Origin of the sequence: Maribacter flavus (assembly GCF_008386635.1) — a bacterium.
Lineage (GTDB): Bacteria > Bacteroidota > Bacteroidia > Flavobacteriales > Flavobacteriaceae > Maribacter > Maribacter flavus.
Window position 1 is genome coordinate 286,130 of record NZ_VUOE01000001.1, and the last position, 461,373, is coordinate 747,502.

The window sequence follows — 461,373 nt, forward strand, 5'->3', positions numbered from 1 at the left end:
TCCCAAAACAAGGAGTACGGCCTGTAAGGTTTCCGTATACACTACGGCTCGCATACCCCCTAACACGGTGTAAATACCTGTTAATATTACGGTGGCGATGGCACCCGTCCAAAAGTCGATGCCCAATAGGGCGGAAACGACTACCCCACCAGCATAAATAGTAACGGATATTTTCGTCAGCACATAGGCAACAATCGAAAAGATGGACAATACCCAACGGGACCGGGCGTCAAATCTCTTTTCCAAGAATTCTGGCATGGTAAACACACCACTACGGGCATAAAAGGGGAGAAAAACCCAACCTAAAATGAGGACGATCCAAGCGTGGATTTCGTAAATCAACATGGGAAGCTTATCGCTGGCCCCAGCTCCTGCAAGTCCTACCACGTGCTCCGAACCGATATTGGAAGCGAAAATGGAAGCCCCTACTACGAACCAACCTACATTCCTTCCTGCCAAAAAATAATCTTCAGTATTGTCCTCTTTCTTTCGAATAACCCAAACGGCAATACTGAGTAGAATTAAAAAATAAAATACAATGGCTACCCAGTCAAAAGTGTCAAGTGTTTGCATAATTAATTGGTTTAGTTGTGCCGTTATTTGGTCTTTAATGTAAATGTTGTCTTGGTAGTATAAGTCTCACCAGGATTTAGAACTACGGAAGGAAATTCTTCTTGGTTAGGAGAATCCGGATAATGCTGGGTTTCCAAACAAAATCCACTTCTCTTGGCATATGTGCTATTATTTGGAGCAGGAAGGGTACCGTCCAAGAAATTTCCTGTATAAAACTGTATTCCCGGCTCATCGGTAGAGACTTCCAAAAATCTACCGGTTGCAGGGTGATAAGCGCTAGCCACTTTTCTAAAACCTGCCTGTTGGTCATTCAATACCCAGCAGTGATCATAACCGCCCCCCAGTTTCAACTGTTCGTTCTCTTCGGAAATATCCTCACCTACCGTCTTGGGTTCCCTAAAATCAAAAGGGGTACCTTCAACCGGCCTCAATTCTCCAGTAGGTATTAAGCCACTATCCACAGGTAAATAGGTATCTGCATCGATTTCAACCACATGGTCCAAAATAGTGTTGGAAAAATCTCCCGATAAATTAAAATAAGCATGTTGAGTTAGATTCACCACGGTGGCCTTATCCGTCGTAGCTTCATACAATACATCCAGGGAATTGTCGTCATTCAAGGTATAGGTAACCGTAGTACTTAGATTTCCGGGAAAGCCCTCTTCCATGTCCTTGCTCAAATAGGTAAGAATGAGTGAAGCTGAATTCTCACCTACTTCCGTCTTGGCTTCCCAAACCTGTTTGTCAAATCCCTTGATACCGCCATGCAAACTATTTTCCCCATTGTTTTGCGCCAAGGTATATTCTTCTTCTCCGATACTGAACTTTCCTTTAGCAATACGGTTGCCATATCTTCCTATCAAAGCCCCAAAGAAAGGATTGTCCTTTTCATATTGGGCCAAATCATCAAAGCCTAGGACTACATTTTCCATGTTTCCGTCCTTGTCTGGGGTTCTCAAAGAAGTAATCCGACCTCCATAGGTGATAATATCCACTTCGATACCACCTTCATTTTTCAAGAAAAATTGGGTTACCTTTTTTCCGTCTTGGGTCGTTCCATAATTACTTTCAGTAATACCGACCTTGGATATATTCTTTTTGGGCGTTTCTTCTTTCATTTCCTTATCCTTTTTATCCTTACAATTTACAAATACCACCAGTGAAAGCAGCAATGCACATGTATAATAAATGTTGGTTGAATTTTTCATTTTTAAAGTTATTTACAAGTTATTTTTAAACAATTGAAAGTAGGCTTCATTGGCATTCAATTGATTCTTTAAATCCCTAAGGGTCGTGTTCTTGTCGATAACCACGAGTTCAATACCTGCCATTTCGGCAAAATCCTCTATGAATTCAGTGGTCAGCGCTTGGGTATAAACCGTATGGTGCGCACCTCCAGCCAAAATCCAGCCCGTGGCGGCTACCTCCAAATTTGGATGGGCATCCCATAAAACCCTAGCTACCGGTAAGTTAGGTAATTTACCCTCTGGTTCTACTGCCTCTACTTCATTGACGATCAAACGGAACCTATTCCCCAAATCCACCAAGGAAACATTGATTGCCGGCCCAGCGGGAGAATTGAAGACCAAACGCACCGGATCTTCCTTACCCCCTATTCCCAGAGGATGTACTTCACAAGAAGGCTTTCCATCCGCTATGGTCGGACAAATTTCCAGCATGTGAGATCCCATAACATAGGATTTTTGAGGGGTAAAGTGATAGGTATAATCCTCCATAAAAGAAGTTCCACCTTCAAGTCCCTCTGCCATTACTTTCATTGCCCTGAGCAATGCGGATGTTTTCCAATCTCCTTCCGCCCCAAAGCCATAACCATCTGCCATCAATCTTTGTGTAGCGATTCCTGGTAATTGTTTTAATTCACCAAGATTCTCAAAAGTATCTGTGAAGGCCTTAAATCCGCCTTCATCCAAAAATTTTCTGAGTCCAAGTTCTATCTTGGCCGCCTCGATTAAGGAGCTTCTCTGATTTCCTCCTTCTTTCAAAGAATCACTCAATTCATATGCCTGCTCATAGTTCTCAACCAATGCATCGACCTCCTTTTGGTCCAATCCCTTTATGTGCTTGACCACATCTGACGAGTCATATCCATTCACGGAAAAGCCAAAACGAAACTGGGCCTCGACTTTATCACCATCGGTCACCGAAACCTCCCGCATATTATCCCCCAAGCGGGCGACCTTTAAATTTTGAAATTCGTTCCATCCAAGGGCAACACGACTCCAATTTCCCAGTTTTTGCTGTACCCTTTCCGTTTGCCAATGCCCGACAATAATTTTTCTGTTTTTGCGCATTCGGGTCATCAAATGACCAAACTCCCGATCTCCGTGAGCAGATTGGTTCAGGTTCATGAAATCCATATCTATGGATTCCCAAGGTATTTCCGCATTGAATTGGGTATGCAGATGGCAAAGAGGCTTGTTAAGAACACTTAGACCCTTTATCCACATCTTTGCCGGTGAGAAGGTATGCATCCAAGTAATTATGCCAATGCAATCTTTATTTGAACTTGCTTCCAAGCAGATATCCGTGATTTCCTGGGGTGTCTTTACTGTAGGTTTATATACAATTGGCAATAGGATAAATGCCGATCTATTCAATCCGTTAACGATTTCCTGTGAATTTTTTGTGACCTGATCAAGTGTTTCAGGTCCGTATAAATGTTGGCTTCCCGTTACAAACCAAATTTCCTTCTCTGCCATATATTTAATTATAAATCTGTTGTTAGTTATTTTTGTCCGTAGTATGCATTTTTTCCATGCTTACGTTCGTAGTGTTTTTTTACAAGGGAATCCTTAAGTCTTGGGGCTTTGGGATTTATTTGCAACGTTAGATAGGCCATTTGGGCCACGGTTTCCAAAACCTTACTGTTATACACGGCCTTGGCCGCCGTTTTGCCCCATGCAAAAGGGCCGTGGTTTCCCAAGAGGACCATTTCCACTTCTTCAGGGGAAAGATTTCGATCCTTGAAACATTCCAATATTTGAATCCCGGTATTGTGTTCGTAATTACCCTCTATAAGTTCATCGCGCATTGGTTCCGCACAGGGAATATCCTTTGTTAAATGATCTGCATGCGTCGTCCCGAAAATAGGTATATCTTTTTGGGCCTGTGCCCAGGCTACCGAGTATGTCGCATGGGTGTGCGCTATACCTCCAATATGTTCCCAATTCTTATACAAATAGGCATGTGTCTTGGTATCCGATGAAGGGCGCATCGAACCTTCGATTATAGTGTTGTCATAATCCAAGATGACGATATCCTCAGGTTTCAGTTTCTCATAGGGCACTCCACTGGGTTTTATGGCAAAAACGCCATTTTCCCTGTCCACAGCGCTCACATTCCCAAAGGTGTAGATGACCAGACCTAGGTTGTTCAGTTCCATATTCGCTTCAAAACATTCCTGCTTCAGTGCTTCGTATTTTGAACTCATATCTTATTCCGATTTTATGGTTGTTTCGATGAATTTTCCCAGTTCATTATAGGATTCCATCAATTGCCGATATGTTCCAACGGAAGCTTGCTGGGGATGATATTCCGCTTCAAAATCACTGCCCATGTACTTGCTCGCCTCCACGACATTGGGATAAATTCCCGACGCAACCGCGGCATAAATTGCGGCTCCCAAAGCAGGCGCCTGATCCGAGGCTGCCACCTTAATGGGCATATTCATCACATTGGCCAAGGTCTGCATGATAAAAGGTGACTTCCGTGCCACACCACCGATACCAATCACCGAATTGATTTGTACGCCCTCTTCCTGAAAACGGTCCGCAATTTTTTTGGAACCAAAACAAATAGCATTCACCAAGGCCTTGAAAATATGGGGTGCCTTACTCCCCAACGAAAGATTGGAAATGGCACTTTTCAAGTTCTGATCGGCATCAGGGGTACGGCGCCCATTGATCCAGTCCAGTGCGGTGGGTATACTTTCGGACAAGGGTATTGCTTCGGCCGCATCAGATAGTTTTTTGATAAAATCGCGCTCTATTTCTTCCTTTAAATCTATTTTCTGTTGTTCCGATAAAATATCGGAAGTCAAAACCAAATTATCGATAGGCCATGAAAGTACGTCCTTGAACCAGGCCAGCAAATCCCCAAAAGCGGATTGACCCGCTTCCAAACCCACCAAACCGGGTATGACCGAACCATCTACCTGTCCGCAGATACCCTTTATCGTTTTACCATCTATATCGGTATCAGTGGCCACTATAATGTCACAGGTAGAGGTTCCCATAACACGTACCAGGGCATTCTCATCAATTTTTGCACCCACGGCCCCGGAATGCGCATCAAAAGTGCCTACGGCAACAACGGTATCCGTGGTGAGTCCCAAACGATTTGCCCATTCTTGGCTCAATGTGCCTGCTACCTCGTCAGATGTAAAGGTTTCTTCATATAGACGGTCCCTTAAATCCGAAAGATAGGGATGTATTTTGCCCAAAAAATCCTTTGGGGGCAATCCGCCCCAGCTTTGATGCCACATCGCCTTATGACCCGCGGCACATCTACTGCGTTTAAAGGTTTCCAAATTTTTATCTTCAATCAAGAGGTAGGTCATTAGATCACAATGCTCCATCCAAGTATAGGCATTGTTCCTAACAGCCTCATCTTGCTGGACAACATGGGCGATTTTGGCCCAGAACCATTCCGAAGAATAAATTCCGCCCACATATTTCGTAAAATTCTCACCGCCCCATGAAACCCCTAATTCGTTTATGAGTTCCGCTTCCTTAATGGCCGTATGGTCCTTCCATAAGACCATCATGGCATTTGGGTTTTCGGCAAAACCCTCCACCAAGGCCAACGGTGTACCGTCTTTGGTTACAGGCACCGGAGACGATCCCGTGGTATCTATACAGATTCCCTTTACATCGGCCGGGTCTATATTGCTCCGGTTCATAACCGCTTTTACTGTGTGCTCCAGCCCTTCGATATGATCCAAGGGATGTTGCCGAAACTGATTAATGGACGGATTGCAATACTTATTTTGCTTCCATCTTTTATACCAACAAACTTCTGAGGCTATCTCCTCTCCATTTTGGGTATTGATAAGTACGGCCCGGACGGAATCCGAACCGTAATCCAACCCAATAACATATGATGTCTTCAATTTTTGATTTGTTTTTTTGAATTCTTCCCGGGCAACCAGACCTTCATTTTTCCTACCCCCCTATTGGACCATGCATAATATGGAATTGCCTTGAAACTTTCGGTATTTATGGTATTCACCCCTTCCAAAAAATTTTCTTCCATGGTCACCGAAAAATTAGAACTGTCCGTAACGGCAATATCTTCAAAACCAGCCTTATTGTCCACCTCTTCTAGAGCATAGACCAATGGCCCGTATTCCAAGGCTACCTTTCCTTTGTTCTCAGCCACCATTACAGACGTCTCCGCCAAACGGACTTCCATAGGAAACTCCAATTCGATGGATATACCAGCTACCTCAGCGCCATCTAAAGTAATATATCCATCGTTTAATTCTACCTTCCTATTTTCACCATTTATTTTTAGCGTGATGGGGCTAGAAAGATTATTTCTGTATTGATACAGGTCGCTGGGCAAAACCTCGTTGCGTGCCCACCCTGGCACCCTAAGTTTCATTTTAAAATCGGGATTTTTGCTATCCTTAACATTGATTCCGACCCTTCCATCCCAAGGATAATTCGTTTCCTTTTTAACCTCCAAAGACTGTGTTGGCAAGTCAATCGTTGCCTCGTTGGAAGCATATAGGTTTACAAAAACAGTATCATCACTCTTAGAATATAAAAGACCGGGGATGGCCGGAACAAACCTAACTACATTGGTAGGGCAGCACGAACAATCGAACCAAGATTTGCGGGTAGCGGCCCCTTGGTTGAATTCATATTTACCATCGGATTCCAAGGCATTGGGATAAAAGAAATGGGTACCGTCCAAGGATATTCCAGAAATAAGGCCGTTATACAAGGTACGTTCTATAATATCAAAATACTTTACTTCACCTGTCAAATTATGCAGCCGGTGGTTCCAATATACGTCGCCAATGGAGGCACAAGTTTCGTTATAGGCTGTCAAATTGGGCAGCTCATAATTCTCGCCAAAGGATTCCTGGTCGTGCCTGGCGCCGATTCCTCCTGTGATATACATTTTTTTACCCACCATATTGTCCCATAATTTATGCACGGCGCTCAGGTAGGCAGAATCGTTTTTCATAGCAGCTATATCTGTCATTGCTGCATACATGTAAACGGCCCTTACGGCGTGCCCCACAACCTCGTCCTGATTGACTACGGGAACGTGGTCCTGTGAATAGGTACCGAAGAGTTCATGATTATCTGGGTTGCCCCTATTGTCCAAGAAATACTTGGCCAAATTTAGGTAGTCTTCTTTTCCGGTAACCTCGAATAATTTTATTAGTCCAGTTTCTATTATCTGATGTCCTGGTACTGCAGCTATCTTGTCATCACCCTCCCCAAAAGTTGCCACCATTAGATTGGCATTTTTAAGGGCGATATCCAAGAAATTCCGTTTTCCGGTAGCTTTATAGTGTACCACTGCGGCCTCGTACATATGGCCGGCATTGTAAAGTTCATGGCTTGCCGCAAGGGATTCCCATCTTTTTCCCTCCTTTACCTCCACCCAAGTTGCGGGTGGCTTTGCCGGATTTATGGTACGCCATGTGGTCAAATAACCATCGGACTCCTGACCAATTTTTATGATTCCCACCAAGGAATCCAACAAAGTTTCCAATTTTGGATTTGGAGAACTTATCAAAGAATTAGAGGCTCCTTCTATGATTTTATAAACATCGGAATCATCAAAAGGCATTACCCCACGAACAGCTCCCTCCATTTTGCCCCCGGCTATCAAAAAGTTATCGAACCTACCTTCTTCCCTGCATTTTTCAATGGCGTATTCAATGGTCCTTTCCTGAACCTTTTGTATCCATGGCAACCAAAATTTATCCGTTAATCGAACATGTTGGATGTTTACGGGCGTTATTGGATAACCAGCCGCTTTTTCTTTAACATCAGAAGCAAATTCCTTAACCTCAGTCTTACAAGAGATTATCAAAAGGAAACAAATGATACAATAAAAAAACCGCTTTTGTTTATTCATCCTTTTATACCTTTTAGTTTACTTAATTCCTTCCAATACAACAACGGAAAAAGGCGGTAACTCAACCTCCAAAACACCCTTTTTGAACGTAAAGCCCTTATAATCTTTAGGCTCTATTTTATTGGGATTGTCAAAAGTATTATGGTCCTGTAGTTTATCCGATGCTAAAATTCGACCTGTAACTTCCCTTATTCCCAATGCATTCAAATCTATGGAGACCATGTTTTCATTATGTGCATCTATATTCACAAGAGATATATGCATCTTACCTGAATCATCCATTGATGCAGAGGCATTTACTGCAGGAAGACTTTCTCCCTCATAAGTGTACTCAGGAGATTCAAAGGAAAGCGGAATCAATTTGGCATCTTGATGCACTTTGTACATGTTCATTACATGATATGTGGGGGTAAGAATCATTTTCTCTTTATCTGTCAAAATAACTGCCTGAAGTACGTTCACGGTCTGGGCGAGATTTGCCATTTTTACCCTGTCCGCGTGATTATTGAAAATATTGAGGTTCATACCGGCAATCATTGCATCGCGCATCGTGTTTTGCTGATAAAGAAAACCTGGATTGGTTCCTTCGGCAACCTCATACCAGCCGCCCCATTCGTCCACAATGAGGTCCACCTGCTTTTCTTTGTCGTATTTATCCATTATGGCAGTATGTTTGACAATCAATTCCTCCATAAGCCATGACTCCTTCATGGTCTTGAAATAGAGGTCCTCCGTAAAATCCACATCAGAACCCTTTGCGCTCCAATCAATCACGCTATAGTGATGCAAGGCAACGCCTTGGAGCATTTTCTTAGGTATATTTTTCATTAGCACTTCTGTCCAGTTATAGTCGTCATTGCTGGCACCCGAAGCTATTTTGTAAAGACCTCCCTCAACGTCTGCGTCTGACATGAAAGTGACATATTTTTTATAGATATCCGCATAATATTCCGGACGCATATTTCCACCGCAACCCCAGGCTTCATTACCAATTCCCCAATATTTGACGGTCCAAGGTTCATCCCTACCGTTCTCCCTTCGTAAATCAGACATGGGGCTTTTCCCTTTAAAATTGGTGTACTGTACCCAATCCGCCAATTCCTGTACCGTACCACTTCCTACATTTCCAGAGAGATAAGGTTCCGTATCAAGAACCTCACATAAGTTCAAAAAATTATGGGTTCCAAAACTGTTGTCTTCTGTAACGCCACCCCACCAGGTATTAACGATAGTTGGTCTATTTTCCTGGGGCCCAATACCATCTTTCCAATGATATGTATCTGCAAAACAACCACCGGGCCAACGTAAATTGGGGATTTGTAGTTCTTTCAGTGCATCGATGATATCGTTTCGTACGCCTTCGGTATTAGGTATCATACTATTATCTCCAACATAAAAACCCTCATAAATACATCTACCCAAATGTTCGGCAAAATGTCCATAGATGTGTTTACTAATTATGGGAGCGTCATCAAAATCTTCAATTTTAATAGTGCTTTGTTTGGACTGACCAATGACAACGCCATGACCTAAAAAAAGAATCAAAGTTGTTAAACCATAAAATCTAAGTGTTTTCATAAAGTGTTTTTATTTGTGTTCCGATAATTACTTTTTTTCAAAAAATTCAATTCATGTAGTCGCATCAGGCCTTTATATTAAAATACAATGCTGGAGTTCATCCAATATTTTATAGTTTCGGACCCCTACTTAAAATAATCCACCATCATAATACTCAAAAAATGGCAAGTTCTCCGATAAACCAAGTGAGCTATTACGCTTTATAACTCATGACCGCTAATTTAATCAGCTTATTAAAAGTGTATTTTTAACACGTGTAAATAAACAGCAGATATTTGAATTTTCCAAGTTGATTTAAGCATTAATCTTAATTGGAAGTAATATTTTTTCGCAATTATATATTTTAAGTAATGAAATGTATATGAAAATAGCCTGATTTTAACTAAATTTCCTAGCTAAATATACCAACAACTCCACAACATTGCAGAATACCGACCAAAAAGAAATTTTATCACTTGCTTATTACGACCACGAGGACAAGGTTCTACTTGCTGTAGACTGTATCATTTTTGGCTTTGACCAAGAAGAGCTGAAAATATTATTAGTAAAAAGGGGCTTTGAACCCGAAAAAGGAAAGTGGTCCCTAATTGGGGGGTTTCTTAAAAAAGAGGAAGACCTTGATATTGCCGCCAGTAGGGTACTCTATCATTTGACGGGCCTGAACAATATCTACATGGAGCAACTTTATACCTACAGTAAGGTTGATAGAGATCCTGCAGATCGAACCCTATCCGTTGCCTATTATGCGCTTATCGATATTGCAAATCACGACAAGGAATTGATAAAACAAAATTCCGCAAAATGGTTTCCCATCAAAGAGGCTCCAAATTTGATTTTTGACCATAACGACATGGTTGAAAGGGCCATGGCCAGACTTCGAAGAAGGGCCTTGAGCAAACCCATAGGTTTTGAACTCCTGCCCGAAAAATTTACCATGCGACAGCTCCAAAAACTGTACGAAGGCATCATGGGGAAAAAACTGGACAAGCGGAACTTTATCAGCAAATTCAATTCCTTCGATATTCTCATCAAATTGGATGAAAAGGATATGAGCTCTTCCAAAAAAGGGGCCTTTCTATATAAATTCAATGAGGAAAAGTACAATCGTAAGGTTGAAGAGGGCTTCAATTTCAAGATTTAAAAAAAGAGGTATCCAAAATGGATACCCCTAAAACAATCAACCTAACCTAAACAAAATTAGTTTACAATAAATAGACTAGCTATTGCTGTAGCATCATCTCCGGAAAGCGGTTCATCATAGGCTTCTGAAGAGGCTTCCATAGTAAATGGGCCATCGGACCCCAAGGTGGTTACATCGACCCCACCTTGTACGATATTCTCCTCTCCATCATAAACGGCCTGCGTAGCTTCCGGCATGCCCATGCCCCGATCGTTATTGGTAATCCAACCCTTCAAACCTCTGAGTCTTCTAATTTCGGAGGCATGTCGTGCTTCTACGGAATGAATCTGCAGGGCGGGCGTTAAAAAATCCGAACCTAGCAAGTTACCGGCCTGGCCTTTATAGGCCCTTACACCGGTGTCCTCAAAGGCTTGTGCCAAGGCCAAAAGCTGTGCATAGGCCGTTTCCTGCCCTACTCCATTATCGTTAAAGGGGTCGAACATACCGCCTACCGTAAAATCAAAAGTTGGCTTTTCCACAGGTGTAACACCTGCACCTTCCAGTCCGGCCCTTAAAAAGTCTACATGGGCCTGTTCGTGTTTTGATATCTGCATGTAGACAATCTCCGGCCTACCTGAAGGCAAAACACCCGATTGAAGTGCCAAGTCGTAAAATTCATCCTCCAAATACTCCAAAGTCAAGGCAAGTTGCAGTGCTCCTACAGGGTCCGCACTCATTGACTGTGCTAAGGCCTTTTTTGGAACGCTCGCAAGTCCAAAAGGTACAGCTGCTATGGCAGCCTTTTTAGAAAGTGCTCCAAATTTTGAAAAAACGTCCCTTCTAGAGGTTTTTCCGTCGATGAGATTATCGGTTGTAAATTCGTCTAAAAATTTTATAATATTCATGATGTTATCGTATTTGTATGTTACTAGTTATGGTAAATTGTTTGCCGTGAACTGAGTGGTAATGAACCCGGTAGCACCAACGGCTGCGAGTATTTCCGATGGGTCCATGGCCACATCCAATCCTGTTGCAACATCTATAATATCATCACCCGAAAAATCGGCACTTTCTGGATTGATCAGTGACCGGATCGCCGATGCATGTCGCGCTTCAACGGAAACAATTTTACCAGCTATCAGTAAATAGTTGGGGTCCGATATTAACCTTCCCGCGCCATTGTAGGCGGCAACTCCCGTATCTTCCAAAACCCTTGCTGTTCCAAGAACCTCATCCCGACTCCCAAAATTCAGCGAACCATAATCGAACTCCAGTTCCGGTAAAACGAGCTCAGTATTTGATCCGACCGCAGCTGTAATAGCAGCCTTGAAAAACTCCCGATGATTAACTTCATGATTGTATAGATCTGTAAAAACCTGTCTTTCTACATCTGAAATATTGGCGTAAAAAGAATTTACAACCTTGGTATAAAAATCGGCTTCCAGTTGTTCCAGGGCATAGGCATAATTTAATACCCCCAAGTCTCCTGATCCCAAGTCAAAAATTCCCTCCCCGGTAGGAGGCATTGGGCTCATACCTTCATTATAATCGTCATCGCTACAAGCCACAAATAGACCCGCTCCTGCCAATCCAAGACCACTTAACTTTAGAAATCTCCTCCGATTTCTGGTCCTGTTGGCCATATCCACTTTAATAACTTTTTTACTCATACTACTCCTTTTTTTAGGTTATACTTTCAATTGTACCTACGGAGATAACATAAAAGGGTTGCTAAAAAAACGTTAAAAAAGGGTGAATCCGTACCATTTTGAAAATAATGAAGGTTGAACCTGTACGGCATTAAGGTTCGTAAGGCATGGAGTTTTAACAACTGGGTTTAGGGAATCCACTACTTTCAAAAAGTTAAATTCATCATAAATACATCAATCTAATTGTGCCATAATTAGTTACTATTGGCCAAGAATTGCTTAATTTGATTATTATGCTAACTTTGAAAAAAAACGTACATGGATTTACTTGAAAAAGCTCAGGAATTTGAAAACAGAAAAATGAGCAATATGTCCACCAGTGATAGGGTGGAGGCGTCCAGAGAAGCAAAAGCTTTAATATTGAGTATAAACGAGGTTTATAAGGAAACCAAAGATCCCAACCTAATGGATGTCATGAAAAGGTTGACAGAGAAAAAGAAAAAAATAGAGAAACGTTTAAATGGAGTTCCTCTCGTTTAAATCCAGTTCTTAATAATCATATTACGCCCCTTCTTAAAGGGGTTTTTTATTGGGTGTCCTTTAAGCCATGAATTAAACTACAAAACATCCAAGTTAAAGTACTGTTTGTCAATTATTTTACCTGTACCCATTTTTTGCAGCGAACTTTGCCGGCCAACAAACCAAAAATGAAAAAGGACCAGAAAAAATCTGAAATGGCCCGAAAAAGAATGGCCGAAATGTCAAACTTGGCAGCAAAGTACGTGCTACCCATAATGGTGATTTTTTGCTTTGCAATGGGATTGATTATTCTTTTTAAGAAAGTGTTGTAAAATCCGTTGCAATTGGAAGATTTACCGATATGCCGTTGAATGCCCTAAACAATTTCCGCACTAAGGCCGGCATTTAAAAGTCCTGTACATTGGGGTGCCAAATCATTGTACTCACCTGTCTTAACAGTACACTTTCCATTGTAATGAACGATAAGGGAACACTGCTCCGCCTGCTCCGGGGTATGATCACAGACCGCTATAAGTGTCTCTATGACGTGATCAAAGGTATTTACATCGTCATTAAAAAGAACTATCTCATTTTGTTTGACCGTCTCTTCCTCCAAGAGGAGCTCTTCGGAAATTTTTTCTTTAGTGCTCATTACAATCGATTTTGCTATAGCCTAAAATACATATTTTGCGGCAACCCAATTGTTCTTTTCAAGATTTTTTTCGAACCGAAGGCCAACCTCATTGCACTTTTCCGTAATTAACGATAAATCTTCCAAATAAAAGCCACTGACCAAAAGTACACCTTCCTTTTTCAAACAATCGACATACGTTGGAATATCTTCCAAGAGTATATTACGGTTGATATTGGCGATGATAACATCATACTTCCTTTCACCCAAAAGTGCCGCATCGCCCTCAAATACGGAAATATTCCCGATACCATTTCGTTCCACGTTCTCCTGGGAATTTAGATAACACCAATTATCGATATCAATGGCATCAAGTTCTTTGGCCCCCCGTTTGGATGCCAATATGGCCAGAACCCCCGTACCGCAACCCATATCCAATACAGTTTTGTCATCCAGCTCCAAAGTAAGGATATGCTGCAACATCATATGGGTGGTTTCGTGATGGCCCGTGCCAAAGCTCATTTTAGGTTCTATGATAATGTCATATTCAACATTAAGAGGTTCGTGGAAAGGCGCCCGTACCATGCATCTATCGTCCACCAAAATCGGTTGGAAATTTCTTTCCCATGTCGCGTTCCAGTTTTCCTGGGCGATTTCCTTACAGGTAAATGAGATATCAAAATTTCCATTGTTCAGTATATATAGTCCATCCAAAATGTTTTCACTCCATTCTTCCTTTTGGATATATGCCAAAACCCCCGTTTCTTCCTCTACGAAACTTTCAAAACCGACTTCCCCCAACTCGGCGATAAGGATGTCCGAAGCAGGTTGCAACGGTGCTATCAAAAATTTGTATTCCATGTAAATGATATCGTCCATTTCCCAATATTTAAAAAAGGGTATCCAAGATACCCTTTTTATAAAACAATCAATTTTATGGTTCTTTAAATCGCTTTGATAATTGCCACAAAATCGTCAGATACCAAGGAAGCACCTCCAATCAAACCACCGTCAACATCGGGTTTTGAAAAAATCTCTTCTGCATTCCCAGGTTTCACGCTGCCCCCATATAAAATGGAAACGTTGGAAGCCACGGAACTATCATAAGCATCTGAAATAACCTTTCTGATAAAAGCATGAATTTCCTGTGCCTGTTCCGGTGATGCCGTTTCTCCCGTTCCTATGGCCCAAACAGGTTCGTAGGCCAGTATAATCTTGCTCCAATCGGATTTATCCAAAGAAAACAGCGCATTTTTAAGTTGGCTTTCCACCACATTGAAATGGTTTCCAGATTTGCGGTCCTCCAATTCCTCCCCAAAGCAAAACATGACCCTAATGCCTTTCTCCATAGCTGTTCTCACCTTTTTGGCCAAGATTTCATCGGTTTCGCCAAAATAGGCCCTACGTTCCGAATGTCCGATAATACAGGTATCCACACCAATATTCAATAGCATATCCGCAGAAATTTCCCCGGTGTATGCCCCACTTTCAGCAAAATGCATATTCTGTGCAATCACTTCTATCCGAGAAGCTTCTAGATTGCGAACCGCCGCCGCCAAGTTTACGAACGTTGGCGCTACCATAACCTCCGCTTTGGTATCCGGCAGTTTGGCGGCCAATTCCACCAATAAGGCTTCGGTCTCTTCCAGGTTCTTGTTCATTTTCCAATTTCCTGCTACTATCTTACTTCTCATTGCTATACTATTTATGCTTGTTTAATTTATGGTATGACTATTGATTATTCAAATGTAAGGTACTCCAAATCATTATAATGCACCTTTTGTTTTATGGTTCCTTTTTCCAAGACCAAAACCCCGGGATTGGACCTTACAATAGTTTTCAAGGTCGTTTGATCTGTGAAATAGAACTCAAATCCCAAATTGTATTCCTGTTCCAAAACCTGGGTCTGCTCCGGCCCGGAAGCAGACATACCAATAACCTTGTATCCCCTTTCCATGGCCTTGTCCGTAACCTTTTTCAATTCAGAAAAAACTTCCATATCCGCCTTTCGTAAATCATAGGCGATGACCATGACCAATTTGGTTTCCTGTAATAGACTCGCGGCAAAATCCTCGCCTTCCTGTTCAATGGTAAAATCGTGTACCGGAGGCTCGTAGCCCTTCTGTATCTCTTCGGTCTCAACACCTATGAATTCCCCATCTACCGTGGGATAATCCCCATTGGTAACTATGACCTGTTCTTCCCCGTTCACCTTAAATTTCCAAGAATACTCATAAACGGGCTTGGGTGCATCTTCCGGGATACCCATCCCCTCTTCTATATTTTTTCCGATTTCATAAGGCCTAAAATCGATTACGGGCAAATGATTCAGGACATAGTAGGCATAACCGATGCAGCCAACTATGGAAATCGCCACCAGTACCTTGTTAATAAAGGCCCTAAAAAGTGGCGTGATATATTCCTTCCCATAAAACAATAATAGTATTAGAATAAGGAGAACCACATCCTTTGAAAAGGATTCCCATGGGGTCAACTTGATGGCGTCCCCAAAACAACCGCAATCCGTTACCTTATTGAAATATGCGGAATAGAACGTCAAAAACGTAAAGAACACGATCATCAACAAAAGACTCCATAGGGTAAATTTTCGCAGTATACCCAGTATAAGGAATACTCCCAAAAGCACTTCAAAAATGACCACTACCAAGGAAATGGTCAATGCATGCGGTTCAAAAAAAGGCATATTGAGCACTCCGGGACTGAAGTATTCCTCCAACTTAAAAGAAAATCCAACAGGGTCGTTCAATTTTATGAACCCGCTGATAATAAAAAGAACCCCTACAAAAATTCGAACTACTCCAATTACATATTTCATCTGTTTATTTTTTTTGTTTTCCATAGGTCAGATGCAATTCGCCAATAACCATCTTGGTGGGCAATAAGACTTGTTATGGCTCATTTCATAATCCTTAATTAATTTTCAGACAAACCTAGGTGAATCAATGCAAAAACAGCATAGTTTATCATATCCTGATAGTTGGCATCAATACCCTCGCTCACCAAGGTTTTCCCCTTATTGTTCTCAATGGATTTCACCCTGAGCAATTTTTGCAGTATTAAATCCGTCAGGGAACTTACGCGCATGTCCCGCCAGGCCTCACCATAATCATGGTTTTTATTGAGCATGAGTTCCTTGGTTGCGTTCACATGCTTTTTATAGAGTGATAGGGCCGTTTTGGGATCTAGGTCTGGCTGTTCCGCCACGCCTAGCTCAAGCTGTATCAAGGCCATCACAGAATAATTTATTATTCCTATGAACTCCGGAACCTCGCCCTCGTCCACTTTACGAACGACATTTTCCTGCAAGCTACGTATCCGTTGCGCCTTGATAAATATTTGATCGGTAAGGGAGGGTAAACGGAGAATACGCCATGCGCACCCGTAATCAAGCATTTTCTTTTCGTAAAGATCCTGACAAACCTTGATTACGGCATTATACTGCTCTTCCGTTTTTTGCATGTGGTTGTTGTAATTTGTGTAAATTTCGCTCAAAAATTTGTAACCATCAAGATTGGGAGTTCAAACTTAAAACCATCCCAATGACCAAAAGGACCGTATGACGATAAACTGTAAGGGAAAACTTATTGATTTGACAAATCCCAAAGTGATGGGCATCCTCAACCTTACCCCAGATTCCTTTTACGATGGCGGTAAGTACAATAATGAACGTGACATTTTGGAACAAGTGGAAAAAATGCTCTCTTGGGGCGCCACTTTTATCGACCTTGGCGCTTACAGTACAAGGCCCGGAGCCGACGAAATCAGCACCGATGAGGAACTGAAACGTTTATTGCCCGTACTTGAACTTGTCCTAAACAAATTTCCCGACGCCCTGGTGTCCATAGACACGTTCAAATCAAAAGTAGCCAAAGAGGCTCTTGAACGGGGCGCCGCATTGATTAACGATATTTCTGCCGGACTTTTGGACGAAGCCATGATGGAAGTAATAGCGGAATACCACGTTCCTTACATTATGATGCACATGCGGGGCAATCCCAAAACCATGCAGGAACAAATATTCTATGAGGATTTGCTACAGGAAATCATGTTCTATTTCTCCGAACGACTGTCCGTGGCAAGATCCAAGGGAATCATCGATGTCCTCATCGATCCAGGTTTTGGCTTTTCCAAAACCTTGGAACAGAACTATGAATTATTGAGAAACTTGGATTTGTTGACCATGACCGATAGACCCATTTTGGCCGGACTTAGCCGTAAATCCATGATATACAAACTCTTGGGTACGGACGCCCAGCATGCCCTCAATGGAACAACCGCCCTCAATATGTTAGCGTTAGAAAAAGGGGCATCCATTTTAAGGGTGCACGATGTTGCGGAGGCCATGGAATGTATCAAGATTTACAAGCAATTGACCGCTTAAGTTTGGAGATACTTGTTCATCTATTTTTGTTAATTTTACAGAAACGGCACTCTTTGGATTTTTTAAATTTTATCGATTTTAAGATTACGGATATCCTGGATATCGTTTTGGTGGCCGTACTCCTCTACTATGTTTATAAATTGGTCCGTGGTTCTGCGGCCATTAACATCTTCATTGGTATTGTCATTGTTTGGGCCTTCTGGAAACTTACGGAGCTTTTGGGCATGGAGATGATCAGTAGCATCGTGGGTGCCTTCATGCAGGTGGGGCTTATAGCCCTAATAATCGTTTTTCAACAGGAGATACGAAAGTTCCTTCTAATGATCGGTTCCACAAATTTTGCCAATAAACGAAACTTCGTAAAGCATTTTAAATTCCTAAAACAGGAGGGAGATACTACGAGTATTGATGTGGAGGCAATCGTTAAGGCTTGTGAAAAAATGTCGGCTTCAAAGACCGGAGCAATTTTGGTCATAGAAAGGGGCAATTCCTTGGATTTTATAAAAAGTACGGGCGACAGAATGAACATTGAGGTCACCCAGCCCATCATAGAAAGTATTTTCTACAAGAACAGCCCCTTACACGACGGTGCCGCGGTAATCGTGGATAATTACATTGTGGCGACCCGAGTCATTTTACCCGTCACCAATGAACGTAGTATTCCGCTCCGGTACGGTCTTAGGCACCGAGCCGCCATAGGCATAACCGAAAAAACGGATGCACTCTGTTTGGTGGTAAGCGAGGAAACCGGACAGATTTCCTATATAAAAAACGGGGAATTTATACTGTTTGAGTCTGGCGCACAATTGATAACGCTTTTGAAAAAAGACCTTGTATAATGCAATGTAAAAATTGTGGGAATACTTTAAGAACGGACTACAGTTATTGTCCGGATTGCGGAGCCCAAGTGATACGCAATAGGCTAACCGTAAAAAATCTTTGGTATGATGCCATTGAAAGGTATTTTAATGTGGACAACACTTTTTTACGGACATTTACCCATCTTTTTTCAAAACCAGAATCGGTAATTGTAGGTTATATTGAAGGAATACGTAAAAAGTACTTAAACCCAATCAGTTACTTGGGAATCGCCATTACACTTTCCGGTCTTCTCGTATTCTTTATGCGAAAGAACAGTGGGCAGTTCGATATGGATGTTTTAGGAACGGGCCAGTCCCAAGCTTGGCAGGGAAAATTCTGGGACGCAATTCTCGACTACCAAGCCATTTTATTCGTTTTATATATACCGATGATGGCTATTGCGGGGTGGCTGAATTTCCAGGCAAAAAAATACAACTTTTCCGAAAGGATTGTCATATTCACCTATACCCTGGCGCAATATTCATTGGGTATTTTTATACCATCCCTCATAATTTTAGCCTTAATACCAAGTTTCTACATGAAATTTAGTTTCATAGCAATTTTCTTCATGTATTTGTATTCTGCCTATGTTATAAAAAGGATCGCACGTGAAAAAGGAATTGAGCTTTGGTCAAAGGTCCTGATATTTTGGATGTTATTTACCATCTTTTATTTCAGTCTATCCATTATCATTCCGATAATTCTTTTTCTGACGGGAACTATTCAGCCAGAGGATTTTAAACCCACTGCTTAGAACCGACCATCACGCCACTTCCTCTGCCAAGAACTGGGCTTCGTAAAGATTTCTATAATATCCGCCTTTTTTCAAGAGTTCTTTGTGGGATCCCATTTCCACGATGTTTCCTGCATCCATGACAATGATTTTATCGGCCTTTTTTATGGTTGCCAATCTATGGGCGATAACGATGGAAGTCCTTCCTTTGGTAATACGCTCTGTAGCCTGTTGTATCAGACGTTCAGAATAGGTATCAATGGAGGAAGTAGCCTCGTCCAACACCAAAATACTGGGCCTGCTAACATAGGCTCGCAAAAAGGCGATTAACTGTCTTTGACCGCTGGACAGCATGCTTCCTCGTTCCTTTACGTTGTATTCATAACCGCCCGGAAGGCTTGCAATGAACTCGTCCACGCCAATCGCCTTGGCGGCCTCCTCGATGTCCACAACGGATATGTCGGGATTTTTTAGGGAAATATTGTTGGCAATGGTATCGGCAAACAAAAAGACATCCTGTAGTACGATCGCAATATGGGATCTCAGCGAGGATAATGTATAATCCTTGATATCGACTCCGTCTACCAGAATCTTACCGGAATTGATCTCGTAAAACCGGTTCAATAAATTTATTATGGTGGATTTACCAGCTCCCGTTGCTCCCACGATCGCTATGGTTTCACCGGCCTTTACATCAAAGGAGATGCCGTGCAATACTTCCTCATCCTCCAAATACCCGAAGCGGACATCCTTAAATTGGATCGTACCCTTTACCTGAGTCTTTTCTATTTGGCCATTATCCTCAATGGAACTATCGGTATCCAAAATCTTAAAGACCCTGTTCGCGGCGACCATACCCATTTGTAGGGTATTGAACTTGTCCGCAATCTGTCTTAGGGGCCTAAAGAGTAAATCGATCAACATTATATAAGCAAAGACCGTACCTGCCACATCGTTTGTAATGTTGGCAACGTTCTGCAAGCCACCGTACCAAACTACCAAACCTACCGTAATGGAAGAAACGATTTCGGCAATGGGAAAGAAAATGGAATTGTACCAAACCGTCCGTAGCCAGGCATTTTGATGCTTTTCATTGATTTCCCTGAATTTTTCACTCTCTATCCTTTCCCTGGTGAACAATTGTACGATTTTCATTCCCGTAATACGTTCCTGCACAAAGGAATTTAGGTTGGAAACCTCCGCTCTTACCTCTGTAAAAGCGACTTTCATGGCCTTCTGGAAGAGTCGGGTGGCATATAAAATTATGGGCAGCACTGAAAAGACCAACAAGGCCAGTTTCCAATTGATGTAGATCATTACGCCAGCAGCTACTACCATTTTCAATAAATCCGCCACGATTACAAAAAAACCCTGACTGAAAATCTCCCCAATGCGCTGCATGTCCGCTACCGCCCTTGTCACCAAAACGCCCAAAGAGGAATTGTCAAAATACTTCATTTTGAATCCCAGCATTTTCTGGAACAGGTTTATGCGTACGTCCCTGATTACGGATTCCCCCAACCAATTAGCGTAATAATTGAACAGCAATTGTGAAATTACCTGCCCCAGAAGTACCGCCAGCATGGCCAATGTTAGGTATAGCAGTTTATCGGCATCGCTACCTTTAATGGCATCGTCAATGATTTTCTTTAGAAGTAATGGCGTGAGCACGGCAAAGGTCGATAAAAGAATTGCGGCCAAGGCCACGCCAAAAAAAGTAAGCCTGTACGGCCCCGTGTACTTCATCAAGCGCTTGAACAGTCTTGTATCAAAGGCGTTGCCGGTATTATCGCTCATGCTTGAAAATATTCTTTGGATAGGTAATCGATGTCAAATATAGTCCTTTTGCAGGTACCGAAACACCGGCCTCCGACCGATCCTTACTTTTTAGGATAGCCTTAACATGCTTTGGTGGGTACTTCCCGTGACCCACATCCAAAAGTGTCCCTACGATAGCCCTGACCATATTCCTAAGAAAGCGATCTGCGGTAATCTTGAATACAAGTTTATCACCTTCTTGTTCCCAATATGCTGTTCTAACATCACAAAAATAGGTCTTCACGTCTGTTTTTGATTTGGAAAAACATTCAAAATCCTGCTTTCCCAGGAGCAGTTCAGCGGCCGTATTCATTAAATCAAGATTCAACGGTTTTTTCACGAAAAAAGCCGTATCCTTATAAAATGGGTCCTTTTTCTGACAGACCCAATATTCGTACGAACGGGAGATTGCATGAAATCGGGCATGGGTGTCGTCCTGAACTGGAAAAATACCTTGGACGGCAATATCCCCGGGGAGAAATGCATTTATTCTATACACAAGATTTTCTATATCGGCGATGGGTTCAAAATCGAAATGACCGAACATCTCCCTGGCATGCACCCCTGTATCCGTTCTTCCGGCACCCACTATTTCAACGGGACTCCTCAAGAGTTTTGATACCACGCCTTCCAATACTTCCTGAACGGTAATAGCGTTGGGCTGGTTTTGCCACCCGTGGTACTTCTTTCCAAAATAGGAGAACTGAATAAAATATCTCAAAGGGATACGCTAGTTTTGTAGCTCACAAAGATATTAAAACCAAAAATTAGAAGACAAGGCCTTTATGCCGATACCAATATTATGACCAAAATCCTTTTGCTTTCCGATACCCATTCCCATTTGGACGAGACCATTTTGAAATATGCTGCCATGGCGGACGAAATCTGGCATGCGGGGGACATTGGTTCGCTAGAGGTATGTGATGCACTTTCCGCTTTAAAACCGTTAAGGGCCGTTTACGGCAATATTGACGATCACAGTATCCAACAGGAATACCCGCTCAACAATAGGTTTATGTGCGAGGAAGTGGATGTTTGGATTACACACATTGGAGGATACCCTCCCAAGTACAACCCCAACACACGCGGGGAAATCAAAAAAAATCCCCCAAAACTCTTCATCTGCGGTCATTCCCATATTTTAAAAGTTATGTGGGATAAAAATATAGGTCTGTTACATATGAATCCCGGTGCCTGCGGCAAACATGGGTTTCACCAAGTGAGGACCATGTTACGGTTTACCATAGACGGGAAGGAAATCAAAGATTTGGAAGTTATAGAGCTTGGAAAAAGGTAAGCTAGGTTTAGAAAGCCCGCACAAACGGATTGGGAGCTTTATGGTCAATTCCAAGGAAAGTATCGGCAGAAAAATAATTTTAATTGCAAGTAAATCAACCCGGAATATTTAAACCCTTTGGAATTGTAAATAAAAACCCGGGAACTACCCCGGGTTTTCGCACTAATACTACTAAGATGTTAGGTTTAACGTAGACGATCCACAGATTTTACAAGATCTTCATCCTTTTTAATCGCCCTATTGGCAAGGGCTAAAAAAACGATAGAAAATACAGGAATCAGCATCCCAATACCCTTCTCAGAAACTGTAGTCTCTCCGGATAGATTTAGGGACCGATAAACGAAAAGTCCTAGTAAAAAAAGGTTTAATATCATGTTCAACCGGTTCAACACAAACTGGTTCTTTCTTTTTTTAAATAAAAAAATGGTCCATAAGGCCAAGGCCCCAATTATATAAAACAATATGGATACCAAAATCTCATTGCTCGCATAAATTTCCTGCCCTTTGGCATCAGACCACAGATTTAAAAAGAACGGCAGCACACCGGACAATAGTGCAACAACAATTAAATAAATGGTCTGAATTCTTTGAATCATACTCTTTGTGGTCCTTAGAGGCACAAAAATAAAGGTCTTTTTAAGAATTATCCACCAAATATTGAAAATAATTTGTAATATTGTAACGTTAATGATTTTAACACTTGCCAAAGGGAAACCTTATCCCTCTTTATCCTATTAATTTAGAGCCAGATTTCTTCGTATCCCTAGAAAATACATTTAACTTATTTACATATTTAATGTTTGAGATTTCAGATTTAAAATCAAAAAAGCTTCCTGAGCTTCAGGAAATTGCCAAAGAACTAAACGTTCCCAAATTTAAGACCTTAAAAAAACTGGACCTCGTCTATCAGATTCTAGACTTACAGGCGGCAAACCCAAAAGTGGCGGCTACCGTGGCACCCTCGGAACCGGAAAAACCAAAGACCAAAAAACCTAGGATTTCCAGAAGCAAGGTCGAAAAACAAGAAGAGAAGGATGCTTCCGCAAAGCCATCGGAAACCAACGAGGCCCAAAGCAACGATACCCCAAAAACAAATTCCAACGAGCAAAGGAACACCAAACCCCGTCAAAAAAGTAACGATAACGATACCAAAAGGGACAATCAAAAAAGCTCGCAACAGAATAAAAATCAGAACAATCGAAAACAAAATCACTCGCGTAACACCCATGACAAGAGTAATTTTGACAAAGACCTTAAAAATAGGTACAAAGAACCCGAATATGAGTTCGACAGCATCATCACCAGCGAAGGCGTACTGGACATTATGCAGGACGGTTACGGATTTCTTAGATCTTCTGATTATAATTACCTGTCCTCACCAGACGACATTTATGTGTCACAATCCCAAATCCGTCTTTTTGGCCTAAAACCAGGAGATACGGTATTGGGTAATGTCCGACCCCCAAAAGAGGGCGAAAAATACTTCCCACTGATCAAGGTCAATAAGATTAATGGAATCGATCCGCAAGTGGTTCGTGACCGGGTATCGTTTGAACACTTGACCCCACTCTTCCCAAGGGAAAAATTCAATTTGGCAGAAAAGCAAAGTACCATCTCAACAAGAATCATCGATTTGTTCTCACCCATTGGAAAAGGACAGAGGGGCATGATCGTTTCACAGCCCAAGACCGGTAAAACGATGTTATTGAAGGACATTGCCAACGGTATTGCGGCAAATCATCCAGAGGTATATCAAATTATACTGTTAATTGACGAGCGACCTGAAGAAGTTACCGATATGCAACGAAACGTTCGTGGCGAAGTTGTAGCCTCTACCTTTGACAAGGAAGCCTCTGAACATGTTCGTGTAGCGAACATCGTTCTTGAAAAAGCGAAAAGATTGGTAGAATGCGGTCATGACGTAGTGATACTCCTGGACTCCATTACCCGATTGGCAAGGGCCTACAATACGGTTCAACCCGCTTCAGGTAAGGTGCTCAGTGGTGGTGTGGACGCCAATGCGCTTCATAAACCAAAAAGATTCTTTGGAGCGGCCAGAAATATTGAAAATGGAGGGTCCCTTTCCATCATCGCTACGGCGCTTACCGAAACCGGTTCTAAAATGGACGAGGTTATCTTTGAGGAATTTAAAGGTACCGGAAATATGGAACTTCAATTAGATCGTAAAATTGCCAATAGAAGAATATTCCCCGCCATAGACCTTACTTCTTCAAGTACAAGGCGAGACGATTTGTTATTGGATGAAAACACCTTACAACGTATGTGGATCATGCGCAAATACCTTGCAGATATGAACCCGGTTGAAGCAATGGAGTTCATAGAGCAACGATTCAAACAAACAAAGACCAACGAGGAGTTCTTAATGACTATGAATCAGTAATCCTGGACCAAATAAATTAAAGCTCCAATGGGTCACCACTGGAGCTTTTTTATACCCTAAATTGAAATAAAACCCTATCTTTAAAGAAGTTTCCCCTGAGAATTTAACCAATATCCTGAACCTATGAAGAATTTATGCAAACCTCTCCTGATTTTTATTTTTTTGATTCCCTTGGTTTCTTGCAAACAAAATCAGGAAAAACCGCCTACAGAAGTCAAGGAAGAAGTACTTACCGCCCCCAAACAAATTATATCCCTAGAGGAAGCGGACTCACTTTACGAAAACTACAAAAATAGAAGGGCCGCTTTCATAGAAAAAATGGAATCGGAAAACCAAAAGGACGAAAATCCTTTTGAACCTACCCAGTTTATTTCTTTTGAAATAGAAGTTCTTGAAAACTACCTCAAATATGTGAAACAGGAGGCAAAAAATGGAGGTACAGAGGCCGATAGCATTCGGATATATCTGGGAAATTATGGAAACACAAGCCGAAGATATCCTAATAAAAACACGGTATTTCTGTTACCCACAGCCCAAGTTGACGGGGCCTACGGGGGCATTTTTATTGATGCAGAAGGGAAGGCCAAGTTAGTGCGCGATTGGATTGCTTCCCAACAAGGTGATAATTCAAAGGAGGGAAGGGAAAAATCCGAAGCCTCATTCATCCCTAAAACAAACGCCGCCCCGGTTTTGCAAGGAGGAACAAGTCTGACTTTAAATAGAGGGAATGGAGGACCTCCACCCAAAACCGACTTCTAACAGATGCTACAAGAACTAGTTGATTTCCTACAGAGGGACTATTTCATTTTTGCCTATATTTTTTCCTTAATCCTGTCCATAATCGCCTACCCGAAATATTTCGATACGTATTTAAAGTACCTACCGGCAATACTGGCCTATACACTGTTGAATGAAATTTTGGGTTATTTCATTAGATACTATCCGGATTTTTCATTTTTTCCAAATGTCCAGGACACAGGATTCAACGATATTATTTACAATATCTATGATTTGATTTTTTTTCCTTTCTTTTTCTACGTGTACTGGAATTTGATTAAAGACAAGAAGTACAAAAGTTGGATACGTACCGTAAGTATTTTGGCAATGCTAACCTATTTGATATCCTGTTTTTTCCAAAATCCTACGCATACCACCCTTTTCTATGCAAATGCCGTTGCTTCTTGGACGCTATTATTCATCATTTTTCTATATTTCTACGATAAACGGAAATCGCATCTTCCCGTTGTTCAACCCTACAACCTTGTTTTCTGGGTGAGTCTGGGTTTAATCATTTTTCACATTTTCGCTCCAATACTTTTCGTAGTCGGATATCTGAGATATCAGCTTTGGCTGGACTATGGTTTTCGGTCAATTCTACACATTCTAATTATACTCATGCACTTGAGTTTCTGCATTGGTTTTTTTGTTTCCAGAAAAAGAGCCTTTGGATAAAAATCATAAAAAAACCCTCCATAATGGAGGGTCTAAAAAATATGTTTTTAACTATTCTTAAAGGGCAGCTACATGCTTTGCCAATTTGCTTTTTAAGTTGGCGGCTTTATTGCTATGGATGATATTGCGTTTTGCCAAACGATCTATCATACTTACCACACTTGGCAATAATGCCTCGGCATCCTTCTTGTTTTCCTCGGTACGCAATTTCTTGATTGCATTACGTGTGGTTTTATGCTGATACCTATTACGTAAACGTACCGCTTCGTTTCTTCTGATTCTTTTTAATGCCGACTTATGGTTTGCCATCTTATTTCCTAATTATATTTTGGTGGATTCCTGTATCCATTTATTTCTAGTAGCCCGTAGGGGAATCGAACCCCTGTTACCAGGATGAAAACCTGGCGTCCTAACCCCTAGACGAACGGGCCATTAAGCCAATACGGAACATTACGTTCCAAATCTTCGTAGCCCGTAGGGGAATCGAACCCCTGTTACCAGGATGAAAACCTGGCGTCCTAACCCCTAGACGAACGGGCCATTACTTTGCGTAATTGCGGATGCAAAAATACAATTATTTTTCACTATCGCAACTCCCAATTATGATTTTTTAAAATCTTTTAATAAGCCTTTGCGAACAACACTCTCTTATAGGATGGTTTACCTGTCAAAATACAACTACCTTCCTCATCCTTAGCATCCAAAGGTATACAACGAATGGTTGCTTTGGTTTCTTTCTTTATGCGATCCTCAGTTTCTGCGGTTCCATCCCAGTGGGCGGATATGAAGCCTCCCTTGGTTTCCAGAATATTCTTGAACTCATCATAGGTTTCAACCTTTGTAATATGCTCTTTTCTGTAATCGAAGGCCTTCTTATATATTGTCTTTTGAATATCCTCCAACAAAAATTCGATTTTCTCAACGACTTCGCTCGCCGGTACCGTGGATTTTTCCAAAGTGTCCCTTCGTGCCACCTCATAAGTACCATTGGCCAGATCGCGCTGCCCTATTGCCAAACGGATGGGAACCCCCTTCAATTCGTATTCGTTGAATTTGAATCCAGGTTTCTGAGTATCCCTATCGTCATACTTTACGGATATTCCCTTAGATTTTAATTCCTTTACCAGAGGCATTACATTTTCAGAAATTTCGTCCAACTGTTCCAAACCTTTATAAATAGGTACTATTACTACTTGAATTGGTGCCAATTTTGGAGGAAGCACCAAACCATTGTCATCTGAGTGGGTCATGATCAACGCACCCATCAAGCGTGTAGAAACCCCCCAAGAAGTGGCCCAAACATACTCTTTGTTTCCTTCTTTGCTCGCAAATTTAACATCGAAGGCCTTGGCAAAATTCTGACCTAAAAAATGGGACGTACCAGCCTGTAATGCCTTACCGTCCTGCATCAAAGCCTCTATACAATACGTTTCAATGGCTCCCGCGAATCGCTCGCTTGGGGTTTTTAATCCCTTGATAACCGGAACGGCCATATGTTCCTCCGCAAATTCGGCATAAACATGCATCATCTGTTCCGCCTCCTCGATCGCTTCTTGTTCCGTGGCATGGGCCGTATGCCCCTCCTGCCATAAAAACTCGGCGGTTCTCAGAAAAAGTCGGGTGCGCATTTCCCAACGAACAACATTCGCCCACTGATTTATCAACAAAGGCAAATCTCTATAGGATTGGATCCACTTTCTAAAGGTATCCCAGATGATGGTTTCCGAAGTTGGCCTCACGATCAATTCCTCTTCCAGTTTTGCATCGGGGTCTACAATGATTCCGGTTCCATCCTCATCATTTTTTAGTCTGTAATGGGTTACCACGGCACATTCCTTTGCAAAGCCCTCAACATGACTGGCCTCCTTGCTCAAATATGATTTGGGGATGAATAGCGGAAAATAGGCATTTTCATGTCCCGTATCCTTGAACATTTTGTCAAGGCCTGCCTGCATTTTTTCCCAAATAGCATAGCCGTAGGGCTTGATGACCATACAGCCCCTTACGCCGGAGTTTTCGGCCAAATCGGCCTTAACGACCAACTCATTATACCATTTGGAATAATCCTCGCTTCTAGAAGTCAAATTTTTACCCATTGTTCGGAGTTTGGCACAAATCTTGTGCTTATTAAAGAAAATAATGCGGTAAAACTAGTTATTTTTACTATGTTCAACAATATAATTTTAGAACGATGATATATTCCACATCCCACACCAAATATTTATATGGACTGATGGTTGCTTCACTGGCAATGCTAGTGGTTTCCTGTGGTTCATACCAACAAGCTTCTTATTACGACAACGACGGAATCTACGCCGATGATGCCCCTAGAACCGTGGAACGTAGACCGGATAGGCAATACAATCCTACGACCAGGTCAGAGGAGTCCGATACCTTTACGGAGTATTTTGGACAAAAGGCCGATCAATATGGTCAAATCTTGGATAGCGAGATATTTACGGACGTAGATTCGTATTCCAGTAACGACCTTAGCGATAGTATTCCTCAAAATCAATTGACCGATTATTATGATAGCCCAAACGACTACCAAGGTTTTGGAGGTTGGGGCGATAACGGCCAAAACGTTGTTATAAATGTTTATGATAATGGCTGGAACAATTGGGGCTGGGGTGGTGGCTTCGGTTGGGGCTGGAACGATCCTTGGCTTTGGAACAACTGGGGCTGGGGTGGCGGCTTCGGTTGGGGCTGGAACAATTGGGGCTGGAATCGCTGGAACCGTTGGGGCTGGGGATGGAACAACCCTTGGGGCTGGAACAACTGGGGCTGGGGAGGCGGCTTTGGTTGGGGCTGGAACAATTGGGGCTGGAACGGATGGAACAATTGGGGCTGGGCCGGTAATTGGGGCTGGGGAGGCTATTATGGCAACAACTTAAGAAGAAATTATGCGTTCTCAAACAACAGGACAAGACGCGGCTATTACGATACCGTAAACAATGGTTCAACCGCATTGCGTGGCAGATCAAACGTAAATACAAGGGGTACTTCCCCTAGATACAGAACTTCGGATAGGGCGGTTTCCTCAAGGAGTTCTGCCAACACAAGAAGCAGCTCATTGAGCAGACGTACGGTAAGCGCTGACCAGAACAGGGCCTATAGAACCAGTAGGAGCACACGGGCCACACCAAGATATTATAGCAATTCAAGAAGTAATGGCTATTACAGTGGAACGGCAAGGTCATCATCAACCTATAGCAGGAGTGACATGTCCGGTAGGACCAGTAGGGCCGTAACCCCTAGAACCTCTACCTATAGAGGATCCAGTTCTGGAAGAAGTAGTTCTTCTTATGGCACTTCCAGGAGCATGGGTTCCAGTAGGGGCTATAGTTCCGGTAGAAGCTATAGTTCCGGCAGAAGTAGTTCCGGAGGTAATTATAGTTCTGGAAGGAGTAGTTCTGGCGGTAGCTACAGAAGCTCAGGAGGTGGCGGGTCGTCCCGTTCATCCGGTGGCGGAGGTAGATCTTCCGGAGGTGGTAGATCTTCAGGTGGCCGTAGCAACCGCTAATCAGTTCAACTTTAAAAAGATTGCAAGATGAAAAGAATATTCACTTTCATAACACTATACCTTTGCCTTACGGCCAGCGCACAAAATATTAACGATGTCCTGCGTTACGGTCTCGAGGAACTCCCGGGCACGGCAAGATTTCAGGCCATGGGTGGCGCTTTTGGCGCACTAGGAGGAGATATGTCCGCCATAAACATAAACCCTGCTGGTTCCGCGGTTTTTAACAATAGCTTAATGACCCTTTCAGGTACTCATTTTAGAAGGGAAAACGATGCAAATTATTTTGGAACGTTATCCAATACAAATCGGAATGAAATCGATTTGAACCAAATAGGGGGTGCCTTTGTCTTTAACAACACAGATCAAAATTCCGACTGGAAAAAATTTTCCTTGGCTTTCAACTATGACATGACCCAAAGTTTTGAGAACGAAGTCTTCATTACAGGAAATAGCAATCAAGGCATCGATAATTACTTCTTGAATTTTGCCCAAGGAGTACCCTTTGGCTCCATCCTTATTCAGGAAGATGAATTTATTGAAGATGCCTATCTTGATATTGGCGCGGTTCAAGGTTTTCGTGACCAACAGGCATTCTTAGGTTATTATGGCGGAATTTTAGATCCTGAAAGTCCGGATGACGCCACCACGAATTACATAAGCAATACAGGATACTCCTCCGTTAACCAAGAGTTTTTAAAAACGACTACGGGATACAATAGTAAGTTTACCGTAAATGCGGCCAGTCAATTTAGGGACAACCTATATTTAGGGGCCTCCTTGAATTTTCACAATGTTATCTACGACCAGTTGACGCAGTTCACCGAAAATGGATACAACGCAGATTCACCAATCCAAAATACAACGTTTGACAATTTGTTGAGCACGGAAGGAAACGGATTTTCATTCAGTTTAGGGGCGATTGCCAAATTAAACGATTTTGTTCGTTTGGGTGGTAGTTATCAATCACCTACATGGTATAGGCTTACGGATGATTTTAGCCAAAGAATTAATTCCGATTTGGCCGATGATGATATAAATTTTATCGATTTCAACATCGTTAACCTGTTCGAAAGATATACCGTTAAAACCCCTGCCAGATTAAACGGTAGCGTAGCCTTGGTCTTTGGCAAAAACGGATTGTTAAGTTTGGACTATGGTTATCAGGATTTTTCACAAGCGGAATTAAGACCTGCAAATGACAATAGCTTTCAAACCGTAAACAACCAAATTTCAAATGAGTTGGGCGGTGTTTCCACCATACGACTTGGAGGTGAATACCGATTGGGCATGGTAAGTCTACGTGGAGGATATAGATACGAGCAAAGTCCCTATGTGAATGGAAATACTATAAACGACCTAAACGGTTTCTCGGCGGGTGTTGGTTTTAATTTTGGAGGAAGTCGATTGGATCTTGCACTAAGCCAAACTTCGCAGGATATGAACGAAAGGCTTTTTGACACAGGACTGAACACGCCCGCCATGATTACAAGGACTAACACCTTTGGTACTTTGAGCTACACCCTGAATTTTTAATCCGATGAAACAAAATTAAAAAAGGACCGAATGATTCGGTCCTTTTTTTTTATCGTTTTAGGGTAAAATGGGATTGTCGTGTTTTGGCCACCAGAACTCCGGCATCGTCCTCTTCGTACTCAAACCGAAACCAATAATCTGTCGATGGCATGGGTCTACCATTGTAAGTACCGTCCCAACCTTCAACTGCACCCAATTGTTTTAACAGTTTTCCGTATCTATCAAAAATATATACAATTGGATTCGTAAGGGTTTCAATTCCTTGTACGTTCCATTCGTCATTGACAGTATCCCCATTGGGCGTAAAAAACTTGGGATATCCAACTACCAAAAACTCAACCGGTTCCGTTATACCGCAGCCGTTCTTATCATTGATTACCACCGTATTGATACCGGGTGGAATATCTAGAAACACGGGGTCATCTTGAAAAGCCCCTCCGTTTATGGCATACTCATAATCACCATCACCATCCACAAATATCTCAACATTGTTGGCGTCTGGGTCAACGGACAAATTGGTCTCCAAAACCTCCACGCGATCCAAAATTGGAACTCCATAGAAGGTAATTAGAATACCACCTAGGTCGGCGACCGTTGGCGGAGTACCCGATGCTGTGGTGATAGTGGCAAAATATCGTCCTGAATTTGGACTGGTAACTACTAATTCCGCTCCAAAAGGACCAGATCCGGCCAAAGTGCCATCCACAACTCCATCGTCTTCATAATCCACCGTCCATTCAACATTTGCAATATCAGAACCTGCGGGCGAATTCAAGGCACTCAAAACGATATCAGGGTCCCCTTCACAAGCTATTATATCCAAACCCAAAAACTCGTCGCGCAACGTACAATCCAAGGCCGTATTTTGATTCTCGTTTACGGAACTACCCGTAAACGTTAACATAAAAGGCTCCGGGTCGCCATCGAAATTCGTATTGAAATTATTGATTAAGATATAGTAGATTTCACCAGGTTGGACATCCAACCATTCATCATAGGTATTTTGGCTACCCACCAAAAAGGGAGCTCCTTCCTGACCGTTTTCGGGATTTACGCCTATACCTGTAAAATTCGTGTTGTTCACTTCGTAATTGCAACGTATGGGCTCCGAGGTGCCATCACCAATAATAGAACAAAAATTCTGTCCACTCAATTGGTCGTACGGACCATAAACGGCAAAATCCCATTCGGCTGTTGGGGTTGAATTTCCTCCGGACGGTAAAGCCTCAATATCAAAACCTACCTGCCCTCCGGTACCCGCCCTAAATACAAACCAAGAGGTATTGTTTTCTATGTTCGCAGAGCTTACGCTGCCTTTTTCCAAACATCCAGTTTGCCTAATAACTTCCGGGTCAAAATCATCGATATCGCCACCACCGTCAGCCGAACCCATTATAGGGGCATCGGCACAGACAGGGATGGCCGTTCTACAATCTGGAGAGTTTTGGGCTTTTGCCTTGCCAACCAGTAGGAGCAAACAGCAAATAGTAGCGACGAGTGTTCGCATATTTCAATGGGGCTAGTAATATACTTTAACGTATATAATAACTAGGTTATACTAGGTTTAGTATTTTTCACCGGATTATTTGGACACTTAATCGATAAACGGCACATGCGGTCGATTTGAACTCCTTTGAAAATCCTATTAATGACAAGCCTACCAAGACCACAGAGTGAGGAAATGAAATATGTTTTCCAAGGGATTTTAAGTAGTAATCACCATAATGCAAAGTGGCCAAACTTAATATCGATTTATAATAGGTATGGGACCTTGAAATGTCATTAAGTATTATATAATGCATATCTTTGCCCCTTGTTAAAGTTCAGTTTACATGAAAACAGAGGGTACATTGGAGGAACATTTTGAACAATTGGGAGATGACCACATTTCCTCGTCGGAAGAGACTCCTTTACGCAAGGACGCCTTCCTTCTTAGTGATGAAGAAAAGATAGAAAGAATCAAGGGAAGTGTTCGGGAAATCCTGCTCACTTTGGGAATGGATCTGGAGGATGATAGCCTTAAGGGCACGCCCAATAGGGTTGCAAAAATGTTCGTGAAGGAAATTTTTGGTGGCCTGCACCCCGATAGAAAACCCAATTCTTCCACATTTGACAACAAGTACAAGTATGGCGAGATGTTGGTGGAAAAGAACATCACCCTCTACTCTACCTGTGAACACCATTTATTGCCTATTGTGGGCCGGGCCCATGTCGCTTATATCTCAAATGGCTCTGTGGTGGGACTTTCCAAGATGAACCGTATTGTGGATTACTATGCCAAAAGACCTCAAGTTCAGGAAAGATTGAATATTCAAATTGTACGGGAACTTCAGAAAGTTTTGGGCACGGAGGATGTCGCGTGCGTCATAGACGCCAAACATCTCTGTGTGAATTCCCGGGGAATCCGTGACATTGAAAGTAGTACCGTAACTGCGGAATATGGCGGCAAGTTCAAGCAAGAGGCCGTCAGGAATGAATTCCTCGAATATATAAACATGGACACGCAATTTTAATTCCATCCTCATAAAATGCCATTGTATCAAGAGCAAACAATAAAGGTCCATAATTCACTTACTGGCAAAAAAGAAACTTTTATTCCCATAAACGAAGGCCACATTGGTATGTACGTCTGTGGCCCTACCGTGTATAGCAACGTGCATCTTGGAAATTGTAGGACTTTCATGTCCTTCGATATGATTTTCAGATATTTCCGTCATTTGGGTTATAAAGTGAGGTATGTGCGAAACATTACGGATGCCGGGCATTTGGTGGACGATGCGGAAGATGGTGAGGACAAAATTGCAAAAAAGGCACGATTGGAACAGTTGGAACCTATGGAAGTGGTGCAGCGATATACCGTGGACTTTCACAACATACTGGAAAAATTCAATTTTCTTCCGCCAAGTATCGAGCCTACGGCGACCGGACATATCATTGAACAGATTGAAATCATAAAGGACATCCTGCAGAAAGGTTATGCCTATGAGGTGAACGGCTCCGTTTATTTTGATGTCGTAAAGTTCAACGAGACCAACGAATACGGTAAACTTAGTGGTAGAAAATTGGAGGACATGATTGCCAATACCAGAGAGCTTACCGCCCAAGACGATAAAAAAAGCCCCCAGGATTTTGCCCTTTGGAAAAAAGCGGAGCCGGAACATATCATGCGATGGCCTTCTCCTTGGGGTGACGGATTTCCAGGTTGGCATTTGGAGTGTACCGCTATGAGCACCAAATATCTTGGGGAGACCTTTGATATCCATGGAGGGGGAATGGATTTGAAATTCCCGCACCACGAATGTGAAATAGCGCAAGCCGAAGCAAGTAATGGGAAGTCTCCCGTAAAATATTGGATGCACGCCAATATGTTGACCTTGAACGGTAAGAAAATGGCAAAATCCACCGGAAATAGCATCCTTCCCGGAGAAATTTTTTCGGGTGAAAACGATATTCTTAGCAAACCATTTTCACCGGCCATGGTGCGTTTCTTTATGATGCAGGCACATTATACAAGTATTTTGGATATCAGCAACGATGCTTTACTGGCCTCGGAAAAAGGGTTCAACAAACTTATGGATTCCATCAAATCCATAAATAGCCTGCCGATTGGAAGCAAGTCGGATTTTGATGTACCAACTTGGAAACATTCCTGCTACGATGCCATGAACGACGATTTTAACACACCAATTCTCATTGCGAAACTTTTTGATGCCGTGAAGCATATCAATCTTATCAAGGAAGGTTCCGAAACGATTACCAAAGAGGACAAGGAAATTCTTTTTGATACGATGAAGAGTTTTGTCTTTGACGTGTTGGGCCTTGAGGACAAGCAAAGCTCCAATGCGGACTTGGAAAAATTGAGCGGGGTCGTAGAGTTGTTGATACAGTTAAGAAAAGAAGCAAGGGAAAACAAGGATTTTGCCACTTCGGACAAAATTCGGGATCAATTGTCGGAACTTGGCATCCAACTAAAGGATGGTAAGGAAGGTACTACGTACAGCCTATAATCGCAGTTAATACCGTATCGTTTTGATTTTGGATTGGTATTCCCCCGGGGAGAGTTGTTGCCTGTGCTTAAAAACGCGGTTAAAGTAGGACCTACTTTCAAAACCACATTGCATATACACATCCTTTATATTCAATCCTGGGTCTTGAAGCAGACCGGTCGCCAGTTTTATCCGTTCGTTATTTATAAACTCAATGGGCGAAATACCCAGTTCATTTTTAAAGACCCTATGAAAATGCGAGGGACTCATGTAAGCCTTTTTGCTCAAATCCTCCACATTCAAAGGTTCATGGAGATTTTCACGTATGTACCTAATGACATAGGAAAGTCGGTTATCGCTATTGATGGCAATTTGTGAACTCGTATAGATTTTTCGTTCGTTGGTCTGCAACATGCGTATGATGAGTTCCCGTAACATATTATCTACAAAGAAGTCTTTTGAGGGATGGTTTTCGGAAAAAAGAAAAAGCAATCGCTGCAAAATTTGAAAAATCCCCTGGTCGTTTACAAAATGGAAGTTGTAATCCATTAAGCTCCATTCCTTTTCGTCATCCTTTGTCATGCTTTCATTCATGAACTGAAGGACATTCCTAATTTTTTCTTCTGAAATAGCCATGGCCAGACAACGGGTCGGGTTTTTGGATTTTGCCTCGGGAAAGTCGATACACATGGTTTCATTGGCGGGCAACACCAGGGATTCACCCGGCAAAAAATCGAAGGATTCGTAATCCCTAAGATGCATCACTTTTTTTCCTTCTATCATACTGGCCAGAACGGGTTGGTCAAATTTCAGTATTACCTTATCCGCTTGTTCATGGGTTTCAAAAACATGCATGGCGGCATTTTTCAAAATATAAGATGTTTGGTTCTCCACCATGGTCTCCAATCGTCTCCCTTCTAAAAAAGCATCGGACAGCTTTAACATTCCTTAATATTTATCAATCAAATAATAATGAATATACAAATATTTATGTCCAAAATAATCATTATGGCAAATTATGATAGGATTGTTCACCTTATTCATAGAATTCGTCAGACCATTCCATTTTCCAATAAGTAATTTTAAAAGAATCATTTTAAAGAACTGTACAAACACATAACCAATTTTTAATTTTTAAACATTTTAAAAGATGAGCAACACTGCAACCGTGGCGCAAGACGTGCTACAAAAACCGACATTCAAGAACCAATACGAAAATTTTATTGGTGGAAAATGGACAGCACCTGTAAAAGGTGAGTATTTTGAAAACACCTCGCCTGTAGACGGGAAATCCTTTACAAAAATCCCGAGATCTACTGCGGAGGATATTGAAAAAGCCATTGATGCGGCATGGGAAGCGGCATCTTCTTGGAACAATTCATCGGCAACAGAACGAAGCAATATGCTTTTGAAAATAGCCGATGTAATGGAAAAAAACTTGGAGGTTTTGGCGAGAGCGGAGACGTGGGATAACGGCAAGGCCATTCGCGAAACAAGGGCAGCTGATTTACCATTGGCCATAGACCATTTTAGATATTTTGCCGGGGTTATCAGGGCCGAAGAAGGATCCGTAAGTGAATTGGACAGTAATACCGTTGCCTTAAACGTTACCGAGCCTTTGGGAGTAGTTGGACAGATCATTCCTTGGAACTTCCCTATTTTGATGGCGGTTTGGAAACTGGCCCCAGCATTGGCAGCAGGAAACTGTGTAGTCCTAAAGCCCGCTGAACAGACCCCTGTAGGGATTCTTATCCTTGTTGAGTTGATCCAGGATATTCTTCCCGCTGGTGTTCTTAACGTCGTTAACGGCTTTGGAGCCGAAGCAGGCAAACCCTTGGCATCAAGCTCAAGAATCAATAAGGTCGCATTCACCGGAGAGACTACAACCGGGCAATTGATTATGCAATATGCCTCCAAAAACATCACGCCTGTAACCCTGGAATTGGGCGGAAAGTCCCCAAATATCTTCTTTGAGAATATCATGGACGCAGACGACGAATTCTTTGACAAGTGTATCGAGGGGGCGAATATGTTCGCTTTAAACCAAGGTGAGGTATGTACTTGTCCTTCTAGGATGCTCGTTCAGGAAAGTATTTTTGAAGCTTTTATGGAGCGTGTAATCGAAAGAACGAAAGCCATTAAAATGGGACATCCCTTGGACCCAAATACCATGATGGGAGCACAAGCCTCAAGTGACCAGTTTGAAAAAATCCTCAACTACATCCAAATAGGCAAGGAAGAGGGCTGTGAGGTCTTGACAGGTGGTGAACAGGCTTACAATGAAGGCTTGGAAGGCGGATTCTACATTCAGCCCACCGTGCTAAAAGGAAATAATAAAATGCGCGTATTCCAAGAAGAGATTTTTGGACCCGTAGTGTGTGTAACCACCTTTAAGGATGAGGCAGAAGCCATTGAAATCGCCAACGATACCTTGTACGGACTGGGTGCCGGTGTATGGACGAGGGATACACACCAAGCCTATACGGTTTCTAGGGCTATCAAGGCCGGTAGGGTCTGGGTTAACTGCTATCACCTGTATCCTGCTCATGCGCCCTTTGGTGGATATAAAAAATCCGGTATCGGTAGGGAAAACCATAAGATGATGCTATCACATTACAGACAAACGAAGAACATGCTTATCTCTTACGATAAGAAACCCATGGGATTCTTTTAATAGAAAAAAAAATGAAAACCAAAAGGGTATTGGTCAGTGAAAAAGCGGCCGAGGTGATTAGGGAACTCAAGGAAAAACACGGTGAACTTATGTTCCACCAAAGTGGGGGTTGTTGCGACGGCTCATCCCCCATGTGCTTTCCAAAGGGCGAACTAATGATCGACGATAACGATATTTGGTTGGGTACCGTAGAGGGATGTGAATTTTATATTTCCAAGGATCAATTTGAGTATTGGAAGCACACCCAACTAACGGTCGATGTCACCCCCGGTAGAGGGGCCAGTTTTTCCTTGGAAATACCTATGGGCATTCGTTTCATTATCAAATCCCGACTCTACTCCCCGGAAGAGGCGGAAAACTTGGAGCCTGTTCGAGTGGGGGAGTAATTATTAAATTATAGATATCATTAAATTAAGGCCTGTAGAACATACGGGCCTTTCGCTTTTTCAACACAATTTATTGCGTAACTTGCCATCCTAATATTTTCGGTTGAAACCTACATTTAAAAATATACTGATTGCTCCTTTTGTGCTTTTGGTGCGCTTTTATCAGTTGGCCATTTCCCCCTATACGCCCGCCACGTGCAGGTACTCGCCCACTTGTTCGCAATACACCTTGGAAGCCTTGAAAAAACATGGTCTCTTCAAAGGCGGCTGGTTATCCATCAAACGTATTTTCAGTTGCAATCCGTGGGGTGGAAAAGGCTACGACCCCGTTCCATGACCGGAAAAATTTCAAACGTAAGATGCGTCATTTTCCCAGCCCTAATAGCTCCTATTTACGTATATTAGCCCTTCAAAAATAACTCGCATGTACTTCTTAGGAATTATCTGGAATCCCAACGAGACCCTCTTCAATTTAGGCCCCATCCAAATAAAGTATTATAACCTGCTTTGGATTATTGCTTTTGCCATTGGATGGTATCTTATGAAAAAGATATTCGTCAATGAAAAAAAACCGGTGGAACAATTGGATTCCCTTTTTGTGTATACCGTTTTGGGCACCATGTTAGGAGCCAGACTGGGCCACGTTTTCTTTTATGATTGGCCTTATTATAAAAATCACTTGTTGGAAATACTCTTACCCATTAGGGAAAGTGATACGGGCAGTCTCCTTTTTGGACTTATCGATGGCTATGAATTTACGGGTTTTACGGGCCTTGCCAGTCATGGGGCAACTATTGGAATTATTATTGCCACTTATTTGTTTACCAGAAAACATGCGGGTTTCAGCATGCTATGGATATTTGATAGGTTGACGATACCCGTAGCTATTGGAGCTTTTTGTGTGCGCTTAGGGAACTTTTTCAATTCTGAAATCAATGGGAAGACCGTTGACGAGTCCTTCATCTTTGCGACAAAATTCATCAGGGATTCTGACGATCTCCATCCATCAAAAGCCTTGGGCGTAACCAAGGAAAGAACACTGAACGCGGCCTATGATGCCATTGAAAGCGACCCCCAATTTTCACAATATTTAATGGAGATCCCCTATCGGCATCCTGCGCAATTGTATGAAGGCGTTTGTTATATTTTTGTTTTTGTGCTATTGTATTTTCTCTATTGGAAGACCGATAAAAAGAACAAGCCCGGCTATCTTTTTGGATTATTTTTAATCCTATTATGGACCGTTCGTTTCTTTGTGGAGTTCGTCAAGAAAAGCCAAGGCGGTTTTGAGGAATCTTTGGGGTTATTGTCTACAGGACAGTGGTTGAGTATTCCATTTATAATTTTAGGCCTTTATTTCATGTTCAGACCCGTAAAATCAAACTAATTAAATAAGACACATGCATCTTTCAAGGCATTTTTTAGGCTTGGCGATTGTTTTATTGGTTGGCTTGACATCCTGTAAAGAAGAAGCGAAAAAAGTAATCAAAACAACGCCCGTAACCTTCACAAAGGAAGGTTCTTTAAAGATTTTCAAACAGGAAAATGACTCGCTAATCTCCTCCTTGGATATTGAAATTGCCGAAAGCGATTATGAGACGCAGACCGGACTCATGTATCGTAAAGGCATGGAAACGAATCAGGGAATGCTGTTCATTTTTCCAGATGTCGCCATGCATTCGTTCTATATGAAGAATACCGAGTTTCCCTTGGATATCCTATTCATAGATGAAGACTTGAAAGTTGCCAGTATCCAAAAAAATGCACAGCCGTTCAATGAAAACGGTCTATCCTCCAAAGTGCCCGTAAAATATGTACTGGAGGTCAATGCAGGGCTATCGGATACTTGGTCTATTGAAGTTGGCGACCGCATTTCGTTCGAAAGATTATAGCCCATGAACTATTCCATGGAAGGTGCCGAAACGGAAAGACTACTATTCAGAAAATTATCTAGGGACGATTTTGATGCCTGGTTGCCTTTTCACGAAGACCCTAGATCGTCGAAGTTTTGGTCGGGCATTCCTCAAAATCCAATTGCTGCCTGTTCCCAACAGTTTGACCGCGTTTTTGAACGCTATCAGAAAGGTCTTGGCGGGATGTTCGCCCTAACTGATAAAACCTCGGATAAACTCGTTGGTTTGTGTGGCTTGTTGATACAAGTTGTGGACGGCCAAGAAGAATTGGAAATTGGGTATTCCGTTCTACCGACGCATTGGGGTAAAGGTTTCGCTTCCGAAGCCGCCCAAAAATGCAAGGAAACCGCCTTTAAAAATGGATGGGCCAATCGCCTTATATCCATTATCCATATCGATAATGAACCGTCAAAAAAAGTGGCCCTTAAAAATGGGATGCACTTGGAAAAAAGAACGGTATATAAGAACAATCCCGTTTACATCTTTAGAATAGACCTTTAGTATGGAACATTTAGGGATTTTTACGGATAATCAAACCAACAAAAAAGAGCTCATTCGAAAGCTCCAAAACAACGAATTTTCAGACATCGTAAACCTAAAGGATATATCCGGGAAACTATTTTCCCAATTGGAGGTAAGAAGGTTTATGGAAGAGGAGGAAAAACATGGAACAAAATATATTTCCACAAAAGGACAGGCATTGAAAACCATGTCAAGCGGGGAACAAAAAAAGGCCTTGCTTTTTCATATCCTCGACCAAAAACCGGACTATATCCTATTGGACAATCCGTTTGATAATTTGGATATTTCATTTCAAAATGATTTAAAAACACTTCTTTTAGAAAAGGCTAGCGGAACCTTGCTGATACAATTGGCCAGTAGAAAGTCTGACATGCTTCCCAATATCCGCAACTTTGCAAAAGTCATTGATGGCCAACTTAGGGTACTAACCGAGGATATACAAGGAGAAGACAAGGAAGCGACCATTTTCTTGGGAAGTATCCCTCCTGCCATTGAACCAATACCGTTCAATGGGGAAACATTGATCACCTTTGAAAAAGTCTCGGTTTCCTATGGTGAAAAACACGTCCTAAAGGATATTGACTGGGAAGTGAAAACCGGCGAATTTTGGCAACTGATAGGAAACAATGGAACCGGCAAGACAACCATTCTTTCCATGATAACCGGCGATAATCCAAAAGCCTTCGGACAAGAAATATACCTTTTTGGGAACAAGAAAGGTTCCGGGGAAAGTGTTTGGGACATCAAGGAAAAGATCGGCTACTTCTCCCCTGCCATGACCGATAGCTTTTCCGGAAGACATTCGGTTGAAAACATGCTAATTTCCGGATTATTGGATTCCATCGGATTGTATATAAAACCTACCGAAACGCAAAAAAGAATTTGTAAGGAGTGGCTTTTACTTTTAGGTCTATGGGAGCGGAGAAACGTTCAATTCAACGATTTGTCACTTGGGGACCAGCGCCTCGTCATGACCGTCCGGGCTATGGTAAAACATCCACCCTTATTAATACTTGACGAACCCACCAGTGGCATGGACGATGTTTCCGCCAGCATACTTGTCCAACTTGTCAACAAAATAGCCCAAGAAACGCAGACCACCATCCTTTTTGTTAGCCACCGAAAAGAACCCGGACTCAACCCCCAAAAAATCCTTGAATTAAAACATACCGATAAAGGTTCCATAGGCATTATAGAATAGACCTAACAGGTTTCAAAAATTTGTCAGGTCTAGGCAAACTAAGCTATTCCAATAAAAAAGGCCGCTATGCAGTACATAGCGACCTTCTTGAGTTATTTGTGGTCAAAGCCCTAATTTAGGACCTTGGTAATTTTCTTGCTCAAGGCATCGAACATGACAGGTGTCGCGATAAACACAGAGGAGTAGGTACCTACTACCACACCCACGATCATAGCGAACATAAATCCGCGTAACGACTCCCCACCAAAGATGAAGATGGCCAATAATACTACCAAGGTAGTCAAGGACGTATTCAATGTTCTTCCCAATGTACTGTTGATGGCAGAATTGACATTCTCCCCACCTTTCCAACCTCTTTCGGCCAAAGTTTCACGTATACGGTCGAAAACCACCACGGTATCGTTCAAGGAATATCCAATGACCGTTAAAATGGCCGCAATAAAGGCTTGATCAATTTCCATGTTGAACGGCATTATTTTTCCGAAAATAGAGAACACGCCCAATACAATCAACACGTCGTGGAATACCGCAACAACAGCTCCCAAGGAGAATTGCCATCTACGGAAACGTATCAAGATGTAAAGGAAAACCACGGCCAAGGACCCCAAAATTGCCAAGAAAGCATTGTTTTTAATATCATCCGCGATGGTAGGCCCAACTTTTACGGACTGTAAAATTCCAATAGACTTTCCTTCGCTTCCAATGGCAAACGCATCTTTAGAAGTACCATCGGGAAGGTACTTTTGCAAGGAAGAGTATAATTTGTCCTGAATCTCAGTATCGACCTCAATTCCTTCCACATCCACTTTATACGGCGTTGTGATCTTGATTTGGTTAGCTTCACCAAAGGTCTTCACATTGGTGCCGCTTCCAAATACATCGTTCAATTCTGATGCGATTTCCGACGGATTCACAGCCTGTTCAAAACGTACGGTGTAGGAACGTCCACCTACAAAATCCACACCTTGCTGAAGTCCTGGTCCAAAAAATAAGGACGCTAATCCAACCAATACCAAAATTCCGGATATCACATAGGAAATCTTCCTTTTGGCCAAGAAATCGATAGAAAGGTTCTGAAACAAACCTTTGGTAAGACTTGTTGAGAAATCCAAACTTCTACCTTTGCCACTGATGTACCAATCAATTAACAATCGGGTAATGAAAATGGCCGTAAACAGGGAGGTAAGAATACCAATCAATAAGGTAGTCGCAAACCCCTTTATTGGACCGGATCCAAAAACAAATAGGATGATTGCCGTAAGACCTGTGGTAATGTTCGCATCCAAAATGGAGGAAAGGGCGTTTCCAAAACCATCCGAAACGGCAAGACCTTTTCCTTTGCCCTTGGCCAGCTCTTCCTTGATCCTCTCAAAAATAAGGACGTTCGCATCCACGGACATACCTATTGTCAAAACGATACCCGCGATACCTGGCAAGGTCAATACCGCGTTCAAACTTGTCAATACCCCAAAAATCAAAAGGATGTTCAATAACAACGCCACATCGGCAAAGGCTCCAGCCTTTCCATAATAGGCTATCATCCATAACAATACAATGGCCATGGCGATCAAAAAGGACATAAAACCACTATCGATCGCTTCCTGACCTAGTGACGGACCAACGATTTCAGATTGAATGATTTCTGCGGAGGCAGGTAGTTTACCCGCTCGCAATACATTAGAAATATCCTTGGTCTCGTTTACGGTAAAATTTCCCGTGATTTCAGAACGGCCTCCGCTGATAGGACCACTGGAAACCCCTGGAGCTGTATATACTTTATTGTCCAAAACGATGGCAATCCCCGTTTGGTTGTTATAGGCATCCCCAGTCAATTGCTCCCATTCCTTGGCGCCCTTGGTATTCATGGTCATGGAAACGGCAGGCTTGCCAAATTGGTCAAAATCATCTCTGGCATCGCTCACCACATCACCACTGATCCTTGGCACCCCTTCTCGGTTCGATTTCAAAGCGTACAAGTCGATAACCTCCGTATCCTCGGTAGCTGGTCTTTCCCAAACGAACTTTACGAATTGGATATCAGCGGGCAATAACCTTCTAATTTCAGGCATCCTAAAATAAGAACCAATCGTAGCCGTATCCTTGATAGCCGCCCTGAACATGGCATGAGTTCCAGGATTTGCAGGTATCAACAATTCGTAAAGTGGATTTACTTGTGTGGTCAAATCCAAGGAATCAGCGGCAACATCTGACAATAACGAATCCAATTCAGATTCTTCCTTAACGGGTTCCGGCTTTTTAACATCCACGATTTCCTTCAACTTTTCATTTGCTTGAATCAGGAAGGTACTAAAGGAAGGGTTGCTCTGTTTGTACGTCTCCCAAAACTCCAATTGGGCCGTACTGGACAACAAGTCCTGGGCACGGTTGATATCCCTGGCTCCTGGTAATTCCACCAAAATCCTACCGGAATTTCCTTCTCTTTGGATGTTGGGCTGGGTTACCCCAAAACCATCGATACGCTCGCGCAATACCTCAAATGCGGATACAACGGACTCATCGATTTTTCTACGGATGATGGGTTTTACCTCATCATCGGACATTTGAAAGTTGATTTCATCGCTCAATCCCTTGTTCGCAAAAATATCGGGCGAAGCCAATTTTGTTTCCCCTTTGATATTGTCAAACGCTTCAAAAAACAAATCGATGTAGGTATCGTCGCTGTTCTTTGATGCGGCATCGGCATCGGCCAAGGCCTTATTAAAAACAGGATTTTTTGTATTGTTGGCCAAGCCCTTCAAGATATCCTTTACGGAAATCTGCAGCGTCACATTAATCCCACCTTTAAGGTCAAGACCTTTGTTCAACTCCTTCTTTTTGGCCTCGTTGTAGTTAGTATACCCTAAGATGGTATTATTGCCAATGGAATCCAAATAACTGGCTTCCAAGGCTTCTCTCTTGGAAATATAATCGTCTTCCGCCTCCGAAACACGGCTTGCGGCGAATACTTCCGCTTCTATCTCCACCTTATTGGTGATGAACGTATAGGATAGCTGATAGATACTAACTAACCCGAATAATAAAGCAAACAGCTTTATAAGTCCCTTATTTTGCATTTTAATGTTTAATTTAAGTTATGTCGATTGTGATTTTATAATTTGAAACAAGGCAACTACTTCTGCCAGAAAGTATTTGAAAGCCTTTGGGTAATTCTTAATGGCTGCTAGCCAATGCCATGTAGGAAAGGTCCCGCCCTACCCTCTGGTATATTCCGTGAAGTGTTGTCTATTGCTATGGCAATAGTTTGGTACGTCTTGAAAGCCGTTTGGTCGAAAACCGGCCGTACAGAGAACGTAATAGTAGGGTTTATCGCCAGGGAACTGTAAAACCCGCTGTATATTTCCTGCTGATTGGAAACCACATCCCCACTGATTTTTAAACCTTGGGGCCCTTGTTGGTGCAAATCTGAAACTACCAGACTGTAATTATCCTGTATGGGTTCTTTTGGTGATTTGAATGGAAGTTCCTCCCCATGTTCCAATGACATGGTTGTTTCCTCCGAAAGGAATTCCTTTACAACGTTCGCATCGATATCGCTGTAATAACGAATGTTTATATGGCCAGTAACGTCCTCGTAGACCTCTATTCCTTCAACACCCAAGAACAACAGCTTATTCGTGATGTTCGACAACACCTCATCACGAGCGTTTTCCGAGGCTACTTCCACATCGCCGAACTGTAGGGAAATCTGCTGATTGGAAACCTTTTTATGCGGTTGGCTCAGCCCCAATAGGGCGAAGATGACCAGTAAACTACTTATGCACCATTTTGCATTCATGGCGCAAATATAAAAAGAAAGATTATTGTTGAAAGTAAATAATTGATAATACGTATCATAAGGAGCGGCCTTCCTTAAATAAGTAAAACCTCTGGAACCAAATTCCAAAGGTTTTACTTTTAAGAAGAATATGTTTAAAAACTATAGCTCCAATAAGCCATTCGTTTTGGAAACACCCTCCGCACTTTCCTTCATTTTGGCTTTTTCCGCGTCGCTTAAAGGAATGTCCACAATCTGCTCGATACCGTTTTTACCAAGTATAACGGGAACACCTATACAAATATCGTTCAGTCCGTATTCTCCTTCCAACATAGTGGAACAAGGGAACATTTTCTTTTGGTCGCAGGCAATGGCCTGAACCAATGCGGAAACCGCTGCACCGGGAGCGTACCAAGCACTGGTGCCCAACAATTTGGTCAATGTGGCACCGCCAACCTTGGTATCTTCAGCTACTTGTTGCAATCTATCCTCGGACAAAAATTCAGATACTTTTATACTATTTCTTGTAGCATGGGAAGTCAGGGGTACCATTCCCGTATCACTGTGACCACCGATCACCATTCCGTCCACATCGGAAATTGGTGCATCCAAGGCCTCTGCCAAGCGGTATTTGAAACGAGCGCTGTCCAAAGCCCCACCCATACCTATAATCTTGTTCTTGGGCAGATCGGTTGTTTTATGCACCAAATAGGTCATGGTATCCATAGGATTACTAACCACGATGATGATAACATTTGGGGAATGTTCAATTAGATTACTGGAGACCGTCTTTACGATACCCGCATTGATTCCGATCAACTCTTCCCGTGTCATGCCCGGTTTTCTTGGAATACCCGATGTGATAACGGCGATATCGCTATTAGCGGTTTTTGAATAATCGTTGGTACTTCCGGTAATTTTGGTATCAAAGCCGTTCAAGGACGCGGTCTGCATTAAATCCATGGCCTTACCTTCTGCAAAACCTTCCTTTATATCCAGAATCACTACTTCCGAAGCAAAATCCTTAATGGCAATGTACTCCGCACAACTGGCTCCTACCGCTCCAGCTCCAACTACTGTAACTTTCATGTTAGTATATTTTTATGATTTAATTTATTATGATAACTTAAAAGATGTAATTCCACCTTTCAGGCTTGCCAAAAATACTCAATTCTTAACAATTTATCAGGAGGGAATAGTTTAATATATGCCGATTTCCAACTTTTAAAAACATCGATAAAATGCAGCTCACGTTAAAAAAAGATGCCTTTCAACGAAGAAATCTAAAAAAAGTTGCCGTACATCGATTTTTAGTAATATCGCAAAAGAAGCCCCGTTAATAGCTATGGATCCCAAATCCAAACAAAACCTACTTAGTAATGAAAAAGTTCCTCTCGTTAATGGCCATATGTGCCATTATCTTTTCTGCCAACTGTTCTCGTGTAGAACAGAACAACGACCCCATTATTGGCATTTGGTTTCAGGCCGGAACGGAAATCAGTAACGGTTCTTCCAAAAGCACCCTCCGTAAAGAATGGATTTTCAATGATGTCTACCTTGGTAGGTATCATGAAATCAACGGAAACGACATTACCCTACAAACAGATTTTAAGTGGTCAAAGGAAGGGGAAATCTATACCATAGAATATAGGGGTCTGGAAAATGTACCTGTTGATCGGTTGAAAATTATTGAAACCGACCAAGGTACCGTTTTGGAAAAGGTAGACGGTGAGTACGTAGCCATCAGGGAATAAAAATTTTCACAGGGCCATGGGAAAGAGCCTGTTCGGAGAAATCTGGGCAGGCTCTTCATGTATGAAAAAGGACCAAACCAAAATTTGCCAAATAGGTACAAAAAACCCGGCAATTTGCCGGGCCAATTATTTGTATTTTTCCGATGATTATCTAAATCCGAAATTGACGCCAAAGGTCCAAGTATTGAACTCGCCAAGGGTATAATCGGCATTCAATCTAAAGAAGCCCAACTTCAATTTTGCACCTACATTGCCCGTAACACCGTTTACTTTTTTGGTAATTGAAAAGGGGTCTTCGTACGTTTCCGAAGCAAATGGACCTGCAGTAACCTCATAGGTTCCCAAAACATCCGTTACCGATTTTCCCGTTACATAGCCCACTCCCCCGTAAAAATTGATGATGGGAAGCTTGGTGGAGACCACAGCGTTGAAGGCCCAGGTACTGATAGCGGCCTCGATGCGTTGATCATTACCCTGTACCAGGTTAAAATCCGTTAGGTCGTAATCCCCGTTCACCTTTGTATATCCTATTACGGCAGAAATGGCTACGGGTAAAATCTTGTCCGCGGGCAGAAGTTTAGTAAAATCGTGCTGCAATCCAAAACCGATCAAGCCTACGGCCGCACCTTCATACTCCAATTTGGGCAAAAACCGGGCCTTTATCTCAGTTCCCTTGATAAGACCCACGCTGCCTTGTAAGTATCCAGAAGGCACAAAATCAATACCCTCTCCTGAAAGTCCCGAAGGCAATTCAAAAGTTTGTCGCACCGTGGTCCCGGCAACCTGTCCTTCAACGAATACCTCTACACCGCTTATATCACCAAGCGCAGTGGAAACCTCCCTTGCTACCCCCGGATTGTTGACAAAATCCAAGTTTTGATAATCATTGGGGTCAAGGACAAATGCTTTTTTGTCCGACTTATTTTTAAAATTGGTTAGGTTTCCAACCACTGAAATTTCAAATCCCCCAAGGGGTTTGGCATCGGCGGTATTGTACCAGCCAGTCGCAAAATTATATACGGCACTTTCTGAAAGTGGCTCCAAATAGTCCGTTGTAAATTGTTCCGCGTCTTCCACCCCTGCCGCCAAAAGGTCGTTCAAATCCTGAGCCATAGCGGCACTAAAACCACACAACAAAAAACATGTAAGTAAATTCTTCATTTTTTAATTTTTGTTAAAACTAAAAAACCTGCGTTTTTGGCGCAGGTTTTTGTTGTGTAATAGGCTTTTTCTATGTGTCAATGTTCGCATAGACGGCATTTTTCTCAATGAATTCCCGTCTTGGAGGAACCTCGTCACCCATGAGCATGGAGAATATGCGGTCCGTTTCCGTAGCATTTTCAATGGTGATTTGACGTAATGTCCTGAACTCTGGATTCATAGTAGTGTCCCACAACTGCTCCGCATTCATTTCCCCAAGACCTTTGTAGCGCTGGATACTTACACCACCACTGTAGCTGGCAGCAATTTCATCACGCTCCTTATCTGTCCAGGCATATTGTTTCTTTTGACCTTTCTTGACCAAATATAGCGGAGGCGTCGCTATATACACATGACCCCCTTCGATCAATTCCCGCATATATCGGAAAAAGAACGTCAAAATCAATGTTTCAATGTGGCTACCATCCACATCGGCATCACACATGATAACCACTTTATGATAGCGCAATTTTTCAAGGTTCAAGGCTTTACTATCCTCTTCGGTACCAATGGTAACGCCTAGGGCCGTATAAATGTTCTTGATTTCCTCGTTCTCAAAAACCTTATGCTGCATGGCCTTTTCTACGTTCAGAATTTTACCCCTCAATGGCAGAATGGCCTGAAAGTTCCTGTCCCTACCTTGCTTGGCAGTACCACCGGCCGAATCCCCCTCCACAAGGAACACTTCACATTGTGTGGGATCCTGCTCGGAACAATCCGATAATTTCCCGGGCAATCCTCCGACGCTCATCACCGTTTTACGCTGCACCATCTCCCTGGCCTTGGTGGCCGCATGCCTGGCCTGTGCCGCCAGTATCACTTTTTGTACTATTATTTTGGCATCGTCCGGATGTTCTTCCAAATAGTCCGTCAACATTTCAGAAACGGCCTGGCTCACCGCAGAGGATACCTCTCGGTTTCCCAATTTGGTTTTTGTCTGACCTTCAAACTGGGGTTCCGCCACCTTAACGGATACAATAGCCGTCAATCCTTCCCTGAAATCATCGCCTTGAATCTCGAACTTGAGTTTGTCCAGCATTCCGGAAGAGTCGGCATATTTCTTCAACGTGGTAGTCAAACCTCTTCTAAAACCTGATAAATGCGTTCCCCCTTCATGGGTGTTGATATTATTTACATAGGAATGCAAGTTCTCCGTGTAACTCGTATTGTAGATCATGGCCACTTCTACGGGAATATCGTTCTTCTCCCCTTCCATGGAAATCACATTTTGAATCAAAGGTTCACGGTTACCATCTAAAAACTTGACGAATTCCTTTAGTCCGTCGTTGGAGAAAAACGTTTCTGAAATAAATTCCCCTTTATCGTCCTTGCGTCTTCTATCCGTTATGGTGATGGTTACGCCTTTGTTCAGAAAGGATAGCTCACGCATTCTGTTGGACAGTGTTTCATAACTGTATTCAATGGTCTGGGTGAAAATGGTATCATCAGGTTTAAATGTGACGATGGTGCCCCTATAATCGGTTTCCCCAACACTTTTGACGGGATATAAGGCCTTTCCCCTTTCATATTCCTGTTCCCAAATTTTTCCGTCCCTATGAACAGTCGCCTTTAAATGATTGGAGAGCGCGTTCACACAGGAAACACCCACACCGTGCAAACCACCTGATACCTTATAGGAATCCTTATCGAACTTACCACCTGCCCCAATCTTGGTCATAACGACTTCCAAGGCGGACACACCTTCCTTTTTATGCAGATCTACCGGAATACCTCTACCATTATCTTTTGTGGTAATGGAGTTGTCCTCGTTTATTGTCACGCTGATGGTATCACAATGCCCACCCATGGCCTCGTCAATGGAGTTGTCCACTACCTCATAAACCAAGTGGTGCAAACCACGGACACCTACATCGCCAATGTACATAGAAGGACGCATCCTTACGTGCTCCATCCCCTCCAACGCCTGAATACTGTCCGCTGAATATTGCTTTTTATTTGCTTCTTCGCTCATAAGTTAAAAGTTGTTTTTACTTCAAATTTTGCAATCTTACAAATATACGGAATACCCCATGAAATATGACCTTTCTAAGAATTTAGGGTTGTCAAGTTATTAACAAAAATTGTGGAAAATTACAGCTGTTTTCACATCCGCAAACGGTTCAGTATTGTGTCAAGGAAAGGGTTAGAAAATAAGAAATTGATATAACAAAAGAGGTGCCAATGGATGGCACCTCTCAAGGACTAATTAAAAAATAAAAACTGCCCTGTTCTTCTCCGAGACAGGTAAACAGAATTATCGTGAAATGAACTACTTTACGTAGGCATCAGCATGTACTTTGGACACGGCACGACCAGAGGGGTCATTCATGTTCTTAAACGCCTCGTCCCACTCCAATGCGATTTTGGTACTACAAGCTACGGATGGTTCCTGAGGTACGCACAAGGCAGCCGCATCGGAAGGGAAATGTTCCTCAAATATGGAGCGATAGTAAAATTCCTCCTTCGTGGTAGGCGTTTGTAACGGGAACCTGAACTTGGCATTCGCCAATTGGTCATCGGTTACCTCGTTCGCCACCAATTCCTTTAGGGTATCGATCCAACTATATCCTACACCATCTGAAAATTGCTCTTTTTGCCTCCAGGCCACACTTTCCGGCAGCATATCCTCAAAAGCCTTACGGACGACCCACTTTTCCATGCGCTCCCCGTTGATCATTTTGTCCTTAGGGTTGATACGCATCGCCACATCCATAAATTCCTTGTCCAAAAACGGCACGCGGCCCTCTATGCCCCATGCAGCCAAGGATTTGTTGGCCCTTAAGCAATCGTACATATGCAGCTTGTCCAGCTTACGAACGGTCTCTTCATGGAAATCCTTTGGGCTTGGAGCTTTGTGGAAATACAGATAGCCTCCAAAAAGCTCGTCCGCACCTTCTCCAGACAACACCATTTTTATCCCCATCGATTTGATAACACGGGCCATCAAGTACATTGGAGTTGATGCCCTAATCGTTGTAATATCATAGGTTTCCAGGTTATAGATTACGTCTCTGATGGCATCCAAGCCTTCTTGGATGGTAAACTTGATCTCATGATGTACGGTGCCGATATGGTCCGCAACCTTTTGGGCGGCGGCCAAATCTGGGGAACCTTCCAGACCCACCGAAAAGGAATGCAGCTGGGGCCACCAAGCATCTGCCGTGTCTCCCGACTCAATTCGCTTCTGGGCATATTTTTTGGCTATGGCCGAAGTAACGGAGGAATCCAGTCCGCCAGAAAGCAATACCCCATAAGGAACATCGGACATTAACTGACGGTGTACCGCGGCTTCCAAGGCCTCTTTTATAGCTTTGATACTGGTTTCGTTTTCCTTCACGGCATCATATTCCATCCAATCCCTTTTGTACCATCGCTTCAATTCCCCGTCCGCACTATGCAAATAATGCCCCGGTGGAAACAGTTCTATCTTTGTACAAGTACCCTCCAAGGCCTTAAGCTCAGATGCCACATAGAAGGTGCCGTTTTGGTCCCAGCCCATATACAAAGGAATGATTCCCATATGGTCCCGTGCCACAAAATATTCGTCCTTTTCGGAATCATAAATAGCAAAGCCAAAAATTCCGTTCATTTCATCAATGAAGTCTGCTCCTTTTTCCTTATAAAGTGCCAAAATCACTTCACAATCGGACTCCGTCTTAAAATTATATTTACCTGCAAATTGTTTACGCAACTCCCGGTGGTTGTATATTTCGCCATTTGCGGCCAAAATCAATTTACCATCTTCACTTATTAGAGGTTGCTTCCCTGAAGCAGGGTCTACAATAGCTAAACGCTCATGGGCCAAAATGGCCTTGTCATCTGCATAAATACCGCTCCAATCGGGACCTCTATGTCGTACCTTCTTAGACATTTCCAGCAATTGAGGTCTTAGTACTTCCGTACTTTCCTTGACATCAAACGCACAAACAATTCCGCACATATTCTACTGTTTATAATAATTTGGTTACAAAAATGAACCACATGTTTATAATATAAAACACTTTGTGTAAATATGATTACATTTTTAAACCTATAAAAGATATTCTATATAAAAAAAAAACCATATTCCCACAAAATGAAAATTACGCGACTATTTTGTAAGTATGTTAAAATTTAACGACTTTTTAAAAGTATTAGCTAGGTGAACTGCTTAGCTTTGGAACACTAAATTAAATTCAATCATGAAAAAAGTTATTTACCTATCCCTATTCATTGCCGTATTAGGATTTTCAAACAGCCTAAGTGCGCAAAAGTTCTCTGGATTGGACAAAAGCCCCATGGATATGGCTTCTTATCCTACAGATTACAAAGTATCAGAAAAAGTAGTGCGCATCATATATGGACGCCCACAACTAAAAAATCGTTCCTTGGCGGAACTGGCCCCTGCCGGGGAAGTTTGGAGAACGGGTGCCAATGAAGCCGCGGAAATCACTTTTTACCAAGATGTAAATTTTGGTGGTAAGGACATAGCGGCTGGTACCTACTCTTTGTTCACAATTCCCGGTGAAGAAGAATGGACTGTCATCCTGAACAAAAATTTAAATCAATGGGGTTCCTATTTCTATGATGACAGTGCCGATGTTGCTAGAGTATCCGTCCCCAACGGTTCCGATTCTGCTAGCTTGGAAGAATTTTCCATCGCTTTCAAGGAAGTGGACAATGGTGCCCACATGGTCATGGGTTGGGACAAAACTAGAGTGGCCGTTCCCATCACTTGGTAGTACCACTTTTTACAATAAAAAAACGGACCTAGGTCCGTTTTTTATTTTCCAATTTTTAGTCAATGGCCATAACCTTCAATCTCCATTTAATTTTCCGGTAACTTTTTCACACCTTTTATGGAGAATCTACTGCCTTCTTCCGTTATGACCTGTCCCTCAAGTTCCTTTTCTTTTATCCTTAGCACCACACCAACCCGCTCCACACCATCCAGATTGACATGAAATTGCATTTTGTCACCTTCTACCAGAACATCATATGCATTGAGCGACCCTCTATTTTGCAATTGCACCTGTACAGTAAACCCGTCTTCCATTTTGTCAACTATCAAAAGACCTTCTTCATAGCCATTATCTACGCCTGCCACCCGGTAGCTCCAAATACCTACAAGGTCTATGGATTCTAAAGTTTTATCATTTGCAGTGTTTATGAACCCGTCTTGGGCGGTTCCTGTGAAAAACACTAACGAAAGCAATACTAAAATAGGAATCCCCCTCAAAATATTTGGATAAGGTTTCTACTTATAACTCGCAATCCAAGAATTTATTTTCTCCTCTAAGAGCATTAAAGGTAAACTTCCGGAGCCCAATACTTGATTATGGAACTCCCGTAAATCAAATTTTGGACCCAGTTCCATTTTGGCCTTATTCCGTAATTCCAATATTTTTAGTTGACCCATTTTATAGGAGAGCGCCTGACCGGGTGTGGCCATATATCGTTCCACTTCGGCTATTATACCTTCCTCGGACTCTGCTTCATGGGCCAAAGAATACGCTATGGCCTCTTCACGGGTCCAGCCCATTGCGTGTATTCCAGTGTCTACTACCAACCGAATGGCGCGGTGCATTTCCATACTGAGCATGCCAAAATATTGATAGGGGTCTTCATAAAGGCCCAGTTCCTTTCCAAGGGATTCCGCATACAGGGCCCACCCTTCCACAAAAACACCCATACTTTCAGGATGTAGAAATTCGGGTAGCTTTTTATTCTCCTGTTGTAGGCTCAACTGATAATGATGACCTGGTATGGCCTCATGCAGGAACAAGGCCTCATCGTGAACCACATTGTAGCTTTTGACATCGGGGATTGGAACATAAAAGGTTCCTGGCCTTTTGGCATCCTTAGAACCCGGAACGTATTCAGCACTGGCCGATGCCTCCCTGAAGGCTTCAGTACGTTTTACTATAAAATCAGCCTTTGGACGAAGATTGAACACACTATCCAATCGTAGGCTTAACCGCTCACGTATCCCATTGAAATGCGCTATTACCTCCTCTGGATTTTCGAATGGCATTAGTTCTTTCTTGGTTCGAACCATATTGAAAAAATCATTTAATTCGCCTTCAAACCCCAAATCTTCCTTAACTTTTTCCATTTCGCCTGTGATGCGTTCTACTTCTTGCTTACCCAAGGCATGGATTTCTTCTGCAGTCATCTTCGTGGTCGTATGCAAACGGATCAAATAATCATAGGTCCCACGCCCATTTGGTAAGGCGGACAGTCCATCCGTTTCCCTACAGACAGGAAGATATTCCTGTTCCAAAAATTGATACAATTCTTCGTACATGGGAAGGATTTCTTGGGTAATTATTCTCTCATAATCGGCTTTCAAGCCTACCCTAACATCTTCCTGAATCGCTTCCGGAAAGTGGAGCACTGGCTGATAAAAAAGATTTTCCTCCAGGGGAATATCTATGAATGCCTTAATCTGCGGTAGCATTTTTAATGTTAGGACCTTGGGTAAAACGATTTCCTTTTTCATTCCTTCCCGCATATGTTCCATACATGTATCCAAAAACTGAAGGTAGTCTTCCAATCTGTGTAACCAATTTTCATAATCCTCTTTAGTGGCGAAGGGCTGTACACTGGCACCCCCGGCCAATTGGGCCACATATAGATGGAGCGACTGTACTTGGAACAAGGGCATAAGTTCAAAACTGGGGAGGTTGTAAATGGGAGATGCCATGGTTACCAAGGAGTTGTTCAGCCCTTCCAATTTCATCCGGCAGTCCCATTCCAGGACCCGGGCACTCAAGGCATCTTCCTTGGTGAGCTCGGACATAGGATACTTTTCCAGTTCGGACAAAAACGAGATATAGGACTTTCTGAGATATTCCTGATGGCTGTCTGAGATATAATTGACAATGGTATCATTGTAGGTATCAATCCCCGCCTTTGTGGCCTCTATGGGATTAATTTCTTTTTGAAAATCGTAAAAAGCAACAAAAAGACTATCTATGTTCCCGGTATCCTCTTTTGTAGTTTTACGCTCTGGTGTACAGGCTCCAAGCAATAGTATTATTGCTACAATTAATCCTTTGCAATTCATGGTCAATGGTTTTTAGGATGCTATAGCTCTATTTCGATTTTTTATGTTTCTTTTCCTTTATCCGCACATAAATGAGCTTGTTCCTACCCTTGGAATCCTCACGCCGCTCAATTTCAAAATGTGGTATGGAGTTGATCAAAGGGGTCAGCTTTTGAAAGCCATAGTTTCTTGAATCAAAATTTGGCTGCTTTTTCTGGAGCAAACTTCCAACATCGCCCAAGAATGCCCAGCCGTCGTCGTCCGCAACATCATCAATCGTTGTCGCTATGAACCGAAGGTCCTTGGGTGTAATTTTGTCAACATTGCTCTTTTCCGTTTTTGAACTGTTTTTGGCCGATGTAGAATCATCCGACTCACTCTTGAGGATTTCCAGATAGATAAAACGGTCACAAGCTACAATGAACGGGTTTGGCGTCTTTCGCTCACCGATACCAAAAACCTGCATACCGGCTTCCCGAAGTCGGGTGGCCAATCGTGTAAAATCGCTGTCACTGCTTACCAAACAAAAACCGTTCACTTTCCCGGAATACAAAATATCCATGGCATCGATGATCATGGCAGAATCCGTAGCATTTTTACCTTGCGTATATCCGTACTGTTGTACTGGCGTGATGGCATTTTCCAAAAGCAGGTTTTTCCACTTTCCCAATCTTGGGTTGGTCCAATCCCCATAAATACGCTTGATGGTAGGGTTTCCATATTTTGCGATTTCCTCCATCATTTCCTTAACATACCCGGCGGGTATATTATCACCATCGATAAGCACGGCCAAGTTTAAGTCCATTTGTGTTGTTTTGCGTAAAGTTACAGGGTTTTCTCCCTATTTGAACAATGGACGGATATTAAATTGTAATGCTATTCCGATAATTTATAATATTCCTTTTGTAAATCGAATAAGGTTGTAGTTTGAATAAAACCATCATGAACGACCAACCTATATTTCAAAACAAGGGGGCTTTCTCGCGATAAGGGTACGGGGTTGGCCCCAGGAAATGGATACACTGCGTTCTGCATGCTATTCTGGGAACGCAGAATCCACGGATTTGGATGAGGGAGATTGTCCTTTGAAGGAATGATCGTTAAACCATACGGTGTTTTATCTTTACCGACCCTGCTAAGGATGTTTATCCAGTTCTTACCCGGAACCGGCGTGTTTTCCGGGGTTATTTTTCCTTCGGAATCCTTAAACATCACATCCTCCGATAATCGTACCCTTGCCGAAAATCCCCCATATCCCTTTTCATCCTCTGAGCCACCAATAGAAATAGAATCGAACAACGGATACAGTTGAATCTTAATATCCACCACCCTATAATTGCCTTTTCTGGGATAGACCGTTATCCAATTTGTTTCCGATACAAACGGTATTTTGGCACCATCTTGGTCAAGATACACCTCCGATTCCCAAAGCACCTCATTTTTTAGTGTGATTGCCCCATTGCGTACCGCAGTTTCGGATGTATTGATTACATTCCATTCAAAATCCTTTACTTCCCAACCGTCACCTATTCTTTTCCGGTTGATATACAACTGATGCCACGCCCAAAAAATGCCCCTATGGTGCAAATGGTCCTCCGGGAAATCTTCTGTAATAGAAACACCGTCCAAAGAAAATAAGGGATGTATGTAATTGGCCCTTTCATAGCTTCCATTCAAGGATTTTGGCTCTTTTTGATAGACGAGTACACTGTCCTTTCCTTCCAAGAATACAGCATTTTTGTCCGATATATGAAGATCCACTTGTTGGGAAAAAATACGTCCCCAACAAAAGACAAAAACTATAAAAAGAATGGGTGCGCTTTTGGACATCTTAGATATATAGATTCCAAACTACCAAAATTTATCGGAACCTACATCGAAACTAAATAGAATTAGTAACTTAAACCCTGAAATTAACAAACCAAAGCATGGCAACGAACAATAAAATCACATCGATTCGCATTATCCTTTTTCTTTTTTTTATAAGTATTGCAAATGTTTTTGCACAGGTCCAAAAACAGGAGTACTACGAACTGAAAACATATACCATTAAGAACGAGGCCCAGGAAAAAAGGGTGGATGATTATCTCGAAAAGGCCTATCTACCGGCTTTAAAGAGGATGGGCTTTGGGAATATAGGGGTTTTCAAAATCCGACCTGGAAAATTCGTTAAGGCCGATAAAATCTTTGTGCTTATCCCATTTTCCTCCGTGGACGAATTTGTGAAAATGGAAGCTTCCCTGGCCGTGGACAAAACCCATCTAGCCGCCGGTGAGGACTATATCACGGCAACACATGACAACCCTCCCTATGAACGTATCAGTTCCACCTTGATGCGGGCCTTCTCAAAAATGCCGAAAATGAAACCGAGCCCGATAGGGTCCCCGCGCAAGGACAGGGTCTATGAACTGCGAAGTTATGAGTCCCCTACCGAGGCCTTTTACATAAACAAAGTGTCCATGTTCAACGAAGGCGAGGAGGTTGAATTGTTCGAAAGCCTGGAAGCCAATGCCGTTTTTTATGGCGAAGTACTTTCGGGAGACCGTATGCCCAACCTCATGTACATGACCACTTATGAAAATATGGAAAAAAGGGACGCCCTTTGGAAAGCCTTTGTGGTATCGGATAAGTGGCAGGAGCTTATAGGGGAGGAAAAATACAAAAACAATGTGAACAAGGCAGATATCTGGCTTTTATATCCTACCGACTATTCCGATTATTAATTGTTTTTCGTAAACACAAATTCCACCCTGCGGTTTTCATGACGGCCCGAGCTCGTATTGTTGGTCCCTATCGGCCGGGAACTACCAAAACCATCATAATCTATTCTATTGGCTGCTATGCCATGTTGCATTAGAAATTGTGCAACGGCCGAAGCCCTCTTTTTTGAAAGAAACTGGTTATAGGCTGCTGTCCCAATGGCATCGGTATGGCCCATAATCGAAATCGACACCGTGGGATTTGAATTCAAATAGGATACGATCTGCATCAACTCAGCTATGGCATCATCGGAAATATCAAAACTGTCAAATTCAAAAAGTAGGTTGTTGAACCTGTGTACCTCGTTTGTACTATAGTGCCGCGAATTTCCTGCTACCGTACGGTTTCCCCCTTTGGATTCGCTCCCGGAACCCACCAAAGAGATCATATCCAAATAATAATACGAACCCTCTGTTGCCCTGCGCTTGGTCTTAAAGGTCTGTGTCCTTTTATTGTCCTTGAAATTCCCTATAATCAGATAGTTCTCCGTTCCGTTCGCCACAAACTTCTTTTCCACCTTCACCCAAGCAGCATCATCGGAATAGAAATCGGAATACCTGATCTCAAAGGTATTTGAAACATCCCCGGGCACTTTGGACAGGTGCATCCTGGAAAGTACTTTGGTCGTTGCTACCTTTAGTGGGTTTTCAGAGAGGAGAATCCCGAATTCCTTAATAGCAAAATCCGACCGTTCCGCCAAACTTACATAAAATGAAAGCGTGTAGATTTCATCCTTTTTGAGTGTTTTGGTGAGGGTGGCCTGCAAATATTCCCTATAGTCATCCGGGGCATAGAGATAGAGCCCAACATAACCATCTCCAAATTCGGCCGGTTGTTCCCCGTTAAAATTTTTAGGGGTTCCCATGGCCTGACTACAGGCGTGAAAATAATCTGTGGATCCCAAGGTTGGAATGTTCCAATGGACCAAATCCTCCTCAAGATTTCCCAACTTTTTGGGACAGTTCACAAACTCCTCAAAACTGGGATTTTTTACCAGATTTTGCCCATACAACCCGCACCACCCGATAATCAGAACGAAAATTGGAACGATACACCGCCAATATGGATTTAAAGGACGCACCACTCCCCTAATTTAAAAAATAAGGGGGTTATTTATACGGGATTCCCTTTACAAATCGAACTTATAGGTAGCACCTGCCAAAACCTGCAAGCCTTGAACGGGATAATTTGCCCATCGCTGGTAGTTGTTGTTGGCAATGTTTGCCGCCTTCAAAAAGATGGATAATTGATTGTCTAACCTATATCCTAAATGAGCATTGGCATCAAAAAAGCTATCCAAATTGATCAAGGTTGCAGGAAAATCGGATACGGGAGCATTTTGCACCACTACCGTTGAAAAATCCTCCCTTTCCCCTACATAGAACAAATTGGCGCCGGCGAACCATTTTTCGCCAATCTGATAGTCCATAAACAGGGAGCCCTTTAAATTAGGCAGGTTCCAGGCAGGGTTGTCCGTTTCCGTATTGTAATCATACACTTCGGCATTGATGCCCAAGGTAAAATTTCGGTTTACGTCCACATTCAACTCCCCAAAAAGCCCAATAGTTTTTATGTCATCATAGAAAACCTCAAAAGAGTTACCAAAATAATACCCCTTCTCATCGTCCCTAAAATTGTTCTGGGGATTTAGCTTGAATAAGGGTGTATTATTTTCGGCCGTGTACGAACCTTTGATATTGTAGCTCAAATTAGGTAACAACTGTCCCCGCAATCCAATGTACGCATTGTACTGACTATCTGTTGGCGCAATGGTCAACGTAGGCGAGACAAAGGTATTCTCTTCTACAAAATCATAGTAGGAGTTTTGCCGCAACTCCCCTTCCACGCCTCCATAGGCAATAACGGTCTCATCCAACAATCGATATGAAGCCCTTACGGCGGGATAGATATAAAAATTGCCCTCACTGGCCTCAAGGTTCATCCCGTATACCAAATTCACGCCCAAATTCAATGAAAGATCGTCCCTTCGCATAATGAGGCCCGGACTAATACCTACCTGTAGATGGCTATAGGAAATCCCTTGGTCGTTGGTGGGGCTATTGACACTGGCGTTTTCAAAATTTCCTGCTACATAATCCACTTTTACCCCTATGGCAAATGCCTCTTCATTAAGCGGCGCCTCAAAGGAGGTATTCAAAATAGCCCTGTTCTCTCCGGATTTTACCGCATCCCAGAATCTTCGATATTTCAAATCCAAACGCTTAAAAAAGGATTCCTCAACATTTAGATGACCGCCAACTTCTCCCATGTAATAGTTTTGACGCTCATTGATTCCATTAATCGTAGCCTGGTCATAAACACCTTCTGGGAGCCCATACCAATTGTATAATTGGTGCTGGAAAGCAACATTGGTACCCCAATCAAAATCGCGGTCCCGCTTTTTAAAGGATGCGTCCAAACGGCTATCTGCAAAAATATTGTCGAGCTGCACGCCTTCTATGGCACCCCTGGAAGAATTGTGGTTAAAACCCAAGTCGAAAGTCGCGTCCCGATCTACTTCGCGGGTCGTATAGAATTCTGCCGTTGCATTCCCGTAATTGCCAACCCCGGCAGAAGCATATGTGTTGAACAGTACCGGCGGTGGAATTCTTTCAACCCGTGAAGCGGTTCCCTTGGATGGTGTAAAGGTGGAGGCCACCGGAACGGAAAAAATGCTGTAGTTGATTTTCTTTTTCTGCAAAACGATGGAATCGTTTAGATTGGGCATAGACTTTATTTTGAAGGCATCTGAGACCGTAGGGGTATAGGCCTTGGTCACCGTAACGGTTTCCGTACCTAAATCCTCAGTTTCTTCTTGTGCAGTGGCCCAAGGGGCCACCATCAATATTACCAATCCTATTCCTATTTTGATGCTTTTGTACATACGTGTTCTATTGCTATGCTGGTTTACTCTTGATTTGGATCTACGGAAGAATTGCGCTGGGATTCCTTGGATTTTATGATGGCCAATTCTCCTTGGGCTTCGGCCACAATTTCTGGATATTGACTAAAATTGGATATCACACTGTCCAAAATATAGGTCGCCTGATACGAGTCGCTCAAAGCGTAAAAGTTTTTGGCCATCAAGACCAGCCCTTTTCCGCCCCACTCTTTATAAGTGGCGTAATCCTTTGCCAATTTCTGCACGGAGATGTTGGACGATTCATAATCCCCCTCCTTGTTCTTAAAGTAGGCATCGTAGTACAATGCCTCGGCGGCGGTTGCCCCGGATGCAATGGTCAAAACTTGTGCGTAGGCCGATTTCGCCTTGGATTCGTTACCGGTAGCTATGGCGGAGCGTGCGATCATTATCTGGGCGTCGCTTTTGATACGGTCATCAATACTAGCGGTAGCTAAAACCTTATCCGCATACTCCAAGGTTTTTGGGTAGTTTTTTTGCTCGTAGTACCCTTTCATCAAGTTGGACTGGGCAAAGGTCCTGTTCTGTTGGATGTTGGCCTGGTCCTCCAATTTCAAGAGATAGGGAAGCGCGGTAGCATATTCATCTTTTCCGATGTATACCTCGCAGACCCTAGTCAAGGCCTGCTCCGCATATTCGCTGGTGGTCTTATCGGCCACATATTTGTAATAAGGCAAAGCGGCATCCTTATCCCCGGCACCAAAATACAGCTGTGCCAAACTGAAATTTGCGTCCAAGGCATGGAGTCCGTTGGGGAATTCCTGGATATATTTTTTATAGGCGCGAATTGCGGCATCGGTCTTGCCCTCCAAATTCTGTTTTTGGGCCGATTCAAAAGTGGCATTGTCCAGTTCAGCATCGGTCACTTCTACAAAATCCAGTCCGTTTACCCAACTTGCGTACTCATCCACCCTGCCCATATCCACATAAACCAATTTTGCAGTTGATACTGCCTGAATGGCTTCCTGGGTATTGGGAAAATCCCTAACAACGGTTTTGAACTTGCCCAGTGCCTCATTGTTCCTTCCGGAATTGTAAAAGACGAGCCCCTGCCTCATAAGGGCCTGTGGCACAAGGGAACTTCCCCTAAAATCATTGATCAATCGGTCATAGGCTTGGAGCCCCTTGTTCTCTTGCCCTGCGGATACATAGGTATTACCGAGTTCAAACAGGGCATCGTCCTTAAATGTTGACCTTGGGTACTGTGCCACGAAACTCTCGAGGTTTTCAATTTTACTTTCTGTCCTATCAACAAAACCATAGCTCATGGCCTTTTGATATGCGGCATAGTCCTTTTCAGGTCCGGTCAAGGCCAAGGCCTTATTGTAGGTCTCTATGGCCGGCCAGTATTTACTGGTCGCAAAATAACTGTCGCCCAATCGCAGATAACCGTCATGCAACTTCTCAACATCGTCCTTTTGGGCATCTGTGAAAGCACTGAAATAAGTAATGGCATTGGTGTAGTCCTTTTGTTTAAAATATGCATAAGCCAAATCATAATCCACGTCATTTCCTTCATTTACATTTCTGGAAGCAGGGTTTTGTTTGAAGTCCCTGAACCCTAACGCAGCGGCATCAAACCGATTTAGCAGATAATCCGCTTCCGCCTTCCAATACGTTGCACGCGCCCTAAAGGAGTCATTGATGGCACTGCCCAAGGATTTTCCCAAAACTTCCGATGCCGCATTGTAATCCCCTTCCAAGTACAATTCCAGACCCCGGTAGTAGGCCACCTTTTGATAGGTTTCCTTGGTGGCATAATTTTGGTTCCTCTCCAACAGTTCCATCGCCCCCGCAAAATTTTTGGATGTAATGAAGGAGTCCACCAACAAGGTCTGCATCTCCTCCTTGTTTTCGTCGTTGGGATAGGCATCCAGATAGTTCGTTATTACCTGTGGTACAGGCTCGTAGGCATTCCCCACTTCATAGCTCAATCGCGCATAATTGAGAAAGGCATCCTTCTTTATATCTGGATTAAAATCCATTTGAGAGGCATTCCTAAATGCGTTCAACGCTTCCTGTTTTTGGTCCTGTTTCAAATAGCACTCCGCCAAATGGTAGTAGGCATTTTGGGAAACACTGTTCGTACCGCCAATAATCTTGTTGAACTGGGCAATGGCATTGGCATAGTCGCCCTGTTTGTAATAGCAGTATCCCAATTGGTAATAATCCGTATTGTTCCATTTGCCACGCTTGCCTTTGTATTCCTTCAAATAGGGGATGGCATTTTCATATTGACCGAGGTTAAAATAACTCTCCCCGATGATTTTATTGAGTTCCGATACTTCCGTTCTGTCCGATTTTGGAAGTTGCTTCTTGGCCAAAGCGATCGCTTCCTCGAACTTACCAAGTTTAAAGTTCATATCGGCTTGATAATAACTCAATTTCTCCTCGAGAACGTTCTGGTCCGTAATCTGGTCAAAGCGCTCATTGGCGGCCTCGTAGTCGTCCTGTTGATAGGAAATGTATCCCAAATAATATTTGGCTTGGGAACCATATACCAGGGAGGTGGTAACCTTTTCCAAATAACGCTCCGCTTCCTTTGGCTTACTTGAGGAAAAGAGTGAATATCCGTAGTTAAAGTTGAATTTGTCCATTTCGCCCCGCGACAAGGCGCTTTGATCTACCCTGTTGTACCATTTAAGGGCATATGGATACTTTCCCGTATCAAAATAGTATTCCGCTACATCTGCATAGGCGGAATTTGTTTTGGTGGAGGTTGGATAGTTTTCTACGAACTCCTCCATCATTCGGTCCGCGCCGGGCTGGTTCAATCGAACCGCAGCATTGGCCGCATAGTAGGCACTATTGGCGGCAATCTCCTCGTCCTTGGTCGTTGATTTTACTTTTTCGAATATGGTTTGGGCCGCCTGAAACTGTTCATTGTTATAAAGCGTTAAGGCGTCTTGAAAGTCCTTGTTTTCGTGTGTGTAGATTTTGGATTCCTGGGCGGTTCCCATCCAAATAACTCCCATGGCCAATGGAAGAAAAGCGGTGATTTTATGAAACATAGTGTTCTATTACTATTTTGAATTACCGAAGTATCACAAAGGATAACGGCAAATATTGTACCTAAGTATGTGGGTTGTGCCTACAAAAGAAAAGAATTTGTTTTAGGGTACGCCGTTATCAAAAGGAACTTATTACTTTTATATTAACAGAGCATTTATGGAAGAGACGGTTTTAGAGTTAAAGGATGCATCCATTTTCCAAAAGGAAAGTCTGGTGCTAAGCGAAGTAAATATCCATGTAGCAAAAGGGGAATTTGTATACCTCATCGGGAAGACGGGCAGTGGCAAAAGTAGTTTTATGAAAACCCTTTATGGAGACCTTCCCTTGCAAAAAGGAGAGGGAAAAATCGTGGATTTTAATTTAAAGACACTTAAGGAAAATGATATTCCTTTCCTACGAAGGAAACTGGGAATCGTTTTTCAGGACTTTAAGCTCCTGCCGGATAGGAACATCAACCAAAACATGCTGTTCGTTCTAAAGGCAACCGGGTGGAAGGACCAGGCCAAAATGGACGCCCGGGTGGTGGAGGTTTTGGAGAAGGTGGGCATGAAGACCAAAGGCTTCAAGTTTCCGCATGAGCTATCGGGCGGGGAACAGCAGCGCGTTGCCATTGCCAGGGCACTTTTGAACGACCCAGAACTCATTTTGGCGGATGAACCTACCGGAAACCTGGATCCCCAAACCAGCGTGGAAGTAATGAAGGTACTTCAAGAAATAAACAAATCTGGACGCACCATCTTGATGGCGACCCATGATTATGCACTGATTCTCAAATATCCATCAAAAACCATAAAGTGCGACGCGAATAAAGTTTTTGAAGTGGTCCAAAAGGCGGTCTAATATTTCCGTGAATTATTCCGAATATCCCAATCCATACCTTTCCGTTGGATAAAGAACGCCCTTTTCCAACCGAAAAATATTTTTAAAAGGATCCCCCACCAAGTCTAGATGGCCATCCAGATCGGCATATACAATATTAGGTCTTGATAGGGCGAAATGCAGTCCGGCCGAAATACCCAATCCGCATTCATCGATACATCCTACCATGGTCTCCAATTTGGCCGCCTTTGCAACAGAACTGATATGGTTGGCGGTAAGAATTCCGCCTACTTTTTGAAGTTTGATGTTCACCATATCCACCCGTTCATTCTGCGCCAACCGAAAAGCATCGGTCAAGGTTTTTAGGCTTTCATCGGCCATAACGGGAATATCCACCTGCCCGGTGACCTCCCCTAAGTGTTCGTCCGATTCCTGTTTGGTAGGTTGCTCAAAAATTTCGATGCCAATGGTCGACGTTGCCCTTACGAAGGCGATGGACTCCTGTACGGTGTACCCCTGATTACCGTCAAACCGAAACTTAACATGGGGGAATGCCTCATGTAAGCGGATCATCTTGGCGATATCCTCCTCGAGATTTAAGCCGCCCTTAATTTTTAGGATCGAGAAGCCCATAGCCGTATATTCGTAGGCCTGTCGAACGGTCTCCCCCATATTCAGGATTCCAATGGTTATACTGGTGGGTATGCTCGACCTATAGCCTCCCAAAAACTTGAACAATGGAACCTGAGCCTTTTTGGACACTAAGTCATATAGTGCAAGATCTACCATGGCCAAGCAACTCGATTTTTTACCTAAAAGTGTTCGTAATTCGGAAAGTATTAGGGCGAAGGTAAACGGATCTTTGTTTTTTAGGTACGGTATGATGATAGAGTCCAAGGCATTTTGAACGTCCTCAGGAGTTTCATGGGTTACCTCCATATCTGGTACGGAACATCCATAACCTACCCAATTACCATCGGTTTCTAGTTTTAGTATGAAATTGGTGGTCGCATCAATCCTTTGGTAGGCAATGGTATAGGAAACTGCAAGTTCCAGGTCCAATCGCTCATAGCTAACCTTGGTAATCTTCATTGTAATTTACCCCTTACCAAGTCTACCAATTCCTTCGCGCCGTACTCCAATACATCGAACGCCGGTAACTTTGTTTCCAATGTGATACGTTTACAGACCTCTGGTATTTCATTCTTTTCCATTCCTTCATGGTTTACCGTAATGGCAATGACCTCCCTTCCAGAAATTACCTGTATTGCGTTGATCTGCTCTTCCAAGGAATGAAGACGGTATCCTGGAAATCCGTCGTACTCCAGTCTTTTGGGAGCATGTTGCAGAATGACATAATCCGGCCGGCCGGCTGCCAAAATTTCAAAACCACCGGGGTACGCGGGATTCATTAAACTCCCTTGTCCTTCAATGACTATAACATCCGGATGTTCATTTTTCCAGGCACTGACCACCGCATATTCTATTTCCCCGGAAACAAAATCATTGATACAACTATCCATGACCATACTGTATTTGGCTCCCTGCATCCAAGCGGTCTGGCCCGTTCCGATCATTTCGGCCTTTTTTCCCGCTTCGCGGAGCGCATGTACCAATATCCAAGCGGTGGTCCGTTTTCCCAAAGCGGAATCCGTTCCTAAAATGGCCAATTTAAGACAATCCACCTTTTCGATATCGCCCGTAAAAAAATGCAGTTTATCCCTGTCCGGGGTCTTTCGTATATCCCGAATGGTTACATTCTTTTCTTTGGCAAGCGCAACCAACTCGGAATCATTTGTTAAAAAATCGTGCAGACCACTATCGACGTTCATCCCTTGCTCCAGGGCCAATTTTATACTTCCTTTCGCCTCTACTGGTAATCGGCCACCATCCGGGGCCAATCCAACCACCAAATATTCCGGAGTAACATCCAGATTTGCAATGGCTTCCTGCAAATCCCTAAAAATGGGTATTCCGTTAGGTCTGCCATCCAACACGTGTCCAGCATCCTGCCCGGCATAATTAGAATCCAGCACCCCTAAAATCTCATAGCGTTCCGTAAACCTCACCAATCCGTGTGCCGTTTTTCCATTTGGCGTATTGAAGGCGCCCTGGCAATAAACCAAGGCCTTTCCATCTATTATTCTCTTCATATCAAAATTAGTTTTTTGCAGTGAGTACGGCCACAAAACGGTCCGCATCAAAATTCATTCTTTCATTAAGTTCCAATAGGGCTATCAATCCGGCGGTCGCGGCAGGTAGAACCTTGTACCCCTCCTTTTTGTTCAAAAGGGTAGTCATACCACGCAATTTCTTATCACTTATGTTAAAAGCCTCTCCGTTGGACTCCTTTATGGCATAAAGTGCCTCTTCACCGTCAAAGCTATGCCAATTTATCAAAGGTTCGTTGAGTTTGGTTTCCTTTATCATATCCGGTTTTAAATCTTTACAATGATCCATTCCTTGTAAAAATGAATACACTATGGGGTTTTTATTGGCAGAGGAAGCCGCTATCATTTTGGGAATCCTAGAAGTCTTCCCTCGTTTATATAACGTTACAAAGCCCCTGAAAATACCCGCAATCAGCGTTCCATTCGATACGGGAACCGCGCAATATTTGGGAGCGTCACCCAAATCCTCAAAAATTTCCAAGGCCAATTGTGAATACGCGGTAATTTGCAAAGGCGTATTAGAACCTCCAGGATTGGCATCGTACCAGTCGTTCTTTTCGGCAAGTTTGGAACTTTCCATAACCACGTCCTCATAACTTCCCGGCAATCTGATGATTTCCGCATTCAGCTGCTCCATCTCCGTGATGCGATCGGTATGATAGGTTTCCGGAATGTATATTTTACAGCGTACCCCAGCCAAATTCGCCGCAAGGGCCACGGCAACGCCGTAATTGCCACAGGTGGCCAAGGAGACGGTATCATATTCCCTTCTGAGGGCATCGTACAACTGCGCAAAGGCTATCCGATCCTTTTGGGTTCCCGTTGGATTATCGCCCTCATATTTGATGTAAAGTTGCCTAAGGTCAAACTCCCGCTCCAAGGTTTTTGCCCTGCTGAGCCCCGTATCCCCTATCTCCAGACTGATTATATCCTCATAACACTCCAATCGATCTACGAGCGATTTGGAACGGTCACGAACAAAGGCACTCAATTTACGAGCCTCTGATGAAACTTTATTTTCCGAGGTTTTTACGCCATCCTTCAGATCCATCTCTTATCTAAATAATTGGAATGAATATAATCCAAATTCGAAGATCGAATTGCCTCAAAAAGATGATTTTTTAAAAATATCCATCTACCTCTAAACCAGTACCGGTTTAAAAAACCAAGGAACCTAATCCATCTCCAAAATCAAATTGGCGATCAATGCCGTCCAACCTGTTTGGTGTGACGCTCCCAAGCCTTTTCCATGGTCGCCATCAAAAAACTCATAGAACAAATGATGGTCCCTAAAATGAGGGTCATTGGTAAAGAACTTGTTTTCATCGTCTGAATGATATTGGAACTTTCCGTCCTCATTGCGTTCAAAGAGCTTCAATAGCCTTTTGCTCAGTTCATTGGCAATTTGCTTCAAATTGAGCTTCCTACCGGAACCGAATGGAAATTCATACTGATAGGTGTCTCCGTAAAATAGATAGTATTTCCGTAAGGATTGTATGATCATATAATTCAGCGGCAACCATATTGGTCCGCGCCAGTTGGAATTACCGCCAAACATGTTGGAGCGGCTTTCCCCGGATTCATACTGAATTTGATGATGCCCGTGATGTTTGAATACGAACGGATGCTCCTCATGGTATTTTGAAAGGGACCTAATGCCATAATCCGATAAAAATTCATCCTCATCCAACATACGCCTCAACAAACGCTCCAGACGAAATCCGCGCATGATGGAGAACAGGTAATTGCCATCGGCATTTGTTTCCTCAATATTGGAGATAAGGGATGCCAAATCTGGCCTTGTCCTAACGATATCCGCGGCCCTTCGCCTAAATTCCTTAAGTTCCTCAAAAAGGTCCTTGTGGATGATCTCAACTGCGAACAATGGAATTATACCCACCAGTGACCTGACTTTCAGCCGATTGGTCATACCGCTATCCATCTCCACTACGTCATAGTAAAAGTTATCCTCATCGTCCCAAAGGGAAATATCCTTTTTACCGATGTGGTGCATGGCCCAGGCAATATTCAAAAAATGCCTAAAGAACTTGGCAACCAGGTCTTCATAGGATTTGTTGCTTTTGGAAAGCTCCAAGCTCATTCGCAGCATGTTCAGGGTGAACATGGCCATCCAGCTGGTCGCATCGGCTTGCTGCATTCTGGTAATTCCCGGTGGCATGTGGTTGCGGTCAAAGACACCAATGTTGTCCAGGCCCAAAAAACCGCCCTCGAAAAGGTCCGTTCCGCTTTTATCCTTTTGATTGACCCACCAAGTGAAATTGATCAACAACTTCTGAAAGGCCTTTTCCAAAAAATGGATATCGCCAGTGCCGGTCTTTTGTTTGTCCTTTTCGTAGACGTTCCAAACGGCCCAAGAATGTACGGGCGGATTCACATCGCTAAAATTCCATTCATAAGCGGGTATCTGCCCATTTGGGTGCATGTAACTTTCGCGTAACATCAATATAAGCTGTTCCTTGGCAAAATATGGGTCAATCTCAACGAAAGAGGCCATGTGAAAGGCCAAGTCCCATACAGCGTACCACGGGTACTCCCATTTATCGGGCATGGAAATGACATGTCTGTTGGTCAAATGCTGCCAACTGAAATTTCGGGGGCTTTCCCTGTAAGGTTTTGGTTCGCCAGGACCACCAAAAAGCCATTTATAAACATCGTAATAATAGAACTGCTTGGTCCATAACAAGCCAGAAAATGCCTTCTCCACGATTTCCCGATGTTCCTTGGGCAAATTCCTATCGGCAAGAATATCGTTGTAAAATTCATCGCATTCCTGCATCCGGTTTTGGAAAATAGCATCGAATCCAGACCATGGGTCGTCCAATTTTCCTTTGCTCAAACGAATCCTAACCGTTTTTTCCTCACCGGCCCGTAAGGTCAATTTATGCCAAACAGCAAACTTGGAACCTGTTTTATCCGGATTTACGGTATCCATGCCGTTTACAACGTGGTTGTTAATGCCATCCTTTACATAGGGAACCTCGTTGTCCACGTTATAAATGCGCTTGTTGTTGGTCTCATTATCGCAAAAAAGCTGATTTCCCTTTTCATGGTACAGATAATAACGGCCGTTCCTGACGCTTCTGGACATTACGCAATCTTCCGAAATAGCCTTCATGCTAGGTCTTTCAAACCGCTTGTTGTGCTTCCAAAAATTACGGAACCACAAATGTGGCAAAACATGGATGGATGCCTTTTTGGATGCCCTGTTCACTACGGTAACCTTCATTAGGATATCGCCCACATCTGCCTTGGCATATTCAATAAAGCAATCAAAGTAGGTATTGTTCCTAAAGGCCTTGGTATCCAGAATCTCATACTCCGCTTCTTCCCTGCTTCTGGCCCTATTTTTCTTTACCAAATCGGAATATGGGAACTTTTTTTGAGGATATTTGTACAAGAATTTATTATAGGAATGTGTTGGGGTTGACACTTGATGAAAGTACAGCTCCTTTACATCCTCTCCATGATTTCCTTCACCATTGGTGAGACCGAAGAGTCGTTCCTTGAGTATCGCATCCTTTCCGTTCCAAAACGCCGGTGCCAAACAGAGGATTTCCCTGGAATCGCAGAATCCGCCGATGCCTTCCTCGCCCCATCTGTAGGCATTGCTACGGGCTTTGTCATGATCTACAAAATTCCATGCCTGTCCGTTTACGCTGTAATCCTCACGAACCGTACCCCACTGGCGATCCGCCAGATAAGGTCCCCATCGTTTCCAATTCTTGTAATTGTCCCCAACGGCAAGACGTTGCTGCTCGGCATTTTTTTTGGTCATAAATCTGAATTCTTTATTATCAAATGGAACAACATTGGCAAACCTCCTATTTTTAAATGTTTCCTGCCCTTCCAGTTTGAGGTCGAACAACCTAGGGGCCAGCCCATTAGATGTTCGGAAAAAATATACTTTCAACTTAGTAGCAAAACCACCTGAACAATTGTTGGCAGCCCACTAGGTATTACACCCAGAGGAGGTGCCCATAAAAGTGTTAAAAATAAAATTTATTTGTTCAACTATTAAACGTGCATACAACTATTGAAGTATTGCTATTATTGTAGGCCGACTTTTATTTTGTTGATCTTACAATCCATTATAATTTACCAAAACCACAAGTTAATTTGAGGTCAAAAGATATCGGCCTTGCTTTATGGATGTTGTATTAACCGGCTTTTAATAAAAAATTGTCTAAGCAACGTATTTAAAAGAAAGAATCCGAAAAAGAAAGCATTTTGAACCGACCCTCTATTTCCAGCTCTAACGCCCAGTAATTAAAGGATAATGATAAATTCTAATACCAATACTTTCTAAAGTAAAATAAACTAAATAACAACTAATTGTTTTACAGTACATTACATTTTTAAAAAACTTGATTTGAAAAAACTGAAAAAATAATGAACATTCAAAAAAATTGAGTTCATTTGTGTCGGTTTCCAATCCTGTCCATCGCAGGAATAGAATCAAGACAAGAATTAAAAAACAGAAAAAACATACAAAATGAAAACACTTTTTATCGCGTTCGCTATGTTCGCGACCACATTTTACGGAAGTATTCCTCAGGACACCGTAAAGGTAAACGGTACTTATGACAGACATGAGGACGGAGTTTATTTTTTTATGGGCGATGAGGGAGAAATCTATGAATTTCATGACATTACCGATGAGGCATCTGAAGCTTTTGACCTTATGGACGAAGCGCTAATCGGAAAATTGTTCAATATCACCTTTACCTTGGAAATGGGGGAGGACGATGAAATGGAATACAACACCATTATCGCCCTGAAATTAATTGAATAACCCATATTCCCGAAACTCTTGGAAAAAGGACCTCGGTCCTTTTTTTGTTTTACAATTTCCCTAAAAACAAGGTAGTAGGGCGGAAAATTCAGGGAAAGGAATCTTTTTTGTTTCTTTGTGGTCTCTTTTAAATTTTCGTAATGACTTTACTTGGTATTGATGTAGGCGGCTCTGGAATCAAAGGCGCATTGGTGGATTCTGAAAGTGGTGAAATGCTGACCGAAAGGTTCCGTATTCCCACACCAAAACCACGAACGCCAGAAGCCATGTCTAACGTTATTGCAGAAATCGTGCAGCATTTCGACTACTCCGGTAAAGTGGGCTGCGGGTTTCCTACCATCATCAAAAAGGGTGTTTGTAAATCGCCCGGAAATTTAGATCCAAGCTGGTTAGGCGTCAATGTAGAAGAGCTATTGGAAAAAAAAACGGGCTTGGATTTTACCGTAATAAACGATGCCGATGCCGCTGGATATGCCACGATGAACTATGGTGTAGGAAGAGGTAAGGAAGGACTGGTCGTAATGATTACCATTGGTACGGGACTGGGGAGCGGGGCCTTTTATAACGGGGAACTGATTCCCAATTTTGAGCTTGGCCAAATACCTTATAAAAAATACGAGAAAATAGAACTATGGGCCGCGGGGAGCGCCATGGAGCGTGAGGAGCTTTCCTATAAAAAATGGGGAAAAAGATTCAATACTTTTTTGGAGTATGTGGAACTGATTATTTCACCCGACCTTATCATTCTAGGAGGGGGCGCTTCAAAGGACTTTAAACAGTTCAAGAAAAAAATTAAAATTGAAACCCCCGTTATACCTGCAGAACTGCAAAACCATGCCGGAATTATAGGTGCGGCCGTGGCGAGTCTCCACAAGGCTCCCAAGGTTTAATTTTTTAATTGCTTTCCATACTACAAAGCCTTATGGCCTTCACTGGACGCTTTAAAATCTTCGTAAGTTTCGGCAACTTTGGCATCGAATTTTTTTGGCTCCATAAAGTTGACCTCGCTATCCTTTATTCGTTGTTCCCCGCCAAAAATCACATGTAATTCTTTGTTCAGCAGGCCTTCGATGGATCTTTTGGCCACAAACTCCGGGGAATCCATTTCCATTCCATCAAACTTCTGCATCATATCCGTAGCCGTGGCCGTAGGAAAGGAGCACGTAACGGAAACATTATACGGAGCCAATTCCCTTCGCATGGAATCTGAAAACTGTTTAACTGCTGCCTTGGTACTGCCATACACTGCATAAAACGGCATCCCTATGAGGCCCAATCCAGATGAAATATTGAGAATGGCCCCTTCCTCAGACGATTTCAATAAAGGCACGCAGTATTTTGTCAATAATAAAATGGCGGTTTGGTTGACTGCCACCTGATCGTAGATTTCCTCATCGGGCAATTCTTCCAAAGGCCCCGCCGAAACGATGCCTGCATTATTTATCAAGATATCCAGATACCCCCATTTATCCTCGATACGGGCCGCTGCCTCCCTAAGGACATCAATATTTGCGACATCGCCGGAAATCCTCATAAATTTGACCTCAGGATATGCCTCTGACAATTCCTTTAGCTTTTTCTTGTCCCTGGCAATGATGGCCAGGTGCGTTACGCCGCCATCAATCATTTCTTGCACAATACATCTACCGATACCCCTTGTACCCCCTGTTATGAGTACCCGTTTTCCTTTTAATTGCATGTTAGTCCCTATGAGTTTTGTTAGTTAGCCTAAGTTGTTTGGGACTTCAAATTAGAAAAAAAAATGCGGTAGAATTAAAGAAAATTAGGCTTGATATAATTATTACGAAAACGTTATTTTTTAAACAAATTATATTTGATAATAAGAAAAAAGATATTAAAAATTTAATAGTTTGGTAAAAGTATTTTTTAGCTAAAATCGGAGTCGTGCAGAATTAACTTTAGGTATTTGAACACAAAATAAAGAAACAAAAAAAGCCCTGAAAAATCAGGGCTTTGTTTTAAGCTATTTTATTCCGTTTTCGGTCGTTTTCCGTTAAGTATATTTTTCGTAACCTAAGGTGCTTCGGCGTTACCTCAACATATTCGTCCTTTTGTATATATTCCAAGGCTTCTTCCAAGGAGAATTTTATGGCAGGTACGATCCGTGCCTTATCATCTGCACCGGAGGAACGTACGTTGGAAAGTTTTTTTGTCTTGGTAATATTTACGGTCATATCGTCCCCACGGGAATTCTCGCCAATTACCTGTCCTTCGTAAATATCCTCACCTGGATCCACGAAAAACTTTCCACGCTCCTGTAATTTGTCAATGGAATATGGAATCGCCTTGCCGGTTTCCATGGAAACCAAGGAACCGTTCTGGCGCTGTGGTATGTCGCCTTTCATGGGTTGGTACTCCAAAAATCTATGTGCCATAATGGCCTCACCGGCGGTTGCCGTTAGCAATTGATTTCTAAGTCCGATGATGCCCCTAGAAGGAATTTGGAACTCACAGACCATTCTGTCGCCCTTTGCCTCCATACTGGTCATCTCCCCTTTTCTGATGGAAACCATTTCAACGGCCTTCCCCGAAACATCCTCGGGCAAATCGATGGTCAGATGCTCGATGGGCTCACATTTCACGCCGTTTATTTCCTTAATGATTACTTGTGGTTGGCCAATTTGAAGTTCATAACCTTCCCTTCTCATGGTCTCTATCAGTACGGATAAATGAAGTACCCCACGGCCAAAGACCAAAAACTTGTCGGCACTATCGGTCTCGTTTACACGAAGTGCCAGGTTTTTTTCCAATTCTCGCTCCAAACGTTCCTTGATATGGCGGGAAGTAACGAACTTACCGTCCTTTCCAAAAAACGGACTGTCGTTTATAGTGAACAACATACTCATGGTTGGCTCGTCAATGGCAATGGTCTTCAAACCTTCCGGATTTTCAAAATCGGCCACGGTATCCCCTATTTCAAAGCCTTCTACACCAACCAGGGCACATATATCTCCTGCTTCAACCGATTGTACTTTTTTACGGCCCAAGCCTTCAAAAGTGAACAATTCCTTGATCTTGGATTTGACGATGGTCCCGTTTCTTTTCACAAGAGAAATAGGCTGACCCTCCTTCAATGTACCTCGTTGCAATCTTCCAATGGCGATACGACCTGTAAAAGAAGAGAAATCCAGGGATGTTATCAACATCTGTGTGTTGCCTTCCTTGGGTTCAAAAGAAGGTACATGTTCGATGACCATATCCAACAAGGGTTCAATAGTACTGGTCTGGTTCTTCCAATCATCGCTCATCCAATTCTGCTTGGCAGAACCGTAAACCGTTGGAAAATCCAACTGCCATTCCTCCGCGCCCAACTCGAACATTAGGTCAAATACCTTTTCATGTACCTCCTCAGGGGTACAGTTTTCCTTATCTACCTTATTGATGACCACACAAGGTTTCAAACCAAGATCAATGGCTTTTTGAAGTACGAATCGGGTCTGCGGCATGGGTCCCTCAAAGGCATCCACCAATAGCAAAACACCATCGGCCATGTTCAAAACCCGCTCAACTTCTCCACCAAAATCCGCGTGTCCCGGGGTATCTATAATATTTATCTTAGTGTCCTTATAGACAACGGATACATTCTTGGATACAATGGTTATACCCCGTTCCCTTTCCAAATCGTTGTTGTCAAGAATTAAATCCCCCGCATTTTCATTCTCACGGAACAAACTACAGTGGTACATAATTTTGTCAACCAAGGTGGTTTTACCATGGTCTACGTGTGCGATAATCGCAATATTTTTTGTCTTGGACATAAGGCCTTATTTTAAGCGCGCAAAGATAGTCTTAATTTCTGTACCTCCGACCAAACAAATGTTATTTTTATCTTATTGATTTTGAGGTGGTTATTTTGATTTTCCCTTTCCCAAAATCCAACCCACCTTGGCAGACAATAACAAATCCACATTATTGCTGAACTCATCTATAAAATAGGCCGGAACCGCCTCCAAACGAAATTGTAAGCCACTTGGAAACGTCCTTTGAATACCGTAAACTGCCCCCAGTGCAATAGTGTAACTTGAAGCGTAATCCAAATTACCTATGAGAGCATTGCCTCCTTGTATTGCAACCGTAGGTGCCGTATAGTTACCCGTATTACCCGAAATACGCTTTCCTTTATTCATCCTTCGATTGAAATTATAATAATCACGATATGGAATTTTTCCGATAGGATAAACGCCAAAACCATTTCCAAAAAAGGTCGATTCCTGATAGGCAAAACCTAAAGTTGCCTCTCCAGTAAACGTGGAATTTTCCGAAACGCCTATTTCATAAACAAGACCGGGAAGTAAAAAATTTAATGTGAGTTGATTAGCCTCGACTTTTTTTGAAGACTGTGCATGCATTCCTAAAACACATACCAAAAAAGCAATAAAAAAGCAGTTTTTCATAATTGATTGGTTTGATTTATTGTATCTCCAACCCATCAACTATCAAGCCAAAAAAATCATTCAAAGACCGGTTTTCTGGATTTCCGCTTGGTAGCGACCCAACCAAAAGTAAAGTTCACTAAAGGCCCGTAACCATTGGGAACCCCATCGCCCCTGTAATAACCCGCTCCCAACTCCAAATTGAAATTAAAACCCTTGGGATACGTACGTTGAATGCCATAAACCGCCCCAAATACTCCCAAATTAAAATCGTCCGGACCTTCAATATTGCTCGCCAATCTACCTTGTGAGAAAAATATACTTCGGGCCGCCCCAAAATAATCCCCGGAGTTCCCAGAAACATTTTTGTTGTTTCGAATGCGTCTATTAAAATTATGGTAATATCGAACCCTGGTATGTAAGGTTACCCCAACCGCATACCCTTCTTCGTACGTGGCATATCCCAGTCCCAGGCCACCCGATGCACTCACGTTTTTAAAAAGCCCCAATTCATAGGAAATTCCAGGAGATAGCAAATCAAACCTAAATTGATGTCGTTCCAGGTTTACAATTCCAAACCCTTTTTCAGTGACCCCATAACTTTGGGATTGCACTGTTAACCCTACTAAAACGAGTAGAAAAAAGAGAATTTTGTTCATTTCGATTGATGGTTGTCGCATTTAAATCTAAAAACAATACCAGGGAATAGTACTATCTTTATGAAAAATTTATAAGATGGATTTGTCCAAGATTTCCCAAATAAAATACACCGATTCCAACAATTTCTTTCTGCTATCAGGGCCCTGCGCCATTGAAGGTGAAGATATGGCTTTACGAATAGCCGATCATATTGTTTCCCTTTCAGAAAAGCTAAAAATCCCCTATGTTTTCAAGGGCAGTTTTAAAAAAGCCAATAGGAGTCGGTTGGATTCGTTTACTGGTATTGGGGATGAAAAGGCCTTAAAAATTCTTAGAAAAGTGTCCGAAACCTTTAAGATTCCCACAATTACGGACATTCACACGGAACAAGATGCCGCAATGGCGGCAGAATACGTGGATGTTCTACAAATTCCGGCCTTTTTGGCCCGCCAAACCGATTTGGTGGTGGCCGCAGCGGAAACCGGCAAAACGGTAAATATCAAAAAAGGTCAGTTTATGAGTCCGGAAAGCATGAAACATGCCGTAAACAAAGTCACTGAAACCGGAAACCAACAAGCCATTATTACCGATCGTGGTACTATGTTCGGGTATCAGGACATGATTGTCGATTTTAGGGGCGTTCCCACCATGAAACAGTTTGCCCCTGTGGTATTGGACGTTACCCACTCCCTACAACAGCCCAACCAATCCTCTGGGGTTACCGGCGGCAGACCGGCTTTGATAGGGACCATGGCCAGGGCGGGAATTGCTGCAGGAGTCGATGGACTCTTTATCGAGACCCACTTTGACCCTGCCAATGCCAAAAGTGACGGAGCCAATATGCTGGATTTAAGTTTGATGGGAAAATTGCTGACAGATTTGGTAGCCTTACGGGAGGTAGTGAATACGTTCTAGGTTAAGTCCTCCCTTTTATAAAAACCTTTGCTTTTTAGGGATTCGGCCTCCAAGAGCACCTCTTTGAGAATGGTTTCGTCAATTTCTTCCAAAGTATTATAACGAAGGGATTTAACCACCTTTCTTTTTTCCGAAACCATTTTGTCCAGATGTTTTGTTAGGTGGGCCGAGTTCCAAAAACCAACATCCACAAACCCTTTTTTTAGGGACACATTCAGATAACATAAAGGAGTCTTTCCAATATAAAAACAAGGAATTCGCCAGTTATACTTCATGGAGGCATCTGGAATAGAATGTTCAACCACGGCCTTTATATGAAGTAAAATGCTTCTGTAAGGCTCAGGTTGATTTAAAATATAGTTTTCGGCCGGATTCATAACCGTTACAAGTTAACCAGATATTTTCAGACATATCAATATTTTTATTTTCTGAAAATAAAATTGAAATCCTCAAAAATCGAAAGGCATAATTAAAATCGAGTTCAATACTAAATGTTATTCCAAAAACCAATGAATCTTACTCTTGGTAGATACTTTAATTTTTGTATACCAAAGATTTTCCAAAATTGTTCTTTAGGGTCCAAGGTTATCTAAACCTATGATTTATCATAATCACCAATTAATCTGTAGGTAGTTTCAATTGGCTTCAAATTGAGATTATTAGTATCTTTAAATCATATTGAAACTAGGTATAATGACAAAAATACTTCTTTTCAGCTTTCTCTCTTTTTTAATGTTTTCTTGTGAAAAAGAAAGCACGGATGCGCCCATTTCGACTCCAGAAACTAACGAAATCAAAGAGGCTTCCCCTCCTACTGAATTTATTGAGGAGCAAGGGCAACAACCTACTGTTCAGGTTTCCCTAAATGAAATAACTTCCGATTTTGAGAGATTCATGTCCCAAAACAATTTTCCTGGTGCCCAAATTGCCATTATCCGAAATGAAAAATTGGTATACCTCGAAGCTTTTGGGATTTCAGATGTCGAGAAAAATTTACCCGTTTCCAACTCCACTTTGTTCAGGATTGCAAGTATATCAAAACCCATTACCCTTTTAGCAATCTCAAAATTGATACTTGATGGAAAACTCAGTTTGGATGAGCGTGTTTTCGGGGCCAATTCAATCTTAGGAAACACTTACGGCAACCTTCCCATAGAAAATAACGAGTTGCAAATTACCGTTGACCACCTAGTGGAACATACAGCTGGTTTTGCTAACGAACCAACCGATATCATGTTTGAGCAAGTCGATTTAAATTTTAACGTTCTAGCAGATAGGGTCTTGGATGAGCGCTCATTGACCTTTGAACCCGGTCTCCGCTTTCAATACTCCAATTTTGGGTACGCCTTATTAGGCAAAATCATTGAAGCCAAAAGCGGCCAAAGCTATAAAGACTATGTAAAAGAGAACATTTTGGAACCCAATTTAATCAATGAGATTTACATGGGAAAAAGCACTCTTGAAGGTAAACTTCCTGATGAAACCAAATATTATTCTTCTTGGGCTTCTCCTTACAGCATGAATATAGAACGATTGGGCGCTGCCGGTGGATGGGTATCCAATGCAAAATCCTTGGCCCTACTTGCAGTAAAATCAGATGGAAGATTCAATGTTAACAATATATTACCGGCAGGGAACGGAGTAAGTTACCTTTTAAGGAGTAGTTGGACACATAACGGTGCATTACCAGGAACCTTGGCAGTTTTACATGTTGGTCATCCATTTTCTTATGTTGTACTTGTAAATAGTGGGGAATCGAATTTTGCCACGGTTTTGGACGCTATCCATACATTTATGAACAACATGATAGAACGACAGGATGCTTGGCCCAATACGGATCTATTCGAACCTAACCAATAACTATCTTCAAATTAACAATTTAATAATCTTGGGCATACGCTTGGGTAACCACTGAAAATACAAAAAGTACTATTTTGAGCATCATGAAAAATAATTACTCCATCCTGTTCTTTTTATTTTCCATATTCGTGGTTTCGGGCCAAGAGCACACGCATCGCAGTGCCAGACCATTGACTTTTCCGGATATACCCAACTACAAAACCGTAAAGACCGACTTACACATGCATACCGTATTTTCGGATGGAAATGTATGGCCGAATATTCGTGTGCAAGAAGCCCTCAGGGACAATTTGGACGTAATTAGTTTGACGGAGCACTTGGAGTATCAGCCGCATTCCGAGGATATACCCCATCCTGACAGAAACCGTTCGTACGAAATTGCACTTCAGGAAGCAAAGGACCATGACCTATTGATCGTGCACGGTTCGGAAATAACCAGAAGCGCTCCTATGGGACATAACAACGCGGTTTTCATCGAGGACGCCAATCCAATTCTTCAGGAAAAAGCGGAAAATGCCTTTAAGGAGGCCAATAAACAAGGTGCCTATGTTTTTTGGAACCATCCGGCGTGGTATGCACAAAGCCCAAAAGGTACGCCCATCATGAGCGATTTCCAAAAAAGCCTTGTGGAGAAAGGACAGCTGCATGGCATAGAAGTCATTAACAGTTTGGACTATGCAGAGGAATCCCTTGCGCTCGCCTTGGAGTACAACCTTACCATTATGGGAACAAGTGATGTGCACGGACTCATCGATTGGGACTATACCGAAAAGGGAAACCACCGCCCCATCACCTTGGTTTTTGCGAAGGAAAAATCGCTTCCCTCCATCAAGGAAGCCCTTTTTGAAGGAAGGACGGTAGCCGTTTACAATGATCTTCTGGTAGGGAGAGACACCTATCTTGTGCCCCTCATCCAAAAAAGTATTAAGGTAAATTCCGTGAAATATATAGAGGACACCCTGGTATTGGAAGTGGTGCTGGAAAATTTGAGCAGTAGCGACCTAATTTTAGAGAATGCCATGAAGTACTCGTTTTATAGCAAACCGGCCATTTTCACAATTAAGGCAGGAACTTCGGAAACCTTGCGAATCAAAACCTTGGAAAGCATCGAACAACTGACCTTGGAGCTAAAGGCCCTGGGCGCTTATATCGCCCCTAGAACAAATCCCATAATTTCATGGGACCTCCGAGTAGGACAGTGATTCCTTCTGATTTTTTTTGTTCCCAAAATTTAAAAGGACATCTTCCTTGAAAAAGGAGAAGTAAAAACTGGTTCCCTCCCCTTCATTGCTTTTTAACCAGATTTCGCCTCCATTTTTGGATACAATCTTATTTACTACCGCCAGCCCAATACCACTGGAGTCCTTGCGTTTGTCTTCGTCCAATTTTTGGAATAGTTTAAAGACACGATCAAAATGTTCAGGTGCAATGCCCATACCATTGTCTTGGATATAAAAGGTGAATCGGTCTATCTCGTCCATGACACCAATATTAATGTAGGCAATTGGCTTATCATTGTATTTAATGGCATTTTGGATTAAATTTTGAAAAACCTGTATCATTTGGGTTTTATCCAACAACAGCCGTGGTAGGGAACTGTCCTTCTCTATGACCACCTTATCCGAGCTATTGGCCCTGATAAGTCCATCCAAAACCTCATTTAAATCCAAAAGCGTAGTAACCGTCTTTTTCTCGATTCCTAAGGAGTACTTTAGAATTCCATCTACAAGTAGGTCCATTTGTGCCACTTGGTCCATTAATAGTTGTAGGTTAACCTTTCCTTGCTCCAAGCGTCCATCATTTATATCTTCCAAAATCCAGGTACCCAAGGAATGTACATTGCGCAGAGGACTTTTCATATCATGTGAAACAACATAGGCAAATTCCTCCAACTCCCTATTTTTAACCGACAATTCCCTAGCCCGTTTTTCAAGGGCCTTGGTGCGTTGCTTTATCTTGGACTCCAAATCGATGTTTTGCTTACGCAGTTTATATTTATACCGAATGAACCCGTTTTGGATAAATGTTGAAAAAACAAAAATGGTTGCTAGCGACAACAAAATTGCTCCACCATCGGATGGGGAAAAGTCCGCCGACCGTAATTGAACCAATAAATGAACAAAAGAGGAAAATGTATATAGAATTATCCAGATCCGATGGTTCAACAGAAGAATACCTCCAAAAAGGGCTACATAGGTACCCAAAAGATAAGACAGGTGAAATTGGTTCAGGGCCGTGGTAATTATCAAATAATGGGCGAAAACCGTTAGGGCGGCAAACACGATATATCCAAAATACCTTCGGCACCAAGATGTAAAGAAAAAAGGAGCCAGCCCCACTGCCAGGAACAAAAGACTCAAAATCTCCGATGCCCAATCCAATTCCACCCGATCTGGATCCAGGTGTCCAATGACCATACTGTACAGATACAAACCGGGTGATATTAGCAAAAGAACGGGACGGGAGCTCCGTAGCTCAAAGTCGTCCATGGCACCAAAAGTTCGAAACATAGCACTACCATTTATATGGTGAAATTACGCCCTTCCCACACCTTAAGTGTGTTAGGAATTCCAATAGGGTCACATGTTTCGACGAACTACGATTTACTGTAGATGGATAGTAGCTTTTACAGGACCTGTTCTATAATGTACAATTCCTGTAAACCGATTTATTGCGGTTTTTAACGACAACGAATATTTAATAGTATGTAATATACGGACTGTCAGTATTGGGGGTTATTTTTTGGGATATTCGCTATTAAAGACCCATAGAAATTGAATTACCAATCTTAAACAATACAGAGATAATGCCACAACGGTTTCAGACGGTCAATTTGAAACATAGTCCGATAGATACTTAAACCTTTCTGTTAGCTTCCCGTCCTTGGTCATCCTTGCCCTTTGTAAAATACCGTCCGCATCCCCATTAAAGAAAGCGGGAATTACATTTTTAACGAAAGCCTCGCCAAAACCTTGGCTAGCATCGCGGGGCAATTCACAGGGAAGGTTGTCCACGGCCATAACGGCGATGGCATCGGGATTTTTATAATCGGTTTCGTTTTCCGTTTGTGGGTCATACCCATAAATGGGATCTTCAATAGTTGATGGTCTGATCGTGGATGCCACAGGACCGTCAATATCGCAGCTGACATCTGCGACTACCCGTATCTTAAAATCAGGATGTTTGGCATCTTCACGTGTATACAGATACGGTGCCCCTTGGCCGTAAAAATGTCCGGCAATGTAGAAATCGGTCACTTTGGCAAACCGGAAAAAATTGGATCTGTATTCTTCAGGGTTTGCAAAGAAGTCGGCCTTGTTCCCACGCACCCCATCCTTACGCTTGTTATACTCACCTGCATCAATTTGGCAATAGACGGGTTCGTTCAAGTTCTCCTCTAAATATTCTGAAACGTTTACACGGCGCAGGCCCATTCCGTCCAACATTTCGCGAGATCCGTTCCCCACCCTACCCCGTCCGGTAAGCAGTATTTTTATATTGGGGAGTGTTATATTTTTCAATTCCCGGATTAACGTTTGCTGATCCGGTAAGGCATTGGCCTTGGGCAACTCGAACAGGTCGTATTTTAATCCGTATGTGCGGAATCCATTATAGGCCCCAACGATACCCGCATACCTTCCAAAGGCTACCAAACGTTGTTCCTTTGGATTTGTGATGACCTCATGATCGTAAAGTTCGATATTTCTTTCCAAGATGGCGCGAAGCAAATCCCGATTATACGGCTGCTTTTTTATCGTATGCGAAAAGAAAAAGTATTTTTTGTTGGGAATGAGGGCATCGATGGGTACTTCCTTCACGCCCAAAAGCACATCACAAGTTTCCATGGTGTTTTCAACCGGTATCCCCAATTGCCTGTAAGATTCATCATCAAAGGCCCTAATGGGCGATGGTTCCACGAAAATCCTTGCTTTAGGAAAGGTACTCAAGACTTTTTGACAGGCCTGTGGTGACAATACCACCCTGCGATCTGGGGGATTCTTACGCTCTCTGATGATTCCGAACTTCATATATTCTTGGTATGGATTTTGCGCTAAAATAAGTAAATAAGGAGAGTTGGGATTAGGCTTGCCCAAAATTGTAGCGTATGCCAAACTTTTGTTAGCTTTGCGTCCCGCGCGTTAGATCCTTTGACTACGCTCAGGATGACTTGGTTGAAAATTTGCGTTAAGGATAGAGGCAATATCCTTTTTTTGTTTTTCGACTCCGTTCGAAATAACAGAAAAAGATAAAGCTGATAGCCTGACCCTTTGAAGTTTCACGAAAAGGGGAACGCCCAACCCATTACCGTACTACGTACCGTTGTAGTTCTTTGACAAAAAAGTGATAGATTCCTGCCGGTGCGGGAATGACATCCCATTACGGGGCCGACTGGTTTTGACAGCGAGACCAATGGCATTGTAAGCATGCCGAGCGCTGGGGTACAGCTCGTTAATATCATACTTCACACTTTTAATTGGCGAAAATAATTACGCTCTTGCCGCATAATCTGAATTATAGTAAGATATGCCTCGTCCCTACTAGGTAGGGAAGCGAGATGTTCCTGAATAGCCCTTGTTGACGGCGATTCATTTAGGAGCACCAGAAAAGTCAACACAAGGGTATCCGCTCGCTTTGGCGGTGCCTCTAAAACCTTAAGAAGATAAGTGTGCATTAGGCGGTTTCTGGTCAGGTGCACATCGAAAACCAAACAGATACTAAGCATGTAGAAAGCACTGACGTTGCTTGTTTGGACGAGGGTTCGAATCCCTCCGGCTCCACTCCAAAAGCCACCATTTTAGGTGGCTTTTTTCGTTACGCCATCGAGCATCGAAGGCCAGCGCGGCAAGCTCGCTCCTAAGTTTATGCTGAGCGTAGCCGAAGCGCAAAAAAGGTCTACAAGACCTTTTTTTAACGCTCGCCCGTCTCCGGCTCCACGATTAAGCAAAAAGCCGCACATTTATGTGCGGTTTTGCTGTTTTGGGCGAAAACATTTACGATTCATAGGATTGAAATTTTGATTTTCAACTACGTCAAGGAGGTAGAGCCGAAGGTAATCCCCCAGTTCAAGTTCCAATATTGGAGTCCCAACATCTTCCCTTTAGAATTTACCCTTTCTCTTTCCTTATTATATTAAATGAATATTGCTTTAAAATACCCATTGTTGGGTATTTACTTTCCTAATACATCTATCTAGTTTGCCAACAATAAACCTTTGTTGAAATCCGGCTTTTGGAAATCCAGCACCTCTTAAAAGGCAAAATGATATCCAAAACCCACAAAACACAAAAAAATGAAGATGAAACGATTATTTCTATTGACCCTTACCGCAGTTCTTATTTTAGCTTGTAACAATGATGATACCCCCAGTGTCATAGAGGAAATTACGGAAGAAACCGAGGAGGAAACAGTAGAGGAAGAACAGGAACCCCAACCAAGTCCGGAGGAAATTCTGTCCGCCGAACGCGCTGAAATCATTACCGAAATTACAGCGGACAATGAAAAGGTGTGGCGGATAACCTCGGCAATAATGACCAATTCCAACGGTAGTTTTAATATTACGGGGGCTTTCAATATCGTGGACGACGAGTTTATATTTAAAAACACGGTCAATGCCACCGGTAAATCGGAGTTTGAAGGTAGTTTGGTCTGGAATCCTGGTTTCGCATTCGATATTGAAGCCGTAAGCGAAGCCGACGCATTGACGGAACTCTATGCGAGTCCTGCCGAGAGCACCTTTGATTTCGCCGAAAACAGTTCCACACAGATTGAGGCCTTTAACAACAACTTTGTGTTGGATCTATCAACCCAAAACCCTATGGCGACCTGGGATTTTGGTGACAATAGAAGCATGGAACTAACATTGGTACCCAAATTGGCGACAGACTACCAACAGGTGCCCAGTTCCATGCTAGAATTTACCGAAGCGTTCACTTTTGCTTCCAACTTTATTGATAGTGGTGCTCCTGGAATGGTTGGTTCGCTTACGAGCAATAGTTTTTACTTGGCAAACAGGGAATACGATCCTACACTTGATGCCAATATCGAAAAAATAAGAAAATTTGATATTTCCAGCGGATCCCTTAGCGAAAAAATTAATCCACTACTTGACTTTGTTTCCAAACAAGTAAATATCATTGACGATAAAATTTATGTGGCCGGTGGTCAACGAATCAACATTTACGATTTGGAATTACAGAACGATCCGGTAAGCACACAGGATTACGGTGCGGCCCTTGGAATTCCATTTTTGGGACTTAGCCGATTTGGAACGGCAGTCCTTGGCAACAAAATCTATATAGTAGGCGGTGACCTAGACAATAACCTAACCGATAAAATCCTGGTTTTTGATACGGAAACACAGACCCTTGAAGAATTTGCTACCATGCCAGAACCTAGATCGGGAGCCCGTGCCGAAATTGTGAACGACAAGCTTTACATTTTTGGTGGACAGACCGCTTTTTTTACACCACCGGCCAAGGATACCATTTATATTTTTGATCTAAACACTTCTGAACTGACAGTGGAACAATTGCCCACAGCCATCGATTTTAGTTTTACCGGTAGGACACAAAACCTAATATATGTGGCAGGTAGAATAGAAACTGTGTCCACTGAGAACATGTTATTGGACCGGGAACCTTATTTGGGTGTCTATGATACAAACACAGGTGTTTTTACTGAATTGGAGACCAATCTTTCCAGCCCGAATCTGGAGACCATTCATTCCATGGCTGTTTTTAACGACAAGATTTACGTGGTTTTTGGTCAAGGTCAAGCCCAGGAAGAAGGCCAATTCCAAACTTGGTCCATACTATCGGCGGATATTTGAGTTAGTTTCAATAGCACCTCTTAAATAGAGGTGAGTTTAAAAAGCTCCTTGTTGATAACCATTTTGAGTTTTGGGGGAAATCAAAAATAGGAGAAGACAGGGAGCTTTTTTTTTGAATTTTAGTTAATAAGAAGATATTCACACAGGGGTTCAAAAACCATTCACCCACCCGAATTTTTTCTGGATAATGCCATCTTTTTCCTGTTCCAAATACTCCAAAAGTGCCAAGGCAACTGGCGACAAATTTTTGGATTTGAGCCAAATGAGGTTCCATGTTGTTGTGATGGGGAGTCCCTGAACGGGAACAATCTTGAGTTCGTTGCTTTTTAAGGCGTTCTTGATGCCGATCAAGGGCATTATGGAACAACCCAACCCGGCAATTACGGCCTGTTTTACCGCTTCGTTAGAAGTAAGCTCCAATTTTTTGGTGACCGAATAGCGGTTTTGGGAAATAAAATACTCCATAGCATTTCTGGTGGCCGATCCAGGTTCCCTGTAAATAAGGGGAATTTTTTCGAATAGGTATTTTTTAGAGACCTTTTTGGGCAATTCCCGATGATAATTGCTTACATAGAACAGTTTGTTGGGCATTAGCTCCACTCCGGAAACACTTAATTTATCGGGAAGTACGGACACCAGGGCGAAATCGACCTCGTTCTCCTCCAAACTTCGTACGACCTTGGTTTTATTGGTCACGTCCATGATCAGCTCAATGCCATCATGTTCCTTGATAAAATCAGACAAAAAATAGGGCATGACATATTTTCCGGTAGATACGACCGATAGTTTCAATCTACCCGAAAGCTTCCCTTGATAGGCCACCGTCCTGTGGTCAATTTCCTGTACCTGTTCCAGGATCCTTTGGGCCGCTTGGGCGATTTCAGTTCCAAAATCGGTTATAAAAAGTCGGCGCCCAACCACTTCCGTTAATGGAATTGGAAATTGATCTTGGAAGTTTTTTAATTGTATCGATACTGCAGGTTGGGTCAAATGCAATTCTTCCGATGCCTTTGTAATGCTTTGTAATTCAGCTATTTTGAGGAATATCTGAAGCTGGTGCAACGTATAGTTCATAAAATATTTTAATGTTCAACATTATAAATATAAATAAAATTTAATGATTTTAATGGTACATCTTTGCACTGCAAAATTTAAAAACGAAATCCATGGAAACCAAAGAATTACCCAAAGTCAAAAAAGAACAAAGAACGATTCAACTAGTGGACGGAACGTTCACCCCCAGCGAGGCATCCGATGTGATTACCGCCTTGATCGATGAAAAAATCAATTTCCATAAAATTCAAAGATTACAATTGTGGGAAGGAAATCATAAGTGCAATACCAATGGACTTGATGGTAGGATCGAAGAATTGATAAAAGAAAAACAACTTGCAAAGGAAATCATAAACGAGGCGCGATCCAAGGGAGCCAATATTGCCATCAACGGTACACTAAGTCTAAAATTTGTGGATTGATCCTTCCCTTCTATCCTCATAAACTAACACCAAATAAAATCCGAATTCAAAAACAAAAAAATGCAATTAAGTAAAAAAACAACGCTTATGCTGCTAGGTTCCCTGGCACTTCTGGTCCTTATTGGGGTATCCTATCTAAACAAGTCCATTTTCTTGGAACAGATATTGGTTTGCTCCTTCATTATTGGCTTAACCGGCCTTGTGCACCTATTGGGGGACATAAAGAAGATGGAGCAGGACAATGAGAGGGCCGAAGGGAAATCATAAAAAGCAACAGAATGACATCACAATACACAACTTTTCCGACCTTATCAGATAGACAATCAGGCAAAGCCGATGTAACCGGGATGGTGCCTTTTTTATTCTGGATCCTATTCCTTGCCAATGTAGTTTTCGCCCTAGTTAATTTCCCGAATATTCCAGAATGGAGATGGGGCGACTTGTTCAGAACCAATGGTTTTACCCTCCTACTATTCACCACCGTATCATTTTTCAGTGCCATCATAAGTACCTATGCCAAATCCTACTTCAAGGAACGGGGGCAGCGGTCAAAATTCATGGTACTCTGCCTAGCATTTACATTTGCAGTTCTTTTCTTTATCATTTCGGAACATTTGCTGCTGTTACTTCTGGGATGGTTGCTCATGGGCTTGGTCATGTCAAGACTTATTGGCTTCCATGCGGATTGGGGAGAGGCCAAAGAGGCCAAAAAACTGTCCCGAAACTATTTTTTGGTGGGCAGTTTTCTGTTGGGAGTCGGGCTTTTGGTGCCCGCCGCCTACCATAACAGTATCACCTTGAGTGCTTGGACGGACGCCATCGGGGAAACCCCAAAATACATCATGCTGCTTTCCACATTTTGTATCATTACCGCTGCATTGATTCAATCCGCCATTTTCCCATTTCATAAATGGTTGCTATCCTCCATGACGGCCCCTACCCCGGCATCCGCATTGATGCACGCCGGTTTTGTAAACGGTTCCGGTATCATTTTGACCCTATTGGCCCCCATACTGATTGCATCGAACACTCTGGATGTTCTGCTCATTATAGGTGGTTTGACCGCTATAATCGCCCAGTTTACCAAACTAATCCAAGTCAACGTAAAGCAACGTTTGGCTTGTTCCACGATTGCCCAAATGGGTTTCATGATCATGCAATGCGGTCTTGGGTTCTTCAGCGCGGCCATCGCCCATCTTATCCTCCATGGATTTTATAAGGCATCCTTGTTTCTGTCCAGCGGGGAAGAGGTGGAAAAACTGCATCCAAAAGCGCCACCTTCCATACGTATAAAATGGTATCAAGGCCTGATAGTTCTGGTCTTTAGTCTGATGGGCGCCTATCTTTTCGCCCTTCTCACAGGCAAGGGCATGGCATGGGACAGTGGCATCTTTTTAACGCTGATCGCCGCCATTGCGGTGGGACAGATGACCTATAATCTCGTAAAGCAAAACCCGCTTAACGGATGGCAAAAAATAGTGCTACCGCCCGTACTTTTTATATCGGGAATCGCGGTATATGCCCTCGTCTACACTACAGTGACCACCTTCATGAACGGGATGGAAGTTATTGCCGCGCCAACCTCCATATCACCATTTCAAATGGCATTCGGTATTGTATTCCTAATCGGATTCTTTATCATGAAACTTGGTAGTTACAGAAAGATTCCATGGCTTTATGTCAGACTTTTAAGCTTATCACAGCCCGCTAAAAAAACCTTCCTATCCTTTAAAAACTAAGACAATGAATCATTTGGACATCGATATACTTATAGACAAGGCAACTGAATACGTTGGTAACACATGGCCGCTGTATTCATTTGTGACCTCCAATCCCCTAAGTGGTCTTGAAGGAAAACATTTTTTACGGGCGACACAGGAAGCCGGATCACTTTTGGATGCAGAAATGTTCCCTAAAGCATCGGTGTATAAAAAAGCCTTGGATAACGGGGCCATCGACCCTAACGAAATACAGGAACTTTTAAAGGAGCACGGCTATTCCTATACGCCGGAGGAGTCCTTAAAAATAATGTTCAAAAAGGCCAGCAAGAAAACCGAAAATCAACAGCATGCGCTGGACCAATACATGGTAAAATGGCTTTCTTCCTTTATGGACGAAGGGCTGGCGGAGTGGCAAATGCCCTATAAGCAGGAGGGATTCTTCCATGCTTGGCGAAAACTGGCCCCCTATGATGGCAGTTTGGGCACCGTGCGCCAGACCATGATTCCCAAGACCAGTGACGAGGCCTTGGAAAGCGTATTGAACGGTCAACCTCAGGAAACAATACTGAAAGCCTTTACCCAACATTTGGCCGCGCTACCGGGATGGACAGGGTACATAAAGCACAGGGGCACAAACCTTCAAGCCTGGCAAAAGGAGGCTCCTATCCAGTTAAAGGATTATCTGGCGGTCCGACTTTGGGCGAATAAAAAGTTGGGCTTCCAACTGGTAAAAAAGAATGTTTTGGAGAACACCCAAGACCAACGTGCGGGACTTCCCTATGTATGGTTGCTGGCTTGGGAGAGATCTTGGCAGAAAGAACTGCTCAAGACGCTTAAAAAGTCCGCCATCGATGTTTCCAAAAATGAGGATTCGCGACCGGACGCACAGCTTGTATTCTGTATCGACACCCGATCGGAACTTATCCGAAGGCATGTAGAATCCAGCGGAAAGTATGAAACTTTTGGGTATGCGGGATTTTTTGGAATTGCTATGGATTACAAGAATCCTAAAAACGGCTTGGCCCAAAAAGCATGTCCGCCAATTTTGGACTCATGTTATGTGGTTACCGAAGAGGCCGATGAAAATCAAGAGGCCTCAAAAATACATCTGGACCGAAAAAACGAGCTCAGTACCTTTTGGCATTACTTTCTAAAGCGGATGAAAAACATGCTTCCGTCCACGTTCGGTTTTGTGGAAGGCTCCGGATTCGTCTACGGACTCAACCTCACAGCACGTACCATTTTTTCCAAGTACTTATACCGATGGAGAAGTAAAGACCGGAATGTTTATGAAGAAGTATGTACGCCAGATATTAAAAATATCGACACTACTGTTCATCCGGAAATTTCCATCCCACTGACAGAAAAAGTAGGCATCGTGAAATCGGCCTTCGATTTAATGGGTTGGAAAAACTTTGCGCCCCTAGTGGTTTTTGCGGGCCATGGTAGCCATTCTGCCAACAACCCATTTGGTTCCAGTCTGGACTGCGGTGCCTGCGCCGCAACCCCGGGAAGGCATAATGCCAGGATGTTGGCAAAACTCGCCAATGACAAAGAGGTACGGGAACAGCTGTTCAACCAACATGGTGTGGACATTCCAAAGTTGACCCACTTCTTAGGTGCGGAACACAACACCACTACGGATGAAATCGTACTTTTTGATTCCGAAGTGCCAAACTCGCACCACAAAGCCTTGGAGAGGCTTAAAGAAAACCTGAAAAAAGCACAAATTACGGCTACTCAGGAGCGACTGGGACGCACTAAAAATAGTGTTTCCCTGGCGCAATTGAACGCCAGCAACTGGGGAGAGACTAGACCGGAATGGGGACTCGCCAAGAATGCCAGTTTTGTTATCGGTCCACGAAAACTGACACAGAACCATAATTTGGACGGGCGATGCTTCCTCCATTCCTACGATTGGAAAACGGATACCGAAGGAAAGGCCTTGGTAGGTATCATGCAAGGACCCATGGTGGTAACCCAATGGATCAACAACCACTATTACTTTTCTACTGTGGATAACGAAACCTTTGGCGCGGGAACCAAAACCACCCATAACGTTACAGGAAAATTTGGTGTGGTGCAGGGCAATGGTGGGGATCTTAAACGTGGGCTTCCATGGGAATCCTTATTTGAGGAAAAGGATATGCCGTATCATCCACCTTTGCGTTTGACAGTTGTCATTAACGCCCCCATAAACCGAGTGGACAATATTCTAGCAAAGAACGACTCTTTAAAATCCTTGATAATCAATGAGTGGCTCCACCTTGTCATTATGGATCCGGAAACCCATAAAGAGGTATTGTGGAAACCACATCAGGACATAAATACAAAAGTAAAAGATGAAAAAATTTCCAAGCCTACAAACAAGAAGGTGTATGAAGAATTAAGTGTTTGAACGATGGGTCAGGATTTTTAGTTTTAGTATTAGCATCAAAAAAATAAAAATCTGACTCCATATACAAAAGCCACCCCTTGGGTGGCTTTTAGCTTGAATATTATTTCTATGATAAATAAAAGCTCGTACGCAAAATTGTCCAGGATTGATTTGTATATTATTTTAGATGAACTAAAGCGTTTAAATGTCCACAGGCAAAACCTTCCTTCGTACGCTAATCGAACTAATAGAAATCTTTTTCAACAGTTCACGAAGCTTAAAACGCGGGCGGACATGGAATCAACACGTAGTTCCTTACGAAGACGCTTGGGCCGTTCGCAGGGAAGGAAACAAACGGATTACCAGCAAGCATAGAAAACAAAGTACGGCGATAAACAAGGCCAAAGCCCTGGCGAAGAAATACAATGCCGATGTCATCATCCATCGGGAGAACGGGGAAATCCGTGATCGTATCAGCTTTAACGATGCCAACCCCAAAAAATAATTTTAGGTAGGTACTCTCTCGTTACTAATAAGTACGAGTGCTCTTTCGGTCCAATCTTTAACTCATTTCGGCCTAGGCCCTAAATCCCGCCATTTTTAAGTTTTTGTTAATAGACATATTCCGCCAAAAGGGGTATTTTAAGCTTTATGGTACAATTACCGCAACCAACTACCCGCAAATCCTTAAAAAATACACCCTTAAAAACAACAAGAACAAAGGGTTTTCTCTTGTTATACATCATTTTTTCCGCAATCGTAATAATAGGCTGTTCTCCTAGGTATACCAACGTTGCAGTACCCATTGACAATGTTCAGGAATTTTCAACTACCGGCAGTATTGTATTAGAGGACGAATGGTGGACTGCCTTTGAAGATGAACAATTAAACACCCTAATAGATAGCGCTTTACATTCTAATATGAATCTGGCCGCCATTTGGGAGCAGTTTAGGGCATCCAAAGCAGTTTTGCGCAGGGAGGCCTCCATCAAATGGCCACAAATAGATGCCTCTGCGCAAACGGCCCGTAATTTTCCGGAACCGGATTTTGTTGGTGGTGAAAACACCCAATTGGGACTCGCCACTTCCTATGAAGTAGACTTATGGGGACGAATCCGTACAGCGGTGCAGGCGGAAAAACTACGGGCAGATGCAAGTCTATTCGATTATAGAACGGCTGCGATAACGCTATCTTCCCAAATTGCCTCAACGTGGTACCAGTTGCTCGTCGCCAAAAAACAATTGGAAATAACGGAAGAGCAGATCGCGGTTAACGAGGATATCATCAAACTCATACGTTCCAGGTTTGTGGGCGGCCAAATTAGGGCCGTTGATATATTACGACAAGCGCAATTATTGGAGAGCACCAAGGAACAGCGTATCATTTTTAGGACCAACGTGGAATTGTTGGAAAACCAGCTTGCCGTGCTTCTTGGAAAACAACCGCAGGAACCTTTGGAACTTGAGTCCCAACCCCTACCCCAGTTAGATGAACTTCCGGAAACGGGACTACCTCTTGAACTGGTTAGGCGGCGGCCAGATTTACAGAGGTCCTATACCTTGTTGCTTGCAGCCGACCGTGATATGGCCTCCGCAGTAAAGAGCAAATACCCAAGACTTTCCTTGAGCGCAAGGGGACAATTGCGTTCCAATAATTTTGACAATCTCTTTGAGAACTGGGCCTATTCCATCGCCGGAAATCTATTGGCGCCTTTATTTTATGGTGGCCAACTCAGTGCCGAAGTGAATCGAACAGAGGCCATCAAACGCCAAAGATTGTATGAATACGGACAGGCTACCCTAACGGCCTTTCTAGAAGTGGAAAACGGAGTCACTAGGGACATCATGCAAAAAGAGCGCCTTGAGAACATCGAAAGGCAATTGGACCTAGCGGAGAAAAGCAACAAGCAACTACGGGTCGAGTTCCTGAACGGTTTTAGTCCGTACCTGGACGTACTCATTGGACTGGATGCAGAGCAACAGTTGCGAAGGGACTACTTGGCCGCACAATTGCAGCAGATTCAGATTCGAATAGACCTGTACCGCGCATTGGCCGGAGGGTTTGAAACGGACCGTGAAATGGAAATTGAAATGGAAATGGAAAAAACAAAACAATTATGACCAACAAAAAAATACTGTGGATTTGTTTGGGGATTTTACTGGCAGGTGTTGCTATCACCACGCTTATTTTCTCAACGGAACCTGAGGCCCAAACCGAAGGTGCCACCGTGGAAACCGCCATGTTGGTCGATATTACGGAAGTGGAACAGGGCACTTTTGAGCCTGTCATCGTGGCCACGGGTACCGTGCAGCCCGTAGAGGACGTTCAGTTGAGTCCGCTGGTGCCCGGTCAAATAATTAGAAGAGATCCTGCCTTCACACCCGGTGGCTTCGTAAAAAAGAACCAAGTATTGTTGCAGATAGATCCATCGGACTATGAAAACACACTTGAGCTTAGAAGAAGTGAGCTGATGCAATCCCAAACATCCTTGGATACGGAAATGGGTCGGCAACAAATTGCATCCCAAGATCTCCAGCTTATTGTGGACGATTCCTTATTCGGAAGTAATCCCTTATCTGAAGAAGAACGCCAACTGGTACTTAGAAAACCGCAGCTAAATGCTGTAAAGGCGACCATTGAGGCTTCCAAGGCTTCGGTAAAACAGGCCCAACTTAATTTGGAAAGGACCACCATACGAGCACCTTTCGATGCCCATATCCTTACCCAAAATGTTTCTACGGGTTCGCAAGTTTCCCAAGGGGATAATCTAGGTAGAATCGTTGGCACCGATTATTATTGGGTGAACGCCACGGTTCCCGTTTCCAAACTTCAATGGTTGAAATTTCCACAGAATAGTGCTGAAAAAGGGTCCCTAGTTCGGATAGAAAATTCAACAACCTGGCCCAGCGGTTCCTATAGAGAGGGCTATTTGGACCGACAAATTGGGGCCTTGGATGGCCAGACACGCTTGGCTCGGGTTTTGGTCCGTGTGGAAGACCCCCTGGGTCAAAAGTCCATTTCTGAAGACATGCCCATGCTTATCATAGGTTCCTTTGTAGAAGTGTATATCAATGCAACTCCCATTGAGAATGTCGTCCGTTTAGATAAAGGTCTTGTCCGTACGGGCGAGACCGTTTGGGTGATGAAAGACCGTAAATTGGAAATACGGGAGGTGGATGTTGTCCTCACGGATGATCGGTATGCCTATATATCAAACGGATTACAAACAGGTGACAAGGTGGTCACCACGGATCTAAGTACCGTAAGCAATGGCATCGGCCTTCGTACGGAAGGACAGGGTACTACGGAAACAACAGAATAAAATCGCATGGAAGAAAAAGAAAAAACAAAAAAAAAGCGTCCCAGAAAAGAAGGTGCCATAGCCTATATGGCCCGTAATTCCATTGCTACCAACTTATTGATGTTATTATTGCTGGGCGGTGGGATATTCACCATGTACACCATCCAAAAAGAGGTTTTCCCGGAGTTTCAATTGGATTTTGTGGAAGTATCGGTAGCCTACCCGGGTTCTTCCCCTGCGGAAGTGGAACAGGGAATTCTACAGCCTGTGGAAGAGGCGGTCCGTGGAGTCAACGGCATCAAGGAAATCGTATCGGAGGCCCGGGAAGGGTCCGGACAGGTAACCATAGAGCTGGTGGCCGGGACCGAAAGAATGAGGGCCTTTCAGGACATCGATCAGGCCATTAACCGGATCCGCACCTTTCCCGATGATATCGAGGAACCCGAAGTGGCCTTACAAAACAGACAACGCGATGTTATACAAATCGGCTTATATGGCAATGCCGATATCTGGACCTTACGGCAATTGGCAGAGCGGCTCAGGACCATATTACTGAACAATCCGGAGATTACCCAAGTGGAATTGGGCAATGTGCCCGAATATGAAACACGTATCGAAGTACCCCGACGCAATCTTCAAAAGTACAATCTTACCCTGGGTCAAATTGCGAATATCATCCGGCAAAGTAGCAACGACGTTCCGGCAGGGGCCGTACAAACGCAAAGTGGAGAGATTTTACTGCGTATGCAGGAACGAAAGCAATGGGCCGAGGAATATGGGAACATCACCATCGTTTCCTCTCCAGACGGTGCCAACCTCCTTCTCAAGGACATTGCAACGATTACAGATGGTTTTGAGGAAGTAGGTTTCCATGGGCAGTTCAACCAAGAAAATTATGTGGAGCTGCGTATTTTTAGGATTGGAGATCAGTCCCCGCTAAAAATAGCGGAGGAAGTCCAAGGAATCTTGGACGACTTTCAATTACCTCCGGGTATAAAATATAGAACGGATAGCAACCGCGCCGCCGACTACGAAGAGCGACTTTCCCTTTTGACCGAAAACGGCGTTCTTGCCATCCTTATCGTCCTTGTCATACTGACCTTGTTCCTGGAATACCGATTGGCCTTTTGGGTCATGATGGGAATGACCGTTTCCTTCATTGGTGGAATGATTTTACTACCATTGATCGGCATAAGCGTAAATATGATTTCCATGTTCGGTTTTTTGGTCGTTTTGGGTATAGTGGTAGACGACGCCATCGTGGTGGGTGAAAATGTTTATGAGTATAGACAAAAGGGTCTCAGCCCAATGCAAGCCGCAATTGCGGGAACCAAGGATGTATCGCTACCTGTCACTTTCAGTATTGTAACTACGATTATTGCCTTTGTGCCCTTGCTTTTTATGCCAGGGGAAACGGGCAAATTTTGGCAACCCTTGCCTGCGGTTGTAATCGTTATTCTTGGGGTTTCCTTGATCGAGGCACTTTTCATCCTTCCCTCCCATTTGGCCCACCTTAAAAAGGAACAGAACAAAAATAAATGGGTTCGTAAACTGGAAGGTTGGCAGCGGACCTTTGCTACAGGATTTGACAATTTCATTGAAAATAGGTACCGACCCGTTTTGGACAAATGCCTCCAGTATCGCTACATTACCCTATGCTCGGCCGTGACCTTATTATTGATCGTTGGCGGATACGGTTACAGTGGTCATATGGGAATGATCATGATGCCGGAAGTCGCTGCGGATGAAATAGAGTGCGGGGTACGGTTACCTGTTGGAACTACGCCAGATCAAGCGGCCAAGGTCGCGAAGGAAATCTCCGATGCCACACAGCGAATGTTCGAGGAGCATAATCTATACGAAGTAGCCGAGGGAATAAAGACCAACGTTAGGGGACAGAACTTTATCGATGTGGAAATTGTAATGCTACCCCCGGACCAGCGTGATATCACGGCCGGGGAAATGATCGCCCTTTGGCGGGATAATATTGGTGATATTCAAGGCGTGGACCAAATTACCTTTGAGGCGGAACGTGGACCGGGCGGGGCCCGGCAGGCAATCAGTGTGGACCTTAGTCATTCGGATATCGATGTGCTGGAAAGGGCAAGTGCCAGTTTTGTAAACCGGATGAAAGAATTTTCCAATACGCGCGATGTTACGGACAATTATAACAAAGGAAAGCTGCAGTATGATTTTAAGCTCCTTCCACAAGGGCGAAATTTGGGCCTTACCTCCGATGAGATTGGAAGACAAGTGAGGGATGGATTTTTTGGGGCCTTGGCCATGCGACAGCTTAGGGGTATGAACGAAATCGAGGTTCGGGTAAAACTTCCATTGGAGGAGCGTAAGGATATAAAGAATCTACAGGATTTTCTTATCCGCACTTCAGACGGTATCGAAGTACCCCTAATGGACGTGGTGGAAGTTGAGGAGCGCGAAGCCTTCACCAGCATCAATCGACGGGACGGTAGAAGGGTCGTCAATGTGGGTATGGACGTAGAACCGGCCAATTCCGTGAGTCGGGTATTGGCATCCATGCAAGAAGAAGTCCTACCACAACTGCGGAGTGATTTTCCGGGTACCACATGGACCTTTGAGGGTAGTCAGGCAGATATGCGGGAAAGTACCAACACTTTAAAAGCTGGGTTTTCCATTGCCATGCTCTTGATCTATGCGTTATTGGCCATCGCTTTCAGCAGTTATACACAGCCATTGATCGTGATGACCGCCATTCCTTTTGGAATCGTGGGTGCGGTCATAGGACATATTTTGTTGGGCTATGACCTTTCCTTGGTAAGTCTTATGGGCGTCATTGCGCTCTCCGGGGTGGTAGTGAACGACTCGCTCATCATGATCGATTTTGCCAACAAACGCCGGTTGGCCGGAGACTCCATTTACGAGTCCATCCATGAAGCGGGACTTCGTAGGTTCCGGCCCATTATCCTAACCACGATGACCACGTTCGGTGGTTTGGCACCTATTATTCTGGAAACATCCAGTCAGGCTTTTTACTTGATACCGATGGCCATTTCATTAGGTTTCGGAATTGTTTTTGCCACAGCTATTATATTGGTAATCGTACCTTGTCTTTACTTGATTCTGGAAGACATCAAACTACTAAGAAAAAGAGGCCGTACGGTAAAACGGGTCGATGTACTGGAGGCCTAGGGACCGTCCATTAAACGGAACGTTCGGGTTATAAAAATTGGCTTTTGCACAACATAATGTCGGAGTCTTCCCATACATTGTATTCATAAAAAAATGATATCATGGACAAAGAAGAATTATTAGGGAAGGAACTGAGTAACCTCTATGCCATTTCAAAACAGGTGAACAATTTTTTCAACGGTAGCAAAATCGGGTTTTTGAACGAACGACGAAAAACAATGCTGGAAGAGTACCTAAAGCTTAGTTGTAAATATGAAAACGACATCGCCGAATCACTTAGGCACATCAATGTAAATCCGGGTAATACGACGGATTCCATCGTACAGGAGATTACGGAGAACTTGCAAGAGATCCTTTCAGAATCCGGAATCAAAAAGGATTCCAAGCAACTGAGCTATATGATGTCCTTAAACCGATTGATAAGTTATCACGTGGCAAATATTGAGAACATCGGCTTTTTGCTGAACGAGGTGGAACTCAAAAACGCTTCTTAAAAGTTTGAAGAACTATAGGTACCCAGAAACATTTTCTTTAGTGAGCACATCTATGGGCAGTAATCTGTTTTTGGGCATCTCCCGCTGGTAGAGCAGATATTCCGTTACTATAGATATGCCGTGATAGCCTTGAAGTTTCGGGTTTTGGTTAAGTAGTATATCGATGGTGCCTTCCCTTAAAAGTTCGATATTTTCGGGAATCATATCATACCCAATAATTTTGACCGATGGGTGTTTTCTTAGGAGGTCCTCAGCTACATGGGTCTTTGAATTGGTTATGAACAATCCATCGGTCTTGCTTAATTTATGATCCAATAAGCCCATATCCAATTCGGCTTCAAACCGGATAATCTCAAAGGTACTTGAAGCGTCCCTTTCACGGAAATAATCCAAAAAACCGATTTCCTTTTCCTCTACATGGGTGGCATTTTCTGTCTGTACACCTATATGGAGTATCAAAATAGTTCTTTTGGGTGCTACACTCCGGGTCAAAATATCCATAAAATAGGCGGCGGTACGTCCACTCATGAAGTAATCCTGACCTATAAAGCAGCCATAATCAACATCCTTTATTGGGGAGTTCAAAAGAACAAAGGGGATTTTCCTTTCCTCGAGTTCTCGGTATAGATTGAAACAGGTATCCGTAAAAAAAGGAACAATGACCAGGGCATCGGGGCTATTTTGTAGCACGGAGCTAAAATTTTGGTAGTAGGTATCGGCCGTACTTCCCATGCGAACGGACGAAATACGAATCCCAAAAGGCTCCAACTCCGCATAGGCATCCATCACGCCTTGATGCATTTGCTGCCAGTACCGATCATTTGTGTAGTCTGGCGTAAGCAGCCAAATCGTAAATGACCGATGGTTCTTTAAGGTCCTGGCGATCAAATTGGGACGGTAATCAATACGTTGCAGTACTTCCTCTACCTTCCTTCTGGCCTTCTCCGAAACCTTGCCGCGATTATTGAGAACACGATCTACGGTTCCCCGGGATACATCGGCCATGGAGGCGATGTCCTTTATGGTAAAGTTTCTTTTATCCATTGCTCGTTCAACGTAAAATCTGGACCGAAAAAGGTGTTTAATCGGTCATGTGAAAGATTATGGAATAACCGTTAATACGTATCCTTTATCCAGTTGTACGGTTTTCTTTTGACCCAATTGCCCCGGGTAAAATCCGGAAAATCCTGGGGTTCGCCATTGTTGGCGATGGATAGTTCTGACAATGGGGTTATGGCACTCCAGGCCGCAGCGTCATAGGCGTCCATGGGCGGAGCGATATTGGCCTTGGCCGATTCCACAAAGGCATTGATCACAAAAAAGTCCATACCGCCATGGCCCGCGCCGGTGGCGTATTCCCCATATTTAACCCAAAGTGGATGGTCATATTTTTTGAGCCATTCATCCGCGGCGTCCCAGCGGTGAGGTTGGGACTGACCCTCGATATAGATGCGGTTTCCGTCCACTTCCCAGAGGCCGTTCGCCCCTTGTACCCTAAAGCCCAAGGAATAAGGTCTGGGCAGGTTGCAGTCGTGGGTAACGATGATGGTCTCCCCGTTCGAGGTATCGATGGTGGTGGTAATCACATCGCCCTGCTTCCATTTCAATTTGGCGTTTGGATGGTCCTCACCGCCCTTTTTCACGATATAGTTATGCAACCCAATGGCCTTTGTGGCATGGGATGTAAGCGAAACAAACCTGTTCCCCCTGTTGATATCGCACATCGCGGCAATGGGTCCCACGCCATGGGTGGGATATACATCGGCATTTCTCAACAGGGAATGTTGCGTACGCCATCTGGCCTCGGAAATTCCCTTTTCGCCAAATTCGGCCCCAACACCGTAGGGTTCCTTTCCATCGTTGAACTTAACGCCCCGTAAATCATGCTGATAGCCGCATCTAAAATGTACCAGCTCCCCAAATACATTTTGACGGACCATGTTCAATACCGCCAAGATATCCCTACGATAGTTTACGTTCTCCAAAATCATCATATGGGTTCCCGTACTCTCATGGGTATTTACCAAATCCCAGCACTCCTCCATGGTGTTCGCTGCGGATACTTCCAATCCTGCATACTTTCCGGCCAGCATGGCATCCTTGGCCATTCGTGTGTGCCATAGCCATGGGGTCGCGATGATAACGGCATCCACCTCTTTAAGCTCCAAAAGATTTCTATAATCCAAATCGCCCTTACTGAATACCTGTGGTTTGGCACCCCCTTTTTCAGAAATCATCTCCAGGGCAATCTTTACACGGGCTTGGTCGATGTCACAAATAGCGGTTACCAAAACATCGTCACGTTGCAATAAGTTACTCAGGTGATTGGTTCCTCGTAGCCCTACCCCGATCATACCCACCCTGAGCTTTTGGGCAGAAAAGTTCATTCCCATGGAATACTGTGGCCAAAGGGCCGCACCTGTGGCCGCAAGGGACGTGGATTTGATAAAATTTCTTCTGGATTTTGATTTCATTTTGATAAGATTTTAGATTTTAAAATGGGTCGAATTTTGGATGCGCAATCCGGCATCGACCTGTATGGGATATGCCTCCTTGGCCCCAACGGAGAGGAGGGCTTCAACTATTTTACCTTCTGTTCCGGGTTCCGTAAGAACCACGATACTTCCTCCGCCACCGGAGCCCACAATTTTGGCACCGTAGGCACCCTGTTGTAAAACGGCATCGATCATGGCATCTATTTTAGGTACGGTAATCTTCAATTTATCCCTTAAAATGATATGATGGGCGGTCATCAACCTACCTATTTCGGGTAGGTTAAGATTCGGTTTTTGAAATTCCAATAATGCCTTTTGGGTAATATCATGGTTTTCAATGGCCGCTTCAAAATAGGGTACCAATTCCATTGGTAGAATCGAAGTATATTTTTTTAGGTCCGAAATAGTGGCTTTTTGAATATTGAAATCCGGAAATTTATCCGTTACCCGTTGAATGGATTTTAGGGCGTTCCCCTTTACCCTTGCCAAAAGTCCCACCGTTTCTTTTGGAACCCCTGATACGCCCGTTACCATCCCTTGCAGTTGAGAACCGATGGTCTGGCATTCAAAAGGCGGATTTGTTTTGATATGTAACACGCCACCCACGCCAATGCTGAAATGGTCCATCATTCCGCCCGGTTCCTTATGTTCCAAAATTTCCGCCCAATAGCCCAATTCCGCCAAAAATTCCTTGGTTACCGGTCTATCCAGGCCAAAGGCCTCCACCAAAAAATAAATCCACGCCAGCAAGACCGCCGAGGAACTGGAATTTCCGGAATTAATGGGAATATTTCCCGTAATTTCCACATTATACCCTTGGACAGGAACACAGCCTTCCCGTTTTAAAACGCGAAGTGCCGACCCAAAATAATCACGGGGTTCCAATGTTTTGAATTCCTGAGAAATGGGGATAACCCTTTTGGAATCGATATCCTCCATCTGAATTCTAAAAACCCCATTCTCATTGGGTGTTGCCTTCAAAAATATATACCGATTTATGGCACAGGCAATTACCGGAAGCCCCAGATAATCCTGATGGTCGCCAAAAAGGCAGGTCCTCCCGGGGGCCACAATATGTATTCTCGTATCCAACAAGGTTCAATTTCTTAACGTTACGCTCATTGCAAAGTCTAAAATCCGAAGCCATTTTCCACGATATTAAACTTCAATAGAACAATGATACAAAAAATGTGTTCGAGCACAAAATAAAATTTCAAGCAATAAATCACGGTTCGGGGCAAGGTTTGGTCTCCATACGTAGCAATCTTAATGGTTTTAAATCAGCGGTTTGGAACCAAGGGAAAAACGTACACTGTTAAAAACCTGTTGATTAAAAAGAAGCGAACGGTATCAATATTTATTTATATTTGAAAACCGACCATCTTTACCGATGATAAAAAATATCAAAACCATGTTCAGTAACATGAACGACTCCACCCGCGAGGCAGCCCTTACCTGTCTTTGCAATGAGTTCAAATTGAACGACAAGCGGTTTATCAAAAAAAATTGGATGATCGGTGGTAGGATTCCGGAGGAATATCAGGAGAGAACGGTCGTCATTTTTCAAAACCTGTTGCGGGAACAAGCCATAAAGGTTCGGGAAATAGAGGTGAAACTTTAAAAAAAATCCCTTTTGTCAATTGTCCTTACTTACGTCCAGGGTTAGCATCGTTACCATCGCTTTTCCGCTATTCGAAATTCAAGGCGGCTCCGGGCATTTTGATATCGTCATTTTGTAAACCCAATAGTTGAAGAATTGTTGGCGCTATTTGATTGCTGAACAACTGTTCGTTTGTCGTAACCTCCCCTTTTGCCTTAACTCCCTTTCCAAAAGCGATCAACCAAACACTTCCGGCACCTGCTATTTCCGATCCATGGCTTTTCCACGTATCCAAGGGTTGTGTCCCGCGTCCATGGTCCGTTGTGATTACAAAAAGCGTATTGTTCTTATAAAAACTGTCGGATTGTGTAAAATCCCACAACTCTTTTATAAAGGTATCGGTTGTATGGGCCGATTTCAAATAAGCTCCGTAATCCCCATCATGGGCAAAGTCGTCCGTTTCCCCATAAGCGATATAGACCACTTTTGGGTGGTTTTTTTTCATTTCTTCCAATGCGAAATAATGCGTAAAAGCATCCAACCGAACAGAGCCCCACGGACTTGGCACTTTTGGTTGCAATTCGTTCAGGAATTTTTCCCGCTCTGTGATATCGTCACCTTTGGCAACATCAAAACCTGCATTGACCGGAACCCCTGAACGTTCCTCATTGATGATATACGGGAATACGTCCCAACTCCCAAAGGCGGCCACTTTGCCGTGGTATCGTGTATCACTGTGGGCAATTTCCAAAAATGTCCTATTGGGATTTGGAATCTTATCATTACTTGTAATACGGTCGTCATCGGCCTTTCCGGTCAATATCTCGTTGTACCCCGGGTAGGAAAACCACATCGCATTGGTCAAATCCACCTTGCTCCCATGATTTCGGTTTCCATGAATCCGTCCAATGGACGCTACGGTGTTCCAAACAAAGGGTAGAAGGGCCTTACGTCGCTCCATTGGGGAACTCCTCCAAAACAGTTTCCGTAACTCCGTAGTATCATGGACATAGTCGCTATGGGCTACCAAGAGGGAATCCGCACCCGAGAACAGCTCCTGCCAGCGAAAACCATCCAGGCTTATCAGAACTATGTTGGCTTGACCCTCTTGTGCCTTGGCCAAGCCACCGGCTAGGACTATAAAAAGAAGAAGCATCGGGATTTTTATGTTCATCGTATTTCAATTTTATTTCTTCTCAAACTTCCGCCTAAAACTAGCCAAAATATGCTTTGGACCTCGGTTAAAAAGTTATTAACAATCTATCTTAATAACTTTATGCGTGCATTTCATCGAAAAAATTGCTCTTTTAATCGTGAAAATAATTTCAAAATCTATTTTTGGCCGACCCAATTGACCAAATGCCCATTTACTGATAGCAATTTAAATGAAAATACGCCTTTCCAAGTTCCCTACCCTAGCACTACTTGCTTTTGTTCTAATTATATTTTCAACCTCCTGCAACAAGGAAACGGACTTGGTTTCTGAATTTGTTATCAAAGACAGTACGACGTCAATCGACCAAAACGATACGGGTAGGCTAGCAGAAATAGATACAGTAGAGGAGTCAAATTAATCAAGAAACCTTTTTGGTGCAGCAATCGTCCTTTTCGCGGACTTCTTTTTCCTTTCTTTAGATTACCTTAGTGGGAAACATTTTCTATGCCTTCCCCATTTAAACGAAACATTTCACTTACCGGTGACACACGATTGACCGGTATCTCACTGACAGACTCCAAGGAATTTGCCGCAGGATTTCCAGGGATTAAAGTGGCGATTCAGCATACTTTTAAGGAAATGGGGGCTTTGGAAGCCTTGGGCACGCTTTCCAAAATGAACCAAAAGGACGGATTCGACTGTGCCGGATGTGCATGGCCCGACCCAGAAAAGCCTTCCAAACTTGCCGAATACTGTGAGAACGGGGCGAAGGCCCTTGCGGAAGAGGCTACATATGAAAAAGTGGACCCCGATTTTTTCAAAAAATATAGCGTTGAGGAAATTTCCACATGGTCCGACTTCCATATTGGAAAAAGTGGCAGATTGACCCAGCCCATGATTTTAAGGGAAGGAAGTATCCACTACGAACCCATTTCCTGGGATGCCGCCTTTGACAAGATTGCCGTACATCTAAAATCCTTGGCATCCCCGGACGAAGCTATTTTTTACACCTCGGGACGCTCGAGCAACGAGGCGGCGTTTTTATACGGACTCTTTGTGCGTGCCTTTGGCACCAACAACATGCCGGATTGTTCCAACATGTGCCACGAAAGCAGTGGCGTTGCCCTGTCCGAAACCTTGGGCATTGGCAAGGGATCTGTAAAATTGGAGGATTTTGACGAGGCCGAAGTAATCATCGTTATGGGCCAAAATCCGGGTACAAACCATCCTCGAATGCTGTCCGCCCTGGAAAAATGTAAAAAGAACGGCGGAAAGATCATCAGTATCAATCCTTTGGCAGAAGCCGGACTGATCCGGTTTAAGGACCCGCAATCCCTATCCGGGATTACCAAAGGGACTTCCCTTACGGATATCCATCTTCAGGTAAAAATCAATGAGGACGTGGCCCTGCTCAAATTGCTACTGAAAAAGTTGGCCCATCTGGAACGAAGTGGCAAAACCGTGTTCGACCACAGCTTCATTGAAACCTATACCGAGGGATTTGATCAACTCCTAAAGGATTTGGAACGATACTCCGAAAACGAACTTTTGGAACGTTGCGGTATTCCCGAAGAAACGATTGACGAAGCGGTTAGCTTGCTAGCGGAAAAAAATAAAATCATCATCTGTTGGGCCATGGGTCTTACCCAGCATAAAAATGGCGTGGACAACATTAAGGAATGCGTGAACCTCCTTCTCCTAAAAGGAAGTCTGGGAAAACCGGGCGCCGGAACCTGTCCGGTAAGGGGTCACAGCAACGTCCAGGGAGACCGCACGGTGGGCATCATGCACCATGTTTCAAAGGAACTGAACCAAAGTATTGAAAAGGTATTTGGCTTTACACCACCTAACAAAGAAGGCTTGGATACGGTAAAGGCCCTTGAGGCCATGCACGAAGGAAGGGCCAAGGTGTTCATTGGGCTGGGAGGAAATTTTGCATCTGCCGTGGCCGATACCCACTATGCAGCGGAAGCACTTCAAAATTGCGACCTAACAGTTCAGATAAGTACAAAACTGAACCGGAGTCATTTGATTACTGGCAAGACCGCGTTGATATTACCAACATTGGGTCGGTCCGAAAAAGACAATTCCAACGGAAAAGAAAGATTCTTGACCGTGGAAAATAGTATGGGCAAAGTGCACAGGACCAAAGGGGTGCTACAACCGAAATCGGAACATTTAAAAAGCGAACCGGAGATTATTGGGGGTATTGCAAATGCGTATTTTAAAAACCAGCATCCCGTAGCGTGGGAAGATTTGGGCAAGGATTATGATACCATCCGTGAAAAAATGTCCGAAATCCTGAAAGGTTTTGAATCGGTTCAAAAAGATTCCAAAGGATCTGGGTATTATTTACCTAACAATGTTAGGGATCTGGATTTCAGTAAATTGGAACATGGAAAAGCCAAATTCAGTATTTGCAAAATGGCGTCACATGAACGTAAGCCCAATGAATTCCTATTGATGACGATACGTTCTCACGATCAGTTCAACACCACCATTTACGGCCTAAACGACCGGTACAGGGGCATACAGAACGAACGCCGCGTACTTTTTATGAATCCGAAGGACATGGAGCGATTCGGCTATAAGCGCTTGGATATCGTGGATTTGGTAAGCAACTATGATTCGGTAGAGCGACGTGCCCAAAAATTTTTAATCGTCCCTTATAATATCCCGCAAGGGAATTTGGGAGCCTATTTCCCCGAAGCGAATATGGTCGTTCCCCACAACCACTACGCGGATAAAAGCAACACCCCCATCAGTAAATCGATCATCGTGCATTTGGAACGATCGAAATAAGTAATTCCTAACAATGCCCTAGTCCCCTTTCCGTAATTTGACCTAACTTTAAGGTGGCCATTTCCAATCGCTATTTTGTACTGCATCGTAGACATAGAAACCACCGGAAACGGAATCAAGGGTAACAGTATTACCGAAATATCCATCTTTAAATACGATGGGCATGAGGTGGTGGATGAATTTACCTCCTTGGTAAATCCGGAATGTGAAATACCCTTTTTCATTACCGGACTTACGGGGATTGACAACGATATGGTACGAAATGCTCCAAAATTGGCCGAAATAGCTCCAAAAATCCTGGAGATTACTTCCAATGCCATTTTTGTGGCGCACAGCGTCAATTTTGATTACAATGTCATCAAAAACGAGCTGCAGCTCCTTGGAATCGAGTTTTCAAGAAGGAAGCTCTGCACGGTGCGGTTGTCCAGAAAACTGCTTCCCGGGTATCATTCCTACAGTCTTGGGAAATTATGCTCCGCCGTGGGGATACCCCTTTCCAATAGACACCGGGCCCGGGGTGATGCCCATGCCACCATGCTTTTGTTCCACAAGCTGTTGCGGACCCACGATGCCGAAAAAGTATTTAAGTCCTTCCTGAACGCCAAATCACAGGAAGCTACGCTGCCCCCCTCCCTACCCAAAAGCGAATTTGAAAAGTTACCCACCACGCCCGGCATCTATTATTTTAAGGATGGGAAAGGACATATCATATACGTGGGCAAGGCCATCAACATTAAAAAGAGGGTGTTGGGGCATTTCTACGATAAATCCACCAAGGAAATTGCGTTGTGTAATGAAACGGCCTACCTGGACTTTGAGGAAACGGGAAACGAATTGATCGCACTTTTGCTGGAATCGGCGGAAATCAAGAAGCACTATCCAAAATTCAATCGCGCCCAGAAACGAAAAATTCAGCAGTACGCACTATTTAGTTATGAGGACCGCAACGGAATCCTGCATTTGGCCTACAACAAAATCAATATGGCGCCCAATCCCCTGCTGGTGCTATACAGTATTTCTGAATGTAGGACCTTTTTGGAAGCACTGTGCGAAAGCTTTGGGCTCTGTCCAAAATATTGCCACCTCCAGGATAACGTGGACACCTGTTCGCATTTTAGGATAAAAAATTGCATCGGGATTTGTTCCGATATTGATCATTTGGAAGTATACAATCAACGGGTACGGAAGGCCATAGAATCGCTGGGAGAAACAAAATCGGACTTCGCCATTAGACTTAAAGGGAGAAACCCGGAAGAGAACGGTTTTGTGCTGGTACAGGAAAACCTATATACGGGATATGGCTTTATACCCAAAGACACGCCACTTAGTACCCAAGATGATTTTGAATCCTATCTAACCAGACAAAAAAACACCTTGGAAACGCAACGTATCGTGGAAGCTTTCGTTAGGAAAAGTCCGAAAGGCATTCTGAGCTTTACGAGAGCGGAGACCTATTGAATACGGTCAGTCCTTTAATTTGTGATACATCTTGATCACAAAAAACAACCAAAGGACAAAAACAATCCCTACGATGATGGAATAAATCAATACTACCTCCACTATTTCCTGTACTTTAAATAGTTCATAAAGCCCAAGATAGTAGGTGCCCAAAATGCAATGAATATGGCCTCCAGCTTTTGTCCTGTCAGGAACATGACCTCGGATACCACTATAATGGAAAGCACGACTAGGAGCATAATACAATTCATTACCCCTATACGTTTGATAAAACTCTTCAGCATACTTTAAATAAATTGAAAGCAAAGGGAACAGAAACTAACCCTCCCCTGATTCCGGTTTATTTAAATGTACGAAAATATGTGTTCAATCAAAGGGATTACCCTAAGACTGTTTTCCCTTTCCGCTGTTCATAAGGCTAAGGGTGACCACAACAAGGGCAATCACCACAGCGGCAAAAACGCCGATCATGATAATCCCGTTGCTCCAGTTTACTAATGGCAGTATGGTATTCATAAGTCCAAAATTTAAAGTTTTGTTTTCGCACTACTCTTTGAAGGGTCCCACTTTCCCCTTGTAGTGGATTAATTATTGGAATAAAAATATATGGAAGGAACTGGGAATTTTATGATTTCCGTCATATACATCGGCATATAAAAGAAATTTTCTACTGCGCTTTTTTGTTCTGATGGGCGACTCTGGCACCGAGTGTGGACAATTGATTGGCATTATCAAAATAATCGACAGCCTCCTTGGTGGTTACAAAGAGAAATTCCTTTTGAAGTTCATTGATGATATTGGTGGTAAAAATGATGTCGCGCATGGGCCCGATAGCGCCTGCAATATAGAACTGCAGTCCCATTTCATGGATTTCGTGAATCAGCTTGGAAAGCACGTCCGCCCCCGTGGCATCGATGTAGGTCATGGCCTCGGCATTTAAGATAACCGCCTTTAAATCGGACCCCTTTCCCTTGATCTGTTTTAACAGCTTCTTTTTGAAATAGCCTGAATTCCCAAAATAGAGCTGGGAATCGAACCGAACAATCAATAAATCCTTTCGGATTATGACCTCATCGTTAAACCGATTGATGTTCTTATAATAATCGGACCCCTTCAGATTCCCCAACTCCGCAAAGTGGGGTTTGGAGGTTCGATACACCATCAGCAATAATGATAGCAGCGTTCCCACAACGATTCCTTGGGTAATCCCGATAAAAAGCGTAATCAAAAAAGTAAGCAACAACACCCCGAATTCATCCTTCCGGTCTACCCATAAGTACTTGGCATAGTCCAAATCAATTAGCCCAAAAACGGAAACCATAATAATACTTGCCAGTACCGTATTGGGCAGGTATTGGAAAACAGGTGTAAAAAACAACAGCGTAAGCACAACCAAGACCACACTGAAAAAGCCCGCTAAATTGGTTTTGGCACCTGCTTCCTGATTGATGGCCGACCTGGAAAAACTGGCCGTGGAAGCATAGGATTGAAAAAAAGAACCTAGGATATTGGATGCCCCCAAGGCAATCAATTCCTGATTGGCATCTATGGTCTCTTCCCCGCTTTTCTCTTCCATGGCCTTACCTATGGATATGGTCTCCAAGTATCCTACCAAGGCCAATGCGACACCCATGGGCCAAAGGCTTTTTATAGTTTCAATGGTGATTTTGGGCAGGTCAAAGGAGGGCAAGCCTTTGGAAACTTCGCCTACTAACTTCATATCGTATACACCCAAACCAAAATAATAAACGGCTAGAATGCCCAATACGACCACCAAAAGCACCGCGGGAAAGCTTTTTTTCCATTTTTTAAATCCCAGAATCAGTACAATACCTAGAATGCCCAATCCCAAATCATAGGGGTTGGTGTTCCCCAGCTGCTGCCATGTCAAGGCTACAATTTCATGAAAATGATTGCTATTCGGGACAGGGATTCCCAGCAAGTGCTTTAATTGACTCACCATAATGATAATGGCGGCAGCCGAAGTAAATCCGCTGATAACAGGCTTTGACAAAAAATTGACCAAAAAGCCCATCCTGAATATGCCCAGAAGTAATTGTACAGCCCCAACTATCAACACCAACACGACCGCCAAAGCAATATAGTCCGCAACATTGCTTATAGCGAACGTTCCCAAAGCCGCGGCTACCAATAGGGAATCCATGGCCACGGGCCCCATGGCCACTTTGCGTGAGGTGCCTAAAAACACATAGGTCAACACGGGAACCAAGGCGGTGTACAAACCATAGACTGGAGGCAAACCGGCAATCATGGCGTAGGCCATACCTTGCGGGACCAAAACTATGCCCACGGTAAGTCCTGCGATCAGGTCTTTTATAAAATAGGCCTTTTTATAGGTAGTAGCCCATTCCAAAAATGGTAGAAAACGGTTCACGTTTCAAAAGTAAACAAATCCCACGTGGCAAAATTAGGTAAGACCAAAGTTAGAGAAGCAGTCCCACCGAATAACACATATACATAGTAAGCCCTGAAAGGGCGAGGTACGTGGAAAGGCACAAGCACGGATGCTTGCGCCAGCGTAGGGGGTTTAGGTATCCTTATTTATAATATTCAATTTTAACTTTTGTGTCCTTGTATTCAATACAATTTTGATTTTGGTCGAATTTTAAACAGTTATATTGAGTCGAACCCCATATACTCTCATCAGATAAGCTGATGATGGTTTCTTTAAATATTCTTTTTTCCTGGTATTCAAGAGCAATTTTAAACGAAGTATTCGATTGATAATAGTTTTGTTTACTTAGTTTACCGTTGCCCTCGTATAAATACTCAATGATTTCATAAGGAAAGATATTGTAACGCACATTCGTAGTATCGGACAAAGACTTTTCCCATGCCCTATATTCCGTTTGTCTATAAAGTTTCCTTTCATTGTTCAGTTTGTTTTCAAATATTGACCTCATTGTAAGCTTTTTTTCGCCATCATAATACCCTTTTGAGATTAATAAATTGTTTTTGTCATACGAAAAGAGAATCGTTTGGCTTAATTCATTGGAGCTGTATTCTCTTTGTTCCGCAATCATTCCACTTTTATTGAAAAAGTATTCATTATCAATAATTGCAACTTCTTCATCTGAATCATCAAATTCATTTTCTTGGTTGGACTGATGGATAAATTTCAAATATTTTACATTTCCTAATAGTCCAATTTTTTCAAGGTCGGTCAAATAATTTTTCTTTGTTGCGCAACTTGAGGAAAAAAATAAAATTAGTATTGGAATTAGATTTCTCATTGGTTTTAATGTTACCTAAATAGGATATATAAAGACCTTAAAATGCTCGGCCGTCCCTCCCTCAAGATACAAAAACCCGGTATCCAAATTAGCTTGCTCCACGGCGTAGGGGTAAAAAGTGATGGGTTCTACACAGACCATATTGGGGACTTCCGTCCACAGCATAAAGTGTTCAAAACCTTCGGTTTTGATGGTCAGTTCCAATTGGTCCTTGAGTACAATCGAGGATTCCTTAGGTACCTGAAGGGCCCTGCTCCCCACCGCCATAACTTCGGGAATGGAAATCTGTTTTTCCTGGGTATTGATAAACGGTTTCTCCGTTACAAGGTTGAAGGCCGGGTGGTAGCCCAACATAAAGGGCATGCCGTCTTCCCCTTCGATTTCAAAACAGATTTCTAGACCATCTTCTTTCAAATGGTAGGACTTTACAAACGAAAAATCATAGGGCCAAAAAAGTTCCGGTGCCGTCGACTTCCCAGGGTATTTGGAATTTTTTATGGGTGTATTCGCCTGATAGCGCTTTTCAAAAACCGCTTTTGTTTCGGTGGATTCCAAAAGTTCGTATTCCAGTTCCCGGAGCAGTCCATGCTGGTCTTGGACGGCCATCCCTTTTGGGGTTTTCACGTTGAAATCGGCCTCGTTTGTGGGTCCAATAATGGGAAACATCTCGGTATCGGAATTTCGCCATCCCGGACTCCCTTTTTGATGTATCAATTCGTGGCCATCCACAAGATAGCCTACCAGTTCGCCTTCCTCGATCCGCACTTTCTGTTTATGTAAGGTAAGTATCGTCATATTATTCGTTTATCAATCGGTAAATCAAAATTGCGGTTCTTTTGGTCAACGCTTCAATGGTGTTCAAATTCACGGTTTCCTGGGGTGTGTGGGCTCCCGTGCCCATAGTGCCCAATCCGTCGAGGCAATCCACATATTCCGCCACAAAGGAGGTATCCGCAGCGCCTCTTCTTCCGGGATCATAGGCGACTACCTCGCCCTGATTTAAATCGAGGCTGACTTGATTCAATTTTTGCAAGAGGACATGGTTCCCTTCGGTCGGCGCCATGGCCGGATACATATCGGAAAAGGAAATCGCCGCCGAAGTCTTTGGAAGGTTTTCCGCAACGATCGCCCTCATTTTCTCCCGGGTACGTTCTTTTTGCTCCTCCGAAATAAACCTTAGTCCACCCCGTACCTCGGCCCGTTGGGCGACCACGTTTGTTTTTCCAAAAACGGTGCCTCTGCTTGTCATATCATCAAAGGTCACAAAAGTACCTCCCAACAACGTCCCGGGATTGAAGGTCAAAAGTTCTTCCCCTTTTACATCGGTATAAAAACCATGAAGAATTCTCGACATTTCAAAAATGGCCCCAGCTCCTGTATTTTCACTAAAGATACCGGAGGAATGGGCCCGCTTCCCTTCCACTTCCACTTTCCATCCGGATGAGCCACGGCGCGCTACGGTAGCGAAGTTAAACCCAGTGGACGTTTCAAAACCCAAGGCAATATCGCTTCTTTTAGCGGCATCTATCAGGTCCTTCCTACTTATCTCCAAAGGGTCCCCGGCACTTTCCTCATCGCCCGTTAGGGCAACAATAATCTGGGAATGGCCCAACAAATTATTCTCTTGCAAGGCTTTTAAGGCATACAGAATGATGACATTGCCACCTTTCATATCATTTCCGCCCGGGGCGTGGGCCGTACTGTCGTTTACCATGGTAAAAGTCTGAAAAGGGCTGTCCTCCTCAAAAACGGTATCCAGATGTCCGATCAACAGCAACTTTTTACCCTTGGTACCTTTGGTCTCGGCAAACAAATGCCCCGCTCGGTTCATTTTTTCGGGCATGGGAATCCAATTCGTTTCAAAACCAATGTCGCCAAAAGCCGAATTGAATTCGGCACCCACCTTCTTCACCCCTTCCAGATTTAAGGTGCCGCTGTTGATGTTCACCACCTTTTCCAAAAAGCCGATGGCATCGGGATTATTGGCTTCGATACTTTTGATGATTTTTTTCTCGGTGCCGGATAATTTTTGTCCCGCTACATTTTGGAAAATCGGGAACAAGAGAAGCACAATTAGGATTTTTCGAATCATAACGTTTGGTTTGAGTCAAATATACCTAAATCAGATATTAAAACTAAGCGCTCTCTAGGCAAGTCTTCGAGGGCATTCGTTGCGATCAAGTTTTTATTTTCGAAGCCTGCCTGACAAGTGTTCAGGAGGGGTATCCCAAGGGTATTAAACCCTTTGGCGGCGAACATAAATGGAATGACGAATTCAGACCTGTCAGGTATCCAAAACCCGACAGGTCTAGCAAAAATTACTCGAACCGAATAGCCTTTACGGGCGTAATCTTGGTGATGATGTACGAGGGAATCAACAACATCAACAGACATAGGAAGAGCACCCCGATATTGAGCAGCAACACCGTAATCCAGTTGATGTGCACGGGAATGTACTCAATGTAATATTCCTCCGGATTGGGAAACTTGAACAAACGGTATTGTCCCTGGAGCCAAATAAAGCCCAAGCCGATCAAATTTCCCCAAAACAGACCGATGCTGATCAGATAGGCCGCATTGTACAAAAACACTTTTCGTATACTCCAATTGGTCGTGCCCAGGGCCTTTAGGATTCCGATCATGGGCGTACGCTCCAAAATAAGCACCAGAAGGGCTGTAATCATATTGATGCCCCCAACAATGATCATGATTCCAATGATCAAGGCGGTATTAAAATCGAACAGGCCGATCCACTCAAATATTTTATAATATTTATCCCGGATTGATTTTGTATCCAAGGTGGAGACGGTCTTTCCAAAAATTTCATTGCTCTTGGCATCGATATCGTCAAAATTGTCCAGCAACACCTCAAAATTGCCCACCTCATCATCGGCCCATTTGTTCATCTGTTGGATGTGCCTAATGTCGACAAAAATATACTTGTCGTCAATCTCCTCAAAACCACTGTCATAGATGCCCACAATGGTGAACTTACGTTGGTTGGGCATTTTGTTGGTATCGTCGTCCCGCAGAAAAAAGGTAAAAAAGGAATCCCCCACCCCCAACTTCAAACGGTTGGCCGTAATGTTTGAAATAAGCACATCTGAATTGAGTTCGCCTGTATAATCCGGCAAGGTTCCGGCCACCAAAAAATCGTGGATGGGCGTCCAATAGTAATCCGCCCCCACACCCTTGGCAATGATGCCCTCAAAAGTGTCCTCCGTACGGATAATCCCTCCCTTGGTGGCCACGGCCTGTACATGGGCAATTCCGTCAACATCTGTAAACCTGGGGTAGAAATCCTGTTTTTTGGATACAGGTGATACCGATACTTCGGACCGATTATTGTCATAGTTGGAAATCTGAATGTGGCCGTTAAAAGCGGTAACCTTTTCCCGAATTTTATATTTTAACCCTTCTCCCGTAGCGATGGCAATCAACATCATGACAACACCAATGGCTATGGCGGCTATCGCTATTTTTATTATTGGCGCGGAAATACTAATTTTATGTTCCTTGCCCGTAATAAGCCGTTTGGCAATGAAATATTCTAAGTTCAAATGATGTTGTTTTTATACCGATTCAAAAATACCCTTTTTTTATCTTTTTTGATTTGCATTTCCTGTGGAAACTCGGGCAAAAAAGATGCGGACACTTCTCAGGTTTCGGCCGAGGAGACGCTGCTTGAGGAACCCGAACCCATTATTGTAGCGGCCAATAGAACCGATGCATATCTTCCGCTGTTGGCAGGGAAATCGGTGGGCATTGTGGCAAACCAGACCTCGGTGATATTTAAGGAAAACGGATATACCCACTTGGTCGATTCCTTGTTGCAATTAAATGTCGATATAAAAAAGGTGTTTTCACCGGAACACGGTTTTCGTGGCAAGGCCGATGCCGGCGAAAAAGTGGAAAGCGGTACGGATGAGGAGACGGGGCTTCCCATTGTTTCCCTCTATGGAAAAAACAGAAAACCTTCGGCGGAACAATTGGCGGGTTTGGATGTGGTCCTATTCGACATACAGGACGTTGGAACCCGATTCTATACGTATATCGCCACACTACAATTGATTATGGAAGCCTGTGCCGAAAATACTATTCCCGTTCTGGTTTTGGACCGACCTAACCCGAACGCCCATTATGTAGATGGCCCCACCATGCAAAAGGAACACACCGGATTCTTGGGCATGAACGAAATTCCCTTGGTGTATGGTATGAGCATTGGCGAATACGCCAACATGATCAATGAAGAAGGTTGGTTGGAAGGAGGCAGGAAATGTGACCTAAGGGTTATTCCCTTGGAAAACTGGACACACGAACGAATTTACCAAATCCCAATACGTCCCTCCCCCAATTTACCGAACGATGTTTCCATAAATCTCTACCCGAGTCTCGGTCTTTTTGAAGGGACCAATGTCAATGCAGGTCGCGGTACGGAATTTCAGTTTCAGCGGTATGGAGCCTCCTTTATGGATTCCACCGCCTATAGCTTTTCCTATGTTCCGGAACCCAATTTTGGAAGTAAATACCCCAAGGAGGAAGGAAAAGTATGCTTCGGCAAAGACCTTTCCAACACGCCGAGAATAAGCGAAGTTTCCTTGCAATGGATTTTGGATGCCTATAAAAACACCCTAGATAAAAATAAGTTCTTTTTGACCGATGGATTTACAAAGCACGCCGGCACCCGGGAACTTCAAAAGCAAATTGAGTCGGGGCTTACAGAAAGGGAAATAAAGGCTTCGTGGCAGCTGGAATTGGAGAAATTCAAGAAAATACGAGCCAAGTATTTGATGTATGAGTAGTATTGGTTTCTTTGTCATACTGAACGTAGTGAAGTATCTATTGTAGCAACGAATCCTCTAAGATATCGTGGTCTTAGTTGATAGCCCCGAACATGCAATAGATTCTTCGTTCCGCTATGCTCCACTCAGAATGACAAAAAAGAGAGAACACTACTCTCAGAATAACAAAAAGTGAAAGGGCTCCACTCAGAATAAAATACAAGGGTTTGTTATAATGCAGACTTGGATTCCCCAACCGTTGTGGGCCTACGGTATTTATGAAAAGGCTGTTTTAGCAATCTGGATATACTGGAATTCTCCCTTTCATCTGGGAAGGTATCCACACCGTACACGATCGATTCCCTATCCAAATACATATAGGTGCCGAACAATCGGTCCCAAATGGCAAAAATGTTTCCGTAATTACTGTCCGTATAAGGTAATACATAGTGATGGTGCACCTTGTGCATATCCGGAGAAACAATGATGTAGCTCAGATATTTATCCAATTTTGTAGGTAGTTTGATATTGGCGTGGTTGAATTGCGAGAGTACGACCGACAAGCTTTGATATAACATAATGATGCCAATTGGCGCCCCTACCAAAAGCACTCCAAGCAGCGTAAATAGATAACGTACAAAAGATTCCAACGGATGGTGCCTGTTCGCTGTGGTCGTATCCACGTGATGATCGGAATGGTGCACCAAATGGACCATCCACAAAGGTTTTACCTTATGCTCCACCCAATGGGCCAAATACGCCCCGATCAAATCCAACAGCATCACCCCAAGCAGTACGTATAACCACAAGGGCATGGCCGGAAGCCAATTAAGAATGCCAAAATCATTGCCCACGGTCCAATCTGCAGTTTTCAACAACAAAAACGCTAGAAAAAAATTAATGACGATGGTCGTAAGGGTAAAAAAGAAATTGGGAACGGCATGTTTCCATTTTTTATAGCGTACCGTGAATAACGGAACAATACCTTCCAAAACCCAAAAAAAGGTAATACCTCCTACGAGAATCAGGGAACGATGCGCCGAAGGAATCGTTTCAAAGTATTGAATTAAGTGTTCCATAGCATTAAATATAAGAAATCAAGCAGTTTCTTTAAACTAGATTATAGGGAAATCCGCTTCTTCATTTCCTCTACAATATTGAAGGCTGCAGGACAAATGGCTACATTCTTTAAAGTGAGGTGGCTTATTTGTTGGAACTTTTTCCGGTCGGTGTGGGGAAACTCCCTACAGGCCTTGGGTCGAACATCGTAGATGGCGCAATAATTATCGGCATCCAAAAAAGTACAAGGAACTTCTTGCAGCACATAATCATTCTCGTCATCAATTTGCAGATAGGCATCGATAAATTGCTGGGGCTTCATCCTAAAATGTTTTGCAATCCGTTCAATATCGGCATTGGTGAACAACGGACCCGTGGTCTTGCAGCAATTGGCGCAGGTAAGACAATCCGTCCGATCAAATTCGGTTTCGTGCAATTCCTGCATCACATAATCCAAATTCTTGGGCGGTTTCTTCCTTAATTTGGCAAAGAATTTCTTGTTCTCGGCCTTTTTATCGGAAGCCCATTGCGGAAGTTGTTTCAGTACCTTGTCCATCATCCAAATTTTCGCTCCAAAACTAGGTAAGTACTTTTTAAAAGGGGACTTTTGTTGGACAAAATTTAGAAAATTGTCAAAGGATATTTTGGGCAAGGCCCTTTTGGATTACCATCATCTGGAATATACGGAAGATATCATCACTTATTCTTCCTTGGATGAGGAGGACCGCTTACCACTTCCCTATATGTTCCGAAATTTTGAACAAATGCCCCTTTTGGAACAAATTGCCTTGGAGCATTGCAAAGGTGCTGTACTGGATGTGGGCTGTGGGGCGGGCAGTCATGCGCTTTATTTACAGGAAAAAGGATTTGATGTGACCGGATTGGACGCTTCCCATGGAGCGATATCCGTTTGCAAACAGCGAGGGTTATTGAAAACCATACATACCGATTTTCTACGTTTGGACGGACAAAAATACGATACGCTTCTGCTATTGATGAACGGCATCGGGATTACCGGAAAACTAAAAAACCTAGATCCATATTTGAACCAGATGAAGCGGTTGCTCCAGCCCAATGGACAGGTTTTATTGGATTCCAGCGATATTTTATATATGTACGAATCAGACGAAGAAGATGGAGGCTACTGGATTCCGCAGCACCTGGACTATTACGGGGAGGTGACTTTTACGATGCGCTATAAAAACGAGGAAAGTGAACCTTTTGATTGGTTGTACGTAGATTTTAATACCTTAAAAAGAGCGGCTACGTTTAACGGTCTGAATTGCGAAATGGTAAAACAAGGCGAGAGCGACGACTATTTGGCCCGTTTGACCTTTTTGTGATACTTCTGTAGTATCTTTAACGTTGTGCTATTGAAAAAGTTGATTATGAAAAAGTTTAAAATAGTGTCCCTTTTGGTGCTTATTATCCTATTGGGTTCCTGTTCAAAGGACACTACCGAACCGGATGTACGTATCGACAAAACCTTAAATTTAAAGGGTACGGGGGATTCCGCCAATGATATACTCTCCAATGACACATACGATAAACTTCAAATAGAGATTGCCTATGTTTCCGGGCTTAGGCCGACGACTACGGCTATTTCGGACTTTACGAAATTTTTAAGGCTACACACCTTCAAAGAGGACATTGAATTTATATACCAAGAATTGGAATCTCCTAATGAGGAAAATCTTACCCTTCAGGAAATCGCAGATTTAGAAAGTGAGAACAGGACCGCTTACAGTAATGGCTCTACTTTGGCTGTCTATATTTATTTTTCCGATGCTCCTGCGGAGGATGACGAGCCGGAGGAGGGTTTGGTTACTTTGGGCGCTGTGTACAGAAATACTTCGATGATCATTCATGAAGCCACCATCCGGCGATTGGCCGCCCAAAGTATCTTGGTTAGCAATGCCGATGTAGAGGCGGCTACCCTGAACCATGAATTCGGACATCTTTTTGGTCTGGTCGATTTGGGCACCCCGGCTTTGTCCGACCATGAGGATACCGCTGCGGAAAACCACTGCAATGTGGATGGATGCCTAATGCGCGCGGAACTGCAATTTACGCTTTCGGGAAAATCTATTTTAGAGCCTAAAAATAGTACCTATGCTGCGAATCTCAATCCGGCATGTGTATTATCGGGTACTACCGTGATGCGCCTTTTGCAGCCCTCAAAAACGGGCAGATCTGTTGAAATTCCGGGTTTGGATGCCGCTTGTATTGAAGATATCCAAGGCAATGGGGCCAGATAGTTTCTTTACCTAAGGAATATTCAAATACTTATGGGTCTGTAAGGAAACCTTCCATTTGGGGTTTTTCATAACGTATTCAACAATCAGTGGGGTCACCTTCTCCCGTACACTCCACTCTGGCTGAAGATAAAGGATACATTCCTTGTTCGTTTGGGCGGCCTGTTCTTCGGCAAAAATCAAATCGTGCTTGTTGTAAACGATCACTTTGAGTTCATGGGCTTCATCGTAAATCCGCCCCTCAGGTAATTTGTTCTTTTTGGGCGATAAGCAGATCCAATCCCAAGTTCCCGTCAGTGTATATGCCCCCGAAGTTTCGATATGGGTTTTCAGGTTTCGGGCTTTCAACTTTTCCGTCAAAGGTCCCATATCCCACGTCAAGGGCTCACCCCCCGTGACCACAATGGTATCCGAGTATTTTGCCGCATTTTCGACTATGTGATCTATATCTGTAGGCGGATGTGTCTCAGCGTTCCAACTCTCCTTCACATCACACCAATGGCATCCAACATCACATCCACCGACCCTAATGAAATAGGCAGCTGTACCCTTGTGAAATCCTTCGCCCTGAATCGTGTAGAATTCCTCCATTAAGGGAAGGTAAAAACCTTTGTCCACCAACTCCAAAACATTATTTTCTTGCATCTGGCAAAGATAGGAAAAGACTTGGGCATAGTTTTCCCCTAGAGAAGCAATTTTAGGTCGAAGGGGCATCTTTGGCGATACAATTTACTACCTTATAAACCTTGCCGTCATATTTGGTAAAAAGATAGAGTTCGCCCGTACTGTCCATACCCCATCTAAGATCTACACGGGCACCACCCAACAAGGCATCAAAGGTGGTGGTCTCCCCGTTAAATAGGAATTCCATTTTTTGGATGATTGCCTGATGGCCGTTGGTGACATTATCTACATCTGCAATAAAAAGGGTACCCCTTGGAATATCGCCAAAAAGGTATTTGCCCTGGAGCTTTTCCAACGTACCGTGATAAACAAAGCCTCCTGAAACCGCATTGCCCTCATCGTGGTCATATTGTATGATGGGATAGTCATAGCCCTCGTCATCTTTGGGCAGCGGATATACGACCTCCGTATTGGCACTGGAATCAAATAAAAAGGTACCTTCCCTGTTAGGCCAACCATAATGACGTCCTTTTTCCACAAGGTTCACTTCTTCTATACTATGCCTGCCTATATTGGAAACATACATGCGACGCGGATCCTTGACATCCCACGAAATCCGATGGGGGTTTCTGAAACCATAGGCCCATATTTCCGGAATACCTTCCCCATTCCCAACAAACGGATTATCCGAAGGAATTCCGTATTGACCATTATCACTGTTACTTCCCAAAGGGTCAATTCGGATTACCGATCCCCATATCTGATCCTTTTGGCCTACTAATTGAGGTTGATCGGCATAAATAGCACCACCATCACCAACACCGAGGTATAGGTGTCCATAATCTGCATCCTCCTTTTTTGCCATGGGATTGAAGGAAACCTCTTGAAATCCGTGCGCGCTACCTATCATATCAACCCTTAACAGTTCCCTTTTTGTTCCCTTGAATTTTGAGGATAAGGGGTCTTCTGCCTTCCATTCGGTAAGTACCCATTGTAATGCAACCTTTAGGCTATCAGGCAGTGGGAAATCTGCCTTTCGCGTATGGGCCGGCTCGGTATGGGTTGTAAACAGCAGTCCGCTTTCATCAAAATTGGGGTGAAAATCAAAACTGCCAAGACCCGTACCAAAACCGGGAACACTGATGAAATTTGGCAGTTCCCCGGCCATATCCAGATAGCTGCTGACCGTAGATTCCTTGGCCTCGAATAATGTACCGTTCAAATCGGCAATAAACTGTCGTTCCCCTTCAGGTGTGGGCAAGGCAAAAAATTTATTGATACGGGCCTTAGGATGATGATCTGCACTGGCGGGTACTTGAAGCACCTCTTCCAAAACCAGCAAGAGATTGGACTGGGTTATTTTTTCAGGAATGGGATCCGTAATGGCACCGGACCTTTTTCTTTTACTCTTTTTTTCCGCCTCGGAATACTTATGTACAAAACCTAATAGGGCTTCAAAATCATCCTGGGAAAAATGCTCAAAACCCGGCATATACGTACTATAGGTTTCATAGAGTCGTACACCCCTTACGTCACCGGCCTCTATTTTATGTTTGGGATTTTTTATAAAATCGATAAGCCAGGCCTTATCTACCTCTCCGGTTACACCGGCCAAACTTGGTCCTATGTTATTTGCATTAAAATCATGACAACTGGCACAATGTGTATTGAACAATTGCATGCCTTCCTGTACGGATAGTTCATCCTGACGGTAGGTGTTCCCTTGGTCTCCTGTATTGGCAATATCCTTTTCACCATTGCTTTTACACGAAAAAAAGACGAAACTAAGGCCCAAAAGCATTAAAACATGGCCTTTTGGTATAAAAAATGACATTATCCCTATTTAAATGATGTATCGGTAATCCGTGGAAAATCCCCCTTGACCCTCCCTAGAATAGTACTATTAAACAAATCCTGTGGTAAGGAAAGCCACACTTCCCAAGCCCTAAGATACACATTGCGTCCCAAAAACAAGGGACAGAAATGGAGACCGTGGCACCTTTTTGCCTCAAGGCATACATTCCCTTTTTCTTTTGCTCAAAAATCCGCTATTTTTAGCAAAAATTTTGAGTATGGCGTCCAAAGAGGAATTTTTTGAACATATTGAAAACGGATATGCTACCAAAGGCGACTATATAACGATGGGTGCCGCAATGTTGAACAGGGAAGCAATGACCAATGCTTTGGTAAAGGTTCCCTTGAAAACCTTGAACCGACACGGTCTAATCGCGGGGGCTACGGGAACCGGCAAGACCAAAACCTTACAGGTATTGGCCGAGAATTTATCGGACAAGGGTATTCCTGTTCTCCTGATGGACTTGAAGGGCGATTTGAGCGGATTGGCCCAACCAAGTCCCGGTCATCCAAAAATTGACGAGCGCCATGCCAAAATTGGAATTCCGTTCGAATCCAAAAAATTTCCCGTGGAGATTCTATCCCTTTCAGAACAGGACGGGGTAAAGCTAAGGGCCACGGTTTCGGAATTTGGACCGATACTGCTTTCAAGAATTCTGGATCTTTCCGAAACCCAGGAAGGGATTGTTGCGGTAATCTTTAAGTACTGTGACGACAATAAATTACCGCTATTAGATCTCAAGGACTTTAAAAAAGTATTGCAATATGCAACTGGAGAAGGCAAAAAAGAATTTACGGAGGAATATGGGCGAATTTCAACCAGCTCCACTGGAACGATCCTAAGAAAAATAATCGAGTTGGAACAACAGGGAGCCGACCTGTTTTTTGGTGAAAAATCCTTTGAAGTCAATGACCTTACCAGAATCGATGAAAATGGACGGGGATATATCAATATAATTCGGCTCACAGATATTCAGGACAGGCCCAAACTATTTTCCACCTTTATGCTGAGTTTATTGGCGGAGATATATGATACCTTCCCAGAACTAGGCGATAGCGAAAAACCAGAACTGATTTTGTTCATAGACGAGGCACACCTTATTTTCAACGAAGCCTCCAAGGCCCTTTTGGATCAGATAGAAAGTATCGTAAAACTGATACGCTCCAAGGGAATAGGGCTGTATTTTGTGACCCAAAACCCAACGGACGTACCCAACGAAGTGTTGGCACAATTGGGTTTAAAGGTACAACATGCCCTACGGGCCTTCACAGCCAGGGACCGAAAAGCCATTAAACTTACGGCCGAAAACTATCCTATTTCGGATTATTACGACACCAAGGAAGTGCTGACATCCTTGGGCATTGGGGAAGCCTTGATTTCGGCATTGGACGAAAAAGGAAGGCCCACACCCTTGGCGGCCACCTTGCTGAGGGCACCCATGAGCCGGATGGATATCTTATCGGAATCTGAACTAAAGGAGCTCATCGACAATTCCAAATTGGTAAAAAAATATAGCGAAGTAATCGATCGCGAGAGTGCCTACGAAATATTAAACGAGAAAATTGAAAAGGCGGAGGAACTTGCCCAAAAGGAAAAAGAAAAAGCCCAGACCCCACGAGGAAGTACCCCTACCAGAAGAAGTACCAGACAGAACCCGGTAATCAAGGTACTCACCAGTGCAACATTTATAAGGGGAGTCTTGGGTGTATTAAAAAAAGTCATGCGCTAATTATATGAAAGGACCATGACACTAACCTGGGAAACCCAAAATAATGAGCCTAATAATGAGCAACGTTGAAGTATGACCTATAAACTGTATCTACAAATACATGAAATCAATCAAAACCATCCTGATCCTTTTTTCTATAATCATCATCGCGCAGTGCACTAAAGAAGATGACAAAACATTTAAGATTTCTACAGATGCCGTGGGCAAATTGGATAAAACAAGCTTGGCCAGGGATCTAGATCTTATTTACGAAAACGACTCCGTGGTTAGGGATACCATACAGTCCAACTTTGGTAACGGCTCCAGTAAAATTAAAATTTATGAAAAAGGAGGTGCCTTACTGCTTACGCTTACACCCAATACGGATAGTATTCCTACGATCCAAAATGTTTTGATCAACGATAAACGGTTCAAGACCGATAAAGGTATCAGCATTGAAAGCACCTTTAAGGATATTCAGGAGAAATATGAAATAAAAAAGATAATTACTTCCATCAACAATGTGATCATCCTGCTTAAGGATAGTGACATCTATTTCACGATCGACAAAGCGCAATTGCCGGAAAACCTTCGCTATCAAGCGAATACGAACATTGAGGCCGTTCAAATTCCCGATGCGGCAAAAATCAAATACCTGATGGTAGGTTGGGATTAGGGATTCTTTTTCCAATTCCAAGAACCCCAAAATTAAAAGTCCCGTTTTATGAATGCACTGTTTAAAAAACTCCTTCCTAAAATTTACGGTGCTTTCTTAAATATATATGTTTATCTAAGTCCGGTAAAGGCAGCTGAGAAAGCCTTCACCATCTTTACAAAGGTCAGAAAAGGCAGGGTTTCGCCCCATCAGAAAGAATATCTAGACCCCGTAAAACACGAACGAATAGATGTATCCGGCCATTCGATACAGACGTATAATTGGCCCGGCAAAAAGGAAACTGTTCTTTTGATACACGGTTGGGAGAGCAACACATGGAGATGGCACAAATTACTGGAGAAATTGACGAAGGCCGATTATAATGTCATCGCTTTTGATGCCCCCGGACATGGGTATTCATCGGGTGAATATCTATATGTTCCTCTATATGCCGAAGTATTGGAACATATGATACAAACCTATAAACCGGTCCATCTAATTGGGCACTCGGTTGGGGGTATGACCATACTTTTCAACGAATACGAAAATCCCAACGACATAATCGAAAAAATAGTGACCATCGCTTCCCCTTCGGAATTCCATGAAATCATTGGCCATTTCAAGGAACTTTTGGGACTTTCGGATAGAATGCTAAAGGCTCTTGAAGAGTATGTCAAAAATCGGTTCGGATTTACCATACGGGAATTTTCGTCTTCCAAATTCGTATTGACGAACACCAAAAAAGGATTGCTATTTCACGACCGATGGGATAAGATCACCCCGTACCACGCTTCAGAAAAGGTGCACGCCGTTTGGAAAGAAAGTACTTTTATTTCCACCGAAGGTTTGGGCCACTCCATGCACCAAGAGGAGGTCAACAAGAAAATCATTGCTTTTTTACAAGGTTAATTAACCCAATTGCCCAATAGCCTCTTCTACCTCCACTTCTTTGGTTAATTTTAAAATAAAAATGGCTGAAGAAAAGAATACATCAAGGATTAAGAACGAGGAGCAGTACGAGGCGCTGGTAGAAAAAGGGTACAGCAAAGAGAAGGCCGCAAGAATTGCGAACACGCCAGATTCTGGAGAGAAAGGCGGAAAAGCCCCCAAGTATGAAGAAAGGACCAAAAAGGAACTCTATAAAAAAGCCACCGAAATTGGAATTGAAGGACGTTCCAAAATGAACAAAAAAGAGTTAATTTCGGCCTTAAGAAATAACTGAACAATGAACAACGTTTCACCCTTTCACATTGCCATTCCGGTGCATAACCTGGCGGAATGCAGAAAATTCTATGGAGAAGTCTTGAATTGCGAAGAAGGAAGAAGTAGCGACCATTGGGTCGACTTTAACCTCTTTGGGCACCAATTGGTCATCCACTACAAACCTAAATCCGAAATGGAAGCGCTTCACCACAACCCTGTGGACGGTCATGATGTCCCCGTTCCACATTATGGGGTAGTATTGCCCTGGGGCACCTTTGAAAGCTTTTCCGAAGAACTAAAACAGAAAGGCGTAAAGTTTGTCATTGAGCCTTATATTCGGTTCAAAGGGCTGGTTGGTGAACAAGCTACCATGTTCTTTTTGGACCCTGCCGGTAACGCCTTGGAGTTTAAGGCGTTCAAGGACATGGGGCAATTATTCGCCAAATAGTCTATTGTGACCAAGAAGTGGGGACCCTGTCCCAACGGTGTTTTTTAAGTTCCTTGATTAATTCCTTTGGTAGGGATTTACCATCACTGGTGGCCGTATTGGCCAAAACATTGCGCTGTTTTCGCATACCCGGTATGGTGGTGCCCACATGTTTGTTCTCCAAAATAAAACGAAGGGCCATCTCCGCCATGGTCATACCTTGTGGTATAAGGGGCCTTAGGGCATCTGCATGTTCAACGGAAGAATATAGATTTTCCGGGACAAAGTAGGTACCCCGCCAATCTCCCTCCGGGAACGTGGTTTCCTTGGTCAAATTACCCGTCAGCGTCCCTTCGTCAAAAGGAACCCTCGCTATGACCCCAATATCCAGTTTCTCGCAAAGCGGGAAAAGTTTGTCCTCCGGTGCCTGATCAAAAATATTGTAGATAACCTGTACGGCATCCAACAATCCCATTTCGAGTGCCAAAATGCCATTTTCAGGTTCCCAACGGTTCATACTGATTCCCATAGCCGCAACCTTACCGGACTTTTTCAAATCCTCAACAGTCCGCTGCCACTCTTCCCGCTCGCTCCAGGTATCGTCCCACGTGTGAAACTGCATCAAATCTATTTGTTCGAGTCCGAGGTTTTTAAGCGTTTTATGGGTGTATTCCATGATATGGTCCGTAGGATAGGAGTCCTCAAAAGCATATTCCGGTTTGGCGGGCCATCGAAAATTCTTTGGGGGTATCTTACTTGCCGTATAAAGTTTTTTGGTGGGATGCCTTTTTACGAGGTCGCCCAAAAGTTCCTCGCTGTGTCCTTCACCATAACCCCATGCCGTATCAAAAAAATTAACGCCGTTGTCTACGGCCAAATCAAGGGACTTGGCGGATTGTTCATCATCCGAAGCTTTCCAACCTGCCATTCCCCACATACCGTATCCTATTTCACTTACTTGCCAATCCGTCCTTCCAAACCTTCTGTACTCCATTCTTACTATTTTTTATTTACTTCCGATTGTTCTTTTTTCAACGCCTCCAAAGGTAATTTTTACGGGCTTGATGGTTCCATCTTTGTTGAATTCCATATTATCCAAACAGGTCACCCGATGGTCCCTATCCTCATTGGGAATGGGTCTTCGATGGTACACCATAATCCATTCATCCGTTCCGGGCACATTGATTACTGAATGATGGCCGGCTCCCGTAGCAACAGATTCATCGGATTCTAATACCGTCCCGATTCGTTTATAGGGTCCTGTAGCCTTATCTGCCATCGCATACACCACGCGATAACTACCATCCGTCCAGTTACCTTCAGACCACATAAAATAGTAGATGTCCCTACGTAAAAACATAAAAGGACCTTCCACATAACCTTCCGGCGTAATCTCCTTAAAGATACTACCATCTTCCCAAGGCACAAAACCTGTAAAATCATCATTTAATCTACCAAGGTTGCAATGGCTCCAACCTCCATAGAAAAAATAATGGGTCCCGTCCACATCCTTAAAAACGAATTGGTCGATTGGTTGGGCATCGTTATAAAAATCGGATATCAACGGTTCCCCTAAATAATCTTCGAAGGGACCTCCTGGCGTATCGGCCACAGCTACGCCGATGCCACCATAATGGTTGATATCATTATTGGGGTCATAAGATGACCTGCCAGGTCTTTGTATATCATTGGCACCAAAGAACAGGTAATATTTTTTGTCCTTTTCAATAATGGAAGGGGCCCATAGGGCCTGCCGCAACCATTTAATCTTTGTAGTATCCAATATATTTTCATGCTTTTTCCATTCGATAAGATCTTGGGAGGAAAAGGCATCAAAATGCAATTGTTTGTCATAATCGTCCGAAAAAGTAGGATAGATCCAATATTCATCCCCAAAAACCGCACCTTCTGGGTCGGCGTACCATCCCTCAAAAATGGGGTTGCCGGACATTTGACCTGATTTTTCGTTTTGACCGTTGACCAAGGTTCCCCCTAACAATAAGAGAACTGAAAAAAACCGAGGGAACAATTTACAGATCATCATCAGGAATTTTATTTTGGCCATAGCTTCATACTTTTAAAATTGGGTCAATAGCTTGATTCTTAAACATTTCCTTTGGTAGCGATATTTAACGTACCATAACAAATCCCTCGATGAGGGTTTCATTTAGATTTTGCGGTAAGATATTCAATTACCAATCAAGCCCGGAACTCCGTTCATAAAATTCAAGAATTTTTAGCCTATTGAAAGCCCTTTGCGACGCACCCAGTAATAGGCAAAAACAAGGTTAGGCACCCATGCCAACCATGCCACAATGCGATAAGCGGGCTCAAATGAACCAATAAGCATTGTTAATAAAGGAAGCCAAATGCGCAGCGTGACCGCACCAAAACAAGCAGCATAACTATAAATCATAAAGACCTTGTGCTTTTCAAAATCCCGTTCCCTAGCCGCCCTATAAGCCGTAATGGTAAAATACAACCAAAAAACGGCAAGCAGAAAGAAGCCTGTCATTGCTATAGGGCCGCCAGTTGCATAAAAGGCAATAAAACCACCACAAATTCCACTTATAAGTACGGATACGACATATATCTTTCCAATAAGCCTATGCCTGGCAAGGTTGGCATTCCTGAAGCGTTTGCTAAACTGTACCCAACCTACCATGAGGGCCACTCCTCCAAAAAGGATATGACCGAAGAATCCAATATTCCAAATTACATTGGCCAGCAATTCCTGACTTTTGGAAAGCAACAATCCTATTTCCTCTTGGGCAAATACATACATTAATGGATATAGCCCCACACCTATGGCCAAAAACCCAAATACGAACCATGCTACCTTATTCGTCTTATTCATAGCGCCAACTTGTCAAATCGGCTCCTTTGGGAGCACTTTCCGCAATTCGTTTCATGATCTTTGGCACGTACATGGAGTTGTATCGCAACCTACTGATGGCATTGGGTAGCTCTGGATCTCCGTTCCAGCAATGCTCGGCCCGGTCCCCGTACAATACTTCCCCTTCATAATAGGGATCCGTGGTGCTCTCCAGAAAATCCTCCATCAAATACACGGCATTGTTTAGGTAATAATTGTCCATATCCCCACAATAAATGTGAATTTTCCCTTTGAGGTTCTCCCCCAATTTGTCCCAGTCGCGCTCCATAATATATCGAAGATCGTAATTTTCCTTCCAATATTCGGCTACCTCGTGGTCAATCTCCCCCGTCATTTTATCCCAAATTCTAACTGGATAGCCGTCATCGCCTTGGGGAGAGTAAGTGGCTTCCCAAATATCCCATTGTTGCCCAGATCTGGACTTATCACCCAACACCAATTCCAGATGGTTTCCCTGCCTTAACGTGGATTGGATATTCCCCAAATAATCCCGATGGGAAGGTACTTCCAACTTTTTATGGGCAGCGTCATAGTAATAGGCGTTCTCATCCTCATAGATATTGGTAAGGCAATACGCCCGAAAATCGATGGGATCCGGGCAAGCCGCAAAACATCCATTGTATTCCTCCGGATATTTCACCTGAACGGCCAAGGCCTCCCATCCACCCGTGGAACCTCCATACAAAAAGCGGGACCATCCCTTGCCCATACCCCTGAACTCCTTTTCTATGTAGGGTATCAGTTCATAGGTAATGGCATCGCCATAGGGTCCCTGACTGGCCGAATTTACGGCGTAGGAATCATCATAATAAGGTGTTGGATGCTGAATTTCGATAATCAAAAACCTAGGGAAATCGGGCTCGTTCCATCTCTTATAAAAGTCGTACGCCTCCTGCTGCTGGATGATGTTGTAACCCTTCATATCGAACCTAGCGGAATAATCGGGTTCGAGATTCGGGTCTGGGGGCGTGGTCCTAAATCCGCCAAAATCCGAAGGAAAATGTCCGTGAAAGACCATAAGGGGATACTTTGCTTCGGGATGTTCGTCAAAACCCTTCGGTAACAAAACATGGGCCCCTAGATAGATATCCCTACCATAGAATTCCGATAGTTTTTCGGACTTCATCTTAATGTGCTTTATCCATTCCGTATCCTCAGGTTCTTCAATCGGTGGTATTACCTGATCCATCTCCACGCTCACATTTGCGATACCATTGCTGCCCACCCGAATCTTAAAGGGCTTACTATACAAATTACCGGGAGAAATGTTCCATTGCTGCCCTTCGCCATTGTCCATGGGCAATTTTACGGTATGGCCGGTAGCTAGGTTAAACGTTTCATAAACATGTAGCAAGGCCTGCACATTGTATTCGCCTGGCGGAATATCCGCCATGCTTGGATACGGATATCCAAAAACAGTTTCGTCAAAGGTAATGGGCTTACCGGGATCCATGCTATCCACGTTCATCCCAAAGATCAATTGCGTGTTAAGGCCATCGTTGATTTGAAAACGGGGTTCCTTACTGTCATCGGAAGAAAACATCAGCAAAAGCCTACCATCCTTTGCTTCTGGGCTGGCGGCTTCGGAAAAACGTAGGTTGACGCTATAGGTAGTTTCCTTGACTTTTTGGCAAGAACCCAATAGTAAAAGGGCAATACAGGCGAGACAAAAACTTCTAATCATTTTAGGTCGGTTTTTGATAAAAAGGTACTTTATTTCCACAAGATTGCAAAAGCCTGCATTGTTTTTGTGAACCACTACAAAAATGATGTCAAAAAAGCTGTTTCGTAGTATATACGAACATACCATTTAAAGAAACCGTTCGTTTTATACTAGCATAGGATTTTAGCAATGGAATCCTATTATAAAGCACACCCAAATCCTGAACGTTATGAAACCCTCATCGAGGGATTTATTAAGATAAGTTAACCCGGAATATGCATTAGGAGAGCGTCGTGAAGGTAAAAAGCGCAATAAAATAAAGTGGTTTGGAAATTTTGGCATAGCACCGCTATGGTGAAATTGAAAATACAGCCTAGCGTTTTATTTTGAAGCGATTTTTTGCTGTAACAGCTTTTTTAAAACATAATCCGGGGTTAAATATCCCTATAAAAGTAAATGTTTAAAAAACAAGCTGTTAACCTAAATTTAGACGAATGAAAAAACTAGCTGCCATTGTTATTATTTTTTTGGGAATCCTTACCGTTAGTAGTTGCGAATATGACGACAGCAACGACTTGGATATCTTAAGACCGAATGACACCACACAAACTGGGCAGGTCAATAGCGTTTAGCGTTTAGCGTTTAGCGAAGGTTTACAAAACGAAAAACCCCACAATTTTAATTGTAGGGTTCTTGTATTTAAAGTGGTTTTTTCTATTCCCTGCTCCTATGCCTTTCTCGAGCCAATAGGGTGTTTTTAAGCAACATGGCAATAGTCATGGGGCCAACACCTCCCGGAACGGGGGTTATGAACGAGGCCTTTTTGCTCACATTTTCAAAGTCTACGTCACCGGTAATGTAATAGCCCTTTTCCTTGGTATCGTCCGGAACCCTGGTGATTCCCACATCGATGACCACCGCATCGTCCTTGACCATCTCTGCCTTTAGGAAATTTGGCACACCAAGGGCCGAAATGACAATGTCTGCCTGGGAAATTATCTGGGTAATATTTTTTGTGTGGCTATGGGTCAAGGTTACGGTGGAGTTTCCCGGCCACCCTTTTCGCCCCATTAAAATGCTCATGGGCCTTCCTACGATGTGGCTTCGGCCTATTACGACCGTATGCTTGCCTTTTGTATCTACCTGATAGCGTTCCAACAGTTCCAAAATCCCGAATGGGGTTGCCGGAATGAACGTACTCATATCCAAGGCCATTTTACCAAAGTTCATGGGGTGGAAACCATCCACATCCTTATCTGGATGCACGGCCATAATGACCTTTTGTGTGTCGATTTGTTCCGGCAAAGGTAACTGGACAATGAATCCGTCTATATCTTTATCCTCGTTCAGTTCATGGATCTTCTTCAATAATTCCTGTTCAGATGTGGTGCTGGGCATTCGTACCATGGTAGATTCAAACCCTACACGTTCGCAAGCCCTTACCTTGCTACCAACATACGTTAGGCTGGCACCATCACTCCCCACAATGACCGCGGCCAAGTGCGGGACCTTTTCCCCCCTTTCACGCATCTTTGCCACCTCAGCGGCTATTTCATCCTTTATTTGATTTGAAATTTTTTTACCGTCAAGAATTTCCATGTAGTACGTATTCAATAGGCAATTTAAGTAGGCAGTACATTACACTACAAATTTACCCGGGTTCTTCGTTTTAAAATGCGTCGGTTTTCAGCCAATGCGCTGTTTTTTTACTGGTTATCCGATGTTAACGTCCAAGACCGCTCATCATCTGCATCATCTTTTTACCGCCACCCCCTTGCATCATCTTCATCATCTTGCTCATTTGGTCAAATTGTTTCAGCAATTGGTTAACCTCTTGTACCTCCCTGCCGCTACCCTTGGCGATTCTTTTCTTCCTGCTGGCATTTAACTTAGAAGGATTAGACCGCTCGTCCGGGGTCATGGAGTAAATGATGGCTTCGATATGTTTGAAGGCGTCATCGTCAATATCCAAACCTTTAAGAGCCTTACCTGCCCCGGGAATCATCCCCATAAGGTCCTTCATGTTCCCCATTTTTTTGATTTGCTGGATCTGGCCTAGGAAATCGTCAAACCCGAATTTATTCTTGGCAATTTTTTTCTGTATCTTCCTGGCCTCCTCCTCATCAAACTGCTCCTGGGCCCTTTCCACCAAGGAAACCACATCGCCCATTCCCAAAATACGATCGGCCATACGGGAAGGATAGAAAATGTCTATAGCCTCCATTTTTTCACCTGTACCGATAAACTTGATGGGCTTGTTTACGACCGATTTTATGGAAATGGCAGCACCGCCACGGGTATCACCGTCCAACTTGGTAAGGATAACACCGTCAAAATTCAATACATCGTTAAAGGCCTTGGCCGTGTTGACGGCATCCTGTCCGGTCATGGAATCCACTACGAACAAGGTTTCTTGCGGATTGATGGCCTTATGGATATCCGATATCTCGTTCATCATCTTCTCGTCCACCGCCAAACGACCGGCGGTATCTATGATGACCACATTATGACTTTCCGCCTTTGCCTTGGCAATACCGGCCTTGGCAATCGCCACGGGGTCGTTATTGTCCCTATCCGAATACACAGGCACACCGATCTGTTCCCCAACTACGTGCAATTGGTCAATGGCCGCGGGTCTATACACGTCACATGCCACCAACAAAGGGTTTTTGGATTTTTTCTTCTTTAGAAAATTCGCCAATTTCCCTGAAAAGGTCGTCTTACCGGAACCTTGTAAACCGGACATTAATATAACCGATGGGTTACCGGATAGGTTGATTCCCTCTGAATCGCCGCCCATTAATGCCGTAAGCTCGTCCTTTACGATCTTCACCATCAACTGCCCTGGCTGCAACGAAGACAAAACGTTTTGGCCCAGCGCCTTTTCCTTCACCCGATTGGTAAATTCCTTCGCGATCTTAAAATTGACATCCGCATCCAAAAGGGCCCTACGTACCTCCTTGGTCGTCTCCGCAACGTTGATTTCCGTTATTTGCCCATGTCCTTTAAGAACATGCAGGGCTTTATCCAACTTTTCGCTTAAATTATCAAACATCCTTTTCCGTTTTAAGGGGAATGCAAATTTAAGAATATCATTGCTAAACGGGCATAAACGCTACCAAAATCTGTAAACAAAAAGAGCATCCGGTTTGGGATGCTCTTAACGCTGGGATGTGGGGCAAAAAAGGTATTACATTTTCAATAGTAACATAGCGGGAAGCATATCAACTTGAGTTAAGTTCCCATTTAATCGTTTTCCCAGAAAACCTCCATCAACACCACCAACGAGGCCCAACTCTTTACTGCTGGTGGTGTATTTCTGGATGTTTTATTTTTATGGACTATATTTTTTCAAAAACCAAGCGGTCGATACTTCCGTCACCACTTTCGTCCTTCAGTTCGATTCTCGTACTGGAAAAGGAAACGATGTCCCAATCTTCTGAAATCTCCGCGAAATTGGCCGGTGAGGCAAAAAATATGTTAAAATCTACATCGTCATCAGAACTACTGTCGTCGTCACTGCTACTGGAATCCGAAGTAATGGACCATGCCCCGGAAACGGAGGTTTCACCGTTATCGGCAATTAAACGACCGTCCGACTCAAAGACAAATGTATGATCCGAAAAATAATTAGTCTCATCGACCCCTTCCTCTTCGTAAAGTGTTACTCGCCAAGTACCTGAAGTTACAGTAGACTTAACCTGCTCCACGTTTACCATACCATTTACACCGTCTGAATCATCCGAAGATTCACAGGATAGGAAAAGGAAGCCCGTAACGGCCATCAAAAGCAAGCTTATTTTTTTTAGTTTGTTCATTTTTACAATTGATTATTGATTAAAAAGGCCTACGAAGCGCAAGGCTCCGTAGACCCTACTTATTTATTTTTCCAAAACAAGTGTGGTAATGGTACCATCATCATTAATATCCTTCAACTCCAATCTACCTTGGGCAACGGAAACAAAGTCCCAGTCATCCGTTAATTCGTTCATAGGCATATTGTCTCCATAATTTAGGTAGACCTTAAGTTTACCATCCCTGTTTCTCAAAACTCTCCAAAGTCCTGTGGCATATACCTCCCCTCCTTCTTTCAGTTCCATTTGTAGATTTGGCATAAAGGCTGTACTATACCCTCCAAAATCAATGGTCTCATCAATTTCACCATCTATATAGGAAGCCACTATCCAGTCGCCACCCATCATGAAGTTTCTAATTTCCAAGACATCGGCATCATCGGAATTATCATTACAAACTCTTTGGAGTATCAATTCGTAGTCAATTTCCTCCACTTCAAACTTCAACCTACTTTGGGTCAATTCACGCACGGGCCATTCAAAACTTACACCGGGCTCATCCCCCATTGTAATGGCAATGATCAATTTTTGTTGTAGGTTGAATCCGATCTCCCAAGTACCTTCTGAGGTATTTACCCCGTTGCTCAAGGTGACAACGCCTTCAGCCATAAACTTGAACTCGTACCCTAATAGACGGTCGATCTCCTCACCCTGATTCTCCACTTTTTTTATGACCCACTCGCATTCCCTTAGTATGTTCCTTAAATTCTCTGGATCAAATCCAATGCCGTCTCCTTCACAATCCCTACGCATCCAGATTCGGTTTCTTTCCCCATTATAGAACTTAATGACACCTTCCTCAGTTTTATAGATGGTCCACTCCATATTGAAGCCCGATAAGGTTTCTATATTCAAGGTCACTTTGGGACCATTATCTCCCATGATGGAAGACCAAGTACCGTTGGCTTCAAAACCTAATCTGTTACTAACGTTTACGGTTCCATCTGCCTTGAAATCGAAATAGTAATTTACATATTGTGCGATCTCACTAACGTCGTCCCTTATCACTTCAAGTACGTACCAAGGACAGGATACCAAAAACTCCTCCAAATCTTCGCCATCAAAATCATCGTCGTTGTAGTCATTATCATCGTCCTCGTCACATGCATCCTTGGCGTTTCTAATCTGCATGACCAATTCCTCATTGCTGTTCACCTCGATCTTTGAACTATCGTACAACTCCAAAGTAATGGGGAAATCGAAACTTACGAGCTCGTTATCCTCCAGCCCCTTGAAGAAAAGTCTCAATTGCCTGTCACTCTCCACGATCACCTCCCCTGTTTGTTCCAGGTCGATATCAAAAGTGTACAGGGTCATGGGATATACAAAATCTATACATTCGATATCGTCATCTTCACCGCCCTCCTTACACTGCTGGGCCAACTCCCGTAAATCCTCAAAACCATTTATGATTATTTCGGTAAAATCACCCGAAGTAATGGTGATGGGGAAAAGAATCTCCAAAAAGTCCTCATCGTCATCCACTTCATCAAAAATCTCCTCAATCAACTTTAGATCTTCCCTAGAATTGATGGTCAATTCCAGGCCATTTACCTCAACCGTATAGGGAAACTTTACATCGTAACAGCTAGTACCGTCAACAATGTTATCAAAAGAACCGTCCCTTGCGGTTGTATTCTGTATCAATATACCTGCGGCAGAACTTGCCGTAATGGCTGCCGGTTCCTCGCCCGTATTGATTTCTTCAAACTCATCCTGGCATGAGGTAAAACTCAGCGCCACCATTAAAATGCTTAGGTAAGCAAAACTTAAAAACTTTTTCATAACGATTTGGTATTATTTATTATTTACCACTGAAACAACGCATTGAAAAAAAACCCTACCCGCTTTTTTAATTTTTTTTAAAATATCTTTGAAAAAAACAGGACATTGAAAGCGGAAGACCCTCAAAATGTGTGTAATGAAAGTACGTACAGTGCTTTGTTCAATGCTAATTCCAAAACGATATTCAACTATATATATTATAAGTTTGGCAATGAGGAGAAGGCACACGATGCCGTACAGGAGGCTTTTGTAAAATTATGGGAGCACTGTGCCAAGGTCGCTCCAGAGAAAGCAAAGTCCTTTTTATATACGGTAGCCAACAATCTGTACTTAAACGTTATCAAGGCCGAAAAGGTGCGTCTTAAATATGCCGATAAATCCCTAAAGACCACCCATGAGTCCCCAGAGTTTCTCATGGAGGAGAATGAATTCAAGGCGAAATTGGACCGTGCCTTGGACGACCTTCCCGATAATCAGCGTTCCACTTTCCTGTTAAATCGCATTGATGGAAAAAAATATGCGGAAATCGCGGAAATGGAGGGCGTAAGCGTCAAGGCTATTGAAAAAAGAATGCACTTGGCCCTGAAAACGCTTCGGGAAAAGATTGAGGGGATTTAGAATTTGGGGCTACGAGTTAGTGTGATAGTGTGATAGTGTGATAGTGTGATAGTATGATAGTGTGATAGTGTGATAGTGTGATAGTGTGATAGTGTGATAGTGTGATAGTGTGATAGTGTGATAGTGTGATAGTGGGATAGTGTGATAGTGTGATAGTGTGATAGTGTGATAGTGTGATAGTGTGATAGTGTGATAGTGTGATAGTGTGATAGTGTGATAGTGTGATAGTGTGATAGTGAAGTTAAAAATTTCATTTTTGAACTTGACTCCTGTTTTTGAACTTGATTCTTGTATTTGAATTTGATATTTGTGTTTGAACTTGAAATTTGTAGTAGGGTTTTTGATTGGATAGTTGTTAAAGAGGTATAAAGCTAAAAGATATGCAAGAAAATTACTTGGCAAAATGGCTTACTAATGAGCTTACGGAGGCGGAACTTGAAGCGTTCAAGAAGTCCGAAGAGTATGCTACCTATCAAAGAATAGCGGAGACTTCCAAAGAATTACGGGCTCCTGAATTTGATCGTGAAAAGGCATGGGAGCGGCTTCAGGCTTCCAAAGAAAGCCAGGAATCAGCAAAGGTCATTACCTTATCCCCTTTTAAAGCCTTCCTACGAGTGGCAGCGGTCATCGCCGTGTTGCTTACAGGGGCTTATTTCTATTTTAACACGCTTGATGAAACAATTACTACCAAGCTGGCCCAAAACAGGGTAATTACCCTGCCGGATAATTCTGAAATACTCCTAAATGCGGAATCCACTCTTTCTTACAACGAAAAAAATTGGGATTCCAAAAGAGCCATCAAATTAGACGGTGAGGCGTATTTTAAAGTGGCCAAAGGAAAAAAGTTTACGGTTTCCACCTCACAGGGAACTGTCACCGTTTTGGGTACCCAGTTCAATGTGGAGGACAGGGACAGTTATTTTGAGGTTACCTGCTATGAAGGTTTGGTACGTGTAACTTTTAACGGCGAGGAGTTTCAACTGCCGGCGGGAAATTCCGCTCTTGCCATTGAGGGTACAATGAAAAAATCAAAGGTGGATGTAAACGGAAAACCCTCTTGGGTAAACAACGAGAGTACCTTTAAAAGCATACCGCTTAAATATGTTCTTGCAGAATTGCAACGCCAACATAATTTGAAAATTACTCTTGAAAACATTGATGAAAATCAACTTTTTACAGGCACGTTTAGCAATTCCAATTTGGATTTGGCATTAAAAAGTATAAGCACACCTCTTAAAATTAGTTTTAAATTAGAGGGCAACAAAGTGCTGTTCTATGAGGAAAGCGCCCCTTAAAACGCTTAGTGTCCATCTTTTCATAGTGCTTCTGTTGTTCCTTGTGAACGGCGGACGGGCACAGCAAACATCCAAACCAAAAATTTCCGTCATTGGTTTGCTTCTGGAATTGGAAACCGAATTCAATGTAAAATTTTCCTTTGCCGATGCGGATTTGGAGGGTATTCAACTCCATCGGCCGGAGACGGAGAACCTTGAATCCGCCATTGTCCAAATAATTTCCCAAACGCCCTTAGAAATTGAAAGACTTAGTGACCGATATTATTCCGTCATTCTTACGGATACACTTTCCATTTGCGGCACGGTACTGGACAATTATGAGAACAATACGATACCGGGCGCCACGGTACGGGTATTGGATACTGATATCGCCATGGTCACCAATATGGACGGGACCTTCGCTTTTGAGGAGGTGCCCCGTACAGCGATCATCCAAATCAGTCATTTGGGGTTCAAACCCTATTTTATTTCGGTGAAAAAACTGAGCAACAAGGCTCCTTGTACGTCCATAGCCTTGGCACTTAGCTATCAGGAACTGGAAGAGGTCGTCGTCTATAAATTTCTTACTGATGGCCTTGCCAAGTTTTCCGATGGTAGCATTCAAATGAATACCGCGGAATTCGGGATCCTACCGGGTTTGATCGAGCCGGACATCCTACAATCGGCCCAAGCATTTCCGGGAATCAAAAGTGTGGACGAGACCGTATCGGACATAAACATCCGTGGTGGCACCAATGACCAAAACCTGATTTTATGGGATGGCATAAAGATGTACCAGTCCGGCCATTTTTTTGGGCTAATATCGGCTTTTAACCCATATCTAACCGATAAAATCACAGTGATAAAAAATGGAACGAGTTCCATATACGGGGATGGTGTAAGTGGGGTCATGGACCTTCGCACCAAAAATGACATCCAAAATTCCGTATATGGTGGCGCTGGGTTCAACCTAATCAATGGAGATGTTTACGGACAGATACCCCTTGCCGAAAACATGGCCATTCAGTTCTCCGGTAGAAGGTCCGTAACCGATTTTCTTGAGACACCCACCTACACTACATTTTCGGAAAAGGCATTTCAGGATAGTGAGGTACGAACGGACAATGACTTTTATTTTTACGATTTTACGGGCAAGTTGTTATACGATATAGACCGATATCACAAAATAAGGCTGAGCCTCATTCATATCAATAATGATCTTGACAATTTTACCCTAAGGCCCGATGGTACCGATGCTACCGAAAGTTCCTTGGACCAAATCAACATATCCTTTGGCGGAAGCCTTGAAAGCGAATGGACGGATAACTTTTACACTCAGGCAAACGTCTATTACACCCAATACAGGCTCACGGCCTTCAGTATTACGGAAAGTGCGTCACGGCAATTGTACCAAAACAACCTGGTTAAGGAATCCGGCACAAAACTCAATACTGTTTACAAACTAACGCCCACCTTGCAATGGACGAACGGATACCAATTCACGGAAACGGGCATTGAAAATATTACACGAATCAACCTCCCCTTTTTTGAAAGTAGTGTAAAGGGCGTAATCAGGTCGCATAGCGTTTATTCAGAATTCTGCTTTGAAACGGAGGACAGAAAACTCTTCGCCCAAGTTGGAGGAAGGTTAAATTACATTAGCAACATCAATACCTTTGAGAAAGTCCTTATAGAACCTAGGCTAAGTATCTCCTATGAGTTCGCACGTAATTTTAAGGTGGAGGCCTTGGGCGAATTCAAGAGCCAATACACCAACCAGATCATTGACCTGGAACAAAATTTTCTTGGTCTGGAAAAAAGAAGATGGACCTTGGCAGACGAAAATGAGTTGCCAATAGTGCAAAGCAAACAGGGGTCGCTGGGCTTCAACTACGACGAAAACAGGTTGTACGTTGGTGTTGAGGCCTTCTATAAAAATGTTACGGGCATCAATGTGAGGACCCAAGGTTTCCAGAATGAAGATCAGTTTGACGGTGAGATTGGCGAGTATCTAGTAAAGGGTCTGGAGTTCTTGATCAACAAAAAAACGAACGACTATAGCGTTTGGTTCAGTTATGCCTATAATGACAATAACTATACGTTTAACACCGTTGACCCGCCCATTTTTCCGAACAACCTGGAATTGGAACATTCCTTTACCCTGGCCGGAAATTATAATTACAATGATTTTAAAATTGGTGTCGGTTTTAACTATAGGTCCGGAAAACCGTATACCAGGCCAGACGTTACCAATCCTCTGGACTCCTCTATATTTCCAAATGAGATAAACTATGAGGACCCAAACAGCAGTAGCTTACCTGAATATTTTAGGGCCGATGCATCCGCAACCTATGATTTCAACCTCAGCAAGACCATAAGGGCATCCGTAGGCGCATCGGTATTAAACTTTACGAACAGAAAAAACATCTTGAATACCTACTACAGGCTGAACAATACCAACGAAATTGAAACGGTGCAACGGGCATCCATAGGTGTGACTCCCAATGCAAGTTTTAGGATTCGATTTTAACTAGTTTTGAGTTGAGCTCTGATTACCTTTAAACTTCTTTAATTGAAGATAGTTTTTGGCGACAAAGGAATAATTTGGAAAACAAACAATATTCTAAATTATTTGACAACAGTATGATTTAATTTACCCAACTGTCAAATTCCCTTATTTTTTTCCAGTTTTGACATCACAATGACGTGTGGGAAAGTTATGGCCGCAAGCAAATAAAGGACTACGGAAATGAAATAGTCTATATGCTTTTGTAGTAGAAGGTATAAAATAAAAAGACCTAGTATAGAAACAACCCAATAAATCCAAGAGGACTTTACGTAGTCCATAAGGTAACTAGGCTTTGAACTACCATATAAAACTTCCATTTGGTCTTTCAAGGAAGGAATGCTATGCCATAGGATAAAATATATTGAAAATGCCCAAAGTAAAGAGGCGACATTAAATACAATATAGAAGACAAAGAACATAAATAATTCTTTGACCAAATTTATCCGCAATACTTTTTTAAATTTTAAAAAGGCCACTGAAATGGACAACCCGATCAGGTTTATGTATAGCCCAATTTTAATATAACCACTAAGAAATAAATACCCAGTTACATCATAAATTATTTGCTGAACCTCTACGATATTGGCATAAAAAATCATAAATAATATGGTCAAACCATAGAAAGTGAAAAAGAATCTATGAAACCAATGTGAATTAGTCAATCTTTCCCTAAGATGTTGTTCTCCAAAATGATATCCGCTGATAACTATAAATACCGCTAACACCAAGGCTCTGGAATACAAAAACAATAAGGTAACCAAGGATATTACCAATATATAAGGAATGATTGCCCCAGTTGTATTCAAATTTTGATATTGCTTTCTAATTAGGACAATGTCATTTGCACCGTGCAAAACACCAAAAGTAAGAATAAAGGAATAGGCTAGATAGTCTTGGAGACCAGAGGAGAGTTGTGTGGAAAGCCATAATCCGAAAAATGTTGTAAACAGTAGCCAGTTTTTCATTATCCAAAATAATTTTGAATTTGTTTAAAGTTATGACAAAAAATTTAAACAATTTTTATCATTTTATTGTTTAACTTTTATTACATTTATTTAAACAAAAAAATGCTATGTTATGAAAACATTATTACAAATTTTTCCAATGTTTGCCGACGTAACTAAAATCGCAAATAACGATTACGTTGGGTTCACCTTTTTTGTAGGTTGCATGGCCATGATGGCAGCTTCAGCCTTTTTCTTTTTGTCAATGAACAACTTTGACAGAAAGTGGAGAACTTCTATCCTCGTTTCAGGATTGATTACATTTATCGCCGCCGTTCACTATTGGTACATGCGCGATTATTGGTCTGGTGTAGGGGAATCACCTACTTTTTTCAGATATGTTGACTGGGTATTGACGGTACCTCTTATGTGCGTGGAGTTCTACCTCATCTTAAAAGTAGCCGGAGCGAAAAAATCACTCATGTGGAAGCTTATCGCCGCCTCGGTAATCATGCTTGTAACCGGTTATTTTGGTGAAGCCGTCTACAGGGACAATGCTGCGTTCTGGGGATTGTTATCTGGTCTAGCCTATTTCTACATCGTTTACGAAATATGGCTCGGAAGTGCGAAAAAATTGGCTGTACAAGCTGGGGGAGCAACGTTGGAAGCACATAAGATGCTTTGCTGGTTCGTGCTTGTTGGATGGGCAATTTATCCATTAGGGTACATGGCAGGAACGCCAGGATGGTATGATGGTTTAGCAGGTTTGGGGCTAAACATGGATGTAATCTATAATATAGGTGACGCCGTGAATAAAATTGGATTTGGTCTGGTAGTCTATGGTGCCGCAGTGGCAGCACAATCCGCTGAAAACAAATAATTTGTTTTTACTAACTCAAATTGTTCTGAAAGACCTTTGCTTAAAATCAAAGGTCTTTCTCATTTACATCCTCTCCGGAACTTCTATTCCCAGCAAACTGAAAGCCGTTTTAATAGTATCGCCCACTTTTTTGGACAATTGCACCCTAAAAACCTTCTTTTGTTCATCAGATTCCCCCAATATGGAAACCTGCTGATAGAAGGAATTGAATTCCTTGACCAAATCGTACGTGTAATTTGCAATCAACGCCGGACTATAATTTTCGGCCGCCAATTGAATAGTTTCGGGAAACAACTTCACTTGTTTCAACAACTCTTTTTCCTTGGGATGGAGTCCGGAAATTTGGGCAGGTAGGTTGCTCTCTACCTTGGTCTCCTGGGCCTTTCTTAAAATGGACTGGATACGCGCGTAGGTATATTGAATAAAAGGGCCGGTGTTTCCTTGAAAATCGACCGACTCCTCCGGATCGAACAAAATCCGCTTTTTGGGGTCTACCTTGAGAATATAATACTTAAGGGCCCCCAGGCCGATCATTTTGTAAAGGGCAGCGCGCTCAGGCTCCGAATATCCCTCCAACTTGCCCAACTCCTTGGAAATTGCTTCCGCGGTTTGGGTCATATTTTCCATAAGGTCATCGGCATCTACGACCGTACCTTCCCTACTCTTCATTTTTCCACTGGGCAGGTCCACCATCCCGTAACTTAGATGATAGAGTTTTTCGGCCCATGAAAACCCGAGTTTTTTCAGGATCAAAAACAGTACCTTGAAATGATAGTCCTGCTCGTTGCCTACGGTATAGACCATACCGTTGACATCTGGGTAATCCTTTACCCTTTGTATGGCCGTCCCTATATCCTGGGTCATATATACCGCGGTACCATCGGAACGCAGTACAATTTTTTCGTCAAGGCCTTCGTCGGTCAAATCTATCCAAACACTTCCATCTTCCTTTCCATAAAAAACACCTTTTTCCAGACCTTCCGCAACTACGTCCTTTCCCAACAGATAGGTGTCGCTCTCGTAATAGTAGGTGTCAAAGTCCACGCCCAAATTTTTATAGGTGATCTCAAAACCATCGTACACCCAACCGTTCATTTGTTTCCAAAGCGAAACAACTTCCTCGTCGCCGGCCTCCCATTTTTGGAGCATTTTCTGGGCTTCCAACAAGATAGGCGCTTCCTTTTCGGCCACTTTTTTATCCACTCCCTTTTCAACGAGTTGCCCAATCTCCGCCTTGTAAGCCTTATCAAAAGCAACATAATAATTGCCCACCAATTTATCGCCCTTTAACCCCGAACTTACGGGAGTTTCGCCGTTTCCAAAGCGTTGCCATGCCAGCATGCTCTTACAAATGTGGATGCCACGATCATTGATAATCTGAGTCTTATAGACCTTCTTACCTGATGCTTTCAGGATTTCGGCGACGGAATATCCCAAGAGATTGTTTCGAATATGGCCCAAATGCAGGGGCTTGTTGGTATTTGGGGAAGAATATTCGACTATAACGGCTTCATTGGAGGTAGGTACCAGACCGAAATCGGTCTTATCCTTCACCGCATTGAAAAAGTCCAGGTAATACCTATCCGAAATAACGATGTTCAAAAAACCCTTGACCACATTATATCCAGCCACGGCAGCCACTTCTTTTACAAGATAGGCACCAATTTGCTCACCAATTTGTACGGGGTTGCCCTTTACCTGCCGGAGCATGGGAAAGACCACTACGGTAACGTCCCCTTCAAAATCCTTTCTTGTAGGCTGAAATTCCACAGATATGAGTTCAACACCGTAGGTAGCCTGTACGGCTTCCTTCACTTTTGCTTCAAGAATTATTTCAATGGTCATCTGCAAGGATTTAAGGCTGCAAAACTAAGCATTTTTTGCCCTTTTAAAGCGAAACTATGGTCTTTGACCCTTCTTTTCTGTAACTTTAAAAACGCTTGTGTAAAGTCAAAAAAAAGAATTGCATGCTATTGAACGTATCTTATTCAAACCCCTCCATTACGCAGAAAATCGACACCGAAGTGGGGAAACCCTTTACCCTCAAGGAACGTTGGACCCTAGGCGGTATTGGCTCCCCAAGACTCATCATTACGGATGCCAGTATTGAAATAAGGAATTTGCTCATTTTGGACAATAATAGGGACACCTGTAATATTGAGCTTAGGCCCAAAGGTATCATTGTGAGGTTCCGATCGCTTTTGGAGACCTTTGCGCTTATTGTTCCCTATTACAAACTGACATTGTACAAGGGGGAGTCCTCCGTATATTCCCTGTATCGAGACCACTACTTTATCAAAGTGGCATCCGATACCAAGGCGGTACAAAAATTCTTTAAAAAAATATTGGAATTCAAGGCCGATAGTTCGCCCACCTCTTTGGAGGATCTATAAGTCCTGAAATCCAAATATTCCATCTTAATTCAATTTTAAAACATGAAAATCCTTCTTACCGGTGCGAATGGTTACATAGGAATGCGGTTATTACCGCAATTGATTGCCGATGGACATAAAGTGGTATGTGCCGTAAGGGACACTGAACGGTTTTCCATTGATGAGGAAACAAGGGCGCAAGTTGAAATTATAGAAATCGACTTTTTGGAAGCGGTACGGCCGAATCTTCTGCCCATGGATTTGGACGCAGCCTATTTCTTGATACATTCCATGAGTTCTTCCACCACCAATTTTGACGAAAAGGAAGCCACAACGGCCAAAAATTTCATTACCTACGTGGAGTCCACCAACATTCGTCAGGTCATTTACCTAAGCGGTATCGTGAACGATGAAAAACTATCCAAGCATCTAAGTTCCCGTAAAAATGTGGAAGATATCCTCTCAAAAGGTCCCTTTTCGCTCACAGTGCTTCGGGCAGGGATTATCGTGGGCTCCGGAAGTTCCTCTTTTGAGATTATTAGAGATCTCTGCGAAAAATTACCTATCATGATTACCCCAAAATGGGTCTTGACCAAAACGCACCCCATCGCCATACGGGACGTTATTTCCTTCTTGATAGGTGTACTGGGCAACGAAAAAACCTTCGACGATTCCTTCGATATAGCGGGCCCCAATGTACTTACCTATAAAGAAATGCTACATCAATATGCACAGGTAAGAGGCTTTAAAAACTGGATTTTTACGGTGCCCGTCATGACGCCAAAACTGTCTTCCTATTGGCTGTATTTTGTAACCTCCACTTCCTATAAATTGGCATTGAACCTTGTGGACAGTATGAAAATTGAGGTGGTGGCAAAGGATCAGAGACTGGCGGAACTACTTAGTATCCAAACCCATAGCTATAAAGAAGCCATTGAAATGGCCTTTAAGAAAATAGAGCAAAACTTGGTCATTAGTAGCTGGAAGGACAGTATGGTTAGCGGCCGTTTCAACAAGAGTCTGGAAAAATACATTCAGGTGCCAAAATTTGGAGTGCTCAAGGACGAACAGACCCTCCAAATTTCGGATTCCAAAAAAGTACTTGAAAATATCTGGAAGATCGGTGGGGAACAGGGTTGGTATTACGGCAATAGCCTATGGAGATTACGTGGATTTTTGGACAAACTGATAGGGGGTGTGGGATTGAGAAGGGGACGGACCCATCCTGATAAAATTTATCCGGGGGACTCCCTGGATTTTTGGCGGGTACTCTTGGCGGATAAAAAGAAAAAAAGACTGTTGCTCTTTGCCGAAATGCGATTGCCTGGTGAGGCATGGCTGGAATTTAAAATCGACAGGGACAATGTATTGCATCAGACCGCCACTTTTCGCCCACGTGGCCTAAAGGGGCGCTTGTATTGGTACAGTCTCGTTCCCTTTCATTATTTTATTTTTGGTGGTATGATTCGAAACATTGCAAAAACAAAATGACCTATGATTGCATCCTTTGTGAAAAAACAACGGGAATTTTTTGGTTCTGGGGCTACAAAGGACCTGAAGTTTAGAAAATCCTACCTTAAAAAGCTACGAGCGGCCGTAATTACTTATGAAGACCGAATTTGTGATGCCCTGTATTCCGATTTTAAAAAGCCGAAGTTCGAATCCCTTGCCACGGAAACCCAGTTCGTACTCTATGAATTGGACGAGACCCTGAAAAATATAAACTATTGGAGCAAACCAAAACGGGTGAATTCCACGTGGGTCAATTTTCCCTCTTCGGATTGGCTCTACCCGCAACCCTATGGTAACACACTCATCATTGCACCTTGGAACTATCCCTTCCTACTGACCATATCACCCCTTATAGGAGCCTTGGCCGCTGGCAATACGGCCGTATTAAAACCCTCTGAATTTACGTCCAGCACGTCCAAAATCATCAGTGAAATTATTACGGAAGTATTTCCCGAGGACTATGTAGCCGTCGCGGAGGGCGGTATCGAAACTTCCCAAGAATTATTATCCCTGAAATGGGACTATATTTTCTTTACGGGAAGCACGAAAGTGGGCAAAATAATCTATCAAAAGGCCGCGGAACACCTAACGCCCGTCACCTTGGAACTTGGAGGCAAAAACCCCTGCATAGTGGACGAATCGGCCTCCATTGCCGTTAGTGCCAAACGCATCGTATGGGGTAAATTCCTAAACTGCGGTCAGACCTGTATTGCACCCGATTATATTCTGGTGCACAAAAAGGTAAAGAAAGATTTGGTGACGGAACTTGGCAAGAGCATTTCAGAGTTATACGGCCCTTCCGTAGAAGACTCTCCCGATTTGGCCCGAATCGCCCATACATCGCATTACAAGGATTTAAAGAAAATGTTGACCGGACAACGCATATTGCTGGGCGGGGATTTTAATGACCAGACCCAATATATGGCCCCAACGTTGGTGGACGAACCCAAACTGGATAGTAAAATAATGCAAGATGAAATATTTGGCCCCTTGCTTCCCATAATTTCCTATGAAACGGAAGAGGACATACATAGTTATATTTCAAACTATGAAAAGCCTCTTGCCCTATATGTTTTTAGTAAAAGGAAAAAATTTAGGGAGAAAATAATCAATGCCTACAGTTTTGGCGGAGGGGTCATGAACGATACCTTGCTCCATATTACAAATAGCACACTACCGTTTGGAGGCGTAGGTGCTTCCGGTATTGGCCGCTATCATGGAAAATATTCCTTCGATACCTTTTCACACCAAAAGGCCATCATAAAAAAAAGTTTTTGGCCGGAAATTCCACTTCGATATCCACCATATAAATTACCGGAAAAACTGGCGAAGAAACTCAAGTTCCTTTTTAAATGACCTGTTACTAAGTAAACTACCTAGGGGGCAAGCTCACGAGGCATTCTTTGAAAGCAAACTTTTAATTTCCAAGCAAGCCTTGGAGTATTAACCCCCCTTGGCGGTGCCAATAAATTCTATTACTTTTTAGGTAAAAATACTTCGGCCATCATACAGCGGGCGCTTCCACCCCCACAGGCTTCAATCGTATCCAGGGGACTGTGGATTATTTTGCATCGTTTTTCTATTGCCTCGATTTGGGATTCGTCCAAACTAGCAAACGCAGCGGAACTCATGACCAAAAATCGCTGGCCGTCCTTTCCAAGAACTTCCAACATGTTCCCGGCAAAATGATGCATCTGCCGTTCGCTTATGGCGATGATTTCCTTGCCATCGTTTCTTAGGTGGTCCATCACATTTTTGCGTTCCTTTTTATCGTCGATACTGTCCAAACAAATAATGGCAAAGTCCTCGCCAAGGGCCATCATGACATTCGTATGGTAAATTGGCAATCGTTTTCCATCTACGGATTGATTGGCCGTAAAAATGACGGGCATACAATCGAAATCCTCGCAAAATTCGATGAACAAATCTTCATCTGCCCTTTCCGATAGGGCACAATAGGCCTTTTGGTTTACACGGTCCAAAATAATGCTCCCGGTACCTTCCAAAAACACCCCTTCCGCTTCTGCGGCGGTATAATCCATGACGTTATCGATAAGAAAACCGTGTTGCTCCATAATTTCCAGAATATCCTCGCGCCGTTCGTTTCTTCTGTTTTCGGCGAACATGGGGTATACCCCAACCGTACCATTTTCATGAAAAGAAATCCAGTTGTTGGGAAAAATACTATCGGGCGTATCTGGATCAATAGTATCATCTACTACAATGACATTCACACCGGCAGACCTCAAAGTACTCACAAAGGCATCAAATTCATCCTGTGCCTTTTGGTTGATCTGGTTGTTCTTCTCATCCAAATCTTCCATAAAATAATTGTTCACGGCCGTTTGTTCGTTCATACGAAAGTTCACTGGCCGAATCATCAAAATGGTATTGGTAATCTGCATCATAAATTATTCCCGTATTAATGGTAACGTACTACATCTTAAAAGTCCTTCTTGTTTGGAAATCTCCGCGTATGGAATCTCCTCAACGGTAAAACCCTGTACCCTAAGCCAACTGTTTAATCGGGTAAAGCTCTTTTCCGATACCACCACCTCTGGGGTTATCGAGAATACATTACTGAACATATGGTACATTTCGTCTGCCGTTATTTCAAAAACGTTTTCCTTGCCAAAGAAATCGACCAACCATTGGTACTCCTTCTCCACCAAAAATCCATTCTTATGAATGATGGCCTTCCCTTTTCCCAAAGGCTGAAAACAGCAGTCCAAATGTAGGGCGTTTTCCTTGGCATTTTTGGATTTTCTCAACTCAAAGGACAGAACCTTTTTCTTGGGAAATTGCTCGCGCAAATATTCGACCGCATGCACATTGGTCCTGGCGGTAATGTGGTCTGCATAATCGGCACCCGTATAGGTTCCCACAAAAATATAATCGTTCCAAGGCATAACGTCACCTCCCTCCACATGCACTTTTTCCGGTGGATGTAAAATATGGTCTTCCTCAATTTTATCGAGTACATGAAGTATGGCATCCACTTCTTTTTCCCTATCGGGCAAAATATTTGAAATGATAAGCTTGTCCTCGATTACGAACGCGATATCCCTTGAAAATATCTGGTTACAATCCTCCAAGACCTCAGGTCTAAAGACGGCCACATCGTATTTCTTTAATACCTTGGAAAAAGCCTCCATCTCCCTAATCATATCCTCTTCCTTTGGGTAGGTACCCGCCAGGATATGTTCCAAGGATTTTGGGTCATAGGCCTCTTCCGGTTTGGGAATTGGTCCGGGACTTTTTGCCGTACCCAAAACCACGGCCCTTAACCTTGATATTTCATCATTTACACTTAGCCTAAGCATACTATCAATTTTGAGCGCTAAGGTACTATTAAAAACGCCCTCTTAAAACTTTAAAAGGGCGTTCTAAATTTTAAAATCGATTATTTGATCAACGAGATTTTAAATCTACAAATGGTCGTAGATTTTCACCGATATACACCTGACGTGGCCTTCCTATGGGCTCTCCCCGTAATCTCATTTCCCTCCATTGGGCAATCCATCCGGGAAGCCTTCCCAAAGCGAACATTACGGTAAACATCTCAGTAGGTATACCCAAAGCGCGGTAAATAATACCCGAATAGAAATCCACGTTGGGATACAGTTTTCTATCTACAAAGTAGGAATCTTCCAAGGCTTCTTTTTCCAATCCTTTGGCGATATCCAAAATGGGATCTTGAATTCCCAAATCTCCCAGTACTTCGTCCGCAGCCTTTTTGATAATCTTGGCGCGAGGATCAAAGTTTTTATAAACCCTGTGACCGAAGCCCATCAGCCTAAAAGGATCATCCTTATCCTTGGCTTTCGCCATATATTTTTTTGTGTCACCGCCATCAGCCTCAATAGCCTCCAACATCTCCAGTACTGCCTGATTGGCTCCGCCATGCAAGGGCCCCCAAAGTGCGGAAATTCCGGCCGACAATGACGCGAACAATCCGGCATGGGATGAACCTACAATACGTACGGTTGAAGTAGAACAGTTTTGTTCGTGGTCTGCATGGAGAATCAATAATTTATCCAAGGCATCGATAACGACCTTGTTCTTTTTGTATTCCTGATTTGGTCTTTTGAACATCATTTTATGAATGTTCTCCACATAACCCAAGGTATCGTCACCATAATCCAAGGGCAAGCCCTTTTTCTTACGTAACGTCCATGCGACCAAAACAGGGAACTTGGCCAAAATTCTAACAATAGAGCGATACATATCCTTTTCCGAACTTACATCTACGGTAGACGGATTAAAAGCGATAAGGGCACTTGTTAGAGAAGAAAGTACGCCCATAGGATGGGCCGACTTTGGAAAACCGTCCAAAATTTTCTTCATCTCTTCGTCAACATGGGATTCATCGGTGATATCCTTATGGAACTTGGCCAATTCATCCTCATTTGGCAATTCACCAAATATTAGTAAGTACGCCACTTCCAAAAAATCGGCTTTCTCGGCTAGCTCCTCTATAGAATATCCCCGATATCTTAAAATACCCTTTTCACCATCCAAAAAAGTAATGGCACTTTCACATGAACCCGTGTTCTTATATCCTGGATCTATTGTAATTATACCTCCTGTTGAGGACCTTAAAGATTTTATATCAATGGCAAGTTCATTTTCCGTTCCTTTAACTACCGGAAATTCATATTTTTTACCATTATATTCTAAAGTAGCTTTATCTGACATCTCTGAATTTTACGTGTTAATCGATTAGCTGTAAATTTAATAAAACAGGGGTATTTTAACAATTCCGCCCACTTCTTTGGGCTAAAATTAACAATAAGTTAGTCGTACGGAAAAACCTATAACAAATAGAGGTCTTTGTAATAAGCATCCACGGAATCTTCCCAGGTGAATCGCATTTTTTTTGCGTTCGCTTTAATTCTTTTCCAAGTGGGTTTATCGTTTTCCCAAACGTTCAGGGCCTCGTCAAAAACCTTCACCATGTTCCTTATCTGCTGGTCATAGGTCTTTCCTTCAAAGGCAAACCCCGTTTTCATGTGGGTTACAGTATCCTTAAGACCCCCTGTATGGTGTACCAGGCAAGGGTTCCCGTTTCTCATGGCCAACATCTGACTTATACCGCATGGCTCGAACAAACTAGGCATAAAATAAAGATCTGTTTCCAAATACATGGAATCTATAAGGTCTTCAGATTGGCCATTGGTGAAAATAAAATTTTTATGCTTGTAGCTCATCTTCCTGAACAGATCTTCATAATCCGGATTTCCGGTTCCCAAAAGCATGAAAATACCCTCTGCTTTGTCCAATCTTTTTAAAATTTCCTCAAAAGCTTCGGGCGAACGTTTTAGGAAATAAAATTTCTGTTCCGTCAGCCGGGCAACACTTGATACAATGAACTTGGGCCGGTTCCCAACATATTGCATAATCTTTTCCCCTGTATGGGCGAGAAAATCGGCCTTGTACTTTTTGGATTCGTCCTGCAACCATCTAAACAGTGCCTTAACGGTATTCCGATACAGATTGCCTTTTTCGGCCGTTCTAATGTTATTATAATTGGAAGCATTTAATATCCCAAAGAGCCTTCCTTCATTATTCGCTTTTTGAAGATCCTTTTCCAGGCCCTCACCCCCAATAAATTCGGGCGGCCTGCTCGGCAACATGACGTCTTCCTTGTAGGATGGGGAAACCGTGTGTACGGCATCCGCCAATCGAATTCCCACGGCCATAAGATTGATACAATCCTGGTATCTAGGATCCATTAAACCCTTATGGTCCAATTGAACCTCGGGAAACCAATTATTTACAGAGGCATAGTTGTTGTAAAAGGGTCGGATGCCCTGTATTGCCAAATTATGGATACTATAGACATATCGCATTTTTTTTAAATCGCGATAAGCGGGATGATAGGTCTTCAAAAAAAGAACCGCGCTGGAATGCCAGTCGTGCATATGGACTACGTCCAATTTTCCAAAGGCACCCACCTTAATAGCTTCTGCCACAGCGGTGCAGAATATCATGAACTTGACGAAATCGTTAAAAAATGGTTCCGTTGGATCATCATGGTAAATGTGGGCAATACCACCCTCTTTGATTTCAGGGTGATGAATGGCATAATGTGTAATATTCTTTATGATTTTTTTGGGAACAACTTCGTACAACTCCGCCTTATAGACCGTTCCCCTTAAATTGAACTCCAAATCCGTCTTGAAAATCCCGTTTTGATGCAACCTCCCGTAAGATGGCACTACTACATGTGCAAAATCCCCACGATTGGCGATTTCCCTGGGAACGTCCCTCACCACATCGCCCATTCCTCCGGCCTTGCAATTTGGAATCGCATCGTTTTCCGCTGAAACAAACAAAAAATTATTCATACACTTTTAAATAGGGGAATTTATAACCTAGAAAAGGTAATTAAAGTTTTAGACTGTTCCAAAAAAAAAGGCTTTCTAAAAGAAAGCCTTTTTGCAAAACTATTATTATTTGACCTTAAAGGCCTTTTCCTGAGGATAGTAGGCCATACTTCCCAATTCCTCCTCTATTCTCAACAATTGGTTGTATTTGGCCATACGATCAGATCTGGATGCGGAACCTGTTTTGATCTGTCCTGTATTCAACGCTACGGCCAAATCGGCAATCGTATTATCTTCCGTCTCACCGGACCTATGGGACATTACCGAAGTATATCCTGCATTCTTGGCCATGTTCACCGCTGCAATCGTTTCGGTCAAAGTACCAATTTGATTTACCTTGATCAAAATGGAATTGGCAATGCCTTTCTCGATTCCTGTTGACAATCGTTCTACATTGGTAACGAACAAATCATCACCTACCAATTGAACCTTATCACCAATTTTATCGGTAAGGGCCTTCCAACCATCCCAATCGTTCTCGTCCATTCCGTCCTCAATGGAAATAATTGGATATTTGGCAGTCAAGTCCGCCAAATACTGGGCCTGTTCCTCAGAAGTCCTCACCACTCCCTTATCTCCTTCAAATTTGGTATAATCATATTTACCATCCACATAAAATTCTGCGGATGCACAATCCAAAGCGATCATTACATCGTCCCCCAATTTATAGCCTGCCTTATCAACAGCTTTTGCAATGGTATCCAAAGCGTCCTCAGTTCCACCGGCAAGATTTGGAGCAAATCCACCTTCATCACCTACGGCTGTACTCAAACCCCTATCATGCAATACTTTTTTTAGGTTATGAAAGATCTCAGTACCCATTTGCATGGCATGCGAAAAACTCTTCGCCTTTACGGGCATGATCATAAACTCTTGAAAAGCGATGGGGGCATCTGAATGCGACCCCCCATTAATAATGTTCATCATGGGAACAGGTAGGGTATTGGCACTAACCCCTCCTACATATCTGTATAAGGAAATGCCCAACTCATTGGCAGCGGCCTTAGCTGCAGCCAAGGAAACGCCCAAAATAGCGTTTGCACCTAATTTGGATTTGTTAGGAGTACCGTCCAAATCGATCATTGTCTGGTCCAAAAGGTTTTGCTCAAAAACGGACATTCCAAGTATTTCCTCAGCGATGACAGTATTTACGTTTTCAACTGCCTTCATGACCCCTTTGCCCATAAAAGTTTTTCCTCCGTCCCTGAGTTCAACTGCCTCGTGTTCTCCCGTAGAAGCCCCAGATGGTACAGCAGCCCTTCCCATGACACCGTTTTCAGTGATAACATCTACTTCAACAGTGGGATTTCCTCTTGAATCTAAAATTTGTCTTGCGTGAACGCTTAATATGATACTCATTTGTTATTTTCTTTAGTAACTGAATTAAAATGTGATTTGTAAAGATACGAACGTTAAACCCACGTTGTTAAAACGATTGTTCCATTTCAAAGGAATATAACGATTTTTTAAACTTCTGTGGATTGCATTGACGTTTTCTCGATCAACTTGAAAAAATCATCAAAAAGATAGTCCGCATCATGGGGTCCAGGACTTGCTTCCGGGTGGTATTGCACCGAAAAGACGTCCTTGTTTTTCATTCGGATTCCCGCCACGGTTTGGTCATTTAAATGCACATGGGTAATTTCCAAATCCTGATTGGCCTCCGTTTCTTCTCGATTGATTGCAAATCCATGGTTTTGCGAGGTAATTTCCCCCTTCCCGGTAAGTAAATTCAAGATGGGATGGTTGATACCCCTATGACCATTATGCATCTTATAAGTAGAAACGCCATTGGCCAATGCGATGACCTGGTGGCCCAAACAGATTCCAAACAGAGGTTTGTCGGTTTTTATAATCTCCTTGGCAACTTGAATCGCTTCACTTAAAGGTTCCGGATCACCAGGACCGTTTGAAATGAAATAGGCATCCGGATTCCAGTCAGACATTTCTGCGAAGGTTGCGTTGTAAGGGAATACTTTAATATACGCACCACGCTTTTCCAGGTTACGAAGTATATTTTTCTTTATTCCGATATCCAGGGCCGCTATTTTTACGGGCGCTGATGCATCCCCATAAAAATAGGGTTCTTTGGTAGATACCTTTGAGGCGAGTTCCAATCCTTCCATACTGGGAACTTTCTCAAGTTGTTTTTTCAACTCTGGAATATTGTCAACCTCCGTGGAAATGACCGCATTCATAGCCCCATTGTCCCTAATGTAACTGACCAAAGCCCTTGTATCCACATCTGAAATGGCAAAAAGATCGTTCTTGTCCAAAAATTCCTTTAAGCTGGCATCCGCCAAGGGACGGGAATATTCGTAACTAAAATTTCGGCATATGAGCCCGGCTATCTTAATGGTCTCGGATTCCACTTCGTCAACGTTCGTACCGTAATTCCCTATGTGGGCATTGGTAGTTACCATCAATTGACCAAAATAGGAAGGGTCCGTAAATATTTCCTGATAGCCCGTCATACCGGTATTAAAACAGACCTCCCCGAAGGCGGTCCCATCTTTGTCCCCTACCGACTTACCATAAAAAATGGTTCCATCGGCCAATAATATTAAAGCTTTCTTTTTGGCTTGATACTTCATGATGTTCCTTTTCTATTTATCCGTTCACAAAAAAACATAAAAAAAGGATAGGCTGTAAGACCTATCCTTTTATAATTATCAATATTTATTGACATGTTACTCTTTTGAGTCATCCTCTTTTTTTACCTCGTTTTCAGGCTGTGATTCAGCTTCTGGGGCAGTCTCGACTTCCGGAGCCGCTTCCTCTGCAACTACTTCCTTCACTTCTGTCTCCTCTGCTTTTGGAGCATCGGCACCTGAACTCTTTCCACCTCTTCTACTTCTTCTAGTAGATTTTTTCTTAGGCTTACCGGCATTGTATAGTTCGTTGAAATCAACCAACTCTATCATGGCCATATCCGCGTTATCACCCAATCTATTTCCCAATTTGATGATTCTAGTATAACCACCAGGTCTATCGGCGACCTTTTCAGCAACAACGCTGAACAATTCAGTTACGGCATATTTATCACGAAGGTTTTTAAAAGCGATACGTCTGTTGTGCGTACCTTTTTCTGCGGATTGATTATTCTCAGCTTTGGATTTTGTAATCAATGGCTCAATAAATTGCTTTAAAGCTTTAGCCTTTGCAACCGTTGTATTGATTCTTTTATGCTCAATTAAAGAACATGCCATGTTGGCCAACATAGCCTTTCTATGCGCCGATTTTCTTCCTAAATGGTTAACTTTTTTACCGTGTCTCATTATTATAGTATTATCATCTTGCTACCAAACTCGGTCGAACGAGGAGCAAAATATGATTAATTAATCCTTATCTAATTTGTATTTTGAAAGATCCATTCCAAAGCTCAGTCCTTTGTTGATTACCAACTCCTCAAGCTCTGTAAGGGATTTTTTTCCGAAGTTTCTAAACTTCATCAAATCGTTTTTGTTGAAAGAAACCAAATCTCCCAAGGTATCCACCTCCGCTGCCTTTAGACAGTTCAAGGCACGTACAGAAAGGTCCATATCAACCAATTTGGTCTTCAACAACTGTCTCATGTGCAGGGATTCCTCATCATAGGTTTCCGTTTGCGCGATTTCATCGGCTTCAAGCGTAATACGCTCATCAGAGAACAACATGAAATGATGGATCAATACCTTGGCAGCCTCCGTTAGGGCATCCTTAGGATGTATGGAACCATCGGATACAATCTCAAAAACCAATTTTTCATAGTCGGTCTTTTGCTCAACACGATAGTTCTCTATGCTATACTTTACGTTCTTGATCGGCGTAAAGATAGAGTCGACAGCTATTGTTCCAATTGGAGCACCGGACTTCTTGTTTTCTTCAGCAGGAACATATCCCCTACCCTTATCTATGGTAATTTCCATATTGATACTGATCTTGGGGTCCATGTTACAAATGACCAAGTCTGGATTAAGCACTTGGTAACCAGAGATGAACTTTTGGAAATCCCCGGCAGTCAATTGCTCCTTACCACTAACTGAAATGGAAACGACTTCAGCCTCAGAATCTTCGATCTGCTTCTTGAAACGAACTTGTTTTAAGTTTAGGATAATTTCGGTCACATCTTCTACAACACCCGAAATCACTGAGAACTCATGTTCTACTTTATCAATCCTTACGGATGTAATGGCATGGCCTTCCAAGGAAGAAAGCAACACCCTTCTAAGTGCATTCCCAACAGTTAATCCATAACCAGGCTCCAAAGGACGAAATTCGAACTTTCCTTCGAAGTCTGAGGAATCGATCATTATTACTTTATCGGGTTTCTGAAAATTAAATAATGCCATAATTGGATCAGTGTTGTTTTTATTTTGAGTAAAGCTCGACGATTAATTGTTCTTTGATGTTTTCAGGAATCTGAAGTCTCTCCGGAACGGAAACGAATGTCCCCTCCTTTTTTTCGCTATTCCAAGTAATCCATTCGTAAACACTACTGTTTGCCGAAAGTGAATCCTGAATACTTTGTAAAGACTTGGATTTTTCCCTAACACCTACAACGTCTCCTGCCTTTAATGTATAGGAAGGAATATTTACGATATCGCCGTTCACTGTAATATGTCTATGGGAAACCAATTGTCTGGCACCGCTTCTTGAAGGGGAAATTCCCATTCTGAACACCACGTTATCCAAGCGGCTCTCACATAATTGCAAAAGAATCTCACCCGTAACACCTTCTTTTCTTTTGGCAGTGGCGAAAAGGTTTCTAAACTGCTTTTCAAGAATACCGTAGGTATATTTAGCTTTTTGTTTTTCCATCAACTGTACGGAATACTCAGACTGCTTTCCTCTACGCCTGTTGCTTCCATGTTGTCCTGGAGGGTAATTTTTTTTCTCAAAGGATTTATCGTCCCCGAATATCGCCTCACCAAATTTTCGGGCGATTTTTGATTTAGGTCCTGTGTATCTTGCCATTTTCTAAAATTATGAAGGTGGGATTATGAATTAAGGCTTATCCTTCGATAATCGTAATTACACCTTCGGTGAAATATTAATACTTAATTAAACTCGTCTTCTTTTTGGAGGTCTGCACCCATTGTGAGGCATTGGTGTAACATCTATGATTTCAGTTACCTCAATTCCAGAATTGTGTATGGAGCGGATAGCGGATTCACGACCATTTCCAGGTCCCTTCACATAAACCTTCACTTTTCTCAAACCCGCTTCATGGGCAACTTTTGAACAATCCTCCGCCGCTACTTGCGCAGCATAAGGTGTGTTCTTCTTAGATCCCCTGAATCCTAATTTCCCTGCCGAAGACCAAGAAATAACATCACCTTTTTTATTAGTCAAAGAAATGATAATGTTATTGAACGAGGCATTTATATGTGCCTCTCCAACAGAATCAACAATAACCTTACGCTTCTTAACTACTTTTGTATTTGCCTTTGCCATATAAATTTTTAGTTTCTAGTGTTAGTTTTAAGTTATTGGAATCCTAGACTTTTACATTTCAAACAGATTCTTCTAACGTCTAAATACTAATGACTTCTATTGTTTATTATTTAGTTGCTTTCTTCTTGTTAGCAACTGTTTTTCTCTTTCCTTTTCTGGTCCTAGAGTTGTTCTTTGTTCGCTGACCCCGTAATGGCAAACCGGCTCTATGACGAATACCTCTGTAACATCCAATATCCATTAATCGCTTAATGTTCAATTGAATCTCGGAGCGTAACTCACCTTCTATAGTAAATGAAGAAACTGCATCCCTGATACGACCAATCTCATCATCGTTCCAATCAGAAACTTTAGTATCCTCACTAACTTGGGCTTTACTTAAAATCTCCTTGGCCCTGCTCTTTCCTATCCCGTAAATATAGGTCAAGGCGATTACGCCTCTTTTTTGTTTTGGTATATCAATACCCGCGATTCTTGCCATAATTACCCTTGTCTTTGTTTAAATCTAGGATTCTTTTTGTTGATTACGTACAATCTGCCTTTCCTGCGAACAATCTTACAGTCGGCACTTCTCTTTTTTACTGATGCTCTTACTTTCATGCTATCTTAGTATCTATAAGTAATTCTTGCTTTTGTAAGGTCATAAGGACTCATTTCCAATTTGACCTTATCTCCAGGTAATAATTTGATATAATGCATACGCATCTTACCTGAAATATGCGCTGTAACTACATGTCCATTTTCCAATTCAACTCGGAACATTGCGTTAGACAATGCCTCTATAATGGATCCATCTTGTTCTATCGCTGCTTGTTTGGCCATAAATTATGCTACTTTTCTATTTTTTCCGGTTTTCATCAATCCATCGTAATGTCTATTCAATAGATATGAATTCACCTGTTGCACAGTGTCGATTGCAACCCCTACCATAATTAAAAGGGAAGTTCCACCATAAAATAGTGCCCATCCGGCCTGTACATCCAATAATTTTACGACGATGGCTGGTAAAACGGCCAGCAAAGCTAAAAATATTGATCCAGGTAACGTAATTAATGACATTATTTTATCCAAATAATCGCCAGTTTCCTTTCCAGGTCTAATTCCTGGAATAAAACCTCCACTACGTTTCAAGTCATCCGCCATTTTATTGGTAGGTACGGTAATAGCGGTGTAGAAGTAGGTAAAAATTATAATAAGGAAAGCAAATAACAAGTTGTAGGCCCAACCAAAAATATCACTGAATTGTACCTGCATCCACTGTCCAAAAGTTGTATCATCAAAAGCACCACCGATCATACCAGGAACGAACATAATTGCCTGTGCAAAAATTATGGGCATTACTCCAGAAGCATTAAGCTTTAAAGGAATATATTGTCTAGATCCCATTACGTTCTTTTCATATCCTCCGGAAGCGGTCCTTCTAGCATACTGAACGGGTATCTGCCTGGTGGCCATTACCAACAATACACTTGCCAAAATCACCAAGAACCAAACAATAACTTCAATCAGAATGAACATGAGTCCACCGTTATTATTGGTTGTCCTGGAAACAAACTCCTGTACAAAAGATTGCGGCATCGTGGCTATGATACCAATCATAATCAATAAAGAAATACCGTTTCCAATGCCCTTATCGGTGATTTTCTCACCCAACCACATTGCAAAAACACAGCCCGAAACCAATATAATAACTGCCGGAATCATAAAATCCAAACCTTTACCCAATACAAAGGCACTATCAGGAACACCAAATGCACCTAGACCATATAAATAAGCAGGAGCTTGAACAATACAAATACCAATGGTCAACCAACGTGTAATCTGATTAATAGTCTTTCTACCACTTTCCCCTTCCTTTTGTAATTTCTGAAGATACGGTATGGCAATACCCATTAATTGGACTACGATAGAGGCCGATATATAAGGCATGATACCCAAAGCAAAAATAGACGCATTCGCAAATGCCCCTCCCGTAAAAGCGTTAAGAAGACCAAAAATACCTTGGTCAGTACCATCGGCCAAACCACCTAATTGGGTAGAATCAATACCTGGAAGAACGATTTGACAACCAAACCTATACACTAAAAGAAGCCCAAGAGTAATTAGTATCCTACTCCTTAGCTCCTCTATTTTCCAAATATTGGATATTGTATCTATAAATTTCTTCATGTTCCCGTATATACTTATAAACTTATTGCTTCACCACCCGCAGCCTCGATAGCAGCCTTTGCGGAAGCAGTAAATTTATGTACCGATACCTTTAGAGCGGTCTTTAGTTCACCGCCTCCTAATATTTTAACCAAATCATTTTTTCCTACAATGCCGTTTTCGACCAAGGTTTCGAAGGAAACTGTACTCTCAATTACTTTGTTATCTACTAACTCCTGTAATTTTCCAAGGTTTATTCCTTTGTAGTCCTTTCTATTTATGTTGGTAAAACCAAACTTGGGAACTCGTCTCTGCAAGGGCATCTGACCACCTTCGAACCCAATTTTTTTTGAGTAACCAGATCTAGATTTAGCACCTTTATGCCCTCTTGCAGCGGTTCCACCTTTACCTGAGCCTTGTCCTCTACCTAAACGTTTACCCTCTCTATTAACGGAACCTTCTGCAGGTTTTAGATTACTTAAGTTCATTAGATTTATGTTTAAGCTTCTTCGGTAGAAACCAAATGTTTAACTTTATTTATCATCCCAAGAATATTAGGTGTTGCATCATGTTCAACAACCTGACCTATTCCTTTCAATCCAAGAGCTTGCAACGTCCTTTTTTGGTTCTGTGGCTTCTTAATACCGCTCTTTACTTGTTTTACTTTAATTTTTGCCATAATTAACTGTCTTAACCTTTAAAAACCTTCTCCAAGGAAACTCCCCTTTGTTGTGAAATTGTTTTGGCATTCCTTAATTGTAATAAAGCGTCAAAAGTTGCCTTTACTACATTGTGAGGATTCGAAGATCCTTGAGATTTAGATAATACATCGTGAACACCCACGGCCTCTAATACCGCCCTAACTGCTCCACCGGCAATCACACCTGTACCATGCGATGCAGGTTGAATGTAAACTCGAGCACCACCATATTTACCTTTTTGCTCATGAGGCAAAGTACCTTTGTTCAAAGGAATACGAATCAAATTCTTTTTTCCGTCCTCAATAGCCTTTGCGATTGCGGTAGCCACCTCTTTTGATTTACCAAGACCGTGTCCTACCACTCCATTTTCATCGCCAACAACTACGATAGCGGAAAAACCAAATGCCCTACCACCTTTCGTAACTTTGGTAACACGCTGAACGCCCACCAATCTATCCTTTAAATCTAAACCTCCTGGTTTAACTGTTTCTACATTTTTGTACTTCTGGAACATACCTCTTATTTAGAATTTTAAACCTGCTTCCCTTGCACCCTCTGCCAAGGACTTAACCCTTCCATGGTAAAGGTTTCCGCCCCTATCAAAAGCTACCTTTTCTATACCGGCAGCCTTAGATTTTTCGGCAATCGCCTTACCTACAAGAGCAGCAATTTCCGTTTTGTTTCCTTTTGCCGATGCGATATCCTTGTCTCTGGAGGAAGCAGCCGCCAAAGTAACACCTTTCACATCATCTATCAATTGTGCATAGATTTCGCTGTTGCTTCTAAAGACGGATAATCTTGGCCTTTCGGCAGTTCCATTGGAAACCTTGCGGATTCTCCTTCGAATTCTATACTTTCTTTGTGTTTTTGATAATCCCATAATACTTTTATTAAGCCGATTTACCTGCTTTTCTTCTTAATTGTTCACCAACAAATTTGACACCTTTTCCTTTGTAAGGCTCTGGCTTACGGAAGGATCTAATCTTCGCCGCAATGTGCCCAACCAACTGCTTATCGTGTGAAGTTAGTTTTACAATAGGGTTCTTACCTTTTTCTGATATGGTCTCAACTTTTACCTCTGGTGCCAAGTCGAAAATAATATTGTGGGAAAAACCTAAAGCCAAATCAAGTTTTTGACCTTGGTTACTTGCTCTATAACCTACACCCACCAATTCCAATTCCTTGGTCCATCCTTGTGACACACCCTTCACCATATTCAATACCAATGCTCTGTACAGACCATGCTTTGCTTTATGCTCTTTAGAGTCAGACGGCCTTGTTACAAATGCCTGCCCGTCTTCTATTTTTATATCTACTCCAGAGAACTCTTGAGTCAATTCACCTAATTTCCCTTTAACGGTAATTTCCTTATCCTTGACCTCTATGGTTACGCCTTCTGGAATTGCTATCGGATTATTTCCTATTCTAGACATCTTCTAACTCTTTTTCTATTAATATACGTAGCATAAAACCTCCCCACCAACGTTCTCCGCCTTGGCTTGCTTACTCGTCATAACACCGTGTGACGTTGAAACAATTGCAATACCCAATCCATTGAGGACCCTAGGCAAGTTAGCGTTGGAAGCATACTTTCTCAAACCTGGCTTACTAATACGCTCTATTTTCTTAATTACAGGTTCTTTGGTTAATTTATCGTATTTCAAGGCAATTTTTATAGTACCTTGAACTTTGTCATCCTCGAACTTGTAACTTAAAATATATCCTTGATCGAATAATATTTTAGTAATTTCCTTTTTCAAATTCGACGCAGGGATTTCAACAACTCTGTGTCCTGCCCTACTCGCATTTCTAATCCTTGTTAGATAATCTGCTATAGTATCTGTTACCATTTATATATAATTCGGTGACGGTTTTTAGCCTTTTGCTAAACCTGAAACCAGTTATTCAATTTATTTTACCAGCTGGCTTTTTTAACCCCAGGTATCAAACCTTGGTTTGCCATTTCCCTGAACATAACCCTAGAGATACCAAAAGTCCTCATGTAACCTTTAGGTCTTCCGGTAAGTTTACACCTGTTGTGCATACGTACCGGAGAGGCATTTCTTGGCAATTTCTGTAGCGCCTCATAATCTCCAGCTTCCTTTAAAGCTTTACGTTTTTCAGCATATTTAGCTACAGCCTTTGCCCTTTTTCTCTCACGGGCTTTCATTGATTCTTTAGCCATCCTAATTCTTTTTAAAAGGTAATCCTAATTCCGTTAATAATGATTTTGCTTCCTTATCCGTTTCGGCAGAGGTTACAAATGTCACATCCATCCCATTGATTCTGTTAATCTTATCAATATTGATCTCCGGGAAAATGATTTGCTCCGTGATTCCAAGATTATAGTTTCCACGTCCATCAAAACCAGTGGCCTTAATTCCTTGAAAATCCCTAACCCTAGGAAGGGCCGAAGTAACCAATCTATCTAAAAATTCATACATCCGGTCCCCTCTCAGTGTCACCTTAGCACCAATCGGCATACCTTTTCTTAGTTTGAAAGCCGCAACGTCCTTTTTAGACATGGTAGCCACTGCCTTTTGACCCGTAATCATTGTCATCTCATCCACAGCATGATCAATGAGTTTTTTATCGGCCACAGCAGCACCAACACCCCTACTCACAACAATCTTCTTGAGTTTTGGAACCTGCATTACGTTCTTGTAACCAAATTCTTCGGTCAAGGCCGCTACGATACGGTCTTTATATTCTTTCTTTAATCTTGCAACGTAAGCCATAACTAAATTACTTCATTTGATTTCTTGGCAACTCTAACCTTTTTTCCGTCCCTCACCTCGTAACCTACTCTCGTAGTTTCACCAGATTTTGAGTCGATCAACGATAAATTGGAAATATGGATCAAGGCTTCTTTTTTAACGATACCACCTTGAGGGTTTTGCGCACTTGGTTTTTCATGTTTGGAAACCATATTCACTCCCTCTACAATCGCTTTATTTTTTTCAAGATTTACGGACATAACCTTACCTTCAGAACCTTTATGGTCTCCGGCAACGACCCTTACCGTATCTCCTGTTTTTATCTTTAACTTCTTCATTTTACTAGTCTAATTATAGTACCTCGGGGGCCAATGAAACAATTTTCATGAACTGCTTGTCCCTTAGCTCTCTTGCTACGGGGCCGAAAACACGCGTACCTCGCATTTCACCTGCTGGATTCAACAATACACATGCATTGTCATCAAATCGGATATAAGAACCATCCGGTCTTCTTACCTCCTTTTTGGTCCTAACAACCACGGCTGTAGAAACCGCACCCTTTTTTATACCTCCGTTTGGAGTAGCTTCCTTTACGGTAACTACGATTTTATCCCCAATGGAAGCGTATCTTCTTTTTGTACCACCTAGAACACGGATAGTTAAAACTTCCTTAGCTCCGGTATTATCCGCTACCTTTAATCTAGATTCTTGCTGTAACATAACTTATTTGGCTCTTTCTAAGATTTCTACTAACCTCCAACACTTGGTCTTGCTCATAGGACGTGTCTCCATAATTTTTACGGTATCGCCGATATTGCAATCGTTCTTTTCGTCATGGGCAACATATTTCTTTGTTTTCAAAACGAACTTACCGTACATAGGGTGTTTAACTCTCTTAACCTCAGAAACAACAATGGACTTTTCCATCTTGTCGCTGGTTACTACCCCAATTCTCTCTTTTCTTAAGTTTCTTTTTTCCATAAAGCAGAACCAATTATTGGTTTTCCCTTTTAGTTAATTCAGTAGCCAATCTTGCAACCGTTCTTCTTACTTTTCTAATTTGAAGAGGGTTTTCCAATGGAGTCACAAAATGAGCCATTTTTAAATCTGCATGTTGCTTCTTATACTCTGCAAGTTTTTCCGTAAGCCCTTCAACAGACAACTCCTTTATTTCTTGATTTTTCATGATTTCCTACGATTAATTGTCAACTGTATAATCTCTTGCAACAATGAATTTTGTTCGTACCGGTAGCTTCTGAGCCGCAAGTCTAAGTGCCTCTTTGGCTATGTCAATTGACACACCGGCAATTTCGAACATTACTCTACCTGGCTTTACAACGGCCACAAAGTATTCAGGCGCACCCTTTCCTTTACCCATACGCACCTCCAAAGGTTTTTTGGTAATAGGCTTGTCTGGAAAAATTTTTATCCATAGTTGACCTTCCCTTTTCATATATCTTGTAGCTGCAATACGAGCGGCTTCAATTTGACGGGAAGTCAAAAAAGAAGAGTCCATAGATTTTATTCCGAACATACCATTAGAAAGTTGATGCCCTCTGCCGGCAATACCTTTCATCCGGCCTTTCTGCATTTTTCGGAACTTAGTTCTTTTTGGTTGTAACATTTTTCTCTACTTCTTTAGTTATTACTTTCTACGACGTGGCTTTCTTGCACCTTCTTGTTTACCGGGTTTGGAGGCCTGTCCTTTTTGCATTCCAGTTAATGGAGAAAGTTCCCTTTTTCCATAAACTTCACCTTTCATAATCCAAACCTTAATACCCAATTTTCCATAAGTAGTTTGAGCTTCTTGTAAAGCATAGTCTATATCAGCCCTGAAAGTGGACAATGGAATTCTACCTTCTTTGTAAGATTCTGAACGTGCCATTTCCGCACCATTCAAACGACCGGATATCTGTACTTTAATACCTTCCGCATTCATCCTCATAGCAGCGGCAATCGCCATTTTAATTGCTCTCCTAAAAGAAATTCGGCTCTCGATTTGACGTGCAATACTGGCAGCAACAAGATTGGCATCCAACTCAGGTCTCTTAATTTCGTAGATATTTATCTGGACTTCCTTATTGGTAATCTTTTTAAGCTCTTCCTTCAACTTATCTACCTCTTGCCCGCCTTTACCTATTATAATTCCAGGTCTTGCCGTAGTTACGGTAACCGTTATAAGTTTAAGGGTTCTTTCGATAATAACCCTGGAAACGCTTGCCTTAGAAAGCCTAGCATGGATATACTTTCTAATCTTATCATCCTCTGCCAACTTATCGCCATAATCATTTCCACCGTACCAGTTGGACTCCCATCCCCTGATAATTCCTAGACGATTTCCTATTGGATTTGTTTTCTGTCCCATTCTAGCTTTCTGTATTTGTATTAGACCCTAAAACCAAGGTTACGTGGTTTGAACGTTTTCTTATCCTATGTGCCCTTCCTTGAGGAGCAGGACGCAACCTTTTGAGCATTGCCCCACTGTCCACACGAATTTCGGAAACAACCAAATCAGCGTCTTCTAAACTGGCATCCTCGTTCTTGGCTTGCCAATTGGCCAAAGCGGATAACAACAATTTTTCCAACTTTCTCGAAGCTTCCTTAGGATTGAATCTCAATATAGCCAAAGCCCTTTCTACCTTCTCGCCACGAACTAAATCGGCAACCAATCTCATTTTCCGTGGTGATGTTGGACAGTTGTTCAATTTAGCGAAAGCTACTTTCTGCTTTTCAGCCTTAATTCTTTCGGCCATTTGTTTTTTACGAACTCCCATAGCTTACTTCTTACCTTTATTCTTTGCACCTGCATGACCTCTAAAAGACCTTGTTGGTGAAAATTCTCCTAATTTATGTCCAACCATGTTCTCGGTTACGAAAACAGGTACAAATTGTTTCCCATTATGCACAGCAATTGTAAGTCCTACAAAATCCGGAGTTATCATTGATGCCCTGGACCATGTTTTTATTACGGACTTCTTACCGGAAGAAACACTTTCCTGAATCTTCTTTTCTAAACTGTAATGAACGTAAGGTCCTTTTTTTAGTGAACGTGCCATTTCTTTCTACTTTTTATTTCTTTCTACGTTCTATTATATACTTATTGGTACTCTTGGTCTTAGATCGAGTTCTATAACCTTTAGCAGGTACACCATTTCTTGATCTTGGGTGACCTCCTGAAGCCCTACCTTCACCACCTCCCATTGGATGATCAACAGGGTTCATAGCAACTGGCCTTGTTCTAGGCCTTCTACCCAACCATCTACTTCTACCGGCTTTACCAGACACCAACAACTGATGATCAGAGTTTGAAACAGCACCAACGGTAGCCATACAAGCAGATAAAACCAATCTTGTTTCACCAGAAGGCATTTTTACGGTTACAAATTTCCCATCCTTTGCCATCAACTGAGCAAAAGTACCGGCACTCCTAGCCATCACAGCACCTTGTCCAGGACGTAACTCGATACAGGAAATAATGGTACCCAAAGGAATTTCACCGAGAGGCAAAGCATTTCCAATTTCTGGGGCAGAACCTGTACCGGCAGAAACCTGCTGGTCAACCTTCAAACCATTTTGGGCAATAACATATCTCTTCTCACCATCAGCATACTCCAACAATGCAATAAATGCCGTTCTATTTGGATCATACTCAATCGACTTTACGATAGCCGTCACATCTTGCTTATCCCTTTTGAAATCGATTACACGGTACCTTCTTTTATGACCACCTCCCTTTTGGCGAATGGTCATCTTTCCTTGGCTGTTTCTACCTCCCGACTTTTTTAACGGAGCAAGTAAGCTCTTCTCCGGCTTATCAGCAGTAATGGCGTCAAACCCATTTACTACTCTAAAACGCTGTCCAGGAGTGATTGGTTTTAATTTTCTAACTGACATTCCTTGTCTTTATAGATTACTGTAAAAATCAATTATATCACCTTCCACAACATCGACAATTGCCTTCTTTGTAGCGTTTGTCTTTCCATGCTGCACACCAGTTTTTGTATATCTGGTCTTTCTAGATGGCCCATAATTCATCGTTCTAACTTTCTTCACCGAAACACCATAAGTAGCTTCCACCGCATCCTTAATCTGAATCTTGTTGGCCTTCGGATCAACTAGGAAACCATAACGGTTGTTCAACTCGCCTTCAGCGGTCATCTTTTCCGTTATAATTGGTTTTATCAACACGCTCATGATTCTACTTATTATTTAAATTTGATTCGATTCCTTCTAGTGAGCCCTCCAACAATACAACGCTTGATGCATTTAATATTTTGTAAGTACTTAACCCTGAATTGGTTACAACATCAGAACCCTTGAAATTACGAGATGACAAATATACGCCTTTATTTGAATCGCCCAACACTATTAAGGACTTTTTGTTCTCTAGCCCTAACGACTTTAAAACATTTACAAAATCCTTAGTCTTTGGTGTGTCAAAATCAAAGTCCTCCACTACTATGATTGCATTCTCCTTTGACTTAATACTTAAAGCAGATTTTCTTGCCAAACGCTTAAGATTCTTATTCAGTTTTTGAGAATAGTCCTTAGGTCTAGGTCCAAAAATTCTACCCCCGCCTCTAAAAACAGGAGATTTGATACTACCTGCCCTAGCGGTTCCTGTTCCTTTTTGCTTCTTTATCTTTCTGGTACTCCCAGCTATTTCACCACGTTCCTTAGCTTTATGGGTACCCTGTCTTTGATGGGCCAAAAATTGCTTAACATCCAAGTAGACGGCATGTTCATTTGGCTCTATTCCGAATACACTGTCAGAAAGCTCAGCCTTTCTACCCGTATCTTTTCCTTTAATATCTAATACTGCTACCTTCATTATTGCCATCTTTGAATAGTTACGTACCCATTTTTGTGACCGGGAACACATCCTTTTACCACCAAAAGGTTTTTCTCCGGAACCACTTTTAAAACTCTAAGGTTTTGAACGGTCACCCTTTCACCACCCATTCTACCAGCCATTTTCATTCCTTTGAAAACCCTAGCCGGATAAGAAGCTGCACCAATGGACCCAGGAGCCCTTAATCTGTTGTGTTGACCATGTGTTGACTGACCAACACCGCCAAAACCGTGTCTTTTTACAACACCTTGAAATCCTTTACCTTTAGATGTACCAATAACATCCACAAATTCTCCTTCTACAAACAAATCAACACTTAGAGTGTCCCCTAATTTGTACTCTCCTTCAAATCCTTGGAACTCAATGACCTTTTTCTTGGGAGAAGCACCTGCTTTTTTAAAGTGACCGGTTTCGGCCTTGTTAGCACGCTTTTCTGCCTTGTCATCGAAACCAAGTTGAAGGGCATTATACCCGTCCACCTCTTCGGTTCTGACTTGGGTAACTACACATGGCCCAGCCTCAATAACGGTACATGGAACGTTTTTTCCATTCTCGTCAAAAATGCTGGTCATGCCTACTTTTTTTCCTATTAACCCAGACATACTTTATTTATTAATTACTATTTATTAAAAACTATTCAAAAAAATAGGGTCAAAAATAATTCAACCCTGAAATTATTTTATCTCCGTTTTTCCCTCGCTCGCAGCTCAGGACATGTATATTCCGAATGTTTCGGAACCCTCTTGACTTTGTCACAGACACTTCGTATGCACTCAGTGTTTGTTTGACTAGCGATTAACTTCTTAAACAAAGAGAATCGAGTCTTACTAAACCTTAATCTCTACCTCAACACCGCTAGGAAGTTCCAACTTCATCAGGGCATCAATAGTTTTGGATGAAGAGCTATAAATATCCAATAGTCTTTTGTACGAACTCAATTGGAACTGCTCTCTTGACTTTTTATTCACGTGCGGCGAACGCAATACTGTGAATATTTTCTTATGGGTTGGTAAAGGAATTGGCCCCGTTACAACAGCACCGGTAGTCTTTACCGTTTTTACGATTTTTTCAGCAGACTTATCCACCAAGTTGTGATCGTAAGACTTAAGCTTTATTCTAATTTTCTGACTCATTACCTTTAATTATGCTGTTATACCTTTTGCCGCCTTGATAACCTCCTCGGATATATTGGAAGGTGTTTCGGCGTAGTGTGAAAACTCCATGGTCGATGTCGCCCTACCAGAAGAAAGAGTTCTTAAAGAAGTAACATAACCAAACATTTCAGACAACGGTACGGTTGCCTTAACAACCTTGGCTCCTGCACGGTCTGACATATTGCTTACCTGACCTCTTCGTCGGTTCAAATCACCCACGATATCACCCATATTCTCTTCAGGAGTAATAACTTCCAGCTTCATAATTGGCTCCATCAACACAGCTCTTGCAGCTTTCGCGGCGGCCTTATAGCCCATTTTAGCTGCCAACTCGAAGGATAGGGAATCAGAATCCACAGGGTGGAACGACCCATCCTTAAGAGTCACTTTCATACTATCCATTTCAAATCCGGCCAAAGGACCATTCTTCATGGCTTCCCTAAATCCTTTCTCAACCGCTGGGATGTATTCTTTAGGCACATTACCTCCTTTAACTTCGTTCACGAACTCCAAGCCTGTTTTTTCCTCATCGGAAGCTGGCTCCATCGTGAAGACGATATCAGCAAACTTACCACGACCACCGGATTGCTTCTTGTAAACCTCCCTATGATCTGCAGCTTTTGTAATAGCCTCCTTGTACTCAACTTGTGGCTGACCTTGGTTCACCTCTACTTTAAACTCCCTTCTCAGACGGTCAACGATAATATCTAAGTGAAGCTCACCCATACCTGAGATAATGGTTTGTCCTGAAGCTTCATCCGTTTTCACCTGGAACGTTGGATCTTCCTCGGCAAGTTTTGCCAAGGCCATACCCAATTTATCAACATCTGCCTTTGTTTTAGGCTCCACAGCAATACCGATTACAGGATCCGGAAAGTTCATACTTTCAAGAACAATCGGATGCTTTTCATCTGACATTGTATCACCAGTCTTAATATCTTTAAAACCAACCGCTGCCCCGATATCCCCAGCCTCGATAAAATCGATTGCATTTTGCTTATTGGAATGCATCTGATAAATACGGGATATACGTTCTTTCTTTCCCGATCTATTGTTCAATATATAAGAACCTGCCTCCAATCTACCTGAATATGTTCTGAAGAAAGCCAAGCGACCTACAAAAGGGTCGGTAGCTATTTTAAATGCTAAAGCGGCAAATGGCTCCTTTACATCCGGTTTACGGGTAATTATAGCGCCAGTATCAGGATTCGTACCTTCAATGGCATCCTTATCTAAAGGAGATGGTAAATACCTACATACTGCATCCAACAAGAATTGGACACCTTTATTTTTAAAGGAAGAACCACAAATCATGGGAATAATGGCCCTATCCATTACGGCAGCCCTTAAAGCAGCGTGAACTTCCTCCTCCGTGATTGATTCCTCATCCTCGAAGAATTTCTCCATCAACTCTTCATCATATTCCGCAACGGCTTCGATCAAGGCAGCCCTATATTCTTTGACTTCGGCCTGCATTTCCTCAGGAATATCGATAACATCGAAAGTTGATCCAAAGTTATCCTCATGCCAAACGATTGCACGGTTTTTGGCCAAGTCGACAATTCCTTTAAAATCTGCTTCCTCACCAATTGGCAGAACAATAGGAACGGCATTCGAACCTAACATTTCTTTCACTTGGTTACACACAGCGAGGAAATTCGAACCTTGACGGTCCATTTTATTCACAAATCCAATTCTAGGAACCTTGTAATTATCAGCTAGCCTCCAGTTAGTTTCAGATTGGGGCTCAACACCATCAACTGCACTAAACAAGAAAACCAAACCATCCAATACACGCAAAGACCTGTTAACCTCCACAGTGAAATCCACGTGGCCCGGAGTATCTATTATATTAAAATGATAACTATTTGAGTCCTCAGTTGGCTCTCCATTAACTCGAGGAAAAACCCATTCACACGTAGTAGCAGCAGAAGTAATAGTTATACCACGCTCCTGCTCCTGCTCCATCCAGTCCATCGTAGCGGCACCGTCATGAACTTCACCAATCTTATGGCTAACGCCTGTATAAAAAAGGATACGTTCCGTAGTTGTTGTTTTACCCGCATCTATATGCGCAGCAATTCCTATGTTTCTAGTTAATCTTAAATCTCTTGCCATTTCTCTGATTAAAATCTAAAGTGGGAAAATGCTTTATTCGCTTCCGCCATTTTATGGGTATCCACTCTTTTCTTAACAGCTGCACCTTCTTCCTTCGCAGCTGCTAAAATTTCGGCGGCCAGTTTCTGGGACATCCCTTTCTCGTTTCGTTTTCGCGCATAGCTTATCAACCACTTCATAGCTGTTGAAATCTTTCTGTCTGGACGAATTTGCATCGGTATTTGAAAAGTTGCACCTCCTACCCTTCTACTTCTTACCTCCACATGGGGCATCACATTGCTCAAAGCATCCTTCCACAGCTCTAAAGCTGATTTTTCGTCATCTGTTTTCTTGGCCTCAACGATATCGATAGCATCGTAAAAAACACTGAACGCCACAGATTTCTTACCGTCCCACATCATCATGTTGACAAATCTGGTCACCAACTGGTCGTTAAACCTTGGATCTGGTAAAAGTGGTCTTTTCTTTGCCTGTCTTTTTCTCATTACTTCTTATTAAAAAGTGTTATTTACTTTTTAGGACGTTTAGCACCATATTTAGATCTACGTTGTGTTCTACCGGCCACACCTGCTGTGTCCAATGCTCCACGAACGATATGATATCTAACCCCTGGCAAATCCTTAACTCTTCCGCCTCTTACCAATACTATCGAGTGCTCTTGCAAATTGTGACCCTCACCAGGAATGTAGGCGTTCACCTCTTTCCCGTTTGTCAACCTTACCCTTGCAACTTTACGCATTGCCGAGTTTGGCTTTTTAGGAGTTGTAGTATATACTCGAGTACATACCCCCCTTCTTTGAGGACACGAATCCAAAGCAGCCGATTTACTCTTCTTGGTAATTGTGGCCCTTCCTGTTCGTACTAATTGTGAAATTGTTGGCATACTATATAAATATGTAAAAAAACTACCCTTTATTTAAGGGTCGGCAAATGTAGTGATATTTAACTTTAAAACAAACCACAAGCCAATAATTTTGGAAACTTTTTTAAACCCCTTAAAAATCATGACCTCCTTGCCAAGCCCAACACTTAAGAAGACAAACAAAACAATTAGAAGATTACTAAAAATCCTAAAATCATTTCGACTATTTATCACACGGTGAGTTCAAAAGAATTATGGAATTCTCATAATTCGAGCTGTTATATTACATTATATAAAATCCCAATAGTGTTTAATCTATAACTCCTAAGAATCCTTCTACTTCTTAAAGTTTTATTAAAATTCACTTGGATTATTAACGCCATTTTGTGATTTTTGCTGCTAGCTAATTCAAATAATTAAAAAATGAGAACAAAACTAAATGGATTGTTGACGCTATTATTAGCGTTGATTGTGCATATATCCTATGCACAAGAAAAAACAGTTTCCGGTACGGTTACAGACCAGGATGGCTTACCTCTCCCTGGTGTAAACATTGTGGTTGAAGGCACAACTACGGGTACCCAAACTGATTTTGATGGAAATTACAGTATCACTGCGAGTGCTGGACAAACCCTTGCCTTTACCTACATAGGTATGCGCGAGATAAAGCAGACCGTTGGCGCATCTAACACCCTCAATGTACAGATGCAGGAGGATGCCCAAGCTCTAGAAGAGGTTGTAGTTACAGGTCAAGGGATCAAAAGGGAGAAAAAAGCTTTGGGTTATGCCGTGACCTCTGTTGGGGCGGAATCCATTGAAAACAGGACCGAAGGTGACGTTGCCCGTATCTTGGCGGGTAAAGCTGCCGGGGTCAATATCACCGCTGCAGGTGGTATGTCCGGTTCCGCTACGAACGTAACCATTCGTGGTCTAAGTTCATTTAGCGGGAGTAACCAAGCACTTTTTATCGTTGACGGTGTTCCTTTTAGTAATGATACCAACGTAGGGACAGGTGCTGATCCCAATGACACTTCCAATCCAGCATTCCTTAGTGGGAATACGGGTTCATCAAGGTTCTTGGATATTGACCCAAACAACATTGCCAATGTAGAAGTGTTGAAAGGCCTGGCCGCAACAACTTTATACGGTACATTAGGAAAGAACGGGGTTATATTGATCACTACAAAGGCAGGGGCCGGTACAGGCGGTTCCAAGAAAAACGAGATTACGGTCAACCAGTCCTATTTTGTTAACGAGTTCGCGTCCTTACCGGATTACCAACAACAATATGGTAATGGCTTCGATCAGCAGTTCGGTTGGTTCTTCAGTAACTGGGGACCCAGTTTTGACGAAGGCGGAGTTGCCGGATGGGGCAGACAGGCCTTGATTGACGAGAACGGAACCTTGGAACATCCCTATTCCACGACTGCCGTAGCCGCTACTAGGGCCGCATTTCCAGAATTGCAAGGAGCACGGTACGCTTGGAGACCTTATAGTTCCGTAGAGAATTTCTTTAAACCTGGATATGCCACCAATACGTCTGTAAACTTCCAGGGTGCTTCCGAGGATGGGAATACCACCTACAATGCCAACCTTGGATATTTGAACGATATTGGCTTTACCCCTGGGAACTCCACCAACAGAATGAACTTCTCCGTGGGCGGAAGATCAAAACTATCCAATAAATTCACGATTGCAGCAACCATGAACTACGCGCGCACGGATTACAAATCACCTCCGATTGCCGCAAGTTTGGGTAACGGTGGTGTTAGCGGTGTATCGGTTTACGGACACGTAATGTTCACCCCGATTAGCGTGGACTTGATGGGCCTTCCCTTTGAGAATCCGATTACCGGTGGAAGTGTGTACTACCGCAACGGAAACGATATTGTGAACCCACGATGGTTGGCCAAGAACGTAACCAACAGGCAGTTGACCAACAGGGTATTTTGGAACGCATCCCTGACTTATGACATCAATGACAATTTGGCCGCTACATGGCGTACAGGTCTGGATTTCTATAACGAACGTAACGAAAACGCTTCGAACAAAGGAGGTGTAGACCAGCAAAGCGATATTTTCGGGTTCTTGGATACCTATGACAACAACAATACCATCTGGGACCACTTTGCCTCTTTAAGTGGTAATTACGATTTGAGCGAAAAGATTGGTATGACCTTCAACGTAGGTGCGAACGCCCGTTCGGATTTCTTCGATAGACAAGGTGTGGCCAGTATTGGTCAGATCGTGTACGGTATCAAGCGTCACTATAACTACCTGAACCAGCAACCGATCCAAAGAAGCCAAAAAAGAAATATTATAGGTGTCTTTGGGGACGTGAGCTTTGACTACGATAACTTCCTATTTTTAAACGTAAGTAGTAGAACGGACTGGGTAAGTAATTTGATTACCGAAAATAGAAGTTTGACCTATCCAGGGGCGAGTTTATCCTTCATCCCAACGGCCGCTTTTACAGGCCTACGTTCTGAAAAAGGAATCAACTACATGAAGTTGCGGGCCGGTTACGGTACTTCCGCGAACTTCCCAACTGGATACCCAACCTTGAGTATTGCAGAACAGAACACCTTGGTCTATGGCGAGGACGGTGGTGTTACCACCAACCAGATTGCTAACTTTAAGGCAAATCCAAATTTAAAGCCAGAACTTTTGAAAGAATTTGAGCTTGGTCTTGAAACCAGGTTGTTTCAAAATAGAGTTTCTTTGGACTTTACCTATTATAACAGGACTACGGATGATCTAATTGTGCGTGAGCCGCTTTCCCCTTCAACTGGCTTCACCTTTACACAAAGTAACATAGGTCAGATCAGCAACATCGGATACGAAGCGGATTTGGGTGTGGATATCTTTAGAAACCCTGATGGTTTTAGCTGGAAATCCAACGTGAATTTCTTCTCTAACAAAGAGACCGTTGAGGAACAAGAGCAGGACATCATCATCTATGCAGGTTCACAAGATTTGGATATAGGGGGTAATGCTGCTATCAAAGGAGAATCGCTTGGTACTATCGTTGGTAATGCCGTGGCTCGTGATGCCAATGGAAATCTATTGATAGACGAAGCAGGTAACTACATAACCACCCAGGTGGATGCGGATGGTAACGTTCCCATTATCGGGGATGCGGTTCCTGATTATGTAATGAACTTCATCAACACCCTCAGCTATAAAAACTGGCGATTGGGCTTCCAGGTGAGCCATACAGCAGGAGGTGATATGGTTGCTAATACCGTTGCCTTGTTGCAAGGACGAGGATTGATAAAAGAGACTGTAAATAGGGAGAATACCTATATTTTACCTGGTATTAGACAGGCTACGGGACAACCCAATGACCTGCAGATCAACAACTCGCAGTACTACTTTAGTAACATATTGTTCGGACCTACAGAACTACAAGTTTATGATGCCTCTGTTGTAAGGCTACAAGAAATCTCCTTGACGTACAATCTCCCTAGCAAGTTCTTGGATAGAACGCCTTTTAGCAAGCTTGGTTTTACGGTACAAGGGTTTAACCTTTGGTACGATGCCTACAACATGCCAGATGGAGCGAACTTTGACCCTAACGTAGCAGGTGCCGGTATTGGTAATGCAAGGGGCTTCGATTTCTTGAACGGGCCAAGTAGCCGCAGATATGGATTGACAGTAACTGCATCCTTTTAATTTTAAAATTTGCTAAAATGAAAAAAATATTTAAAACAGTTTTAACAGTTGCTTTTACAGGGCTTGTATTCAATGCCTGTGAAACCACGGATTTGGATTTGCGAGTCAGTCCAAACGACCTGGCGATAAGTCAGGCGGACCCCAATTTGATATTGAACTCCATTCAATTAGCAGGGGTGTCCAATATGGATCGCTTTAACGATTTAAGTGCACAGTTAACGCGAATTCAGTACATGACAGGGCGTATCTATTTTAACAACTTCCAAGGAGGTGTTATGAACAGTGTTTGGGCCCGCACTTACAGTAGTGAATTTAACTTGGCGGGATCAGCAGTTGATGTAGGTCTTTTCACCAATGTGGATGCATTGAAGCAGATAAACGCCGATAGTGACATCAACTATGATTTTCACGTGGCGGTTGGACAGACCATTAAGGCCTATTCCTTATTGTTATTGACAGATTTTATTGGACAGGCAGCCTTTACACAAGCTGGAAACCCGGACGAGTTCCCTGCCCCCATCTTGGATGATGGCCCAGTGGTATATGATGGGGCTTTGTCCCTATTGGACGAGGCAGAGGCTTTATTTGCCACAAATCCTCCAACACAGGGTGCAGATGATTTCTTCTATGGAGGCGATAGCACCAAGTGGATAAAATTGATCAACGCAATACGTTTAAGAACCTATTTTTTGACTGGGAATACAGCTGCCTTCAATGCAGTAGTAGCAGAGGATAACTTCATTTCAGAAATTGAGGATGACTTCCAGTTCCAATATGGTTCCAGGGTTTTACAACCGGACACCAGACATCCAGAATATGCCAATGACTACAGCCCTACAGGTGCAGGTGGCTATTTGAGCAACTGGTTGATGGAAACCATGCGAGTGAAGGAAGACCCACGTATTCGGTACTATTTCTACCGTCAAGTGGATGCCACACCCGGAGCAGATGCCGATCCGGACGAACAATTCTTGAGCTGTAGTCTTTTCTCAGTACCCCAACACTTTATAGATGGTGGCTTTACTACCTTCTGTAGTGTTCCTAATGGCTATTGGGGCCGTAACCATGGTAACGATGAAGGTACGCCTCCAGATGGCTTCTTTAAGACCGCTTACGGGGTATATCCAGCTGCCGGACGCTTTGACGATAATAGCTTTGGCACCATTGGTCTTGGCCAAGGTGGAGGTGGTGCAGGTATAAGACCCATTATTTTGGCATCTTATGTTGACTTCTGGAGAGGCGCCATGGCAACATCTCCTGCCGCAAAAGCAGAATTCCTTAGAAGCGCCATGGAGAAATCCATTGAAAAGGTACAACCTTTCGCTGCTTTGGATGGAAATGCTGATAGGTCGTTTGAACCTACTGAAACAGAAGTTTCCGATTACATTGATGATACGGTAGCAGCATTCTTGGCGGCCTCAGGAGACGCGCAGGAAGATATCTTTGCGGAACAGTATTGGATCGCCCAGTGGGGTGGAGCACAGGAAGCTTGGAACTATTATAGAAAGACAGGATACCCAACCACCTTGTCCCCAAGCTGGGAACCAGATCCAGGACCGTTCCCAAGATCTTTCTTCTACCCACAGGACGAAGTAATCACCAATCCTAACTTGCAACAACGTTCGGACTTGACCAATCAGGTGTTCTGGGATACCAACCCTGCCAGTCCAGCGTTCCCACAAGCCAATTAATTTTAAAACTTTTAGACAATGAGAATAAAAAATATAAGTTATACAGTTGTGGCAGCCTTGGCTTTTATATTCCAAGGTTGTACCGAGGATGAGACCGTCATTACGGAAGTATTGGCGGATACTACCAGAGGTGCTGCACTTCGTACATTGGATTCCTCCTTCCCTGACGTAGCGGAAGGATCTACAGCAAGTACGTTTACTGGCACCTTTGAAATACAGTCCGATGAATCCGCTGCGATTACTAGCGTAAATGTGTACGGAGAATTTATTGATAACACAGGGGATTCCCCTGGAGATGCGTCAGGGCTTATTACCAACATAAGTACCTTTACTGATACCGAATTTGGTCTTCAAGGTTTTTCCTACACAACTGGCGTTACTGAAATTCTTGCAGCTGCAGGGGTAGCATTGGATGCCGTAGAACCAGGAGATCAATACAGGGTTCGATTTGAGCTGGTTGCTGCCGATGGCAGGACTTTCTCCTTTGGACAGAATACAGGTACATTGACCGGTGGTTACTTTAGATCACCTTTCCAATTTACGGCCAATGTAATCTGTGCTCCTATTGTACCTACAGCAGGTACGTGGACAGTAGTTGCAGTTGACTCTTATGGTGATGGTTGGAACGGTGGAAATTTGAGTATTACTATAGACAATAACGATCCTATTACGTTGGCTAATACTGATGGAGGCGGGCCATACCCCGCTACGGTATCGCAAGATTTGACCTTTGAGGTACCTTCTGGATCCATGGCAATTCAAATTGTTTATAACGGAGGTTCCTTTGATGAGGAGGTTACCTTTCAGGTAATTTCAGCTAATGGTAATACAATTTTGGATTTAGGTCCAGAACCTGCTACTTCAACAGGATTAATAGACTATTGTTTGGATATTGAGTTGTAATAATTCAAATTCTTTTTAAACTAAAAGCGGTTCCAAGTTTGGAACCGCTTTTTTTTATTATTCAAATTAAATACAATAGTAGATACCATGAAAAACAGGGGCTAAAATTGAAATTTTAATCAATCTAAACACAAAATCTGATACTTTGTTAAAATAAAAATATTTAAACTTCAAACCCAAAACCTTCAAAAAAAAGTTTAGTATCTTTAGATAAGAGTAAAATTAAAATAAACATGAAAAAATTACTTCTTTTAGCCACACTTGCACTTTCAACCTCCTTTATATCAGCTCAATACTCTGGTCAAGCACTAAGCAATGCTTCCTCAGGAGGGTCTATGGATGGAAGTGCGGCAGTGATAAATACCTTATTAGGAGATATGGCCAGTAGGGATGCCAAACGAACCAAAAATTATGACGAATTTCAAGGCTCTCCATACGTATCCAATACCTTCAAACAAACGGATATTTGGTACAATGAAGAAAACATGGGAAGAATGTTCTATCGATACAATGCCTTGAACGAAGAAATAGAAATTAAGAACACGCTTTTAGAAGAGGAAGCTGTTAAGGGCCTATCAAGAGACAAAAACATCTCTCTTTTAGTCGATGGGAAAAAACTATCTTTCAAAACATTTGTCACCTCAAAAAACCAAACATTGAATGGCTATTTGCTGCTCTTAAATGATGGTAATACCTATGATCTTTATAGAAGGATACGTGTTAAATTTACAGAGGGCAAGCCTGCCCCCAACTCCTTTGTAAAAGCAGTCCCCGCAAGATTCTCTCAATTTACGGAATACTATTTTCAAAAGGAAGGAGTAAACCGAATTGATGAAATTGCGCTTTCAAACAGTAAATTATTAAAACATTTGGAAGGAAGCGATAAAGAAGCCTTAAAAAAGTACTTAAAGGAAAACAAAATCAAAATAAAGGAAGAAGCAGATTTATTAAATGTCTTTGGTTTTCTCAATACATTGTAGTGAAACAATTTAAGATTCCAACGAGTAATATAAATATTCATATAGTAATTTGGGATTTACACCACATTATTGGTTGGGACTTTAAACAACTCTAATATTGAATTAGTTCAAACCTTTTCATATTCACTAAAAAATTGCAGTAGTGAATCTATACTTTATCTTTTTCCCCTCCAGAGCCGAGCTATGAACCAAGAAAAATTCCGCATTTAGATTTAAACTCCCATTTTCTCACCGGAATTTCACAGTCTAAAGCAGAGTCCATAATTTAAGCTATTGATTTAGCCAAAGACTATGAATTTTTAAAGGTCATTATAGCATAGTTTTGATTGAGCATCAAAATGAATATATTTCATGGCCTTTGGATAAATTCAACATCCCGAAAATGCAAAAGAGAATCCCGTTAATCTTTATATCAACAGTTTTAATGATAACTGGCTGCAAAGAGCAGAGAAAACCAATAGCAACAAAAGAAATATCTAAGAAAGCCGTATTCTGGAAAAAAGCAAATCCAGAAGAAAGGGAGAAAAACGGAGGTTTGCTATTACCCGATTCTTTTTCAGCAGTAACTGTAGTAGATAGCATAGGTCCTTCCAGGCATTTGGCAGTCAACGATAACGGAGATATTTATGTAAAATTACGGGAGACAGAAGGTACTCCGGGAAGTATTGCACTTAGGGACACGACAGGCGATGGCAGGGCGGATATTGTGCAAAGATTTGGCGGATATCCAAATGACGGCAAGTTTGCCACGGAAATGCGTATACATGAAGGTTATCTATATTTTAGCTCTGAACAGGTAATTTATCGACAAAAACTATCACCTGGTAAATTAATACCTGAATCAAATCCAGAAGTCATACTTACCGATCGTTTTCCATTAAGATGGCACAATGCCAAATCATTGGCTTTTGACAAGGAAGGTTTTATGTATGTCACTTTTTCAGCCCCAACGAATGCCTGTGAGGATGCTAATTCCCAGGGTAAGATAAAAGGCCATATGCCTTGCCCAATGTTGGAATATTTAGGAAGTATTTGGCGTTTTGACAAAAACAAACCCAACCAAATTCAAACGGATGGCGAACTTTATGCCACGGGAATACGTAGTATCGTTGCATTTTCTTGGAACAACGAGGACAATGCACTATATGCGGTCCAGCACGGACGGGACTACCTTCACAACCACGCCCCTGAGGACTATACAGAATGGGACCAAGCGGTACTTCCTGCAGAGGAGTTCATGAAAATTAAAAAAGGGGATAATTATGGTTGGCCCTATAGTTACTATGACCATTTTCAAGGTAAGAAGTTGGTCGCCCCTGAATATGGTGGTGACGGAAAATTGGAGGCAAAAGAATACACAAAACCTTTGATGGGGCTACCTGCGCACTGGGCTCCAAATGACCTCCTTTTCTATACAGGGAATCAATTTCCAGAACGATATCAGAACGGCGCATTTGTTGCCTTTCATGGATCCACAAATAGAACACCCTATCCACAAGCAGGATATATTATTGCTTTTATTCCTTTTGAAAATGGAAGACCTACAGGTAGTTGGGAAGTCTTTGCCGATGGTTTTGCCAAAACGGACACAATTGCTACAATGCCAGATGCAAAATATAGACCAATGGGTCTTGCACAGGACAAAGATGGGGCACTCTATATTTCGGAATCCAAGGAAGGAAGAATTTGGAAAATAGAGTTTAAGGGAGACAAATCACAGTTTGGAAATGAACAACTCGAAAAAATGGAAGAATTGAAAGGCAAAACCTATATCAAAACTCCGGATAGGGTGAATGACAGACTGAAATCATAGAATAAATATAATATGATGAGTCATGTATTCCCCATGCTGATTTCCCTAGGAGTACCACAATAACACATTCAAAAGATGAACTGTTCCAACGAAACACCTTCCTTTTCGATTTGTTTAATTTGTTGTGATTCCTGTAAATATTGTATTACACTAAATCATAGTTGTTAAAAAAGGCAAAAAGCATCACGGTATAATACCTATCTTTAGCCCATGGAAAAAACCACCCAAATCTATGGCATAAGGGCCATTATTGAAGCTGTAAACTCAAAAGAGGAAATTGATAAGGTATTTCTTCAAAAAGGGCTTAAAGGGGATTTAATAAAAGAACTAGAAAGCCTTTTGAGAAGGAATGAAATCAATATTGTGTATGTTCCCGCTGAAAAGCTAAACAGACTCACAAAAAATAACCATCAGGGGGCCGTTGCCAATATTTCACCCGTTGGATTCTATTCATTGGAGGAATTGGTCGAAAGAGCCAATAACAAAGACACCCCTGCCCTATTCTTACTTTTGGACCAACTCTCTGACGTACGGAATTTTGGTGCGATTATAAGAACGGCGGAATGTACCGGAGTAGACGGAATCATCATTCAAAAAAAAGGCGCCGCACCGGTTACTGCGGACACCATTAAAACATCGGCAGGTGCGGCTTTTAAAGTGCCAATTGCCAAAGTAGACCATATTAAGGATGCTATTTTCTTCTTACAGGCTTCAGGTATACAAGTTGTTTCCGCTACGGAAAAATCGAATGATTCCCTTTACGATATTTCCTTTAAGGTACCCATAGCCATCGTTATGGGTGCCGAGGATCAAGGTATATCCCCCTCGATTCTAAAAGCTTCTGATTATTGCGCCAAACTACCCTTATTGGGGGAAATAGGATCGCTGAACGTTTCCGTTGCCTGTGGTGTCTTCCTATACGAGGCATTAAGGCAAAGAACTAGAAACTAAGTTTTCTCAGTATCGTCTGTTTTTTCGGAAGATTTATAGATATATCGTATTTGGAGACCATCTTCCGATTCCGATTCTTGATTTGAAAAATGAGGAGTTTCTATAAAATTACCATCGGCATCAAAATGTTTTAAAAAGGGGTCATCTGCTTCATTATAATCCTCCCGTTCCCAATCATACTTTTTTGGTTTTGGGACTTTAGCGTCGAAAACAAGTGCGAATATCAATCCCGTCAAAAAGCCTCCCAAATGACCCTCCCAAGAAATTCCTTCCTTGACCGGAAAAATATACCACAACAAGCTTCCATAGATAAAAACGACTATCAAGGATAGTGCTACCAGCCGAAAATGTTTGGTTATAATTCCCTTGAAAAATATAAAACTGGCCAAGACATAAATAAGTCCGCTTGCACCTATATGAAAGGAAGGTCTACCAATGCCCCACGTAATAACCCCTGATAAAACAATACCCAAAAGAACGACCCGCAAGGCTATACTTTTGTAGAAATAGAAAAGTGCGGCCAATAATATTACCAATGGAATGGTATTATTGTACAAATGTTCCAAAGAACCATGTATGAAAGGACTGAGCACGATTCCTTTTAATCCGGCCAAACTTCTAGGATAAATGCCGAATTCGTTAAAATTGGTCCCGTTCAACAATTCTATCCAATATACGGACCAAACAGTTAACACCCCTATAAGTGGGGCGAACAGCACGGAGTTGGAAAATTTAAAATGTTCTGAATCGGACATGGAAACAATTTAACAATTAATCGGCCAAAATTGGGAATCGGTAAAAATGTCATTTAAATTTATTAAAGGTCTTGATGATTTTCTTTGCCAGACCTGACAGGTTTTAAAAACCTGTTAGGTCAACCCAATCGTATCTCGACTAAGGAACTTCCTCAACTTTAGCCTATTTTTACATCATGAACGAGCCATTAGCGGAACGGGTACGCCCAAAGAACCTGGAAGAATATATCAGCCAGAACCATCTGGTTGGTGAAAACGGTTCCTTGACCCATCAAATAAAAAAAGGTGTTATTCCATCCATTATTTTATGGGGTCCGCCGGGTACGGGAAAAACGACATTGGCCAACATCATTGCTAAAGAAAGTGAGAGACCGTTCTATGTATTGAGTGCCATTAATAGTGGAGTCAAGGACATTCGAGAAGTTATTGATAAGGCTAAACAAGCCGGAGGCCTGTTCACAGCCAAAAACCCGATCTTGTTCATAGACGAAATCCATCGGTTTAGCAAATCGCAACAGGATTCCCTGTTAGCGGCCGTTGAGAAAGGTTGGGTAACGTTGATTGGTGCCACGACCGAAAATCCAAGTTTTGAAGTCATTCCGGCCCTATTATCTAGATGTCAGGTCTACATTCTGAACCCCTTCGGAAAAAAAGACCTGGAACTGCTTTTAGAGAGGGCGATGAAAAACGACACGATTCTTAAAAAGAAAAAAATCACCCTGAAGGAAACCGAGGCACTACTGCGACTATCCGGTGGGGACGGCCGAAAACTGTTGAACGTCTTTGAGCTGGTCATCAACTCGGAACCCTCTGAAGAAATTATAATTACGGACGACCTAGTCCTTTCCAAGGCCCAAAAAAATACCGTTTTATACGATAAGACCGGGGAGCAGCATTATGACATTGTATCGGCCTTCATTAAATCGATACGAGGCAGCGACCCAAACGGCACGGTCTATTGGCTGGCCCGCATGATTGAAGGTGGTGAGGACGTAAAATTCATTGCCAGAAGGATGTTGATTTCCGCTTCGGAAGACATCGGTCTTGCCAACCCCACCGCATTAATCATGGCAAATACAACTTTCCAGGCCGTAACCACCATTGGTTATCCCGAAGCCCGAATTATTCTAAGCCAATGTGCGGTCTACTTGGCAACCTCGCCAAAAAGCAACACCAGTTACATGGCTATTGGCAAAGCGCAACAAACGGTACGACAAACAGGAAACCTTTCCGTACCCTTACATTTGAGAAATGCACCCACAAAATTGATGAAAGACCTAGGTTATGGCGCCGATTATAAGTATGCCCATGATTACGAGAACAATTTTGTAAACGAAGAGTTCCTGCCAGATGAACTATCTGGAACATCGTTTTACCAACCGGGAAAAAATCAACGGGAAAATGCCCTGAGCGACTTTCTAAAAAAACGTTGGAAGGACAAGTATGACTTTTAGAATTTGATGTTCAAAGGTTCTTGAACCAGGTTTTCGCCCTCATAATATTCAAAAATCCATTGGCCCTCCTTTTGGTAGACCATGCCACTTTTTTCATCGGATTGGGCCATGAACATATTTTCATTGGAACTTTTGAACAATTTCATTCGAACCTTTGGGGTATTGTCCACCAATTGATAGCCATTGGCGATTTCTTGGGCGTACCAAATTTCCCCGTTTTCCGCAACTTGTGGTTCATTCTTTGAACCGATGTTGGACGGTACGGGCTCCAAACTTTTATAGGACTGGTTTTCTGTAGTAGCTTCCTGCACCACCATTGGATTCTGGTTTTTGGGAGCTTTTCGCTGTACCTTATCGGTATTGATACCTTTTGGTTCCATTCTTTCAGCTATTTCCTTATTTTTTAGGTTTCTAACATCGTTCTTAAAATTTAATGTTAGTGTCTCTTTGGGAGGCTGTCCACCAGTGTACTTGTACTCAACACCATCCAAACTCTGCATGGCCTCTCCAATGGCCTCATTATAGGCCGATTTGTACTCCTTAATCTTGCTCTTCCCCTGCTGGGTTTCAAAAATTGCCAGACCGTTGCAATCTTTTAGCTGTAAAGTGGTTTTTGTTGTGAACATGGAAGAATCATCCAATAGGTCAACCCAAACCCCCAAACATCTATCGGATGCGAGGTCCAGAGGAAGCGCATCATCATAAACGGCATTAAATCCCTTTTCAGAAAGTAGGTATTTAATCAAAGTACTTGTTTGATATTGGTTGGTTTTCCTGAACGCCTCAAATCGTTTGGGAACTACAAAATATTTGTAATTGTTCAAGTCTGTTTGTGCGGACAAGAAATTACTAAATGAAACGGTAAGTACAATTAACAAGGTTTTCAAAGTCAAGGGTGTTTTTGTTCTTACAAAGTAAATGAAAAAAGCATGCCAAAAATCCGTATACTTACTTTCGATCCCAAGATATAATATTTAAACCTAATTGAAAAGACGCATAATTACTTGCCGCCATGTTCCTATAGGATAACAGGTTATCTGCAATGGCATAGAGGTTTATGGGCCCTGCCTGGAGATTGAGTCCAAAACCCAGATTCGTGTAGCTGAACTTGTCGGCCGTATAGGTCGCCTTCACCGCCAAGATATTGCCTAGCCTCCGCATGTAAAAACCTGTAATCGCCGCTTGCGGACCTCTGGGCCTGTTGATCAAAAAAAGATGGCCCCCAACGGAGTTCCTATATGCGATTCTAGGTGAATTCCCTCCGGAGGGATCAGTGGTACAATCGCAGTCCTCAGCTGACCCCTTGGGCGCTCCAAAATCATACCGTAATGAAGCGTTTACTTTGGTAGGCCTAAAGGTCAAATAAGCCGAATTATTCTCTTCAAATGGTACCAGTTCCTCGATTTCATCAACGAGGTCCTGCCAATAATCCCGATTCAAATTCGATAGTTCGCGCAATACATTGATCTGGATTCCCTCTGAACTGGCAATTCCATTGAGCGAATAATTTTGGGTATCCCCGCTATGATAGATAAATCCAAGATCCAAAACACTGGCCGTAAATACCGTTTGTTCATTAAGCCGATATGAAAATCCCAAATCTACACCTAGCCCCAAATCCCCTCCAAAGAGCGCCCTTTTTATCAGCGTATTACCTGTCGTTCCATTGTCCGATGCCTCGTCCAATTGCCCGAAACCAGACGTTCTTAGTTGCAGATCGGCATTTAAGGTAGTATTGAGAATGTTATTCTGACCTTCCGTGTTGACCAAATAGCCGCTATTCCTGGTGGAATTGTAATCCACGATACCCGAATACAGTTTCCCCCTCGCGCCAATTGTCAGGCTATTGTCAACCTTCTTGTTCACCCCCAAATGATAGACGGCCACCAAAGAACCCCGCGTTTTCAAATCCCCCAAGTTAAACCTCCTGTTCAGCTGATCGGCATTACCGTCAAATATCAATTGGGCATAATCCCTTGGCCAATAGGTAATATTATCAAACTCCAAATAGGCCCCACCGGAATAAAAAAGATTGGGATTGCCACTTCTAAACCCAATGTTGAGTATTTCTAGTTGAACATTGACACTGAATTCATCCCTTCGCCCCATGCCGTACACCATTCTATTTCGAACCTTGTCGTTGATGTCCAAGCCATCCTCGGCAAAAATATCGTTTACGGAAACACCATTGGAACCCGCATAGCCAGAAATCCCTGAAATCATTGGAATGCCCGTGTACCATTTAAAATCGCTCTCCACACCTGGATTCACCATCAAGGATTGGGGAATTTCATTAAAATCGTAAAGAATCTGCTTGTTCTGGGCCTGCAGAAAATTGCATGACAAGACCGCTAGAATGCTTATGGAAAAGATTCGCTTCATTTTACCCTGACCGTAAATTTTGCAATGGAACGAAGTTCGATGGCCGGATCCGGCAAATTGGAGGTACTGGTATTGTCACCAAGGTTTCTGGCGCTCAGCCTTACCTGGGAGGTATTCCTAAGAATATCAAGACTTTTGTCCGCACCGCCATACGCCACAACCCGGGTCAATAGGGCCGTTGGTGCGGCATCCATTTGGAAGAACTCGGTGTCCAATACATCCCCATTTTCGTTCAAAAACTCTATGGTTATCTCAATTTCCTTACTTGTAGTATTTTCCAATTCATAGGTTATGGAACCTTCCAACACCCTTTCGGCAAAAATATCCTCTTCAAAGGCGTCAAAATTGAAATCCTGGGTAAAGAAACTGATGCCCGTAACCCTATTTATTATCGATTCCTGGGTCTTTACGTAGAAAATACTGGTTTCGAAAGTGGGGGTAATGGTCAGGTCGTCATATTGACCAAAGTCCTGTTTATCGGAACAGGAAAACAACAATACAAGCCCAACGAACAGAAGACCTATTTTTCGTAACACAATCATCCTTTGGAAACAATTACCGGATAGAAACTCCCTATCCCATTTAAGAGATATAACTCTATAAATAGGATTTTATTTCCCGAAGCTGCGTGATAATGGGGGCATGGTCATGAACGGGATCTCCATGGGCATTGAAATGTAAGGTATGCAGACCAACGGATTTAGCTCCAAGAATATCCGCTTCCAAACTATCCCCTATCATCAAGGATTTCTGCGGATGGACTTTTGCCCTATCCAAGGCAAGTTCAAAAATGATGGGGTTGGGTTTCTTCACCCCCGCCATTTCGGAATCCACGATATGTTCAAAAAAATGGTGTATACCGGAATTCTTCAACTTTTTTTCCTGAATTTCCTGAAATCCATTGGTAATGATATGGAGCCGATACCTAGGCCTTAGGTAGTTGAGCACAGCAACGGTATCTGGAAATAAATGGGTATATGAGGATAAATGATTGATGTACTCGCTGGACAAACTATGTATCACCTCATCGGAAACGGGGTGTCCTAGTTGGTCGAACACCGTTTTTAAGCGTTGATATCTAAGGGCTTCCTTGGTTATTTTCTCCTCCCGATACAATTTCCAGAAAGCCAAATTTGTGGGAACGTACACCCTTAAAAAATCCTCAAGTGGGATTTGGATACCGTGTTCGGCCAATATTCTTTCAAAGGTTAGGGACGAATTCCGCTCAAAATCCCAAAGGGTATGGTCCAAATCAAAAAATACGTCCGTAACCAGATTTTTAAACATGGTACTTGGTTATTAACTGATGGTACACTTCCTTCCAATCGAAGGTATGGTCAGAACCTAACAATTCGTTCGAGAATACAGATATAAAAGTACCCTTCACCAATTTTATTTCATTGTAAATGGCGTCCATTCTGCGTTCCAATTCCTTTTTCTTATGGATTTCCCTCAGGGCATAATCATGCAGTACAAAAGGAAAGACCTTTATGGGTTGCTGTACTTCCAAAGGAATATCATAAAACTGAAAGGGCGTACAGGTGCCCGCCCTAAACCCTATTTGATAGCTATAGCCCATGGTAAAATCATCCGTGAATTCCGCGGCAATCAAATTTCTATAGGTTTCCGGAACGTCCACCCGGTTGTACCGCATCCTGGAATAATTTACCGGTCTGTTGACCACGTCCTCGAGATTATGTTTTTCGTTTTTCAAAAGTTCCACATCGTTAAAAGAACTATAGGAGGCTGCTAGGGCCACCGTGGAATAATCGCCAATATACTTAATCAACGACTTAAAATTGATGCTATTTGTGGATACGTTTTTATCGTATTTGGAGTAGTTGGCAAACTGAAAAAAGAAAATACTATTGATTTTTAACTTTTTGTGCCACTCTATTAAGGTGGTGAAATTGTCATACGGATCTTTTTTAATGTTCAGTCCCACCGCAATTCTTTCTATCAGCCTTTTTATCCTGAACGTTCCCAAATCCAGTAAAAATCCGGCAGCCCCCCGTATGATTCCCCTATTCGCATAACAGTGGGAAGTGGTTACGTCTATCAAGGACAAGAATTTATATTTTCTAGGCCCCTGGACCAAACCTGGAAACCGTTCCTTTAGTATCACGAAGAGTTTCATCGCCCAAATATCCACTACCGGGCGTTCCAAGAACTTGTGCTCATAGGCCAGACTTCCCTTGGACGGAAAACGCCCGTGGGCATCCTTAACGTGAGGTAAATACTCCTCATACCGACTGATCAGATAAAATGAAGCCGCAAAAATGTCAAAAGGCAGATTACTGCGTTCCCCCGCAAAGAAAAAACAGGGAACATTGTCCCAACTCATTACATTGATATCCACATCGTTAATACCTTGTTCGAACAATAGATCGTGACTGCGCACGAAGAATTCGTTCTGTAATGGTTGTTTGGTGTAGGTTATCTTCTCATTTTTGTGCTTGATGAAATCCTCAACCTTGGTGGTAAAGCCAATTTCTATACCCAAAATCTTGGTAAAAACCTGCTTCATGGTATACGTTAGGCGAGGTGTGATTTTATGGGTGTAGATCAATAACATTTACAACAATTGATTATCGGCAAAACTAAAATATTCCTTTTGTGTGATGATCAGGTGGTCCAGAACACGAATGTCCAAAGACTCCGATGCATTCTTGATCTTTTGGGTGATTTCTTTATCGGCCTGACTCGGTTTTAAGGTTCCCGAAGGATGGTTGTGCGCCAAAATCAGGGCCACGGCCCCTAATTCTAACGACTGTCTCATAAGCAAACGAACGTCTACCAAAGTTCCTGTAATCCCGCCCTTGCTCAACTGGGCCTTGTGCAATATCTTGTTGGAATTGTTCAAGTACAAAATCCAGAATTCCTCGTGCTGCAGTTCACCCATGATGGGCTGCAGGACTTCAAAGGCATCCTGACTACTGCCTATTTTCTCGATTTTTAGGAAACCCTCCCCTCGTCTCCGCCTGCCCACTTCCAAAGCTGCTGAAATGCTAATGGCCTTGGCCTCACCAATACCCTTGAATTTCATCAATTGCTGGATGGAGAGCTTTCCCAATTCGTTCAGGTTGTTATCCACGGAAGCCAATATCCGTTTGGAAAGTTCCACGGCGCTTTCCTCTCTGTTTCCGGACCCTATCAAGATGGCGATTAGTTCCGCATCGGAAAGGGCGGAACGTCCTTTATGGAGTAGTTTCTCCCTAGGTTTATCGTCGTCGGACCAATTTTTGATTGAAAAAGAAACGGGCTTAGCTTCCATATTCCAAATATACTGAACTAATTTTTTCAGGTTGGCAATATCGTAATGACAGATTTATAAAGATGCTCTTTACTATTGAAAATGATTCTTCCCGGAAAGAAATGCGCACCTAAACATTTTCTATTGATTGGGTCATCTTGCCCAAATCCAATCCGCCGTAATTACCTGAACTCATTAATAAAAGTGTCGTATTGGAATAATCCATATGTTGGATGAACGCATGAAAAGATTCCGCATCCGTAAACACCTTCAAGTCCCTGCGAGCAAAGGCCTCCATAATCTGTTCCGGGGTTACTTCCTTCAACTTTTTAATGGCCACGGATTCCGGCAAAAAGAAAATGACGGCCTCGTCCGCTGCATCCATGGCTCCTTTGTATTCCTTCAAAAACTCGGGGTTAAAGCTACTGTACGTATGCAGTTCCAAACAGGCCACCAGCTTTCGATCTGGATATTGTTCCTTCACGGCCGTGGTAGTAGCCATGACCTTACTGGGCGCGTGGGCAAAATCCTTGAAAGCAATGCAATTCTTGCCCTCGGCTATTTTCTCCAATCGTTTGGAAGCACCTTTGAAAGACCCTATCGCTTCATAAAAATCGGCCTCGTCCACACCCATATTCTGACAGATCCATTTGGCTCCCGCCAAATTGCTCAGGTTGTGCTTGCCAAATACCGCAATGGGCATAGGCCCTTCAGGCGTTGACAACAAAGTTTCCCCATTCATCACCTCATAATCGGGTGTGCTATACGGGAGTTTTCTTATTTGGTTTTCCGAAGCTTCCACAACTTCCTTTACGACCGAGTCCTCTTCATTGAAGGTGATACTGCCACCTTCAACGATGCTATCCACAAAAATGCGAAACTGTTCAACATAATTTTCAAAAGTTGGAAACACATTGATGTGATCCCAGGCGATTCCGCTCAATAGGGCAATATTCGGTCGATATAAATGGAATTTTGGCCTCCTATCTATGGGCGAGGATAAATATTCGTCCCCTTCCAAAACGATAAAATCGTTCTCCTCTGTCAAATGCACCATTCTGTCAAAACCTTCCAATTGGGCTCCTACCATATAGTCTACAGAAATCTGATGATAGTTGAGCACATGCAAGATCATGGACGTAATGGTCGTTTTGCCGTGGCTACCGCCTATAACAACCCTGGTTTTGTTTTTGGATTGTTCGTATAGAAATTCGGGATAGGAATAAATGGTAAGGCCGAGTTCTTGGGCCTTTAGCAATTCCGGATTATCGGCCTTGGCATGCATTCCCAATACCACAGCGTCCAAATCCTTCTGGATTTTTTCAGGAAACCATCCAAAGTGTTCCGGTAAAAGCCCCTGGGCCTCCAATCTGGATTTTGACGGTTCAAAAATAACGTCGTCGCTTCCGGTAATCTGGTAACCTTTGTGTGCCAAGGCCAAGGCCAGGTTGTGCATGGCACTGCCACCTATGGCAATAAAATGTATTCGCATGATCCTAAATTATGGGGTAAAGATAACCATAGAAAAACAAAGGAATTTTTTAAAAAAAAACTTTATATTGGTTAAAATCAATGCAAAAAATGACAGAAAAATTTTATAGTGATTTGGATATTCTTTTGGAAGAAATATCTAAAAGCAATGGGTATTTTTTTGAAAATGAAAGCAAATATAATTTTGAAAATGACCCGGACGGTCTTGATAGCTTTCAACTTAAAATGGGTATTATAAATTATGCATTAAGTCAAAATTTAATAAGGCAACCTTTTACAAATGAAACTCTTTTACAGATAACACCGACCGGATTAAATGTATTAAAACACGGAGGTTGGAGAGAATATTTAAATTATAAAGATAAAATTGAAAAAAGAGACAATAAACAATCTGAATTAAATCTAAAAATATCTGAATTTCAAATTAAGACAAAATGGCTCCCTTTAATTTTATCTATTATAAGTTTGATTTTTTCATTGATAGCACTTTTTAAATAACAAATCTATTATGAGTCTAAACCTGGAAACCATCGCGTCAAAAGAAATCATGCCCGGATATCACGGGAAAATGGTACACGCGGAAACTATGAGCATCGCCTATTGGACGGTCGATAAAAACGCCGAAGTCCCGGAACATTCGCATATGCACGAGCAGGTCATGCACGTGCTGGAAGGCACATTTGAGTTTACCTTGGATGGGACAACCAAGGTTTACAAACCGGGTGACATCGTAATCATAGCACCACATAAAAAACACAGCGGAAAGGCCCTGACTCCCTGTAAGCTTATGGACGTTTTTTGTCCGGTTAGGGAGGAATATCGATAGGCCCCCTTGCCCCCAAAGGGGGAACTAAATTCAAGTTCAAATTCAAATATCAAGTTCAAAAATGATATAATTTACTGATATAGAAAGTAGGACGTGATGTTCAAATTGATTTTCCTTATAGCTATAGACTTTTAACTTATAACTCTTAACTCATAATGAACATATCTCTCATAAGAAAAAAGGCCTTGGTTGGCGGAAGTAGCGGCGGAATAGGCAAGGCCATCGCCTTACAACTCGCGGAAAGTGGGGCCAGTGTAACCCTGATGTCCCGAAGCGAGGAGAAACTGAAAAATATCGTTTCACAATTACCCACCGACCATGGTCAGGTACATCAATATTTGACAGTGGATTTCTCCGATTTTCAATCGTTCCAAAAAATCATTGCAGATTATTTTAGTACGAATTCCGTGGACATCCTTGTAAACAATACCCAAGGACCTCCTGCGGGTGGTGCCTTGGAAAAGAGGGTTCCGGATTACCAGGAAGCCTTTGACCTGCTCTTTAAAACCGTCGTTCTCACCACCGAATTGGCCCTGAAAGGGATGGTGGAAAAAAATTGGGGACGGATCATCAATGTGGCGTCGGTTTCAGTGAAGGAACCGTTGTCCTATTTGGCATTGTCCAACTCCATCCGCGCGGCGGTGGTCACTTGGGCCAAGTCCCTGGCCACGGATGTGGGCAAATACCAAATTACCGTTAACAATGTACTTACGGGGTACTTTGATACGGACCGTATCGCCCAACTCAACGCCAAAAAAGCGGAACAAATGGGCGTTCCAGAAAGTCAGGTGCGCAGCGAAATGGATCAGAAAGTTCCCCTACAGCGTATTGGCGACCCAAAGGAATACGGCTATTTGGCTACATTTCTAGCGTCGGACAAAGCCGCATTCATTACCGGAACGAACATCCCCATTGATGGCGGACTGCTAAAATCGCTATAATAGTATCGATTAAAGAGGACACATCGATCACAGACTAACCCAAAAGACCTGTTCGCTCATTTTTCATTGATAGCTCAATCGGTTTGGCACACTTTTGTTGTGTAAATTTAGCATGATGAAACCCTCATCGAGGGATTTGTTTTGGCAAGTTATATACCTATACAAAAGGAAATGTTTAAAAATCAAGTCTTTGATCCAATCCTAAACGCATGAAAAAGATTTCTATAATCCTAAGTATACTTATGTTCTCACAACTAATGAACGGTCAAGAAGCCAACATGTCCTATAATGAACTTTGGAACCAGGTGCTGAAGATGGAAAAAGACCAACTTACCCGTAGTGCCTATGATTTGGTCCAAAAAATCTATCAAAAAGCGGAGGGTGATGGAAACGAAGTCCAACGAATAAAGGCCTTGTTGTTCACTTCCAAGTACCTACTGATTCTGGAAGAAGATGCCCAGCTTTCCGTTATAAACAAGTTTAAAACCGAAATTAAAAAGGCGTCCTTTCCCACAAAAAACATCTTGGAAAGCTATCTCGCCAATCTCTACTGGCAGTATTTTCAGCAAAACCGCTATCAATTCTACAATAGAACGGCCACCGAAACCAAGGTCGATTCGGTCGATTTTAGGACGTGGGACCTAAACACCTTGTTCAAGGAAATCGATATACACTTTCAAAACGCTTTGTCGGATTCAAAAGCGCTCCAAAAAACCGACCTCCAAGAATTTAAGGAATTGATCGAGACCGAGGAAGGTTCTGAAATGTATAGACCGACATTGTACGACCTTCTGGCCCATGACGCGCTGAATTTTTACAAATCCGATGAAAACAGTATAAACAGACCTGCCGATACATTTGAAATCGATGCTCCAGAATACCTGTGTGATGCCTATTCTTTCACACAACTGGATATCCCCAATCAGGATGACACTTCCTTGCAGTCAAAGGCCCTTAAACTATATCAGAAATTGGTTTCCTTTCACTTTTCGGATGTCAAGTTGGAAGCCCTGACCTTGGTAGATATCGAACGGTTAAACTTTATACATGCGAATGCAGTTTTCTCCGATAAGGATGACGTTTTGGAGAAAGTACTCCTAGAAAGTGCCGAAAATATTCGGCATCATGAAACATCGGGACTATACACCTACGAATTGGCCAAATTGTACAAAAACCAAGGCGATACGTTTACCCCGGATGAACCCCAACACCGATGGAAGTTAAAAGAGGCCATTGACCTTTGTGATCAGGTCATAAGCCGATATCCAGATACAAGAGGCGCCCAACTATGTGAATATCTCAAATCACAGATCCTGGCACCATCCCTGCAGCTGCAAACTGAGAAATACATTCCCATTGCGAAGCCCGCCAAGCTTTTGATCAATTACAAAAATAGAGCGTCCTTGGATTTGCGAGCCTACCCAATTTCGAACAAACAGTGGGAAGACCTGAACAACCTGTATCCTGAATCCGAAAAACTGGAATTCATTCAAAAACTAAAACCGTCCAAGGAATGGTCCGTCAACTTGATAGATGAGGGCGATTATCAACTTCACAGCATCGAAATTCCCATGCCGGGACTTCCAAATGGCCAGTATTTGATTTTAGCCCTTTCTAAAGAGAATGACCTTGACAGTTTTGCCTACAGCGAGGTTCAGGTTACCAATTTGGCACTGCTACAAACAACGAGTGAAAACCAACATCTTTTTCAGGTGGTGGATCGAAACAACGGGGCCCCCAAACCCGGAGCCAAAGTGACCCTACACCACCGCGGTAACCTGATTTTATCCAATAGCAAAAGTTATATTGCCGATAAAAACGGATTTGTTCGTATCGCGTTGGGCGGAAAAAGTTTGTCCGTTGAGCAAATAAAAGTGGTTTACAAGGACGACCTGGCGAATTTCGGCAATACCTACATCCGTCAAAAAAATAGGCAAAACAATGGGCCGGATGTTGTCCTTAAAAGCTTTTTATTCAAGGATCGAAGCATTTATAGACCGGGCCAACCGCTCTATTTCAAAGGGGTGCTGATCAAGCAAAATGAAAATAAATCTACCCTGGTAACCGAGCAAAAGGTAAGGGTTGAACTATTCGACGCCAATGGCCAAAAGGCAACTGAATTGGAAGTGCAGACGAATGAATTTGGCTCCTTTCAAGGCAGTTTCACCATACCAAATACGGGGCTGACAGGTCAGTATTACCTATCGGTAACCGGACCCACCGGCCTGGTACAGGAGTACAGTTATATTTCGGTCGAAGAATACAAAAGACCCAAATTTGAGGTCGGCTTCGAACCCGTCACCGAGGTATTCAAAGTAAACGACTCCGCCACCGTAAAGGGCAATGCCAAATCCTTTGCCGGTAGCAACATCACAGATGCCAAGATTAGTTATCGGGTAACGCGAAGCGTCAATTACCCCATTTGGTTTTCGTGGCGAAGGGGACCCGGCTATTGGAGAGAAAGTCAGGAAATAGCCCATGGGGAGCTACAAACGGATAACGCAGGAAATTTCAGTATCGATTTTAAGACCCTACCAGATCTCAAGGCATCCAAAGAAAATCTTCCCGTATTTTCTTATGTAATCACTGCCGATGTAACCGATGTCAACGGCGAAACGAGAACGGCTAGCACCACGGTCAACCTAGGCTATCACGCCATGACGGCCATTATTCTTTTGAACGAGCCCCTTAACAAGGCAAACACAGAAAATACGATCACCGTTACTACCCAAAACCTCAACGGACAAAAAGTATCCGCCAAGGGAATACTGAAAATGTACAAATTGCAAGCTCCCGAACATGTACTCAGGCCCAGGCCATGGGAAGCACCGGATTATCAGTATTGGAATAAATCCGATTTTAAGAAACTTTTTCCCCATGAAGCCTATAGGCAGGAACATTCGGTCGAATCTTGGGAGAAAGGCACGTTGGTCTTTGAAACCGAATTTGATACCGGAAAAAGTGAATCCATCGGACTACCAAATCTTAAAAAATGGGAAACCGGAAGTTACCTCATTGAAGTGGAAAGTACCGATGTCTTTGGTCAGGAAGTCACCGCCAAAACGACTACAAAACTGATAGATCCCAAGGAAAAATCCCTACCTGACAATCAACTATTCCATGTAGAAACCGATAAGCAGAGCTATCAAACCGGCGACGCGGCAGAAATCACCTTTTTTAGCAATGCAAGGGATTTGAACATCACCTATTGGGTGGAAAAGGACGGTGAGTGCATCAAGACCGATATCCTAACCGTGAAAAAAAATTGTGAATCTATCAGTGTTCCCGTAACTAAAGAGGATTTGGGAGGTTTCGCCGTTGGTTACAGTTTTACGGCCTACAATTCCTTCCATTCGGGAACCGTTCAGGTATCTGTGCCCTACCCGGACGACGAGCTAGAAATTGAGATTGGAACCTTTCGGGATAAAATGGAACCTGGAACAGATGAAACCTGGAGCTTTAAAATAAAAGGCCCCAAGGGCGAAAAGGTTACGGCGGAATTGTTGGCCAGCATGTACGACGCCTCCTTGGATCAGTTCGTGTCCCATGATTGGTACTTTAATCCGTTGTATAGACCCACATACTACTCACGGTCATATGTAAATGCCTATTTAAGCTTTGGCACCGAAAATTTTAGGGATTATTTCAATACAAATAGGTTATATAAGATATATCCCGACTTACAATTCGACCAACTGGAGTGGTTTGGATTGAATTTTTGGAATAATAATATAAGAATTAGAGGTTATGCCTCGGGGGTAATCAGGAAAAGTAAAATGGAAGCTCCCATGGCGATGAGCGATGCTTTGGATGCCGATACGAGTTTTGAAGGAGAGGCTCTAGAAGAAAGTGTAGCATTTTCCCAAAACAACCCTGAAACCTCAAAACCCAGGGAGGTAAACAACGCTGACACTGATTTTAGCGAGGTAATAATCCGCAAAAACCTTCAAGAAACGGCCTTTTTCTTTCCGCAATTGACCACGGATACCGAGGGGAATGTTTCCTTCAATTTTACCACACCCGAAGCCTTGACGCTCTGGAACCTTCAATTATTGGCGTATACAAAGGATTTGAAATCGGCGACCAAAACCCTATCCACCGTCACCCAAAAGGACTTGATGGTACTCCCTAATCCCCCACGATTTCTACGAGAGGGCGATACCGTTACCATAAGTACTAAAATTGCCAACCTGTCCGAGAATACGTTGGAAGGGATGGGGCAATTGGAACTCACCGATGTACTCACGGGAAAATCCATAGATGCGGCACTTGGAAATATGGAAAACCAAAAGCCCTTTAGTGTGGGGGCCAAGGGAAACACGCAGATTTCCTGGACCTTGACCATACCCAAAGGCATTCAAGGGGTACAATACAAAATCGTTGCAAAGTCGGGTACTTATAGTGATGGCGAGCAAGGTGCCTTACCTGTGCTTACCAATCGCATGTTGGTTACGGAAACCCTACCCATGTGGGTGCGAAGTAATGAGGACAAGACCTTTGTTTTGGATAAGCTGAAAAATGTTTCCTCGAAAACCCTTGACCACCAGAAATTGACCTTGGAAATAACTTCCAACCCGGCTTGGTATGCCGTACAAGCGCTGCCCTACCTCATGGAATATCCGTATGACTGCAATGAACAGACCTTTTCTAAATACTATGCGAATACCTTGGCGAGCCATATCGCGAATTCCAATCCACGAATCAAGGAAGTGTTCGACCAATGGGCCAACTCCGATGCCCTTTTGAGCAACTTGGAGAAAAATCAGGAACTCAAGTCGCTTTTGATCCAGGAAACACCGTGGTTGCGGGATGCGCAGTCGGAAACCGAGCAGAAGAAACGTATCGGACTTTTGTTCAACCTGAACAAAATGAAAAACGAACAGGAAATGGCCTTACGAAAATTGGAAGAAGCCCAATTGCCTTCGGGTGGATGGCCTTGGTTTAATGGTGGTAGGGAAAATAGGTTCATTACCCAACATATCGCCATTGGTTTTGGGCATTTGGAGAAACTCACCGGTTCAAGCCCAAACTCAAATTCAAATGCAAGCTCCATGTTGGAATCCGCTATTTCCTATTTGGATGACGAATTTGTTACCGAATACGAGCGTATGAAAAAGTATTCTAAAGATCTTTCTAAGGACCATTTAAGTCCCAACCAACTACATTTCCTATACATGCGCAGCTTTTTTAAGGACATAAAAACCTCCAAAAAAGTATCGGAAATCTTGGAATACTATTTGGGACAGGCCCGTACCTACTGGACCGATAGAAATTTATACTCCAAAGGTTTGATCGCGTTGACATTGTATCGGTCAGGGGATGAAGCATTAGCCCAGAAAATCCTTCGTGCCTTGGAGGAAAACAGCGTGCAATCCAAGGAATTGGGCATGTACTGGAAGGAAAATAAGCCTTCTTGGTATTGGCATCAGGCACCCATTGAAACGCATTCACTATTAATTGAAGCTTTTTCGGAAATTGGGAACGACACCAAGACTATTGACGAGCTAAAAGTCTGGCTATTGAAAAATAAACAGACCAATCAATGGGAGACGACAAAGGCCACGAGCAATGCGGTCTATGCACTTTTATTACAAGGGAGCGATTGGCTGTCCATCACCGATGCCGTTGATGTAAAAGTAGGCTCCATAGAAATTGACCCAAAAAAACTAGAGAACGTCAAGATAGAATCCGGTACCGGGTATTTTAAAACCTCCTGGAATTCCCAGGAAATAAGTCCTGAAATGGCAACGGTCCGTATTCAGAAGAAAGGGGAAGGAATTGCTTGGGGCGCGCTTTACTGGCAGTATTTTGAGGATTTAGACCACATCACCCCAGCGGGAAAAGAGGCCGGCAAGGCCTTGGAAGTAAAGAAAAAGCTCTTCCTGAAAAAGAATACGAACAATGGGGAACTCCTGACCGAAATCAAGGAAGGTACCCAACTGAATGTGGGCGATCTGGTTCGGGTGCGGATCGAGCTGAAATCGGACCGGGATATGGAGTTCATCCACCTAAAGGATATGCGGGCCGCCGGCTTTGAGCCAGTAAATGTACTATCCCGATACAAATGGCAAGACGGTTTGGGGTATTACGAAAGCACCAAAGATGCCAGTACAAACTTTTTCTTTGACTTCATGCCCAAAGGTGTATATGTTTTTGAATATGACCTTAGGGTCAACAATTCGGGGAATTTCAGTAATGGAATCACCACCATACAAAGCATGTACGCCCCAGAATTTACCAGTCATAGTGAAGGAATTCGGGTTAATGTAGAATGATTATGGTATTTCCCTCGATCAAAAGTAGGTTTGCCTAAAGGGTGGTTTTACATGTTTTGTAATGAATATAGTTTAGGGACAAACCTTTAAACGTATTTAGCATGAAAAAGTCATTACAAATCTCTGTCAAGAATCCTTGTTCCGAAAATTTTGCTAATTTTAAAAAGACCGAGCAAGGAGGTTATTGCAACAGCTGTCAAAAGGAAGTTATCGATTTTACCGGACTATCGGATTTGCAAGTCGTACAGCATTTTAAAAAGGACAATGGCAACACCTGTGGCCGATTCAGGACCTCCCAACTCAAGAACTATGAATTTGAATCCGTTGGCATCATGAACATGAACATCTTTCCAAAAAATTTAGGCATTGCCAGTTTTTCGCTTTTGGCACTGTGCGCGACCGCTCCTGTCCAATCCCAGGAAGTTGCCCAAGCCACTCCAAAAATGGAAATGGTACTTTCCCAAAGAGTAGGCAACGCAAAGGTTGTGGCCGACAGTTACACCGTACGGGGAACCGTTTTAGATGAAACCGATTTACCCTTGCCGGGCGTTAATGTAATACTCAAAGGAACTTCCATAGGCACGACCACCGATTATGATGGAAAGTTTGAGTTTCCGCAAAAACTGGAAGCCAACGATGTCTTGGTCTTTAGCTATATTGGGTACGACACCAAAGAATATAAAGTTGCCGCAAGTCAAAACGATACCATTGATATTACCATCGTTTTCGATGCCACTGATATTGAGCTCATGGGCGATGTTGTAGTAGGTGGCGCCTACAAATCCAAGAGAAACATTTTCCAAAAATTCATCGCACTCTTTAAGTAATGCGATTGGTGTTTCTATTCCTAATTTTTTTCCATGCTATCGGTTTTGGACAGTTTGTCAATTTAAATGAATCCGATTTTTCCAAGGCCGATAGCATCGCTTTTTCATATAAAGGACATAGCCTGAGGAATCTACCGGTTTTGACCTACAAGCTGACCAAGGACCTAACCACGGATGTAGAAAAATTCAGGGCTATTTTCACATGGGTCTGCACCAACATTGAGAACGATTACCAGTCCTATCTGAAAACCCGGAAAAAAAGGAAGAAAATACAAAAGGACAGGGCAGGTTTTTTGGAATGGAACCAAAGCTTTACCCCTAAAGTATTTGAGAAATTGGTGACCGAAAAAAGAACCGCCTGTACGGGATATGCCTACCTCATCAAGGAAATGGCCAACTTGGCAGGATTTGAGAGCGAAATCGTAAACGGTTATGGGCGGACACCCACCTTGCTTTTAAGTGAAAACAACCCGCCCAACCATTCCTGGAATACGGTACAGCTGGACGGACAATGGTATTTGTGCGATGCCACATGGGCTGCTGGAAGAATAATGCTCGATGCCGATGGACCTCGATTTGAAGCCGTTTATGATGATGTTTACTTCCTACCGAATCCTGAATTATTCGCAAAGAACCACTACCCGTTGGAACCGGAATTCTCGTTATTGGAAGAGCCGCCAACCCTAAGTGATTTTATGGAAGCACCGGTGATTTACAAAGCGTCGTTTAGATTCTGCATTGCACCAAACCTACCCAAAAAAATGCATTTGGAGGTTTTACGGGATGTAAACACTTCGTTTGAACTCAAAATACCTGAGGGTTTGGATGTCAAAAAATTTAGGCTTGTCCTAAATAATGGCGGAAAGGATGTGGAAGTTCAGCCAAAGATCACCTTTTTGGGGCCTGGAAAAATTCAAATGGATCACACCTTTAATCGGACCGGGTTATATGACACCCATATTGTATTTAATGGTGACAAAATAGCCACGTACGTTGTAAAGGTCCGTAGAAATTAAAGGCTCATTTTGTCCTTGAAAAGGTAAGATTGTCTTCGTGAAACTTCAATTTCCTCTCCATTGGCCATGGTCAGTTTTAGTTTTCCATTGAACCAGGGTACCACATTTGTAATGAAATTGGTATTGATAATCTGCTGCCGATTGGCCCTGAAAAAATACTTCTCTGGAAGCTTTTCCTCTACTTGGTTCAAGGACTTGTACAGCATGGGTTTTTCATCCAGAAAAAACACCCGGGTATAGTTGCCCACGATTTCAAAATGGGAAATATCGCCCACCTTTATAAGCCAGCATTTTTCCCCGTCCTTGATGAAAATTTGACTGTTACCCGTCAATCGTTCCGTGTTTTCCTTTGTGGTAGCTTCAGTATTTTTGCTGAGTTTTTCCTCCACCTTTTCTATGGCCTGGGCAAAACGCTTTTCATTTATAGGTTTTAACAAATAGTCCAAAGCGTTGTATTCGAAGGATTTTATGGCATATTCATCAAAAGCGGTCGTGAAGATGGTAATTGGAACATCATCCAGCATCTCAAGAAGTTCGAATCCGTCCTTTTCCGGCATATTGATATCCAAAAAAAGGAGATCGGGAAGCTCATTATTGAGGAGGGCGAACCCATCATCTACATTTTCGGCCTCGCCGATAACCTCAATTTGTGGATAGCCCTTAATGAGTTCTTTCAACTCGTTTCGGGCAAGCCTTGAATCCTCTACAATGACTGCTTTAATTTGGCTCATGACAAGGGTATTTTTATGGTGGCAACAACTTCGCCATTTATTTCCTCAATGGAGAAATTGGCCTGATCCCCATAGAGGAGACGTATTCGTTGCTTGATGTTTTGAAGACCTAGCTGCGTGGAACCCTTGGCTATTTGTAATGTTCCGGTATTCGCAACTTTGATAATCAAATTCCCTTCCTCCATACGGGTTAGCAATTTTATGGTGCCTCCGGACTTAAGGTTGGAAATCCCATGTTTTGCCGCGTTCTCCACCAACAATTGAATGATCATTGGAGGTATCTTTTGCTCCAAAGTCTTTTCCTGGACTTCCTTTATGAATTCCAAACGATCCTCGAACTGGATTTTGGAAAGTGCGATATAGTTCTCCACCATTTCCAGCTCTTCCGCTAAATTTATGGCATTGACATTGTTCTTGGTAAGGGAGTACCGGAGCATCTCGGAAAGCTTGGTGAGCATATCCCTTGATTTTTCTACATCCTCCAACATAAGTCCGCGAATATTGTTCAGGCTGTTGAACATAAAATGCGGGTTTATCTGTCCTTTTAAGGTATTCAACTGTGCCTGTCTCAAGGTCGCATTGAGCTCAGCACGCTCCACCCTGTTTGCATTCAATTTTGCCGCAATTTTTACCGATAGATAAAAAATAGTCCAACCAAAAATGGTGATAAAGGAATTGATGATCAACAAACCGGTTCCAAAATCCTTATACATTTCCGGCACCTTAACTTCTTCTTCCCCATATTTACCCATATAGTAGCCCGTACCGTAGGAAAGCCCAAAATATATTAGTGACACCAGCGAAATCCCGACTAATATTTTTATAATCTGTCCTGTTCCAAAAGCATCAAAATTGATGATGCTTTTTAGATAATATCGTAATATACTTGTGGAAAAGACACCTATCAAAAAGGTGGACAAAAGACCGTATTTAAAAATGTTAGTGGCTTTGTAACCATCAGTATCCGGGGTAAAGGCATAGGCAATAAAGACCAACCCGCCCCAGGAAAGGAACTGGACCAGCCAAAATGAAATAGCCCATCTGTGTTTTTTTATAAAGGAAGCCATACGGGTATTAAAAGGTAACTAAAGGGGGAACAAAAATAGTTTCAGCCAAATAGGCTGAAACTAAAATAAGATTTGAATTACCAATACCATAATAATTTTTACAATTGCAATCATGCTATTTGTTTTTTCGATTAATGGATTCGGTTCATTATTATTTTTCTTTCCTTACACGTTGGCTTCCTTATTTGGAATTTCCACTATGTTTTCCTTGTTCAAAAGGGATACGCCCACTAAGGTCAATCCCGCATACAATGGGAAAAAGTAATTCATAAGGTTTAAATCTTTCAAGGCTCCTATCAGGGATACCATTACGGTAAGAACCCCAATTACCAATACTGTTGCTTTTGTTTTGTCAATAGTTTTCATAATGTTGTTTTTTAATTGATTAATACTACGACGTAAAACTACAGGTCCTTGGGGGAGAAACTAAAAGGTTTATGACGAACGGTAGAAAGTCGTCACCGAACGGAAGTTTTATCTAACTAAAATGTAATATACTGATAAACAATAAATTAAACTCCTAATAATGCCGCTACCATAGCTCAAAAACCCTATAAACTAGGGCTTGGCGAAGAAGAGCGGGGTATTTAAAAAAGTCTTTTGAAAGCCTTTAATTTTTTGTTTTTGGGGGATACTTGTCAAATATTTTTGAAATCAATTCTTGCATCTTTTCCTCTTTTACGGCCGGTGGGGCACCTTCCTTATAAGGTTGCGTACCTATGGCTTGCCATACCATGGCATCCTTACGAGCATCTATAAAGTTAATTTCAATCTCCCGGGTAAGATTGGGACCGCCCACGGGAATCCCGAGGGAGACACCGCCACCAAGACCAGCGTTACCGCCACCAAGTCCAACGCCTACCGTATTTCTAGATCGGGCTTCATAGATGATACTTTTTACATCGATAAGGATATCGGGTTCTTCGGAAAACTTGAGGCCCTTGGTCTGGAGTGTAATATCCATGGCCTTAAAAAAACGCTTTTCGTCCAGTTCCGGAATTCCGGTCTGCATATCCGTAAAATAATTATAGGTGTTGTAGCCAGAGAAATCTGTTTCCCGCTCATAATCGTAGTGCACCTTTATCGTTCCACAGGAAACCAGCAATAAAGCAAGCAGCAGTGTTGTTATATATTTCATCCTGAATATTTTACTTTAAGATAGTAAAAATTCAGTCCTCCTCTTTCCTGTCCACACTTTTTGTGAGCGCCGATGAAATTATTCCTGTTGGAATTGCTACAATACCCAAACCGATCATCAAAATAAAAAAGGTAAAGATCCTACCGCCCACAGTTATTGGATATACATCGCCGTAGCCAACCGTAGTCAATGTAATTATTGCCCACCAAAGACTATCAAAGACCGATGAAAAATGCTCTGGTTGGGCCTTGTTCTCAAAATAGTAGATACCAACAGCGGAAAAGTAAATCAGAATAAGGGTGACAAAAAGAAATAGCAAAATCTCTTCCTTGGCCATGACAATGGCCCTTGTAAAGTGTTTAATCGCCCTATTGTAGCGCATCAATTTGAGCATCCTGAACAAGCGAAGAAACCGCAAGGCCCTCAAAGATCGCAAATCGATGCCCAATGCAAGGTAAAAAGGGAGAATTGCTAAAAAGTCAATGACACCGTAAAAACTAAATATAAATTTGGTCTTTTTATCGGCAACGTATATGCGTAACAAATACTCCAGGGTAAAGACAGTGACACAAAAAACCTCAATGCCACGGAGAAGAATACGGGTTTGTGGTTCCAAATCAGGTACCGTCTCAAAAGAAAAAGAAATAATGGATACTAAAATTAAAATCTGGATAAAGTAGGCAAAGAATCTGCTCTTGGGATTATCATTTAACTCAACAATATTTTTTAAATACCGCTTCATCAATAATAAATATTAATCATTCAGCATTTGCCAAAGTTTATCCTTTAGTTCCGTAATGCCTATTTGCGCTACTGACGAGATGAACATGTAGGGAATTCCCCTGAAATCCACATCCAGCTCCTGTTTCATTTCGTCCATCAATTCGGCATCCAACATATCACATTTGGAAATAACGATCAAACGCTCCTTGTGCAACAATTCCGGATTGTACCGTCGTAATTCATCCAATAAAATCGCATACTCCTGACTGATGTCCTTGCTATCGGCAGGAATCAAAAACAGCAAAGTGGCATTGCGTTCTATATGTCGCAAGAAATAATGTCCCAGACCTTTTCCCTCCGCGGCACCTTCTATGATTCCCGGAATATCGGCCATGACGAAACTCTGAAAGTCACGGTACTCCACGATTCCCAAATTGGGCTTCAGTGTGGTGAACTCATAATCGGCGATTTTGGGTTTTGCCGAAGTTATTACGGAAAGTAGTGTGGACTTTCCTGCATTTGGAAAGCCTACCAAACCTACATCTGCCAAAATCTTTAATTCCAATAGAAAATACCCCTCCTGCCCGGGAATCCCCGGCTGGGCATACCTAGGGGTTTGGTTGGTGGATGTCTTAAAATGCCAGTTTCCAAGGCCGCCCATACCGCCTTCCAGGACAATTTTTTCCTCACCATGTTCGGTAATCTCAAAAAGCACCTCGTCCGTATCCGGGTTTTTGACAACGGTTCCCAAGGGCACGTCTAGAAAAACATCGGCACCATCCGCCCCTGTACTTCTGCTCTTGCCCCCGTGCTCGCCATGGCCTGCCTTGAAATGCTTCTTGAACTTGAAATTGACCAAAGTCCAAAGATTTTGATTGCCCCTTACGATTACATGACCGCCGCGACCACCGTCTCCCCCATCCGGGCCTCCTTTTGCCACATATTTCTCACGGTGTAGGTGCATAGATCCCTTGCCACCGTTTCCGGAAGCCAAATGCACTTTTACATAGTCTACGAAATTACCTTCGGTCATGTTGAATATGGTGTTTTAATCGCCTACAAAGCTACGCAATTAAGCATGAACGACGGGCAATGGGTTTATGACAACGGGTCATAAAAGTAATGGAGGTATATTAAATAGGCTAAAGCTATGAGAACGACCGCCAGCATGGAACCGCATCCAATAATAAAACAGCTCTTTAAGGCATCCTTGGGCCTTATCACCTCCTCTGCCATGGGTTCTATTCGATTTTAAGCCGATTAAACTTCGGCAATTATAACAATGTGCGACTATGCTTTTAAGGAATCGATTACCGCTGTTAGGCGTTGGGTAATCTCATCTATAGAACCGATACCGTTCACACTGTGAAATTTATGCTGGTCCTCGTAATACTCTTTTAAGGGTGCCGTTTTTGAATTGTATTCCTCAAACCGATTTTTGATTTTGCTTACATCCTGATCATCTGATCTACCACTGACCTTGCCTCTTTCCAACAACCGTTCAATAAGAATGTCATCGTTGGCCTCCAGGGCAATGGTGGCGTCTATCTTCATATCCTTGGATTCCAAAAAGTTATCCAAGGCTTCCGCTTGGGCGGTAGTACGTGGAAATCCATCGAAAATGAACCCGTCCGCATCGGGATTCTTATCCACTTCTTCCTCCAACATCTTTATGGTCACTTCATCGGGTACCAAATCGCCTTTATCAATGTAGGATTTGGCCAAGGTTCCCAATTCCGTTCCGTTTTTGATGTTGAACCGGAAAACGTCTCCCGTAGAAATATGCTTTAAATTATACTTTTCCTTTAAAAATTGAGCTTGTGTGCCCTTGCCCGCTCCCGGTTTGCCGAAGAGTACAAGATTGATCATATGTTTTTGGTTTAATTGGTATACTTCCTTAAGGTTCCTTCCTAATTCCTTGTAATCCAGTCCATAGCCCACTATGAATTTATCAGGGATTTCAAGCCCCACATAATCTATGGCATATTCGCCATTGTAGACTTCCGCTTTATAAAAAAGACTGGCGATCTTAAATTCCTTCACCTTGGTGTTGCTGAACAAATGCACCAGTTTTTGTAAAGTGCGTCCGGTATCGATGATATCCTCCAAAATGATGATACTGCGGCCTTCAATATTATCGGGAACGTCTAACAGGGTTTCCACGATCCCGGTTGAGGTAAGCCCTTGGTAGGAACTTAGTTTTACAAAAGACACTTCGCAAGGATGCGGATACGCCTTTAGAAAATCGGAAACGAACATAAAGGCCCCGTTGAGCACCCCAACAAAGATGGGGTTTCCATCCTTATAGTCCACGGCAATTTCCTCCGCCATACGCCTTACAGCTCCTTGGATCTGTAATTCGCTGAGGAAAGGTTTGAAAAATTTGTCGTGTAAGCGTATCAATTTTAAAAAATTATCAAGGTTGGCAAATATAGGGTTTTGCCCCGTGTTTTTGAATAATGGGAATCAGGATTCTAAGATTTAACCGTATTTTTGCCTTCGATATGAACTATTTTTCTTCCGATTTTAAACTAGGTATTCTTGGCGGAGGCCAATTGGGCAAAATGATGCTCTACGAAACCCGCAAGTGGGATGTTTGGACCAAGGTATTGGACGCTTCCCCCGAAGCTCCCTGCAATATTTCCTGCAACCAATTTGTACAAGGCGATCTACTTGATTACGACACGGTCTATGATTTTGGCCAAGGTCTGGATGTACTTACCATAGAAATTGAAAATGTAAATCTGGACGCTTTGGAGCGATTGGAAAAAGAGGGGCTAAAGGTGTTTCCACAACCAAGGGCCCTGCGTATCATTCAAAACAAAGCCAAGCAAAAGCTTTTTTATGTGGACCATGAAATCCCAACGGCTGAATTTCAGCGCTTTGCCTATTTGAGCGAAATTGAGGACAGTGTCCAAAACGGTGGATTGAAACTGCCTTTTGTATGGAAGGCCGCACAATTTGGCTATGACGGCCAAGGGGTAAAAGTGGTCAGGACACTATCTGATTTGGAAGGCCTACCCAAAGGCGAATGCATCGCAGAAACCATGATTCCGTTTAAGAACGAACTGGCGGTCATCGTGGCGCGGAATAACAGCGGGGACATAAAGACCTACCCTGTTGTGGAAATGGAATTTCATCCGGAAGCGAACCAAGTTGAGTATGTTATCTGTCCCGCCAGGATTGACGATAAAGTAGCCGCCAAGGCTAGGGAACTTGCCTTAAAGGTAGCTGAAAAAATTGGCTTGACGGGTCTATTGGCCGTTGAGATGTTCCAGACCCAAGACGATCAAATATTGGTGAACGAAGTGGCCCCAAGACCCCATAATAGTGGGCATTACAGTATTGAAGCTAGTTATACCAACCAGTTTGAACAGCACATTCGCTGTATCTTGGACCTACCCTTGGGTGCTACGGAAAGTAAAGTGGCTGGAATCATGGTCAATCTAGTGGGTGCGGAAGGGTATACTGGCGATGTGGTATACGAAAACATGGAGGAAATTTTAAAGCTAGAAGGGGTGACACCGCACATTTACGGAAAAAAACAAACAAGACCTTTCAGAAAAATGGGCCATGTGACCATTGTCGATGAAAATATGACCCGAGCAAGACATGTAGCACAGGAGGTAAAGGAAAAAATCAAAGTAATAAGTAAATAAGTTATGAGTAAAGTAGCCGTAGTAATGGGCAGCACCAGCGACCTACCCGTAATGCAGGATGCCATAGACATTTTAAAAGGTTTTGACATAGAGGTGGATGTGGATATTGTATCGGCCCACAGAACTCCTGAAAAACTGTTCGACTTTAGTAAAAACGCCCATAAAAACGGATATTCTGTAATTATCGCTGGCGCCGGAGGGGCTGCACATTTACCGGGTATGGTAGCATCCATGTCGCCGTTACCTGTTATTGGAGTGCCTGTTAAAAGCAGTAACTCCATAGATGGGTGGGATTCCGTTTTGTCCATTCTTCAAATGCCGGGAGGCGTTCCTGTGGCTACCGTAGCGCTGAACGGGGCCAAAAACGCCGGAATTTTGGCCGCCCAGATTATTGGCAGTTCGGATAAGTGTGTTCTGGATAAAATCATCTTTTACAAAGAAGGTTTGAAACAAAAAGTGATTGAGGGGGCTAAGTCGGTTCGCAATGAAAAGTGAAAAGTGAACAATGAAAAGTGAACAATGAAAAGTGAACAGTGGATAGTGGACAGTGAACAATGATACTTGATAAAATAACTTATTCAAACTCTTAACTCTTAACTCAAGAAAAAATAGCTTACCATCATGTCGCAATCCCAAACAGAAAAAAACAATCCCCTACTCCAACCATTTGACACCGCACCTTTTTCCAAAATAAAGACCGAACATTTTAAACCCGCCTTTTTACAGGCAATTAAGGATGCAAAGGCCGAAATAGATGCGATTACGGGCAACACAGAGGAGCCAACGTTTGAAAACACCATTGAGGCCTTGGAATTTGCGGGTCAACAATTGGACCGGATTTCCAGTGTTTTTTTCAATCTCAATTCCGCTGAGACAAACGATGATATCCAAAAAATCGCCCAAGAGGTTTCGCCCTTGCTTTCGGAGTTCAGCAATGACATTACCCTCAACGAAGCCTTGTTCAAAAGAATTAAAGAGGTCTACGGAAAAAAGGACATATTAGGTCTGGATGTGGAACAAAAAACCTTGTTGGAAAAAAAATATAAAAATTTCAGCCGCAACGGGGCCAATCTACCAGAAGATAAGAAAAAGCGATTGCGACAGATAGATGCCAAGCTTTCCAAGCTTACGCTAAAATTTGGTGAGAATGTCCTTGCCGAAACCAACAAATACCAACTATATCTTACGGACAAGGAAGACTTGGATGGGCTGCCCGAAGGTGAAAAGGAAGCTGCCGCACAATTGGCAATGGCCAAGGGAAAGGATAACGGCTGGATGGTCACCCTGGATTATCCCAGTTACATCCCATTTATGAAATATGCCAAAAATAGGGAATTGCGAAAGGAACTTTCCATAGCCTTTGGCAGCAAAGGGTTTCATAATGACGCGTTGGACAATCAGGAAAACGTGCTCAAAATTGCCAATCTGCGTTTTGAAAGGGCGCAATTGTTGGGCTATAAAACCCATGCACATTTTGTGCTCGAGGAACGTATGGCGGAAAGTCCCCAAAAAGTATATGATTTTCTAAACGAAATCCTAGAAAAGGCCAAACCCGCCGCAGAAAAGGAGTTCAAACAATTGGCGGATTTTGCCAAAAATCTGGATGGCATTGAGGTACTTGAAAAATGGGATGGCAGTTATTATTCCGAAAAGCTGAAACAAAAATTGTTCGATTTGGACGATGAAAAACTAAAGCCCTATTTCAAACTGGAAAATGTTATCGATGGAGTTTTCAAGGTCGCTGAAAAACTGTTCGACCTTAATTTTGAAGAGGTAACGGACATCGACAAATATCATGAGGACGTAAAAACATACAGGGTGTATGACGGGGACGGTAATTTTATATCGCTCTTTTATGCCGACTTCCATCCAAGACCCGGAAAACGCGGAGGTGCATGGATGACATCCTTTAAATCCCAATGGAAAAGAAATGGTGAAAACGTGCGTCCACATATAAGCAATGTGTGCAATTTTACCCCTTCGACCAAAAGCAAGCCCTCCCTGCTTACATTCAATGAGGTGACGACGCTGTTCCATGAATTTGGACACGGGCTGCACGGCATGTTGGCGGACACCAAATACCCAAGCCTTTCAGGAACGTCCGTGTATTGGGATTTTGTGGAACTGCCTAGTCAGGTGATGGAAAATTGGTGTTATGAGCAGGAAGCCCTCGAGCTATTTGCCAAGCATTATGAAACCGGGGAGATAATCCCCATGGAACTCATCACCAAAATAAAGGAATCTGCCACGTTTCAGGAAGGTATGCAAACACTTAGACAATTAAGTTTTGGACTGTTGGATATGTCATGGCACGGCATAGACCCTTCCCAAATTATCAATGTAAAAAAACATGAGGACGAAGCTTTTGAGGGCACTAAATTATATCCTGACACCCCCGAAACTTGCATGAGCACCTCGTTCTCACATATTTTTCAAGGAGGATACTCTTCCGGGTATTATAGTTATAAATGGGCCGAAGTCCTGGACGCCGATGCCTTCGCCTACTTTAAGGAACAAGGGATATTCAATAAGGAAGTGGCCTCTAGGTTCAAGGAACATGTGCTGTCAAAAGGTGGCACGGAAAACCCGATGGTACTCTACAAACGTTTTAGAGGTGCGGAACCCAAAGTGGAGGCGCTCTTGGAAAGGGCCGGATTACTATAGCCATTTTTTGGAAGAGAAATTCGTAACATTTTTAAAAAGTCACTCCACACAACATTTTCAAAACGGTTGACCACATAAAATTTTATGTGCAGAAAGATGATACTACTTTGTGGACCTAAACCACAAACCGTCTGTCACAGATGAAAAAGCTTAGTTTTTTTATTTCTTTATTTTTATTGGCTTCCTGTAGCAAGGATTCTTCCGGAAATACAGAAGAAAACGGAAACAGTTCGCCTACCATTACATTAAAATCCTACAGAATATACGAACATGCCCCTGCCGGGACTTCCATTGGGACCGTATCTGCTTCGGACGCGGATGGGGATACACTAACTTTCACCATGGAATCCCAAAATGGCCTAGAAATCAACGAAACTACGGGCGAGATTACCCTATCAAATGGAACGGTGTTGGATTTTGAAGAATTTCAGAGTCTTCCATTTACGATATCCGTCTTTGATGGAAATTCCATCGTGGAGCAGTCCTTTGATCTCACCATAAACAATATTGACGAATATGCATTATTAACAACGAAGGAACAGGAATTTATCACTTATTTTCAATACCTCACCCTTTGGAAAGCCCCTACCCACGGTACTCCTCTGGAGGTATCGAGCCGATGGAACGAACCCATCAATCTGTATCTTGACGGAACACTGAGCAATGAATTCCGGAACAATGTGGATGCCGCATTGGCAGAATACAATGAAATCTTTGAGAATAGTGACTTTAGCGTTTCCTTGGTAGATACCATGGACGAGTCCAATGCTCACCTTTTTTTTGGACAAACCTCCGAAGTGGAAGCCCTTTGGCCGGATATGTTCGCCATCATTGATGGAGGCACCTATTCAGGGTTTGCAATGACCTCCAACAATGTTGGGGTTTTGAGCAATGCCAGGTTGTGGATCTCCAACCCCGCAGGAGTCCTTTTCAAACATGAATTGGGCCATGTGCTAGGCTTTGGACATTCCGATAAATGTGATACGGAAAAAAGTTTCCTTTGCTCCAGTATCGCCTTGGAAAACGACTTTCTGGAAGATGAAAAGTCAATTATTCAATTTGCCTACGATAAAGATTTTCCAGCTGGAATGGCAGAGGATGAGATACAAAATTATTTGGCAAATTTGATATATTTGTCAAAATAATTTGATGAATTATCGGTTTCCAAGTAACTATAAATTGATGGAAACAAATTGGGCGGGAAGTATAAAATCCAATCCTATCTGGGGTGTTTAAAGGACCAAGCATCATAGCCACCCTCAAGATTCACTACATTTTTGTATCCCAAGGATTTTAATTTCTCTTGTGCCTTGGCACTCCTACCCCCCACTTTACAATACACATAAATGGTCTCGTCCTTGTCGATTCCTTCCACTTGCTGGGCAAAATCGGCATCGAACCAGTTTATGTTTAAGGAGTTGTCAAGATGGCCCTGGGCATACTCCTCGGGAGTGCGTACATCCAACAGGACCACGTTTTTCATTTCATCCGCAGTTATACTGTTGATAGGTTTTGAGGAAGGCGTCTGTGTTTGGGCACAGGATAGGTTTAGAAGAAAGGAAAGCAACAGAATTACTGGATACTTCATGACGGTATTTTTATATTTTTTCAACTGGTAACACACCTTAATTTATGTACTTCGAAAATACATTAAATTCCATTTTAAATGAAAATATTGAATAGGACATACCTAAAATGTGAAACCAAAAAGGAAAATTCCTTTATTTTTACGACAAGAATCAACGATGGCAGAGAACCAACTAAATCCGAATTCCTGGGTAGACCAGTATGCCGATTACCTATTCAACTATGCCATTGGTAAAGTGAGCGATGTAGAAGTCGCCAAGGATTTGGTCTCCGAAACTTTTTTGGCCGGATTGAAATCGGCAAAAAACTACAAGGGCGATGCCGCCGAAAGAACATGGTTAATAGCCATCCTAAAACGGAAGGTCATAGACTACTACCGCAAATCCAATTCCAAAAAGGGTAAGGCCGAAGTGCGCATGAGTTTGGGTTACCTTGATGAGACCGAAGGGGATTGGCTGGAAGAAAAAGTAGCGGACCCAAACGGTAACTTGGGAAGCGACTCCATTGAAAACGAGGAACTGGGCCTTGCTCTTCAGCTTTGTATAGACAGGTTGCCACATAAACAATTACAGGTATTTACGATGAAGACTATCCAAGGAATTTCTACGGAAGAAATCTGTAATGAATTGGGAATAAACCCGTCTAACCTGTGGGTAATGATTCATAGAGCCAGAACGGCCTTAATGGAATGTTTAAATCAAAAATGGTTCAACGCATGATTTCGTGTGAAAAAGCGGCGGATATTTGTACAAAGGCTCAATACAATGAGGCTACCTTTTTGGAACGGCTTAAATTAAAATTCCATCTTATCTATTGCAAGGTCTGTGCCGCTTACGCAAAGCAGAACACCAAACTGACTTCCCTTTGCAGCAAGGCAAATCTTCGTTCCCTTTCCGAGACTGAAAAGGAAAAAATGAAAGAAACTATCAGAAGACAGGGCTAGCACCAACAAAGGCAAAGCACCCAAAGAAAGTACCACGCTATAGGGATTGCCTCTACCCAAAAAGAAGCAAAAAACCTACCCTGATTTTTACCGAACGAAAACATCAAGACAATAAGACCAAAGAAAAGTAAGGTCTTGACGATGATTTCCACCTCCAACACCTCGTCCTTGAAAAAGGTCAACACGTAGAACAACAACACAAAAAGCACCCCGATCAATTTTGTCCGCCAAACACCAAACCGCTGCGGAAGTGTCCTTAGTGCCGGATCATCATACCTAAGGTCCCTGATTTCAAAGGGAATTAACAAGGCCAAAACGAAAAAAAACCGCTGGGCAGTTTCCACCCAAATATCCCAAGTGACAGTGTGCAACGAACCTAAGGTTGGAAGGACAACGGTTGCCCCGGCCCAGACCAAGGCTACCAAAAATAATTTTAGACCCCCTAAATTTCGGAGGTTTCTCGCATTTGGCAATACGGGGATGGCATAAAGTCCGGTTAATAGCACCAAAACAAGTATGCCCAACCAAATATCCCTCTGTAGAAAATAGGCGTGGTAACTCCCAATTAGTGCGGCCAAAAAACTTACGATCTGAATGTTTTTTTGATAGGGATTTGCCACTATGATATATTTTTTGGCCTCAACCCCGTATTTTATAAAGTTGTAACACACGATGGTGCCAAAAAATAGAAACCAGGCCAAATGATCGTCCCCTATAAAACCGAAAGTTTTTATTGTAACATGGGTCAATGCAAACACCCCAAAAGCTACATGGATACTTGCATTTATATAGAAATTGAACAGGCGCTTAAACATCCCCATGAAACAAATGTACCCAAACTGTTTATAACCCTGGTTTATGGTTAAAAACTTTCCCCAAGAAGCTATTCTACGGGTATTTTTTGACGTAATTAATGCCTAATTTTGCACGACTAATTTATTCAAATCATGAAGACTGACGTGTTTGCATCCCGCCATATTGGAATACGAGAGGAAGACTTGGACCATATGCTTAAAACGATAGCTGTTGAAAGTATAGATCAGCTGATATATGAAACCATACCCGATGATATCAGACTAAAAAACCCATTGGATCTTGCAGCCCCAATGAGCGAACATAAATTCTTGGCCCATTTGGAGGAACTTTCCAAAAAGAACAAGGTATTTCGCTCCTACATTGGTTTGGGATACCACGAGAGCTTGACTCCGTCAGTAATCAAACGAAATATTTTGGAAAATCCGGGTTGGTATACGGCATATACGCCGTACCAAGCGGAAATTGCCCAAGGCCGGTTGGAAGCCCTTTTGAATTTTCAAACGGTTATTTCCGATCTTACCGGAATGGAACTGGCAAATGCCTCCCTTCTGGATGAAAGTACCGCTGCCGCGGAGGCCATGACCATGCTTTTTGAGGTCAGGACCAGGGAACAGAAAAAGAACGAGGTTGTAAAATTCTTTGTTTCGGAGGAAGTATTGCCCCAAACAATGGCTTTATTGGAAACCAGGGCCAACCCACTGGGCATAGAATTGGTCATTGGCAACCATGAGGAATTTGAGTTTGAGGATTCCTTCTACGGTGCTTTGCTACAATATCCTGGGAAATATGGTCAGGTACATGATTATAAGGCATTCGTTTTAAAAGCCAAGGAAAAGGATATCAAAATAGCGGTTGCCGCGGACATCCTTAGTTTGGTCCTTCTGACCCCTCCCGGTGAATTTGGGGTGGACGTGGTCGTAGGTACCTCCCAAAGATTCGGGATTCCTCTGGGTTATGGTGGTCCGCATGCCGCCTTTTTTGCGACCAAGGAGGAATATAAAAGAAACATTCCCGGAAGGATCATTGGTGTGACCAAAGACAGGGACGATAGGCCCGCCTTGAGAATGGCCTTACAGACCAGGGAACAGCATATTAAAAGGGACAAGGCAACGTCAAACATCTGTACCGCCCAAGTGCTTTTGGCGGTAATGGCGGGCATGTATGCCGTTTATCACGGTCCAAAAGGCTTGAAATACATCGCTCAAAAAGTACACGCCACGGCGGTTACGTTAACGGATGCCTTGGAAAAACTTGGGTATTATCAAAGTAACAGTGCCTATTTTGACACCATCCAATTAAAGGCGAATGCAAACGAAATACGTGGCATCGCGGAGCGGGAAGAGGTAAACTTTTTATATCCGAATGCCGATACGGTGGTAATCGCCGTAAACGAGGCCACCTCCATCAACGACCTGAACCAAATCATTGGTATCTTCTCCGAAGCCATAGAAAAAGAAACTAAGGAAGTTTCGCAGCTACTGGAAAAATCGGCCATTCACCAAAATATTCAAAGGACTACATCCTTTCTTGAGAATAAGGTGTTCAACAGTTACCATTCGGAAACGGAACTCATGCGCTATATCAAAAAGTTGGAACGTAAGGACCTTTCCTTGAACCACAGTATGATTTCCTTGGGCAGCTGCACCATGAAGTTGAACGCCGCTTCTGAAATGTTGCCATTGAGCAATGCCAATTGGGCAAATATCCATCCTTTTGCGCCTGTGGAGCAAGCTGAAGGATATCAAATCGTATTGAAGGAATTGGCAAAAGATTTAACAACTATTACCGGTTTTGCCGGTACTTCCCTACAACCGAATTCAGGTGCGCAAGGTGAATATGCAGGTTTAATGGTCATTAGGGCCTATCACGAGGCCAATGGTGAAGGACATCGAAATATTTGCCTGATTCCTGCTTCGGCCCATGGCACCAATCCCGCTTCGGCCGTTATGGCGGGAATGAAGGTGGTAGTGACCAAAACGGACGATAAAGGGAATATCGACGTAGCCGATTTAGAAGAAAAGGTAAAAATGCATGCTGATCATCTTTCGGCCTTAATGGTTACCTATCCTTCCACGCATGGGGTGTTCGAATCCTCCATAAGAAAAATTACGAAACTGATTCACGACCACGGTGGCCAGGTATACATGGACGGTGCCAATATGAACGCACAGGTGGGATTGACAAATCCCGCTACCATAGGTGCGGATGTTTGTCATCTAAATTTGCACAAAACTTTCGCCATACCCCACGGGGGGGGTGGTCCGGGAGTAGGCCCCATCTGTGTCGCCCCGCAATTGGTTCCTTTTCTACCGGGTAACCCTGTGATAAAAACAGGCGGTGAAAAAGCGATTTCGGCAATATCGGCAGCGCCATGGGGAAGTTCTCTCGTATGCCTTATTTCCTACGGATATATCAAAATGTTGGGACAGGAAGGACTTACGAATTCCACCAAAATCGCCATTCTCAATGCCAACTATATCAAGCATCGGTTGAGCGGTAAATATGAGGTCCTCTATACCGGCGAAAAAGGTAGGGCGGCCCATGAGATGATTATCGATTGTAGGCCTTTTAAACAGCATGGCATTGAGGTGACGGATATTGCGAAAAGACTCATGGACTATGGTTTCCACGCTCCTACTGTTTCGTTTCCGGTGGCCGGCACCCTGATGATAGAACCCACCGAAAGTGAAAGTTTGGAGGAATTGGACCGTTTTTGTGATGCTATGATTTCTATACGCACTGAAATCGATGCAGCCCAAGCGGACAACCCTAACAATGTTTTGAAAAACGCCCCGCATACCCTACAAATGGTGACGAGCGATACTTGGGACTTCCCGTACACAAGACAACAAGCGGCATTTCCTTTGCCCTATGTTGGAGACAACAAGTTCTGGCCATCGGTGCGGAGGGTAGACGATGCCTATGGAGATCGTAATTTAATATGTACCTGTGCCCCCATAGAGGCATATGCGGAAGCGGAATAATAAATTCGCAAGTGACTGTTTACAAGGTCGTTTAATAAATTTTAAAAATGTACGAACATACCTTTCCGAATAAAAGGTTTCAATACACCTTGGAGTTTCTGAAAAAGCACATTGATCCCAATGAGGCCATTTTGGACCTAGGCGTGGAAAATCCTTTTTCGGAAATCATGCAACGGGAAGGCTATACCGTAGAAAACACGAAAGGTGAAGATCTCGATCTGGATTTTTCGTCGATAATCAATTCCGATGCATCGGTAGTGACGGCTTTTGAAATTTTTGAACACCTTTTGGCTCCTTTGAACGCGCTTTCAAAAATAAAGGCCGATACATTGGTGGCAAGTATTCCACTCCGACTCTGGTTCTCACCAGCCTATCGAAGTAAAACCGACCCTTGGGACCGGCATTATCACGAATTTGAGGATTGGCAGTTCGATTGGCTTTTGGAGAAGGCAGGCTGGGAAATACAGGATTCTAAGAAATGGACCCATCCCGTTAAAAAACTAGGTATAAGGCCTATTTTACGAATGTTTACACCGCGTTACTATATTGTTTACGCCACTAGGAAAAAAAGCCGTTAAAACCTTTACTTGAAGTATTACATAATCATACCGGCCCATAATGAGGAAGCATGTATTTCCTTGACCTTGGAATCCGTGATATTGCAGACCCTTCCGCCTAAAAAAGTTGTGGTCGTCAACGACCATTCCAACGATAGCACCCCGGAAATTGTGGAGACCTTCGCACAAAGTGTACCTTATATCGAATTGCTGAATACAACATCGTACAAAAGCCATATGCCAGGCAGCAAGGTCATCAATGCCTTCAACAAAGGAATGAAAACGTTGGATGATAATTTTGACTTTATTGTAAAACTTGATGCCGATATCGTTCTGCCGAAGCACTATTTCCAAACTATTTCCAAGATATTCACCGAATATCCAAAAGCAGGTATTGCCGGCGGTTTTGCCTACGAACAAGACAGTCAAGGAAATTGGCATTTGAACCACCCAATGAGCAAAACACATGTTAGGGGCGCATTCAAGTCCTACTCCAAAACCTGTTTTGAGGCCATTGGCGGCCTTAAAAATGCCATGGGCTGGGACACGGTTGACGAATTATTGGCGCAATATCACGGATTCCAAGTAATTACGGATGAGAGCCTTCAAGTAAAACACCTCAGGCCCACCGGAACATCTTATAACAGAAAAGCTAGGTTGTTACAAGGACAGGCCATGTATACCATGCGTTACGGGCTCTTGATTACACTTATCGCGTCACTTAAAATGGCACTCAAATCAAAAAGACCAAAAGTCCTATTTGACAATTTACAAGGGTATTTTCAGGCTAGTAGTCGGGGCGAAACATTTTTGGTAAGTTCGGAAGAAGGAGAATTCATTCGCGGTTTACGGTGGAAGAATATAAAATCTAAGCTGACCAATTAAAAAAGCCATTCCGTATGGAATGGCTTTTTTAATTATATTAAGATGTTCTTAAATCCCCAATTCCTTTTTCACGTCTGCCAATAGGTCTTTACCCGTAGCTACGATCAATCCACCACCTGGTTGTGCATCGATAACATAATCGATACCTTGGGCCGCGGCAACCCTTTCTATGGCCGCTTTGGCCTTTTCGGAGATAGGGGCGAACAATTCGGCCTGTTTCTTTTGGATTTCCTGTTGGGCATTTTGTTGGAACTCACCAACCGTTTTTTCCATGCCTTGAAGCTCCACCGCTCTCTTTTCATTTTCCTCTTTTGATTTGGAGGCCGCTTCATTCTGATATTGGGTGTACTTATTTCGTAATTCGGTCATAGAGGCCTGGATATCCGCACCATAAGTTTCCTGCAACTTCTTTAGTTCCGCCTCGGCAGCTTTCATCTCCGGCATGGCAGAAAGCAACTGGGTAACATCTATATGAGCTACTTTACTCTGCGCATTTACAAAACTGGTCGCCGCCACGAACAACATTAAGGCAACCGCAATTTTCTTTACTTGTTTCATGAGTTAAAATTTAATTCTTATTTGAGTATTAATTAATGGTTTCTGATTTCTAGTCAATATCGGATTCCTTTCCCGAGTTATCGTTATTTCTTTCTGCTTCTTTCTCCTTTTTCTTAGCCTCTCTTTCCTCTAACAATTTTTTTCGCCGTTCCTCATAGGCTTTCTTTCGTTCTTCGCGCAATTTAAGTTGTTCCTCACGCTTTTCAGCAGCGGTTTTCTCCCGGGCTGCCTGAGCCTCTGCAGCTCTGTCTATTCGTTCCTGTAAAGCTTCCGAAACCTCCTCTTCCGCCTCTATTTCATCCTCTCCTTCAAAAGCCTCCAACCTACTCCTACTGTCCGTACCTTCCTTCGGCTTGCTAATCTTTCTGGTCCTTGCAATACCCCTGAGAACCAAATCGCTAATATCGTGCCTTTTTTCGGAGTACAACATTACAACATCCGCAGATTTATCAAAAATAAAATCATATTTTTTATTGGCACCCAATTTTTGAACCTCATTAAAAACCTGATCTTGGATTGGCTGTATCAACCGGCGTTTTTGGAGCACCAAGTCCCCTTGCGGACCAAAGCGGTCTTGTTGGTATTCGATCATCTCTTTCTCCAAGATCTGGATTTCTTCCTCGCGTTCCTCAATGAGTTCAGGAGTCAGCAATACCTTTTCGGCCATTAAATCCTTCTTCATCTGTTCCACCACACTTTGCTTTTGCTCGATTTCCACTTTCCATTTTTGGACTTTGGTATCCAACTGGGCACTGGCATCACGGTATTCTTCCACATTTTCAAGTATGTATTCCATGTCCACATAGGCGATTCGAACACCTCTTTGGGCCATGGAAACCAAACCCATAAGAACGGTCACAAGAAATAAAAGAACTTTTGTTTTTGACTTCATTATTGATATCGTTTAATCTAATAGAAAATATCGTGCCAAAATTACTAAAACTTTTAAAATGAAAGGATTAGCATAAAGACCGATTCTATAATTCCAATTTAAATTTAGAACTGCTGACCAATTATGAAGTGCGTTTGCCATCCGCTTGGACCATTGCCTATGGATTGCGGCCTTAAGTCCTCATCGAACCCATAGCCAAAATCAATCCCCAATAAACCAAACGCTGGCATAAAGATGCGAAGCCCCACACCGGCCGATCGTTTTAATTGAAACGGATTAAACTGCTGAAAATTGTTGAAGGAATTACCTGCTTCCAAAAAGGTAAGTCCGTAAATGGATGCCGAAGGTTTTAAGGTAAGCGGATATCGTAACTCCATGGAGAACTTATTATAGATCAATCCACCCTCCTGTTGCCTTGTGACAGGATCAATCGGAGTCAAGGATTGATTTTCGTACCCCCTAAGCTGAACAATGTCCCGTCCATCCAATGTGAAGTTGTTGAGACCGTCACCACCAACGAAAAAACGTTCAAAAGGAACATCTCCCGTATCGCTGTTGTAATTTCCCAAAAACCCGAATTCCGCATTGGTACGCAACACCAAGGATTTGTCCGCACTACCCAACAGGGTAGTATACCAATCTCCTTTGAATTTGATTTTATAATACTCCAATAACCTGAAACGCTCTTGATCTATTTCTTCCAATTCTGTTGCCTCAGCAGCAGTAAGTCCTTCTTGGGTCGTAAATCGTTTCTCAGTAAGTTCTGTGCTCCGTTGTTTCAAAGCTCCAAAATCCTTGTTACTAAAAAGAGAATAGGGTGGTGTGAATTTCGCTGTAATCTCAAAATTGGACCCCCCTCTTGGAAATATACGGCCACCTTCCATAGCGTTCCGATTGATTCCTATGGTATAGGCAATGGAATTGGCTTTCCCGTTCCCAAAATTGAATAGACCAATGTTGTAGTTTCTAAAGTCGTACAACTGGTATCCCAAGGAATGTGAAATGGTAAAGAAATCATCTGGCCATTGCACCCTTTTGGCCAAACCAAGACTTACACCTGTAATCGAGAATTGCTGATCTTTGTTTACATCGATTCCCCTATTTGTAAAAGAAGCGGCAAACTGTTGCGTTCTTGAAACGTTCAAATTAAATCGAACCGGCTTCTTTCCTCCCATCCAAGGTTCTGCGAAGTTCAAGCTATACACCCTAAAGGTCCGGCTGGCCTGTAATCGCAGGGCAAACGTTTGCCCGTCGCCCATGGGAACAGGCTTATACGCCTCTCCTTTGAACAAGTTCTGAATCGAAAAATTATTGAAAGACAATCCCAAGGTTCCTATAAAACCTCCTCCACCATAGCCTCCTTGCAATTCAATTTGACTGGAACCCGACTCCACCAAGCTCCAAGCCAAATCTACGGTACCTTCATTTGGGTTGGCATTCAGGACATCGGGTTTGATCTGTTCCGCATCAAAAAAGCCCAGTTGGCCCAATTCACGGATACTTCTAATGATGTCCGACTTATTATATTTTTGTCCTGGGCGTGTACGTAATTCCCTGTAGATTACATGATCATTCGTCTTATCGTTTCCGGATACGGTCACATGGTCCAGAAAGGTCTCCTTTCCTTCAATAATCCTAATTTCAAAATTGATAGTGTCGTTCGCTGCCGAAACCTCTACCGGATTTATCGTGGAAAACAAGTATCCATTATTTTGGTACAAACTAGTTACATCATACGGTTCCGGTTTGCTATTGTCCGCAATACGTTCCCGTAACAACACTCCATTGTAGGTTGCGCCTTTCTTGATTCCCAACACCTGATGTAATTGACGATCGGTGTATACTGTATTGCCTACGAAGTCGATATCCCCAAAATAATACTTGTTTCCTTCCTCTACCTTGATTTTTAAAAGAATGTTGTTCTCATCTACTTTTTCAAGCGTATCTGAAATTACCCTGGCATCACGGAATCCATTTTCGGCATATTTATCCACCAACAAATCCAAATCTTCCTCATAATCATCTTTGATATACTTCGATTTTTTCCAAAACCTCCCAAATCGCTTACGTTTTGTGCTTTTTAAGGCCTTTCTCAACTTTTTATCGGAGAGCTCCTCGTTGCCTTCAAAAACAATTTCCTTAATTTTTACCTTATCGCCCTTGTTGACATTCACCACCATTTTTCGGGCATTCGTTTCGGACGTATCTACGGCGGTAATGATGTTGACCCTGGTATTAAGATAACCCTGCTTTTTATATTTATTGGTGAGATAGTTTTTTGTGTTGGAAATCAGACTCTCTGTAATCTTTTTCCCTTTTTTAAGATCCGTATCGTTTCTGAGTTCGTCAACTTTACGAGGTTTGACGCCATTAAAGGTCACATCCGTCAAAGTGGGACGCTCGATAATCTGAAGTTCAAGGAAGATATTGTTGTCCTCAATGTTGGTTATGAAAAAATCTATGGATGTAAAAAGCTCCAATCCCCAGAGTTTATTGATAACTTCACTGATTTGCTCCCCTGGAACTGTAATTGGCTGACCCACCCGAAGCCCCGTATAGGTCTTTACGGTCTGTTCGTTGTAACTTTCCAATCCGGTCACCTCCAAACCGCCTAAAATATATGTTTGCCCATTTTCATAGGAGAGGTCCTGTGAGAAGGCGTTTGTTAAGATAAAAAGGAGTAGGATGGTCAGTAAGTGGTTCACGGATATGAACCTGGTCATATCTCTAAATGAGTTGTTCGCTAGTTTTTCCAAATCTTCGTTCTCTGTTCTGGTAATTTTTTATGGCCTCTACCAAATGATGCTCATTAAAATCAGGCCAAAATACATCAATAAAATATAATTCGGCGTATGCGATCTGCCATAATAAAAAATTGCTGATCCGATGTTCTCCACTCGTTCGGATTAGCAAGTCTACGTCTGGCAAATTTCGCGTGTAAAGATGGTCATTAATAATGGTTTCGTCAATATTTTCGGGCGAAATTATATTATTTTTAACTTTGGATGCTATCGATTTTATGGCGGATTGCAGCTCTTCCCTAGAGCCATAACTGAGCGCCAATGTCAGCATCATGCCAGTGTGGTGCTCGGTCTTTTTAATGACCTCCAAAAGTTCCAAACGGGCCTTATCAGGCAAGGCCGAAATATTCCCGATGGTATTCAAACGAATATTGTTTTCCGAAAAAGTTGTCAACTCCTTACGCAAGGAAGAAACCAATAGGCGCATTAACGTATCCACTTCAATTTTGGGCCGGTTCCAATTTTCCGTTGAAAACGTATACAAAGTAAGAAACTCTATCCCAAGCTTTACGCAATTTTCTACCGTAGACCGAACGGTCTTTACCCCGTTTTCATGACCAAAAACTCTTAATTTTCCCCGCTCTTTGGCCCATCTACCATTACCATCCATGATGATGGCCATGTGACGTGGTAAATTATGTGAATCAATATCGTCTATATTACTTTCCATTGTCATTTATTGAAAGCAATCCTGGCAGGGTTTTCTTCCAAAGGTGTAGGTCAAGGTCACCCCAGAGAAAACGTACCAATCATCGCTGAAAATATTTCCAAAAGCGAACTCCTCAAAATTGGAACCTTCTGGATTACTGGCGTCCAGATTATCCGTAAAAGTATATCTGGCACCAATTTCCGCACCAAAAATAAGAAACTGGTTGATACGATACTTAAAACCTACGGTCATTGGTATTGCAAAAGAGCCATCGGACTGTGATAAATCCTGTAAAACCCCACCGTTGAAATAGCTGTAATCGTACCTAAAATAGGTCACTCCCGTATATAGGTAAGGAGTAAAAGCCGGCCCCAACTTGTGCAAATTATAATCCACAAAATTAAATTCCAGCCCCGCGGAACCTTCTAAAATGGCATTATCTACCACATAGCCCCTCTGTTGCCTTGAAGTATCGCTGGACTTTGTATCGTCCGCAGTGAATTTCCCGTAAGTAAGACTGCCTCTCCAAGCATATCTTTTGCTAATATTCCATTTAAACACGCCCCCAAATGCCAAATCTGACGGAAGAATATAATTGGTCCTTCCAACATCCCCGATCATATTGGCCCCTCCGGCAAAAACACCTACTTCGTACATCTGGGCATTAAGACCCATTGATGCCATTAAAAAAGTAAGCAGTACCAAGCTACGTATCATATAAAGAATCGTTTACAGGGGTGTTTAGTTAACATAATCGACGTTTTGGCCCAAAGGGCGTTCTCACAAGGTAAACAGAATTTAACGGTAAATATTGTTCAAGGGAAAGTTCAATTTCTCCGGTCCTCGCCCCATAATAATTTGTTCCGAAGGGTCTTCAGGAAGCTTTCAGAATTGTATTCTATCATTCGGATTGTAAAAGGGGCCTTGGTGATTGTAATTTCGTTGCCATTTTCAAGGGAGGCTATACGGGAATCCAAGGAAACCAAGTGGTTTTCCTCACGACCTGAAACCCGCAACCTAATTTCCGTATCATCCGAAATCACCAAAGGCCTTGCATTGAGGTTATGGGGAGCAATGGGCGTTAAGACCAAGGATTTGGCGGTTGGCACCATGACAGGACCTCCACAGCTCAGCGAGTAACCCGTAGAACCCGTGGGGGTGGAAATAATGAGTCCGTCCGCCCAATAGGAGGTTAAATATTCATTGTTCAGATAGGTCTCCACGGTAATCATGGAGGTGGTATCCTTTCTGCTTACCGTTATTTCGTTCAATGCAAAATTCAATTCCCCAAACTCAACGTCCAAAGCATCGGCATGTATCTGAACCAGGCTTCTTTCCACAATCGTGTAGTCGCCCTTTAAAAATTCCCGAACCACTTTTCGTACATCTTCCTTCTTAAAGGTGGACAAAAACCCTAACCGACCCGTATTGACACCAACAATGGGAATTCCAAGATCCTTGACAAAGGTCGTGGCGCGAAGGATGGTACCATCGCCGCCAAAACTTACGAACATATCAAATGAAGTGTCCAGACCTTTTAAGGCCGTGAAGGTGGAAAAGGATGCTTCCGCATTTTTCGATTTGTATAAATGGTAGAATTCTTCTTCTATGTAGACCTCTGAAGAAGCGTCCTTTGCAATTTCGTTCAAAAGCTCCTCCAAATATTCAATGGCATTGTCCTGGTATATTTGACCGTAAACCGCAACCTTCATACTAGACGTTTAGGTACTTGTCCAAATAGTCCGACCTGTTTTTCAAATCTTCCAAAAATTGATCGTCGCTATTGCCAAAGATTATTTGGTAGTTATAGCGTCTAAACGTTTGTAGGACCTTGTCAAAGTTGGCAGTGCTTATTTTGATGGTTACCTGTACCACGTCATTTTGCATATCTGTGATAAAACCGCCAATGAGTCGGGCATTGTTACTCTCAACTATCTGGGAAATCTCACTGAAGGAGTAGTCCTTAATGCCGGTGGCGACCACCAAAATGTTTCCCGGGTCCGTAAAGAAGGGCGTGTCTATAAATTCAGAGACGATATCGGTAAGGTCATAATAGCCCACCACTTTTTCCACCTCGTCCAAAATAGGGACCAGATTCGCCTCGTTTCGGGCAAATACTTCCAGCACATCCAACCAGCTCGTTTCGTTCCTTACAAAAAACGTTTCCAGATCATAGCGGTATTCATCAATCTTGGAATCGTCCGAAACAACGTCCATGTCATTTTCGGAAAACACACCTAGAAATCGGTCCTCTTCCATGACCGCTATATGGGAAAACGTGTTTTGCTTAAAGAACTCCATAAGTTCCCCACACGTAGTCTGGACATCGAAAACCGGTAAGTTGGAAATTATATGTTGTTGAATATTCATAGCCGAAATTATAACGCAAAATAACAATTAATAATATCAAAAGGCGTGCCTTATTCGTATTTTTGGGCTCCTTATAGTATATTATCGACAATATGACGAAACTAAGTGTCAATGTGAACAAAATTGCCACCTTGCGAAACGCCCGCGGTGGAAATGTGCCCAATTTGCTGAAAGTTGCTGCGGATATTGAACGATTCGGCGCCCATGGAATTACCATCCATCCCAGACCGGACGAGCGCCATATTCGTTACCAGGATGCAAGGGACTTGAAGGATATCGTTACTACCGAGTTTAACATAGAAGGAAACCCGAACCCGAAATTCATAGATCTTGTGCTAGCGATAAAACCGGATCAGGTAACCTTAGTACCCGATGCGGAGGATGCCATAACTTCCAATGCCGGTTGGGACACTCTAAAACATAGGTCCTTTTTGAAAGAAGTGATTGCGGAGTTCAAAAATGCGGGTATACGAACCTCCATCTTTGTGGACCCGGACCCAAACCTGGTGGCAGGCGCGAAGGAAACTGGCACGGATCGAATAGAACTTTATACGGAAAGCTATGCAACGGGCTATGCAACGGATAGGGAGCGAGCCATCTTACCGTTTGTGGAAGCCGCAAAAAAGGCCAACGAACTGGAACTTGGCATCAATGCGGGCCATGACCTCAGCTTGGACAACATTCAATATTTTGGACAGAACATTCCCAGTTTGTTGGAAGTTTCCATTGGCCATGCCTTGATCTGCGAATCCATTTACCTGGGATTGGAAAACGTGGTGAACATGTACATAAACAAATTGAAATGAATCCAATTTTACATTCCAACATCCTAGGTTCCGGCAAACCACTTTGTATCCTGCACGGGTTTTTGGGCATGTCCGATAATTGGAAGACCCTTGGGAATCTCTATGCCGAAAATGGTTTTGAGGTCCACTTGATAGACCAGAGAAACCATGGAAGAAGTTTTTGGTCGCAAGAGTTCAACTATGACCTCTTGGCCGAGGACCTATTGCACTACCTAGACGATAAAAACATTGAAAAGTCCGCCCTGATAGGACATTCCATGGGTGGTAAAACGGTGATGCAATTCGCTTGTACCTATCCGGAGAAAACGGAAAAATTATTGGTTGCGGATATTGCGCCCAGGTTTTACCCGCCCCATCATCAGGATATTATCAATGCATTGAACCATTTGGATTTAAAAAACATAACTACAAGAAGCGATGCGGACGACCAACTTAAAAAATACCTGAAGAGTTTTAGTGTGCGGCAGTTTTTGCTGAAAAACCTATACAGAACGGCGGACAATACCTTTGGGTTTAGAATGAACCTGGCCGTACTTAGCGAGCGGATGGAAGAGATCGGGGAGAACATTTCCAGTTCTGAAAGTTATAACGGACCTGCACTTTTCCTAAAAGGAAGCAAATCTGAATACGTCTCCAATGCCGATACGGAACAAATCAAAAGGCATTTTCCCAAAGCGCAAATTGCGGTAATCGACAATGCGGGACATTGGCTACATGCAGAAAACCCGGATCAATTCTTTGAAAAATCATATAACTTTCTAAAATAAGGGCAATCCAACCGTCGCTTGGATATCTGATCCTATCGCATTATTTTTTTATCTTTAATAACAACCTAAACCCGATTGATATGAAACTTGTATTGCGTATTTTGTTAAGTGCCTTGGCGGTAATCCTATTGGCCAACTTCCTGCCCCATGTATCGGTAGATTCGTATGGTACTGCCATAATCGTTGCCATAGTTCTGAGCCTTTTGAACTTTTTGGTCAAACCCATTTTGGTCATCCTTACCCTACCCGTTACCATAGTTACGTTCGGGTTGTTCTTACTTATTATAAACGCGTTGATAATTCTTTTGGCCGATAATTTAATAGCCGGATTCAATGTGGACGGCATCTGGTGGGCCCTTTTATTCAGTCTTCTGCTTTCTTTTTTACAATCCATTTTGTTTTCCCTGTTAAAAGAAGACAAAGAGTAGTTATTATTTGAGATTCAAGACTTTAAAAACTTGGTCAACAGAAGAAAATAGCCTAATTTTGCCTCCCGTTTTATTTAAGTAATTAAGAAGATACTGAAGGAATGAACATTACAAAAGAACAGATAGACGACCTGAACGCTGTAGTTAAAGTCGCTATCACCAAGGAGGACTATCAAGACAAGGTAGACACTATCCTAAAAAATTATAAAAAACAGGCCAATATACCGGGTTTTAGAAAGGGCCAGGTACCCATGGGCCTTATTAAGAAGCAATATGGAAAAGCCGTGTTGGTAGACGAGGTGAACAAATTGCTACAAGACAATTTGAACAAATACCTTACGGAGGAAAAATTGGATGTTCTTGGAAACCCTTTACCTAAACAAAAAGACGATTTTGATTGGGACCAGGAAGAATTGGATTTTGAATTCGAATTGGGTTTGGCCCCAGATTTTGAAGTTCCTTTAAAAACCAAAAAGGCCATAACCCATTATAAAATTGTGGCCGATAAGAAAATGATTTCCGAACAGGTGGAGCGTATCCAAAAACAGTACGGAAAACTTGTGAGTAAAGAGCAAGTTGGTAAAAATGACGAGGTTTCCGGAAAGTTCGAAAACGAGGCCGAGGGCATAGACAATCAGTCACTCTTGGAAATGGACAAGCTCAAAAGCAAAAAAGCAATCGATAGCTTGGTTGGGAAAAAAGTTGGTGATACCGTTACCTTGAAGACCAAGGGACTTTTTAAGGAGGATTATTTTCTATCAAGTGCTTTGGGCATCGGTAGGGATAAGGCCGATAATTTTGACACAGAGGTTTCCTTCACCATTACCGAAATAAACGAACGGCAGCCCGCGGAATTAAACCAAGAGCTTTTCGATAAACTTTTCGGAAAAGACAACGTAAAGTCCGAAAAAGAACTTCGAGAGCGTATCGCCGAAGATTCCGAAAAGCAATTTGAACAGCAATCCGATCAAAAGCTTCTCAACGATGTCACGGAGTATTATATAGAAAATACCAAGTTTGAACTTCCCACAGGGTTTTTGACCAAATGGATTCAAATGACGGGAGATAAGAAATTGACCCCTGAGGAGGCCAGCGAGGAATATGAGAAATCCGAAAAAGGATTACGTTACCAATTGATCGAAGGCAAAATAATCAAGGACAACAACCTTCAGGTCCAATTTGATGAATTGAAGGAGTTTGCGAAGGGCTTCATCAAGTCTCAAATGGCGCAATTTGGACAAATGAACCCAAAGGAGGAAGAATTGGAGGCTATTGCAGTAAGGGTTTTGGGCAATCAGGATGAAGTTAAGCGTTTGTCAGAACAGCTTATGAGCCAAAAATTATTGAACTTGTACAAGGAAAAAGGAAACCTTAAGACAAAAGAGGTTACCTATGAAAACTTTGTGAAAGAGGTTTACGGGTAATATCCGAACGATAAATTAAGTATCTTTACGGTGCCGAAAAACTATTTTTCGGCACCTTTTTTTACTACTAAAAATCGATTAAGAGTTTATGGATTACGGAAAAGAGTTCAAGAATTACGCCATAAAGGATCAGGGTATCAGCAGTATGTATTATGACAAGATAATGAGCAGCATGTACCCTGTAAACATGACCCCCAACATAATCGAGGAAAGACAGCTCAATGCCATTGCCATGGATGTTTTCTCCCGTTTGATGATGGATAGAATCATCTTTTTGGGAACAGGTATCAATGACCAAGTGGCCAACATAGTTCAAGCACAACTATTGTTTTTGGAAAGTGCGGACGCCTCCAAGGACATACAGATATATATCAATTCGCCCGGCGGCAGTGTCTATGCCGGTCTTGGCATCTATGACACCATGCAATTCATAAAGCCTGACGTAGCCACCATTTGTACAGGAATGGCGGCCTCCATGGGAGCCGTATTATTGTGTGCGGGCCAAAAAGGAAAACGCAGTGGTTTGTCCCATTCAAGGGTTATGATTCACCAACCCATGGGTGGCGCACAAGGGCAGGCAAGCGACATTGAAATTACCGCTCGTGAAATCCTTAAATTGAAGGAGGAACTATACCAAATAATTTCCAAACACTCAGGTCAGCCCATAGAAAAAATCCATGAGGACAGTGATCGGGATTATTGGATGAAAGCCGATGTTGCCCTGGAATATGGTATGATTGACGAGATTTTAGTAAGGGACAAAGAATAATTTCGTCCAATAAGCTAGAATTTTATTTTTTAGTGAACCAAAAACCAATAATATTCGTTAAGTTTTTGGTCAGATTATCTTTTATATGGCAAAGGAAAACTTAGAATGCTCGTTTTGTGGAAGGAAAAAGCCGGAAACCAATTTATTGATAGCCGGCCTGGATGCCCATATTTGTGATAGATGTATCGAGCAGGCCCATGGAATCGTTGCAGAGGAAACAAGACAGACCAAAACCAATGACCTATCATCTGAACTTACGCTCAAAAAGCCTCAAGAAATAAAGGACTTTTTGGATACTTTCATTATCGGTCAGGAACGCACAAAAAAGGTCATGTCGGTCGCTGTTTACAATCACTACAAAAGACTGTTGCAACCAGCTTCCAAGGAGGACGATGTGGAGATACAGAAAAGCAATATTATCATGGTAGGCCAAACGGGAACAGGAAAAACCCTTATGGCAAAAACCATTGCAAAAATGCTCAATGTTCCCCTGGCCATTGTGGATGCTACGGTATTGACCGAAGCAGGGTATGTGGGGGAAGATGTGGAAAGTATCCTGACCCGCTTGTTACAGGCCGCGGACTACAATCTGGAAAAAGCAGAGCGTGGCATCGTTTTTATCGATGAAATTGACAAAATTGCCCGTAAAAGCGACAACCCTTCCATTACGAGGGACGTATCTGGAGAGGGAGTTCAACAAGGACTGCTGAAATTGTTGGAAGGTACTACCGTAAACGTTCCACCCAAAGGTGGAAGGAAACATCCGGACCAAAAATTTATCGAGGTAAATACGGAAAATATCTTGTTCGTTGCAGGAGGTGCTTTTGATGGGATTGAAAGGGCCATCACAAAACGCTTGAACCTACAAGCGGTTGGTTACAGTGCTTCCAAGGCAGAGGAGAATCTGGACGAATCCAATATCCTCCAATATATCATCCCAAAGGATCTCAAGGAATTTGGATTGATTCCGGAAATCATTGGTAGGCTTCCCGTACTTACGCATATGAATCCGCTGGACAAAAAAACATTGAGGGCCATATTAACGGAACCCAAAAATGCCATTATAAAGCAGTATGAAAAACTGTTCGCCATGGACAATATCTCGTTTACCATAACGGAGCAGGCCTTGGATTATATAGTGGACAAAGCGATTGAATACAAACTGGGCGCTAGAGGTTTGAGATCTCTCTGCGAAGCTATTTTTACGGACGCCATGTTTGAGATGCCCAGTACGGACGAAAGGGACTTCAAGGTTACAAAGCCCTATGCAGAACAAAAACTGTCCTACGAAACAGTTAAAAAATTAAAGGCGGTTTCTTAAACCGCCTTTTTCTTTTCAATCTTTTCCGGGATGTTTATCGAGGTGACTTCGTTCAACAAGGATAAACAGACTTTCCTAATTATTTTTTCATCGGTATAAAGTGTGTGTCCGTAATTTGGAACGATATCCATTTCCACATCTAACTTATTGGCCCAAATATCATCGGGCCTATTGGTATCCCTTTCCCCATATATGAGATTTAGGGAAACCAAAGGCTTTTCGTCCTGTAACCTTATTCTTGTTGGGGAAATCGCATAAAGCGACTTTACCGGTAGACCTTTTTTTGCGGCATTCCAAACAATGGTACCTCCTGTGCTGAACGCTAGGAAATAGCAAGGTGAAGTTTCCTTTTTCAGAAGATGGGCTACCGCGGTATCGATACCTCCATTTACAAAAGCATCATGGATGTTCTGCTCGGTCTGTACTGGCAAATCAATATTCGCAAGTTGTTGGCTATCATAAAAAGTGATATCAAAATATTGCTGTAAATATCCTAAATATGAAGTGATCCAAAGGCCATTTTTGGTGCCCCACATATCCGAGACAATAACTAGTTTTTCAGCCATAATATTTATTTTGTAAATTAATAATTTGGGAACTAGACCCTTAAATTGATTATTTAACGGCCTATTCTGTAATTTATTTGGTAATTCGTCCCAAATCCTCGATGTAAGACCATTCCTATATTAGAAATCGCCTTAAATATCCTAACTTTCTTTGGTAAGTTCTTCACGCACCGGATGGCCGGAAGAGGAATTCATACACAATAATTTCTCCAAGTAGTCCCTCCTGTTCGAGAGCCTTGGAATTTTATGCTGTCCTCCCAATTTATCATTGATTTTTAACCAATCATAAAACAGGTTTTCCCGAGCCACATGGACCTTGGGTATCTCAAGGGTAATGTTGTTATAGCGCTTCGCCTCGTAATCTGAGTTCAGGGACTTTAAAGCGTTATCCAGTAATTCCGTAAAATAATTTAAATCTTCCGGTGCCTTTCTAAACTCGATTATCCATTCGTGCGATCCCTTCTTCTTTCCGTTCATGAAAATAGGTCCTGCGGTATAGTCCTTTATTTCAGTCCTGGTTTTTAGACATACCATTTTTAGGGCTTCTTCGGCATTTTCAATTATCAATTCCTCGCCAAAAACATTGATGTGATGCTTGGTCCTTCCCGTTATCCGAATCCTATAGGGGCTCTTGGATGTAAAACGGACAGTATCCCCGATCTTATAACGCCATAAACCCGAATTGGTAGTAATCACGATGGCGTAGTTCTTACCAATTTCCACTTCCCATAATGGAATGCATTCCTGCTGTTCCGTTCCATAGATATCCATAGGGATGAACTCGTAGAAAATCCCGTAATCCAACATCAACAAAAGATCTTCAGCATTATTCCGGTCCTGAATGGCAAAGAACCCTTCCGATGCATTGTATATCTCATAATACCGAAAATTCTTTCGCGGCAAGAGACTCTTATACTGTTCCCTATACGGGCTAAAACTTACACCCCCATGAAAATAGACCTCAAGGTTCTCCCAAACCTGAAATAGGTGTTCCTTGCCCGTTTCCTGTAAAACATTGTTCAACAAAACCAACATCCAGGAAGGAACGCCGGCCAAACTGGTCACATTTTCCTGAACGCTTTCCTTAATAATGGCGCCAAGCTTGGTCTCCCACTCGCTCATCAAGGAAACCTTATTGCTTGGGGTACTACTAAATTCCGCCCAAAGAGGCATATTGTCGATCAAGATGGCGGACAAATCTCCAAAAAAAGAACCATTGTCCTCATACAACTCCTTACTGCCCCCCAAACGTAGACTCTTGCCCGTAAACAATTGTGAATCCTCGTTATTGTTTAGATACAGGCATAACAAGTCCTTTCCAGATTTATAATGACAGTCCTCCAATGCCTCTGAACTTACTGGTATAAATTTGCTTTTGGCATTGGTGGTTCCGCTGCTCTTTGCAAACAGCTTTACGGTAGTGGGCCAGAACAAGTTCTGTTCCCCTTTTCTGGTCCTCTCTATGATGGGTTCCACTTCCTCGTAGGATACCACTGGAAGTCTCTCCTTATATGTCTCATAATTGTTTATGGACTCAAAATCATAATGTCGTCCAATTTCAGTGTCCTCTGCAAATTCCAACAGGTTCAACAATACCTCTTCCTGTACCTCCTCTGGATACTTTAGGAAAAGTTCTATCTGGTGATAGCGCTTTTTAAGTAACCAAGAGGCTATGGAATTGAAAAGTGGAATGGACATTTTTGGGTATCTTTAACATCTAAAAATAGGGTATATCCCCATCATTTTCAAATTGAAGTTTTAATAGAGTTAACAATGCAATACGAAGGTGTCCTAAAAAAAATGCAGACGGAAATGGCAAGTCCCATCCAGTATTATTTGGTATTTGAATCGGACTTCCTGAATATGAACCAAGTACTGGACTGCCAATTGCAAATTAAACTCATTAAACACCAATGTCTCAACTGCGGTAATGACCGACCCATTTATCGCCAAGGCTTTTGTAGATCCTGCTTTTTTGACATTCCCGCTGCGGGCGATTGGATAATGCGACCCGAACTAAGCACCGCGCATTTGAATCAAGAGGACCGCGATCTGGAATACGAGAAAAAAGTGCAGTTGCAGCCCCACATTGTTTATTTGGCGAATTCCAGCAATATAAAAGTGGGAGTTACGAGAAAGACCCAGATTCCCACACGATGGATCGATCAAGGGGCGCATGAAGCGATTGAAATCGTGGAAGTGCCCAACAGGTATTTGGCAGGTATTACGGAAGTTGCACTCAAAGACCATGTATCAGATAAAACCAACTGGCGCAAAATGCTCACCAATGATATTGAAGATCAGGATTTGGTAGCGTGGCGCAATACCCTTAGGTCCTACATTCCACAAGAGGCCCTGCCCTATTTCATTGAAAGCAATACGGAAACTAATTTGGAATTCCCCGTATTAAAATTTCCGGAGAAGGTCAAGAGCCTAAGCCTGGACAAAACCCCAACATATCAAGGAATCCTTAAAGGAATTAAAGGTCAGTATCTCATTTTTGAGGACAATACCGTGTTCAATATTCGGGGAAGTGAGGGCTACTATATTGGTCTTACCATTAGTTAACGGAATCCTTTTTAGCCTCCGTTTCTGTCTTTTTCTTCCCAAAAAGACCTTTTAACACATCCTTGGCGGCTTCCTTCACGGCTTCCTCCTTTTTAGGTGGTGTAGAAAGCGTATCCGTTTTTATTTTTGTGGAATCCGCTTTATTGGAACCACCCAATATACCGCTCAATACTTCCTTGGCTCCTGTTTTGGTATCCTGACCGGTGGTATCCTTTTTGGTTGAGCCGGATAAGATATCCCCTATCAAATCCTTGGCCTTATCCTTTCCTTTATTGACCAATTTTTGCTTTTCTATCTCGATTAATTGGTTGGTCAATGTTTTTATGCCCGATGTCAAGTCGGTTGTAATTTCCGGGCTATTGTAAACCCCACCGATATTGGCCGTAACGGGAATGGTTAAGCTATCCAGGGAACGATCATCTATCCTAGCAATCAGGTTATTTATGTCCTTGCCCAAATATTTGGATGGAACCTGTAAAGTGGCCTTGTAATTCATTTTTTGGTCAAAAGTGTGGTTTCCGTCCACGTTAATTTCTATATCCTGATATCTAATACTGAAGGGTTTTACCGCGACCAATCCATTTTCAAAGGATAGTTTTGTCTTTAATTCCTTCAAGCTCAGTTTTTCCAAATCGATAAAATCCAACTTGGTATCCAACGCGGATAGCACCGGCGCTTTATCCGTACTGATTTCCCTTGTAATGACATCGGCGAGGATATTACCGGTCAACGAAAGTAGGTCTGGCGTAAAATCATCGGTCAAATTACCTGAAAGGGAAATATCGGAACTGAATTTCCCCTTGAGAATTCTTGCCACTGGTGCCAAGACCTGAAACAATTCCAATGCCTGAAAGCTTTCTTGCAATTCCAATTGGTCCAAAGCCAGCTGCATGGCAAAAGTGGGGGTTTCCTGTTTTGTGGAAACCTCCCCGTTAAAGGCGACCTTACCATCGAACAAAGAGGATGTCATATTGCTCAAGGTCGCTTTTTCGTCCTTGATCCTAAGACTACCTTTGACGTCACGCAGCGTGATGTTGTCATAGATTACGATATTCGCCGAGGCGTTAAAGTTGGCGTCCAAAAATGACGGTATCTTTATTTTTTCTTCCGATGGTATTGTTTGGGAGGCCGTTTCTCCCGATGTTTCCCCAGAATCCTCCACCATAAAATCGTTCAGGGCAAAGGTGTTTGAAACCAGGTCAAAGTTGCCCTCCACATTTTCATTATTGAACAGATAGCCCAGAAAATTGTTGATGGTACCTGTAATCCGGAAATCCGTTTGCCCCGTGGAACCCTTCATTTCGCGCAACGTAACCGACTTTGGGTTGAACGCGACCGATGTGGCATTCAGCACAACCGGATTGGGAATCTCCTCGGATTTGTATTCAAAATCGGTCAGGGTCATTTGCCCTTCCGTCTTCGTATTCTCGTACTGTTTCCTTTCAATGGTTGCCATATCAAAAGCCGTGGAAATATCGGCATTCAACAGCCCCTTTAAACTAAGTCCCGCCGGTACGGGGTATGCCTTTTCAAGATTGGCCAAGTTCATTTTTCCGTCCAAATGGGCATCGACTTTGGTATTGCCCATTAATTCGGAAATTTTTGAGGTCATATTGAAACGATCCTCATCGATCATGAAGGATGTACGATTGATATCCACGTACGTATCTTCGGCCAAACCACTATTATTGTTTATCGCTACATCAATGAATATATTTTTTACCGTTTTGGGCAGATCCGGGTATTTGAACGAAGCATTGTTCGAATTGATCTTGATATTGAATTGTGGAATATGCTCCTCGTCCACGATTCCGTTAAAGCGGCCCTCCACCACAAAGTCGCCCGTGGTCGTCACATTTTCAATATTCTTGGAATACGTTTCAGGAATGACCGCCAAGAAATTTTTAAAATCGGACGACGGTGTCTTAAAACTAATATCCACTTCCTGGTTGTCCTCGTTCAATTTCACAAAACCTTCGAAAACCAAGGGAAGTTGATTGACCAGTGCCTCGTTCCTTAAAAAGGAATATTTGTTTTCGTTCAAATCGATTCCGATCAGGGCATCCAGTTGCACCTTGTTCCTGTTCAAATAATTGGTGCTGTCCATTTCAAAAGAAACAAGGGCATCCGTGTGGGTATCCAGTTCCGAGGTTGCCAGGGAAAGGTCCCCGGTTCCCTTATGGTTCATTGCATCGATTTCCAAATGAATGCCCGTGGAAAAATCATCATACAAAATTTTGGAATCGTTTATTTCGTAGGATTCCATGTTGAAGGAAAAACCTTCAGTATCCGATGCAGTTTCGGCACCCGTTGTTTCGGACTCCAAGGCAATATCGTAATTGGCATTTTCGGCTTCGTCCAACTTTATATGTAAAAGCGCCTTGTCCACCTGTAACCTTGAAATGGATATGGGCTCCCCGCTGGATTTCAGCAATTGCATAACGCCCATGGACAATGAGACTTCCTTGGAGGCAAACAAAGTGTCGCCCTCAAAAGGAGCCTTGTTCACCAAGCTCACGTCCTTTAAGCTAACCTCGGCATTGGGAAAACTACGGATGAGACTCAATTTGGCATCGGAAAAATCCAAGGTCGCGTTAACGGAACTATTTACATTGTTCCTAATGATGTCCCCAATTTTAGCTTCCAGAAAAAAAGGTATGGAAACCAACAGGGCAATAATCAGTACAAGGATAATGCCCACTATTTTTAATATCTTCTTCATATGTTAATTTAAAAAAGCAATTTCTTTCAACAACTTATTGAAAATCCATGGGAATTATGGACGTTTTTCTACCGATTATTGATGCTACCGATAGAACTCAAAAACCACCGCGATTATTATGCATCTAGGTCGATTTCCTCACCTATGGCGAGGTTAAATCGTTTCCGCATGATATATACGAAGAAATAAAGGAAAGGGGTGTCGATCAATGCTATAAATATCTTAAAAAGGAAGCCGCTTACCACAAGGCCGAAAAACAGGTCCCATGGCAAGACCTTAAATATGCAGAGCAAGCCTACCACCGTGAACGTATCCACAAATTGGGACAGAAAAGTGGAAAAATTGTTCCGAAGCCACAGGTATTTTCCTCGTGTCAGTTTTTTCCAGAAATGGTAAATGGCAATATCAATGTACTGCGCCGCCAAATACGCCAGCATGGAGGCCAAAACCGCTATGGGCGAGAGCGCGAATACCCGACTAAAAATCGCATCATCCAATGGGGACGATTCTATGGCAGGGGCCACATCGGCCAAAAGCACCAGTCCCATGGAGAAAAATGAAGCGAAAATACCGGCGGTCACGACCTGGTTTGCCTTTTTTCGCCCAAAAATTTCGGATATCAAATCGGTAATCAAAAACGTAATGGGATAGGGCAACACACCTACTGAAATTTCGAACAGGGAAACTCCAAAAACGGTAAGGTCCCCAAAGGGCTTCCAATAGAAAAACTTTTGAAAGATAAGATTGGACACTACCAGCGAAGTGATGAACAGCGCACCAAGGTACAAATAGATACGTCTGGCCAACAATTTATCCTTTTGCACCATCTTAATCGATGTTCAGGGTAAAGGGCATTCTGGCCTGGATGCCTTTTTGGTTCATGTAGGATTTAATGTCTTTAAGTACTTGATACGTTTCTTCCCCTATCTCCTCCTTGATCATATTTTCCCTCATCTTGGCTCCGGCACCGGATATATCTTCCATAAAACGCTCAAAACCTGATTTGTACTTAGGGTATTTGCGTATACCGTAACTTTCTATTTCGGCCATTCCTGCGGCCGCTGCAATGGCATCTTCCAACGTACCTAGCTCGTCCACCAAGCCCAATCGTTGTGCGTCCACACCGCTCCAGACCCTGCCTTGTGCAATGCTATCGGCCTGGGCCATGGAAATGTTCCTGCCATTGGAAACCCGTGATAAAAAGGTTTCATATGTATCCTCGATACTCTCCTGCACCTGGTTCCTAAAGGTCTCGCCCATAGGCTCAAATAGGGAATACTCTACCGAGTTCTTATTGGTGCCCACTTGCTCCGCATTGATACCGATGTCCTTGGCCAGGCCTTCGATATTGGGAATCGTTCCAAAAACCCCGATCGATCCCGTAATGGTGGTGGGTTCGGCAAAAATCTTATCGGCTCCGGCCGCAATATAATAACCGCCAGAGGCCGCCACGTTCCCCATGGACACCACTACGGGCTTCACTTCCTTGGCCAGTTCCACTTCCCTCCAGATAATATCCGAAGTTAGGGCACTACCTCCAGGTGAATTTACGCGAAGCACGATTGCCTTTACCTTTTCATCCTCCCGCGCCTTGATCAAGGCCTCGTTGATAATTCCCTGACCTATGATATCCGGTCCACCTTCACCATAAAGGATTTCGCCTTGGGCAAAAATGACCGCAATCTTATCGTTTCCGGACCTAACTACTTTTTTCGAGGAATATTGGGTGTAGTCGTCCAAGGATATATAATTGATATCCTCATTTTCTTCTTCGGTGAGTGCCTTGGCGATAACGCTTTCGTATTGATCATAAAAAAGAACGTCATCTATCAATCGGTTTTGTTTGGCATATTTGGGCAGCCTACCACCCAAGGTGTCCGCGATGGTATTTAGGTCCGAAGTTGAAATCCCTCGAGAAATGGAAATATCGTCTATCATGGAATCCCAAAGGGATTGGATCAGCTCCTTTATCTGGGTCCTATTGGCCTCGCTCATTTCATTTTCCAAATAGGGCTCCACGGCACTTTTATATTTCCCGTGCCGAATCACCTCCATTTTCACACCTGTTTTTTCCTGTAAGTCCTTAAAATAAAGTACTTCGGAAGAAAGTCCCCTAAAATCCATTACCCCTACCGGATTCAAGAAAACGGAATCCGCCACACTGGCCAAATAATAATCCTTCTGGGAATAAAAATCGCCGTAGGCGTATATGAACTTCCCGGATTCCTTAAAGTCCTCCAATACTTTTCTAAGTGTTTGGGTCTGGGCCAATCCGGCCAGTAAAAAATTATTGTTGATGCTTATGCCCTTTATCCTGTCATCATCCTTGGCAACCGTTATTGCCTGAAGAATTTCGTCCAAACCTTGGGATTCCTCGAAAAGACCTGAAAACGGATTCAGTTCGCTGCTACCGGTATAATCCGCTATGGGTCGCTGCAGTTGTATTTCCAAAACTGAATTGTCCTTGACTTTTACGGTATCATCACCGCTGCCCAGCAAAGCGATGAATACAAAAAACATCACAAAGACTATTCCCAAAGCAATCAAGGTACCCAGAATTGCCGCTAAAAGGTTTCTCAAAAACTTCATGAAAACGCAATTTTTATTAGCTTCCAAAGATAACCAATGTGAATTTGTTTTAGTTATTTTGCCATTATATTATGACAGAATCCCAAAGAGTTTATTTTTCCATAGGCAGTAATCTGGGCCAAAAACGCAACAACCTACAAAAAGCAATATTCATGATTGGGGAGCGTATTGGCGACGTCACCGCTGTATCGAGCGTTTATATTACGCCCTCATGGGGTTTTGAGTCTGATGATTTCTACAATGTCTGTCTCGAAGCCCAAACGACCTTGAAACCAGCGGAGGTATTGGAGCAACTTTTGGCCATTGAAAAACAGTTAGGGCGTGAAAGAAGTTTAGAATCTGGATACCAAAGCAGGAACATAGACCTTGACATCATTTATTATGAAACCCTTGTGGTGGATACGGACCAATTGACCCTTCCGCATCCCAGAATGGCGGAACGTAAATTCGTACTTAAACCTTTGGCCGATATCGCCCCGCAATTCTACCATCCCATCGTAAACAAGGACACCCGAAATTTGTTACAGGAAACTAGGGACAAGAGCGAGATTACCAAGCTGCCCATCAAACTCTTTAAAAATAGGATGGAGTTGTTTTCCGATGTACAGTTTCTCGCTATTGAAGGAAATATAGGTGCCGGTAAAACAAGTTTGGCGACCAAAATATCCGAAGATTTCAATGCCAAACTGATTCTGGAACGTTTTGCCGAAAATCCGTTTTTGCCAAATTTTTATAAGGACAAGTCGCGGTACGCCTTTCCATTGGAGATGTCCTTTTTGGCCGATAGGTACCAGCAATACATGGACGATACCAATCAATTTGACCTTTTCAAGAACTTTATGGTCAGTGATTATGACATCTTCAAGTCGCTCATCTTTGCCAAGGTGACCCTTCAAAAAGATGAATTTGATCTCTACCGAAAGATTTTCAATTTCATGTACAAGGAGGTCAAAAAACCCAGAATATACGTCTATCTGTACCAGACCACGGAGCGACTTTTGCAGCAGATCAAAATGCGGGGCAGAGACTACGAAATGGGCATCGACGGCAAATATCTTGAGAAAATAAATCGCGGTTATCTCGATTTTTTAAGGACGTATCCACAACAAAACCAATTGATTATGGATGTTTCCGAGCTTGACTTTGTAAATAAACAAACTGATTACAAAACCATCTTAGAAAGTATTTCCAGCTTTGCACTTCAACAGAGGGATTAACACAATTTTGGCAAATTTCTTGCACAATAGAAATGAATTTACTTTCTTGGTAGGCTCTTTTGAGAAACTAACTAACTCAAACTATATGAAAGGCCCGGTTATGCCGGGCTTTTATTTTTGAAGTTTGCTCCAAAAATCCCAAATTACCACCCCCACGCTCACGGAGATATTCAAGGAATGTTTGGTTCCAAATTGGGGAATTTCCAAAACGGAATCACAGGCGTCCACTACTTTCTGCTGTACCCCTTTCACTTCGTTACCAAAAATCAGCGCATACTTTCCCGTTTTTTGGGGCATAAACTCATGAAGCATCCGTGCACCTTTCGCCTGCTCTATCGCCAACTTTAGATAGCCCTGGGAACCAAGTCTTGGCAGCAAATCCGTAATTTCTTCCACATACTCCCACTCCACACTATCGGTAGCGCCAAGGGCCGTTTTATGGATGTCCTTATGGGGCGGTTTTGCGGTAATACCACAGAGGTAGATTTTTTCCACCAAAAAGGCATCGGAGGTTCTAAATACGGAGCCAATATTGTTCAGACTTCGAATGTTGTCCAATACGATACAAACCGGAATTTTTTCGGTATTCTTAAAAGCGTCCACATCCAGTCGTTCCAGTTCCTCGTTCCTCAATTTTCTCATAATGATACTTTTCAACTATCGACGGTAAATATCAACAAAAATTCAAATCGCTTGGGGAATGCCATATATTCGTGTTGAATCGACAAAAATAGCTAGAGAACACGTGGCAGCGAAAGGAAATACGAAAAAGGTGACCCCTTTGATGAAGCAATACAACACCATCAAGACCAAATATCCTGATGCCCTGTTGCTCTTTCGTGTGGGCGATTTTTACGAGACTTTTGGGGAAGATGCCGTAAGGGCATCCAAAATTCTTGGCATTATCCTTACCCATAGAAACAATGGCGGTGACCGGACGGAACTTGCCGGTTTCCCCCACCATTCCTTGAACACGTACCTGCCCAAATTGGTGAAGGCCGGGCAACGTGTGGCCATTTGTGACCAGTTGGAGGACCCCAAACAAACCAAGACCATCGTAAAAAGAGGGGTCACGGAATTGGTAACACCGGGCGTAGCCTTAAACGACGATATCCTAAATTCCAAAAGCAATAATTTTCTATGTGCCGTTCACTTCGGAAGAAAAAAAATAGGGATTGCCTTTGCGGATATCTCCACTGGGGAGTTCTTGACTTCGGAAGGAAGCGAAGAGCAGGTGGACAAACTTTTACAGAATTTCTCGCCCAATGAAATCCTTATCGCAAAATCGCATAAAAAGGAATTCGCCGAAATCTTTGGTACTAGCTTCCACACCTTTTACATGGAAGATTGGGTCTATCAAGAAGACTATGCCCTTGAAAATCTCACCAACCATTTTAAGACCAAATCCCTGAAAGGTTTTGGGGTGGACCACTTGGAACATGGTATTATTGCATCGGGGGTAATTTTGCATTACCTATCCGAAACCCAGCATAGGCAGTTACAGCATATCAACACCCTACAGCGGATCGCCGAGGACGAGTATATTTGGATGGACCGCTTTACCATAAAAAACCTTGAACTGTACCATTCCAACAACGAAAATGCCGTTACGCTGTTGGATGTTATCGATAGGACGCTCTCGCCCATGGGAGGAAGAATGATCAAACGCTGGCTGGCCTTACCACTTAAAAACGTACAAAAAATAAAGAGTCGGCATCAGGTTGTAAAACACTTGTTCGAAAACGAGGAAATACTTCACAAATTACAGTCCAACATCAAACATATGGGCGATTTGGAACGGCTCATTTCCAAGATTTCTACTGGAAAGGTAAACCCCAAGGAGGTAGTACAGCTTAAGAATTCCTTGGAGTCCGTCGTACCTATAAAACAGCTTACCAGCAATTCCCAAAACGAGGCATTGGCACTTATTGGGGACAAATTGCATTCCTGTGATCTTTTGCGAAACAAGATCAAGGAAATGCTGAACGAGGAAGCCCCCGTAAACATTTTAAAAGGAAATGTCATTGCCGAAGGTTTTTCCGAAGAACTTGACGAACTACGGGGACTGGCAACCCGTGGGAAGGACTATCTGGACCAGATGCTGGAACGCGAAACACAGGCTACCGGTATTTCCTCGCTTAAGATTGCTTCCAACAACGTTTTTGGATATTACATAGAAGTCCGGAACACCCACAAAAACAAGGTTCCGGAATCCTGGATACGTAAACAGACCTTGGTCAATGCGGAGCGCTATATTACGGAGGAACTCAAGGAATACGAGTCCAAGATTTTAGGGGCGGAAGAACGTATCACCTCTCTGGAGCAGCAACTTTTCTCCCAGTTGATCGTGTGGATGCAGGAATACATACAGCCCGTTCAAAACAACGCGCACTTGATCGCACAGCTCGACTGTCTCTGCGGATTTACCCAATTGGCAAAGGAAAATCAATACGTTGCCCCTGAACTCAATGATTCTACGGACATTATCATTAAGAACGGACGCCATCCGGTCATAGAAAAACAACTTCCATTGGGCGAGGCCTACATTGCCAATGACGTATCCTTAGATCGCAGTGGCCAGCAGATTATCATGATTACAGGTCCCAATATGAGCGGTAAATCGGCCATTCTGAGACAAACGGCACTTATCGTGCTTTTGGCCCAAATGGGAAGTTTTGTGCCGGCGGAAGCTGCTCAAATTGGCTATGTGGATAAAATTTTTACCCGTGTAGGCGCCAGTGACAACATATCGATGGGAGAATCGACCTTTATGGTAGAAATGAACGAGACCGCCTCCATCCTCAACAATCTTTCCGAACGCAGTTTGGTCCTCTTGGACGAAATTGGCAGGGGAACTAGTACCTATGACGGCATATCCATCGCTTGGGCGATTTCGGAGTATTTACACGAACATCCGGCGAGGGCAAAGACACTATTTGCTACGCACTACCACGAATTGAACGAAATGGCGGCCACCTTTGACCGTATTAAAAACTACAATGTCTCCGTAAAGGAATTAAAGGATAACGTATTGTTCCTAAGAAAATTGACACCTGGTGGCAGCGAACATAGCTTTGGTATACACGTAGCCAAAATGGCGGGCATGCCCCAGCAGGTAATCGCAAAAGCAAATAAGATTCTCAAGAAATTGGAGAAATCCCACTCCAGCGAGGAACTTACGGAAAAAATGGGCTCCGTGCCCGATGATATGCAACTCAGTTTCTTCAATTTGGACGACCCTTTACTGGAGGAAATCAAGGAAGAAATCCTACATCTGGACATTGATACGCTGACCCCTGTAGAGGCTTTGATGAAATTGAACGAGATAAAACGCTTGTTATCAAAAAAGAAGAAAGCCACCTCCTAAGAAAAGCCATAGTTTTGCTTTTTTTACTTTGACATTTATAGAATTGTATTAAATTTGCATCCGCATCTTTTAGGAGATGTACGTTCTTAAAAACATTCGAAATAGCATTCCATTTCTCCAATACGTATTGGATAGGAATATAGCGATAGATTTTTTATCAAAGATTTAGTTGCTTGAAGCGATTTTCGAAAAATGCGAAAATAGCTCAGTTGGTAGAGCGCCACCTTGCCAAGGTGGAGGTCGCGGGTTCGAATCCCGTTTTTCGCTCGACTTGAACTCCGCTCAGTCACCCCTGGTGGAGTTTTTTGTTTAAAATAATAAGTCCTGCTCGAGTGGTGGAATTGGTAGACACGCCGGACTTAAAATCCTGTGGGCATTTGCCCGTGCGGGTTCAAGTCCCGCCTCGAGTACAGAAACCCTTGCTAATCTATTGATTTTCAAGGGTTTTTACTTTTATAGGGGGCAAAATAGGGGGCATTTTTGATATTCTACCGTACAATTGAATCATTCAAATCCAAATTACCCATGCCCTATTTTTAGAAGGGATATAAATTTCTTTCCACTATAATCTCTTTACAAATGGTGCGATTTGTAAAGAATGTATAGTGTTTCAATCATCTTAATAGAAACAATTGATTAAATTTAAATTAATGGATTTTTTGTATTCAAATTTGCAATCCTTTTTTTCTGCTTTTTAATTGTTTGGTGTATGTCGTCGAACATCTTGTTACGAGCTCCTATAAGTAGGTTTTCTTCGGAAAGCGCTCCCTTAAATAAAATTGGATTGATTATGGCAAAATGAGAGACGAATTTCTTATAAATTTTATCATTTGAATCAAACATTAATAGTAATTGAGCTTGATACTTTTCAAGTTCATGTCCAAGGTCTTGTCTTCCTCTTACGATTTCATCAGTAGTAATATTAGTATCTATGATACTCCAATATTTATAAAAAAGTTGATTTTGTATTCCAATAAGATTACTCGTAATCTCTCTAAATTGAATAAGCCAATCTTGTTGTTTATCTGAAATATGTACTTTTCTATCTTTTGAAGCATTATACCAGGTAGCTATCGCAACTGCTATGCCTAAAACGAAAGTTCCAATACCAATAGCTAGTTCGCCGTAGTCAAATATATTATTAGTTTGGTCACAGTTCATATTTACCACATTCTGATTAATGTTTTCATCGGTAGAATTCCTTGATTCTTTCAAGATTGAAAATTATCAATGGTTAAATGCATCGCCGTTTTTAATTTTTGTTTTTTTTACCCTAATGACCCAAGGGACATATTCTTCAGATTCATGTATGTACCTATTATTTGCAACTCGATTGTGATATATTCCAGAATAGCCTAGCAGGTTTAATAAGGAAAGTTCAATATACCATAGTGCAAGTGGTATCGCCTCATACCTTGCATGCACAGGAAGCTCATTAATCATTTTTCTTTTTTTACTCTGTGAATGGACTAATGAATTCCGAATGGATACGATTGCATCCGGGCCATCGGTTAAACCATTTTCTTTTTGGACTAGTTCTACTAAACCATCATATTTAGCAGGCACTAAATATGGTATCCTAGATTGGGCAAGAATTATTCTAAATTTATTTGATGCACTAAGGTTTTCAATATCTCGTCCAGGAGATAGAATTTTTAATTGTTCAACGATCCACCAGTTGAAAATTAATTCTAAAGTTGCTTGAGCCATTATAGTTCTTGTATCAGAAGATGTAGAAGAACAATTAGCCTCCAAATACCATTTTATGGCATTTACCAAGAATGATTTTTCATTTAGCTCAAACCAAATTTTATAGAAATTCAACCATAAATCATTAAACCCATCTGTGTTAAATTGGGTAGACCATGTTACTACATATTTATATGGGTCATTTAGATTGGGTCCATAGTCAGTCCATTTAGTCTCTGTTTCATACAAACCCTTTAAGAACATGCACGATACTCTTCTACCATTAAGAAATGAAAGAAACATACTAAAGCAAAACATTAGTTCCTTAGCTTTTTGATATGATATTGAGCCTTTTTTTGATAATAGCATACCATTGTACATCAATACATATCCTCCTTTTGATTTTAATTCATCACGCAGTTTAGAATATTTATGCCTTTGGTCAATAGTAATCATATAATCTTTACTATCGAAAACTAATCTACCATTCCATGTAGAGATGTAGGTTTCAGATTCTAATTTAATGGTATCGCCGTGAAACCTCCTTAGATTGGGAATTTGAAATCTAAGTTCATCCACTTCAACACTCTTGTCTCCAATGATAGCCTCACTATAAACTTCCCCTTCAATAATTGAATCCTTAATCATTGTAAAGCGCCCTTGACCAAAAAGTAGTCCATCAATAAAAATTTCAAAAGGTTTCTTTGTTCCTAGTATTTTTTCAAACTGATCTCTTGAATTATCTGATGCCCCTTTAAAAACAACCTTTGGAGAAGGATTCCATTGAAAAATAAGATTTCCTATTAATTCCAAAGCCGTTTCCTCATATTTGATTGAAAACAATCCATTATACATATCTATCGACTCATTAGCTTCTTTCATCGAAACACCGTCGGCGAGTGCATTTGGAGTATCTGAAAACTCATCCATAAAATTTGAATCATCCATTTCTTATAATATGTCTTCTCTTAATAAGTATGCATTGACCGAACTTTTTGTAATTAAGAAATTTAAAATGATAAGAATTTGGTTTTTAGTTCTAATGTTTTGTTTCACTTTTGTTCGATTGAAGTAAATATATTTCCTGACTAGTACCTCAGTATAATAGATAGTATTTTTTTTAAGTTGATTATTCTGATTCTTTATTACTAGCTCAGTAATCCATGATATTCCATCACTCAAAAATTCGCTACCTATTTGATTTAGAAATTGAGCGATTGAATCAAAGACGGAAGGATGATGACCTATATCATTTACTATATCTTTAAAAAACTGTTTCTCTTTGTTTTTCAAACTTCTCCAATTCTTGGCATCTTCTCTCCAATGAGGCCAAGCAAGAAGGTAGTTGTGTACTATTTTATTAAAATAATAATTACGGCCATTACTTGAATCCACAATTTTCTGCCTAAAATTTCTCCACACCTTCCAAAATTGATCGTATTGATTTATTCTATCTTCAGTTGATAGAATTTGTTCTAAAAATGATGCCATCTCATCAGTGTTAACATATTCATCAATAAATGGTTTTACATATTCATCAACACTATTCAAATCTCTATAGAGTATGAAGTAAGAGTATTTTTTGAAAATCCTACGTCTTAATGCAAAGTCAATATCCTCACTTCTATCTCTTTGCTTAGCAAGCTTTCTATCTCTTCGATCAGCTAAAAGCTTTTTTGCAAACACTGGAAGTATTTTAGAAATAAGACTTAGTAAATATTTATCATTAGTTTTTACTGGAATCAGCTGAAAAATAGTGTCCAAATCCTCTAATGGGTATTTCTGAATTTCAACATTTTCTATTATGATATTACTTTTCAAATGCGCTTCTATTTGATTTTCATATTCATCGGTAAATTCTTTTATGAGTTGGGCTTGTCTTACCATTCTTCTTCTCTTTACCGTATCATTGGATTCTTCCAATGTTATTTCTTCAAATTTTAATAAGTTAAAAAGAGGCTTAAATTTTAAAAAGCATAAAAGTATTTTCTTAGCGTTATCTGGTGAAACATCCCATAAAGTGCTAGTTATTGCTTCAATAGAATAATCGCACAATCTTTTGTAATGACCTAGTGGATGTGTGTCAAATAAAACCAAAAGCATAATAAAACTTAATTCATCTGCATCTTTAGGAAATAAATCAATTAAGTAGGGTAAGACACTTACCGAAACTTCTACACCATCTGAAATTTGATATTCATAGTTTTGTCTCAAAGGAGCTGTAGCATACATTAGAATAGTTTCCCGACAAAACACCTTTTCTTTTTTTGTCAAATCATTTGCATAGTGCTTTATTAAAGTTGAACAAGAATAGGAAGGAATTGAGGCATTAAAAAGATGAAAGCTATAGTTGTGGGCATTTTTTAAATGTTCAATAATCTCCTTTGTTTCCTTTAAAACTTGCTTAGGTTTCTTTTCATATTGTTCATAATCTCCATATTCTTTAGAATCATTTAATTTTTGCATAGACCAAAGTTTCAAAGGAGAGTACTTCATACTATCTACACCTTCCTTTGTAGCCTCTATACTATGTTGCTTTAGGTCTTCATCAATTTGCGGGTTAAAACTTACTAGCAAATTGTCACCCTGTCTTTCAACAGTAGGTTTCATTTTTCTTCTATCTATTCTTGCCAATAGAAGCCTAATAGTTTTGTTCTCATCTGTCTCATCGTTCTTTTTTTTCGGCAAACTCTGATAAAACTTATCTATTATTGACCAAATGGTGTTTTGTCTTTTTTTAAACTCTTCTTCGGTTCCACTACCAAAATATTGATATTTCAAGGCTAATTCTTCTAGAGAATCTTTTCTATGTGAATCATCACAAGTTTTTATTCTTTCATTTCTGAAACTTTGACCCTGTATGCTTGTATCATAACCAATTGAATAGAGACTTTTTAATTGATATTCTGAAGTAGATCTCATTTTATCGTAACTAAAAAGTCTATGCGAAGAGAAAAGAATTTTGGCTACATTAAAAAACCTTTCAGGAAAAGCTAGAACGACACTGGTAACTACTGCTGTAATGGAGGCAGACTTGGACATTTTAATCAAATAAATCAACCAATTTTCAATGTTTTCGGACTTGGACATTTTAGTTGTTTCTAAAAAAAATTTCTCCAATGCCATGTGAATTGATTGTAATAAATATGGAGTAACAGGTGAGCCGCTCCCTCTATAAATACCCCATAATGATGAACTTATAAATTGAGTGTGCTTTTCTCCATTATTTAGGACAAGATCTATTTGTTCTAAACCCTTGTCAAAACCAGATTTTGCATAATTATCAATTGTTTTATTTGTAAAATTCAAGATAAAATCAACTGTACTTTTAAGAGAACATTGTAACAACCAATAAATAGGAGTTTGATACGAACTTGCAGGGAAGTATTCACTTTTCGCACTTGTGTCTATTGAATAATATTGTTCAACTTCCATAGAATGATAATACGGAGAATCATCGATTTCTTTTGAATTAAACCAGAACTTATCTGCTAATTTTAAGACGTGTTCCGGGATTGTATTTATAACATGGATCGCTACTAATTTTGGTTCTAATATCGCTGAGCATAATTCATAATAAGGATCGCCATGCCTAGTCCAATTTTTATCTAAAACCTCATCAAAAATATTTGCTAGTTCATCTTTAACTTCCGAGGCTCCATTACAAATAATTTTTACTAATTTCTCTTCAAAATCATTATGATAACCATCATCAGCCTGAACCTTATTGTAAAAATTCAATGCGATTTGACTTACTTCCTTAGTAGTTTCTCCTTGTTTGAAATCACTATTCCATTCTTCTAATAAAGGGATAATAAATGGTAAATCCTCTATTTTAATAAAGGCTAAATTGTCTTTTATTAGGCGTATGGCGCATTCCCAACCCGTACCTTTTGGTTTTGTAAATACGTAATCCAAATTTTTTGGCAGCCCTAATAAACCCAACGTTTTAGTATTCACTTCTTTGCAACCAATTCTTAAAAGGAATACAATTCTCTTTAAGTTGCTAAAATCGTTTTCGATAATTAGACTTTCAAATTGATTAAAAAACTCGTTGGAATATTCTGATAATAATATTGAGACGAGCAGTTCGTCTTTCCAAAAAGATTCTAAGGAATCATCAAGAAAAATTTCTTCAATTAACGTTTGGATGTCATCAATTTTATCAATCAGCTTATCCGACAACCAATTTCTAAAAGCTCTTCTAATCGGAAGACTCGTACCAATGTTTGATAAAAAAGAGGTATGGTCTTTAGAAGCTGAATAGGCTCTATCAATTAAAAGATTCAACCCCCATTCTTCATAAATATCATGAGTAATAAAGTACCCTCCATTTAAATCATCATACCCAATTACCTCATCCGTTTGTAATGCAGCTAATACTTGATTTAGGCAATCATCAGGTTTGACAAAAAAAGAACCGCTACTACTTCTTTTTTTTACAAGGCTTAGAAAACATTCTTCTCTGTCCAAATGAAAATTATTTTTTCTGTAAGCGGAATTTTGGATTTTTTTAGACCAGAGAATGTTTTTGAATTGGGAATAATTGATTGAGCTACTTAGGTTATCATAATTTTTTAGATATTCATTAAGATAAAATGGATTTTCAATTAATTTTTTCAATCTACTATTACTTGGCAGATTAAAATTAAATTGACTACTTAGTTGAACTAATTCACTTTCATTCAAATTATCAATATCTATTTGTTCAAAAGTCAAACGGAATACTTCAATAAACTGAAACCGAAGGTCATCCAAATAGCTTGACCTTGTTGTGAAGAGTAAATTCCATGAGTTATCAATGAAGGCAGAAATAAACTCTTTAAATGGTTCTTGGTTTTCTAAATCCGAAATTTTTTCAGCGGAGTCAATAACGATAACTTTCTTTTTCTCACCTTCATGAGCATCAATAAAGTCCTTGATTGTGAAATTCCCATATTGTCCGAAAAATGATTGGAGATTATTTATGTTAAATTCTGTAGCTTTAAAAACATAGAAGGGGGTTAGGTCTTTACATTTGATGTGAAGCTCTTTCACGATAGCTGTTTTTCCGCAACCTCCATTACCATTAACAATTACTATTCCCTTATCATCTGTTTTATTTTCAATTTTATCAACTATGTCTGATCTATCAATTCTAATCCTTTGTTTATTGAATTCAATATATTGTTGAATAGGAATTAATAGCCTATTTGTATGTTCATTGACATTATTTAGAAAGTCAATTATATTATTATCTAAACCGAAGAAGTAATGTGCTAAATAATCATTTTTAGGTAATGCAAGCTGTCTTTCAAAGTGACTTGGTACTTTCCATTCTAAAGTTATATTAAGTTCCTTAGCTACTGCTTCAACATTTAATTTATAACTAGGACTTTTAACTCCTTTCTTTGAACTTTCAGAGAATTCTTGGTTTAAATAAAAATGAATTTTGGTAATGTCAGGATTTTCCCTTTTAGTTTTTTTAACCGAGTCGATCAAATCAGATGTATTATCCGATAATTTTGTATCGTAGAATTTTGATTGAAAACCTATAATATCGTCGCCCTTGGTTATAGGTTCTGTTTCAATACCAGTTTGATTTTTGAATTTAAAAATCCCTTCGTTTATTTCAAACTCGCTACAGAATAACTGATATGAAAGATTTTCAAATGTGCTTGTTTCTTTGCCGTTAAATTTTGCCTTGAAATTATTCCAGTTTATGTCTATCATGCTAAATAGGCGCGGGCTTATCAATTTTTGTAATCTTCAAAACCTATTCTCTGACAAAAAAAGCAATATTTGTATTTGATATTAAAATGGTTCTGATTTAATCAGAAAATTACGACATTTCAATTTTTGCTACAAACGATATAAAAATTAAACTTTAATAATTTTTTTCAAGGTTATCTCATCATTTTTTTAATCAATTGCTACTTGTATGGAGTCACAACTAATAAATTACAGGCATCAATTAATTATACTTTTTTCATTATACCAATCGGACATTGCTTAAAAAACGGCTATTAAACTCCCTGTTTTGTCACTTAAAAAATCAGAACTCTTAACAAAATCCGCTTTTTGTAAAGAACCATGATTAAAAACCTGCTTAAAAAACTTGGGCTAGATTCTCCCCTCATTCGCAAAGCTGTAAAATGAGCCATGAGGGGTGACGATGATATGGTCCAGTACCTTGATATCCAATAACTCCCCTGCCTTGACTATTTTTTGGGTCAGTTGAATATCGGCTTGACTAGGAACTACGACTCCACTGGGATGGTTATGTGTTAGGATGATGGCAGTGGACAAGGTCTTTAAGGCCGTTGCAAATATCAAGCGGATATCGACGATGGTACCGGAAATTCCTCCTGTTGAAATGGTACAGATTCCTTTTACGGTGTTGCAGTTATTAAGATAGACCACCTTAAATGTTTCAAATAATTCAATGGTGTTTCTATCCCAGGAATCCATTATAATATTGTTGGCACTACTGGCATCGGTAATTTTTAATTGATTGGCACTTCCATTGTTTTTGTAACTGATTTGAATTTCGTTCGCTCTTTCCATTGTTATAAGATTTTGATGGCGAGCGTCCACCGGATTTTAAATGAATAAGCCAAATCTTGGCATTTGGCGTTTCATTTGGAATTCGGAGCTTGCAAAGCAAAATCTTGGACAACTAGGGAAGGAAGGTATTTCAGTTTCAAAAAAATAGGTTCTTAGAAGGCATAGATAAATGCAAGTGGTATTTAACGGTTTTTGTTTAGGTTTTCAAAAACCGACTATCATTTTTCTATGGGTGTTCAATATTTAGTTTATCCTACAGTCAATTTGAAATTCTCTTCTTCTTAAGATTGAAATTTGAATTATACAGTGTAGAACTATCATTTTCAAAAGAAACATGTTGAATGGAACCCGACCCCTCAAAATAAATACAAATGCCGTATATTTTTTTCGGAGTTTCTGGAACTTTAAAATGATATACGGGTTTGTCATCTATGAATATGTTGAATTTTTGGTCTTTTGAAATACACTTTAGTGCAACATACTTGGAAAAATCAACCCCAAACCCTGAAAGATCGCTTTTTTTGCCATCTACATAATCCTCGAAAGTCATCAAAGTCAACTCGGAAATACACCCGCTTTTGGATAATGGTATCCCTATAGCACCCCCATCGTATAGAACAAGAACAGTTACGCGTTGACAAGCTCCACTAAGTCCATCTATATATTCATTGCGAACGGAAGCATTCATTTCAAAATTATCGGTATAAATCTCCCCAAAATCCTTTACAAGATAAAAGCCTACAACTACCTTTTCCACACTAGGGTCTACGTTATGAACCAGCAGGGTTTCTTTTGAAATAGCTAGTTTTTTGTCCCGGTAAATATCCATTGAGTCCAAATAAATGGGTTGTTCCTCTTGTTCAATCATTCCTAGCCAACCCGCAGTCGGGATTAATATATCGTGTTCTTTAACAATAGTATCGTCTATGACCAATTTGGACTTAAAATATCCCGGCCAGTAATAAATACTAGTGGAAACAGAGTCATTTTTATTGACTAGAGTACGTTTTCGTTTGTCCCAATCTTGTTGTATTTCTATTTTGGCATCATCGTCAGCAACAGAGGCATCGAAATTGAACACAACTGAATTCGGTAATCCGGTCGTTACCGATTTACCCTTAAAAACGAAATCGTCGGACTTATATGAGAGTTTATTCTTTTCAATCACGAAAAGAGCGAGGGTTGATGCGGTCAAAACCAGTAAAAGAATCAATAGAATTTTGGTATTCCGACTCTTCGCTTTTGTAAGTATTTGGATTGGAGGATTACTTGCTTCTGAATCCTGTACAAAAGCTCTCCAATCCTTAAAACCAACATATTGGGCAAGTGCGTTCAAGGTTGCCGTATTGGGCCTTGAGCCGTATTTGACTTTGCCTGACAGCCGTTTTAAGGTTGACACACTCAGCAAAGTACCCGTTTCCTTTTGGATTGATTCGCTCAATGCTTGATAATCCCTAGTCTCCCAGCTATGGATGTTCCCTTTGGACAGTTTGCGTTCAATGAGCTTAAAGCTCTCTTTAATAAATTCTTTATGGTCTTTCATAAATGCCTCTGCGCTTATGTGAACAAACTTGAACGGATTTGAACTGGGCCTTAGTCACCTTTTTTGTTTCTAGTCAATAAATTAGACTATCATCAATTCAAAAATAGATTTTTATTATGAAAACAAGTTGTCATGCCTTATTTGTCATTTTTATTATTCTTTTTAGACCCTCTTATGCTCAAGAAAAAATGAATGATGACCAAAACGAATCATTTCCATTTATCGATAAGTATTGGACTGTAGAGAATGACGATGGTTCTCCTTCCGAAATTAAGACTACACCACATAAGGGTAGAAATTCAATTCTTTTGGAACCGGGCCAAACTGCTTTTTTGAAGGAACTAAAATTTAAAAACTTTGAGCTAGAATTTTACTGTAATGGCCAATTTCCAGGAGTGGGATTCAGGATAAAGGACAAGAAAACCTTCGAATATCTGTATCTAAGAGTTCCAATGAGTGGATATGAAGATGCTCTGCAGTACGTTCCAATTTACAATGGTAGTCTTCCATGGCAGCTATACAATTATCCCAAATATGAAGGAAAGGCCGACTTCCCAAAAGAATTAGTAGCCAAATTGCCCTTGTCTTTTGAAACCACCCTGGTTAAGGGAACTGTAAACAATGAATTATTGGGCTACTTGAAAGAAAATGGGATTTCTTTCTCTCAAGAGTCATTAATTGATTTCACTCAAGAAGGAATTCAATATATTTTTGATCCTCAGGATAAAAAGGCATTATTGATAGAGAAAGAAATAGATGGATTTAAACTACTGGATTTTCGCACATGGATTCATGTAAGGTTGGTGGTTATTGCGAATAAAATGTCCATCTATATTGAAGATATGGATTCTCCAAGCTTCACGATAAACAATTTAAAAGGCATTTTGGATTCTGGAGGCATAAGTTTAATCAGTGATTTCGACCAAGTTTATTTTAGCGATGTATCTATTAAAGAAATACAAGCACCGAAAAACAATAATATAATTGCCAACAAAACTTTGCCTAACTCCTACCTAAATCGTTGGAAAGCATCAGAGCCATTTGTCAAAGATTCTATTGCTTTTCTTGACCAAGTAGATTCGTTAAAAGCAATAAAAGGATTTTCTAAAAGAATTGAAGCCGATATAGATGGGTTAATTGATATAAGCCGATTTTATGAGGATATGACGAAAACGGTCCTCTTGACAAACACTTTGATATCCGATTCCGATAGGACGGTTGACCTGCATTTCGACTACGCCGACCATTTAGTTGTTTTGATGAATTCCAAAGTTCTCTTTGATAAGGGAATGAACTTTCAACCTCCCCAAGATAAGGGTAAAGAAGGTAGGGTATTTGTTAATGACGAACAAATTCCACTCGACCTTAAAAAAGGATCGAACGAATTGATTTTTATGTTGTCTGGAGATAATCGTCAAAAATATAATTGGGGTTTTACTGCAAAATTGGGTAGTCTTGAAGGGATTAAAACTAAATAGTGCTTTCGTACTGAAAACCTAAATGTATAAATCCCAAAAACGCTGGAAAATAAATGAAAACGAACGCCAAAAGGGTTCGTTTGTGTTTATGAGCGGTTTCGAGGGTGTTGAAAAACCGGAACCGAAAAGACGACCAATGGCGGACCAGTAAAGCGTGTCCGCTCGGGTAGGCTTGAAGGTGTTAGTTTTTCAACTTCCGCAGGAACGTGGAAAACATTTAAATACGAACTATCTGTAATCATTTTTCATGATAAACTATAAAAAGTAATTGTTTTTCATGGAAAGTAATCATTTTTCATACTATATTTGTAATCATATTTCATGATTAATGTCAAAAAGTAATCGATTTTCACGCAAAGTAATCACTTTTCATGGTAGAGTCATGCCTGAAGAGGGCGTTTTAGTAGGCTATGCCTTCATACTTCAAATTTTGGAAAAGCATACAGGTAGACGTTTACCAACCCCCGATGTTCTGGCAATGGTTACTGATAAGCAACAACGCTACAATACCGAACAATGGCAAGTATTCGCCAATCGTTATATGCCCTCAAAAGATGAAATGTCCCATTTAACATTCGCGTTAAAATACGAGGGCATTGATTTACTAATCTTAAAGGAATTCTTTCTTTATGCCGGTGATGGCCTTGTAAAGACCATGATGAAGAACGAACCCACCGGTCAATACTCACGACGCATTTGGTTCCTCTATGAATGGCTATTGGGCAAACAACTTGACATTCCCGATTTGAAGGTAGGCAACTATGTAGAAATCATCAATCCAAAACTACAATATGAGGGCCCAATTGAAAACAGTACCCGGCATCGCGTAAAAAACAATCTTCCTGGTACTCCTGAATTTTGTCCATTAATTCGAAGGACCGAAAAATTGGAAAGTTTTACGGCAACCAAATTTCCTGAACTCATGGAAAAGGGCTTGAAAGGAAGAAATAAGGATTTAATCCGCAGAACGGCCGCCTTTCTATTATTAAAAGATTCCAAGGCATCTTTTGCGATCGAGGGTGAATATCCTCCCAACCTGCGAGCAAGAAATTGGGGCAAGGCTATTGGGCAGGCAGGAAAAAAACCTTTGTCCGTAGATGAATTGGAGCGCTTACAGGATATTGTTATAGGCACGAAGAAATTAAAGCATATGGGAATCCGTATAGGAGAAGGCTTTATCGGCGAACATGACCGTGAATCTTTTCTGCCTATGCCCGATCATATTTCTGCAAAGGCAAGTGATTTGACTTCGCTGATGCAAGGACTCATCGACACAAACAATAGACTTCAAGATAGTGACTATGACCCCGTTTTGGCGGCGGCAAGCATTGCATTTGGCTTTGTGTTCATACATCCTTTTTCCGATGGAAATGGCAGAATCCATAGGTATTTGATACATCATATATTGGTCAAAATGGGGTACACTAAACGGGAGATGATTTTTCCAATATCCGCAGCTATCCTGAACCGTATCGGGGAATATCAAGATGTTTTGGAGGCCTACTCCTCTCCTCTACTTGATTTGATCGAATGGAAACCAACTCCAGATCATAACGTTGAAATCACCAATGAAACGATTGATCTATACCGCTATTTTGATGCAACTCGTCAAGCTGAATTTCTATATGAATGTGTAGAAGAAACTATCGAAAAGATTATTCCTGAAGAGTTGGACTTTTTAGAAAAGTACGACCTAATGACCAACTTTATCAATTCCGTTGTAACCCTACCTGATACTAAGGTCGACCTTCTAATTAAATTCCTAAATCAGAATGAAGGCAAACTTTCAAAGAATAAGCGGGACAAGGAGTTTGATGAATTGAATGATGAAGAAATTGCGGCTATTGAGGAGTTTTATGGTTCAACTTTCTAATTCAATCTATTGCAATCGAAGAGAAAAACTAAAATCGAATAAAACTTTCATCTTTTTCAGCCATAGGTTCGAAGATACTTTTAGCCTGCCAAATAATCTTTTGGTAATTCTCCTGAATGTCCAGATCACTTGCCCTAATTGGAAAATCGAAACCACTATCTCCTAACCTCTTATTGATTCCAAATTCAGATTTTAAGATTTCCCTCTCATTGCCTTCGGCTATTAGACCATAGAATTCCCCTGGTCGAAGATTCATTATATCGGTGGTTTTTACTCGGTCCCGTTCTTGAACGGTTTCATTGGTACTTTTGTTCAAAGAATTGGTGTGCTTTCCAAAAATGGAGGATTGATAATAATTATCCCCATGACTGGTCGTCTTAAACGTTTTGTCCGCCTTGCCGAAAATATGGGTTATCATCTGTGCGGAATCCTTATTGACCGTTCTTCCGTAAAACTGGTTTCCCATGTTGGACAGCATAACCTGGGCCTTGTCCCTTCCGTATCGGTCTACGAGTTGGCTAAAATCCTGACAGGCCAAGACCGTCGCCACCTTATTGCTTCGGGCCGTAGCAGGGGTCTGTTCCAGTTTATTGATATAAAGGGTAGGCAGCTCGTCCACCAATACCACCGCCTTATGCTTACCCGGTTGATTCATTTGTTTTAAGGAAACGGAAATAAGCAGGGAAATTACGGGGGCATAGGTTTCAGCCAAGGTACTTTCATTGCCGATACAAAGGAATTTTGGGTTTAGCGGGTCGTTGATGTTTAAATCAAGGTCGTCTCCGGAGAGTATCCAGAAAATATCGGGCGTGTTCAGCTTCGCCAAATTGGTGCGCAAGGTACTCACGACCCCTGTCAATTGGTTGGAGGCTTCATTTTGTATTGCCTGATTTAAACTGGCCATAAAACCAGACGCTTCCGGATCTGCCGATATCCGTTCCAACAGTTGGGAGATATCGGTGTGCAATATCAAACTTATCACATGGAGAAGGCTGCAATATTTGGGATGTTCCGATTTCAGATACCAAATAAGCCCGGTAAGCACACTTTTGGCCTCCATCATCCAATAATCCTCGTTCTTTATGTTCTTGGGGGATAGGTTGTACATCAAGGTCTGGGCATATTCGTGGGCATAAGCAATTTTAGGTAACAGTTCGGGTTGTAAGGGATTCGTTCGTGCGCTTCTTCGGGCTTCCTTGAAATCGATAAAATAAGGTCGGACTATCCCTTCACCCTTTTTCAAGTTAGCAAATAGCAATTGTGTTAATTCCGGGGATTTAAAATCATAACATATTCCAGAATAGTTTTTGGCGACGGCCTGTATTACTATGGGGTGAATCAATGAAATAGTCTTTCCACTCCCCGCCCCTCCTTGGATGTAAATACCCCGATATGGATTCTCCAACAAAACGTTCTTGTCATCAACCGAAAAAAGGAAGCCCTCGGGACTATCCTGAACCTCATCGAGTACAACTTGGCTTTTCTTAAATAGGGAACGTACCAAAGCGTATATCCGATAGACAGCCCAGCCCAGGACGAAAGATGGTACAAAAAGAACCAAAGGAAAAAATATGGTTAGGGGAAAAGAAACAAAGAGTGCCAGAAAAAAGTGCATCCTACAGACACGCTTTAAAAACAGAAAGTAGACCACAAAAGCGACAAAGCGCATCAACAAATGTATGATGGGGTGCGTCCCTCCCATCAGCAGTTCCATAAATACCGACTTGTCCATACGCTTATCTTGTAATTTGGTTGTTCCTACTTTTTATTCTCTCTTTTTGAATATTCTTCGGTCTTATTATTTCATCTGATTTGGAGCGATTTTCTAGGGTTTGGTCCTTTTCTTTTTGTATGGCCAATTTCAACACCTTTTTATCTTCTAGAGTGCCATGTTTTAAAACACGAAGCGTCTCAAATTTTTCCTCCAGGTCCCTCTTGTACTTGAACATCTCGTCAAAAGTGTCCTCGTTCCTTTGTTTCCATTTGGAACGGTCAAATCCCCCATTTACCTTTTTTCCGTTCAGGACCAGGTTCTTGCTAGTTCGGGCATTGGCCAAGGGGCTTAGGTTTATCCGATATTCTTTGTGCATTCTCGAAACGGTAATATGTACATGGGTCTGTAATCCCTCTTTACGCTCCCCACTTTTGGCCTTGCCGACCATGACCTCTTTATCGGTTCCCTTATAATATCTCCGGTGCTCAATCTTGGCAAACCAAACAAGCTGCTTCTCGGTAATTCCCTTATTAAAGTTGTCCGCATAATTTCGCATGGCCCTTCGGGCAAACAATCGGATAACCTCATTGTAGTCCTTTAACTCCTTATCGTCCAATTCGGCAATATCCCTGATGGGTCTTTTTGCCAAGGTCGATGTAAGATGTGCCAACTCCTTTTTGCTAAAATTCAGGGTCATCGTAAAATATCGGTCCTGTTTTTTTGCCAGCCCCTTATTTCTGCTATTCCTGTCTACCGTATCAATTGCCTCAATGGTCGTGAGCCTGTTTTGTTTCTGGTCGAAGAAAAATTGTTGCCGATGTCCAAGGCCCTCCTTCCTCAGAACCTTATTTTCCTTATTCAGGTAATGTCCGTATTTGGAGCAACTGCCCTTATTATCTTGGGAAGTGGTATGAACGATACTTACGGGCATCATCCCCCAAATTTTATCCGCTCAAAAATCTTGTTCAGTTCCTCGATAAGCTTTTTGAAAAGAAAGTCGGTGCGCTCCCCGTTCTTGTTCAATTGCGCCTGAATGGGATAAAGGATTTCCGATTCCTGGGTCTTAAAGAAGGAAACTATACGCCTATCGATGACCTTGATCATCTCGCTGGCATTTTTCCCTTTTAACGCTTGGGGGTCGGTTCCCGTTTTTTGGAAATAGAAGATCATTTCCTCGGTAAACCTTCCTATGTTCCTATTATGCTCTTGGGCCAGTTTTTTGAGTTCCCTATGGCTTCTTTCGCTGACGATAATACTCTTCTTCCGCATGTCGGTTCCTTTTCTCAAATGTCTTTTTTTGAACCTCCGAATCCCTTGCACTTTGGTTCGCGGTGCATGTTTACCCTTCTAATTCCCTGGTTATCAGAATCATTGAAGAATTGAAGATAATTAGGTAGGGTGCAAGGACTTTATAGTATTGGGTGTTGAAAATCAACTGGTTGCACTGTTCGTTATAGGAAAATTATAAATTGATATAATTCCGTAAATACCTCTGAAAGCAGGCTATGCCTGCGTTGGCCCGCCGCAGGCGCAAGCGGGAACCACTGCAACGCATGGTTCCCGCTTGCTATCTTTCAAAATGAAAGATAAATTAAATCTAAATTGGCTTAGTCAGGTAAAAGGTTTTAAAACTAGGCAAAATATGTCTAGATTAATCATAACAATATATAGTTAATAGATATTCTAATTAATTTAATATTGAAGAATTAGTTACTTATTAAAGTTTAAAAATGAAAATTTTCTTACTTAACTGGCAAGAGAGGAAAAACAACATCTGGTTCTTTACTCAAATCAAAAAAGATTTAATATTTATAATCATATTATAGCAAAGTTGTTAAAATTAATTCTGATACATCCTTTTTGTTTTCAATAAGAGCACATATTTTATGTCCTATTTGTACGATATTATTAGTTAGTGCATTTAAAATATTATTCCATTTGTAAGTAATTTCTTAAGTTTATATTTTAATAATCCATAAAGGTTATCCGTTTAATTTTTGGTCATATTACAATTGTTAAAATTTTGAATTAAAAGGATTATAGGTCAGTTGTTTGAATAATATTGATTTCAGTAAAAAATTTTCAAAAGTAAAAGCAGCGTATATGGTGATTATATATTAAAATAGAATTTATCTAAGTTCGACTTTAATCGAATTATTGTAAATCTTGTTTCAGTGCTTTGAACATTCTCTACGACAGCCCAAAAATATTAGTATGAGATTCTTTTCAAACCAGGCAATACCTTTGAGAAACAACTTAATTAATAATAGAAACATGTGCAATTATCAAAAGTTTCTGAAAATAGCGATAAAGCTAAAAAATAGGTATAATGAATAGAAATATTGAACATTTTTTACTAGAGTATGTTGACAATTTCTATTTCTTATAATGTTTAGCAAGCCCTTTCCCTTTTTTCGACAATTAGATCAAATGGATTGTGGGCCTACCTGTTTGCGTATGGTCGCAAAATATTATGGAAGATCATTTTCAATTGACTACCTGAGAAACAAATCTAATATTACAAAAGAAGGTGTTTCATTTGGTGGCATTTCAGAAGCTGCTGAGGAAATAGGGCTTCATACATTGGCCGTAAGTTTGGATTTTGAAAATATGCGGCGGGAAGTTCCATTTCCTTGCATAGCGCATTGGCGTCAGCGACATTTTGTAGTTGTGTATAAAATAAAAGGAAATACCGTTTATGTTGCTGATCCCGCTCACGGATTAATTAAATATTCAAAAAAAGAATTTATTAGCGGATGGATTGGAAAGAAATTCGATGATAGCAGCGAGGGTTATCTTCTTTTGATGGAGCCTACCCCCAAGTTTCATAAAAGCGAATTGGAAGAAAGTAAAAATTACGGATTCAAATTTCTTTTTTGGTATTTCACACCATATAAGAAATATATATACCAGCTTTTATTAGGTCTATTAACCGGAAGTATTCTTCAATTGATATTTCCATTTCTTACTCAGGCTGTAGTAGATTATGGCATCAATTACCAGAATTTGAATTTTATCTATATAGTTCTTATAGCCCAACTTGTTCTTTTTCTATCACAAACTACTGTAGATTTAGTTCGCGGTTGGATTCTTTTACACATGACAAGTAGGATTAATATAAATTTAATATCTGACTTTTTGATCAAATTAATGCGGTTGCCCATTTCATTTTTCGATTCGAAGAATACAGGTGATATTATACAGCGTATTAATGATCATAATAGAATTCAAGATTTTTTATCCAGCACGACGTTGAACACACTTTTTTCTGCTTTTAATCTTGTCGTTTTTGGAATCATTTTAGCATATTATAACTTAACCATATTTACGATTTTCTTCTTTGGTTCAATTATCTACATTGGATGGACCTTATTGTTCTTAAGAAAAAGAGAGGAACTGGATTATAAGCGATTTGATCAGGCTGCTGATAACCAAAGTAGTATTTATCAATTAATATCTGGCATGCAGGAAATCAAACTAAATGGATCTGAGAGAAGAAGACGATGGGAATGGGAAGCTATACAGGTCAAATTATTCAAAGTTTCAATTAGGAGTTTAGCCCTTTCTCAAACGCAAAATACAGGTGGACAGTTCTTTAACGAACTAAAAAACATACTAATTACGTTTATAGCTGCCAAATCTGTAATCGATGGAAGCTTAACTCTTGGAATGATGTTATCAGTACAATATATAATTGGTCAATTAAATCTTCCAATAAATAATTTCATCACTTTTATCCAAACAGGACAAGATGCCAAGATAAGTCTGGAACGTCTTTCTGAAATACATTCAAAGGATGATGAGGAACTGCCTGACGAGTATATAATCCGGGAATTACCTTCTAATAAGAATATAGAAATAAAAGGATTAAGCTTTCAATATGGAGGGCGAAATTCCCCTATGGTTCTTAAAAATATTGATTTGTCAATACCGGAGGGGAAAGTTACAGCAATTGTTGGTGCTAGTGGAAGTGGTAAAACTACTTTAATTAAATTATTGTTGAAATTTTATTCTCCAACAATGGGAAAAATTTCTGTTGGCAAAATAGATCTTCAAAATATAAGCACTAAATACTGGAGAAAGAAATGCGGTAGTGTTATGCAAGATGGATTTCTTTTTGGAGATACAATAGCAAGAAATATAACAGAATCAGACTCTGTTGGTATCTCAAAAAAGAGTCGACTTTTAAATGCAGTGGAAATTGCAAATATTGAAGATTTCATCGAAAAATTACCTTCAGGATTTAATACAAAAATAGGAAGCAGTGGTATTAATATAAGCGGAGGACAAAAACAACGTATCTTAATAGCTAGATCCGTTTACAAAAATCCAAATTATATTTTCTTTGATGAAGCTACCAGTGCATTGGATGCCAATAATGAAAAAACAATTATGGACAAATTGGAAAAATTCTATAAAGGTAAAACAGTTGTAGTCGTTGCCCATAGGCTCAGTACAGTAAAAAATGCAGATCAAATAATCGTACTAGATAACGGGAAAATTATCGAAAGTGGCAATCATAAGGAACTTACGAATAATAAAGGCATGTATTATTCTTTAGTTAAAAACCAGCTAGAATTAGGGAATTAATAGAATAAATGATAATTACATAAATACTGCAATGAAAATTGATCAATTTGACGAACGTTCAGATCAAGTTCGCGAAATCTTGGGTAAAGCTCCCAACTGGATAGTTAGTGTGGGAATTTCTGTCGTTTTTGTAATCGTTATTTTACTAATTGCTGGCTCCACTTTAATAAGTTATAATGATATAATCTCTGCAAAAATCATCGTTACCAGCAAAAATCCACCAGTATACCTTAAAGCGAACAGTTCAGGACGAATTAACAATATTTTTGTAACACATGGACAGGAAGTTGAAAAAAATGAAGTCTTGGCTGAAATAGAGAATACCGCAAAATTGGAAGATGTCCAATATTTAAATTATAAGCTGAAAAATTTTAATGTTGGAATCACAAATTTAGATTCGTTAAATAATACATTTCCTCCCTACTTAGATTTGGGAAATATTCAATTAGCTTACGGAGAATTTCTTACTCAATATCAAAACTTTATTCTTTTTAGCAGCCTAATGCCAAATGAAAGAGAATCAATTATGATAGCGAATCAACTCAAAGAACAATTAAACTTTCTAGAAAAGCAGAAAATTCAAAAGAAAATTTTCGAGGAAGACTTGGAGCTTTCTAAAGATAGTTATAGCCGAAGTGAAACCCTTTTTAAAAAGGGAGTTATTTCAAAATCTGAATTTGAAAATGCTTCAAGGCAATATTTAAGTGACAAACAACGATTTGAAGGATTTTTAACCAGTATAGCAAATACACAAATCGCGATAGCAAATTTTAACAAATTATTGACTAAATCTGACATTCAAAGCAAGGAATTTGAAAATATGTACAAACAGGAATTGGACAAGACATATCAAGTCTTAAATAATGAACTATTGCTATGGGAACAGCAATACCTTCTTAAAAGTCCGATAAATGGTACGGTAACTGTTTTTGATATATGGAACCAATATCAAAATGTAAATTTGGGAGAAACCCTTTTCACCGTTGTCCCCGTCGATTTTGAAGAAATTATTGGACGCGTTTCCTTACCCATTCGGAATTCAGGAAAGGTTAAAGTGGGCCAAAAGGTCATAATAAAGCTTTCAAACTACCCTTTCGAAGAATGGGGTAATTTAAGCGGAAAAATAATTAATATATCCGAAGTACCTAAACAGGGAAAGGATTCAGCCTACTACACTATTTATGTAGCCTTGAAAAACCTTAGAACCTCGTATCATAAAAAAATTCAGTTCAAGCAAGAAATGCAAGGTACAGCAGAAATTGTAATTGAGGAACTTTCAATTCTTCAACGAATATTTTATCAGTTCAGAAATTTTACTAATAGGTCATAACGTAGGTTCAATAACTTGGTGTTTTTGACCATATTTTAAGTGGATAAATATAATTTTAATTAATCGTTATATTTTATCCTTGCAATTTCTGAGGTATAGTATCTAAACAAAAAGTCGTAGCAGACCATTTCATTAAGACGATTTTTGGACTTAAACAATCTGTTCATAAGCATATGTATATAGCTACTCATTAAATTATTTAGCTTCGTTTCCTGACTTCCTTTATTTAGAATGAGAAGAATTTGTTTAGCAAGAGGACGTGTTTTTTTTTCATTTTCTTCTAGTAGTTTAATGATGGGAGCATATTCTAGTTTATTCTCTTCAGTGAAAAGCATAAATTCCTCTATTCTAACTCTTTGAACTCGAAATTTATCATCTAATTGTTTTTTTAACGGGCGGGACATCCCAAACTCTTGACCAAATCCTGTTTTAAGGATTTCCATCAAATTCATTTTCTCTTCTAGAGAATAATTAAAACAGTTTAGAAGATGATTAATGGACTTAAGCCCAAACAACCAACGTAGCTGCTCTCCTTCGTCTCCTTCAATTAGGTCAAGAAATTTAATTGTCGTATCACTATCATAATAGAATAAGTTCTCTGAAAGTTCAATAGTTTCAGTTCCATACCTTTCAATTTCTCTGTTATATGTATCTAACTGAATTTTCCAAATCAAATCTTTTCCCATGTACTGGTTTAATGGGATATACAACTTTGAAATAACTTTGCCAATTACATTTTGGTCACTACAAAGAAAACGTATCCTAAGGTGGTGTTCCGGATTAGAATAACGGATAAAAAACCATTTATTAATGCTATTTTCCTGTAATAATTGTTCTGTAATTGGTTTTATAATCTCGGTTAAAACAAGATCCGCAGTTTTATATCCTGTAAATATTTTATAGTACACCCATTCACTACCTACACAAAAATTTCTTCTTGGCTCATTAACCATGATATTCAAACTTTTAGTTTTTTAGCTTGTTCGCATTGTAAAAAGAGAGTAATATTTGATGTGTGTAATAGCCATTAGCAGACTTGACTATTCCATCTTGGCCAAATAAAAATTCAGTTAGAATAAATTCACGTCTATTCTTTACTGTATCCAAAAGCATTTGTACCGAGGTAGTATTTTCCAAATTTACTAAAAGTTCGTTGTCACCATCCTTTAATAAAACATATTGTGGCAACCTATATTTCTTTTTTAAAATTTTTACTTTTTCTTTCAGTGCGTTGATATCGTAAATGTCTTCATAAATCTCCTTAATATTGTTATTCTGTATTTTCCATTTGGCCTCATGCAATATTAAATTTTCGAACTCCACCCTCGGCAAAAAAGTTCGATTGTCATCAAGAAATCCAAAATTGAAATAAATTCCATTACGTAGATTTTGAGTTTGCATATCGCATAAAAACTGATATATGGGAATAGCATTGGAAGTAAAATTATGAGCGTTTGTTAAATGTGGTATTACTTCTCTCCCAATTGTCTTAGATCGTAATACTATCCGTTGATTTCGAACCGAAATAAACAAGTCGCTTAAAGGAATTTGATTTTCTACAGGCGCATTGGATTTTGCCAAAAAGGGAATTTCATATTTCCTAAAGGAGGGGCGCATAAGGATATTGCCTACTCTCGCTTCTGGTAGATGGATAATTTCTGCAAGTATTTTATCAGAGTTCATTTGTTCTTCGTATTCTACTATGCTCTTGGTATAATACAGTAATTTAAAATCTCCATGACAGAATCTACCTATTAGATTGGCGGCACTTGATCCCGAAATTCCTGAGAATTTAATTTTTTCCGAACCTTCATCATTTATAATTTGAATCATAGACGACATGGTATCCGGCAAATCTTCCCAATGCGAAGGAAAATCCTCAAATTCAAGTTCGGTAAGGATTATTTTGTTTAGTCCTTTTTTATCCGCTTCAATTAATTTTCTTTCTAGGATTTTTAATATATTATTATGGTATACTTTCAAAGTATTGTATGCGTCTTGTTTCGTGGGTAAACTAATATCATCAACTAATGGATTAACATCCCCTCTGCTTTGTTCCTGTAAATAGCCCAGACCAGTTTCTATGTCTAAAACCTTCGAAAGTGGCATTTCCCTTTCTCCATATCTTTCAAAAAAGGCGTCTTTGAATTTAGAAAGATTACTTTCCTCAACTGATGGAGTCATTTGATTCAAAAGTATCATGCCCCTTTTTACCGAATCAACAATATTTTTTGAGATTGTATTTTTAAGAGGTTTAAGTTCCAAATCGGTCTGAAATAGATATTTAAGTTCGAAGGTGGTATGGAAATTACTTAAATATTCACTGAGTTTAAGGTATTTCTCAGGATTATTTCCTATTTGTTTATCAATAAGCTCCAATTTGTATTCAATTGTTTTCAAAAATTCAACTTCTTCTATTGAAGATTCAAGCTTACCTAGTACGTCAATAATTTGAGTCATAAACTCTGGGCCAGAAACTGATGGCTCTAATTCGCTTACTAATACTTGACAATCCAACAATTCAATTATGAAGTTTTTAGATTCCAAGTAGGGAATTTCTCTTTTTACTAGGATTTCAATCAAATCATTCAAATAAGCCCCAGATTTGGCCATAATAAGAACTTCTTGCAGATATTCGGAGTTATCAACTTCCACAATATGATGATGCCTTTTACTGTCTATATAATAATATTCTATATACCTCAGCTGAGTACCCGAACTATAAATACTACTGTTTGGGAAATACAATAATTCCCAACGAATTTTGTTTTTATCAGATAGGTCCTGGGAAAGTGAAACAAGATAGTTCATATCCAAACGAGTATGCCTAATATTTAAATGGGGTAAATTATTTTCAATGATGGTAGAATCACTTATTTCCCCTAAACTACATCCGGCAAAAAGACCAAAAGGAGTGCAGCGAGTAGTCATCCTAGTTAGGTACTTCAAAAAGGAATATTGAATTTTTCTCTCTTTTTTAGGCTCCAAGCTCCCGCCTAACCATTTCTCCAATTCAAAATATAATGTCGGAGAAGCCAAGAAACAGGCATCCTTAATTAGAATATTGTTATAAATTTCTTTTAGCTTTCCGGTAGTTAGTATATCATCCTTTGTTAATTCTCGGTAAATATTAAAGTCGAAAATTGGAGTTCTTAAAACAAAATTTGGAAAAGGTTTATATGGATTTTCAATAGTATACATTAATATTTAGCTTATCATTAAACATTCATCCCAAGTGTTAAAATCTTTCGATAGATAATCAATAATGGTTAAACCTATTCCCGATATTCCCACAAGAATTGACAAATTATTAATCCATTTATTTTCAAGTCCATTCCAATGTTTGTAACCTGCATAACCATCATTATGGTTAGCCTTTGCCTGACCATCTTTCATCCAGAATAAATGAGCGTCCTTAAATTCTAATTCAGGATTATTTTTATATAGATTTTGAAATATTCTTGCATTGCCAAATGAACCATGACAAATTCCTGCATCTATTACTTTAGTCCTATCGGGTTCTTTAATTTTTGCGGTATTTTGTAAAATCTTCAAAGCCTTATTCTTAATAAAAGAATTATTTAAAGCCTTACTCGCTTTCAGCAATGATAATCCTACTCCTAAATCCCCATAACACCAAGCGACACGACCATTAGTTTCAATTGGCTTCTTATTTTCAACTACATAAGGGAAATAAAAGGAGTTATTTGTATTTTCAAATTCTAAGATATAATTAACTGATCCGTAAATTAGTTCCTTGGAGATTTCATTAAAATTTTCAAACTGAACCAGCCTTGAAAGAAAATTTATAATACTGGACATGCCATGCGCCAAACTAAAATTATAACCTTTTTCCTTTGTTTTTTTGTCTAAAATGTATTCCCATTTTAGTTTGTTAGACTCAGATATAGCTTGAACATTCAATTCATTTACCAATTCCTTCAAATAATCTTGATATCTAACTTTTAAGTTATCGCTTTTAGTACTTAAAAAACGTTTTAAAAAAAAATATCCATATCCAATCGCACCATGTAAAAAATCCAAATCATGTTGCATAAGGTCAAACTTCATTCGTTCAAAGAGAAACCCATCAAATTGAGAAAGCAAATCATCAGAATCTAGTTCTACAAATCCTTCATTTTGTAAATGTTGAATTGCCCATCCCAAACCAGCTATTCCAGAACAATATGAAGGAAATGAGTAACCATCATTGATTTTATCTATACAATATGCTACAATATCAATCCCCAGATTCGAATGGTAATCACTATCTAAAAATTTAGCGTAATAAAATTGGAACAAAGCACAACCCGAAATTCCCCCTAGAATCCCCACATCCTGCATTGATTTGTATTCTCTTTCAATTATCAGACTTATTTCACTTAAATGTTTTTGCAAATATTTTTCATCCTCCATTTTTAAATTATAAGATTAAACACTGAAAATAATAAACCAAATAAATTTTTAAAGAATAATACTACTTTTGATTATTACTATTAACAATTTATTAACGTATATACTCTAATATAAGTAAGTTTTTTCTTATATATTGTAAGAATAATCAAAATTTTTAATTATGAAAAAAAAGAAAAACATCTTGCTAAGTTTAAACAAAAGAAAGGTAAGTGAACTTAACAAATCAGTTCAGCAACAGATTGTTGGTGGAGCAAGTGAAAATTATGGAGGACAAAATGGTTGTACTGGAGAAACACAAACTTCATGTGGTTGTTCAGCCGTAACTTTCACTTGTGAATGTACAATGGTAGTTGGATGTTGAATGTTTAACAATTCAATACATCTATTTTTAAAAACGGATTATCAATCATTTATTAGTGATAATCCGTTTTCTATTTAAATGTTTAGACAGTAGTGACATCCCTAATTGGGTATGATATATGTTTTAAAAATAATTTTTCTAATCAAGAAAATAATCAACTCATCAAGATTCCCTTCCTCGATTTCATTTTCATAATTAAATAATTTTTTGAAATCATCATACACCCCCCCTATTTTTCTTTTCGTTGTAAATTGATTCAATAGTATATATTCAAACTCGGACAAAGCAATCTCAAATACATTACTATTTAATTTATCATCAAAGGTTCCTGTTCTCTCAAGCAAAAAGTAATATTCACTTTTTTTAGTTGCGACATTTTTTATAAACTCAAATGATTTCTTTCTATTTTCATGACAAACCCATTCCCAATTTGAAACAAAAATTTGCACTCTTGGGTTAATTCTGAAAAACAAATCTTTTAAATCTTTGAAATTCATATTAAGATAATTATCTCCCTTTCTAGCAAGCTCCTTTTCTTCGTGAAAAATTCTTTCAATCTCATTTGATGTATTCCTTAATTTGAATTTAACCGTTTCAATTTGGAATATTTCATTTAGCAAATCCCGCTGAGTAATTTCAATTTGGGTTAAAAAATTCTTTACTTGCGAATTCAAAGTTCTTTGATTTTTATAAAATATCCGCCAAGATGGTTCAAAATTACCGTTTAATTTCGTGCACAATGTTTCGTATATAGCTAAAGTTCTCTCGAAATGTATATTTTCGTTTTTCATTGCTAAAGTGTCGAGGTGATTCAAACTAATTCTATTATTCTTTTATGATATTCAGGATACTCCAAGATTAGTTGCAATTCCATCCGTCTACAATACTCAATACTTGACTTCATATGTGCTAGCAAATGAACATATTTAATAGGGCCATATTTATTCAAAAAACTTACAAAATTAAGTTTAGTAATTTCATCAGTAGTAAACACATGATTAATTTTTAAATGCTTTTCTCTAGCCATGACGCTGAAAAAATACTGCTCATAAATCAAAGCGAACCACGTACCATTCAAATCTCCATTAATAAGGTGTAGATTGGCATCAATAAAATCAAAGGCCTTTTTAGAATATTCTTTAAAGAATTTAAAATTATTACCACCAATAATTCCTGCGCTAGACGTATTAAATTTCTTGTACCTTTTAAAATCATCCATAAGAAATTGTGGTAATCTGAAATTCCTTTCTTTGATATGCTCCATAGCATTAAAATAGTGATATTCAGCATCATCTGCATGATGGGCAATTAACTCAGAATTTTCAACATTTGCCCCAATCTTTCCCCATATAAAGGCATCACCGTCTACATGAATGAATGGTTCTTCCTGAATACCGTATGAATACAACTTACCAATCGCCCATAGTTGAGGAGGATAGTGGTTAAGGCTATCAAGCTCAACCCTTACATTGGAATAAGGTAATTTTAGTTTTTCGATTAAAATACTTTTACCTTCTATGTCAGTCACAAGTTCTATTTTCCCATAATGCTTTTTAAAACTCAAACAACTTAGGGCCCAACTCATCAAATGGTATTTTGGATGTCTCCAGCCGCCATCAAATTTATCTAAATTAATGTATTTATTTAGCGCAGGTTTTGACCAAAAACTATGGAGTATTTTCATAAAACATAAAATTTATGTATCCTTAAATTGTACTTATCTAGTTTAGCAGAGATATACCCATGCTGTTTTTGTGTTACGGGTGTACTGTATTTAGATCTTCAGATGAAATTTTAAAATTGTTTCAATAAATAATCATTCATAAGAACACGTTCTTAAACGAGAATACATATAAATTTATAAGCATAAACCTCAATATTAATAAGTATTTTCTTAATAATTATACTTAAGTTTATTAAATAATAAATACTAGTTGAATTTTGCGAAAAAAGAATAATACAAATACTATTACTTGAAAGAAAATATTTATGAAGCTTTCATCATTAGTTTTTGATATAGCTGGAAGCAACAATTTGTTGGATTTACTTGAGCTTGCAATTAAATGTGATCAATGCGGTTTTTCTAGATTATGGTTAGGAGAACATTATGGCAATATGGGATTCTGGAATAATCCCGAACCACTAATTCCAGTATTATTGGGAATAACTAAAAGAATAAATGTAGGTTGTGCCGGAATTTTAGTAAAATATCATTCACCTCTTAGAATTGCCTCATCATTTAAACTAATAAATTCCATATATCCAGAAAGGGTAGATCTGGGATTTGCAGCTGGAAAAGTTCACAAGGAAGTTAGAACTTATTTATATAAATTTCCAGATAGTGAACTGGAAGTAAATGATTTCTTTAATGCAATAAATAAAATTTTAAGTTTTTATAAAGATGAAGAAGTTCACAATAAAAAACATGTTTACATTCATCCGCAACATTTCCCCTCGCCAAATTTATGGCTTTTGACAACGGATTTCAATCGTTTGAATGATGCATTAGATTTAGGTGTAAATTTTTCAAAGTCAATTTTTCATATAAATTCAAGTCAGGCATCAGAAAATCAATCCATAGAAAAATTTAAAAATAGTTTTATCGATAAATATTACCTAAAGCCTGAAATTAACCTGGCCTTTTCCGGAATTTTGACGAAGGACGATAAGGAAACAACGGAAATAAGAAGAAAAATAGATAAAGGGATGTTCTCAGGATTTCAGTGTAATATTGTTGCAACAGAAACTGAATTCTGTGATAAGATAAATTCATACCAAGAAAAATTTGGCATTAATGATTTTTCATTTTTGGATTTGAGTCCAAGGATTGAAAAAAGGATTGAAAATATTGAAATTCTCTCCGAAAATTTGAATATCAAAAATCATTAAACCAATTAATAGAATTAAAGTTTAATTAGGTTTACAAATTTTTCAATTACAAATAAATAATCTAAGTTCTATTTAAAAAAAGAAGGACTATCTCATAAAGTGTGTAAATAGAAAATTAGCGGGGGCATGCCCCCGCTAATTTTTTGTCTATTTTTAAATATTTGCACATTATGAAGAAAGAAGAATTGTTCAACGACGATTTCCTGTAGCAGTTCAAATCGGGAGACGAGCTCAACGGTTTTCTCAAGGAACTCCAGAAACGAGGTATCGAGAAGATGCTGGAAGGGGAACTGGACGGCCATCTGGAATACGAAAGGCACCAGAGGTCCAAGGATGGCAACTCCCGTATCGGGCACTCCAAAAAGAAGGTGCGTACCTCTTTCGGGGAGTCCGAGATATCCGTCCCAAGGGACAAGGATGCCAGTTTCAACCCCATGGTCGTCCCCAAGCGGGGCAACATGGTGGACGGCATCGAAAATGTCATCTTATCGCTATATGCCAAGGGGATGAGCAACAGCGATATCGAGGAGCAGATACGCGAGGTCTATAATTTTGACATTTCCACTTCCACCATATCAAGGACAACAGAAAAGGTGGCGGAGGACATTGTCGCCTGGCAGAACCGACCCTTGGAACCGGTCAATCTAATCGTGTGGATGGACGGTATCGTCTTCAAGGTCAGGGAATCCTCCAAGGTGATCAACAAGACCGTCTATGTGGCCATGGGCCTGCGCAGGGACGGAAAAAAGAAAGTGCTCGGCCTTTGGCTGGGAAAGAACGAATCGGCAGCCTTCTGGATGTCGGTGCTCACCGATATCAAGGCCCGTGGCACCGAGGACATCCTGATCACCGCCACCGACAACCTGAACGGATTTACCGATACCATCAGGAACGTCTTCCCCGAGTCCAGAACCCAGATATGCGTGGTGCACCAGATACGCGATGCCTGCCGCTATGTGGTATGGAAGGACAAGAAGGCGTTCACCGCCGACATGAAGGGCATCTACAACGCACCCAACGAGAAGGCCGCAAGGGCCGCTCTGGAGGACTTCGCCCAAAAATGGAAAGGCAAGTACTCCTATGCCATAAGGAAGCTGGAGGGACAACTGGGACGAACTCACCGTGTTCTATGAGTTCCCCCTCGAGATACGAAAGATCATCTACTCCACCAACCTTATCGAGAATCTGAACGGGAAGATCAGGAAGTACAACAAGAACAAGCTTTCCTTCCCCACCGACGATGCGGTGATGAAATCCGTATATTTGGCAACAAGGGAGGCCACCAAGAAATGGTCCATGCCCATCAGGAACTGGGGCATAATTTTAAAACAGTTCCTTACGATCTATGAAAAAAGAGTAAGGCTCTAGTAAAGTCAAACCCCCGTTATTTTCAACTTACACACTTATTGGGATAGTGTCAAAAAAGATTCTAATCCTAATTTTGTGGCCTACATTGCCACAAGAATTTAGAATCTTAAATGTTTCTTCAATAAATTAGTTCCTTGAGTATTTTGTTAATTATTCTTGTCCATAAAATGCCCATTATATTTCAATAATATTAAATTTATATATTCTTTGTAACACAATTACACCTTTTCTTGAAAGTGTGTTCTCTATTATCTTTTAGTAATCAAGTGATATCCATTTATTACGTTAAAGATTAGATGAGTTTTTACGAGACCTTTTAATAAGGAATATGCCCTCTTCGAAATAATTCTTCTAGCATTTCGATTTAATTTAATTTTGACAATTAAGAGAAATTCAATTATAAAAAAGAAAGTAATATCATTCTTGGTTACGTACTTCTATAACCTTATAATCGTACACAATCTCACCATCATCCGTTAACCCTAAAAATTCAAGGTAAAACTCATCGCTACGGTCATTAGTATAAAATTGAACTTTAACTTGACCCTCACTATCTATTTTGACATCAGGATTCCAATAAATGGTAGGTCGATAATCTTTTAAGATATTATTAAATCCATCTAATCTAGAATAATCAGGCAGATAAAATTCTAGCTTATCATCGAACCCCATAATACGAGCATTGGTAATATTTGTGTTAGATTCGATATCTGTTTGTTTACTCCGTAAGGCCTTATCAGTGTAGATTGCAATTACCCCGCCTGAGGCTCTTGTTCCGTAAAGTGAAGCAGAGGAAAAACGTAATACATCAATAAATAAGACTTCAGAAGCTCGGAGAGAACCAAGTATTCCATTGACCGGTGTACCGTCAAGAAGGATTAATGGTGAAGTTTTTAGATTTAAACTTCCCGGAGCTCCTCCATAGAGACTAATTCTTTGATTCGGGTAATTACCTGTAACCCTAAACCCTTTTCTTGCTAACAAATCCATTGCGCTCAAACCTTCCCATCCATTCACTGAATCTCTAAAAATTCTCGTATCTGGACGACCATAGGAAGTAAATGAGTTAATTTCCTCTTCAATCAATTCCGACTTTGTTTTCCTTTTCTCACTTACAATAACTTCATCTAGGTAAGTTATACCTTTCAGGTATTCCTCGAAATCTTTCTCTTTAACAAAAGGGATTATAGATTGATCGATTTCCTTGTTTATGGATCTAAATCTGTTATATTCATTATTGTTAACTTTGTCCTTGACTATGGGCCATTGCGGGTCTATTTCTATATTATACTTATCATTTGACCTATTTCTTCTGTTGCTAACTATTTGTAAAATGGGCCTAATACTACCATTAAACAAATATGGTCCAAAACTAAATCTTCCGTTTTCATCTATTTCTTGTCTTTCCTCAAAGGCCTCTGAGAGAATGTTAAGAGATATCATTGCTTTTTCATTTTGTATGCTCTTACTGATGTCCTTAACACCACCTTGTATCATTATGCCTTTTTCGGGTACAAACTCCAAACTAGATTTAGATGGATTCATAAATATATGTTCCGAAGAAAAGTTTCGTAACTTACTGGTAAGCATTAGAGTTTCAAATAAAAATTTTGATTCTTCAGAATTCATGGCAAATAATTCACTAGCAAAATCTACATGACCATTTAAGTCTGAGTTTAACAAAAGCCAATTTTTGAAGTCAATTGATTTCTTTGAAACTGATGTGGATGTCACTCGCATTGAGTAGTCTCCTTTAAGTGGCTCTCCTAAACTATTTAGAATTGTAATAGTTACATCTAGTTTTTCCCTATTCCCGAAAATCTTGGAACTGGATTTTATCGATACTCTAGGATTGTTAGATGATTTTTCAACAAAAACAAGACGCTCACACAAAGGAGATCCATCTGGGGAAAAAAGGATGAGTTCAGCTATTCCATCCTGTAATTCATCCTTCGAAAGTTTTACGGCATAGGATTTATTACCCTTCCCTTTCTCTAGTCTTTCAAAAAATTTCTTTCCCCTTATATGACCAATTAAAATTGTACCTTCAAGAGTATTCGCATGGTCAGTCTGAACTTGTATCAAAAAATGATCATCTCGATTTTTAACACTTATGGTAAACCCATTATTTTTAGCACGGGGAATTTGAAATTTTTGCTGATATCCGTCAATCTCTGTGGAAACAAAGTAAGTTTTCAATGGCTTAGGCAAAAAGTATATAATGCCATAACCATATTCATTACTATTGAAATCAGTTATAAAATTGCCTTGAGAATCCTTAAGTTCACCCTCTGTACTAATTGGATTTCCTTTTTCGTCTGATATTTTAAAAGCTAAACCACTAGGGATTTTGTCAATTAAGCTACCACTTTCCGGAAAAAAATCAATCTTCAATCCATTAATATCTCCTCTCCTAGCACGATTTAATTGTTGTGTTTCAATTTTTCTAATTGAGTTATATGAATCATATTGACTCAAAGCTTCATATTTTCTAGATATGATAATTGCTTTTTGATAAAATAATCCTTTATTATCATTGAGCATGTACCTGGAATAGGTTCTCAATTTATAATGATCCTCGATTAAATCCCTTGGCAAATCGATATATCCATATGAACTTGTATCTTCAATGTAGAGCATTCGTTTTGCTACTATACTATCAAGAGAATTTAAGAGCTCAACATATGCGACCCTGCTTTTACTAGTCCTTTTGTGGGATATTCCATCCACTAAATATGCTTTATACCAAATTGTATCCCCTGGTTGATAAATTTCCTTATCTGTATATAAATAGGTTTTCTCAGGACCTTCTAATTTGGAATAAGTATCCAATCTGTGCGTGATTATTTTCAATACCGAATCACCTTGACAAAGTGCGTGTATAGAAAACAATAAATATAGTAATATAAATCCTACTTTATTATAGGTTTTTAGCTTCATATTTCAGATATTTATCTTAAATATAACCAATTATTTTAAGACTTACTTTCCAAGTTAGATAATATCGTGCATCCCTATTTGTTTGAATTAATGATAAAAAAATAAGTGAATCAAGGCTGTAGATACTAGAAATAAATCTTAATCATTGAATAATAAGGAAATTTATCAACCAGGTGATACTTATCAAGTTACTTCGAAACAACCGTGATTTTCTGTAAGCAATAAATTAAATCATTAAACATTTAGATATTTTAAAATCCAAATAGGGTTAGTATTCAAAAAAATCCTGTACATGATATTTATATATATATATATATAAATATTGTAGATACCCCTAAAATTAGGGTAAAATTTTATCCCTCAATTAACAATAAAACAAGATATCTTCAATAACGAATATTATACCTATTAGAATCAAAAAAATTTGCTTAAGAAGAATGAGACTTCAATTACTAAATTAAAATCGAGACCTTCTGATAAAAGCATTTTTTCGAGCCAAGTCCAATAACTCTTTTTTAGAAAAGAAAATAGCCCTTCCAATTTGATAATAGGGCACAATTTTTTTCTTCTTCCAACTGATCAATGAGGTCACCGAGATGCCCAAGAATTTGGCCGCTTCCTGTTGGGTGAGCCTATCGTCCTCAGGATTGATAGAAGTCTCGTTTATTAATTCCGTTTTACGAAGTTCTTCCAAGACCATTTTTACGGTTCTTTTCAAATCCTCCTTCGTGTGCGTGTAGAAAAGTATATTTCCCATGTGTAGTGTATTTAAGCCGGGTGAAAAAGCCGGATACCTAAATTGGGAACAATTTGGAAAAACTGGGTTGCACTACAGGAAATAGTGCATTAACCCTTTCAAACGTTCCATATAGTGCAATAGTTGAGAGTAATGCAATTTTTGACGGTGCACTTAACTGTCAATCCTTAGGATGGAACGAACCCGTCTTCTAATGGTATCATCGGGGAATAGGTGGTGTTCATCATTTGGAATTCGTATCAGGGAACTGTAACTAAAGCCATCTTTGCCATTTTTTTCATGTATATCCTCATCAAGGGTTCGGATAATCTGGGTCTTGTTGCTTACCAAATAGTCCTTATCGGATAGGTAAAGTAATAATTTCGCAAAGTTCTTGGCATGTTCCGAAGGTATAAAGGTCATCGGCTTGTACCCGTAGTTGTTTACTGTTCGCTTGGAATAATCCGTTTTCTCATCATACTCGAATGAAAAGGTACGATATATGAAACTCTCTAACGCCTTATTCCTCTCATCGTCGATTCTTAATTTGATATGTGCAAAAAATTCGATTAAAGCCTTTTTCAGTTTTAATTGCGAACCCTTTTTCGAAATTATGATTTGATTTTTAGAAGGCTTCTCTTCTTCTACTTTTACCTCCTTGTTCAAATCCGAGGTTTTGAGATTTATTAACCACTTTCGATATTCATAAGAATTAACTAAAGGTGGTGATGACATTTTCAAAGTTTTCATAGCCGTTTCCTTATCCTCAACAAAATAGGCCTTACCCTTTGCATAGGAAACCATATCTTGAAAATAACGCTCCTTTGTAATTTGTTGTAGCTCATCTAACAAATACAGTGCCCTAGCCTTCACAAGCGTAAAAAACCTTTTATCCTGAAGTGCGTCCAAGACCAGTCGTTTCCATTGTTCGAAACCAACTGTTAAAGGCAACAACATCGCTTCCCTTGCCATAAATGCCATCGGGAGAGAATGTTTCGGTTTAACCAAAAAAATCTTCTTTATTTTTTCCCCTTCCACATAAATAGACTCATTCAAAGTCAATTTTAATGAGTTCACCTCCCTTTCCACATTCATAAGAAGGTAATTGATGGCGTGACCATAGAATGGAGCCGAATTCTTATCGGGAAAGTCGTAGACAGGAAAGAAAAGCCGTTCCTCCAAGGACATTAAATGTAACAAGCGTTCATAATCCACTTCTGGTTCGATAAGGCATCCTTTAGCTTTGTAATAAAATAAGAACCGATTTACCGACTCCAAGGAGTATACCTCGTCTTTTAAATACTTAATGGTTCCATAACCCATACGGAAGAATTTTATGCAATCCTTTCGAAATCTGTTCGGAAGAAACGGTCCTTCTAAAGGTTCATGGAAAACAGCAACCTCCCTAGGTTCTGTTGGGAGGTACTTTTTAGGTTTTAAGGCAGAAAAATCGAATAGAATATCCAAGTTGGCCAATAGGATATCGTCCTTGATATTCTCCAATAACCATCCTAACAAATGATAGTACTGATATGGACTTAGATTTTTAATCTTTCTCCTAGTGAACTCCTTGAACTCTTTGGTCTGGAAATCACTAAAGAAAAAAAGAATAATCGAATCGAGGGATTCTTCTATATTTAAGTATTTGGCCAAAAGCGATTCGTTTGAAAATAGTCTTATTCAAACGGGATTATTACAAAAATCTTATATATATAATTGGAATAGAGCTAATTGACTGATTTTAAAATATATTTATTGAGAAAGACATAACTAAATATTGTTCCACGCCTTGGACATTTCCTCCTGCTTAAGGTTTTCAGCTATTTTGACATAACGCCGAAACGTTTCCTCCTTTTTATGTCCAGTAATATTTCGTACTACCATCTCCTTCATACCTAAAACCAGACTATTGGTCACAAACGTTTTTCGGGCTGTATGACTTGTTATAAGCTCATATTTTGGAACAGTCTTATCCAAACGTTTTGTACCCCGATACCGCGTTATCGAAGTGGGGGCATCAATTCCTGCAAAACGGCAACATTCCTTGACATACGAATTGAATTTTTGAGAGGAGATTATGGGCAAAGGTTCCCAGATGGTATCCTTGTACCTTCTTAAAATTTCCTTTGCATATTCATTTAATGGAATCCGATGATCTATGGTCCGGGTCTTTTGAATGTTAAGCTTAATCTCGTTCTCCATGATGTTTGATGGCCTAAGGTTTTTTAAATCCGAAAATCTTAAGCCCGTAAAGCATCCAAAACAATAAACATCCCGAACCCTACGTAATTTTTCCTTTTCGAATTCGTAGTGGTAGAGTTTCATCAACTCCTCAAGAGTTAAATAAATTACTTCGATATCCTCTTCAGGAGCTTGAAATTTCAAAAAGTCCACATTTTCATGGTAATCATTTTCCATGGCCCAGCGCATAAATGTCTTTAACGTTGTAATCAACCTTGAGAAATAATTGTTTTTTGTTTTCTTTTCTACAAAACAGAATTCCTGAAACTTGGCAAAGAATTCTTTATTGATGGTATCAAAGCGTAAGGCATATTTTTTCCGTTCGCTGAAATCCTTAAATACATTTAAAGCAGTTACATAGGATTTAATGGTTCTTTCTGCTTTGGTCAGTTTTCCAGAATCGATAAATTCATTAAAACAAAGCACAAAATCCTTGGATACGTTGACTACCATATCTGAATCAAATCGAGCCAAAAAATCTACCTGGCTAGGAGCCATGTCATTTAGGTGGTAGAATCGAAAAATTTCTTTCGCTTTTTGTTCAAAACGCTCGATCTTATCATTGTACTCCAAATGATAATTGTATGGTTCAGATTTATTGGGAGCTTTTATACGTTCATTTTTTTCATTCCAATGTTTTAAACTGGACTTGGCTCCTTCCACTGTTCTTCTTATTCGAAATCCATCGAAGGTAATCACAGCCCTAACAGGCATTAAACCATGCCTATCAATCTTGTCCTTTCTTATCTCAAATGAAACTTGCATACTGTGTAAAGATATGAAACCTGATAAAATAGGGGGCAAAATAGGGGGCAGTATTTCTGTAAAAATTAAAAAAGTTTAATTTTATTGAACATCAAAAGCCCAATATACATCGATACTAAGGGGTATAAGTGCATAAAAGAAGGTTTAGGGTATATGGTACTCCCGCCTCGAGTACAAAAACCCTTGTTAATCTTTTGATTTTCAAGGGTTTTTTATTTTGTTGTTCAAAAATTGTACGTATATCTGTACGTATGGATGAAATTAACAAGATTTAAACTTTTATTCCCCATCCATCAAAGGGTTCCAGTTCGCCTTTTTAAGGTCGGGTTTCAACTCCCTTAAAGCTTCGATAAGCCCCTCGTCGTTTTCATCCTCCGACCATCTAAAGACGGCCCGGAGAATATCCTCCATGTTGTCCCTGTAGATGTTGAAATGTGAGGTCGAGCCTCCCGAAATTCCCGAAGGCTTTTCCTTTGTCCTACTGATCCTGTATTTTTCCATTTATCGACCGATTAAAATAAGGCCCCTAAAAAATAAGGGGCCGTTGATGTTCCTAATATCCTGTAGCAATCTCGGATTCCGAACTGGATGTTTTAAGTTCGTGGGGCCGTCTATTGGCCCAGTCGATATCCGGTAATGTCCTTTCGAGTTCCTTGATGAGGTTGTCGTTGTCCGAGTCCTTCGACCAGTTATAGACGGCCATCGCAATATCCTCCAATGTGTCGTGATCGAGCGCGAAATGCGTCTTGTTGCCGTTGAACTCCCCATGTCTTACCTCCTTTGATTTCCTGAAAAGATGCTTTGTGTTTCCCATTGTATTTGTATTTAAAGATTAATAGATCCTAATTAGATTACCGGCCCTGAAACTCCTGAAACCGTTGGCCTCTATATCGAAATAGGCTACCGTCGATAGATTGCCCTTTCCGGTTCCCTTGATACCAAGTTCCCCTTTCAGCGTTCCCCATGCATATCTAAGACTGCCATCGGCTTTTTCGTAGGCGAACCTTACCTTATTTGATAACATGGCCTTTTTCAACCTATAACATTCCCATGCCTTTACCAAACAGATGGCGAAGGACTTTCCCGTTGACCTGGCGATCTCGTGCGCCCTTTTGAATACTTGGCTCCTGAATTTCATATCGTTAAAATTTATCGTTTATGTAATCGGCAAACGCCCTCTTTGTAATTATGACCACCGTTGAACCCTCGTTCGGGAAGTAGAAACATTTGTCGGCCCTCTCCTCGATTTCAAGAATGGCGTTACCAAGACCCCTCAAGGAATCGAACGTCCTTGCCTTTCCATCGATAACAAGTCTGGAGACCTTGCCCCTTAGCGTTCCGATATCGTTTCTTAGTTCCTTTTTCAGTTCTTTGATGTCCATAATTAAATTATTACATTAATAATACTCTATAAATATAAGTATTACTTTAATATAATACAAGTTTTACTATAATTATTTTTACTTAAATTATAGTTTTACTTTAATTTACTACCTTTGTATTAAATCTTAGATTATGGAACTATTGAGATTAAAGGATATCATGGCCCAAAAAGGGGTGTCCGGTAAGGAACTGGCGAAATCCGTAGGGGTTACGCCCGTATCGATAAGTAATATAGTCCAGGGGAACAGCTTTCCAAAACCTGAATTGTTGTTGGCCATTGCCGACCGTCTCGATGTGGATGTAAGGGAACTGTTCAATCCTACCAAAAAGGGAAGCGTAGGGAACCTCAACGGCTTTGTTGAGCACAATGGGGAGATCCATAGAATAACATCCCTTGAGGATTTACGGGTTTTGATGGATAGGGTCGAAGGTTAATCCTTTAAGTACTCGATGAACTTTATCGCTAGACCAGTAGGTCTGTTGTTTTTAAATTCGCCAGTATCGCTTATCCTTCCAGCGCTGGGATTGAAAATAAGGCCCATTGAAACTAATTCGGCTTCCATGAACTCTTTCATGTCTGGGTTAAAATTAAGTAGAATCGATTCCCTTTCATTGAAAATATTCTGGACTCTTTGGTTGTTTTCCGAAACGGATTTACTGTTATTATCGAATTGAATATCAAAGTACATCTTTTCAATTTTAGGTAAATCCTGTTCACCTAATTTTTTAGCTTTTGCAAAAGCATCTTCCCTTTGGCTTGTATGCTTTTCCTTTTCGGTGTTCAATTCTCCAAGATTTTTAAATAACGTGTTAAGTTCCTTTTGTGATTCTACAAAATGACCTAACACCAAAACTTGACTATCCGTCAAGGACCCGGCCAAATTCAAAAACTTCTCAACATAATCGAACTCGGTCGGTTCTATTATTTGATTCTTGATAATATTCTTGAGCCTTTTAATCCTTTCCTCATTATTGTTTCTGGAAGCCTTGACCATTGCCAGTTCCACCAAGTCCCAAGTGGTTGTCTTGTCTATTTTGGAAAGGTCATAGCTATCGGTCAAAATTTTAAGGTCCCTTTCCAGAAGTTCAAAAAACTTGAATACCCTATCTTGTTTTACCTTGGATTGCATACTCAACATTTCAGTAAGGAAATTACCTAGTACCATACCCGAAAAAGGATCCCCGGTCAATGCCGTTGTAGCGGTACCACCGAATATCGTTATGACCGTTGAAAATGCCTTTTTATAATTGTCCTTCTCCTCCTCTTTCATTCAAAACGATTTAGGAACGTTACTATATCTATCCAGTGAACCGCCCTCGACGAACGAACCTATTTCCAGAATTTTGTTCATTGGCGAATCGTACATCACTTCGACCCAGAAATAGGAAAGTGAATAAAGGGCATAGGTTATCCTACCATCCTTTACACTATCGACGAACTGACCATTTGTAAATACGGTATCGTATTTATCGTGATCGCTTAGAGAGTTGAATTCGTAGATTCCCATAGATTTTCTTCCTTAAGTGGCTTATGCCCCTGTACCAAAATGTACACCCTTTAATTAATCAAGTAATATAAGATTTCATCCCTATTTACCGGAAATTGACTCGTTCTAAATTAAGGGAATTTATGTTAAACTATCGACCCGAAATGATTGGCTTTTTAAATTTGGATAATTTCCAATTAATCGGATATTTTCCAAAATGCGATCAGAGAAATACGACCTTACAAAAGAGGAACTTGATAAATGGATAAAGGACGCCTGTTTAAAGGCCATAGGTTATTTGAAGGTCGAGAACTATGGGGGCAAATACGCACTAGTGGAAAAGGGAATCTATACCGTGGTCGACCGGGGCCATGAGGTCGAACATAAGAAATCAAGGGAAGCGATTTACTCCATCTTTTCAAGGTTGATAAACCGATACCTCAACTTTGAGAGAAACGGTTACTCCTACCATTACAACAAAGGTTCATGGAGAAGGTGCAAGCTAAACACGGTAACGAAATGATTATTTAGAACGTTTTTAAATAACTAAACCCCCATTGGAAGTCCCTCGTACACGTCCAACATCAGTTCACATTTTTGGATTTCGTTTCGAAGGCTGTCTATTTGGATTTGAAGTTCCTTTGTTCCTTCATTTGCCGGAGCAACTGATTGAACGGTTTGCGCATCGTTTTTAAAGTAATGTCCTACCACAACGAAAAGACCTATCAAAAACGAAAAGCAAGTCAAGTAAAATAGCACATTCGAAGCCGAGTAGAAAAACCACATCCTCTTGGGTTTATTGACCTTTTTATTTATTTCTACCCCTTTGTCACCTAAAATGCCCCTTAAGGTTTCTTTGAATACCTCGGTTTCCATTGCCAATCGGCTAAGTTTTATCTCATCGTATTTTTCGACCAGTCTTGTACGAATCTGCTCTTTATCGGTTTCCCAATTTAACCCCACAAAATCGGATTCATCTGCGATGTGCCCAAAATCTTCCATTAGGTATCGGATTACCTCTTCCAAAGTGGTATTGTTCGGGTCTACATCTCTGGAGTATACAATATCATCCGGTAAATTATACCCTAGAACATGACTATCAAAGGTCATAAGCACATCCAATTGATATTGGGCGAACAACGATAACGATATTCTGTAAAGTAGGCCGAAAAGGACGGTAGCGGCACCAAAAAACACTACATAGGCGGATATACTTTCAACAAATGGATTTGATTCTGATATGGCCCCAATTATTAAGGTAATTGCGGTTATGGAAAAACCCACGAGCCAGACTATTATCCTATCCCATTTTTCATTCTGTTCGTTATAATTCTTAAGATTTTCCTTTACGCTTTTATTGGAACTGGTCAATAAAAACTTTTGAAAGTTGAGGTCGGACATTTACCTATATTTTAAATGATTGCTAATCCCTATCACACCCTTCCTTTACTGATCTGGCCTGTAATTGTTCGGCCGATTTGTTCTCTATAACTGGTAATGAGGTGGAGCGGTCAATCTGCAGCCCCGTCTCATCACATAATTGGATAAAGTGTAGGTTTGAAATCCCAGGGCTTTCCGTTCCCGCCTTTACTTGTGTACATCCACAATCATCGTCATTTGAACAGGATAGTAATAATACAAAGACGGCCAAAAACATTAGATTTCTCATGTTCTACAAATATAATTTAAGGGGAAGTTCTGAAAGATATGTCTTAATGCCTTAGAATCCAATACTCGGCTTGTGTTTCGCTCAAAAATGGACATAAGGTCAATATTACCTAACGGGTTTAGGCCCGATACTATATTCCAAAATTGGAACATAGTACATATCAAAAACAAACGCGGGTAATGACTTCGGATAAACCTTGGTTAATGTGATCTGGTTATTCTTGACTCTACAACTAGGTAATTGTCCTGCACGTTCAATTGCCGTATTGAAAAATGGTATTTCCTATGTGTATAAAATTGGTTCGGCCTGTTATCCTTTCCAAAGTAGGGTTCTGCAAAAAAGGTCTGTTCATAAAACCCGGCCAAAACCTTATTTGAATACTCCAGCCCCTCCAATTGGGCAACGTTGTCCGGTACATTGACTTCCATATCAAAAGAGGTTCCTTCGTATGGATGTTCAAACCTAACTATCTGCTCATTGATTGGTACTAACGTTGTCCATGGATAAACGGGTTCCGTATTGTCCGACCTGATTATGAAGTTTCGGGAAGTACGCCCTTTAGGGGTATACAAACGGTAAACCCCGATTCTAATGGATATTGGGAAATGTTTGTCTTCGGTTGCCATCTTTGGAAGACCCCCCCAACTGGACGTTATCCGTATTCCGATTCTTCCATTTATTAATCCACCTTGGGGCGTTGTCTCAAAGCCTGCACCGCCACCGCCAAGATTTATTTCTTCTGCCATGATATTTATTTTATTGGTTCGCTGAAATCCTGAAATTGAACATGGATCAGGAATGAGACCAGGTCATAGTTTTTCTCGACCTCCATTACCTCATCGACATTATAAATGTTCCTTTCCCCTTCCTTTTTTATGGGGTCTATAAACAAAGCGAATTTCCTTTCCGTCTCCGCATCGGGGAAATAACCCTCATTGGAGCCAAATTCGCTATTGAACATCCCTACCGAAAACTTATTGGTAAGGTTCTTTGTCAACATTAGGAACTCAAGTTCCATTGCACGCCTAGTCGAAGTATCCATCCGCTTCCAGTTTTGATTTTAGTTCCCTTATCCTGATCAATCTCTCCTCTTGTGTCATGTTCATGGTGTCGTCGACCATTTCGGTCCGGTTGAGTTTTGGAAGGGCGTACTCCATGAGTTTGATAAAGGTATCGACCCTGTCCTTTGGGTGTAAAGAGGAAATATCCTCTAAAACCTGATCCCATCTATCCTCCAGAAGTTGGTTTACCTTGTCCCTTAAAAGGGCCGTGTTCCTGTTCGGTGTCCCTTTTGTCCTTCCACCGTATTTTTTTCCCGTGGTATTTGCCATAACTATTTCAAACTATTTTAGTTTTCTTCCTTCCAAAATTGGAAGAAACCTTGATTTTTCCATTTTTCATTACGGTCGGTTGTAATGCATTACGACCGATATGACAACCTATTTTAGGTCTAAACCCCCGTTACTACTGGGTTCATGACATCCATTACGACCGTTTTGTATATTCTTACTACTTATTATTAAAAAATGTTTTTTTACTACTATATTTTTTATTTTTTACGTGTACGTACAATAGGATTAGGTTGTAATGGATGTCATCAGACCAATAAACACGGGGCTTAACACGGATTTAGAGGTTGTAATGAGGTCGTAATGGATGTCATCAGACCAATAAACACGGGGCTTTGAGGTTGTCATTCCTCTACCCATTTCCTTTTATCCGACCTATATTTATACTCCAGTTGGTTCTTTTCGATATAATCGTTCATCAATCTTTTGACGTTGTTCTTATGGAACCACCCCTCGAACCTGAATCGATTACCTATGTCCTTATACTGGTTTAAAAAATCACTTACAGAGAATCCTTCATAATTGTCCTTTATATTATTGAATATCCGTTCGAATTCATCCAGAAAAGCATCGTTGTTGAAATTGGCCCGGAAATTGTCCTCCGTCTTATCATATTCCATTGGCCGTAAACCATGGATAAAATATTCCTTCACACACCTGAAAATGAAAGAATAAAACCTATCCCACTCCTTTTTGTCCCAATCAATGAACAACTTTCTACCGAATACTTTCTTTGGTGTGTTTTCCAGATTGAAATAATCCGAGAACTGCCACTCATAAAAACGTCTATTGGTAGAACTGGCATCGGAATCATACCTGACCGACCAATTTGTTGTTATTATGAATTTTGGGGTTCTCTCCTTGGATATGGAGACCGCGTTAACGCCCTTTAACTGACAAGTAATGTCCCCTGTTATGTTCGTATAAATGGAATCATAGGGAAAATTAGGGGGAACATCGTCTATCACATAAATTCTATGGCTTTCGTTGAGTTCTGCAAATACATGCCTGTATTTTGGGTCGAACTCATCACCCCCTTTTATCATGGATTTTTGGACATAACCGAAAGCACCTGCAAGTATGCTTTTCCCCCTCCCACCGTTCCGGCTTTCGTCGTTGGCTCCCTTATCGCTGAATATCTGGGCAATTGAATCTGACGGGTCCTTAAACCCGTGTACACAATATCCGATCATTGTTCGCCACTTGGAAAAACTGGTCGTATCGTTGCCTTTTAAGTTTGTGAAGGAATCAATCCCTGTTGAAACCATCATTACGAATTTTTCGAAATCGCCTACCTCATCGGTATATTCGAATTCGTGCGATTGGGTATGGTGTGGAGGGAAAAAACCATTTACATCCTTATATTCCTTCCTCTTTATACCGTCCTTCGAACGCTCCATAAAAAAGAACCCATTATTAAAAGCTAGCCCGAAGCTATCCTCATCGTCCTGATAGTATTCCAAAGGAATGGGCTTCATAAGGATCAACCCCCCAGGAATAACGTTTCTGTTATCCTTGGCAAGTCTATTCTGTATATCGGTATCGTCAAACTCGCAGATATCGGCCTTTAACATTGGAACGATGTCCGTTTTGTGGTTCACGGGGTCGATTATCTTGTTGTCCCCCTTGAATATCGTAATGGTGTCGTTACCTTTAATTGAGGCCCTAATAAAATCCTCTTGCAAAAACCAGTCGTGATAAAGTTTTTCCGAGGTTACCAAAGCCCCTTCGGAATCATAGTGATAGAAGTTCTTTTTGGTGTTGACGATTTCCGGTTTTATACATTCCTTGACCGTGAACTCTACATCGCATATTTTCAATTCAGAACATTCGACATTTTCCTTAACGAAAATCCCATCGTGTAACCTTACATAGTTCTGTAATCCATTTGCCTCGACGAATTTATTTATGGCCTCCTCCTCATATTTTACGATATCATTGAACATACCTCCTTTCTGAAAGAACCTTTTTTCAGTAACTACCTCATCGATTCTATCCTTATAGATTGGCCTTAAGACATCCCTTACATAATCTATCGTTACATCTTCGTTTTCAGAATGAAGGTTTAGGGTCCTTAGGAATTTATCCTTATCTATTAAGGAATAGACATCTTCCTTCCTTTTTAAACCAAGTTCATTGTCGATAAAAGTCGGGTACGCCCTTTTTATATCGTACTCCTTGACCTTGAACGGGAGTTCGCCTCTTAGGACTCCGGGTAGATTGGCCAATGGGTTGTACTCCCTATGGTTTTTTGACTTGACCTTGAAAAGAACATCGAATTCCGGCCTATACAATCCTTCCAGCTTGAGCATCATAAATAGTACATACCTTTCATAGGATGATTTATTAAAGGTGTGCTCCCCATCCTTATCGAATTCCCTGTAATATTTATGAAGCTTCTTAATATCGTGCCTAAAGAACTTTTCCGGGAGGGTTTTTCCGTTCTGATAACTTGAGACGTATTTAAAATAATCGTTCCTGTCCAAAGGATTTGATCCTATGAAACCTACATACTGGATCATGACATCGTCGATTCTCTTTCTTAATCCCTTGCTCCTCTTGATTGCATCCGAAAGATTGAAGTCCCTTTTCTTTGAATTCACCTCTGACAATATCCTTTCGGTAAAGCCTACCTTCCAGTTATCGACCAAGTCCCGCCAATTTTCAGGGGTGCCAAAGTCGTTAAAAACCTTATAAGCCTCCTCAAGGTGTACATCCGATATTTTTCTTACTGATTGGCCCATCTGTACATCCTTTTTAATCCTTCCTTGGGGCCATGCCCTTTTAACTTCAAAATCTCGTCTACCAGTTCACTAAGCATTTTTTTATCGTTGAACACATCGACCGGAATTACAACATCGGCAAGGAACTTGTTACCAAGCTTCATCTTTACGAAAACATGGATACCCGATATAGTGAACAGCGGTTTTACCGTTACCTTTCTTGTGCCTGGGTATTCGTTTAGGTCTACTTTCATTTTTTCAGGGATTTTATGAGTTCGACGTCCGATGTAAGAAACTGTACTCCTGTACTCCCGGTTGTGGGGCATTTACCTAGATAGGCCACGGCCAATTCACCCGATTTTTCCAGTTGTCTTTTGATTTGGCAAACATATTTCTGCTTTACCCCGGTAAGCTTCTCTATTGTCGCTGCGGTTGTGGGTTCCGTTGAGGTAGCCTGTAAAACCCTTCTAATGGCATCCTGTCTGAAGATTTCCTTATACGATGGAAAACCAAAGCTTTGCGCTATCGTTTTGTGTTCCTTTACGTTAGGATGGAATTTAAGACTATCGAGGTAGGAAATTAATTTTTGTTTGCTATCTTTAACCCTGTTACCGTCTAAAGCATTAGGGTTGTTACTATTGTCCTCCATTAGTTCAACCCTTTTTTAATTCAACCATTGCATCCTCAACCTCCGACCTTTTATAGTAGACCCTACCCCCTATTTGATGAGCGGTCAAGATTGATTTTTTTGTCCAGTTGTGAACAGTTGACAAATCGATTTGAAGCATTTCGGCCACTTGAGATCTTGTCAAAAATTGTGTGGGTTCCTTGGGCTGGAAATTCTTTTTCAATTCCTGAATCTGGTTTCTTACACCTTCAAGGATTGACTTCTGTAGCTGTTCAGGTGTTACCTGAATGAATTGGATTTGTTGCATAATTGAACATTATTACAGGATTAATAATGCTCAAATTTCAATAGGATTAAACCCCTTGAAAGGATACTTACCAGTAAGTTACTAGCGATTTTTTTCTGAAGTAGAGGCAATGTACTCCTTAAGAGACTTCCTTAAATCATCTATAAATTTTGTCTCGTTTTCGGAAATTCTATTTTTAAATCCTGATATAGTTTTATCTTGATTTAACTCCAAACCGAATATATTTTCAAAAACCTTAAAAATTTCCTTCTGCTGTCCCTTAAGATTTCCATTTTCAATCAAGGCCTTAACCAATTCAATCAAGTTGCTTTTGTCCCCGTGCCAGTCCAAAAGCTGGCTGGTCTGTCCCGATCCGTTTGAGTTATAAGTAAATTTAGGAAGACCATATTTGTCTTCCGATTCTTTTATTTCATACCCTAATTGCTTGGCTTTTTCAAACAAGAATGAATAAGTTCTTTTCCTTGAAAACCTTATTTTCTTTCCTATTTCATCATAACGTCCGGGGTAAAAATCCGGTAAAATAGCGAATTGGTACATTTCGTCTATAATAAAATCGACTTCCAAAGAATCAGGAAACTTTTTATTGTATTCTTGGGCCCTTGTGTTGTAATGAGACCTATAAACTTCAAAAGGACAACCGTTAAAAACTTCCTTTTTATTAATGAGTTCCTGATATTCCGCTTCGAATATATTTTTCAATTCCAAACCGTTCTCCTCCTCCCACACAATCTTTTCAATTTCAATCTGCTCTTTATCACTATGTGAATCCCATTTAAGATGTTCAGGGAAATACATAAAAACCATAGTCTTTTCAAATGCCATATCTAGTGTTATTTAATTAGCAATATTTTCCTTAACTACTTCCAAATTCCCAGACCTTTCCTTTCTAAGTTTCTGCAAATCGTAAAAATCCTTTATTTGCCTTGCATAGTCAAGAGAGTTTTTTCCTATGTACTGCAAAAGCATTTTTTCCGTTGAGTGTTGGGTTATCTGCATTATCAAAGGTGTCGGCAATATACCATAGAGATTTGTAGCAAAGGAACGTCTACAGACATGACTGGACATGAGTTCATACTTTGGGAACGTTCCTGAAATCTTCCTTTTGACGCCTTTTGCGATATATTCGCCTTTATCGTTTCTAGGTATCTCGACCCCATCCTTATCCAACATGGTTATCTTGCTACCTTTGACCCTTTCATCTATTCCCGCCCTTCTACATAGTTCCTTGATATACTTGTTGAGGTTTTGGATTGCGATGGGTTCCGGTAGACCGTCCTTTAATATTGCCTCGGTTTCTTCCAAAATTGGAATAGTTACTTGTTTTCCTGTCTTTTGTTGTTGGATCTCGATTACCTTAAGGCCGTCCCTTTCAATGAAATTGTCCTTTGAAATATTCAGTAAATCCCCTCCACGCTGTCCGATATTGCACCCAAAAAGCAGCCATTTACGGGCATTTTCCAAATATGGGGGCAACAACTTTAAAAACTTAATCGCATTGATTTCTTGATTGTCCAAATATAGGATTTGATTGTTGCCGGGCTTACCTCCCTTTACCTTGGATAATTGGGTATTGACTTCCAGCCCATCGGTTAGGGCATCCCTACAAACTGTTTTTAGATCATCGATTTTTTTACGAGCATAACTTTCTGAATAATTGGACTTATTTATCATCCAATCAAGAAAAGCCTTACCAAAGGAAACATTCACGTCCTTTACTCGATAGGGACTTTTGTTCCCCTGGTAGGTTCTGATAATCTTAAGAAGGTTTTTATAGGAGTTGATACGGCTTTTTGAAAGACCCAGCCCCTTTTTACCGTTCTCCCTTATGTTGGCCGTATCGATTAAATATTGAATACAGTCGGTCAATTTATCGCTACGGACCTCATCTTCGGTATTTGGGTTGTCGTATTCAAAAACTTTAGTTTTTAACCAGTCCTTATCTTCCCGGCTAGGTTTTTCCTTTTTGTAGAAGCTTAGGACATAATTTTCTATTCCGGCAAGTTTTCCATGTACTTCTGAAATTTCGTTTTTGTCATGCCCCGAAAGGTTCCGTTTCTTATGTCTGGTAACCTTCCAGAATTCCTTTGACACTTCGATTTCGGTCTTGGCCTCTAACTGGAATTTTTCTCCATTATCATCTTTGTCCTGTAGCCTAATGGTCAATGGTGCCGATTGCTTGCTAGATCGATACAAAAAATAGATTGTTGCCATAAGAAGTTATTACCTGTCTTTCAAATTTAACAAAAATCAATGGTGGAAAATCAAAATTGTACGCAATTTGTACGCAAGTTATCAACTTATTTAAAGTTTATTCAATTACAATAAACAAGATAAAAAATACCTAAGTAGTTGTATCTATTGAAACTAAAACAGGAAAGACCCTTTTTCCTAGCATTTGTCAAAATATAAAAATGGAAGTATTCAAGTCCCGCCTCGAGTACAGAAACCCTTGTTAATCAACTGATTTTCAAGGGTTTTTAAATTATTATGATTTCGATTTATATAAGCAGTTTCCAAAGCCTCTTATAAAAAAATAGGGATTTTATTTTTTTAGAAAATCATTCGAATACCAGCAAAAATTAAGTCTTGCCCATTAAACCTTTTCCTATTTTAGGCCTCTAAAATTAGAGACACTAAATAACCAATATTATTATGAGTAGAAAATCAGAGAACACCTTTAGGGAATTTCACCGCTATCTAGGCTTTTTCCTTGCTGGTATAATGGCCGTTTATGCCATTAGCGGTATTGTGCTGACCTTTCGTAACACAGATTTCCTAAAAAAGGAGGTAACAATTACAAAAACCGTCCCTGCAGGCCTCAATGAGGAAAAACTTGGGGAGGAACTTAAAATGCGCTTCTTCAAGGTCGATAAGACCGAAGGCGATATTGTCTATTTTGGCAATGGCACCTATAACAAGGCTACGGGCGATGTAACCTATACGGAAAAACGTCAGCCCATCGTCATCGAAAAAATGAACAAACTGCATAAGATGCACCAAGGGAATCCCTTATTTTGGCTAGCAATCTTATTTGGGGTAGGTTTGCTGTTTTTTTCGGTATCCGCCTTTTTTATGATCAATCCAAAAGCGCCCATTTATAAAAAGGGTATCTATTTTGCCGTTGCTGGATTTTTATTGACGGTAGTCCTTTTGATGGTGTAATCCATTAGCAACCTTAAAAAAAACCCGGGCAATTGTCCGGGTTCTTTTTTTGGTCAATTGGTTATTTGAATTTTTATTTATACTTCGAAACACGCTCGTCGGTAATGAGCCCATTCCAATTTAGTCCGAAGGCGAAATCATATACATTTCCAGCAGCATCCGTGTACGGCACCATATCCCTTGGTACATCCTCAAATTGGGTTTCTACCGTGGCCATATCTGCCGGCATTTGAAAAGGCAGCAATGCCGATGGTTCGGCTTCTCCTGATATGATTTCCAAAAGTGCCTGATCCTGCACCCCAAAGCCCACTAAAATGGCATCGGACTGTTTTTCGATTTCCGAGAAGACCATGGGGTTGGTAGTATGTACCACCGTTAGCACCGGTTTGCCTTTCATGAGCGATTTTGTTCTCACTACCAATTCGGCATCGGACTTATTTGCTGTGGAAACCGATTTGTTTCGGTAGCTTCTATTCGTAAAATCTTCCAACGGGTCACCGCCTGCGATACTTTCCGCCCGAGCTTCGGTCGCCGTATAATCGCCGTATTGCAGACTTATCGGGAAGTACCCGTTACCACCCTTTTCAACATCGGCCTTATCATACCCTATTCCAGAAGAGGGACTTTCTATAAAAACCAATGCGATATCCGCAGCGTTTGGATCATCGGTCACCTCAAAATATTTTTTGACCAAATCCATGTTCACCGGATAGTCGTTGGTGGCCGGACTTTCCATACCCAAAAAATTTCGGCTTGCCGCCACGTAGCGCTTAGGCACATATACTTTCTGCTTTTCCTTCAAGGGAAGCACATTGTTCATATTTTTCAAAAGGACAATGGATTGGAGCTGTGCTTCGAATCCGGCTTTCATAAATGCCGGTTGACCTACCACTTTTTTCGTTTCCGCCGGTGCCACATACGGATTCTCAAAGACACCTACCCTAAAGATGTTCCTCAAAAGGCGTACTGCGGATTCCTCCATTCGTGCCCGCATTTTTTCCTCCCCATGCTCCTTTGTACCCATTTCATATGCATCCAAAATAGGTTGGGCGTTATTGTTGCCGCCAAACTGGTCCACACCGGCCATCAAGGCTTTGTAGTGAAGTTCAGCTTCGGATAGGTTTTCCAGTCCCCAAGGTTTTCCATCGATGAAATTGTCCATAACGGTATGCTCATGGGTCACGCTCCAATCCGTACAGACCACCCCATCAAATCCATATTTTCCACGTAGTAAATCCTTTATTATGTATTCATTGTAACCGTTCCCTACATTTTCCCCATTCTTGGCATCCTGGTTCCAGGAAATGGTATAATAGGGCATAACCGCAGAGGCCATTTTAGTACCGCCATCTAGTTTAAAGGCACCTTCTAAAAAGGGGGTCATGTGCTCATGGAAATTATTACCTGGATATACCGCATACTTTCCTGCACCGTAGTGGGCATCACGACCCGCTTCACCTGAACCACCGCCAGGCCAATGTTTGACCATGGCATTGACACTTTCAAAACCCCAACCACCGTCTTGGGACGATTGAAATCCGTCCGTATAGGCGCGTGCCATATCGGCCGCCAATTTTGAGCTTTCGCCAAAAGTGCCATTAAAGCGTGCCCATCTGGGCTCCGTGGCAATATCGATTTGTGGCGACAATGCTGTCGTAATTCCCAAGGCCCTGTATTCCTTGGACGCTATTTCACCAAATTTCCTCACCAAATCTGGGTTAAAACTTGCTGCCATGCCCAAGGAGCTGGGCCACATGGAAATATCCCCGCCCGAAGCGGCATCGTATTCCATACGGGCCACCGTGCCGTGTCGCGGATCTGAGCTATTATTGGCCGGTATGCCCAAGCCAACACCCTCACAAAAAGCCTGTAATTTATTGTTCCATTGGGCGGCAATCTCGGGGGACTGTACCGTGGTTATAAGCACATGACGTAAATTATCGGTTTCAAGGAACTTTTTCTGCTGATCTGTTAAGTCCGAGGGATCCGTTTTTCCCTCGGTAAAGGGTTCTCCATTATAGGTACCTGAGAAATACCCATTCGGCCTTGCTGGAATCGATTGATGACCCGAGTACAACATAAGTCCAGCAATTTGTTCAACGCTCATTTTCCTGGCCAGATCCAATGCCCTTTCATCCACCGTCTGACGCCAGTCCTCATAGGAATCCAATTCCCCGTTCCTGTTTAGGTCCTTGAATGCAAAACCTTCAACTGTCAATAGTTTTATTCCAGATTCCGGCTGATAGCCCAAGGTAGCGCCCCCTGTATTTTTAATCAGGGAATAGCTGTCCACTACTTCCTCCGTAAACTTGGGAGCCGTTTCACAGCTGGCGATTACCAGTGCAAGACTGCAAAGAAACAAAGGCGATACTTTATGAAATATTTGCATACTTTATATTTTGAGTGTGGTTAAAGGCTTGATGTCAACTCAAAAAGTTCCTTATCCAATTGGGGCTTCACCTCGCAGCTGACATCAAAGTGCATGGTTGCCGTATTCTCTTCTGTGTAGGCAGGCCATTCCGGTAAATTATCCGTGTTGGGGTTTCCTGTCGTGGCGAAATTAATCCACGCCTGGCTCATCTTATCGGCCAAGGCATGTGCCTCTGCACCACCACCGGTCATTTGATTTGCCTTGTCCACCGTATTAAAAACAAAGGGTAGTTCCATACAGTGTAGTGATTTGTATTTGCCGTCAAAAACCGGAGACTGCCATGTGAACAAATACATATATACGGGGGCTCCTCCTTCTAAGCTCGATTTTCTATTCGCCTGAGCAACTGCCCCAGGACGGAACATCGTATCCACGTCCAATAGGTCCTTAGGGTCCGTGTCATTTGGATAGGCCTTTTTAACCGCAGCGATGTATTCATCGGCCTTATCCTTGTAGGTGTCCTTGATATGTTTTATAATTTCGGATTCAGAAGCGTTCAAAAACCGCATATTGGCGAATGGTGCAAATTCGTTCTTAACAGTTCCTATCATTAAAGGAATGTTCTTGGACATTTCAAAAGCTTCGTTTGAATTAACTTGAAAAGGAAGGTCCTCTCCATCCCTGCTGGGCCCCCAGTTCAGTCCAAAACCTATGACCGGCTTTCCGGAATCCTTCATTTTTCGGGCGACATTTTGTAATGCTTTGGCACTGGCATCGGCCAATACTTGGAACGGTATCTTTTGAATACTATCGATGTTGGAGGCATCCAATCCCAAAATAGAAATGGTTTCCGCCGCTATGGCCTGCGTATCTTCCTTCTCCAATATACCGCTTCTCATGGCCCCGCTCTGGTTGATGGCCTTATGAAAAAGTCCTTTTGCCTTGGGCATGGCCATCAAGGTATTCACCTTGGCCCCACCCCCGGACTGACCGAATATGGTTACATTGTTGGGGTCGCCACCAAAATTCCCGATGTTCGCCTTTACCCATTCCAGGGCCATGACCATATCCAATATACTGTTGTTGGCGGAGTGCTTGTACTTTTCTCCATAGGCCGATAAATCCAAAAAGCCCAATACATTCAAACGGTGATTGATGGAAACCACGACCACATCCCCTTTTTTACTGAGGTTCTCCCCGTCATAGGAAGGGAGTTCATGACTTGAACCCGCCGTAAAACCACCGCCGTGAATCCAAAACATAACGGGCCTTTTTTTGCTATCCGAAATACTTGGGGTCCAAACGTTCAAACTGAGGCAATCTTCGTTGGTATAGCCCCAATCATGATCGAACACAAACTCCGATTCGTCCTGAACCGAAGTGGTAGGCGTCATCAAAGGAGCCACAGGACCGTACATGGTGGAACTGCGTACGCCTTCCCAGGCTTCGGGCTTTACGGATGCTTCAAAACGTTCCGCCTTGGCATAGGGAATTCCCTTATAGGTAAAAATTCCATTTTGGATATATCCGCGAACCTTGCCGCTTTCCGTATTCGTAACGGCTACATCCTTACCCGTGGTCACTTCTTGGGCCATTGTGGCCAAAGTAGTCATTGCCAGAAACAACGCATTTAGTACTAATTTTTTCATTTTTTTCGTGTTTGAATGAACTTGGTATTCATAGAAAATCCTAGTAGGACCACTAGGAATAAATGTTCGTGTTTAAATAATCATTTTTGAATTTCCCTTCTGGGTCATGTTGCTTGACCAATGCCAGAAAGTCGTTGAATTTGCTATACCTACTGGCTAATTTTTCCCGTGATATGGTAAAGAGTTTGCCCCAGTGTGGTTTGTAATTAAATGGCTCCAGTTCTGCCTCAATCATTTTAATAAGCGCCCCAACTTCTTCAGGGTTTTGTTTCCATGTGAAATGGATGGCCACACAATCCTGCTGATAACAAGGGCTCATCCAATAATCATCTGCCGCTATCGTACGTATTTCGGTAATCATTAATTGCGGAGAAATAAGGTCCCTCTTTTTTTCCAAGGTCAAAATCGCATCCAATGCCTGCTCCGTGGGTACAAAAAATTCCGATTGCAATTCCTCTCCGCTACTGGGCGTAAAGCCCATTTTAAAGTGGGGCAAGCGTTCGTACCAAGGTCCGGGAACTCCCATTTGGCCAGTACAGTTTTCTGCGGACAATTCCGTAATGGGGTGAAGGTTTCTAGTGGCGGCCTTTGCACCAAAATAAGTGTCGCCCAAATCCTTTACTTCTTCATCCGCTCTTCTCTTGACCCAAACCTGACTTATTTTTTGGTCTTGCCAATCTGTAAAAAGACTCACACTATATCCCCCCGATAAAATTTCCTGAAAATTATCCTGAAGGGATTCCAAGGGTAAATCCTGAAAAACGTCCTGGCGCACCTCAAAAGTTTCCTGGATATCCAAGGTCATTTTGGTAATGATGCCCAAAGCACCCAAATTTACGATGGCACCATCAAAAGCTTCATCTCCCCTTTTTAACACTACAATTTCTCCATTACCGTTTACCAATTCAATGACAGCGACACCTGTGGCAAGATTTCCATTTTTTACACCTGAACCATGGGTAGCCGTAGCGCAGGCACCAGCCACCGAAATATGGGGCAAGGAAGCTAAATTATGGAGGGCATATCCCTTTTCATGCAGTTGGGGGGCAAAATCCCCATACTTAGTCCCAGCACCTACGGTAACGGTCCTATTTTCCTCGTCCAGTCCCAAGACCCCTTTGAGGTTTTCTGTAGAAATTTGGTTCATGGGGCTGTCCGCGATGTTGTTGAAACAATGTTTGGACCCCAAGGCTTTTTGAGCGCCCAATTCCTTCACTAGTTTTTGAACTTCCTCAGCCGTTTTTGGAACATGAAGATTTTCCGCTTTATAGGTATAGTTCCCGGCCCAGTTTTTACGAATAGGTTCCAAAGGCAAATCTTCGGACATTTTGGCCTTTTCCATTTTGCAAGAGGCCAAAGGATTAATAGCGGTAACCGCGGCAAAAGCCGCGGTGGTTTTGATGAATGTTTTACGTTTCATGTTCGGTGTTTATTCAAATCCAAACTTCTTCAAGCCCTCATGGCTGATTTTAATGGCTTCCAGCGGTTTAAGTCCGTCAAAGGTCATATCCTGCTCTACCATATAATACTCCATACCGGACAGCTCCTTTTTCGCTAAAATCCTACCGAAATCAATGGTTCCCTCACCTACGGGCGCAAATCTGCCCTGGTCGTCCATATCCTTCACGTGCCATAATTTGAATCTGCCCGGATATTTCTCAAAATACGCTACAGGGTCTGCACCTGCTTTGGTCACCCAATACAGGTCCATTTGGAAGTTTACAAATTCCGGGTTACAGTTTTCCAAGAGATAGTCTATCATAACCACATCGTCATATCCTTTTTTGAACTCGAAATCATGGTTGTGATACAACAGTTTAAGGCCTGCGGCATTTGCCTTTTCCCCAAGGGTGTCCAAAATATCGGCCAATTCTTGGGCCGTACCTTTCATGCCCATGGTCCTATCTTCCATATTGAAAGTAAACATTCCCATTGGGGGAACGGGCACCACAAAGTATTCAAAACCGGCCGCCTTGACATCGGCCATCATCTGATCTGCATTCTCCAAGGTAACAGAACCTTGATGTGTACTTACCGGGGTCAAACCTACTTCTACCAAATAAGCCTTGAAATCCGCTGGGGACATATCGTAAAATTTTCCATCGGCATAACTTGCTGCCTCGATATTTTTATAGCCGGCATCGGCCACCGCCTTGAGGGTGGTTTTGGCATCGGTCCCCATGTCTTCCCGAACGGTATAAAGGGCCAATCCACCAAAATCAGTCTCTTCCTCCACTACAGTCGCTGGAGTCTCCGTTGCCTCACTTGCCTTATCGGCTTTTTCCTTACAGGAAAAGACCAACCCAGCCGCAACCAATACAAATACATTTAAGATTATTTTTTTCATGTTCATGTTGTTACTAATTATCGATTTATGTTTAAACTCAAAATGCTTATTTGAAACTGTATAAGTAAGGTGCCTTATGCGCCTTTCCTTGAAACAGTTTTTCGTGCCTTACCAGTATTTCCATGGACAGCATTTTTCGTTGAAAAGTGGTACGACGTATTTTTTCGCCCAAAATGGCCTCGTATACCTCCTGCAATTGCCGCATGGTGAACTTTTGGGGCAGCAGGTTGGTACCAACGATTTTTCGATCCAGATTAACGCGTAGGACTTCAAGCGCCTTATCCACCATCTTCTTGTGATCCATCATCAGGGGAGGCAGTTCGTCAATGGAATACCAGTTGATACTATCCGAAAGTTCATCGGGCCTTAGACTCACCTCCTCATAATTGATCAAGGCGTAATAGCCTATGGAAAGAAATCTGCCCAACATCCATTGGTGTTGCTCCAAATCCAGGTTGTTTTCGGTAAGGATCTTTTCCATGATCTTTGGGTCCGACCTTTCCAAACTTCCAAAGGTGTAAAACTGCTCCAAGTAAATATCCTGTAATCCCGTACGCTGACTGACGCCGTTTTTTACGGCATCGTCCAGACTTTGGTCCATTTTGACAAATCCCCCCGGCAATGCAAAATAGCCGGTATTGTGGTATTCCAACACAAGGATTTTCAGCTGGCTACCATTAAACCCGAATATGACGGAATCATATGACACATTCTGAATATAATCCCGCTTTTCTTTTGAACTACTCAAATTCAGTACTTTTAAAATCCCAAAGTATCAAATAACGAACAAAATGGACAGAAAACAAAGCATTATTGTAACAAAATGAGACAATAGCTTTGCTTTTTAACAAAAGAAAAATCAATTTCCCTAAATAATCAATAGAAAAGAACATGGTTTTAAAAAAACACCTAACTTTTGTTTTCAAATAAAAAGCCATGGCGAAAAATTTTGATTCCAATTATCCCTCGGTAGACGATTTAAGAAACAAGGCAAAATCCAGAATTCCACGATTTGCCTTTGAGTATTTGGACGGAGGTTGCAACGAAGATGTAAGTTTGGCGAGGAATACAAATGATATTCGCAAGGTACAGCTTGAACCCAGGTACCTACAGAATTATGGTACCAGTTCCACAATGACCAAAGTACTTGGAATGGAATTTGATGCTCCATTTGGAATTGCTCCAGTAGGACTACAAGGTCTCATGTGGCCCAATTCACCAGCTATTCTTGCAAAAGCCGCCTATAAACACAACATTCCTTTTATTCTGAGTACAGTAACCACCATGGATATTGAAAAAGCCAGTGAACTGACAGAAGGAAATGCTTGGTTTCAATTATATAATCCTGTAGATGATGCCATTAGAGATGATATTATCAATCGGGCCCAAGCTGCCGGTTGCCCGGTTTTAGTGCTACTGTGCGATGTCCCTACCTTTGGGTTCAGGCCCCGTGATTTTAAGAACGGGCTGGCACTGCCCCCAAAAATGTCCGTAGCCAACATCCTTCAGATTTTGGGCAAGCCTACATGGGCCTTCAATACCTTAAAGTATGGCCAACCCACGTTTGAAAATTTGAAGCCCTATACACCGGAGGGCCTTAACTTGAAACAGTTGGGGGCCTTTATGGACAAGACCTTTTCCGGCAGGCTCAATGCAGAAAAAATAAAACCCATACGGGACAAATGGAAGGGCAAATTGGTTTTGAAAGGTGTGGCCTCCGAGCGGGATACCAAAGATGCCATTAAAATGGGATTCGATGGGATTATACTCTCCAATCATGGTGGCAGGCAACTGGATGCCGCACAATCCACCATTGGCACCCTACAGGACGTTGCCGACAAATATGGTAACCAAATAGAAATTATGCTGGATAGCGGCCTACGTTCAGGACCCGATATCGCACGTGTCATGGCCAGTGGGGCCAAGTTTACCTTTATGGGCCGTTCCTTTATGTACGGCGTAGGTGCACTGGGTGCAAAAGGGGGTGACCATACCATAGGCATGCTCAAGACCCAATTTCAACAGGTGATGGACCAACTCTGCTGCGAAAGTGTCGCAGACTTACCTAAGCACCTTATTACCTAGTGCTTTTGGGTAATTGTAATAGGTTTTGATAAAAAATGCTCTCCCATCTTAACCTTTTAAGTTGATTTTTTTCATTTTGAAAAAAAAGTAAAATAACCCAGAAAACCATTTGTTATTAAAGATTTCAAACGTGTTTGTAAAGAAAATGATTACAAATCGTAACTAAAAAGTAATACGTATTTCTATTGTTTTATTAACTATTCAGACCACAAAGGTTTTAAATACCTTTGGGGTCTCAGTATCTTTCTTTTAGGATATTGGTAGTGTATTTCGCAAGTATTACGAAGTACTATTAACCATTATTTTTCAGGATATTAGGATATTCTCAAATAAACGATGTATTATTGTATCATATTGAGACAATGGAAAAATTAAAATCATGAAAAAATATATCCTGCCACTTTTCGTGTTGTTCGCATCTATAAATTTACTTATGGCCCAAGAAACAAACTCCTTTCCGGTTCAAGTATCGATAGAAAACGGAATCATCGAAGGAAATTATGATACCCATTCCGGAATTCAGCGCTATTTTGGTATCCCATTCGCCCAGCCTCCTGTTGGAGACCTGCGATGGAAAGCGCCCCAACCTGTTAAAAACTGGGAAGGCGTTAAGGAAACAAAAGCTTTTGGCCCAAGGCCGATGCAGACCATGGTCTTTGGGGATATGAAATCCCGTTCCAACGGGGTAAGCGAGGATTGTCTCTACCTAAACGTATGGACGCCTGCAAAAAGAGATACCAAAAACCTTCCGGTTTTGGTCTATTTTTTCGGCGGTGGCAACGTGGCAGGTGATGCTTCCGAACCCCGTTATGACGGGGAAAGCATGGCCAAAAAAGGAATTGTTGTGGTTACTACCAATTACCGACTCAATATTTTTGGTTTTCTTGCCCATCCGGAACTTAGTGCGGAAGCCAACTACAAGGCCTCTGGCAACTATGGCCTTTTAGATCAACATGCAGCCCTAAAATGGGTACAAAAAAACATAGCCGCTTTTGGTGGAGACCCAAATCACGTAACAATTGCAGGGGAATCTGCTGGATCCATAGGCGTAAGCCAACAAATGGCCTCTCCCCTATCCAAAGGGTTGATTGCCGGTGCCATTGGCGAAAGCGGAGCAGGAATACATCCCACCATGGCACCCGTTTCTTTGGAAGAGGCGGAAAAAATCGGTTTGGAGTTTGCAGAAAAAATAGGCTATCCAACATTGGCGGAATTACGGAGTTTGAGTACCCGCGAAGTGTACGAACTTTATAATGAATCCCAAAGATTTGGCTTTCCAGCGGTGCTTGACGGGTATTTTCTTCCTAAAACGCTCCCAGAAATCTTTGAAAATGAGGAACAAGCCATGGTTCCCCTACTATTGGGATGGAACTCAGCGGAAATTCCTGGAATGGCATTTACACAAGGGCCATACACTGTAGAAAACTATACCAACAAAGTAAAGGAGGCCTATCCAAAAGACGTTAAAAAGGTAATGGAACTTTATCCTGCCGGTTCGGAGAAAGAAATAGAACTATCCGCCACGGCATTGGCCTCCGATCGTTTTATTTCCTACAGTACCTGGAAATGGTTCGATTTACACCGAAAAAATAGCGACCAGCCGGTATATCGCTATCTCTATAGCAAACTTAGGCCACCATTAGTGGACAATACCAGAGCCAGTGGTTTGGCAGGCGGTACCGTAGAAAGAGGTGAGGATGTCCCCCCGGCACCAAAACCAGTGGGTGCACCCCATGCCTGTGAAATTGAGTATTGTATGGGGAACTTGTATTTGGTGGATGACTATGCCTGGACAGCTGATGATTTTAAGGTTTCCGCCGATATGCAGAATTACTTTGCAAACTTTATAAAAACAGGCAACCCCAATGGCGAAGGTTTACCGCAATGGGACGCGGCCACTGGAAAGGACGATACCCCACCGGTAATGGTCATAGATACAGAGAGTAAGTTGATCAACGCTAAAACTGATGCTCGTTATGAATTTCTCGATCAAGAGTATAGTAATAAAAATTAGAAATCTTTGGACCTTTTATAATGTTTAGATTAATAAAACTATAGTACTTAACGTAGTTCCCTTTGACAATCTTTAAGGTGGCGTTATCACTTTCGCCCTCTTGATTTTGACATTTCAGCATTTACTGCTATTGTATCGAGGGAATTTCGTAATTCTATAACCAAAAGGAGTTGGCTTCAAAAGAATACCTATTTTTGATAGTACCAATATTTCTTTACATTGATAAGGCATCTATATTCAGGTATAAGGAAAAGATTTTTACCCATTCTAATCTTTTTTGCGGGCATTATACTTTTATCCTTGATAGTCTGTAATATCCTGATCAATTCCTTTGCGGAGGGAAAAACGTATTCCAATCTTACGTCCATTCCTAAAAATAAAGTAGGAATAATTTTAGGTACTGCCAAGAACATCAAAGGGGGTGGTTCCAATCCATATTATGAATACCGACTGAATGCAATCGTTTCCCTCTTTAAAGCCAAGAAAATTGAATTTATTTTGGTAAGTGGGGATAACGGCAGTATTTACTACAATGAGCCTACTACCATAAAAAATGACCTAGTATCATCTGGTGTCCCAGCCGATAAAATTTTCCTGGACTATGCAGGTTTTCGCACTCTGGATTCCATGGTACGGGCCAAGGAGGTTTTTGGACTAGATGATGTTACTGTAGTCTCACAAAAATTTCATAATGAACGGGCTATATACATAGCCCACAAAAATGAGTTGAACGCCATAGGATTCAATGCCGAGGACATCTCTTTGGAATCCGGTTTAAAAGTACAATTAAGGGAGTACTTTGCCCGTGTAAAGGTCTTTATAGATTTGGCCCTTAACACCCGACCTAAATTTTCAGGGGATAAAATTAAAATCGAATGATTACATTCGTTTTAAAATAATTTTGGGTTCTTTTCATTCATGGGGACATTTCGAATTTTGATCAAGAATCTTGGGCCAGGCTTACTTTTTGCCAGCATGGCGATAGGCACATCACATTTGGTACTTTCCACAAAGGCAGGTGCACAATATGGTTGGATTATGATCATCCCTATCGTTTTGGCCAATGTACTCAAATATCCCTTTTTTGAATTTGGCGTTCGTTATACGAGCATAACCAACAAAACCCTTATTGAAGGGTATTTGAACCGAGGCAAAGGCTATCTATGGTTTTATGCTTTTATCACACTCTTTTCCACGTTTACCATTTTGGCGGCCCTTTACACAGTAACTGCCGGACTCTTTATAAATCTTTTTAAGATGCAAGGTATTTCCATAAGTATGGTGGCCCTAGGTCTCTTTGTGTTTATAAGTACTATACTAATTGTTGGGAAATACAAATTTTTGGAAATAAGCCTGAAATTTGTGGTCAGCATCCTTTTTGTGGCACTTATCGTAACTACGGCCCTTGTCCTTTTTAATGGGAAGACCACTGCAATCGTTGGTTTTGAACCCACACCTATTTTTAACGAGGTGGGTATCCTTTTTTTGATAGGTCTTATGGGGTGGATGCCTACCACTGTAGAGGCGTCCAGTTGGGTAAGTCTTTGGAGTATTGAAAAATGGAAGACCCAGGACAAGCCAAGCCTAAGGGAGTCCCTTCAAGAATTTAATCTTGGCTATTTTTTCACAGGCCTGCTCGCCATTTTCTTTATGCTCATCGGTTGGTTTACCCTGTATGGTACCAATACCGTATTAAGTGACAATTCGGTACAGTTTGCGGACCAAGTAGTACAACTGTTCACTACGCATATAGGCCCTTGGGCCTATATTTTCATTGCCGTATCCGCATTTGCTACCATGTTCAGTACGTGTATGACGGCCCATGATGCCGTCAGCCGTGTTAGTTTGGACATATTGGACTTGTTGCTTCCTAAACAAACCACTAGGCAAACCAAACTGAATTTTGCGGTAACAGTACTTGTATTAGCCGTTGTAAATTATATTGTGATTTCGGTTTTTTCAGCAAACATGGGGAATTTGGTGGCGCTGGCCACATTTGTATCCTTTGTGGTGGCACCCATCATTGGCTATATGAACTTGAAAAACGTAATGAGCGCCGATATCGACCCACGCTTTAGACCTGGTAGTGCCCTTCGTCTCCTAACCTATTTGGGCATTCTATTTCTTTCGCTTTTTTCCCTTTACTACTTCTGGATCGTGATTTTTTAAAACCACCTGGACCCTTTTAAATAGGAGTGTTTTGGGACGATTTGCGATTGATCCTTGATTTTTAGACCTTTGCACCTGACAAATGCAAAAGAAATCATGAAGCTTATTTCCATTAGAAGAAGAACAAAAAAAGAAAGAAGGTACACGCAAAAGATGGGCGTTCTTTACACCGATGTGACCTACATTAAAAAATACGCCATAGGCATTCCCTTTAAGACACTCCGAAAATACAGAGGTACCTACTACGGTAAAATAAAGGATTGTGACGATTGCGTATTGGCGAACTAAGCCCTAATTACTTACTACCTCGATCAAAGTCCGTTCGTTCTGTTTGTGAAGGAAGTCCAAGCAATACACCCCATTGGTACAGTTGTTCTTGATGTTTTCCTCACCATATCCTATGGATTCCAAAATGGTTTCGGAAGGGACGCCCTTGCTTACCAAATAATAACGAACGACATCCGATCTTTCCTGTGACAACTTTTGGTTGGTGGCATTACTGCCCCTACTGTCCGTATGGGTCTCTATGCGTAACTTAATATCGGGAAAGTTTTGTACCGCTTCCACTACCTTGTCCAGCTCCATGGTAATTTCGGGGGTCAAGGTGCTATTGCCTTTGGGGAAATAAAACTTTTTAAGTCGTACGACCTTTTTACCTTCAGTCTCCTCCACCAGGTCTTCCAATTGAAGTAAGCTTATGCTATATGGGCTTTTTTGGATTTCTTCCAATTGCTTACCAGAATAGGATTTTGAATATGCGGAAAACTCCCCTTTTCCAGATTGTACCGTGATTTCATCCTGCCAAGGTATTTCTACTGTAAAATCGCCATTTTCTGCACTATACAATTCCTTTAAGACATTCCCTTCATTGTCCAATAGTTTGATCTGTGCCTTGCCGATTCCTTGGTTGGAGGAAGCGTCCACCACAGTTCCTCGGAGAGCAAACGTCTTAAGTCCGGGCATAGCATCCATGCGAAAGGCATAGATATCGTCACCACCCTTTCCGCCGGGTCTATTGGAGGCCAAATACCCCATATACGTATCGTTTTCCTGTTTGATGATGAACCCAAAATCGTCTTCCTTGGAATTGATGCCCTCACCCAGATTTACGGGTATGCCGTATACATCCCGACTTTGGATTCTGGATTTATAGACATCCATACCCCCCAGGCCATAAAAAACATCGGAAGAAAAATAAAGACTGCCGTCAAAAATGAAAGGCGCGATTTCGTTCCCAGGAGAATTGACCCGGGGACCCAGATTCACAGGTGCCGACATTACCTGGCCGTTGTTCGTGGATACGTAATAGAGATCTGTACCTCCATAACTATCATCAAAATTCGCGGCAAAATAGAGTCGGTCCGTTGCATCATCAAAAAAAGGATAATAGAATGATGTACTTAGGTTCTTTAGCAAAAACCTGAACTGCCCAGAGTTATAGGACATCCCCATCGCGAGTGAATTTTTCCCGTTTTCATCATAGGTCAACTCTCCTTCTTCAGCATTGGACAAAATATAAAAGAGTCTTTCGTTTTCCTCGGAATAAAAAGGTGTGGATTTATGGAACTTGGAATCGGGCACTTGATCGAACAACTGTACAACTCCTGTTTTACCGGTATCGCTTATGGCAACTTCATAAATATCCAAATAAGATTCTCCAGACGGCACGTACACGCCTTTTGACTTTAAAGGCCTGCTACTGCTGAACAAAAGCTTGTTTTTGTAAAAGGCGGGTGAAAAATCGGTCTGTGGAGAATTGATAGGCAGGTTGACAAGGTCTACGGTATTGGCATTATTGGCACCCATTTCCAGTATTTGAAAATTGAACTCCGCATTTTCCATCAATTCATTGGATAACACCGGGGATTTTGAGCGCAGGAAGGTCTGTACGCGCTCCTTGTTGGAAGTTTTTGACAAGCTTTGCAATAATTGGTTGAATTGAAGCACGGTCATTATGGAGTCCTTTTTATTGACTTCCTGATAGATTTCCGATGCATTTTTATAATTCCCAACCTTAAAATAGGAATCGGCCAAATTCAACAATTGCGAATTGCTCAAGGAACCTTTTTGTTGTTCTTTTTGGTATTCTGTTATCGCCTTTTGATATTGATATCCGTAGAAATAATTATCGCCCTTGGAATTTTTGCCCTGCGAAAATAATAAGCTGGGAAGGGCAATGAATAACAAGAAAATATATGTTGTAACCTTCATATTCTTCATATTAGAAAAATCTTGGAGAATCAATTTGTTTGGGTTTACCCTTGGCACCTTTCGATTCCTTATCGGCGGAGCCACCAGAACCTCTTCCCAGATAGAACTTAAGTATGACCTCGTGGGAACCGCTGTTGAACTCCCCCAACGGATTGGTATTGTAATCGTACGAATATCCAATAAATGTACCATTGGAAATTTGGAAGCCTGCCAAGCCACTGAATGCATTGTCCAACCGATACGAAGCGCCCACGGTGAGTACATCACTTATTAGGAAATTAGTGGATAAATTAATATTCACCGGAGCTCCGGACAAGGTATTGACCAAAAATGCCGGTTTAAACTTGAGTCCATCCGAAAGGTCAAAAACATAGCCCCCAATAAAGTTGAACTGTAGCTTGTCCTCTACGATGGAGGCCACGTCATCATTATAAATGCCCTCCGTTAGAAAATTGGGTACCGATGCTCCCAGATACCATTGATCTGCATACATGAACAGACCGGCCCCTATAGTGGGATAAAATCTGGTTATTTGCTCCTGATTTAAAGGTTCACCGGGGTTTTCAAAGGTTCCTTTGGAAAAATCGACATTCAGAAAAGAGCCGCCCGCATCCATTCCAAAAGACAATTTTGTCTCGTCTGATAGATTTACCTGATAGGAATAGGATAGGTCCGCATAGGTCTGGGTAACAGGTCCGATCTGATCATTGACCACATTGAATCCCAGCCCCATCGTTTCGTTGCTCAAGGGAAGGTTCGTACCAATCCTAATCGTTCGAGGTGCTCCGGGAATATCGATCCATTGTGCGCGGTACAAGGCAGCGATTTCCGGTGTTTCAACGGTCCCCACGTATGCCGGATTGAAACTCCCAATATTATACATATACTGGGTGTACTGCGGTTCCTTTTGACCGAAAACCGTATTTGAAACGAGAAATACACCTAGGACGAACCCAAGGATACTACCGAATGTTGATCTGTTCTTTAGGTATTCCATTGCAATCTATCTAATTAATTGGATCCAACCTTTGTCCGTCTTACTTTCCATGGGACCAAGGGCATCCAACAAAGTATATTCCAGTACGTAGAAATATGTCCCCTTGGGCACTTCCTTGCCCTTAAAAGTTCCGTCCCATACATCCGCAACGGATTGGCTTCCATTTTGTACTGTATCCGCCCCCTCAAAAACCGTATTTCCATACCTGTCCACAATCGAAATGGCATATTGGATTCCCACCAGGTTGTTGTCTGCATCCTCTAGGTTTAGTCGTAAAACATCGTTGGTTCCATCTCCATTGGGTGAAAACTGATTGAATAGGAAACCGGGGTCAGCGGATGTCCGTTCGTTTATGGTAATTTCTATCGTACTTTGATTGTTGGTCGCATCCTTACTGTCCCTGGGCGACGAACGGTCAATGATGGCCGTATTCCTGAAACTTCCCACAGCGGTAACCCTACCCGTAATTTGCAGCTCGACAGCATTTTCCTCACCGGCCAGTAATGAAGGTATTGTCCAAATACCAGTTTCTTCAGCATATACACCGATGCTTGCACTACTAAATTCATATTCAAAAAGGGACTCTTTCCCTACCTCGATACTATCGCGTACTATGATATTTTCAATGGCTTCCGCAAAGTCCGATGCATTGGTAAGATTGGTTACCTTGATGGTGAACGTAATCTGTTCTCCCACCAAAGGTGTTTCATTGTTCACTGACTTTTCTATGTCCAAATCTATGCCTTCGTATACTTGTGTTTCTATTGAAAGGATTCCCTTATCATTTTCAGGATTATCATCCAATGGCGTTGAAGTAATTAATTCCGCCATATTCGTGTAGCTTCCATCCTCCAGCACTATCGCTTTAATATCCAAAGTGGCTGTTCCCAATGCCGGTAAATTGACCATTGTCCATGTCCATGATTCGTCAAGTGGGCTATATTCTCCTAAAGACGTTGTATGGGACACATAGTCAAATCCCGTACCGGTCAAATCATCAACTATGATGACCTCATCCACTGGTTTATCTGTTAGGTTCCTTACCGTTATGGTAAACGTAATTTCTTCTCCCGGAGCTACATTTTCACGATCGGCTACTTTGGTAATTTCCAAATCAACTGGGCAGTCCGGGCTAGAATTATCGGGAATACATGGATTATCGTTGGCAGGATCCTGCTGATCATTGACACCATCACCATCAGAATCCAAGATATTGGAATCCAAGGCATCGATAATACCATCTCCGTCCTCATCCAAAGGATTTTGAATATCGGGACCAACTTCCTCCCCGTCCAAGATTCCATCCCCATCAGTATCTGGGTTATTTGGATCTAAATCAAGTGCAAATTCCTCACCTGTTAACAATCCGTCGTTATCATCGTCCACATTACAGTCGCTTACGGTAATTACCACATCTACGGAGATATCGGTACAAGGTGCCGTGGCCACATTGGTGGTATAGGTAAAGGTATAGGGGCCATTGGGAACGCCTTCAAAATCCACTTCGTTATCAGCATTTATGACCAAGGTATTTCCGTTTGCCGTCCATGTTCCAGCACTTGCACCTACCAATCTACTGTCCAAATCAACGACCGTATTACCAAAGGCGGCAACACTACAGGCGCCTCCATTCGCAACAATGGTACCCGTAGTAGGCTCATTACCTATGGTAGCAACCACCTCAACCCTTTCGGAAACGCATCCGTTGGAAACGGCTTCTACATAAAAACTGGTTGTCGATGAAATATTGGGGGTAGTGAAATTTTCACCGGCCCCAATAGGTGTAACCGCAGTTGGAGAAGTGTACCAGCTTAGGGAAGCTCCTCCACTGGCCTCAGCCGAAAGCTCTACTGTTCCGGGTCCACAAGCCTCACCATTGTTTGTTTGAATTATTTGAGGAATGATATTCAAGGTAAGTTGTACCTCAATCGTACCACTGGCACAGTCATCGGCAAAATTATTGGGCGTACCGTTATCGTCTAGGAAAAATCCAAAATAAGAACCTTCTAAAGTAGGATTGTCAACCTCGGCCGGTAATAAATAGGCATTCTCGTTTAACGGGTCATTACTGGTACTCCATACTAACCTTGTGGAACCTACCCGTCCGGCAGGGGGCGTTGTGCTTGTATAATCATCCAAACTAGAAATCGTTGTATTCTGAAAAATGGGTGTGGGTCCTGAGGTTGATTCCACGCCACAAAACGTTGTTTCCAAGCTTGTATCCAGTTCTGGTGCCGCCACACAATTATCATCGTCATTGATGGTTCCTATGGCCGTACCCCCATTTGTTAACTGAACTCCATTGGTAGGTGAACCCAATTGAACCGTAAAGGTTTCACTATCCTCCAATAGTTGATCATCTACTAAGGTCACTGTAATCGTTTCTACTTCACCGGCCGTACCTGTAAAGGACAAATTACCGTCTGAGGCCGTGTAATCAACGCCACCCCCTGTTGCCGTACCATCAGAAATAGTATAAGAAACAGTGGTCCCCCCAGCTACCGCAATATCCAGTACAACCTCAAAAACCATCTCTCCTGAAGCGACATTCTCATTGGCCGTAACATCAGAAATGGTTAAGGTGGCTTGATCATTGTCAGCAATGTTTACCGTTGCAGATCTTGTCCCCGCCGTTCCCAAATCGTAATCCGGGGAACTATCGGTCAAAGTTAAAATTACGGTTTCGGTACCTTCCTGTATTTGATCATCTATTGGTGTTATGGAAACTGTTCTAAATTGTTGTCCGTTAGGTATGCTTACGCTAGCACCTATATTGGCATAATCCGTTCCATTAGTTGCCGTTCCCGTAATATTGTAGGTAACGACAATAGGTCCGCCGGTAGTATTCGGCGACCCCAAGTCTATGGTGAAAAGTCCGGTTGCCGTGGCAGGAGTGTTTTCTGCAGCAGTGGCATCCGTTGCAGTAATGGTTGCCGTGAAAATATCATCGTCCAATATGGTTACGATAGCCGAATTAGGGGCGCCTATGGCATAGGCCGATGAACTGACCGTACCCAAATTGAGTACTACCGTTTCATCGCCTTCCACTGCAGTATCATTTATTGGGGTTATATTAATATCTATGGAATCATCGTTGTTTCCAAAGACAGCCGTACCGGCCCCACTTTCATTGAAATCCTGCCCCGGCCCAGAAGCTGTTGCCGTTCCACTAAATGAGTATGTTACAGTGATATCACTTCCTGTGGTATTGGGTTGGCTAAGGTTTATCTGGAATCTTCCTCTATTACCCCCACCTCCACCTTCTTCGTTCGTGGTCTCTCTACCAGGTTCTGTCACCACTGTAACTTGTCCCACATCGTCATTTAGAATGGTGCCTATTGCGGTATCAGAATCATCAATCAAAGGGTCCGACGCTGTTAATGAGACTATAAAAGTTTCATCTGCTTCCAAAATATTATCGTTTAAAGACGAAACGTTGAATTGTCTAGTTTCACCAGCTGTACCATTAAAATTTAACGTCTGCTGAACATTATTATAGTCCTCGGGCGCAACTAAAGGAGGAGCTCCACCTTGAGCGGTTCCTCCTCCAAAATTCACATTCACAGAAAAAGGATTTGCCACAGCGTTATTCAAAGTAACCGTAAACTGCATGGACAGACCTTCGGTTTGAGAAACATCTTCAATGGTCAATGTGGCCGTATCGTCATCCTCATTAGTAACCGTTAATTGTGCCACATCTGCTCCACTTAAAGCATCATAATTGGGATCTGGAGAAGTTACGTTACCGGTATTTATCGTTGTGGTAATGTCTCCGTCCGCAATTGCATCATCCAATCCGGTTATAGTCAAATCGACGCCAGTGTTCCATTGTGCTGGCGGAATGACCACACTCGCTGGCCCAGAGTTCTCGGTCGCATCATAATTATTTATGGGTATGGTAACACTTGCAGTTGGTTGGCTTGTTAGTGTGAATGTAAAAGTTGCAGTGCCACCAGCTTCTGTGGTAGTTCCGATAGTAGGAGTAACATTTACACCGGCAACATCATCGTCAGCAATGTTGATCGTTGCGCTGCCCGTTCCAATAGTAGTGCCTGAAGGTACAGTTGTAATATTCACTATTACATTCTCAGTAACCTCAACAAAAAAATCGTCCAGAACTTCCAAATCAACAATGGCAAATCCGGTTCCAAAAATACCGGTTGTTATTGCTACTTGAGCGGGGATTGGATTAAAATCAGCTCCAGATGTCGCAGTACTTGCTCCGTCTAGACCCAACCCAATAATATAATTATTACCAATTCCGCCTCCAGTTACACTTACAGTAAACTGTCCATCTACAGGACCATCTTCATCGGCATTGGGTTGCGATGCCGATATGGAAACCGTTTGTCCGTACACATCCCCACCCATAAAACCTAAAGTGAAGAAGAGTACCATAAAAAAGACCCAATTATGAAAGGAAAGTTTTGGGACTTTGCGTAAAGTGCGGAGGTTATTATTCAAATTCATAGCGTTACTTATAAAACATTGGACAGTGTTCCAAAAATGCCCAATACGACAAAAACAGAAGCCAATAATACCAAAAAATTGCTCCTAAACCCTTAATTAACAGATTAAAAAGCTATTTTCTTGATAAACTACCTTTTTTATGGTGTACGCGTTCTAATCCAACTCTGGGGATAGGGTCTCTGCGGAACCATCTATCTTCTTGACCAATCCCTGAAGTACTTTTCCCGGTCCGATTTCCGTGAAGATCGTTGCACCATCGACAATCATCTGTTGCACACTTTGGGTCCACTTTACGGGAGCCGTCAGTTGGGAAATCAGGTTTTTCTTGATTTCATCAGCATCGTTTACCGCAGTGGTCGTTACATTCTGATAGATAGGGCAACTTGGAGCGGCAAAATTGGTTTCTTCTATGGCGCTTGCCAACTCTTCCCTGGCAGGTTCCATCAATGGTGAATGAAAAGCTCCGCCCACGGGCAGGACAAGGGCCCTTCTGGCACCAGCCTCCTTCAATTTTTCACAAGCGCGGTTCACAGCTTCCACTTCCCCTGAAATAACCAATTGCCCTGGGCAGTTGTAATTCGCAGCGACCACGATTCCCGGTGTTTCCGTGCAGATTTTTTCAACGGTCGCATCGTCCAATCCCAACACGGCGGCCATTGTACTGGGCTGTATCTCACAGGCCCGTTGCATGGCCAAAGCCCGCTTGGATACCAATTGAAGCCCGTCCTCAAAAGTAAGGGTGCCGTTGGCCACTAAGGCACTGAATTCCCCAAGGGAGTGCCCCGCAACCATATCGGGCTTAAAGATGTTGCCCATCACCTTGCTTAAAATAACGGAATGCAGAAAAATGGCAGGCTGTGTGATCTTGGTTTCCTTCAAGCCTTCAGCAGTTCCATGGAACATGGTTTCGGTAATTGGAAAACCAAGTATTTCATTGGCGGTATGGAACATTTCCTTGGCAACGGGATATTTTTCGTATAAGTCCAATCCCATACCTACAAACTGCGCTCCCTGTCCGGGAAAAATGTAAGCGTTCATCGTTTTAAATTTAGGTTGGGCAAAAGTAAGGATAATCGTCGAAAGGTACCTTCAGTTGGTCAATCAAGTCAATTATTTTCCTTAAACCAACCGGAGTACAGTATGTAGGCTTCAGCGATTCTATTGATTTCCCCGGCGCTCAACTCCGGACTAATATCCTTGATTTTCTTTGCGGGCATCCCAGCAAAAACACTACCGGATGGCACATGTGTCCCCTTCGTCACCACGGCACCCGCAGCAATGATACTGTTACTCTCCACCACACAATCGTCCATCACGATGCTTCCCATCCCGATCAGCACATTATCCTTGATAGTACAGCCATGTACAATGGCGTTATGCCCAATGGAAACATTGTTTCCGATAGTTGTTGGCGATTTTTGATAGGTACAATGAATGACCGCTCCATCCTGCACATTTACCTTATCCCCGATTTTTATAAAATGTACATCTCCCCGTATAACGGCATTGAACCAAACGCTGCATTGATTTCCCATGGTGACATCGCCCACGATCGTCGCGTTTTCGGCAATAAAACAATCCTCTCCTATTTCTGGGTGTTTTCCATTAACCTCTTTGATCATAGTCTTCTTTTTATTTTAGTCAAAATAGGACAATAAATCCTTTTTTTTGGAGGCTGAGACCAATAATTCCTTTCCATTTGACAATACCACGCTACCGCCCTTTCCCTTCTTATATTTCACCACTTCAGTCACATTGACCAAATAGGATTTGTGGATTCTTGCAAAATGGAATTCGACCAAGGCATCCTCAAAATATTTGAGTGTTTTGCTCACCAAGATCTTTTTAGTTTCCAAATAGATTTCCGTGTAGTTATCATCGGCCTTACAATATAGGATTTCTTCCACATTGAGTACCTGAAAACCATCCTGTTGGGGAAGTGTCAGTTTTCCTTGGATACTTTTAGCATTTGTATTCAACACCTTTTCCTGCAAACGATTTTCCTTGGTTTTTACTTCCTGTACATAGTCCACCGCCTTGACCAGCTCATCAATATTTATAGGCTTGGTAAGGTAGTAGGCCGCATGGTGGTTTAAGGCATCCTTGGCATAATGGTCATAGGCTGTCACGAATACGGTCTCAAAACTGCGGTCCGGAACTTGGTCCAAAAGGTCAAAGGCATTGCCAAAGGGCATTTCTACATCCAAAAAGACCAGGTCCAAATCATTGTTTTTGATCAGTTCCAAACCTTCCTTTATGGAGGCCGCCATGCCCACAAGGTTGACATCCGGACAATATTTATGTATATAATTGCCAAGGATCTCCCTGCTATTGGCCTCGTCCTCTACTAAAATTGCGTTTAAGGTCATTTGTCTTTCTTTAAGGTAAACAGTACTTGGGTACCCTCACCGTTCGTTTTTAAATTGGAAATGGAAACCGACACCTTATCGCCGTACATATCGTTCAAAATGGCGATTCGTTGTTTTATATTTCCCATTCCCGTGGATTTCTGCTTCCGTTGGTTGACAGTTTTAAGTTCGGCTGATTTTGTCCTGCCAATACCATCATCGGACACCAATATTTCCAGTTCATCTTCATTTTTTGCCTGGACCTTCACTTCCAATCGGCCCTTTTCTTCCTTATACCTGAGTCCGTGCCAAATCGCATTTTCTATATACGGCTGGAGTAACATGGGCGGAATCTGAAACGTGGAAACATCCAGGTTTTCATCGACTTGAAGTACATAATCGAATTTATCCGGAAAGCGTGAATGTTCCAATTTTATATACAGTTCCAAAAGTTCCAACTCCTTGGTCAAGGGTATAAAATCCTCCTCTGAATTTTCCAGCACGGACCGCATCAGTCTTGAGAAATCGCTCAAGTATCTGTTTGCACTTCGCTCATCGCTCTTGGAAATATAATTGTTGACAGAATTAAGTGCGTTGAAAATAAAATGCGGATTCATCTGGGACCGTAAGGATTTCAAGGCCAGTAGATTGTTGGCTAACTTTTGTTGTTGGTTGCTCCTGTAAAAAAAGAACGCCGCCAAGCCGGTAAGCAATAATCCGAATATCAGGGAATAAATAATGTATCGTTGCCGCTTGTAACTTTCCTCGGCCAATTCCTGTTCCGTCAAGGCCAATTCATATTTACTTTGTGACAGTTCCCGCTCCTGTTCCAAGCCGATAATCCTACTCTGGGTAATGGCAATTTCCCTATTGAACCGGGCCGCCCTGGAAATTTCCTGTTCCTTCCGTATGTACAAGGTATCCACAAGGGCCACATAGTCCTGATAGGTTTCTAGGGCCCTGTTGTACTCGCCTTTGAATTCATATACTTCGGATAGTTTCCTCGTGGCATCTTTTTGCACGACTAGGTCGTTATCCGAATCCGCCTGAACGATACTCTTCTGTAGATAGGGTATCGCCTCCTCGTATTTGTCCTGCGCGATGTAGGCGTTCGCAATCTTATAATTGATGCGCTGGCTTGTGATGGTATCGCCCAGATTCATTGTTCCATCTGCTTCAGAAATGTTCAGCTTGCCCAAGGCCTCCAAACTATTCTTTCTGATGGCTATTTCCTCTTTATACTCGTTCCTTTTGTTGTAGAAATCAGCCACTTTTTCACGCTCCTGCAGTACCCTCTTTGGGGCCAATTTGCTGGCCAGTTCTACGGAATTGCCATAATAGACCTCGGCCTCCATTACCTTATTATCCTGCGCATAGGCATCCGCGATTTTGGAATTTAGATCGGTCATCTTGGGGGTAATCTGGTTCTGGGAGGCCACCTTTAAACCTTCGTTGTAATAGTCTACCGCCAATGGAGTATCGCCGGTTCCTTTCTTGATATCCCCAAAGATCTCATAGAGTTCAACTCGTTGGTAGGGCACCATATTCTTGAGTCTCTCAAGCGATTTCAACACATTTTCGGCCGCATCAAATTGATCCGTGATTTCATAGGTCCTGGCCAACATTAAGGATGTTGCTATGGTTTTATTGGCCTTTAAGGCGTCCTCAAAATTATCGATGGCCAAATCATATTGTTTGTGATGTAAATAGATTTCCCCCAATTTGGTCAGGGATTTTGCCAGTTGGTCCTTATCGCCATCGGTACCCAAAACCTCCAAGCTTTGGGCCACAAAATCGATGCTTCTGGCAATATCCGTTTTCTTATAGTATTCCGCGGAATCCAAAAAAGCCTGGTTGCTCAGGACCCTATTTCTGGACATTGAGGACCTACTTAGGGTATCATCCTTTTTACTTTCTTCAACCACCTGTAGTTTGATATCATCCCTGCTGGTCACTTGATGCCTAACAGTCTCAAAACTGGGGTGTTCCAAAATCAACCGCTCACCAATGGAAACGGAAATCCTGAATTCTCCCAGACCATTCGAATACGTAAACTGCCCGGAGCTTGTGGATACGGATACGCCCTGAATGGGTTTATTGGATTTTTGGGATTCCACCAAGCCCTTGAGTACAAATTTTGGAGTTCCGTTGTTTTGGGCCAAGCCCAAAGCGCTCACGAAAAGAAATGGAATGATTATATGTAAAAGGGATGCCCGCATCTATTTTTTTTCTGATCACATGACTGTAAACTTAGATGATTCCTAGCACACTAAAAAATGTGGATTTTAGGTAATTACCTGGATTTCCACCCTACTTTCCCACGTTACTAAAAGAAAGGTTTGGTTACCTCATCCAAAAGGCACGTTCCCTAAAAACGGTTATGTATCCAAAAAGTTTCATTCTAGGTTTACAGTGTAATCAAATCAATAAAACGATGAAACCCTCATCAAGGGATTTGATATAGTGAGTAATTCCTCTACAAAAGGAACTATTTAAAAATCAAGCTTTTAATTTAATTCAAAACGTATGAAAAAATATCAAAAAATAATGACCCTAGGTTTTACGGTACTATCCATGGCGGTAAGCTATGGATGTAAAAACGAACCAAAAAAGGAAAAACAAATCCTGTTGGCGAAAAGGGTCGAACCTTCCAATAAATCAAATAAACGGACTGTTAAAATTGCCCTGTTATTGGATACCAGTAACAGTATGGACGGATTGATAAATCAGGCGAAATCCCAATTATGGGACATCGTCAACGAATTCACAAGGGCTAAGTGCGGAAATGAAACCAGACCGGAACTTGAAATCGCTTTGTACCAATATGGCAATGACGCGCTTTCCTATAGGGAAGGTTACATACAGCAAGTTCTGAATTTTAGCAGTGACCTGGACGAGATATCAGAAAAACTATTTTCATTGACCACCAATGGAGGAGAGGAGTATTGCGGCGAGGTAATCCAAACCTCCTTGAAACAATTGGAATGGGGCAAAGATCCAGATAACTTGAGAATGATATTCATTGCTGGCAACGAACCTTTCACCCAAGGAAGGCTTCACTACAAGGATGCCCTAACCAATGCCAAAGAACATGATGTTATCGTAAACACCATATTCTGTGGAAACTACGAACTGGGCATTGAAACGCAATGGAAAAAAGGAGCCCAACTGACAGGTGGTGAATATATGGCCATAGACCATAATAGGGAAGTGGTACATATCAACACACCGTATGACGACATCATCATCAAATTGAATTCAAGGTTGAACAAAACGTACATTTCATACGGTGCCAGGGCGAGCGAATATGAGGAAAACCAAGCCTCACAGGATGAAAATGCCATGAGTGTGGGATACGGTGTGGCTATCAAACGAGCCGTTAGCAAAAGCTCCCGACTTTACAATAATAAATCATGGGATTTGGTGGATGCATCGGCCGATGCAGATTTTGAATTAAAGGAAATGGACCGAAAAAGCTTGCCCGAGGAACTAAAAGGAAAATCGGATGAAGAAATTATATCCTACGTTGAAGAAAAACGCAAGGAAAGGGAACGTATACAGGCCGAAATTGCGGAACTAAATAGTAAAAGGGAACGTTATATCCGCGAAAATCAAAAGGAAAACACCCAAGGGGAACTGGAAAGTGCTATGCTCAAGGCTATCAAGAAACAAGCGGCCCAAAAGAACTACACATGGGATTAGCTTAAACGAAAATCGGATTTATTCGGGTCTTTTACGAAGGTAAAAGGCCCTTTTTTAATTCGCGGCGGGACAGTAACAATCGTACCTTTTTTCGGGCTTGCAAAAATCGAAACCTAAGGTTATCTGGTGAAAGCCCCCATTATCAAAACGTATATCGCCCATCTGGTACGAGTAATTATAGGAGATCATAAATTTATTGAAATTTGCCCCCACGATTGGCGTAATCAATTGAAGGCGTTGCTCCCCAAAACTGGTTGCCGTTTGAAACTGTGCACCATCAAAACTCCTTCTGTAGGAAACACCGCCCCAAATCCGACCAAAATCAACATCCTTGTAAAGCTTCGCATTAATGTCCACGGTCTTTTCCTTGGTGAAATCCGTCAATTGAAAAAGCACGGAGGGTTCAAATTGCCATTCGCTTCTGCCAAATACATATCCAGCCGAAATGAGATATCTCCTAAGATTATCCACCCTGGGAACCGTTAAATTATCCGGGTCATCAGCTCGATTTATCCTATATAAGTTTCGCCTCGAAGAAAGTGCATTCAAGACGGCAAAATGCGTATAAAACTCCTGATAGGCATAGGACATTCCAAAATCCACATTGAAATAGGTCTCATTGAGCTTAATCCCTGAAATAGCAGGATCAAATGCTACGGAACGAAATTCCGTTTCATCCAAACTACTTTGAAGCACCGTTCCACTCAAACCAAAGGAAAGCTGGTTCAAGACCCGCACATCGTCACCACCCATGCGCAAATGATGGGCGTAGGTTCCTTTGAATCCAGTTTGGGAATGGTAGCCATTGGCATCGTTAAAAATGATGGCCCCTAAACCGCTGGGGGAGTCTCCCAACCTAAAGTGCCCGTTTAAGGTCTGTAAGTTTGGGGCATCATCCACATCAAACCATTGCTGTCTCGCCGTAGCCCTGATTTGGCCGCATTCCGTAAAACCCGCCATGGATGGAAATACCAGATAATAATTATCCGCCAAATAATCAAAATATACGGGAATCCCTTCTTGACCATTGGATTTTAATCCAAATAATAGGAAGGAGAACAACAGGAACAATTTACATCTCATGTCAAGAATTTGGGGTAAAAGTGTAAATGACACTAAATATAATGGTTAACGGTACAAACAGTACATTATTATGTAGGTATAAACTTAGAATTCCTTCGTATTTTTGAAACCCGCATCGAGGGATTTGGTATGGTTAGCTAAATACTATAACAAAAGGTAATTACTAATTATCAGATTATTGACATCCATTTAAACGTATTATAAAATTGGAACACATGAAAGAGTACAATATAACGGTCGTAAAAACCAAGAATCCTGCCATATTGAAGTTTGAATCCAACCACATGTTGGTCAAACGGCAAAACTATGAATTCAAAAATATAGACGAGGCCAAAAATTCCCCATTGGCACAACAACTTTTTTACCTACCCTTTATCAAAACGGTATACATTTCAGGGAATTTCGTTGGTATGGAACGGTACGATATTGTCGAATGGGAGGATGTTAAGGACGAAGTGGCACAGCAGTTAGTGGAATACCTAAATGCCGGGGAGCCCGTGGTCATTGAAGCCGAAACCGACAAGCCCATCGCCGTGACCGTATACGCTGAGGTTACCCCAAACCCCGCCACCATGAAATTTGTAGCCAGTAAAAAAATCGTAGGGTCCATGTTCGAGTTCAAGAATATAGATGAAGCTAAACACTCCCCTTTGGCCACACAGTTGTTTCAATTTCCATTTGTAAAACAAGTTTTTATCGATGACAACTATGTATCCGTGACCAAATACGAAGTTGCCGAATGGGACGATATAACAATAGAGCTAAGGGAACTTATTAGAAACTTTATAGCGGAAGGCAGGGATATTGTAACCACAAATGCTGAACCCATACAAGGAAACCAAGCAGCGGACCCCACCCAGAATATCATCCAAGATGAATTGGACGATACCTCTTTGGAAATCATCGATATTTTGGAGGAATATGTAAAGCCCGCGGTGGCGAGTGACGGTGGGAATATTCTGTTCAAGTCCTATGAGCCCAACAGCCGAACAGTAAACGTTATTTTACAAGGAGCCTGCAGCGGTTGCCCATCCTCGACCTATACCCTGAAAAACGGCATCGAGACCATGTTGAAAAACATGATGGGCGATAGGGTCAACGAGGTTGTCGCCTTGAACGGGTAAATAATGCCCGTATTAGTCGTATTTCCAACTTAGATTCCGTAACTTCAAGGAGATCTAAAAAACACTAATTATGGCAGTTTTAAAAGTTATAGAAGTATTGGCTAATTCCGATAAAAGTTGGGAAGACGCCGCAAAAAATGCAGTGGCCCAAGCCTCAAAATCGGTTAAGAACATTCGTTCGGTATATATTAACGAACAAAGTGCAACCGTAGAGGATGGAAAAATGGTAACCTACAGGGTAAATGTAAAGATCACCTTTGAGGTGCAATAAGTTTTTTGCATTTGACCAATATTGAAGAGGCTGTTTAAAAAGTAGTTCTGAATGTCATATTGAGGGTGTCGAATTATTATAACATACTGATAATAAAAAATCGGTTTCGATGCCCAACCTGATAACTATCCCAAATAAGACATTTTAGACAGCCTCTTTTTGTTTATAATTGACAATCATCGAATCTCTGTGAATAAAAAGACTGTTCAAAATTTCCACTTTCAGAATTGCATTTGACTCAAAAAGAACAACCTTTGACTCGTCTGGTTTAAAACCAACCGCCTTAACATTAGTTTAATGAAATAATTTTGATTGGACTGTTCCAAATTTTTAAGTTGTCGCCAAAACTATTTAAAACAACTATGGAACAATTCACCAACTATCAAGAACATCTGGATAATGCTATAAAATGGTTCTGGGACGCACTCCCCAATTTGATTGCCGCCATCATTCTCTTGTTTGTAGGAATCTATGCGATACGATTTACGAACAAAATGGTCCGCAAATTCTTTGCTAAAAAAGATTATGACCCTTCATTGGAATCCTTTATTCAAAGTCTAATATCCATTGCCCTAAAGATTCTACTTTTTGTAGTGATTATCACCCAACTCGGTGTGCAATCCTCATCTTTGGTCGCCATCATTGGTGCTGCCGGTTTGGCCATTGGTCTTGCACTACAAGGGTCCCTTGCCAATTTTGCAGGTGGAGTACTTATCTTGTTGTTCAAGCCCTTTAAAGTGGGGGACTTTATTTCCGCACAAGGAGTTGATGGCACGGTGAAGGAGATATCGATTTTTACTACCAAGCTAAAGACTTTTGGAAACCAGGTTGCAATTGTGCCAAACGGTCAATTATCGAACAACAACATCATAAATTATAATGCCGAGGACACCCGAAGGGACAAAATAGACGTAGGTATTGGTTATGGTTCCAACATCAAAAAAGCCAAGGATATACTTTTGGCAATTTGTATAGAAACCGATACGATTTTAAAAGATCCCGCACCTGAAGTATACGTTGGGGAACTAGCTGATAGTTCTGTCAATTTAACACTCCGTTTCTGGGCCAATAATGACGTTTTCTGGAAGGCACATTTCCATGTGATGGAAGAAATAAAACACCGGTTCGATGCGGAAGGTATAGAAATTCCATTTCCACAAAGGGTTGTTCACGGAACCTCTTCATAAACCATCTAAATCTATTTTAAGGAATTTTAGAAACAGGACAAAAAGTTGATACTTGAAAAATAATTAACTATCTTTCTTAAAATGAATAAGTTATATTTTTTATTTATGTTTTTTTTGTCCTTAGGATATGGACAGGTGATTGGTAATGGTGATGGTATTACTACTGATGTTCAAGTGGGTATTGTTTACAGGGAAGTACCTATTGAAGGTAGCGCCTACATAAATGATATATATAAAAACGGAAAAATTTACATTAACGGCGTTGTGAGATCAGAGGCCTTAATGCGATTCGATGCGGTAAACGAGGCAATTGAAATTCTAAATGAAAATGGTAAGCCAAGAAAACTTTTTCGACAAAATAATATAAAGGTCACCTTTGATAATTTGATATATGAAGTAGATGAATATATGGAAGGTGAGAAAACGAAAATGGCCTATTTCAATCCTTTGAACAGTGGTGACGTCAAACTTTTATTTAGGCCAAAAAAGGTATTTTTACAAGCTGAAAACCCTGATAACGGCTACGATAGTTTCTCCCCACCTAAATACAAGGATGTTTCTTCTTACTACCTTAAATTCGGGAATAATCCGGCAGAATACATCAATCTTTCCAAAAGAGCTATAATAAAGGCGCTAGGGCAATACGAAAAAACTTTGAAAGATTATATTTCGACACAGGAACTAAATCTTAGAAATCAAAAGGATGCCATTCAATTGATTCAATTTTTCAATACCCTTAAAAGTGATTTAAAACCAGAACTTTAAAACGGTATTTTTTATTGTTTTTTAGTCGATGTTGTCAAAAAATCCTTTAAATAATAGGGTTCAAAATACGCAACGTCCTCAAATTCAAATTTCTTATACTTTTCATAAGTTAGTTTTGCCATTTCCTTAGCTGATGGAACAGCATCCATATAAAATTCGGCATTGACATTGGGTAGTGTTTGCTTTATTTTTTCAGCACCGGAACCAATAAAATGGATTTTACTTTTTGAAAGATAGTCTTGGAAGGATTCCAAATCTACAATTTCAGCCTGTGTGTTCCTTATTTGGTTCAAATCCGCATCGAATACTGCTGAATAGACTTCCATTCTTCTGGCATCCAAAACCGAGACGATAGAATCCCCCTTGGTTACATCCAGTTGGCCAGCCAAGCTTTTTAAGGTTGCAATGGAAATCAGGGGAATATCAAGGGCAAAACAAAGCCCCTTGGCCGCTGAAACACCAATTCTAAGGCCTGTATAGGAACCAGGACCCATACTCACGGCAACGGCATCCAAATCACTCATTTCGTACCCGGACTCATCCATGCTTTCTTTAATGAAAACATGTAATTGTTCCGCATGGGAGTAACTTGGTGTGTTGTTTTCCTTTATGGAAACCATTTCACCGTTTAAGGACAAACACACGGAACAGTTGGTAGTAGCCGTTTCCAAGTTTAAAATCAATGCCATTTGCCAAAGGTAGATAATAACCATAAAAAAACCTGCAATTCAATATTACAGGTTTTTTTATGATGGGTCAGTCTACTAGTTCAAGACAACTGGGAGCCCAAAATAAAATTCCAATATCTTAATCCTGAAAATATAGTCATATTTGGTCCGTATAACATCGGCTTCGGCATTGTCCACGCGGGCCTGCGCCTGACTATAATCGAAGGAATTCATAAGACCTACTTCAAAACGCTCCTTGGCGTATTCAAAGGCCAATCTTCTTGCCTCTAGGGTTTTCTCAGCAGCCTCATATGCCTTTGCGGAAGTTTTCACCGCAACGTAGGCTTGGTTAACCGTATTTTCAAGATCTAACTTATCCTGTTCAAATTGCAACTTTGCACGCTCCACATCTATTTTCGCCCTATCAATATTATTCCTAGTGCTAAATCCATTGAAAATAGGAACGCTCAGCTGTACACCGTAGGAAACGCCATCGAATATCCACAACTGATCCGTGAAGTTGGGCGTAAAGAATTCGGGTGGAGATCCAGGTGGAAGACCGGCAACGGGTAATTGAGCAACATCTGAATATCTAGTTCCATAATTGGCAAATGCGTCTATAGTGGGCAATAAAGCACCTTTCCGAATTTGAAGGTCTTTTTCAGCTACTTCTACATTTGCTTTGGAGAATTTAATATCATTCCTAAATTCCAAGGCTTTTGCAAAGATAGTACTTGGGGAATTCGATAATATTTGCGAGGGAGGCACCTCATACGATTCATCGGCCGTATCAAAATTTTCGTAATCAGTAATCTGCATCAACTGGGCCAAAGCAATTTTTGATATCAAAACCTGTCCTTCTGCATTTACAATTTGTTGCTGCTGATTGGCTGCAGTGGCCTCAATATCCAAGAGATCTCCCATTGGTACTACGCCAGATTCCACCAATTCCTTGGTTCGTTTTAAATCCTGTTCCGTAACCGCATATTGGGCCTGGGCTACCTTAAGACTTTCTTTGTTCGAAATTACCTGCAAGTAGTTATTTGCAACATTTAATCGAATGTCGTCCTTTAAATCTTCCAATCGATACTGATTGGCAATGGTATTCAATTTAGATCTGTTCATTTGATGCACATCGCGCATACCATTAAATAGATTTACACCTGTGGTGATACCGGCATTTACGTTATTTTGAGTGCTATTCGTTGGTAAGTTGGTTGTTGGATTAATAGAGAAACCAGTGTTACTTGAAAAAGAGGTATTGGCATTTAGGTTTGGCAGAAAATTTCCAAAAGCATCCTTTTCATTGATTTTCGCATTCTCCAGATCCAGTTCAAACTGCTCAACGGATAAGTTATTTTCCACTGCATAGGTGACACATTCCTCCAAGGTCCATTTTTTGTTTTGAGCCATGGAAGTACCTGCTACCAAAAGCAGTAGTAGTGTGGTTATCGTATACTTCATTTTTTGATTTTTATTTTGATTGATGATGATTATTCTGTTTCTGTTTCTTCCTCACCTTTCTTGATAGGCTCTGTTTTGTTCCAGTGTTTTACTTTGTCATCCTTTGTCAATCCGGATATCACCTCCACATTCACCCCATCTGAAATACCGGTTTCTATATCCCTTCGCTCAAATTTTTGCTCTTCGGCGGAGCCTACCGCTACCTCTACGTAAGGTTTATCGGTTTCCTTGTCAAATTGTAAAACCGCCTCTGGAATTACCAAAATACTATCCTTTTTCTCCAGTACGATGGAAGCATTGGCACTGTACCCTGCACGGATAAAGACATCGTCTTTCTCCTCTACATCGCCTTCTATCTTAAACTGTACGGCACCTGTCTCCTCAACACCCTTTGGTGCTATAAACTTCAATTTAGCATCCAACTCAACATCCTCCACGGCTCCCAAACTTATCTTCAAAGGTGTCCCAACTTGCAACTTTCCAACTTCTCCTTCATCTACCTTTCCTTCAAAAATCATCTTGCCCAGATCTGCAATCGATGCAATGGTTGTTCCATCGTTAAAATTGTTACTTTGGATAACCTGATCTCCTTCTTCCACGGGAATTTCCAAAATAGTACCGTCCACGGTAGCCCTAATATTGGTATTGGCGGTGGATGATCCACCTGCAGAACCACGAAGGATTATCTGGTAATCGTTTTGCGCATTTTCAAGTTCCAGTTTTGCCTGGTCATAAGTCAACTGGATGTTCTGGAAATCCTGTGCGGAAACCACACCTTTATCGAACAAGGTCTTGTTTCTGTTAAAATCGAGTTCTGCGTTGCCCAAAGCAACCTTCGCATTGTTTACCCGTCCACGTGCTTGGAACAAGGCTTGTTCGTTAGGAACGACCTTTATCAAGGCAATCAAATCGCCAGCCTTTACCTTGGCCCCTTCTTCCAGGTATATTTTCTCGATAATCCCTGATATTTGTGGTTTTATTTCAATTTCCTCTTCCGGAACAACCTTTCCGGTAGCCACTGTCTTTTTCTCAATACTGGAAATAAAAGGTTGACTGGTATCATAGGTAATGGCAGATTTGCTGTTCGATTTAATAAAGAACACCGCGGCCCAAAGTGCTCCCAGCACCAAAACTCCTATTAAAATATATTTTACGATTTTGTTCATTTTTAAGTGTTTATTTAAATGGTTGTTATTCTTCTCTTAATGCATCTATTGGTTTTATACTTACTGCTCGTTGCGCCGGTATCAATCCGATCAGGGTTCCAAGGATCACCATAATCAAAAGTGCCCCAAGCACATAAGGAATTGGTACTGTTGGATTTGTATATGGAAAATCCAAATCCTTGGTAAGATTGTTTATGATGGACAATACACCTGCGCCCAGTATGATTCCCATAATTCCGGCTATCATAGTTAGAAAAACGGATTCCAGAATAATCTGGTTTCTGACTTCGGCAGGCGTCGCGCCCAAGGCACGCCTCACCCCCAATTCCTTGGTCCGCTCTTTTACGGATATCAATAATATATTTCCGATACCGATAACACCCGCAAGAATCGTTGCCAAACCAACAACCAAGCTCAAAAAGGTCATGCCCTTGGCAAACCCGGACACCCTTGCAAAGGCTTCACCCAAATTAAAGGAACCAAAGGCCCTTTCATCCTCTGGATTTACCCGATGGATATTTCTAAGCAAGGCCTTAACATCCTTCTCCACTTGAACCACATCCACATCATCGTAGGCCGCTATACAGAAATAATCCACATTTTCCCCGGTATTGTAAAGTTTTCTGAAGGTTGTAAAAGGAATAAAAATCGCAGCATCGCTATCAAAGCTTACGCCTTGTGAAAGTTTATGTATCCCTACAACCTGAAAATACACGTCCCCGATTCTTATGTACTGACCAATGGGCTCCTCATCCTTATCAAAAAGCTCCTGTACATTTCTTTCCCCTATTACACAGACCTTTCTGGCCTGGGCGATGTCCTCGTCATTGATAAACCTACCACCATCAAAAATCTGTTTGGTGGCAATTTTGGTATAGATAGGATAGTCGCCATTTACCGGATACGTTCCCGATTTTTGACCTCTGACCGTAAATACGGGTTCCGTTCCAAAATTGCCCAAATTGATCCTGGGTGCTATATAATTGATTTCCGGTATTCTATTTTCCAACATGGCCGCGTCACCCAATTTCAATTGCATGGGCCTGCCTGTTTTAAATCCTTCGTAGGGCATACTTGTATTCTGTCCCCATACGAACATACTGTTCATGGAAACACTTTCAAATACCTTTTCAAAACCATTGTCCATTCCTTTGGCGGCTCCTGACAAGGCTATATAGATAAATATGCCCCATAGAACCCCAATAATGGTAATGATGGTCCTGGTCTTGTTCTTACTGATAGAACCGAATATCTCTTGCCACGTATTTCTGTCGAAAATAAACTTCATATTATTCGTCCCTTAGTGCCACAATTGGTTTTATTCTTGCCGCCCTTCTAGCGGGTATATATCCGGCCAAACCTCCAAAGAAAATCAGGACAATGGTCGAAAATATCGCGGTTCCCATATTAATGAATGGATTTGTAATGAAATAATCCTCCAGGGTATCCCCCAAGGAACTTAACATGGCCACCCCTACAATCATCCCGAAAATACCCGAAATGGTAGTAATGAAAACCGACTCCAAAAGTATAGTACTTATAACGGATCTAGGGGTTGCGCCCAAGGCCTTACGAATACCTATTTCCTTGGTGCGTTCCTTGACCACAAACACCATAATGTTACTGATTCCAATTATCCCGGCAATGATAGTCCCAAATGCCACAAATGCAACGATGATTTGCAATACCCCGGCAAATTGTTGGTTCTGCTTCAACTGATCCGCAACATTTCTGATAAAGAAACCTCTTTCATCGTTTGGGTCAATGAATTTTTTCTCCCTCAAAAAGTCGCCTAACTTTCGCTCAAAAGTCATGGCCCCGGCATATCCTATTTCGGTTTTGAAGCCAATCACGATTTGGTCTACCTTATCTGTATTTTTTTCTATCAATTGTCTTGTAGTATAAGGTATGTATATCCTTCGTTCCTCATCGTCCCCAGCTTCATCCTGAAAAACCCCTATTACCTTAAAGGCACTCCCCGTAATATCAATATATTTTCCTAGCGCATTTTCATTTTTGAACAAATCTTGCTCCACCAACCTTCCTATCACTGCGTATTTGGCCTTTTCCTCTATGTCCACTCGATTGAGGTACCTACCTTTCATTATGACGGTCTTTTCCGCAAACTGGTAAGCATCACTCACACCCCGGGTCGTGTAATTGTTCGATTCGTTTTTATATTTTACCATACCGCTACGATCCACCCTGGGTGAAATATATTCCAAAAACAGCGGGAAAGACTCCTCAATATCGGCTAAATCGGTATTATCGAACTCTATTTGCCTGTTGGATTTATATCCTTTGTAGGGTTTTGAAGTTCTACCCGGAAACACAAAAAATGTGTTCGTGGCATCATCCTCAAAAAATTCGTTGAAGGTGTTAATAAGTCCGTTTCCAAAACCATAAAGAACAACGAATATCAAGATACCCAAGGCCACAGTAAACCCGGAAAGGAAGGTCCTTAACTTGTTTTTCTGTATGGTCTCGAATATTTCCTTCCAGTTGTCCCTACTAAACATATTGTTCGGCCCTTACCTGTTCCACCTTTTTATCCTCTACGATGACACCGTCCTTTAGATGCACGATTCGTTTGCACATATGGGCGATATCCTCCTCATGGGTCACCACCAAAATGGTATTGCCCTGATCGTTGATTTTCTGGATAAGGTCCATTACTTCATAAGAAGTTTTACTATCCAAAGCTCCTGTGGGCTCATCCGCCAAAAGCACCTTTGGTTCCGCGGCCATGGCCCTGGCAATGGCCACGCGCTGTTTCTGTCCACCAGAAAGCTCGCTTGGCAAGTGCGTCGCCCATTGTTTAAGGCCTACTTGTTCCAGATATTTCAATGCTTTCTCCTGACGTTCCTTCCTTCCTACCCTTTGGTAATACAGGGGTAGGGCCACATTCTCCGCAGCGCTTTTGTAGTTTATCAAGTTGAAGGACTGAAAGATAAACCCCAAGAACTTGTTTCTGTATTGGGCCGCTTTCGTCTCGTTCAAATTTTTGATGGGCACACCATCAAGGGTGTAGGTACCCTCGTCCAACTCGTCCAACATCCCAAGGATATTTAACAAGGTGGATTTTCCCGAACCCGACGATCCCATAATGGCGACCAATTCTCCTTCTTCGACTGAAAAATTGATTCCTTTGAGTACGTGCAGGGAGTTTTTGCCCATTTTATAGGACTTATGAAGATTTTTAATTTCAATCATGTTGGTTTTGGTTTTAGACCTTTAATCTAGTAAGATCTACTGGTTAGACTTACGTTCGCTGATTTTGTTACAGGAAAAAATAAAATATCTCCCCATTATTTAGTTTTGTGCCAGTTCATCCTTTTCTATTTCGTTCCAGACCTTGATTTTGGCATCCTCGGTGATACCGGACTTCACCTCCACGTAAATACCGTCACTGATCCCCAATTCAATATCCCTTCGTTCAAACTGTTGTTCACCCGTAGCAATTTCTACAAAAGGATTCTTGGTCTTATTATCAAACTGGACCAAGGCCTCCTTGATCGCCAAAACACTATCTGCCCTGGCCAAAATAATAGAGGCGTTTGCGCTTAGACCCGCTCTTATAAAGGTAGTATCCTGCTTGTTCAAGGTGCCTTTAATTTCAAATTGGATGGCCCCGTTCTCCTCCTTGCCTTTTGGTGCTATGTAATCCAAAACAGCATCGAACACTTGGTTTTCAATAGCGCCCACCGTAATTTCCAAGGGAAGGTCTTCTTTAATCTTTCCTACTTCGGATTCATCGACCTTTCCTTCAAAAATCATTTTCTCCACATCGGCAATCGCGGCAATCGTGGTTCCTTCGTTAAAATTGTTGCTCTCAATGACCTGATTCCCTTTCTCAACGGGTACGTCCAACACCATTCCCGTAACGGTAGACCGAATTAAGGTATTTGCCTCGTTCCCATATCCGCTGGCGGTACCCGTTTTGATGATGTCCAGCCGTTTCATGGCCGCATTGTAGGTTTGTTTAGCCTGGTCATGTGCCACCTCCGCACGTTCCAAGTCGGTTTTAGAAACTACGCCTTTTTCGAACAATGTTCGTTGTCTGTCCAGATTTCTTCGCTGATCGTCCAAGTCTATTTTTGCCCTATCGATGGCATCGCGGGCGTCGTTTACCGCACTTAAATTGGGCACTACCTTTATTTTGGCCAACAAATCGCCTGTCTTAACATAATCGCCACCTTCCACATATACTTCCTCGATTACGCCGGAGATATTTGGTTTTATAAGTACTTCTTCCAAAGGAAGTATACTCCCTGTGGCCATCGTTTTCCTAACGATCGTTTGCTTGGAAGGGGTATCCGTTTCATATACCACAGGATCTTCTGAATTCTTTTGATAAAGGTAGTACATGGCACCACCAAACAATACCACGATTAAAGCAAGTATACTAATTGTGACCGATTTCTTCATTTTGATTGGTTTTGTATTATTTATGATTGATGATTACAGGAAAGCCTGATTATTACAAATAGAATAACCGCTAAAATTCCTAAAATCAGTTTTAACTTTTTGTTCATTTTAATTATTCCGTCCTTAATGCTTCTATGGGCCTTACCTTAATGGCACTATTGGCCGGTAAAAAACCCGCCAACAATCCTGATACTACCAAAATCAATAAGGCACTTACCACCACGCCTAAACTAACACTTGGGTTTAAGAACATATCCACAGGGCCCACGGAGTCCAACAAAATATTTATGCCATAAATACTGAGCGCCCCAAAAATAATCCCTATCATTCCTGACATAATGGTCAAAAAGACCGATTCCATCAGTATTTGCAAACGTATGGACCATGGATTCTCCCCTAAAGCGCGTCTAATTCCAATTTCCTTGGTCCGTTCCTTGATGACGATCAACATAATGTTACTGACCCCGATAATTCCCGATATCAATACCAAAATTCCAACGAAATACGCCACAAACCTCAGGGCACCGAACAAACTCTGCACCCGATTGAACTGTTCGTACAGATCAAAAAAACCAATGGCCCGTTCATCTTTGGGATGTACCTTTCGACTTTGTTTTACGGTATTCACGATTTTCTCGGTGAGATTACTGATAGAGCTACCGTCTTTGGCCGTTATGGCCATCCAGCCCACGTTATCCGCACGGTTGAATGCTTGGGAAAAAGTTGTAAATGGCATAAAAATCTGGCGTTCACTGTTCTCGCCTCCCCCGTTGCTCGTTTTTTCCTTGTAGGTGCCAACGACCATAAAATTGATGCCACTGATTTTAAGATAGGTACCCAGCACTTCTTCATCCTCCTCATAAAGTTCATCCCGAATACGATTTCCTATAACCACGACCTTTCTTTTTTCCTTAATGTCATTATGGTTAAAGAAACGCCCGTGGGCAACGTACATGGGATTTTGCTCGATAATTTCTGGGTAATCACCAAAGACCCGATACCTCCCGGTCTCCGTTCCCCGTACTACATTATCTCCTTCCTCTAGACGTATGCTGTTTCGCGGGGATATAATGCGTAGTTCCGGAATGTTTTGACGGAGCAGTTCTACATCGCTCAGTTTAAAATTGAATGTGCGCCCTTCAGGTAGCCCGGCATAGGCCATGGAAGTCGTTTCGGTCCACATGAACATGGTGTTGGTGGCCACTCCGTTGAAGTCCTGCCGTATACCATTCTCCAGTCCTTTCCCGGCCGCCAATAATATAATGAGGATAAAGATACCCCAGCCCACACCAAAAGCCGTAGCAATGGTGCGTACCACATTACTGGACATTACCTCCAGAATTTCGTTCCAACGATCTTTATTGAACATAAATTCCCTGAATATTATTTAATTGATTTCCCATCATCCTAATCATCCCGTAATGCTTCGATTACCTGTACGTTCACCGCCTTCCATGCCGGAAAGAAACCCGCGATTGCCCCGGCAAATATTAATAGGATCACTGTAGATAATGCCACATTAAAGTCCACGGAAGGATTCATAACATAATCCACCTCAATGTTTGGCCCAACAAATTCCAACAAAGCCATGCTAAAAATAAGACCAGTACATCCTGCCACGGCAGTAACAAATATGGCCTCGTGCATGATCATCCCAACAATGGACCAGGGTTTGGCACCCAGTGCCTTCCGAATCCCAATTTCGCGGGTGCGTTCCTTAACCACGATTAACATAATATTGCTTACGCTGACCACACCTGCGATTAATGTCAAAAACCCTACGGCCCAAAAGAAGAGCTCAATGGCCCTTCCCAAGGTATAGAATCGTTTGGCCTCCTGTATGGGATTGTATAGCCGTATGGCGCGTTCATCTTCAGGGGCCACACCGTGGTACAATTTTAGATATTCCAATAACTTGGTCGTAAAGGTATCGTTCATGGCAACGGTCTCTTCAAAAGAATCCATTTCCGGAAGCATAAAATTCAGGTTATTGATCTTATCCGCACCATTAAAGGCTAATTGTGCGGTCGTTACCGGAATAAATATTCGCTCCTCTTCACTTTCATTCCTACCGTACTCCCCGTATACACCCACAATCTTAAAACCGGCACCTGAAATCATGATGTACTCCCCAACAGGCGTTTCCAAATTTGAGAATACCTCTCTTTTAATTTTGTTGCTGATTACCGCAACCTTGGCATTTTCCCGAACATCCTTTTCGTTGATATACCTTCCCTCCGATAAAAATTCGTTCTCGATTACCTGAAGGTCTCCATTGGTACCGGCCACATTGTATACCAGTAGATCATTGTTATAGACTACTTGAACATCGTTTGGAAAATACAAAACGGAAGCTTTTTCAAAATCTTGATCGAAAACTTTTGAGACCGTCTCGTAGTTTTCGTTTCTAAGTTGGATCCGCCGACCGGGATTCAGGCCTTTATACTCCATGGTCGTGCGTTGTGGCCAAACCCAGATACTGGTAGCTGCATCACCCTTAAACTCATTGTCAATGCCATTTTGCATACCTTGACCAAATCCTAATAAAATTACAAGGATGAATATGCCCGAAGCTACGGAAAGTCCCGTTAGAAAGGTACGAAGCTTGTTTTTTCGAATAGTATCGAAAATTTCCTGCCATCGTTCTAAGTCGAACATGTTGATTGGTTTTGATTGATGAACGTAATACAAGTATTACTATGGATAAGACTATAGAATACCTACAATGTTACACATTAGAACCAAAAAAAATGTTAAATCCTTAAAATTGAGTTAAGAACGCATTTTGCGATATACAAAATAGAATACGCCCGCTACAAGCACATAGGGGATTGCCATAAGATACACGATACCGTTATTGATGCCTTCTGCAGCCGTCCCAGATTCCTCGCTTTCCAGTACGGCACGGCACATGGCACATTGGGCCTCCAGTTGTGAAGGGAAAAGTGCCAATCCAATCACCAAAATCACAAAGAGGGCTTTGGTACTGGTTTTTTTTAAATTTATAAGTCTATACGGTTCCATGGAAAGCCTTTTTTGAAATTAGTAAGCATAATAGGGGGATATCATGAGATAAACCACAACACCGCTGACGGCAACATATAACCAAATCGGAAATGTATATTTGGCCAATATTCTATGGTCCTCAAAACGACCCAGATATGCTTTGGCATACGTCCTAAGCACCAATGGAATTAGGGCAATGGATAATATAATATGGGTAATCAATATAAAATAATAAACATAGGAAAGCACACCTTCTCCACCATAGGGTGTTGAATCTGAAGTCATATGATACAGAATATACATGACCAAGAAAATAAGCGACAATCCAATATTGGTCGTCATGAGCTTTTGGTGAAGGGACTGTTTGCCATTTTTTATCGCCCAAACGGCCACAACGAGCAATACTGCCGTAAGTCCGTTTATGGTCGCATAAATGGGTGGCAAAAATGTTAACGGGGCCACATTGGGAATTTTAATCCCAAAAAGCAATGCTACCACAATAGGAATCACCACAGATACAACGGTAATCATCCTATTAAATTTTTTCTCCTTAAGTGCGATATTATTCTCCATGTTACTCCTCCAATAATCGTTTTATGTCCTCCTTCAAAATACTTATCTGTTCCTTTTCTCCTTCGCTATTTTCCCCCATGGCTTCAGTAATTGCACCACGGTAATACACAATAGGGTTTCCAAAGGCATCTTTTCTGGAGCGTATATATCCCTCCTTATCGATTAGTGCGAACAACCCGGAATGTTCAAATCCACCTGGGGCATCGGGCATTTCAGCAGCAAAGATATTGAATCCGCTATTGGCCAAGTCATAAATCGCTTCCTTGTTTCCGGTCATTAAATGCCAATCCATATGGGTAATGCCATACTTTTCGGCATATTCCTTTAATACCTGTGGCGTATCGAAATCTGGGGTGATACTAAACGAGGCTATACCAAAGTTTTCATTTTGCTGAAATTCATTCTGTAATACGACCAAGTTTTTGGTCATAATTGGACAGATACTGGGACATCTTGTGAAAAAGAAGTCGACAACGAATACCTTTCCCAAATAGTCCTTATCGGTTATTACCAAACTATCTTGATTTATAAATTGAAAGGAAGGGACCTTGCGTTTTTCCCCGTTCAATAAAACATACCCTAAAGTTCCCTCGGCCGACGCAGTATTCATGCGGTCGTTTTCCACCACATCACCTGCTTTTAATCTATTCACAATTTTAGGGATAAATATTATCCCGAATATCAGTATGATAAGCGAAACCCAAACGTAGGTATATTTTTTGTTCATTAGTTTTTTCCCTGTAGGTTGTTTTCCTTTCTGGCCATCCTGTATTCCGCCAAGATAATCTTAACATCATCGACCATCTTATTGTTCAAATCAGCAACAGAAGCGGTGTTATACCCATATTTAAAGCCCTCGTCCTCATCATTGTTTCTTCCTCTCAGATGTAACTGCTTGTCCACTATAAACACAAATGGAGAACTAAGATCGCTTTCAAGTTTTTTATCCGTTCCCAAACTTTCGAATAAACGTGTAATGTCTTGATCGTTCAAAAAAGCGAAATTCCACTTATTAGTTTCATCCAAGTTGGACAGCTCCTTTTTTAAATTTGAAACCGCTACTTCGGTTCCTTTAGGGACAACCATTAAAAACTGAAAATCATTGAACTCATGGAAACGTTTATAAATTTTCTGGTTCAAATTGAAGGCATTACCCTTTCTACCCTCAACATTTTTACCTAAAAAGCCCAATACGGAGATTTTTTCCGAAAACATGGGATTTCCACTATTAAGCGGGATTTCCATGATACCCTCCTTAAGTGATGGCAACCTACCAAAATTGGTGACCCCGCTGGCAAAGAACAAATAGGCCACGATGGGTAAAACGAACAACACAACAAGAACAAAAGTCTTTTTCATGCTACCGATATAAACAGATCTTATGTTAGGTGAACCATTGGTTAAACCCAAAATATGCAATAGAAAATCTATTACGGCTTCAAACTACTTCAAACACACGCTGTTTAAGCTGTTTTTTAATTTAACCATAGCGATGCTATGCTAAAATTAAGAAAACACCTCTGTTTATTGTATTTTGAACACTCATGACGATGTCCTAATGCATAATTTGGGTAAAACCCATTTTGAAAACAATACAAAAATAAAAAAGACGGTTGGCAAACCGTCTTTCAATTTTGTTAATTAAATTCTAAGGCAATCGTTAGAAGTTCCATTTTACAAATCCATCCTTGTACACATCGAACACATAATTCCCCTCTACCAATAAAATGAAAGCCAGATAAAGGACCAAAAAAACGGGTGTCCAAACAATGGCTCTTCTCAAAGCACTTTTTTCGTCTCTTAGGTGCATAAAATCCCAAGAGATGTAATAAGCTTTTACCAAGGTCAGGATGATAAAAATCCAGTTTAACAATTTCATACCAAGTACGTAGGTGTCGGTTAAAAACTCAGGTTTGAAAATACCCAAAACAACTTCTACCGCAGTCACAAGAGTAAGAAATGCCAAAACGCCCCAAATTTTCTGGGTATTGGACTTAAACTTCCATAACCCCCTAAAAATCTCTAATTTATGTTCGTGTGCCATAATATCTATCTAAACTTAACCTGAAAATTTTTAAACCAAATAAAAGAAGGTAAATACGAATACCCAAACCAAATCTACAAAGTGCCAATACAGACCAACTTTTTCTACCATTTCATAGTGTCCCCTTCTTTCATAGGTTCCCAAAATGACATTGAAGAAAATGATAAGGTTAATAACTACGCCAGAGAATACGTGAAAGCCATGAAAGCCCGTAATGAAGAAAAAGAAATCGGCAAAGAGACGGCTACCGTATTCGTTGTGAATCAAATTGGCACCTTCTACAACTTGGGAGGCATCGGCCAATTTTGAAAGGGATTCCTGTCGGCTTAAAACAACTTTCTCACCTTCTTCATTAATTGTTTCCGTTTTAATCGCCAAACCGGGATTCGCCTTAAATCCTTCAATTACTTCATTTACCGTGAAACTTGGCATAGTCCCTTCTCCATAGAACCAAATACCATTACTTTCCTCATGGGCGACACGCTCGCTTGCAATACTTTTGGCGAAATCGGCCAAAGCAACCCTTTTTCCCGTTTCGGCGTCCACAAACTGTAAAATTCGGCCACCCTTGGTCTCAATAGCACCATAATCCCCTTTTATAAAGGTCGCCCATTCCCAAGCTTGTGAACCTACGAATATGGCACCTCCAATAATCGTTGCGAACATATACCATATAACCGCATTTTTCTTCATTCTATGACCTGCATCCACGGCCAAAACCATGGTTACGGAAGACATGATCAAAATAAAGGTCATGAAGGCAACATAAATCATTGGGTAATTACCATGGAAAAAAGGAACGTGCGTAAATACTTCGTCCGCAATGGGCCAGGTTTCCATAAACTTAAAGCGGGAAAAACCATATGCCGCCAAAAAACCAGAAAAAGTAAGCGCATCCGAAACCAGAAAGAACCACATCATCAACTTCCCGTAGCTAGCGCCCAAAGGCCTATTGCCACCTCCCCACACGCTTTCTTTAATTTCCGTAGTAACTGTCGTATCCATAGATTTATAAATCGTTTTAATAAAACATTGGCAAATTTACATTTTTTTCAGCTATATAAAAGCTTGAATCAGATTCAAAACCAATTTTGTTTCAAAATATTATTTTACGAAGATCATAAACAACAAAAGGTAAATCCATAGCAGGTCCAAAAAGTGCCAAAAAGTGGCACCCAAGGTAATTCCCAAATATTCATCTTTTGAATATTTCCCTTTGTATTGATTGTACAAAACCACCAAAAGGGAAATAAGGCCCGCCACTACATGGACAATATGCACCATGGCTATTAGAAACACATAGGACATCTTAATGTTACTTGTGGGCCCCGTAAAATAATAGCCCTCAGCCACCATCTGGGAAAACCCATAGAACTGCATAATTATAAAAGCGATACCTAAGGCCAACGTTGCCAATAGCCAGGTGGTGCCCCTTTTACCATTACCTTGCTTTACCGCATTTTTTGCAAATATATAGGTGACACTACTGGCGATGATTATGGACGTACTTACATAAAAAGCCGAAGGAAGATGAAGGCTGCTCACCCAATCTTCTCGGGAGCTACTAACAATATACGCACTGGTCCATCCAGCAAAACCCATCAACAGGCTCACCATCCCGAACCAAAGAATCATCTTTTTGGAACGGTCCCTTTTTTCCTTTTCAGTACCCGTGGTCAAATCCATATCAGACTAAATAAATTTATCGATTACATATATTATTTGCATTAGTGTAATATAGCTTACACTTGCCAACATTAGTTTTCTAGCGGTTGCCGTATCCCTTTTGATATACAGCCTAAACGCAAAAAACAACATTACCCCGCCCATAAGAAATATGAGTATTGCAGCCGGAATAGAAAGGGACAGTCTTCCTGTAATCCCAAATACGGGGATTACGGATATGACCATCATCCATACGGTATACATGATAATCTGTAATGCCGTACCCGCATCCTTTTTACCTGTAGGCAACATTTTAAAACCCCCTTTTTTGTAATCATCGTGCAACATCCAGCCTAAGGCCCAAAAATGGGGAAATTGCCAAAAAAACTGAATCATGAACAAGGTTCCCGGCTCGATTCCAAATTCGTTCGTAGCGGCGACCCAACCCAACATAAATGGAATGGCGCCCGGAAAGGCTCCTACAAAAACAGCCAAAGGCGTTTTGGTCTTTAGAGGGGTATATACACTTGTGTACAGGAAAATGGAAATAGCCCCAAACATGGCCGTTTTAGGATTGAGAAGGTATAGAGTTACGATTCCCAACAGGGTAAGTGTAACGGCAATGGTCATCGCCATAGAAACCGACACTCTTCCCGCTGGTATGGGCCTGTTCCTAGTCCGTTTCATCAAGGCATCCAAATCCCTTTCAATGACCTGATTAAATGCATTGCTCGCCCCTACCATGCAATATCCTCCAAAGGCCAATAAGAAAATAGCGCTAATACTTACTTCGTAGGCACCTAAAAAATAACCGGCAATAGAGGAAAACACTACACTAACCGCCAGTCTTACTTTGGTAATCTCCTTAAAGTCAGCAAAAATCACTGCCAGTGTGTTGTCTTTTGCCATACGGACCGCGGTCTTCATCCTTACACAAAAATTGGAATGCAAAGATACTCTGACAATCATTGTCCTGCAAACCCTGATATGGATTTTAAGTAAAACTTAGAATTGTATCAAATACTGATTGAAAAATCTAAAGCTATTCCAAAAAAAAAGTCCGAACTTCGTTCGGACCTAAAAATGATTTTTATACTTCGTTATTGCAACTTAAAGTTAATTGGAATACTAAAAGGTACACGAACCGCTCTACCTCGCTGCTTACCGGGAGTCATTTTAGGTAATTTACCTATGATTCTAGCAGCCTCTGCCTCCAAATTTTTGTCCGGCCCACGCATTCTAATATTACCAATACTTCCATCCTTTTGGATTGTAAACATTACGCTTACCCTACCTTGTATACCCATTTCCTGGGCAATTTCTGGATAGCGGAAGTTTTTACTGATGTGTTTTTGGATCATTGAGTTGAAACAGGCCCTTTTGTCACTCTCGTTTTCGCAACCTGGGAAAATAGGCACATCCTCAATTACGGCGAAAGGAACGTCCACATCTTCCACTTCTTCCTCAACCACTACATCCTCCACTTCAATGATTTCCTCTTCTTGACTTGTTTCAGTAGACTCGATAACGGTTTCCTCAACTTCTTCCTCATCTTCCACGACTTCAATGATTTCAGGAGCGGCTGGTGGCGGTGGCGGTGGCGGTGTCTTGATCTGCTCCGTCATGGGAACTTCCTCATCCAACAAATCATCCACATTCATGGAGATGTCATAATTATTTACTTCGTCGTACGTTTTCCATTCAAATGCTACATAAGTAAGTAACATAACAGCGAAAAGACCTATAACAAAGTATAAGCTGCTGTTTTTAGTCAAATCCGCCTTTGGATTCTTTTTAGGTTCCATATCTCATCATTTTAGTGTTTGCTAATTTAATTAATTAATCCTTAAAGATGCAATTAAAATTTTCATTTTAACGACCCACCTTTATAAATAAGGCGTTTTACAAGCATCAATCCTACAATCGCCCCCATGGAATTGGCCAAAGCATCCATGATATCTCCTTCTCTGTTTACGGTAAAGGTATACTGTAATACTTCAATAATCATGCCGTAGATAATAGTAAAAGTAAGCACTCCCCACAGTACGGTTCTTAATTTCAACCTTGGTAAAAAATAGTCCTTTATCGCAAAAAATGCGGTCAGGAACATGACCAAATAAAATACAATATGGACTAGCTTATCAAAATGGGGAATCCTAAGGGCGAAAGATCCCATTTTCATGCCTTCAAAAGAAAATAAGCTGGAAAAAGTGACGAACACCATCCAGCTTATAAAAAGTACTTTATAGAAGAGCTTCTTAAGCACCAATCACTTCCTTATACTCCGTATCACTTAAAAGTGTCTCTATTTCTGAGCTATCTGAAAATTTAATCTTCACCATCCAACCCGCTCCGTAGGGGTCTTTGTTTACGACTTCGGGTTCATCTTCCAACGCTGTATTGAATTCAATGATTTCTCCGGACAAGGGAGAAAAAAGATCAGATACAGTTTTTACTGCCTCAACGGTTCCAAAAATAGCTTCTTTATCCAAAGTCTCATCCAAGGTATCCACTTCTACATAAACAATGTCCCCCAATTCTCCCTGGGCAAAATCCGTGATGCCTACCGTAGCAACATCACCTTCGATTCTAACCCATTCGTGGTCCTTGGTATACTTTAATTCTGCGGGTATATTCATAATCCTAATTTTTGATAGGGCACAAATGTAAATGATTCCCTAAAGGAATTCAAAAAAATAATTTCAGTTACTAAATATCTCGATTTGACTAGTTGCCAAAGTTATACCGCAATGTAAACCCGGCATTCACAGTAGTCTGCGGGAAGGCCGTAGAAACGGCAAATTGTGAGAAGTTGTGATCGTAAAAGAACAAAACGTTCAATTGTTTGCTTAACGCGTAATCCGCCCCAAATTTAATGGACAATAAATTTTGACCCGAAGTAATCTGGTTGTTGTCAATATCCAAATTCCGAATAATCGTAATATTGTCCCTAAGGCTAACATCTGCCTTTAAGTTCAAATCACCTTTTAGACGGGTCTTGTTCCCTCCTATGTTGGTCACAAATTGCACATCCTTAATCCTATAGCCCAAACCTACGGTGTATTCCTGACCGTTTATTTCCGTCATCAGGTTGTTATCAAAACTCAAGGAGAGCGTACGGTCCGTACGGACTTCCGCCAATACACTAACGGAATTCTGCATTTCAAAATCCAGTCGCACCAAGGGATTGAACTGATCGGTGAGAACCACATTGTTCAGAATCAAATCTGGAAGCACATCCTGATTTTCAGTGTCGATTGCGGGAATACCATCATTTATCAATTGCTCCTTCTCCAAATTGGTCTGGAAGGAATTGATACTGTACGAGGCCCTATACCCATGCTGGATGGAAAAACGCTTGAACTTTTTCTTGAACCACTTGTTCTGCATGAGTCCCGTATACTTAATGTTCCAATTGGGAATGGGAATCTGCCTAAAAACATCCAGGTTAACCCTGTTCACATCCTGACCTGTATAGGCCGCAAAGAAGGCCGGCAACAATACATCCTGCTGGGTCTTTCCGTACCGCTGTGGGAATCCATCCTCGTCCAGAGTGCCAGGATTCTCACCCCGATCCGATACCAACCGATTCGCAATGGTAAGCCTGTTTTCCTTGAACTGTTCAAATGTGGCCGAATCAAACTCATCACTCTTGCCAAAGGCTGTGCCTATCATCATGGTAGAAATACTAAAACTGCCCAATTGGTTCTGGAGTCCGGTCCTATTGTCCAACAAGGCTTCCAAATCATAATTCTCCTGTATGCTACTGGAGTACTGCCTATCGGCTACCAAATCGATGGTGATATCCCTAGTGGGCTGGGCCGTGGCCGTAATGTTCAATTGCTTGTTGGTCCTGCGGATGAATTGATCATTAAAATCCGAGAAAGCGGTCAACCAACCATTTCTGGCGGCCTCGAAACGTACATCTGACTGGCTACCCAAAACAAAACCGAGCGTAGGTCTGGTAGTCCCTATAAACCCAATAGACTGGGTATAACCGGGAAGCACGGTTCCATTGTTCTCGTTGTAGTTGATGTTCAAACGTTTTACCATCGTAACTACATCCACCACCGTATTGAACAAGCCACTCGTTTTTGGCTTTACCTTTTCCTCTACCTTTTCTGCTTGGTCCAGGATACCTGGACGGGGAGGTGCACCTCTTTGGGCCGTTGGGGCCTCCCTCTTCTTCAGGCCGATGAGATCGTAGAACTTCTGCATGGTCAAGGAAGCGGTCAACGCGTGGGTGTTGGCATTCTGAACCGTATTGATACGGGCATTGGGATCATTTAATGCTTCCTGTGCTACCTCAGCAAGGGCGTCCCCGCCACGTTGCCAATCAAAATTACTGGTGTAGCTGTACTGCGCATTGATAAAGTCCAAAGCCGGTATTTTGGCAAAGGGCACTTCATAGTTCAACTGTATCTGCTGCGAATGTCTATTTGGCTCGCCCAAATCAAAAAAGCCGTCCCATAGTTCAAGGGTCTTGTCTATTTCAGACCGTGGATTCCCATCTTCTTCAAAATAGTTACGGACGATGTTATTGTTCGATGCCGTCATATTGAAACGCAGGGACTTGGTCAGGTTGTAATTGACCGCGTACTGCCAATTGAAAAGGTAGTTCCGTTGTTGTAACTCTGGTAATGGTAATCTATCTACGCCTTCTTCCCGTACGTCCCTAAATCGCTGGGCGTTGAACTGTCTATTGATATTGGAATTCACAGAAAAACTTGCCGGTAGCAGGTTCAAGTTCAAATCCTTTAACCATTTCCAGTACTTGCCCGTAAACAGGGAATCCTTTTTGGCAAAGGGAGCTACCTCCACCGGGTCGAAACTATGGTTATAGACAAAACCGGCATTAACGGATTGATCCCGAAGTTCCGCAATTTCAAAATCCCGATGCTCCGTTTCGTTGTAGGAGTAATTAAAGGTAAAGTTCTCAACATCGTAGAAATTGGCATCGGCCTCTTCACCTCGATCTTTTCGAACCCCTATAAAATTGATGCTGGTCCGCTTGGTATAGTCCTCGGCCTGCTCACGTATTTCATCCGCCGTTTGCTGGTCCGGTGCGGCATCGATTAAATCGTTCAACTTTAAGTCATCATAGACCGGGTCGAATTCCGGAGTAATCAACTGCTCCGATATTCCATAATTAAAGGGTAATTGTATGCCCCATTTCTTGGGCAATAATTGGCCCACGTTTACATTGGTCACCACATCATAACTTGTGGCGTCCTCCCGGGCCCTTTCGTTCGGCATTTGGTCAATGGACCCAAACCCGGAGGTACTTTTACTGCCCGTTGCCGTAACGTTCGCAAAATCTGCCATGTTCGCATCTACAGCGGCTATAGCGGCCCAACCACCATTGTTGTCCAATCCGGCCAAACGAAGTTCGTTGAACCAAACTTCTCCCCTTGCCGGTAAAATATCCTGGTTTTTGATACCTACCATCATACTACGGATACTACCCAAGGACGGATTTCCCTTAATTCCGATACGCAAGCTACCCGGTGCCCTGTCATCAAACTCGTTTACGGGAACGACTTCCCCGTTTTCCACCTCAAAATAGCGCACCTCGCTCAAATCGCCCCCTTGTATCCAAACCGACTTCACCTTGTTCAAATCGCTCAAGGCAATATTCATTTCGTTGACATCGGGCCATATTTCACTCTCCGAAGCCGCTGTAAACGGAGTAAACTGCAACGGTAGTTCTATTTGGTAATAATTTTGGGTAAAGTCCGTACCAATACGTAAGAAACCTACTAGAGGTGTGGAACTGTCCGCATAATCGCTATCCACGATCTTCTCCGCGTGCATGAACATTTTAATCTTTTGATACTGACGGATGTCGACGTTCAAATTTTTGAACACTCCCCTGGAATCTCGAGGTTCCAATCCTTCCACGACCAACGATAAAGACTGCTCGTTCTGCCTGATGATGGTATTGTTATTGTTCAACTGTTCCCTTGCGACCCCTGGTGGGAGTACGTACGGGATCGGAATCCTTCCACTGTTTTCCTCTATATTTACGGTGTTCACCTCCAAGGTGGTCCCATCGTCCGCGGGATTATCATCGACCAGCGGATCTTGCAATGTCTTTAAGTATGTTCTCCAATCCCCACGTACCAAATCCAGCGTCGCAAACCGAAGTACGGTTGGTCCCGTGAATCCTGTCATATACATACGCATGAAACTGATCGACCTGAAATCCGTTATACCGCCTACGGCATCGGTAAAATCGGTCAGCGGTATTTTATACTGGATCCATCTTCTGTTCAATTGTGTTCCGTTGGGAAGTTCAGGGGTAATGCCTTCTTTGATATCGGTTACATATTTATCATCGATGGTCGTTCCCGGTTTGATTTGTATACGGTATTCATAATAACTATTAACCGTATTCATGGTCAAATCCCGGTCCACATCCTCTACATCGGGCAATGTGGTAGACCCCCTATTGGTATTGGTGACTTGCACGGGCGAGTTTCCATCGGGGTTATTAAAATCCAGATACCGCTCCAAAATACCGCCCTCCCGGTTCAAATAGTACTGATAGTTGTCCAAGGCCGGATCCGGTCCTGGATTGGCATCGTAAATGGCGGCTTCGGCTTCATCGTTCAACCCATCAAATCCCAAATCCTGTAAGGTCCTGTTTGTTTCGCTCGCATCAAAGGCATACACCAAGGATTGGGTTGCGGGCACCTCGCCCCAACTAGTAGGAGCTACAAAATCATTACTTTCCACACCGGGCAATCCATTTTCATATTGTTTTTTGCCGTCCCGTAAAATGTCTTCGGATATATTTCCCAAGTTCAACACCAACTCCCCGGGACTTGTTGCCTCCCCGTCCACATACGGGTCCAACACCCAGAACTGCACGAATTCCACATTGGCCTGTTCAAAGTTGGTACTGCTCAAGGAACGCATAATACCCCCCCATTTTTGATCTGCTTGGGTACCCTGAAAGTCCGGATTGTTATTATACGGGCCTTTTTGATTAGGATAATAGGCCATATCCAAAGTTCCCTGAACCGTAGTCTGTCCTTGGGCTATGTCTATTTGAGGAAAAACCTCATCTATGAATACCCTACGCGTAGGATTGGTAGAAATATCGTTATCCGTAATGGCGGAAGGTCTTTGGTTCGTATAAAAAATAGGGTCGATGGTATACCAAGCCATTTTAGCTCGGCCGTAGCCGTTTTCAAGGTTTGCCGGATCTTCCGGTGAAGTTCCTATCAACTGCCCGCCGGGCACAAATTCCAAAGGGGTACTGGCCAAGGTCCACCCCAAGGAACCCCGGATATCGATCAAGGCTTGGGCCCCTTCAAAATCATCAAGGTAGGTGGTGGTTTCCCCTTGGAAATCCGCATTCTTGGGCGAATTGGGCTTTAACCATGCCACTTCTGCCCTAACCGATACATTGGAAGGTACATCAGTATCGATGTTGGGTAATTTGTTCGCCATTCTGGTCAACCAAGGTACTTCGGTCGAAAAATTACCATTAAGCCCAAAAATGGTATTGTTTACAGGTTCTATTCCAAAATTCGACTTTTGGGTCAGGGGACGTTCATTCAAATTCAATAATGTTCCACCCAGTACAAAGTTTTTGTTGAACTGATGTTCCAAATTGACCCCTGTGAAACGTCTTGTCTGCTGGCCAAATACCGCATTGTTCTCTACCGATATATTGATGGGCACATTGGAAGCTTCCAGACTTGGATCTAAGATCTGCACGGTTCCCGCCTGATAGTTCACCGTATAATCGATTCCTTCCTGTAATTGTCTGCCACCGGCTGTAACAGTTACGGAACCTCGGGGCACGTTGAAGGCACCAATGGGAATACCGTTGTTCCCCTCGGATTTGTATCTACCCTTTAACAGGAACTTGTTTTTTTCTGGATCCTGAAGCGCTGCCGCCTTGGTGGATTCGTACATATCCCTGAAGACATATTTCTCCTGATTGTCATTATAGGAAGCAGCATTTTCGTAATCTCCCGTACCGCTGTCCAAGGTTTCGAACAGGTACTCCCCAAAAGGTTCCACCTTGGTAAAAATGATTCGGCCTCCTTGAATATCCACCGTTAGACCTGGATAGAAATCAAAAAATCCGTCCCCGCCAGGCTGTACGTCATTATAGACATTCAATCTGTCCAAATTGAACACGTCCAAAAGGATGCGGTCTTCCAGACCTTCCGGCCAACCAGACCCTGGCCCTTGTACCACTGGAGTAATATAGTTCCTTGGTGTAGGATCGGAATACAGTATATTCATCTTAAAATCATCCTCGCTCAACCGAAATGCGCCCGTGGCGTAAATATTCTTCATCATCAAATCCCAAATAGGATCGCTGACATTGGTAATATTACTTTTCAAAAGTTTTAACACCAAGGTATTGTTCTCAATTATGGGCGTAGCCCCACCTGAAATGGTGGTCGCATCCACACCTCCGTTAGCAAATTCACCTACCTGATAAACGTTACCGTCAAAGGTGTATTGATAGGCGACTGCCAACACCTCATCGTTGCTCAACCGTTGATTCAAGGAAATGTAACCCAATTGGGTGTTGAAATCATAATCCCGTCCCTGCTCCAGTTTGCGGGCATTTTCCAAAATAGCGTAATCAAACCCTTGATTGGTCTGATAGCCCGCCACAACCGAATTAAATCCTTGCTCGACCGTGGCTATTTCCCGAATATTGTCGTTCAACGCGCCTCCACCTGTTGTGATCAATGTAGGGTCATAGGCATTTGCCCCATTTCTAGGTAGACCGTTCAAAGAGGATGAAAAAAATCCGCTGGATGCGTCCCCAGCAATCAATCCTATTCTAGTCTTTTCCTCATCGGTTGTGCCAGAAAGTGGGTCTCCAAACCTAGTTTCCCCCAAATCCTGCAACGCTACCACATTACGTACGTTCAATGTTTGCTGACTCCTGTTGGTGACCCAAACTTCCAAACGGGTAATCTGTATCTTGCTCTGGATAAAGGGATACTTTTCCAAAGCCCTGTCATAGTTATCCCGAAAGTACTGCGCCAAGAAGAAGTGCCTGTCCTCATCATAATCCAAAGCGGTTAAGGAAAACTCATTGATGGTACCACCGCCCTGGGCCACTACCGTATTGTTCTGGGAGCGCTGTTCTGAAAAAACCGCGGTGACCGTTGTTTTACCAAACTGTAATTGCGTCTTTACCCCAAAAAGACTTTGTGCCCCTTGTATCAAGGAGCTGTTCAAAGGCATGTTGACGTTACCTACTTCTATTTTTCTTAAGATATCATCCTCGGTTGGGGTATAGTCCAACTTTACGATATTCTGGAAATCGAAAGTTGCCTCTGTATCATAATTGGCATTTACCTGTAAACGCTCCCCAATCTTGCCTAACATACTTAGACTGATGCGCTGATCAAAATCAAAGGACAGGTTTGTCCTATTACGAGGCGATAGGGAGGGGTTATCATTTTTTTGCCAGATGACACCCAAATCCATGGCAACGGAACCTTGCGGGATTACCTCAATCGTATTCCCGCCAAAAACCGATTGAAAAAAATCATTGTTGATGTAAAAGTTGGGCAAAAGATTTCTTCGGGCTTCCTCGCTTCCGGCCTTCTTACCGGAATACGCATCGGATTTTTCCTTGAAATAACTTTTGATTCCTTGTTTCCGGACAAGTTCATAGTATTCATCAGGGGTAAGGATTATAGGGTAGCCAATATTGAAATCGCCGATACTTTCATTGTAGATATATCGGTCCAAATTTGGATCATAAATATATTTGGAAACGATACTGTCTGGATTCTCCAATACGATCCTTCCCAGATCGTAGCCTGTCTTTACCGAATCCAATTCCTGTTCATCCGTTTCCTGGGCCATGGAACGTTCCACAAAGCCAATGAATAGAATGAATAGGAAAATACCCTTAAAAGAATTTTTAAGTTGTTTAAATGCCCCTTGTTTCAAACTTGCTATAAATTTTTCAGCGCCAGTTTTATAATGTTCTCTACGCTTAAAGAGGGGTCTTGGGAAATAACCTTATCTACTACCTTTTCAGCCTGTCTTCTAGCAAAACCCAGAACCTCTAAAGCAGATAACGCTTCATCCTTATTTGTATTGTTTGGAGTTAAGGAAACTTCATCTATATCGTAGACTTTTAAAATCTTGTCGCGCAGGTCCAGAATGACACGTTGCGCAGTCTTGGCACCGATGCCCTTTATGGCCTGGATAGCCGGCACGTTTCCATTGGCAATTGCATCCCTTATTTCGGCGGGTGACATGGAGGACAACATCGTTCTGGCCGTACTTGAACCTATCCCAGAAACGGATAACAACAACCTGAAAATCTCCCTTTCCGATTTTTCCGAAAAACCGAAAAGGGTATGGGAATCCTCTTTGACCTGAAGATGGGTATAAATATTCACCAATTCGGCATCCGGCAATTTAGAAAAAGTATGCAAGGATATGTTTACGAAATAGCCCACCCCGTTGCATTCAACAATTATATGGGTAGGGTTCTTTTCTATTAATTTCCCCTTTAAATGGTGAATCATTTATTTTGGTTGTTGGTTGTTATCCGCTGAAAATTATATCCTCAGAGACCAAGTAATTATTAAACCTTTATTTTGTTATTTTAGCCTGTTTTCTTTTTTCCCTCTCTTGGGCATCAATGACCGCAACGGCCGTCATGTTCACTATTTCCTCAACACTTGCACCTAATTGCATTATGTGTACAGATTTTCGTAATCCCACCATAATGGGGCCGATGGAATCTGCCTTGTTCAATTCCTTCAGCATCTTATAGGTTATATTGGCCGATTCAAGATTTGGAAAGACCAAGGTATTTACCTTTCTGCCCGCCAGTTTGGAGAAAGGGAACTTACTTTCATGAAGCTCCTTGTTCAATGCGAAATCCATTTGTATTTCACCATCGACCACCAAATCTTGGTTATTTTCATGAAGGATTCGTACCGCCTCACGCACCTTTATGGCGTTTTGATGTGGCGAAGAACCAAAGTTAGCATAGCTCAATAGTGCGATTACGGGATCAAACCCAAAGGTAGTGGCCACATTGGCGGTCATTTGCGTAATATCGGCTATCTCTTCTGCATTTGGGTCTATATTTATTGAAGTATCCGCCAAAAAAAGCGGTCCTCTTTCCGTAATCATAATGTTTACTGTGGCAACCCTCTTAACACCAGTCGCCCTACCAATTACCTCCAAAATAGGTTTCACTACGGTAGGATAGGCCCTGGAATATCCTGAAATCATACCATCCGCATCCCCTTCCAGTACCATCATGGCCCCAAAATAGTTGCGCTCCCGCATTTTTATTTTGGCGCTATACAAGGTAGTGCCTTTCCTTTTTCTACTTTCCCAGTACTTTGTGGCATATCTGATATGCCGCTCGTCAAATTCGTCGGATAAAGGATCTACAATTGGAATATCGGCATCAAATTCCAGTTCCTTCTTCAACTCCAAAATAATATCCTTTCTACCAAGTAGAATTGGTTCCGCGATACCTTCTTCATATACGATCTGTGCCGCTTTCAGGACATCCAAATGATCCGCTTCGGCAAAAACGATTTTTTTGGGATTTGATCGTGCCCTGCTGTGCAACAAACGAACCACTTTGTTATCGTTTCCTGAGCGGAGCATTAATTCCTCCTTGTACTTGTCCCAATCCTCAATGGGAGCCCTGGACACACCACTATCCATAGCGGCCTTGGCCACGGCCGGCGGAATCTCGTGGATCAATCGTTGATCAAAAGGTTTTGGGATTATGTAGTCCCTCCCGAAGGTGAGTCGGGTTTCCCCATAGGCGATATTCACCTGTTCCGGTACGGGCTGTTTCGTGAGTCGGGCCAAGGCCTTTACGGCCGCCATCTTCATTTCCTCATTGATCCCAGTTGCCCGCACATCCAAAGCGCCCCTAAAAATAAACGGGAATCCCAGTACATTGTTCACCTGATTGGGGTGATCGGAACGGCCCGTGGCCATGATGATATCCTTTCGGGTCTTTATGGCCAGGTCATAGTTGATTTCCGGATTAGGATTGGCCATGGCAAATACAATGGGGTTGTCCGCCATGGAAAGTAGCATTTCCGGAGTTACAATATCTGCTATGGAAAGCCCGATAAATACATCGGCCCCAACCATCGCTTCCTCTAAAGTGTCTATTTTTCTATCCGTAGCGAATTCCTTCTTGGCTTCCGAAAGGTTTTCGGCATCCTTTCTAATAACCCCCTTGCTATCCAACATAACTATGTTCTCCGCCCTTGCCCCAAAGGCCTTGTAAAGCTTTGTACAGGATACGGCGGCCGCCCCTGCCCCACTGACAACGATGGTTACGTCTTCAATTTTTTTCTTTGCAAGTTCGAGGGCGTTCAGGAAAGCGGCCGCGGAAATTATGGCCGTGCCGTGCTGGTCATCGTGCATTACGGGGATATCGAGTTCCTCCTTTAACCTTCTCTCGATTTCAAAGGCTTCGGGAGCCTTAATATCTTCAAGGTTTATTCCCCCAAAAGTTGGGGCAATCATTTTTACGGTTTCGATGAACTTATCCACATCCTCCGTATCCACCTCGATATCGATTCCGTCTATATCGGCAAAAATCTTAAAGAGTAGTCCTTTACCTTCCATTACGGGCTTGGAGGCTTCCGGCCCTATATTGCCCAATCCCAAAACAGCGGTGCCGTTGGAAATAATGGCCACCAAATTTCCTTTTGAAGTGTATTTATAGACGTTCTCTTTGTTTTTAGCAATTTCGAGACAAGGCTCCGCTACTCCAGGGGAGTAGGCCAATGCAAGATCGCGCTGCGTACTATAGGGTTTTGTGGGTACTATTTTAATCTTACCGGGCTGTGGTTTGGCGTGATAGACCAATGCCTCCCTTCGTTGCTTTTCCTTGCTCATTTTCTGGGAATTTAAATAACAAATGTAAAGGTATTACAGAAAACCTGATGAAAAAGAGGCCTTTTTATCGAAAGTATTATAGATTAATAAATGAATCCCTAATTTATAAATCGACAAGGGTTTTTGCTTTCCCTACATTCAATCGCATAGCCAAGAAAGCTGCAATGATAAAAAAGGTACCTGCGAAAAGCATTGCGTTAATTGCCTCACCTCCCAATAGGTATTTATAAATTGGACCGAAAGTGAGCGTTTCTATACCCATAGGGATAACAATCATCATGTTTAAAATCCCCATATAGACTCCCCTTCTTTCCTGAGGCACTACCTTAGAAACCATTGTATAAGGTATGCCCATCATGGCCGCCCATCCAATTCCGAACAATACCATGGGCGCCAATACCAGTAACGGGTCATTAATAAACGGAATGGAAAACAGGGCAATGGCGGTTCCGACCAAACTATAGGCATATACCTTTTTGCCTCCAAATCTTAAAGTCAAGGGCACCAATCCCAGAGCTACCACCATGGTTACTATGTTGTAGGTAAGGCTCATTTGTGCCGACTGCGAAGCAGCTTCCGAAGTGGAATACCCCATAGTGCTTTTGAACAAGGGGGTAATATATTGCCAGTAAACAAATAAAGCATACCATTGGAACAGATAAACCGCCCCGAGTTTCCATAGGAAAACGGGCATGTTTTTTACCGCATCCTTTATTTCGGCAAAAGGTGTAGCAATACGGGCTGCCAAAGGTTTCTTCTTGGCGGAGTTTATCTCCTCCAGTTCTTCGTCCGATGGCGGTATTTCCGGAGTTTTCAATACCGACCATAAAATGGTGGTAATCGAAAGGATACCTCCAATGTAAAAGGAATAATACAGCCAAGTAGGAATGGAACCCGCTACTTCTACCGATTCATCCCCGAACAAATATTGAAAAAGAACGATGGACCCGTTCGCCAATAAAATACCTGCACCTACAAATAAACTTTGCATCTGATATCCAAGGCTGAACTGCTTTTCTGGAAGCTTGTCCCCTACAAAAGCCCTATAGGGCTCCATGGCCATGTTATTTCCCACATCCAAAATCCAAAGAAGGCCTACAGCAAACCAAAGAACCGGACTTGAAGGAAACATGAACAAACATATACTTCCAATGAGTGCGCCTATCAAAAAGTAAGGCTTTCGTCTTCCCCATCTTGGAGACCAGGTCTTATCTGACATGGCGCCAATTATTGGCTGAACCACCAATCCTGTTACCGGTCCTGCGATGTTCAATATCGGCAACATTTCTTCTGGCGCCCCCAAGTAGAGAAAGATGGGATTGATAGCGGTTTGTTGAAGGCCAAAACTGTATTGAATGCCTAAAAATCCCACATTCATATTAAATATCTGCCAGAAGCTAAGACTTGGTTTGGTTAGTTGCATACAATCTGATATTTGATTTTATAGAAAGTAATTACGGGATTGACAAAATACAACAATCCCTTTTTTTGAATCCTCATAAAAAGTCGTCTAGCAATATAGTATAATTAACGAAAAGTAAATATAAATAGAAGGATAATTAGAAATCAAAACCCAGCTATAACGTTGTAGTGGTTTAGGACTCTTTTTGTAGAAATTCAATGTTCCTTTTCAATCCAGAAAATTTGGTCCTTTTCACAGCCGATTTTTTGAACACTTTTTTAAAAACGTCTTCCGTTATCTCCTCCCAGTCCTTTTTGGTCATGGACAACAACTCCGGATGCGGATTGAACAAAGGTTCCTTATGTGGTTTTGAAAACCGATTCCATGGACATACATCCTGACAAACATCGCAGCCAAAAATCCAATCGTCCATTTTAGCTTGGAACTCGGTCGGAATTTCATTTTTGAGTTCTATCGTAAGGTAGGAAATACATTTACTGCCGTCCACGACATAGGGTTCTATAATAGCTTGGGTGGGACAGGCATCGATACAGGCCGTACAGGTCCCGCAATGATCCGTAACAGGTGTGTCGTAATCCAATTCCAAATCGATAATAAGCTCTGCTATAAAATAAAAGGAACCGACCTTTTTCGTCAATAGGTTGCTGTTCTTCCCAATCCATCCCAAACCACTTTTTGCTGCCCACGCTTTGTCCAAAACCGGTGCTGAATCAACAAAGGCACGCCCTTTCACCTCACCGATTTCTTCGGATATAAAATCATGCAATTGCCTTAGTTTGCCTTTGATCACATGATGATAATCCTCACCATATGCATATTTGGAAACCTTAAAGGTGTCTTTTTCTTGAGTTTCTTGTGGAAAGTAATTCAACAACAAGGATATCACTGACTTGGCCCCGTCCACCAGCAAGCGAGGGTCCAGTCGTTTATCGAAATGGTTTGCCATGTACCCCATTTCCCCGTGCATGTTTTTTTTCAACCAGCGCTCCAGTCTTGGGGCTTCCTGTTCAAGAAACTCTGCCCTGGATATACCACAAGACAAAAAACCGAGGCGCTTGGCTTCGGTTTTTATTCGCTGTGACAATATACTTCGGTTCATATTCCGAAGGTACATTAATTTTAATTTAAAATAGTTAATCAGGAAGTAGGCGGTATGTAGACCGGCACAACATTTTCAATAGGTTTTAAAGATTTTAGATAGGCAAAAATCGCCTCGACATCCTCATCATTCATACTTCTGTAGGCCTCTACGGGCATTGGAGGCATAATTGGTCTAGAACCATCCAGTCCCTTATATTTTCCCTCTTTAATTGCCTTCTTGAATTGGTCTAATGTCCAGCTTCCTATACCTGTTTCATGAGGCGTAAGGTTACCGGCATAGCTGGTTCCCCAAGGTCCAACCGCAGCCGTTAAATCCCCTGCAAACAAAGCCCAAGGGCCTAAAGGAACATTTTCAGGGATTGGCGGTAAAGCTCCGGAACTGTCAAATCCCATCATGTAACGGTCCATGTCCGGCACAGGACCCATTTCAGTCATTTTCTTGGGCGTATGGCAATCTGCGCAGCCAATTATACTTACCAAATACTCACCTCGCTCTTCTAAATTCACCGTTTTAACGTTTGCTTCCTCTATTACTGCGACCTTCTTTTCCTTAGGCCGGTTGCACGAGGCCAATATCAATACCGAAAAGGTCATGATCGCGATTAATTTATTTTTCATCTTCTTTCTTTTTTGGTTGTTAAATCCGTATAGGCCTAATTATCGGAAGGGTCACTAAAAGGCACATTAGGGTTAAATTCTGCAAATACTCCATTGGGGTTCTCTTCAACGATCCAGGCGTGAAGTGTCCATGAACCTCCCGCCACATTGGGATTGTCATCCCAGTGATCCGCGTCTCCCACAAAACCTTCTGGAGGTGTAGGAGAAATAGCCTTTGGAACCGCGTACTCGACACCTACCAATTTTAGCTGACCTTGTTCATTGGGCACGTACAGGAGAATTTCTGGTTTTTCCATATCAAATTCACCATCGATAAGTCCTACATTGATATAATGGAAGCCCATGTTGGGAACATATATAGATGGATTAAATGGATAAGGATCGGCATAGCCTGCCTTTTTCGCCTGTTCAAAGCTGTGATAGCGCATGGTTGCTCTATTAACTTTTTTCAATTGGGATTCCAATGTTTCCTTCTTTGCTTTTAGGGATACCAATTCAAGCTCGTTTTCTGTAGTAGTAGTCTCCTCTTTTGAACAGGAAGTAACTACTATGAGTAATAATAGACTTCCTAAACTTGCAATTGTGCCTTTTAATGTTTTCATAACGATACGATTTAAATGAAATATTATATGTCCTTTGGGGAACAGTATCGCTAAGGTCAAAAGAAGCTACATATGTGTTTGACAAAAATGTCGCATATCTTAACAGATTTGTCTCACCTAAATAAAAACATTGATTATCAATAACTTAAAAGACTCTAATTTCTAATGACGGCCACTTCGCTTGGAGAGATTCCAAACTTTTCCTTAAAGCTCTTGGCAAAATATGAGAGATTGGAAAAACCAACACTATAAGCAACTTCAGAAACATTACCAGTACAATTCTGTAAAAGTTTAAATGCGCTATTCAAACGAATTTCGGATATAAGCTGATTGGCAGATTTATTTGTTAACGCCTTTAATTTGCGATGTAATTGGGCACGACTAAAACCCACAGAGCTGGCAAGTAGCTCTACGGAAAAAGAACAATCTTCCAGGTGTTCGTTGATGACCTTAAAAACCTTTTTAAGAAATTCATCCTCCATTGAATTTAAGGAAAGGTCGTCCACCAGGAGACCATCTAACTCCTTCACCTTTATCCAAAGCTTTTCTCTTAAACCTATTAGATTTTTGATTCGTACCAAAAGCTCATCGGAAGCGAAAGGTTTGGTTAAATAGGCATCGGCACCCTGATAAAGTCCTTGCATCTTATTGTCCTGGCCGGCCTTGGCAGTCAGTAATATAATGGGGATATGACTCGTCTTGCTATTCGTCTTTAACGTGTCACATAAGGCAAATCCGTCCTTTTTGGGCATCATAACGTCACTAATGATAATATCCGGTATTTCAGTCGTAGCAATCCTCTCTCCTTCCTCCCCATCCTTAGCAAGTAAAATTTCATATTGTTCCTCTAAAATGCAGCCCACATAACTTCTTAAATCTTCATTATCTTCTACGATCAATGCAATTGGCAAATCCCTTTTGGACCTATTACTTCCTTTTTCACTAAGCGTGGTAAATGTTTCAAAATACCCTTCTTCAGTATCTGTTGGTGCTTGGGCCTCAACTATCATGGCTGATTTGGGGAGACCTTCCAAAGTAATGGGTATTTTTAAGTAAAATGCGGTGCCTTTCCCTAAGGAGCTTTCTACCTTTATTTCTCCCTGATGCAATTCGACCAACTCCTTTGTCAATGCAAGCCCGATTCCAGAACCATTACGTTCAGAGCCTTCCACTCTATAAAACCGATCAAAAACATTGCCAATATCTTCTTTTGAGATTCCATTACCAGTATCTGAAACAGAAAAGTCAAGATTGCCGTTATTAAAATCAACATTGACGGTAACCTTTCCCCCTTGGCTGGTATACTTGAATGCATTGGATAACAGATTGTTGACTATTTTCTCCAACCTATCAGCATCGAAATAGGCAATTTCCGAATCTGAGCTGAACGTTACCTCATAGAAAATACCGGCACGTTCCGAGGTGCTTTCAAATGAATAGACCATCAATTTTAAAAATGGTATAATATCATTTTTAGTTAGGGAAAGTATTGTCTTTCCACTCTCCAATTTGGAAAGTTCCAATAGTTCATCGACCAAGGATTGCAAACGGGAAGAATTTCTTTGCACAATATTAAATTCCGTTTCACTTAAGGTCACGCCTTGTATCTCATTGTCCTTTTGCACTCTTTTGGCATTTTCCAGGGGCCCCTGAATCAAAGTTAGCGGCGTTCTGAACTCATGACTAATATTGGTAAAAAATCGAGTCTTTAGCTCATCTAAATCCTTCATACGAAGAATCTCAGAACGCGATTTTTCCGCTACCACTCTTTCATTTTCATTTCGTTTGGCTATAGTTTGACGCCTATACGCAATACCGAAGGAATATATAATAATTTGTAGAAAAATACCCGTGGCATAAGGGTCAAGTCTAAATGGGGGATTCATCAAGTCCATTGACCAAAGTGTTCCTATTACGAGAGCAATACTGGCGACAATAGAACCAATTCCAAAATATCTGGCGAATGCATCATTCTTAAGCGCAATAACAATTGACACTATCAAGCTAGCAACGGCATAAACATTTAGAAAAACATAATGAAAACCTACCCCGGTGAAGGATGTTTGGGGTTCTAATAATAGAACGTAAACAGTTGTTAAAAGTATCTCCACCAAGATGAACAATGCTAGGCCTAGCATCACTCTGTCCAATATTGGAAATTTGATTTTGGAATCTATAAACGCCCTACCAAAAAACCAAAATGAATAAAAAATTCCATTTGCTATTAGTAACCATGTTATGTAGCGAAACTTAGCCAAACCACCAATGATAAACCCTACGGTCATAGCCTGGGTTAGGGTACAAAAAACCAACCAAATACAGAACCAAAGAAAAATAGGTTCCCTCAAATAGATGTACTGCAAAAAATGATAAAGCAATATAATGAACGTAACACCAAATAAAAAAATATTGAAACTACTGTGGTACTGGTTAAACTGATGGTAATAGGGTTGATCAGGGCTTCTAGCAGTCAAATTGAAATAGGCCGGATATCCCATAGCATTGCCTTTAACCTTGATTATCACTTCTACAACCTTATTGACGGGCAGTGAATCTAAGGTAATCGCATTCATAATCCAATTACCCTTATATGTCTTTTCTTTCTTTGGATATTCGACTCCCGTTTTTTGATGGAATATAAATTCCTTGTCTACATACCCATAGACGTCAACGGTTCCATTACTTTTAGTCCATGCCGGTGGACCGATCATTTTATCTTCAAAATGCAAGGTCCAGCCAATTAATGGTTCTTTTGTTTTTAAGTTGAGTTTTCCCCAATAGGTGGTTCCAACCTCTAGATATCGGGGCAATTCATCTCCTTGGAGAAAAGAGAGGGTGGTATCGGCAACAATCTTTTTGGGTGTAAAAACATCATTGATATCCGGATACACCTTTAGAACGTGATCGAGGGAATGGACCGGATATAATGTGTCCAGCACATAGACGTTTTCTTGTGAAAAGATTAATCCTGAATTGATAAGGCAAAGAAAAAGGGTATACTGAAAGAAACGCATCTATTGCAAACCGACTAATTAGGTTTGTAACAAGATAAAAAGAAAAACGAAACTTCAGAATAAACCAGGCTGTATACCCCCTTTTATCCTTCCCAAGTGCTTGTAGGCCAACTCGGTCACCTCCCGACCCCTAGGCGTGCGCATTATAAAACCTTGTTGGATTAAAAAAGGTTCGTAGACCTCTTCAATGGTTTCTGCACTTTCCGATACGGCCGTGGCCAACGTGGTTATTCCTACCGGGCCTCCCTTAAATTTATCAATGATGGTGGTCAATATTTTATTGTCCATCTCGTCCAAACCATGGGCATCTACATTTAAGGCCTTTAGACCGAATTTGGAAATTTCGATGTCTATTTTACCGTTGCCCTTTATCTGTGCAAAATCTCGAACCCTCCTCAATAAGGCATTACAGATTCTAGGGGTTCCCCTACTTCTTCCCGCTATTTCTAAGGCCGCCTCATTGGTGATCGGAACTTTTAAAATATCCGCACTTCTTTGAACAATGGTAGAAAGCAATTCCGTATCATAGTACTGTAGCCGACTTTGAATACCGAACCTTGCCCTCATGGGAGCGGTCAAGAGTCCCGATCGGGTCGTTGCGCCAATCAAGGTAAACGGGTTCAGGTTTATCTGGACCGAACGGGCATTGGGACCCGTTTCTATCATGATATCGATTTTGTAATCCTCCATCGCGGAATAGAGATACTCCTCCACAATGGGACTCAACCGATGGATTTCATCAATAAAAAGTACGTCCCGTTCATCCAAATTGGTCAAGAGTCCCGCTAAATCCCCAGGCTTGTCCAACACGGGACCGGAGGTTATCTTAATACCTACGCCCAATTCATTGGCCAATATATTTGCAAGTGTAGTTTTTCCCAATCCCGGAGGACCATGAAACAACGTATGGTCCAAAGCTTCCCCCCTTCGATTGGCCGCCTCCACAAAAACCTTTAAGTTTTCCAAGACCTGCTCCTGACCCGTAAAGTCATCAAAACTTACGGGGCGCAAAGCCCTCTCTATATCTAGTTCGGCATCGGAAAAACCGTTTTTGGACGGGTCTAGGTATTCATTCATACACCAACAAAGATAGGGAAACACTCGTTATTTTTTTTGAACCACTGTTTTCTTTATTCCATAGAATTTCAGGGAGAAATTTGTATTTTCAAAAAATGGAAAAGAAAATTTACACCCCGGGAATCCTTCAATACATTCCCTTTTTTTATGTTGTTTGGTCCGATGACCTCGTATCCGCTTCCGAGGTCAATGTTGTGGAAAGAGCCATCGAAAAGGATACGAGCCTATCGGATATGGAAAAGGTCCTTTTAAACTCTTGGTTACAGGTTAAAAACCCTCCTAAGAATGAGGAATTCAAAAATTGGAAACAGACCATCTCCAATTCGGGCATCAAATTACTGGAAGGGGAAACCTATCCATTGACAACCTTCAGTCAAAAAGTAGTCTGTCATTATCACGAAACCTGCCCCTTTAACGAGCATCTAAAAAATATTGAAGTCAACTTGGGCATCCAGCCCAATCACTACAATCATTTGTTTGAGGTGGAAGTTGAACACATCGCCAGTGCCAATACGTATGTAGCCGAAGAACTTTCTGTCATCCTTAAGGGTAAACATGCCCATGTCATTGACCGGTTTCAAGAATTCATTCAACATTCCCTCTTCGATTGGGACGTTCATCGACAAAAAGAAGATTTTAGGGAGGTAGTTCTGGAGCAAGTTAAGTTTTTGGCAGAAAACGGATATGGCGCCATGGCGTATCCTAGTGCATACGGAGGTACGGGCGACATGGAAGGGTATGCAACTATTTTTGAAAACCTAATGTACGTGGATGGTAGTTTGACTATAAAATTTGGGGTTCAATTCGGACTTTTTGGAGGAAGTATCCAAAAACTGGGCACAAAATATCATCACGACACGTATCTAACCGATGCCGGAAAGGCAACCCTCTTGGGATGTTTTGCAATGACGGAAACGGGACATGGCTCCAATGTTAGGGGCATCAAAACCACGGCAACCTATAGAAAGGAAGATGACAGCCTAATTATTCACACTCCTGGTGAGAACGACAACAAAGAATACATAGGCAACGCTCTGCATTCCAAGATTGCCTCTGTTTTTGCACAACTCATTGTTGATGGCAAAAATGAAGGGGTACATGCCATTCTTGTCCCACTAAGAAATGAAAAGCATGAACTGCTCCCGGGAATCCGGATAGAGGACAACGGTTATAAGTTGGGTTTGAACGGGGTAGACAATGGAAAGATATGGTTCAACCAAGTGAAAGTGCCCAGAAAAAATTTGCTCAACAAGTACGGTAGCATTACAGACGATGGTGCCTATTATTCGGAAATCGATAATCCAAACAAACGCTTTTTTACCATGTTGGGAACATTGGTGGGAGGTCGTATCTGTGTGGCCCGCGCCGGTCTGGGCGGGGCCAAAATGGCATTGACGATCGCCGTTAAACATGCCTTAAAGAGAAGGCAGTTCAATGACAGCATCAAAATACAGGAAGACCTGTTGATGGACTATCCTACCCATCAATTACGTTTGACTCCCTTGGTTGCCAGTGCCTATGTTTATCATGCCACCTTAGATAAAATGATGGAGATTTATTGCGATGAGAGTCAGCCGGACAAACGGAAGGTGGAAACCCAAGTAGCCGGACTCAAATCCATTATTACCTGGTATGCCAACAGTACCATCCAGGAGTGTAGGGAGGCCTGTGGTGGCAAAGGATACCTTTTGGAAAACCGTATTGCCGACCTCAAAGGCGATGTGGACATCTTTACCACTTTTGAAGGGGACAACAACGTGCTCTTGCAACTGGCGGCCAAGGGAGTCCTCTCAGATTTTAAATCGGAATTCAACAGTGCAGGGTTCTCTTCCGTTTTAAAATTGTTGAGCCAGCAATTATCGGATAAATTTGCCACGGTAAATCCCATTTACTCCAATAACGTGGATACAGAACATTTATACAACCCCAAATTCCACAAGCACGCCTTTGATTATAGAACCCGGAGATTGACGTATACCTTGGCGATGCGCATTAGGGATTACATTAAAAAAGGAGTACCGTCCTATCAAGCATTTCTTAAGGTCCAGACGCATTTATTGGCATTGGGTAAAGCCTATAGCATTGAATTGGCTTATAATACCTACTTGCAATTCACAGAGAACATCCAAGATGAAAAACATAGGGCCCTATTTCAAAAACTGGGTACCTTATTCGCTCTTTACGAAATAAGAAAGGATGCCTCTTGGTACTTGGAACAAGGTTACATTGGCGGCACAAAATCAAAGGCCATAAGGCAACGTGTGGAACGCCTGTGTACGGAACTTAGGCCACATATACATGTACTTGTGGACGGTTTTGGCATTCCGGACAATTGTTTGACGGCACCTATTGCCAATTAATTATTTTCCTTATCGAGTTGTGAAGTATCTAGAAAATCTAAAATGGTAATCTTGGGATTCCCGGACAGACTTGTTTTGGAGGAACCTCTAGATGACAATTGAAAATCCTCCAAAACATTCACTCGGGCATCCGGGGAGTCTTCCAGAATCACGATAGCCTGTTTCGCCTCCAATTGCTCTCCTTTAAGGGTGCTTTTTCCGTATAATTTGACCATGAAAAGATCCGTGGCACCCTCCAACTTTGCCGATGCATTTTCATACATGAACAGATTATTGGTAGACCCTGCAGAATATACTCTGACATCAATACGGTCCTTGAGGTTCAAAACAAGGGAATCACTGGCCACATTAAAATCGCCAGAACTAATACCCTCCATATGTATATTGATAATATCGGCCGTGGCATTAAGTTCCAAACGGGATGTCTCCCTTGTTAGGACGTCCAAGCGATCGCCCGAGATAACATCCTCCATACTTATTTCACCGTTGTTCATGGTAATTTTATTCAGTTCTGTGTAATTAACGGTTATATCAAGCTTTCTTTTTGAAGTGATATTATAAAACGAAGAAATGAACAAGGTACTATCCTCCACTTTGAACTTTAAGACATCGATCAAATTATCATCCAGTTCCAAGGAATAACCCTCATTGGAGGACTTTTTCAAGTATACTTTCAAATCATCGTCCAGTTGTATTGCATTAAAAGCAGGAAGGCTTTCCCTAACCTCAACCACATTCCTGTTTCCCTTTATTTTTGGTTTCCTTTGACAATAGGCCTGAATCCCAAATACCAGGGCAAAAACTATAAACAATAACTTTTTCATTTGTTTTTCTTTTATTTACCTTTTAAACATCCGACGAAATTCGCCTATAAACATCTCAGTAAATATTAAGCATGGTTTAGGTTCATTTCATAATACTAGAATACTTAAAACTAAGCACTTTGCTACATAAAGATATTATAAATTAACAAGTAGCAAACCCAAAACGTTTAAAGCAAAAAAAATGCCTAACCGAAAAGTTAGGCATTCAATTAAGTTATTTCTTGTTAATGCTGCAACTCTTCCTCCCCGTCAAATAAAGGAACATGTTGCTGTACATAATCCTGACCTGGAATGATGTACTCGTTATTTTCATCTACTTTACTATAATCATAGGCCCATCTGTGTACTTCTGGGATAGCTCCTGGCCAGTTTCCATGAATATGCTCTGTTGGAGTAGTCCACTCCAATGTAGTTGCAGACCAAGGATTTTGAGGACCACGCTTTCCGTAAAAAATGCTTCTAATGAAATTGAAAACAAAGAACAACTGGGCAGCGGCGGTGATAAGGGCAAAAACCGTCATCAAGGCCTGAACATCGGTCAATTCATCGAACATTGGAAATGCCGTATTCTCATAATATCTTCTTGGAACACCGGCCATACCTACAAAGTGCATCGGGAAGAAAATTCCGTAAGAACCGATTGCAGTAATCCAGAAATGTGCAAAGCCCAAATTTTTATTCATCATCCTACCTTGGAACATTTTTGGGAACCAATGATAGACACCAGCAAAAAGGCCATATAATGCCGAGATTCCCATTACCAAGTGGAAATGCGCCACAACGAAATAAGTATCGTGCACATTGATATCCAACGTACTATCCCCAAGGATTATACCAGTTAGTCCACCCGTTATAAATGTTGAAACCATACCAATGGAAAACAACATACCCGGGTTCATTTGCAGGTTACCCTTCCATAAGGTGGTTATCCAGTTAAAGGCTTTCACAGCGGAGGGAATTGCAATTAACAAGGTTGTAAAGGTAAAAACAGAACCCAAGAACGGGTTCATACCCGAAATAAACATATGGTGTCCCCAAACAATGGTAGAAAGAAAGGCAATTGCCAAAATAGACGCAATCATTGCCCTATAACCAAAAATTGGTTTTCTAGCGTTTACAGCCATCACTTCCGAAACGATACCCATGGCAGGTAATATTACAATATATACCTCCGGATGGCCCAAAAACCAGAATAAATGTTCAAATAATACCGGAGAACCCCCTTGGTAATGTAATACCTCACCTTGAATGAAGATATCCGACAAAAAGAATGATGTCCCAAAACTTCTATCCATAATGAGCAATAATGCAGCGGATAACAATACCGGGAACGAGATTACACCGATTATTGCGGTAACAAAGAATGCCCAAATGGTTAATGGCAACCTGGTCATGGTCATTCCTTTGGTACGCAAATTTAGAACGGTAACAATATAATTCAAGGAACCCAATAGCGAAGAGGCAATGAATATGGCCATAGAAACTAACCATAGGGTCATACCCATCCCAGAACCGGGTTGCGCCATTGGAAGTGCGCTCAATGGAGGATAGATAGTCCAACCAGCAGCCGCTGGTCCAGCTTCCACAAACAATGAAAGTACCATGATAACTGTAGAAACGAAGAACAACCAGTACGATACCATGTTCAAAAAGCCAGAAGCCATATCCCTAGCCCCAATTTGAAGCGGAATCAATAAATTACTGAATGTACCACTAAGACCAGCGGTTAATACAAAAAACACCATTATTGTTCCGTGCATGGTGACCAAGGCCAAATATATGTCGGCATCCATAACCCCTCCAGGTGCCCATTTCCCAAGTAATGTCTCGAAGAAGACATTGGATTCACCTGGCCAGGCCAATTGCATCCTAAACAAAAGGGACATCGCTATGCCAATAAAGCCCATAATAAGTACCCCAGTAATAAAATACTGTTTGGCAATCATTTTATGGTCCTGACTGAATATGTATTTCGTTATGAATGTTTCCTTATGATGATGTCCATGATCATCATGTGCGTGATCATCTACGTGTGCATGTGCTGTTGCTGACATAATCGAACTTTTTCTTTTATATTATAGACAATTTTTTTCTTATTGGGCACTGGCCGTCATGGTATTTTTAAACGTTTGCTGGCTTGCCATCCATGCGTTGTACTCCTCTTCTGTTTCAACAATGATCTTCATCTGCATGTTGTAATGCGACTTACCACAAATTTTGTTACATAGTAAAACATAGTCGAATTCCCAAGGATCTATTACCTCCCCAGTTTCTACAGATTTTTGAGCCCTAATCTGATTTGTACGCTTTACCTTTTCAATAACATCAGGGTTTTGCCTCATTTCTTCAGTAGTATACGTAGGTGTAAACGAAAACTCTGTAATCATTCCTGGAACACAATTCATTTGTGCCCTAAAGTGCGGCATGTAAGCCGAATGAAGTACATCTTGTGATCTCATTTTGAAATTCACTTTTCTACCTACCGGCAGATGCAGTTCCTTAACAATAACATCATCCCCTGCATATGGGTCCGATTCATCCAAACCTAGAACATTCGCCTTATCAATATCAATCATTCGAACATTGGCACTTCCGAGGGTGTTATCATCGCCAGCATACCTTGCTGTCCAGTTAAACTGTTGTGCATAAAGTTCTACGACCAGTGGGTCGTCCTCATCATTTACATCCGTAATATTTGTCCAAGTGTAAAGACCGTATAGAATCAAACCAGCGAGTACGATTACGGGAATAATAGTCCAGATAAACTCCAAACGGTTATTATCTGCATAGAACAAAGCCCTTTTTCCCTTCTCTCCTCGATATTTAAAAGCAAAATAATGCAAAAGCGCCTGCGTAATTATCTGAACGATAAAGATAATTACCATGGATATCAACATCAATGTGTCATAATCCGACCCATGTTCCGAAGCGGCCTCTGGCAAAAGTACCTTACCATACTTTGCAAAGCTAAAAATGGTAATGCCATAAATAAAGACCAGAAAAGCGAACATAAGATATCCGTTGTTCTTGTTATCCTTGTCATTGGCAACCTCTGAATTATCTGTTCTAAGCTGTGACAACTCAAATATCTTGGTCATTTGCCAAATGGCAATTGCCACGAGAACTAAAACAGCTAAAGTCAATAATGTAGTCATTGTATGTATTGATATTATACTTTAAAACTCACTAATAATGAAAGTGTCTACTTTCTTCAATAAATGGATTCCGCTTTGGTTGTAAGGGTACGGTTGAAAGCGCCCTGAACACCCAGAAAATGAACAATCCAGCAAAAAACAATATAGCCCCAATTTCTGGAATACCAATAAACCACTGATCTCCCACAGTAGACGGCATGATGGCATTAAAGATGTCCATATAGTGTCCGGCCAAAATAACGATACCCGCCATAACAACGAACCAATTGATACGTTTATAATCACTATTCATTAAAAGTAATAATGGGAATAAGAAATTCATTGCTACCATACCAAAGAAAGGCAATTTATAATCCTCGATTCTTGTTACATAATACGTGACTTCCTCTGGAATGTTGGAATACCATATTAGCATGAACTGGGAAAACCAAAGATACGTCCAGAAAATACTGATACCGAACATAAATTTAGCCAAATCGTGAATATGACTATCGTTTACATCGGGTAAGTATCCTTTGGATTTTAAGTAGATAGTAACCATGGCTATTACGGTAATACCCGAGACGAACATACTTGCAAAGATGTACCAACCGAACAAGGTACTGAACCAATGTGGTTCAACACTCATAATCCAATCCCAGGACATAATGGATTCCGAAATAAGGTAGAAAACCAAAAATGCAGCGGAAATCCTAAAATTCATTTTAAAGTTTGAGTTATCATTGGATTCATCCTGTTTCAAGGACAATTTTCTAGAATATTCCCTGTAGGCAATCCAACCACCTAAAAAGATAGCCGCCCTAATCAAAAAGAAGGTAGGATTCAAATAACCCGATTTCCCTTGTAACAATTCATCATGGGCAACCACATCTGCGTCCATCCAAATAAACAAGTGGTTCATGTGAAGTACGGACAGCACCAAAATTACGAATACGATAATACCGCCAGGAACCAAATAAGCCGTGATTCCCTCCATAACCCTAAAAAGCAAAGGGGACCAACCTGCCTGTGCCGCTCTTTGTATCGCATAAAAGGCCAACACGCCCAAGGCAATCATCATAAAGAAAAAGGCCGCTACGTACAAGGCCGCCCAAGGCCTATTTTTAAGCTGATCCAATAAATGCTCATCATGTGAGGCACTATGGTCACCTTCATGACTCGCTGCAGCAGCATGGGAATTTTCCGAGTCGTGCGAAGCAGCGGCTTCATGTCCATCATCGTGGGCGGCAACCATGGCCTTTGCTTCCTCAACGGTACCAGGAGCCATAACAAAACCACCAATAATTCCTAATAACCCTACGGCCATTAATATGATGGAACCTAATTTTAGTCTATTCGAAAACGTATACATAGTATTGTTCACCTATTATTTGGTTAAATCTTGTTTCAGCTTCATTACATACTCGGCTACCTGCCACATTTCTGTCGTGTTCATTTGGGACGCGTACGATCCCATTGAGTTCAAACCATAAATCTGAACATGATATGCCGTACCAACTGTAATGTTTCTTGCTGGATCATCATAGCTGGGCACACCAAGTATTTTTTCCCTTTTCACCAAAGTACCTTGACCATCGCCTTTATCACCATGACATATTGCGCAGTAAATAGTATACATTTCCGCTCCCGCAGCCAAATTGGCGTCCTTGGCCAAAGAATCCAACGGACTTGAATTTAACCTGGCAAGTTCCTTGCCTTCTGGGGAATTCTCAAATTCATAAGGCAACCAACCCCTGTTTATGGTATTTGCCGGTGGAACCATTGCCTCTTGGTTTGAAGGCAAAATATCCACCTCACTGTAAGCTTCATAACCTACCGGTTCATACATGTTCGGCATGTACTGGTAATTTGGTTTACGCTTATCCTGACAAGCGGCAATAACTACCAATAAACATCCTATGACCGCAATTCTTAGAAAACTGTTCATATTCAATGACTGTTTTTTTCTGATATATTAATTTCCACAGCACCAGTACCCGCAAGCAAATCCTTCAACTCCTGTTCGTTCCCATGAATTTCAATTTCCATAACAAAATGGTCATCGGTAGTTCTTACATCGGGATTTTCAGCTTTCTTGAAAGGCCATAACCTACTGCGCAGATAAAATGTAATTACCATCAAGTGTGCGGCAAAGAAGACCGTAAGCTCAAACATGATTGGCACAAAAGCCGGCATGTTCTCTATATAACTAAAGCTTGGTTTTCCACCAATATCCTGTGGCCAATCCTTGATCATAATAAAGTTCATCATTACGATGGCAACGGTCAGACCCACACAGCCATATAAAAAGGAAGTAATGGCTATTCTGGTAGGTGCCAATCCCATCGCCTTATCAAGACCATGCACCGGAAAGGGGCAGTAGACCTCTTCAATGTGATGTTTGGCAGCCTTAACCTTTTTGACAGCATGCATTAGCACATCATCATCATTGTAAAATGCTTGTATAACTTTAGATGCCATAGCCTACTTTTTGTTGTTTAAAATTTTTGCTTGTCCGGCCCAATCATCACGCTGTGCCCTTCCAGGGAAGGAACCAGTAATCGAGTCCAACAAATCATACTCCCTTTCAGTCATTCTTGCCACCTGGGCAAAGGTATAGATACCGATTTCGTTTAAAGTCGCCTCCATCTGAGGTCCTATTCCCTTGACCTTCTTAAGGTCATCTGGAGATTCTTTGGTAGCATCAAAAGTTCCAATGCTGCTTAATAGCTCGTTTACCCCAACCTTGTCGCCCTTGGCTGGTTCAACTTCGCCCATTACCACATCCTGGGTGACAACGGGCTCTTCCTTAACTATAACCCTGTCCGTTGAGATTTGATAAAGCGGCTGACCGGCATCCCTTAGTTTCTTATATTTCTCACCAGATGATTTAAGGATCGACTTAACTTCCGCTTGTGCTATAACCGGGAAGGTTCTCGAGTATAATAAAAAGAGTACAAAGAAGAATCCTATTGTTCCGATAAAAATTCCAATATCCACGAATGTTGGAGAGAACATAGTCCAGGAGGATGGAAGATAGTCCCTATGCAAGGAGGTAACGATAATCACGAAACGCTCGAACCACATACCAATATTTACGACAATGGAAATAAAGAAAGAGAACATTATACTTGTTCTTAACTTCTTGAACCACATGAATTGAGGTGAGAACACGTTACAGGTCATCATGGCCCAATAGGCCCACCAATAAGGTCCGGTAGCCCTGTTCAAGAAGGCATATTGTTCATATTCCACTCCAGAATACCATGCCATGAACAACTCGGTAATATAGGCACAACCAACGATTGACCCTGTAATCATGATTACGATGTTCATTAGCTCGATATGCTGTACCGTTATATAGGCCTCCAAGCTACAAACCTTCCTCATGATAATCAATAAAGTGTTTACCATGGCAAATCCGGAGAAAATCGCCCCTGCAACGAAGTATGGAGGGAAGATGGTCGTATGCCAACCAGGAATTACCGATGTAGCAAAGTCAAACGATACGATGGTATGTACCGAAAGTACCAAAGGAGTTGCCAAACCTGCCAAAACCAAGGAAACCTCCTCAAAACGCTGCCAATCCTTAGCACGACCGCTCCAACCGAAACTTAATAAGCTATATATTTTTTTCTGAAAGGGTAAAATGGCCCTATCACGTAACATCGCAAAATCCGGCAATAAACCTGTCCACCAAAACACCAAGGAAACCGACAGATATGTAGATATCGCAAATACGTCCCAAAGAAGCGGCGAATTAAAATTCACCCACAAGGACCCAAACTGGTTTGGAATTGGTAATACCCAATAGGCCAACCAAGGTCTACCCATGTGGATAATTGGAAAAAGACCGGCTTGGATAACTGAGAAAATGGTCATAGCCTCCGCAGAACGGTTTATAGCCATTCTCCATTTTTGACGGAATAACAACAGTACTGCAGAAATCAAGGTTCCTGCATGACCGATACCTACCCACCATACAAAGTTTGTAATATCCCAAGCCCAGTTAACTGTCTTGTTCAATCCCCAGGTTCCGATACCTGTTGATATGGTATAAATAATACAACCTACTCCCCAAAGAAATGCCACCAAGGCAATGGAAAAAACAATCCACCAATGCTTATTGGCCCTTCCCTCTACAGGAGCTGCAATATCCACGGTTACATCATGGTATCCTTTGTCTCCAAGTACTAAGGGTTTTCGTATAGGTGCTTCGTAATGCGACGCCATAGACTTCTATTATAATTACTTTCTAGTATTGTTACGCTTCGTTGGTATTTCTAACTTTTACGTGATAGAAAACGTTTGGTTTTGTCCCAACATGCTCCAATAAATGGTACATACGGTTACTTTCCTTTAGTTCTGCCACTTTACTGTTCTCGTCATTTATATCACCAAATACCATAGCTCCATTATCACAGGCGGCGGAACAAGCGGTTTGGAACTCTCCATCCTTGATTGTTCTTCCTTCACGCTTGGCATCCAAAATTGTTTTTTGCGTCTTTTGAATACACATAGAACATTTTTCAATGACCCCTCTTGAACGAACATTTACATCTGGATTCAATACCATTTTACCCAAATCATTGTTCATGTGGAAATCGAACTCATCATTGTTGTTATACAAGAACCAGTTGAACCTTCTAACCTTATATGGACAGTTGTTGGCACAATATCTGGTACCCACACATCTGTTATAGACCATTTGGTTCTGACCCTGTCTACCATGTGAAGTAGCGGCAACGGGACAAACCGTTTCACAAGGAGCGTGGTTACAATGCTGACACATAACCGGCTGGAAGGCTACCTGTGGATTATCCGATGGATCTTCCATTTCACCAAAACCTCCTAGGGAACCATTGTCACCCCAAAGTCCATCCAATTCCTCCTTTTTAGTATTATCCTCCTCAAAAGTATCTTCCGAAGAGTAATATCTGTCGACACGCAACCAGTGCATATCCCTAGAAACCCGTACCTCTTTCTTACCTACTACAGGCACATTGTTCTCAGCATGACAAGCAATCACACAAGCTCCACATCCCGTACAGGCATTCAGGTCGATGGACAGATTGAAATGATGTCCAATGGAACGATCAAAACTTTCCCAAAGATCGACCGAAGTTGCTGGAACTTCCTGATGGTTCAAAGAAACCTGGGGAACGTGATTCCACTCCGCATGGTCCTTTGTATTGAATATTTCTAAAGTAGTTTCCTTTATTATGTCGCCCCTACCCATTAAGGTTTTATGAAGCTGGACACATGCGAACTCATGGTTACCACCAGTCTTTTCTAATGTTACCACCTGATTGGCATTGAATCCTTGGTACAGTTTGAAAGCATTGACACCGGTTTGCATCTCTTCTTTCATTCCTACGGTCTTACCGTAACCAAAGGAGAGACCCACAGACCCTTTTGCTTGACCGGGCTGTACGACAACGGGCACATTTTGTATTGTAACACCGTTGACGGTTAGGCTAACATAATCGCCATCCATACCACCATTAGCAACATTCACATTCTTGACCCCTAAGGATTCTGCGTCCGCTTTTGAAATAGTGACATAGTTATCCCAGGAAACCCTTGTGATTGGATCAGGAAATTCTTGCAACCAAGGATTGCTTGCCTGCTGCCCATCACCCATACCCACTTTTGAGTACAATGTTAGTTCCATACCGCCACTAGTGGCATTGGCCAAACTTCGTACAGCAGAAGCAATAGGCACTGCACTAGTTTCCATTTCTGTTTCTTCTTCAACCGCAACCAGTTCACCTTCAATATCTATTGCAGTGGCTTGAGCGACAAACACCCCATCCTGCAATGCTTGGTTCCAACTTGAACCGTTAAGGATATTGGCACTCCATGTATCTTTAATGTAGTCGTAATAAGAACTTTCAATCCCCATCCAAGTCAAAATGGCAGACTGGAACTGTTTTGTATCGAACAACTCCTTGATGGTGGGTTGCATTAAACTGTAATGTCCTTTTTTAAATTGGGCATCTCCCCAAGACTCCAAATAGTGGTTGGAAGCCGCTGTGTATTGAACCGCTTCCGCAGTCTCGTTCCAATTGGTAGTAAACAAAACTGAAAGATCTGTTTTCTCAAGACCTTCTTTAAAGTCGGCCGCATTAGGCAGGGAATACATTGGGTTTACACCATCCATAATTAAAGCCCCAACCCTACCGGATTTCATATCGGAAATCAAACTTTCCAATTGCTTAACACTTCCTTTTCTAATATATCTAGGAGCTGATGGGTCAAATGCTTTACTTGCCAACATTTTGTTTATGGCCAAAACAACGGACTGTGCATTTACATCATCCAAACCGGTCAAGACAACTGCATTGGAACCCGCTTTCTTAACCTCGGCAGCAATTTGGTCCACTATGGCATCGTACTCAGACGTATTTCCTCCTACTGAGGTTCCGTTTAACTTACCATATAATTTTGCCAGAACGACCTTTTGCGCCGTTGGCGTCAAAGGAAATCTTTTATCAGCATTTGCGCCCGTTAGGGACATATTCGCCTCCAACTGTACATGTCTGGACATTTTTCCATTTTTTGGAACACGTCCTTTGGAATATCCAGAACTATATCCTCCTCCTTGCCAATCCGCTAGAAAATCAGCAGAAAAGGAAATAATCAAATCCGCCTTTTCAAAATCATAATCTGCCAAAGCGCGCTCACCATAAGCCTGCTCAAAGGCCGTTAGTGCAGCATCCTCTGAAATAGCATCATAGGATACGTGCTCCACATTTTCATTAGCGGTCATCAAGTCCATAATCAAACGATCCGTTGAAGGACTTGCATACGTCTGCGTAAGCAAAACAACCTTTTTCGAAGAACCCTTAAGACTATTCATTTTTGCGGTTACCGCTGCGTTCAAGGCATCCCATTCAATTGGCTCTCCATTGGCCATAGGACCTTGTAGTCGCGTGCTATCGTACAAAGAAAGCACCGAAGCTTGAACCCTAGCATTGGCGCCACCGCCTACTTTGGCCAAAGTGTTGTTCTCCACTTTAATTGGGCGACCTTCTCGGGTCTTGATAAGTACGCTGGCAAAATCAAATCCATTTGCTATTGTGGTGGCATAGTAATTAGCAACACCCGGAACAATGTTCTCTGGTTGAACCACATAGGGAATTGATTTTATAACAGGCCCCTCACAAGCGGCCAAGGAAGCTGCGGCGGTACTGAAACCAATATATTTTAGGAAATCCCTTCTATTGGTACTTGTTGACGACAAATTTTGTTTATCGCCCAAAAAGTCATCCGCAGGAATCTGCTCCACAAATTCATTCTGTCTTAGCGCCTCAACAATGGAATCGTTAGGATTTAACTCCGCTTCGCTTTTCCAATATTTTTTGTTTGATGCCATACGTAATATCTGTAATTAGCTTCTTATATAAATTAATAGTGACACTTTCCACATTCCAAACCACCCATTTGGGCCGCTGTCAAATTCTCAACACCATATTTCTTGGAAAGCTCTGCGTGAATTTTTTCGTAATACTCGTTACCCTCAACTTTAACGTTTGTCTCGCGGTGACAATTGATACACCATCCCATGGTCAAAGGAGAGTATTGATACATTATCTCCATTTCCTCAACCGGACCATGACATGTCTGACACTCGACACCGGCTACGGAAACATGCTGGGAATGGTTAAAATAGGCGAAATCAGGCAAATTGTGGATTCGGACCCATTCCACAGGCTGTGATTCACCCGTATACTTTTGGTTTTCCTCGTCCCAACCTACAGCCTTATACAACTTCTTGATTTCTTTGGTGTAAAACTCATTGGTATAACCGTTCGCCAAATCCTCAGCCGAAGGCCCCTCAGGATTACCCTTGTACTCGTAAATGGATTTATGACAGTTCATACAGACATTCAAGGAAGGAATTCCGGAGTGTTTGGATACCCTTGCTGACGAGTGACAGTATTTACACTCGATTTTATTATCGCCCGCGTGTATTTTATGGGAATAATGAATGGGCTGGATGGGAGCATATCCTTGATCGACACCGATCTGCATCATCCATCCGTACGCAAAATAAGCACTACCTAACAGTAGAAAAATTACGGTTACCAGTACCAAGAACTGGTTTTGCGCAAAGGCCTTCCAAATTGGAACCCTCTTTTCAGCCCTTTCCTTTTCTATGGAAATTCCATTCGCCTCGGCTATTCTTCGCAAGGTGTTATTTACCAAAAACAACATTACGACCAATAAAGCGAAAACGAGGGCCAAAGCACCCAAAATCATTTCATTGGAAATGCCCCCGGAAGCAGCACCCGCCGTAACCGCAGCAGCTTCTCCGGCAGCCGGGGCTGTAGGAGCCGGTGGCGGAGCAGCCGTATACGCCAATATATTGTCGATATCCTCGTTGGTCAACGTAGGAAAAGCGGTCATAGCCGCTTGATTGTATTCGTTGTATATCCTTACCGCATAAGCATCCCCGGACTTAATCATCCCTGGACTATTTTTTATCCAGGCGTACAACCATTCCCTATCCAACCCCTCTTCTTCGGCCAAACGGCTTTCGACGTTTGCCAGGGCAGGGCCAGTCATCTTGCGATTCAATGCGTGGCAAGCCGCACAATTTTGATTGAACAAAGCCTTACCGGCAGCCGGATCACCATCGGTCGGAGCAGCCTCTGCTGACTCTACAGAAACATCAGCAGACTCCGCAGCAGCGTCTTGCGCCGATAAAGAAACTGAAAAAAGTAGGCTAACTACTAAACTAAAAACAAAGACTTTAGAAAATTGATTGCGGTACGGTACCTTTTTCATACATAGAATATTTCAATCGGAATCTTGGCACGATTTTAGCCCGCATTTTAACGACAAACGGTAAAAAAATGCCTTAATCGATGGCAAAAATACGACATAGACTTTATTTGGTAAAAGGTTAATGTCTTTATACCTTATAATTTATAATTATTCTAAATAGTTAAAAATGCTAACCCTTTATTCCTTAAAAATTTACATTTGCAAAGGGAACTAAAACATCCCATTTTTAGATGAAAAATGTCATTTACATAGCGTTCACCTTACTTTTTGCAACCTTTGCGAACGCCCAGGAAGGTACTATCTCCATTGATCAGGATGTTCAAATAACACAATTGTTGGAGCTTTACAAGAAAACCTTGGACAAGAACGATTATTACAGGATTCAAGTTGGTTTTGTAAGCAATAACGAAAAGGCCCAAGAGATTAAAAGCAATGTGGAAATCGACTTCCCAGATCTACCCTCACAAATTGATTTCGACTCACCTACATACAGAATTCGAGTTGGTAAATTTAAATCGAAATTGGAGGCTGAGCGCAAATTCAACGAGGTGCGGAAAAAATACCCCAATGCCATGCTCTTAAAACCGAAAAAATCGACCTAAAAGGCCGATTTTTTAATTGTTATTCAAGCAATCCGTTTCGCTTTATTTCAACTTCTTTTTAACGGCCACCTCTTGGAAGGCTTCCACAATATCATCTACGTTGATGTCATTGTAGTTCTTGATCTGGAGACCACAATCATACCCTTTGGAAACTTCCTTGACATCATCCTTAAAGCGCTTCAAGGATGCCAGTTCACCCGTGTAAATTACTACACCGTCCCTAATTAGGCGAATATTGGAATTCCTGAATATTTTTCCACTTGTTACCATACAGCCTGCAATAGTGCCAATTTTGGATATTTTAAAGGTCTCCCTGATTTCGGCAGTACCGGTAATCTCCTCTTTCATTTCCGGGGAAAGCATGCCTTCCATCGCATCTTTCAAATCATTTATGGCGTCGTAAATAATGGAATACATCCTGATGTCTATCTCCTCATTTTCGGCCATGGCCTTGGCATTGCCCATCGGCCTAACATTAAATCCTATAATGATAGCATCCGAGGCGGAGGCCAATAAAACATCGGACTCCGTAATAGGCCCAACAGCTTTGTAGATAATGTTCACCTGGATTTCATCGGTAGACAGTTTCTGGAACGAATCAGTCAAAGCTTCAACGGAACCATCCACATCACCTTTAAGTATAATGTTCAATTCCTTGAATTCGCCCAAGGCTATACGTCTTCCAATTTCATCCAATGTGATATGACGCTGAGTCCTGACCGATTGCTCCCGCTGTAATTGGGACCTTCTGGCCGCAATCTGCTTGGCCTCACGCTCATCTTGTAGGACATGGAACTTATCACCTGCTTGTGGCGCACCGTCCAAACCTAAGATGGATATAGGTTGCGATGGACCGACCTTGGTAACGCTCTTTCCTCGCTCGTCCTGCATGGCCTTTACCTTTCCACTGGTTGTTCCGGCCAAAACATAATCCCCAATATTCAAGGAACCAGCCTGCACCAAGATTGTCGATACATATCCTTTTCCTTTGTCCAAAAACGCCTCTACTACCGTACCAGAAGCCAATTTGTTGGGATTGGCCTTTAATTCCAATAATTCGGCCTCCAATAATACCTTTTCCAAAAGCTCCTGAACACCCTGCCCTGTCTTGGCTGAAATGTCATGTGACTGAATTTTACCGCCCCAATCTTCCACCAATAAATTCATCTGGGCAAGTCCTTCCTTAATTTTATCGGGATTTGCCGTTGGCTTATCGACCTTATTGATAGCAAATACAATAGGCACACCTGCAGCTTGCGCATGACTTATGGCCTCTTTAGTTTGCGGCATAATATCATCATCCGCGGCAATTACAATAATTGCAATGTCCGTCACCTGAGCACCCCTTGCACGCATCGCCGTAAAAGCTTCGTGACCCGGTGTATCCAAAAATGAAATTTTTTGACCATTGTCCAAGGTGACAGCATAGGCCCCAATATGTTGGGTAATACCCCCGCTTTCACCAGCAATTACATTCTCTTCCCTAATGTAGTCAAGCAAAGATGTCTTACCATGGTCCACATGTCCCATTACCGTAACAATAGGTGCCCTAGGCTCCAAATCCTCGGGAGCATCCGCTTCCTCAACTATACTCTCCTCAATATCCGCCGTCACGAATTCTACCTCATAGCCGAACTCTTCCGCAACAATCGAAAGTGTTTCCGCATCCAATCGCTGGTTCATAGTAACCATGATACCCAATGACATACAGGCCGAAATAATCTCTGTAGTGGAAACATCCATCATCGTTGCAACCTCACTGGCGGTAACAAATTCGGTAACCTTAAGGATTTTACTTTCCAGTTCTTGTTGCTCCAGGTCTTTTTCCGTTTGCTGACGGTGTTGATCTCTCTTATCCCTTCTATACTTGGCACCTTTGCCTTTTTTGGATTTTCCTTGCAGTTTCTCCAAGGTCTCACGCACCTGCTTTTGAACATCTTCCTCAGTAGGCTCTACCTTGGAAGCCGCAAAGCGTCTATTGCCCTTGCGGTCGTTGGAATTACCACCCTTAGATTGACCGGGACCCGATGTATTTTTACTTACAATACGCTTTCTACGCTTCTTACGGTCTGAACTGTCCGAACTACTTTTCTCTTCCTTCTTCTTTTTCGGCTTCTGGAATTTGGAAAGGTCTATTTTATCGCCCGTAATTTTTGGTCCGGATAACTTCTTGTACTGGGTCTCCAAGGTTTCGGGCGCATCTGATTTAATTTCAGGCGCTACCTCTTTCGGCTTGTCAGCTACAGGTGTTTCGGCTTGCGGTTTTATTTCTACCTTCTTTTCTTCGGATACCTTTTCCGGTTCCTGTACCTTTTCTTCCTCCTTTGGTTTAGGAGGCTCTTCCTTTTTCTTAGGGTTTAGGTCGATTTTACCAACCGTTTTGGGTCCGGCAAGCTCCACTTTTCCCGTAAGTCTATTTTCTTCTTGGGCAGCATTTCTTTTTTCACGTGCCAATCTTCGTTCTTCCTGCTCCTGCTCCAATTGGACCCGTATGGCTTCCTTCTCCTTTCGCTTTTCCTCCCCTACCTCTTTTGAAGCAACTTTCTTGCTCTTATCGGTCTGGAACTCGTCCAATAGCACTTGATATACCTCATCGGAGATTTTTGTGGTCGGCCTTGCGTCCACATCATGTCCTTTGCTGTTCAAGTAATCTACTGCCCTGTCCAAGGAGATATTAAGCTCTCGAAGAACTTTATTAAGTCTTATTTTTGGATTATCTGCCATAAATACTGATTCCCGTTCTTTTATTTATCCGCTAATATATAGCTAATCTTCTAATTCTTCTTTTAGGATACGTACAACTTCTATAATTGTCTCTTCCTCCAAGTCGGTACGTTTTACCAAATCGTCCACGTCCTGTTCCAAAACACTCCTGGCCGTATCCAACCCTATTTTCTTAAACTCCTCAATGATCCAACCATCGATTTCATCGGAGAACTCTGTCAACTCCACATCTTCCTCAACACCTTCCCTGAACACATCGATCTCATAACCGGTCAATTGACCTGCCAGGCGAATATTATGACCTCCTCGACCAATAGCCTTGGACACTTCCTCTGGCTTTAAGTATACCTGAGCGGTCATTTTTTCGTCGTCCAGTTTTACCGAAGATACCCTGGCAGGGCTCAATGCCCTTGTCACCAATAACTGCGGATTGGAAGTCCAGTTGATTACATCGATATTCTCATTGCCCAACTCCCTAACGATTCCATGGATCCGTGACCCCTTCATACCTACACAGGCCCCTACCGGGTCTATCCTGTCATCGTATGAATCTACCGCCACTTTTGCCTTTTCACCAGGAATACGCACCGCCTTCTTAATGGTAATCAAACCATCAAAAACCTCTGGTATTTCCTGAAAGAACAATTGTTCCAAGAACAAGGGAGAGCTTCGGGACATGATGATCGTGGGTTTGGCACCTTTCAACTCTACACTTTCAATGATACCCCTAACATTGTCCCCTTTTCTAAAAAAGTCCGATGGGATCTGTCTGTCCTTTGGAAGAATAATTTCATTGCCCTCATCGTCCAACAAAATAACCGCCTTGTGACGAATATGATGCACCTCAGCGGTATAAATCTCTCCCTCAAGATCTTTAAACTGCTTGTATATGGTGGTATTATCGTGCTCATGGATTTTGGCGATTAAATTTTGACGGAGTGCCAAAATAGCCCGTCTCCCCAAATCGATCAACTTAACCTCTTCAGATACGTCCTCGCCTACTTCAAAATCAGGTTCTATCTTACGTGCCTCGGAAAGGGAAATTTCCTCATTGGGATCTTCCACTTCTCCATCCTCGACTACCACCCGGTTACGCCAAATCTCCAAATCTCCCTTGTCAGGGTTAATAATGATATCAAAGTTATCATCGGACCCAAACTTCTTTTTAAGGGCGTTCCTAAAAACATCCTCCAAAATTGCCATAAGTGTTACCCTGTCTATGAACTTGTCATCCTTAAACTCCGAGAAAGATTCGATTAACGCAATATTTTCCATTGGTTATTACAATTAAAATTTTAATACAACTTTCGCTTTTTTAATATCAGAAAAGGGGATCTCCTCTCTTTTCTGCACTGTAACTTTTCCCTTACCAACAGGTTTGGGCTCCCTAGCTTTCCATTCCAAAACGATATATTCATCGTTGGCCTGTGTCAGCTTACCTTCGAATGACGAACCAGAAGTCTCCACCTCCAGTTTTCTTCCTATATTCTTTTTATATTGTCTGGGCATCACCATGGGCGCCGTTGCCCCGGCAGAAGCAACTTCAAGGGAAAAGTCCTCCTCTTCCCGATCCAAATTATGTTCAATGGCCCTGCTTATCTTGATACAATCATTTACGGTCACACCGTCATCACCATCGATTACTATCTTAATTTTGTTATCCGGGGACACCGTAAAATCGATTAAAAATAACGAAGGATCTTCTTCCAATCCCTTTTCCAGTAATTCCTTAACCTTTTCCTTCAACATAAAAAACCAAGTAATAAAAGAGGGGACAAATTGTCCCCTCACGAATACTTTTATTCTTTCAGTGCTGCAAATATACAATATTCTTTGTTGTTTGCAATAAGATGTTAGAATTCAATCAAATGATTTAAGAAAACCCCACACAAATTATAGTGGAAATAGTTTTGTTCTCACCTCAATCCTCCCAACAATTGAGCCGTTTGCGGTTTCCCATCCTGACTATTCAGATCATTAATACTATCGACCTCTCTTCTAAACCTTAATATCATTAAGGTATCCAATTGACCTTGAATGCTATCGCGCATCATCTGCCAGTTACCGGCGTTCATTTTTTTGTTGTACTCGGTAATTTTATCGAATCTAGATAGATTATACCTATTGGCCTTCCAGGCATGCTGGGTACTCTTTCTATGCTGTAAATCCTGAAGGTAAATACCAACCCCAAAACCAACCAAAACAACTACAAGTATAATCTTTAAACTTTTTTCGGTCAACTTCATAACATTTAGTTTTAAGAATATTTCAAAGCTACGGGGCAACCTTTAAGGCTCTGTCGTTTTTCCAATATATTATTGATGCAATTAATTGACAATGTACGAAATATCAACCAAAAGTCTTTACCACTTTTCTTGAAGCTTTACCAGTGGACGCCCTTTGATATATATCTGCGATAGCCGTATCAAACGCCTCCTTTGAAAATGGTTTCGACAAAAAGTTGGAACACCCCAATTTCATTATATGGTTAGCAAATTCCTCCCTGGTGGAACTAGAAATGATATGCAATTTTCTTCCAAACATGGTTACAAAAGAGAACCCATCCAACATGGGCATTTCTATGTCGGTCATCAATACATTGGCATGCGAAGTCTGCAAATATATCCAAGCGTCCATGGGGTCATTAAATTTGGAAACACTTGCTATCAATGGGTTTGACCGCGCCAATCTTTCCGCTATATTCAACCATATATTGGAATCATCTACGATCACAAGGTGTATGTGCATACAATTTTAAGATTTGAGACTGTGAACTTAACCGTTTTGAACCCACCAGATTAATTTAAAAGGTGAACTACCAAATTATATGCACCAAAGGTTGATTTGTGTAAATTTTATTAAAACGTACTCTAGAAAGAAAATAAAAAAATCCCAACATCTAGGGATGTTGGGATTTTGTATTCTTATTAGTTGGCCCACTAGGACTCGAACCTAGAATGACGGTACCAAAAACCGGAGTGTTACCATTACACCATGGGCCAATACCTTTAAGAGCGTGCAAATTTAAAACAAAGTTTGGTTTGAACAAACATTTTTTGAGCCAAATAAGTAAAAATCCATATTCTCTTACCTGTTAAAGGTTTATAAAAATAATGGGTGGGTATCTATATAAATTAGTAATTTCGCCGGATAGCTATAACCAAGGTTCCATGTTTTCAAAGAACTTCAAAAAATGGGACACCCTTCTTGGGTGGGCCGTCTTTTTTATTGCCTTCATTACTTACTTCATTACCGTTGAGCCAACCAATAGTTTTTGGGATGCAGGTGAATACATCGCAACTTCGGCCAAGCTCCAAGTAGGGCATCCACCCGGGGCGCCGCTATTACAAATGATCGGTGCCTTTTTTTCCATGTTCGCCCTAGAACCTAGTCAAGTTGCTATGATGGTCAATTTAGTTTCTGGGGTTTCAAGTGCCTTTACGATACTTTTCATGTTCTGGACCATCACCAATATTGCACAAAAATTGTTAGATAGTAATGAACCCATGACCAATAGCAAGGCAATTGCTATATTGGGAAGTGCTATTATTGGCTCCTTGGCCTTTACTTTTTCAGATAGCTTTTGGTTCAATGCGGTAGAGACCGAGGTATATGCTTCGGCCAGTTTGATCATGGCTCTATTGCTTTGGTTGGGACTTAAGTGGACGGACAATTTGGACGACCCTAGAGGCGACCGTTGGCTCGTGCTTATTTCCTTCGTGGTAGGCCTAACCTTTGGGGTCCAGTTCATGGGCTTCTTGGCCATTCCTTCCATTGGACTACTTTACTATTTTAAGACCTATAAAAAGACTAATGTTAAAAATTTCCTTCTGGCCAATGTCATTGTTATTGCCATTCTGATGTTGGTCTATAAATTTTCCCTTACTTATGTACTGATGTTTTTCGGTTGGGGCGAGGTGTTCTTCATTAATACCATCGGCCTCCCATTCAATTCGGGTTCCATAATTATTGGACTTTTATTTATTGGGGCCTTTTATTACGGCCTTAGCTACACTAGAAAGAACAATTATAAGACCGCAAATACCATAGTACTCTGCCTGATGTTTCTTTTTCTAGGATTCTCATCTTGGTTGATGCTTCCTATACGGGCAAACGCACAAGTGGTCATCAATGAGAACAATCCGGAGGATGCCCGGGCTCTTTTGGCCTACTACAACAGAGAGCAATATCCCGGGGTTGACAGCCCGGTTTATGGTTCGTATTATTCAGATATGTTCGCTCCCGCTGGTGAGGATAGGGACGGAAAGCCCAAGTATGAAAAGGATTATACCTTGGGAAAATATATTATCGTAAATAAATACAAAAATTCCGAACAAGGCCCCAATCCGGACCATCAGGGCATATTACCCAGAATGTGGAGCTCACAACATGCTTCCAATTACATGCAGTATTTTGGCCCATTGGATTTTAAAATGACGGAATACAATGCAGATTTGGCCGAAGCCATCAATCAAGTGAAGACCGGATTCGAAAACGGAGAAATAGATGCAGACCAATACATCAGCTTTATCAAAAGGTTCAGCGATTATATTGAAGTACAACCACCAACGGTTTGGGACAACATTAAATACATGTTCGAATTCCAGTTCAACTACATGTATATGCGCTATTTCATGTGGAACTTCGTGGGGAAACAGAACGATGTCCAAGGCCGATACAATGACAACGGAAACTGGCTCAGTGGTATCAACTTTATCGACAGTGCAAGATTGGGCAGCCAAGACAATCTCCCAAGTGACATCGTGAACAATCCCGGTAGGAATACGTATTTCTTTTTACCATTGCTTCTAGGAATTATTGGATTGGTTTTTCAAGTATCCAAAGACCCAAAACAGTTCTGGGTGCTAATGGTATTTTTCCTTTTTACCGGTATTGCCATTCAGTTTTACACCAATCCCTATATTTTTCAGCCAAGGGAACGCGACTATTCCTTGGTAGGGTCTTTTTATGTGTTCGCTATTTGGATAGGGCTTGGTGTATACGGTCTTTATGACGGATTTAAGGATTGGATCACACCAAAGATTTTGGCGCCCGTGGTCGTAGTGGCATGTCTTTTTGCGGTACCCACCGTGATGGCCGTTCAGAACTGGGACGACCATGACCGCTCCAACAGGTTTACGGCAAATTCATCCGCAAAATCATATTTGGACTCCTGCCAGGAAGATGCCGGGGCCATTTTGTTCACCATCGGGGATAATGATACCTTCCCGTTATGGTACGCCCAAGAAATAGAAAAATACCGTACGGATGTCCGTATCGTTTGTACAAGCTTGTTCGAAACGGATTGGTACATAGATCAAATGAAGCGAAAGGCCTACGATAGCGACCCGATTCCTTCGCAGATCGAACACGACAAATATCGATTTGGTTCCAGGGATGTTTTATATCATCAAGGTATTACGGAAAACAGGTGGCCCATCAAGGATTTCATCAATTGGATCGATAGTGACAAACCGCGCACAAAATTGGGTTATTTGTTGGAACAACAGGGTGCTGATTTAAGTAACTATTCAGAAAATACCCAGAACATGGTGTACTACCCAACGAACAAAATCCGTGTTCCTGTAAACAAAAAGAATGTTTTGGAAAGTGGTTTGGTAAAACCGAAGGATTCCGCCATAATCGTGGATTATATCGATATCAACTTACCCAGTGTCATTACCAAAAAGAGCATGATGATGTTGGACATCCTTGCCAACAATGACTGGAAAAGACCCCTCTATTTCTCTGGAGGAAGTTTTGACGATGCGGAATACCTTTGGATGAAGGACTATCTGCAATTGGACGGCCTGGCCTATAAATTGGTTCCTATTAGAACCGAAAGACCCAACTCCTTTGAAATGGGCCGTATTGATACAGATTTGATGTACGACATCGTAACAAAATGGGACTGGGGCAACGCCGGCGACAAGAATATTTACCATGACACCCAAACGAGGATTCAAAGTGTAAGTTACAGAGGAAACCTCGCCCGATTGATGGAAGCCCTAATTAAAGAGAACAAGATGGACAGGGCCAAGGAAATTATCGAAATTTCCTTGACCAACATGCCCGTAGAAATTTTTGGTTATTATTCACTGGTTGAGCCTTTTGTGGATGGTTATTACAAAGTTGGGGAAACTACCAAGGCTCGAGAGTTGTTCGGGGTCTTAAAGAAAAAATATCAGGAACGTTTGGAGTACTATGCTTCCACAAGTTTGGACGAACAATACAGTAATATTGACGATATCATAGCCGATATGGAAGCCTACCGAAGAAACATCGATACCGTAATCGCCAACGATGAAAAGGATTTTGCGGAAAAAGAGACTTTGATATTCAACGAGTACATAGACAAATTCCAACATTTCTACAAGGACGAGGATAGTTTTGAAATGCCCGAAGGCGAATATCAGGACGACCCGGATATGATAATAGATACCTTGCCCATGAGCGATACAATCAGTACGGATAAAACTACGACCGATTTACTGCAGGATACCATTGGCAACCCGATCGAATAAAAATGGTGAAGGAAAATTAAAAACTGCCGCTAAACGTACTCGTTTAGGATGCCTATGAGGGTTTTTGCGTCTTGCTCGCCACTTTGGCGCCAGACCATTTCGCCCTTTTTATAGATCATTAAGGTGGGAAGACCTTTAACACGCAATGCCTGGGAAAGTTCCTTGTTTTTGTCCACATCGATTTTTATGACCTTACCTTTGTCTCCCAAGGCAGCGGCCACATCGCGCAATACGGGATGCATGGCAGTGGATTGTTCGTTCCATTCTGCATAGAAATCCAACAGCACGGGAACGTTCAAGTCTATAAGTTCACCAAATTTAGACATAGAATCGGCTTTGCGTTATAAGCCAAATGTAGTAAAAAATGTTAAAATACAACGTCGGCCCCATGTATTGTGTAGAACGGGCCGAGTTAAAATCATGTTAAGGTCTTTTTTTAAGGGTGAGTACCGTAATTTCCGGCCAAATGCCCACCCTTCCAGGATAGCCCAAAAACCCGAAGCCCCTATTGACGTTAATAAACTGCCCCAACTCCTTATAGATGCCCGCCCAATGTGGATAGCGCCATTTGACGGGACTCCATTTCACCCAGCCGGGAATCTCTATCCCAAATTGCATACCATGCGTATGCCCGCTTAAGGTCAAATGATAGTGCTTTTCGTCATGCAATACTTCTTCGGACCAATGGGAAGGGTCGTGGCTCATTAAAATGGTAAAATCGTTAGGATGTATTTGTGCTGAAGCCTTTTTAAGGTCGCCGGCTTTTTTGAAACCACCTTTTCCCCAATTTTCCACCCCAACCAGGGCAATACGGTCCTTCCCTTTTTGGAGGTATCTGTGTTCGTTGAGCAAAAGGTCAAACCCCATATTCCGTTGCAAGTCCTTCAAATCCTGTAAATTCTTCTGTTTAGAGGCCTCCGTTTCCCATGCGATGTAATCCCCGTAATCATGGTTGCCCAACACGGAAAACTTACCGTCCTTGGCCTCCAAGGTGCTGAACAAATCGGCCCAAGGCAACATTTCCTCGGTCTTGTTATTCACCATATCCCCTGTAAAAAGTAAAAGGTCGCTCTTCTGTTTATTGATTAGGTCTACACCATATTCTATTTTTTTTCGGTCGTCAAAACTACCACTATGAATGTCCGATATTTGGGTGATCTGGTAACCATCAAAACTATCCGGCAGATCCTCGAATTCCAAGGTATACTTCAGCACCTTGAAATTATACTTGCCCTTGTACATCCCATACAAAAGGGCGCCAAAAGGCAAAGCGGCTATCCCCAAGGCAATCATACCCAAAAAGCGTCTCCTTTCGGGGAGGGTGAACGCCTTGGATGCCCCAAAGAGTTTTTGGTATACGCCAGAAAGGATTCTGAAAATATCTTCGGAAAACAAAAAGAGTATGATGACCAACTTAAAGGACAACATCGTCAGTAAAAAGCCAAAGGCATAACTTTTAGGCCTGCTCAACACACGACCCGCCTCCTCCCCTGCAGTAAACTGATAAATAAAATTGACCAGGATGGCCAATGACACCAAAATATAAACCAGATAGACCCAAGGTTGCCTGAACAAGGTCCGTAAGGCCTGAACTATATAAAAACTCAGTCCTAGGTAAATCAGCACAAACAATATCCAGCGGAGCATTCCTTTCTTTTTTACAAATATATTTTATGCACGACAGGAAAGTGGTGCATTTGGATTTTATTTAACCTTATCGACCACGGCTTTTATCGTTTCAAAGTTTGAAACTCCCAGCTTATCATCGTTCAAAAAGGATGCCGAGTTCATGGAGATGGGAGGAGGTAAGGTCAATGTTTGTCGGAACTTGGTCCCGGACAAATGTATCGCCTCAAAGCCCGCTTCCAGAAAGGACCGGACATTTTCCTCGTTGATACCGGAACCTGGCATGATCGCCACATTCGGAAATAATCGTTTCAAATCCCTCAAAAGTGCCAATCCTTCCAAGGCGGACTTTCCCTGACCGGAAGTAAGTACATAATCCACTTTCAAATCCGCAAGTGTTTCCATCGTCTTTTTGGGATTTTTCACCCAATCGAAGGCTCTGTGAAAGGTAAACTTCATCCCTTGCGCGGCTTTCATCAACGCGGCCGTCCGTGCTACGTCCAAGGTAAAATCAGTATGTAGAACACCCGATACGACGCCTTCAACACCCATTTGCCTGCACAAGGCAATATCCTCTAGCATTACCTTGAATTCAACATCGGAATAGGTAAAATCGCCACTTCGGGGCCGGATCAATACATGTATCGGGATGGAAATCCGTTCCTTTACCGTTTTCAGCAATCCATAGGAAGGCGTTATACCGCCAACGGCCAATTCGGAACACAGTTCAATTCGGTCCGCTCCCGCCCGTTCCGCATTGATGGCAGATTCAACGGAATTTGCACAGACTTCTACTAGCATCTTCTTATATTTAATTTCTTAAAAGTAAAGAACCGAACCAATGCAACGAAGAAAGTTTTTAAAAAATTCCGGGGCCCTTACTGCAGGCATGTTGGCAACTCCCATAATAGCGGCACCCAGCGACTATGAAAAGAACCAAAAACCAATCGACACCCAATCAAACGCTACCATTCCCATCACCATCTGCACCTGGGATTTTGGCAATGCCACGGCAAAGGCCTGGGAAGTATTGAGTGCCGGAGGAAGTTCCCTGGATGCCGTTCACCAAGGCGTAATGGTTGAAGAGAACAATCTGGACAACCAAACGGTGGGCAATGGTGGCAGGCCGGACCGGGATGGAAACGTAACCCTGGATGCCTGCATCATGGACAAGGATGCCAATTGCGGGGCCGTTTTGGCCATTCAAAATATTGCCAATCCCATTTCAGTAGCGCGAAAGGTCATGGAAGAGACGCCCCATGTCATGCTGGTTGGGAAAGGAGCGGAACAGTTCGCCTACGAGCAAGGTTTTGAAAAACAAAATTTGTTGACGGAGCAATCAAAAAAGGAATGGGAGGAGTGGAAAAAAACATCGCAGTATAAACCAATCATCAATATTGAGAACCACGATACCATAGGCATGTTGGCCATAGACGAAAAGGGAGATATCGCAGGTGCCTGTACCACGAGCGGCATGGCCTATAAAATGGCCGGGCGCGTGGGCGATTCCCCCATAATAGGTGCCGGACTCTTTGTGGATAACGAGGTTGGTGGGGCCACGGCCACGGGGGTCGGCGAAGAAGTGGTACGAACCGTGGGCAGTTTTTTGATAGTGGAACTGATGCGCCAGGGAAAATCGCCCCAAGAAGCCTGCGAAGAAGGCGTAAAACGTATCATTGACAAGAACAAGGACAAGCAGGATTTCCAAATTGGGTTTATCGCTATCAATAAAAAAGGTGAAACGGGCGCCTATTGCATACATCCAGGATTTACCTATAGAACCTACACCAAAGATGGGCATTTGAATAATCCCTCGGGTAGTTATTTAAAATCCTAGGTTCAATTGCCCATACCTTTAGCGCATTAAAACAAACTTCGTAATTTTAACCCCACACCTATAATTTTCAAAAATGTCGGAACAAAAAAGACTGTTTTTACTGGACGCCTACGCCTTAATTTTTCGTGGCTATTATGCACTGATAAAAAACCCAAGAATCAATTCCAAGGGGATGGACACCAGTGCCATCATGGGTTTTATGAATTCCTTGTTCGATGTGATAAATCGTGAAAAACCGGACCATTTGGCCGTCTGTTTTGACAAAGGTGGCAGTACTGAGAGAACGGAACTTTTCCCGGAATACAAAGCTAATAGGGATGAAACACCCGATGCCATTCGGATTGCGATACCCTATATCCAGGATATCCTAAAAGCTATGCATATACCTTCGGTTATTTTGGAAGGTTGGGAAGCGGACGATATCATAGGCACCTTATCAAAACAGGCCGAAAAAGAAGGCTATAAAGTGTTTATGGTAACTCCAGATAAGGATTTTGGGCAGCTGGTATCTGAAAATATTTTTATGTACAGACCTGCCCGTATGGGCAATGGAATCGAGATATGGGGAATCCCCGAGGTCCAAAAACGCTTTGGGGTAGAACGCCCGGAACAGGTAATCGATTACCTGGGCATGATGGGCGATGCCAGTGACAATATCCCCGGCCTGCCCGGTGTAGGAGACAAAACGGCCAAAAAATTCATTGAGCAGTTCGGGTCCTTGGAAGGGCTTTTGGAAAATGCGGACCAGTTGACAGGCAAAATGAAGGAAAAAGTCATTGAAAATGCCGAGTTGGGCCGACTCTCAAAAAAACTGGCTACCATTTGCACGGATTGCGACGTTACTTTCAATGCCGAGGACTATGAACTTTCCGTTCCGGATAGCGAGGCCGTCCAAAAAATATTCGAGGAGCTGGAGTTCAGGAGGCTTAAGGAGCAATTCATCAAAATATTCTCAGGGGAAGAGGACACTACGGAAACCCAAGTGACCAGCACGGAAACGGCCCAAAAAATAGCCTCTTCCGCAGGCAGTGGCCAATTTTCCCTTTTTGGTGGGGATGGGGCTTCCCCAGCAACCATCAAGGATACTTCCAGTAGAAATACCATTGCCGATGTTCCCCATGTGTATCAAAGTGTGGCCCCGGGTATGGCCATGAAGTTGTTCCTACAGAATTTAATGAAACAGACCTCCGTCTGCTTTGATACGGAAACCACTTCCATCAATCCTTTGGAGGCGGAATTGGTAGGTATCGCCTTTTCCTGGGAGGCGACAAAGGGTTTTTATGTTCCGTTTCCAGAGGAACCGGACAAGGCCCAAGAACTCATCGAGGAGTTACGCCCGTTTTTTGAATCGGAGAATATTGAAAAAATCGGCCAGAACCTAAAATATGACATTAAGGTCTTGGACAAGTATAATATCAAGGTTCACGGTAGACTTTTTGATACGATGTTGGCCCATTACCTCATCAATCCGGATATGCGCCATAATATGGACGTACTCTCCGAAACCTATCTGAACTATACCCCCATTTCCATAACGGAGCTCATCGGCAAAAAGGGAAAAAACCAGCTTTCCATGCGGGAAGTACCTTTGGAAAAACAAACGGAATATGCCGTGGAGGATGCGGATATCACCTTTCAACTCGCCCAACATTTTAGACCGGAATTGGCGGAAGCTAAAACGGACGGACTTTTTGGGGATATAGAAATACCCTTGTTAAGGGTCTTGGCCGATATGGAACTGGAAGGCATCAATTTGGACATCGATTTTTTAAAGTCCCTTTCCAAAGATCTTGAGAACGATATCGCCAATCTGGAACAGCAAATTTATGAGGCCGCCGGGGAAGAATTCAATATCGGTTCGCCCAAACAGCTGGGCGAAATCCTTTTTGATAAAATGAAGTTGGTGGACAAACCTAAGAAAACCAAGACGGGGCAATATTCCACGGCAGAAGACGTACTTTCCTATCTGGCCAAGGACCACGAAATCATTAGGAATGTACTGGATTACAGGGGGCTTACCAAACTCAAAAGCACCTATGTGGATGCCTTGCCGGAACAGGTAGAACCTTCTACGGGCAGGGTACATACGGATTATATGCAAACCGTTGCGGCCACCGGACGTTTGAGCAGCAACAACCCCAACCTACAGAATATTCCCATTAGAACGGAAAGAGGTAGACAGGTACGAAAAGCCTTTGTCCCAAGAAATGGGGATTATACCTTACTGGCAGCGGATTATTCCCAAATAGAACTGCGCATCATTGCCGCCCTAAGCCAAGAGGACACCATGATCGAGGCCTTCAAAAACGGGGAGGACATCCATGCATCCACGGCCTCCAAGGTTTTTAACGTACCCTTGGAAGAAGTAACGCGGGAGCAACGAAGCAATGCCAAGACCGTAAACTTTGGAATTATTTATGGGGTTTCGGCCTTTGGGCTAAGCAATCAGACGGACCTATCGCGTTCAGAATCCAAAGATTTGATAGACACCTATTATAAAACCTATCCGAAGCTTAGAAACTATATCAGCGAACAGGTGGATTTTGCCCGTGAGCACGGATACGTACAGACCGTTCTGGGCCGTAGGCGCTATCTAAAGGACATCAACGGAAGCAATGCGGTTGTTAGAGGTGCCGCCGAACGAAACGCCGTGAATGCCCCCATACAAGGAAGCGCGGCCGATATCATTAAAATAGCCATGATCAATATCCACAAGAAATTGATCGAGGGCGGATACAAATCCAAAATGCTGCTTCAGGTACACGATGAATTGGTTTTTGACATTTACAAGCCCGAACTGGAAACCCTAAAACAGGTAATTAAATCCGAAATGGAGAATGCGTATGAATTGGCCGTTCCCCTGGATGTTGAACTGGGTATGGGAGAAAACTGGCTGGTAGCCCATTAAAATCGGTAGATATAGAAACAAAAAGGCACCCTTCTAGGGTGCCTTTACTTTTATTTTTTGCGCAAGTCTTAATTCAAACTATTGGCCCACTTATGGGACATAGTTTTAGACCTTTTAAAAAGGTTCAAAAGGGGTTTAAAATAACTGGCCAAGGAATATGGTTCAAAATCGAATCGTAGGATAACTTTTTTGGAATCATTTCCGGTGATGGCCAATCCATTTTGTATTTTGAAATCCATATACGGAAAACCATAAACCGCCTCCATATCCTTTTCTTTATTGATAAAATAATTTCCTTTTCCATTTAGGTAGAAACGGAATGTACTATAATTCCGAACAGGAAGATCCAAAGCCTCCTTGGTCTTTAAATACAAACCTGTATGCATCCCCTTTAGGTTCAAAGCCTTGTTGCCCTTGAAATTGGGCATTTCATGTTCTTTGCCCGCATTGTCCAAAACGGAGATATGGGAAACGTTCAATAACATTTCGGACACGCCCCTATCAATGGCTATGTCATTTATTAAGGTCAATTCTTCAATCCTATTTCCTTTGTTGTCCCATTGATCCATCATATCCAAAGAGAATGGTATCGATTGCCAAATTGTTGGGTATACTCTTCTATATTTCATAACGCTGTATATTAAAATTATACGGTACAAAATTCAGAATCGTTTTTGGTGGCAAAAACAAGAATCTTCACCTATTTCTATGCTATATTAACCTGATTGGCCTATTTTAACAAGATATTAGGTCAAAATAACATTTTATTGGCACCGCCAAAGGGTTGAATACCCCGAGGCAGTCTACTCATGATTAAGGCGTATCCCAAAAGCCATCAAATCAAAAAGTTAATTACTCTTAAAAAGATACTATTTTGAATTTATAAGGCGTTCTAGGTATTGTTTCTAAAGGTTGGCAGTGCTATGAAAAGAATGATTTTTGTTTCGCTTTGTTTGTTTAGCACCTTGCTATTTTCACAACAGAAAAAGGCTGTGGACGATGCATCTGCCGAAAAGGAAATAATAATCTTCCCAAATCCCGCTACTACGGTCGTAAATATTCTCGGCCTCAAGAACGCACCACAGGCTTCCATTGTTCTATCGGACACTTATGGAAATACATTAAATAGTTATCAATGGGAAATAAAGAACAATGCCTTGAACATTCCAGTTGCAAACCTCGACCCCGGAATCTACCTGCTTTCCATCCGTTCATCGGAACAAAAGGTTCAGAAGAAGTTCGTAAAGCAATAATTAGTCGAAAACAAAATTATAGGTCAGTGCCAGTAAGGGGCTATTCAGAACGGAAAGTTCGTAAGACCCCAATGGACTATCCAGGAAAACCGCACCATCCTCGGCGCCCTGTCTTTGTGTGTAGTACACATTAAATGGATTTCTCCTACCATACACGTTGTAAATGGTAAAAATCCAATCCCCTTTCCATTTTCGGTTGGGGTTTTTACCGTAGGATACCTTCCATGAAAAATCCAGCCTGTGGTACGGGCGTAATCGGGCATTATTTCTTTCCAAAAATATAGGGACGTCCAAATCCTCGATTTTAAAAACGCTGTTGGCTACCGTATAGGGCCTACCTGTTTGTGCGGTAAAATTGAAACTCCATGTATTGTAGGGATCGCCCTCAAAATTAACCGTTCCGTTGAATACATGAGGTCGGTCAAAATCAGATGCAAACCATTCGTTATTGTTGATTCTATCCGCCAAACGTTCATTTTGGGACCGTAATAAACTTCTGGACCAAGTATAGTTGAACCATCCATTGAATTTACCCTTGGGTTTCCTAAAACTCAATTCTACCCCGTACGCCTTTCCTTCTGCCTGAACGATATCCCGCTCCAAATATTCCTGCAAAAAGAAGTCGGCACCTGGTTTATAAGTAAGATTGTTATCCGATGTTCTATAATAGCCCTCCAAACCAAGTTCAATGGTATTATCCGCTACCCCGGTGTAAATTCCAAAACCGTAGGCATCACTATTTTGGGGTGCGATATTGGGATCCGAAGTCTTCCAACGTGAGGTGGGCAAAGGGGTCGTTGAATTATACACATTTTGTAGGTATTGGTTCAATCTGGCAAAACTCGCCTTTATGGAGGTTACCTCCCCAAGTTTATAGTTAAGCCCCAATCTAGGTTCCAAATCGTTATACGTTTTTACGCCGGCACCTTTCTCAAAAAAGGTGGTCCCCAAGAGTTCTCCTGTGATATCATCAAAAGCCCCCTGGGTATAGGGACCTACGAATACAAAATGATTAAAACGCAGGCCTGCGGAAAATTTAAGCCGCTCGCCCAACAACCAATTCAAGTTTCCATAGCCCGAAAAAACATAACTATTTTCCTGCGCCAAATCAACGGGCAAAATACTATTGCCATTGCCCGGATCAAGATTTCCGGGCTGAATGGTGTACTTATTTACTTGAACGCCGCCATAATAGTCGACCTTTTCGTTGATCGTATTGGACAATTCTGAAATGAAACTCAAATAGTTGATACCCGAGTCAAATTCAATTTCATTATCGCTCTGTTGTTCTGGAAAAATGGTTTTGGGATTATAATCGCTCATCACCAACAAGGTCCTAAGAATACGGTCATTGCTAAAACTATGTGTCCAATTAAGGGTGCCGTTCAATGTCCTAAAATCAAATTGGTTATTTTCCGCATTGATATTTTGGATCTTGGTTATCAGATCCAACTGATAGAAATCCTTTGTGAAAAAGCCCGTAAAGGATATCTGGTCCTTTTCCGTGGGCAAATACAATAGTTTTAGGGTAGCATCCTGAAAATTGGCCTTGGTATTCTTTAAACGTTCAGAAAATAGTGGCAACAGGAAATCCGTAAAACCCGCCCTGCCCCCAAGGCTCATCATCAATTTATCCTTTATCAATGGAGTTTCAATGGCCAACCGACTTGAAATGATACCAACTCCGCCGCTCAATTTAAATTTATTCGTATACGGATTTTTGACCTTTACATCCAATACGGAAGTTGTTCTTCCTCCATATCGGGAAGGAATATTTGCCCGATACAAATCTACGGATGAAACCGATTCTGGAGTAAATACCGAAAACAAACCGAATAAATGGGTGGGATTAAAAACTGGCGCATAATCATACAGTAATAGGTTTTGGTCCAAGGAACCGCCCCGTACCGATAGTCCGTTACTAAGTTCCCCCGCATTGTTTACACCCGCTAACAATGTCATACCTCGCAGCACATCGAACTCTCCAATCGCGGCCGGTATTTTTTTAAGCTCTTGGGAATTTAGTTCCAACGCGCCCATTTGCGGAGTTTCCAAATTGTCCAAAATACGTTTGGCACGGACCACTACCTCAGAGAGCTGTTCTTCTTGCGGCCATAATTTAACCGTAATTACCTGGCTTTGATTTAGACCGATGTTTAAAACCTCTTTGGTAAATCCAATATAATTTACGGTCGCCGTGTAATCCCCACGCGGCAAATCGATTGAAAACCTGCCGGCCTCATTGGTAATACCCCCACAGCTACAAGGAGTTATGGAAATCTGTGCATTTTCCATGGGAAGATTCGTCTCTTCGTTTAGCACTATAAGGGACAAGGTGAGATCCTGGGCATGGGCTAGGAAAGACGAAAAAAGTACTAATATAATTAATAGGGATTGGACTTTTACTGTCATTTTCTATGTTTTACTGCCAACCCTCCGGTTCAATAGCTGTTCTATATCTCGATTCTTCACATGGGGCCAAATTGGTGGCAGGAGGGGGATAGGGTGAACCTATGGTAGGTTCCAAGGACACGGCTGGTGGCTGTCTGGTCGCAATAGCAGCTTCGTTGATAAGTTCCCTTACTACATACACATTGACTATAGAAGAAGCGGCCGCGGTAAACCTGCCCAATACAATTTCCTGAGAATCATCAGCATTGTAAAGATTACCAATTAAGGCCGCTGGCGGCGGGGCATTAAACCCGGAGGCATTGTCCACAATATCCTTCAAGACCTTGTAATATTTATGGGCAGCGGGGGTCAAGGAGAATTGTTGTACTTCTACCACCATGTTTTCCTTTGTATACAATGGTAAAGAACCCACTTCCAAACCGGTAACCGTTTTCCCGTTCGAAAATGTATCATCAAAGATGTTGACAGATTCAGGGTAACGTATGGACCAACATTCCGTTTCACAGATATAGTCGAAGTATCTGTACAATCTACCACTCAAATCATACGGGACACAGCCTCCTTCTCTATATATACCCTCGTTACAACGTATGCAATAGTCCAGATTTTCAAAGGAGCGATAACTCCAATAGTAATTGTTTTCGGAATTTGAAGGATCGTCAAAACTGACTGAAATCTTGTGCCCAGGTATGAATCGGTTTGCCGAGGGCCTAAACTCCAACTCAGGATCGTAATCGATTGAAACATCGGTTATGGGTACAGGGGTTAAAACAATCTCAGGCTCAGACTCGTATATAGTGCCATTGGGCATGACAACAATGAGCTTCCAACGTTCCCCAGGTACCACCTTAAAATCCTGAGGTGAGAGGTATGCATCTTCAGATTCAAAAAAACTAACAGTTCGCCCCGTATCCTGGTTTTCCACATGTACCGAAGCCCCGGTTATGAATTCCAAACCCCTAACCCCAAATTCCGTGACAGATTCATTTATGCCAACATAGGAAGAACCGGCATTGGAACTGGCAAAACCCTCTATAAAAATAAGCCCATCCTCATAATCAAATTCCGGAGAAACTGGATCGATGCATCCAACAAGCAAAAAAGAAAAAACCAGGATTCCGGTAAGGGGCCTCACAACAAAATCAAAAAAAATACTGTTGAAAAATTTACTTTTGAATGTGAGCGACCGAATGGGTATCATATTAAAATTGTAAAATCAAACTTTTTCTTTCACTACTGCAAAGAAGGGAAAGATACCATTTTAAATAATAAGCTCTCATAATTACCTGATCATCCTTCAGACTAAAATAAAAAAACCTTCCAATTTCTTGGAAGGTTTTAGCATCGAGATTTGTTATTTATCGTCGTTGAAAGACCAATTGTCCTTCCTCATCAAATTCCGGGATTTGGAGATCCTCGGCATCTACCAGCATGGTATCCCCGTTAATGGTTACATTGACTTCCACTACCTCTCCATTTACGTTCACAAAACTTACCATATTATTTTCGTAGGTATAGGTACTTGTCTCGGTTTCAAAGGTTGTGGGGCATGGAATATCGAAACCAGAGGTTGTATCAATTTCAAGATAGTCGGTTGAATTTGTTGCCGATGCCGTCAAATCGGCATTAAACTGTAACGTTATAATAGTACAGTTTTGATCCGTTAGGTATGCAAGGGCTTCCCTGGCAAAAATGGCATTGTCACTTGCCGTATTTTCATCGACACGAAGCTCGGTCGCCTCCCAGGCACCCACAATATTTGCAGTTGCATCAATATCTGAGCCGTTCCCTTTGTCGGAACTACAGGAAATGGCCAAAAAGGCTGTTGTAAGAATCGTCAAATACGTCTTTTTCATTTGTTTATTTTTATTGTTTGTCATAGATCATGCTTTGGCTACGTTCAGCACAGGGTTGTAATTATTCACATCATTTCATTTGTTTAGCATGGGTGTTCAAGGATCTTCGATTTCGCCATCGTGAAGCTTATCGGGACATCTCAGTGGGTATTAAGACTTGTAGTAGCTTACTACATATCTTTTATTTTTTGTTTTTTATGTACGTTGGTTTTGCTATTAAATGGAACGTTTTCTACCTGAAGCAATTAAATCGAATATATCCATCTCATTTTTTCCAATTAACACCTTGCTTGAACTAAAATTTCACCTAATTGATTATTAATTCTTTAAGTACATATAATAACATCATGTCAAGAGTACGTAATCCAAAGTTTAGAACGTCCAAGTTGATAGAATATTTTCCTGGAAACAATTAAAGTCTTCCATTCAAAAATATTTCAGTTCCGGCGAAAGTATCAGGGTTACCCTCACAAAGCTTTAACGCTTTAATTTTCAAATTTAAATTATCATAATTTGCCAAATATCATTTTCTTCCAAGTACTGGGAACAACTATTTTTATCCTTTCCTATCGAATCCAAAATTAGTCGTGGAAAAATCTGAAAATATTTAGAAACAAGTATTTGCAATTCATTTTAATAATTGTACATTTGCAGCCCATTTCACGGGATTGAATAGAATAATAGTTAAAAACAGTAGCAGTGGATACACTAAGTTATAAAACCATATCCGCCAACAAATCAACCGTAAACAAAGAATGGTTGTTGGTAGATGCCGAAGGAGAAACGTTAGGTCGTTTGTCTTCAAAAGTGGCTAATTTATTGAGAGGAAAGCATAAACCAAGTTTTACTCCACATGTTGATTGCGGTGACAATGTTGTAGTCATCAATGCTGAGAAAATTACCCTAAGCGGCAATAAATGGGCAGACAAAACGTATCAAAGGTATACGGGTTATCCAGGAGGACAGCGTTTCACAAATGCGAAGGTTTTGTTGGACAAAAACCCAACTGCCATTATCGAGAAAGCTGTTAAGGGCATGCTTCCAAAGAACAAATTGGGCGCGGACCTTTTCAGAAACCTTAAGGTGTATGCTGGTGCCCAACATGGTCAGGAAGCACAAAAACCAACTGCGGTTAATTTAAAAGATATTAAGTAATGGAAGTGATTCACAAAATAGGTAGAAGAAAAACTGCTGTTGCCAGAGTTTACCTTTCCCAAGGAAATGGAACTATTACCATAAACAACAAGGATTTAAACGTTTATTTTCCAACCGCTACTTTACAGTATAAGGTAAAACAACCTTTTACACTTACGGATACTACGGATAACTTTGATGTACGCGTAAACGTATTTGGTGGAGGAATTACCGGTCAAGCCGAAGCGATTCGATTGGCAATCTCCAGAGCCATGTGCGATGTGGATAGTGAAAACCGTGCAATCTTGAAACCCGAAGGCTTGTTGACAAGGGATCCAAGAATGGTTGAAAGGAAGAAATTCGGTCAGAAGAAAGCCCGTAAGAAATTCCAATTCTCCAAGCGTTAATCCAACGATTTTTTCAAAGCATCCGTCATTTGGCGGATGCCTGTTTATATTGATCTTGCCGGTGCAATTCCGGTATTTTTATTAACAAGTTCATTGAAAGTCCGCTTTTCGGACACTTAAAAATCCTTCATTCCATTTAAAATGAAGGTAACTTAGTTTAGCATCTAAATGATGAAGGCTTCCTTCTTTAAATTAGGATACCACTTTGTCATTGCTATTTCAAAAGAACGTAAACTAAATTTAAAAATGGCGAAAGTCGAAGTAAAACAATTATTAGAAGCAGGTGTGCATTTTGGCCACCTTACCAGAAAGTGGAACCCCAACATGGCTCCTTACATCTACATGGAGCGTAACGGTATCCACGTAATCAATCTTTACAAAACTGTTGCGAAATTGGACGAAGCCAATGAGGCTTTGGCTAAAATTGCTGCATCGGGAAGGAAAATTCTTTTCGTTGCTACGAAAAAGCAGGCGAAGGACATCGTTGCAGAGAAGGCATCGAACGTAAACATGCCCTACATCACTGAAAGATGGCCAGGTGGTATGCTGACCAACTTTGTAACCATCCGTAAGGCCGTTAAAAAAATGGCTTCCATTGACAGGATGAAAAAAGACGGCACGTTCAACACCCTTTCCAAGAAAGAGCGTCTACAAGTAGACCGTTTAAGGGCTAAATTGGAAAAGAACCTTGGTTCCATTTCTGAAATGACCCGTTTACCAGGTGCGTTGTTCATCGTGGATACCATGAGGGAACACATTGCAGTGAAAGAAGCCCAAAAATTGAACATTCCAATTTTTGCCATGGTCGATACGAATTCTGACCCCAGGGATGTGGATTTCGTTATTCCATCCAATGACGATGCTTCAAAATCGATTGAAATCATTATGACCCAGGTAACCGACGCAGTTGCCGGAGGTCTAGCCGAACGCAAATCTGAAAAAGCGGAAGGTTCAGAAGAAAAGAAAGAGAAAAGCTCCAAAAAGAAAGAGAAAGAAGCTAAGGAAAAACTAGAGCCAACTCCAGACAACGTGGACACCAAACCAACCCCTGTTGTAGACAAGGTTCCTAACGTAACTGTTGACGTTGAGGCGACAAAGGAAGCGGTGAAGAAGGATAAAAAGGCCGAGGCCGACGACCTTACCAAAATTGAAGGTGTGGGGCCAAAAGCTGCCGAGGCTCTTATAAATTCCGGTTTGGATACATATGCAAAGGTTGCCAAAGCCGATGCTGATGAAATGAAAGAAATCTTGACAGAAGCAAGTTCCAGAATGGCGCATTTAGACCCAACTTCATGGCCAAAGCAGGCCCAAATGGCCGCGGACGGTCAATGGGACGAGCTTAAGGAATGGCAGGACAGTGTTAAAGGTGGTATTGAATAAAGGCACTCTTATAAATAATTGATAATTAAACCTCTCTTTAAAGGGAACAAAAAACATAGAAAATGGCAAAGATTACAGCCGCAGAAGTAAACAGATTAAGACAAACAACAGGTGCTGGTATGATGGACTGCAAAAAAGCCTTGGTTGAAGCCGAAGGTGATTTTGACAAAGCCATCGAAATTCTTCGTAAAAAGGGACAAAAAGTCGCTGCAAATAGAGCCGACAGGGATTCCTCAGAGGGTGCCGCCATCGCCAAAGTAAACGATGACAACACAAGCGGTGTAATCATATCGCTTAACTGTGAAACCGACTTTGTGGCCAAAAATGATTCCTTCGTTACTTTGGCCAACGAATTAGCTGATTTGGCTATAAGCTATGATACCAAAGAAGCTTTCTTAGCTGCGGACTTTAAAGGAATGACCGTTCAGGATAAATTGACAGAGCAAACTGGCGTCATTGGCGAAAAAATCGAAATAGGAGGTTTTGAAAGGTTAAGCGCTCCTTTTGTTGGATCATACATACATGCCGGTAACAAGATTGCCGTCCTAACAGGTCTTTCAGCGGCAGTAGAAGGTGCAGACGTTGTTGCCAAGGATGTGTCCATGCAGGCAGCGGCAATGAACCCTGTTGCATTGAACGAGGCAGGTGTTGATCAGTCCATTATCGACAAAGAAATAGAAATCGCAAAGGACCAACTTCGTCAAGAAGGTAAGCCTGAAGCTATGTTGGACAACATCGCAAAAGGAAAATTGAACAGGTTCTTCAAGGATAACACCTTGGTGAACCAGGATTTCATCAAGGACAGCAAGCAAAGTGTTGCCCAGTATGTAAAATCGGTAGATTCAAATTTAGAAGTAACCGGATTTAAGCGAGTTGCGCTAGGATAAGCATCGATTCCCTCTAATAATAAAAAATGCCGGACATTGGTCCGGCATTTTTTTATTGCATAATTTTTCAGACACTACCCTTTTAGCCAAGCGTTTCTAAGTGCTTTGATTTCATCTGAAACATCTTCAATAGGGGTAATCTTATTCACAACTATCGTAGGGGTTCCAACGGCACCTTCTACCGTTACGACTTCTCCATCCCTTTCCAATTCCAATTTTATCATCGTATCAGGACCCCATCCAAAACTCTGTCCTATAATTGGTCTGATCGACTCTAGGTTTATGGCCGTTCCGTTAATGCTTTTGATAACATCCCCTCCTTGAACGCCCAAACCTTTGAAGAAAGAATTTAACTCGATTCCCTTTCGAACGAAAATAGCGTCATTATTGGATTGATCCACATCGATATAAGGTATTTCACCTTGCAAAAAATAACCTGATTGCTCCTCTACTTCGTTTAGGGTCAATCCCATTTTAGCAAGGTATATGGAATAATCTATGGGTGTGTTCCCTATTACGTGCTTATTGAAAAAATCCCGTACTTCGGGGTATGTTATAGATACAATCTCATCAATAAGTTTGTCGTCCTCAAAAGGGGCATCTACCCCATACTTGTTTGAAAGTTCCTTCATCAACCAAAGCACTCCCTTTTCCCCATTACTTTTTTCACGGATTAAAATGTCCAAAGCCATATTGATCAATGCTCCCTTTTCATAGACATTCGCGTAGTTACTTTCGTAGGGTGCTTCCAAGATATTCATGCTCATGGTGGTAAAGGACATGGCATCATCATAGCCTTTTGCATTATCCATTTTAGTGCGCATCCTTTCATAAAATTCCGCTTCTTCTATTAGCCCCTCATGCACCTGAAACAGGTTGGCAAAATATTCTGTAGTTCCTTCGTACATCCATAAATGTTGCGACATTTTAGGGTCATTGTAGTCGAAGTAATGAATCTCATTGGAATGCACGGAAAGTGGTGTCACAATGTGAAAGAATTCATGGGAAACCACATCTACCATGGCCTGTTCCAATCTGTCCTGAGGTATCGCCTCAGGTAACACCACGACAGTAGACGTATGGTGTTCCAAGGCACCGAAGCCCCTGGCATCCGTATCCTCCATAGTAGACAGGTACAATAAAATATTATATCTTTTTGTAGCATCAATATCTCCCAAAAATGCCTTTTGTGCGCTCATCATGCCCTCCATTCGATTCCGTAAATCACTAGCTCGGTAGGCTCCCGTTGGCGAAAATATACTTAAAGTAACTTCAATCCCACCTACCTTGAATGTCTCCTTATCCGGTTTGGTGTAGAAAATTGGGTTATCAATAATTTCAAAATACCTATTTGCCATAAATACATCCCCATTTTCGATAGCATCGTCCAATACAACTTGGTTCAAGGAAGTAGCCGCTTCCAAACCGGAAGGTTTTTCGATGATTAATCGGTAGGGTATTTCCTTATATCCATCAAAATAACCTACGAATCCATGCAAATTCAGCATATAATTGGAGTCCTTTTCTATGTTCGTTCCAGCCGGCGAGAAAACGGCATCCTCCACTTCGTTTTCGGTATCATAGGTATCGTTTACAAAATAAGATATCTTGTCCAACATCGTGGCGTTGGAAATGTTCCACGTGTTTACATCTAATTTTGATACCTGCATAGGATTCCCTGAGTAATCATACGCAACAAGACCTTCTATATATTGTCCGTAATCATCGGCACTGTAGGTACCAGGAACCGTTTTAGGAATTCTAAAAGATATTTGACCTACCGTAAAGGCACCGGGATCCACTATTACTTTCACTTGATCATTGGTAACGTTGACCAAATCCATGAAGACCTGGACAGGCCCCTTATCAATGGTCGTTAAGTTTTTACCAGCACCACAACCATAAAGAAAGGCTATTGCAATTACATAAAAGAATACTTTTTTCATTCTTTCTATCATTAAAACAAATTATTAGTCAAAAAATCAAATCCTCCTGCAAGGATATTAAAAATACCAATGATAGCCGTTTCGATTAGTAAATAATTATGTTTTAGGGGCCCCGTTATCACCATGTCCACCATAGATTTTTTTCATTATTTTTGCTCTGAAACAAATCAAACAATGCAATACAAAAGGATACTTTTAAAACTTAGCGGTGAAGCCCTAATGGGCGAAAAACAGTATGGTATAGATGCCAAAAGATTGGATGAATATGCCGAAGAGATTAAAAAAGTAGTGGATAAAGGTATCGAAGTGGCCATTGTTATTGGCGGGGGCAACATCTTTAGAGGGCTGGCCGGAGCCGCTACCGGAATGGACAGGGTACAAGGTGACCATATGGGTATGCTGGCCACAGTTATCAACGGTTTGGCATTACAAAGTGCCTTGGAAATGAAGAATGTTCAGACCCGATTACAATCTGCCATTAAAATCAACGAGGTCGCAGAACCTTTTATACGAAGAAGGGCGATGCGTCATTTGGAAAAGGGACGCGTCGTTATCTTTGGGGGCGGAACAGGAAACCCATATTTCACAACGGATTCCGCGGCTGTTTTACGGGCCATTGAAATTGAAGCCGATGTCATTTTAAAAGGAACCAGGGTGGACGGAATCTATACCTCAGACCCAGAAAAGGATAAAAATGCCACCAAATTTGATACCATCTCGTTTAAGGACGTTCTTCAAAAAGGACTAAAGGTTATGGATACCACTGCTTTTACCCTAAGTCAGGAAAACGAACTTCCCATTGTTGTGTTCGATATGAACAAAAAAGGAAACCTATTGAAAATTGTAGATGGTGAAGCGGTAGGAACTACCGTGAACATGTAATTTTGGTATAATTTGTGCTTTTGAATACAAAATTTTGATATGAACGAAGAAATACAATTTGTTTTGGACTCAGCCAAGGAAAGTATGGATGCCGCAGTGGCCCATTTGGAGAGGGCTTTTGTTAAAATCAGGGCAGGAAAGGCCAGTCCTGCGATGCTATCTTCCGTATTGGTAGAGTATTATGGATCACAAACACCATTGTCCCAGGTAGCCAACATCAATACACCGGATGGTAGGACGATTTCCGTACAACCTTGGGAAAAAGGAATGCTACCCGAAATAGAAAAGGCGATTATGAACGCCAACCTTGGCTTCAACCCTATGAACAATGGCGACCTTATCATAATCAACGTGCCCCCACTTACTGAGGAACGCAGGGTCCAATTGACCAAACAGGCAAAGGCCGAAGCAGAACACGCAAAAGTAGGCGTACGAAGTGCCAGGCAGGATGCGAATAAGGAAATCAAGGATTTGGACGTTTCCGAAGACCTTGAAAAAAACGCTACCGCAGATGTGCAGGAACTAACGGACAAATACGTTAAGAAAATCGACGATTTTCTGAGCGCAAAAGAGGCCGAGATAATGAAGGTTTAATTAAACCTGCTTTCATCGAGGGATTTTTTATGGTAAGTTAAATGCCGCTACAAAAAGAATTGATTAAGAATCCAGTTATTAATCTATTTTTAATAGTATGAAGCAAAGAGAGCGGACCAGTGGTCCGCTCTCTTTCGTATTTATATTCTTCCAATACTTTTTAGGTTCAATTAACCACAATGGTTACCTTTGCAATCGCCTAAAAACAAGTATGGTTGCTAAACTTACCAAAGGGTTTTGGCCAAAAACGGCCAGGATAATACTGAGGAATAGGATTCTTATTTTATGTTTGGTTGCTGGAATTACCATATTTCTCGCCATACAATGGGAAAACATGCGTTTTTCCAATTCCCAGGCCAATCTTCTTCCGGACGACCACCCCATAAATTTGGAATACCAGGAGTTTCTGGATCAGTTTGGCGAGGAAGGCAACGCCGTAGTGTTCGCCATCAGGGATTCCGCCTTGTTCACTCCGCAAAATTTCAATCGGTGGAACAAACTGAGCAAGCAATTGGAGGCTTTCCCCGAAGTCGATTTTGTCCTTTCTACGGATAACCTGAAAGAACTTGTCAAGGATACCGTTGAACAGAAATTCGTGATGCGCCCTTTGATCGAGGAAACCCCGGATTCCAGGGCTGAGGTCAATCGTATCACCCAGCACCTTTTCAACGAACTTCCTTTCTACGAAAACCTGATCTACAACAAAGAATCCGGCACCATAAGAACAGTTATGTATCTGGACAAGGATATTGTGAATACCAGTGTCCGAAAGGATTTTATTTTACAAGACCTGAGCCGACTGATCGAAAACTTTGAGGAAGATACCAACTTGGACGTTCGTATCTCTGGAATGCCCTACGTGCGTACGATGAATTCCCAGAATATCATAGACGAAATTGGCAAGTTTATCTTGGCCGCGCTTGGGGTGACCTCACTCATCTTCTTCTTTTTCTTTAGAAGTTTCAGGGCTACCTTCATTTCAATGTGTGTTGTTATAATTGGGGTGATGTGGGCCTTTGGGGTATTAGGCCTTTTACAATATGAGATAACCGTTCTTACGGCATTGATTCCTCCCTTGATCATCGTAATTGGCATCCCCAATTGTATTTTCCTGATAAATAAATATCAACAGGAAGTCAAAAAACATGGAAATCAGGCTTTATCATTACAACGGGTAATTTCCAAGATTGGAAATGCCACCCTTATGACCAATATTACGACGGCATCGGGTTTTGCCACCTTCATCATAACCGATAGTAAGTTACTGAAGGAATTTGGTATTGTGGCCTCCATCAATATTATCGGGATTTTCATATTGTCACTTTTGATTATACCCATCGTTTATAGTTTTCTGTCCCTTCCAAAAACCAGGCACTTAAAACACCTGAACAAAAGATGGATAGATGCCTTCGTAAATTGGATGGAAAATATCGTCCGTAACAGAAGAATCGCCGTTTATATCATTTCCATTTGCTTGTTGGTGGTGAGCATCATCGGAATTTATCAAATAAATATTTCAGGAAGCCCCATTGAGGATATGCCCAAAAAGGCCGAATTTTTTAAGGATATACGCTTTTTTGAAAATGAGTTTGATGGTATCATGCCTGTTGAAATTGTGGTGGACACGAAGAATCCCAAAGGCGTCATGAAGCCGGCCACCCTACGAAGAATGGACCAATTTGGTGAAGTGATTGCCGAAATCCCGGAACTTTCACCATCCCTATCCATAGTGAATCTGGTGAAGTACTCCAAACAGGCATTTTACAACGGAATCCCAAAGTATTATCAATTACCCACCAGCCAGGAAAATACCTTTATCATGGATGTGGCCCGGAAATCATCGGATGAGAGCAATCTGCTGGATAGTTTTGTGGACAGCACAGGACAAGTGGCCCGTATGACTACCTACATGCGCGATGTAAAGACTAGCCGCATGGAACAGATCGAGGAACGTCTTTTGGAGAATATCACTAAAATATTTCCCGAAGAACGTTATTCCGTCTACATGACCGGTAGTGCCCTCCTATTTTTGAAGGGAACCAAGTACCTCGTTAAAAACTTGGTAATGTCACTTGCGCTGGCCATTGGATTAATTGCCCTCTTTATGGCCTATCTATTCCGGTCCTTTAGGATGATCGTAATATCACTCATACCCAATTTGTTGCCATTAATCGTTACCGCGGGCATCATGGGATTCATTGGTGTACCTATTAAACCTTCAACCATTTTGGTATTCAGTATAGCCTTTGGTATTTCCGTAGACGATACCATACACTTCTTGGCCAAGTATAGACAGGAACTGGAGTCTAAAAAATGGCAGATCAAAAAATCCGTGTACGCGGCCTTACGCGAAACAGGTGTTAGTATGTTCTACACATCCATTGTACTTTTCTTTGGATTTTCAGTGTTCATCATCTCCAATTTTGGGGGAACGGTCGCTTTGGGGGCCCTTGTTTCGGCCACCTTATTGTTCGCCATGTTGGCCAACTTGATTTTGCTACCTTCCCTGCTGCTCTCCCTGGAGAAAAGCATCGCCAACAAGAATACCCTGAAGGAACCACAAATAGATATACTGCCACAGGACGAGGAAAACGATTAGGTACCGCTAAAACCGATGCTTATTCATTTATTCTTTTGGGTCAAAAACCTATCTTTGGCTTTTAATTTTCAATCGATTTATAATGCGCTCAGTAAGCATCAAAGAACTCCTAACAGGAAAGCAATTATTACAGGAAATTACCGTGAACGGATGGGTACGAACTTTTAGAAGCAATCGGTTTATCGCCCTAAATGATGGTTCCACACTCCATAATATTCAATGTGTTGTGGATTTTGAAAAGTTCGACGATGCCATATTAAAGCACGTTAATACAGGTGCCGCCCTAAAGATTACAGGGACCTTGGTGGAAAGTCAGGGTAAGGGACAAAGTGTTGAGATCCAGGTAAGGGATATCTTCGTTCATGGAGGTGCCGATCCAGAGGTTTATCCCATTCAGCCCAAAAAGCACTCTTTGGAATTTCTACGGGAGAAGGCACATCTAAGGGTTCGCACCAACACGTTCAGCGCGGTGATGCGCGTACGTTCTGCCCTAGCCTTCGCAATCCACCAGTATTTTAGGGATAATGGATTTTATTATTTTCATGCCCCTATTATTACCGGCTCAGATGCCGAGGGTGCCGGCGAGATGTTCCGGGTAACCACATTGGACGAAAAGAACCCCCCATTAAAAGAAGATGGAACGGTCGACTTTAAGGAAGATTTCTTCGGAAAGGAAACCAATCTCACAGTTTCAGGGCAATTGGAGGCCGAAGCTTACGCTATGGCATTGGGCAAGGTGTACACCTTTGGACCTACTTTTAGAGCAGAAAATTCGAACACCTCCAGGCATCTGGCGGAATTTTGGATGATCGAACCGGAAATGGCCTTTTATGACCTGGATGCCAATATGGATCTGGCCGAAGATTTTATCAAATACGTTATTCGCTATGTCCTAGATCATTGTGAAGAGGACCTGAAGTTTCTGGAAACCCGATTGCTGGATGAAGAGAAAACAAAACCACAGGCGGAACGTAGTGAAATGGCCCTGATCGAAAAATTGAAGTTTATTACGGACAACAATTTTAAACGTGTTACCTATACGGAAGCCATCGAAATCTTAAGGAATAGCAGTCCCAACAAAAAGAAGAAATTCCAATATTTAATCGATGAATGGGGAGCTGACCTACAAAGCGAGCATGAGCGCTATCTAGTTGAAAAACACTTTAAATGCCCTGTCATCCTTTTTGATTATCCGGCAAAAATAAAGGCCTTTTATATGCGTTTAAACGAGGACGGGAAGACCGTTAGGGCCATGGATATCCTTTTTCCCGGTATTGGGGAAATCGTTGGCGGTTCGCAAAGGGAGGAGCGCTTGGATGTTCTTAAGCAGAAAATGGCCGCCTTGGATATCCCCGAGGAAGAACTTTGGTGGTATCTGGATTTACGAAAATTCGGTACCGCGGTTCATAGCGGTTTTGGCTTGGGGTTTGAACGTTTGGTGTTATTTGCCACGGGAATGGGTAACATAAGGGATGTCATTCCATTCCCAAGAACGCCACAGAATGCCGAATTCTAAGCGTATTTGGTTATTTTTATAGATAGTGAATAAAAGAGATGTTAAAACAGCACTTACAGTTTAAGCTTTCCCAAAAGTTGTCTCCTCAACAGATTCAGTTGATGAAGTTGATTCAGCTACCCACACAGGCGTTCGAGCAACGCTTAAAACAGGAGCTGGAGGAGAATCCCGCATTGGAAAGCGGTAAGGAAGATCTGGACACTGCTACGGATGATTATGACGATATGTACGAGAACGAATCCGATAGCGAGACCATAGCTGCCGATGATATCAACATAGACGACTATCTTAGTGATGATGAAGTCCCGGATTATAGGACACAATCCAATAATTATAGTGCTGACGATGATGAAAAGAGCGTTCCCTATGCTGCAGGAACAACGTTCAATCAATATTTGATCAATCAACTGAATACGGTATACCTGAACGATGAGGAATGGGCAATTGCCGAATTTCTAGTGGGTAGTGTGGATGAAAGTGGTTATATAAGAAGACCTATTTCGGACATTTTGGATGATCTTGCATTCACCCAAAATGTCTTTACGGACGAGGTAACGATAAAAAAAGTGTTGTCCATTGTACAGGAATTGGATCCTCCCGGGGTAGCGGCCAGGTCTTTGGAAGAATGCCTTATTATTCAATTGGAACGGAAAGAGCTTACCCCAAGTATCGAGTTGGCAAAGGCCATTCTTAAAAAGTCATTTGATCAATTCACCAAAAAACATTATAAAAAGCTTATCCAAAAGCACAATGTTACCGAAGAAGAATTAAAGGATGCTATCTCTGAAATAGAAAAATTGAACCCAAAACCGGGTGGATCCTATTCTGGTAATACTAGAATCATAGAACATGTAGTGCCGGATTTTTCCATCCGCATAGTGGAAGGGGAGCTCGAACTTAGTCTTAATGGACGTAACGCACCGGAATTGCACGTATCCAAGGAGTACAGCAACATGCTCAAAGGCTACAAGGAATCCAAGGACAAAACCAAATCCCAAAAGGATACGGTCCTTTTTATCAAACAAAAATTGGATGCCGCCAAATGGTTCATAGATGCTATCAGACAGCGCCAACAGACCTTGTTCATTACCATGAACGCCATTATGCAGTATCAAAAGGAGTATTTCCTAACCGGGGACGAGCGAAACCTACGCCCTATGATCCTTAAGGATATTGCCGATGAAATAGATATGGACGTGAGTACCGTCTCCAGGGTGGCCAATAGCAAGTACGTAGACACCCCCTATGGAACAAAATTGATCAAGGAATACTTTTCAGAATCCATGAAAAATGATCAGGGGGAAGACGTTTCTACCAAGGAAATCAAAAAAATATTGGAAACGGTCATCAAAAATGAGGAAAAAAGAAAACCTCTGACGGATGACAAACTTGCGGCTATCCTAAAGGAAAAAGGATATCCTATTGCCCGGAGGACGGTTGCAAAATATAGAGAACAATTGGATATTCCGGTTGCCAGATTGAGAAAGGAAATTTGATGAAACTTTTCTTTCATACAATATCCTATATTTTTCATCCAATTTTTGTACCGATTGCGGGTACTGCAGCCTATTTCTTGACCACCCCAAAGTACAGTCCCCTAGAAATACAAAGCGGCAATATCCTGCCCATATTTATCCTAACGGTTATTATCCCAATAATAACCTTTTTAATCCTAAAAAACCTGGGGGTAACCAATTCCATTTTTTTAAACTCTGTCAACGAAAGAAGGTACCCTTTATTCATACATATCATCTTACTGGGATTGATATTGTTCAAGGTAATCCCCAACAACTACATCGCGGAACTTTACTATTACTTCGTGGGACTCATGGGAGCCTCATTTGCATGCTTATTGCTGATTTATTTCAATTTTAAGACTAGTTTACATGCGGTTGGGATTGCGGGTATACTCATGTACCTAATCAACCTTAGCATCCATTTTGAGATAAACATCATTATCGCCATTGGCTTCATGACCTTGATGACAGGTATTGTTGTTTCCGCTAGGTTGTACCTTAAGGCACATTCAAAACTAGAAATTATTGTAGGTTTGTTGATCGGACTTTTGTCCCAACTTCTTACGGTAAAGTTTTGGTTATAGAATGTAGAAAATTAAACCGATCCTTAATGGCTTAATATCAATAGACTCATTATTTAGAACTGCGTTATCCCCCAATAATTCTGTCAACGAATAATAAATGTGGACATTGAAGGTATTATAACCAACATTAAAAGTTGGTCCGTATTGAAAACTATTTACATCTGTATTGAAAAAGCCATCCCTATAGTCGGAAGTTACCAATTTAGACCTGGCCCCAACCACGTATCCAAATTTCACTCCTGCATATATTCTCCAAAATTTGTAATCCTCCAGTGTGGAATTGCGCCATCTAAACTCCATAGGAAACTCAATTAAATGCGTCTCCACCTTACTTCTTTTAAAACCCGGGATAGTACCTCCAAAATTATAGGAAAAGCCGTCAAGAAGCTCTGAAACCACTAAATTGGAGTAATAGGTGTTCAAGGCAAAACCTAAGCCGATTCCAAGCGCTTTCGTTCCTCTTTCATTTAATGGCACGTCCTTTATAATACCGCCTTGGAGTCCATAGGATAGGTTTCTTTGATTAAAGCCCTGCGGTCGATTCCGAATAAAGTTGTACGTAATACCCATATAAAATTGATCTTCATAGTACCGCTCCTTGCATTCAGAAGAGGTGTCTTGGGCAAAACATGCCAAGCCAAAAATGAAAGTCAACACAAATATGAAAAGCCTCATACTCCAAAATTATTCACGAAAAATACTTTAAATGAGAATTAAGATTGTAACAAAGAAACCTGCTTTTTGCAAGCTGCTCGTGCCTTAAGGTATTAATATCCTTGTTGATACGAATAAAAAACGCTTCAAAAAAAATTTGAAGCGCTTTCTATAAGTTTGAAAAATTACAAACTATTGAAGGTTCCTAAAGGCGTCCCCTTCATACGTTGTATAGTTTACTTTTAATGCATTCACTTTACGTAACTCTTGCTTAATGTCTGATATAAGACCCATATTGGCATTTTTATCAACTTTTAAAGCAGTGGTCAATACGTTCTGTAATTCTTGAGGTTTCTTGGCTCTTTCCATTAAGATATAGTCACCTACCTCCGATGGCTTGGCAAACTTATCATTCAATTGTATTTGAGGCTCCGTTCCATATACCTTTTCGTACTCCCTAGTTGGCTTACCTACGTATATGTAAATTACCCTATCCTTTTTCTCCAATTTCTTGACCTCATTGGCATTGGGTAACACATTCTCGACCTTTAGGGAACTATCCTTCATAACCGTTACCGTCATAAAGAAAAACAAAAGCATAAATACAATGTCAGGAAGCGATGCGGTTGAGACCGCAGGTACTTCACCATCTTTTTTCTTTGCAAATTTAGACATAGTGTTTCAGTTTTTCTTCTTTATTAATTGGTAGTGGTTTCAGCTTCGGATAATTTTTGAGGAAATAACTCCTGAATACGTTGAACTTTTTCTTTAAGCTCCTCCTTCGCTTCGTCCGAAGTTTCAGGATTAAGGTATTCTGCCTCCATCTCCACGAAATTCTTACCATATAATCTTTGTGCTTCCCTATCCCTTAAATCATTGTAGGCCCCCACTAGTTCATTCTGAACGGTGATATAGGTAGAATACTTTGTTTCCCTATCGTTCTTTAAGGAGATAATCGCTTTTGCCGGACTGTCAGATGAAGATGCGTCTCTAGACCCCTTGCAGTAGCTACAATAATCGGGACTTCCTTGAGGTGCTCCCCCGTTATCCAAGAACGCCATGGCCTTCTCCCTTAAATCCGAAATTTCTATCAACTCATCATCAGCCAGTAACTGACCATTTTTGTTGATGTTTACCTGAAAGATATTCTTTTGCTTAATTACAACATCTTGATCGGGCGGTTCAATTGGAGGCAACATACGGTCCAAACCTGCATCCGTTTCTATAGTAGTAGTTACCAAGAAAAAGATGAGCAGTAGAAACGCTATGTCCGCCATGGAACCTGCATTTACTTCTGGTGCTCCTGCTCTTCTAGCCATAACTTATTTTTTATTTACCAAATAGTTTCTTAACCCCAGGAAGAACCATCAAAACAACTGCAACTGCCGTCAAAATGAAAAACACGTTCAATCCCATTCCTATTTTTTTCACCGTAGACTCGCTAGACATAGCCATGTACTCAGGTGCTACATCCGTACCACTTGAAAGTACGTATGAAATACCAACGACTATTGCCAACCCAACAACTACAAATAGCGTCTTTTTTAGGCCTTGAGGATTAGAAAACAAATTTTTTAAGGTGAACAACAATGCAGCTACCACAGCGATTCCTAAAAGAATATATGTGATAACGAACATTCCGTTCATTGCTCCGCTTTGAGCTGCCTCGGCTGCCGGCATGTCACTACTTGGCAACATATACCAAAGTACCGCACTTAGTAAGCCAATGACAATCAATGCTATTTTTATAATTTTTTGCATGATATTATTTTTAGGTATTGAATGTGGAACTTATTTTTTGTGGTCTACCAACATATCAATCAAAGTGATCGATGAATCCTCCATATCATTTACGATACTATCAATCTTGGCGATAATATAGTTGTAAAAAATTTGAAGTATGATAGCCGTAATAAGACCGAATACCGTAGTCAACAACGCCACCTGAATATCACCTGCAATAAGAGAGGCACTCAAGTTACCAACCGCAGCGATTTTTTGGAAGGCCTGAATCATACCAATTACCGTACCCATGAAACCAAGCATCGGTGCAATGGCGATAAATAAGGACAACCAAGATACATTCTTCTCCAACTGACCCATTTGAACACCACCATATGCCACAACAGCTTTTTCTGCAGATTCAACACTTTCTCCAGCCCTATCCAAACCTTGGTAATATATAGAAGCAACAGGTCCTTTTGTATTTCTACAAACTTCTTTAGCGGCCTCAACTCCACCAGATGCCAATGCATCCTCAACTTGTTGTTTTAATTTGGCAGTATTAGTACTGGCCATATTCAAATAGATAATCCTTTCAATAGCAACGGCCAAACCAAGAATCAAACACAAAAGTACAATCCCCATGAAGCCAGCACCACCTTGGATGAACTGCTCTTTCAACACTTGGGTAAATCCTCTATCCGCTTCAGGAGCCGCGTCTTGAACAAGCAAAGCTACCGCCGCCACTTTTGCACTTACCATATTTGTACCTGCTACAAACGCCCCAGCAACAGCTAGGCTTGGAAATAATTTTTTCATTTTTTCAAACTTAAATTAGTTAGTTAATAGGGTTAAAGATAAAAAAAAATCAATATAAAAAAAGTAAAACTTATTCGCAGAGAGGAAGGGATTCGAACCCTCGATACACTTTTGGTGTATACACACTTTCCAGGCGTGCGCCTTCGACCACTCGGCCACCTCTCTATTTTTCGCCTTTTTTAAGGTGGGGCAAATAACAAAAAAAATATTAGACAATAAAATATTACCCGTTAATTTTAGTGCATTTCTCCACGTAATGAGGTCTCGAAAACTGTCTTAAAGTGTTTGTTTGACACCCCACTCCCGAGTATGTACATTGCCTTTGAAATTGCCGCCTCCGTGGTAATATCCTTACCATTAATTACTTGCATGTCCATTAGCGCGGAACTGGTCTCATATTTACCCATTAACACACTGCCCCCAGAACACTGTGTAACATTTATAACATGTAAGCCCTCAGCTATTGATTTTTTTAAAGAATCCAAAAACCAATCTGCGGTAGGACCATTTCCTGAACCATAGGTTTCCAAGACGAGTGCCTTCAGTCCATCGGTTTTTAATATATTTTCAAATACGAACCTGTTCATTCCCGGAAATAATTTAACCAAAGCCACATTTTCGTCCATTTTTTTATGAACTATCAAATTTTTATTGCGTTTCAAAGGCAAAAGATATTCCGAAAACACATTCAAATGTACTCCGGATTCCGCCAAGTGCGGGTAGTTTAATGATGCAAAAGCCCTAAAGTTTTCTGCATTAATCTTAGTGGTCCTGTTCCCTCTATATAATTTATATTCAAAATACAAGCCCACCTCCCTAATGACCGATGTTCCATTTTTTTGAAGGGCGGCGATCTGGACGGATGTTATCAGGTTCTCCTTGGCATCCGTACGTAAATCCCCAATGGGCAACTGCGAACCGGTAAGGATGACAGGCTTATCCAGGTTTTCCAATAAAAAACTCAATGCCGATGCCGTATAGCTCATCGTATCGCTTCCGTGCAGGATTACAAAACCGTTATAATTTTCATAGTGTTCCTCGATCAGGGTGACAATTCGTACCCACTCGGCGGGATTCATGTTCGAACTATCCAATGGGTTTTCAAAGGAAATGGTTTCTATAGTGCAGTCCAATTGGTTCAGTTCCGGAACATGTTTTAAAAGTTCATTAAAATCAAAGGATTTGAGAGCCCCCGTTTGGTAGTCCTTTACCATTCCTATGGTTCCCCCCGTATACATCAAAAGAATTTTTCTTGTGTCCAAACCTTACTTTATAATTTAAATCCCAAATACCTCCTTTGAATTCTCAGTAGTCACAGCGGCCACAACCGCTTCCTCCATGCCATAAATCTCGGCAACCCTTTTTAAGACGTTCACAACATAGGCACTTTCATTTCGCTTCCCCCGGTACGGCACAGGTGCCAAATAAGGTGCGTCCGTTTCAAGAACGATATTCAACAGGTCGATTTGATGTAGAAAAGTATCAATTTTTCCATTCTTAAACGTTACAACCCCGCCTATTCCCAACTTCATATCGTATGATAATGCCCGCTCCGCTTGTTCCAAATTTCCGGTAAAACAGTGAAAAATACCTCTTAACGATCCTCCTTTTTCTTGCTCCAATACATCAAATACTTCATCGAAGGCATCCCTACAATGAATAACGATGGGCAACTCCATGGTTTTTGCAAGTCGTATTTGCCTAGCAAAAGCTTCCTGTTGTTCCTTTAAATAAGTCTTATCCCAATACAGGTCGATGCCAATCTCACCAATTGCATAATATTGCCGCTTTTTTACCGAATCTTCCACATGCCGAAGCTCTTCATCAAAATTTTCTTTAACATGTGTTGGATGAAGCCCCGTCATCAAGAAAACATTTTCAGGAAAGCGATTCTTTAATTGCAACATTCGCTCCGTATACGTGGAATCAATGGCCGGAACGAAAAATCGGGTGACTCCTTGGTCCATGGCCCTTTGAATCATGCCTTCCCTATCTTCATCAAATGCTTCACTATACAAATGTGTATGGGTGTCCGTTATAATCATACCGCAAAAATAGGTTTATCTTTGACTTTTTTAAGCCTAATCCAAGTATTCGCCCCATCATTTGATGTAAACTAAACTTCTATGCACTCCCTAAAAAAATACCTAAAGAAAAAGGGATATGACAAAATTCCCCTGACCCTTACCAAAACAAATCATTTGGAGTTTTCTGCTATTATCAATGGTACACCGGGAAGATTTATTCTGGATACAGGAGCTTCCAATACGTGTATCGGCTTTGACAAAATCGATTATTTTAATTTGAAATCCAAAGAATCCAAAATAAAAGCGGCCGGAGCCGGGGCCACCGACATGGAAACGCTCACCTCCAAAAAAAACACTATAGATATTGGCAAATGGCGCCACAAGAAGCTGAAAATAGTGTTGTTCGATCTTGTTCACGTCAATACTGCCCTTATAAGTCATGATGCGGAACCCGTTGATGGCATCATTGGTGCCGATGTGCTGAACGAAGGTAAAGCCATAATCGATTACAAAAAGAAGGCACTGTACCTAAAGGTCAAAAAGTTATAAAAGCAAAAAGCACCGATATTTCGGTGCTTTTATTTTTAGGTACATATGGAATTACATTTCTAATGCCCTTTTAACATCATTGCCCATCAGTAATTCTTCCGGACTCTCCAAGGCCTCTTTTACGGCCACCAAAAACCCGACGGATTCCTTACCATCAATAATTCGGTGGTCATAAGACAATGCTACATACATTATTGGGGCTATGGCAATGGCACCATCCCTAGCAATGGGACGCTCCACGATGTTATGCATTCCCAAAATGGCACTTTGTGGCGGATTGATAATAGGGGTGGACAACATGGAACCAAACACGCCACCATTGGTAATTGTGAAGGTACCGCCTGTCATTTCATCTACCGTTATCTCCCCTTCCCTTGCGCGTATCGCCAAACGTTTTACTTCGGCCTCAATACCTCTAAAGGAAAGATTTTCCGCATTTCTGATTACAGGAACCATCAACCCTTTTGGACCTGATACCGCAATACTTATATCACAAAAATCGTAGGACACCATTTCCTTACCATCTATCATGGAGTTAACGGCAGGGTACATTTCCAAGGCCCTTACGACTGCTTTGGTAAAGAAGGACATAAACCCTAGACTTACACCGTGTCTCTCTTTAAAATCGTCCTTGTATTTATTTCGCAACTCGAATATTGGGGACATATCCACTTCGTTGAAAGTGGTCAACATGGCTGTTTCATTTTTTGCCGAAACCAAACGTTCCGCCACTTTTCTTCGCAGCATGGATAGTTTAGATCGGGTCTCGCCCCTACTTCCTCCAGAAACAGGTGAGCCCATGGATGGCTTTGCGTTCATGGCATCTGACTTGGTAATTCTTCCATCCCTTCCGGTTCCTGTAACGCTGGAAGCCTCGACTCCCTTTTCGTTCAAAATTTTCTTTGCAGCTGGCGAAGCCACTCCAGAAGCGTAGGTTTCCTTTGCCTGAGGGGGCTGGGGCGCCTTTTCGCTTTCCTTTTTCGTATCCTTTTCCTCTCGTTGTTTATCCAAATCCTTTGCGGCATTACTTGAGGATCCTTCGTCCCCACCCGACGCGGAACTTGCAGCTTTACTTGCCCCATCCGGTTTTTCGGCGCTAGTATCAATAAGACACACAACGGCACCCACGGCTACAGCATCCCCAACCTCGGCCTTTAAGGTTATTGTCCCGCTTGCTTCCGCCGGCAATTCCAAGGTTGCCTTGTCAGAATCGACCTCGGCAATGGCCTGATCCTTCTCTACATAATCGCCATCTTCAACCAACCACTCCGCTATCTCAACTTCCGTTATGGATTCCCCAGGTGAGGGAACTTTCATTTCTAGAATCATTCTTTCTATTATTTGCTATTCTTAATTCTTGTTATTTTGGTTTGGACATATTATCCTTGGTCTTATCAAAGACATAGTCTATTACTTGCTGATGCCTGGCCTTGGACCTTACCGCACTACCGGCGGCCGGGGCGGCATAAAACCTTCTGGAGGCCACCCTAAATTTGCCCACATCGCTAAAATGCATCATCAAGTGGCTCCATGCGCCCATATTTCTTGGTTCTTCCTGAGCCCAAACTATATCGTCCGCATTTTTATATTTTGCGATAATGTCCTTCATCTGCTGGTCTGGCAGTGGAAACAATTGCTCCACACGGACCAAGGCCACATCATCCCGATTCAATGCCTCCTTAACGGCAAGAAGGTCGTAATAAAACTTACCGGTACAGAAAACCAAGCTTTTTACTTTCTTGACATCTGCCGTAGCATCGTCTATCACTTCCTTAAAACTACCATTCGCCAGCTCGTCCACCGTAGAAACTGCCTTTGGATGTCTCAACAAACTCTTTGGGGTAAAGATAATAAGCGGTTTTCTAAAATTCGCTTTCATTTGTCTCCTAAGGATATGGAACATTTGGGCCGGCGTGGTTACATCTGCGATATACATATTGTCCCTTGCACATAGTTGGAGGTATCTTTCCATACGGGCCGAAGAGTGTTCCGCGCCTTGACCTTCATAACCGTGTGGTAACAACATTACCAGACCATTTTGAAGCTTCCATTTATCCTCTGCCGCCGATATATATTGGTCGATCATAATCTGGGCCCCGTTACTGAAGTCCCCAAATTGGGCTTCCCAAATGGTCAAGGTATTGGGACTTGCCATGGCGTACCCATAATCGAAGCCTACCACACCATATTCTGATAGGAGCGAATTATATATTTGAAACCTTCCTTGTTCCTTTGAAATATTGTTCAGAAGCAACACTTCCTCCTCACTTTCCTCAACTTTCATGACCGCATGCCTGTGCGAAAAAGTTCCCCGCTCCACATCCTGACCGGACATACGGACCCCAAAACCTTCCTGCAGTAGGGTCCCGTAGGCCAATAGTTCTCCCATTGCCCAGTCCAAGGAGTCGTCCTCAAAGTACATTTTATGTCGGTCTTTCACCAACTTCTCCACCTTGCGTAAAAACTTTTTACCCTTTGGCAATTCGGTTATGACCTTGGCGATCTCGGTCAGTTTTTCCTTTTCAAAGGTGGTATCGATGGGGTCCATCATCTCCCACTCGCGCACATTCTCAAAACCTTTCCATTCATCGGCCATAAACGGCGTAATAATGGTCTTGTCCTCTTTCCTGGAATCTTCCAGTTTTACCTCCAAACTATCCTTATACTGTTTCTCAAGCTCAGCCACATAACCCTCGTTTATGACACCTTCCTTGATCAAACGTTCTGCATAAATATCCCGTGGATTCATATGCTTGGCGATGGCCTTGTATAGTTTGGGCTGGGTGAACCGAGGTTCGTCACCTTCGTTGTGGCCATATTTTCTATATCCCAAAAGATCCAAGAATACGTCCTGATCGAACTGCATCCTATATTCCAGGGCAAACAAAGCGGCATGGACTACGGCCTCCGCATCATCGGCATTGACGTGGAGTACAGGACTTAAAGTTACCTTACCAACATCGGTACAATAGGTGGAACTTCTTGCATCCAAATAGTTTGTGGTGAAACCAATTTGATTGTTTACTACTATATGTATGGTTCCTCCTGTCCTATAGCCGTCCAAATTGGCCATTTGGACCACTTCATAGACCAAGCCTTGGCCTGCAATGGCGGCATCGCCGTGCACCACAATAGGTAGCACTTTTGAAAAATCGTCCTGATAATGGGCATCCTGCTTCGCCCTGGCAATACCCTCAACTACTGCACCTACTGTTTCCAAATGCGATGGGTTTGGTGCGATGTTCATACGTATCTGGTTTCCGTTATCGGACATGCGGTCCGAAGTCCAGCCCAGATGGTATTTCACGTCCCCGTCAAATATTTCCTGCTCATAATCCTTTCCATCGAACTCGCTAAAAATATCCTTTGCGGATTTCCCGAAAATATTCGTTAGTACGTTCAATCTTCCCCTATGGGCCATTCCCATTACAAATTGTTTTACGCCCATTTCCGCGGCACGCTCCACTATGACATCCAACGCGGGAATCAAGGATTCGTTACCCTCCAGTGAAAATCGTTTCTGGCCTACGTACTTGGTATGCAAAAAGCCCTCAAAGGAAACGGCCTGATTCAATTTCTTTAGAATATGCTTTTTACGCTCCGGACTAAAATTGGGGTGGTTGTCGTTTACATTTATCCAATTCTGAATCCATTTGATCCGTTCCGGCTTTCTGATATACATATACTCCACACCTATGGAGTCACAATAGATACTGGTCAAATGGGCGATTATCTCGCGAAGCGTACTGGGCCCTATCCCAATGATATCGCCGGCATTGAAGACCGTATCCAAATCGGCCTCCGTAAGACCAAAGTTCACGATGTCCAATGTGGGCTCGTACTGCCTTCTTTCCCTAACGGGGTTCGTTTTTGTAAACAAATGCCCCCTGCTCCTGTAACCGTCTATCAACCTAATGACCTGAAACTCCTTTTGCAAGGATTCCGGCATTTCCACTTGGTTGCCGTTAATGGTAACGGTACTTCTGTTTTCTGGGTCGATATCCAATTCGTCCAACGAACTTTCAATACCGAAATCAAAGCCTTGAAAAAAGGCACGCCAGCTAGGTTCAATACTATCCGGATTGATCAAATACTTATCATATAACTCGGAAAAATAGGAGGTATGAACAGCATTCAAAAAGGAATATTTATCCATGAATTACTTTCTGTATCTTTAGAAGAAATTTGTACAAAAATACAACATTTACAATATCTAACGGAATGCTGATTGGTATTATTGGAAAATTTTAAGGTTTCAAACAAATTTTTAAAATCAATGGATAAAAAAATCCTTTTGACTTGTCTTTCAGTGTGCGCCCTGTCTTTTATTTATTCCCAAAATACCCAAATAACCAACAGTTTTTGGCGGGATGTTAGGTACGGGGGAAGTCTTGGACTTAACTTTTTTAGCGGTGGTTTCAATGCTTCCGTATCGCCTAGTGCTATTTATCCATTTAGCGACCGGTTTTCTGCCGGGACGAGTCTCAATTTCAACTATGCGAAATTCGACGATGACGAACTAATGGCCTATGGAGGCAGTCTTCTTTCCCTTTACAATCCCATTCCGGAAATACAGCTCTCCGCAGAATTGGAGCAATTGAGAATTAATAGAACCTTTGAAGCCTTTCCCAACACTATAAAGGATAATTATTGGTCCCCGGCATTATTTTTAGGAATTGGATACAGTACGTATAATGTAACGGTAGGATTAAGGTATAATCTCCTATTCGATGAGGATAGAAGTATTTATACCAATGCTTTATTGCCCTTCATTCGTGTGTTTTTTTAAGGTCAGTTTCCATAACGCCTTTTTGATCGTACCTTTTTCAATTCCCTTTCCAAAACAAAAAAAGATACTTGCTCCGCGACCTCTACGGCATCCATGGCATCTATTTGTCGAAGTGTATGTTCAGGGACATCGATGACATACAGCAGGTTTAGGTACTCATCAAAACGTTCCATGAGCAATACGTACAATTTTTCCTTTACCAGGAGGGACAGGTTTTGGGGAGAAATAGCATCTTCCAGTTTTAAATTGCAGTTCGCCAAGAGAAAATCCTTCTTTATTTGCTGTAACAAATCCAGATAAAGCCCTTCTTCCTGTGACCTTTGCAATAATTCCAATACCTTCTTTTCCCCCACCTTCTCCGTATAATTTCCTATTCAGATACCGATTTAAAGATCTCGCCCCCTTTCATTACAAAAACGACATCTTCCAAGGCGCCCACATTTTGCAAGGGATTTTCGTTGACCGCGACAATATCGGCTATAAAACCTTCCTTTATCTGTCCTAAAGTCTCCATGCCCAAAAGTTTGGCATTGGTAATCGTTGCCGCCTGCAAGGTCTCAAGAATGGGCATGCCAGCCCGATGCATGTATCCAAACTCCTTCCCATTATCCCCATGGGGCGATACACCCGCATCCGTACCAAAGGCAATGGGCACGCCTTTTTTATAGGCCCTGGCAAAGGTCTTCTCCGAGTAGGGGCCAATTTCCAAGGCTTTCTTGGCCACCACCGGCGGAAAGTATCCCGGTATCTTTGCCAACCGTGCCGCTTCCTGACCTGCCGAAATCGTTGGGACCAAATACGCATCGTATTGAATCATCAATTCCATGGTCTCTTCGGACATCAGCGTTCCATGCTCAATGGTCTTGATCCCTCCTTTTATGGCCCGCTGCATACCTTCATCACCATGGGCGTGTGCGGCGGTGAGCATTCCATAGTCCTTGGCCGTTTCCGTAATCGCCCGTACCTCCTCAACGGTGAACTGGGGGTTCTGCCCATTTTTGGCGACGCTCAGCACGCCCCCTGTTGCCGTTATCTTGATGACATCCGCGCCATTCTTATAGCGCTGGCGCACTGCCTTTCTACCATCTTCCGGGGAATTTACCACACCCTCCTTTGGACCCGGATCCCCCATAAGGTCATCCCGAGTACCGTTCGTGGGGTCTGCATGACCACCCGTAGTGGCAATGGACTTACCGGCCGTAAATATTCTAGGCCCAACAATGGTGCCCTTATTGATGGCATTTCTTAGCGCGATGTTCACGCCAGAACCACCCAAATCACGAACGGTGGTGAATCCCGCCATCAAAGTTTTCTTGGCATAGATGGTGGACTGGAAGGCAACATCGGCTTCGTTCTTGGTAAATCGCTCCAAGTATCGGGAAGGGCTGGATTCACTTTCAATATGCACGTGCATATCAATAAAACCGGGTAGGACGGTCTTTGATTTCAAATCCACTACCTGATCGGCATTAGTACCTGAAACAAAGCCATTTCGGATACTTTTTATCATTCCGTCGGAAACAACAATAGTCCTTTCTTCAAGCAGCTTGCCGGATGTAACATCCAAAATTTTTCCACATTGGAGGTAGGTGTCCTGGGCGCTCACCAGGCCTAGTACCGAAAACATAAAAAATACCAGTAGTTTTTTCATACGATACATATCTAAAATAAATAAGGGGAAATATAACCATATTTCCCCTTAGAACCGATTCCTTACTCAGGAAATCACTTTCTGATTTTTTGTTCCCAATCCCAGGCAGATTTCATGGCCTCGTCCAAAGTATATTGTGATTTCCACCCCAACACGGAATTGGCCTTGGTAGTATCGGCATAGGCCGTTGTGATATCACCCGGTCTTCTTCCTACGATCTTATAGCTCAATTTTTTGCCTGAAACTCGTTCAAAACTACCAATAACCTCTAAAACCGAACTTCCTTTTCCCGTACCTACATTAAAGACTTCATAATTAACGGTATTTTTCCCGGCCAACAAGCGTTCCAAGGCTACGACATGAGCCTTTGCCAAATCAACGACATATATATAATCTCGGATACAGGTTCCGTCCTCCGTGGGATAATCGTCCCCAAAAACTGAAAGTTCCTTTCTAAGTCCCACGCCCGTTTGGGTAATAAATGGCACCAGATTTTGTGGCACCCCAATGGGCAACTCCCCTATTTCGGCACTGGGATGTGCTCCCATGGGGTTGAAATAGCGCAACGCAATGGCATTTAAATTAGGGGTTACCTTGCAGGTATCCCTAATGATTTCCTCGCCCATTTGCTTTGTATTACCGTAAGGTGACTCCGCTTCCTTTACAGGGGCGTTTTCAGTAATGGGCATTGTATCCGCCTGCCCATAAACCGTACAAGATGAACTGAATATAAAACTGGCCTTTTTCTTTTTACTCAATTCCTTGAGAAGGTAGACCAAGGTGCCAATATTGTTTTCATAATACAACAGAGGTTTTTCAACGCTTTCGCCTACGGCTTTGGAAGCCGCAAAGTGGATAACTCCCTCCACATCTGGGTAACGTTGAAAGAAGTCCTCGACTTTCTCCCGTTCCTTTAAATCGAATTTCTCAAAGATTGGTTTTTTTCCTGATATTTTTTCTATACCCTGAAGCACTTTTTCATCGGCATTAGAGCAATCATCAATGATGATGACCTCAAATCCTTTTGCCTGAAGTTCCACAACCGTATGGGAACCAATAAATCCTAGACCTCCGGTTACTAGTATTTTCATAATTTTAGTTTACAAGTGCGAAAAGTACTTTTTGTTTTTGTTTAATCGTTCATAAACTCGATAACCTTCCCGGTAATAAAGGCGATTTGTTCATCATCCAATTCCGTATGCATCGGCAAGGATATGACCTCATTCACCAATTGGTTGGTCACTTTAAAATCGGCCTCGTCATATCTTGCATCCAAATATGCTTTTTGGCGATGTAAGGGAATAGGGTAATAGATTCCACAGGGAATATCGTTTTCCGCCAAAAACCTTACCAGACCATCACGCTTTCCATTGGTTATCCTTATTGTGTACTGATGGAACACATGGCAATCACAGGTTTCGCAAATACCCTCACAGGAATTGACCGTTTTTGGGAGTACAATATCCTTATGGCCTTTTAAAGCCGCATTATATTTCCTGGCGGCTGTTCTACGGGCATTGCAATACCCATTCAACTTTGGGAGCTTTGCCCGAAGCACAGCGGCCTGAATGGAATCCAGCCTGGAGTTTACCCCAATTACATCGTGATGATAACGCTCGTACATACCGTGGTTTACGATGCCCCTTAAGGTATGCGCCAAATCGTCATCATTGGTGAAAATGGCCCCACCATCCCCATAGCAGCCTAAATTCTTTGACGGAAAAAAGGAGGTTGCCCCTACGTGTCCAATGGTTCCTGCCATTTTCCTTGTTCCATCGGCCGACAAATATTTCGCTCCAATGGCTTGTGCGTTATCCTCGATTACGAACAAATTATGTTTTTCCGCCAAGGCCATGATGGCATCCAAATTGGCACATTGCCCAAAGAGATGCACGGGAACGATTGCCTTGGTTTTTGGAGTAATGGCCCTTTCAACGGCCTTTATGTCTATATTAAAGGTTTCGGGATCTACATCCACCAAGACCGGCGTAAGTTGCAACAGGGCAATCACCTCTACGGTAGCAGCGAAGGTAAAATCGGCCGTAATGACCTCATCCCCTGGTTTCAAGCCAAGTCCCATCATGGCTATTTGTAGGGCATCGGTTCCGTTCGCACAAGGAATGACATGCTTCACTCCCAAATACTCCTCCAGTTCCTTTTGAAACGCATGGACTTCCGGACCATTAATAAAGGAAGTGGATTCAAATATCTGGGAAATGGACGCATTGACCTGTTCCTTTATTTCCTGATACTGACCGCCAAGGTCTACCATTTGTATCTTTTTCATGTTGTGGTATTATATGAAGCAGGGCAAAAATACGAAACGTGCCACAATGATTTTCTGGAAAGAACCGTAATTTAGTCGCAAACAAATCAAATTGCGCCATCTCTACTCCTTTATAGTCGTACTAACTTGGCAAATCCTAAAATTGGTAGGATTTGTAAATCCAAAGATTTCAAAATTTGTAAATGGGCGTAAAGAGGTTGTGAAGTCGCTTAAAGTTCAATTCACCAAAAACGATAGAATTATCTGGTTACATGCGGCCTCCTTGGGGGAGTATGAACAGGGACTGCCTATTTTGGAAGAATTGAAAAAGGAAAAACCCCAGCACAAAATACTACTGACCTTTTTTTCGCCCTCTGGATACGAAGTGAAAAAGAACTCTTCTCCAGCGGACCTCACCACGTATTTGCCTTTGGACACTCCACGGAACGTGCGCTCATTTTTGGATGCCGCCAGACCGGAGATGGCCATTTTTATCAAATACGAAATTTGGCCCAATTATCTTTTTGCCCTGGAAAGTAGGGGAATCCCAATTCTCCTGATTTCTGCTAGGTTCAGTGCCGATAAAATCTATTTTAAAAACTACGGTAGATTCATGCGAAAGGCCCTTTACAGGTTTTCGCACATTTATGTACAAGACAAACTATCCTTGGAGCTACTTGAAGGAATTAACATAAAAAATGTGCGTATTGCGGGGGATACGCGTTTGGACCGTGTATCCAAAATCTTGAAAAGGGACAATACCTTGGAAATTATTGAGAATTTCTGCGGACAAAATAAATGCCTTGTTGCGGGCAGTACATGGCCCGATGATGAACGGATACTGACAAACTACATCAACCATGCACCAAAGGACCTAAAATTCATAATCGCGCCCCATACTATAAAAAAAGGCCCTATTAACCAGCTCTTTAAATCCATTCAAAAAAAGGCCGAACTATATTCCAGTATTTCACAAAAAACCAAAGATGACACGCAGGTATTGATTATAGATTCCATAGGTGTATTGACAAAAATTTATAGCTATGCAACAGTGGCCTTCGTGGGGGGTGGATTTGCCACTGGCCTTCACAATACCTTGGAACCTGCCGTTTTTGGGATTCCTGTAATTATCGGCCCTAATTATAAGGGTTTTTTGGAAGCAGAGGATTTGGTGAAACTGGGAGGTATACTTCCCATTAAGGATGAAAAAGGATTTAAAAGTGTTGCGGACAAATTGCTTCAGGATGCAATAACCTCCCAAAAAATAGGACAGATAAATTCACAATATATCTTAAATAATAAAGGGGCTAGCGTCCAAATCATGGAAGGAATCCGTACATATTTAAAGTAATCAAAGTCATAGAACAGATGAAATGCCCCAAAATCATCTATCCTTTACTCCTTCTCATCCCCTTTATTTTTAGCTCTTGTTGGGATTCCTTTGTGAATTCGAGGGATAACAAGAATAGGGAAGCCCCTCAGGAAATGGACTCTATAAGAATTGATTCCAGTTCTTTAAAAACCCGACCTCCTGAAAAACAAATCAAGCCCAAACGGAACAAAGCTTTGGACACATTAAAACCTGGAATTGCCATGATACATCTGCTTACCAAAGATTGAATTTTGAATTGAAGGCATGGCAGTGTTATAGTTTTTTAAAGAGCATTTTCCTCCCTTAATCGAATTAAGCCCCTGTTTTTCAGAAACTTTGTTTTAAAATCGGTATATTGAGAAGACTTTCAGAGTAAAGTAACTAAGAGATTATATTAAAACTAAATTTATACAACCGCCGTGAAGTTGGCTTGTATGAATCTCGATTATCGAGAAAAGAACGCTAATAAGAATATGGAACAGGAACTATCTTTTGGGGTGAAACTCCTCAATGGTTTTTTAAAATTTATGATTGCCTGCCTGATAGGAATTTTGGTGGCCATTCCAATAGCTCTAATTTTGGATTGGTTGGGCATTATCGATTAGTAATTACAGTAAATGTAAATTTGGGATGCGCACCGTGATGGGGCCCATCCTTTTTTGTTTATAACATCGGCGAAACGTTCGAGATTATCGACAAAAGGCCTAATTTTCAAGATGTCCAACTACAAAATTTATGTCTTACACAACGCTAAACCACTGTTAGACAACAACAAATACAATTAAAGATTTAATTATGCGTACTTTATTGTAAATAACTTTAAAGTAGGTAATGTTATGAACAATTTATCATTTAAAACTGGGGTTGACGCTTACTTGTCAATTCTGATTATTGCGATGAACGCTTTTTTGGCAGTAGTTGCAGTAGGATCCTTATTGGCCTTGTTTGGCCTAATTTAAACCGTTAAATCCTTCAATTATAGATTAAAATCTACAATCTCTAATTCACCCTCCTTATGGAGGGTTTTTTTATGTTCTTCTATTACATTATTCAGAGTACAAAGCCCTTGATCTCTCAATTATCTAACTTTTAAATAATTACAGAAAATCAAATGAGTTTAATAATATAGGGCAAAACAGAAATAGTATTTGACCAGTAAATTTAATATTTTAGAGTTCTCTAAGATAGATAATGACGGTTTGAACAGAAGCTCCAAAATATTCGTTATTGTTTTCATTACAATACACGCATCAGTATTTTCCCAAAAACAAAGAATAGACAGTATTACGGGGTATTTTACTCGAATTGAAAAATTGGTTTCCGAAACAAAAAATCAAAATAAATATAAGGAAATCAATACATTAACAGCGATGAAGGACAATGCTTTTGGCAAGGAAAAAGCCGATATCCTTCTTCAATTATGTCACCTCTATAAATACCGTAACATTGAAATCTCAAACAACTATAACCAAGAAGCACTGGCCGTATCAGAGCAATTGAATTATCAACATGGAATTTATAAGGCCAAATACAATATGGCCTATCTCATGTTTGTCCAAGGAAATTTCAATCGTTCCATGGAAGTCATCAATGGATTACAAAAAGTAATCAATTATAGCAGATATCCACAAACGTACGCTGAATTTGAAAACCTAAAAGCCGACATATATACCGAAAGAGGGGAATATGATAAGGCTTTGGAAACAGGACTGAAACTCTTAGATATAGCCGAAACTACCAAAAATAAATTCATCTTATCCAAAGCCCATGCAGCTTTGTCCCATTATTATCTCCGTTTGGAAAACTATCAAAAAGCTTTGGAGCACTGTTTGAAAGGACTAGATTATATTATTGAACAGAAGGACACCCACTACATTTTTCAAAAAGTAGATGAAATAGCAAGAATGTGCGCAAAACTCGGGAATAAAGAAGCTGCCCTAAAGGCTTACGACTTTTATTTAAAATTGGAAAAAAATCTCTACTCCCCAGGCAGTTATATTCAAAGCGTGGTCTACATGAACATGGCAGACATTTACCTTTCAACTGGGGAGTACGAACGATCTAAAAACTACCTGGAACAAGCAATAACTATGGTGAACGCCAACAACTATAGATTCAGACTACCTAGAGCACTGATGATACAGGCGGAGCTATTTCTTAAAACGAAGGATACAATCAGCGCCATTCTCACCTATGAAAAGAGTGTGGATGCTGCAGAAAACATAAATGCTTTCGATGTTATAAAATCCAATAGCTTGGTTCTAATGGATTTATATGATAAAGTAGGTGAACCGGATAAAGTAATTGAGAATAAGACAATGTATGATGCCATTCGAGACTCTTTATTCAACAATGAAAAGGAGCAACGCATCGTTATTTTAGAAGCTAGAAGGAAGATAAAGGAAGCTGGCTTAAAGCAGCAGGCATTGGAATTAGAGAACATGTCACAAAGAGCTGAATTAACCGCCATTATAACAGCTTTGGTCTTAATTCTGGTATTTGGTTTGTTCGTCGTTATCGTCTACGTTAAATTCAAGGAAAAAAACAAGGTAATTTACAGACGAACAATTGAAAATCTTGAGGCGCAATTAAGAACAGAAAATAAAAAGATTCCCACTAAACTTGCAGAGATAAAAAACGACGATAAAACTGTTACAACTATAGACGATAACATAAAAGAAATAATACTAAAAAGATTAAAAAAACTGGAAGAAGAGCTTTTCTTTATAGAATCTGATTGTAATCTACATCAATTGTCTGAAAAGCTCAAGACAAATCCCAAATACTTATCTCAAGTAATCAATATTGAAAAAGGCTCTAACTTCAACAATTACATAAATGAACTTAGGATTAATCATCTCCTAACAAAACTCTTACAGGACGAAGAATTTCGTAACAGAAAACTTAGTTATATAGCAGCCTCAGTAGGTTATAATAATCTTAACACCTTTAATTCAGCCTTTAAAAAGAGACAGGGCATATTACCGTCGTTTTTCATAAAACAGTTAAACGAAGAAACACAAAAAGGTTAAGACAATTTTAAAAAAGAAAAAGGTAGTACGGGAACCAGTACTACCTTTTTGAAATTAAAAAAACTAACTCTAACATTTTTGTAGCCCTAAACTACATATACAATTTACGTTAAAAACCAGTCACTTAACTTGAAAATAGAGGGCAATTCTGTAAAATTCATGAATTTTAGAAAGAGAAAAGAATTATTAAAGGAACGACCAAAATAATAGTCAATTGGCATAGCATAAAACGCTTTTCCTATGTATAAACGAGAGTTTTAAAGAATCATTCTTTAATGGTATCTTTCAGATAGAAACTTATTCTCTTTAATAGTCGATAAAATTGGATATCCGTTCCATGAAATATCCAGAAATCAATCAAACAGATAGTTAAGGACAATTTTAATACCTACGCTTATTAATACTGTAATCCAAAACTAGAAAAATGCCCGAGGAAATGTTTCTTCGGGCATTTTAAACAATTAACTTAAAAAAATACTTTCTAATATGCTGGATCTTGGGTCAATGTTGGCTGCCCATCCAATGCGGAACGATCTATAGCTTCCAAGGGTATTGGAAAGAACTCATGCTTTCCAGCGGTAAAAGAACGACCTTGCAGGTAGGCACGATGTTGTGACTCACTTGCAATGTAAGCGTTCAAAACCTCGGCTGAGACTCCCCATCGTTGAAGGTCAAAAAATCTATGACCCTCCATTGCGAACTCCAGTCTCGTCTCAAAACGTACTGCCTGTCGGGCCAAATCTTGATCGGTCCAAGGGTCGTCATAGGTTGCAATATCGTAATTGGCGGCCGGCGTACCTTCTTCAATGGTAAAATCGTTTCTTTCTACACCTTGAATGGCATTAGGTACGAAACCTTCCGGATTAGCAGCCCTACTCCTTATAGCATTTACCAATTCTCTCGCCCTCTCTAAGTTACCTAATTCAACTTCTGCTTCAGCTAGCCACAAATAAATCATGCTCAACCTCATGATGCGATAGTTATTGGCAGAAAGGTTTTGCCAGCCACCTTGACCGAATGCCTCGGGCTCCGCAACATGTTTCATGGAAAACCATGGGCCCGCATAGGAAAGATCACGTACAAAATCGGTTTGATAGATTTTAAAGCCTTTATAAAGAATCCCTGGCCTTCCAACAGTATGGTCGACTCTTGGGTCTAATGTAGTGGTCACTACTGAGGAACCATCGGCATTAGTATCTGGTGAAACATCTGTATCATCAAATGTTTCCAATAATGGCAAGCCATTCTCGGTTTGGTAGGCATTGACCAAGTTTTGTGATACTTGATAGAAACCGCAACAACCCCATGGGTCTGTATATGGGTGCGCCAGACCAATGCCCCTATTAGCAGCATCACCAGTAGCACTATTTATAGCATATTGAACTTCAAAGATAGATTCTGCATTGTTTCGTGTGGCCACCAAAAAGTTGTCTTCAAATTTATCCACCAACTGAAATGGCCCATTATCAATGATATCATCCAGAATTATTTTCGCTTCACCCAATTTAGCAGTGTTTGCAACACCATTGTCATCCCATCCCTGATACATTTTTGCTTTTGCCAAAAATGCCTTAGCAGCCCAACTAGTTGGCCTACCTACATCACCTTGTGTATCCGGCAATACGGCAGCAGCCGCTTCAAAATCGGCCTCAATTAATGGCCATATTTCACGATCATTAGGAATCTTGGTGCTTTCTAAATCGTTAAGGACGAAGTTTTCCTCACTGATGTAAACGGGCATACGCCACATTTTTCTTGCCTCAAAATGAAAGAGTCCCCTTAAAAACCTTGCTTCTGCAACAATTTGTGCTCTTCTTTCATCTGTTATTCCTTCTTCAACAAGTGCCAATGTATTGATTACATTATTGGCTCCAGCAACTCCTTTATAAAGTCCTCTCCATTTATCTCGAATATGCACATTGAAGGCTTGAAAATCGTAAGCCTCAATAAAGGACTGTTCCGGCTGGTCACCGGCGTCAGTACCTTTCAAAGCGTCATCTGAGGCAATGTTGAAAACCCAATTATGAATATCATTGTGCCAGGTCTGACCAGTAAGTCCACCGCCTGGAACCATTGTGTATGTAGCAATTAAAAGACCCTCAACCCCTTCTGGAGTCGCAACATCACCTTCACTGAACCGACCCTCCGGTTCCCTGTTCAAATAATCGTCACTACAGCCTGTCGCTATTACCAGGAAGGCTATGACGGCCCTAAGAATAAAATTTCTCTTTTTCATATTAATTATATCTAACATAATTTTTTTAATTTAAAGTTACATTAAGTCCCAATAGGAAAGTCCTTGCTACAGGCATGAAACCTCCGTCGTAACCAATATCTATACTATTTGGTGTTTGAATTTCGGGATTTAGACCTGAATATTTTGTCCAAGTAGCCAAGTTTTGTCCTTGAATGTATACTGACGCCCTGGAAACTCCCGGAAGTGAATTCAACAGATTGTCAGTGAAATTGTATGTCAATTGTACGTTCTTTATCCTAAAGTAGCTACCGTCTTCAACAAAATAAGAAGATGGACGGCTACTTACTTGATCGTTTGCATCCATTATGGGAACGGTGGCACCTGGATTGGCAGCAACCCAGGTAGATGGATCTGCTTGAGGATTTGTAGGCTGCCAAGCATCATATAAAGCCCTTCTTGAGCGGTTACCTTGGAAGGTGTTAAAATCAGCGAAGTACCGTACGTAGTTGTAAATATCATTGCCTTGAGATCCGTTTCCAAAAATGTTCAAGGCCAGATTTTTATAGGTGAAATCCAAATTGATACCGTAAACAAAATCCGGATGTGGATTACCTATTACTGTTCTATCGTCATCATTTATAACGCCATCTCCATTTATATCCGCAATCTTTAACTTACCTGGAGCATTATAGGTGCCGTATTCCGGCCAAGCATCCGCCTCTGCCTGTGATTGGAAAATACCAACCGTTTTAAATCCAAAAAAGGAAGAAAGTGGAGATCCTGCCTGAGTAACGGTAAGCGATGGTACCCTTCTGGAACCCCCTAAGAATCTAGTGGAAGGATTATCATCTAATTTGTCAACATTATTTGTATAGTGTGAAAAATTTGTATTGATACTATAGCCAAAATCACCTTTTTTGTCACTAAAGCCCAGAGCCAAGTCTACACCATTATTGGTAATACCACCTACGTTGAAACGCGGAGCATCCGCTTGTCCAGCTGTATAGGTTGGAGGAATCTGGAACAACATATCCGTCGTAACCCTGTTATAAACATCAATTTCAAAGGAAAGTCTGCTATCCAAAGCAGTAAGATCCAAACCAATGTTATTGGTCGTCGTAGTTTCCCATTTTGCGTTAGGGTTACCAAAGGCCTGGGGCGCAAAACCAATCGCAGGGGATGAAGGGTTGCCGTCTATAGGATAACCTCCCGTGCCAATGTTGGATTGAAAGGTGGTAAACGCATTATAGTCCCCTATTTGCTGATTCCCTGTCTGACCCCATCCATACCGCAATTTAAGGTTGTCGATCCATCCTATATTATCCATAAAACTCTCGTCCGAAATACGCCAACCCAAACTAAATGCAGGGAAGATTGCACTTCTGGAGGCCGATTGGAATCTGGAGGAGGAATCATTTCTTAATGTAAACTGCGCCAAATATTTACCGTTGTAGTCATAATCTATTCTTCCAAACTGAGACCAAAGCGAATAATCCTGTTCCACAAAACCATAGTTGGTCGCTGTAGTGGCATTACCTAAATTAAGGTAACTTAGAATATTGGTCGTTTCAAAGGCAAATCGTTGTCTAGAAGCCCCAAAACGTTCCTCAAATTGTTGTATACTTTCAACTCCCAGGAAAGCGGTAACGTTGTGGGCATCGTTAAACGTGTTGGTATACGTCAATCCATTGGTCCAGGTCCATTGATACTCATATTCTTCCCTTGCTGTAGAACTGTTGATGAAGTTACCCTCAACATATTCGGGTTGCGGTCTTCCCAAATCACGTTCCCTTTGAACCCTACTATCCAAACCAAAACTTGAACGGATACTCAAATTTGGAGTAATTGCCAGATCAGCAAAAACATTTCCCAATAAACGCAACCTATAAGTCCTATCATCTTGATCTCTAGACAAAACCGCAAAAGGATTAAAGTTGTTACCAAGGTTTGCCCCCCTACTACCCGCAAAATTGCCGGCTATATCCCGTACGGGCAATAACGGATGGTGCTTGTAGGCAGCGGAAACCGCATTCTGTTCCTGGTCATTCTGAAAATTACCTTTTTGATTGTCAAAAGAGGCAGTAAAATTCTCGCCAATAGTCAACTTATTGTTGAATGCCTTGAATTCTGTGTTTGCCCGTAAAGAAATCCTGTTATAGCTGGCAAACTTTACAAGGTAATCTTGTTCAAAATACCCCAAGCTAAATGCATATCTGGCACTTTCAGTGGCCCCTGATGCGGAAATATTATGCTGTTGAATTGGGGCCGATCGAGTAACCTCGTTCCACCAATTTGTGTCCGCAGATCGAGTAATGGCATAAATATTACCTTCCTCTAAAGCATATAGACTTGGATCCGTCCCCGGATCACCTTCGTTCGCTCCACTTGGAAAGACAAAATCAGGAATCGTAACTTCTCCATTGGGGCCAAAAGTATATTGACCATGACTAGGCACTTTTCCTGCATAGATATCGGCCAAGTAAAGATACTCGCCCAGTTCACGGGCATTTAGTGCCTCCGGATCTTTCTCTGGAGAACCTATCCCATAATAGGAGTTGTATGAAATGGTAGGCTGTCCAAGTTTACCCTTTTTCGTGGTAATGATGATAACTCCATTTGCAGCACGGGAACCATAAATGGAGGCGGCAGATGCGTCCTTAAGAACTTGAAGCGATTCAATGTCGTTTGGATTAAAATTTGCTTGAGACTGAGTAGGAACACCATCAACAATGTATAAAGGAGCGTTATTACCAACGGTACCAAATCCTCTAATTCTCACGGTAGCCTCACCACCAGGTCTAGCATCGTTGATAATACTTATTCCTGAAGCTCTACCTTGCAATTGCTGAGCAAATGTTGTTGCAGGAACTGCCAGAAGATCTTCTGTATCCACTACAGAGACGGAACCTGTTAAGTCCTTCTTAGCCTGCGAACCATACCCAGTCACAACAACTTCATCCAATTTACTGGCATCCTCCTCCATGGTAACATCGATGGTAGATTGACCGTTTACAGGAACTTCAACCGTTTTAAAACCAATGTAGCTAAACACCAATGTAGCGTTGTCATTTACATTATTCAAGGTATAATTACCGTCAAAATCAGTTTGGGTACCTGTCGTCGTGCCTTTAATCAAAACACTGGCACCGGGCAAAGGACCCATTGGGTCAGAAACCGTACCTGTTACTGTTTGGGCCTTTGCCAATCCAATGCATAAAAATGCACAAAACAGCAGAAAACCTTTAAAGAATGTACTCTTCATAAATAATTTAGGTTTAAGTTAATATTGATTGTTGTTAGTTAAAATAAATTAATGTCAATGGTTCGACCGGTTTTTAAACAAACACACCTATTATGATTGTTTTATGTTAAAAAATTAACACTCCTTAAAATTACCTTAACGGAATTGATCTTAGGTAAATATCAAACGGGAAGAACTATCAAATTCATGAATTTTGGGGTGGAGGGGTTAAAAAATAATCACATATGCCCAAAACCCGATTAATTATTAAGTTTCTAAAATACACATCAAAATATTGTTGATTTCTCAAAATAATTGATATTTTAACATAAAATCACAAAAAATTAAATTGTACTTTCATGCAAATTGTAAGGCCGAATTAGTCGCTAAATAATTTAAAAAAACAATGCAATTGACTTACAAACTCATTTGTTCCAACAAAATAATAGGTAAGTTTCTAAAATACTTGTCAAATATACATCTCCACTAATTTAATCCAGCAGTTGGAGAAGCTTTATAAACATATAATTTGTAATTCAAAGTTTTACAAAAGCTTATAACAAGATTGAACCTTTAAAAATCCGATGATACCACTACAATCACAGCGTATGAATTTTGACTAACATCCAACATATGAACTCAATTAAGAAATATCAACAAATTACGTTACCAACATATAGCGCCTTTAAAGATCTCCATAGGATTCCCTAGGTATCCCAAAAAAAGATAAACATGTAATCCAAATACTAATATTACTACTTTAAAGCCTAATTTATTCGCTAAAACATATTTTATCTATGAAAACTGAAACCGACTCAAAATATCTAATATTCAAAAACATCTTCAATTTTGTAGCTCTTCTACTATGTGTTTCTGTTTTTTTTGGATGTAATGAGGATGCAAAAGAAACACCCATAAAGCCAAATATTGTCTTTATTATGTCCGATGACCATGCCTATCAGGCCATTTCGGCATATGATAACCGCTTAATCGAAACACCCAACATAGACAGGATAGCAAAAATGGGGATGCTTTTCACGAATGCAAGCGTTACCAATAGTATCTGTGCCCCATCTAGGGCGACCATCCTTACCGGAAAACATTCACACCTAAACGGAAAAATAGACAATGTATCCCCTTTTGACACCACGAATGTTACCTTTCCCCAACTCCTACAAAAGGCAGGGTACCAAACGGCAATGTTTGGAAAACTGCATTTTGGTAACAATCCCAAAGGTTTTGACCAGTTCAAGATTTTACCTGGACAAGGATTCTATTATAACCCAGACTTCATCACAAAAAACGAAGGCGAGATCAATGTAAAGGGATACGTAACAGATATTGTAACCGATATGACCCTTGATTGGCTGGAAAACGAACGTCAAGCGGATAAACCCTTTATGCTTATGTATTTGCACAAAGCACCACACCGCTCGTGGTTGATGGCCGAACGTCATATGGCCGAGTTTACCCAGAAAAAATTCCCGGAGCCGGTCACCTTGTTCGACACCCATGAAGGTATGCCTGCCGCAAAAGTCGCCAAAATGAAGGTTGACGGTGATATGGGCTGGGCAGCGGACAGTAAACTATATCCAGAAGTTATGGATCAATTGGGATTGGAGGAGCAAATTGGTTTTGATAAACGTAGGTATGAAATGACGGTGGGCCGATTAGACTCCACCCAGAAAGCTACATTTGACACCTATTATAGGGCCATTGCGGATGAATTTATAGCGAACTTACCCAACATGACCGAAACCGATATTGCCAAATGGCGCTATCAGCGCTATATGCAGGATTATCTGGGCACTATTAAATCCGTTGATGAAAACGTAGGTAGGGTGCTGGATTATCTGGAAGCCAACAATATGATGGAAAATACCATTGTCGTTTATACCTCGGACCAAGGATTTTACTTGGGCGAACATGGTTGGTTCGATAAAAGATTCGTGTATGACGAAAGCCTAAAAACACCTTTGTTGGTTTCTTGGAAAAACCATATAAAACCTGGAAGTGTTTCCGATGAACTAGTGCAAAACTTGGATTTTGCCCAAACATTTTTGGATGTTGCCGGAGTGGAGCAACCAGCGGATATGCAAGGAAAAAGTTTGGTGCCGGTGTTGACCGATGACATGGAAAATTGGGACAGGGATGCCGTATATTACCATTACTACGAGCACCCCTCCGAACACAACGTAAACAGACATTATGCGGTAATTACAAAGGATTACAAACTGATCCATTACTATTTTGATATGGATTATTGGGAATTGATAGACCGAAAAAAAGATTCGTTGGAGCAGCACAATTATTATGATGACCCTGCCTATGCCAATATACAGAAAGACCTCCACCAAAAACTGGATGCCCTGCGGAAGCTATACGGAGATTCCGAGGCCCTTAGCCAACGGTATATTGACGAATTTATGCCCCTTGCAAAGGAAGGAAAGGTCTATGGGGTTGAAGAAGAGATCTTAAAACCCATGGTGGAAAAATGGGAAAACTCGAAGAAGGATTGATCTACCAAATATCAAATGTAGTTCCACATATTTTTGATTAACAAAAAAGCCGACTTCTAAAAGTCGGCTTTTCCCTTTGTACAGGCGAAGAGACTCGAACTCTCACACCTTGTGGCACCAAATACTATGTTTGATTCAGAATCAAATCGTGTAACCTCCAAGTTCATTCAACGTATTTGATAAAATATAATCAATCAAATGCAGTAATATATAAGCAAAAATCACCCGCAAAAATTCAAACAAAACCTTTAATCTTGCATAATAATACCCCATCACGGTTTAAAGTATATACAAGATTTGCTGACTTTTCTAAATTCCCAGTATTATTTATCAAAAGCTCAGTTCAATGAGGTTTTGTTTTTTGATGAAAGTTTGCTGCAATAATTACGATAAACAACACTGTCCTAAAGATGTGTAAAAATTATATCTTTAAGAAAAAGATTAATTATAGTTGAAAAACGTTGTATTATTTCTTGTAATATTCACTTCTATTGTAAAGGGTCAGGAACTTCCGCCAATCAAGAATTTTTCACCTTCAGATTTTGGTGCGGAAAACCAAAACTGGTCAATCTCACAGTCCAATGATCGCCTTATCTATGTAGCGAACAACAAAGGGCTTCTTGAGTTTAATGGTGCAGAATGGTTCTTATATCCGTCTCCCAATCAAACGATTATGCGGTCTGTAAGAGTAATCGATGAAAAAATCTACACCGGTTGCTACATGGAATTTGGATATTGGACAAAAAACCAGGTAGGTACATTGATATATGAATCCCTTTCCAACAGGTTCCGGGACAAACTCTTAGAGGACGAGGAGTTTTGGAATATCCTAAAAGTAGATAACCTAGTCCTGTTCCAGTCCAAAAAACGGATATACATCTATGACGAGGCAAGGCAAACATTGGAATATCTAGAGGCAAGAACGACCTTGCCAAGGATTTGGAAATTGGGAAAAACGGTTTTCTACCATACTATTGACGATGGACTTTATAAAATTAAAAATGGGGAAAAGGAACTGGTCAATAATGAGGTGTCGGTCACAAGTGACGAGGTTGTTGAAATCATGGATTTCAATGGTAAAATACTGATACTGACCAGACATAATGGATTCTATCAAATTTCAGGGGATAAAGTAGAACCATGGCCAACACAGATAGATGTGAATTTGGCGGATGCCTCGGTTTATACCGCTTTACGACTATCAAATAATACCATTGCCATTGGCACCATATCCAATGGACTTTTTTTGCTCAACCCAGAAGGCAAGCTACTTTATCAAATTTACATGGAAAATGGCCTTAGGAACAATACGGTACTCTCGTTGTTCGAAGATATGGACAAGAGCATCTGGCTTGGACTTGATAACGGTCTTGGACATGTAGACCTAAATTCTCCTTTTTTGATTTATGACGATATCGTTGGGGATATTGGAAGCGTGTACAGCGCCCTAGTATTTAATGAAAGGGTTTATGTAGGTACCAATCAAGGGCTGTTTTATAAGCCCATTAATTCAAAGTCCAATTTTCAATTTGTACAAGGTACGGAGGGCCAGGTATGGCAACTTAAGGAAATAGACGGGAAACTTTTTTGCTGTCATCACACTGGCACCTTTGTCATTGAGGATGAAAAAGCGAGGAAGATTGAAGGCACTGAGGGTTCATGGAACCTCCAGCCCGTAGGGAATTATGGGGACCTTGTGATACAGGGGGCCTATGACGGTCTATATATCTTGGAAAAAAAGGACAATATTTGGAAATTACGTAATAAGATCGATGGTTTTGGAAATTCTTCCCGGTTCGTTGAGCTTTTTGACAGTTTTATTTTCGTAAACCATGAATACAAGGGTTTGTTTAAAATTACCCCCGACAATGAATTTAAGAGGGTCAAATCGGTTGTGATAGATACCCTGCTTCGTGGGGATAATTCGGCCATTGTTTCCGCCAAGGAGGAACTGTTATATGCGGATAAAAAAGGTGTTTTCAAGTATGTCGATAATGCCGATAAATTTGTTAAGGATAGTCTCCTTAGCCGTATATATGGGGAATCCAACTATACTTCCGGCAAAATGGCCGCCATTAATGATGAAATATGGTTCTTTACCAAGGACAACATCAATAAGGTTTCAAAAAGTAGTTTGAACAATAAAAAGGTCGTTACACAAATCGAGTTGGGTGAATCCAGTAGAAATAGTATTTCGGGGTATGAAAATATCGCACCCCTGGAAAATCCAGGTAAATATATATTAGGAACAGGACTGGGCTATATTATTTTGGACAGTAATAAGAATAAGGACAAAAATTTCATTGTAGAAATAGCGGAGATCGAAGTATCGTCCTCCACGATGGAAAAAAATAACCGTCAACTTTTGGACAAAAACGAAAAAGGCGATTTAGAAAATCATGAGAACAATTTAGTAATCTCCTATTACACCCCAGAGTACGGAAAATACATCCGGCCAAAATACCAATATAGGTTACGTGGTATCTATGATACATGGAGCGATTGGTCCTTGAACCATACGGCAACTTTCAGCAACCTGCCCTATGGAGATTACCTATTTGAGGTCCGTTCCAAAATTGGTGATAGTCTTGCCGAAAAAACAGCAACATTTTCTTTTACCATCAAAAAGAAGTGGTATCAAACGAATATGGCAATCGCACTATATGCAGTTTTGGGAATCATAGGACTATTTTTCATGCATTTGGCATACAGGCGACATTACAAACAAAGACAACAAAAGTTGGTGGAAAGGACAGAAAAGGAAATGCGGATCGCCAAGGCCGAAAATGAAAAAGAAATTGTACGCCTTAAAAATGAACAGCTAAAACAGCGCGTTCGAATGAAAAGTAGTGAACTCGCCGCTTCTACCATGAGCCTTTTGAGAAAGAACGAGGTTTTAAACGAGGTAAAAAAACAGTTGGAGCAAAAGGTCAAAGACCCAACTATAAAAACACCTATTACAAAAATTATTGATGAAAGTTTAAATAGGAATGACGATTGGGAACTATTTAAGGAAGCTTTCAACAATGCCGATAAGGAGTTCTTGGGTAAGCTAAACAAATTCCATACAAATTTGACCCAAAATGACATTCGACTCTGCGCCTATTTACGCTTAAATCTTTCGTCCAAGGAAATTGCACCGCTTTTGAATATTTCTACAAAAAGTGTTGAAGTAAAGAGATACAGGCTTCGGAAAAAACTGGGCCTAGAACACGACAAAAACCTGGTGGATTATATCTTAAACCTATAAGGACCACCCTACAGTGGTTTGTTTTACCACTACATCACCTATACAAGCTTTATTTTTTAGCCCCATTAGTTGAATTGAACACAAAACTAAACAAGGTGTAAAACACTATTCAAACTAGGGTTTTGGGAATTTCTGTAGTGTTTTTTTGCCGTGTATGTTTTTTGTAGCGGTGAAATTTAAGAATACCTTAAAATTCGAGGTTATTTTTGAGAAAACTGTAAAAAAAACAATCAAAAGATTGCCTGATTCACGAAATACTTGGCATATCTCTATTCCTAACACTTTAAAAAATATAACATGAAGATTAGGTTTCTCGCATTATTCATCTCCCTTTGCTCCCTCTCTGGTTATTCCCAAACAGATAAAGTGGCCTTGGTTCAAACCCAAAATGGTACCAAGCTTCAGGTGAACGGTGAGGATTTTATGATCAATGGGATGAACTGGGATTACATTCCCATCGGTACCAATACGGTAAATGCAAGATTTTGGGAAAAGTCGGACGATATTATCAAAGCGGGATTGGATACGGAGATGTCCCTGTTAAAAAACATGGGGGTCAATGTAATACGACAATATACGGGGGTTCCTGCCAAATGGATAAAATATATCTATGAGGAGTATGGCATTTATACCTTGCTCAATCACTCCTTTGGCAGGTATGGATTGACCATAGATGGTGTTTGGACACCCGTAACTGTTTACGACGATCCTAAAACCCAAGCATTGTTGACCCAAGAATTGACCCTGCTCGTAGAAGAGTACAAAGACACTCCTGGCCTACTTATGTACTTATTGGGTAACGAAAACAACTACGGACTTTTTTGGCAAGGTGCGGAAACGGAGGATTTCCCAGATGATGAACAAGAAAAGCAGTTCATTGGTGAAAAACGTGGTAGGCCCATGTATCGCCTTATGAACGAAGTGACGAAAAAAATGAAGACCATCGATGGAAATCATCCCGTTGCGATTTGTAATGGCGATGTCCTTTTCATAGATATTATTGCCGAGGAGTGTCCGGATGTTGATATTTATGGCACAAATGTATACCGAGGTGTTTCTTTTGGGGACATGTTCCAAGTGGTCAAGGAAAAATTGAACAAGCCCATCATGTTTACCGAGTTTGGTGCGGACGCATACAACGCGGTGGAGAATAAGGAAGATCAATTATCTCAGGCCTATTATATGGTGGGCAATTGGGAAGAAATCTACGCCAATGCCGCAGGTCTAGGGAAAGCTGGCAACTCCATAGGAGGGTTTACCTTTCAGTTCAGTGATGGCTGGTGGAAATATGGGTTTGACGACCGTAAGAACGCCGATGTCCACGACAATAATGCCTCCTGGTCCAATGGTGGCTATTCGAGGGATTTGGCTGGCGAAGGAGTTAATAACATGAACGAGGAATGGTTTGGTATCTGCGCAAAAGGTCAAACGAACTCACGAGGACTTTATGACCTATATCCTCGGGCAGCTTATTACGCATTGCAAGAGGCCCATAAATTGAACCCATATGAACCCGGTATGGATTTGAACTTTTTGGAAAACTATTTTGACAATATCGTTCTTATGGACGCCGTACTTAAGGCGAGGGGAGATAAGGCGGCTTTAAATTCTGAACAAAGCAGTTTATTACGGATAAGCAACTTACTAGCTAAATTCGCTACGTTTAGTACGGGGGGAAGTCTAATTACTACCCCCGACAATCCAGACCCAGACGACCCAAATACCTTCCCAAACCAACTGGGCTTCGACCATATGCAATCCTATTTTGTAGGCGTTGAAGGCAACCCGGCTCCAAATATGCGGGCAGAAGTGAATCTAAACGTGGTGGGCAATGTCGCCCAGAATCCCATCAACGAAATCTTCTACGAAAACAATTCACGGCCTATAGACGTGAGCACCGATCGCGGAGATGTAGTAGTTTCGGACGTAAACAGGGTACGGGTATACCAGGCCGAATTTGAATGGAACGCCAAGGAATTCGATCTTCGCGGATTCTACAGGACCGGGCACTACCACTGGGGCTATGAAGGCGATTTCTTCGGATTTTACCCTGAAGCCAACTACGGCCCAAACCTCGATATTTACAATGGGGAAATCTTGGGCGCTGAAATTGATGGCAAAGGACCCTTAAAGGGCTTAAAGGTCGCGGTAGGGCCTCAATTGTGGTGGGGTGCCAATCCTACCATGTTGTTCAAATACCGGAAGCATATTGGTAAATTCAACGTTACGGGCATTTATCATCGCGATTTTGAGACCGATGTGGAGCTGGATGAAAACGGTCGCCGAATATTGGACCTCAACCAAGTACGCAGTGGTGTGATACCCCCATGGCCCACAGAACGTGCGGCAATTGCCATTGAGCGTGAATTTGGAAAATTTGGAGTGGAACTGGGCGGCATTTGGTCCGGAAGCCCATTGAACGGCCTAACGTTCCAGGATGTACGTGGCGAAACGGGCAACTACATCGTTTTTGAAGACCGTATACAGGCAAGTGACAACTGGGGCGGAAAGGTCAAGATCACCTACGAAGGCGGTAAATTTAATTGGTACGGTCAAGCTTCTGCCATGGGGCTTATTGCCAATGGCGGGGCGGACCAGACATTGACATTTACCGGATGGAAACTACGCGATACGGGAAGTGGCAACGTTACCAGCCTTTTGACAGGTTTTACCATTGCTTCGGGCAAATTCCAGATCGCCCCTAATTTTATGATCCAGAAACCATTGGTAGAGGCGATGCCCAATGATGTTCAAGGACCGGGCCGTTTAAGGAATATTATCGACGACCCTTTCTCGGTACGTGCCAACAGGGAGACCATCGGTAGTGAACTATTGATATCCTTTGATCCTACGCCGGGCACCTGGATGTATGAATGGGACAATGACCGTGCGGAGGACGCCCCGTTTGCGATGAACCTCGGTTTTGTCTACAGGCACTTGCCAACCACCATGGACGCCCACATTGGCTTCCTGGCCAACAGGCAGTTTTTTGCCTTCCCCAACTCGGCTCCTGCCGAGGATCTCTGGGAAATACATTCCCGCATGGTGTCAAAAATAGGACCGGACCTGGGCTTTATCGGTAACTTCTACTACGGCAATGGTCAGGGAAACGGTGATAGCCAACGCCTTATCAAACGATTTGGTGGGGATATCAGGGCCATTTATAAGAATTATAAACTTTCTACCCACGTAAAGGTGAACGATTGGGGGCCTTTTGATTACCATCGTGATTTTAACTTGACGTTTCCCCTACAATTGATGTTGGATGTCTCCACAACCTTGGGCAAACCGGACTGGTTCATCCTGCCAAGTACCCAAGTAGGCATTCGGGGAATATGGCGCTCCTTGAACGAATTTTCACCGAGATATGCGCCAAATGCCGCCGAAGAATTTTCAAACCAACCGATCATTAGCCCTGTAGGTTTCCCCAACGGATCGGAATGGGAAATCATGACTTATGTACATATCAATATTGGTAAATAACAACGGAATGATGAAAAACAACAGATATATCAATACCAGAAATACCTTGTTTTCCGCTATTGTTCTGACCTTGCTGTTGGGATGTGAACGGAACTTTTCAGAAGACGTAGCGTTTGCGACCTTTCCGCCTAATGGAGACGTTTTCATCGATACCTTTTCCGCAGGCCTGGATTATTTTCCATTTGTGGATGGAGGAGCGGACCCTGAAGCATTTAGCGTGGATACCCAAGAGTTTTTTGCCGGCAATGCCTCCATGCGTTTTGACGTGCCCCCTTTTGGTGTGGGGTTTGTAGGCGCCACATTTAATACAACGGTAAAAAGGGATCTGTCCGGTTTTGATGCCCTTACCTTTTATGCCAAGGCATCCCAAGCTGCGGATATAAACGAAATTGGATTTGGTATCGAAGGGGAAACAGGAAATAAATTCCAAGTGACCACTCAAAATTTACAAATAAGTACCCAATGGGAAAAATACACCATACCCATACCAGACCCTTCAAAACTTTTTAATCAAACCGGATTGTTTTGGCTAGCCGAGGGTGCCGAAAACGAATTTGACGAAGGCGGTTATACCTTGTGGTTTGATGAAATAAAATTTGAAAAGACCGGAACCTTGGGGCAGCCGAGGCCGGCAATCCTAAACGGTGCAGACGTGCAACAGCCCGGTTTTGTGAACATTGGTCAATCATTGACCGGCCTTACCCAAACCGTGAACTTGGAATCCGGGGAAAATATTACCGTGATTGCCGCACCGTCGTACTTTGACTTTTCATCATCAAATAATGGGGTTGCCCAGGTAAATGAGTTGGGAAATATTTCGGTTACGGGTCTTGGTCAAACAACCATTACAGCCTCCTTGGCAAACAATCCTGCCGAAGGTTCCTTGGAGCTGAATGTTGAAAGTGCCTTTGAATTCGCCCCTACCCCGCCGTCACGGGCGCCTGAAGATGTCATCTCGGTTTTTAGCGATGCCTATGCGAACGTTGCGGTAGATTACTTTAATGGCTTTTTTACCCCTGACGGACAAACCACCCAAGGTGGCTCACCGCCGCTAGACTTTAACGGGGACAGGATCATCAACTATACCCAACTCAACTTTGTGGGCATTGGTACTTTCTTGAACGTGGCACCGATCAATGCTTCGGCCATGACCACACTACATATCGATATCAAGGTCAATGAAGCCATTGACCCGGGAGATTTTATAAGGATCCAATTGTTAAACTCCGTTGGCAATGGCGAAACCTCCGGTTCGGTGACCCTGGCGGCCTCCGATCTAAGACAAGACGAATGGGTCAGTTTTGATATCCCATTGGCCGACTTTACAGGGTTGGGCGATCGCTCACAAATTGGTCTATTGTTCTTTGTATCGGACAGCACCATTTCAGACATTTTTGTTGACAACATCTATTATTACAGGTAATAAGAAAAAGAAACTTCAAATGCTTAATAGAAAAAGAAAGATTGTGAAAAATACTGTGTATCAAGTTTTTATGGGCCTTTTTATCAGCTCATTCATCGGGTGTGAGGTGGATGAAACCCAGACGGTAACGACCTTGACCAATGTGGTACTTTCGGAGGAATTCGATACAGACGGTGCCCCAAATCCAGATGTATGGGGCTTTGATATTGGACGGGGACCTAATGGCGACGGTTGGGGAAACCAAGAATTGCAGTATTACACAGATCGTCCAACGAACGTGGCCATAGAAAACGGCAACTTAAAAATTACGGTCCGCCAGGAATCCTTCCAGGGTGTGGGCTATACATCCGCCCGATTGTTGACCAAAAACCGATTTGAACAGGCTTATGGTCGTTTTGAAGCAAGAATACAATTACCAACAGGCCAAGGAATTTGGCCCGCCTTTTGGATGTTGGGTGCGGATATTGATGAGAACCCGTGGCCCGGAGCCGGTGAAATCGATATCATGGAATACAGGGGTCAAAACCCCACCATCTTAGTTGGTAGTGTGCACGGTCCAGGCTATTCGGCGGGAAATGCCATTTCAAAGGAATATGAACTGCGCAACGACAGGTTCGATACGGGGTATCACATTTTTGGTATTGAATGGTCTCCAGTTGCCATCAACTTCTATGTGGACGATGTGCTCTACAACCAAATAACTCCAGAAGATGTAACTGGGGAATGGGTTTTTAATAAGCCATTCTTTCTATTAATGAACGTAGCGGTAGGAGGAAATTTCGTGGGGCCACCCAATTCTGAAACCCGGTTTCCCCAGACTATGCTGGTAGACTATGTACGCGTATTTAATTAAGGAATTGCTTTATAAACAGAAAATTGACTAATTAAACATTTAACTATGAAATCATTTTTTAAAAAAGGGAAATTAATTTCCATGTCGGCTTTATTGCTTTTATTTCTTGGATGTAGTGATGATGATGAAGTTTTACCGGAAGTTGTTGCAAGTTTCACCCAATCCATAGACCAGACCACGGGTACGGTCACGTTTACCAACAATTCCCAAAACGCCACTACCTATTCGTGGAATTTTGGAAATGGAAATACGTCTACGGCCAAAAACCCCACACAGGTCTATGAAAATGGGGACTATACGGTAACATTGACAGCCTCAAATGTGGCCGGTGATTCTGATACGGCCACCGCGAACTTTACGATTACCATACCGGATGACGGAGGCGATGGTGGAGATGGAGGAAACGATTTTGATAGTGGCCTGCTTACCAATGGCGATTTTGAGGCCGGTGTGGAACCTTGGATTGGCAATGCTGCCAACGTACAGGAAGACGGGGGAAACAGCTTTAATTTTGCAGATGTACAGGCAGCGGGTAACCCATTTGATGTGAACTTGAGCCAAGTTGTGGCCATAACCCAAGGCACCAATTACATTTTAAAGTTTGATGCTTCATCGGACAGGGAAAGGACCATATTGGCAGGTATAGGGTTAAACGAGGCCCCTTTCACCAATACAAACGTGGAAATTAACTTGACAACGGCAACCCAAACCTTTGAGCTACAACTCGCCGCAACTGATTTTGGCGGGTCCAATAGTCGCGTATTGTTCGATATGGGCGCAGCCATAGGTACCGTGGTAATAGACAATGTATCCTTAGTTGAGGGCGGAGATGGTAGTGATTCCAACACCGGAGGTGGTGATAGTGGTTTTGACAGCGGACTATTGACCAATGGTGATTTTGAGGGAGGCGTAACCCCATGGATCGGGAATGCGGCCAACGTACAGGAAGATGGTGGAAACAGCTTCAATTTTGCAAATGTCATGGCCGCAGGTAACGTATTCGACGTAAACCTTAGCCAAGTTGTGGCAATTACCCAAGGAACCAACTATATCTTGACCTTTGATGCTTCTTCCGATCGTGAACGCACGATGTTAGCCGGAATCGGTTTGAATGAAGCACCGTTTACAAACACGAGCGTTTCTGTAAACCTGACCCCTGAGACGCAAACGTTTACGTTGCAATTGGCCGCTTCTGATTTTGGTGGCGCCAATAGTCGGGTCCTATTTGATATGGGAGGTGAAGTTGGTGTAGTGGTTATTGATAATGTCTCCTTGGTTGAAGGTGGCGATGGCAGTGATTCCAACCCAGGAAATGGCGGAGGTACCGGTGAGGTGACCGCTTTTTGTAACACCCAGATCCAAGCCTTTGGGGGTGATGCAGGTTCAGATATTTTCTTGTCCGTTTTTAACGTAAACGCTACTACCATGCGCGTTGAAATCTCTTCCGCGGATAGCGACCCGGTCGACTTATTGGTATTGCCCGCTGGCGCGTGGGTTCCTAACGATGCCGGTATTTCAATGGCACCTATGGAAGTTTCACCCGGAGTTTGGGCGGGAGAATTTTTCTTCCCCAATGGAGCACCTGAAAATGTAGAACTTTTCATTGAGTGGAGTAAGTTATCTTTTGCAGGAAACTGGAGATCTACGGCCCCTGACATCTTGGATACAGTCGCTTTCAATGCTACGTGTGACACAGGATCCGGAGGAGGTACCGGCGGTGGAAATACAGGTGATGGTTCTGGAATCGTTGTAGATTTTGAGGATGGCGGTACATTGACAGGTGCCTTTGACAATGGTGCCAATGGTGCTAATGCGACCAACCCCGATCAAAGTGGGATCAATACATCGGCCACGGTATATCAGTTTAACAAAATTGTAGGCTCCGCCTGGTATTCAGGAGCGTTTAATGTCTTTCCACAAGACCTTTCAGCGACGGGCGGTACAACTTTTAAAATGAAAATATGGTCACCAAATGCAGGTGTCAATGTACGCTTTCAGTTGGAGAAAGAAGGGAACCAAGGCCCCATTGTCACCTACAACGTAGACCAAACGGTTACGGAAGCCAACACCTGGGTTGAGTTGACATTCGATTTTTCATCGACACCGCTTGATCTGACCGATGGTTATGATAAAATCGTCATCTTCCCAGATTATGATGAGTCCAACCAAGTACCGGTTGCTACGGAGGCAATCTACTATTTTGATGACATAACCCAGGAATAACGACAGAATTAACGCTGATTTTGGGTTGAAAAGGCCGGTTTGAAAATAGGCCGGCCTTTTTCAATAAATCTTAAAAAATAATTACCGGAAATGACCGAAAAATCCAAGGTACCCTTAGAATATATCGAAATAGAGAACGAAAGCTATTTTAAAATTGGCAATTACGATTCCATGCGGCCTTTCTTCATGAGTATCGTAAGTGATTCCAATCACTGGATGTTCATTTCAAGCAATGGCGGATTGACAGCTGGCCGTAAAAATGCCGAATTCTCCCTATTTCCTTATTATACGGACGATAAAATCACAGAATCGGCAGAAATAACGGGTAGCAAAAGCATTTTTAGGGTTCATAAGGACGACACCGTATGGATTTGGGAACCGTTTTCAAACCTTGGAAAAACTGCTTATCGTACCACTCGAAACCTATATAAAAACAGTCATGGCAATAAATTAATTTTTGAAGAAATAAACCATGACCTGCAATTGACTTTTTCCTATCAGTGGAATTCAAGTAACCGTTTTGGTTTTGTGCGTAAGTCCCAGATTCATAACAACTGCGATTCAAAAATTGAAATTTCCGTTTTGGACGGTATCCAAAATGTGCTTCCTTACGGTGTGGGAAGCTATACCCAGACCAATTCCAGCAATCTGGTCGATGCCTATAAAAGAAATCAATTATTAAAGAATTCCGGCCTTGGCATCTATGCCCTGAGTGCCATTATTGTGGACAAGGCGGAACCCAGCGAGGCCCTAAAGGCCAATGTGGTTTGGTCACTAGGTCTTGATAATTTAGGGTATTTGGTTTCCTCCCTTCAATTAGATCATTTTAGAAGAACGGGTACCATAGGCACGGAAACCGATGTGAAGGCAGAAAAAGGAGCTTATTTCATCCATGCCGATTTAATTTTGCCCCCAAATTCCAAAAAGGAATGGCAATTGGTGGCGAACGTAAACCAGGACCACAGTGCCATAATCGCTTTGGACAAAAGTATCAAAGAGGATACGGGGCTTTACCAAAAAATCCAGGAGGATATAGATTTGGGGACGAAAAACCTGATTGGTCTTTGCGCGGCTTCGGATGGGCTACAGGACACTAAAGATGTCTTGAGGGATACCAGACACTTTTCCAATACGCTCTTTAACATCATGCGCGGTGGTATTTTTGACCACAATTACGATATCGAAAAACGGGATTTTAGGGCGTACCTAGTAAATGCCAACAAAGAGGTAGCTAAAAATAATAGTGCCCCGATTGATGCCCTACCGGAAATTTTTGCGGCCAATGATTTAAAGCAGCAGGCGCTATCGAATACAGATGTACATTTCAAACGCCTTTGCTTGGAATACCTACCATTGAAATTTAGCAGAAGGCACGGAGATCCTAGCCGGCCATGGAACCGTTTCTCCATCAATACGCGTAGTGAAGTTGATGGATCCAAAATTTTGGATTACGAAGGCAATTGGAGGGATATCTTCCAGAATTGGGAGGCTCTTTCCATTTCTTACCCAGAGTTTTTGGAAAGTATGATCCACAAATTCCTGAACGCATCTACTTTTGACGGATACAATCCGTACCGAGTGACCAAAGGGGGCTTTGACTGGGAAACAATTGAGCCGGACGACCCTTGGAGTTATATTGGGTACTGGGGCGATCACCAGATAATTTATCTGCTTAAATTTTTGGAACGGTTCGAAAGTCATAATCCCAAACAGTTGGAAAGCCTTTTGGACCAGGAAGTTTTTGTGTATGCCAACGTACCGTACAAAATTAAATCGTACGAAAAGCTTCTAGAAAACCCAAAGGATACGATTTTATTCGACGAAGAGCTGGATAAGGAAATCCGACAAAAACGGGCCGAACTAGGTGCGGATGGTGCACTTTTACAAGATTCTAACGGAAGCATCGTAAGGGCGAATTTTCTGGAAAAGATTTTGGCAACGACCTTGGCAAAGCTTTCCAATTTTATTCCAGAGGGCGGTATCTGGATGAACACCCAACGGCCGGAATGGAACGATGCCAACAACGCGCTGGTAGGTAACGGCGTCTCCATGGTAACGCTCTATTACCTACGCCGGTTTTTGAACTTTTTTAAAGAAATTTTTGAAAATATAGAAAAACCAGAGTTTACCATCGCTATTGAACTTTTTGAATTTTTCGATTCCGTAGCAAAAACGTTGGCCAGGCATAAAGAAGCCCTGACCGGCCCCATGAATGACCAAACCCGAAAAAATATCCTAGATGGACTAGGCAAGGCGGGCGCTTCCTTTCGAAATCAGGTTTATGAAAATTCCTTTTCGGGTGAAAAAAGAAGTGTATCCCTGGAGGAATTGAAAGCGTTCATTGAACTCGAAATTAGGTATTTAGAACACTCCATTAAGGCCAACAGGCGAAAAGACGATTTGTACCATGCCTATAATCTTATGTCCGTTACCCCAGACAATGGAGTGTCCATTTCCTACCTGGAAGAGATGCTTGAAGGTCAGGTGGCCGTTCTAAGCTCAGGATATTTATCCTCAAAAGAAGCATTGAACGTGCTGGATGCATTGAAGCACAGTAAACTTTTTCGTGAAGACCAATACAGTTATTTGTTGTACCCCAACAAGGAGCTTCCCCTGTTTTTGGAGAAAAACAACATCCCGGAAGCATCGGTCAAAAAATCGAAATTACTTACCAAGTTGGTAAAAGAAGGCAATAAGGAACTCATTGTAAGATCGGTTGACGGCTCTTACCACTTTAACGGGAACTTCAACAACGCCAACGATGTCACCAAAGCCTTGGATTCCCTTAGTAATAAAGAATATAAAAACTTAATTCCATCAGAACGGAACTATATTCTTCAGGTTTTTGAAGAAGTTTTCAACCATAAGGCCTTCACCGGCAGATCGGGTACCTTTTACGGTTACGAAGGTTTGGGCTCCATCTACTGGCACATGGTTTCCAAGCTGTTTTTGGCGGTCCAGGAGTGCTGTCTAAAAGCGGTACATGAAGGAGAAAACCCTGAAATCGTAGGCAGGTTACTGGAACACTATTACGAAATCAATGAAGGGATCGGGGTACACAAATCCCCTACCCTTTACGGTGCCTTCCCCACAGACCCCTACTCGCACACACCGGCAGGCAAGGGGGCCCAACAGCCGGGGATGACAGGACAGGTAAAAGAGGACATTTTAAGCCGATTTGGAGAACTGGGAGCTTTTGTTAACGAAGGAAAATTATGCTTTGAACCCTGTTTATTGCGTAAGAGCGAATTTTTGGAAGCGGGTAAAAACTTCACCTATATTGGAGTGGATGGAATTGCAAACGAAATACCCCTGCCATCCAACACGATAGCCTTCACCTACTGTCAGGTTCCAATAATTTATAAAATGGCCGAAAATGAATCCCTAATAATCGGTTTTACGGACGGTACTAAAAAATCGATGGATACCCTTTGTCTTAATCGCAAACTATCGGAATCTGTATTCAAGCGAAAAGGCGAAGTATCGCGAATTGAAGTGGCCCTAAACCCATCCCGATTAAAATGATAGCCATGAAATTAAAACGGAATATCATAGGGATACTAAGCATATTGCTTTTGGTGTCATGTAAGGAAAAAGCAAATGAGAATCCCCCATACCAACAAAAACAAGAACAACAAGTGACTGCAAGAGATATATTGGGCAACCCAGAATACCAGGCCATCTCGTATGGCGGATACCGAAAAAATTCACGACAACTACAACCCACCATGGACCAGCTCAAGGAAGATATGCGTTTGCTAAATGCTATGGGTATACGGGTATTGCGAACCTACAATGTGCAGTTGCCCCATGCATCAAACGTGCTCAAGGCCATTCGTGAACTAAAAAATGAGGACGAAACCTTTGAAATGTATGTTATGCTGGGCGCATGGATCGATTGTAAAAACGCATGGACAGGAAAACCGGTAGATCACAACATTGAAAGTGAACAAAACGCCGATGAGATAAAACGGGCCGTTGCCTTGGCCAATGATTATCAGGATATTGTAAAGGTCATTGCCGTTGGCAACGAGGCTATGGTCAAATGGGCGGAATCCTATTACGTGCAACCGGAAATCATCCTTAAGTGGGTGAACCATTTACAGGCATTAAAATCAGAAGGAAAACTGCCCTCAGATCTATGGATTACGAGTTCCGACAATTTTGCCTCCTGGGGAGGTGGCGGCCCAGAATACCATGTTAAGGATTTGGACGAATTGATCAAAGCGGTCGACTACCTATCAGTACATACCTATCCCATGCACGATACCCATTACAATCCGCAATTTTGGGGCATCACAAATGATGAAGCATCCCTTTCACAAACCGAGCAAATTAATGCGGCGATGCAACGAGCTTTGGACTATGCCAAATCACAGTACAACAGTGTGGTAAGATATATGAAGAACCTAGGCGTTGACAAACCGGTCCATATTGGCGAAACGGGTTGGGCAAGCCATTCCGATGGACTTTACGGCCCCGAAGGTTCAAAGGCATGTGATGAATATAAGTCGGCCATTTATTACCAATTGATGCGTAACTGGACCCAAGCCGAAGGAATTTCATGTTTCTATTTCGAAGCCTTTGATGAGCCTTGGAAAGATGCGCAAAATCCGAACGGTTCAGAAAATCATTTCGGACTTTTCACAGTAGATGGAAACGCGAAATATGCCCTTTGGAACCTTGTAGATGAAGGAATCCTTGAAGGAATGGTAAGGGATGGAAACACCATCTCAAAAACATATAGCGGTGACTTGGAGCTACTTTTAAATGATGTGGCCCTTCCCTCCATTAACAACGAAATCAACAACTAAAACCAACCAAACGATATGAGTGCAACAAACGAATTTATTGTAGGTAGAAAAGTGCCTTTTGGACAAAAACTGGCCTTTGGGATTGGCATGTTCGCCAATCAGATGTTTCCGGCCATTTTAGGGATTTTTATGGTGGTACTGGTCCAAGATTTGGGTTTCCCTGGATGGATGTGGTCCCTTATCTATTTCTTCCCTAGAATCTTTGATTCCATTACAGACCCTATCATGGGATTTATATCGGATAACACCAAATCCAAATGGGGAAGACGCCGCCAATATGTACTTATTGGAGGTATCATTATGGGTATCGCCTATATTTTCATGTGGCAATTATATAAGGATAATTCGTTGGAATATAATTTTTGGTATTTCTTCTTATGGTCCATCATTTTTTATTTAGGGCTTACCTTTTTTAGTGTGCCTTATGTGGCCATGGGTTATGAAATGAGCGACGATTTTCACGAACGAACCAATATTATGGCCGTTGCCCAATGGATCGGTCAATGGGCATGGGTCATCGCCCCTTGGTTCTGGATTATCATGTACGATCCTGATTGGTTTCCTTCAGCAGATGTCGCAGTAAGGGAATTGGCGATTTGGGTGGCAATACCGTGTGCCTTAGCGGCCATTGTACCCGCAATTTTCATTAAGAGCAAATCTACACTGCAAGAAGATTACGAACCTTTGAACGCTGCAAATATTGGAGGTAGTTTAATGAAAATACTCAAAAGCTTCAAGGAGGCCTTTAAAATCCCCGAATTCAGAAAAATCTGTGGAGCTACCTTTTTAATATTCAATGCCTTCAATACCGTGGCCGCACTAACCTTTTTTGTAATCGTTTACAAACTTTTCAACGGTGATGCAGAAGCAACGGGTATTTGGGTGGCATTGTTTGGTTGCTTGGGGGCATTGGGCACCACGTTCATAGTTATACCCATTGTGGCATGGATGTCCAAGAAAATGGGCAAGAAAAAGGCCTTTATGCTCGCCCAGGCAATTTCAGTGATAGGATACATTATGCTGTACTTTTTGTTTGTGCCCGGTAAACCATGGTTATACATTATAGGTTTGCCGTTTTTCTCCTTTGGGATCGGTAGCCTATTTACCATCATGATGTCAATGACGGCCGATGTCATCGATATTGATGAATTGAACTCCGGAAAGCGGCGAGAGGGGATATTTGGCGCAATTTATTGGTGGATGGTAAAAGTTGGTTTTGCCTTGGCCGGTGCATTGAGTGGGGCGATCATTGCCTTTGTAGGATTTAATCCTGAGTTGATGACGACCGAACAACAAGGTGCGGTAGATGGGCTTCATGCTTTTTTCTGCTTTTTTCCTATGGTAGGAACTTTGGTCGCCATGTGGATTATGCGCAATTATGATGTGACAGAGGAACGGGCCAATGAAATTAGGGCGGCCTTGGAAGGCCGAAAAAATTAATCAAAATCATAGGAAAAACTATGTCTTCAAGTAGAGCGGAAAAATATTTATCCTTAGCAACCTATAACTTTAAGGGTTACAACGAGGACGAGTTAATGTCCATGGCAAGGAAAACATTGGAAAAGGGAATGCATGGCCTATGTTTTAGCCCCTATGTTGAAGGCCAAAAACCTGGTGACCAGTTGTCTGATAACCAAATTCGAAGACGGCTGGAAATAATAAAACCCTACACGAAATGGGTGCGGTCATTCTCATGTACCGAAGGCAATGAGAACATTCCTAGATTAGCCAAGGAATACGGCATGAAAACACTTGTGGGTGCATGGCTCGGAAACGATAGGGAATCCAATGAAAAGGAGCTTGAGGGCTTAATTCAACTGACAAATGAGGGTGTGGTCGATATCGCTGCGATAGGCAACGAAGTACTGTATAGGGGTGATTTGACTGAGTCTGAACTATTGGATTATATTCATCGAGGCAAAGTAGAGATCGAAGACGTTCCAGTGGGCTATGTAGATGCCTATTATGAGTTTCGGGACCATCCAAAAGTCTCTGAGGCCTGTGATATAATTTTGGCGAACTGTTATCCTTTTTGGGAGGGATGTGAAATGGACTACTCACTTTTATATATAAAGGATATGTACCGTCAGGCACAGGAAGCGGCTCAAGGGAAAAAAGTTATCATTACGGAAACTGGATGGCCCAGTCAAGGTACTAATTTACGTGGTGCGCTTCCTTCGTACCAAAACTTTTTGAAATATTTCATAAATACCCAAAAATGGTCACAGGAAGCAGAAATTGAAATTTTCTTTTTCTCTTCTTTTGACGAATCATGGAAAGTGGGTACCGAAGGGGATGTGGGGGCTTATTGGGGCCTATGGGACAAGGATGAAAATTTGAAGTTTTGAGAATAAAAGAATCCTTCCTTTGGGGGACTTATTAGGGTATAATGAAGCACCAAAAAGAATCACGAAATTAAATTTGTAAATATCTGATAATCAATTCGGTGTATCAGGGTTAGCTTCGCTGAACCTGTTGTGTATGTTGCTCAGTAATAGCCAGCAAACCTTCGGTTTCCTGTACTTTTTATTTCTCTTGTTTAAAAATTTAAGCTTGAAGCTGGAAAAAAAAGCCAGACAAGATGTCTGGCTTTTATTAGTCGGGGTGGCAGGGTTAAAACCCCTTCTCTATTCCCTTAATAACCAAACGGTTATAATCACTTTGTCAAAATAGGTAACCGAATAGGTCTACCCGAAAGGCTTTTTGACGCTTTCGCATTATAAATTTAGGAAAAGAGTAACAAAACAGTTTAAATGGATTTGTTTTTAAATTTTTTGAAAGACTTTTCTTAAAAGAATTAAATAATATTCCTTGGCTATATCACTATAATGAATCACTTTTTAAAATAAAGTCGCTTTTAATTTTTATATGCTGCGAAATCTTCTCTTAACAACATTTCTAAAAATTCACAAACAAACATTAAAATTATTCGTTAAGTTTGTTATTGTATGAAGGAAATGCTAGGTCGGTTTTTCTACATTCTGCTAATCAGTTTGTTACTGGTTAAGATTTCTGCGTTTCATGTTTACGAACATCATGATACGCTGGACGACTCAAACACACATTGTGAACTTTGTGTTTTGACTATTGAGGGCCAGCAGTTTGATGCTACCATCGCTACACCCATAGACATTGTTAATAATCCGCTTATAATACCTTATAAATCAGGGTTTACTTCTTTAAGTGTGGATTATGTCGATTCTTTTTATCACCACACTCTTTTCTCTAGGCCTCCACCCTCTACTTTGGGCTAAGTCTCTCTTTTTTCTGTTCTTTTTGAGAAAATTATTCGGTGCTCTTTGTGGTACCTAAATGAATTGATATTCTCTAATAATCTTTGAGATGGAGAAAAATCCAATTTCATCGGAAGCCCAATTCTAAAAAACCAAAATCAGTTTACTGTTTAATTAAGAATTTCAGCTATGAAAAAAAACAAGATTTTATCCATTTTTATTCTTTTAATTCTATTGTTTACATCCTGTTCAAGCGATAATGATAACCCGGAACCTATAAACGAGGAAGAGTTGATCACAACCATAATCGTGACATTGAATCCGGATAACGGCGGTACCGTCATCACCTTAGAATCAAAAGACTTGGATGGCGATGGGCCAAATGCCCCGGTAATTGAGGTTTCTGGAAATCTTGTCGCAGGCACGTCCTATACTGGTGATATTCTTTTATTGAACGAATCAGAGACGCCTCCTGAAAATATTACTGAAGAGGTCGAAGATGAGGATGACGAACACCAATTCTTCTATACCATTGGCGATGGTCTTGATATCACTACAGAATATGTCAATTTTGATGGTGATGGTAACCCCCTGGGCACACAAATTCGTTTAAATACCGGTACTGCAAGTAACGGGACGCTAACATTTACCTTGCGTCATGAACCTAAAAAACCGAACGATGGAACTTTAGCCGACGCAGGTGGAGAGACCGATATTGCCCAGACATTTAATTTGACAGTTGAATAAAGAATTAAGTAATAAGGAGTGAATATACTCCGCTCCTTCTTTATCCATGGGAAGCAAGAGAACCAATAATAAGTTTGCGATAATGTTGACAGCTGTATTATTTCTACAGTTGTCATATCACACATTGCATGTGCTTACACAACATTCATTTGACTCCCATATAGAGAACAACACCCAAGATACCAAAATCTCCGAATCTTCCTTTACCTGCGAAGTATGCGCCAAATTGTTGGGGCAAACACTTTTTTTATGGTTGATTCCTTATCTCCTCATTGTACTATCGGTTAACGCCGCAGTAATACCTATTGATGGTTTTTTTCCAAAACCTGAGCCTAAGTTCAATTATTTACTCAGAGGCCCCCCGTCTTTGCTTATCCTATAACTTATTTACCTTTTTTTAAGGCAGCCTTTGAATCTTGATAATTAACACGATGTACCTGTAAAAAAGGCTATCACGTGGTGGTTGTATTCATTAATCTATCAACGCATTTAAAATGATAATTACCGACAATCTAACTAAAAAATATGGTGAGCATATTGCACTTAAGAATTTAAACCTAAATGTAAACGAAGGTGAAATCTATTGCCTGCTAGGGGCCAACGGTGCCGGTAAGACCACCACCATCAATTTGCTGCTCGGTTTTATCGAGCCCACTTCTGGTAGTGCCTTTATTAACCAGTTAAACGTTCGCGAGAATTCGAAGGATTCCAAGCGGTTTTTGGCCTATATCCCCGAAAATCTGATGCTATACCCGAATTTATCGGCGGTCGAGAATCTCGATTATTTCTCGGGCATTGCCGGCAAAAAACTGAAGACGCAAGCGCTAAAAGCATTTCTGGAAGAGGCAGGACTGCAACCGGAGGCTTTTGACAAACGCATATCGACCTTTTCAAAAGGGATGCGACAAAAAGTGGGAATCGCCATCGCGTTGGCCAAGGATGCCAAAGTACTTTTGTTGGACGAACCCACTTCGGGATTGGACCCTAGTGCCAGCAACGAATTTGGTAACCTACTCCAAAAACTAAGGGCAAAGGGGGTAGCGACACTAATGGCCACACACGATCTTTTCCGTGCCAAGGAAGTGGCCACCCATATCGGCATCATGAAAGACGGACAATTGAGACAGCAATTTAAGGCCGAGGACATTTCCCTCTCCGAACTGGAAAGGGCATATCTCAAGACAATGGACTATCAAGGAACGACAGTATGATTTCAAAAACATTTATCAAGGAAACCAAGGAATTGTTGCGCGAGGGTCGTGTACGTATTTCCTTAATCATTGTGTTGCTATTGTTGGGTATGGCGGTATTTATCAGCATGCGGCAATACCGGAACATAAACGAGCAATATGCTACCGCAAATGCAAATGAACGCGCTAACTGGGATAATCAAGGAGCAAAAAATCCGCATTCGGCGGCACATTACGGTACGTATGCCTTTAAGCCCAAATACCCTTTGTCACTCGTGGACCAAGGTGTGGACAAGTACACGGGTACTTCTATTTTTCTGGAAGCACATGCCCGTAATGAAGCACAATTTAGCGCAGCGGCAGACCAAACGGGATTGGCCCGGTTTGGAGATTTGACACCTGACTTCATCCTACTGTTCATTATCCCATTGCTCATTATTTTGTTGGGTTACGATAGCTTTACCAAAGAGCGCGAAATGGGAACCCTCACCTTATTGAAAAGTCAGGGAATTTCCAGTTGGAAGTGGATATTGGGAAAATGGTCAGCACTCTTCCTGCCCATATTTTTGATTACGGCTGCGCTCTTTCTTATTGCCGGAATTGTGCTTTCTGGATTGGAGGATTTTGGTGTGTTCCGTTGGGATTCTTTGGTAATGATGTTCTTGGTGTACATTATATTCTATAGCGTTTTTATCAATATAGTGCTGATTATTTCAGCAAAAACTAGAAAATCTGGAATCTCGCTGGTACTTTCCTTGGGCGTTTGGATCCTTTCATGTTTGGTCGCACCTAAAGTGGCTACCAATATCGCTCAGGCAAAGCACCCGTACCCAACAGCTCAAGAATTTGCCACGGCAGTGCAAGTAGATCGAGAAAAAGGACTGGATGGGCACAATCCTTGGAGTGATGCTGCAAAAGAGCTGGAACGTGAAGTTTTACGGGAATACAATGTAGACAGCGTGAGTCAATTGCCTTTCAATTATGACGGGTATATCATGCAGAAAGGTGAGGAACACGAGGCCGAGGTATATTTTAAGCACTATAATTATTTGAAGGAACAATATGGCAAACAAACCAATGTATATAGAAGTTTAGCTGCAA

At 41.7% G+C, this 461,373-nt stretch carries 396 protein-coding genes, 6 tRNA genes, 1 other RNA gene and 1 pseudogene (2 of these 404 only partly in view); 148 read left to right on the forward strand and 256 right to left on the reverse strand.

The window, feature by feature from the left end; all coding sequences use genetic code 11:
• The 7 genes in view from F0361_RS01330 to F0361_RS01360 are tightly spaced (at most 26 nt apart) and all read right to left on the reverse strand, a layout consistent with a single transcriptional unit that may run on beyond the window.
• Positions 1-573 carry the 5' end (the start) of a sodium:solute symporter gene (locus tag F0361_RS01330; RefSeq protein WP_154916912.1) on the reverse strand. The gene continues 1,047 nt to the left of window position 1, outside the view, so the window shows 573 of its 1,620 coding nt (coding positions 1-573); the start codon lies at positions 571-573; its stop codon lies off the left edge, out of view.
• A gap of 23 nt (positions 574-596) precedes the next feature.
• Positions 597-1,781 (reverse strand): aldose epimerase family protein, encoded by a 1,185-nt coding sequence (locus F0361_RS01335; RefSeq protein ID WP_154916913.1) that lies wholly within the window; start codon positions 1,779-1,781, stop codon positions 597-599.
• Between the two features lie 12 nt (positions 1,782-1,793).
• Positions 1,794-3,293 carry an L-arabinose isomerase gene (gene araA / locus F0361_RS01340; RefSeq protein WP_394349862.1) on the reverse strand — a complete coding sequence of 500 codons (1,500 nt, stop codon included), beginning with the start codon at positions 3,291-3,293 and terminating at the stop codon, positions 1,794-1,796.
• Between the two features lie 26 nt (positions 3,294-3,319).
• Positions 3,320-4,024, reverse strand: a complete 705-nt coding sequence (locus tag F0361_RS01345; RefSeq protein WP_154916915.1) for an L-ribulose-5-phosphate 4-epimerase — start codon at positions 4,022-4,024, stop codon at positions 3,320-3,322.
• A gap of 3 nt (positions 4,025-4,027) precedes the next feature.
• Positions 4,028-5,704 carry a ribulokinase gene (locus F0361_RS01350; protein WP_154916916.1) on the reverse strand — a complete coding sequence of 559 codons (1,677 nt, stop codon included), beginning with the start codon at positions 5,702-5,704 and terminating at the stop codon, positions 4,028-4,030.
• The gene (locus F0361_RS01355) at positions 5,701-7,695 is read right to left on the reverse strand and encodes a glycoside hydrolase family 127 protein (protein WP_154916917.1); all 1,995 of its coding nucleotides are present in this window, start codon (positions 7,693-7,695) and stop codon (positions 5,701-5,703) included. The genes F0361_RS01350 and F0361_RS01355 overlap by 4 nt, the downstream gene beginning before the upstream one ends.
• 18 nt (positions 7,696-7,713) lie before the next feature.
• Positions 7,714-9,273 carry an alpha-N-arabinofuranosidase gene (locus tag F0361_RS01360; RefSeq protein ID WP_154916918.1) on the reverse strand — a complete coding sequence of 520 codons (1,560 nt, stop codon included), beginning with the start codon at positions 9,271-9,273 and terminating at the stop codon, positions 7,714-7,716.
• A 421-nt stretch (positions 9,274-9,694) separates the two neighbouring features.
• On the opposite strand from F0361_RS01360, the gene F0361_RS01365 reads away from it, so the two are divergent.
• Positions 9,695-10,414 (forward strand): NUDIX hydrolase, encoded by a 720-nt coding sequence (locus F0361_RS01365; RefSeq protein WP_138257481.1) that lies wholly within the window; start codon positions 9,695-9,697, stop codon positions 10,412-10,414.
• 56 nt (positions 10,415-10,470) lie between these two features.
• Here the strand turns inward: F0361_RS01365 and F0361_RS01370 are convergent, their stop codons facing one another.
• Together F0361_RS01370 and F0361_RS01375 are read right to left on the reverse strand one after the other, a co-directional pair.
• Positions 10,471-11,298, reverse strand: a complete 828-nt coding sequence (locus F0361_RS01370) for a ferritin-like domain-containing protein (protein WP_154916919.1) — start codon at positions 11,296-11,298, stop codon at positions 10,471-10,473.
• Positions 11,299-11,325: 27 nt separating this feature from the next.
• Positions 11,326-12,063, reverse strand: a complete 738-nt coding sequence (locus tag F0361_RS01375) for a ferritin-like domain-containing protein (protein ID WP_154916920.1) — start codon at positions 12,061-12,063, stop codon at positions 11,326-11,328.
• A 297-nt stretch (positions 12,064-12,360) separates the two neighbouring features.
• On the opposite strand from F0361_RS01375, the gene F0361_RS01380 reads away from it, so the two are divergent.
• Together F0361_RS01380 and F0361_RS18640 are read left to right on the forward strand one after the other, a co-directional pair.
• Positions 12,361-12,582, forward strand: a complete 222-nt coding sequence (locus F0361_RS01380) for a hypothetical protein (protein ID WP_138257478.1) — start codon at positions 12,361-12,363, stop codon at positions 12,580-12,582.
• 167 nt (positions 12,583-12,749) lie between these two features.
• Positions 12,750-12,893: a hypothetical protein gene (locus F0361_RS18640; RefSeq protein ID WP_161598189.1), complete on the forward strand. Its 144-nt coding sequence runs from the start codon at positions 12,750-12,752 to the stop codon at positions 12,891-12,893.
• Positions 12,894-12,937: 44 nt separating this feature from the next.
• Here F0361_RS18640 and F0361_RS01385 read toward each other — a convergent pair whose 3' ends face one another.
• The 5 genes from F0361_RS01385 to F0361_RS01405 all read right to left on the reverse strand — a co-directional run bounded on the left by F0361_RS01385 (position 12,938) and on the right by F0361_RS01405 (position 16,672).
• Complete coding sequence (locus tag F0361_RS01385) at positions 12,938-13,213, reverse strand: ATP-dependent Clp protease adaptor ClpS (protein ID WP_154916921.1); 276 nt, start codon at positions 13,211-13,213, stop codon at positions 12,938-12,940.
• A gap of 21 nt (positions 13,214-13,234) precedes the next feature.
• Complete coding sequence (gene prmA / locus F0361_RS01390) at positions 13,235-14,071, reverse strand: 50S ribosomal protein L11 methyltransferase (RefSeq protein ID WP_154916922.1); 837 nt, start codon at positions 14,069-14,071, stop codon at positions 13,235-13,237.
• A gap of 65 nt (positions 14,072-14,136) precedes the next feature.
• Positions 14,137-14,886 carry a triose-phosphate isomerase gene (tpiA, locus tag F0361_RS01395; protein ID WP_154916923.1) on the reverse strand — a complete coding sequence of 250 codons (750 nt, stop codon included), beginning with the start codon at positions 14,884-14,886 and terminating at the stop codon, positions 14,137-14,139.
• Between the two features lie 44 nt (positions 14,887-14,930).
• Positions 14,931-16,028, reverse strand: coding sequence for a BT_3928 family protein (locus F0361_RS01400; protein WP_154916924.1), 1,098 nt, complete (start codon positions 16,026-16,028; stop codon positions 14,931-14,933).
• 98 nt (positions 16,029-16,126) lie between these two features.
• Positions 16,127-16,672, reverse strand: coding sequence for a DUF1599 domain-containing protein (locus tag F0361_RS01405; RefSeq protein ID WP_154916925.1), 546 nt, complete (start codon positions 16,670-16,672; stop codon positions 16,127-16,129).
• Positions 16,673-16,769: 97 nt separating this feature from the next.
• Here F0361_RS01405 and folP point away from each other — a divergent pair, with 97 nt between their 5' ends.
• Genes folP through F0361_RS01420 form a run of 3 tightly spaced genes read left to right on the forward strand, consistent with a single transcriptional unit; the run spans position 16,770 to position 19,209 of the window.
• The gene (folP, locus tag F0361_RS01410; RefSeq protein WP_154916926.1) at positions 16,770-17,594 is read left to right on the forward strand and encodes a dihydropteroate synthase; all 825 of its coding nucleotides are present in this window, start codon (positions 16,770-16,772) and stop codon (positions 17,592-17,594) included.
• A gap of 53 nt (positions 17,595-17,647) precedes the next feature.
• Entirely contained in the window at positions 17,648-18,433 is a 786-nt protein-coding gene (gene cdaA / locus F0361_RS01415; protein WP_138257471.1) for a diadenylate cyclase CdaA, read from the forward strand.
• Positions 18,433-19,209 (forward strand): DUF3667 domain-containing protein, encoded by a 777-nt coding sequence (locus F0361_RS01420; protein WP_154916927.1) that lies wholly within the window; start codon positions 18,433-18,435, stop codon positions 19,207-19,209. Before cdaA ends, F0361_RS01420 begins: the two co-directional genes overlap by 1 nt.
• Before the next feature lie 9 nt (positions 19,210-19,218).
• Here the strand turns inward: F0361_RS01420 and F0361_RS01425 are convergent, their stop codons facing one another.
• Together F0361_RS01425 and truA are read right to left on the reverse strand one after the other, a co-directional pair.
• On the reverse strand, positions 19,219-20,985 hold the full coding sequence (locus F0361_RS01425; RefSeq protein WP_154916928.1) for an ABC transporter ATP-binding protein: 1,767 nt from the start codon (positions 20,983-20,985) through the stop codon (positions 19,219-19,221).
• A complete protein-coding gene (truA, locus tag F0361_RS01430; protein WP_154916929.1) occupies positions 20,975-21,727 on the reverse strand; it encodes a tRNA pseudouridine(38-40) synthase TruA in 753 nt (250 codons plus the stop codon). Before truA ends, F0361_RS01425 begins: the two co-directional genes overlap by 11 nt.
• Before the next feature lie 81 nt (positions 21,728-21,808).
• Between truA and F0361_RS01435 the strand changes: the two genes are divergently transcribed.
• Positions 21,809-22,303 carry a metallophosphoesterase family protein gene (locus F0361_RS01435; protein WP_154916930.1) on the forward strand — a complete coding sequence of 165 codons (495 nt, stop codon included), beginning with the start codon at positions 21,809-21,811 and terminating at the stop codon, positions 22,301-22,303.
• Between the two features lie 185 nt (positions 22,304-22,488).
• On the opposite strand, the gene F0361_RS01440 is transcribed toward F0361_RS01435, so the two are convergent.
• Positions 22,489-22,899: a DUF4293 domain-containing protein gene (locus F0361_RS01440; RefSeq protein ID WP_154916931.1), complete on the reverse strand. Its 411-nt coding sequence runs from the start codon at positions 22,897-22,899 to the stop codon at positions 22,489-22,491.
• A gap of 200 nt (positions 22,900-23,099) precedes the next feature.
• On the opposite strand from F0361_RS01440, the gene rho reads away from it, so the two are divergent.
• The 3 genes from rho (at position 23,100) to F0361_RS01455 (ending at position 26,156) form a co-directional block, all read left to right on the forward strand.
• The gene (rho, locus tag F0361_RS01445; protein ID WP_154916932.1) at positions 23,100-24,704 is read left to right on the forward strand and encodes a transcription termination factor Rho; all 1,605 of its coding nucleotides are present in this window, start codon (positions 23,100-23,102) and stop codon (positions 24,702-24,704) included.
• 123 nt (positions 24,705-24,827) lie between these two features.
• Positions 24,828-25,463 carry a hypothetical protein gene (locus F0361_RS01450; protein WP_154916933.1) on the forward strand — a complete coding sequence of 212 codons (636 nt, stop codon included), beginning with the start codon at positions 24,828-24,830 and terminating at the stop codon, positions 25,461-25,463.
• Between the two features lie 3 nt (positions 25,464-25,466).
• The gene (locus F0361_RS01455) at positions 25,467-26,156 is read left to right on the forward strand and encodes a hypothetical protein (RefSeq protein ID WP_138257463.1); all 690 of its coding nucleotides are present in this window, start codon (positions 25,467-25,469) and stop codon (positions 26,154-26,156) included.
• A gap of 57 nt (positions 26,157-26,213) precedes the next feature.
• Here F0361_RS01455 and rpsT read toward each other — a convergent pair whose 3' ends face one another.
• The 4 genes from rpsT to proS form a co-directional block, all read right to left on the reverse strand.
• On the reverse strand, positions 26,214-26,465 hold the full coding sequence (gene rpsT / locus F0361_RS01460; protein ID WP_100869334.1) for a 30S ribosomal protein S20: 252 nt from the start codon (positions 26,463-26,465) through the stop codon (positions 26,214-26,216).
• A gap of 50 nt (positions 26,466-26,515) precedes the next feature.
• Positions 26,516-26,587, reverse strand: a tRNA-Glu gene (locus F0361_RS01465).
• Positions 26,588-26,624: 37 nt separating this feature from the next.
• Positions 26,625-26,696 (reverse strand) — tRNA-Glu (locus tag F0361_RS01470).
• A gap of 80 nt (positions 26,697-26,776) precedes the next feature.
• The gene (gene proS, locus F0361_RS01475) at positions 26,777-28,252 is read right to left on the reverse strand and encodes a proline--tRNA ligase (protein ID WP_154916934.1); all 1,476 of its coding nucleotides are present in this window, start codon (positions 28,250-28,252) and stop codon (positions 26,777-26,779) included.
• A gap of 95 nt (positions 28,253-28,347) precedes the next feature.
• On the opposite strand from proS, the gene F0361_RS01480 reads away from it, so the two are divergent.
• Together F0361_RS01480 and F0361_RS01485 are read left to right on the forward strand one after the other, a co-directional pair.
• Positions 28,348-29,679, forward strand: coding sequence for a hypothetical protein (locus tag F0361_RS01480; protein ID WP_154916935.1), 1,332 nt, complete (start codon positions 28,348-28,350; stop codon positions 29,677-29,679).
• A gap of 27 nt (positions 29,680-29,706) precedes the next feature.
• Positions 29,707-31,212 (forward strand): OmpP1/FadL family transporter, encoded by a 1,506-nt coding sequence (locus F0361_RS01485; protein WP_154916936.1) that lies wholly within the window; start codon positions 29,707-29,709, stop codon positions 31,210-31,212.
• Positions 31,213-31,261: 49 nt separating this feature from the next.
• Here the strand turns inward: F0361_RS01485 and F0361_RS01490 are convergent, their stop codons facing one another.
• Entirely contained in the window at positions 31,262-32,719 is a 1,458-nt protein-coding gene (locus F0361_RS01490) for a T9SS type B sorting domain-containing protein (RefSeq protein WP_154916937.1), read from the reverse strand.
• Positions 32,720-33,044: 325 nt separating this feature from the next.
• Between F0361_RS01490 and folE the strand changes: the two genes are divergently transcribed.
• Positions 33,045-33,725, forward strand: a complete 681-nt coding sequence (gene folE, locus F0361_RS01495; protein ID WP_154916938.1) for a GTP cyclohydrolase I FolE — start codon at positions 33,045-33,047, stop codon at positions 33,723-33,725.
• A gap of 15 nt (positions 33,726-33,740) precedes the next feature.
• Positions 33,741-35,219: a cysteine--tRNA ligase gene (gene cysS / locus F0361_RS01500; protein WP_154916939.1), complete on the forward strand. Its 1,479-nt coding sequence runs from the start codon at positions 33,741-33,743 to the stop codon at positions 35,217-35,219.
• A 6-nt stretch (positions 35,220-35,225) separates the two neighbouring features.
• Here the strand turns inward: cysS and F0361_RS01505 are convergent, their stop codons facing one another.
• Positions 35,226-36,143: an AraC family transcriptional regulator gene (locus F0361_RS01505; protein WP_154916940.1), complete on the reverse strand. Its 918-nt coding sequence runs from the start codon at positions 36,141-36,143 to the stop codon at positions 35,226-35,228.
• Positions 36,144-36,348: 205 nt separating this feature from the next.
• On the opposite strand from F0361_RS01505, the gene exaC reads away from it, so the two are divergent.
• The 7 genes from exaC to F0361_RS01540 all read left to right on the forward strand — a co-directional run bounded on the left by exaC (position 36,349) and on the right by F0361_RS01540 (position 41,894).
• Positions 36,349-37,872 (forward strand): acetaldehyde dehydrogenase ExaC, encoded by a 1,524-nt coding sequence (gene exaC / locus F0361_RS01510; protein ID WP_154916941.1) that lies wholly within the window; start codon positions 36,349-36,351, stop codon positions 37,870-37,872.
• A gap of 11 nt (positions 37,873-37,883) precedes the next feature.
• Positions 37,884-38,258 carry a DUF779 domain-containing protein gene (locus F0361_RS01515; RefSeq protein ID WP_154916942.1) on the forward strand — a complete coding sequence of 125 codons (375 nt, stop codon included), beginning with the start codon at positions 37,884-37,886 and terminating at the stop codon, positions 38,256-38,258.
• Between the two features lie 103 nt (positions 38,259-38,361).
• Positions 38,362-38,595, forward strand: a complete 234-nt coding sequence (yidD, locus tag F0361_RS01520; RefSeq protein ID WP_138257453.1) for a membrane protein insertion efficiency factor YidD — start codon at positions 38,362-38,364, stop codon at positions 38,593-38,595.
• Between the two features lie 87 nt (positions 38,596-38,682).
• Positions 38,683-39,645, forward strand: coding sequence for a prolipoprotein diacylglyceryl transferase (lgt, locus tag F0361_RS01525; RefSeq protein WP_154916943.1), 963 nt, complete (start codon positions 38,683-38,685; stop codon positions 39,643-39,645).
• Positions 39,646-39,658: 13 nt separating this feature from the next.
• Positions 39,659-40,150 carry a DUF192 domain-containing protein gene (locus F0361_RS01530; RefSeq protein ID WP_138257451.1) on the forward strand — a complete coding sequence of 164 codons (492 nt, stop codon included), beginning with the start codon at positions 39,659-39,661 and terminating at the stop codon, positions 40,148-40,150.
• Between the two features lie 3 nt (positions 40,151-40,153).
• Positions 40,154-40,672: a GNAT family N-acetyltransferase gene (locus tag F0361_RS01535; protein WP_154916944.1), complete on the forward strand. Its 519-nt coding sequence runs from the start codon at positions 40,154-40,156 to the stop codon at positions 40,670-40,672.
• 1 nt (position 40,673) lies between these two features.
• Positions 40,674-41,894 (forward strand): ATP-binding cassette domain-containing protein, encoded by a 1,221-nt coding sequence (locus F0361_RS01540; protein WP_154916945.1) that lies wholly within the window; start codon positions 40,674-40,676, stop codon positions 41,892-41,894.
• Positions 41,895-42,004: 110 nt separating this feature from the next.
• On the opposite strand, the gene secDF is transcribed toward F0361_RS01540, so the two are convergent.
• The 3 genes from secDF to mdh form a co-directional block, all read right to left on the reverse strand.
• Positions 42,005-44,968 carry a protein translocase subunit SecDF gene (gene secDF / locus F0361_RS01545; protein WP_154916946.1) on the reverse strand — a complete coding sequence of 988 codons (2,964 nt, stop codon included), beginning with the start codon at positions 44,966-44,968 and terminating at the stop codon, positions 42,005-42,007.
• A 107-nt stretch (positions 44,969-45,075) separates the two neighbouring features.
• Positions 45,076-45,690: a hypothetical protein gene (locus F0361_RS01550; protein WP_154916947.1), complete on the reverse strand. Its 615-nt coding sequence runs from the start codon at positions 45,688-45,690 to the stop codon at positions 45,076-45,078.
• Positions 45,691-45,831: 141 nt separating this feature from the next.
• Positions 45,832-46,758, reverse strand: a complete 927-nt coding sequence (gene mdh / locus F0361_RS01555; protein WP_154916948.1) for a malate dehydrogenase — start codon at positions 46,756-46,758, stop codon at positions 45,832-45,834.
• A gap of 290 nt (positions 46,759-47,048) precedes the next feature.
• Between mdh and F0361_RS01560 the strand changes: the two genes are divergently transcribed.
• Positions 47,049-47,423: a hypothetical protein gene (locus tag F0361_RS01560; protein WP_154916949.1), complete on the forward strand. Its 375-nt coding sequence runs from the start codon at positions 47,049-47,051 to the stop codon at positions 47,421-47,423.
• A 147-nt stretch (positions 47,424-47,570) separates the two neighbouring features.
• Here the strand turns inward: F0361_RS01560 and F0361_RS01565 are convergent, their stop codons facing one another.
• From F0361_RS01565 to asnB, 3 genes are all read right to left on the reverse strand, one after another.
• Positions 47,571-48,584, reverse strand: coding sequence for a DUF6588 family protein (locus F0361_RS01565; protein WP_154916950.1), 1,014 nt, complete (start codon positions 48,582-48,584; stop codon positions 47,571-47,573).
• A 70-nt stretch (positions 48,585-48,654) separates the two neighbouring features.
• Complete coding sequence (gene gyrB, locus F0361_RS01570; RefSeq protein WP_154916951.1) at positions 48,655-50,595, reverse strand: DNA topoisomerase (ATP-hydrolyzing) subunit B; 1,941 nt, start codon at positions 50,593-50,595, stop codon at positions 48,655-48,657.
• Positions 50,596-50,892: 297 nt separating this feature from the next.
• On the reverse strand, positions 50,893-52,563 hold the full coding sequence (asnB, locus tag F0361_RS01575; RefSeq protein WP_154916952.1) for an asparagine synthase B: 1,671 nt from the start codon (positions 52,561-52,563) through the stop codon (positions 50,893-50,895).
• A gap of 241 nt (positions 52,564-52,804) precedes the next feature.
• On the opposite strand from asnB, the gene F0361_RS01580 reads away from it, so the two are divergent.
• The gene (locus F0361_RS01580) at positions 52,805-53,344 is read left to right on the forward strand and encodes a DUF2911 domain-containing protein (RefSeq protein WP_154916953.1); all 540 of its coding nucleotides are present in this window, start codon (positions 52,805-52,807) and stop codon (positions 53,342-53,344) included.
• A gap of 86 nt (positions 53,345-53,430) precedes the next feature.
• Here F0361_RS01580 and F0361_RS01585 read toward each other — a convergent pair whose 3' ends face one another.
• The 4 genes from F0361_RS01585 to F0361_RS01600 form a co-directional block, all read right to left on the reverse strand.
• Complete coding sequence (locus tag F0361_RS01585) at positions 53,431-53,817, reverse strand: hypothetical protein (RefSeq protein WP_211361132.1); 387 nt, start codon at positions 53,815-53,817, stop codon at positions 53,431-53,433.
• Positions 53,818-53,859: 42 nt separating this feature from the next.
• Positions 53,860-55,671, reverse strand: a complete 1,812-nt coding sequence (locus F0361_RS01590; RefSeq protein ID WP_154916955.1) for a DUF885 domain-containing protein — start codon at positions 55,669-55,671, stop codon at positions 53,860-53,862.
• Between the two features lie 28 nt (positions 55,672-55,699).
• The gene (locus F0361_RS01595) at positions 55,700-56,455 is read right to left on the reverse strand and encodes an NYN domain-containing protein (RefSeq protein WP_154916956.1); all 756 of its coding nucleotides are present in this window, start codon (positions 56,453-56,455) and stop codon (positions 55,700-55,702) included.
• 71 nt (positions 56,456-56,526) lie between these two features.
• A complete protein-coding gene (locus tag F0361_RS01600) occupies positions 56,527-57,480 on the reverse strand; it encodes a DUF6807 family protein (RefSeq protein WP_154916957.1) in 954 nt (317 codons plus the stop codon).
• 98 nt (positions 57,481-57,578) lie between these two features.
• On the opposite strand from F0361_RS01600, the gene F0361_RS01605 reads away from it, so the two are divergent.
• Positions 57,579-58,373, forward strand: a complete 795-nt coding sequence (locus F0361_RS01605) for an NIPSNAP family protein (protein ID WP_154916958.1) — start codon at positions 57,579-57,581, stop codon at positions 58,371-58,373.
• Here the strand turns inward: F0361_RS01605 and F0361_RS01610 are convergent.
• The 3 genes from F0361_RS01610 to F0361_RS01620 are packed head-to-tail and all read right to left on the reverse strand — an operon-like array spanning position 58,370 to position 64,341.
• Positions 58,370-59,494, reverse strand: a complete 1,125-nt coding sequence (locus tag F0361_RS01610) for an OmpA family protein (protein ID WP_246160786.1) — start codon at positions 59,492-59,494, stop codon at positions 58,370-58,372. The two genes, F0361_RS01605 and F0361_RS01610, sit on opposite strands and share 4 nt — an antisense overlap.
• Before the next feature lie 45 nt (positions 59,495-59,539).
• Positions 59,540-61,294 (reverse strand): TonB-dependent receptor, encoded by a 1,755-nt coding sequence (locus F0361_RS01615; protein ID WP_246160787.1) that lies wholly within the window; start codon positions 61,292-61,294, stop codon positions 59,540-59,542.
• A gap of 23 nt (positions 61,295-61,317) precedes the next feature.
• Complete coding sequence (locus F0361_RS01620; RefSeq protein WP_154916959.1) at positions 61,318-64,341, reverse strand: tetratricopeptide repeat protein; 3,024 nt, start codon at positions 64,339-64,341, stop codon at positions 61,318-61,320.
• A 157-nt stretch (positions 64,342-64,498) separates the two neighbouring features.
• On the opposite strand from F0361_RS01620, the gene F0361_RS01625 reads away from it, so the two are divergent.
• A complete protein-coding gene (locus F0361_RS01625; RefSeq protein ID WP_154916960.1) occupies positions 64,499-65,182 on the forward strand; it encodes a cell division ATP-binding protein FtsE in 684 nt (227 codons plus the stop codon).
• 12 nt (positions 65,183-65,194) lie between these two features.
• Here the strand turns inward: F0361_RS01625 and F0361_RS01630 are convergent, their stop codons facing one another.
• From F0361_RS01630 to F0361_RS01645, 4 genes are all read right to left on the reverse strand, one after another.
• On the reverse strand, positions 65,195-66,253 hold the full coding sequence (locus F0361_RS01630) for a mandelate racemase/muconate lactonizing enzyme family protein (protein ID WP_138257434.1): 1,059 nt from the start codon (positions 66,251-66,253) through the stop codon (positions 65,195-65,197).
• On the reverse strand, positions 66,250-67,314 hold the full coding sequence (locus F0361_RS01635; protein WP_154916961.1) for a DUF1611 domain-containing protein: 1,065 nt from the start codon (positions 67,312-67,314) through the stop codon (positions 66,250-66,252). Before F0361_RS01635 ends, F0361_RS01630 begins: the two co-directional genes overlap by 4 nt.
• A gap of 7 nt (positions 67,315-67,321) precedes the next feature.
• Complete coding sequence (locus F0361_RS01640) at positions 67,322-68,383, reverse strand: pyridoxal-phosphate dependent enzyme (RefSeq protein WP_154916962.1); 1,062 nt, start codon at positions 68,381-68,383, stop codon at positions 67,322-67,324.
• 123 nt (positions 68,384-68,506) lie between these two features.
• On the reverse strand, positions 68,507-71,128 hold the full coding sequence (locus F0361_RS01645; protein ID WP_154916963.1) for an MGH1-like glycoside hydrolase domain-containing protein: 2,622 nt from the start codon (positions 71,126-71,128) through the stop codon (positions 68,507-68,509).
• A gap of 717 nt (positions 71,129-71,845) precedes the next feature.
• Here F0361_RS01645 and F0361_RS01650 point away from each other — a divergent pair.
• Complete coding sequence (locus F0361_RS01650) at positions 71,846-72,145, forward strand: hypothetical protein (protein WP_154916964.1); 300 nt, start codon at positions 71,846-71,848, stop codon at positions 72,143-72,145.
• Between the two features lie 140 nt (positions 72,146-72,285).
• Positions 72,286-73,035 (forward strand): polyphosphate--glucose phosphotransferase, encoded by a 750-nt coding sequence (gene ppgK / locus F0361_RS01655; protein ID WP_154916965.1) that lies wholly within the window; start codon positions 72,286-72,288, stop codon positions 73,033-73,035.
• 20 nt (positions 73,036-73,055) lie between these two features.
• Here ppgK and F0361_RS01660 read toward each other — a convergent pair whose 3' ends face one another.
• The 4 genes from F0361_RS01660 to F0361_RS01675 form a co-directional block, all read right to left on the reverse strand.
• Positions 73,056-73,844 (reverse strand): SDR family NAD(P)-dependent oxidoreductase, encoded by a 789-nt coding sequence (locus tag F0361_RS01660; RefSeq protein ID WP_154916966.1) that lies wholly within the window; start codon positions 73,842-73,844, stop codon positions 73,056-73,058.
• A gap of 280 nt (positions 73,845-74,124) precedes the next feature.
• A complete protein-coding gene (typA, locus tag F0361_RS01665; protein WP_154916967.1) occupies positions 74,125-75,924 on the reverse strand; it encodes a translational GTPase TypA in 1,800 nt (599 codons plus the stop codon).
• A gap of 90 nt (positions 75,925-76,014) precedes the next feature.
• A complete protein-coding gene (locus F0361_RS01670; protein WP_154916968.1) occupies positions 76,015-76,560 on the reverse strand; it encodes a hypothetical protein in 546 nt (181 codons plus the stop codon).
• A gap of 56 nt (positions 76,561-76,616) precedes the next feature.
• Positions 76,617-77,198 carry a hypothetical protein gene (locus F0361_RS01675; protein ID WP_154916969.1) on the reverse strand — a complete coding sequence of 194 codons (582 nt, stop codon included), beginning with the start codon at positions 77,196-77,198 and terminating at the stop codon, positions 76,617-76,619.
• A 76-nt stretch (positions 77,199-77,274) separates the two neighbouring features.
• Between F0361_RS01675 and kdsA the strand changes: the two genes are divergently transcribed.
• A complete protein-coding gene (gene kdsA, locus F0361_RS01680) occupies positions 77,275-78,093 on the forward strand; it encodes a 3-deoxy-8-phosphooctulonate synthase (protein WP_154916970.1) in 819 nt (272 codons plus the stop codon).
• Here the strand turns inward: kdsA and F0361_RS01685 are convergent.
• Positions 78,090-78,470 (reverse strand): DUF1801 domain-containing protein, encoded by a 381-nt coding sequence (locus F0361_RS01685; RefSeq protein WP_154916971.1) that lies wholly within the window; start codon positions 78,468-78,470, stop codon positions 78,090-78,092. The two genes, kdsA and F0361_RS01685, sit on opposite strands and share 4 nt — an antisense overlap.
• A 316-nt stretch (positions 78,471-78,786) precedes the next feature.
• Between F0361_RS01685 and F0361_RS01690 the strand changes: the two genes are divergently transcribed.
• Positions 78,787-79,953, forward strand: a complete 1,167-nt coding sequence (locus F0361_RS01690) for a serine hydrolase domain-containing protein (RefSeq protein WP_154916972.1) — start codon at positions 78,787-78,789, stop codon at positions 79,951-79,953.
• Positions 79,954-80,036: 83 nt separating this feature from the next.
• Positions 80,037-81,155, forward strand: coding sequence for an Sb-PDE family phosphodiesterase (locus F0361_RS01695; protein WP_154916973.1), 1,119 nt, complete (start codon positions 80,037-80,039; stop codon positions 81,153-81,155).
• Here F0361_RS01695 and F0361_RS01700 read toward each other — a convergent pair.
• On the reverse strand, positions 81,129-82,463 hold the full coding sequence (locus F0361_RS01700) for a sensor histidine kinase (RefSeq protein ID WP_154916974.1): 1,335 nt from the start codon (positions 82,461-82,463) through the stop codon (positions 81,129-81,131). The two genes, F0361_RS01695 and F0361_RS01700, sit on opposite strands and share 27 nt — an antisense overlap.
• 318 nt (positions 82,464-82,781) lie before the next feature.
• Positions 82,782-83,981, reverse strand: coding sequence for an NAD(P)-dependent oxidoreductase (locus F0361_RS01705; RefSeq protein ID WP_154916975.1), 1,200 nt, complete (start codon positions 83,979-83,981; stop codon positions 82,782-82,784).
• Between the two features lie 353 nt (positions 83,982-84,334).
• Here F0361_RS01705 and ssrA point away from each other — a divergent pair.
• Both ssrA and F0361_RS01715 read left to right on the forward strand, forming a co-directional pair.
• Positions 84,335-84,734: a transfer-messenger RNA gene (ssrA, locus tag F0361_RS01710) on the forward strand.
• A gap of 515 nt (positions 84,735-85,249) precedes the next feature.
• Complete coding sequence (locus tag F0361_RS01715) at positions 85,250-86,782, forward strand: Kelch repeat-containing protein (RefSeq protein WP_161598190.1); 1,533 nt, start codon at positions 85,250-85,252, stop codon at positions 86,780-86,782.
• Between the two features lie 150 nt (positions 86,783-86,932).
• Here F0361_RS01715 and F0361_RS01720 read toward each other — a convergent pair whose 3' ends face one another.
• Positions 86,933-87,856, reverse strand: a complete 924-nt coding sequence (locus tag F0361_RS01720; protein WP_154916977.1) for a LysR family transcriptional regulator — start codon at positions 87,854-87,856, stop codon at positions 86,933-86,935.
• A gap of 92 nt (positions 87,857-87,948) precedes the next feature.
• Here F0361_RS01720 and F0361_RS01725 point away from each other — a divergent pair, with 92 nt between their 5' ends.
• From F0361_RS01725 to F0361_RS01765, 9 genes are all read left to right on the forward strand, one after another.
• Positions 87,949-88,257, forward strand: coding sequence for a hypothetical protein (locus tag F0361_RS01725; protein ID WP_154916978.1), 309 nt, complete (start codon positions 87,949-87,951; stop codon positions 88,255-88,257).
• A gap of 60 nt (positions 88,258-88,317) precedes the next feature.
• Complete coding sequence (locus tag F0361_RS01730) at positions 88,318-88,524, forward strand: hypothetical protein (protein ID WP_154916979.1); 207 nt, start codon at positions 88,318-88,320, stop codon at positions 88,522-88,524.
• Between the two features lie 11 nt (positions 88,525-88,535).
• Positions 88,536-89,996 (forward strand): proton-conducting transporter transmembrane domain-containing protein, encoded by a 1,461-nt coding sequence (locus F0361_RS01735; protein WP_154916980.1) that lies wholly within the window; start codon positions 88,536-88,538, stop codon positions 89,994-89,996.
• A 4-nt stretch (positions 89,997-90,000) separates the two neighbouring features.
• Complete coding sequence (locus F0361_RS01740) at positions 90,001-92,376, forward strand: DUF2309 domain-containing protein (protein WP_154916981.1); 2,376 nt, start codon at positions 90,001-90,003, stop codon at positions 92,374-92,376.
• A 184-nt stretch (positions 92,377-92,560) separates the two neighbouring features.
• Positions 92,561-92,860, forward strand: coding sequence for a DUF2188 domain-containing protein (locus F0361_RS01745; RefSeq protein WP_154916982.1), 300 nt, complete (start codon positions 92,561-92,563; stop codon positions 92,858-92,860).
• 227 nt (positions 92,861-93,087) lie between these two features.
• Complete coding sequence (locus F0361_RS01750; protein ID WP_246160788.1) at positions 93,088-94,476, forward strand: efflux transporter outer membrane subunit; 1,389 nt, start codon at positions 93,088-93,090, stop codon at positions 94,474-94,476.
• Positions 94,473-95,678 (forward strand): efflux RND transporter periplasmic adaptor subunit, encoded by a 1,206-nt coding sequence (locus F0361_RS01755; RefSeq protein WP_154916984.1) that lies wholly within the window; start codon positions 94,473-94,475, stop codon positions 95,676-95,678. The genes F0361_RS01750 and F0361_RS01755 overlap by 4 nt, the downstream gene beginning before the upstream one ends.
• 6 nt (positions 95,679-95,684) lie before the next feature.
• Positions 95,685-98,825, forward strand: coding sequence for an efflux RND transporter permease subunit (locus F0361_RS01760; protein WP_154916985.1), 3,141 nt, complete (start codon positions 95,685-95,687; stop codon positions 98,823-98,825).
• 101 nt (positions 98,826-98,926) lie between these two features.
• Positions 98,927-99,319, forward strand: coding sequence for a hypothetical protein (locus F0361_RS01765; protein WP_154916986.1), 393 nt, complete (start codon positions 98,927-98,929; stop codon positions 99,317-99,319).
• Between the two features lie 12 nt (positions 99,320-99,331).
• On the opposite strand, the gene F0361_RS01770 is transcribed toward F0361_RS01765, so the two are convergent.
• From F0361_RS01770 to F0361_RS01780, 3 genes are all read right to left on the reverse strand, one after another.
• Positions 99,332-100,363, reverse strand: a complete 1,032-nt coding sequence (locus F0361_RS01770) for a LacI family DNA-binding transcriptional regulator (protein ID WP_154916987.1) — start codon at positions 100,361-100,363, stop codon at positions 99,332-99,334.
• 71 nt (positions 100,364-100,434) lie between these two features.
• Positions 100,435-101,793, reverse strand: coding sequence for a Gfo/Idh/MocA family protein (locus tag F0361_RS01775; protein WP_154916988.1), 1,359 nt, complete (start codon positions 101,791-101,793; stop codon positions 100,435-100,437).
• 12 nt (positions 101,794-101,805) lie between these two features.
• Positions 101,806-102,906 carry a mevalonate kinase family protein gene (locus F0361_RS01780; RefSeq protein WP_154916989.1) on the reverse strand — a complete coding sequence of 367 codons (1,101 nt, stop codon included), beginning with the start codon at positions 102,904-102,906 and terminating at the stop codon, positions 101,806-101,808.
• 298 nt (positions 102,907-103,204) lie between these two features.
• Between F0361_RS01780 and F0361_RS01785 the strand changes: the two genes are divergently transcribed.
• Entirely contained in the window at positions 103,205-103,435 is a 231-nt protein-coding gene (locus F0361_RS01785) for a hypothetical protein (RefSeq protein WP_138257396.1), read from the forward strand.
• A gap of 67 nt (positions 103,436-103,502) precedes the next feature.
• On the opposite strand, the gene F0361_RS01790 is transcribed toward F0361_RS01785, so the two are convergent.
• Entirely contained in the window at positions 103,503-104,588 is a 1,086-nt protein-coding gene (locus tag F0361_RS01790) for a sulfatase-like hydrolase/transferase (protein ID WP_154916990.1), read from the reverse strand.
• 486 nt (positions 104,589-105,074) lie between these two features.
• On the opposite strand from F0361_RS01790, the gene F0361_RS01795 reads away from it, so the two are divergent.
• Both F0361_RS01795 and F0361_RS01800 read left to right on the forward strand, forming a co-directional pair.
• On the forward strand, positions 105,075-107,372 hold the full coding sequence (locus tag F0361_RS01795) for an FdhF/YdeP family oxidoreductase (protein WP_154916991.1): 2,298 nt from the start codon (positions 105,075-105,077) through the stop codon (positions 107,370-107,372).
• A gap of 75 nt (positions 107,373-107,447) precedes the next feature.
• Positions 107,448-108,830, forward strand: a complete 1,383-nt coding sequence (locus tag F0361_RS01800; protein WP_154916992.1) for an exonuclease domain-containing protein — start codon at positions 107,448-107,450, stop codon at positions 108,828-108,830.
• 101 nt (positions 108,831-108,931) lie between these two features.
• Here the strand turns inward: F0361_RS01800 and F0361_RS01805 are convergent, their stop codons facing one another.
• From F0361_RS01805 to F0361_RS01830, 7 genes are all read right to left on the reverse strand, one after another.
• Entirely contained in the window at positions 108,932-109,081 is a 150-nt protein-coding gene (locus F0361_RS01805; protein WP_246160789.1) for a hypothetical protein, read from the reverse strand.
• 133 nt (positions 109,082-109,214) lie between these two features.
• Positions 109,215-109,346, reverse strand: coding sequence for a hypothetical protein (locus F0361_RS18925; RefSeq protein ID WP_262710129.1), 132 nt, complete (start codon positions 109,344-109,346; stop codon positions 109,215-109,217).
• A 151-nt stretch (positions 109,347-109,497) separates the two neighbouring features.
• Positions 109,498-111,225, reverse strand: a complete 1,728-nt coding sequence (locus F0361_RS01810) for a SulP family inorganic anion transporter (RefSeq protein ID WP_154916993.1) — start codon at positions 111,223-111,225, stop codon at positions 109,498-109,500.
• 163 nt (positions 111,226-111,388) lie between these two features.
• Positions 111,389-112,084 carry a hypothetical protein gene (locus F0361_RS01815; RefSeq protein ID WP_154916994.1) on the reverse strand — a complete coding sequence of 232 codons (696 nt, stop codon included), beginning with the start codon at positions 112,082-112,084 and terminating at the stop codon, positions 111,389-111,391.
• 15 nt (positions 112,085-112,099) lie between these two features.
• Positions 112,100-112,879, reverse strand: a complete 780-nt coding sequence (locus tag F0361_RS01820; protein ID WP_154916995.1) for an aldose epimerase family protein — start codon at positions 112,877-112,879, stop codon at positions 112,100-112,102.
• A 1-nt stretch (position 112,880) separates the two neighbouring features.
• Entirely contained in the window at positions 112,881-114,176 is a 1,296-nt protein-coding gene (locus F0361_RS01825; protein ID WP_154916996.1) for a M20/M25/M40 family metallo-hydrolase, read from the reverse strand.
• Positions 114,177-114,402: 226 nt separating this feature from the next.
• The gene (locus F0361_RS01830) at positions 114,403-115,644 is read right to left on the reverse strand and encodes an ABC transporter permease (RefSeq protein ID WP_154916997.1); all 1,242 of its coding nucleotides are present in this window, start codon (positions 115,642-115,644) and stop codon (positions 114,403-114,405) included.
• 3 nt (positions 115,645-115,647) lie between these two features.
• On the opposite strand from F0361_RS01830, the gene F0361_RS01835 reads away from it, so the two are divergent.
• The gene (locus F0361_RS01835) at positions 115,648-116,886 is read left to right on the forward strand and encodes an exo-beta-N-acetylmuramidase NamZ family protein (protein WP_154918467.1); all 1,239 of its coding nucleotides are present in this window, start codon (positions 115,648-115,650) and stop codon (positions 116,884-116,886) included.
• Between the two features lie 209 nt (positions 116,887-117,095).
• On the opposite strand, the gene F0361_RS01840 is transcribed toward F0361_RS01835, so the two are convergent.
• Complete coding sequence (locus F0361_RS01840) at positions 117,096-117,944, reverse strand: sterol desaturase family protein (protein ID WP_154916998.1); 849 nt, start codon at positions 117,942-117,944, stop codon at positions 117,096-117,098.
• Between the two features lie 41 nt (positions 117,945-117,985).
• Complete coding sequence (locus F0361_RS01845) at positions 117,986-118,480, reverse strand: YkgJ family cysteine cluster protein (RefSeq protein WP_154918468.1); 495 nt, start codon at positions 118,478-118,480, stop codon at positions 117,986-117,988.
• Between the two features lie 73 nt (positions 118,481-118,553).
• On the opposite strand from F0361_RS01845, the gene F0361_RS01850 reads away from it, so the two are divergent.
• Entirely contained in the window at positions 118,554-119,267 is a 714-nt protein-coding gene (locus F0361_RS01850; protein WP_154916999.1) for a class I SAM-dependent methyltransferase, read from the forward strand.
• A 45-nt stretch (positions 119,268-119,312) separates the two neighbouring features.
• The gene (locus F0361_RS01855; RefSeq protein WP_154917000.1) at positions 119,313-120,182 is read left to right on the forward strand and encodes a hypothetical protein; all 870 of its coding nucleotides are present in this window, start codon (positions 119,313-119,315) and stop codon (positions 120,180-120,182) included.
• 9 nt (positions 120,183-120,191) lie between these two features.
• Here the strand turns inward: F0361_RS01855 and F0361_RS01860 are convergent, their stop codons facing one another.
• Positions 120,192-120,824 (reverse strand): 7-carboxy-7-deazaguanine synthase QueE, encoded by a 633-nt coding sequence (locus F0361_RS01860; protein ID WP_154917001.1) that lies wholly within the window; start codon positions 120,822-120,824, stop codon positions 120,192-120,194.
• A 52-nt stretch (positions 120,825-120,876) separates the two neighbouring features.
• On the reverse strand, positions 120,877-122,637 hold the full coding sequence (locus tag F0361_RS01865; protein ID WP_154917002.1) for a PQQ-dependent sugar dehydrogenase: 1,761 nt from the start codon (positions 122,635-122,637) through the stop codon (positions 120,877-120,879).
• A 238-nt stretch (positions 122,638-122,875) separates the two neighbouring features.
• On the opposite strand from F0361_RS01865, the gene F0361_RS01870 reads away from it, so the two are divergent.
• The 5 genes from F0361_RS01870 to F0361_RS01890 all read left to right on the forward strand — a co-directional run bounded on the left by F0361_RS01870 (position 122,876) and on the right by F0361_RS01890 (position 126,672).
• Positions 122,876-124,387 (forward strand): helicase HerA-like domain-containing protein, encoded by a 1,512-nt coding sequence (locus tag F0361_RS01870; RefSeq protein ID WP_154917003.1) that lies wholly within the window; start codon positions 122,876-122,878, stop codon positions 124,385-124,387.
• Between the two features lie 100 nt (positions 124,388-124,487).
• Positions 124,488-125,042 (forward strand): hypothetical protein, encoded by a 555-nt coding sequence (locus tag F0361_RS01875; protein ID WP_154917004.1) that lies wholly within the window; start codon positions 124,488-124,490, stop codon positions 125,040-125,042.
• Between the two features lie 48 nt (positions 125,043-125,090).
• On the forward strand, positions 125,091-125,930 hold the full coding sequence (locus F0361_RS01880; RefSeq protein ID WP_154917005.1) for an alpha/beta fold hydrolase: 840 nt from the start codon (positions 125,091-125,093) through the stop codon (positions 125,928-125,930).
• A gap of 61 nt (positions 125,931-125,991) precedes the next feature.
• Complete coding sequence (locus tag F0361_RS01885) at positions 125,992-126,243, forward strand: DUF7218 family protein (protein ID WP_154917006.1); 252 nt, start codon at positions 125,992-125,994, stop codon at positions 126,241-126,243.
• 3 nt (positions 126,244-126,246) lie between these two features.
• Positions 126,247-126,672, forward strand: a complete 426-nt coding sequence (locus F0361_RS01890; protein WP_138257374.1) for a VOC family protein — start codon at positions 126,247-126,249, stop codon at positions 126,670-126,672.
• A gap of 1 nt (position 126,673) precedes the next feature.
• Here F0361_RS01890 and F0361_RS01895 read toward each other — a convergent pair whose 3' ends face one another.
• The 4 genes from F0361_RS01895 to F0361_RS01910 form a co-directional block, all read right to left on the reverse strand.
• Positions 126,674-127,645 (reverse strand): aldo/keto reductase, encoded by a 972-nt coding sequence (locus tag F0361_RS01895; protein WP_154917007.1) that lies wholly within the window; start codon positions 127,643-127,645, stop codon positions 126,674-126,676.
• Between the two features lie 12 nt (positions 127,646-127,657).
• On the reverse strand, positions 127,658-128,716 hold the full coding sequence (locus F0361_RS01900; RefSeq protein ID WP_246160790.1) for a glycoside hydrolase family 43 protein: 1,059 nt from the start codon (positions 128,714-128,716) through the stop codon (positions 127,658-127,660).
• Between the two features lie 171 nt (positions 128,717-128,887).
• Entirely contained in the window at positions 128,888-129,508 is a 621-nt protein-coding gene (locus F0361_RS01905; RefSeq protein WP_154917008.1) for a DUF2306 domain-containing protein, read from the reverse strand.
• Positions 129,501-131,231, reverse strand: coding sequence for an alpha/beta hydrolase-fold protein (locus F0361_RS01910; RefSeq protein WP_154917009.1), 1,731 nt, complete (start codon positions 131,229-131,231; stop codon positions 129,501-129,503). Before F0361_RS01910 ends, F0361_RS01905 begins: the two co-directional genes overlap by 8 nt.
• A 473-nt stretch (positions 131,232-131,704) precedes the next feature.
• Between F0361_RS01910 and F0361_RS18645 the strand changes: the two genes are divergently transcribed.
• Positions 131,705-131,842 carry a hypothetical protein gene (locus F0361_RS18645; RefSeq protein ID WP_161598191.1) on the forward strand — a complete coding sequence of 46 codons (138 nt, stop codon included), beginning with the start codon at positions 131,705-131,707 and terminating at the stop codon, positions 131,840-131,842.
• A gap of 82 nt (positions 131,843-131,924) precedes the next feature.
• On the opposite strand, the gene F0361_RS01915 is transcribed toward F0361_RS18645, so the two are convergent.
• The 4 genes from F0361_RS01915 to F0361_RS01930 form a co-directional block, all read right to left on the reverse strand.
• Positions 131,925-132,809: a bifunctional 5,10-methylenetetrahydrofolate dehydrogenase/5,10-methenyltetrahydrofolate cyclohydrolase gene (locus tag F0361_RS01915; protein WP_154917010.1), complete on the reverse strand. Its 885-nt coding sequence runs from the start codon at positions 132,807-132,809 to the stop codon at positions 131,925-131,927.
• 124 nt (positions 132,810-132,933) lie between these two features.
• On the reverse strand, positions 132,934-134,265 hold the full coding sequence (gene ffh, locus F0361_RS01920) for a signal recognition particle protein (protein ID WP_154917011.1): 1,332 nt from the start codon (positions 134,263-134,265) through the stop codon (positions 132,934-132,936).
• Between the two features lie 286 nt (positions 134,266-134,551).
• Positions 134,552-135,028 carry a hypothetical protein gene (locus F0361_RS01925; protein ID WP_246160791.1) on the reverse strand — a complete coding sequence of 159 codons (477 nt, stop codon included), beginning with the start codon at positions 135,026-135,028 and terminating at the stop codon, positions 134,552-134,554.
• Between the two features lie 63 nt (positions 135,029-135,091).
• Entirely contained in the window at positions 135,092-136,849 is a 1,758-nt protein-coding gene (locus F0361_RS01930) for a hypothetical protein (RefSeq protein WP_154917012.1), read from the reverse strand.
• A 105-nt stretch (positions 136,850-136,954) separates the two neighbouring features.
• On the opposite strand from F0361_RS01930, the gene F0361_RS01935 reads away from it, so the two are divergent.
• The 3 genes from F0361_RS01935 to F0361_RS01945 all read left to right on the forward strand — a co-directional run bounded on the left by F0361_RS01935 (position 136,955) and on the right by F0361_RS01945 (position 141,271).
• Positions 136,955-137,467 (forward strand): RNA polymerase sigma factor, encoded by a 513-nt coding sequence (locus F0361_RS01935; protein ID WP_154917013.1) that lies wholly within the window; start codon positions 136,955-136,957, stop codon positions 137,465-137,467.
• A gap of 380 nt (positions 137,468-137,847) precedes the next feature.
• A complete protein-coding gene (locus tag F0361_RS01940; protein ID WP_154917014.1) occupies positions 137,848-138,762 on the forward strand; it encodes a FecR family protein in 915 nt (304 codons plus the stop codon).
• Entirely contained in the window at positions 138,743-141,271 is a 2,529-nt protein-coding gene (locus F0361_RS01945) for a TonB-dependent receptor (protein WP_154917015.1), read from the forward strand. Before F0361_RS01940 ends, F0361_RS01945 begins: the two co-directional genes overlap by 20 nt.
• Positions 141,272-141,405: 134 nt before the next feature.
• Here F0361_RS01945 and F0361_RS01950 read toward each other — a convergent pair whose 3' ends face one another.
• Positions 141,406-142,275, reverse strand: coding sequence for a Brp/Blh family beta-carotene 15,15'-dioxygenase (locus tag F0361_RS01950; RefSeq protein WP_154917016.1), 870 nt, complete (start codon positions 142,273-142,275; stop codon positions 141,406-141,408).
• A 112-nt stretch (positions 142,276-142,387) separates the two neighbouring features.
• On the opposite strand from F0361_RS01950, the gene F0361_RS01955 reads away from it, so the two are divergent.
• Positions 142,388-143,134, forward strand: a complete 747-nt coding sequence (locus F0361_RS01955; protein ID WP_211361133.1) for a bacteriorhodopsin-like — start codon at positions 142,388-142,390, stop codon at positions 143,132-143,134.
• A gap of 63 nt (positions 143,135-143,197) precedes the next feature.
• On the opposite strand, the gene argS is transcribed toward F0361_RS01955, so the two are convergent.
• On the reverse strand, positions 143,198-144,979 hold the full coding sequence (argS, locus tag F0361_RS01960; RefSeq protein WP_154917017.1) for an arginine--tRNA ligase: 1,782 nt from the start codon (positions 144,977-144,979) through the stop codon (positions 143,198-143,200).
• Positions 144,980-145,101: 122 nt separating this feature from the next.
• Between argS and F0361_RS01965 the strand changes: the two genes are divergently transcribed.
• Genes F0361_RS01965 through F0361_RS01975 form a run of 3 tightly spaced genes read left to right on the forward strand, consistent with a single transcriptional unit; the run spans position 145,102 to position 148,374 of the window.
• Entirely contained in the window at positions 145,102-145,527 is a 426-nt protein-coding gene (locus F0361_RS01965) for a hypothetical protein (protein WP_138259137.1), read from the forward strand.
• Positions 145,528-145,569: 42 nt separating this feature from the next.
• On the forward strand, positions 145,570-146,997 hold the full coding sequence (locus tag F0361_RS01970; protein WP_154917018.1) for an SDR family oxidoreductase: 1,428 nt from the start codon (positions 145,570-145,572) through the stop codon (positions 146,995-146,997).
• A 3-nt stretch (positions 146,998-147,000) separates the two neighbouring features.
• Positions 147,001-148,374, forward strand: coding sequence for an aldehyde dehydrogenase (locus F0361_RS01975; protein WP_154917019.1), 1,374 nt, complete (start codon positions 147,001-147,003; stop codon positions 148,372-148,374).
• A 119-nt stretch (positions 148,375-148,493) separates the two neighbouring features.
• Here the strand turns inward: F0361_RS01975 and ctlX are convergent, their stop codons facing one another.
• The 38 genes from ctlX to rpsL all read right to left on the reverse strand — a co-directional run bounded on the left by ctlX (position 148,494) and on the right by rpsL (position 173,416).
• The gene (gene ctlX, locus F0361_RS01980) at positions 148,494-149,426 is read right to left on the reverse strand and encodes a citrulline utilization hydrolase CtlX (protein ID WP_170257970.1); all 933 of its coding nucleotides are present in this window, start codon (positions 149,424-149,426) and stop codon (positions 148,494-148,496) included.
• A 3-nt stretch (positions 149,427-149,429) separates the two neighbouring features.
• A complete protein-coding gene (locus tag F0361_RS01985; protein ID WP_138259134.1) occupies positions 149,430-150,341 on the reverse strand; it encodes a dimethylarginine dimethylaminohydrolase family protein in 912 nt (303 codons plus the stop codon).
• 88 nt (positions 150,342-150,429) lie between these two features.
• A complete protein-coding gene (locus F0361_RS01990) occupies positions 150,430-151,716 on the reverse strand; it encodes a citrate synthase (protein WP_138259133.1) in 1,287 nt (428 codons plus the stop codon).
• Between the two features lie 116 nt (positions 151,717-151,832).
• Positions 151,833-153,368, reverse strand: a complete 1,536-nt coding sequence (locus F0361_RS01995) for a glycogen synthase (protein WP_138259132.1) — start codon at positions 153,366-153,368, stop codon at positions 151,833-151,835.
• A gap of 105 nt (positions 153,369-153,473) precedes the next feature.
• Positions 153,474-154,766 carry a phosphopyruvate hydratase gene (gene eno, locus F0361_RS02000; RefSeq protein WP_154917020.1) on the reverse strand — a complete coding sequence of 431 codons (1,293 nt, stop codon included), beginning with the start codon at positions 154,764-154,766 and terminating at the stop codon, positions 153,474-153,476.
• A 107-nt stretch (positions 154,767-154,873) separates the two neighbouring features.
• Positions 154,874-156,001, reverse strand: coding sequence for a glutamine-hydrolyzing carbamoyl-phosphate synthase small subunit (gene carA, locus F0361_RS02005; RefSeq protein ID WP_138259130.1), 1,128 nt, complete (start codon positions 155,999-156,001; stop codon positions 154,874-154,876).
• Between the two features lie 96 nt (positions 156,002-156,097).
• Complete coding sequence (rplQ, locus tag F0361_RS02010) at positions 156,098-156,685, reverse strand: 50S ribosomal protein L17 (RefSeq protein ID WP_154917021.1); 588 nt, start codon at positions 156,683-156,685, stop codon at positions 156,098-156,100.
• Between the two features lie 60 nt (positions 156,686-156,745).
• Positions 156,746-157,738: a DNA-directed RNA polymerase subunit alpha gene (locus F0361_RS02015; protein ID WP_125221120.1), complete on the reverse strand. Its 993-nt coding sequence runs from the start codon at positions 157,736-157,738 to the stop codon at positions 156,746-156,748.
• Between the two features lie 19 nt (positions 157,739-157,757).
• The gene (gene rpsD / locus F0361_RS02020; protein WP_099546251.1) at positions 157,758-158,363 is read right to left on the reverse strand and encodes a 30S ribosomal protein S4; all 606 of its coding nucleotides are present in this window, start codon (positions 158,361-158,363) and stop codon (positions 157,758-157,760) included.
• An 87-nt stretch (positions 158,364-158,450) separates the two neighbouring features.
• Positions 158,451-158,843, reverse strand: a complete 393-nt coding sequence (rpsK, locus tag F0361_RS02025) for a 30S ribosomal protein S11 (RefSeq protein ID WP_099546252.1) — start codon at positions 158,841-158,843, stop codon at positions 158,451-158,453.
• A 106-nt stretch (positions 158,844-158,949) separates the two neighbouring features.
• Complete coding sequence (rpsM, locus tag F0361_RS02030) at positions 158,950-159,324, reverse strand: 30S ribosomal protein S13 (protein WP_138259127.1); 375 nt, start codon at positions 159,322-159,324, stop codon at positions 158,950-158,952.
• A gap of 2 nt (positions 159,325-159,326) precedes the next feature.
• Entirely contained in the window at positions 159,327-159,443 is a 117-nt protein-coding gene (gene ykgO, locus F0361_RS02035) for a type B 50S ribosomal protein L36 (RefSeq protein WP_013305171.1), read from the reverse strand.
• 6 nt (positions 159,444-159,449) lie between these two features.
• Positions 159,450-159,665, reverse strand: a complete 216-nt coding sequence (gene infA, locus F0361_RS02040; RefSeq protein WP_013305172.1) for a translation initiation factor IF-1 — start codon at positions 159,663-159,665, stop codon at positions 159,450-159,452.
• 3 nt (positions 159,666-159,668) lie between these two features.
• The gene (gene secY, locus F0361_RS02045; RefSeq protein ID WP_154917022.1) at positions 159,669-161,012 is read right to left on the reverse strand and encodes a preprotein translocase subunit SecY; all 1,344 of its coding nucleotides are present in this window, start codon (positions 161,010-161,012) and stop codon (positions 159,669-159,671) included.
• Between the two features lie 14 nt (positions 161,013-161,026).
• Complete coding sequence (rplO, locus tag F0361_RS02050; RefSeq protein ID WP_154917023.1) at positions 161,027-161,479, reverse strand: 50S ribosomal protein L15; 453 nt, start codon at positions 161,477-161,479, stop codon at positions 161,027-161,029.
• A gap of 11 nt (positions 161,480-161,490) precedes the next feature.
• Entirely contained in the window at positions 161,491-161,670 is a 180-nt protein-coding gene (gene rpmD / locus F0361_RS02055) for a 50S ribosomal protein L30 (RefSeq protein ID WP_138259124.1), read from the reverse strand.
• Positions 161,671-161,681: 11 nt separating this feature from the next.
• Entirely contained in the window at positions 161,682-162,206 is a 525-nt protein-coding gene (gene rpsE / locus F0361_RS02060; RefSeq protein WP_138259123.1) for a 30S ribosomal protein S5, read from the reverse strand.
• Positions 162,207-162,215: 9 nt separating this feature from the next.
• Positions 162,216-162,572, reverse strand: coding sequence for a 50S ribosomal protein L18 (gene rplR, locus F0361_RS02065; RefSeq protein ID WP_138259122.1), 357 nt, complete (start codon positions 162,570-162,572; stop codon positions 162,216-162,218).
• A gap of 10 nt (positions 162,573-162,582) precedes the next feature.
• A complete protein-coding gene (gene rplF / locus F0361_RS02070) occupies positions 162,583-163,125 on the reverse strand; it encodes a 50S ribosomal protein L6 (RefSeq protein ID WP_138259121.1) in 543 nt (180 codons plus the stop codon).
• An 18-nt stretch (positions 163,126-163,143) separates the two neighbouring features.
• The gene (gene rpsH / locus F0361_RS02075) at positions 163,144-163,542 is read right to left on the reverse strand and encodes a 30S ribosomal protein S8 (RefSeq protein ID WP_138259120.1); all 399 of its coding nucleotides are present in this window, start codon (positions 163,540-163,542) and stop codon (positions 163,144-163,146) included.
• Positions 163,543-163,607: 65 nt separating this feature from the next.
• A complete protein-coding gene (rpsN, locus tag F0361_RS02080; RefSeq protein WP_138259119.1) occupies positions 163,608-163,877 on the reverse strand; it encodes a 30S ribosomal protein S14 in 270 nt (89 codons plus the stop codon).
• Position 163,878: 1 nt separating this feature from the next.
• Positions 163,879-164,430, reverse strand: a complete 552-nt coding sequence (gene rplE, locus F0361_RS02085) for a 50S ribosomal protein L5 (protein ID WP_094996001.1) — start codon at positions 164,428-164,430, stop codon at positions 163,879-163,881.
• A 2-nt stretch (positions 164,431-164,432) separates the two neighbouring features.
• Complete coding sequence (rplX, locus tag F0361_RS02090) at positions 164,433-164,747, reverse strand: 50S ribosomal protein L24 (protein ID WP_138259118.1); 315 nt, start codon at positions 164,745-164,747, stop codon at positions 164,433-164,435.
• Between the two features lie 13 nt (positions 164,748-164,760).
• Positions 164,761-165,129, reverse strand: coding sequence for a 50S ribosomal protein L14 (gene rplN / locus F0361_RS02095; protein ID WP_027064819.1), 369 nt, complete (start codon positions 165,127-165,129; stop codon positions 164,761-164,763).
• Positions 165,130-165,132: 3 nt separating this feature from the next.
• The gene (gene rpsQ / locus F0361_RS02100; protein ID WP_094996003.1) at positions 165,133-165,390 is read right to left on the reverse strand and encodes a 30S ribosomal protein S17; all 258 of its coding nucleotides are present in this window, start codon (positions 165,388-165,390) and stop codon (positions 165,133-165,135) included.
• A gap of 13 nt (positions 165,391-165,403) precedes the next feature.
• Positions 165,404-165,595: a 50S ribosomal protein L29 gene (rpmC, locus tag F0361_RS02105; protein WP_094996004.1), complete on the reverse strand. Its 192-nt coding sequence runs from the start codon at positions 165,593-165,595 to the stop codon at positions 165,404-165,406.
• Between the two features lie 12 nt (positions 165,596-165,607).
• On the reverse strand, positions 165,608-166,033 hold the full coding sequence (rplP, locus tag F0361_RS02110; protein ID WP_138259117.1) for a 50S ribosomal protein L16: 426 nt from the start codon (positions 166,031-166,033) through the stop codon (positions 165,608-165,610).
• Between the two features lie 21 nt (positions 166,034-166,054).
• Positions 166,055-166,774, reverse strand: a complete 720-nt coding sequence (gene rpsC, locus F0361_RS02115) for a 30S ribosomal protein S3 (RefSeq protein ID WP_138259116.1) — start codon at positions 166,772-166,774, stop codon at positions 166,055-166,057.
• A gap of 1 nt (position 166,775) precedes the next feature.
• Positions 166,776-167,183: a 50S ribosomal protein L22 gene (gene rplV / locus F0361_RS02120; protein WP_138259115.1), complete on the reverse strand. Its 408-nt coding sequence runs from the start codon at positions 167,181-167,183 to the stop codon at positions 166,776-166,778.
• A 3-nt stretch (positions 167,184-167,186) separates the two neighbouring features.
• Positions 167,187-167,465 carry a 30S ribosomal protein S19 gene (gene rpsS / locus F0361_RS02125; protein ID WP_138259114.1) on the reverse strand — a complete coding sequence of 93 codons (279 nt, stop codon included), beginning with the start codon at positions 167,463-167,465 and terminating at the stop codon, positions 167,187-167,189.
• Positions 167,466-167,478: 13 nt separating this feature from the next.
• Positions 167,479-168,303 carry a 50S ribosomal protein L2 gene (rplB, locus tag F0361_RS02130; RefSeq protein WP_138259113.1) on the reverse strand — a complete coding sequence of 275 codons (825 nt, stop codon included), beginning with the start codon at positions 168,301-168,303 and terminating at the stop codon, positions 167,479-167,481.
• Positions 168,304-168,312: 9 nt separating this feature from the next.
• A complete protein-coding gene (gene rplW / locus F0361_RS02135) occupies positions 168,313-168,603 on the reverse strand; it encodes a 50S ribosomal protein L23 (protein WP_138259112.1) in 291 nt (96 codons plus the stop codon).
• Between the two features lie 4 nt (positions 168,604-168,607).
• Positions 168,608-169,240 carry a 50S ribosomal protein L4 gene (gene rplD, locus F0361_RS02140; protein ID WP_138259111.1) on the reverse strand — a complete coding sequence of 211 codons (633 nt, stop codon included), beginning with the start codon at positions 169,238-169,240 and terminating at the stop codon, positions 168,608-168,610.
• Positions 169,240-169,863, reverse strand: a complete 624-nt coding sequence (gene rplC / locus F0361_RS02145; RefSeq protein WP_138259110.1) for a 50S ribosomal protein L3 — start codon at positions 169,861-169,863, stop codon at positions 169,240-169,242. Before rplC ends, rplD begins: the two co-directional genes overlap by 1 nt.
• Positions 169,864-170,088: 225 nt before the next feature.
• A complete protein-coding gene (rpsJ, locus tag F0361_RS02155) occupies positions 170,089-170,394 on the reverse strand; it encodes a 30S ribosomal protein S10 (protein ID WP_007094989.1) in 306 nt (101 codons plus the stop codon).
• A gap of 9 nt (positions 170,395-170,403) precedes the next feature.
• Positions 170,404-172,533, reverse strand: coding sequence for an elongation factor G (gene fusA / locus F0361_RS02160; protein WP_154917024.1), 2,130 nt, complete (start codon positions 172,531-172,533; stop codon positions 170,404-170,406).
• Between the two features lie 8 nt (positions 172,534-172,541).
• On the reverse strand, positions 172,542-173,018 hold the full coding sequence (gene rpsG / locus F0361_RS02165) for a 30S ribosomal protein S7 (RefSeq protein ID WP_138259108.1): 477 nt from the start codon (positions 173,016-173,018) through the stop codon (positions 172,542-172,544).
• A gap of 23 nt (positions 173,019-173,041) precedes the next feature.
• Positions 173,042-173,416 carry a 30S ribosomal protein S12 gene (gene rpsL, locus F0361_RS02170; RefSeq protein ID WP_027078345.1) on the reverse strand — a complete coding sequence of 125 codons (375 nt, stop codon included), beginning with the start codon at positions 173,414-173,416 and terminating at the stop codon, positions 173,042-173,044.
• Between the two features lie 402 nt (positions 173,417-173,818).
• Here rpsL and F0361_RS02175 point away from each other — a divergent pair, with 402 nt between their 5' ends.
• The 6 genes from F0361_RS02175 to rlmB all read left to right on the forward strand — a co-directional run bounded on the left by F0361_RS02175 (position 173,819) and on the right by rlmB (position 183,408).
• Entirely contained in the window at positions 173,819-177,070 is a 3,252-nt protein-coding gene (locus tag F0361_RS02175; protein WP_154917025.1) for a SusC/RagA family TonB-linked outer membrane protein, read from the forward strand.
• 17 nt (positions 177,071-177,087) lie between these two features.
• Positions 177,088-178,761: a SusD/RagB family nutrient-binding outer membrane lipoprotein gene (locus F0361_RS02180; protein WP_154917026.1), complete on the forward strand. Its 1,674-nt coding sequence runs from the start codon at positions 177,088-177,090 to the stop codon at positions 178,759-178,761.
• Positions 178,762-178,779: 18 nt separating this feature from the next.
• Positions 178,780-179,664: a hypothetical protein gene (locus F0361_RS02185; RefSeq protein ID WP_154917027.1), complete on the forward strand. Its 885-nt coding sequence runs from the start codon at positions 178,780-178,782 to the stop codon at positions 179,662-179,664.
• A gap of 233 nt (positions 179,665-179,897) precedes the next feature.
• On the forward strand, positions 179,898-180,644 hold the full coding sequence (locus F0361_RS02190; protein WP_154917028.1) for a hypothetical protein: 747 nt from the start codon (positions 179,898-179,900) through the stop codon (positions 180,642-180,644).
• Between the two features lie 382 nt (positions 180,645-181,026).
• Complete coding sequence (locus F0361_RS02195; protein WP_154917029.1) at positions 181,027-182,457, forward strand: PQQ-dependent sugar dehydrogenase; 1,431 nt, start codon at positions 181,027-181,029, stop codon at positions 182,455-182,457.
• A gap of 210 nt (positions 182,458-182,667) precedes the next feature.
• Complete coding sequence (rlmB, locus tag F0361_RS02200) at positions 182,668-183,408, forward strand: 23S rRNA (guanosine(2251)-2'-O)-methyltransferase RlmB (protein WP_154917030.1); 741 nt, start codon at positions 182,668-182,670, stop codon at positions 183,406-183,408.
• Here the strand turns inward: rlmB and F0361_RS02205 are convergent.
• Entirely contained in the window at positions 183,405-184,163 is a 759-nt protein-coding gene (locus F0361_RS02205; RefSeq protein ID WP_154917031.1) for a rhomboid family intramembrane serine protease, read from the reverse strand. The two genes, rlmB and F0361_RS02205, sit on opposite strands and share 4 nt — an antisense overlap.
• A gap of 176 nt (positions 184,164-184,339) precedes the next feature.
• On the opposite strand from F0361_RS02205, the gene F0361_RS02210 reads away from it, so the two are divergent.
• Positions 184,340-185,617 (forward strand): replication-associated recombination protein A, encoded by a 1,278-nt coding sequence (locus F0361_RS02210; protein WP_154917032.1) that lies wholly within the window; start codon positions 184,340-184,342, stop codon positions 185,615-185,617.
• Here F0361_RS02210 and F0361_RS02215 read toward each other — a convergent pair.
• The 7 genes from F0361_RS02215 to F0361_RS02245 form a co-directional block, all read right to left on the reverse strand.
• Complete coding sequence (locus F0361_RS02215) at positions 185,614-186,504, reverse strand: hypothetical protein (protein ID WP_154917033.1); 891 nt, start codon at positions 186,502-186,504, stop codon at positions 185,614-185,616. The two genes, F0361_RS02210 and F0361_RS02215, sit on opposite strands and share 4 nt — an antisense overlap.
• A 61-nt stretch (positions 186,505-186,565) precedes the next feature.
• On the reverse strand, positions 186,566-187,999 hold the full coding sequence (locus F0361_RS02220) for a DUF5723 family protein (protein WP_154917034.1): 1,434 nt from the start codon (positions 187,997-187,999) through the stop codon (positions 186,566-186,568).
• Positions 187,996-188,535, reverse strand: a complete 540-nt coding sequence (locus tag F0361_RS02225) for a hypothetical protein (RefSeq protein ID WP_246160792.1) — start codon at positions 188,533-188,535, stop codon at positions 187,996-187,998. The genes F0361_RS02220 and F0361_RS02225 overlap by 4 nt, the downstream gene beginning before the upstream one ends.
• A gap of 61 nt (positions 188,536-188,596) precedes the next feature.
• Positions 188,597-189,286 carry a YjjG family noncanonical pyrimidine nucleotidase gene (locus F0361_RS02230; RefSeq protein WP_154917036.1) on the reverse strand — a complete coding sequence of 230 codons (690 nt, stop codon included), beginning with the start codon at positions 189,284-189,286 and terminating at the stop codon, positions 188,597-188,599.
• Entirely contained in the window at positions 189,279-190,526 is a 1,248-nt protein-coding gene (locus tag F0361_RS02235; RefSeq protein ID WP_246160793.1) for a polysaccharide deacetylase family protein, read from the reverse strand. Before F0361_RS02235 ends, F0361_RS02230 begins: the two co-directional genes overlap by 8 nt.
• 48 nt (positions 190,527-190,574) lie before the next feature.
• Positions 190,575-191,273 (reverse strand): RadC family protein, encoded by a 699-nt coding sequence (radC, locus tag F0361_RS02240; RefSeq protein ID WP_154917038.1) that lies wholly within the window; start codon positions 191,271-191,273, stop codon positions 190,575-190,577.
• A 109-nt stretch (positions 191,274-191,382) separates the two neighbouring features.
• Entirely contained in the window at positions 191,383-192,744 is a 1,362-nt protein-coding gene (locus F0361_RS02245; RefSeq protein ID WP_154917039.1) for a UDP-N-acetylmuramate--L-alanine ligase, read from the reverse strand.
• Positions 192,745-192,833: 89 nt separating this feature from the next.
• Between F0361_RS02245 and F0361_RS02250 the strand changes: the two genes are divergently transcribed.
• The 6 genes from F0361_RS02250 (at position 192,834) to F0361_RS02275 (ending at position 202,628) form a co-directional block, all read left to right on the forward strand.
• Positions 192,834-193,241 carry a hypothetical protein gene (locus F0361_RS02250; protein WP_154917040.1) on the forward strand — a complete coding sequence of 136 codons (408 nt, stop codon included), beginning with the start codon at positions 192,834-192,836 and terminating at the stop codon, positions 193,239-193,241.
• A gap of 10 nt (positions 193,242-193,251) precedes the next feature.
• Positions 193,252-193,569, forward strand: a complete 318-nt coding sequence (locus F0361_RS02255) for a cupin domain-containing protein (protein ID WP_154917041.1) — start codon at positions 193,252-193,254, stop codon at positions 193,567-193,569.
• 155 nt (positions 193,570-193,724) lie between these two features.
• Positions 193,725-194,510, forward strand: coding sequence for an SDR family oxidoreductase (locus tag F0361_RS02260; RefSeq protein WP_154917042.1), 786 nt, complete (start codon positions 193,725-193,727; stop codon positions 194,508-194,510).
• 209 nt (positions 194,511-194,719) lie between these two features.
• Positions 194,720-200,785: an alpha-2-macroglobulin family protein gene (locus F0361_RS02265; RefSeq protein ID WP_154917043.1), complete on the forward strand. Its 6,066-nt coding sequence runs from the start codon at positions 194,720-194,722 to the stop codon at positions 200,783-200,785.
• 101 nt (positions 200,786-200,886) lie between these two features.
• The gene (locus F0361_RS02270) at positions 200,887-201,612 is read left to right on the forward strand and encodes a carboxypeptidase-like regulatory domain-containing protein (protein WP_154917044.1); all 726 of its coding nucleotides are present in this window, start codon (positions 200,887-200,889) and stop codon (positions 201,610-201,612) included.
• Positions 201,613-201,620: 8 nt separating this feature from the next.
• Complete coding sequence (locus F0361_RS02275; RefSeq protein WP_161598192.1) at positions 201,621-202,628, forward strand: transglutaminase domain-containing protein; 1,008 nt, start codon at positions 201,621-201,623, stop codon at positions 202,626-202,628.
• On the opposite strand, the gene F0361_RS02280 is transcribed toward F0361_RS02275, so the two are convergent.
• The 7 genes from F0361_RS02280 to F0361_RS02310 all read right to left on the reverse strand — a co-directional run bounded on the left by F0361_RS02280 (position 202,625) and on the right by F0361_RS02310 (position 208,690).
• A complete protein-coding gene (locus tag F0361_RS02280) occupies positions 202,625-203,359 on the reverse strand; it encodes a LytR/AlgR family response regulator transcription factor (protein ID WP_154917046.1) in 735 nt (244 codons plus the stop codon). The two genes, F0361_RS02275 and F0361_RS02280, sit on opposite strands and share 4 nt — an antisense overlap.
• The gene (locus F0361_RS02285) at positions 203,356-204,426 is read right to left on the reverse strand and encodes a sensor histidine kinase (protein WP_154917047.1); all 1,071 of its coding nucleotides are present in this window, start codon (positions 204,424-204,426) and stop codon (positions 203,356-203,358) included. The genes F0361_RS02280 and F0361_RS02285 overlap by 4 nt, the downstream gene beginning before the upstream one ends.
• 165 nt (positions 204,427-204,591) lie before the next feature.
• Positions 204,592-204,792: a hypothetical protein gene (locus tag F0361_RS02290; protein ID WP_138259085.1), complete on the reverse strand. Its 201-nt coding sequence runs from the start codon at positions 204,790-204,792 to the stop codon at positions 204,592-204,594.
• Between the two features lie 244 nt (positions 204,793-205,036).
• Complete coding sequence (locus tag F0361_RS02295) at positions 205,037-205,564, reverse strand: DUF4136 domain-containing protein (RefSeq protein ID WP_154917048.1); 528 nt, start codon at positions 205,562-205,564, stop codon at positions 205,037-205,039.
• 31 nt (positions 205,565-205,595) lie between these two features.
• A complete protein-coding gene (locus F0361_RS02300) occupies positions 205,596-206,306 on the reverse strand; it encodes an ion transporter (protein WP_138259083.1) in 711 nt (236 codons plus the stop codon).
• A gap of 12 nt (positions 206,307-206,318) precedes the next feature.
• Positions 206,319-207,320, reverse strand: coding sequence for a GTPase ObgE (obgE, locus tag F0361_RS02305; RefSeq protein WP_154917049.1), 1,002 nt, complete (start codon positions 207,318-207,320; stop codon positions 206,319-206,321).
• Positions 207,321-207,577: 257 nt separating this feature from the next.
• On the reverse strand, positions 207,578-208,690 hold the full coding sequence (locus F0361_RS02310; protein ID WP_154917050.1) for an adenylate kinase: 1,113 nt from the start codon (positions 208,688-208,690) through the stop codon (positions 207,578-207,580).
• Positions 208,691-208,791: 101 nt separating this feature from the next.
• On the opposite strand from F0361_RS02310, the gene F0361_RS02315 reads away from it, so the two are divergent.
• The 4 genes from F0361_RS02315 (at position 208,792) to F0361_RS02330 (ending at position 213,755) form a co-directional block, all read left to right on the forward strand.
• Positions 208,792-209,946, forward strand: a complete 1,155-nt coding sequence (locus F0361_RS02315) for a 5-(carboxyamino)imidazole ribonucleotide synthase (RefSeq protein WP_154918473.1) — start codon at positions 208,792-208,794, stop codon at positions 209,944-209,946.
• 3 nt (positions 209,947-209,949) lie between these two features.
• Positions 209,950-210,441, forward strand: coding sequence for a 5-(carboxyamino)imidazole ribonucleotide mutase (gene purE / locus F0361_RS02320; protein ID WP_138259080.1), 492 nt, complete (start codon positions 209,950-209,952; stop codon positions 210,439-210,441).
• 126 nt (positions 210,442-210,567) lie between these two features.
• The gene (locus F0361_RS02325; RefSeq protein ID WP_154917051.1) at positions 210,568-212,610 is read left to right on the forward strand and encodes a M3 family metallopeptidase; all 2,043 of its coding nucleotides are present in this window, start codon (positions 210,568-210,570) and stop codon (positions 212,608-212,610) included.
• Between the two features lie 140 nt (positions 212,611-212,750).
• Positions 212,751-213,755 (forward strand): hypothetical protein, encoded by a 1,005-nt coding sequence (locus F0361_RS02330; protein ID WP_154917052.1) that lies wholly within the window; start codon positions 212,751-212,753, stop codon positions 213,753-213,755.
• A 74-nt stretch (positions 213,756-213,829) separates the two neighbouring features.
• On the opposite strand, the gene F0361_RS02335 is transcribed toward F0361_RS02330, so the two are convergent.
• The gene (locus F0361_RS02335; protein WP_154917053.1) at positions 213,830-214,198 is read right to left on the reverse strand and encodes a rhodanese-like domain-containing protein; all 369 of its coding nucleotides are present in this window, start codon (positions 214,196-214,198) and stop codon (positions 213,830-213,832) included.
• Between the two features lie 157 nt (positions 214,199-214,355).
• Here F0361_RS02335 and F0361_RS02340 point away from each other — a divergent pair, with 157 nt between their 5' ends.
• The gene (locus F0361_RS02340) at positions 214,356-214,916 is read left to right on the forward strand and encodes a sigma-70 family RNA polymerase sigma factor (protein WP_154917054.1); all 561 of its coding nucleotides are present in this window, start codon (positions 214,356-214,358) and stop codon (positions 214,914-214,916) included.
• Positions 214,913-215,140 carry a hypothetical protein gene (locus F0361_RS02345; RefSeq protein ID WP_154917055.1) on the forward strand — a complete coding sequence of 76 codons (228 nt, stop codon included), beginning with the start codon at positions 214,913-214,915 and terminating at the stop codon, positions 215,138-215,140. Before F0361_RS02340 ends, F0361_RS02345 begins: the two co-directional genes overlap by 4 nt.
• Here F0361_RS02345 and F0361_RS02350 read toward each other — a convergent pair.
• Positions 215,137-215,961, reverse strand: a complete 825-nt coding sequence (locus tag F0361_RS02350) for a UbiA prenyltransferase family protein (protein ID WP_154917056.1) — start codon at positions 215,959-215,961, stop codon at positions 215,137-215,139. The two genes, F0361_RS02345 and F0361_RS02350, sit on opposite strands and share 4 nt — an antisense overlap.
• Positions 215,962-216,087: 126 nt before the next feature.
• Here F0361_RS02350 and gcvP point away from each other — a divergent pair, with 126 nt between their 5' ends.
• Genes gcvP through F0361_RS02365 form a run of 3 tightly spaced genes read left to right on the forward strand, consistent with a single transcriptional unit; the run spans position 216,088 to position 220,382 of the window.
• Entirely contained in the window at positions 216,088-218,940 is a 2,853-nt protein-coding gene (gene gcvP / locus F0361_RS02355) for an aminomethyl-transferring glycine dehydrogenase (RefSeq protein WP_154917057.1), read from the forward strand.
• A 47-nt stretch (positions 218,941-218,987) separates the two neighbouring features.
• Positions 218,988-219,518: a methyltransferase gene (locus F0361_RS02360; RefSeq protein ID WP_154917058.1), complete on the forward strand. Its 531-nt coding sequence runs from the start codon at positions 218,988-218,990 to the stop codon at positions 219,516-219,518.
• 9 nt (positions 219,519-219,527) lie between these two features.
• Positions 219,528-220,382, forward strand: coding sequence for a glycosyltransferase (locus tag F0361_RS02365; protein ID WP_154917059.1), 855 nt, complete (start codon positions 219,528-219,530; stop codon positions 220,380-220,382).
• A 48-nt stretch (positions 220,383-220,430) separates the two neighbouring features.
• Here the strand turns inward: F0361_RS02365 and F0361_RS02370 are convergent, their stop codons facing one another.
• The 7 genes from F0361_RS02370 to F0361_RS02400 form a co-directional block, all read right to left on the reverse strand.
• On the reverse strand, positions 220,431-220,940 hold the full coding sequence (locus F0361_RS02370; RefSeq protein ID WP_154917060.1) for an OmpH family outer membrane protein: 510 nt from the start codon (positions 220,938-220,940) through the stop codon (positions 220,431-220,433).
• 49 nt (positions 220,941-220,989) lie between these two features.
• Positions 220,990-221,832, reverse strand: coding sequence for an OmpH family outer membrane protein (locus tag F0361_RS02375; RefSeq protein WP_154917061.1), 843 nt, complete (start codon positions 221,830-221,832; stop codon positions 220,990-220,992).
• Between the two features lie 104 nt (positions 221,833-221,936).
• On the reverse strand, positions 221,937-224,555 hold the full coding sequence (gene bamA, locus F0361_RS02380) for an outer membrane protein assembly factor BamA (protein WP_154917062.1): 2,619 nt from the start codon (positions 224,553-224,555) through the stop codon (positions 221,937-221,939).
• Between the two features lie 4 nt (positions 224,556-224,559).
• Positions 224,560-225,303 carry an isoprenyl transferase gene (locus F0361_RS02385; protein ID WP_154917063.1) on the reverse strand — a complete coding sequence of 248 codons (744 nt, stop codon included), beginning with the start codon at positions 225,301-225,303 and terminating at the stop codon, positions 224,560-224,562.
• A 6-nt stretch (positions 225,304-225,309) separates the two neighbouring features.
• Positions 225,310-225,999, reverse strand: coding sequence for a type IX secretion system protein PorG (gene porG, locus F0361_RS02390; RefSeq protein ID WP_154917064.1), 690 nt, complete (start codon positions 225,997-225,999; stop codon positions 225,310-225,312).
• Between the two features lie 110 nt (positions 226,000-226,109).
• Entirely contained in the window at positions 226,110-226,994 is an 885-nt protein-coding gene (locus tag F0361_RS02395) for an NAD kinase (protein WP_154917065.1), read from the reverse strand.
• A gap of 1 nt (position 226,995) precedes the next feature.
• On the reverse strand, positions 226,996-227,652 hold the full coding sequence (locus tag F0361_RS02400) for a CBS domain-containing protein (protein ID WP_154917066.1): 657 nt from the start codon (positions 227,650-227,652) through the stop codon (positions 226,996-226,998).
• Between the two features lie 92 nt (positions 227,653-227,744).
• Between F0361_RS02400 and F0361_RS02405 the strand changes: the two genes are divergently transcribed.
• The 6 genes from F0361_RS02405 (at position 227,745) to clpX (ending at position 233,167) form a co-directional block, all read left to right on the forward strand.
• Entirely contained in the window at positions 227,745-228,458 is a 714-nt protein-coding gene (locus F0361_RS02405) for a pyridoxine 5'-phosphate synthase (protein WP_154917067.1), read from the forward strand.
• Positions 228,455-229,225 (forward strand): alpha/beta fold hydrolase, encoded by a 771-nt coding sequence (locus F0361_RS02410; protein WP_154917068.1) that lies wholly within the window; start codon positions 228,455-228,457, stop codon positions 229,223-229,225. Before F0361_RS02405 ends, F0361_RS02410 begins: the two co-directional genes overlap by 4 nt.
• A gap of 80 nt (positions 229,226-229,305) precedes the next feature.
• Entirely contained in the window at positions 229,306-229,653 is a 348-nt protein-coding gene (locus F0361_RS02415; protein ID WP_138259062.1) for a phage holin family protein, read from the forward strand.
• 101 nt (positions 229,654-229,754) lie between these two features.
• Positions 229,755-231,077, forward strand: coding sequence for a trigger factor (gene tig, locus F0361_RS02420; protein ID WP_154917069.1), 1,323 nt, complete (start codon positions 229,755-229,757; stop codon positions 231,075-231,077).
• An 88-nt stretch (positions 231,078-231,165) separates the two neighbouring features.
• Positions 231,166-231,846, forward strand: a complete 681-nt coding sequence (clpP, locus tag F0361_RS02425) for an ATP-dependent Clp endopeptidase proteolytic subunit ClpP (protein ID WP_138259060.1) — start codon at positions 231,166-231,168, stop codon at positions 231,844-231,846.
• Positions 231,847-231,931: 85 nt separating this feature from the next.
• Positions 231,932-233,167, forward strand: coding sequence for an ATP-dependent Clp protease ATP-binding subunit ClpX (gene clpX, locus F0361_RS02430; RefSeq protein WP_154917070.1), 1,236 nt, complete (start codon positions 231,932-231,934; stop codon positions 233,165-233,167).
• On the opposite strand, the gene F0361_RS02435 is transcribed toward clpX, so the two are convergent.
• Positions 233,164-233,733 (reverse strand): hypothetical protein, encoded by a 570-nt coding sequence (locus F0361_RS02435; protein ID WP_154917071.1) that lies wholly within the window; start codon positions 233,731-233,733, stop codon positions 233,164-233,166. The genes clpX and F0361_RS02435 overlap by 4 nt on opposite strands.
• A 141-nt stretch (positions 233,734-233,874) precedes the next feature.
• Positions 233,875-235,431, reverse strand: coding sequence for a GH3 auxin-responsive promoter family protein (locus F0361_RS02440; protein WP_154917072.1), 1,557 nt, complete (start codon positions 235,429-235,431; stop codon positions 233,875-233,877).
• A 75-nt stretch (positions 235,432-235,506) separates the two neighbouring features.
• Here F0361_RS02440 and F0361_RS02445 point away from each other — a divergent pair, with 75 nt between their 5' ends.
• Positions 235,507-236,301 (forward strand): DUF2797 domain-containing protein, encoded by a 795-nt coding sequence (locus tag F0361_RS02445; protein ID WP_154917073.1) that lies wholly within the window; start codon positions 235,507-235,509, stop codon positions 236,299-236,301.
• Here the strand turns inward: F0361_RS02445 and F0361_RS02450 are convergent.
• The 3 genes from F0361_RS02450 to sppA all read right to left on the reverse strand — a co-directional run bounded on the left by F0361_RS02450 (position 236,294) and on the right by sppA (position 241,612).
• A complete protein-coding gene (locus tag F0361_RS02450) occupies positions 236,294-239,023 on the reverse strand; it encodes an AsmA-like C-terminal region-containing protein (protein WP_154917074.1) in 2,730 nt (909 codons plus the stop codon). The genes F0361_RS02445 and F0361_RS02450 overlap by 8 nt on opposite strands.
• Positions 239,024-239,139: 116 nt before the next feature.
• On the reverse strand, positions 239,140-239,850 hold the full coding sequence (locus F0361_RS02455) for a queuosine precursor transporter (RefSeq protein ID WP_154917075.1): 711 nt from the start codon (positions 239,848-239,850) through the stop codon (positions 239,140-239,142).
• A 1-nt stretch (position 239,851) separates the two neighbouring features.
• Positions 239,852-241,612 (reverse strand): signal peptide peptidase SppA, encoded by a 1,761-nt coding sequence (sppA, locus tag F0361_RS02460; protein WP_154917076.1) that lies wholly within the window; start codon positions 241,610-241,612, stop codon positions 239,852-239,854.
• A gap of 71 nt (positions 241,613-241,683) precedes the next feature.
• Here sppA and folK point away from each other — a divergent pair, with 71 nt between their 5' ends.
• On the forward strand, positions 241,684-242,829 hold the full coding sequence (gene folK, locus F0361_RS02465) for a 2-amino-4-hydroxy-6-hydroxymethyldihydropteridine diphosphokinase (RefSeq protein ID WP_154917077.1): 1,146 nt from the start codon (positions 241,684-241,686) through the stop codon (positions 242,827-242,829).
• 111 nt (positions 242,830-242,940) lie between these two features.
• Here the strand turns inward: folK and F0361_RS02470 are convergent, their stop codons facing one another.
• Positions 242,941-243,471, reverse strand: a complete 531-nt coding sequence (locus tag F0361_RS02470) for an RNA methyltransferase (protein ID WP_154917078.1) — start codon at positions 243,469-243,471, stop codon at positions 242,941-242,943.
• 142 nt (positions 243,472-243,613) lie between these two features.
• Between F0361_RS02470 and mutS the strand changes: the two genes are divergently transcribed.
• From mutS to F0361_RS02485, 3 genes are all read left to right on the forward strand, one after another.
• Positions 243,614-246,196, forward strand: coding sequence for a DNA mismatch repair protein MutS (gene mutS, locus F0361_RS02475; RefSeq protein WP_154918474.1), 2,583 nt, complete (start codon positions 243,614-243,616; stop codon positions 246,194-246,196).
• Between the two features lie 194 nt (positions 246,197-246,390).
• Positions 246,391-246,463, forward strand: a tRNA-Gly gene (locus F0361_RS02480).
• A gap of 59 nt (positions 246,464-246,522) precedes the next feature.
• A tRNA-Leu gene (locus F0361_RS02485) sits at positions 246,523-246,606 on the forward strand.
• 232 nt (positions 246,607-246,838) lie between these two features.
• Here the strand turns inward: F0361_RS02485 and F0361_RS02490 are convergent.
• The 5 genes from F0361_RS02490 to F0361_RS02510 all read right to left on the reverse strand — a co-directional run bounded on the left by F0361_RS02490 (position 246,839) and on the right by F0361_RS02510 (position 255,974).
• On the reverse strand, positions 246,839-247,411 hold the full coding sequence (locus F0361_RS02490) for a hypothetical protein (RefSeq protein ID WP_154917079.1): 573 nt from the start codon (positions 247,409-247,411) through the stop codon (positions 246,839-246,841).
• Between the two features lie 12 nt (positions 247,412-247,423).
• Positions 247,424-248,833 (reverse strand): hypothetical protein, encoded by a 1,410-nt coding sequence (locus F0361_RS02495; protein ID WP_154917080.1) that lies wholly within the window; start codon positions 248,831-248,833, stop codon positions 247,424-247,426.
• Positions 248,834-248,836: 3 nt separating this feature from the next.
• On the reverse strand, positions 248,837-253,597 hold the full coding sequence (avs4, locus tag F0361_RS02500) for an AVAST type 4 anti-phage nuclease Avs4 (protein ID WP_154917081.1): 4,761 nt from the start codon (positions 253,595-253,597) through the stop codon (positions 248,837-248,839).
• Between the two features lie 390 nt (positions 253,598-253,987).
• Entirely contained in the window at positions 253,988-254,431 is a 444-nt protein-coding gene (locus F0361_RS02505) for a JAB domain-containing protein (RefSeq protein ID WP_099545601.1), read from the reverse strand.
• A 259-nt stretch (positions 254,432-254,690) separates the two neighbouring features.
• Entirely contained in the window at positions 254,691-255,974 is a 1,284-nt protein-coding gene (locus tag F0361_RS02510) for a hypothetical protein (RefSeq protein ID WP_154917082.1), read from the reverse strand.
• Positions 255,975-256,090: 116 nt separating this feature from the next.
• Between F0361_RS02510 and F0361_RS02515 the strand changes: the two genes are divergently transcribed.
• Together F0361_RS02515 and F0361_RS02520 are read left to right on the forward strand one after the other, a co-directional pair.
• Entirely contained in the window at positions 256,091-257,452 is a 1,362-nt protein-coding gene (locus tag F0361_RS02515) for a hypothetical protein (RefSeq protein WP_154917083.1), read from the forward strand.
• 328 nt (positions 257,453-257,780) lie between these two features.
• The gene (locus tag F0361_RS02520; protein WP_154917084.1) at positions 257,781-259,325 is read left to right on the forward strand and encodes a Fic family protein; all 1,545 of its coding nucleotides are present in this window, start codon (positions 257,781-257,783) and stop codon (positions 259,323-259,325) included.
• 28 nt (positions 259,326-259,353) lie between these two features.
• Here the strand turns inward: F0361_RS02520 and F0361_RS02525 are convergent, their stop codons facing one another.
• From F0361_RS02525 to F0361_RS02535, 3 genes are read right to left on the reverse strand one after another with little or no spacing between them, the layout of a single operon-like run.
• Complete coding sequence (locus tag F0361_RS02525) at positions 259,354-261,057, reverse strand: type IV secretory system conjugative DNA transfer family protein (protein WP_154917085.1); 1,704 nt, start codon at positions 261,055-261,057, stop codon at positions 259,354-259,356.
• Positions 261,058-261,061: 4 nt separating this feature from the next.
• Positions 261,062-261,973 (reverse strand): DUF5712 family protein, encoded by a 912-nt coding sequence (locus tag F0361_RS02530; protein WP_154917086.1) that lies wholly within the window; start codon positions 261,971-261,973, stop codon positions 261,062-261,064.
• On the reverse strand, positions 261,970-262,326 hold the full coding sequence (locus F0361_RS02535; protein ID WP_154917087.1) for a BfmA/BtgA family mobilization protein: 357 nt from the start codon (positions 262,324-262,326) through the stop codon (positions 261,970-261,972). Before F0361_RS02535 ends, F0361_RS02530 begins: the two co-directional genes overlap by 4 nt.
• Before the next feature lie 1,101 nt (positions 262,327-263,427).
• On the opposite strand from F0361_RS02535, the gene F0361_RS02540 reads away from it, so the two are divergent.
• Both F0361_RS02540 and F0361_RS02545 read left to right on the forward strand, forming a co-directional pair.
• Entirely contained in the window at positions 263,428-265,629 is a 2,202-nt protein-coding gene (locus tag F0361_RS02540) for a peptidase domain-containing ABC transporter (protein WP_154917088.1), read from the forward strand.
• Between the two features lie 31 nt (positions 265,630-265,660).
• The gene (locus tag F0361_RS02545) at positions 265,661-266,959 is read left to right on the forward strand and encodes an HlyD family secretion protein (protein ID WP_154917089.1); all 1,299 of its coding nucleotides are present in this window, start codon (positions 265,661-265,663) and stop codon (positions 266,957-266,959) included.
• Between the two features lie 59 nt (positions 266,960-267,018).
• Here the strand turns inward: F0361_RS02545 and F0361_RS02550 are convergent, their stop codons facing one another.
• From F0361_RS02550 to F0361_RS02560, 3 genes are read right to left on the reverse strand one after another with little or no spacing between them, the layout of a single operon-like run.
• Positions 267,019-267,912, reverse strand: coding sequence for a thiopeptide-type bacteriocin biosynthesis protein (locus F0361_RS02550; protein WP_161598193.1), 894 nt, complete (start codon positions 267,910-267,912; stop codon positions 267,019-267,021).
• A 13-nt stretch (positions 267,913-267,925) separates the two neighbouring features.
• Positions 267,926-270,160 (reverse strand): lantibiotic dehydratase family protein, encoded by a 2,235-nt coding sequence (locus tag F0361_RS02555; protein ID WP_154917091.1) that lies wholly within the window; start codon positions 270,158-270,160, stop codon positions 267,926-267,928.
• 6 nt (positions 270,161-270,166) lie between these two features.
• Positions 270,167-271,375 (reverse strand): lanthionine synthetase C family protein, encoded by a 1,209-nt coding sequence (locus tag F0361_RS02560; protein WP_154917092.1) that lies wholly within the window; start codon positions 271,373-271,375, stop codon positions 270,167-270,169.
• Between the two features lie 160 nt (positions 271,376-271,535).
• On the opposite strand from F0361_RS02560, the gene F0361_RS02565 reads away from it, so the two are divergent.
• Entirely contained in the window at positions 271,536-271,736 is a 201-nt protein-coding gene (locus F0361_RS02565; RefSeq protein WP_154917093.1) for a class I lanthipeptide, read from the forward strand.
• 101 nt (positions 271,737-271,837) lie between these two features.
• Here the strand turns inward: F0361_RS02565 and F0361_RS02570 are convergent, their stop codons facing one another.
• Positions 271,838-272,527 carry a hypothetical protein gene (locus F0361_RS02570; RefSeq protein WP_154917094.1) on the reverse strand — a complete coding sequence of 230 codons (690 nt, stop codon included), beginning with the start codon at positions 272,525-272,527 and terminating at the stop codon, positions 271,838-271,840.
• A 20-nt stretch (positions 272,528-272,547) separates the two neighbouring features.
• Positions 272,548-273,420 (reverse strand): DUF6734 family protein, encoded by an 873-nt coding sequence (locus tag F0361_RS02575; RefSeq protein WP_154917095.1) that lies wholly within the window; start codon positions 273,418-273,420, stop codon positions 272,548-272,550.
• A gap of 305 nt (positions 273,421-273,725) precedes the next feature.
• On the opposite strand from F0361_RS02575, the gene F0361_RS02580 reads away from it, so the two are divergent.
• Entirely contained in the window at positions 273,726-274,625 is a 900-nt protein-coding gene (locus F0361_RS02580; protein WP_154917096.1) for an LLM class flavin-dependent oxidoreductase, read from the forward strand.
• Between the two features lie 170 nt (positions 274,626-274,795).
• Positions 274,796-275,993: pseudogene (locus F0361_RS02585) on the forward strand (IS256 family transposase).
• 417 nt (positions 275,994-276,410) lie between these two features.
• On the opposite strand, the gene F0361_RS02590 reads toward F0361_RS02585, so the two are convergent.
• The 8 genes from F0361_RS02590 to F0361_RS02625 form a co-directional block, all read right to left on the reverse strand.
• Positions 276,411-278,933 (reverse strand): hypothetical protein, encoded by a 2,523-nt coding sequence (locus F0361_RS02590; RefSeq protein ID WP_154917097.1) that lies wholly within the window; start codon positions 278,931-278,933, stop codon positions 276,411-276,413.
• 457 nt (positions 278,934-279,390) lie between these two features.
• Complete coding sequence (locus F0361_RS02595) at positions 279,391-279,690, reverse strand: helix-turn-helix domain-containing protein (protein WP_154917098.1); 300 nt, start codon at positions 279,688-279,690, stop codon at positions 279,391-279,393.
• Positions 279,691-279,843: 153 nt separating this feature from the next.
• Positions 279,844-281,322, reverse strand: coding sequence for a hypothetical protein (locus F0361_RS02600; RefSeq protein ID WP_154917099.1), 1,479 nt, complete (start codon positions 281,320-281,322; stop codon positions 279,844-279,846).
• 117 nt (positions 281,323-281,439) lie between these two features.
• Complete coding sequence (locus F0361_RS02605) at positions 281,440-282,675, reverse strand: site-specific integrase (RefSeq protein WP_154917100.1); 1,236 nt, start codon at positions 282,673-282,675, stop codon at positions 281,440-281,442.
• Between the two features lie 279 nt (positions 282,676-282,954).
• On the reverse strand, positions 282,955-283,176 hold the full coding sequence (locus F0361_RS02610; RefSeq protein WP_154917101.1) for a hypothetical protein: 222 nt from the start codon (positions 283,174-283,176) through the stop codon (positions 282,955-282,957).
• Positions 283,177-283,228: 52 nt separating this feature from the next.
• Positions 283,229-283,489, reverse strand: coding sequence for a hypothetical protein (locus tag F0361_RS02615; protein ID WP_154917102.1), 261 nt, complete (start codon positions 283,487-283,489; stop codon positions 283,229-283,231).
• 18 nt (positions 283,490-283,507) lie between these two features.
• Positions 283,508-283,813 carry an SH3 beta-barrel fold-containing protein gene (locus tag F0361_RS02620; protein ID WP_154917103.1) on the reverse strand — a complete coding sequence of 102 codons (306 nt, stop codon included), beginning with the start codon at positions 283,811-283,813 and terminating at the stop codon, positions 283,508-283,510.
• A 4-nt stretch (positions 283,814-283,817) separates the two neighbouring features.
• Complete coding sequence (locus F0361_RS02625) at positions 283,818-284,057, reverse strand: hypothetical protein (RefSeq protein ID WP_154917104.1); 240 nt, start codon at positions 284,055-284,057, stop codon at positions 283,818-283,820.
• 133 nt (positions 284,058-284,190) lie between these two features.
• Here F0361_RS02625 and F0361_RS02630 point away from each other — a divergent pair, with 133 nt between their 5' ends.
• Positions 284,191-284,493: a helix-turn-helix domain-containing protein gene (locus F0361_RS02630; protein WP_154917105.1), complete on the forward strand. Its 303-nt coding sequence runs from the start codon at positions 284,191-284,193 to the stop codon at positions 284,491-284,493.
• Here F0361_RS02630 and F0361_RS02635 read toward each other — a convergent pair.
• Positions 284,490-285,329 carry a hypothetical protein gene (locus F0361_RS02635; protein ID WP_154917106.1) on the reverse strand — a complete coding sequence of 280 codons (840 nt, stop codon included), beginning with the start codon at positions 285,327-285,329 and terminating at the stop codon, positions 284,490-284,492. The genes F0361_RS02630 and F0361_RS02635 overlap by 4 nt on opposite strands.
• Positions 285,330-285,566 carry a hypothetical protein gene (locus F0361_RS02640; RefSeq protein ID WP_154917107.1) on the reverse strand — a complete coding sequence of 79 codons (237 nt, stop codon included), beginning with the start codon at positions 285,564-285,566 and terminating at the stop codon, positions 285,330-285,332.
• A 196-nt stretch (positions 285,567-285,762) separates the two neighbouring features.
• On the opposite strand from F0361_RS02640, the gene F0361_RS02645 reads away from it, so the two are divergent.
• Positions 285,763-286,068 (forward strand): hypothetical protein, encoded by a 306-nt coding sequence (locus tag F0361_RS02645; RefSeq protein ID WP_154917108.1) that lies wholly within the window; start codon positions 285,763-285,765, stop codon positions 286,066-286,068.
• A gap of 23 nt (positions 286,069-286,091) precedes the next feature.
• Here the strand turns inward: F0361_RS02645 and F0361_RS02650 are convergent, their stop codons facing one another.
• The 11 genes from F0361_RS02650 to F0361_RS02700 form a co-directional block, all read right to left on the reverse strand.
• Entirely contained in the window at positions 286,092-286,946 is an 855-nt protein-coding gene (locus F0361_RS02650) for a hypothetical protein (RefSeq protein WP_154917109.1), read from the reverse strand.
• 22 nt (positions 286,947-286,968) lie between these two features.
• Complete coding sequence (locus F0361_RS02655; RefSeq protein ID WP_154917110.1) at positions 286,969-287,214, reverse strand: hypothetical protein; 246 nt, start codon at positions 287,212-287,214, stop codon at positions 286,969-286,971.
• Between the two features lie 200 nt (positions 287,215-287,414).
• Positions 287,415-287,960 (reverse strand): hypothetical protein, encoded by a 546-nt coding sequence (locus F0361_RS02660; RefSeq protein ID WP_154917111.1) that lies wholly within the window; start codon positions 287,958-287,960, stop codon positions 287,415-287,417.
• 5 nt (positions 287,961-287,965) lie between these two features.
• Positions 287,966-288,256 (reverse strand): hypothetical protein, encoded by a 291-nt coding sequence (locus F0361_RS02665; protein ID WP_154917112.1) that lies wholly within the window; start codon positions 288,254-288,256, stop codon positions 287,966-287,968.
• Positions 288,240-288,545 carry a hypothetical protein gene (locus F0361_RS18820; RefSeq protein ID WP_211361135.1) on the reverse strand — a complete coding sequence of 102 codons (306 nt, stop codon included), beginning with the start codon at positions 288,543-288,545 and terminating at the stop codon, positions 288,240-288,242. The genes F0361_RS02665 and F0361_RS18820 overlap by 17 nt, the downstream gene beginning before the upstream one ends.
• A gap of 362 nt (positions 288,546-288,907) precedes the next feature.
• Complete coding sequence (locus tag F0361_RS02675; protein WP_154917113.1) at positions 288,908-291,307, reverse strand: hypothetical protein; 2,400 nt, start codon at positions 291,305-291,307, stop codon at positions 288,908-288,910.
• Entirely contained in the window at positions 291,292-291,540 is a 249-nt protein-coding gene (locus tag F0361_RS02680) for a hypothetical protein (RefSeq protein ID WP_154917114.1), read from the reverse strand. The genes F0361_RS02675 and F0361_RS02680 overlap by 16 nt, the downstream gene beginning before the upstream one ends.
• The gene (locus F0361_RS02685) at positions 291,537-291,935 is read right to left on the reverse strand and encodes a hypothetical protein (protein ID WP_154917115.1); all 399 of its coding nucleotides are present in this window, start codon (positions 291,933-291,935) and stop codon (positions 291,537-291,539) included. Before F0361_RS02685 ends, F0361_RS02680 begins: the two co-directional genes overlap by 4 nt.
• A 4-nt stretch (positions 291,936-291,939) precedes the next feature.
• Entirely contained in the window at positions 291,940-292,221 is a 282-nt protein-coding gene (locus F0361_RS02690) for a helix-turn-helix domain-containing protein (protein ID WP_154917116.1), read from the reverse strand.
• Positions 292,222-292,302: 81 nt separating this feature from the next.
• Positions 292,303-293,043 (reverse strand): RteC domain-containing protein, encoded by a 741-nt coding sequence (locus F0361_RS02695; RefSeq protein WP_154917117.1) that lies wholly within the window; start codon positions 293,041-293,043, stop codon positions 292,303-292,305.
• Between the two features lie 12 nt (positions 293,044-293,055).
• The gene (locus F0361_RS02700) at positions 293,056-294,432 is read right to left on the reverse strand and encodes a tyrosine-type recombinase/integrase (protein ID WP_154917118.1); all 1,377 of its coding nucleotides are present in this window, start codon (positions 294,430-294,432) and stop codon (positions 293,056-293,058) included.
• Positions 294,433-294,873: 441 nt separating this feature from the next.
• Here F0361_RS02700 and F0361_RS02705 point away from each other — a divergent pair, with 441 nt between their 5' ends.
• Positions 294,874-295,383: a PepSY-associated TM helix domain-containing protein gene (locus tag F0361_RS02705; RefSeq protein WP_154917119.1), complete on the forward strand. Its 510-nt coding sequence runs from the start codon at positions 294,874-294,876 to the stop codon at positions 295,381-295,383.
• A 73-nt stretch (positions 295,384-295,456) separates the two neighbouring features.
• Here F0361_RS02705 and F0361_RS02710 read toward each other — a convergent pair whose 3' ends face one another.
• Genes F0361_RS02710 through F0361_RS02730 form a run of 5 tightly spaced genes read right to left on the reverse strand, consistent with a single transcriptional unit; the run spans position 295,457 to position 302,498 of the window.
• Positions 295,457-297,772: a glycoside hydrolase family 3 protein gene (locus F0361_RS02710; RefSeq protein WP_154917120.1), complete on the reverse strand. Its 2,316-nt coding sequence runs from the start codon at positions 297,770-297,772 to the stop codon at positions 295,457-295,459.
• A 20-nt stretch (positions 297,773-297,792) separates the two neighbouring features.
• Positions 297,793-299,403 (reverse strand): carboxylesterase/lipase family protein, encoded by a 1,611-nt coding sequence (locus F0361_RS02715; protein WP_154917121.1) that lies wholly within the window; start codon positions 299,401-299,403, stop codon positions 297,793-297,795.
• Between the two features lie 52 nt (positions 299,404-299,455).
• Positions 299,456-300,823, reverse strand: coding sequence for a D-arabinono-1,4-lactone oxidase (locus F0361_RS02720; RefSeq protein WP_154917122.1), 1,368 nt, complete (start codon positions 300,821-300,823; stop codon positions 299,456-299,458).
• 9 nt (positions 300,824-300,832) lie between these two features.
• On the reverse strand, positions 300,833-301,750 hold the full coding sequence (locus F0361_RS02725; RefSeq protein WP_154917123.1) for a sugar phosphate isomerase/epimerase family protein: 918 nt from the start codon (positions 301,748-301,750) through the stop codon (positions 300,833-300,835).
• A 46-nt stretch (positions 301,751-301,796) separates the two neighbouring features.
• Positions 301,797-302,498 (reverse strand): NUDIX hydrolase, encoded by a 702-nt coding sequence (locus tag F0361_RS02730; RefSeq protein ID WP_154917124.1) that lies wholly within the window; start codon positions 302,496-302,498, stop codon positions 301,797-301,799.
• Between the two features lie 188 nt (positions 302,499-302,686).
• On the opposite strand from F0361_RS02730, the gene F0361_RS02735 reads away from it, so the two are divergent.
• From F0361_RS02735 to F0361_RS02755, 5 genes are all read left to right on the forward strand, one after another.
• Positions 302,687-303,835 carry an alpha-hydroxy acid oxidase gene (locus F0361_RS02735; RefSeq protein WP_154917125.1) on the forward strand — a complete coding sequence of 383 codons (1,149 nt, stop codon included), beginning with the start codon at positions 302,687-302,689 and terminating at the stop codon, positions 303,833-303,835.
• A 379-nt stretch (positions 303,836-304,214) separates the two neighbouring features.
• Positions 304,215-305,849, forward strand: a complete 1,635-nt coding sequence (locus F0361_RS02740) for a carboxylesterase/lipase family protein (protein ID WP_154917126.1) — start codon at positions 304,215-304,217, stop codon at positions 305,847-305,849.
• 300 nt (positions 305,850-306,149) lie between these two features.
• Positions 306,150-306,728 carry a SanA/YdcF family protein gene (locus F0361_RS02745; RefSeq protein WP_246160795.1) on the forward strand — a complete coding sequence of 193 codons (579 nt, stop codon included), beginning with the start codon at positions 306,150-306,152 and terminating at the stop codon, positions 306,726-306,728.
• Positions 306,729-306,824: 96 nt separating this feature from the next.
• Complete coding sequence (locus F0361_RS02750) at positions 306,825-308,018, forward strand: NRAMP family divalent metal transporter (RefSeq protein ID WP_317131720.1); 1,194 nt, start codon at positions 306,825-306,827, stop codon at positions 308,016-308,018.
• Between the two features lie 96 nt (positions 308,019-308,114).
• On the forward strand, positions 308,115-308,306 hold the full coding sequence (locus F0361_RS02755) for a hypothetical protein (RefSeq protein WP_154917128.1): 192 nt from the start codon (positions 308,115-308,117) through the stop codon (positions 308,304-308,306).
• A 3-nt stretch (positions 308,307-308,309) separates the two neighbouring features.
• Here F0361_RS02755 and F0361_RS02760 read toward each other — a convergent pair whose 3' ends face one another.
• The 7 genes from F0361_RS02760 to F0361_RS02790 all read right to left on the reverse strand — a co-directional run bounded on the left by F0361_RS02760 (position 308,310) and on the right by F0361_RS02790 (position 320,263).
• Complete coding sequence (locus tag F0361_RS02760) at positions 308,310-310,229, reverse strand: OmpA family protein (protein ID WP_154917129.1); 1,920 nt, start codon at positions 310,227-310,229, stop codon at positions 308,310-308,312.
• A 10-nt stretch (positions 310,230-310,239) separates the two neighbouring features.
• Entirely contained in the window at positions 310,240-311,226 is a 987-nt protein-coding gene (locus F0361_RS02765; RefSeq protein WP_154917130.1) for a PorP/SprF family type IX secretion system membrane protein, read from the reverse strand.
• 6 nt (positions 311,227-311,232) lie between these two features.
• Positions 311,233-315,696, reverse strand: coding sequence for a Calx-beta domain-containing protein (locus tag F0361_RS02770; protein ID WP_154917131.1), 4,464 nt, complete (start codon positions 315,694-315,696; stop codon positions 311,233-311,235).
• Between the two features lie 153 nt (positions 315,697-315,849).
• A complete protein-coding gene (fabD, locus tag F0361_RS02775) occupies positions 315,850-316,734 on the reverse strand; it encodes an ACP S-malonyltransferase (RefSeq protein ID WP_154917132.1) in 885 nt (294 codons plus the stop codon).
• Positions 316,735-316,802: 68 nt separating this feature from the next.
• Positions 316,803-317,318: a gamma carbonic anhydrase family protein gene (locus F0361_RS02780; protein ID WP_154917133.1), complete on the reverse strand. Its 516-nt coding sequence runs from the start codon at positions 317,316-317,318 to the stop codon at positions 316,803-316,805.
• Between the two features lie 15 nt (positions 317,319-317,333).
• Positions 317,334-318,065, reverse strand: coding sequence for a LytR/AlgR family response regulator transcription factor (locus F0361_RS02785; protein ID WP_154917134.1), 732 nt, complete (start codon positions 318,063-318,065; stop codon positions 317,334-317,336).
• The gene (locus F0361_RS02790; RefSeq protein WP_154917135.1) at positions 318,062-320,263 is read right to left on the reverse strand and encodes a histidine kinase; all 2,202 of its coding nucleotides are present in this window, start codon (positions 320,261-320,263) and stop codon (positions 318,062-318,064) included. Before F0361_RS02790 ends, F0361_RS02785 begins: the two co-directional genes overlap by 4 nt.
• A gap of 307 nt (positions 320,264-320,570) precedes the next feature.
• Between F0361_RS02790 and F0361_RS02795 the strand changes: the two genes are divergently transcribed.
• On the forward strand, positions 320,571-321,746 hold the full coding sequence (locus F0361_RS02795) for a vWA domain-containing protein (protein ID WP_154917136.1): 1,176 nt from the start codon (positions 320,571-320,573) through the stop codon (positions 321,744-321,746).
• A 54-nt stretch (positions 321,747-321,800) separates the two neighbouring features.
• On the opposite strand, the gene F0361_RS02800 is transcribed toward F0361_RS02795, so the two are convergent.
• Complete coding sequence (locus F0361_RS02800; protein ID WP_138258740.1) at positions 321,801-322,829, reverse strand: PorP/SprF family type IX secretion system membrane protein; 1,029 nt, start codon at positions 322,827-322,829, stop codon at positions 321,801-321,803.
• Between the two features lie 215 nt (positions 322,830-323,044).
• On the opposite strand from F0361_RS02800, the gene F0361_RS02805 reads away from it, so the two are divergent.
• From F0361_RS02805 to F0361_RS02820, 4 genes are all read left to right on the forward strand, one after another.
• Positions 323,045-323,953 (forward strand): NifU family protein, encoded by a 909-nt coding sequence (locus F0361_RS02805; protein ID WP_154917137.1) that lies wholly within the window; start codon positions 323,045-323,047, stop codon positions 323,951-323,953.
• Positions 323,954-324,023: 70 nt separating this feature from the next.
• Positions 324,024-324,224, forward strand: a complete 201-nt coding sequence (locus F0361_RS02810; protein WP_138258742.1) for a dodecin family protein — start codon at positions 324,024-324,026, stop codon at positions 324,222-324,224.
• Positions 324,225-324,586: 362 nt separating this feature from the next.
• Positions 324,587-325,411: a mechanosensitive ion channel family protein gene (locus F0361_RS02815; protein WP_154917138.1), complete on the forward strand. Its 825-nt coding sequence runs from the start codon at positions 324,587-324,589 to the stop codon at positions 325,409-325,411.
• An 81-nt stretch (positions 325,412-325,492) separates the two neighbouring features.
• Positions 325,493-326,176 (forward strand): hypothetical protein, encoded by a 684-nt coding sequence (locus F0361_RS02820; RefSeq protein WP_211361136.1) that lies wholly within the window; start codon positions 325,493-325,495, stop codon positions 326,174-326,176.
• Between the two features lie 11 nt (positions 326,177-326,187).
• Here F0361_RS02820 and tsaB read toward each other — a convergent pair whose 3' ends face one another.
• From tsaB to ruvB, 29 genes are all read right to left on the reverse strand, one after another.
• The gene (gene tsaB / locus F0361_RS02825; protein WP_154917139.1) at positions 326,188-326,865 is read right to left on the reverse strand and encodes a tRNA (adenosine(37)-N6)-threonylcarbamoyltransferase complex dimerization subunit type 1 TsaB; all 678 of its coding nucleotides are present in this window, start codon (positions 326,863-326,865) and stop codon (positions 326,188-326,190) included.
• 75 nt (positions 326,866-326,940) lie between these two features.
• On the reverse strand, positions 326,941-328,308 hold the full coding sequence (locus F0361_RS02830) for a TolC family protein (RefSeq protein WP_154917140.1): 1,368 nt from the start codon (positions 328,306-328,308) through the stop codon (positions 326,941-326,943).
• Between the two features lie 29 nt (positions 328,309-328,337).
• On the reverse strand, positions 328,338-329,474 hold the full coding sequence (locus F0361_RS02835) for an efflux RND transporter periplasmic adaptor subunit (protein WP_154917141.1): 1,137 nt from the start codon (positions 329,472-329,474) through the stop codon (positions 328,338-328,340).
• A gap of 25 nt (positions 329,475-329,499) precedes the next feature.
• Positions 329,500-330,762 (reverse strand): ABC transporter permease, encoded by a 1,263-nt coding sequence (locus tag F0361_RS02840; protein WP_154917142.1) that lies wholly within the window; start codon positions 330,760-330,762, stop codon positions 329,500-329,502.
• Position 330,763: 1 nt separating this feature from the next.
• Positions 330,764-331,993: an ABC transporter permease gene (locus tag F0361_RS02845; protein WP_138258749.1), complete on the reverse strand. Its 1,230-nt coding sequence runs from the start codon at positions 331,991-331,993 to the stop codon at positions 330,764-330,766.
• Entirely contained in the window at positions 331,986-332,687 is a 702-nt protein-coding gene (locus F0361_RS02850) for an ABC transporter ATP-binding protein (RefSeq protein ID WP_138258750.1), read from the reverse strand. The genes F0361_RS02845 and F0361_RS02850 overlap by 8 nt, the downstream gene beginning before the upstream one ends.
• A gap of 99 nt (positions 332,688-332,786) precedes the next feature.
• Complete coding sequence (locus F0361_RS02855; protein WP_154917143.1) at positions 332,787-333,902, reverse strand: efflux RND transporter periplasmic adaptor subunit; 1,116 nt, start codon at positions 333,900-333,902, stop codon at positions 332,787-332,789.
• 112 nt (positions 333,903-334,014) lie between these two features.
• Positions 334,015-335,271, reverse strand: a complete 1,257-nt coding sequence (locus tag F0361_RS02860; RefSeq protein ID WP_154917144.1) for an ABC transporter permease — start codon at positions 335,269-335,271, stop codon at positions 334,015-334,017.
• A gap of 38 nt (positions 335,272-335,309) precedes the next feature.
• A complete protein-coding gene (locus F0361_RS02865) occupies positions 335,310-336,560 on the reverse strand; it encodes an ABC transporter permease (RefSeq protein ID WP_154917145.1) in 1,251 nt (416 codons plus the stop codon).
• 114 nt (positions 336,561-336,674) lie between these two features.
• Positions 336,675-336,926, reverse strand: coding sequence for a hypothetical protein (locus tag F0361_RS02870; RefSeq protein ID WP_170257972.1), 252 nt, complete (start codon positions 336,924-336,926; stop codon positions 336,675-336,677).
• 18 nt (positions 336,927-336,944) lie between these two features.
• Positions 336,945-337,481 carry a DUF420 domain-containing protein gene (locus F0361_RS02875; protein WP_154917146.1) on the reverse strand — a complete coding sequence of 179 codons (537 nt, stop codon included), beginning with the start codon at positions 337,479-337,481 and terminating at the stop codon, positions 336,945-336,947.
• Between the two features lies 1 nt (position 337,482).
• On the reverse strand, positions 337,483-338,208 hold the full coding sequence (locus F0361_RS02880; protein ID WP_154917147.1) for an SCO family protein: 726 nt from the start codon (positions 338,206-338,208) through the stop codon (positions 337,483-337,485).
• Complete coding sequence (locus F0361_RS02885; protein ID WP_154917148.1) at positions 338,208-338,840, reverse strand: hypothetical protein; 633 nt, start codon at positions 338,838-338,840, stop codon at positions 338,208-338,210. Before F0361_RS02885 ends, F0361_RS02880 begins: the two co-directional genes overlap by 1 nt.
• A gap of 301 nt (positions 338,841-339,141) precedes the next feature.
• Complete coding sequence (locus F0361_RS02890; RefSeq protein ID WP_154917149.1) at positions 339,142-339,525, reverse strand: cytochrome C oxidase subunit IV family protein; 384 nt, start codon at positions 339,523-339,525, stop codon at positions 339,142-339,144.
• A gap of 30 nt (positions 339,526-339,555) precedes the next feature.
• Positions 339,556-340,530 carry a cytochrome c oxidase subunit 3 gene (locus tag F0361_RS02895; protein ID WP_138258758.1) on the reverse strand — a complete coding sequence of 325 codons (975 nt, stop codon included), beginning with the start codon at positions 340,528-340,530 and terminating at the stop codon, positions 339,556-339,558.
• A 99-nt stretch (positions 340,531-340,629) separates the two neighbouring features.
• Positions 340,630-341,211, reverse strand: a complete 582-nt coding sequence (locus F0361_RS02900) for a cytochrome c oxidase subunit 3 (RefSeq protein ID WP_154917150.1) — start codon at positions 341,209-341,211, stop codon at positions 340,630-340,632.
• 6 nt (positions 341,212-341,217) lie between these two features.
• On the reverse strand, positions 341,218-342,117 hold the full coding sequence (gene cyoE, locus F0361_RS02905) for a heme o synthase (protein WP_154917151.1): 900 nt from the start codon (positions 342,115-342,117) through the stop codon (positions 341,218-341,220).
• Positions 342,118-342,290: 173 nt separating this feature from the next.
• Entirely contained in the window at positions 342,291-342,995 is a 705-nt protein-coding gene (locus F0361_RS02910; protein ID WP_138258761.1) for an energy transducer TonB, read from the reverse strand.
• Between the two features lie 62 nt (positions 342,996-343,057).
• Positions 343,058-343,456 carry a VanZ family protein gene (locus tag F0361_RS02915; protein ID WP_154917152.1) on the reverse strand — a complete coding sequence of 133 codons (399 nt, stop codon included), beginning with the start codon at positions 343,454-343,456 and terminating at the stop codon, positions 343,058-343,060.
• Complete coding sequence (gene gcvH, locus F0361_RS02920; protein ID WP_154917153.1) at positions 343,449-343,829, reverse strand: glycine cleavage system protein GcvH; 381 nt, start codon at positions 343,827-343,829, stop codon at positions 343,449-343,451. Before gcvH ends, F0361_RS02915 begins: the two co-directional genes overlap by 8 nt.
• 88 nt (positions 343,830-343,917) lie before the next feature.
• Entirely contained in the window at positions 343,918-351,135 is a 7,218-nt protein-coding gene (gene sov, locus F0361_RS02925; RefSeq protein ID WP_154917154.1) for a T9SS outer membrane translocon Sov/SprA, read from the reverse strand.
• A gap of 5 nt (positions 351,136-351,140) precedes the next feature.
• The gene (gene ruvA, locus F0361_RS02930) at positions 351,141-351,722 is read right to left on the reverse strand and encodes a Holliday junction branch migration protein RuvA (RefSeq protein ID WP_154917155.1); all 582 of its coding nucleotides are present in this window, start codon (positions 351,720-351,722) and stop codon (positions 351,141-351,143) included.
• 67 nt (positions 351,723-351,789) lie between these two features.
• Complete coding sequence (locus F0361_RS02935; protein WP_154917156.1) at positions 351,790-354,084, reverse strand: NADP-dependent malic enzyme; 2,295 nt, start codon at positions 354,082-354,084, stop codon at positions 351,790-351,792.
• 103 nt (positions 354,085-354,187) lie between these two features.
• Entirely contained in the window at positions 354,188-355,507 is a 1,320-nt protein-coding gene (locus F0361_RS02940; protein WP_138258767.1) for an MFS transporter, read from the reverse strand.
• Positions 355,508-355,679: 172 nt separating this feature from the next.
• Entirely contained in the window at positions 355,680-356,606 is a 927-nt protein-coding gene (gene queG, locus F0361_RS02945) for a tRNA epoxyqueuosine(34) reductase QueG (protein ID WP_154918477.1), read from the reverse strand.
• 38 nt (positions 356,607-356,644) lie between these two features.
• The gene (locus F0361_RS02950) at positions 356,645-357,226 is read right to left on the reverse strand and encodes a c-type cytochrome (protein WP_138258769.1); all 582 of its coding nucleotides are present in this window, start codon (positions 357,224-357,226) and stop codon (positions 356,645-356,647) included.
• A 35-nt stretch (positions 357,227-357,261) separates the two neighbouring features.
• The gene (locus F0361_RS02955) at positions 357,262-357,828 is read right to left on the reverse strand and encodes a hypothetical protein (protein ID WP_154917157.1); all 567 of its coding nucleotides are present in this window, start codon (positions 357,826-357,828) and stop codon (positions 357,262-357,264) included.
• 155 nt (positions 357,829-357,983) lie between these two features.
• A complete protein-coding gene (locus tag F0361_RS02960; protein ID WP_161598194.1) occupies positions 357,984-360,767 on the reverse strand; it encodes a hybrid sensor histidine kinase/response regulator transcription factor in 2,784 nt (927 codons plus the stop codon).
• 129 nt (positions 360,768-360,896) lie between these two features.
• Positions 360,897-361,919, reverse strand: a complete 1,023-nt coding sequence (gene ruvB / locus F0361_RS02965; protein WP_154917159.1) for a Holliday junction branch migration DNA helicase RuvB — start codon at positions 361,917-361,919, stop codon at positions 360,897-360,899.
• A gap of 95 nt (positions 361,920-362,014) precedes the next feature.
• Here ruvB and F0361_RS02970 point away from each other — a divergent pair, with 95 nt between their 5' ends.
• Complete coding sequence (locus tag F0361_RS02970) at positions 362,015-364,279, forward strand: acyl-CoA dehydrogenase family protein (RefSeq protein ID WP_154917160.1); 2,265 nt, start codon at positions 362,015-362,017, stop codon at positions 364,277-364,279.
• Here the strand turns inward: F0361_RS02970 and F0361_RS02975 are convergent.
• The 9 genes from F0361_RS02975 to F0361_RS03015 form a co-directional block, all read right to left on the reverse strand.
• Positions 364,276-365,103, reverse strand: a complete 828-nt coding sequence (locus F0361_RS02975) for a GIN domain-containing protein (RefSeq protein WP_154917161.1) — start codon at positions 365,101-365,103, stop codon at positions 364,276-364,278. The genes F0361_RS02970 and F0361_RS02975 overlap by 4 nt on opposite strands.
• A gap of 224 nt (positions 365,104-365,327) precedes the next feature.
• Positions 365,328-367,157, reverse strand: a complete 1,830-nt coding sequence (locus tag F0361_RS02980) for a cytochrome c oxidase subunit I (RefSeq protein ID WP_138258775.1) — start codon at positions 367,155-367,157, stop codon at positions 365,328-365,330.
• 39 nt (positions 367,158-367,196) lie between these two features.
• Positions 367,197-368,258, reverse strand: coding sequence for a cytochrome c oxidase subunit II (locus tag F0361_RS02985; protein WP_138258776.1), 1,062 nt, complete (start codon positions 368,256-368,258; stop codon positions 367,197-367,199).
• Positions 368,259-368,289: 31 nt separating this feature from the next.
• The gene (locus tag F0361_RS02990) at positions 368,290-369,609 is read right to left on the reverse strand and encodes a quinol:cytochrome C oxidoreductase (protein ID WP_154918478.1); all 1,320 of its coding nucleotides are present in this window, start codon (positions 369,607-369,609) and stop codon (positions 368,290-368,292) included.
• Between the two features lie 15 nt (positions 369,610-369,624).
• The gene (locus tag F0361_RS02995) at positions 369,625-370,185 is read right to left on the reverse strand and encodes a c-type cytochrome (protein ID WP_154917162.1); all 561 of its coding nucleotides are present in this window, start codon (positions 370,183-370,185) and stop codon (positions 369,625-369,627) included.
• 2 nt (positions 370,186-370,187) lie between these two features.
• Positions 370,188-370,718, reverse strand: coding sequence for a DUF3341 domain-containing protein (locus tag F0361_RS03000; RefSeq protein ID WP_138258778.1), 531 nt, complete (start codon positions 370,716-370,718; stop codon positions 370,188-370,190).
• Positions 370,719-370,721: 3 nt separating this feature from the next.
• Complete coding sequence (gene nrfD, locus F0361_RS03005) at positions 370,722-372,470, reverse strand: NrfD/PsrC family molybdoenzyme membrane anchor subunit (protein ID WP_154917163.1); 1,749 nt, start codon at positions 372,468-372,470, stop codon at positions 370,722-370,724.
• Positions 372,471-372,501: 31 nt separating this feature from the next.
• Positions 372,502-375,615, reverse strand: coding sequence for a TAT-variant-translocated molybdopterin oxidoreductase (locus F0361_RS03010; protein WP_154917164.1), 3,114 nt, complete (start codon positions 375,613-375,615; stop codon positions 372,502-372,504).
• A 32-nt stretch (positions 375,616-375,647) separates the two neighbouring features.
• A complete protein-coding gene (locus tag F0361_RS03015; RefSeq protein WP_154917165.1) occupies positions 375,648-377,030 on the reverse strand; it encodes a cytochrome c3 family protein in 1,383 nt (460 codons plus the stop codon).
• Positions 377,031-377,260: 230 nt separating this feature from the next.
• On the opposite strand from F0361_RS03015, the gene F0361_RS03020 reads away from it, so the two are divergent.
• A complete protein-coding gene (locus F0361_RS03020) occupies positions 377,261-377,632 on the forward strand; it encodes an SPOR domain-containing protein (protein ID WP_138258782.1) in 372 nt (123 codons plus the stop codon).
• A 42-nt stretch (positions 377,633-377,674) separates the two neighbouring features.
• Here the strand turns inward: F0361_RS03020 and infB are convergent, their stop codons facing one another.
• From infB to F0361_RS03050, 6 genes are all read right to left on the reverse strand, one after another.
• Complete coding sequence (infB, locus tag F0361_RS03025) at positions 377,675-380,356, reverse strand: translation initiation factor IF-2 (RefSeq protein WP_154917166.1); 2,682 nt, start codon at positions 380,354-380,356, stop codon at positions 377,675-377,677.
• A gap of 42 nt (positions 380,357-380,398) precedes the next feature.
• Entirely contained in the window at positions 380,399-381,631 is a 1,233-nt protein-coding gene (gene nusA, locus F0361_RS03030) for a transcription termination factor NusA (RefSeq protein ID WP_138258784.1), read from the reverse strand.
• 12 nt (positions 381,632-381,643) lie between these two features.
• On the reverse strand, positions 381,644-382,105 hold the full coding sequence (rimP, locus tag F0361_RS03035; protein ID WP_154917167.1) for a ribosome assembly cofactor RimP: 462 nt from the start codon (positions 382,103-382,105) through the stop codon (positions 381,644-381,646).
• A gap of 167 nt (positions 382,106-382,272) precedes the next feature.
• A complete protein-coding gene (locus F0361_RS03040; RefSeq protein WP_154917168.1) occupies positions 382,273-382,602 on the reverse strand; it encodes a hypothetical protein in 330 nt (109 codons plus the stop codon).
• Positions 382,603-382,705: 103 nt separating this feature from the next.
• Positions 382,706-383,104 (reverse strand): response regulator, encoded by a 399-nt coding sequence (locus F0361_RS03045; protein WP_154917169.1) that lies wholly within the window; start codon positions 383,102-383,104, stop codon positions 382,706-382,708.
• A gap of 183 nt (positions 383,105-383,287) precedes the next feature.
• A tRNA-Gln gene (locus F0361_RS03050) sits at positions 383,288-383,358 on the reverse strand.
• A gap of 168 nt (positions 383,359-383,526) precedes the next feature.
• Between F0361_RS03050 and F0361_RS03055 the strand changes: the two genes are divergently transcribed.
• Positions 383,527-386,880: a glycosyltransferase family 117 protein gene (locus tag F0361_RS03055; protein ID WP_154917170.1), complete on the forward strand. Its 3,354-nt coding sequence runs from the start codon at positions 383,527-383,529 to the stop codon at positions 386,878-386,880.
• A 29-nt stretch (positions 386,881-386,909) separates the two neighbouring features.
• Here F0361_RS03055 and F0361_RS03060 read toward each other — a convergent pair whose 3' ends face one another.
• From F0361_RS03060 to F0361_RS03070, 3 genes are all read right to left on the reverse strand, one after another.
• Complete coding sequence (locus F0361_RS03060; protein ID WP_138258789.1) at positions 386,910-387,206, reverse strand: thioredoxin family protein; 297 nt, start codon at positions 387,204-387,206, stop codon at positions 386,910-386,912.
• Between the two features lie 97 nt (positions 387,207-387,303).
• Positions 387,304-388,527 (reverse strand): metallophosphoesterase, encoded by a 1,224-nt coding sequence (locus F0361_RS03065; RefSeq protein WP_154917171.1) that lies wholly within the window; start codon positions 388,525-388,527, stop codon positions 387,304-387,306.
• A 57-nt stretch (positions 388,528-388,584) separates the two neighbouring features.
• Positions 388,585-389,307 (reverse strand): copper homeostasis protein CutC, encoded by a 723-nt coding sequence (locus F0361_RS03070; RefSeq protein WP_154917172.1) that lies wholly within the window; start codon positions 389,305-389,307, stop codon positions 388,585-388,587.
• 40 nt (positions 389,308-389,347) lie between these two features.
• Here F0361_RS03070 and F0361_RS03075 point away from each other — a divergent pair, with 40 nt between their 5' ends.
• Complete coding sequence (locus F0361_RS03075) at positions 389,348-390,343, forward strand: isoaspartyl peptidase/L-asparaginase family protein (RefSeq protein WP_154917173.1); 996 nt, start codon at positions 389,348-389,350, stop codon at positions 390,341-390,343.
• A gap of 73 nt (positions 390,344-390,416) precedes the next feature.
• Complete coding sequence (gene polA, locus F0361_RS03080; RefSeq protein ID WP_154917174.1) at positions 390,417-393,251, forward strand: DNA polymerase I; 2,835 nt, start codon at positions 390,417-390,419, stop codon at positions 393,249-393,251.
• 68 nt (positions 393,252-393,319) lie between these two features.
• Here polA and F0361_RS03085 read toward each other — a convergent pair whose 3' ends face one another.
• The gene (locus F0361_RS03085) at positions 393,320-393,880 is read right to left on the reverse strand and encodes a hypothetical protein (RefSeq protein WP_154917175.1); all 561 of its coding nucleotides are present in this window, start codon (positions 393,878-393,880) and stop codon (positions 393,320-393,322) included.
• Between the two features lie 294 nt (positions 393,881-394,174).
• Between F0361_RS03085 and F0361_RS03090 the strand changes: the two genes are divergently transcribed.
• Positions 394,175-394,504, forward strand: coding sequence for a T9SS type A sorting domain-containing protein (locus F0361_RS03090; protein WP_154917176.1), 330 nt, complete (start codon positions 394,175-394,177; stop codon positions 394,502-394,504).
• Here the strand turns inward: F0361_RS03090 and F0361_RS03095 are convergent, their stop codons facing one another.
• The 3 genes from F0361_RS03095 to F0361_RS03105 all read right to left on the reverse strand — a co-directional run bounded on the left by F0361_RS03095 (position 394,505) and on the right by F0361_RS03105 (position 398,772).
• The gene (locus F0361_RS03095; protein ID WP_154917177.1) at positions 394,505-396,916 is read right to left on the reverse strand and encodes a TonB-dependent receptor; all 2,412 of its coding nucleotides are present in this window, start codon (positions 396,914-396,916) and stop codon (positions 394,505-394,507) included. It lies immediately after the preceding gene.
• A 10-nt stretch (positions 396,917-396,926) separates the two neighbouring features.
• A complete protein-coding gene (locus tag F0361_RS03100) occupies positions 396,927-398,117 on the reverse strand; it encodes a DUF4249 domain-containing protein (protein WP_154917178.1) in 1,191 nt (396 codons plus the stop codon).
• Between the two features lie 157 nt (positions 398,118-398,274).
• A complete protein-coding gene (locus F0361_RS03105) occupies positions 398,275-398,772 on the reverse strand; it encodes a lipocalin family protein (RefSeq protein ID WP_161598195.1) in 498 nt (165 codons plus the stop codon).
• A gap of 699 nt (positions 398,773-399,471) precedes the next feature.
• Between F0361_RS03105 and rplM the strand changes: the two genes are divergently transcribed.
• The 4 genes from rplM (at position 399,472) to tsf (ending at position 402,580) form a co-directional block, all read left to right on the forward strand.
• On the forward strand, positions 399,472-399,927 hold the full coding sequence (gene rplM / locus F0361_RS03110) for a 50S ribosomal protein L13 (RefSeq protein ID WP_138258800.1): 456 nt from the start codon (positions 399,472-399,474) through the stop codon (positions 399,925-399,927).
• Complete coding sequence (rpsI, locus tag F0361_RS03115) at positions 399,927-400,313, forward strand: 30S ribosomal protein S9 (protein WP_154917180.1); 387 nt, start codon at positions 399,927-399,929, stop codon at positions 400,311-400,313. The genes rplM and rpsI overlap by 1 nt, the downstream gene beginning before the upstream one ends.
• A 246-nt stretch (positions 400,314-400,559) precedes the next feature.
• A complete protein-coding gene (gene rpsB / locus F0361_RS03120) occupies positions 400,560-401,693 on the forward strand; it encodes a 30S ribosomal protein S2 (protein ID WP_154917181.1) in 1,134 nt (377 codons plus the stop codon).
• A 62-nt stretch (positions 401,694-401,755) separates the two neighbouring features.
• Positions 401,756-402,580: a translation elongation factor Ts gene (tsf, locus tag F0361_RS03125; RefSeq protein ID WP_138258803.1), complete on the forward strand. Its 825-nt coding sequence runs from the start codon at positions 401,756-401,758 to the stop codon at positions 402,578-402,580.
• A gap of 74 nt (positions 402,581-402,654) precedes the next feature.
• Here the strand turns inward: tsf and F0361_RS03130 are convergent, their stop codons facing one another.
• Positions 402,655-404,526, reverse strand: coding sequence for a M61 family metallopeptidase (locus F0361_RS03130; RefSeq protein ID WP_154917182.1), 1,872 nt, complete (start codon positions 404,524-404,526; stop codon positions 402,655-402,657).
• Positions 404,527-404,700: 174 nt separating this feature from the next.
• Here F0361_RS03130 and pyrH point away from each other — a divergent pair, with 174 nt between their 5' ends.
• The 6 genes from pyrH to F0361_RS03160 all read left to right on the forward strand — a co-directional run bounded on the left by pyrH (position 404,701) and on the right by F0361_RS03160 (position 412,218).
• Positions 404,701-405,408 carry a UMP kinase gene (gene pyrH / locus F0361_RS03135; protein WP_154917183.1) on the forward strand — a complete coding sequence of 236 codons (708 nt, stop codon included), beginning with the start codon at positions 404,701-404,703 and terminating at the stop codon, positions 405,406-405,408.
• A gap of 39 nt (positions 405,409-405,447) precedes the next feature.
• On the forward strand, positions 405,448-406,002 hold the full coding sequence (gene frr, locus F0361_RS03140) for a ribosome recycling factor (protein ID WP_138258806.1): 555 nt from the start codon (positions 405,448-405,450) through the stop codon (positions 406,000-406,002).
• 211 nt (positions 406,003-406,213) lie between these two features.
• Complete coding sequence (locus tag F0361_RS03145) at positions 406,214-408,601, forward strand: efflux RND transporter permease subunit (protein WP_154917184.1); 2,388 nt, start codon at positions 406,214-406,216, stop codon at positions 408,599-408,601.
• A gap of 82 nt (positions 408,602-408,683) precedes the next feature.
• Positions 408,684-410,117 carry an asparagine--tRNA ligase gene (gene asnS, locus F0361_RS03150; RefSeq protein WP_154917185.1) on the forward strand — a complete coding sequence of 478 codons (1,434 nt, stop codon included), beginning with the start codon at positions 408,684-408,686 and terminating at the stop codon, positions 410,115-410,117.
• A 38-nt stretch (positions 410,118-410,155) separates the two neighbouring features.
• Complete coding sequence (gene rpoN, locus F0361_RS03155; protein ID WP_154917186.1) at positions 410,156-411,613, forward strand: RNA polymerase factor sigma-54; 1,458 nt, start codon at positions 410,156-410,158, stop codon at positions 411,611-411,613.
• Positions 411,613-412,218, forward strand: a complete 606-nt coding sequence (locus tag F0361_RS03160) for a hypothetical protein (protein WP_154917187.1) — start codon at positions 411,613-411,615, stop codon at positions 412,216-412,218. Before rpoN ends, F0361_RS03160 begins: the two co-directional genes overlap by 1 nt.
• On the opposite strand, the gene F0361_RS03165 is transcribed toward F0361_RS03160, so the two are convergent.
• The 8 genes from F0361_RS03165 to F0361_RS03200 form a co-directional block, all read right to left on the reverse strand.
• Entirely contained in the window at positions 412,213-412,893 is a 681-nt protein-coding gene (locus F0361_RS03165; protein ID WP_154917188.1) for a porin family protein, read from the reverse strand. The two genes, F0361_RS03160 and F0361_RS03165, sit on opposite strands and share 6 nt — an antisense overlap.
• A 171-nt stretch (positions 412,894-413,064) precedes the next feature.
• Entirely contained in the window at positions 413,065-413,547 is a 483-nt protein-coding gene (locus F0361_RS03170; RefSeq protein WP_125221272.1) for an ExbD/TolR family protein, read from the reverse strand.
• A gap of 23 nt (positions 413,548-413,570) precedes the next feature.
• Positions 413,571-414,191 (reverse strand): ExbD/TolR family protein, encoded by a 621-nt coding sequence (locus tag F0361_RS03175; protein ID WP_154917189.1) that lies wholly within the window; start codon positions 414,189-414,191, stop codon positions 413,571-413,573.
• A 10-nt stretch (positions 414,192-414,201) separates the two neighbouring features.
• Entirely contained in the window at positions 414,202-414,633 is a 432-nt protein-coding gene (locus F0361_RS03180; RefSeq protein WP_138258813.1) for a hypothetical protein, read from the reverse strand.
• 30 nt (positions 414,634-414,663) lie between these two features.
• Complete coding sequence (locus tag F0361_RS03185; RefSeq protein WP_099545962.1) at positions 414,664-415,413, reverse strand: MotA/TolQ/ExbB proton channel family protein; 750 nt, start codon at positions 415,411-415,413, stop codon at positions 414,664-414,666.
• 77 nt (positions 415,414-415,490) lie between these two features.
• Positions 415,491-415,578 (reverse strand) — tRNA-Ser (locus F0361_RS03190).
• A gap of 71 nt (positions 415,579-415,649) precedes the next feature.
• Positions 415,650-416,675, reverse strand: a complete 1,026-nt coding sequence (locus tag F0361_RS03195) for an asparaginase (protein WP_154917190.1) — start codon at positions 416,673-416,675, stop codon at positions 415,650-415,652.
• A gap of 15 nt (positions 416,676-416,690) precedes the next feature.
• On the reverse strand, positions 416,691-417,458 hold the full coding sequence (locus F0361_RS03200) for a TatD family hydrolase (protein WP_154917191.1): 768 nt from the start codon (positions 417,456-417,458) through the stop codon (positions 416,691-416,693).
• An 81-nt stretch (positions 417,459-417,539) separates the two neighbouring features.
• On the opposite strand from F0361_RS03200, the gene F0361_RS03205 reads away from it, so the two are divergent.
• Complete coding sequence (locus F0361_RS03205; protein WP_154917192.1) at positions 417,540-417,989, forward strand: retropepsin-like aspartic protease family protein; 450 nt, start codon at positions 417,540-417,542, stop codon at positions 417,987-417,989.
• A gap of 51 nt (positions 417,990-418,040) precedes the next feature.
• On the opposite strand, the gene odhB is transcribed toward F0361_RS03205, so the two are convergent.
• Both odhB and F0361_RS03215 read right to left on the reverse strand, forming a co-directional pair.
• Positions 418,041-419,318 carry a 2-oxoglutarate dehydrogenase complex dihydrolipoyllysine-residue succinyltransferase gene (odhB, locus tag F0361_RS03210; RefSeq protein ID WP_154917193.1) on the reverse strand — a complete coding sequence of 426 codons (1,278 nt, stop codon included), beginning with the start codon at positions 419,316-419,318 and terminating at the stop codon, positions 418,041-418,043.
• A gap of 31 nt (positions 419,319-419,349) precedes the next feature.
• Complete coding sequence (locus F0361_RS03215) at positions 419,350-422,145, reverse strand: 2-oxoglutarate dehydrogenase E1 component (protein WP_154917194.1); 2,796 nt, start codon at positions 422,143-422,145, stop codon at positions 419,350-419,352.
• Positions 422,146-422,265: 120 nt separating this feature from the next.
• On the opposite strand from F0361_RS03215, the gene F0361_RS03220 reads away from it, so the two are divergent.
• The gene (locus F0361_RS03220) at positions 422,266-422,778 is read left to right on the forward strand and encodes an alpha-ketoglutarate decarboxylase (protein ID WP_154917195.1); all 513 of its coding nucleotides are present in this window, start codon (positions 422,266-422,268) and stop codon (positions 422,776-422,778) included.
• A 2-nt stretch (positions 422,779-422,780) separates the two neighbouring features.
• Here F0361_RS03220 and F0361_RS03225 read toward each other — a convergent pair whose 3' ends face one another.
• The 4 genes from F0361_RS03225 to F0361_RS03240 form a co-directional block, all read right to left on the reverse strand.
• Positions 422,781-423,131 (reverse strand): hypothetical protein, encoded by a 351-nt coding sequence (locus F0361_RS03225; protein WP_154917196.1) that lies wholly within the window; start codon positions 423,129-423,131, stop codon positions 422,781-422,783.
• A 17-nt stretch (positions 423,132-423,148) separates the two neighbouring features.
• Positions 423,149-424,429, reverse strand: coding sequence for a metal-dependent hydrolase family protein (locus F0361_RS03230; RefSeq protein ID WP_154917197.1), 1,281 nt, complete (start codon positions 424,427-424,429; stop codon positions 423,149-423,151).
• A gap of 74 nt (positions 424,430-424,503) precedes the next feature.
• Entirely contained in the window at positions 424,504-425,520 is a 1,017-nt protein-coding gene (gene galE / locus F0361_RS03235; protein ID WP_211361137.1) for a UDP-glucose 4-epimerase GalE, read from the reverse strand.
• Between the two features lie 41 nt (positions 425,521-425,561).
• On the reverse strand, positions 425,562-426,716 hold the full coding sequence (locus F0361_RS03240; protein WP_154917199.1) for a DegT/DnrJ/EryC1/StrS family aminotransferase: 1,155 nt from the start codon (positions 426,714-426,716) through the stop codon (positions 425,562-425,564).
• Positions 426,717-426,807: 91 nt separating this feature from the next.
• Here F0361_RS03240 and F0361_RS03245 point away from each other — a divergent pair, with 91 nt between their 5' ends.
• The 4 genes from F0361_RS03245 (at position 426,808) to F0361_RS03255 (ending at position 431,099) form a co-directional block, all read left to right on the forward strand.
• Positions 426,808-428,046, forward strand: coding sequence for a 3-deoxy-D-manno-octulosonic acid transferase (locus F0361_RS03245; RefSeq protein WP_154917200.1), 1,239 nt, complete (start codon positions 426,808-426,810; stop codon positions 428,044-428,046).
• 17 nt (positions 428,047-428,063) lie between these two features.
• Positions 428,064-428,315 (forward strand): hypothetical protein, encoded by a 252-nt coding sequence (locus tag F0361_RS03250; protein ID WP_154917201.1) that lies wholly within the window; start codon positions 428,064-428,066, stop codon positions 428,313-428,315.
• A gap of 186 nt (positions 428,316-428,501) precedes the next feature.
• The gene (locus tag F0361_RS18650) at positions 428,502-428,672 is read left to right on the forward strand and encodes a hypothetical protein (protein WP_161598196.1); all 171 of its coding nucleotides are present in this window, start codon (positions 428,502-428,504) and stop codon (positions 428,670-428,672) included.
• Positions 428,673-429,215: 543 nt separating this feature from the next.
• The gene (locus tag F0361_RS03255) at positions 429,216-431,099 is read left to right on the forward strand and encodes a helix-turn-helix domain-containing protein (protein WP_154917202.1); all 1,884 of its coding nucleotides are present in this window, start codon (positions 429,216-429,218) and stop codon (positions 431,097-431,099) included.
• A gap of 481 nt (positions 431,100-431,580) precedes the next feature.
• Here the strand turns inward: F0361_RS03255 and F0361_RS03260 are convergent, their stop codons facing one another.
• On the reverse strand, positions 431,581-433,335 hold the full coding sequence (locus F0361_RS03260) for a RagB/SusD family nutrient uptake outer membrane protein (RefSeq protein ID WP_154917203.1): 1,755 nt from the start codon (positions 433,333-433,335) through the stop codon (positions 431,581-431,583).
• Between the two features lie 25 nt (positions 433,336-433,360).
• Positions 433,361-436,558, reverse strand: coding sequence for a SusC/RagA family TonB-linked outer membrane protein (locus F0361_RS03265; RefSeq protein ID WP_154917204.1), 3,198 nt, complete (start codon positions 436,556-436,558; stop codon positions 433,361-433,363).
• A 776-nt stretch (positions 436,559-437,334) separates the two neighbouring features.
• On the opposite strand from F0361_RS03265, the gene F0361_RS03270 reads away from it, so the two are divergent.
• The 13 genes from F0361_RS03270 to F0361_RS03330 all read left to right on the forward strand — a co-directional run.
• Positions 437,335-439,056 carry a sulfatase family protein gene (locus tag F0361_RS03270; protein ID WP_154917205.1) on the forward strand — a complete coding sequence of 574 codons (1,722 nt, stop codon included), beginning with the start codon at positions 437,335-437,337 and terminating at the stop codon, positions 439,054-439,056.
• Positions 439,057-439,507: 451 nt separating this feature from the next.
• Complete coding sequence (locus F0361_RS03275; RefSeq protein WP_154917206.1) at positions 439,508-442,306, forward strand: helix-turn-helix and ligand-binding sensor domain-containing protein; 2,799 nt, start codon at positions 439,508-439,510, stop codon at positions 442,304-442,306.
• A 297-nt stretch (positions 442,307-442,603) separates the two neighbouring features.
• A complete protein-coding gene (locus F0361_RS03280; protein WP_154917207.1) occupies positions 442,604-445,789 on the forward strand; it encodes a glycoside hydrolase 5 family protein in 3,186 nt (1,061 codons plus the stop codon).
• Complete coding sequence (locus F0361_RS03285; protein ID WP_246160796.1) at positions 445,764-447,212, forward strand: carbohydrate-binding protein; 1,449 nt, start codon at positions 445,764-445,766, stop codon at positions 447,210-447,212. Before F0361_RS03280 ends, F0361_RS03285 begins: the two co-directional genes overlap by 26 nt.
• Positions 447,213-447,255: 43 nt before the next feature.
• The gene (locus F0361_RS03290) at positions 447,256-448,065 is read left to right on the forward strand and encodes a glycoside hydrolase family 16 protein (RefSeq protein ID WP_317131721.1); all 810 of its coding nucleotides are present in this window, start codon (positions 447,256-447,258) and stop codon (positions 448,063-448,065) included.
• A gap of 45 nt (positions 448,066-448,110) precedes the next feature.
• Positions 448,111-450,288 (forward strand): PKD domain-containing protein, encoded by a 2,178-nt coding sequence (locus F0361_RS03295; protein WP_154917209.1) that lies wholly within the window; start codon positions 448,111-448,113, stop codon positions 450,286-450,288.
• Positions 450,289-450,378: 90 nt separating this feature from the next.
• Complete coding sequence (locus F0361_RS03300; RefSeq protein WP_154917210.1) at positions 450,379-453,813, forward strand: hypothetical protein; 3,435 nt, start codon at positions 450,379-450,381, stop codon at positions 453,811-453,813.
• A 5-nt stretch (positions 453,814-453,818) separates the two neighbouring features.
• Positions 453,819-455,102, forward strand: a complete 1,284-nt coding sequence (locus F0361_RS03305; RefSeq protein ID WP_154917211.1) for a glycosyl hydrolase family 17 protein — start codon at positions 453,819-453,821, stop codon at positions 455,100-455,102.
• 15 nt (positions 455,103-455,117) lie between these two features.
• Positions 455,118-456,542, forward strand: a complete 1,425-nt coding sequence (locus tag F0361_RS03310; protein ID WP_154917212.1) for an MFS transporter — start codon at positions 455,118-455,120, stop codon at positions 456,540-456,542.
• A gap of 20 nt (positions 456,543-456,562) precedes the next feature.
• Positions 456,563-457,450, forward strand: coding sequence for a glycoside hydrolase family 17 protein (locus F0361_RS03315; RefSeq protein WP_154917213.1), 888 nt, complete (start codon positions 456,563-456,565; stop codon positions 457,448-457,450).
• Positions 457,451-458,524: 1,074 nt separating this feature from the next.
• On the forward strand, positions 458,525-459,082 hold the full coding sequence (locus F0361_RS03320; RefSeq protein WP_154917214.1) for a type 1 periplasmic binding fold superfamily protein: 558 nt from the start codon (positions 458,525-458,527) through the stop codon (positions 459,080-459,082).
• Between the two features lie 494 nt (positions 459,083-459,576).
• On the forward strand, positions 459,577-460,293 hold the full coding sequence (locus tag F0361_RS03325) for an ABC transporter ATP-binding protein (protein ID WP_154917215.1): 717 nt from the start codon (positions 459,577-459,579) through the stop codon (positions 460,291-460,293).
• Positions 460,290-461,373, forward strand: the 5' portion of a protein-coding gene (locus F0361_RS03330) for an ABC transporter permease (RefSeq protein ID WP_154917216.1). Its footprint extends 323 nt past the window's final position; 1,084 of the gene's 1,407 nt are visible here — the first part of the coding sequence; it begins with the start codon at positions 460,290-460,292; its stop codon lies off the right edge, out of view. Before F0361_RS03325 ends, F0361_RS03330 begins: the two co-directional genes overlap by 4 nt.

Bases quoted from the DNA above. Each gene is read 5' to 3' on its own strand.
- F0361_RS01335 (WP_154916913.1), bottom strand. From the start codon at position 1,781: ATGAAAAATTCAACCAACATTTATTATACATGTGCATTGCTGCTTTCA.
- araA (WP_394349862.1), bottom strand. From the start codon at position 3,293: ATGGCAGAGAAGGAAATTTGGTTTGTAACGGGAAGCCAACATTTATAC.
- F0361_RS01345 (WP_154916915.1), bottom strand. From the start codon at position 4,024: ATGAGTTCAAAATACGAAGCACTGAAGCAGGAATGTTTTGAAGCGAAT.
- F0361_RS01355 (WP_154916917.1), bottom strand. From the start codon at position 7,695: ATGAATAAACAAAAGCGGTTTTTTTATTGTATCATTTGTTTCCTTTTG.
- F0361_RS01360 (WP_154916918.1), bottom strand. From the start codon at position 9,273: ATGAAAACACTTAGATTTTATGGTTTAACAACTTTGATTCTTTTTTTA.
- F0361_RS01370 (WP_154916919.1), bottom strand. From the start codon at position 11,298: ATGAATATTATAAAATTTTTAGACGAATTTACAACCGATAATCTCATC.
- F0361_RS01375 (WP_154916920.1), bottom strand. From the start codon at position 12,063: ATGAGTAAAAAAGTTATTAAAGTGGATATGGCCAACAGGACCAGAAAT.
- F0361_RS01380 (WP_138257478.1), top strand. From the start codon at position 12,361: ATGGATTTACTTGAAAAAGCTCAGGAATTTGAAAACAGAAAAATGAGC.
- F0361_RS18640 (WP_161598189.1), top strand. From the start codon at position 12,750: ATGAAAAAGGACCAGAAAAAATCTGAAATGGCCCGAAAAAGAATGGCC.
- F0361_RS01385 (WP_154916921.1), bottom strand. From the start codon at position 13,213: ATGAGCACTAAAGAAAAAATTTCCGAAGAGCTCCTCTTGGAGGAAGAG.
- prmA (WP_154916922.1), bottom strand. From the start codon at position 14,071: ATGGACGATATCATTTACATGGAATACAAATTTTTGATAGCACCGTTG.
- tpiA (WP_154916923.1), bottom strand. From the start codon at position 14,886: ATGAGAAGTAAGATAGTAGCAGGAAATTGGAAAATGAACAAGAACCTG.
- F0361_RS01400 (WP_154916924.1), bottom strand. From the start codon at position 16,028: ATGAAATATGTAATTGGAGTAGTTCGAATTTTTGTAGGGGTTCTTTTT.
- F0361_RS01405 (WP_154916925.1), bottom strand. From the start codon at position 16,672: ATGCAAAAAACGGAAGAGCAGTATAATGCCGTAATCAAGGTTTGTCAG.
- folP (WP_154916926.1), top strand. From the start codon at position 16,770: ATGACGATAAACTGTAAGGGAAAACTTATTGATTTGACAAATCCCAAA.
- F0361_RS01420 (WP_154916927.1), top strand. From the start codon at position 18,433: ATGCAATGTAAAAATTGTGGGAATACTTTAAGAACGGACTACAGTTAT.
- F0361_RS01425 (WP_154916928.1), bottom strand. From the start codon at position 20,985: ATGAGCGATAATACCGGCAACGCCTTTGATACAAGACTGTTCAAGCGC.
- F0361_RS01435 (WP_154916930.1), top strand. From the start codon at position 21,809: ATGACCAAAATCCTTTTGCTTTCCGATACCCATTCCCATTTGGACGAG.
- F0361_RS01440 (WP_154916931.1), bottom strand. From the start codon at position 22,899: ATGATTCAAAGAATTCAGACCATTTATTTAATTGTTGTTGCACTATTG.
- rho (WP_154916932.1), top strand. From the start codon at position 23,100: ATGTTTGAGATTTCAGATTTAAAATCAAAAAAGCTTCCTGAGCTTCAG.
- F0361_RS01450 (WP_154916933.1), top strand. From the start codon at position 24,828: ATGAAGAATTTATGCAAACCTCTCCTGATTTTTATTTTTTTGATTCCC.
- F0361_RS01455 (WP_138257463.1), top strand. From the start codon at position 25,467: ATGCTACAAGAACTAGTTGATTTCCTACAGAGGGACTATTTCATTTTT.
- rpsT (WP_100869334.1), bottom strand. From the start codon at position 26,465: ATGGCAAACCATAAGTCGGCATTAAAAAGAATCAGAAGAAACGAAGCG.
- proS (WP_154916934.1), bottom strand. From the start codon at position 28,252: ATGGGTAAAAATTTGACTTCTAGAAGCGAGGATTATTCCAAATGGTAT.
- F0361_RS01480 (WP_154916935.1), top strand. From the start codon at position 28,348: ATGATATATTCCACATCCCACACCAAATATTTATATGGACTGATGGTT.
- F0361_RS01485 (WP_154916936.1), top strand. From the start codon at position 29,707: ATGAAAAGAATATTCACTTTCATAACACTATACCTTTGCCTTACGGCC.
- F0361_RS01490 (WP_154916937.1), bottom strand. From the start codon at position 32,719: ATGCGAACACTCGTCGCTACTATTTGCTGTTTGCTCCTACTGGTTGGC.
- folE (WP_154916938.1), top strand. From the start codon at position 33,045: ATGAAAACAGAGGGTACATTGGAGGAACATTTTGAACAATTGGGAGAT.
- cysS (WP_154916939.1), top strand. From the start codon at position 33,741: ATGCCATTGTATCAAGAGCAAACAATAAAGGTCCATAATTCACTTACT.
- F0361_RS01505 (WP_154916940.1), bottom strand. From the start codon at position 36,143: ATGTTAAAGCTGTCCGATGCTTTTTTAGAAGGGAGACGATTGGAGACC.
- exaC (WP_154916941.1), top strand. From the start codon at position 36,349: ATGAGCAACACTGCAACCGTGGCGCAAGACGTGCTACAAAAACCGACA.
- F0361_RS01515 (WP_154916942.1), top strand. From the start codon at position 37,884: ATGAAAACCAAAAGGGTATTGGTCAGTGAAAAAGCGGCCGAGGTGATT.
- lgt (WP_154916943.1), top strand. From the start codon at position 38,683: ATGTACTTCTTAGGAATTATCTGGAATCCCAACGAGACCCTCTTCAAT.
- F0361_RS01530 (WP_138257451.1), top strand. From the start codon at position 39,659: ATGCATCTTTCAAGGCATTTTTTAGGCTTGGCGATTGTTTTATTGGTT.
- F0361_RS01535 (WP_154916944.1), top strand. From the start codon at position 40,154: ATGAACTATTCCATGGAAGGTGCCGAAACGGAAAGACTACTATTCAGA.
- F0361_RS01540 (WP_154916945.1), top strand. From the start codon at position 40,674: ATGGAACATTTAGGGATTTTTACGGATAATCAAACCAACAAAAAAGAG.
- secDF (WP_154916946.1), bottom strand. From the start codon at position 44,968: ATGCAAAATAAGGGACTTATAAAGCTGTTTGCTTTATTATTCGGGTTA.
- F0361_RS01550 (WP_154916947.1), bottom strand. From the start codon at position 45,690: ATGAATGCAAAATGGTGCATAAGTAGTTTACTGGTCATCTTCGCCCTA.
- mdh (WP_154916948.1), bottom strand. From the start codon at position 46,758: ATGAAAGTTACAGTAGTTGGAGCTGGAGCGGTAGGAGCCAGTTGTGCG.
- F0361_RS01560 (WP_154916949.1), top strand. From the start codon at position 47,049: ATGAAAAAGTTCCTCTCGTTAATGGCCATATGTGCCATTATCTTTTCT.
- F0361_RS01565 (WP_154916950.1), bottom strand. From the start codon at position 48,584: ATGAAGAATTTACTTACATGTTTTTTGTTGTGTGGTTTTAGTGCCGCT.
- gyrB (WP_154916951.1), bottom strand. From the start codon at position 50,595: ATGAGCGAAGAAGCAAATAAAAAGCAATATTCAGCGGACAGTATTCAG.
- asnB (WP_154916952.1), bottom strand. From the start codon at position 52,563: ATGTGCGGAATTGTTTGTGCGTTTGATGTCAAGGAAAGTACGGAAGTA.
- F0361_RS01580 (WP_154916953.1), top strand. From the start codon at position 52,805: ATGAAAAAAGTTATTTACCTATCCCTATTCATTGCCGTATTAGGATTT.
- F0361_RS01590 (WP_154916955.1), bottom strand. From the start codon at position 55,671: ATGAATTGCAAAGGATTAATTGTAGCAATAATACTATTGCTTGGAGCC.
- F0361_RS01595 (WP_154916956.1), bottom strand. From the start codon at position 56,455: ATGGACTTAAACTTGGCCGTGCTTATCGATGGTGATAATATACCCGCC.
- F0361_RS01600 (WP_154916957.1), bottom strand. From the start codon at position 57,480: ATGTCCAAAAGCGCACCCATTCTTTTTATAGTTTTTGTCTTTTGTTGG.
- F0361_RS01605 (WP_154916958.1), top strand. From the start codon at position 57,579: ATGGCAACGAACAATAAAATCACATCGATTCGCATTATCCTTTTTCTT.
- F0361_RS01615 (WP_246160787.1), bottom strand. From the start codon at position 61,294: ATGTACAAAAGCATCAAAATAGGAATAGGATTGGTAATATTGATGGTG.
- F0361_RS01620 (WP_154916959.1), bottom strand. From the start codon at position 64,341: ATGTTTCATAAAATCACCGCTTTTCTTCCATTGGCCATGGGAGTTATT.
- F0361_RS01625 (WP_154916960.1), top strand. From the start codon at position 64,499: ATGGAAGAGACGGTTTTAGAGTTAAAGGATGCATCCATTTTCCAAAAG.
- F0361_RS01630 (WP_138257434.1), bottom strand. From the start codon at position 66,253: ATGAAGATTACCAAGGTTAGCTATGAGCGATTGGACCTGGAACTTGCA.
- F0361_RS01635 (WP_154916961.1), bottom strand. From the start codon at position 67,314: ATGAAGAGAATAATAGATGGAAAGGCCTTGGTTTATTGCCAGGGCGCC.
- F0361_RS01640 (WP_154916962.1), bottom strand. From the start codon at position 68,383: ATGGATCTGAAGGATGGCGTAAAAACCTCGGAAAATAAAGTTTCATCA.
- F0361_RS01645 (WP_154916963.1), bottom strand. From the start codon at position 71,128: ATGACCAAAAAAAATGCCGAGCAGCAACGTCTTGCCGTTGGGGACAAT.
- F0361_RS01650 (WP_154916964.1), top strand. From the start codon at position 71,846: ATGAAAACACTTTTTATCGCGTTCGCTATGTTCGCGACCACATTTTAC.
- ppgK (WP_154916965.1), top strand. From the start codon at position 72,286: ATGACTTTACTTGGTATTGATGTAGGCGGCTCTGGAATCAAAGGCGCA.
- F0361_RS01660 (WP_154916966.1), bottom strand. From the start codon at position 73,844: ATGCAATTAAAAGGAAAACGGGTACTCATAACAGGGGGTACAAGGGGT.
- typA (WP_154916967.1), bottom strand. From the start codon at position 75,924: ATGTCCAAGACAAAAAATATTGCGATTATCGCACACGTAGACCATGGT.
- F0361_RS01670 (WP_154916968.1), bottom strand. From the start codon at position 76,560: ATGAAAAACTGCTTTTTTATTGCTTTTTTGGTATGTGTTTTAGGAATG.
- F0361_RS01675 (WP_154916969.1), bottom strand. From the start codon at position 77,198: ATGAACAAAATTCTCTTTTTTCTACTCGTTTTAGTAGGGTTAACAGTG.
- kdsA (WP_154916970.1), top strand. From the start codon at position 77,275: ATGGATTTGTCCAAGATTTCCCAAATAAAATACACCGATTCCAACAAT.
- F0361_RS01685 (WP_154916971.1), bottom strand. From the start codon at position 78,470: ATGAATCCGGCCGAAAACTATATTTTAAATCAACCTGAGCCTTACAGA.
- F0361_RS01690 (WP_154916972.1), top strand. From the start codon at position 78,787: ATGACAAAAATACTTCTTTTCAGCTTTCTCTCTTTTTTAATGTTTTCT.
- F0361_RS01695 (WP_154916973.1), top strand. From the start codon at position 80,037: ATGAAAAATAATTACTCCATCCTGTTCTTTTTATTTTCCATATTCGTG.
- F0361_RS01700 (WP_154916974.1), bottom strand. From the start codon at position 82,463: ATGTTTCGAACTTTTGGTGCCATGGACGACTTTGAGCTACGGAGCTCC.
- F0361_RS01705 (WP_154916975.1), bottom strand. From the start codon at position 83,981: ATGAAGTTCGGAATCATCAGAGAGCGTAAGAATCCCCCAGATCGCAGG.
- F0361_RS01715 (WP_161598190.1), top strand. From the start codon at position 85,250: ATGAAACGATTATTTCTATTGACCCTTACCGCAGTTCTTATTTTAGCT.
- F0361_RS01720 (WP_154916977.1), bottom strand. From the start codon at position 87,856: ATGAACTATACGTTGCACCAGCTTCAGATATTCCTCAAAATAGCTGAA.
- F0361_RS01725 (WP_154916978.1), top strand. From the start codon at position 87,949: ATGGAAACCAAAGAATTACCCAAAGTCAAAAAAGAACAAAGAACGATT.
- F0361_RS01730 (WP_154916979.1), top strand. From the start codon at position 88,318: ATGCAATTAAGTAAAAAAACAACGCTTATGCTGCTAGGTTCCCTGGCA.
- F0361_RS01735 (WP_154916980.1), top strand. From the start codon at position 88,536: ATGACATCACAATACACAACTTTTCCGACCTTATCAGATAGACAATCA.
- F0361_RS01740 (WP_154916981.1), top strand. From the start codon at position 90,001: ATGAATCATTTGGACATCGATATACTTATAGACAAGGCAACTGAATAC.
- F0361_RS01745 (WP_154916982.1), top strand. From the start codon at position 92,561: ATGTCCACAGGCAAAACCTTCCTTCGTACGCTAATCGAACTAATAGAA.
- F0361_RS01755 (WP_154916984.1), top strand. From the start codon at position 94,473: ATGACCAACAAAAAAATACTGTGGATTTGTTTGGGGATTTTACTGGCA.
- F0361_RS01760 (WP_154916985.1), top strand. From the start codon at position 95,685: ATGGAAGAAAAAGAAAAAACAAAAAAAAAGCGTCCCAGAAAAGAAGGT.
- F0361_RS01765 (WP_154916986.1), top strand. From the start codon at position 98,927: ATGGACAAAGAAGAATTATTAGGGAAGGAACTGAGTAACCTCTATGCC.
- F0361_RS01770 (WP_154916987.1), bottom strand. From the start codon at position 100,363: ATGGATAAAAGAAACTTTACCATAAAGGACATCGCCTCCATGGCCGAT.
- F0361_RS01775 (WP_154916988.1), bottom strand. From the start codon at position 101,793: ATGAAATCAAAATCCAGAAGAAATTTTATCAAATCCACGTCCCTTGCG.
- F0361_RS01785 (WP_138257396.1), top strand. From the start codon at position 103,205: ATGATAAAAAATATCAAAACCATGTTCAGTAACATGAACGACTCCACC.
- F0361_RS01790 (WP_154916990.1), bottom strand. From the start codon at position 104,588: ATGAACATAAAAATCCCGATGCTTCTTCTTTTTATAGTCCTAGCCGGT.
- F0361_RS01795 (WP_154916991.1), top strand. From the start codon at position 105,075: ATGCCTTCCCCATTTAAACGAAACATTTCACTTACCGGTGACACACGA.
- F0361_RS01805 (WP_246160789.1), bottom strand. From the start codon at position 109,081: ATGAATTGTATTATGCTCCTAGTCGTGCTTTCCATTATAGTGGTATCC.
- F0361_RS18925 (WP_262710129.1), bottom strand. From the start codon at position 109,346: ATGAATACCATACTGCCATTAGTAAACTGGAGCAACGGGATTATCATG.
- F0361_RS01815 (WP_154916994.1), bottom strand. From the start codon at position 112,084: ATGAGAAATCTAATTCCAATACTAATTTTATTTTTTTCCTCAAGTTGC.
- F0361_RS01820 (WP_154916995.1), bottom strand. From the start codon at position 112,879: ATGACGATACTTACCTTACATAAACAGAAAGTGCGGATCGAGGAAGGC.
- F0361_RS01825 (WP_154916996.1), bottom strand. From the start codon at position 114,176: ATGATTCGAAAAATCCTAATTGTGCTTCTCTTGTTCCCGATTTTCCAA.
- F0361_RS01835 (WP_154918467.1), top strand. From the start codon at position 115,648: ATGTTGTTTTTATACCGATTCAAAAATACCCTTTTTTTATCTTTTTTG.
- F0361_RS01840 (WP_154916998.1), bottom strand. From the start codon at position 117,944: ATGGAACACTTAATTCAATACTTTGAAACGATTCCTTCGGCGCATCGT.
- F0361_RS01845 (WP_154918468.1), bottom strand. From the start codon at position 118,480: ATGGACAAGGTACTGAAACAACTTCCGCAATGGGCTTCCGATAAAAAG.
- F0361_RS01855 (WP_154917000.1), top strand. From the start codon at position 119,313: ATGAAAAAGTTTAAAATAGTGTCCCTTTTGGTGCTTATTATCCTATTG.
- F0361_RS01860 (WP_154917001.1), bottom strand. From the start codon at position 120,824: ATGCAAGAAAATAATGTTTTGGAGTTGGTGGACAAAGGTTTTTACCTT.
- F0361_RS01865 (WP_154917002.1), bottom strand. From the start codon at position 122,637: ATGTCATTTTTTATACCAAAAGGCCATGTTTTAATGCTTTTGGGCCTT.
- F0361_RS01870 (WP_154917003.1), top strand. From the start codon at position 122,876: ATGGCGTCCAAAGAGGAATTTTTTGAACATATTGAAAACGGATATGCT.
- F0361_RS01875 (WP_154917004.1), top strand. From the start codon at position 124,488: ATGAAATCAATCAAAACCATCCTGATCCTTTTTTCTATAATCATCATC.
- F0361_RS01880 (WP_154917005.1), top strand. From the start codon at position 125,091: ATGAATGCACTGTTTAAAAAACTCCTTCCTAAAATTTACGGTGCTTTC.
- F0361_RS01885 (WP_154917006.1), top strand. From the start codon at position 125,992: ATGGCTGAAGAAAAGAATACATCAAGGATTAAGAACGAGGAGCAGTAC.
- F0361_RS01890 (WP_138257374.1), top strand. From the start codon at position 126,247: ATGAACAACGTTTCACCCTTTCACATTGCCATTCCGGTGCATAACCTG.
- F0361_RS01895 (WP_154917007.1), bottom strand. From the start codon at position 127,645: ATGGAGTACAGAAGGTTTGGAAGGACGGATTGGCAAGTAAGTGAAATA.
- F0361_RS01900 (WP_246160790.1), bottom strand. From the start codon at position 128,716: ATGGCCAAAATAAAATTCCTGATGATGATCTGTAAATTGTTCCCTCGG.
- F0361_RS01905 (WP_154917008.1), bottom strand. From the start codon at position 129,508: ATGAATAAGACGAATAAGGTAGCATGGTTCGTATTTGGGTTTTTGGCC.
- F0361_RS01910 (WP_154917009.1), bottom strand. From the start codon at position 131,231: ATGATTAGAAGTTTTTGTCTCGCCTGTATTGCCCTTTTACTATTGGGT.
- F0361_RS18645 (WP_161598191.1), top strand. From the start codon at position 131,705: ATGAAAAAACTAGCTGCCATTGTTATTATTTTTTTGGGAATCCTTACC.
- F0361_RS01915 (WP_154917010.1), bottom strand. From the start codon at position 132,809: ATGGAAATTCTTGACGGTAAAAAAATTTCAAATCAAATAAAGGATGAA.
- ffh (WP_154917011.1), bottom strand. From the start codon at position 134,265: ATGTTTGATAATTTAAGCGAAAAGTTGGATAAAGCCCTGCATGTTCTT.
- F0361_RS01925 (WP_246160791.1), bottom strand. From the start codon at position 135,028: ATGAACAAACTAAAAAAAATAAGCTTGCTTTTGATGGCCGTTACGGGC.
- F0361_RS01930 (WP_154917012.1), bottom strand. From the start codon at position 136,849: ATGAAAAAGTTTTTAAGTTTTGCTTACCTAAGCATTTTAATGGTGGCG.
- F0361_RS01940 (WP_154917014.1), top strand. From the start codon at position 137,848: ATGCAAGAAAATTACTTGGCAAAATGGCTTACTAATGAGCTTACGGAG.
- F0361_RS01945 (WP_154917015.1), top strand. From the start codon at position 138,743: ATGAGGAAAGCGCCCCTTAAAACGCTTAGTGTCCATCTTTTCATAGTG.
- F0361_RS01950 (WP_154917016.1), bottom strand. From the start codon at position 142,275: ATGAAAAACTGGCTACTGTTTACAACATTTTTCGGATTATGGCTTTCC.
- F0361_RS01955 (WP_211361133.1), top strand. From the start codon at position 142,388: ATGAAAACATTATTACAAATTTTTCCAATGTTTGCCGACGTAACTAAA.
- argS (WP_154917017.1), bottom strand. From the start codon at position 144,979: ATGACCATTGAAATAATTCTTGAAGCAAAAGTGAAGGAAGCCGTACAG.
- F0361_RS01965 (WP_138259137.1), top strand. From the start codon at position 145,102: ATGCTATTGAACGTATCTTATTCAAACCCCTCCATTACGCAGAAAATC.
- F0361_RS01970 (WP_154917018.1), top strand. From the start codon at position 145,570: ATGAAAATCCTTCTTACCGGTGCGAATGGTTACATAGGAATGCGGTTA.
- F0361_RS01975 (WP_154917019.1), top strand. From the start codon at position 147,001: ATGATTGCATCCTTTGTGAAAAAACAACGGGAATTTTTTGGTTCTGGG.
- ctlX (WP_170257970.1), bottom strand. From the start codon at position 149,426: ATGATGCAGATTACCAATACCATTTTGATGATTCGGCCAGTGAACTTT.
- F0361_RS01985 (WP_138259134.1), bottom strand. From the start codon at position 150,341: ATGCTTAGGCTAAGTGTAAATGATGAAATATCAAGGTTAAGGGCCGTG.
- F0361_RS01990 (WP_138259133.1), bottom strand. From the start codon at position 151,716: ATGTCAGATAAAGCTACTTTAGAATATAATGGTAAAAAATATGAATTT.
- F0361_RS01995 (WP_138259132.1), bottom strand. From the start codon at position 153,368: ATGAATAATTTTTTGTTTGTTTCAGCGGAAAACGATGCGATTCCAAAT.
- eno (WP_154917020.1), bottom strand. From the start codon at position 154,766: ATGAGTATCATATTAAGCGTTCACGCAAGACAAATTTTAGATTCAAGA.
- carA (WP_138259130.1), bottom strand. From the start codon at position 156,001: ATGAAGTATCAAGCCAAAAAGAAAGCTTTAATATTATTGGCCGATGGA.
- rplQ (WP_154917021.1), bottom strand. From the start codon at position 156,685: ATGAGACACGGTAAAAAAGTTAACCATTTAGGAAGAAAATCGGCGCAT.
- F0361_RS02015 (WP_125221120.1), bottom strand. From the start codon at position 157,738: ATGGCATTATTTAATTTTCAGAAACCCGATAAAGTAATAATGATCGAT.
- rpsD (WP_099546251.1), bottom strand. From the start codon at position 158,363: ATGGCAAGATACACAGGACCTAAATCAAAAATCGCCCGAAAATTTGGT.
- rpsK (WP_099546252.1), bottom strand. From the start codon at position 158,843: ATGGCAAAGGCAAATACAAAAGTAGTTAAGAAGCGTAAGGTTATTGTT.
- rpsM (WP_138259127.1), bottom strand. From the start codon at position 159,324: ATGGCAAGAATCGCGGGTATTGATATACCAAAACAAAAAAGAGGCGTA.
- ykgO (WP_013305171.1), bottom strand. From the start codon at position 159,443: ATGAAAGTAAGAGCATCAGTAAAAAAGAGAAGTGCCGACTGTAAGATT.
- infA (WP_013305172.1), bottom strand. From the start codon at position 159,665: ATGGCCAAACAAGCAGCGATAGAACAAGATGGATCCATTATAGAGGCA.
- secY (WP_154917022.1), bottom strand. From the start codon at position 161,012: ATGAAGAAATTTATAGATACAATATCCAATATTTGGAAAATAGAGGAG.
- rplO (WP_154917023.1), bottom strand. From the start codon at position 161,479: ATGAACTTAAGTAATCTAAAACCTGCAGAAGGTTCCGTTAATAGAGAG.
- rpmD (WP_138259124.1), bottom strand. From the start codon at position 161,670: ATGGCAAAAATTAAAGTAAAACAAGTAAAGAGCGGTATTAAGAAGCCA.
- rpsE (WP_138259123.1), bottom strand. From the start codon at position 162,206: ATGTTCCAGAAGTACAAAAATGTAGAAACAGTTAAACCAGGAGGTTTA.
- rplR (WP_138259122.1), bottom strand. From the start codon at position 162,572: ATGGGATTATCAAAAACACAAAGAAAGTATAGAATTCGAAGGAGAATC.
- rplF (WP_138259121.1), bottom strand. From the start codon at position 163,125: ATGTCTAGAATAGGAAATAATCCGATAGCAATTCCAGAAGGCGTAACC.
- rpsH (WP_138259120.1), bottom strand. From the start codon at position 163,542: ATGGTAACAGATACTATAGCAGATTATCTAACAAGGATTAGAAATGCG.
- rpsN (WP_138259119.1), bottom strand. From the start codon at position 163,877: ATGGCTAAAGAATCAATGAAAGCCCGTGAGAGAAAAAGGGCAAAGGCT.
- rplE (WP_094996001.1), bottom strand. From the start codon at position 164,430: ATGGCTTACGTTGCAAGATTAAAGAAAGAATATAAAGACCGTATCGTA.
- rplX (WP_138259118.1), bottom strand. From the start codon at position 164,747: ATGAAGAAGTTAAAGATAAAAACAGGAGATACGGTAAGGGTCGTTGCC.
- rplN (WP_027064819.1), bottom strand. From the start codon at position 165,129: ATGTTACAGCAAGAATCTAGATTAAAGGTAGCGGATAATACCGGAGCT.
- rpsQ (WP_094996003.1), bottom strand. From the start codon at position 165,390: ATGGAAAAAAGAAACTTAAGAAAAGAGAGAATTGGGGTAGTAACCAGC.
- rpmC (WP_094996004.1), bottom strand. From the start codon at position 165,595: ATGAAAAATCAAGAAATAAAGGAGTTGTCTGTTGAAGGGCTTACGGAA.
- rplP (WP_138259117.1), bottom strand. From the start codon at position 166,033: ATGTTACAACCAAAAAGAACTAAGTTCCGAAAAATGCAGAAAGGCCGG.
- rpsC (WP_138259116.1), bottom strand. From the start codon at position 166,774: ATGGGACAGAAAACAAATCCAATAGGAAATCGTCTAGGAATTATCAGG.
- rplV (WP_138259115.1), bottom strand. From the start codon at position 167,183: ATGGGAGTTCGTAAAAAACAAATGGCCGAAAGAATTAAGGCTGAAAAG.
- rpsS (WP_138259114.1), bottom strand. From the start codon at position 167,465: ATGGCACGTTCACTAAAAAAAGGACCTTACGTTCATTACAGTTTAGAA.
- rplB (WP_138259113.1), bottom strand. From the start codon at position 168,303: ATGTCAGTTAGAAAATTAAAACCAATCACTCCTGGACAGCGTTTTAGA.
- rplW (WP_138259112.1), bottom strand. From the start codon at position 168,603: ATGAGCGTGTTGATAAAACCAATTATAACGGAAAAGATGACCGCTGAA.
- rplD (WP_138259111.1), bottom strand. From the start codon at position 169,240: ATGAAGGTAGCAGTATTAGATATTAAAGGAAAAGATACGGGTAGAAAG.
- rplC (WP_138259110.1), bottom strand. From the start codon at position 169,863: ATGTCTGGGTTAATAGGAAAAAAAGTAGGCATGACCAGCATTTTTGAC.
- rpsJ (WP_007094989.1), bottom strand. From the start codon at position 170,394: ATGAGTCAGAAAATTAGAATAAAGCTTAAGTCTTACGATCACAACTTG.
- fusA (WP_154917024.1), bottom strand. From the start codon at position 172,533: ATGGCAAGAGATTTAAGATTAACTAGAAACATAGGAATTGCTGCGCAT.
- rpsG (WP_138259108.1), bottom strand. From the start codon at position 173,018: ATGAGAAAAAGACAGGCAAAGAAAAGACCACTTTTACCAGATCCAAGG.
- rpsL (WP_027078345.1), bottom strand. From the start codon at position 173,416: ATGCCAACAATTTCACAATTAGTACGAACAGGAAGGGCCACAATTACC.
- F0361_RS02175 (WP_154917025.1), top strand. From the start codon at position 173,819: ATGAGAACAAAACTAAATGGATTGTTGACGCTATTATTAGCGTTGATT.
- F0361_RS02180 (WP_154917026.1), top strand. From the start codon at position 177,088: ATGAAAAAAATATTTAAAACAGTTTTAACAGTTGCTTTTACAGGGCTT.
- F0361_RS02185 (WP_154917027.1), top strand. From the start codon at position 178,780: ATGAGAATAAAAAATATAAGTTATACAGTTGTGGCAGCCTTGGCTTTT.
- F0361_RS02190 (WP_154917028.1), top strand. From the start codon at position 179,898: ATGAAAAAATTACTTCTTTTAGCCACACTTGCACTTTCAACCTCCTTT.
- F0361_RS02195 (WP_154917029.1), top strand. From the start codon at position 181,027: ATGCAAAAGAGAATCCCGTTAATCTTTATATCAACAGTTTTAATGATA.
- rlmB (WP_154917030.1), top strand. From the start codon at position 182,668: ATGGAAAAAACCACCCAAATCTATGGCATAAGGGCCATTATTGAAGCT.
- F0361_RS02205 (WP_154917031.1), bottom strand. From the start codon at position 184,163: ATGTCCGATTCAGAACATTTTAAATTTTCCAACTCCGTGCTGTTCGCC.
- F0361_RS02210 (WP_154917032.1), top strand. From the start codon at position 184,340: ATGAACGAGCCATTAGCGGAACGGGTACGCCCAAAGAACCTGGAAGAA.
- F0361_RS02220 (WP_154917034.1), bottom strand. From the start codon at position 187,999: ATGAAGCGAATCTTTTCCATAAGCATTCTAGCGGTCTTGTCATGCAAT.
- F0361_RS02230 (WP_154917036.1), bottom strand. From the start codon at position 189,286: ATGTTTAAAAATCTGGTTACGGACGTATTTTTTGATTTGGACCATACC.
- F0361_RS02235 (WP_246160793.1), bottom strand. From the start codon at position 190,526: ATGAAGCAGGTTTTTACCAAGATTTTGGGTATAGAAATTGGCTTTACC.
- radC (WP_154917038.1), bottom strand. From the start codon at position 191,273: ATGGAAGCTAAGCCCGTTTCTTTTTCAATCAAAAATTGGTCCGACGAC.
- F0361_RS02245 (WP_154917039.1), bottom strand. From the start codon at position 192,744: ATGCGAATACATTTTATTGCCATAGGTGGCAGTGCCATGCACAACCTG.
- F0361_RS02250 (WP_154917040.1), top strand. From the start codon at position 192,834: ATGACAGAAAAATTTTATAGTGATTTGGATATTCTTTTGGAAGAAATA.
- F0361_RS02255 (WP_154917041.1), top strand. From the start codon at position 193,252: ATGAGTCTAAACCTGGAAACCATCGCGTCAAAAGAAATCATGCCCGGA.
- F0361_RS02260 (WP_154917042.1), top strand. From the start codon at position 193,725: ATGAACATATCTCTCATAAGAAAAAAGGCCTTGGTTGGCGGAAGTAGC.
- F0361_RS02265 (WP_154917043.1), top strand. From the start codon at position 194,720: ATGAAAAAGATTTCTATAATCCTAAGTATACTTATGTTCTCACAACTA.
- F0361_RS02270 (WP_154917044.1), top strand. From the start codon at position 200,887: ATGAAAAAGTCATTACAAATCTCTGTCAAGAATCCTTGTTCCGAAAAT.
- F0361_RS02280 (WP_154917046.1), bottom strand. From the start codon at position 203,359: ATGAGCCAAATTAAAGCAGTCATTGTAGAGGATTCAAGGCTTGCCCGA.
- F0361_RS02285 (WP_154917047.1), bottom strand. From the start codon at position 204,426: ATGGCTTCCTTTATAAAAAAACACAGATGGGCTATTTCATTTTGGCTG.
- F0361_RS02290 (WP_138259085.1), bottom strand. From the start codon at position 204,792: ATGAAAACTATTGACAAAACAAAAGCAACAGTATTGGTAATTGGGGTT.
- F0361_RS02295 (WP_154917048.1), bottom strand. From the start codon at position 205,564: ATGAAATATATAACAACACTGCTGCTTGCTTTATTGCTGGTTTCCTGT.
- F0361_RS02300 (WP_138259083.1), bottom strand. From the start codon at position 206,306: ATGAAGCGGTATTTAAAAAATATTGTTGAGTTAAATGATAATCCCAAG.
- obgE (WP_154917049.1), bottom strand. From the start codon at position 207,320: ATGACCGAAGGTAATTTCGTAGACTATGTAAAAGTGCATTTGGCTTCC.
- F0361_RS02315 (WP_154918473.1), top strand. From the start codon at position 208,792: ATGAACTATTTTTCTTCCGATTTTAAACTAGGTATTCTTGGCGGAGGC.
- purE (WP_138259080.1), top strand. From the start codon at position 209,950: ATGAGTAAAGTAGCCGTAGTAATGGGCAGCACCAGCGACCTACCCGTA.
- F0361_RS02325 (WP_154917051.1), top strand. From the start codon at position 210,568: ATGTCGCAATCCCAAACAGAAAAAAACAATCCCCTACTCCAACCATTT.
- F0361_RS02330 (WP_154917052.1), top strand. From the start codon at position 212,751: ATGAAAAAGCTTAGTTTTTTTATTTCTTTATTTTTATTGGCTTCCTGT.
- F0361_RS02335 (WP_154917053.1), bottom strand. From the start codon at position 214,198: ATGAAGTATCCAGTAATTCTGTTGCTTTCCTTTCTTCTAAACCTATCC.
- F0361_RS02340 (WP_154917054.1), top strand. From the start codon at position 214,356: ATGGCAGAGAACCAACTAAATCCGAATTCCTGGGTAGACCAGTATGCC.
- F0361_RS02345 (WP_154917055.1), top strand. From the start codon at position 214,913: ATGATTTCGTGTGAAAAAGCGGCGGATATTTGTACAAAGGCTCAATAC.
- F0361_RS02350 (WP_154917056.1), bottom strand. From the start codon at position 215,961: ATGGGGATGTTTAAGCGCCTGTTCAATTTCTATATAAATGCAAGTATC.
- gcvP (WP_154917057.1), top strand. From the start codon at position 216,088: ATGAAGACTGACGTGTTTGCATCCCGCCATATTGGAATACGAGAGGAA.
- F0361_RS02360 (WP_154917058.1), top strand. From the start codon at position 218,988: ATGTACGAACATACCTTTCCGAATAAAAGGTTTCAATACACCTTGGAG.
- F0361_RS02370 (WP_154917060.1), bottom strand. From the start codon at position 220,940: ATGAAACAAGTAAAGAAAATTGCGGTTGCCTTAATGTTGTTCGTGGCG.
- F0361_RS02375 (WP_154917061.1), bottom strand. From the start codon at position 221,832: ATGAAGTCAAAAACAAAAGTTCTTTTATTTCTTGTGACCGTTCTTATG.
- bamA (WP_154917062.1), bottom strand. From the start codon at position 224,555: ATGACCAGGTTCATATCCGTGAACCACTTACTGACCATCCTACTCCTT.
- F0361_RS02385 (WP_154917063.1), bottom strand. From the start codon at position 225,303: ATGGAAAGTAATATAGACGATATTGATTCACATAATTTACCACGTCAC.
- porG (WP_154917064.1), bottom strand. From the start codon at position 225,999: ATGATACGTAGCTTGGTACTGCTTACTTTTTTAATGGCATCAATGGGT.
- F0361_RS02395 (WP_154917065.1), bottom strand. From the start codon at position 226,994: ATGAAGGTTGCGGTTTACGGTCAAATATACCAGGACAATGCCATTGAA.
- F0361_RS02400 (WP_154917066.1), bottom strand. From the start codon at position 227,652: ATGAATATTCAACAACATATAATTTCCAACTTACCGGTTTTCGATGTC.
- F0361_RS02405 (WP_154917067.1), top strand. From the start codon at position 227,745: ATGACGAAACTAAGTGTCAATGTGAACAAAATTGCCACCTTGCGAAAC.
- F0361_RS02410 (WP_154917068.1), top strand. From the start codon at position 228,455: ATGAATCCAATTTTACATTCCAACATCCTAGGTTCCGGCAAACCACTT.
- F0361_RS02415 (WP_138259062.1), top strand. From the start codon at position 229,306: ATGAAACTTGTATTGCGTATTTTGTTAAGTGCCTTGGCGGTAATCCTA.
- tig (WP_154917069.1), top strand. From the start codon at position 229,755: ATGAACATTACAAAAGAACAGATAGACGACCTGAACGCTGTAGTTAAA.
- clpP (WP_138259060.1), top strand. From the start codon at position 231,166: ATGGATTACGGAAAAGAGTTCAAGAATTACGCCATAAAGGATCAGGGT.
- clpX (WP_154917070.1), top strand. From the start codon at position 231,932: ATGGCAAAGGAAAACTTAGAATGCTCGTTTTGTGGAAGGAAAAAGCCG.
- F0361_RS02435 (WP_154917071.1), bottom strand. From the start codon at position 233,733: ATGGCTGAAAAACTAGTTATTGTCTCGGATATGTGGGGCACCAAAAAT.
- F0361_RS02440 (WP_154917072.1), bottom strand. From the start codon at position 235,431: ATGTCCATTCCACTTTTCAATTCCATAGCCTCTTGGTTACTTAAAAAG.
- F0361_RS02445 (WP_154917073.1), top strand. From the start codon at position 235,507: ATGCAATACGAAGGTGTCCTAAAAAAAATGCAGACGGAAATGGCAAGT.
- F0361_RS02450 (WP_154917074.1), bottom strand. From the start codon at position 239,023: ATGAAGAAGATATTAAAAATAGTGGGCATTATCCTTGTACTGATTATT.
- F0361_RS02455 (WP_154917075.1), bottom strand. From the start codon at position 239,850: ATGGTGCAAAAGGATAAATTGTTGGCCAGACGTATCTATTTGTACCTT.
- sppA (WP_154917076.1), bottom strand. From the start codon at position 241,612: ATGAAGTTTTTGAGAAACCTTTTAGCGGCAATTCTGGGTACCTTGATT.
- folK (WP_154917077.1), top strand. From the start codon at position 241,684: ATGACAGAATCCCAAAGAGTTTATTTTTCCATAGGCAGTAATCTGGGC.
- F0361_RS02470 (WP_154917078.1), bottom strand. From the start codon at position 243,471: ATGAGAAAATTGAGGAACGAGGAACTGGAACGACTGGATGTGGACGCT.
- mutS (WP_154918474.1), top strand. From the start codon at position 243,614: ATGAAGCAATACAACACCATCAAGACCAAATATCCTGATGCCCTGTTG.
- F0361_RS02495 (WP_154917080.1), bottom strand. From the start codon at position 248,833: ATGGATGATTCAAATTTTATGGATGAGTTTTCAGATACTCCAAATGCA.
- avs4 (WP_154917081.1), bottom strand. From the start codon at position 253,597: ATGATAGACATAAACTGGAATAATTTCAAGGCAAAATTTAACGGCAAA.
- F0361_RS02505 (WP_099545601.1), bottom strand. From the start codon at position 254,431: ATGGAAAGAGCGAACGAAATTCAAATCAGTTACAAAAACAATGGAAGT.
- F0361_RS02510 (WP_154917082.1), bottom strand. From the start codon at position 255,974: ATGAAAGACCATAAAGAATTTATTAAAGAGAGCTTTAAGCTCATTGAA.
- F0361_RS02515 (WP_154917083.1), top strand. From the start codon at position 256,091: ATGAAAACAAGTTGTCATGCCTTATTTGTCATTTTTATTATTCTTTTT.
- F0361_RS02520 (WP_154917084.1), top strand. From the start codon at position 257,781: ATGTCAAAAAGTAATCGATTTTCACGCAAAGTAATCACTTTTCATGGT.
- F0361_RS02525 (WP_154917085.1), bottom strand. From the start codon at position 261,057: ATGGACAAGTCGGTATTTATGGAACTGCTGATGGGAGGGACGCACCCC.
- F0361_RS02530 (WP_154917086.1), bottom strand. From the start codon at position 261,973: ATGATGCCCGTAAGTATCGTTCATACCACTTCCCAAGATAATAAGGGC.
- F0361_RS02540 (WP_154917088.1), top strand. From the start codon at position 263,428: ATGTTTAGCAAGCCCTTTCCCTTTTTTCGACAATTAGATCAAATGGAT.
- F0361_RS02545 (WP_154917089.1), top strand. From the start codon at position 265,661: ATGAAAATTGATCAATTTGACGAACGTTCAGATCAAGTTCGCGAAATC.
- F0361_RS02550 (WP_161598193.1), bottom strand. From the start codon at position 267,912: ATGGTTAATGAGCCAAGAAGAAATTTTTGTGTAGGTAGTGAATGGGTG.
- F0361_RS02555 (WP_154917091.1), bottom strand. From the start codon at position 270,160: ATGTATACTATTGAAAATCCATATAAACCTTTTCCAAATTTTGTTTTA.
- F0361_RS02560 (WP_154917092.1), bottom strand. From the start codon at position 271,375: ATGGAGGATGAAAAATATTTGCAAAAACATTTAAGTGAAATAAGTCTG.
- F0361_RS02565 (WP_154917093.1), top strand. From the start codon at position 271,536: ATGAAAAAAAAGAAAAACATCTTGCTAAGTTTAAACAAAAGAAAGGTA.
- F0361_RS02570 (WP_154917094.1), bottom strand. From the start codon at position 272,527: ATGAAAAACGAAAATATACATTTCGAGAGAACTTTAGCTATATACGAA.
- F0361_RS02575 (WP_154917095.1), bottom strand. From the start codon at position 273,420: ATGAAAATACTCCATAGTTTTTGGTCAAAACCTGCGCTAAATAAATAC.
- F0361_RS02580 (WP_154917096.1), top strand. From the start codon at position 273,726: ATGAAGCTTTCATCATTAGTTTTTGATATAGCTGGAAGCAACAATTTG.
- F0361_RS02590 (WP_154917097.1), bottom strand. From the start codon at position 278,933: ATGAAGCTAAAAACCTATAATAAAGTAGGATTTATATTACTATATTTA.
- F0361_RS02595 (WP_154917098.1), bottom strand. From the start codon at position 279,690: ATGGGAAATATACTTTTCTACACGCACACGAAGGAGGATTTGAAAAGA.
- F0361_RS02605 (WP_154917100.1), bottom strand. From the start codon at position 282,675: ATGCAAGTTTCATTTGAGATAAGAAAGGACAAGATTGATAGGCATGGT.
- F0361_RS02610 (WP_154917101.1), bottom strand. From the start codon at position 283,176: ATGGAAAAATACAGGATCAGTAGGACAAAGGAAAAGCCTTCGGGAATT.
- F0361_RS02615 (WP_154917102.1), bottom strand. From the start codon at position 283,489: ATGGGAAACACAAAGCATCTTTTCAGGAAATCAAAGGAGGTAAGACAT.
- F0361_RS02620 (WP_154917103.1), bottom strand. From the start codon at position 283,813: ATGAAATTCAGGAGCCAAGTATTCAAAAGGGCGCACGAGATCGCCAGG.
- F0361_RS02625 (WP_154917104.1), bottom strand. From the start codon at position 284,057: ATGGACATCAAAGAACTGAAAAAGGAACTAAGAAACGATATCGGAACG.
- F0361_RS02630 (WP_154917105.1), top strand. From the start codon at position 284,191: ATGGAACTATTGAGATTAAAGGATATCATGGCCCAAAAAGGGGTGTCC.
- F0361_RS02635 (WP_154917106.1), bottom strand. From the start codon at position 285,329: ATGAAAGAGGAGGAGAAGGACAATTATAAAAAGGCATTTTCAACGGTC.
- F0361_RS02640 (WP_154917107.1), bottom strand. From the start codon at position 285,566: ATGGGAATCTACGAATTCAACTCTCTAAGCGATCACGATAAATACGAT.
- F0361_RS02645 (WP_154917108.1), top strand. From the start codon at position 285,763: ATGCGATCAGAGAAATACGACCTTACAAAAGAGGAACTTGATAAATGG.
- F0361_RS02650 (WP_154917109.1), bottom strand. From the start codon at position 286,946: ATGTCCGACCTCAACTTTCAAAAGTTTTTATTGACCAGTTCCAATAAA.
- F0361_RS02655 (WP_154917110.1), bottom strand. From the start codon at position 287,214: ATGAGAAATCTAATGTTTTTGGCCGTCTTTGTATTATTACTATCCTGT.
- F0361_RS02660 (WP_154917111.1), bottom strand. From the start codon at position 287,960: ATGGCAGAAGAAATAAATCTTGGCGGTGGCGGTGCAGGCTTTGAGACA.
- F0361_RS02665 (WP_154917112.1), bottom strand. From the start codon at position 288,256: ATGGATACTTCGACTAGGCGTGCAATGGAACTTGAGTTCCTAATGTTG.
- F0361_RS18820 (WP_211361135.1), bottom strand. From the start codon at position 288,545: ATGGCAAATACCACGGGAAAAAAATACGGTGGAAGGACAAAAGGGACA.
- F0361_RS02675 (WP_154917113.1), bottom strand. From the start codon at position 291,307: ATGGGCCAATCAGTAAGAAAAATATCGGATGTACACCTTGAGGAGGCT.
- F0361_RS02680 (WP_154917114.1), bottom strand. From the start codon at position 291,540: ATGAAAGTAGACCTAAACGAATACCCAGGCACAAGAAAGGTAACGGTA.
- F0361_RS02685 (WP_154917115.1), bottom strand. From the start codon at position 291,935: ATGGAGGACAATAGTAACAACCCTAATGCTTTAGACGGTAACAGGGTT.
- F0361_RS02690 (WP_154917116.1), bottom strand. From the start codon at position 292,221: ATGCAACAAATCCAATTCATTCAGGTAACACCTGAACAGCTACAGAAG.
- F0361_RS02695 (WP_154917117.1), bottom strand. From the start codon at position 293,043: ATGGCATTTGAAAAGACTATGGTTTTTATGTATTTCCCTGAACATCTT.
- F0361_RS02700 (WP_154917118.1), bottom strand. From the start codon at position 294,432: ATGGCAACAATCTATTTTTTGTATCGATCTAGCAAGCAATCGGCACCA.
- F0361_RS02705 (WP_154917119.1), top strand. From the start codon at position 294,874: ATGAGTAGAAAATCAGAGAACACCTTTAGGGAATTTCACCGCTATCTA.
- F0361_RS02710 (WP_154917120.1), bottom strand. From the start codon at position 297,772: ATGCAAATATTTCATAAAGTATCGCCTTTGTTTCTTTGCAGTCTTGCA.
- F0361_RS02715 (WP_154917121.1), bottom strand. From the start codon at position 299,403: ATGAAAAAATTAGTACTAAATGCGTTGTTTCTGGCAATGACTACTTTG.
- F0361_RS02720 (WP_154917122.1), bottom strand. From the start codon at position 300,823: ATGAAACGTAAAACATTCATCAAAACCACCGCGGCTTTTGCCGCGGTT.
- F0361_RS02725 (WP_154917123.1), bottom strand. From the start codon at position 301,750: ATGAAAAAAATAATCTTAAATGTATTTGTATTGGTTGCGGCTGGGTTG.
- F0361_RS02735 (WP_154917125.1), top strand. From the start codon at position 302,687: ATGGCGAAAAATTTTGATTCCAATTATCCCTCGGTAGACGATTTAAGA.
- F0361_RS02740 (WP_154917126.1), top strand. From the start codon at position 304,215: ATGAAAAAATATATCCTGCCACTTTTCGTGTTGTTCGCATCTATAAAT.
- F0361_RS02750 (WP_317131720.1), top strand. From the start codon at position 306,825: ATGGCGATAGGCACATCACATTTGGTACTTTCCACAAAGGCAGGTGCA.
- F0361_RS02755 (WP_154917128.1), top strand. From the start codon at position 308,115: ATGAAGCTTATTTCCATTAGAAGAAGAACAAAAAAAGAAAGAAGGTAC.
- F0361_RS02760 (WP_154917129.1), bottom strand. From the start codon at position 310,229: ATGAAGGTTACAACATATATTTTCTTGTTATTCATTGCCCTTCCCAGC.
- F0361_RS02765 (WP_154917130.1), bottom strand. From the start codon at position 311,226: ATGGAATACCTAAAGAACAGATCAACATTCGGTAGTATCCTTGGGTTC.
- F0361_RS02770 (WP_154917131.1), bottom strand. From the start codon at position 315,696: ATGAATTTGAATAATAACCTCCGCACTTTACGCAAAGTCCCAAAACTT.
- fabD (WP_154917132.1), bottom strand. From the start codon at position 316,734: ATGAACGCTTACATTTTTCCCGGACAGGGAGCGCAGTTTGTAGGTATG.
- F0361_RS02780 (WP_154917133.1), bottom strand. From the start codon at position 317,318: ATGATCAAAGAGGTTAATGGAAAACACCCAGAAATAGGAGAGGATTGT.
- F0361_RS02785 (WP_154917134.1), bottom strand. From the start codon at position 318,065: ATGACCTTAAACGCAATTTTAGTAGAGGACGAGGCCAATAGCAGGGAG.
- F0361_RS02790 (WP_154917135.1), bottom strand. From the start codon at position 320,263: ATGCGGGCATCCCTTTTACATATAATCATTCCATTTCTTTTCGTGAGC.
- F0361_RS02795 (WP_154917136.1), top strand. From the start codon at position 320,571: ATGAAAAAATATCAAAAAATAATGACCCTAGGTTTTACGGTACTATCC.
- F0361_RS02800 (WP_138258740.1), bottom strand. From the start codon at position 322,829: ATGAGATGTAAATTGTTCCTGTTGTTCTCCTTCCTATTATTTGGATTA.
- F0361_RS02805 (WP_154917137.1), top strand. From the start codon at position 323,045: ATGAAAGAGTACAATATAACGGTCGTAAAAACCAAGAATCCTGCCATA.
- F0361_RS02810 (WP_138258742.1), top strand. From the start codon at position 324,024: ATGGCAGTTTTAAAAGTTATAGAAGTATTGGCTAATTCCGATAAAAGT.
- F0361_RS02815 (WP_154917138.1), top strand. From the start codon at position 324,587: ATGGAACAATTCACCAACTATCAAGAACATCTGGATAATGCTATAAAA.
- F0361_RS02820 (WP_211361136.1), top strand. From the start codon at position 325,493: ATGAATAAGTTATATTTTTTATTTATGTTTTTTTTGTCCTTAGGATAT.
- tsaB (WP_154917139.1), bottom strand. From the start codon at position 326,865: ATGGCATTGATTTTAAACTTGGAAACGGCTACTACCAACTGTTCCGTG.
- F0361_RS02830 (WP_154917140.1), bottom strand. From the start codon at position 328,308: ATGAAGTATACGATAACCACACTACTACTGCTTTTGGTAGCAGGTACT.
- F0361_RS02835 (WP_154917141.1), bottom strand. From the start codon at position 329,474: ATGAACAAAATCGTAAAATATATTTTAATAGGAGTTTTGGTGCTGGGA.
- F0361_RS02840 (WP_154917142.1), bottom strand. From the start codon at position 330,762: ATGAAGTTTATTTTCGACAGAAATACGTGGCAAGAGATATTCGGTTCT.
- F0361_RS02845 (WP_138258749.1), bottom strand. From the start codon at position 331,993: ATGTTTAGTAGGGACAACTGGAAGGAAATATTCGAGACCATACAGAAA.
- F0361_RS02850 (WP_138258750.1), bottom strand. From the start codon at position 332,687: ATGATTGAAATTAAAAATCTTCATAAGTCCTATAAAATGGGCAAAAAC.
- F0361_RS02855 (WP_154917143.1), bottom strand. From the start codon at position 333,902: ATGAAGAAATCGGTCACAATTAGTATACTTGCTTTAATCGTGGTATTG.
- F0361_RS02860 (WP_154917144.1), bottom strand. From the start codon at position 335,271: ATGTTCAATAAAGATCGTTGGAACGAAATTCTGGAGGTAATGTCCAGT.
- F0361_RS02865 (WP_154917145.1), bottom strand. From the start codon at position 336,560: ATGTTCGACTTAGAACGATGGCAGGAAATTTTCGATACTATTCGAAAA.
- F0361_RS02870 (WP_170257972.1), bottom strand. From the start codon at position 336,926: ATGGAACCGTATAGACTTATAAATTTAAAAAAAACCAGTACCAAAGCC.
- F0361_RS02875 (WP_154917146.1), bottom strand. From the start codon at position 337,481: ATGGAGAATAATATCGCACTTAAGGAGAAAAAATTTAATAGGATGATT.
- F0361_RS02880 (WP_154917147.1), bottom strand. From the start codon at position 338,208: ATGAACAAAAAATATACCTACGTTTGGGTTTCGCTTATCATACTGATA.
- F0361_RS02885 (WP_154917148.1), bottom strand. From the start codon at position 338,840: ATGAAAAAGACTTTTGTTCTTGTTGTGTTGTTCGTTTTACCCATCGTG.
- F0361_RS02890 (WP_154917149.1), bottom strand. From the start codon at position 339,525: ATGGCACACGAACATAAATTAGAGATTTTTAGGGGGTTATGGAAGTTT.
- F0361_RS02895 (WP_138258758.1), bottom strand. From the start codon at position 340,530: ATGGATACGACAGTTACTACGGAAATTAAAGAAAGCGTGTGGGGAGGT.
- F0361_RS02900 (WP_154917150.1), bottom strand. From the start codon at position 341,211: ATGGATTTGACCACGGGTACTGAAAAGGAAAAAAGGGACCGTTCCAAA.
- cyoE (WP_154917151.1), bottom strand. From the start codon at position 342,117: ATGAAGACCGCGGTCCGTATGGCAAAAGACAACACACTGGCAGTGATT.
- F0361_RS02910 (WP_138258761.1), bottom strand. From the start codon at position 342,995: ATGGAACCTAAAAAGAATCCAAAGGCGGATTTGACTAAAAACAGCAGC.
- gcvH (WP_154917153.1), bottom strand. From the start codon at position 343,829: ATGAATATACCCGCAGAATTAAAGTATACCAAGGACCACGAATGGGTT.
- ruvA (WP_154917155.1), bottom strand. From the start codon at position 351,722: ATGATTCACCATTTAAAGGGGAAATTAATAGAAAAGAACCCTACCCAT.
- F0361_RS02935 (WP_154917156.1), bottom strand. From the start codon at position 354,084: ATGAGCAAGGAAAAGCAACGAAGGGAGGCATTGGTCTATCACGCCAAA.
- F0361_RS02940 (WP_138258767.1), bottom strand. From the start codon at position 355,507: ATGCAACTAACCAAACCAAGTCTTAGCTTCTGGCAGATATTTAATATG.
- queG (WP_154918477.1), bottom strand. From the start codon at position 356,606: ATGAACCGAAGTATATTGTCACAGCGAATAAAAACCGAAGCCAAGCGC.
- F0361_RS02950 (WP_138258769.1), bottom strand. From the start codon at position 357,226: ATGAAAAATAAATTAATCGCGATCATGACCTTTTCGGTATTGATATTG.
- F0361_RS02955 (WP_154917157.1), bottom strand. From the start codon at position 357,828: ATGAAAACATTAAAAGGCACAATTGCAAGTTTAGGAAGTCTATTATTA.
- ruvB (WP_154917159.1), bottom strand. From the start codon at position 361,919: ATGAATGAATACCTAGACCCGTCCAAAAACGGTTTTTCCGATGCCGAA.
- F0361_RS02970 (WP_154917160.1), top strand. From the start codon at position 362,015: ATGGAAAAGAAAATTTACACCCCGGGAATCCTTCAATACATTCCCTTT.
- F0361_RS02975 (WP_154917161.1), bottom strand. From the start codon at position 365,103: ATGAAAAAGTTATTGTTTATAGTTTTTGCCCTGGTATTTGGGATTCAG.
- F0361_RS02980 (WP_138258775.1), bottom strand. From the start codon at position 367,157: ATGTCAGCAACAGCACATGCACACGTAGATGATCACGCACATGATGAT.
- F0361_RS02985 (WP_138258776.1), bottom strand. From the start codon at position 368,258: ATGACTACATTATTGACTTTAGCTGTTTTAGTTCTCGTGGCAATTGCC.
- F0361_RS02990 (WP_154918478.1), bottom strand. From the start codon at position 369,609: ATGTATACGTTTTCGAATAGACTAAAATTAGGTTCCATCATATTAATG.
- F0361_RS02995 (WP_154917162.1), bottom strand. From the start codon at position 370,185: ATGAACAGTTTTCTAAGAATTGCGGTCATAGGATGTTTATTGGTAGTT.
- F0361_RS03000 (WP_138258778.1), bottom strand. From the start codon at position 370,718: ATGGCATCTAAAGTTATACAAGCATTTTACAATGATGATGATGTGCTA.
- nrfD (WP_154917163.1), bottom strand. From the start codon at position 372,470: ATGGCGTCGCATTACGAAGCACCTATACGAAAACCCTTAGTACTTGGA.
- F0361_RS03010 (WP_154917164.1), bottom strand. From the start codon at position 375,615: ATGGCATCAAACAAAAAATATTGGAAAAGCGAAGCGGAGTTAAATCCT.
- F0361_RS03015 (WP_154917165.1), bottom strand. From the start codon at position 377,030: ATGAAAAAGGTACCGTACCGCAATCAATTTTCTAAAGTCTTTGTTTTT.
- F0361_RS03020 (WP_138258782.1), top strand. From the start codon at position 377,261: ATGAAAAATGTCATTTACATAGCGTTCACCTTACTTTTTGCAACCTTT.
- infB (WP_154917166.1), bottom strand. From the start codon at position 380,356: ATGGCAGATAATCCAAAAATAAGACTTAATAAAGTTCTTCGAGAGCTT.
- nusA (WP_138258784.1), bottom strand. From the start codon at position 381,631: ATGGAAAATATTGCGTTAATCGAATCTTTCTCGGAGTTTAAGGATGAC.
- rimP (WP_154917167.1), bottom strand. From the start codon at position 382,105: ATGTTGAAGGAAAAGGTTAAGGAATTACTGGAAAAGGGATTGGAAGAA.
- F0361_RS03040 (WP_154917168.1), bottom strand. From the start codon at position 382,602: ATGAAGTTGACCGAAAAAAGTTTAAAGATTATACTTGTAGTTGTTTTG.
- F0361_RS03045 (WP_154917169.1), bottom strand. From the start codon at position 383,104: ATGCACATACACCTTGTGATCGTAGATGATTCCAATATATGGTTGAAT.
- F0361_RS03055 (WP_154917170.1), top strand. From the start codon at position 383,527: ATGTTTTCAAAGAACTTCAAAAAATGGGACACCCTTCTTGGGTGGGCC.
- F0361_RS03060 (WP_138258789.1), bottom strand. From the start codon at position 387,206: ATGTCTAAATTTGGTGAACTTATAGACTTGAACGTTCCCGTGCTGTTG.
- F0361_RS03065 (WP_154917171.1), bottom strand. From the start codon at position 388,527: ATGCTCCGCTGGATATTGTTTGTGCTGATTTACCTAGGACTGAGTTTT.
- F0361_RS03070 (WP_154917172.1), bottom strand. From the start codon at position 389,307: ATGCTAGTAGAAGTCTGTGCAAATTCCGTTGAATCTGCCATCAATGCG.
- F0361_RS03075 (WP_154917173.1), top strand. From the start codon at position 389,348: ATGCAACGAAGAAAGTTTTTAAAAAATTCCGGGGCCCTTACTGCAGGC.
- polA (WP_154917174.1), top strand. From the start codon at position 390,417: ATGTCGGAACAAAAAAGACTGTTTTTACTGGACGCCTACGCCTTAATT.
- F0361_RS03085 (WP_154917175.1), bottom strand. From the start codon at position 393,880: ATGAAATATAGAAGAGTATACCCAACAATTTGGCAATCGATACCATTC.
- F0361_RS03090 (WP_154917176.1), top strand. From the start codon at position 394,175: ATGAAAAGAATGATTTTTGTTTCGCTTTGTTTGTTTAGCACCTTGCTA.
- F0361_RS03095 (WP_154917177.1), bottom strand. From the start codon at position 396,916: ATGACAGTAAAAGTCCAATCCCTATTAATTATATTAGTACTTTTTTCG.
- F0361_RS03100 (WP_154917178.1), bottom strand. From the start codon at position 398,117: ATGATACCCATTCGGTCGCTCACATTCAAAAGTAAATTTTTCAACAGT.
- F0361_RS03105 (WP_161598195.1), bottom strand. From the start codon at position 398,772: ATGAAAAAGACGTATTTGACGATTCTTACAACAGCCTTTTTGGCCATT.
- rpsI (WP_154917180.1), top strand. From the start codon at position 399,927: ATGGAAGTGATTCACAAAATAGGTAGAAGAAAAACTGCTGTTGCCAGA.
- rpsB (WP_154917181.1), top strand. From the start codon at position 400,560: ATGGCGAAAGTCGAAGTAAAACAATTATTAGAAGCAGGTGTGCATTTT.
- tsf (WP_138258803.1), top strand. From the start codon at position 401,756: ATGGCAAAGATTACAGCCGCAGAAGTAAACAGATTAAGACAAACAACA.
- F0361_RS03130 (WP_154917182.1), bottom strand. From the start codon at position 404,526: ATGAAAAAAGTATTCTTTTATGTAATTGCAATAGCCTTTCTTTATGGT.
- pyrH (WP_154917183.1), top strand. From the start codon at position 404,701: ATGCAATACAAAAGGATACTTTTAAAACTTAGCGGTGAAGCCCTAATG.
- frr (WP_138258806.1), top strand. From the start codon at position 405,448: ATGAACGAAGAAATACAATTTGTTTTGGACTCAGCCAAGGAAAGTATG.
- F0361_RS03145 (WP_154917184.1), top strand. From the start codon at position 406,214: ATGGTTGCTAAACTTACCAAAGGGTTTTGGCCAAAAACGGCCAGGATA.
- asnS (WP_154917185.1), top strand. From the start codon at position 408,684: ATGCGCTCAGTAAGCATCAAAGAACTCCTAACAGGAAAGCAATTATTA.
- rpoN (WP_154917186.1), top strand. From the start codon at position 410,156: ATGTTAAAACAGCACTTACAGTTTAAGCTTTCCCAAAAGTTGTCTCCT.
- F0361_RS03160 (WP_154917187.1), top strand. From the start codon at position 411,613: ATGAAACTTTTCTTTCATACAATATCCTATATTTTTCATCCAATTTTT.
- F0361_RS03165 (WP_154917188.1), bottom strand. From the start codon at position 412,893: ATGAGGCTTTTCATATTTGTGTTGACTTTCATTTTTGGCTTGGCATGT.
- F0361_RS03170 (WP_125221272.1), bottom strand. From the start codon at position 413,547: ATGTCTAAATTTGCAAAGAAAAAAGATGGTGAAGTACCTGCGGTCTCA.
- F0361_RS03175 (WP_154917189.1), bottom strand. From the start codon at position 414,191: ATGGCTAGAAGAGCAGGAGCACCAGAAGTAAATGCAGGTTCCATGGCG.
- F0361_RS03180 (WP_138258813.1), bottom strand. From the start codon at position 414,633: ATGCAAAAAATTATAAAAATAGCATTGATTGTCATTGGCTTACTAAGT.
- F0361_RS03185 (WP_099545962.1), bottom strand. From the start codon at position 415,413: ATGAAAAAATTATTTCCAAGCCTAGCTGTTGCTGGGGCGTTTGTAGCA.
- F0361_RS03200 (WP_154917191.1), bottom strand. From the start codon at position 417,458: ATGATTATAACGGACACCCATACACATTTGTATAGTGAAGCATTTGAT.
- F0361_RS03205 (WP_154917192.1), top strand. From the start codon at position 417,540: ATGCACTCCCTAAAAAAATACCTAAAGAAAAAGGGATATGACAAAATT.
- odhB (WP_154917193.1), bottom strand. From the start codon at position 419,318: ATGATTCTAGAAATGAAAGTTCCCTCACCTGGGGAATCCATAACGGAA.
- F0361_RS03215 (WP_154917194.1), bottom strand. From the start codon at position 422,145: ATGGATAAATATTCCTTTTTGAATGCTGTTCATACCTCCTATTTTTCC.
- F0361_RS03220 (WP_154917195.1), top strand. From the start codon at position 422,266: ATGGATAAAAAAATCCTTTTGACTTGTCTTTCAGTGTGCGCCCTGTCT.
- F0361_RS03230 (WP_154917197.1), bottom strand. From the start codon at position 424,429: ATGAAAAAACTACTGGTATTTTTTATGTTTTCGGTACTAGGCCTGGTG.
- galE (WP_211361137.1), bottom strand. From the start codon at position 425,520: ATGAAAATACTAGTAACCGGAGGTCTAGGATTTATTGGTTCCCATACG.
- F0361_RS03240 (WP_154917199.1), bottom strand. From the start codon at position 426,716: ATGAAAAAGATACAAATGGTAGACCTTGGCGGTCAGTATCAGGAAATA.
- F0361_RS03250 (WP_154917201.1), top strand. From the start codon at position 428,064: ATGAAATGCCCCAAAATCATCTATCCTTTACTCCTTCTCATCCCCTTT.
- F0361_RS18650 (WP_161598196.1), top strand. From the start codon at position 428,502: ATGAATCTCGATTATCGAGAAAAGAACGCTAATAAGAATATGGAACAG.
- F0361_RS03260 (WP_154917203.1), bottom strand. From the start codon at position 433,335: ATGAAAAAGAGAAATTTTATTCTTAGGGCCGTCATAGCCTTCCTGGTA.
- F0361_RS03265 (WP_154917204.1), bottom strand. From the start codon at position 436,558: ATGAAGAGTACATTCTTTAAAGGTTTTCTGCTGTTTTGTGCATTTTTA.
- F0361_RS03270 (WP_154917205.1), top strand. From the start codon at position 437,335: ATGAAAACTGAAACCGACTCAAAATATCTAATATTCAAAAACATCTTC.
- F0361_RS03280 (WP_154917207.1), top strand. From the start codon at position 442,604: ATGAAGATTAGGTTTCTCGCATTATTCATCTCCCTTTGCTCCCTCTCT.
- F0361_RS03285 (WP_246160796.1), top strand. From the start codon at position 445,764: ATGTACATATCAATATTGGTAAATAACAACGGAATGATGAAAAACAAC.
- F0361_RS03295 (WP_154917209.1), top strand. From the start codon at position 448,111: ATGAAATCATTTTTTAAAAAAGGGAAATTAATTTCCATGTCGGCTTTA.
- F0361_RS03300 (WP_154917210.1), top strand. From the start codon at position 450,379: ATGACCGAAAAATCCAAGGTACCCTTAGAATATATCGAAATAGAGAAC.
- F0361_RS03305 (WP_154917211.1), top strand. From the start codon at position 453,819: ATGAAATTAAAACGGAATATCATAGGGATACTAAGCATATTGCTTTTG.
- F0361_RS03310 (WP_154917212.1), top strand. From the start codon at position 455,118: ATGAGTGCAACAAACGAATTTATTGTAGGTAGAAAAGTGCCTTTTGGA.
- F0361_RS03315 (WP_154917213.1), top strand. From the start codon at position 456,563: ATGTCTTCAAGTAGAGCGGAAAAATATTTATCCTTAGCAACCTATAAC.
- F0361_RS03320 (WP_154917214.1), top strand. From the start codon at position 458,525: ATGAAAAAAAACAAGATTTTATCCATTTTTATTCTTTTAATTCTATTG.
- F0361_RS03325 (WP_154917215.1), top strand. From the start codon at position 459,577: ATGATAATTACCGACAATCTAACTAAAAAATATGGTGAGCATATTGCA.